Origin of the sequence: Variovorax sp. Root473 (genome assembly GCF_001426505.1) — a bacterium.
Classification (GTDB): Bacteria; Pseudomonadota; Gammaproteobacteria; order Burkholderiales; family Burkholderiaceae_C; genus Variovorax.
This window is the reverse complement of record NZ_LMEV01000002.1, coordinates 980-371,533: the sequence shown is the minus strand read 5'-3', so window position 1 is coordinate 371,533 and position 370,554 is coordinate 980. Positions and strand designations below refer to the sequence as shown.

Annotated in this window: 324 protein-coding genes, 1 tRNA gene and 7 pseudogenes; 216 read left to right on the top strand and 116 right to left on the bottom strand. The window is 66.7% G+C overall.

Features of this window, described 5'->3' with window-relative positions:
* The first annotated feature begins 296 nt into the window (after window positions 1-296).
* From ASD34_RS04360 to ASD34_RS04345, 4 genes are all read left to right on the top strand, one after another.
* On the top strand, window positions 297-5,033 hold the full coding sequence (locus ASD34_RS04360; protein ID WP_056573209.1) for an RICIN domain-containing protein: 4,737 nt from the start codon (window positions 297-299) through the stop codon (window positions 5,031-5,033).
* A gap of 54 nt (window positions 5,034-5,087) precedes the next feature.
* Window positions 5,088-5,840: a hypothetical protein gene (locus tag ASD34_RS04355; protein ID WP_056573206.1), complete on the top strand. Its 753-nt coding sequence runs from the start codon at window positions 5,088-5,090 to the stop codon at window positions 5,838-5,840.
* Window positions 5,841-5,881: 41 nt separating this feature from the next.
* On the top strand, window positions 5,882-6,910 hold the full coding sequence (locus ASD34_RS04350; RefSeq protein WP_056573204.1) for a TRAP transporter substrate-binding protein: 1,029 nt from the start codon (window positions 5,882-5,884) through the stop codon (window positions 6,908-6,910).
* A 245-nt stretch (window positions 6,911-7,155) separates the two neighbouring features.
* Window positions 7,156-8,028, top strand: a complete 873-nt coding sequence (locus ASD34_RS04345) for a fumarylacetoacetate hydrolase family protein (RefSeq protein WP_056573201.1) — start codon at window positions 7,156-7,158, stop codon at window positions 8,026-8,028.
* A gap of 70 nt (window positions 8,029-8,098) precedes the next feature.
* Here the strand turns inward: ASD34_RS04345 and ASD34_RS04340 are convergent, their stop codons facing one another.
* The 3 genes from ASD34_RS04340 to ASD34_RS04330 all read right to left on the bottom strand — a co-directional run bounded on the left by ASD34_RS04340 (window position 8,099) and on the right by ASD34_RS04330 (window position 11,155).
* A complete protein-coding gene (locus tag ASD34_RS04340; protein WP_056573198.1) occupies window positions 8,099-8,953 on the bottom strand; it encodes a carbohydrate ABC transporter permease in 855 nt (284 codons plus the stop codon).
* A complete protein-coding gene (locus ASD34_RS04335) occupies window positions 8,950-9,840 on the bottom strand; it encodes a carbohydrate ABC transporter permease (protein ID WP_056573195.1) in 891 nt (296 codons plus the stop codon). The genes ASD34_RS04340 and ASD34_RS04335 overlap by 4 nt, the downstream gene beginning before the upstream one ends.
* A 91-nt stretch (window positions 9,841-9,931) precedes the next feature.
* Complete coding sequence (locus tag ASD34_RS04330; protein ID WP_056573192.1) at window positions 9,932-11,155, bottom strand: ABC transporter substrate-binding protein; 1,224 nt, start codon at window positions 11,153-11,155, stop codon at window positions 9,932-9,934.
* Window positions 11,156-11,476: 321 nt separating this feature from the next.
* Between ASD34_RS04330 and ASD34_RS04325 the strand changes: the two genes are divergently transcribed.
* Genes ASD34_RS04325 through ASD34_RS04315 form a run of 3 tightly spaced genes read left to right on the top strand, consistent with a single transcriptional unit; the run spans window position 11,477 to window position 14,965 of the window.
* Window positions 11,477-12,274, top strand: coding sequence for an SDR family oxidoreductase (locus tag ASD34_RS04325; RefSeq protein WP_056573189.1), 798 nt, complete (start codon window positions 11,477-11,479; stop codon window positions 12,272-12,274).
* A gap of 36 nt (window positions 12,275-12,310) precedes the next feature.
* Window positions 12,311-13,507 (top strand): ABC transporter ATP-binding protein, encoded by a 1,197-nt coding sequence (locus ASD34_RS04320; protein ID WP_082548495.1) that lies wholly within the window; start codon window positions 12,311-12,313, stop codon window positions 13,505-13,507.
* A gap of 3 nt (window positions 13,508-13,510) precedes the next feature.
* Complete coding sequence (locus tag ASD34_RS04315) at window positions 13,511-14,965, top strand: aldehyde dehydrogenase family protein (protein ID WP_082548494.1); 1,455 nt, start codon at window positions 13,511-13,513, stop codon at window positions 14,963-14,965.
* Window positions 14,966-14,981: 16 nt separating this feature from the next.
* Here ASD34_RS04315 and ASD34_RS04310 read toward each other — a convergent pair whose 3' ends face one another.
* Entirely contained in the window at window positions 14,982-15,194 is a 213-nt protein-coding gene (locus ASD34_RS04310; RefSeq protein ID WP_056573183.1) for a hypothetical protein, read from the bottom strand.
* A gap of 41 nt (window positions 15,195-15,235) precedes the next feature.
* Between ASD34_RS04310 and ASD34_RS04305 the strand changes: the two genes are divergently transcribed.
* The gene (locus ASD34_RS04305) at window positions 15,236-15,661 is read left to right on the top strand and encodes a YbaN family protein (protein ID WP_056573179.1); all 426 of its coding nucleotides are present in this window, start codon (window positions 15,236-15,238) and stop codon (window positions 15,659-15,661) included.
* On the opposite strand, the gene ASD34_RS04300 is transcribed toward ASD34_RS04305, so the two are convergent.
* Both ASD34_RS04300 and ASD34_RS04295 read right to left on the bottom strand, forming a co-directional pair.
* A complete protein-coding gene (locus tag ASD34_RS04300) occupies window positions 15,662-16,081 on the bottom strand; it encodes an outer membrane protein assembly factor BamE (RefSeq protein ID WP_056573176.1) in 420 nt (139 codons plus the stop codon).
* Window positions 16,082-16,113: 32 nt separating this feature from the next.
* Window positions 16,114-17,583: a YadA family autotransporter adhesin gene (locus tag ASD34_RS04295; protein ID WP_056573173.1), complete on the bottom strand. Its 1,470-nt coding sequence runs from the start codon at window positions 17,581-17,583 to the stop codon at window positions 16,114-16,116.
* A gap of 168 nt (window positions 17,584-17,751) precedes the next feature.
* Between ASD34_RS04295 and ASD34_RS04290 the strand changes: the two genes are divergently transcribed.
* Window positions 17,752-18,144: a carboxymuconolactone decarboxylase family protein gene (locus ASD34_RS04290; RefSeq protein WP_056573169.1), complete on the top strand. Its 393-nt coding sequence runs from the start codon at window positions 17,752-17,754 to the stop codon at window positions 18,142-18,144.
* 6 nt (window positions 18,145-18,150) lie between these two features.
* Here ASD34_RS04290 and putA read toward each other — a convergent pair whose 3' ends face one another.
* Window positions 18,151-21,891: a trifunctional transcriptional regulator/proline dehydrogenase/L-glutamate gamma-semialdehyde dehydrogenase gene (gene putA / locus ASD34_RS04285; protein ID WP_056573165.1), complete on the bottom strand. Its 3,741-nt coding sequence runs from the start codon at window positions 21,889-21,891 to the stop codon at window positions 18,151-18,153.
* Between the two features lie 161 nt (window positions 21,892-22,052).
* Between putA and ASD34_RS04280 the strand changes: the two genes are divergently transcribed.
* The 5 genes from ASD34_RS04280 to ASD34_RS04260 all read left to right on the top strand — a co-directional run bounded on the left by ASD34_RS04280 (window position 22,053) and on the right by ASD34_RS04260 (window position 30,088).
* Window positions 22,053-22,658 carry a helix-turn-helix domain-containing protein gene (locus ASD34_RS04280; protein WP_056573162.1) on the top strand — a complete coding sequence of 202 codons (606 nt, stop codon included), beginning with the start codon at window positions 22,053-22,055 and terminating at the stop codon, window positions 22,656-22,658.
* A 2-nt stretch (window positions 22,659-22,660) separates the two neighbouring features.
* The gene (locus ASD34_RS04275; RefSeq protein ID WP_235509968.1) at window positions 22,661-23,191 is read left to right on the top strand and encodes a GNAT family N-acetyltransferase; all 531 of its coding nucleotides are present in this window, start codon (window positions 22,661-22,663) and stop codon (window positions 23,189-23,191) included.
* A 116-nt stretch (window positions 23,192-23,307) separates the two neighbouring features.
* Entirely contained in the window at window positions 23,308-28,092 is a 4,785-nt protein-coding gene (locus ASD34_RS04270; RefSeq protein ID WP_056573156.1) for a CapA family protein, read from the top strand.
* Window positions 28,089-29,039, top strand: coding sequence for an alpha/beta hydrolase family protein (locus ASD34_RS04265; RefSeq protein WP_056573153.1), 951 nt, complete (start codon window positions 28,089-28,091; stop codon window positions 29,037-29,039). The genes ASD34_RS04270 and ASD34_RS04265 overlap by 4 nt, the downstream gene beginning before the upstream one ends.
* A complete protein-coding gene (locus ASD34_RS04260) occupies window positions 29,036-30,088 on the top strand; it encodes an aldose epimerase family protein (protein ID WP_056573151.1) in 1,053 nt (350 codons plus the stop codon). Before ASD34_RS04265 ends, ASD34_RS04260 begins: the two co-directional genes overlap by 4 nt.
* Window positions 30,089-30,101: 13 nt before the next feature.
* Here the strand turns inward: ASD34_RS04260 and ASD34_RS04255 are convergent, their stop codons facing one another.
* Window positions 30,102-31,046: an SMP-30/gluconolactonase/LRE family protein gene (locus ASD34_RS04255; protein ID WP_056573148.1), complete on the bottom strand. Its 945-nt coding sequence runs from the start codon at window positions 31,044-31,046 to the stop codon at window positions 30,102-30,104.
* Window positions 31,047-31,181: 135 nt separating this feature from the next.
* On the opposite strand from ASD34_RS04255, the gene ASD34_RS04250 reads away from it, so the two are divergent.
* Window positions 31,182-31,955 carry an SDR family NAD(P)-dependent oxidoreductase gene (locus tag ASD34_RS04250; protein ID WP_414929861.1) on the top strand — a complete coding sequence of 258 codons (774 nt, stop codon included), beginning with the start codon at window positions 31,182-31,184 and terminating at the stop codon, window positions 31,953-31,955.
* Here ASD34_RS04250 and ASD34_RS04245 read toward each other — a convergent pair whose 3' ends face one another.
* The gene (locus ASD34_RS04245; protein ID WP_056573140.1) at window positions 31,956-32,915 is read right to left on the bottom strand and encodes a LysR family transcriptional regulator; all 960 of its coding nucleotides are present in this window, start codon (window positions 32,913-32,915) and stop codon (window positions 31,956-31,958) included.
* 146 nt (window positions 32,916-33,061) lie between these two features.
* On the opposite strand from ASD34_RS04245, the gene ASD34_RS04240 reads away from it, so the two are divergent.
* From ASD34_RS04240 to ASD34_RS04195, 10 genes are all read left to right on the top strand, one after another.
* Entirely contained in the window at window positions 33,062-34,528 is a 1,467-nt protein-coding gene (locus tag ASD34_RS04240) for an aldehyde dehydrogenase family protein (protein WP_056573137.1), read from the top strand.
* 62 nt (window positions 34,529-34,590) lie between these two features.
* Window positions 34,591-35,556 carry an ABC transporter substrate-binding protein gene (locus tag ASD34_RS04235; protein ID WP_056573134.1) on the top strand — a complete coding sequence of 322 codons (966 nt, stop codon included), beginning with the start codon at window positions 34,591-34,593 and terminating at the stop codon, window positions 35,554-35,556.
* Between the two features lie 12 nt (window positions 35,557-35,568).
* Complete coding sequence (gene chvE / locus ASD34_RS04230) at window positions 35,569-36,639, top strand: multiple monosaccharide ABC transporter substrate-binding protein (RefSeq protein WP_056573131.1); 1,071 nt, start codon at window positions 35,569-35,571, stop codon at window positions 36,637-36,639.
* Between the two features lie 26 nt (window positions 36,640-36,665).
* Window positions 36,666-38,192 (top strand): multiple monosaccharide ABC transporter ATP-binding protein, encoded by a 1,527-nt coding sequence (mmsA, locus tag ASD34_RS04225; protein WP_056573276.1) that lies wholly within the window; start codon window positions 36,666-36,668, stop codon window positions 38,190-38,192.
* Window positions 38,179-39,387, top strand: a complete 1,209-nt coding sequence (gene mmsB / locus ASD34_RS04220) for a multiple monosaccharide ABC transporter permease (protein WP_056573128.1) — start codon at window positions 38,179-38,181, stop codon at window positions 39,385-39,387. The genes mmsA and mmsB overlap by 14 nt, the downstream gene beginning before the upstream one ends.
* Before the next feature lie 4 nt (window positions 39,388-39,391).
* A complete protein-coding gene (locus tag ASD34_RS04215; RefSeq protein ID WP_056573126.1) occupies window positions 39,392-40,915 on the top strand; it encodes a sugar ABC transporter ATP-binding protein in 1,524 nt (507 codons plus the stop codon).
* Window positions 40,912-41,946, top strand: coding sequence for an ABC transporter permease (locus ASD34_RS04210; protein ID WP_056573123.1), 1,035 nt, complete (start codon window positions 40,912-40,914; stop codon window positions 41,944-41,946). The genes ASD34_RS04215 and ASD34_RS04210 overlap by 4 nt, the downstream gene beginning before the upstream one ends.
* Window positions 41,943-42,971, top strand: coding sequence for a galactofuranose ABC transporter, permease protein YjfF (gene yjfF, locus ASD34_RS04205; protein WP_056573120.1), 1,029 nt, complete (start codon window positions 41,943-41,945; stop codon window positions 42,969-42,971). The genes ASD34_RS04210 and yjfF overlap by 4 nt, the downstream gene beginning before the upstream one ends.
* 28 nt (window positions 42,972-42,999) lie before the next feature.
* Entirely contained in the window at window positions 43,000-44,748 is a 1,749-nt protein-coding gene (locus ASD34_RS04200) for an IlvD/Edd family dehydratase (RefSeq protein WP_056573117.1), read from the top strand.
* 12 nt (window positions 44,749-44,760) lie between these two features.
* Window positions 44,761-45,678 (top strand): dihydrodipicolinate synthase family protein, encoded by a 918-nt coding sequence (locus ASD34_RS04195; RefSeq protein ID WP_056573115.1) that lies wholly within the window; start codon window positions 44,761-44,763, stop codon window positions 45,676-45,678.
* Window positions 45,679-45,736: 58 nt separating this feature from the next.
* Here ASD34_RS04195 and ASD34_RS26990 read toward each other — a convergent pair.
* Window positions 45,737-46,603: pseudogene (locus ASD34_RS26990) on the bottom strand (LysR family transcriptional regulator); the annotation flags it as partial.
* Window positions 46,604-46,722: 119 nt separating this feature from the next.
* On the opposite strand from ASD34_RS26990, the gene ASD34_RS04190 reads away from it, so the two are divergent.
* A complete protein-coding gene (locus ASD34_RS04190) occupies window positions 46,723-47,502 on the top strand; it encodes an SDR family NAD(P)-dependent oxidoreductase (protein ID WP_056573112.1) in 780 nt (259 codons plus the stop codon).
* Between the two features lie 20 nt (window positions 47,503-47,522).
* Here ASD34_RS04190 and ASD34_RS04185 read toward each other — a convergent pair whose 3' ends face one another.
* The 5 genes from ASD34_RS04185 to cphA (ASD34_RS04165) all read right to left on the bottom strand — a co-directional run bounded on the left by ASD34_RS04185 (window position 47,523) and on the right by cphA (ASD34_RS04165) (window position 54,038).
* Entirely contained in the window at window positions 47,523-47,777 is a 255-nt protein-coding gene (locus ASD34_RS04185) for a hypothetical protein (RefSeq protein WP_056573109.1), read from the bottom strand.
* A 154-nt stretch (window positions 47,778-47,931) separates the two neighbouring features.
* Entirely contained in the window at window positions 47,932-48,432 is a 501-nt protein-coding gene (locus ASD34_RS04180; protein ID WP_056573105.1) for a hypothetical protein, read from the bottom strand.
* A gap of 46 nt (window positions 48,433-48,478) precedes the next feature.
* Window positions 48,479-48,895 carry a hypothetical protein gene (locus ASD34_RS04175; protein ID WP_056573102.1) on the bottom strand — a complete coding sequence of 139 codons (417 nt, stop codon included), beginning with the start codon at window positions 48,893-48,895 and terminating at the stop codon, window positions 48,479-48,481.
* A 212-nt stretch (window positions 48,896-49,107) separates the two neighbouring features.
* Window positions 49,108-51,675, bottom strand: a complete 2,568-nt coding sequence (gene cphA / locus ASD34_RS04170) for a cyanophycin synthetase (protein ID WP_056573098.1) — start codon at window positions 51,673-51,675, stop codon at window positions 49,108-49,110.
* A 119-nt stretch (window positions 51,676-51,794) separates the two neighbouring features.
* Complete coding sequence (gene cphA / locus ASD34_RS04165) at window positions 51,795-54,038, bottom strand: cyanophycin synthetase (RefSeq protein ID WP_235509967.1); 2,244 nt, start codon at window positions 54,036-54,038, stop codon at window positions 51,795-51,797.
* Between the two features lie 139 nt (window positions 54,039-54,177).
* Between cphA (ASD34_RS04165) and ASD34_RS04160 the strand changes: the two genes are divergently transcribed.
* The 3 genes from ASD34_RS04160 to queC all read left to right on the top strand — a co-directional run bounded on the left by ASD34_RS04160 (window position 54,178) and on the right by queC (window position 57,728).
* Entirely contained in the window at window positions 54,178-56,466 is a 2,289-nt protein-coding gene (locus ASD34_RS04160) for an ABC transporter ATP-binding protein (protein WP_056573093.1), read from the top strand.
* Window positions 56,466-56,936 (top strand): DUF1854 domain-containing protein, encoded by a 471-nt coding sequence (locus ASD34_RS04155; protein WP_056573091.1) that lies wholly within the window; start codon window positions 56,466-56,468, stop codon window positions 56,934-56,936. Before ASD34_RS04160 ends, ASD34_RS04155 begins: the two co-directional genes overlap by 1 nt.
* Before the next feature lie 87 nt (window positions 56,937-57,023).
* Window positions 57,024-57,728, top strand: coding sequence for a 7-cyano-7-deazaguanine synthase QueC (gene queC, locus ASD34_RS04150; RefSeq protein ID WP_056573088.1), 705 nt, complete (start codon window positions 57,024-57,026; stop codon window positions 57,726-57,728).
* On the opposite strand, the gene ASD34_RS04145 is transcribed toward queC, so the two are convergent.
* A complete protein-coding gene (locus ASD34_RS04145; RefSeq protein ID WP_056573085.1) occupies window positions 57,710-59,524 on the bottom strand; it encodes an ABC transporter ATP-binding protein/permease in 1,815 nt (604 codons plus the stop codon). The genes queC and ASD34_RS04145 overlap by 19 nt on opposite strands.
* Before the next feature lie 259 nt (window positions 59,525-59,783).
* Here ASD34_RS04145 and ASD34_RS04140 point away from each other — a divergent pair, with 259 nt between their 5' ends.
* The 5 genes from ASD34_RS04140 (at window position 59,784) to ASD34_RS04125 (ending at window position 65,416) form a co-directional block, all read left to right on the top strand.
* Window positions 59,784-60,818 (top strand): putative 2-aminoethylphosphonate ABC transporter substrate-binding protein, encoded by a 1,035-nt coding sequence (locus ASD34_RS04140; RefSeq protein WP_056573081.1) that lies wholly within the window; start codon window positions 59,784-59,786, stop codon window positions 60,816-60,818.
* Window positions 60,819-60,840: 22 nt separating this feature from the next.
* Window positions 60,841-61,914 carry an ABC transporter ATP-binding protein gene (locus ASD34_RS04135; RefSeq protein WP_056573078.1) on the top strand — a complete coding sequence of 358 codons (1,074 nt, stop codon included), beginning with the start codon at window positions 60,841-60,843 and terminating at the stop codon, window positions 61,912-61,914.
* Between the two features lie 10 nt (window positions 61,915-61,924).
* Window positions 61,925-63,640 (top strand): putative 2-aminoethylphosphonate ABC transporter permease subunit, encoded by a 1,716-nt coding sequence (locus ASD34_RS04130; RefSeq protein WP_056573075.1) that lies wholly within the window; start codon window positions 61,925-61,927, stop codon window positions 63,638-63,640.
* A 92-nt stretch (window positions 63,641-63,732) separates the two neighbouring features.
* Window positions 63,733-63,876: a hypothetical protein gene (locus ASD34_RS27815; RefSeq protein ID WP_200937518.1), complete on the top strand. Its 144-nt coding sequence runs from the start codon at window positions 63,733-63,735 to the stop codon at window positions 63,874-63,876.
* A 268-nt stretch (window positions 63,877-64,144) separates the two neighbouring features.
* Window positions 64,145-65,416, top strand: coding sequence for an MFS transporter (locus tag ASD34_RS04125; protein ID WP_056573071.1), 1,272 nt, complete (start codon window positions 64,145-64,147; stop codon window positions 65,414-65,416).
* Between the two features lie 162 nt (window positions 65,417-65,578).
* Here ASD34_RS04125 and ASD34_RS04120 read toward each other — a convergent pair whose 3' ends face one another.
* Entirely contained in the window at window positions 65,579-67,006 is a 1,428-nt protein-coding gene (locus ASD34_RS04120) for a PLP-dependent aminotransferase family protein (protein ID WP_056573067.1), read from the bottom strand.
* Window positions 67,007-67,128: 122 nt separating this feature from the next.
* On the opposite strand from ASD34_RS04120, the gene ASD34_RS04115 reads away from it, so the two are divergent.
* From ASD34_RS04115 to ASD34_RS04105, 3 genes are read left to right on the top strand one after another with little or no spacing between them, the layout of a single operon-like run.
* Window positions 67,129-67,317 carry a DUF2970 domain-containing protein gene (locus tag ASD34_RS04115; protein WP_056573062.1) on the top strand — a complete coding sequence of 63 codons (189 nt, stop codon included), beginning with the start codon at window positions 67,129-67,131 and terminating at the stop codon, window positions 67,315-67,317.
* Window positions 67,317-68,042: a c-type cytochrome gene (locus ASD34_RS04110; RefSeq protein ID WP_056573059.1), complete on the top strand. Its 726-nt coding sequence runs from the start codon at window positions 67,317-67,319 to the stop codon at window positions 68,040-68,042. Before ASD34_RS04115 ends, ASD34_RS04110 begins: the two co-directional genes overlap by 1 nt.
* Before the next feature lie 7 nt (window positions 68,043-68,049).
* Window positions 68,050-69,348 (top strand): c-type cytochrome, encoded by a 1,299-nt coding sequence (locus ASD34_RS04105; protein WP_056573055.1) that lies wholly within the window; start codon window positions 68,050-68,052, stop codon window positions 69,346-69,348.
* A gap of 161 nt (window positions 69,349-69,509) precedes the next feature.
* Here ASD34_RS04105 and ASD34_RS04100 read toward each other — a convergent pair whose 3' ends face one another.
* From ASD34_RS04100 to gspG, 14 genes are all read right to left on the bottom strand, one after another.
* Window positions 69,510-71,729 carry a phosphocholine-specific phospholipase C gene (locus ASD34_RS04100; RefSeq protein ID WP_056573272.1) on the bottom strand — a complete coding sequence of 740 codons (2,220 nt, stop codon included), beginning with the start codon at window positions 71,727-71,729 and terminating at the stop codon, window positions 69,510-69,512.
* A 32-nt stretch (window positions 71,730-71,761) separates the two neighbouring features.
* The gene (locus tag ASD34_RS04095; RefSeq protein WP_056573053.1) at window positions 71,762-71,944 is read right to left on the bottom strand and encodes a hypothetical protein; all 183 of its coding nucleotides are present in this window, start codon (window positions 71,942-71,944) and stop codon (window positions 71,762-71,764) included.
* A 238-nt stretch (window positions 71,945-72,182) separates the two neighbouring features.
* Window positions 72,183-73,082: a 5'-nucleotidase gene (locus tag ASD34_RS04090; RefSeq protein WP_056573049.1), complete on the bottom strand. Its 900-nt coding sequence runs from the start codon at window positions 73,080-73,082 to the stop codon at window positions 72,183-72,185.
* Window positions 73,083-73,104: 22 nt separating this feature from the next.
* On the bottom strand, window positions 73,105-74,346 hold the full coding sequence (gene gspF, locus ASD34_RS04085) for a type II secretion system inner membrane protein GspF (protein ID WP_056573047.1): 1,242 nt from the start codon (window positions 74,344-74,346) through the stop codon (window positions 73,105-73,107).
* 9 nt (window positions 74,347-74,355) lie between these two features.
* Window positions 74,356-75,747: a GspE/PulE family protein gene (locus ASD34_RS04080; RefSeq protein WP_056573044.1), complete on the bottom strand. Its 1,392-nt coding sequence runs from the start codon at window positions 75,745-75,747 to the stop codon at window positions 74,356-74,358.
* Between the two features lie 35 nt (window positions 75,748-75,782).
* Complete coding sequence (gene gspD, locus ASD34_RS04075; RefSeq protein ID WP_056573041.1) at window positions 75,783-78,119, bottom strand: type II secretion system secretin GspD; 2,337 nt, start codon at window positions 78,117-78,119, stop codon at window positions 75,783-75,785.
* A 7-nt stretch (window positions 78,120-78,126) separates the two neighbouring features.
* Entirely contained in the window at window positions 78,127-78,930 is an 804-nt protein-coding gene (gene gspN / locus ASD34_RS04070) for a type II secretion system protein N (protein ID WP_056573039.1), read from the bottom strand.
* A gap of 23 nt (window positions 78,931-78,953) precedes the next feature.
* Window positions 78,954-79,505, bottom strand: a complete 552-nt coding sequence (gene gspM / locus ASD34_RS04065; protein ID WP_056573036.1) for a type II secretion system protein GspM — start codon at window positions 79,503-79,505, stop codon at window positions 78,954-78,956.
* Window positions 79,502-80,713 (bottom strand): type II secretion system protein GspL, encoded by a 1,212-nt coding sequence (gene gspL / locus ASD34_RS04060; RefSeq protein WP_056573033.1) that lies wholly within the window; start codon window positions 80,711-80,713, stop codon window positions 79,502-79,504. Before gspL ends, gspM begins: the two co-directional genes overlap by 4 nt.
* A gap of 130 nt (window positions 80,714-80,843) precedes the next feature.
* On the bottom strand, window positions 80,844-81,854 hold the full coding sequence (gspK, locus tag ASD34_RS04055; protein WP_157609620.1) for a type II secretion system minor pseudopilin GspK: 1,011 nt from the start codon (window positions 81,852-81,854) through the stop codon (window positions 80,844-80,846).
* 20 nt (window positions 81,855-81,874) lie between these two features.
* Complete coding sequence (locus ASD34_RS04050; protein WP_056573029.1) at window positions 81,875-82,564, bottom strand: type II secretion system protein J; 690 nt, start codon at window positions 82,562-82,564, stop codon at window positions 81,875-81,877.
* On the bottom strand, window positions 82,564-82,944 hold the full coding sequence (gspI, locus tag ASD34_RS04045) for a type II secretion system minor pseudopilin GspI (protein ID WP_056573026.1): 381 nt from the start codon (window positions 82,942-82,944) through the stop codon (window positions 82,564-82,566). The genes ASD34_RS04050 and gspI overlap by 1 nt, the downstream gene beginning before the upstream one ends.
* Entirely contained in the window at window positions 82,941-83,447 is a 507-nt protein-coding gene (locus ASD34_RS04040; RefSeq protein WP_056573024.1) for a prepilin-type N-terminal cleavage/methylation domain-containing protein, read from the bottom strand. The genes gspI and ASD34_RS04040 overlap by 4 nt, the downstream gene beginning before the upstream one ends.
* On the bottom strand, window positions 83,422-83,862 hold the full coding sequence (gene gspG / locus ASD34_RS04035; RefSeq protein WP_056573020.1) for a type II secretion system major pseudopilin GspG: 441 nt from the start codon (window positions 83,860-83,862) through the stop codon (window positions 83,422-83,424). The genes ASD34_RS04040 and gspG overlap by 26 nt, the downstream gene beginning before the upstream one ends.
* 113 nt (window positions 83,863-83,975) lie before the next feature.
* On the opposite strand from gspG, the gene ASD34_RS04030 reads away from it, so the two are divergent.
* Complete coding sequence (locus ASD34_RS04030; RefSeq protein WP_235509965.1) at window positions 83,976-84,545, top strand: type II secretion system protein N; 570 nt, start codon at window positions 83,976-83,978, stop codon at window positions 84,543-84,545.
* A 43-nt stretch (window positions 84,546-84,588) separates the two neighbouring features.
* Here ASD34_RS04030 and ilvA read toward each other — a convergent pair whose 3' ends face one another.
* Entirely contained in the window at window positions 84,589-86,154 is a 1,566-nt protein-coding gene (gene ilvA / locus ASD34_RS04025; RefSeq protein ID WP_235509964.1) for a threonine ammonia-lyase, biosynthetic, read from the bottom strand.
* Between the two features lie 73 nt (window positions 86,155-86,227).
* Between ilvA and ASD34_RS04020 the strand changes: the two genes are divergently transcribed.
* Window positions 86,228-87,358 (top strand): hypothetical protein, encoded by a 1,131-nt coding sequence (locus ASD34_RS04020; RefSeq protein ID WP_056573012.1) that lies wholly within the window; start codon window positions 86,228-86,230, stop codon window positions 87,356-87,358.
* A gap of 95 nt (window positions 87,359-87,453) precedes the next feature.
* Here ASD34_RS04020 and ASD34_RS04015 read toward each other — a convergent pair.
* Window positions 87,454-88,614, bottom strand: a pseudogene (locus tag ASD34_RS04015) (porin); the annotation flags it as partial.
* A 332-nt stretch (window positions 88,615-88,946) separates the two neighbouring features.
* Here ASD34_RS04015 and ASD34_RS04010 point away from each other — a divergent pair.
* Window positions 88,947-89,396 (top strand): OsmC family protein, encoded by a 450-nt coding sequence (locus ASD34_RS04010; protein ID WP_056573006.1) that lies wholly within the window; start codon window positions 88,947-88,949, stop codon window positions 89,394-89,396.
* Between the two features lie 24 nt (window positions 89,397-89,420).
* Here the strand turns inward: ASD34_RS04010 and coq7 are convergent, their stop codons facing one another.
* Window positions 89,421-90,050, bottom strand: a complete 630-nt coding sequence (coq7, locus tag ASD34_RS04005; protein WP_056573268.1) for a 2-polyprenyl-3-methyl-6-methoxy-1,4-benzoquinone monooxygenase — start codon at window positions 90,048-90,050, stop codon at window positions 89,421-89,423.
* A gap of 299 nt (window positions 90,051-90,349) precedes the next feature.
* On the opposite strand from coq7, the gene ASD34_RS04000 reads away from it, so the two are divergent.
* The 8 genes from ASD34_RS04000 to ygiD form a co-directional block, all read left to right on the top strand.
* Window positions 90,350-91,531, top strand: a 1,182-nt coding sequence (locus tag ASD34_RS04000) for a porin (protein ID WP_235509963.1), incomplete at its 5' end; no start/stop codon positions are given.
* Between the two features lie 184 nt (window positions 91,532-91,715).
* Complete coding sequence (locus tag ASD34_RS03995; protein ID WP_056573001.1) at window positions 91,716-92,696, top strand: ABC transporter permease; 981 nt, start codon at window positions 91,716-91,718, stop codon at window positions 92,694-92,696.
* A 1-nt stretch (window position 92,697) separates the two neighbouring features.
* A complete protein-coding gene (locus ASD34_RS03990; RefSeq protein ID WP_056572998.1) occupies window positions 92,698-93,987 on the top strand; it encodes a M20 aminoacylase family protein in 1,290 nt (429 codons plus the stop codon).
* Between the two features lie 34 nt (window positions 93,988-94,021).
* Entirely contained in the window at window positions 94,022-95,602 is a 1,581-nt protein-coding gene (locus tag ASD34_RS03985) for an ABC transporter substrate-binding protein (protein ID WP_056572995.1), read from the top strand.
* Window positions 95,603-95,763: 161 nt separating this feature from the next.
* The gene (locus tag ASD34_RS03980; protein ID WP_056572992.1) at window positions 95,764-96,675 is read left to right on the top strand and encodes an ABC transporter permease; all 912 of its coding nucleotides are present in this window, start codon (window positions 95,764-95,766) and stop codon (window positions 96,673-96,675) included.
* Window positions 96,676-96,695: 20 nt separating this feature from the next.
* On the top strand, window positions 96,696-97,766 hold the full coding sequence (locus ASD34_RS03975) for an ABC transporter ATP-binding protein (RefSeq protein ID WP_056572990.1): 1,071 nt from the start codon (window positions 96,696-96,698) through the stop codon (window positions 97,764-97,766).
* On the top strand, window positions 97,763-98,803 hold the full coding sequence (locus ASD34_RS03970; protein ID WP_056572988.1) for an ABC transporter ATP-binding protein: 1,041 nt from the start codon (window positions 97,763-97,765) through the stop codon (window positions 98,801-98,803). Before ASD34_RS03975 ends, ASD34_RS03970 begins: the two co-directional genes overlap by 4 nt.
* A gap of 93 nt (window positions 98,804-98,896) precedes the next feature.
* Window positions 98,897-99,817, top strand: a complete 921-nt coding sequence (ygiD, locus tag ASD34_RS03965) for a 4,5-DOPA dioxygenase extradiol (protein WP_056572985.1) — start codon at window positions 98,897-98,899, stop codon at window positions 99,815-99,817.
* Between the two features lie 28 nt (window positions 99,818-99,845).
* Here the strand turns inward: ygiD and zwf are convergent, their stop codons facing one another.
* On the bottom strand, window positions 99,846-101,318 hold the full coding sequence (zwf, locus tag ASD34_RS03960; RefSeq protein ID WP_056572982.1) for a glucose-6-phosphate dehydrogenase: 1,473 nt from the start codon (window positions 101,316-101,318) through the stop codon (window positions 99,846-99,848).
* A gap of 143 nt (window positions 101,319-101,461) precedes the next feature.
* Between zwf and ASD34_RS03955 the strand changes: the two genes are divergently transcribed.
* The 4 genes from ASD34_RS03955 to ASD34_RS03940 are packed head-to-tail and all read left to right on the top strand — an operon-like array spanning window position 101,462 to window position 106,458.
* Window positions 101,462-102,472, top strand: a complete 1,011-nt coding sequence (locus ASD34_RS03955) for an ABC transporter substrate-binding protein (RefSeq protein ID WP_056572979.1) — start codon at window positions 101,462-101,464, stop codon at window positions 102,470-102,472.
* On the top strand, window positions 102,473-104,746 hold the full coding sequence (locus tag ASD34_RS03950; protein WP_056572977.1) for an ABC transporter permease: 2,274 nt from the start codon (window positions 102,473-102,475) through the stop codon (window positions 104,744-104,746).
* Window positions 104,743-105,783 carry an ABC transporter ATP-binding protein gene (locus ASD34_RS03945; protein ID WP_056572973.1) on the top strand — a complete coding sequence of 347 codons (1,041 nt, stop codon included), beginning with the start codon at window positions 104,743-104,745 and terminating at the stop codon, window positions 105,781-105,783. Before ASD34_RS03950 ends, ASD34_RS03945 begins: the two co-directional genes overlap by 4 nt.
* Before the next feature lie 12 nt (window positions 105,784-105,795).
* Window positions 105,796-106,458, top strand: coding sequence for an HAD family hydrolase (locus tag ASD34_RS03940; RefSeq protein WP_056572969.1), 663 nt, complete (start codon window positions 105,796-105,798; stop codon window positions 106,456-106,458).
* Here the strand turns inward: ASD34_RS03940 and ASD34_RS03935 are convergent.
* The gene (locus tag ASD34_RS03935) at window positions 106,404-107,072 is read right to left on the bottom strand and encodes a lipocalin family protein (RefSeq protein WP_056572966.1); all 669 of its coding nucleotides are present in this window, start codon (window positions 107,070-107,072) and stop codon (window positions 106,404-106,406) included. The genes ASD34_RS03940 and ASD34_RS03935 overlap by 55 nt on opposite strands.
* A 241-nt stretch (window positions 107,073-107,313) precedes the next feature.
* Between ASD34_RS03935 and tal the strand changes: the two genes are divergently transcribed.
* The 3 genes from tal to ASD34_RS03920 all read left to right on the top strand — a co-directional run bounded on the left by tal (window position 107,314) and on the right by ASD34_RS03920 (window position 110,332).
* A complete protein-coding gene (tal, locus tag ASD34_RS03930) occupies window positions 107,314-108,270 on the top strand; it encodes a transaldolase (RefSeq protein ID WP_056572963.1) in 957 nt (318 codons plus the stop codon).
* Window positions 108,271-108,272: 2 nt separating this feature from the next.
* Complete coding sequence (pgi, locus tag ASD34_RS03925; RefSeq protein WP_056572961.1) at window positions 108,273-109,826, top strand: glucose-6-phosphate isomerase; 1,554 nt, start codon at window positions 108,273-108,275, stop codon at window positions 109,824-109,826.
* A 173-nt stretch (window positions 109,827-109,999) separates the two neighbouring features.
* Window positions 110,000-110,332 carry a DUF805 domain-containing protein gene (locus tag ASD34_RS03920; RefSeq protein ID WP_056572958.1) on the top strand — a complete coding sequence of 111 codons (333 nt, stop codon included), beginning with the start codon at window positions 110,000-110,002 and terminating at the stop codon, window positions 110,330-110,332.
* 53 nt (window positions 110,333-110,385) lie between these two features.
* On the opposite strand, the gene ASD34_RS03915 is transcribed toward ASD34_RS03920, so the two are convergent.
* Both ASD34_RS03915 and ASD34_RS03910 read right to left on the bottom strand, forming a co-directional pair.
* Entirely contained in the window at window positions 110,386-111,450 is a 1,065-nt protein-coding gene (locus ASD34_RS03915) for a 4-hydroxythreonine-4-phosphate dehydrogenase PdxA (protein WP_056573265.1), read from the bottom strand.
* Window positions 111,451-111,494: 44 nt separating this feature from the next.
* Window positions 111,495-112,475, bottom strand: a complete 981-nt coding sequence (locus ASD34_RS03910) for a Bug family tripartite tricarboxylate transporter substrate binding protein (RefSeq protein ID WP_056572955.1) — start codon at window positions 112,473-112,475, stop codon at window positions 111,495-111,497.
* Window positions 112,476-112,568: 93 nt separating this feature from the next.
* Between ASD34_RS03910 and ASD34_RS03905 the strand changes: the two genes are divergently transcribed.
* The 11 genes from ASD34_RS03905 to xylB all read left to right on the top strand — a co-directional run bounded on the left by ASD34_RS03905 (window position 112,569) and on the right by xylB (window position 124,223).
* Window positions 112,569-113,510, top strand: a complete 942-nt coding sequence (locus tag ASD34_RS03905; RefSeq protein ID WP_200937516.1) for a LysR family transcriptional regulator — start codon at window positions 112,569-112,571, stop codon at window positions 113,508-113,510.
* Between the two features lie 176 nt (window positions 113,511-113,686).
* On the top strand, window positions 113,687-115,000 hold the full coding sequence (locus ASD34_RS03900; protein ID WP_056572951.1) for an ABC transporter substrate-binding protein: 1,314 nt from the start codon (window positions 113,687-113,689) through the stop codon (window positions 114,998-115,000).
* Window positions 115,001-115,058: 58 nt separating this feature from the next.
* Window positions 115,059-115,916: a carbohydrate ABC transporter permease gene (locus ASD34_RS03895; protein ID WP_056572948.1), complete on the top strand. Its 858-nt coding sequence runs from the start codon at window positions 115,059-115,061 to the stop codon at window positions 115,914-115,916.
* Between the two features lie 10 nt (window positions 115,917-115,926).
* On the top strand, window positions 115,927-116,751 hold the full coding sequence (locus ASD34_RS03890; RefSeq protein ID WP_056572946.1) for a carbohydrate ABC transporter permease: 825 nt from the start codon (window positions 115,927-115,929) through the stop codon (window positions 116,749-116,751).
* A 17-nt stretch (window positions 116,752-116,768) separates the two neighbouring features.
* Window positions 116,769-117,806 carry an ABC transporter ATP-binding protein gene (locus tag ASD34_RS03885; RefSeq protein WP_056572943.1) on the top strand — a complete coding sequence of 346 codons (1,038 nt, stop codon included), beginning with the start codon at window positions 116,769-116,771 and terminating at the stop codon, window positions 117,804-117,806.
* Window positions 117,807-117,896: 90 nt separating this feature from the next.
* A complete protein-coding gene (dalD, locus tag ASD34_RS03880; protein ID WP_056573260.1) occupies window positions 117,897-119,276 on the top strand; it encodes a D-arabinitol 4-dehydrogenase in 1,380 nt (459 codons plus the stop codon).
* Window positions 119,273-120,061, top strand: a complete 789-nt coding sequence (locus tag ASD34_RS03875; protein ID WP_056572940.1) for an L-iditol 2-dehydrogenase — start codon at window positions 119,273-119,275, stop codon at window positions 120,059-120,061. Before dalD ends, ASD34_RS03875 begins: the two co-directional genes overlap by 4 nt.
* Before the next feature lie 26 nt (window positions 120,062-120,087).
* Window positions 120,088-120,759, top strand: coding sequence for a transaldolase family protein (locus tag ASD34_RS03870; RefSeq protein WP_056572939.1), 672 nt, complete (start codon window positions 120,088-120,090; stop codon window positions 120,757-120,759).
* A 23-nt stretch (window positions 120,760-120,782) separates the two neighbouring features.
* Window positions 120,783-121,751 carry a carbohydrate kinase family protein gene (locus ASD34_RS03865; protein ID WP_056572936.1) on the top strand — a complete coding sequence of 323 codons (969 nt, stop codon included), beginning with the start codon at window positions 120,783-120,785 and terminating at the stop codon, window positions 121,749-121,751.
* A 15-nt stretch (window positions 121,752-121,766) separates the two neighbouring features.
* Window positions 121,767-122,708, top strand: a complete 942-nt coding sequence (locus tag ASD34_RS03860) for an AraC family transcriptional regulator (RefSeq protein WP_056572933.1) — start codon at window positions 121,767-121,769, stop codon at window positions 122,706-122,708.
* A 48-nt stretch (window positions 122,709-122,756) separates the two neighbouring features.
* Window positions 122,757-124,223, top strand: coding sequence for a xylulokinase (gene xylB, locus ASD34_RS03855; protein ID WP_056572929.1), 1,467 nt, complete (start codon window positions 122,757-122,759; stop codon window positions 124,221-124,223).
* A gap of 71 nt (window positions 124,224-124,294) precedes the next feature.
* Here the strand turns inward: xylB and groL are convergent, their stop codons facing one another.
* Window positions 124,295-125,950 carry a chaperonin GroEL gene (groL, locus tag ASD34_RS03850; RefSeq protein ID WP_042579049.1) on the bottom strand — a complete coding sequence of 552 codons (1,656 nt, stop codon included), beginning with the start codon at window positions 125,948-125,950 and terminating at the stop codon, window positions 124,295-124,297.
* A 29-nt stretch (window positions 125,951-125,979) separates the two neighbouring features.
* Window positions 125,980-126,270, bottom strand: coding sequence for a co-chaperone GroES (locus tag ASD34_RS03845; protein ID WP_056572926.1), 291 nt, complete (start codon window positions 126,268-126,270; stop codon window positions 125,980-125,982).
* A 505-nt stretch (window positions 126,271-126,775) separates the two neighbouring features.
* Here ASD34_RS03845 and ASD34_RS03840 point away from each other — a divergent pair.
* From ASD34_RS03840 to ASD34_RS27810, 14 genes and pseudogenes are all read left to right on the top strand, one after another.
* Window positions 126,776-127,726, top strand: coding sequence for a LysR family transcriptional regulator (locus ASD34_RS03840; protein ID WP_056572923.1), 951 nt, complete (start codon window positions 126,776-126,778; stop codon window positions 127,724-127,726).
* 157 nt (window positions 127,727-127,883) lie between these two features.
* Window positions 127,884-128,393 carry a hypothetical protein gene (locus tag ASD34_RS03835; RefSeq protein ID WP_056572920.1) on the top strand — a complete coding sequence of 170 codons (510 nt, stop codon included), beginning with the start codon at window positions 127,884-127,886 and terminating at the stop codon, window positions 128,391-128,393.
* A gap of 19 nt (window positions 128,394-128,412) precedes the next feature.
* Complete coding sequence (locus ASD34_RS03830; RefSeq protein WP_056572917.1) at window positions 128,413-129,420, top strand: hypothetical protein; 1,008 nt, start codon at window positions 128,413-128,415, stop codon at window positions 129,418-129,420.
* 98 nt (window positions 129,421-129,518) lie between these two features.
* Window positions 129,519-130,982 (top strand): aldehyde dehydrogenase family protein, encoded by a 1,464-nt coding sequence (locus tag ASD34_RS03825; protein ID WP_056573257.1) that lies wholly within the window; start codon window positions 129,519-129,521, stop codon window positions 130,980-130,982.
* A 12-nt stretch (window positions 130,983-130,994) separates the two neighbouring features.
* Window positions 130,995-132,071, top strand: coding sequence for a maleylacetate reductase (locus ASD34_RS03820; protein ID WP_056572914.1), 1,077 nt, complete (start codon window positions 130,995-130,997; stop codon window positions 132,069-132,071).
* Between the two features lie 46 nt (window positions 132,072-132,117).
* Window positions 132,118-133,371 carry an ABC transporter substrate-binding protein gene (locus tag ASD34_RS03815; RefSeq protein WP_056572912.1) on the top strand — a complete coding sequence of 418 codons (1,254 nt, stop codon included), beginning with the start codon at window positions 132,118-132,120 and terminating at the stop codon, window positions 133,369-133,371.
* 12 nt (window positions 133,372-133,383) lie between these two features.
* Window positions 133,384-134,103: an ABC transporter ATP-binding protein gene (locus ASD34_RS03810; protein ID WP_056573254.1), complete on the top strand. Its 720-nt coding sequence runs from the start codon at window positions 133,384-133,386 to the stop codon at window positions 134,101-134,103.
* On the top strand, window positions 134,100-134,819 hold the full coding sequence (locus tag ASD34_RS03805; RefSeq protein WP_056572909.1) for an ABC transporter ATP-binding protein: 720 nt from the start codon (window positions 134,100-134,102) through the stop codon (window positions 134,817-134,819). Before ASD34_RS03810 ends, ASD34_RS03805 begins: the two co-directional genes overlap by 4 nt.
* Window positions 134,812-135,672, top strand: coding sequence for a branched-chain amino acid ABC transporter permease (locus ASD34_RS03800; protein WP_056572906.1), 861 nt, complete (start codon window positions 134,812-134,814; stop codon window positions 135,670-135,672). The genes ASD34_RS03805 and ASD34_RS03800 overlap by 8 nt, the downstream gene beginning before the upstream one ends.
* Window positions 135,673-135,683: 11 nt before the next feature.
* On the top strand, window positions 135,684-137,279 hold the full coding sequence (locus ASD34_RS03795) for a sulfatase-like hydrolase/transferase (protein ID WP_056572904.1): 1,596 nt from the start codon (window positions 135,684-135,686) through the stop codon (window positions 137,277-137,279).
* A 38-nt stretch (window positions 137,280-137,317) separates the two neighbouring features.
* Entirely contained in the window at window positions 137,318-138,295 is a 978-nt protein-coding gene (locus tag ASD34_RS03790) for a Bug family tripartite tricarboxylate transporter substrate binding protein (protein ID WP_056572901.1), read from the top strand.
* Between the two features lie 5 nt (window positions 138,296-138,300).
* Window positions 138,301-139,344 (top strand): branched-chain amino acid ABC transporter permease, encoded by a 1,044-nt coding sequence (locus tag ASD34_RS03785; RefSeq protein ID WP_056572899.1) that lies wholly within the window; start codon window positions 138,301-138,303, stop codon window positions 139,342-139,344.
* Window positions 139,328-140,191: an intradiol ring-cleavage dioxygenase gene (locus ASD34_RS03780; protein ID WP_056572896.1), complete on the top strand. Its 864-nt coding sequence runs from the start codon at window positions 139,328-139,330 to the stop codon at window positions 140,189-140,191. The genes ASD34_RS03785 and ASD34_RS03780 overlap by 17 nt, the downstream gene beginning before the upstream one ends.
* 41 nt (window positions 140,192-140,232) lie before the next feature.
* Window positions 140,233-140,505: pseudogene (locus ASD34_RS27810) on the top strand (IS3 family transposase); the annotation flags it as partial.
* Between the two features lie 19 nt (window positions 140,506-140,524).
* Here ASD34_RS27810 and ASD34_RS03775 read toward each other — a convergent pair.
* From ASD34_RS03775 to ASD34_RS03755, 5 genes are read right to left on the bottom strand one after another with little or no spacing between them, the layout of a single operon-like run.
* Window positions 140,525-141,706 (bottom strand): acetyl-CoA C-acyltransferase, encoded by a 1,182-nt coding sequence (locus ASD34_RS03775; RefSeq protein WP_056572893.1) that lies wholly within the window; start codon window positions 141,704-141,706, stop codon window positions 140,525-140,527.
* A complete protein-coding gene (locus ASD34_RS03770; RefSeq protein WP_056572890.1) occupies window positions 141,703-142,896 on the bottom strand; it encodes a CaiB/BaiF CoA transferase family protein in 1,194 nt (397 codons plus the stop codon). Before ASD34_RS03770 ends, ASD34_RS03775 begins: the two co-directional genes overlap by 4 nt.
* Window positions 142,897-142,919: 23 nt before the next feature.
* Window positions 142,920-144,101: an acyl-CoA dehydrogenase family protein gene (locus ASD34_RS03765; protein ID WP_056572887.1), complete on the bottom strand. Its 1,182-nt coding sequence runs from the start codon at window positions 144,099-144,101 to the stop codon at window positions 142,920-142,922.
* A 24-nt stretch (window positions 144,102-144,125) separates the two neighbouring features.
* Window positions 144,126-144,983, bottom strand: coding sequence for an enoyl-CoA hydratase/isomerase family protein (locus ASD34_RS03760; RefSeq protein ID WP_056572884.1), 858 nt, complete (start codon window positions 144,981-144,983; stop codon window positions 144,126-144,128).
* Between the two features lie 53 nt (window positions 144,984-145,036).
* On the bottom strand, window positions 145,037-146,254 hold the full coding sequence (locus tag ASD34_RS03755) for a CaiB/BaiF CoA transferase family protein (protein WP_056573251.1): 1,218 nt from the start codon (window positions 146,252-146,254) through the stop codon (window positions 145,037-145,039).
* Between the two features lie 114 nt (window positions 146,255-146,368).
* Here ASD34_RS03755 and ASD34_RS03750 point away from each other — a divergent pair, with 114 nt between their 5' ends.
* Window positions 146,369-147,217, top strand: a complete 849-nt coding sequence (locus ASD34_RS03750) for a LysR substrate-binding domain-containing protein (RefSeq protein WP_200937515.1) — start codon at window positions 146,369-146,371, stop codon at window positions 147,215-147,217.
* 15 nt (window positions 147,218-147,232) lie between these two features.
* On the opposite strand, the gene ASD34_RS03745 is transcribed toward ASD34_RS03750, so the two are convergent.
* From ASD34_RS03745 to ASD34_RS03705, 9 genes are all read right to left on the bottom strand, one after another.
* Window positions 147,233-148,213 (bottom strand): Bug family tripartite tricarboxylate transporter substrate binding protein, encoded by a 981-nt coding sequence (locus tag ASD34_RS03745; protein WP_056572881.1) that lies wholly within the window; start codon window positions 148,211-148,213, stop codon window positions 147,233-147,235.
* Between the two features lie 42 nt (window positions 148,214-148,255).
* The gene (locus ASD34_RS03740; RefSeq protein WP_056572878.1) at window positions 148,256-150,082 is read right to left on the bottom strand and encodes an acyclic terpene utilization AtuA family protein; all 1,827 of its coding nucleotides are present in this window, start codon (window positions 150,080-150,082) and stop codon (window positions 148,256-148,258) included.
* Window positions 150,079-152,082, bottom strand: a complete 2,004-nt coding sequence (locus ASD34_RS03735) for an acetyl/propionyl/methylcrotonyl-CoA carboxylase subunit alpha (RefSeq protein WP_056572875.1) — start codon at window positions 152,080-152,082, stop codon at window positions 150,079-150,081. The genes ASD34_RS03740 and ASD34_RS03735 overlap by 4 nt, the downstream gene beginning before the upstream one ends.
* Before the next feature lie 2 nt (window positions 152,083-152,084).
* Complete coding sequence (locus ASD34_RS03730; protein ID WP_056572872.1) at window positions 152,085-153,251, bottom strand: acyl-CoA dehydrogenase family protein; 1,167 nt, start codon at window positions 153,249-153,251, stop codon at window positions 152,085-152,087.
* A gap of 59 nt (window positions 153,252-153,310) precedes the next feature.
* Entirely contained in the window at window positions 153,311-154,114 is an 804-nt protein-coding gene (locus ASD34_RS03725; RefSeq protein ID WP_056572869.1) for an enoyl-CoA hydratase/isomerase family protein, read from the bottom strand.
* Window positions 154,115-154,130: 16 nt separating this feature from the next.
* Window positions 154,131-155,117 (bottom strand): Bug family tripartite tricarboxylate transporter substrate binding protein, encoded by a 987-nt coding sequence (locus ASD34_RS03720; protein WP_056572865.1) that lies wholly within the window; start codon window positions 155,115-155,117, stop codon window positions 154,131-154,133.
* Between the two features lie 42 nt (window positions 155,118-155,159).
* Window positions 155,160-156,782 carry an acyl-CoA carboxylase subunit beta gene (locus ASD34_RS03715; RefSeq protein ID WP_056573246.1) on the bottom strand — a complete coding sequence of 541 codons (1,623 nt, stop codon included), beginning with the start codon at window positions 156,780-156,782 and terminating at the stop codon, window positions 155,160-155,162.
* A 392-nt stretch (window positions 156,783-157,174) separates the two neighbouring features.
* Entirely contained in the window at window positions 157,175-157,318 is a 144-nt protein-coding gene (locus tag ASD34_RS03710; RefSeq protein ID WP_157609619.1) for a hypothetical protein, read from the bottom strand.
* 475 nt (window positions 157,319-157,793) lie between these two features.
* Window positions 157,794-159,965: a TonB-dependent receptor gene (locus ASD34_RS03705; RefSeq protein WP_056573242.1), complete on the bottom strand. Its 2,172-nt coding sequence runs from the start codon at window positions 159,963-159,965 to the stop codon at window positions 157,794-157,796.
* On the opposite strand from ASD34_RS03705, the gene ASD34_RS27405 reads away from it, so the two are divergent.
* Window positions 159,964-160,158, top strand: a complete 195-nt coding sequence (locus ASD34_RS27405) for a hypothetical protein (protein ID WP_157609618.1) — start codon at window positions 159,964-159,966, stop codon at window positions 160,156-160,158. The genes ASD34_RS03705 and ASD34_RS27405 overlap by 2 nt on opposite strands.
* Window positions 160,159-160,215: 57 nt before the next feature.
* On the opposite strand, the gene ASD34_RS03700 is transcribed toward ASD34_RS27405, so the two are convergent.
* Window positions 160,216-161,817 (bottom strand): phospholipase D family protein, encoded by a 1,602-nt coding sequence (locus ASD34_RS03700; protein ID WP_056572861.1) that lies wholly within the window; start codon window positions 161,815-161,817, stop codon window positions 160,216-160,218.
* A 170-nt stretch (window positions 161,818-161,987) separates the two neighbouring features.
* On the opposite strand from ASD34_RS03700, the gene ASD34_RS03695 reads away from it, so the two are divergent.
* From ASD34_RS03695 to ASD34_RS03680, 4 genes are read left to right on the top strand one after another with little or no spacing between them, the layout of a single operon-like run.
* Window positions 161,988-164,084 carry a TonB-dependent siderophore receptor gene (locus ASD34_RS03695; protein WP_056572859.1) on the top strand — a complete coding sequence of 699 codons (2,097 nt, stop codon included), beginning with the start codon at window positions 161,988-161,990 and terminating at the stop codon, window positions 164,082-164,084.
* 32 nt (window positions 164,085-164,116) lie between these two features.
* The gene (locus ASD34_RS03690) at window positions 164,117-165,319 is read left to right on the top strand and encodes a PepSY-associated TM helix domain-containing protein (RefSeq protein WP_056572856.1); all 1,203 of its coding nucleotides are present in this window, start codon (window positions 164,117-164,119) and stop codon (window positions 165,317-165,319) included.
* Complete coding sequence (locus tag ASD34_RS03685; RefSeq protein ID WP_056572854.1) at window positions 165,316-165,528, top strand: hypothetical protein; 213 nt, start codon at window positions 165,316-165,318, stop codon at window positions 165,526-165,528. Before ASD34_RS03690 ends, ASD34_RS03685 begins: the two co-directional genes overlap by 4 nt.
* Window positions 165,529-165,565: 37 nt before the next feature.
* Window positions 165,566-167,692 carry a TonB-dependent receptor gene (locus ASD34_RS03680; RefSeq protein ID WP_056572851.1) on the top strand — a complete coding sequence of 709 codons (2,127 nt, stop codon included), beginning with the start codon at window positions 165,566-165,568 and terminating at the stop codon, window positions 167,690-167,692.
* A 70-nt stretch (window positions 167,693-167,762) separates the two neighbouring features.
* Here the strand turns inward: ASD34_RS03680 and metK are convergent, their stop codons facing one another.
* Window positions 167,763-168,947 carry a methionine adenosyltransferase gene (gene metK / locus ASD34_RS03675; RefSeq protein WP_056572848.1) on the bottom strand — a complete coding sequence of 395 codons (1,185 nt, stop codon included), beginning with the start codon at window positions 168,945-168,947 and terminating at the stop codon, window positions 167,763-167,765.
* A 233-nt stretch (window positions 168,948-169,180) separates the two neighbouring features.
* Here metK and ASD34_RS03670 point away from each other — a divergent pair, with 233 nt between their 5' ends.
* Both ASD34_RS03670 and ASD34_RS03665 read left to right on the top strand, forming a co-directional pair.
* Complete coding sequence (locus ASD34_RS03670) at window positions 169,181-170,077, top strand: lysophospholipid acyltransferase family protein (protein WP_056572846.1); 897 nt, start codon at window positions 169,181-169,183, stop codon at window positions 170,075-170,077.
* Window positions 170,074-170,958 carry a lipid A biosynthesis acyltransferase gene (locus ASD34_RS03665; RefSeq protein WP_056572843.1) on the top strand — a complete coding sequence of 295 codons (885 nt, stop codon included), beginning with the start codon at window positions 170,074-170,076 and terminating at the stop codon, window positions 170,956-170,958. The genes ASD34_RS03670 and ASD34_RS03665 overlap by 4 nt, the downstream gene beginning before the upstream one ends.
* Before the next feature lie 95 nt (window positions 170,959-171,053).
* Here ASD34_RS03665 and ASD34_RS03660 read toward each other — a convergent pair whose 3' ends face one another.
* Both ASD34_RS03660 and yihA read right to left on the bottom strand, forming a co-directional pair.
* A complete protein-coding gene (locus ASD34_RS03660; protein WP_056572840.1) occupies window positions 171,054-171,965 on the bottom strand; it encodes an alpha/beta fold hydrolase in 912 nt (303 codons plus the stop codon).
* Between the two features lie 90 nt (window positions 171,966-172,055).
* The gene (gene yihA / locus ASD34_RS03655) at window positions 172,056-172,802 is read right to left on the bottom strand and encodes a ribosome biogenesis GTP-binding protein YihA/YsxC (RefSeq protein WP_056572837.1); all 747 of its coding nucleotides are present in this window, start codon (window positions 172,800-172,802) and stop codon (window positions 172,056-172,058) included.
* 71 nt (window positions 172,803-172,873) lie between these two features.
* On the opposite strand from yihA, the gene ASD34_RS03650 reads away from it, so the two are divergent.
* The 5 genes from ASD34_RS03650 to ASD34_RS03630 all read left to right on the top strand — a co-directional run bounded on the left by ASD34_RS03650 (window position 172,874) and on the right by ASD34_RS03630 (window position 178,992).
* On the top strand, window positions 172,874-173,545 hold the full coding sequence (locus ASD34_RS03650; RefSeq protein WP_056572834.1) for a c-type cytochrome: 672 nt from the start codon (window positions 172,874-172,876) through the stop codon (window positions 173,543-173,545).
* Window positions 173,546-173,665: 120 nt separating this feature from the next.
* Window positions 173,666-175,861, top strand: coding sequence for a cytochrome c biogenesis protein ResB (locus ASD34_RS03645; RefSeq protein WP_056572829.1), 2,196 nt, complete (start codon window positions 173,666-173,668; stop codon window positions 175,859-175,861).
* Window positions 175,858-177,177, top strand: a complete 1,320-nt coding sequence (gene ccsB, locus ASD34_RS03640) for a c-type cytochrome biogenesis protein CcsB (RefSeq protein ID WP_056572826.1) — start codon at window positions 175,858-175,860, stop codon at window positions 177,175-177,177. The genes ASD34_RS03645 and ccsB overlap by 4 nt, the downstream gene beginning before the upstream one ends.
* 116 nt (window positions 177,178-177,293) lie before the next feature.
* Window positions 177,294-178,307 carry a protein-methionine-sulfoxide reductase catalytic subunit MsrP gene (msrP, locus tag ASD34_RS03635; protein ID WP_056572823.1) on the top strand — a complete coding sequence of 338 codons (1,014 nt, stop codon included), beginning with the start codon at window positions 177,294-177,296 and terminating at the stop codon, window positions 178,305-178,307.
* A 31-nt stretch (window positions 178,308-178,338) separates the two neighbouring features.
* Window positions 178,339-178,992, top strand: coding sequence for a sulfite oxidase heme-binding subunit YedZ (locus ASD34_RS03630; protein WP_056573239.1), 654 nt, complete (start codon window positions 178,339-178,341; stop codon window positions 178,990-178,992).
* Window positions 178,993-178,999: 7 nt separating this feature from the next.
* On the opposite strand, the gene lysA is transcribed toward ASD34_RS03630, so the two are convergent.
* Both lysA and lptM read right to left on the bottom strand, forming a co-directional pair.
* Window positions 179,000-180,277, bottom strand: coding sequence for a diaminopimelate decarboxylase (gene lysA / locus ASD34_RS03625; protein WP_056572820.1), 1,278 nt, complete (start codon window positions 180,275-180,277; stop codon window positions 179,000-179,002).
* On the bottom strand, window positions 180,274-180,522 hold the full coding sequence (lptM, locus tag ASD34_RS26975; RefSeq protein ID WP_082548491.1) for an LPS translocon maturation chaperone LptM: 249 nt from the start codon (window positions 180,520-180,522) through the stop codon (window positions 180,274-180,276). Before lptM ends, lysA begins: the two co-directional genes overlap by 4 nt.
* A 12-nt stretch (window positions 180,523-180,534) precedes the next feature.
* Here lptM and cyaY point away from each other — a divergent pair, with 12 nt between their 5' ends.
* Window positions 180,535-180,867, top strand: coding sequence for an iron donor protein CyaY (cyaY, locus tag ASD34_RS03620; RefSeq protein ID WP_056572817.1), 333 nt, complete (start codon window positions 180,535-180,537; stop codon window positions 180,865-180,867).
* A gap of 35 nt (window positions 180,868-180,902) precedes the next feature.
* Here the strand turns inward: cyaY and ASD34_RS03615 are convergent, their stop codons facing one another.
* A complete protein-coding gene (locus ASD34_RS03615) occupies window positions 180,903-183,314 on the bottom strand; it encodes a penicillin-binding protein 1A (protein ID WP_200937513.1) in 2,412 nt (803 codons plus the stop codon).
* Between the two features lie 250 nt (window positions 183,315-183,564).
* On the opposite strand from ASD34_RS03615, the gene ASD34_RS03610 reads away from it, so the two are divergent.
* From ASD34_RS03610 to ASD34_RS27400, 33 genes are all read left to right on the top strand, one after another.
* On the top strand, window positions 183,565-184,644 hold the full coding sequence (locus ASD34_RS03610; RefSeq protein ID WP_056572814.1) for a pilus assembly protein PilM: 1,080 nt from the start codon (window positions 183,565-183,567) through the stop codon (window positions 184,642-184,644).
* On the top strand, window positions 184,641-185,261 hold the full coding sequence (locus ASD34_RS03605; RefSeq protein WP_056572811.1) for a PilN domain-containing protein: 621 nt from the start codon (window positions 184,641-184,643) through the stop codon (window positions 185,259-185,261). The genes ASD34_RS03610 and ASD34_RS03605 overlap by 4 nt, the downstream gene beginning before the upstream one ends.
* Before the next feature lie 6 nt (window positions 185,262-185,267).
* A complete protein-coding gene (locus ASD34_RS03600) occupies window positions 185,268-185,948 on the top strand; it encodes a type 4a pilus biogenesis protein PilO (RefSeq protein ID WP_056572808.1) in 681 nt (226 codons plus the stop codon).
* Window positions 185,945-186,487 (top strand): pilus assembly protein PilP, encoded by a 543-nt coding sequence (locus tag ASD34_RS03595; protein ID WP_056572805.1) that lies wholly within the window; start codon window positions 185,945-185,947, stop codon window positions 186,485-186,487. The genes ASD34_RS03600 and ASD34_RS03595 overlap by 4 nt, the downstream gene beginning before the upstream one ends.
* Window positions 186,484-188,631, top strand: coding sequence for a type IV pilus secretin PilQ (pilQ, locus tag ASD34_RS03590; RefSeq protein WP_056572802.1), 2,148 nt, complete (start codon window positions 186,484-186,486; stop codon window positions 188,629-188,631). Before ASD34_RS03595 ends, pilQ begins: the two co-directional genes overlap by 4 nt.
* A 23-nt stretch (window positions 188,632-188,654) precedes the next feature.
* Window positions 188,655-189,203: a shikimate kinase gene (locus ASD34_RS03585; protein WP_056572799.1), complete on the top strand. Its 549-nt coding sequence runs from the start codon at window positions 188,655-188,657 to the stop codon at window positions 189,201-189,203.
* 33 nt (window positions 189,204-189,236) lie between these two features.
* The gene (gene aroB, locus ASD34_RS03580) at window positions 189,237-190,361 is read left to right on the top strand and encodes a 3-dehydroquinate synthase (RefSeq protein ID WP_056572796.1); all 1,125 of its coding nucleotides are present in this window, start codon (window positions 189,237-189,239) and stop codon (window positions 190,359-190,361) included.
* Window positions 190,358-191,494, top strand: coding sequence for a deoxyguanosinetriphosphate triphosphohydrolase (locus ASD34_RS03575; RefSeq protein ID WP_056573234.1), 1,137 nt, complete (start codon window positions 190,358-190,360; stop codon window positions 191,492-191,494). Before aroB ends, ASD34_RS03575 begins: the two co-directional genes overlap by 4 nt.
* Complete coding sequence (locus tag ASD34_RS03570) at window positions 191,491-192,771, top strand: CynX/NimT family MFS transporter (protein ID WP_056572793.1); 1,281 nt, start codon at window positions 191,491-191,493, stop codon at window positions 192,769-192,771. Before ASD34_RS03575 ends, ASD34_RS03570 begins: the two co-directional genes overlap by 4 nt.
* The gene (locus tag ASD34_RS03565; RefSeq protein ID WP_056572789.1) at window positions 192,768-193,343 is read left to right on the top strand and encodes a DUF1415 domain-containing protein; all 576 of its coding nucleotides are present in this window, start codon (window positions 192,768-192,770) and stop codon (window positions 193,341-193,343) included. Before ASD34_RS03570 ends, ASD34_RS03565 begins: the two co-directional genes overlap by 4 nt.
* Window positions 193,344-193,367: 24 nt before the next feature.
* A complete protein-coding gene (locus ASD34_RS03560) occupies window positions 193,368-194,249 on the top strand; it encodes a class I SAM-dependent methyltransferase (RefSeq protein WP_056572786.1) in 882 nt (293 codons plus the stop codon).
* A 29-nt stretch (window positions 194,250-194,278) separates the two neighbouring features.
* Window positions 194,279-194,980, top strand: a complete 702-nt coding sequence (locus ASD34_RS03555) for a transposase (protein ID WP_056572783.1) — start codon at window positions 194,279-194,281, stop codon at window positions 194,978-194,980.
* Window positions 194,981-195,158: 178 nt separating this feature from the next.
* Entirely contained in the window at window positions 195,159-199,904 is a 4,746-nt protein-coding gene (locus ASD34_RS03550; RefSeq protein ID WP_056572780.1) for a glutamate synthase-related protein, read from the top strand.
* Between the two features lie 35 nt (window positions 199,905-199,939).
* Entirely contained in the window at window positions 199,940-201,433 is a 1,494-nt protein-coding gene (locus ASD34_RS03545; RefSeq protein WP_056572778.1) for a glutamate synthase subunit beta, read from the top strand.
* A 65-nt stretch (window positions 201,434-201,498) separates the two neighbouring features.
* On the top strand, window positions 201,499-202,362 hold the full coding sequence (locus ASD34_RS03540) for an ABC transporter ATP-binding protein (protein ID WP_056572774.1): 864 nt from the start codon (window positions 201,499-201,501) through the stop codon (window positions 202,360-202,362).
* Complete coding sequence (gene mlaE / locus ASD34_RS03535) at window positions 202,359-203,141, top strand: lipid asymmetry maintenance ABC transporter permease subunit MlaE (protein WP_056572772.1); 783 nt, start codon at window positions 202,359-202,361, stop codon at window positions 203,139-203,141. Before ASD34_RS03540 ends, mlaE begins: the two co-directional genes overlap by 4 nt.
* A gap of 42 nt (window positions 203,142-203,183) precedes the next feature.
* On the top strand, window positions 203,184-203,666 hold the full coding sequence (mlaD, locus tag ASD34_RS03530) for an outer membrane lipid asymmetry maintenance protein MlaD (RefSeq protein ID WP_056572769.1): 483 nt from the start codon (window positions 203,184-203,186) through the stop codon (window positions 203,664-203,666).
* Window positions 203,663-204,415, top strand: a complete 753-nt coding sequence (locus ASD34_RS03525; RefSeq protein ID WP_056572768.1) for a VacJ family lipoprotein — start codon at window positions 203,663-203,665, stop codon at window positions 204,413-204,415. Before mlaD ends, ASD34_RS03525 begins: the two co-directional genes overlap by 4 nt.
* Window positions 204,416-204,594: 179 nt before the next feature.
* The gene (locus ASD34_RS03520; protein WP_056572765.1) at window positions 204,595-205,251 is read left to right on the top strand and encodes a phospholipid-binding protein MlaC; all 657 of its coding nucleotides are present in this window, start codon (window positions 204,595-204,597) and stop codon (window positions 205,249-205,251) included.
* Window positions 205,252-205,263: 12 nt separating this feature from the next.
* Entirely contained in the window at window positions 205,264-205,539 is a 276-nt protein-coding gene (locus ASD34_RS03515; protein WP_056572763.1) for a lipid asymmetry maintenance protein MlaB, read from the top strand.
* 33 nt (window positions 205,540-205,572) lie between these two features.
* Window positions 205,573-206,520 (top strand): ABC transporter ATP-binding protein, encoded by a 948-nt coding sequence (locus tag ASD34_RS03510; protein ID WP_056572761.1) that lies wholly within the window; start codon window positions 205,573-205,575, stop codon window positions 206,518-206,520.
* Window positions 206,517-207,281 (top strand): ABC transporter permease, encoded by a 765-nt coding sequence (locus ASD34_RS03505; RefSeq protein ID WP_056572759.1) that lies wholly within the window; start codon window positions 206,517-206,519, stop codon window positions 207,279-207,281. The genes ASD34_RS03510 and ASD34_RS03505 overlap by 4 nt, the downstream gene beginning before the upstream one ends.
* 19 nt (window positions 207,282-207,300) lie before the next feature.
* On the top strand, window positions 207,301-207,543 hold the full coding sequence (locus tag ASD34_RS03500) for a BolA family protein (protein WP_056572757.1): 243 nt from the start codon (window positions 207,301-207,303) through the stop codon (window positions 207,541-207,543).
* Between the two features lie 42 nt (window positions 207,544-207,585).
* The gene (murA, locus tag ASD34_RS03495; protein ID WP_056572755.1) at window positions 207,586-208,875 is read left to right on the top strand and encodes a UDP-N-acetylglucosamine 1-carboxyvinyltransferase; all 1,290 of its coding nucleotides are present in this window, start codon (window positions 207,586-207,588) and stop codon (window positions 208,873-208,875) included.
* Window positions 208,872-209,513: an ATP phosphoribosyltransferase gene (gene hisG, locus ASD34_RS03490; protein ID WP_056572753.1), complete on the top strand. Its 642-nt coding sequence runs from the start codon at window positions 208,872-208,874 to the stop codon at window positions 209,511-209,513. The genes murA and hisG overlap by 4 nt, the downstream gene beginning before the upstream one ends.
* A gap of 11 nt (window positions 209,514-209,524) precedes the next feature.
* Window positions 209,525-210,847: a histidinol dehydrogenase gene (gene hisD / locus ASD34_RS03485; RefSeq protein ID WP_056572752.1), complete on the top strand. Its 1,323-nt coding sequence runs from the start codon at window positions 209,525-209,527 to the stop codon at window positions 210,845-210,847.
* Window positions 210,848-210,884: 37 nt separating this feature from the next.
* The gene (locus ASD34_RS03480) at window positions 210,885-211,712 is read left to right on the top strand and encodes a hypothetical protein (protein WP_056572750.1); all 828 of its coding nucleotides are present in this window, start codon (window positions 210,885-210,887) and stop codon (window positions 211,710-211,712) included.
* 10 nt (window positions 211,713-211,722) lie between these two features.
* Window positions 211,723-212,103, top strand: a complete 381-nt coding sequence (locus tag ASD34_RS03475) for a hypothetical protein (RefSeq protein ID WP_056572748.1) — start codon at window positions 211,723-211,725, stop codon at window positions 212,101-212,103.
* Complete coding sequence (hisC, locus tag ASD34_RS03470) at window positions 212,100-213,203, top strand: histidinol-phosphate transaminase (RefSeq protein ID WP_056572746.1); 1,104 nt, start codon at window positions 212,100-212,102, stop codon at window positions 213,201-213,203. Before ASD34_RS03475 ends, hisC begins: the two co-directional genes overlap by 4 nt.
* Window positions 213,200-213,817: an imidazoleglycerol-phosphate dehydratase HisB gene (gene hisB, locus ASD34_RS03465; RefSeq protein WP_056572744.1), complete on the top strand. Its 618-nt coding sequence runs from the start codon at window positions 213,200-213,202 to the stop codon at window positions 213,815-213,817. Before hisC ends, hisB begins: the two co-directional genes overlap by 4 nt.
* A 19-nt stretch (window positions 213,818-213,836) precedes the next feature.
* On the top strand, window positions 213,837-214,496 hold the full coding sequence (gene hisH / locus ASD34_RS03460; RefSeq protein ID WP_056572742.1) for an imidazole glycerol phosphate synthase subunit HisH: 660 nt from the start codon (window positions 213,837-213,839) through the stop codon (window positions 214,494-214,496).
* A gap of 63 nt (window positions 214,497-214,559) precedes the next feature.
* A complete protein-coding gene (hisA, locus tag ASD34_RS03455) occupies window positions 214,560-215,303 on the top strand; it encodes a 1-(5-phosphoribosyl)-5-[(5-phosphoribosylamino)methylideneamino]imidazole-4-carboxamide isomerase (RefSeq protein WP_056572740.1) in 744 nt (247 codons plus the stop codon).
* A 20-nt stretch (window positions 215,304-215,323) separates the two neighbouring features.
* The gene (locus tag ASD34_RS27400) at window positions 215,324-215,464 is read left to right on the top strand and encodes a hypothetical protein (RefSeq protein WP_157609617.1); all 141 of its coding nucleotides are present in this window, start codon (window positions 215,324-215,326) and stop codon (window positions 215,462-215,464) included.
* A gap of 21 nt (window positions 215,465-215,485) precedes the next feature.
* Here ASD34_RS27400 and ASD34_RS03450 read toward each other — a convergent pair whose 3' ends face one another.
* Together ASD34_RS03450 and ASD34_RS03445 are read right to left on the bottom strand one after the other, a co-directional pair.
* The gene (locus ASD34_RS03450; protein ID WP_056572738.1) at window positions 215,486-216,388 is read right to left on the bottom strand and encodes an amino acid ABC transporter substrate-binding protein; all 903 of its coding nucleotides are present in this window, start codon (window positions 216,386-216,388) and stop codon (window positions 215,486-215,488) included.
* Between the two features lie 11 nt (window positions 216,389-216,399).
* Window positions 216,400-217,707, bottom strand: coding sequence for a dicarboxylate/amino acid:cation symporter (locus tag ASD34_RS03445; protein ID WP_056572736.1), 1,308 nt, complete (start codon window positions 217,705-217,707; stop codon window positions 216,400-216,402).
* 133 nt (window positions 217,708-217,840) lie between these two features.
* On the opposite strand from ASD34_RS03445, the gene ASD34_RS03440 reads away from it, so the two are divergent.
* The 9 genes from ASD34_RS03440 to tatC all read left to right on the top strand — a co-directional run bounded on the left by ASD34_RS03440 (window position 217,841) and on the right by tatC (window position 222,753).
* Entirely contained in the window at window positions 217,841-218,674 is an 834-nt protein-coding gene (locus ASD34_RS03440; protein ID WP_056572733.1) for a D-hexose-6-phosphate mutarotase, read from the top strand.
* A 22-nt stretch (window positions 218,675-218,696) separates the two neighbouring features.
* Window positions 218,697-219,482: an imidazole glycerol phosphate synthase subunit HisF gene (hisF, locus tag ASD34_RS03435; protein WP_056572731.1), complete on the top strand. Its 786-nt coding sequence runs from the start codon at window positions 218,697-218,699 to the stop codon at window positions 219,480-219,482.
* Window positions 219,483-219,523: 41 nt separating this feature from the next.
* Entirely contained in the window at window positions 219,524-219,913 is a 390-nt protein-coding gene (gene hisI, locus ASD34_RS03430) for a phosphoribosyl-AMP cyclohydrolase (RefSeq protein ID WP_056572729.1), read from the top strand.
* Complete coding sequence (locus ASD34_RS03425; protein WP_056572728.1) at window positions 219,910-220,302, top strand: phosphoribosyl-ATP diphosphatase; 393 nt, start codon at window positions 219,910-219,912, stop codon at window positions 220,300-220,302. The genes hisI and ASD34_RS03425 overlap by 4 nt, the downstream gene beginning before the upstream one ends.
* A gap of 25 nt (window positions 220,303-220,327) precedes the next feature.
* Window positions 220,328-220,717, top strand: coding sequence for a DUF4870 family protein (locus ASD34_RS03420; RefSeq protein WP_056572726.1), 390 nt, complete (start codon window positions 220,328-220,330; stop codon window positions 220,715-220,717).
* On the top strand, window positions 220,707-221,066 hold the full coding sequence (locus ASD34_RS03415; protein WP_056572723.1) for a histidine triad nucleotide-binding protein: 360 nt from the start codon (window positions 220,707-220,709) through the stop codon (window positions 221,064-221,066). Before ASD34_RS03420 ends, ASD34_RS03415 begins: the two co-directional genes overlap by 11 nt.
* Before the next feature lie 65 nt (window positions 221,067-221,131).
* On the top strand, window positions 221,132-221,380 hold the full coding sequence (tatA, locus tag ASD34_RS03410) for a Sec-independent protein translocase subunit TatA (RefSeq protein WP_056572721.1): 249 nt from the start codon (window positions 221,132-221,134) through the stop codon (window positions 221,378-221,380).
* Between the two features lie 19 nt (window positions 221,381-221,399).
* Window positions 221,400-221,861, top strand: a complete 462-nt coding sequence (gene tatB, locus ASD34_RS03405) for a Sec-independent protein translocase protein TatB (RefSeq protein ID WP_056572718.1) — start codon at window positions 221,400-221,402, stop codon at window positions 221,859-221,861.
* Window positions 221,862-221,934: 73 nt separating this feature from the next.
* Window positions 221,935-222,753, top strand: coding sequence for a twin-arginine translocase subunit TatC (gene tatC, locus ASD34_RS03400; protein ID WP_056572716.1), 819 nt, complete (start codon window positions 221,935-221,937; stop codon window positions 222,751-222,753).
* A 117-nt stretch (window positions 222,754-222,870) separates the two neighbouring features.
* On the opposite strand, the gene ASD34_RS03395 is transcribed toward tatC, so the two are convergent.
* A complete protein-coding gene (locus ASD34_RS03395) occupies window positions 222,871-224,028 on the bottom strand; it encodes a S1C family serine protease (protein WP_056572714.1) in 1,158 nt (385 codons plus the stop codon).
* 291 nt (window positions 224,029-224,319) lie between these two features.
* Here ASD34_RS03395 and ASD34_RS03390 point away from each other — a divergent pair, with 291 nt between their 5' ends.
* From ASD34_RS03390 to pdxA, 3 genes are read left to right on the top strand one after another with little or no spacing between them, the layout of a single operon-like run.
* Window positions 224,320-225,681 (top strand): MFS transporter, encoded by a 1,362-nt coding sequence (locus tag ASD34_RS03390; protein WP_056572712.1) that lies wholly within the window; start codon window positions 224,320-224,322, stop codon window positions 225,679-225,681.
* A complete protein-coding gene (locus ASD34_RS03385) occupies window positions 225,678-226,451 on the top strand; it encodes a Nif3-like dinuclear metal center hexameric protein (RefSeq protein ID WP_056572711.1) in 774 nt (257 codons plus the stop codon). Before ASD34_RS03390 ends, ASD34_RS03385 begins: the two co-directional genes overlap by 4 nt.
* Complete coding sequence (pdxA, locus tag ASD34_RS03380; RefSeq protein ID WP_056572709.1) at window positions 226,448-227,488, top strand: 4-hydroxythreonine-4-phosphate dehydrogenase PdxA; 1,041 nt, start codon at window positions 226,448-226,450, stop codon at window positions 227,486-227,488. Before ASD34_RS03385 ends, pdxA begins: the two co-directional genes overlap by 4 nt.
* Window positions 227,489-227,506: 18 nt before the next feature.
* On the opposite strand, the gene mscL is transcribed toward pdxA, so the two are convergent.
* Window positions 227,507-227,938, bottom strand: coding sequence for a large conductance mechanosensitive channel protein MscL (gene mscL / locus ASD34_RS03375; RefSeq protein WP_056572707.1), 432 nt, complete (start codon window positions 227,936-227,938; stop codon window positions 227,507-227,509).
* 747 nt (window positions 227,939-228,685) lie between these two features.
* On the opposite strand from mscL, the gene ASD34_RS03370 reads away from it, so the two are divergent.
* The 16 genes from ASD34_RS03370 (at window position 228,686) to ASD34_RS03305 (ending at window position 246,826) form a co-directional block, all read left to right on the top strand.
* A complete protein-coding gene (locus tag ASD34_RS03370) occupies window positions 228,686-229,759 on the top strand; it encodes a polysaccharide biosynthesis/export family protein (RefSeq protein ID WP_082548500.1) in 1,074 nt (357 codons plus the stop codon).
* 73 nt (window positions 229,760-229,832) lie between these two features.
* Window positions 229,833-230,960 (top strand): non-hydrolyzing UDP-N-acetylglucosamine 2-epimerase, encoded by a 1,128-nt coding sequence (wecB, locus tag ASD34_RS26970; protein WP_082548490.1) that lies wholly within the window; start codon window positions 229,833-229,835, stop codon window positions 230,958-230,960.
* Between the two features lie 25 nt (window positions 230,961-230,985).
* Window positions 230,986-232,263, top strand: a complete 1,278-nt coding sequence (wecC, locus tag ASD34_RS26965; protein WP_082548489.1) for a UDP-N-acetyl-D-mannosamine dehydrogenase — start codon at window positions 230,986-230,988, stop codon at window positions 232,261-232,263.
* The gene (locus ASD34_RS26960) at window positions 232,260-233,096 is read left to right on the top strand and encodes a glycosyltransferase (RefSeq protein ID WP_200937511.1); all 837 of its coding nucleotides are present in this window, start codon (window positions 232,260-232,262) and stop codon (window positions 233,094-233,096) included. Before wecC ends, ASD34_RS26960 begins: the two co-directional genes overlap by 4 nt.
* Before the next feature lie 88 nt (window positions 233,097-233,184).
* Window positions 233,185-234,297 (top strand): DegT/DnrJ/EryC1/StrS family aminotransferase, encoded by a 1,113-nt coding sequence (locus ASD34_RS03360; protein ID WP_056572701.1) that lies wholly within the window; start codon window positions 233,185-233,187, stop codon window positions 234,295-234,297.
* Window positions 234,298-234,308: 11 nt separating this feature from the next.
* Complete coding sequence (locus ASD34_RS03355) at window positions 234,309-234,881, top strand: acyltransferase (protein ID WP_157609621.1); 573 nt, start codon at window positions 234,309-234,311, stop codon at window positions 234,879-234,881.
* Window positions 234,878-236,407, top strand: a complete 1,530-nt coding sequence (locus ASD34_RS03350) for a polysaccharide biosynthesis protein (RefSeq protein ID WP_056572697.1) — start codon at window positions 234,878-234,880, stop codon at window positions 236,405-236,407. Before ASD34_RS03355 ends, ASD34_RS03350 begins: the two co-directional genes overlap by 4 nt.
* The gene (locus ASD34_RS03345; protein ID WP_157609616.1) at window positions 236,404-237,657 is read left to right on the top strand and encodes a hypothetical protein; all 1,254 of its coding nucleotides are present in this window, start codon (window positions 236,404-236,406) and stop codon (window positions 237,655-237,657) included. The genes ASD34_RS03350 and ASD34_RS03345 overlap by 4 nt, the downstream gene beginning before the upstream one ends.
* A gap of 81 nt (window positions 237,658-237,738) precedes the next feature.
* Complete coding sequence (locus tag ASD34_RS03340; protein ID WP_082548487.1) at window positions 237,739-238,629, top strand: glycosyltransferase; 891 nt, start codon at window positions 237,739-237,741, stop codon at window positions 238,627-238,629.
* Window positions 238,630-238,776: 147 nt separating this feature from the next.
* Window positions 238,777-240,936 carry a bi-domain-containing oxidoreductase gene (locus tag ASD34_RS03335; RefSeq protein WP_056572689.1) on the top strand — a complete coding sequence of 720 codons (2,160 nt, stop codon included), beginning with the start codon at window positions 238,777-238,779 and terminating at the stop codon, window positions 240,934-240,936.
* 35 nt (window positions 240,937-240,971) lie between these two features.
* Window positions 240,972-242,789, top strand: a complete 1,818-nt coding sequence (locus ASD34_RS03330; protein WP_235509962.1) for a heparinase II/III domain-containing protein — start codon at window positions 240,972-240,974, stop codon at window positions 242,787-242,789.
* Window positions 242,786-244,003, top strand: a complete 1,218-nt coding sequence (locus ASD34_RS03325) for a glycosyltransferase family 4 protein (protein WP_056572686.1) — start codon at window positions 242,786-242,788, stop codon at window positions 244,001-244,003. The genes ASD34_RS03330 and ASD34_RS03325 overlap by 4 nt, the downstream gene beginning before the upstream one ends.
* The gene (locus ASD34_RS03320) at window positions 244,000-244,605 is read left to right on the top strand and encodes a sugar transferase (protein ID WP_056572684.1); all 606 of its coding nucleotides are present in this window, start codon (window positions 244,000-244,002) and stop codon (window positions 244,603-244,605) included. Before ASD34_RS03325 ends, ASD34_RS03320 begins: the two co-directional genes overlap by 4 nt.
* Window positions 244,602-245,264 carry an acetyltransferase gene (locus ASD34_RS03315; protein WP_056572682.1) on the top strand — a complete coding sequence of 221 codons (663 nt, stop codon included), beginning with the start codon at window positions 244,602-244,604 and terminating at the stop codon, window positions 245,262-245,264. The genes ASD34_RS03320 and ASD34_RS03315 overlap by 4 nt, the downstream gene beginning before the upstream one ends.
* A 6-nt stretch (window positions 245,265-245,270) precedes the next feature.
* On the top strand, window positions 245,271-246,458 hold the full coding sequence (locus tag ASD34_RS03310) for a DegT/DnrJ/EryC1/StrS family aminotransferase (protein WP_056572680.1): 1,188 nt from the start codon (window positions 245,271-245,273) through the stop codon (window positions 246,456-246,458).
* 59 nt (window positions 246,459-246,517) lie between these two features.
* Window positions 246,518-246,826 carry a VanZ family protein gene (locus tag ASD34_RS03305; protein ID WP_056573231.1) on the top strand — a complete coding sequence of 103 codons (309 nt, stop codon included), beginning with the start codon at window positions 246,518-246,520 and terminating at the stop codon, window positions 246,824-246,826.
* 71 nt (window positions 246,827-246,897) lie between these two features.
* Here ASD34_RS03305 and ASD34_RS03300 read toward each other — a convergent pair.
* From ASD34_RS03300 to ASD34_RS03285, 3 genes and pseudogenes are all read right to left on the bottom strand, one after another.
* Window positions 246,898-247,988 (bottom strand): annotated as a pseudogene (locus ASD34_RS03300) (IS3 family transposase).
* A gap of 128 nt (window positions 247,989-248,116) precedes the next feature.
* Entirely contained in the window at window positions 248,117-250,369 is a 2,253-nt protein-coding gene (locus tag ASD34_RS03290) for a polysaccharide biosynthesis tyrosine autokinase (RefSeq protein WP_056572676.1), read from the bottom strand.
* Window positions 250,366-250,800, bottom strand: coding sequence for a low molecular weight protein-tyrosine-phosphatase (locus ASD34_RS03285; RefSeq protein WP_056572674.1), 435 nt, complete (start codon window positions 250,798-250,800; stop codon window positions 250,366-250,368). The genes ASD34_RS03290 and ASD34_RS03285 overlap by 4 nt, the downstream gene beginning before the upstream one ends.
* A gap of 441 nt (window positions 250,801-251,241) precedes the next feature.
* On the opposite strand from ASD34_RS03285, the gene ASD34_RS03280 reads away from it, so the two are divergent.
* The gene (locus ASD34_RS03280) at window positions 251,242-253,245 is read left to right on the top strand and encodes a polysaccharide biosynthesis protein (protein ID WP_082548486.1); all 2,004 of its coding nucleotides are present in this window, start codon (window positions 251,242-251,244) and stop codon (window positions 253,243-253,245) included.
* Between the two features lie 99 nt (window positions 253,246-253,344).
* On the opposite strand, the gene ASD34_RS03275 is transcribed toward ASD34_RS03280, so the two are convergent.
* Together ASD34_RS03275 and ASD34_RS26955 are read right to left on the bottom strand one after the other, a co-directional pair.
* Window positions 253,345-256,401, bottom strand: coding sequence for a YjbH domain-containing protein (locus ASD34_RS03275; protein WP_082548499.1), 3,057 nt, complete (start codon window positions 256,399-256,401; stop codon window positions 253,345-253,347).
* On the bottom strand, window positions 256,398-257,012 hold the full coding sequence (locus tag ASD34_RS26955; RefSeq protein WP_162248686.1) for a YjbF family lipoprotein: 615 nt from the start codon (window positions 257,010-257,012) through the stop codon (window positions 256,398-256,400). Before ASD34_RS26955 ends, ASD34_RS03275 begins: the two co-directional genes overlap by 4 nt.
* A gap of 897 nt (window positions 257,013-257,909) precedes the next feature.
* Between ASD34_RS26955 and ASD34_RS03265 the strand changes: the two genes are divergently transcribed.
* From ASD34_RS03265 to ASD34_RS03235, 7 genes are all read left to right on the top strand, one after another.
* Window positions 257,910-258,644, top strand: a complete 735-nt coding sequence (locus tag ASD34_RS03265) for a response regulator transcription factor (RefSeq protein ID WP_056572668.1) — start codon at window positions 257,910-257,912, stop codon at window positions 258,642-258,644.
* 160 nt (window positions 258,645-258,804) lie between these two features.
* On the top strand, window positions 258,805-259,422 hold the full coding sequence (petA, locus tag ASD34_RS03260) for a ubiquinol-cytochrome c reductase iron-sulfur subunit (protein WP_056572666.1): 618 nt from the start codon (window positions 258,805-258,807) through the stop codon (window positions 259,420-259,422).
* 14 nt (window positions 259,423-259,436) lie between these two features.
* A complete protein-coding gene (locus ASD34_RS03255) occupies window positions 259,437-260,873 on the top strand; it encodes a cytochrome b (RefSeq protein ID WP_056572664.1) in 1,437 nt (478 codons plus the stop codon).
* A gap of 36 nt (window positions 260,874-260,909) precedes the next feature.
* Entirely contained in the window at window positions 260,910-261,686 is a 777-nt protein-coding gene (locus tag ASD34_RS03250) for a cytochrome c1 (RefSeq protein WP_056572662.1), read from the top strand.
* A gap of 95 nt (window positions 261,687-261,781) precedes the next feature.
* Window positions 261,782-262,393: a glutathione S-transferase N-terminal domain-containing protein gene (locus tag ASD34_RS03245; protein WP_056572661.1), complete on the top strand. Its 612-nt coding sequence runs from the start codon at window positions 261,782-261,784 to the stop codon at window positions 262,391-262,393.
* A 41-nt stretch (window positions 262,394-262,434) separates the two neighbouring features.
* Window positions 262,435-263,013, top strand: a complete 579-nt coding sequence (locus ASD34_RS03240; RefSeq protein WP_056572659.1) for a ClpXP protease specificity-enhancing factor — start codon at window positions 262,435-262,437, stop codon at window positions 263,011-263,013.
* Between the two features lie 55 nt (window positions 263,014-263,068).
* Window positions 263,069-263,144 (top strand) — tRNA-Thr (locus ASD34_RS03235).
* Window positions 263,145-263,322: 178 nt separating this feature from the next.
* Here the strand turns inward: ASD34_RS03235 and ASD34_RS03230 are convergent.
* Window positions 263,323-264,762, bottom strand: a complete 1,440-nt coding sequence (locus ASD34_RS03230) for a PLP-dependent aminotransferase family protein (protein WP_056572657.1) — start codon at window positions 264,760-264,762, stop codon at window positions 263,323-263,325.
* Between the two features lie 81 nt (window positions 264,763-264,843).
* Between ASD34_RS03230 and ASD34_RS03225 the strand changes: the two genes are divergently transcribed.
* Complete coding sequence (locus ASD34_RS03225) at window positions 264,844-266,034, top strand: pyridoxal phosphate-dependent aminotransferase (RefSeq protein ID WP_235509960.1); 1,191 nt, start codon at window positions 264,844-264,846, stop codon at window positions 266,032-266,034.
* 217 nt (window positions 266,035-266,251) lie between these two features.
* Here ASD34_RS03225 and ASD34_RS03220 read toward each other — a convergent pair whose 3' ends face one another.
* From ASD34_RS03220 to ASD34_RS03200, 5 genes are read right to left on the bottom strand one after another with little or no spacing between them, the layout of a single operon-like run.
* Window positions 266,252-267,577 carry a four-carbon acid sugar kinase family protein gene (locus tag ASD34_RS03220; RefSeq protein WP_056572652.1) on the bottom strand — a complete coding sequence of 442 codons (1,326 nt, stop codon included), beginning with the start codon at window positions 267,575-267,577 and terminating at the stop codon, window positions 266,252-266,254.
* Window positions 267,574-268,842, bottom strand: a complete 1,269-nt coding sequence (locus ASD34_RS03215; RefSeq protein ID WP_056572650.1) for a ribulose-bisphosphate carboxylase large subunit family protein — start codon at window positions 268,840-268,842, stop codon at window positions 267,574-267,576. Before ASD34_RS03215 ends, ASD34_RS03220 begins: the two co-directional genes overlap by 4 nt.
* Window positions 268,843-268,844: 2 nt before the next feature.
* On the bottom strand, window positions 268,845-269,384 hold the full coding sequence (locus ASD34_RS03210) for a VOC family protein (RefSeq protein WP_056572648.1): 540 nt from the start codon (window positions 269,382-269,384) through the stop codon (window positions 268,845-268,847).
* A 37-nt stretch (window positions 269,385-269,421) separates the two neighbouring features.
* Entirely contained in the window at window positions 269,422-271,317 is a 1,896-nt protein-coding gene (locus tag ASD34_RS03205) for a TRAP transporter large permease subunit (protein ID WP_082548483.1), read from the bottom strand.
* Window positions 271,318-271,323: 6 nt separating this feature from the next.
* A complete protein-coding gene (locus ASD34_RS03200; protein ID WP_056572646.1) occupies window positions 271,324-272,352 on the bottom strand; it encodes a TRAP transporter substrate-binding protein in 1,029 nt (342 codons plus the stop codon).
* 125 nt (window positions 272,353-272,477) lie between these two features.
* Here ASD34_RS03200 and ASD34_RS03195 point away from each other — a divergent pair, with 125 nt between their 5' ends.
* Entirely contained in the window at window positions 272,478-273,533 is a 1,056-nt protein-coding gene (locus ASD34_RS03195) for a LacI family DNA-binding transcriptional regulator (protein WP_056572645.1), read from the top strand.
* A 52-nt stretch (window positions 273,534-273,585) separates the two neighbouring features.
* Here ASD34_RS03195 and ASD34_RS03190 read toward each other — a convergent pair whose 3' ends face one another.
* The gene (locus tag ASD34_RS03190; protein ID WP_056572643.1) at window positions 273,586-274,401 is read right to left on the bottom strand and encodes a class I SAM-dependent methyltransferase; all 816 of its coding nucleotides are present in this window, start codon (window positions 274,399-274,401) and stop codon (window positions 273,586-273,588) included.
* On the bottom strand, window positions 274,398-274,778 hold the full coding sequence (locus tag ASD34_RS03185; protein ID WP_200937509.1) for a hypothetical protein: 381 nt from the start codon (window positions 274,776-274,778) through the stop codon (window positions 274,398-274,400). Before ASD34_RS03185 ends, ASD34_RS03190 begins: the two co-directional genes overlap by 4 nt.
* 148 nt (window positions 274,779-274,926) lie before the next feature.
* Between ASD34_RS03185 and ASD34_RS03180 the strand changes: the two genes are divergently transcribed.
* Complete coding sequence (locus ASD34_RS03180; protein ID WP_056572639.1) at window positions 274,927-278,082, top strand: ATP-binding protein; 3,156 nt, start codon at window positions 274,927-274,929, stop codon at window positions 278,080-278,082.
* 427 nt (window positions 278,083-278,509) lie between these two features.
* Here the strand turns inward: ASD34_RS03180 and ASD34_RS03175 are convergent, their stop codons facing one another.
* Genes ASD34_RS03175 through ASD34_RS03145 form a run of 7 tightly spaced genes read right to left on the bottom strand, consistent with a single transcriptional unit; the run spans window position 278,510 to window position 284,291 of the window.
* Entirely contained in the window at window positions 278,510-279,838 is a 1,329-nt protein-coding gene (locus tag ASD34_RS03175; protein ID WP_056572637.1) for an MSMEG_0569 family flavin-dependent oxidoreductase, read from the bottom strand.
* 36 nt (window positions 279,839-279,874) lie between these two features.
* Complete coding sequence (locus ASD34_RS03170; protein ID WP_056572635.1) at window positions 279,875-280,159, bottom strand: MSMEG_0570 family nitrogen starvation response protein; 285 nt, start codon at window positions 280,157-280,159, stop codon at window positions 279,875-279,877.
* Complete coding sequence (locus ASD34_RS03165) at window positions 280,150-281,148, bottom strand: sll0787 family AIR synthase-like protein (RefSeq protein WP_056572633.1); 999 nt, start codon at window positions 281,146-281,148, stop codon at window positions 280,150-280,152. The genes ASD34_RS03170 and ASD34_RS03165 overlap by 10 nt, the downstream gene beginning before the upstream one ends.
* Window positions 281,145-281,705: an MSMEG_0567/Sll0786 family nitrogen starvation N-acetyltransferase gene (locus ASD34_RS03160; RefSeq protein ID WP_056572631.1), complete on the bottom strand. Its 561-nt coding sequence runs from the start codon at window positions 281,703-281,705 to the stop codon at window positions 281,145-281,147. Before ASD34_RS03160 ends, ASD34_RS03165 begins: the two co-directional genes overlap by 4 nt.
* Window positions 281,706-281,707: 2 nt before the next feature.
* The gene (locus ASD34_RS03155; protein ID WP_056573220.1) at window positions 281,708-282,784 is read right to left on the bottom strand and encodes an MSMEG_0568 family radical SAM protein; all 1,077 of its coding nucleotides are present in this window, start codon (window positions 282,782-282,784) and stop codon (window positions 281,708-281,710) included.
* A complete protein-coding gene (locus tag ASD34_RS03150) occupies window positions 282,747-283,793 on the bottom strand; it encodes a Nit6803 family nitrilase (RefSeq protein WP_056572628.1) in 1,047 nt (348 codons plus the stop codon). Before ASD34_RS03150 ends, ASD34_RS03155 begins: the two co-directional genes overlap by 38 nt.
* A gap of 15 nt (window positions 283,794-283,808) precedes the next feature.
* The gene (locus tag ASD34_RS03145; RefSeq protein ID WP_056573218.1) at window positions 283,809-284,291 is read right to left on the bottom strand and encodes an MSMEG_0572/Sll0783 family nitrogen starvation response protein; all 483 of its coding nucleotides are present in this window, start codon (window positions 284,289-284,291) and stop codon (window positions 283,809-283,811) included.
* Window positions 284,292-284,636: 345 nt separating this feature from the next.
* On the opposite strand from ASD34_RS03145, the gene ASD34_RS03140 reads away from it, so the two are divergent.
* A complete protein-coding gene (locus tag ASD34_RS03140) occupies window positions 284,637-286,052 on the top strand; it encodes a PLP-dependent aminotransferase family protein (protein ID WP_056572626.1) in 1,416 nt (471 codons plus the stop codon).
* Between the two features lie 29 nt (window positions 286,053-286,081).
* On the opposite strand, the gene ASD34_RS03135 is transcribed toward ASD34_RS03140, so the two are convergent.
* The 7 genes from ASD34_RS03135 to ASD34_RS03105 all read right to left on the bottom strand — a co-directional run bounded on the left by ASD34_RS03135 (window position 286,082) and on the right by ASD34_RS03105 (window position 294,371).
* On the bottom strand, window positions 286,082-287,419 hold the full coding sequence (locus ASD34_RS03135; protein ID WP_056572625.1) for an MmgE/PrpD family protein: 1,338 nt from the start codon (window positions 287,417-287,419) through the stop codon (window positions 286,082-286,084).
* Window positions 287,420-287,490: 71 nt separating this feature from the next.
* Window positions 287,491-288,462: a Bug family tripartite tricarboxylate transporter substrate binding protein gene (locus ASD34_RS03130; RefSeq protein ID WP_235509959.1), complete on the bottom strand. Its 972-nt coding sequence runs from the start codon at window positions 288,460-288,462 to the stop codon at window positions 287,491-287,493.
* On the bottom strand, window positions 288,459-289,286 hold the full coding sequence (gene pcaD / locus ASD34_RS03125; protein ID WP_056572623.1) for a 3-oxoadipate enol-lactonase: 828 nt from the start codon (window positions 289,284-289,286) through the stop codon (window positions 288,459-288,461). Before pcaD ends, ASD34_RS03130 begins: the two co-directional genes overlap by 4 nt.
* 12 nt (window positions 289,287-289,298) lie before the next feature.
* Window positions 289,299-290,186: a tripartite tricarboxylate transporter substrate binding protein gene (locus ASD34_RS03120; RefSeq protein ID WP_056572621.1), complete on the bottom strand. Its 888-nt coding sequence runs from the start codon at window positions 290,184-290,186 to the stop codon at window positions 289,299-289,301.
* Window positions 290,187-290,444: 258 nt separating this feature from the next.
* The gene (locus ASD34_RS03115) at window positions 290,445-292,547 is read right to left on the bottom strand and encodes an acetate--CoA ligase family protein (protein ID WP_056572619.1); all 2,103 of its coding nucleotides are present in this window, start codon (window positions 292,545-292,547) and stop codon (window positions 290,445-290,447) included.
* A 5-nt stretch (window positions 292,548-292,552) separates the two neighbouring features.
* Window positions 292,553-293,350 (bottom strand): enoyl-CoA hydratase/isomerase family protein, encoded by a 798-nt coding sequence (locus tag ASD34_RS03110; RefSeq protein WP_056572617.1) that lies wholly within the window; start codon window positions 293,348-293,350, stop codon window positions 292,553-292,555.
* A gap of 37 nt (window positions 293,351-293,387) precedes the next feature.
* Entirely contained in the window at window positions 293,388-294,371 is a 984-nt protein-coding gene (locus tag ASD34_RS03105) for a tripartite tricarboxylate transporter substrate binding protein (RefSeq protein WP_056572615.1), read from the bottom strand.
* 205 nt (window positions 294,372-294,576) lie between these two features.
* On the opposite strand from ASD34_RS03105, the gene ASD34_RS03100 reads away from it, so the two are divergent.
* Window positions 294,577-295,380 carry an IclR family transcriptional regulator gene (locus ASD34_RS03100; protein ID WP_056572612.1) on the top strand — a complete coding sequence of 268 codons (804 nt, stop codon included), beginning with the start codon at window positions 294,577-294,579 and terminating at the stop codon, window positions 295,378-295,380.
* A gap of 126 nt (window positions 295,381-295,506) precedes the next feature.
* Here the strand turns inward: ASD34_RS03100 and ASD34_RS03095 are convergent.
* A pseudogene (locus tag ASD34_RS03095) lies at window positions 295,507-295,860 on the bottom strand (IS3 family transposase); the annotation flags it as partial.
* 185 nt (window positions 295,861-296,045) lie between these two features.
* Here ASD34_RS03095 and ASD34_RS27390 point away from each other — a divergent pair.
* Window positions 296,046-296,246 carry a hypothetical protein gene (locus tag ASD34_RS27390; RefSeq protein ID WP_162248685.1) on the top strand — a complete coding sequence of 67 codons (201 nt, stop codon included), beginning with the start codon at window positions 296,046-296,048 and terminating at the stop codon, window positions 296,244-296,246.
* Between the two features lie 29 nt (window positions 296,247-296,275).
* Here the strand turns inward: ASD34_RS27390 and ASD34_RS03090 are convergent, their stop codons facing one another.
* Genes ASD34_RS03090 through hisD (ASD34_RS03065) form a run of 6 tightly spaced genes read right to left on the bottom strand, consistent with a single transcriptional unit; the run spans window position 296,276 to window position 302,294 of the window.
* On the bottom strand, window positions 296,276-297,082 hold the full coding sequence (locus ASD34_RS03090) for an HpcH/HpaI aldolase family protein (RefSeq protein ID WP_056572610.1): 807 nt from the start codon (window positions 297,080-297,082) through the stop codon (window positions 296,276-296,278).
* Window positions 297,079-298,092 (bottom strand): Bug family tripartite tricarboxylate transporter substrate binding protein, encoded by a 1,014-nt coding sequence (locus tag ASD34_RS03085; protein WP_056572608.1) that lies wholly within the window; start codon window positions 298,090-298,092, stop codon window positions 297,079-297,081. Before ASD34_RS03085 ends, ASD34_RS03090 begins: the two co-directional genes overlap by 4 nt.
* A gap of 11 nt (window positions 298,093-298,103) precedes the next feature.
* Window positions 298,104-299,108 (bottom strand): Bug family tripartite tricarboxylate transporter substrate binding protein, encoded by a 1,005-nt coding sequence (locus ASD34_RS03080; protein WP_082548481.1) that lies wholly within the window; start codon window positions 299,106-299,108, stop codon window positions 298,104-298,106.
* 35 nt (window positions 299,109-299,143) lie between these two features.
* The gene (locus ASD34_RS03075; RefSeq protein WP_056572605.1) at window positions 299,144-300,211 is read right to left on the bottom strand and encodes a LacI family DNA-binding transcriptional regulator; all 1,068 of its coding nucleotides are present in this window, start codon (window positions 300,209-300,211) and stop codon (window positions 299,144-299,146) included.
* Entirely contained in the window at window positions 300,208-300,975 is a 768-nt protein-coding gene (locus ASD34_RS03070) for an SDR family NAD(P)-dependent oxidoreductase (protein WP_056572603.1), read from the bottom strand. The genes ASD34_RS03075 and ASD34_RS03070 overlap by 4 nt, the downstream gene beginning before the upstream one ends.
* On the bottom strand, window positions 300,975-302,294 hold the full coding sequence (hisD, locus tag ASD34_RS03065) for a histidinol dehydrogenase (protein WP_056572601.1): 1,320 nt from the start codon (window positions 302,292-302,294) through the stop codon (window positions 300,975-300,977). Before hisD (ASD34_RS03065) ends, ASD34_RS03070 begins: the two co-directional genes overlap by 1 nt.
* Before the next feature lie 477 nt (window positions 302,295-302,771).
* Here hisD (ASD34_RS03065) and ASD34_RS03060 point away from each other — a divergent pair, with 477 nt between their 5' ends.
* The 3 genes from ASD34_RS03060 to ASD34_RS03050 are packed head-to-tail and all read left to right on the top strand — an operon-like array spanning window position 302,772 to window position 305,891.
* Window positions 302,772-303,440, top strand: a complete 669-nt coding sequence (locus ASD34_RS03060) for a GntR family transcriptional regulator (RefSeq protein WP_056572599.1) — start codon at window positions 302,772-302,774, stop codon at window positions 303,438-303,440.
* Between the two features lie 25 nt (window positions 303,441-303,465).
* Window positions 303,466-304,491: a Bug family tripartite tricarboxylate transporter substrate binding protein gene (locus tag ASD34_RS03055; protein ID WP_162248684.1), complete on the top strand. Its 1,026-nt coding sequence runs from the start codon at window positions 303,466-303,468 to the stop codon at window positions 304,489-304,491.
* 5 nt (window positions 304,492-304,496) lie between these two features.
* Entirely contained in the window at window positions 304,497-305,891 is a 1,395-nt protein-coding gene (locus tag ASD34_RS03050; RefSeq protein WP_056573212.1) for an FAD-dependent oxidoreductase, read from the top strand.
* A gap of 346 nt (window positions 305,892-306,237) precedes the next feature.
* Here ASD34_RS03050 and ASD34_RS27720 read toward each other — a convergent pair whose 3' ends face one another.
* The 4 genes from ASD34_RS27720 to ASD34_RS03035 all read right to left on the bottom strand — a co-directional run bounded on the left by ASD34_RS27720 (window position 306,238) and on the right by ASD34_RS03035 (window position 311,543).
* Window positions 306,238-306,468, bottom strand: coding sequence for a hypothetical protein (locus tag ASD34_RS27720; protein ID WP_162248680.1), 231 nt, complete (start codon window positions 306,466-306,468; stop codon window positions 306,238-306,240).
* 117 nt (window positions 306,469-306,585) lie between these two features.
* Window positions 306,586-307,320, bottom strand: a complete 735-nt coding sequence (locus ASD34_RS03045) for an amino acid ABC transporter ATP-binding protein (protein WP_056572596.1) — start codon at window positions 307,318-307,320, stop codon at window positions 306,586-306,588.
* Window positions 307,317-308,579 carry a M20/M25/M40 family metallo-hydrolase gene (locus ASD34_RS03040; RefSeq protein ID WP_056572594.1) on the bottom strand — a complete coding sequence of 421 codons (1,263 nt, stop codon included), beginning with the start codon at window positions 308,577-308,579 and terminating at the stop codon, window positions 307,317-307,319. The genes ASD34_RS03045 and ASD34_RS03040 overlap by 4 nt, the downstream gene beginning before the upstream one ends.
* A gap of 9 nt (window positions 308,580-308,588) precedes the next feature.
* Complete coding sequence (locus ASD34_RS03035) at window positions 308,589-311,543, bottom strand: FAD-dependent oxidoreductase (protein WP_056572592.1); 2,955 nt, start codon at window positions 311,541-311,543, stop codon at window positions 308,589-308,591.
* A gap of 103 nt (window positions 311,544-311,646) precedes the next feature.
* Between ASD34_RS03035 and ASD34_RS03030 the strand changes: the two genes are divergently transcribed.
* The 5 genes from ASD34_RS03030 to ASD34_RS03010 all read left to right on the top strand — a co-directional run bounded on the left by ASD34_RS03030 (window position 311,647) and on the right by ASD34_RS03010 (window position 316,423).
* Entirely contained in the window at window positions 311,647-312,543 is an 897-nt protein-coding gene (locus ASD34_RS03030) for a dihydrodipicolinate synthase family protein (RefSeq protein ID WP_056572590.1), read from the top strand.
* Between the two features lie 50 nt (window positions 312,544-312,593).
* Window positions 312,594-313,424, top strand: a complete 831-nt coding sequence (locus ASD34_RS03025; protein WP_056572588.1) for an ABC transporter substrate-binding protein — start codon at window positions 312,594-312,596, stop codon at window positions 313,422-313,424.
* A 48-nt stretch (window positions 313,425-313,472) separates the two neighbouring features.
* Window positions 313,473-314,198: an amino acid ABC transporter permease gene (locus ASD34_RS03020; RefSeq protein ID WP_056572586.1), complete on the top strand. Its 726-nt coding sequence runs from the start codon at window positions 313,473-313,475 to the stop codon at window positions 314,196-314,198.
* A 13-nt stretch (window positions 314,199-314,211) separates the two neighbouring features.
* On the top strand, window positions 314,212-315,666 hold the full coding sequence (gene hydA, locus ASD34_RS03015; RefSeq protein WP_056572584.1) for a dihydropyrimidinase: 1,455 nt from the start codon (window positions 314,212-314,214) through the stop codon (window positions 315,664-315,666).
* 70 nt (window positions 315,667-315,736) lie between these two features.
* Window positions 315,737-316,423 carry a GntR family transcriptional regulator gene (locus ASD34_RS03010; RefSeq protein WP_056572582.1) on the top strand — a complete coding sequence of 229 codons (687 nt, stop codon included), beginning with the start codon at window positions 315,737-315,739 and terminating at the stop codon, window positions 316,421-316,423.
* Window positions 316,424-316,522: 99 nt separating this feature from the next.
* Here ASD34_RS03010 and ASD34_RS03005 read toward each other — a convergent pair whose 3' ends face one another.
* Window positions 316,523-317,479, bottom strand: coding sequence for a LysR substrate-binding domain-containing protein (locus ASD34_RS03005; protein WP_056572580.1), 957 nt, complete (start codon window positions 317,477-317,479; stop codon window positions 316,523-316,525).
* Between the two features lie 91 nt (window positions 317,480-317,570).
* Between ASD34_RS03005 and ASD34_RS03000 the strand changes: the two genes are divergently transcribed.
* The 20 genes and pseudogenes from ASD34_RS03000 to ASD34_RS02910 all read left to right on the top strand — a co-directional run.
* Window positions 317,571-318,788 carry a CaiB/BaiF CoA transferase family protein gene (locus ASD34_RS03000; RefSeq protein WP_056572578.1) on the top strand — a complete coding sequence of 406 codons (1,218 nt, stop codon included), beginning with the start codon at window positions 317,571-317,573 and terminating at the stop codon, window positions 318,786-318,788.
* A gap of 20 nt (window positions 318,789-318,808) precedes the next feature.
* Window positions 318,809-320,074, top strand: a complete 1,266-nt coding sequence (locus tag ASD34_RS02995; RefSeq protein ID WP_056572576.1) for a DUF1254 domain-containing protein — start codon at window positions 318,809-318,811, stop codon at window positions 320,072-320,074.
* A 30-nt stretch (window positions 320,075-320,104) separates the two neighbouring features.
* Entirely contained in the window at window positions 320,105-321,085 is a 981-nt protein-coding gene (locus tag ASD34_RS02990) for a Bug family tripartite tricarboxylate transporter substrate binding protein (protein WP_056572573.1), read from the top strand.
* A 92-nt stretch (window positions 321,086-321,177) separates the two neighbouring features.
* Entirely contained in the window at window positions 321,178-322,830 is a 1,653-nt protein-coding gene (locus ASD34_RS02985; RefSeq protein WP_235509957.1) for a carboxylesterase/lipase family protein, read from the top strand.
* A 126-nt stretch (window positions 322,831-322,956) separates the two neighbouring features.
* Window positions 322,957-323,766 carry a hydroxypyruvate isomerase family protein gene (locus tag ASD34_RS02980; RefSeq protein WP_056572568.1) on the top strand — a complete coding sequence of 270 codons (810 nt, stop codon included), beginning with the start codon at window positions 322,957-322,959 and terminating at the stop codon, window positions 323,764-323,766.
* Between the two features lie 20 nt (window positions 323,767-323,786).
* A complete protein-coding gene (locus ASD34_RS02975) occupies window positions 323,787-324,761 on the top strand; it encodes a Bug family tripartite tricarboxylate transporter substrate binding protein (RefSeq protein WP_056572566.1) in 975 nt (324 codons plus the stop codon).
* A 285-nt stretch (window positions 324,762-325,046) separates the two neighbouring features.
* Window positions 325,047-326,033 (top strand): LysR family transcriptional regulator, encoded by a 987-nt coding sequence (locus ASD34_RS26940; protein WP_162248683.1) that lies wholly within the window; start codon window positions 325,047-325,049, stop codon window positions 326,031-326,033.
* A 175-nt stretch (window positions 326,034-326,208) separates the two neighbouring features.
* Entirely contained in the window at window positions 326,209-326,358 is a 150-nt protein-coding gene (locus tag ASD34_RS27385) for a hypothetical protein (RefSeq protein ID WP_157609613.1), read from the top strand.
* Complete coding sequence (locus ASD34_RS02960) at window positions 326,355-327,902, top strand: acetolactate synthase large subunit (RefSeq protein WP_056572559.1); 1,548 nt, start codon at window positions 326,355-326,357, stop codon at window positions 327,900-327,902. The genes ASD34_RS27385 and ASD34_RS02960 overlap by 4 nt, the downstream gene beginning before the upstream one ends.
* 40 nt (window positions 327,903-327,942) lie before the next feature.
* Window positions 327,943-328,950, top strand: coding sequence for a Bug family tripartite tricarboxylate transporter substrate binding protein (locus tag ASD34_RS02955; RefSeq protein WP_056572557.1), 1,008 nt, complete (start codon window positions 327,943-327,945; stop codon window positions 328,948-328,950).
* Between the two features lie 2 nt (window positions 328,951-328,952).
* On the top strand, window positions 328,953-329,747 hold the full coding sequence (locus ASD34_RS02950; RefSeq protein ID WP_056572555.1) for a hydroxypyruvate isomerase family protein: 795 nt from the start codon (window positions 328,953-328,955) through the stop codon (window positions 329,745-329,747).
* Window positions 329,744-330,235, top strand: a complete 492-nt coding sequence (locus tag ASD34_RS02945; protein WP_056572554.1) for a lipocalin-like domain-containing protein — start codon at window positions 329,744-329,746, stop codon at window positions 330,233-330,235. The genes ASD34_RS02950 and ASD34_RS02945 overlap by 4 nt, the downstream gene beginning before the upstream one ends.
* 37 nt (window positions 330,236-330,272) lie before the next feature.
* The gene (locus ASD34_RS02940; RefSeq protein WP_082548474.1) at window positions 330,273-331,256 is read left to right on the top strand and encodes a zinc-binding dehydrogenase; all 984 of its coding nucleotides are present in this window, start codon (window positions 330,273-330,275) and stop codon (window positions 331,254-331,256) included.
* Window positions 331,253-331,999, top strand: a complete 747-nt coding sequence (locus ASD34_RS02935) for an SDR family oxidoreductase (RefSeq protein ID WP_056572550.1) — start codon at window positions 331,253-331,255, stop codon at window positions 331,997-331,999. Before ASD34_RS02940 ends, ASD34_RS02935 begins: the two co-directional genes overlap by 4 nt.
* Window positions 332,000-332,199: 200 nt before the next feature.
* Window positions 332,200-332,421: a hypothetical protein gene (locus ASD34_RS28045; protein WP_056572548.1), complete on the top strand. Its 222-nt coding sequence runs from the start codon at window positions 332,200-332,202 to the stop codon at window positions 332,419-332,421.
* Window positions 332,422-332,524: 103 nt separating this feature from the next.
* Window positions 332,525-333,226, top strand: a complete 702-nt coding sequence (locus ASD34_RS02925) for a response regulator transcription factor (RefSeq protein ID WP_056572546.1) — start codon at window positions 332,525-332,527, stop codon at window positions 333,224-333,226.
* Window positions 333,223-334,614, top strand: a complete 1,392-nt coding sequence (locus ASD34_RS02920; protein WP_056572544.1) for an ATP-binding protein — start codon at window positions 333,223-333,225, stop codon at window positions 334,612-334,614. The genes ASD34_RS02925 and ASD34_RS02920 overlap by 4 nt, the downstream gene beginning before the upstream one ends.
* Window positions 334,615-334,764: 150 nt before the next feature.
* Window positions 334,765-335,253, top strand: coding sequence for a tripartite tricarboxylate transporter TctB family protein (locus tag ASD34_RS02915; RefSeq protein WP_056572542.1), 489 nt, complete (start codon window positions 334,765-334,767; stop codon window positions 335,251-335,253).
* A 33-nt stretch (window positions 335,254-335,286) separates the two neighbouring features.
* A pseudogene (locus ASD34_RS28040) lies at window positions 335,287-335,511 on the top strand (tripartite tricarboxylate transporter permease); the annotation flags it as partial.
* Window position 335,512: 1 nt separating this feature from the next.
* A pseudogene (locus ASD34_RS02910) lies at window positions 335,513-336,734 on the top strand (tripartite tricarboxylate transporter permease); the annotation flags it as partial.
* Between the two features lie 84 nt (window positions 336,735-336,818).
* Here the strand turns inward: ASD34_RS02910 and ASD34_RS02905 are convergent.
* Together ASD34_RS02905 and ASD34_RS02900 are read right to left on the bottom strand one after the other, a co-directional pair.
* Complete coding sequence (locus ASD34_RS02905; RefSeq protein ID WP_056572540.1) at window positions 336,819-338,015, bottom strand: acyl-CoA dehydrogenase family protein; 1,197 nt, start codon at window positions 338,013-338,015, stop codon at window positions 336,819-336,821.
* A 15-nt stretch (window positions 338,016-338,030) separates the two neighbouring features.
* A complete protein-coding gene (locus tag ASD34_RS02900) occupies window positions 338,031-338,861 on the bottom strand; it encodes a VOC family protein (RefSeq protein WP_056572538.1) in 831 nt (276 codons plus the stop codon).
* 92 nt (window positions 338,862-338,953) lie between these two features.
* Here ASD34_RS02900 and ASD34_RS02895 point away from each other — a divergent pair, with 92 nt between their 5' ends.
* The 6 genes from ASD34_RS02895 to ASD34_RS02870 all read left to right on the top strand — a co-directional run bounded on the left by ASD34_RS02895 (window position 338,954) and on the right by ASD34_RS02870 (window position 345,321).
* Window positions 338,954-340,144: a CaiB/BaiF CoA transferase family protein gene (locus ASD34_RS02895; protein ID WP_056572537.1), complete on the top strand. Its 1,191-nt coding sequence runs from the start codon at window positions 338,954-338,956 to the stop codon at window positions 340,142-340,144.
* Between the two features lie 35 nt (window positions 340,145-340,179).
* On the top strand, window positions 340,180-340,977 hold the full coding sequence (locus ASD34_RS02890; protein ID WP_056572535.1) for an enoyl-CoA hydratase-related protein: 798 nt from the start codon (window positions 340,180-340,182) through the stop codon (window positions 340,975-340,977).
* A gap of 14 nt (window positions 340,978-340,991) precedes the next feature.
* Window positions 340,992-341,762 (top strand): SDR family NAD(P)-dependent oxidoreductase, encoded by a 771-nt coding sequence (locus ASD34_RS02885; RefSeq protein ID WP_056572532.1) that lies wholly within the window; start codon window positions 340,992-340,994, stop codon window positions 341,760-341,762.
* A 31-nt stretch (window positions 341,763-341,793) separates the two neighbouring features.
* Window positions 341,794-342,612: an enoyl-CoA hydratase gene (locus tag ASD34_RS02880; RefSeq protein ID WP_056572530.1), complete on the top strand. Its 819-nt coding sequence runs from the start codon at window positions 341,794-341,796 to the stop codon at window positions 342,610-342,612.
* Window positions 342,613-342,681: 69 nt separating this feature from the next.
* The gene (locus tag ASD34_RS02875) at window positions 342,682-343,422 is read left to right on the top strand and encodes a GntR family transcriptional regulator (protein ID WP_056572529.1); all 741 of its coding nucleotides are present in this window, start codon (window positions 342,682-342,684) and stop codon (window positions 343,420-343,422) included.
* A gap of 231 nt (window positions 343,423-343,653) precedes the next feature.
* Entirely contained in the window at window positions 343,654-345,321 is a 1,668-nt protein-coding gene (locus ASD34_RS02870) for an AMP-binding protein (RefSeq protein ID WP_056572527.1), read from the top strand.
* A gap of 21 nt (window positions 345,322-345,342) precedes the next feature.
* Here the strand turns inward: ASD34_RS02870 and ASD34_RS02865 are convergent, their stop codons facing one another.
* Window positions 345,343-346,587, bottom strand: a complete 1,245-nt coding sequence (locus tag ASD34_RS02865) for an acyl-CoA dehydrogenase family protein (protein ID WP_056572525.1) — start codon at window positions 346,585-346,587, stop codon at window positions 345,343-345,345.
* A 41-nt stretch (window positions 346,588-346,628) separates the two neighbouring features.
* Window positions 346,629-347,087 carry a MaoC family dehydratase gene (locus ASD34_RS02860; RefSeq protein WP_056572523.1) on the bottom strand — a complete coding sequence of 153 codons (459 nt, stop codon included), beginning with the start codon at window positions 347,085-347,087 and terminating at the stop codon, window positions 346,629-346,631.
* Window positions 347,088-347,260: 173 nt separating this feature from the next.
* Here ASD34_RS02860 and ASD34_RS02855 point away from each other — a divergent pair, with 173 nt between their 5' ends.
* Complete coding sequence (locus ASD34_RS02855; RefSeq protein ID WP_056572521.1) at window positions 347,261-348,523, top strand: enoyl-CoA hydratase-related protein; 1,263 nt, start codon at window positions 347,261-347,263, stop codon at window positions 348,521-348,523.
* Window positions 348,524-348,656: 133 nt separating this feature from the next.
* On the opposite strand, the gene ASD34_RS02850 is transcribed toward ASD34_RS02855, so the two are convergent.
* Window positions 348,657-349,361: a hypothetical protein gene (locus tag ASD34_RS02850; RefSeq protein ID WP_056572519.1), complete on the bottom strand. Its 705-nt coding sequence runs from the start codon at window positions 349,359-349,361 to the stop codon at window positions 348,657-348,659.
* Between the two features lie 9 nt (window positions 349,362-349,370).
* Window positions 349,371-350,441, bottom strand: coding sequence for a phosphotransferase (locus ASD34_RS02845; RefSeq protein WP_056572517.1), 1,071 nt, complete (start codon window positions 350,439-350,441; stop codon window positions 349,371-349,373).
* A gap of 135 nt (window positions 350,442-350,576) precedes the next feature.
* Here ASD34_RS02845 and ASD34_RS02840 point away from each other — a divergent pair, with 135 nt between their 5' ends.
* The 9 genes from ASD34_RS02840 to ASD34_RS02795 all read left to right on the top strand — a co-directional run bounded on the left by ASD34_RS02840 (window position 350,577) and on the right by ASD34_RS02795 (window position 361,739).
* Window positions 350,577-351,482 carry a LysR family transcriptional regulator gene (locus ASD34_RS02840; RefSeq protein ID WP_056572514.1) on the top strand — a complete coding sequence of 302 codons (906 nt, stop codon included), beginning with the start codon at window positions 350,577-350,579 and terminating at the stop codon, window positions 351,480-351,482.
* A 221-nt stretch (window positions 351,483-351,703) separates the two neighbouring features.
* Complete coding sequence (locus ASD34_RS02835; RefSeq protein WP_162248681.1) at window positions 351,704-352,930, top strand: ABC transporter substrate-binding protein; 1,227 nt, start codon at window positions 351,704-351,706, stop codon at window positions 352,928-352,930.
* Between the two features lie 16 nt (window positions 352,931-352,946).
* Window positions 352,947-354,200, top strand: a complete 1,254-nt coding sequence (locus ASD34_RS02830; protein ID WP_056572509.1) for an ABC transporter substrate-binding protein — start codon at window positions 352,947-352,949, stop codon at window positions 354,198-354,200.
* 2 nt (window positions 354,201-354,202) lie between these two features.
* On the top strand, window positions 354,203-356,161 hold the full coding sequence (locus ASD34_RS27375) for an ABC transporter permease (RefSeq protein ID WP_157609611.1): 1,959 nt from the start codon (window positions 354,203-354,205) through the stop codon (window positions 356,159-356,161).
* A 74-nt stretch (window positions 356,162-356,235) separates the two neighbouring features.
* Window positions 356,236-357,009: an ABC transporter ATP-binding protein gene (locus tag ASD34_RS02815; protein WP_056572507.1), complete on the top strand. Its 774-nt coding sequence runs from the start codon at window positions 356,236-356,238 to the stop codon at window positions 357,007-357,009.
* Window positions 357,002-357,706, top strand: coding sequence for an ABC transporter ATP-binding protein (locus ASD34_RS02810; protein WP_056572505.1), 705 nt, complete (start codon window positions 357,002-357,004; stop codon window positions 357,704-357,706). The genes ASD34_RS02815 and ASD34_RS02810 overlap by 8 nt, the downstream gene beginning before the upstream one ends.
* A 45-nt stretch (window positions 357,707-357,751) precedes the next feature.
* A complete protein-coding gene (locus ASD34_RS02805; protein ID WP_056572503.1) occupies window positions 357,752-358,885 on the top strand; it encodes an acyl-CoA dehydrogenase family protein in 1,134 nt (377 codons plus the stop codon).
* A gap of 12 nt (window positions 358,886-358,897) precedes the next feature.
* Window positions 358,898-360,103 carry an acyl-CoA dehydrogenase family protein gene (locus tag ASD34_RS02800; RefSeq protein WP_056572502.1) on the top strand — a complete coding sequence of 402 codons (1,206 nt, stop codon included), beginning with the start codon at window positions 358,898-358,900 and terminating at the stop codon, window positions 360,101-360,103.
* Between the two features lie 19 nt (window positions 360,104-360,122).
* On the top strand, window positions 360,123-361,739 hold the full coding sequence (locus ASD34_RS02795) for an AMP-binding protein (RefSeq protein WP_056572500.1): 1,617 nt from the start codon (window positions 360,123-360,125) through the stop codon (window positions 361,737-361,739).
* A 155-nt stretch (window positions 361,740-361,894) separates the two neighbouring features.
* Here ASD34_RS02795 and ASD34_RS02790 read toward each other — a convergent pair whose 3' ends face one another.
* From ASD34_RS02790 to ASD34_RS02775, 4 genes are all read right to left on the bottom strand, one after another.
* Window positions 361,895-362,914: an SDR family oxidoreductase gene (locus ASD34_RS02790; RefSeq protein ID WP_056572498.1), complete on the bottom strand. Its 1,020-nt coding sequence runs from the start codon at window positions 362,912-362,914 to the stop codon at window positions 361,895-361,897.
* A gap of 132 nt (window positions 362,915-363,046) precedes the next feature.
* The gene (locus tag ASD34_RS02785) at window positions 363,047-363,640 is read right to left on the bottom strand and encodes a hypothetical protein (RefSeq protein ID WP_056572496.1); all 594 of its coding nucleotides are present in this window, start codon (window positions 363,638-363,640) and stop codon (window positions 363,047-363,049) included.
* 50 nt (window positions 363,641-363,690) lie between these two features.
* Window positions 363,691-365,412 (bottom strand): single-stranded-DNA-specific exonuclease RecJ, encoded by a 1,722-nt coding sequence (gene recJ, locus ASD34_RS02780; RefSeq protein ID WP_056572494.1) that lies wholly within the window; start codon window positions 365,410-365,412, stop codon window positions 363,691-363,693.
* Window positions 365,409-366,377 carry a hypothetical protein gene (locus ASD34_RS02775; RefSeq protein WP_056572493.1) on the bottom strand — a complete coding sequence of 323 codons (969 nt, stop codon included), beginning with the start codon at window positions 366,375-366,377 and terminating at the stop codon, window positions 365,409-365,411. The genes recJ and ASD34_RS02775 overlap by 4 nt, the downstream gene beginning before the upstream one ends.
* A 123-nt stretch (window positions 366,378-366,500) precedes the next feature.
* Between ASD34_RS02775 and ASD34_RS02770 the strand changes: the two genes are divergently transcribed.
* Together ASD34_RS02770 and lolD are read left to right on the top strand one after the other, a co-directional pair.
* The gene (locus ASD34_RS02770) at window positions 366,501-367,757 is read left to right on the top strand and encodes a lipoprotein-releasing ABC transporter permease subunit (protein ID WP_056572491.1); all 1,257 of its coding nucleotides are present in this window, start codon (window positions 366,501-366,503) and stop codon (window positions 367,755-367,757) included.
* Entirely contained in the window at window positions 367,750-368,427 is a 678-nt protein-coding gene (lolD, locus tag ASD34_RS02765; protein WP_056572489.1) for a lipoprotein-releasing ABC transporter ATP-binding protein LolD, read from the top strand. Before ASD34_RS02770 ends, lolD begins: the two co-directional genes overlap by 8 nt.
* Before the next feature lie 83 nt (window positions 368,428-368,510).
* On the opposite strand, the gene ASD34_RS02760 is transcribed toward lolD, so the two are convergent.
* Window positions 368,511-369,266, bottom strand: a complete 756-nt coding sequence (locus ASD34_RS02760; RefSeq protein WP_056572487.1) for a sigma-70 family RNA polymerase sigma factor — start codon at window positions 369,264-369,266, stop codon at window positions 368,511-368,513.
* Between the two features lie 81 nt (window positions 369,267-369,347).
* On the opposite strand from ASD34_RS02760, the gene ASD34_RS02755 reads away from it, so the two are divergent.
* Window positions 369,348-369,956, top strand: coding sequence for an ATP-dependent Clp protease proteolytic subunit (locus tag ASD34_RS02755; protein WP_056572485.1), 609 nt, complete (start codon window positions 369,348-369,350; stop codon window positions 369,954-369,956).
* A 9-nt stretch (window positions 369,957-369,965) separates the two neighbouring features.
* Here ASD34_RS02755 and ASD34_RS02750 read toward each other — a convergent pair whose 3' ends face one another.
* Window positions 369,966-370,355: a RidA family protein gene (locus tag ASD34_RS02750; RefSeq protein ID WP_056572483.1), complete on the bottom strand. Its 390-nt coding sequence runs from the start codon at window positions 370,353-370,355 to the stop codon at window positions 369,966-369,968.
* Between the last annotated feature and the right edge of the window lie 199 nt (window positions 370,356-370,554).

Genomic DNA, 370,554 nt, shown 5'->3' with positions numbered 1-370,554 from the left:
GGAAGCGCCCAGCAGGCTGCGCTTGGACAGGCGGGGCAGGCGCGGGACGACAAGACCGGCGTGAGACATGGGGTGTTCCTTCAGGGGCGATCGGTGGGCAATGAATTCACTTTTTCAGGCCCGAACTTTGAAGCACAACCTATGCCAAAACATCACCATTTACCCTGATCAACGATCTAAATATTCGAACCCTCCATTCGAAATTCAATGCCGTTGCCGCACGCATCCGCTGCTAGATTCCGGTCGAATCTTTTCCCACCGAAAGATGGCGCCCGAACGAATTTGCGAGGATGACAATGAGCACCAAGAAAGTTCTTGCGGTAGGTTTCCTGTTCGGCTGTGCGTTGCTGACGCATGCAGCGATCACCGGGGTGAACCCGCTCGACACGATCAGGAAGGCCGCCACCAGCATGGCCTCCGCCGCCGCTGACCTGGTGGCCGACCCGTTGCCGTTGCAGGGTCCCGGACTGGGCAACCTGACCTACGCGCAGGCCGAGCTGTTCAAGCCCATCTCGATGATCAAGGAGGAATCGGACACCGGCGTCGGCGCAGGCACCGGCGCCGATGTGCCGAAGATCCCCGGTGGCAGCGTGACGCATCCCACCGCCGGGTACACCAAGTACCACTACGGCCAGAACGTGGGTCTCATGATCAACGGCTACTTCCTGACGACGTTCACGCCCGATGGCGGCTTGGGTCCCGGCGGCTTCCTTCTCTACAACGTGTCCGACCCGCGCAACCTCCAGCTCGTGAAGCGCATCTACGAGCCGGACGGCCGCACCAAGGAACTGAGGGAGCCGCATTCCATCGGCATCGCCACGATCGGCGGCAAGCGGTATGTCGCCGTTCCCAGCGTCTTCGGCGTGGAGTTCTGGGACTTCACCGACATCAACAACATCCAGCAGGTCAAGAAGCTGGTGCTGCCCAACGTCAACAAGGGCGACTACAACAACGTGAGCTGGCAGCTGTGGTGGCAGGCGCCTTACCTGTACGTGGCGGCGGCGGAGCAGGGCGTGTTCGTCATCGACGCAGCAGACCCCGCGAACGCACAGCTCGCGAACCGCGGCGCCGGCAAGCCCAACCCGATACCGACCGGCGAGCTCGGCGGTTTTCGCGTGGGGCCGATCTTCACGATGGGCAACCACATGGTGCTCACGTCGATGACCAACACCAGCGGCTTCGCCAGCCTGGACATTTCAGACCCCCTGAACCCCAAGGTGCTCGACACCGTCTCCGGGTCCACGGCCAGCTACTACGCCACCTGCTTCGACGGAAAGAAGGTCTACGCCTCTGCACAGGAGAGCGGCGGCAAGATGTTCGGCTACGACCTCAGCGATCGATCGCGCTTCGTGGCCGAGGACAACCGGCTGGTGATCAACCAGCAGCTGTATTGCGGCACGCAGGACCACTACGTGTTCCAGGGTGCGCAGAACTACATCCACAAGGTCGATGTGAGCAACCCGCTCAACCACGTCGAGGTCGGGCGCGGCGGACTCTTCGCACCGACGCACCCCGACTTCTCGAGCTCCGACCATGGCCAGGTGTCGCCGTTCGGCAACCTGATCTACGTCGGCAACGACCACGGCTCGGGCAGCGGTTTCATCGTGCATGCGGTGGACCCCGACCTCACCAGGCCCGAAGTGAAGCAGGTCTCGCCCGTCAACGGTGCGAAGCAGCAGGCCCTCACCTCGCGCATCGGCTTGGGCATGACCGACAGCATCCTGCCGGAGAGCGTGAACGCCAACACCTTCATCGTGCGCGCGGTGGGCGGCAACACGCTGGCGGGCACCTACAGCGTGCAACTGGGCATCGTCAACTTCCATCCCGCGCAGCCGCTGCAACCGGGCACCGCCTACGAGGTGTTCCTGCCCGCCAACGGCCTGAAGGACTATGCGGGCAACGCCATCGCCGCCGACTATCGTTCCACCTTCAACACCGGCAATGCCAACGACATCAACCTGATGCACCACTGGGCGCTGACGGGCAACCTGTCTGACCAGATCAGCGCCAACAACGGTACCCCCGCCACCGGCGACGCGTTCGAGAGCATCGGCCTGAACTTTGCGAACCGCACCACGGGCGTGCAGCTGAAGAACGACAGCGTGTCCACCACGCTGGGTGGCACGGCCTCTCTGAGCTTCTACATGAAGACCACGCAGGCGGGCAGCGCCAGCTCGTGGACCGCGCCGGGCATCTTCGGGCGTGACCAGTCGCCTGGCGTCGACGACGTGTTCTGGGGCTGGCTCGACAGCACCGGCAACATCAAGCTGTCGGTAGGCGACAACGCAGGCACGCGCTCGCAGTCGGCCGTGAACGACGGCAACTGGCACCACGTGGTGCTCACGCGCGACGCGGCTTCGGGCGCGCAGGCGGTGTATGTCGATGGTGTGAAGACCACGTCGACTGGCCCCACCGGCATCAAGGGCCTGTCGACCAGGTTCCAGCTGCTGGGCCAGATCCAGGGCAACGCCGCGCTCTTCAAGGGCACGCTGGCCGAGGTGCGCGTGTACGGTCGCGTGCTCGGCGACAGCGACGTGGCGGCGTTGCGCAGCCAGGCCGTGATCGGCGATCCCGGCATCGTGGGCGCACCGAAGATCGTCAACGGCCAGTTGAACTTCAACCCGGCCACGCTCGGTGCCACCGGCGCGCAGTTCCGCTGGAACTTCGGCGACGGCACGCAGAGCGCGTACGCCTCGCAACCCGGCGTCACGCATACCTACAGCAGCCCCGGCCACTACACGGTGACGCTGACGGTGAAGGCCGCGAACGGCCAGGAGACCTTCTACACCTACAACCTCACGGTGATCGCACCCGTCACGGCGGCGGCGCCGACGCACACGACCAACATCGCGGGTGATGCGAACTCGGTGTATTCGGTGAACCCCGACAGCGGCACGGTCGCTGCCATCAACGCCGAGACCTTGGCCAAGCGCTGGGAAGTGCGCGTGGGCGACGAGCCGAAGACGCTGGCCGTGGGCCCCGACGGCCGCATCTGGGTCGCGGTGCAGGGTGAGGACAAGCTGGTGGTGCTCAACGCAGCCGATGGCACGCTCTCGACGACGGTGCCGCTGGCCTACGGCAGCGGCCCGTACGGTGTCGTCTTCACGCCCAATGGGACGAAGGGCCTGCTGACGCTCGAAAGCAAGTCGGCCCTCATGAGCTTCGACCCGAGCACCGGTGCCACCACGGGCACGCTCGCACTGGAAGGTGCCGTGCGCGGCATCGCGGTCGATGCGAGTTCGCAGGCGGCCTACGTGACACGCTTCAAGTCGAAGATGACGGGCGGGCAGCTGCACAAGGTGAATCTGCAGAGCTTCAGCGGTGCCACGCCAATCGCACTGGCGGTCGATACGACCACGGTCGACACCGAGGCCGCCTCGCGCGGCGTGCCCAACTACCTGAGCCAGGTGGTGATCTCGCCCGACGGTTCGCGTGCCGTGCTGCCTTCGAAGAAGGACAACATCGTGCGCGGCACCTTCCGCGACGGCCTTCCGCTGGAGCACGATAAGACCGTGCGCTCCATCCTGTCGCAAGTGAACCTGCAGACGGCGGCGGAAGTGTTCAGCGAACAGCTCGACTTCAACGACCGCGCCCCCGCGCGCGCCGCGCTGTACTCGCCGGCCGGCGACTACCTCTTCGTGGCGCAGATGGAAGGCAACCGCATCGCCATCGTCGACGCCTACAACCGCTCGGTGCGTGGCGAGATCAACGCCAGCAGCGCACCGCACGGCCTGTACCTCGATGCAGCGCGCAAGCGCCTGTACGTGAACAACTTCCTGGCGCGCTCGGTGTCGGTGCACGACGTGGCGCAGGTGCTGTCCTCGGAGTCGGCCGCGCCGGCCTTCCTGCAGAACGTCACCACGGTCGCGCAGGAGCCGATGGCCGCCGCGGCGTTGCGCGGCAAGCAGGTGTTCTACAACGCGTCCGACCGGCGCATGAGCATGAACAACTACATGTCGTGCGCAAGCTGCCACGCCGATGGCGGCGACGACGGCATGGTGTGGGACTTCACGCAGCGCGGCGAAGGCCTGCGCCGAACCATCAGCCTGCAGGGCCGGCGCGGCACGGGCCATGGCAAGCTGCACTGGACCGCCAACTTCGACGAGGTGCAGGACTTCGAGCACGACATCCGCAACGAATTCGGCGGCACGGGCTTCCTCACCAACGCCGACTTCTCGGCCACGGGCGACCCGCTCGGCGTGCCGAAGGCGGGCCGCAATGCGCAGCTCGACGATCTCGCGGCCTACCTGAACTCGCTGAACAAGTACATGCGCAGCCCGGCCCGCGCGGCGGACGGCAACCTCAGCGTGGAGGCGGTGCGCGGCCAGACCGTGTTCAACACGGCGCAGTGCGCGACCTGCCACACGGCCGGCAGCCTGCGCGACGGGCTGCGGCATGACGTGGGCACGGTCCAGCTCTCGTCGGGCAAGGGAAGCAACCAGCCGTTGGCCGGCGTGGGCTTCGACACACCGACGCTCTACGGCACCTGGAGCAATCCAAGCTTCTTCCACAACGGCCAGAAGGCCACGCTGCAGGACGTGCTCACGGGCGGCCACGGCAATGCCTCGGGCCTGCCGGCGGCCGACCTGCTCGCGCTGGGCGAGTTCGTGAAGTCGCTCGACACGGCGCCGGCGGTCGACACGCGCATCCGCTCGGAGGTCAGCAACCTGTGCGTCAACGTGTCGGGCAGCTCGACGGCCAGCGGCGCCACGGTGGTGCAGTGGGCCTGCGGCAACGGCAACAACGAGACCTTCACCGTCAACAGCAGCGGCGGCTACACCCAGTTCGTCGCGAAGCACAGCGGCCTGTGCCTGGCGCAGGGCAACACCAACGCTGGCGGCGGCCCGGTGGTGCAGCTGGCGTGCACGGCGGGCATGGCCACGCAGTGGAGCGTGGTCGGGGCGACCCTGCGCAACCGCGTGTCTTCCGGCGCATGCCTGGATGTGCCGGGTTCGTCGACCACGCAGGGGACGGCGCTGTCCACCTACGCCTGCCATGGCGGGGCCAACCAGCGCTGGAGCCAGATTCCCTGACCTCATCTGCGCTTTCTCTCTTTTTCTCTCGCTCTCCAAAAAAAAGGAAATCACGTGTCGGCACTCCAACTCTCCCTCCCAGGCGGCTATCGGTTCATTCCGGGCGTCCAGCAGTACTCGGCTGGCGTGGCCGCCGAACCTGGGTTTCGCATCGAGCGCGTGCGGTTCCTGGAGCCCCTGCCGCTGAAGCAGGGCTTTCAGCGCATCAAGGAAATCCTGGAGGAGGCCTCGCGTCCGCTGGCTGCCTTCTGTGCGTGCGAACTGCGGTCTCCGGCGCCGTTCACCGAACAGGGATTCGTCGAGTTCAACAACCTCTACGTGGGAACGTTGAAGGAGTGGGGCATCTTCATCGGTGACCAGAATCCGGTGGCGCGAAGCAACGTGTGCCCCGCGGTGTCGCCGCCGGCGCAGCCTTCGTTCCATGCGTTCAGCTACACCGTGCCCGACGCCGCGGCCGCTGCATCTTTCGTGGTGGCAGGCAGCGCCGAGGCGCCCGAAGGCAAGGGGCACTATCGCGACCATGCCGTGGGCCTGGGCGACACCTCACCGCCCGGCATTCTGAAGAAGGCGCAGTGGGTGCTCGACGAAATGGAACGCCGCTTGGCGTCGCTGGGCTTCACCTGGGCCAGTACCACGGGCTCGCAGCTGTACACGGTGCACGACATCCACCCGTTCATCGCCGACGAGATCGTCAAGCGCGGTGCCGCGCGGCACGGGCTGACCTGGCACTACAACCGGCCGCCGGTGGTCGACCTCGAGTACGAGATGGACTGCCGCAGCATCGCGTACGAACGCGTCGCCACCTGAGCCTGCACCGCCCGCCGCACCCGCCCTCACCGAGACGTCCCATGCCCAGAAAACTGCCGCATCGCCTGGCCGCCACCTGCCTTGTCCTGACATCGTTCCTGATGGCCGGCCTCGCCGGTGCGCAGAACATTCAGGAGCGCAACTTCAAGTTCGCCTTCGTCAACCAGAAGGAACATCCGCAGGGCATGGGCGCGCAGCGTTTCTCGGAAATCGTCGAGAAAAAGAGCGACGGCAAGATGAAGGTACGGCTCTTTCCTTCCGGCGTGCTGGGCGGCGATGCCTCGGTCATTTCGTCGCTGCAGGGCGGCACGGTGGAAATGACGATGGCCATCCCGGGCCTGCTGTCGGGCATGGCGCGGGACTTCTCTGTGTTCGACCTGCCTTTCCTGTTCAACAACGAGAAGGAAGCCGACCTCGTGCTCGATGGCCCGGTCGGTCGCAAGCTGCTCGACAAGTTGCCCGAGAGGGGCCTGATCGGCCTGACCTACTTCGAGCACGGCTTTCGCAACGTCACCAACTCGCGGCGGCCGGTCGCTCGCATGGAGGACCTGCAAGGCCTCAAGCTGCGCGTGATGCAGATCCCCGTGATGATCGACGCGTTCGGTGCGCTGGGCGCCAATCCGTCGCCGCTGCCGCTGCCCGAGGTCTACACCGCGCTGGAGCAACGGGCCGTCGACGGCCAGGAAAATCCGTACTCGCTGGTGGAAGCCTCGAAGTACTACGAGATCCAGAAGTACGGCTCGGACACGAAGCATGTGTTCAACCCCGTCGTGCTGCTGTTCAGCAAGAAGGTGTGGGACAAGCTGTCGGAAGACGAGCGCAAGGTTCTGCTCGACGCGGCCCGGGAAACGCAGCCCTTCCAGCGCGCCGCCAACCGCGACGTCAACGCCAGGGCCGCCGAGTTCCTGAAGGGCAAGGGCATGGTACTGACCGAGTTCCCGGCCGCCGAACGCGAACGGCTGCGCGACAAGCTCAAGCCGGTCACGGACAAGTACGTCAGGCAGATCGATCCGGCGCTGACGCAGGAGCTGTTCTCCGAACTTGGCAAGGCACGGGGCACCACCAGGTAGCCAGGGCGCACAGGCGCCTGCCCGCCAGCGGACCTGCTGGCCTGCTCGAGCGCGGGTCGCCGTTGCGGCGGGCACTCGCCGACGGAAGAACCCAAGTGCTGCGCCGCAGTCGATCGCTGGTCCAGGGCGGCAGGACCAGCGGGTTCATGCGCCTCTCACCAACCCGCGGGGGTCGTGGCGCGTTGTCGCGCCGCGTTTTCGCGCGGGGGAATTTTCTCTATGCATCACACACAAAGGAACTGCGAATGAAGCTGTTGCGCTATGGGCCCTTGGGCCATGAAAAACCGGGAATGCTCGACGCGCAAGGCCGCTTGCGCGACCTGTCCGCGCAGGTGAGCGACATCGCACACGAGGTGCTGCTGCCTTCGGGCCTGGCGCGCCTCGCCGCCCTCGACCCGCAGTGCCTTCCGCTGGTGGACGGAGCTCCGCGCATCGGTGCGTGCGTAGCGGGCACGGGCAAGTTCATCTGCATCGGGCTCAACTACTCGGACCACGCGGCCGAGACCGGCACCACCGTGCCGCCCGAGCCCATCGTCTTCCTGAAGGCGACCTCCGCCATCGCAGGGCCGAACGACCCCCTGGAGATTCCCCGCGGCTCCACCAAGACCGACTGGGAGGTGGAGCTCGGCATCGTCATCGGGAAGACCGCGAAGTACGTCAGCGAAGCGGATGCGATGGACCACGTGGCGGGCTATTGCCTGATCAACGACGTGTCGGAGCGTGCCTTCCAGACTGAACGCCAGGGCCAATGGACCAAGGGCAAGTCGGCCGACACCTTCGGACCGATCGGCCCGTGGCTCGTCACGGCCGACGAAGTGCCGGACCCGCAGCAGCTGCACATGTGGCTGGAGGTCAACGGCGTGAGGCGGCAGGACGGCTCCACGGCCACCATGGTCTACGGCGTGCGCTACCTGGTGGCCTACCTGTCGCAGTTCATGAGCCTGCAACCGGGCGACATCATCTCGACGGGAACGCCGCCGGGCGTGGGCATGGGACTGAAGCCGCCGGTCTACCTGAAGCACGGCGATGTGGTCACGCTGGGCATCGAAGACCTGGGCACGCAGCGGCAGGTCGCCGTGGCGCACGATCGTCCGGCCGGCGCTGGCGGGGCCCGCTGATCGTCGAACGCCTCGAACGAGCGAATGCCAGGCGCCGTCCGGGGCCTGGCATTCAGGTCCGCCCGGGTGCCTACTTGACCGAGCCCGAAGTCAAGCCCTGCACCATGTAGCGCTGCATCCACGCAAACAGGATGGCAATCGGGACCACGGCGCAGATCGCAGCGGCCATCACCAGCTCCCACTGCACCACGTACTGGCCCGCGACCATGTTGGTGACGAGCACCGTCAGCGTCTGCTTCTCGGTCGAGCGGATCAGGGTGTAGACCACGGCGAACTCGTTCCACGCATTGACGAAGGTGACCAGCGACGTCACCGCCATGGCCGGCAAGGCCAGCGGCAGGAACACCTTGCAGACCGTGCGCACCGGCCCGGAGCCTTCGAGCCAGGCCGACTCTTCCAGGTCGCGCGGAATGGTCTCGAAGTACGAGGTCATCATCCAGACGGCAAAGGCAATGCCGAAGGCGCCGTAGGCCACCACGACGGAGAGGCGCGAGTCGGTCATGTTGCCGCCGTCGAACCACGGAAGGCTGGCCGCCATCTTGAAAAGGCCCACCACCAGCAGCACGGGCGAGATCATCTGGGTGATGAGCAGGAACTGCCGGTAGCCGCCCTGGCCGCGAAACCTCAGGCGCGCCAGCGCGTAGGCGGACGGCACGCTGACGGCGATCGTCAGCACCGTGGCGGCGATGGACACCAGCAGGCTGTTCAACAGCGCGCGCCCGAAGCCGGTCTGGGTCCACATGGCGGAGAAATTGCTCCACTGCCACTGCTGTGGCAGCCAGCGGGCCGGATAGACGTAGATCTCGGACGCCGGCTTGAGCGCCGTGAAGAACATCACCGCGAGCGGAAAGACGACCACGGCCACCAGCGGCAGGAGCAGCAGCCAGCACCAGAGGCTGCGCAGGATCTTGTCGGAGCGGATCATGCGGTGGCCTTTGCGGACTGCCGCCGTTGCAGGCGCAGATAGAACACGGTGAAGACCAGCAGCAAGGCCAGCATCACGAGCGAGATGGCGGCCGCCTCGCCGGGCCGGCCGAGGCGAAAGCCCAACTGGTACAGCCAGGTGACGAGGATGTGCGTGGCGTTGTCTGGCCCGCCCTGGGTCATGATCCAGATGATGGGAAACGAGTTGAAGACGTAGATCACGTTCAGCACGATCGCCATGTGGATGAAGGGCTTGAGCAGCGGCAGCGTGAGCCGGCGAAACTGCTGCCAGCGCGACGCGCCCTCGATGCCGGCGGCCTCGTAGATGTCCTGCGACACCGACGACAGGCCACCCAGAAAGATCGTCACGGTGAAGGGAATCGACACCAGGATGCCCACCCCCACTTCGACCCAGAAGGCGAGCTGCCCATCGGCCAGCCAGTTGATCGGCTCCTGGATGATCCCGACCATCGCGAGGCTCGCGTTGACCATGCCGTACTGGCCGTTGAAGGACCATGCCCAGACGATGGCCGTCATCGTCAGCGACACGGCCCAGGGCAGCATCACGATCGTGCGCGCGATGCCCCGGCCATGGAAATCCTGCTGCAGGATGAGCGCGATCGGCACGGCACACAGCACCGCGCCGCCGACCACGCACACCGTCCATTGCACCGTGCGCCACACCACGTGGGCGAACACCGGATCGGTGAACACGGTGCGAAAGTTGTCCAGGCCGTTGAAGGCCCGCAGCAGGCCGAAGCGCGAGATGTCGTGCACCGACTGGAACACCAGTGTGGACAGCGGGTAGGCCAGGATGAAGATCGTCAGCAACAGGCTCGGCGCAATCAGCCCCCAAGCCAGGACAGGACCTCGAACGGGATTCTGCATAGGGCAATTCGATCGGAATAGGCGTGGTTAGGCGTGGTGCGACACGCGGGAAGCTGGCGCAGCCCCAGGGCGGCGCCCGGGGCTTGCTTGCTTACTTCTTGTTGAGCTTGGTGTTGGCTTCGGCCGCGGCCTTGTCCAGCGCCGCCTTCGGTTCTGCCTTGCCCTGGTAGATGGCCTGCAGCGCATTGGTGACGGCCTGAGCTGAGTCTTCCCAGCCGGCGACCAGCGGGGCGAAGCGCGCGTTGGGCAGCAGGGTCACGAACTCGGAGAGCACCGGGTCGTCCTTGAACACGGGGTCGTTGGCCACCTCGCGCGTCACGGGCATGAAGCCTTCGCCCTGGTCGAACTTCAGCCGCGCGTTCTTGGAGAACATGAAGCTCAGGAATTTCTGGGCGGTTTCCTTGTTCTTCGAGGTCTTGAACATCATGATCGAGTCGGTCACGCCGAAGGTGATGTCCTTGCCGCCGTTGGGCACGCCGGTGATGCCGTATTTCAGTTGCGGCGCGTCCTTGGCGATTTCCTTGGCCAGGGGCGGCAGCGAAATGACCATGCCCAGCCGCCCCTGCTTGAACAGGTTGTGCAGGTCGTAGCGCGTGTTGCCGGCCACGCCGGGCTCGGTCAGGCCCTGGTCGATCATGCTTTTGTACAGCGTGGCAGCTTTCACGCCGGTCGGGGAATTGAATGCGGCCTTGTTGCCTGCATCGAGCACGTCGCCCCCCATGCTCCACAGCGCGTAGTAGAAATAAGTGTCGGTATCCAGGTCTTTGCCCTGGATGCCGTAGCCATAGGCGCCCGTGGCCTTGATTTTTTTCGAGGCGGCAATCACGTCGTCCCAGGACTTGGGGCCATTGGGAAAGCCGGCCTTGCTCAGCATGTCCTTGTTATAGAACATGGCGCGGACGCTGGCCGCAATAGGCAGCGCATACGGTTTGCCATTGATGTTTCCGGCCGTCAGGAATGCCGGAATGAAGCGTTCCTTGAATGCCGCATTGGCGTAATTGTCCACCGGCTCCACCAGTCCGTCGTTCACGAAATCGCCGACCCAGCGGGTGGCGACGTGGGCCAGGTCGGGCGGGTTGTTGCTGGCAATTTCCGCCTGCAGTTTCTGCTGCATGTTCTCCCAGCTTCCCACCTCGACCTTGACCTTGTCCCCGGGGTTGGCCTTCTCGTAGTCCCGGGCCAGCGCCTCCAGCCAGGGGCGTGTGTTGTCGCTGTAGCTGGACATGGCGATGCGGATATTTCCCGCCTGGGCCGTGAGGGAGGACAGGCCCAGAAGCATTGCGCCGGCCCATAGGGTTTTATTTCTCTTTTTCATGTTTAATTCCTCATTTGATTATTGAAAATAAATTAAATACACACCTCGTTCCACTGCGATCAATGTTTGCGCTTTTTTATCTTACGAGTCGATGGAATGACGCCATAGATGGAGTTAACCCTCGATTTCTAAAAACTAGAACCCTGCGTGCGAAATATTGAACGATCAGTTCCGATGTCGTCATGTACGCTCCAGAATTCGAGCTCGAATTGCGCGCGGTAATTCATTGCCGCCCGGTCGGGAGAGGTATTGGCAATTCACAGGGCGTATTGCGTGGATAAATTGATTTCGACCTCGTCTCCGGTTCAATCCCAGGCGCCGTTGCGGCGCGTGACGCTGGTCACGGGTGCCGCGGGCGGTATCGGCCAGGCCCTGTGCCGCCGCGTCCTGCAGGCTGGCGACCGGCTGATCGCGCTGGACCACGATGCGGGCGCACTGGACCGATTGGCAGGCGTGTTGGCCGGGCAGGGCGTGAGCGCCGACGATCTGGCGCGGCTGCATCCTTTGGTGGCGGACGTCACCGACTGCGCGGCCCTGTGCGAGAAGGTGGCCGCAGCCGCGGCGGCGGTCGGCCCGGTGGACGTGCTGGTGTCGAACGTCGGCGCTGCGCGCGGACCGACGGTGCGCAAGACCGCGCCGCAGGATTGGCAGGCCGACATCCATCTCAACCTCAATGGCGCGTTCCATTGCGTGGAGGCGGTGCGCGAGGCCATGGTCGAGCGCCGCAGCGGGCAACTGGTGCTCATCGGCTCGGTCAACGCACTGACCACGCTCGGCCACCCCGCGTACAGCGCGGCCAAGGCCGCCCTGGTCAGCTACACGCGGTCGCTCGCGATGGAATTGGGCGCCTATGGCATCCGCGCCAACATCGTGCTGCCGGGCACCGTCAAGACGCCGGCCTGGCAGGCGCGGGCCGACAAGAACCCGCAGGTGTTCGAGCAGTTGAAGAAGTGGTACCCGCTGGGCGACTTCGCGACACCCGACGATGTCGCCGATGCCGTGCTGTTTCTGGCGTCGCCCGCCGCGCGTGTCATCACGGGCGTGGCATTGCCGGTGGACGCGGGTCTCATGGCCGGCATCCTTCCGATGGCCCGCGAGATCACCGTCGAAGACTACTGAGCCAGCGACTCACTTCCACAACGACAAGGAGACCCCATGGCTCAGGTTCAACTCAATCAGCTGCGCAAGGATTTCGCGGGCGTGCCCGTCGTGCATGGCATCGACCTGGACATTGCCCACGGCGAGTTCGTCGTGCTGGTCGGCCCGTCGGGCTGCGGCAAGTCGACGCTGCTGCGCATGATCGCGGGGCTGGAGCCCATCAGCGGCGGCGAGCTGCGCATCGGCGGCGCACGGGCCAACGACCTGTCGCCGCAAAAGCGCAACATCTCGATGGTGTTCCAGAGCTACGCGCTCTACCCGCACCTGTCGGTCTACGAGAACATCGCCTTCGGCCCGCGCACGCGCGGCGAGACCGAAAGCGACTTCCGCCCGCGCATCGAAAAAGCCGCGAGCCTGCTCAACCTCACGCCGTACCTGGACCGCCTGCCGCGTGCGCTCTCGGGCGGACAGCGCCAACGCGTGGCCATGGGCCGCGCCGTGGTGCGCGAGCCCGCGCTGTTTCTCTTCGACGAGCCGCTGTCGAACCTCGATGCGCAGCTGCGCGTGCAGATGCGCGCCGAGATCAAGGCCCTGCACCAGCGCCTGGGCAACACCATGGTCTACGTCACCCACGACCAGGTGGAAGCCATGACCATGGCCGACCGCATCGTCGTGATGCGCGCGGGCCGGGTGGAGCAGGTCGGTGCGCCGCTCGAGCTCTACGACCGCCCGGTCAACCGCTTCGTGGCGGGCTTCATCGGATCGCCCGCGATGAACTTCACGCAAGGTCAGGTGCATCGCGCACACGGCCGCACCTGGCTCGCGTTGCCCGACGGGCAGACCTGGGATCTGCCCACTTCGGGGTGCACGCCGCTGCTGGCCGACGGACAGCACATCCTGCTGGGACTGCGGCCCGAGCATCTGCAGTTGGCCCCGGAGGGCTTGGCGTTGCGCGTGATCCTCACGGAGTCGACGGGCGACAAGACGCAGATCTACGGCATCGTGGCGGGCAGCGAAACACCCTGGTGCGTGTCCGTGCACGATCGCGTGGCCCTCAGGCCTGGCGACCTCGTGCATCTGCAGGTCCGCGATGGCGCATCGATGCATTGCTTCGATGCGCAGACCGAGCGCCATGTGGGCGTCGCCGCTCCCGCGCAGGCCGAGCACAGGCCGTCTTCATCCAGCGTGGACGCGCGTGCCAGCGGCAGCGAGGGCCAGCGCCGTGCTGCGTCGATGGCGTATTCGTACGGCTAGGCGATGAGCAGCCAACGCATGTCTGAGATCGAAACGGGCAACCACATCGGCGGCCGCTGGTCGTCCACCGTCGACACCCTGCCGGTGGTGAATCCGGCCAACGGCGAAACCATCGCCACCGTGCCGCGTTCGAGTCGAGAAACGGTCGACGCGGCGGTGGCCGCCGCCAAGGCCGCAGCCGGCGGTTGGGCCGCCATCCCGGTGTTCGAACGCGCCGCGATGTGCGTGGCGATCGCGACAGCGATCGATGCCGCGCGCGAAACCATTGCGTACACGCTGTCGTGCGAGCAGGGCAAGATCCTGGCCGAAGCTCAGGGCGAAGTCGCCAAGGCCGCAGACGGCTTCCGGCTTGCCGCCGAACTCGTCAAGCAGATGGGCGGGAAGACGCTGCCGGCGGAAGACCCCAGCAAGCTCGTCATGACCCTGCGGCAGCCGCGGGGTGTCTATGGCGTCATCACGCCCTGGAACTTCCCGGTCAACATTCCTGTGGAATACCTTGCGCCCGGCATCGCCACCGGCAACGCCATCGTCTGGGTGCCGGCGCCGTCCACCGCGCTCGTCGCCTGCGCGCTGATGGCGGCCATCGAAAGGGCCGGGCTGCCTGCGGGCGTCGTCAACCTGGTCATCGGCGAGGGCGCGACCGTCGGCGATGCGGTGGTCGTGCATCCGGACGTGACCGCCATCGCTTTCACCGGCAGCACCGCGACGGGCCAGCGCATCGCCGAGCGTGGTGCCGGAAAGCCCCTGTTGCTCGAACTCGGGGGCAACGGGCCGCTGATCGTCTGCGAAGATGCCGATCTGGATGCGGCAGCGGCTGCAGCAGCCGGCGGCGCATTCTTCAATGCAGGGCAGGTGTGCGCAGCAACGGGTTGCGTGCTGGCCCATGCGAGTGTGGTGGACCGCCTCTGCAACAAGCTGGTCGCCAGGGCGGCCAATGAGGTTCTGGGCGATCCCTTGCATCCCGCGACGACCATGGGGCCGCTCAACAACGCCAAGGTGGCGGACAAGGTGCGCGCGCATGTGGGCGATGCCGTCGCGCAGGGCGCGCGTGTGCTGCATGGCGGCCGGGCGCGCCCGGACCTGGGCAGCGCGCTGTTCTTCGAGCCGACCGTGGTGCGCGACGTGACGCCCGCCATGCGGTTGTGCCGCGAAGAGACCTTCGGCCCCGTCGTGCCGGTCGTCGCCTTCCAGGACGAAGCGCAGGCCCTGCAGATGGCCCTGCAGAACGATCACGGGCTCTCGGTGGGCATCTTCACGAAAAACATCGGTCGCGGCATCGCGATGGCCAAGGCGATCCCGGCCGGCATCGTCAACATCAACGCGGGCACGACGTGGTGGGAGCTTCACCTGCCGTTCGGCGGCGGCTCCGGCAAGAAGAGCGGCATCGGCCGGCTGGGCGGCATGCACACGCTGGAGGCGATGACAGAGATCAAGATGATCTCTGTCACGTGCGGATGATCGCCATTCGACGCCGTCATCCCCCGAACATCTTGCGGTGCAGGCCCGTGAAGGGGTAGCCCACGCCCTCGATCATGGCTTCCTTGAACGCAAACTGCGTGTCGAGCCCATGGATCCCCGTGTCGAGTTCGGTCTTCCATACAAGGTGGCCTTGGTCCTGGGAACTTTGCAGGTGGATGCAAACGTCCAGTATCGGCAGCCGAAAGCGGCACACGGTTGATCTGATCAACCGCGTCCGTGGGGCGACGGAGAAAGAAAGACAATGGGCCGGTGACGCCCGAAGACCCACAGAATCTGCCTGCTGTCGAGCCACGGCCCTTGCCGCTGCTCGTGCGCTGGCTGCTGCTGGTCTTCGCCGCGCTGTGCCTGGTGCTGGCCGCCATCGGCGTGGTCGCGCCAGGCATGCCGACCACGGTCTTCGTGCTGATGGCCGCATGGGCCGCCGCGCGCAGCTCGCCGCGGCTGCACCGCTGGCTGCTGAACCACCGGCTCTTCGGGCCACTCTTGCGCAACTGGGAGAACGGTCGCACCGTGAGCCGCCGTGCCAAGTGGAGCGCCACTGCGGCGATGGCGTTCTGCGCGGTCGTCATCGGGTTCACCGCGCACAAGCCGTGGCTCGCGGGCGTCGCCATCGGCTCGATGGCGGTCGTGCTCGCGTGGCTGTGGCGGCGGCCGGAACCACCGCCGGGCGGCTGATCAGCCCTTGGCCAGTTCCGCGCAGATCGCGGGGGTCCAGTGGAAGCTGCGCGCCTTGTAGGCCGTGTCGAAGATCACCTTGTAGCGGCAGCTGGTGATGCCGCCGCCCGAACGGAAGTGAAAGACGTAGTCCCACTCGCGCACGGCCGCCATGCCTTCGTCGAAGTGCGGGCGGCCGATGAGGGCGTAGAGCTGGTCCTTGGTCGCGCCGGGGCCGATGGCGCGCAGGTTGTCGCGATTCGGAAAGCTGCCTTCGGTCTGCCAGGTCTGCTGCCGGTCGGCGCCGGGCCACACCCGTTCGGCAGCCTTGCCTTCGTTGTCGATGCCGCGGCTCACGTACGAGGTGCAGCCGGCGAGCGCGAGCAGGGCGGCAGCGCCGAGCAGGGCCGCGCCGCGTGGGCGGGAGAAGGTGCGCGTCATGAGAGAGGAGTCCCTGGGGTTCATGCTGCGGCTCACCACTGGAAGCCTGCGCCGGCCGAGACGCCAACGTTGCCGCGCGAGTTGGCCGAGCCCGTGAACTTCATGACCCATTTGCCGTTGTCCGAGATGCTCGAGAAGCCGACCGCGATCGCGCTCTGGCCCTCGTAGCCCGCCACGCCGGCCGCGACCATGTTCTTGCCGGGCATGTAGGCCTGCGGCATGCCGGCCATCGCCATCGCACCGGCGGTGCCGGCGTTGGCGTCGCGCTGGTTGAGGCGGATCGCATCGCGCCACTGCGTGTTCTGCGCGTTCAGCTGGTTGACGTTGACCGCATCGGTGCCGGCCACGCCGGGCGCCACGTTGGACACGGTGGTGCCGTTCGGCGCCTGCCCGTTGCCCAGCACGATCTGGTTGTGGTTCACGCTGCCGTCCACGTTGGTGACGTAGTTGACCGCGCCGGCCTGCACCGCCTGCAGCTGCCGCACGTTGACCGCGTCGGTCGCCTGCGTGCCGCCTGCGACGTTGGTGATCTGCCGTTCGCCGCCCGCGCTGCCGACGGAGACCGCGCCTTGCGTCGAGCCCACGGCGATGTTCGAGAAGCGTTCCTTCTGGCCGCTCATGCCCGCGCGGTCGGCGACGGCGCCGGCGCCCAGCGCCACGCCGTTCACGGTGCTGGCCGTCGCGCCGGTGCCGATGGCCACGGCCGACGCGGCCGACGCCGCGCTCTGCCGTCCCACGGCCACGGCCGATTCGGCGTTCGCGGTGGCGCGGTCGCCCACGGCGACGGCGCTGTCGGCCAGCGCCTGCGTGTTCGCGCCCAGCGCGGCGGCGTTGATGCCGTCGGCAATCGCCTTGTCGCCGGCCGCCAGGCTGCTCTTCTTGCGCGCCTGCGTGTTGGCGCCCAGCGCGGTCGAGTTGATGTCGCTCGCGGTGGCGCGGTCGCCCACTGCGACGCTGCTGGTGGCCACTGCGGTGGTGTTGGCGCCGAGGGCCGTGGCGTTGGTGCCGAAGGCCTGCGCCACGTTGCCCACGGCCGTGCTGCTGACACCCGCGGCCACGGTGGTCGAGCCGATGGCGGTGGCGTAGGTTTCGGTGGCGCGCGCGTCGGAACCTGCCGCCACGCTGCCGTAGCCGGTGGCCTTGGCAGACGTGCCGCCGAGCAGCAGCGCGTCGCCGCCGAGGTTGCCGCTCACCATGCCCTGCAAGGCTGCGGCATCGGGACCGCCGTTCACGGGGTCGGTCGGCACGCCGTTGATGAGCGCGAAGCCCCCGCTGCCGTTGGGCACCTGGCAGGACCACGTCGGACCGGCGCCGCCCGAGCTGCACACCGCGCCCGAGCCGGTCGTGTAGCTGGTGCCGCCCAGGCTCACGTCGGCCCAGGCCGGCGGACCCGCGAGGCCGGCTGCGAAGGCGAGCATCGCGCCTGCGATGCCCCTCGTGTTCTTCTTGTGGACGAATGCGGCGGGCCCACCGATCCCCTCGCGCTGGACGATGTGTTCCATGGTTCTCTGCTCCCTGAGATGGCGCCGGATGGCGCGCCTGATGTGTGACGCTTCGACTGTATGAATCGGAGGTCGCGAGAACCTAGGACCTAATTCACAATAAATGTGAAGGTGCCGAAAGCAAATGTTGCTTTCCGACCCGCATTCACACTTGCTTCAGGAGATCGCATGAAACCCCAGCCCATCGAGCACGCTGCCGCATCCGACGAGGTCCGCGCGGTGTTCGACGACATCAAGGCGTCGCGCCACGTGCCCGACGTCAACAACTTCTGGAAGTACCTCGCCAACGACCCGGCCACGCTGAAGCGCACCTGGGCCAGCCTCAAGGAGGTGATGGCGCCGGGCGCGCTCGACCCGGTGATGAAGGAAATGATCTATCTGGCGGTGAGCGTCACCAACAACTGCGGCTATTGCATCGCGAGCCACCACGCGGGCGCGGAAAAGGCCGGCATGACGCCGGCCATGTTCGCCGAGCTGATGGCCGTGGTCGGCATGGCGAACGAGACGAACCGGCTGGTCAACGGCTACCGCGTGCCGATCGACCCCGCCTTCGACAAATAAGCCCGTTCACCCGATCGTCATGAGGCTTGCATTGCCGCCGGCCGCGGCGGTGTTGACGCTCAGCGCGCGCTCCAGCACCAGGCTTTCGAGCGGAATGCCGGTGTCGCCGGGCGCGAAGCCGCGCACGCCGACGAGGGGGCCGGGTCGCGCCGCCACGTGCTGCAGCACGCTGGCGAGGTGGCCGGCGTGGCCGTGGTGCAGCACGGCGTCGAACACCACGGTGGGTGCGCGCCAGTCGTTGGCGAGCACGACCGCGTGGCGTGCCGCGTCGGGCAGCGCGGCCAGCAGCGCGTGCGCGCCGCGCGCATCGGCGGGCCAGATGGCCGTGCTGCCGACCGACAGCACCGCCGCCAACTGCACGAGCCGGTCGGCTTCGGCATCGGCGAGGCACAGCACGGCCTCGCGCGGCTGCAGCGTGTAGACGTTGCGCTCGCCGGTGGGGCCTGCCAGCGTGCGTGCGCGGCCGACGTGGGTCAGGCCCGCGAACCGGCGGCACTGCGCGGCCAGCGCGTCGCGGCCCGTGTCGCGCGCCCAGCCTTCGAGCGCCGCGAGGCCGACCGATGGTGAGACGGGTACGTCGTCGGCCACGGCGCGCGCGAGCACGTCGTCGGGCCGCGCCGACAGCAGGCGCGCCATGTACAGCGGCCCGCCCGCCTTTGGCCCCGTGCCCGACAGCCCTTCGCCGCCGAAGGGCTGCACGCCGACCACGGCGCCGACCATGTTGCGGTTCACATAGACGTTGCCGGCCTGCGCCTGCGCCACCACCTGCGCGATGGTCTCGTCGATGCGCGTGTGCACGCCCAGCGTGAGGCCATAGCCGGTGCCGTTGATCTGGCCGATGAGCGCGCCGAGGTCGCGGCGGCGGTAGCGCAGCAGGTGCAGCACGGGGCCGAACACCTCGCGCTGCAGCTCGCCCAGGTGCGCCAGCTCGATCAGCGTGGGCAGCACGAAGGTGCCGTGGCGCGTGTCGTGGCCGAACTCGCGGCCCTGGCGGAACACGCGGCGTCCGCGTCCGCGCATGTCGGCGATGTGGCGCTCGATGCCGTCGCGCGCCTCGTCGTCGATGACGGGGCCCACGCCGACCGCGAGCCGCGCGGGGTTGCCGATGCAGCTCTCGGCCATCGCGCCCTGCAGCATGGCGACGAGGCGGTCGGCCGCTTCTTCCTGCACGCACAGCACGCGCAGTGCCGAGCAGCGCTGGCCCGCGCTGTCGAAGGCCGAGGCCATCACGTCGGCCACCACCTGTTCCACGAGCGCGGACGAGTCGACGATCATCGCGTTCTGCCCGCCGGTCTCGGCGATCAGCGGCACCGGCGCGCCGTGCGCACCGAGGCGCGTCGACAGCGTCTTCTGCAGCAGGCGCGCGACCTCGGTCGAGCCCGTGAACATCACGCCCTGCACGCGCGCGTCGCCGACCAGCGCGGCGCCGACGGTCTCGCCGCGCCCCGGCAGCAGCTGCACCGCCGCACGCGGCACGCCGGCCTCCCACAGCAGGCGCACTGCTTCGCCGGCGACCAGCGGTGTCTGCTCGGCCGGCTTGGCCAGCACCGGGTTGCCGGCCGCGAGCGCGGCGGCCACCTGGCCGGTGAAGATCGCGAGCGGAAAGTTCCATGGGCTGATGCACACCACCGGCCCGAGCGGGCGGTGCGTGGCGTTGGTGAACGTGGTGCGCGCCTGGGCCGCGTAGTAGCGCAGGAAGTCGACCGCCTCGCGCACCTCGGCGATGGCGTTGGCGCTGCTCTTGCCCGCCTCGCGCATCAACAGGCCGAGCAGGCGCGGCTGCCGGGCTTCGAGCAAGGCTGCGGCGCGGTCGAGTGCGGCGGCGCGTTCCGTCGGCGGCGTGGCGGCCCAATCGGCGGCGATGCCTTCGGCCTGCGCGATGGCCGAGGCCACGTCACCCGGCACCGCGTCCTGCACCTGGCCGACGAGGTCGCGGCGGTCGGCGGGGTTGCGCACCTCGGCCCAGGTGCGGGCGGCTGCGTCTTCGGGCGTCGGCGCGGCGAGCATCGGCACGGCGCGCCAGGGTTCGGTCGCGCTGGCCTGCAGCACGGTGGCCAGGGCGTGCAGCGTGTCTTCGCTCGCGAGGTCGAGGCCTTGCGAGTTGGCGCGCTGCGCGCCGTAGAGCGCGGCCGGGAGCGGAATGGCTGCGTGCGGCAGGCCCATCGCGCCTTCCTCTGCAGCCATGCGCTCGACGGTCGCGACCGGATCTTCGACCAGCGTGTCGAGCGGAATCGACGCGTCCGCGATGCGGTTCACGAACGAGGTGTTGGCGCCGTTCTCCAGCAGCCGCCGCACCAGGTAGGCCAGCAGCGTCTCGTGCGTGCCCACCGGCGCGTAGATGCGGCAGGGCCGCCCGAGCGGCCCCACCACCTGCTCGTACAGCGGCTCGCCCATGCCGTGCAGGCACTGGAATTCGTACTGGCCCGGCGTGTAGCGCGACGGGTCGGCCATCGTGTAGATCGCGGCCAGCGTGTGGGCGTTGTGCGTGGCGAACTGCGGGTACACCGCGTCGGGCGCGTCGAGCAGGCGGCGCGCGCACGCGAGGTACGACACGTCGGTGTAGGCCTTGCGCGTGTAGACCGGATAGCCCGCCAGCCCGTCGAGCTGCGCGCGCTTGATCTCGCTGTCCCAGTAGGCGCCTTTGACGAGGCGCACCATGAGCCGGTGGCCGCTGCGGCGCGCGAGCTCGATCACCCAGTCGATCACGAGGGGGCAGCGCTTCTGGTAGCCCTGCACCACGAAGCCGATGCCTTGCCAGCCCGCCAGCGCGGGCTCGAAGCACAGGCGTTCCAGCAGGTCGAGCGACAGCTCCAACCGGTCGGCTTCTTCGGCGTCGATGTTCAGGCCGATGTCGTAGTGCAGCGCCAGCAGCGCCAGGTCGCGCAGCACCGGGTACAGCTCGGCCATCACGCGCGTGTACTGCGCGCGGCTGTAGCGCGGGTGCAGCGCCGACAGCTTGATCGAGATGCCCGGCCCGCCGTACACGCCGCGCCCGTTCGAGGCTTTGCCGATGGCGTGGATCGCGTCTTCGTAGGCGGCGCGGTAGCGGCGTGCATCGTCGGCCGTGAGCGCGGCCTCGCCGAGCATGTCGTACGAATAGCGGAAGCCCTGCGCCTCCAGCGTGCGCGCATGCGCCAGCGCCTGATCGATGGTTTCGCCGGTGACGAACTGCTCGCCCATCATGCGCATTGCCATGTCCACGCCCTTGCGGATCAGCGGCTCGCCGCCCTTGCCGATCAGCCGCGTGAGCGTGGCCGACAGGCCCGTTTCGCTGTGCGTGGCCACCAGCTTGCCCGTGAGCAGCAGGCCCCAGGTGGCGGCGTTGACGAACACCGACGGGCTGTGCCCGGCATGCGCCTGCCACTGGCCCTGCGCGATCTTGTCGCGGATGAGCGCGTCGCGCGTGTCGGCATCGGGAATGCGCAGCAGCGCCTCGGCCAGGCACATCAGCGCCACGCCTTCCTGCGACGACAGCGCGTACTCCTGCAGCAGGCCCTGCACGAGGCCCGATCGGCCGCCCCCATTCCTGCGCTGGCGCAGCTGGTGGGCGATGCGATGGGCGAGTGCGTGGGCGTCGGCGGCCTGGCCAGCGGGCAGCCGCGCCTGCTCGAGCAGCGGCGCCAGCGCCTCGGACTCGGCAGGCCGGCAGGCGGCGGTGATGCGCGAGCGCAGCGCGGAAGGCGCGGCGGGGCCGTCGGCGAAGGCGGCGAAATGCGAGGGCAGGGGGGCGGGTTCGTTGGCGCTCATGGTGCGTCGGTGGTGGTGATGTGCTGGATGATTTCAGCGATAGGCATGAATATTTCTCCAAAGAAAATGCACTTCATCGAATAAGTCTCATGGGCCTCCAAAGGCACCCAAACGCCCCGGGGGTTGACTGAATTTCTATTTAATTGGATATTTAATCTAATATGAAAGAAGAATCAGCTTCGACCCCCAGCCTCAACGACCGCATTGCCCAGCGCGTGCGCGCCCTGCGCGCGGCACGCGATCTCTCGCTCGACACCCTGGCCACGCACTGCGGCGTCAGCCGTTCGATGATCTCCCTGATCGAGCGCGGCGAGAGCAGTCCGACCGCGGTGCTGCTCGAAAAACTCGCGACCGGCCTGGGCGTGCCGCTGGCCTCGCTGTTCGAGCCCGACGCGCCTACGGCCAGCCCGGTGTCGCGCCGCGCCGACCAGCTCGAATGGCGCGATCCGCATTCGGGCTACGTGCGCCGCAACGTCTCGGCCGGCGGCGATGCCTCCCCGATCCAGATCGTCGAGGTGCTGTTTCCAGCCGGCGCGCGCGTGGCCTACGAAACCGGCGCGCGCGAGCCGCGCATCCACCAGCAGGTGTGGGTGCTCGAAGGCTGCATCGAACTTGCCGTGGGCGACCAGCAGCACCGGCTCGACGCCGGCGACTGCCTGGCGCTCGTGCTCGACCAGCCGACGAGTTACCACAACCCCACCCGCAAGACGGCGCGCTACGCGGTCGTCATCACCAGCGCGCCCGCGCACGCATCGAACAGGAAATGACCATGACTGCTGCCACCGCTCCCCGCCTGCGCGCCCTGTCCACCGTCAGCGAGACCGAGCTGAACGCGCTGGCCCACGTACTCATCGACTGCGTCGACGGCGGCGCTTCGGTGAGCTTCATGCAGCCGCTCACGCCCGAGCGCGCGCGGGCCTTCTGGCGCCACGTGGCCGACGGCGTGGCGCGTGGCGAACGCGAGCTGCTCGTGGCCGAGGACGACGAAGGCATCGTCGGCACGGTGCAGCTGGTGCTCGCCCAGCCCGAGAACCAGCCGCACCGCGGCGAGGTCGCGAAGATGCTGGTGCATCGCCGCGCGCGCCGGCTCGGCCTCGGCGCGCTGCTGATGAAGGGCGCCGAACAGCGCGCGCGCGACCACGGCAAGACCCTGCTGGTGCTCGACACCTCCAGCCCCGAGGCCGAGCGGCTGTACACCCGCTGCGGCTGGCTGCGCGTGGGCACGATCCCCGGCTACGCGCTGCTGCCCGACGGCACGCCATGCGGCACCACTTACTTCTACCGCGCGCTCGGCGACTGACGGCCGTGCGCGGCGCGGTGTTCGACGCCAAGGCCTGACCCGCGCCTGACGCGCCCCGGATTTCCGCAGTGGCAGGCCACGCCGGGGCCTGTCATCATTCGCGGCGCATGACTCAGATGACCCATCAAGATCCCGTCCCCCTCGCCGACTTGCTGAACCGCGCCAGGCAGGCCCTGGCCGCCCCCGACGGGGCGCTGCCCCCGGCCCCGCCCGCCACCGACGACGCCGGCTGCGTGGTGTTCCTCGCGATGGGCGAGGGCGAGAGCCGTGCCCGCGTCGTCATGGGCCGCGGCCCCGACACCGAGGCCGCGTGGCAGGCCGCCGCCCAGGCGCTGGCGGTGAAGGCCAAGCGCGCCGAGCGGCCCGCGCAGCGGCTGCGCGCGGAGATCGTCGATCGCAGCACGCCGATGACCTGGGGCCAGCTGAAGGCACGGCTGGCGCAGACGAAGCGCAACTACTTCAACGAAGGCATCGCGCTCGACGCACGCTTCGACACCGCGTTGCTCGCACAGGAAATGCACGGCAGCGCCGTGCTCTACAACGGCACGGTCGACCACGCGGAGCCCAACAACGGCAACCTGCGCACCCACACCCAGCGCCGCTTCGGCGAGGAGCGCGACTTTCCCACCGACGACGCCGCGCCCGTGTGGTGCTTCACCACGCGGGCCGTGTACGTCGACGCCGACGGCGCCTGGCCGCTCACGGCCGAAGGGCAGGCCGCGGGCTTTCGCACGCTCACCGACTGGAACGCGAAGCAGGTGCGCGCGCTGGTCGATTCGGCCAGCGACTACCTGGCCGAGCAGGTCAAGCCGACGGGCGAGTTCCACTACGGCTGGTTCCCGTGTTTCGACCGCGCGATTCCCACCTACAACACGCTGCGCCACGCCAGCTCGACCTACGCGATGCTCGAAGGCTGGGAGCTCACGCGCAACGACACGCAGAAAGCCGCCATCGACCGCGCGCTGGCCTTCCTGAGCCAGCGGCTGATCTGCCGCGCCACGCTACCCGACGGCACGCAGGCCGCGTTCCTGGTCGACGTCGGCAACGAGATCAAGCTCGGCGGCAATGCCGTGTGCCTGCTGGCCTTCGTGAAGTACACCGAGCTCACCGGCGACACGCAGTACCAGCCGCTGCTGGAGCAGCTCGCGCTGGGCATCCGCTCCATGCAGGACGCACAGACCGGCCGCTTCGTGCACGTGCTCAACCACCCGGGGCTCGACGTGAAGGAGCCCTTTCGCATCATCTACTACGACGGCGAGGCGGCCTTCGGGCTCATGCGGCTGTACGGCCTCACGCGCGATGCGCGCTGGCTCGCGGTGGTCGAGAAAGCCTTCGAGCATTTCATCGCGGCGGGCCACTGGCGCGCGCACGACCACTGGCTGAGCTACTGCGTCAACGAGCTCACGCGCTTCAAGCCCGAAACGCGCTACTACCAGTTCGGCCTGCAGAACATGGCGGGCCACCTCGACTTCGTGCTGGAGCGCATCACCACCTTCCCCACGCTGCTCGAGCTCATGATGGCCGCGCGCGAGATGGTGCTGCGGCTCGAAGCCGACCCGGCGCTGCGTCCGCTGCTCGCGGGTCTGGACCGCCACAAGTTCGACCGCGCGCTGGAGCACCGCGCGCGTTATCTCGCCAACGGCCACTTCTGGCCCGAGCTGGCGATGTTCTTCCGCCACCCCGACCGCATCGCGGGCTCGTTCTTCATCAAGCACCACAGCTTCCGCGTGCGCATCGACGACGTGGAGCACTACCTGTCGGGCTATGTGGCCTACCACCGGCTGCTTGAAGCGCGCGAGGCGCAGCAGCAGAGCGCGCAGCTCTCGCAAGCCGCGGCCGAGCCTGTTGCGCCGCGCGGCCGCGAGGGCATCGTGCTGTGGGGCGGCGACGTCAACCTGGGCCGCCGCCTGCACTACCGCCTGCACGAACTGGGCGGCCCGGCCCGCATGCTCGGCGACATCCCCGCGTTGCGCGAGGCCGACCTGCGCATCGTGAATCTCGAATGCGTGGTCGCCACCACGGGCGCGCAGGGCATCGAGAAGGACGAGGGCTGCCCGTACTATTACCGTGCGCGGCCCGAGATGCTGTCGGTGCTGACCGAGGCCGGCATCGACATGGTCGCCACGGCCAACAACCACAGCGGCGACTACGGCCCCGAAGCCCTGCTGGAGCAGCACGGGCTGCTGAATGCCGCCGCCATCGCCTTCGCCGGCACCGGGCCCGACCTCGACGCGGCGCTGAGCCCCGCCTTCCGCCAGGCCGGCGGGCTGCGCGTGGCGCTGTTCTCGCTCGACGCCACGCAGCCGCGCTTTGCCGCCACCGCAAAGCTCCCCGGCGCGGCCTGGCTGCCGCTCGACGACCCGGCCGCGTGGCGCGCCACGCTCGCGCCGCGCATCGCCACGGCGCGCCGTGAAGCTGACGTGGTGCTGGTCGCCGTGCACTGGGGCAATAACCAGGAGACCGCGCCTTCGCGCGCCGAGATCGCCGTCGGCCATGCCATCGTCGAAGCTGGCGCGGACGCGGTGCTCGGCACTTCGGCCCACCTGCTGCAAGGCATCGAGGTCTACCGGGGCCGGCCGATCCTGCACGACGCGGGCGACCTGCTGTTCGACGCGATCCGCCGTGACCTCGGGGACTCCGGCGTGTTCTCGTTGCGCCTCGGGCCGCATGGCGTCGAGGAGGTTGTGTTCACGCCAGTGGGCGTGGGCTTCGGCTTCTCGCGGCAGCGCGAGGGCGACGCGGCCCAGGCCGCGAGCGCGCGCTTTGCCGAACTCTGTCGCGCGCTCGGCACCGAGATGACGGCGCGGCCCGACGGGCGTTGCGCGCTGCAGCTGTCGCCGCCTGAACGCACCACGCCGGCCGGGCGCCCTCCGTTGGCGCCGCTGTCGGCGTCGCGCCCGCCCGCGTTGGTCGGGCCCGTGCTCGCGCCCCGGCCCGAGTGGTCGGTCGATGCCGTGCCCGCCGACGCACAGATGCGTCCGATCCAGATCGGTCCGCTGCGCCTCGTGGGCATCCGCTGCGCACCCACGCAGATCGTCGGGCGCCGGCTGTTGTGGGTCGAGTCGTACTGGACCGCCGATGCGCCCGTGAGCGCCGACCTGCGCGTGCAATTCCGCGCGCTGGCGATGCGCAGCGCCACCATGCCGGCCTGGGGCGAGGCCATGGACCACGACCCCTGCGACTGGATGTGGCCCACCAGCCGCTGGACGCCGGGGCGCATCTACCGCGACCGCTACGGCCTGCGCGCGCCGCGCGCGGGCCTGCTCGAGAACGACGTGCTGCAGATCGAAGTGCGCGTGCGCGGCGCGCTGCCCGACCTGCCGCCCGCGCGCCGCTTGCCCGTGTGGTGCGGCCTGCGCCTGAAGGCGCCGACGCCGCTGCCCGAGCGCCCCGCGCCCGTGCTCGCGGCGCTGCGCCCGGGTGCCGCGCCGCAGGCCTCGCCCGTGTGGACCGCCGACGAGCTGCAGCGCGTCACCGGCGGACAGTGGCTCGTGCCCCCGCCGCCGGACTGGGCCGCGAACGCCGTGGTGCGCGGGCCGACGCACATGGCGCTGTTGCCAAAGCCGGCACTGTTCATTGCCTCCGACTACCGCATGCTCGCCCGGCACGAGAACTACAGCAAGCCGCGCGCCGACAACCCCGACCGCCACGAAGACGTGCCCGTGCTGCAGCACGCGCTCGCGGGCGCCGTGGTCGCGCACCCGGTGGACGGGCTGGCCCCGTCCTTCCCGCTGCTGCAGGTGGACGACCCGATCCGCGCCATGATCGACCTGGGCGTGGCCGCGCGTGCGCGCTTCAAGGGGCGCGTGGTGGGCGTGACCGGCACGGTCGGCAAGTCGTCGACCATCGCCATGCTGCGCGACCTGCTGCCCGAGGCGGCGCGCGTGCACACCACCGTCGACAACTACAACTCGCGCGTCGGCGTGCCGGCCACGCTGGCCAGCCTGCCGGCCGATGCCGACGTGTGCGTGCTGGAGATGGCGCAGAGCGCGCTGTGGATGGACCGCGGTCCGATCTCGCTCGTGGCGCGGCCGCACGTGGCGATCCTCACCGAGATCGGCCTGTCGCAGACCTACCGCGCGGCCACGGTGGAGCAGACGGCCGACTTCAAGTCGCGCATCTTCCTCGGGCTGGAGCCCGGCGGCGTGGCGATCGTGCCCGACCACATCCCCTGCCTGATGCAGGTGGTGCGGGCGGCCGCGTGCACGGCGGGCGCCATCTGGGTCGTGGGCAGCGGGCCCGACGCCAACATCCGCATCGTCGACACGCAAGCCGAGCCCGACGGCCGATGCCGCGTGCGCATCGCGCTGCCGGGACGCACGGTCGAGTACCTGTTCCCGATTGCAAGCGCGGGGCTGGTGCGCAATTCGGCGCTGGCGTTTGCGGCGCTGCTGGCGCTGGGCTTCGACGCCGAGGCGGCCTGCGCTCGCATGCCGTTCGTGCGGCTTCCCGCCTCGGTGATGCAGCTGCGTCCGCTGCGCACGCAGGGCGGCGTGCAGGCCACGCTCATCGACGACAGCTGGAACGCCGAGGTCATGTCGATGCGCAACGCAATGGAGTTCGTGCGCACCTGCGAGCGGGCTGCGCACGGGCCGGTGACGCGCAAGATCGGCGTGCTCGGGCGCATCGTCAATCTCGACGCGGAGGCCGAAGCGATGCACCGCAGTCTGGCCGCGCCACTGCTCGCCTCGGGCATCCATCACCTCGTGACCCACGGCGCCGAGATGCGCTGGCTGCGCGAGGAGGTGCCGGCCGAGCTGCTCGGCCCGCACTTCGAAGATGCCGCGCAGCTCACCGGCTACCTCGGCGACTTCCTGCGCGAGGGCGACCTCGTGCTGCTGAAGGGCGACCGCCAGCAGTCGGACTTCGGCCTGATCTCCGAACTCCTGCAGAAGCTATGAAGCCCCGCGCGCGCCTGGCCTGCCTGCTGCTGGTGCTCGTACAGGCGGCATGCGCGCAGCGCGCCGATGGGCCGAAGGCGCCCATGCCGCGCGAGCCGGCAGCCTCCGCGTCGGCCGAGGGCGCGCTGCTGCACTGGAACCAGCCCGCCGTGCGCGCCAACTGCCCCGACCGTCCCGGCTTCCTCTGGGTGCAGGCGGTCGAAGGGCCGTCGTGCATCCGCTATTTCGCGAGCCGCGACATCGACGACGCGCGCATCGCCATCGTGCAGTTCTCGGGCGACCGCGACAGCGTGATGAACCAGTCGCCCGCGCGCATTCCGGGCAACACCGAACCGCTGCGCACGCTCGATGCGCAGGCCGCGAGCGACCGCGCTGGCGTGCCGTGGATCTTCATGGCGCGGCCCGGCACCTACGGATCGTCGGGCGACCACCGCAAACGGCGCGAGGCGGTGGAGTTCCACGCGCTCGATGCGGCACTCGAGGCGCTGATGCAGCGCCACCGGCTGCAGCGCGTGGTGCTCCTCGGCCACAGCGGCGGCGCCACGGCCGGCGCCGCGCTGCTCACGCTCGGGCGCACGCGCGTGGCCTGCGCAGTGCTCACCTCGGGCGCGTTCGATTTGCTGGAGCGCGCGCGCCTGCTCGGCCGCTCGAAGGACGGGCGCACCGACACCACCGGCAGCACGCAGGTCTACGACCCGCTGGACCATGTGGCCGGCATCCCGCGCGACCCGCAGCGGCGCATCGTGCTGATCGGCAACCCCGACGACCGCAACACGCCGTTCGCGCTGCAGCAGCGCTTTGCCGACGCGGTGCGCAAGGCCGGCCACCGCGTCGAGGTGATGACGCACGCGGCCGAGCCACCGACCTTTCACGACCTCAAGGACCGCATCGGCCTGCGCACCGCATCGCAATGCGCGCGCGAGGCGCTGCAAGCTTCCACCCGATGACCCAGCCTCTCACTTCGCGCCCCTTCGGCCCCATGCCCGACGGCCGGCCCGTCACCGAATACACGCTCGACAACGGCCACGGCCTGCGCCTGAGCGCCATCAACCTGGGCGGCATCGTCACCGCGCTGCACGTGCCCGATCGACAGGGGCGCAGCGCGAACGTGGTGCTGGGGTTGCCGTCGCTGGATGACTACCTCAAGCCGCATCCGCACTTCGGCACGATCGTCGGCCGCTACGCGAACCGCATTGCCGCGGGCCACTTCACGCTCGACGGCACTGCTCATCAGCTGGGCCTGAACGACGGCGTGAACACGCTGCACGGCGGCGCCACGGGCTTCGGCAAGCGCTACTGGGAAATCGTGCCCGTGCCTGATGAGCTCACCCTCGAACTGCGCTACACCAGCGTCGACGGCGAAGAAGGCTATCCCGGCGAAGTGCAGCTGACGGTGCGCTATACATTGGGCGCCACGGCCAACACCTGGCGCATCGACTACCGCGCCACGACCGACCGGGCGACGGTGCTCAACCTGAGCCACCACGACTACTTCAACCTCGCGGGATCGGGTTCGGTCATGGACCACGTGCTGACGCTTCCCGCGAGCTGCTACTGCCCGGTGGATGCCACGTTGATCCCGCTCGGACTCGACGACGTGGCCGGCACGCCTTTCGATTTCCGCACGCCGACACGCATCGGCCAGCGCATCCGCGAAGACCACGCGCAGCTGCTGCGTGCGCATGGCTACGACCACAACTGGGTGCTCGATCGCAACGGCGCGGGACTCGCGCTGGCCGCGCGCCTCGCCCACGAAGCCTCGGGTCGCGTGATGGACGTGCACACCACGGAGCCCGGCGTGCAGTTCTATTCGGGCAACTTTCTCGATGGCAGCCTGCTCGGCAGCGGCGGCGCGAGCCTGCGCCAGGGCGACGGCCTGTGCCTGGAGACGCAGCACTTCCCCGATGCGCCGAACCAGCCGGCGTTTCCGTCGACCGTGCTGCGGCCGGGCGAGGTGTTCGCCAGCACGACCGAGCACCGCTTCAGCATTTGCTGAAGCGCGCGCCGGCTCAGCCTGCGAACAGCGCCGCGGGCACGCCCGGGCTGTCGATGCGCACCGAGAAGAGCCCACCGGCCAGCGGCTCTTCCTGCAGCTGGGCTTCGGTGCGGCTGTTGCGCGCCGTCGTGATGTAGAGCGTCTGCATATCGGCACCGCCGAAGGCGCAATCGGTCACGTTGCTCGCGGGCAGCGCGATGCGGCACAGCTCGGCGGCGCTCACGGGGTCGTGGCAGGTGACGCACGCGCCGTCCCAATGCGCGATCCACAACCGGCCGGCCGCGTCGGTGGTCATGCCGTCGGGCAGGCCGTCGCCCTTCGGGAAGCGGTGCCACACGCGCTTGTTCGACACCGCACCGGCGTCCATGTCGAAGTCGTAGGCGTACAGCAGGTTGATCGCCGTGTTGTTGAAGTACAGGGTGCGGCCGTCGCCCGACCATGTCGGGCCGTTGGTCACCTCGAAGCCGTCGTCGTGCCGCGTGCACTGGCCGTCGGCGTCGAAGCGGTAGAGCGCGCCGGTGGGCGCCTTGCAGTCGAAGTCCATGCTGCCGGCCCAGAAGCGGCCGCGGCTGTCGCACTTGCCGTCGTTGAAGCGGTTGTTGATGCGCTCGGGTTCGGGCTGATGCAGGTAGCGCGGCTTCGCGGTGTCGCCGGGCGCGGTGGTGTCGAAGAGCGCGAAGCCGCGGCGCAGCGTGAGGAACAGGCCCGGCGCCGACGCGCGCTCGGCGATGGCGGTGATCTCTTCGTCGAAGTGCCAGGTGCGCTGCGCCCCGCTGGCCGGGTCGTAGCGGAACAGGCGCGGCTGCAGGATGTCGATCCAGTACAGCGCCTGTTCGCGCACCGACCACAGCGTGCCTTCGCCGAGGTCGGCGGCGGCGGGCCAGAGGCATTCGGGGGTGCCGAGCACGCGGGGGGCTGCGAGCGGCGAAGAAGGGGCGCTTGTCTCTTGCATGGTCATTTGTTCTTTCGGAATGTCATGTCGCCTTGACGCGGCGGATCGTATCAAGGCATATTGATAACTGAAACTGAAAATAACGGCATCGATTGATATTGAATTTGCAATGTCATGAGAGGCACCCTGGAGACCTTTTCCTTGAATTCCCCCCAGCTTTCCATCCATCCCAGCCTGAAGAACCGTACCGTGTTCGTCACCGGCGGCGGCAGCGGCATCGGCGCCGCCATCGTCGCTGCTTTCGCGGCGCAGGGCGCGCGCGTGGCCTTCATCGATGTTGCCGAAGGTGCCAGTGCTGCACTCGCCAAGCAGATCGCCGAGGACGGTCATGCCGCGCCGTGGTGGCGCGCCTGCGACGTGCGCGACATCGGCGCGTTGCAGCAGGCCATGGCCGACGCGGCCGCCGAACTCGGCGACTTTGCGGTGCTGGTCAACAACGTGGCGAGCGACGACCGCCACACGCTCGAATCGGTCACGCCCGACTACTACGACAACCGCATGGCCATCAACGAGCGGCCCGCGCTGTTCGCGATCCAGTCGGTGGTGCCGGGCATGAAGCGCCTGGGCTTCGGCTCGGTGATCAACCTCGGTTCCACGGGCTGGCAGACCAAGGGCTCGGGCTACCCCTGCTACGCGATCGCGAAGTCGTCGGTGAACGGCCTCACGCGCGGGCTCGCCGTGGAGCTGGGCCGCGAGCGCATCCGCATCAACACCGTGTCACCCGGCTGGGTGATGACCGAGCGGCAGGTCAAGCTGTGGCTCGACGACGAGGGCGAGAAGGCGCTGCACCGCAACCAGTGCCTGCCCGACAAGCTGATGCCCGAAGACATCGCGCGCATGGTGCTGTTCCTGGCGTCGGACGACGCGAAGATGTGTACCGCGCAGGAGTTCACCGTGGACGCCGGCTGGACCTGATCAGTCCATCTCGAGCTTGCGTCCGTAGACGCTCATGCTGGCAGTCTTCAGCGCCTTCATCATCACCTTCGCGGCCGGCGACAGCAGCCTGTCGGTGCGCGTGATGATGCCGAAGGCGTCCATGTGGCAGGGCATGTCCAGCGGCAGCAGCGACACGATGCCGTGCGCCGCGTAGTAGCGCGCCACGTCGCTCGCGAGCACGGCCACCATGTCGCTCTGCTGCAGCATGCGCGTGATGAACAGCAGCGCCGGGCTCTCGATGATGTTGGCCGGCGGCGCGAGGCCTTCCTCCTGGAACATCAGCTCGAAGCGGTGGCGCAGCACGCTGCCCGCGGGCGGCACGATCCAGCCGGCGCCCACCACGTCGCGCAGCGTGAGGCCGCTCATGCCCAGCAGCGGATGGCCCGGGCGCACCAGCGCGCAGACCGGTTCTTCGGCCAGGGCCTCGTAGCGCAGCTGTGATTTGTCGTGCTCGGCGAACAGCCGCGCCACGAGGATGTCGAGCTTGCCCTGCGCCAGGCGTTCCATCAGCACCGCGCTGGTCTCGATCTCCAGCGACACGCGCAGGTCGGGCTGCTCGCGCTTGACCATCGCCACGGCCGGCGGCATGAGCGTGAGGCCCGGCGCGGTGATGGCGCCCACGTTCACCTGGCCGAAGCGCCCGGCCTTCAGTGCGGTGAGCTCGTCGTGCGCCTGGTTCAGGCTGGCCAGCGCCACGCGGGCGTGTCGGATCATGGTTTCGCCGTACCAGGTGGGGCGCATGCCGCGCGGCAGCCGCTCGAACAGCGGCACCTCGAGCACGTCTTCCAGGTCCTTCAGCAGTTTCGACGCGGCGGGCTGCGTCATGTTGAGCACTTGCGCCGCGCGGTGGATGTTGCCTTCCTCGGCCAGCGCCACCAGCAACAGCAGCTGGCGGGTCTTGAGGCGGGCGCGGATGAACCAGTGGTTGTAGGTGTTCATGAAGAAGGTGCGAACGAAGGTCTGACGGGGTTTTCCAGAATCCACCGATTGATATGCATTTTGTCTAAAAAACGATTGGATCGATATCGAAATCGTTTCTAGACTTCCGCCCCAGTCCATCACAACAGAGACAAGGCAGCGCCACGGTGATCCACGGCGAGCTTCGGCAGAGCGTGCGCCAGTACATCAACGGCCGTTGGGAAACCAGCGCGACCACGGGTGTCAGCGTCAACCCATCCGACACCAGCGAAGTGGTGGCCGAGTACGCCCGTGCCGACCGGCGCCAGGTCGAGCTGGCGATCCGTGCGGCCACCGAGGCCTTCGTGCACTGGAGCCACAGCACGCCGCAGCGGCGCGCCGACGTGCTCGACCGCATCGGCGCCGAACTGCTCGCACGCAAGGACGACCTGGGCCTGCTGCTGGCGCGCGAGGTCGGCAAGACACTGCCCGAGGCCGTGGCCGAGGTGGCCCGTGCCGGCCAGATCTTCAAGTTCTTCGCGGGCGAGGCCCTCCGTGGCGGTGCAGGCGGCGGCGGCAGCGAGAACGTGGCCTCGGTGCGTGCCGGCGTGCAGGTCGACGTGACGCGCGAGCCGGTCGGCGTGGTGGGCCTCATCACGCCGTGGAACACGCCTTTCGCGGTGCCGGCCTCGAAGATTGCCGCGGCGCTGGCGCACGGCAACAGCGTGGTCTTCAAACCGGCCGAACTGGTGCCGGCCTGCGGCTGGGCGCTCACCGACATCATCAGCCGCGCGACGCTGCCGGCGGGCGTGTTCAACCTCGTGATGGGCAGCGGCCGCGAAGCCGGCCAGGCGCTGGTCGATAGCGCGCTGGTCGATGCGCTGAGCTTCACCGGCTCGGCCGCCAATGGCGAACGCGTGCTGCAGGCCGCGGCCGCACGGCGCGCCAAGGTGCAGCTGGAGATGGGCGGCAAGAACGCGCTGGTGGTGCTGGCCGATGCCGATCTCGACCGCGCCGTCGATTGCGCGGTGCAGGGCGCCTACTTTTCCAACGGCCAGCGCTGCACGGCATCGAGCCGCCTCATCGTCGAGGCCGCCGTGCACGACGCCTTCGTGGCGCAGCTGCGCCAGCGCCTGAAGACATTGAAGATCGGCCACGCGCTGGAGCGCGGCATCGACATCGGTCCCGTGGCCGATGCCGAGCGGCTGGCGCAGAACCTCGCGTGGATCGACATCGCGCGCGAAGAGGGGGCTGAGCATGTATGGGGCGGCGAGGCGCTGCAGCGCGCCACCGCCGGCCACTACATGAGCCCCGCGCTCTTCCTGGCCCAACCCGAACACCGCATCGCGCGCGAAGAGATCTTCGGGCCGCTGGCCTGCGTGCTGCGCGCCGGCGACTACGACGAAGCGCTCGCACTGTGCAACGACACGCCCTTCGGCCTGTGCGCGGGCATCTGCACCAATTCGCTCAAGCACGCGATGCACTTCAGGCGCCATGCCGTGGTCGGCATGACGATGGTCAATCTGCCGACCGCGGGGGTGGACTTTCATGCGCCCTTCGGCGGCCGCAAGGGGTCGGGCTACGGGCCGCGCGAACAAGGGCGCCACGCCGCGGAGTTCTACACGACGGTCAAGACCGGCTACATGCTGGCCTGAGCCGAAAGCCACGCGTTTTTTTCGAACGGTTCCCAAAAGCAAGTCAACAGAAGGAGACAACCATGACCATGAATCGCCGCACCCTCAACACCGCGCTCGCCGCCGCAGCCCTGGGCAGCCTGCTGCCCGTGTCCGCTTTTGCGCAGAAAAAGCTCGTGCTCGGCTTCGCGCAGGTGGGCGCCGAAAGCGAATGGCGCACCGCGAACACCGAGTCGATCAAGTCCTCGGCCAAGGAGGCGGGCATCGAGCTCAAGTTCTCCGACGCACAGCAAAAGCAGGAAAACCAGATCAAGGCGATCCGCTCGTACATCGCGCAGAAGGTCGACGTGATCGCGTTCTCGCCCGTGGTCGAGTCGGGCTGGGAAACCGTGCTGCGCGAAGCCAAGGCCGCGAAGATTCCGGTGGTGCTGACCGACCGTTCCGTGAGCACCAAGGACGACTCGCTCTACGTGACCTTCATGGGCTCCGATTTCACCGAAGAAGGCCGCAAGGCCGGCCGCTGGCTGGTCGAGAAGATGAAGGACCAGAAGGGCGACGTGAACATCGTCGAGCTGCAGGGCACCGTGGGCTCCGCCCCGGCCATCGACCGCAAGAAGGGCTTCGAGGAAATCATCAAGGCCGACCCGAAGTTCAAGATCACCCGCTCGCAGACCGGCGACTTCACGCGCGCCAAGGGCAAGGAAGTGATGGAAGCCTTCCTGAAGGCCGAGGGCAAGAAGATCAACGTGCTCTACGCGCACAACGACGACATGGCCATCGGCGCGATCCAGGCGATCGAAGAAGCCGGCCTGAAGCCCGCGAAGGACATCACCATCATCTCCATCGACGGGGTGAAGGGCGCCTTCGAAGCCATGATCGCCGGCAAGCTCAACGTGTCGGTGGAATGCAGCCCGCTGCTCGGGCCGCAGCTCATGCAGGCGGTGAAGGACATCAAGGCCGGCAAGCCGCTGCCCAAGCGCATCGTGACCGAAGAAGGCATCTTCCCCATGGAAGTCGCGGCCAAAGAGTTTCCCAACCGCAAGTACTGAGAGCCGACCGACATGAAACGCAACTTCCTCAAAGCCTCGCTCGCGGGCCTCGCCTTTGCCGTCGTCGGCTTCACGCCGCTGGCGCATGCGCAGGACAAGGGCCTCATCGCCATCTCGATGCCCACCAAGTCGTCGGCGCGCTGGATCGCCGACGGCGCGAACATGGTCAAGTACTTCAAGGACAAGGGCTACAAGACCGACCTGCAGTACGCCGACGACGACATTCCCAACCAGCTCGCGCAGATCGAGAACATGGTGACCAAGGGCTCGAAGGTGCTGGTCATCGCGGCCATCGACGGCACCACGCTGTCCGACGTGCTGCAGAAGGCCGCTGACAAGGGCGTGAAGGTCATCGCCTATGACCGGCTCATCAAGGGCTCGAAGAACGTCGACTACTACGCGACCTTCGACAACTTCCAGGTCGGCGTGCTGCAGGCGCAATCGATCGAGGCGGCGCTGGGCCTGAAGAGCGGCAAGGGTCCGTTCAACATCGAGCTGTTCGGCGGCTCGCCCGACGACAACAACGCCTTCTTCTTCTACAACGGCGCGATGTCGGTGCTGGACCCGTACATCAAGAGCGGCAAGCTCGTGGTGCGCAGCAAGCAGATGGGCATGGACAAGGTCGGCACGCTGCGCTGGGACGGCGCGGTGGCGCAGGCGCGCATGGACAACCTGCTGTCGGCCTACTACACGAAGGACCGCGTCGATGCGGTGCTGTCGCCGTACGACGGCCTGTCGATCGGCATCCTGTCGTCGCTCAAGGGCGTGGGCTACGGCTCGGGTTCGCAGCCGATGCCGGTGGTGTCGGGACAGGACGCGGAGATTCCGTCGGTCAAGTCGATCCTTCGCAAGGAGCAAAGCTCCACCGTGTTCAAGGACACGCGCGAGCTGGCCAAGGTGACGGTGGCGATGGTCGACGCCATGCTCTCGGGCAAGACGCCCGAGGTGAACGACACCAAGACCTACAACAACGGCATCAAGGTCGTGCCTTCGTACCTGCTCAAGCCGGTGAGCGTGGACGGTTCCAACTGGAAGCAGGTGCTGGTAGACAGCGGCTACTACAAGGAAAGCCAGGTCAAGTGAAGGAAGGCGAACGCACGATCCTCGAGATGCGCGGGATCACCAAGACGTTCCCGGGCGTGAAGGCGCTCAGCAACGTCAACCTCGCCGTGCGCGCGGGGGAGATCCACGCGGTGGTCGGCGAGAACGGCGCGGGCAAGTCGACGCTCATGAAGGTGCTGAGCGGCGTCTACCCGTGCGACTCGTACAGCGGCGAGATCCATTTCGAGGGCGAGCTGCGCCGCTTCAAGACGATCGCCGACAGCGAGAAACTCGGCATCATCATCATTCACCAGGAGCTCGCGCTGGTGCCGCTGCTCTCGATTGCCGAGAACCTGTTCCTCGGCAACGAGATCGCGCGCGGCGGCGTGATCGACTGGTTCGCCGCCTATGCGAAGACGCGCGAGCTGCTCGCCAAGGTGGGCCTGAAAGAGTTGCCCACCACGCTGGTGACCGACCTGGGCGTCGGCAAGCAGCAGCTGGTGGAAATTGCGAAGGCACTGGCCAAGGAGGTGAAGCTCCTCATCCTCGACGAGCCCACCGCGAGCCTCAACGAGAACGACAGCGACGCGCTGCTGATGCTGCTGCTGGAGCTGAAGCGCCAGGGCATCGCCTCGATCCTCATCTCGCACAAGCTCAACGAGATCGCCAAGGTGGCCGACTCGGTCACCGTGCTGCGCGACGGCGCGACGGTGGAAACGATCGATTGCCGCAGCGAGCCGATCAGCGAAGACCGCATCATCCGCGGCATGGTCGGGCGCGACATGGAGCACCGCTACCCGCAGCGCTCGCCGAAGATCGGAGAGACGGTGTTCGAGGTGCGCGACTGGCGCGTGCATCACGCGCTGCATGCCGACCGGGAGCAGATCAAGGGCGTGAACCTGCAGGTGCGCCAGGGCGAGATCGTCGGCATCGCGGGCCTCATGGGCGCAGGGCGCACCGAACTGGCGATGAGCGTGTTCGGCAAGTCGTACGGGCAACGCATCAGCGGCACGGTGCTCATGCATGGCCAGCCCGTGGACGTGAGCACGGTGCGCAAGGCCATCGACCACGGCATCGCCTACGTCACCGAAGACCGCAAGGGCCTCGGGCTGGTGCTGGAGGAGGGCATCCGCAAGAACATCAGCCTCGCGAACCTCGATGCGATTTCCGAACGCGCGGTGATCGACGACGGCCGCGAATTCAAGGTCGCCAACGACTACAGGAAGGCGCTGAACATCCGCTGCTCGGGCGTCGAGCAGCTGGTGGTCAACCTGTCGGGCGGCAACCAGCAGAAGGTGGTGCTGAGCAAGTGGCTCTTCACCCAACCCGAACTGCTGATCCTGGACGAACCCACGCGCGGCATCGACGTGGGCGCCAAGTACGAGATCTACACCATCATCGACCAGCTCGCGAACGAGGGCAAAGGCATTCTCATGATTTCTTCCGAACTGCCCGAGCTGCTCGGCATGTGCGACCGCATCTACGTGATGAACGAGGGACGCTTCGTCGCCGAATTCACGGCCGCCGAGGCTTCGCAGGAACGCATCATGCAAGCCATCGTGAGCGCAGGGAGCAGTGTCCATGTCGCCGCCTGAAGCCAACGCGGCGCAGGGCGCCGCGCCGCTCGCCGCCCCGAAGCTGCACGCGGGCTTCCTGAAGAACAACCTGCGCGAATACGGCATGCTGATCTCGCTGGTCGCGATCATGGTGCTGTTCCAGGTGCTCACCGACGGCACGCTGCTGCGGCCGCTGAACCTCACCAACCTGCTGCTGCAGAACAGCTACGTCGTCATCATGGCGCTGGGCATGCTGCTGGTGATCGTGGCGGGCCACATCGACCTGTCGGTGGGCTCGGTCTGCGGCTTCATCGGCGCGCTCGCGGCGGTGTTGATGGTCGAGTACGAATGGCACTTCGTGCCGACCGCGATCATCAGCATCGCGGCCGGTGCCGTCATCGGCGCGGCGCAGGGCTGGTTCGTCGCGTTCCGCAAGATTCCGTCGTTCATCGTCACGCTCGCGGGCATGCTGGTGTTCAAGGGGCTCACGCTGGCGTTGCTCGCGGGGCAATCGGTGGGGCCGTTTCCGGTGGAGTTCCAGCGTCTGAGCTCGGGCTTCATTCCCGATCCGCTTGGCGGCGACACCTTGCGCACCACCTCGCTGGTCGTCGGCGCGCTGGCCGCAGCGGCACTGGTGTTCTTCAAGCTGCGCGGGCGCGCCAGGCTCAAGGCGCATGGCATGGAGCAGGAGCCTTACGCCTTCTTCCTCGTGAAGAACCTGTTCTTCGCGGCGATCATCCTGTTCTTCAGCTACCTGCTTTCCACCTACAAGGGCCTGCCCAACGTGCTGGTGGTGATGGCGGTGCTGATCGTGGTGTACGACTTCGTCACCAACCGCACCACCATCGGCCGGCGCATCTATGCACTGGGCGGCAACGAGAAGGCTGCGCGGCTGTCGGGCGTGAAGACGCAGCGGCTCGCGTTCCTCACCTTCGTGAACATGGGTGCGCTGGCGGCGCTCGCGGGGCTGGTGTTCGCAGCGCGGCTCAACACGGCCACGCCCAAGGCCGGCCTGGGCTTCGAGCTCGACGTGATCGCGGCCTGCTTCATCGGCGGCGCCTCGGCCTCGGGCGGCGTGGGCCGGGTGATGGGTGCGGTGATCGGCGCCTTCATCATGGGCGTGATGAACAACGGCATGTCGATCCTGGGGATCGGCATCGACTACCAGCAGGTCATCAAGGGCCTGGTGCTGCTGGCGGCGGTGTTCATCGACGTCTACAACAAGAACAAGTAGCCGCATGACCGAGCGTACGACCATCGCCCCCGTGCTTGAGCTGCGGGGCATCCGCAAGCAGTTTGGCGGCATCCCGGTGCTGAACGATGTTCAGCTGCGGCTGTACCCGGGCGAGGTCCATGCGCTGATGGGACAGAACGGCGCGGGCAAATCGACGTTGATCAAGGTGCTCACGGGCGTGCTGCCGTCCAGCGGCGGCGAGATGTTCTTCGACGGCCAGGCCATCCGGCCCGGCTCGCCGCTGGAGGCGCAGAAGCTGGGCATCAGCACGGTCTACCAGGAGGTGAACCTGTGCCCCAACCTCTCGGTGGCCGAGAACGTGTTCGCGGGGCGCTATCCGCGCTGCGGCGCGTTGCAGGGCTTTCGCATCGACTGGGCGGCGGTGAACCGCCGCGCGGCCGAATTGCTGGCACGCATCGGCCTGGACATCGACGTGACGCGCCTTCTGTCGAGCTATTCGGTCGCGGTGCAGCAGCTGGTGGCGATCGCGCGCGCGCTGGGCGTGTCGTCGAAGGTGCTGATCCTCGACGAGCCGACATCGAGCCTGGATGACGACGAGGTCGAGAAGCTGTTCGAGGTGCTGCGGCGCTTGCGCAGCGAAGGACTCGCGATCGTCTTCGTGACGCACTTTCTCAACCAGATGTACGCGGTGTCCGACCGCATCACCGTGCTGCGCAACGGCAGCTGGGTCGGCGAATGGAAGGCGGCGGACCTCGGCCCGCAGGCGCTGATCGCGGCGATGCTCGGTCGCGAACTGGCCGCGCAATCGGCACGGCCTGCCGCGCTGCCGGCATTCGATGAAGCCGCGCCCGCGCTGCTGCAGACCGAGGGGCTGGGTCAGGTCGGGCAGTTGCAGGCGACCGACCTGCGCGTGCGTGCCGGCGAAGTCGTCGGCATCGCAGGCTTGCTCGGTGCAGGCCGCACCGAGCTTGCGCGTCTGTTGTTCGGGCTTGAATCGCCGGACCGCGGCGTGCTGAAGATCGACGGCCGCTCGGTCAGCTTCTCGAACCCGGCCGATGCAATCCGAGAAGGACTCGCGCTGTGCCCCGAAGAACGCAAGACCGACGGCATCGTGGCCGAGCTGTCGGTGCGCGAGAACATCGCGCTGGCCTTGCAGGCGCGGCTCGGCACGCGGAAATTTCTCTCGCTTGCGCAGCAGACTGCGATGGCCGAGCGCTTCGTCGCCTCGCTGGGCATCAAGACCGCGAGCGTCGAAACCCCCATCGGCCTGCTCTCCGGCGGCAACCAGCAGAAGGCCATGATCGCGCGCTGGCTTGCGACCGAGCCGCGCCTGCTGATCCTGGATGAGCCCACGCGCGGCATCGACGTGGCGGCCAAGCAGGAAATCATGGAAGAGATATTGCGGCTTGCGCGCGCGGGCATGGCGGTGGTCTTCATCTCGTCGGAGATGAGCGAGGTGGTGCGCGTGGCGCACCGCATCGTGGTGCTGCGCGACCGGCAGAAGGTGGGCGAACTCCCCGGTGGTTCGACCGAGGACGAGGTCTACGAAATGATCGCTGCAGCATGAACCGCCTCTCCATCCTCATGAGCCACCGCCTCGCCTGGCCGCTCATCACGCTGCTGCTTCTGCTCGCCATCAACACCGCGTTCAACACCAGCTTCCTTCACCTCGAATGGCGCGACGGCCATCTCTATGGCAGCCTGATCGACATCGTGAACCGTGCGGCGCCGCTGGTGCTGGTCTCGCTCGGCATGACGCTGGTGATCGCCACGCGCGGCATCGACATCTCGGTCGGCGCGGTGGTGGCCATCGCGGCGGCGGTGGCGGCCTGGATGATCGGCGGCGCCGTCTCCAGCGACGCGAGCCGCTTCCCGATGCCGCTCGCGATCCTTGCGGCGCTGGCCGTCGCGCTGCTGTGCGGCCTGTGGAACGGCTTGCTGGTCGCCAAGGTCGGCATGCAGCCGATCATCGCGACGCTGATCCTCATGGTGGCGGGGCGCGGCATCGCGCAGCTCGTCGCGGACGGGCAGATCATCACGATCTACTACAAGCCCTTCTTCTTCCTCGGCAGCGGCTACCTGCTGGGCCTGCCGTTCTCGCTGTTCATCGTGGCGGCGGTGTTCGTGCTGCTCTATCTCGCGATCACGCGCACGGCGCTCGGCCTGTTCATCCAGGCGGTGGGCATCAACCCGACGGCCGCGCGTGTCGCGGGCATCCAGTCGCGGCGGCTCGTCGTCGGCGCGTATGCGTTCTGCGGCCTCTGTGCGGGCATCGCGGGTCTTTTGATCAGTTCGAACGTGAAGAGCGCGGACGGCAACAACGCCGGCCAGTTGCTGGAGCTCGATGCGATCCTCGCGGTCACGCTCGGCGGCACGGCGCTCACGGGCGGGCGCTTCAGCCTCGTGGGCAGCGTGATCGGCGCGCTGATCATCCAGACGCTGACTTACGCGATCTATTCGCTCGGCGTGCCGCCGGAAATCAACCTCGTGGTGAAGGCGGTGGTGGTGTTCGTGGTGATGCTGTTGCAGTCACCGGAATTCAGGGCGGAAGTGCGGTCGCTGGTGCAGCGGCCGGCCCATGAAGGGGGACGGGCATGAGCGCGGTGATCGAAACGAGCGCCGCTGCCTCGCCTGAACCCGCTCCTCGGAAAGGAGACAGGGCAGGCCTCAATCCGAAATACCTGCCGCTCACCGCGACCATCTCGCTGTTCGTGCTGATGGCGACGCTGGGCTCGGTGTTCTACGACGGCTTCTTCTCGGCGCAGGTGTTCCTCAACCTGCTGATCGACAACGCCTTCCTCATCGTCGTCGCGGTCGGCATGACCTTCGTGATCCTCTCGGGCGGCATCGACCTGTCGGTGGGCTCGGTGATCGCGCTCACGACGATGGTGTCGGCCTCGCTGGTCGAAAAGCACGGGTGGAGCCCGGCGATCGTGATTCCGCTGGTGCTCGCGATGGGCACGGCCTTCGGCGCGCTCATGGGCCTGCTCATTGAGCGCTTCCGGCTGCAGCCCTTCATCGTCACGCTGGCGGGCATGTTCCTCGCGCGGGGGCTGTGCTACCTCATCAGCATCGACTCGATCAGCATCACCAACGCCTTCTACTCGGAGGTCTCGCAGGTCCGCATTCCCGTCTGGGGCGAGGCCTCGGTCTCGGTCAGCGCGGTGATCGCCATCGCCGTGCTGCTCGCCGCGGTGTTCATCGCGCACTGCACGCCCTTCGGCCGCGCGGTGTACGCCATCGGCGGCAGCGAGCATTCGGCGATGCTGATGGGCCTGCCGGTGCGCCGCACGCTCGTGGGCGTGTACACGCTCTCGGGTTTCTGCTCGGCGCTGGCGGGCGTGATCTTCACCTTCTACATGCTCTCGGGCTACGGCCTGCATGCGATGGGACTGGAGCTCGATGCCATCGCCGCCGTGGTGATCGGCGGCACGCTGCTCACCGGCGGCGTGGGCTATGTGGCGGGCACGCTCTTCGGCGTGCTGATGCTCGGGATCATCCAGACGCTGATTTCCTTCGACGGCACACTGAGTTCGTGGTGGACGCGCATCGTCGTCGGCGCGCTGCTCTTCGTGTTCTGCCTGCTGCAACGCTTCTTCACTTCGCGCGCACCCCGGCGCTGACTCTCTCTTTATTCCCAGGACACCTCGTATGCCGGATACCCCTCCGAAGAAACTGCGCTCGACCGAATGGTTCGGGTCGGCCGACAAGAACGGCTTCATGTACCGCAGCTGGATGAAGAACCAGGGCATCCCGGACCACGAGTTCGATGGCCGCCCCATCGTCGGCATCTGCAACACCTGGTCGGAACTCACCCCGTGCAACGCGCACTTCCGCAAGATCGCGGAGCATGTGAAGCGCGGCATTTCGGAAGCGGGCGGTTTTCCGGTCGAGTTCCCGGTGTTCTCGAACGGCGAATCGAACCTGCGCCCCACCGCGATGCTCACGCGCAACCTCGCGAGCATGGACGTGGAAGAAGCCATTCGCGGCAACCCCGTCGATGCGGTGGTGCTGCTCACCGGCTGCGACAAGACCACGCCGGCGCTTTTGATGGGCGCGGCAAGCTGCGACATCCCGGCCATCGTGGTGACGGGGGGGCCGATGCTCAACGGCAAGCTCGAGGGCAAGGACATCGGCTCGGGCACGGCCGTGTGGCAGCTGCACGAATCGCTGAAGGCGGGCGAGATCAACCTGCACCAGTTCCTCTCGGCCGAGGGCGGCATGTCGCGCTCGGCGGGCACCTGCAACACGATGGGTACGGCCTCCACGATGGCCTGCATGGCCGAGGCGCTGGGCACCTCGCTGCCGCACAACGCGGCGATTCCGGCGGTCGATGCGCGGCGCTACGTGCTCGCGCAGATGTCGGGCATGCGCGCGGTTCAGATGGCCAAGGAAGGGCTCACGCTCTCGAAGATCCTCACGCGCGAGGCGTTCGAGAACGCCATTCGCGTGAACGCGGCCATCGGCGGATCGACCAATGCGGTGATCCACCTGAAAGCGATCGCGGGCCGCATCGGCGTCGACCTCGAACTGGAAGACTGGACGCGCATCGGCAGCGACACGCCGACCATCGTGGACCTGATGCCTTCGGGGCGCTTCCTGATGGAGGAGTTCTATTACGCCGGTGGGCTGCCCGCGGTGCTGCGCCGGCTCGGCGAAAACGGATTGCTGCCGCACCCCGGCGCGCTCACCGTCAACGGCCAGTCGATCTGGGACAACGTGCGCGAGGCGCCGAGCCTCAATGACGAGGTGATCCGCCCGCTCGACAACCCGTTGATCGCCGATGGCGGCATCCGCATCCTGCGCGGCAACCTCTCGCCGCGCGGCGCGGTGCTCAAGCCCTCGGCCGCAACGCCCGAACTGCTCAAGCACCGCGGCCGCGCCGTGGTATTCGAGAACCTGGAGCACTACAAGGAACGCATCGTCGACGAGTCGCTCGACATCGATGCGAGCTGCGTGATGGTGCTCAAGAACTGCGGCCCGAAGGGCTATCCCGGCATGGCCGAGGTGGGCAACATGGGGCTGCCGCCGAAACTGCTGCGCCAGGGCGTGAAGGACATGGTGCGCATCTCGGATGCGCGCATGAGCGGCACGGCCTATGGCACGGTGGTGCTGCACGTCGCGCCCGAGGCCGCCGACGGCGGGCCGCTCGCGGCGGTGCGCGATGGCGACTGGATCGAGCTCGACTGCGATGCGGGACGCCTGCACCTCGACATCAGCGACGAGGAACTCGCTTCGCGCCTCGCGGCGTTGTCCGCCTCCGATGCGCAACCGATGAGCACGCGCGGCGGCGGCTACCAGAAGCTCTACGTCAACCACGTGCTGCAGGCCGACGAAGGCTGCGACTTCGACTTTCTGGTGGGCTGCAGAGGCTCCGCCGTTCCCCGCCATTCCCACTGATCCCCAGACACCATGAACCCCAGATACCGCGGCATCTTTCCGGTCGTGCCGACCACCTTCACCGAACAGGGCGCGCTCGACCTGGAAAGCCAGAAGCGCTGCGTCGACTTCATGATCGACGCGGGCTCCGACGGGCTGTGCATCCTCGCGAATTTCTCCGAGCAGTTCGTGCTGTCCGACGACGAGCGCGAGGTGCTCACGCGCACCATCCTCGAGCACGCGAAGGGCCGCGTGCCGGTGATCGTGACCACCACGCACTACAGCACGCAGGTCTGCGCCGAGCGCAGCCGCCGCGCGCAGGACATGGGCGCGGCGATGCTGATGGTGATGCCGCCGTATCACGGTGCGACCTTCCGTGTGCCCGAACCGCAGATCTTCGAGTTCTATGCGCGGCTGTCCGATGCCGTGGGCATTCCGATCATGATCCAGGACGCGCCCGCGAGCGGCACGGTGCTGTCTGCACCGTTCCTCGCGCGCATGGCGAAGGAGATCGAACACGTCGCGTATTTCAAGATCGAGACCGCCAATGCGGCCGCGAAGCTGCGCGAGCTGATCCGCCTGGGCGGCGATGCCATCGAAGGCCCGTGGGACGGCGAGGAAGCCATCACGCTGATGCCCGACCTCGATGCCGGCGCAACCGGTTCGATGACCGGCGGCGGTTATCCCGATGGCATCCGCCCGATCATCGAGGCGCACCGCGCGGGCGACCGCGACAAGGCTTTCGCGCTGTACCAGCAATGGCTGCCGCTCATCAACTACGAGAACCGACAGGCAGGCCTGCTGGCGTGCAAGTCGCTCATGAAGGAGGGCGGCGTGATTGCCTGCGAGGCGCCGCGGCATCCGCTGCCGGCGATGCACGCTGCGACGCGTGCGGGACTGATCGAGACGGCGAAGCGGCTCGACCCGCTGGTGCTGCGCTGGGGGCGATAGAGGCGATAGGCACCTCGCCGTCCTGCACGAAGTGCGGCGAGAGGATCTCGCCGAGCCAGTCCATCACCGCGGCCACGCGCGGCGCCAGCTGGCGCCGGTTGAGGTACACCAGCGACACCGGCATCGGGCGCGCGGTGAAGGCCGGCATCACCTCGACGAGGGTGCCGGCGGCAAAGCAGGGCAGCAGGCCGCTGACCGGCGCCTGGATCAGCCCCAGGCCCGCGACCGCCGCGGCGTTGTAGGCATCGGTGCCGTTCACCGTGACGAGAGTGCGCACGGGCTGCAGGCGGTAATGGCCCTGGGCCGCATCGAAATATTCCCAGCCCGCGTCGCTCGGTGAGAGGGTCTGCGCGAAATGCACGATGCGGTGCTGCGCGAGATCGGCCAGTGCATGCGGCGTGCCGTGCGCCTGCAGGTAGGCCGGGCTGGCGGCATTGGCCATCCGCATGAAGCCGAGAGGCCGTGCAATGAGTTCGGAATCGTCCAGCACCCCCACGCGCAGCACGCAGTCGAAGCCCTCGTTCACGAGGTCGACGCGGCGGTCGGTGGTGCTGATGCCGAGCTCCAGCGCGGGATGCCGCGCGAGGAATTCGGGCAGGCGCGGAATGACGAGGTCGCGCGCCACGGTGGCTGGCAGGTCGATGCGCAGGCGTCCCGTGAGCCCGCCGATGTTCGCGCGGAACATGGTGGCCAGCTGCTCGCCCTCGGCGAGGTAGTCCTTGCAGCGCTCGAGAAAACGCATGCCGTCTTCGGTGAGGCGCACGCTGCGCGTGGTGCGCTGCAGGAGCCGCGTGCCCAGCCGCTCTTCCAGCTGCTGCACGGCCACCGAGACACGAGCGCGCGTCAGGCCCAGCTGGTCGGCCGCGCGGCTGAAGCTCGCGAGTTCGGCAACCCTGGAGAAGATGCGCAGTTCGTCGGTGGTCATGGGCGAGGATTGTTTCGTTCTTGGATAACAGTGTGCTTGGTCTGGCGGAATTTATCTTTGTGGCGGTAATTTTTAAAGTCCATTCATCGATCTGTCGATCAACCACCAAGGACTTTGAAATGACCGCTTCCACCCCCCGCACGCCCACCCGCATTGCCCTCATCACCGGCGGCAGCCGCGGCCTCGGCCGCAGCGCCGCGCTGGCGCTCGCCGCCGACGGCGTCGATGTGATCCTGACCTACGTGTCGAACGAGGCCAGTGCACAGGCGGTGGTGTCGCAGATCGAGGCCATGGGACGCCGCGCCGTCGCGCTCCAACTGGATGTGGGCGACAGCAGGGCCTTCGACGCGTTCGCGCGGTCGCTGAAGGCGGCGTTGTCGGCCACGTGGCAGCGCGAGCGCTTCGATTTCCTGGTGAACAACGCGGGCGTGGGCCTGCATGCGAACTTCGAGGACACGACCGAAGCGCAATTCGACATGCTCTACAACGTGCACCTCAAGGGCGCGTACTTCCTCACGCAGAAGCTGCTGCCGCTGATCAATGACGGCGGGCGCATCGTCAATGTGTCGTCGGGGCTCACGCGGTTCTCGATGGCCGGAGCGTCCGCCTATGCGGCGATGAAGGGCGCGGTGGAAACGCTGACGCGCTATCTCGCGAAGGAACTCGGCGCGCGCGGCATCACGGCCAACACGATCGCACCGGGCGCGATCGAGACCGACTTCGGGGGAGGCAGGGTGCGCGACAACGCCCAGGTGAACGCGATGATCGCGGGCGTCACGGCACTCGGACGCGCGGGTCAACCCGAGGACATCGGCGGCGCGATCGCGGGCTTGCTGGGAGAGGGGAGCCGCTGGGTGAATGCCCAGCGCATCGAGGTGTCGGGCGGGATGTTCGCCTGAGCACCGCGTGCGGGGAAGGCTCAGCTTTTTTCGAGTTCGGTGACCTGCAGGGACAGGTCGAACAGCTTGGACTTGCTGGCGTAGTAGCGGTCCAGGCGCCACTCCTTGAGGATGTCCATCGCCAGTTCGAAGCTCTTGTAGTCGAGGCTGTAGAGCGTGATCAACTCGAAGCTGCGTTCGGCTTCGAGCGCCAGCACGAGTTGGGCAAGAATCTTGGCCGATTCGTTGGCCGGGTCCGTTTCGATGAATCGGCGAGCGACCTTGATGGCATTCATGGGAAAGTGTTCCTCGGTTGGCAGGGACCGGGAACTATAGCTAGCACCTGCCTTTGTTTTGTGACGGTTTCATGACAAGCGAGGGCATCGCCACGGGAGCGCCCGTCGGTGTTATCACCAAGGCGTTCCCGTGCGATGCGCATCGTCAGTCAGTTCACTGCACTGGCAGGGGCGCCGGGCGCGGCAGGGGCATCGGCATCGGCATCGGTTCCGCGGGCATCGGGGCCGGCATCGGCGCGACCCGTGGCGGCGGCAGTGAAGTGGCCGGGACATTCACCACGCGGGTCGAGACCGACTCGCGGATCACGCCGCCGCCCATCACGCTGCCATCGACGTTGCTGCGGATGTTGCCCGCGCCGCCCAGCACGCGTGCCTCGCAATCGGCGCGCTCGGCCGGCGGTTGCAGGCTGCAGCGGGCCACGGCGTTGGCGCGGTAGTCGGGCGCGGAGGTGAGGCCGCCGCGTGCCGCGGCCTGGCGTGCGGCACCAGCTTCGCGGATGCAGGCGGCGCGGTCCTGCTGGTTGTGGCCGCAGACCGCGATCTCCTGCTGGTAGGTGCTGCCGCCGTCGCCACGGGCCGCCGTGGCGAGGGTGGTGGTGGCCAGCCCGCTGAGGGCGAGCAGGGCGAAGATCATCGAACGCGCGTTGTTTGGCATGGTGGGCTCCTTGGCGTATCGGGAATGAAAGACCGGCGTCGTTCGGTCAACGCGCCGGCTGCACCGGCTGCGGAGGCAGCGGGGTGACGGTTTCGCGGATCACGCCGCCGCCCATCACGCTGCCTTCGGTCGAAGTGCGCGCACCGCCGCGGATGCGTGCTTCGCAGTCCGGACGGTCGGCGACGGGTTGTTCGCGGCAGCGTGCGAGCGCGTTGGCGTCTTCGCGACCCGCGCTTGGTGTGGTCAGGCCCTGGCGAGCGGCTTCCTGGCGCGCGGCACCGGCTTCGCGCAGGCAGGCGGCGCGGTCCTGTTGCACGCCGTCACAGGTGGCGCGCTCTTTCTGCATGCGGGCGTCGCTGCCGGGCGCCTGCGCCGAGGCCAGCGGCGCACCGGCCATGAAGAAGCCGCCGACTGCCACGAGGGCAGCGGCCGACACAGTGGAACGAAAGGAAAAGGTCGTCATCGGGGCTCCTGGAGAGGCGCGCCGTGCGATCGACAAGAAGAATAAGAATACAAAAGCACGCAGGGCGCGACCGGTTCCCAGTGTGGGGCGGCCGGTGGCGCCAGGCTGTGGGACAAGCCGCACGCCGTGCAGCGGGCCGGACGCGCCCCTGCGTGTGGGACACGTCCGGCAGCGCAAGGAGGGCGGGCCTCCCGCGCTGCGCAGCGGGTGGATCAGCCCTGCGCGATGCGCTGCGCGAGGTGGGCCAGCGCCTCTTCGACCTGGTCGACGAGGATGAGCGACAGGTCGCCCGGCTGCAGCCGCGCGAGCGCGGTGTCGATGGCGACGAACTCGCCGCGGATCTCGTCGATCTGGCGCGTGCGCGAGGCACCCTGCAGGCCCTGGCGCAGCAGCGCCATGACCTCGCCGTCGGCACGCCCGCGCTGCGCCGCGTCCTGGTACAGGATCACGTCGTCGAAGGCCTGGCCGAGGATCGCGGTCTGGTCGCGGATGTCGGAGTCGCGCCGGTCGCCCGCGCCGCTGATGACCACCGAGCGCTTGTTGGCGGGCATGGTGTCCACGGCCGACACCAGCGCCTTCATGGCGTCGGTGTTGTGGCCGTAGTCGGCGATCACGGTGGCGCCGCGGTAGTCCATGACGTTGAAGCGCCCGGGCACGCCGGCCGCGTCGTTCATGAAGCTCGACAGGCCGCTGCGGATGGTGTCCCAGTCCAGGCCCACGGCCCACGCGGCGGCCACCGAGGCCATCACGTTGTCGACCTGGAAGCCGATGGTGCCGCCGCGCGTGATCGGCACGTCGCGCAGCGCGATGCGTTCGCGCCACGAGCCTTCGGCGGCCACCAGCGTGTCCTGGTCGACGTACACAGTGCGCTTGCCCTGGGCGCGGTGCGTGGCCATCACCGGGTGCATGCGGTCGGCGGTGAAGAAGATCACGTGGCCGGGGCAGCCGGCGGCCATGGCGGCGACGTTCACGTCGGCCGCGTTGAGCACCGCGTAGCCGTCGGGGGCCACGTTGCGCACGATCACGCGCTTGAGCACCGCCAGGTCTTCCACCGTGGTGATGTAGTTCAGGCCCAGGTGATCACCACTGCCGATGTTGGTGACCACGGCCACCTCGCAGCGGTCGAAGCCCAGGCCTTCGCGCAGCACGCCGCCGCGGGCCACTTCGAACACGGCCGCGTCGACGTCGGGGTGCATCAGCACGTTGCGCGCGCTCTTCGGGCCGCTGCAGTCGCCGCTGTCGGTCTGGCGGCCGTTGACGTACACGCCGTCGGTGTTCGTCATGCCGGTGCGCAGGCCGCTGGAGGCAATGATGTGGTTGATCAGGCGCGCGGTGGTGGTCTTGCCGTTGGTGCCGGTGACGGCCACCACGGGAATGCGGCCGTCGTCGCCGGGGGCGAAGAGCGTGTCCATCACCGCTTCGCCGACCGCGCGGCCGCGGCCGAACGAGGGCGAGATGTGCATGCGCAGGCCCGGCGCGGCGTTCACTTCGACCACGCCGCCGTGCTGTTCTTCGAGCGGGCGCAGCACGTTCTCGCAGACCATGTCGACGCCGCAGATGTGCAGGCCGACCATCTGCGCCGCATCGACGGCGCGCGCGGCCACTTCGGGGTGCACGGTGTCGGTGACGTCGGTGGCGGTGCCGCCGGTCGAGAGGTTGGCGTTGTTGCGCAGCACGACGCGCTGGCCCAGCTCGGGCACGCTCTCGGGCGTGAGGCCCTGCGACTCGAGGCGCCCGATGGCGATGTCGTCCAGGCGGATCTTGGTGAGCGAGGTGGCGTGGCCCTCGCCGCGCCGCGGGTCGAGGTTCACGGTGTCGACCAGCTGGCGCACGGTGGAGCTGCCGTCGCCGATGACCTGCGGCGGGTCGCGGCGCGCAGCGGCCACGAGGCGGTCGCCCACCACCAGCAGGCGGAAGTCGAAGCCGGGCAGGAATTTCTCGACCATCACCTCGCCGTACACGGCGGCCGAGTCGTAGGCCGCGGTGAGTTGCTCGCGCGTGGTGATGTTCACCGTCACGCCCTTGCCCTGGTTGCCGTCCTGCGGCTTGACCACGACCGGCAGGCCGATTTCCTCGGCCGCGGCCCAGCCATCGTCGGCGCTGCTGACCGGGCGGCCCAGCGGCACCGGCACGCCGGCGGCGTTGAGCAGCTGCTTGGTGAGTTCCTTGTCCTGCGCGATCGATTCGGCCACGCCGCTGGTGCTGTCGATTTCGGCGGCCTGGATGCGGCGCTGCTTGGAGCCCCAGCCGAACTGCACCAGGCTGCCGCTGGTGAGGCGGCGGTAGGGAATGCCGCGCGCCACGGCGGCGTCGACGATGGAGCCGGTGCTCGGGCCCAGGCGCTCCGATTCGTCGAGGTCGCGCAGCTCGGTGATGGCGGCGTCGGCGTCGAAAGCGGTGTCGGCCAGCGCGGCCTGGATCAGTTCCTCGGCCAGGGCGAGGGCGCGGCGGCCCACGTCTTCCTCGGTGTACTGCACGGTGACCTGGTAGACGCCTTCTTCGGTCGTCGGCGCGGTGTTGCCGAAGTTGACGGCGCAGCCGGCCTGCGCCTGCAGCGCCACGGCGGCGTTCTCGAGCACGTGGGCCAGCGCCAGCGGCTGGCCGAGCACCATCGGGTGCAGCTCGCCGATGGTCGGGAAGCGGGCGCGCAGGCGGGCTTCGAACCCGTCGAGCTTGCCGACGGCGTTCTCGTCGCCTTCGCAGGCCACGACGGCCTCGATGGTGGTGTGGCGGCTCCAGAGATTGGGGCCGCGCAGGGCGCGGATGCGGGTGACTTTCATGGCACGAAGTTCTTATTCAAGGAACACCGTGGAACCGGCTTTGCCGGGCCACTGGTGTTGCCCCCGGGAGGGGGTTGGCAAAGCGACACGAAGTGCGCGGAGCCTGGGGGCGGGCATTGTCATGCCAGTTGTTGTTGCGGTGAGAGGGGCGAGGCCTGCGACAGCTGCAGCGAGGCCAGTGCCGCCTGCAGGTCGGCTTCGAAGGCCTCGACGCCGGCGCCGATCAGGTTGAGCGGAATGCCCATGGCCCAGGCGGCGGCCACGGCGGCCAGCAGGCTTTCGAGGCTCACGCCGACGTGGGTCGCGCGCCAGATGGTCAGGCGGCCCAGGCCGGGCAGGAACGATTCGCTCGTGCCGTTGGCCAGCACCACGCGGTCCTGGCGCACCAGCACGGCCTTGCCGCCGGCGGCCTGGTGCGCGGTGAGCGCGGCGGCCTGCGGGTCGGTGCCGTAGAGGATGACGGCGCCGTCGCACAGCGGCGCCAGCGCGGCGATGCGCGGTTCGTCGGCGTTCAGCACGGCCGTGCCTTCGGCCAGCACCACGTCGACCTGGGTGCGCAGCACCTTGACCATCTGGTCGCTCTCGGTGATGTCGTAGTCGGCCAGGGCTTCCGAGCCTTCGAGGTCGGTCACGATGCCAACTTCGCAGCGGTCGTAGGCCAGGCCGTCGCGCAGGATGGTCTCGGCGCCGTTCTCGATCACCACGGCCTCGACGGCGCGGTTCACGAGCAGGCGGTGGCCGGCGTCCCAGTTGGCGCTGTTGCGTGCGTCGACGCGGCGGCGTTCCAGGAACAGGCCGTCGCGGCAGGCCAGGCCGGTGTGGCGCCCGCCGAGGTTGATGAGCCAGGCCACCAGCCGCGCGAGCACGGCGGTGTCGCGCGAACCGGCCACGCCCACCACGGGGATGCGGCCGGGGGCGTCGTTCGGGAACAGGTGATCGCAGATGGCGCGGCCCACGGGGCGCGGCGAGCCGATGGCCGGCTTCAGGTGCATCAGCAGGCCGGGGCCGGCGTTCACCTCGACGATCGCGCCGCCCTGCGGGCCCAGCGGCTTGGAGATGTCTTGCGCGACCATGTCGATGCCCGCGATGTCCAGGCCGACCACGCGGGCGGCGAGCACGGCGGCGTGCGCCACCTCGGGGTGCACGAGGTCGGTGCAGTCGTAGGCCATGTTGCCGTTGCGCTGGATCGTGACCACGCGGCCGGCGGCCGGCACCGAGTTGCCGTCGAGCTCCTGGCGCTTGAGCTCCAGCTGCAGCTTGGCGTCGGTGGCCAGCACGATCGTGTCGAGCGGGAATTCTTCTTCGGCGCCGCGGCGCGGGTCGCTGTTGAGCTGCTTGTCAATGAGCCCGGCCACGGTGCTGGTGCCGTCGCCGGTCACGGTGATGATCTCGCCGCGCGCGGCCGCCACCACCTCGCCGCCCACCACCAGCAGGCGGTGTTCGTGGCCGCGGATGAAGCGCTCGACCATCACGTCGCTGCCCTCGGGCTCGGCGACCGCGAAGGCGGCCATGATTTCTTCACGCGTCGTCAGTTCGAGCGACACGCCGCGGCCGTGGTTGGCGTCCGACGGCTTCACGACCACGGGCAGGCCGATGTCCTCGGCGGCTTCCCAGGCTTCCTCGGGCGACTCGACCACCTGGCCGTGCGGCACGGGCACGCCGCAGCTGGCGAGCAGCGACTTGGTCAGCTCCTTGTCGCTGGCGATCGATTCGCCGATGGCGCTGGTGTAGTCGGTTTCCGCGGTCCAGATGCGCTGCTGGTTGGCGCCGTAGCCCAGTTGCACGAGGTTGCCGCTGTTCAGGCGCATGTGCGGAATGCCGCGGTCGGTGGCGGCGGACACGATGGCCGCGGTGCTCGGGCCGAGGTAGCAGTCCTCGACCTTGGCCTTGACGGCCTCGACGGCGGTCTGCACGTCGGCGGCGGTGAACGGGTCGTTGTTGATGGCCGCCATCAGCAGGCGGTGGCCTTCGGTGAGTGCCACGCGGGCGACCTGCTCGTCACGCGCGCGGAACACCATGCGGTACACGCCGTGCTCCGAGGTGCTGCGGGTCTGGCCGAAACCGGTCGGCATGCCGGCCAGGTTCAGCAGTTCGATCACGACGTGCTCCAGCACGTGCCCCGACCAGGTGCCTTCGGTGAGGCGCTGGATGAAGCCGCCGCGCTCGCCCACGCCGCAGTGGTGCTCGATGAGCGCCGGCAGCAGGGTGGTCAGCCGGTCGGTGAAACCGTCGATCTTGTTGGAGGGGAAGTCTTCCAGTTGACCCAGGTCGAGCCAGACTTCGAGCACCGGACGGTAGGTCCAGAGGTTGGGACCGCGCAAATAGTTGATGCGCAGCAATTGGATGTCGTCGAAACGGGTCATGCAAACGTTCGATGTGCTTTGGCCGAGCACCACGGCGCCTTCAAGCGCACCCATGGCAATCGGTCAGAATCGGCGCCCGACCAAGGACGCCATGACGCGGTCCCAGCGGCCCGCGACGGGCAAGAGTCAAATAAACACAATGCAACATCACGATCCAGTCGGCGCCCAGGCGGGCGAAACGGAGGCGGTCTCAGGCGTGCTGAAAAGCCGACTCGCAGGCGCTGAAAACGTCTCGGTAACACTTGCGGTTGACCTCGACGACCAACTTCGCTTCGCCACCGGCCTCGTCGCCCTGACCGACCAGCGGCTCGTGGCCCTGGAGCCGGGCGGTGAATGGCGTGAGTGGCCACTCTCCGATCAGGCCCTGGAAATGCGTCTTTCCGACCATGCAGGTGTCGGAACCCTCGACCTCATCGGCCCCGCCGGACAGCTCGCCCGCTGGCGCTACACGCTGGCCGGCCAGCCGGCGGCGCTCAAGTTGCTCAAGCTGTTCGGACAGCGCGCCGCCCCGATTGTCACGAAGGCGACAGAAGAGGGGCCCGAAGGCCTCGATGCCGAGGGCACCGACACCGAACTGCAAACGCCGCCCTCGACCTGGGTGCTGCTGCGCCTGGGCCGCTTTGCCGGTCCGTACCGCAAGCAGCTGATCCTCGGGTTTGTCCTGACCCTCATTTCCACGGCCGCCACGCTGGTGCCGCCGTACCTGACCATCCCGCTGATGGACGACATCCTGATCCCGTTCCAGAACGGGCAGAAGATCGACTCTGGCCGCGTCGGCCTCTACCTGGGCGGCCTGCTGATCGCGGCGCTGGTCGGCTGGGGGCTCGGCTGGGCGCGCACCTACCTGCTGGCGCTGGTGTCCGAACGCATCGGCGCCGACCTGCGCACCACCACCTACGAACACCTGCTGACCCTGCCGCTGGACTACTTCGGCGGCAAGCGCACCGGCGACCTCATGGCGCGCATCGGCTCGGAAACCGACCGCATCAACGTCTTCCTGTCGCTGCACGCGCTCGACTTCGCGAACGACGTGCTGATGATCGTCATGACGGCGGTCATCCTGTTCTCGATCAACCCGCTGCTGGCCGTGGTCACGCTGGTGCCGCTGCCCTTCATCGCCTGGATGATCCACGTCGTGCGCGATCGCCTGCGCACCGGCTTCGAGAAGATCGACCGCGTGTGGTCCGAGGTGACCAACGTGCTGGCCGACACCATCCCCGGCATCCGCGTGGTCAAGGCCTTCGCACAGGAGCGCCGCGAAGCCGAGCGCTTTCGCGTCGCCAACGCCTACAACCTGCAGGTCAACGACAAGCTCAACCGCACCTGGTCGCTGTTCACGCCGACCGTGTCGCTGCTCACCGAAATCGGCCTGCTCGTGGTCTGGGCCTTCGGCATCTGGCAGGTGGCGCGCGGCAGCATCACGGTGGGTGTGCTCACGGCGTTCATCGCCTACATCGGCCGCTTCTACACGCGGCTCGACTCGATGAGCCGCATCGTCTCGGTCACGCAGAAGGCCGCGGCCGGCGCCAAGCGCATCTTCGACATCCTCGACCACGTGAGCAACGTGCCCGAGCCGGCCAACCCGGTGAAGGTGGAGCGCGTGCAGGGCCGCATCGAGATGAGCGGCCTCGGTTTCCGCTACGGCTCGCGCGCGGTGATCCACGACCTCGACCTGACCATCGAGCCCGGCGAGATGATCGGCCTCGTGGGCCACAGCGGCTCGGGCAAGAGCACGCTGGTCAACCTGATCTGCCGCTTCTACGACGTGACGGACGGCGCCATCAAGGTCGACGGCACCGACATCCGCCGCTTCGCCGTGGCCGACTACCGCCGCCACGTCGGCCTGGTGCTGCAGGAGCCGTTCCTGTTCTTCGGCACCATCGCGCAGAACATCGCCTACGGCAAGCCCGATGCCACGCGCGAAGAAGTCGTCGCAGCGGCCCGCGCGGCCCACGCGCACGACTTCATCCTGCGCCTGCCGCACGGCTACGACTCGCTGGTGGGCGAACGCGGGCAGGGCCTGTCGGGCGGCGAGCGCCAGCGCATCAGCATTGCGCGCGCGCTGCTCATCGACCCGCGCATCCTCATCCTCGACGAGGCCACCTCGGCCGTCGACACCGAGACCGAGAAGGAAATCCAGAAGGCGCTCGACAACCTCGTGCAGGGCCGCACCACCATCGCCATCGCGCACCGTTTGTCCACGCTGCGCAAGGCCGACCGCCTCGTGGTCATGGACCGCGGCGAAGTGGTCGAGGTCGGGCCGCACGACGCGCTCATGGCCAGGCAGGGCGCCTACTGGCGCCTGTACCAGGCGCAGCTGCGCCAGGGCGACGAAGACGATGTGAGCGAGGGCGCCGCCGACGAGCGCGCCAACGCCCAGGCGCCGCTGGCCGTGAGCCACGCCGCGCATCCGGCAGGGGACGTGTGATGAGCAACAACAACTTTGAACTGGCACGCGACACTTTCGGGCGCCTCGTGCTGACCGACGCGCAGGGCGAGCGCCACGTCGGCGTGACGCCGGTGCGCGCGTTTCCGCTGAGCGCGCCCAACGAGGGCGTGTCGCTGGTCGGCAGCGAAGGCCGCGAACTCGTGTGGGTCGACCGCGTCGACCGGCTGCCCGCACCGGCGCAGGCGCTGCTGAACGAAGAACTCGCGGTGCGCGACTTTGCGCCGACGTTGCTGAAACTGCATCGCGTGTCGAGCTTCGGCGTGCCCAGCACCTGGACCGTGGGCACCGACCGCGGCGACACCAGCTTCGTGCTCAAGGCCGAGGAAGACATCCGCCGGCTCGAAGGCGGCGCGCTGCTCATCGCGAGCGCGCACGGCGTGCAGTTCCGCATTCCCGATGCAAAGGCGCTGGATCGCGCGTCGCGCAAGCTGCTGGAGCGCTTTCTCTAGAAGCGCCGCAGAACAGGGGCGGCCCGCAGCATCGATCGGCTGCGAAAATCGCGCATTTGCACTACAACGGCCCCGCCGTTGACGGACATGCCCCTGCACACCACCGCCCTCGTTCTTTTTTCAGGCGGCCAGGACTCGGCCACCTGCCTGGCCGAGGCCCTGTCCAAGTACCAGCGTGTCGAAACCCTGGGCTTCGACTACGGCCAGCGCCACCGCGTCGAACTCGACGTGCGCGGCACCGTGCTCGACAAGATCCGCGAGCGCTTTCCCGAATGGGCCCCCCGCCTGGGCGAAGACCATGTGCTCACGCTGGCCGCGCTGGCCCAGCTCGGGGGCTCGTCGCTCACCGAGGAAGTCGCTTTCGCCATGCAGGCCGACGGCCTGCCCAACACCTTCGTGCCCGGGCGCAACCTGTTGTTCCTCACGCTCGCGGGCGCGCTCGCCTACCGGCGCGGGCTGCAGGTGATCGTCACCGGCGTGTGCGAAACCGACTTCTCGGGCTACCCCGACTGCCGCGACGACACGATGAAGGCGATGCAGCTGGCGCTGTCGCTCGGCCTGGAGCGCCGCCTCGTCATCGAGACGCCGCTCATGTGGATCGACAAGGCCGAGACCTGGGCGCTGGCCCACCGCTTGGGCGGCCAGCCGCTGGTCGACCTGATCGTCGAAGAAACCCACACCTGCTACCTCGGCGACCGCGAACACCGCCAGGCCTGGGGCTACGGCTGCGGCGAATGCCCGGCCTGCGACCTGCGCAAGAAGGGCTGGGAGCGTTACGTCGCTGCGGCCTGAGCCGCTGTAGAGGTATCGAGCCGGTAGCGCGCGCCACCGGCTGCACTTTCGTCCTGCGGCACCAGCGTCCACCGCTGGCCATGGAAATCGCCTACCGCCGGACGGTGCGCGATCGACACCATCGCACCGCCGCCCGCGCGCACCGTGTCGGCCAGCCGCTGGTAGAGCACGGCTTCGGCCGGTGCATCGAGCGCGCTGGTCACTTCGTCCGCGAAGAGCCAGGCCGGCTTCTTCAGCAGCACCCGCGCGATGGCCAGCCGCTGCTGTTCGCCGCCCGAGAGCTTCTGGCTCCAGGCATCGCTGTCGTCGAGCCGGTTCACCAGGTCGGGCAAGAGCGCATCGACCAGGGCCTGGCGCAGCTGGTCGTCGCTGAAGCCGGTGGCCGGGTGCGGATAGGTCAGCGCCTCGCGCAGTTTGCCGTCGGGCAGGTAGGGGCGCTGCGGCATGAAGACCGCGTCGGCCGGGGCTTGCACCTTGCCACTCGCAAACGGCCAGATGCCCGCGAAGGTGCGAAACAGCGTGGACTTGCCGCTGCCCGACGGGCCCTGCAGCAGCACGCTGTCGCCGGGCCGCACGGCCAGCGCGGCGCCGGCCAGCAGCTGCGTGCCGTTGGGCAGCGCGAGCGTGAGGTCGGTGGTGTCCAGCGCGGCGGCGTTGTCGTCGCGTTGCAATGCGATGTCGCGCGCCGCGTGGGCGCGCATCGCGTCGTCGAAGCTGATCAGGCGGTCAGTGGTGGCGCGCCAGACGGCCACGCGGTCGTAGTTGGCGACGAACCAGCTCAGCGATTCCTGCACCTTGTCGAAGGCCGATGAAATCTGGATCAGCGCGCCCAGCTGGATGGCGCCGTTGAAGAAACGCGGCGCCGACACGATGAACGGAAAGATCACCGACGCCTGGCCGAACATCGCGGTGAAGGTGACCAGGTTCTTCTGCTTCTTGATCAGCTGCAGGTAGTTGCGCAGCACGGCGCCGAAGCGCGTGTCGAGCTGGCCGCGCTCCACCGTCTCGCCGCGGTCCAGCGCGATGGCTTCGCTGTACTCGCGCACGCGCACCAGGTGGTGGCGAAAGTCGGCCTCGAAGCGCTGCTGGCGGAAGTTCAGGCCGATCAGCGGCCGGCCGATGAAGTGCGTGACGACCGTGCCGACCACGCAATAGACCAGCGCCAGCCACACCATCGAGCCGGCGACCTGGTAGGTGCTGCCGCCCAGCGGCAGGTCGAAGGTGCCCGACAGGCCCCAGAGAATGCCGACGAAGCTCAGCAGCGTGACCACCGCGTTCAGGATTTCCATCGACAGCGTCATCGTGGCGTTGGTGAACATCTGCATGTCCTCCTGGATGCGCTGGTCGGGGTTGTCGGGCGTGGCGCCGTCGGCGTGCGCGTAGCGCGCCAGTTCCAGGTGATAGAAGGTGCGGTCGGCCATCCAGCGGCCGAGGTAGTGGCGGGTCATCCAGGAGCGCCAGCGCAGCTGCAGCAGCTGCGTCAGGTAGAACTTCGCCACCTGGATCGCGATGTTGAAGAAGGCCAGCCAGGCGAACACGCGGATCTCGCGCCAGAACACCACCGCATCCTTGTTCTGCAGCCCGTCATAGAAGCGCCCGTACCACTGGTTGAAGAGCACCAGCGCGTACACGTACGCCAGGTTCAGCGCCACGATGCCCGCGAACATGAGGCGCGCCCGCCATTTTTCTTCGTCCGAACTGAAGTAGGGCGCCGCGAGCCGCAGCACGCGGCGCAGGACCTGGACGAACGCGCCGGCACGCGCGGCGATGTTGGGCGATGGAGCAGAAGATGACATGCGGATTTCCTCGCAGGCGCAGGGGCGCCGGACCTCGTGAGGCGCCCATCGTAGACAAGTGCGTCTTAAGCGGGGCTGAAGGCGACTCGGTGCACCCATGCCGGCATGACAGCCGTGCGACACCCACGGCCGCGTTGTGGCAGGGCCGTGTCATGTGACAAACCTTTGTCACATAGCGCTGCGAGCATCGCTGCGTTCACGGCCCCGGCCGTGTTTTCTTTTTGCGTACATCGCCTGTTCTTACACCGAGGGATCTCCCATGCTGTGTCGTCATCTCCGTTGGGCCGCCTTGCCTGCCGCCCTGTTCTCGCTGGCCTTCGCCGCATCGGCGCAGGGCCGCACCGAGCTGCTGGTCTACACCGCGCTCGAAGCCGACCAGGTGCAGGCCTACAAGGCCGCCTTCGAAAAGGAAAACCCCGCCATCGAACTGAAGTTCGTGCGTGATTCGACCGGCATCGTCACCGCCAAGCTGCTGGCCGAAAAGGCCAACCCGCAGGCCGACGTGGTGTGGGGCCTGGCCGCCACCTCGCTGATGCTGCTGGACAAGGAAGGCATGCTCCAGCCCTACGCACCCAAGGGCCTGGAGGCCATCAAGCCCACCATGCGCGACACGGCCAACCCGCCCAAATGGGTCGGCATGGACGTGTGGTCGTCGGCCATCTGCTTCAACACCGCCGAAGCCACGAAGAAGAGCCTGCCCAAGCCCACCAGTTGGGCCGACCTGACCAACCCGGTCTACAAGGGCCAGATCACCATGCCCAACCCCGCTGCTTCTGGCACCGGCTACCTGATGGTGTCGGGCTGGATCCAGATGATGGGTGAAGACAAGGCCTGGAAGTACATGGACGCGCTGCACCAGAACATCGGCGTGTACAGCCTGTCGGGCAGCAAGCCTTGCCGCCAGGCGGGCGCCGGCGAGTTCGCGCTGGGCATGTCGTTCGAATACCGCGCCAACAAGACCAAGCGCGACGGCGCGCCCATCGACATCGTGCTGCCCAAGGAAGGCCTGGGCTGGGACATGGAAGCCACGGGCATCCTCAAGACCAGCAAGAAGCAGGACGCCGCCAAGGCCCTGGCCGACTGGGCTGTGACGAAGCAGGCCAACGCGCTGTACGCGAAGAACTTCGCCGTGCTCGCGCTGCCGGGCATCCAGGAAAAGCTCGAGTTCGTACCGGGCGACGTCGAGAAGCTGCTGGCCAAGAACGACTTCAACTGGGCCGCTGCGAATCGCGACCGCATCCTGACGGAATGGTCGAAGCGCTACGACGCCAAGGCCGAAAAAAAGCCGATGTGATCGGGGTTCCGGGCAGCCGCACATGACCAGCTTTCTTTCCCTTCGCGGCATCGGCAAGTCCTTTGGCGCCACGCGCGTGCTCGACGGTATCGACCTGGACATCGAGCCCGGCGAGTTCGTCTGCCTGCTCGGCCCTTCGGGCTGCGGCAAGACCACGCTGCTGCGCATCGTGTGCGGCATCGAGCGCGCCGACAGCGGGCAGATCCTGCTCGGCGGCCAGGACATCGCGGGCCTGCCGCCCGCGGCGCGCGGTTTCGGCGTGGTGTTCCAGTCGTATGCGCTGTTTCCCAACCTCACGGCAGCGCAGAACATCGCCTACGGCCTGCACCCCACGGGTGCGCTGGCCCGCGAGATGGCCAAGCGCTCGCGCGAAATGCTCGACCTCGTCGGGCTCACCGCACATGCCGACAAGTACCCCGTGCAGCTCTCGGGCGGCCAGCAGCAGCGCATCGCGCTGGCGCGTGCCCTGGCGCCCAACCCGCGCCTGCTGCTGCTCGACGAGCCGCTGTCCGCGCTCGACGCGCAGGTGCGTGCCACGCTGCGCAGCGAGATCCGCGCGCTGCAGAAGCGCCTGGGCATCGTCACCATCATGGTCACGCACGACCAGGAAGAAGCCCTCTCGATGGCCGACCGCGTGGTGCTGATGCACAACGGCCGCATCGAGCAGGCCGGCACGCCCGACGAGCTGTACCGCCAGCCGCGCACCCGCTTCGCGGCGGGTTTCGTGGGCCGCATGAACATGCTGCCCGCCACGGTGCTGGCCGACGGCAAGGTGCGCGTGCGCGACAGCGAGCTGCTCTGCGCACCGGGCAACCTCAGCGTCGGTTCGCAAGCCACCGTGGGCATCCGGCCCGAGCATGTGGTGGTGAAGCGTTTCGGCTCCGAACTCGGCACCAACAGTTTTGCCGCGCGCCTGCTGGACACCGAGTTCTTCGGCAACCGCACCTCGGCGCGCCTGGCTTGCGAGCCGCTGGGCATCGAGATCGAAGCCGAGTTGCCCGCCGATGCGCGCAGCGGCGGCGAAGAGCCGCTGGTGCCGAGCAGCATGGTGCACATCCAGCTGCCTTTGCACGCGCTGTCGGTCCTGGCGCGCTGACAAGACGCGCATGAGCAGTTCTCCCGACGCCATCGCCGTCCGACCGGTGGCGATGCCGCGTGCCGGCCACTTCGACCGCGAACGCTGGCTCACCGGCGTCGCCGCAGGGCTCGTCGTGCTGCTGCTGGTCGTGATCGTCGCGCTCCCCGTCGGCGCGTTGGTCGGCCAGAGCTTCTACGACCGCGCCGGCAACTTCGTCGCTCTGACGAATTTCGTGCGCTACTTCGAGAACCCCGCGCTCGTTCAGTCGGCCTTCAACAGCGTCGGCCTCGCGATGATCAGCGCCGCGCTCTGCACCGCCATCGCCTACGTGTACGCCTACGGCCTCACGCTCTCGTGCATGCCCGCCAAGGGCCTGCTGCGCGCCGTGGCGCTCATGCCGCTGCTTGCGCCTTCGCTGCTGCCGGCCATCAGCCTGATCTACCTGTTCGGCAACCAGGGGCTGTTCAAGGGGCTGCTGGGCGACGTGTCGATCTACGGCCCGCTGGGCATCGTGCTCGGCTCGGTGTTCTGGACGCTGCCGCATGCGCTGCTGATTCTTACCACCGCCATGGCCACCTCGGACGGGCGCCTGTACGAAGCGGCGCAGACGCTGGGCGCCTCGCGCTGGCGCATCTTTCGCACCGTCACGCTGCCGGCGTCGCGCTACGGCCTCATCGTGGCCGCGATGGTCGTGTTCGTGCTGGTCATCACCGACTTCGGCGTGCCCAAGGTCGTGGGCGGCCAGACGGGCGTGCTCGCGACCGACATCTACAAGCAGGTGGTCGGTCAGCAGAATTTTCAGATGGGTGCGGTGGTCGGCCTCGTGCTGCTGATTCCGGCCGTGCTGTCGTTTCTTGTCGAACGGCGCGTGCGCCGCAAGCAGGCCGCGGCGCTGTCGGCACGCGCCACGCCGTATCAGCCGGAACCGGTGAAGTCGCGCGACCGCGCACTGCTCGTGTTCTGCACGCTCACCGCCCTCGCCATCGTCGTGATGATCGGCATGGCCGTGTTCGCCTCGCTGGCCAGCTACTGGCCCTACAAGCTCACGCCGACGCTGAAGAACTACGACTTCAGCAACATGGATGGCGGCGGCTGGGGCAGCTATGTCAACTCGTTGCGCCTGGCGCTGTGCGCGGCCGTGGCGGGTGCGCTCGCCACCTTCGTGTCGGCCTACTTCGTAGAGAAGCCGCGCCACTTCGGCCTGCTGCGCGAGCTGCTGAACCTGCTGGCCAACCTGCCGCTGGCGGTACCGGGGCTGGTGCTCGGCGTGGGGTACATCTTCTTCTTCAACTCGGCCTCGAACCCGCTGCACGGCATCTACGGCGGCATGTCGATTCTGGTGGTCTGCACCGTGGCGCATTTTTTCTCGGTGGCGCACCTCACGTCGCTCACCGCGCTGCGCCAGCTCGACCGCGAGTACGAGCTGGTGTCCGAATCGATGGGCGTGCCGTTCTGGCGCACGCTGTGGCGCGTGCACCTGCCGGTGGCGCTGCCCACGGTGCTCAACGTGGCCGGCTACTTCTTCGTCAACGCGATGACCACCGTGTCGGCCGTCGTGTTCCTCTATTCGCCGCAGACCACGCTGGCCGCCATCGCCGTGCTCAACATGGACGACGCCGGCGACGTGGCGCCGGCGGCCGCGATGGCTTCGCTCATCATGCTCACGGCCGCTGTCGGCCGGGGGCTGTTCGCGCTGGCCGGGCATGGGGCGCTGAAGCGCACGCAGGCCTGGCGGCAACGCTGATGAACCGCGCAGCGCTCTGACAGCGGCGGCGCCATGCCGATTGGCGCCACGTCCGACTTGACGCGCGATGTTGCAGGCTTAGCATGCGCCGCATGAGAAGCACAGCCTTTGTTCTTCTGTTGTGTCTCGGCCTGCTGACGGCGGCCTGCGATGGCAAGCGCAAGCCCGGCGTACCGGTGCCGAAGGCGTCCTTGCCGTCGAGCGTCGCCGTCATGCCCGCGCCGTTCTTGGGCTGAGACTTCCGGGGCATTCGTCGACCGGCCTCGGGGCGCTTCCCAGGACGGGACGTACGCCCGCACTTCATCGCCCGTCGCCGGCCAGTTCGCCGTCGGCCAGCGTGACGTAGCCGGGCAATGAGCCTCGGCGATGCCGGCCTGCCAGGTTTCGTGCGTGATGCCGACGGTCTTCAGTTCGTCGACGAGGGCGCGCACAGCAAGTGACGCAGCCTTCCGCGAGAATGCCACTCCACATGCGCCGCCCGATGCATGCGTGGAGACAAAAAGAATGAAGACGACACACGACACCGCCATCGTCCACCAGCCCGACTCGCGCTACGCCATGGTGCGCCTGGCGCTCACGCTGCTGGTCATGACGGTCGGCAGCAGCGGCATGTACGTGGTGTCGGTCATGCTGCCCGCCGTGCAGGCCGAGTTCGGCGTGGCGCGCGCCGATGCCTCCATGCCCTACACGCTGCTGATGCTGGGCTTCGGCTTCGGCGGCGTGCTCATGGGCAAGCTGGCCGACCGCGTCGGCGTGATGAAGCCGCTGCTGATGGGCTCGGTCTTTCTCGCCGCGGGCTACATCGCCACGGGCCTGTCGGAAGGCATCGTGTCGTTCACCATCGCGCAGGCGCTGCTGGTGGGCCTGCTCGGCAGCTCGGTGGCCTTTGCGCCGCTGGTGGCCGACACCTCGCTGTGGTTCGTCAAGCGACGCGGCATCGCGGTGGCGGTGTGCGCCAGCGGCAACTACCTCGCGGGCGCCGTGTGGCCGCCCATCGCGCAGCACTTCGTCGAACAGGTGGGCTGGCGCCAGACCTACATCGGCATGGGCATCTTCTGCGGCGTGACGATGGCGTTGCTCGCGCTGTTCTTCCGCGCAAGGCCGCCGGCACTCGCCGAAGCGGCGCCGGTGTCGCAGGTGGCAGGCAGCAGCACTCTCGTGCGCGACATGACGCGCCCCTTCGGCCTGAGCCTGGGCACGGCGCAGGGCCTGCTGTGCGTGGCGGGCGTGGCCTGCTGCGTGGCCATGGCGATGCCACAGGTGCACATCGTGGCGTACTGCGGCGACCTGGGCTACGGCCCTGCGCAGGGCGCGATGATGCTGTCGCTGATGCTGGGCTTCGGCATCGTGAGCCGGCTGGTGTCGGGCGCCATCTGCGACCGCATCGGCGGGCTGCGCACGCTGATGCTGGGCGGCGTGCTGCAGTGCGTCGCGCTGCTGCTGTTCCTGCCCTTCGACGGACTGGTGCCGCTGTACGTGATCTCGGCGCTGTTCGGCCTGTTCCAGGGCGGCATCGTGCCCTCGTACGCGATCATCGTGCGCGAGCACTTTCCGCCCAGGGAAGCCGGCGCGCGCGTGGGCACGGTGCTGATGTTCACGCTGTTCGGCATGGCGCTGGGCGGCTGGATGTCAGGCAAGGTCTTCGACCTGACGGGCAGCTACCACGCGGCCTTTTTGAACGGCATCGGATGGAACCTGGTGAACGTGAGCATCGCGGCGTTCCTGCTGTTCAGGGTGCGCCGGATGCGGCGGGTTGGGGTGGCGGTGGTGGCTTGAAGTTCGAGCAGGGGCCGGGCTCAAAGACCCAGAAGTTGCAGGCCCTACTTTTTTGTTGAACTTGAGGTGCCCGCCATGAGCGCGTAGGCGAAGGGCCGGGGTGACGTCTTCATCGCGTCTTCCTGTGTGAACGGGCGAGCCGGCTGAGTATCGGCGACATCTTCACCGGCCTCCGGCCGCTTCCGCGACCAGCCGCCCGAGTGTCTGCAAGGCCTGCTCGCTGTGCGCATCCCATGCATGCCCGTAGTTCAGCCGCAGGCAGTTGGTGAATGCGCGCGTGGCCGAGAAGATCGGCCCGGGCGCGACGCTGATGCCGCGCTCCAGCGCCAGGCGATGGATCTCCAGCGCATTCACCTGCGGCGGCAATTCGACCCATAGGAAGTACCCGCCCAGCGGTCGCGTGGCGCGCGTGCCCGCCGGAAAGTAATGGCCCACGGCCTGCGCGAAGGTGGCCTGCTGCATCGCCAGCGTCTGGCGCAGCTTGCGCAGGTGCTTGTCGAAGCCGCCTTTCTCAAGGTAATCGGCCAGCGCCAGTTGCGCGGGCACCGAGGTGCTGAGCGTGGTCGTGAGTTTTTGCCGCGCCACCTTGCGCGCGAAGCGCCCGGCCGAGGCCCAGCCGATGCGGTAGCCGGGCGCAAGGCTCTTCGAGAACGACGAGCAGTGCAGCACCAGCCCCTGCGTGTCGAAGGCCTTGGCCGGCGGCGGGCGGCGCTCGCCGAAGTAGAGCTCGGCGTATACGTCGTCTTCGATCAGCGGCAACTCATGGCGCGCGAGCAGTTCGACCAGCGCCTTCTTCTTCGCGTCGGGCATCAGGCTGCCCAGTGGGTTCTGGAAGGTGGTCATGAGCCAGCAGGCCGTGGGCTGGTGCGCGGCGATGGCTTGCGCGAGCGCATCGAGGTCGATGCCTTCACCCGGATGCGTCGGCACCTCGATGGCGCGCAGGCCCATGCGTTCGAGCGCCTGCAGCGCGGCGTAGAAGGTGGGCGACTCGACGATCACCGCATCGCCCGGCCGCGTGACCGCCGAGAGGCAGAGGTTGAGGGCTTCGAGCGCGCCGTTGGTGACCACGATCTCCTCGGCCGGCACGGGCAGGCCGTCGGCCAGGTAGCGCAGCGCGATCTGCCGGCGCAGCGCCGCGCTGCCGGGCGTGAGGTCGTCCACCGTGCGCCACGGGTCGAGCGACTTGGCGCTGGCCGCCATGAACTGGCCCAGCCGTGCCAGCGGAAACAGCAGCGGGCTCGGAAAGGCCGAGCCGAAGGGCACGACCTGGCGCGACATGCTGGCTTCGAGGATGTCGAAGACCTGGTCGCTCACTTCGAGCGCGCGCGGGCCTTCGGCGGGGCGCGAGGTGAGGGTGGTCTCGGGCGGCGCGTCGCGCAGGCCGCCGCCGGCCACGTAGTAGCCTGAGCGGTCGCGCGCGCGCACGAGGCCGCGCGCTTCCAGCAGGTAGTAGGCTTGGAACACGGTGGAGGCGCTCACGCCGCGGCTGCTGCCCGTGTGGCGCACGGAGGGCAGGCGGTCGCCGGTCTTGAGGGTGCCGTTGCGGATCGAGGCCTCGATGTCGGCGGCCAGGGCTTCGTAACGCTTCATCGGGGTTTCATCGGGGGCTGCATCGGTGGGCCGTTGTCATTCGCGGGGACTCTAATCTGATATGGTGAATCGAGCTGGATCTGCATCTGTTTTTTTTGACCCGTTTGCGCGACAGTGGACCCATGTTCAATCTGATGCGCGCGGTGCGCGCCGTACTCTGGAGCTTCATCGGGCTGGGCGGCCGCCGGGCCGACGCCGACAAGCGGACCGCCCAGCTGGGCATCCTGCCGCTGATCGGCGTGGGGCTGTGCATGGCGCTGTTGCTGATTGCGGGCCTGCTGGCATTGGCGCATTTCGCGGCCGGCACGTGATGAAGGCCGTGCTCCATCGCACAGCGCTGGCCCTGGCGCTGCTGCTGACGTTCGGCCCCGTCGCCGTGCAGGCCGCGACGACCACCGTGCCCGACACCATCGAACAGCGCGTGGCCGCCTGCATCGCCTGTCACGGGCGCGAGGGCGCGACCACCAACGCCGGCTTCTTCCCGCGCCTGGCGGGCAAGCCGGCGGGCTACCTGTTCAACCAGCTCGTGAGTTTTCGCGACGGGCGCCGCTTCAACAGCGACATGACCTACATGGTCCAGCACCTGTCGGACGACTACCTGCGCGAGATGGCCGAGTACTTCGCGAACCTGTCGCTGCCGTACGCAGCGGTCTCGCCGCAGAGCGACGCCACGCCCGAGCAGCTGCGCCGCGGCCGGCAGCTGGCGCTCGAAGGCGACGCCGCGCGCCAGATCCCAGCCTGCGTGCAGTGCCACGGCGCTGCGCTCACGGGCGTGCAGCCGGCCATTCCGGGTCTGCTGGGCCTGCCGCGCCTGTACGTGTCGTCGCAGCTGGGCGCCTGGCTCACCAAGGAGCGCCACGCGCCCGCGCCCGACTGCATGGCGCAGATCGGCCAGCGCATGGCCACCGCCGACATCAACGCCGTGGCCAGCTGGCTGGCCGTGCAGCCGATGCCGGCCGACACCCGACCGGCCGCCTCGCTGCCGGCACCGCTGCCTGTCACCTGCGGGGGCATGCCCACCGCCGCGAAACCGTGAGAACCCGATGACCTCGCGACTGAGACTTTTTGGCTGGACCCTGCTGGGCCTGGTCACCCTGGCGGCCGTGGGGGCCGGCGTGGTGCTCGCGCTCAACCTGCGCGGCGAAGACCCGCTGCCCGAGCGCGCCGAAGCCTTCGAAGCCACGCCGCAGCTCGTCGAGCGCGGGCGCTACCTCGCGCTGGCGGGCAACTGCGCCGGCTGCCACACCACGCGCGGCGGCCGGCCCTATGCGGGTGGCGTGCCGCTCGAAACGCCGTTCGGCACCATCTACGCGACCAACCTCACGCCCGATCCGACGCACGGCATCGGCGGCTGGAGCAGCGCGCATTTCTGGCGCGCCATGCACAACGGCCGCAGCAAGGACGGGCGCCTGCTCTACCCGGCCTTCCCCTACCCGAACTTCACGCAGGTCACGCGCGAAGACTCCGACGCGCTCTACGCCTACCTGCGCAGCGTGGCACCCGCCGCCACGGAAAACAAGGCGCACCGGCTGCGCTTCCCGTACGACACGCAAGCCGCGCTCGCGGTGTGGCGCGCGCTCTCGTTCAAGCCGCAGCCCTTCGTGGCCAACGCGAACAAGCCGGCCGAATGGAACCGCGGCGCCTACCTTGTGGGCGGTCTCGGTCACTGCATCGCCTGCCACGGCAGCCGCAACTCGCTGGGCGCGACCGACACCCAGCTCGGGTTGTCGGGCGGGCTGATCGCGGTGGAGAACTGGTACGCGCCTTCGCTGGCCGATCCGCACGAAGCCGGCGTGGCCGACTGGCCCGCCGCCGACGTCGTGGCGCTGCTGAAAACCGGCACCGCCCCGCGCGGCTCGGTGATGGGCCCGATGGCCGATGTCGTGTTCCGCAGCACGCAGTACCTCAGCGATGCCGACCTCGGCGCGATGGCGACCTACCTGAAGGACCTGCCCGAGGCCGTGAAGCAGGACGTGCCCGAAGCCCAGCAGGCGCCCGCCGCCCCGGTGCGGCGCGACGCCGGCGCGATGGTGCGCGGCGCAAGAATCTACGACCAGCGCTGCGCCTACTGCCACGGCGATCAGGGGCAGGGCGCGGCCGGCGCCTACCCGCCGCTCGCGGGCAACCGCGCGGTGACGATGGCGCAGCCCACCAACCTGATCCAGGTGATCGCGCACGGTGGCTTCCTGCCCGCGACGGCCGGCAACCCGCGCCCCTACGGCATGCCGCCGTTCGGGCACGCGCTCGACGCGACCGAGGTGGCCGAGGTGCTCACCTACATCCGCGGGTCGTGGGGGAACAACGCCGCACCGGTCACCCAGCTCGACACGATGCGGCGCTGAGGCGCACCGCACACCGCCTTCTCAGGCGGTGTGCGGATGCCACGCACTTTCGTTCAGCGTGCGAAAGCCGGCCGTGCCGGGCACGTCCTGGGTCGGCGGCAGGTCGGCATCGCCTGCGGCCACGCCGCGGCACTGGCGGGCGCGGGACCCTGCCTGCGTCTTCAGAGGTCCGGCAGGCCCATCGCCGGATCGCTGACCGTGTGCTTGCCGGTTTCCACGCGTCCTGCAAAGCGGCGGTAGAAGCTGGTGTCGGCATCGCAGGTCACTTCGAAGTCGTACCAGGCGCCGCTGGCGGCGAGCTCCCAGTGCTGCTCGGCCGAGGTGCCGCCAGCCACGGTCGCGGTCCACGGACCGTCGGTGCGGTAGGCCTTGGGGCGCACGGTGAACTTGCAGGCGCTGCGCCCGCCGTTGAGCATCTGCAGGTAGACGTTTCCGTTGGCGATGTCGTAGCACACGCGCACTTCGGGGTTGGGCGCATCGCCCGCGCGCAGGCTGTTCAGGTCGCCGCGGAAATGGCGATGGAATCCGTTGGGCCCGAGCACCCACAGGTCGTAGAAGCCCGTGTTGTCGAGCATCGCGTTCCAGGTGTCGTCCAGCGTCTTGCCGGCCTCGACCATGAAGCGGCGCGGCAGGCGATCCAGGTTGAGCTTGTCGTACACGTGGAAGACGGCGGCGGCCTTGCCGGTGTTGGCGAACAGCAGCCGCACCTTGCCGCTGGTGGCGTCGTTGCGCGCGCTCACGTGCAGCTCGTAGGGCAGGGCGCGCGAGGGGCGCGTGCCGGTGGCCTGGCGGGGCATTTGCGGGTCGGAAGGCATGGGCACCTGTGCCTGGGCTTCCTGTGCTGCGCGCGCGTCGTTCGCCTGCGTCCTCGTCGTGCGGCCGGCCAGCGTGGGCAGTGCCTCGGTGTTGGGCGTGGCGAAGTTGAAGGCGCTCGTGAGGTCGCCGCACACCGCGCGGCGGAACGCGCTGATGTTGGGCTCCTTGACGCCGAAGCGCGTCTCGATGAAGCGGATCACCGAGGTGTGGTCGAAGGCCTGCGAGTTGACCCAGCCGCCGCGGCTCCAGGGCGAGATGATGTACATCGGCACGCGCACGCCGGGGCCGTACACGCGGCCGTCGGGTGCGGGCTGCTTGATGGTGCCTGGCGGCTTGGGGTGCGTGAAGCGCTCGAAGGCGATGTCGGCCTCGGGCAGCGTCGTCTTGCCCGCGGCCGAGCCGTCGGGGTTGAGCGACGGTGCGGCTGGCGAGGGGTAGTGGTCGAAGTAGCCGTCGTTCTCGTCGAAGTTGATGATCAGCACGGTCTTGCTCCACACCTCGGGCACGGCGGTGAGTGCATCGAGCGTTTCCTGGATGTACCAGCCGCCTTCCACGGGGCTCGACGGGCCGGGGTGCTCCGAGTAGGTGGCGGGTGCGATGACCCATGACACCTGCGGCAGCTTGCCGTTTTTCACGTCGTTGCGGAAGGCGTTCAGGTACTCGTCCACGTTGGCACCGGGCATGGTGTTGGCGATGCCCTTGTACAGCGGGTTGCCGGCATCGTCGCTGGCCGGGTCGTAGGCCGGTACCGGGCCGGTGTTCTTGATCGGCTTGCCCGAGGCCTCGCTGGCCTGGCGGTATTGCTTGAAGCCGGTGAGCGGGTTGTCGCCGAAGTTGTCGCGCATGTTTTCATACACGATCCAGCTGACGCCGGCCGCCTGCAGGCGCTCGGGGAAAGTCTTCCACTCGTAGCCGGTGGTCGACGGCGGCGTGTAGCTGTCGTCCCATTCGTTGGTGACCGAGGCCACGCCCGCGCCCGTGGGACCGTTGGTGCCGGTCCAGAGGAACATGCGGTTCGAGTTGGTGCCGGCGTGCATGCTGCAGTGATAGGCGTCGCACAGCGTGAAGGCGTTGGCCAGCGCGAACTGGTACGGCAGCTCGGCCTGCTCGAGGTAGCCCATGGCCTGGGTGTACGGCGCGGTGCCGGTCTTCTTGTACTTGACCCACTGGTACGAGCGGCCGCCGTCCCAGGCGTTCTGGCCGTCGTTCCAGTCGTGCGGCGTACCGGCCACGCGCTGTGCGTTGCCCTTGGTCTGGTCCAGGTGGTAGGGCAGCACGGACGCGCCCGTTTCGTCGGCCTGCTGCCACACATTGCGCCCGCCCGGCAGCGGAATCGTGAAGCGGTCGCCGAAGCCACGCACGCCCATCAGCGTGCCGAAGTAGTGATCGAACGAGCGGTTCTCCTGCATCAGGATGACGATGTGCTCGACGTCCTTGATGGTGCCGGTCTTGTTGTTCGCAGGAATGGCGAGGGCGCGGCGGATGCTCGGCGGGAAGGCCGAGAGGGCGAGGGCGGCAGCGCCGGTGGTGGCGGTGCCCGTGAGGAATTTGCGGCGTGAATTCATGGTCTTGTCGTTGGAGGTCATGACGTCGCTTGTCACGGGGCGCAGCGCATTTCGGGCTTCACGCCGGTGTCGGGCTGGGGTGGCGGGGGCGTGGTGACCGACGGAAAGCCGGCGAAGCCGCCGCCGTTGTTGTCGCTGCCGCCGCAGCCGGACAGCGTGCAAGCCAGGAGGCAGGCGAACAGGAGTCGCGCGGGCAGTGAGGCTTGAAGAAGCATGAGGTGATCCTCTCTTTGTGATGTCGTGGAGATCGGGGGTGATCAGGGCGCGAGCGCGAAAAGCGGCTGGCCCGACGTGCGCACCGGACAGGCGACAAGACTAGGAAGAACCCGTTACTCGGCAGTGAACGAGCGATGACAGCGAGACGAAACGCGTGTGACAACGCACCACCCGCGCAGGGGTGTGCGATGCGAAGACGAAGGCAATGGGGGCGGCGCGCGCCGTGCGCCGCGGGGCTCAGGGCTCGTTGCTGATGCCGCTGGCCACATGCCCCGCAGGCACATGCCGCGAGGCTGCGTCGACGTGGCCGGTCTGGTCGTCGAAGAAGAAGTCGGGCTCGAACTCGCGCAGGAACTCGCCCTTGGGCAGGCCGCCGAGGAACATCGCTTCGTCGACGCGGATGTTCCACTTCATGAGCGTGCGGATCGCGCGCTCGTGCGCCGGTGCGCTGCGCGCCGTGACCAGCGCGGTGCGGATGCGCATCTGCGCATTGCCCGCCATCTGCAGCCGATGCAGGGCCATCAGCAGCGGCTTGAACGGGCCTTCGGGCAGCGGCAGGTCGGCCTTGCTGAGTTCGTGGGCCTGGAAGGCATCGAGGCCCTCGGCCTGGAACACGCGTTCGGCTTCGTCGCTGAACAGCACCGCGTCGCCGTCGAAGGCGATGCGCACTTCGTTCGGCCAGGCGTCGCTGGCCTTCACCGATTCGACGAGCACGCGCGCGGCCGGAAAGCCCGCGACGAGCGCTTCGCGCACGTCCTGTGCATTGACCGACAGGAACAGGTGCGCGCGCAGCGGACGCAGGTAGCCGAAGGGCGGGCGGCCCTGCGTGAACACGCCGCGCTGCAGCTTGATGTCGGCTGCGGCGCTCGACCTGAAGATGCGCATGCCCGAGACCGGATCGTTGCGCGAAAGAATGACCACCTCGACGCGCTGCACGCCGTCGTCGTTGAAGCGCAGCAGCTTGCGGATCAGCGAGTACGCGATGCCGGGGGCCGCGGGCACGTCGATGCGGTCGAGCTGCAGCTTCATGTAGCCCTCGTTGTCGCCGGCCTCGAAGATGCGGTTTTCTTCTTCGAGGTTGAACAGGGCGCGCGAGGAGATCGCGACCACGAGCTTGTCTTCGAGCGTTACGGGCATGTGAGGGGCTCCCCGTCCGTCGTCACTTGACGAACTGATTGAGCTGGATGATAGGCAGCATCACGGCCAGCACGATGAGCATCACCACGCCGCCCATGGCGACGATGAGCAGCGGCTCGAGGATGGTGGCCAGGTGCATCGCGCGGCGCTGCACTTCGGCGCCGAGCTGGTTGGCGGCGCGCTGCAGCATCACGGGCAGCGTGCCGGTCTGTTCGCCCAGGCGCGCGAACATCGACACCAGCCCCGGGAAGCGCTTCTTCTGCGCCAGCGCCGAGGCCAGCGGTGCGCCTTCGCGCACCAGCACCAGCGCGTCGAGCGCATCGGCCCGCATGGCGCGGTTGCCCAGCGTTTCGGACGCCGCCTGCAGGGCGCGCAAGATGGGCACGCCGGCCGTGGCGAGCATGGCGAGCGTGCTGGCGAAGCGCGCTGCGTTGTAGCCGCGCGCGAGCTTGCCGACCAGCGGCAGCTTGAGCCACGCGGCATCGAACTTGAGGCGGAAGGCTTCCTGCGCCAGCGCAATGCGCGCGCCGATGGCCGCGATCACCACGGCGCCGAGCATCCACCAGCCATAGTTGCGCACGGCCGCGCTCAACGACAGCATCACGGTCGTGAGGAAAGGCAGCGAGCGCTTGGTGCCCGCGAACACCTGCGCCACCTGCGGCACCACGTAGCTCACGAGGAAGATCACGATCACGATCGCCACCAGCGTGACGATGGCGGGGTACAGCGCGGCGCCGATCAGCTTCTGCTGCAGCACCTGGCGCTCTTCGAGGTCGTCGGCGAGGCGTTCGAGCACGAGCCCGAGGTTGCCGCTTTGCTCGCCGGCGCCGATCACGGCGGTGTAGATGGGCGAGAACTCGCGCGGGTGCGCCGACAGCGCGCGCGCGAAGGGCGAGCCCGCGTTGACCTCGGCGCGCAGCGAGGCCACGAGGTTGCGCTGCGGTTCCGATTCGGCCTCGTCGGTGAGCGCCGTGAGCGCGCGTTCCAGCGGCAGGCCGGCCGAGATGAGGCCGGCGAGCTGGCGCGTCCACACGGCGAGGTTCGTCGAGTTGAAGACGCGCTTGCCGCCGCCGAGCCAGCGCGTGAGCGCGTTGCTTCCGGCGCCGCCACCGCCGGCCGCATCGCTGCCGACCGGCTTGACCGACAGCGGGATGAGCGCCTGCGCCCGCAGCAGGCCGCGTGCGGCGCGCGCGGTGTCGGCCTCGAGCACGCCTTCGCGCGACTGGCCGCTGGCATCGATGGCTTCGAAGGAATAGGCGGGCATCGCGGGTCGTTACTCGCGGGTGACGCGCAGCAGTTCAGCGCGCGAGGTGATGCCGGCCTGCACCAGCCGTTCGCCGTCTTCGCGCATCGAGCGCAGGCCGCCGCGTGCGCCAGCTTCGAACAGCGCACTCTCGGCGGCCTTGCCATGGATGAGCGCCTGCACTGCGTCGTCGGCCACGAGCAGTTCGAAGATGCCGGTGCGGCCCTGGTAGCCGGTCTGGCCGCAGGCGTCGCAACCCGCCCCGCTGCAGGCCGTGCAGACCTTGCGCACGAGGCGCTGGGCCAGCACGCCGAGTAGCGACGAGCTCAGCAGGAAGGGCTCCACGCCCATGTCGGTCAGGCGCGTGACGGCGCTCACCGAATCGTTGGTGTGCAGCGTGGCCAGCACGAGGTGGCCGGTGAGCGACGCCTGGATGGCGATCTGCGCGGTTTCGAAGTCGCGGATTTCGCCGATCATGATCACGTCGGGGTCTTGCCGCAGGATGGCGCGCAGGGCCTTGGCGAAGGTGAGTTCGATCTTCGCGTTGATCTGCGTCTGGCCCACGCCCGGCAGCTCGTACTCGATGGGGTCTTCCACCGTCATGATGTTGCTGCGGCTCGCATCGAGACGCGCCAGCGCGGCATACAGCGTGGTGGTCTTGCCCGAACCCGTGGGACCGGTCACGAGGATGATGCCGTGCGGCTGCGCAATGAGCTTTTCGAAGCGCGCCAGCGAGTCGCCCTGCATGCCCACCGATTCGAGCGTGAGCTTCGATTCGCTCTTGTCCAAAAGGCGCAGCACGGCGCGCTCGCCGTGCGCGCTGGGCAGCGTCGACACCCGCACGTCGACCGCGCGCGTGCCGATGCGCAAGGAGATGCGCCCGTCCTGCGGCAGCCGCTTCTCGGAGATGTCGAGGTCGGCCATGATCTTCAGGCGCGAGATCAGCGCGGCATGCAGCGCCCGGTTGGGCTGCACCACTTCGCGCAGCGTGCCGTCGATGCGAAAGCGCACCGACGACGTGCGCTCGTAGGGCTCGATGTGGATGTCGCTGGCGCCGTCGCGCGCGGCCTGCGTGAGCAGCGCGTTCAGCATGCGGATGATGGGTGCGTCGCCGGCGCTGGCCAGCAAATCTTCGACAGCCGGCAGCTCCTGCATCATGCGCGAGAGGTCGGCGTCGTTCTGCACTTCGCTGACCACCGCGGCGGCGCTCGATTCGCCCTGGGCGTAGGCGGCGCTGATGCGCTGGGCAAGCGGGCCGTCGTCGAGCACCTCGAAGGCCTGCACGCCGTACTTGCGGGTCACTTCACCGACCGCGCTGCGCGCCGGGTGGGAAGACATCCACAGCGTGTGGCGGCCGTCGTCCGTGGCTTCGAGCAGCAGTTGCTGGCTGCGTGCGAACGCGTAGGGCAGGGGATAGCGCATGGGTGGCTGGCGTGTGCAGGGCGGGGAGGGCGGGATCAGGGCAGCTCGCGCGAGCTGGTCGGGTCGGCGGTGGGCGGCAGCGCGCCGCGCAGCGGGCTGGGCGCGAGCCGGCGGTTGTCGCTCGCGGGGCGCGGCGGCGGGATGAGTTGCGTGCCTTCCATGCGGGTCTGGCCGCTCTTCTTGCTGTCGTCGCTGTTGCCGTTGAGGCGGTTGATGCGCACCAGCGGTGCCTCGGGCAGCACGGGCGCCGAGTCCACACCGCGCAGCATGATGTTGTCGGTGTTGGGCTGCGTGCGCTGCTGCATGCCGCGGATCTCGTCGTAGCGGTCGTAGGCGAAGGCTTCGGTGGAGGCGCCGTCGCGCATCACGGCGGGGCGCAGGAACATCATGAGGTTGCTCTTGTCGCGCGAGCGCACCTCGTTCTTGAACAGGTTGCCGAACACGGGGATGTCGCCGGCCAGCGGCACTTTCTCGATGCTGTTGCTGTAGTTGTCCGACAGCAGGCCGCCGAGCATCACGAGGCCGCCGTCTTCGACCAGCACGCTCGATTCGATGGAGCGCTTGTTGGTGGTCGGGCCGTTGGGGTCCTTGGCGGTGTTCTGGTCGACCGTGGAGGTCTCCTGGAAGATGGTCATCTTCACGGTGCCGTTCTCGTTGATGGTCGGGCGCACGCGCAGCGTGAGGCCCACGTCCTTGCGCTCCACCGTGGTGAACGGGTTGATGCCGACCGACCCCGAGGTGCTGGCGTACTGGCCGGTCACGAAGGGCACGTTCTGGCCGATGACGATCTTGGCTTCTTCGTTGTCCAGCGTCAGCAGGTTGGGCGTGGAGAGCACGTTGGCGTCGCCGTCGCTGTTGAAGAAGTTGGCGATGGCGCCCAGGATGTACTGGCCGCCGATCTTGCCGGCGATGCCCAGGTTCAGGCCGGTGGAGGGCCGCACGCCGGCCACGTCGCGCGTGGCCAGTGCCTGTGTGAGTGCCAGGATGTTGGCGCTGGCGAGGCTGGAGTTGGTGCCGATGACCGCGTTGTTGCCCAGCGCGCTCTGCCACTGCACGCCGAAGTTGGCGGCCTTCTTGGCGCTGACTTCGACGATGAGCGCTTCGATCATCACCTGCGCGCGGCGGCCGTCGAGCTTGTCGATCACGGCGCGCATCTGGCGGTACTGCGGTTCGGGCGCGGTGATGATCAGCGAATTGGTGCTCGGGTCGGCCTGGATCTGGCCGCCGGTGGAGGGCTGGTTGGCGTTGTTCAGCGGCGCGTTGGCCGCGGCCGAGCCGCCGCCCTGGTTGTTGCCGCCGAAGCTGGCCTGCATCTGCTGCGGCATGCTGGCCGGCGGCGCCGACGAGCCCGCGCTGCCCGCGGCACCGGGCGCACCCGGCACCTGCGACTGCTGCTGGCTCGCAGCCATGGCGGCGCGCAGCGTGGCCGCGAGGCGCACCGCGTCGGCGTTCTTCAGGTAGACCACGTAGATGTTGCCGGCCGCGCCGTTGCTGCTTTCTGCGGGCGGGCGGTCGAGCTTCTCGACCAGCGTGCGCACGAGCTGCACGCGCGCGGGGTTGGCGGCGCGAAGGATCAGCGAGTTGCTGCGCGGATCGGCCATCAGCGTGGTGCGGAACGAGGCGTCGGCCCCGCCCGGCGTGGCAGCACCCGGCGTGCTCGGTCCGCCGCCGTCGACCAGCCGCGTGACCAGCGGCACCATGTCGGTGGCGACCGAGTGCTTGAGCTGGATCACCTCGATGTCGGACGCGTTGGGCACGTCGAGCGACGCGATGATGCGCGCCAGCCGGCGCAAGTTGTCGGCGTAGTCGGTGATCACGAGCGAGTTGTTGCCCGGGTTCACGTTGATGGTGTTGTTCGGCGGAATCAGCGGGCGCAGCACCGGCAGCAGGCTGTTGGCCGACTCGTAGTTCAGGCGAAAGATCTGCGTGACGATCTGGTTGCCCGCGGCCGAGCTGGCGCCGCTGATGGAGGTGTTGACGGTGCTGGTCTGCAGCTTGGCGTCGGCCTCTGGCACCACCTTGAACAGGCCGTCGGCCTCCACCACCGCAAAGCCCTGCAGGCGCAGCGCGGCGGCGAACTGGTTGAACGCGGCAGCCGGCGCCAGCGGGCGGTCAGTGACGAGGTTCATGGTGCCCTTGACGCGCGGATCGACCACCACGTCGCGCCCGGTCACGACCGCCATGGTGCGCGCCACGGCCTCGATGTCGGCGGCGGCAAAGTTGAGCGTGATCGGTTCGCCGCGCCGCGGGGCGTCGCCGGCCTGTGCGTAGGCGGCCGGCAACACGGGCACGAACGACGCCGCGATCAGCAGGCGTACCGCGAGCGCGATGAGGCCGGGGCGGGCGCCGGACGAGGACAGAGGCTTCTTCATGGTCGGATCAACCCAGGGTGATGATCGAGCGCGCACCGTCGCGCCGCCCGATGATGTTCAACAAATTGGAAAGTGCGTCTTCGCGGCCCGGTGCCGCGCTGGCTTCGCCGTTGAAGCGCAACGCGGTGCCGCTCCAGTTGCCGCTGCCGTTCAGTTCGAGGCTGCCTTCGCGCGTGCTCAGCAGCAGCGTGGAACGCGTGCCGCCTTCGAGCGAGAGGCGGTAGCTGCCCATCGGTCGCAGGGTCGACAGGGCGGACGAGACATCGGTGGCGTCGAGCGTGGCCTGGCCTTCGATGCGCAGCGCGGGGCCGTCCCACTGCATGGCGAAGGCGCGCGTGGTGAGGTCGAGCGCGCCTTCGAGCTTGAGCGTGTTCCAGGGCGCGCCCAGGCCGGTGAGCAGCGTGGCGGGCCAGCGCGAGCGGGCGTCCTGCCATGTGAGCAGCAGGCCGTCGGCCCGCGGGCTGGCTTGCAAGCCGAGCGGCTGCGCCGCGCAGCAGGAAAGGTCGAGGCGCGCCGACAGGCCACGCCAGTTCGGCCACATGCGCCAGTTCAGAAGGCCCGGCAACGAGACGGCCTGCGTGCCGCCCGCGCCGCTGGCGAACACGACGGCGGCGGTGCCGTTCCAGACCGTGCCGCGCGGGTTGACCAGCAACAGGCGGCCCTGCGTCCATCCTGAGAGCGCCGAGGCCAGCCAGCGCGCCGGCGCGAACAGCATGACCGCGACCAGCACACCGGTGACGGCGCCGAGCACGGCCCAGCGCCAGCTGCCGCGACGCGGCTGAAGATCGAGGTTCGGGGGGCGTCTCGCCATGCCGTGCAGTGCGTGGCGGTGCTTCAGCGTGGGGCGGGCAGCGCCATCACGAGCGTGCCGTCCCAGCGGGGGGGCGCAGGTTGGTCGGGCGTGGCGGGCGTTGGCTTGGCGCCCGGCGGCGGTGGTGCGACGGGCGCACGCGTCAGGTGCACCTCGCGCGGCACGGCGTGGGCATTGCCGCGCGCCTGTGCAAGCCATTGCGCCAGGTTTTGGGCGGGTGCGCCGCGCAGCGTGACCGTGGCGGCACCGTCGCCGCCGGCGGTCATGAGCTGGGCGTTCGTGACGCCGAGACCGTCGCGCACCGAGCTTTCGAGTGCGCGCAGTGCATCGTCGCGCGCCAGGCGCGGTTGCGACTGCAGCGCCTTCGCGCGGTTCTGCAAGGTGGCCATCTGCTGGAGCTGGGCGTCGAGCCGTGCGTGTTCGGCCGGTGCCGCGGCCAGCGTGCGCAGCGCGGGGGCGAGCGCAATCCACCAGAGCAAGGCCAGTGCCACCAGCGCGACAGCGCCGATGACCATGCGGCGCTCGCGCATCCCGAGAACGGCCCAGCGGGCCTTGAGTTGTTCGCTGAAGTTCATCGGTTGGCCTCGGCCTGCACCAGCAGCAGATCGCCTTCGGTGCGCACCTGGTAGCCGCGCGGCGACAGCACGCTGGTGATCTGCGTGACCTCCTGCGGCTGCAGCCCGAGGCCGCGCAGGCGCAGCTGGCCCGCACTGAAATCGATGGCGCTCGGGGAGCGGCCTGACGGCAGGGCGCCGGCAATGGCCCCGACCATGGGTTCGAAATCGCTCGGGGCCACGTCGCCCACGGCCTGTTGCAGCGCGGCGACCTCGCGGCCCATCTGCAGCGGCGCGTCGACCACGATCTTCACCGACGGAAAGGTCTGCGTGAGGATGGCGCGCGTGGCCTGGCGCTTGGACTCGAGCGCGTTGCGCTCCTTCCAGGCCCAGGCGTTCAGGCCGATGAGCTGCGTCAGCAGCAGCGCCACGATGCCCCAGCGCGCGGCGCGCCATTCGGGGGCGAAGCGCAGGGTCTGCAGCACCGACGCGAACTTCTTGCCGGCGCGCGCGCGGCCCGTCACGGCGAGGTCGAACTGCGCGAGCTCCCAGGGCGTGCGCGTGGCGTGCAGCCAGCGCTGCGGCGCCTGCACGATCGGCACGCGGCGCTGCAGCAGGTGCTCGGCCGCCTCGGCCACGGCGGGCTCGGTGCCGATCACGGCGGTGTCCAGCGGCAGGCTGTTCGACAGGGCCAGGCCCGCACCGGCCAGCGGCAGCGAGACCACGCCGTCGTTGTCGCAGACCGTGAGCTGCGGCGCCTCGGCCTCGCCCGTGACCTGCAGTAGCGGCGGTGCATCGGCCGGTTGCGGCGTGAATTCGGGAACGATGCGCACGACGCGCCGGCCCGCGGCTTCGAGCCCTTGGACGACGCTGCGCAGCCAGATGCGGTTGCAGGCCGCGACCCACACGGGCTCGCCGGCCCTGGCGTCGGGTGCGAGCGCGAAGTGCAGGGTTTCGGGCTCGTCGAGCAGGTGCTCTTCAAGGAGCCCGTCGAGCACGGCGCGCAGCTTCGAGGTGCTGCCCATGCTGCCCTTGGGCAAGGTGACGCGGTGCCAGGAGAGCGCCGCGGACGGAATGCCGAGCGTGACTTCGGAGCCCGACGGCAGCAGCGTCAGCAGCGCACGGCCCTGGTCACGCAAGGCGATGCCGTCCTCACCGGCCTGGGCCCAGTCGTACTCGCCTCCGGCATCGGCCGGAGGGAGGGGGGCAATGAGCAGCAGCGGGGTCATGTCGGGAGGTATCGGAAAGCCGGTGATTGTAGGAGGGTGACTTACAAGTTGTTGCTATTGTTTGGATAGCATACCTTGCAGAAACTACGTGCGTTTGACGGTGTTTTGATCAGAAAAAAGGACCAGAGGATCAGGGTTTTGCCGGGGGCGTGGTAGCGCCCGCGCCACGGATGCGCCAGACCGTGGTCACGGCCAGGCCCTTGCGAAAGAGCAGCGAGTGCTCTTCGACCCAGGTGCGATCGAGCCGCAGCCGGCCGTACACCTCGAAATACTGGGTGCCCACGCCGTGCTGGGCCGCGTTGAAACGCGAGCCGCCGCTGGGCAGGCCTGCGTTCGCTTCCTCGATGTTCTTGAAGAAGGAGCGGGTGCGTCGCTCCACCAGCTGGCGCGCGCTGGCGATGCCCAGCGACTCGACGCTCGCGCTGATGGCCTCGGCACTGGCCGTGTTGAGGTTGAGCGTGGTGCGCTGGGGCAGGATCGTCACGTACGGCTCGAGCGCGACGGCGGTGGCGGGCGAAAGGCCGAGCCACACGAGTTGCGAGACTTCCTGCGGCATCAGCGGTGCGGCGCCGGTGTCGGCGCTGGCAGCGCCACCGCCGCTGGCACCACCGGCGGTGGCGGCGTCGGTGGTGCCGGTGTGGAGCGCGCTCGCGAGCTGCGCGGTCATCTGGCTGAGCTCGCCCGCCGGCAGGCCCAGCAGGTTGAAAAGGCGCGTGAAGGTGGCGACGCTGGCGGGCACCGGCTTGCCGGCGTCGATCAGCGACAGCACGTTGAGCTTGGACTGCGCATCGACGATGCGACCCGACAGAAACGCGTCGGGCAGGCCTTCGAGGTTGTCGCTCGCCACGTTCTTCTCGGCTGAAAGAAAGCTGGTGAGGCGGGCCTCTTCGAGTGGCACGGCCCATGGCTCGCCGAGGTGGTCGGGTCCGCCGGCGCGGCCGTCTTCACCGAGGATCAGTCGCGACCAGTCGAGCGCGCCGATGAGTACCCAGGCCGCCTGCACCCGCGCGCGCTCGGCGCCTTCGACCTCTGCGGAGCGCCACTGCTGCCAGAGTGCGGCGGCGGAAAACGTGGCGACCAGCATCACGGTCAGCATCGCGGCGAGCAGCGCGGCGCCGGACTGGCGGCGTGCGCGTGTCATGCGATGTGATCGTTGCGGGGTCATGAGCGCGGCCCCCCCAGCGTCGGCCGGACCCAGTCGCGCGTGAGCGTGCCCGAAAGCCCGTCGCCGGGCGGCAGGGTCAGCACCAGCCGCACGCCGTCGGGCAGGGCGACGAGTGCGCCGGCCGGGTTGGACGGGCTCGCTGCCGCCGCCGGCAGCGGCTCCGCTGGCACCCAGGCGTTGTTGCGGAAGTACGCGAGCTGCCAGCTGTTGACGGGGATCAGCGCGACATCGGAGGCGCCGCCCGTGGGCGCGGCGCCGTCCTGCGCCCAGGCGGCCGCGAGGTTCCAGGCCTGCACCCATTCGCCGCGCGTGGCGAAGGGCGCTGATTGCCAGCGGCGCCAGCGCGTGCCGTCTGCGCCGGGGCGCAACGCCCAGGCGACGACCTGCACGGCCGGCATGCTGCTGTCGCTGCTGCGGCGCGTCATGCGCAGCACGCGGCCGTCCCAGTCGATCGGGCGGGTCTGCGCGAGCAGGGTGATGGCCTCGAGGTCGGCGCTCCATTGCGCGAGCGTGGCCTGCAGCGTGAGCACCGCGTCGGCGCGCAGCTGATTCTGCGTGGTGGCGCGTGACATGTTGTCCAGGCCGCGCCAGCTCACGAGCGCGAGCAGCGCCATCACGGCGATGGCGACCAGCAGCTCGATGAGCGTGAAGCCGCGCACGCGCGAAGGCTTGCGGATGGACCCCATCAGACGCGCCCCACCACGGTCGAGACGCGAAGCAGCGGCGCGCTGCCTTCGTCGCGCACCTGCACATCGACGCGCCGGAAGTTCGGGTTGAGCGTGGGCACCGTCGTGGTCGTCACGAGGAAGGTGAGGCCGGCCTGCAGGCAGATCGAGCCCGAGTCGCCGATGGCCGGCATCTGCCGCGACAGGCGCGCCTTGGCGAGTTCGTTTTCGGCGCACAGGCCAGCCAGCACGAGGTCGGACTGGCGCTGCGCATTGCGCGTGAGCGACATCGTGGCCTGCGAGCCGGCCGCGAGCGCCAGCGCGACGATGCCCAGCGCGATCAGCACCTCGATCAGCGTGAAGCCGCGGCTGAAGCCGGCGCGCCGCAGCCGCTGTTTCATGGCACGGCGAACACGGTGAACGGCCGCAGCCCGTCGGTGGCGACGCGCAGCATGCGCGCGGGCGGGCCTTCGCTGTGCAGCATGACCTGCTGCGCCGGAATGATGGGATCGGGCCCGAGCTGCAGCGCTGCCACCGGCGTGCCGCTGGCCAGCACGGGCTGGGCCGTGATGCCCGCATGGGTCCAGCCGGTGGGCAGGGCGTCGGTCGGCAGCCCGTCGAAGACGAAGCCGCCGCCTTCGACGAGGCGCCAGCGCACCATGACGCCGCTGGCGCGCGACTGGGCGCGGGCCGATTCGAGCAGGGCGGCGAGGCGGTCGGCCTCGCGGTCGAGCGCGGCGGCGTTGGTGTCGCGCATCGCGAAGCTGACGCTGGCGGTCGCGATGGCGATGATCGCGATCACCACGATCAGCTCCAGCAAGGTGAAGCCGCGCGCCGCGCGAAGGAGGGGCTGCACGACGCGGCCGAGGGCGATGCGCTTACTGCCAGCTGCCGATGTCGGCATTCTTGCCTTCGCCGCCGCTTTGTCCGTCGGCGCCGAAGGAGAGCACGTCGATTTCGCCCTTGATGCCAGGGTTCATGTACTGGTACGGATGGCCCCACGGGTCGTTGGGCAGCTTCTCGACGTAGGGCTTCCAGTTGGGCGCGGCCGGGCCCGCGGTGGGGCGGGTCAGCAACGACTGCAGGCCCTGCTCGGCGGTCGGGTAGCGCTGGTTGTCGAGGCGGTAGAGCTTGAGCGCCTGCATCAGGTTGTTGATGTCCGTGCGGGCGGCGGTGACGCGGGCGTCGTCGGCGCGCTCGATCACGTTCGGCACGATCAGGGCCGCGAGCACGCCGATGATGACAAGCACCACCATGAGTTCGATCAGCGTGAAGCCGCGCTGGGCGGTGCGGGAGACGGAACGAAGGAGTTTGTTCATAGCTTGCGGGGACATGAGGCAGTAAGCGCGCTGCATGATAATCCGCGGCCATGACAAGTCCTTACTCCGCAGCCCGCTGGCATGCCCCACTTGCAACGACGGGGCTTTGGGCGTTGGCCGCAGGCGCCGCGGTGTTCTGGGCGCTGCGGCTGGCGTCGCCGGCCGACGCGGTGGCGGCTGCGGCCACGATGCCGCGCGCACCGGTCGCGGCCGATGCCGAGGCGGTGGCCCGGTTGCTCGGCGTGGTCACGGTGACGTCGAACGCGCCGGTGGCGCCGGAGGCTGCGAGCCGCTTCGCGCTGTCGGGCGTGGTGGCGGACCCGTCGAACCAGGGCGCGGCGCTGATTTCGATCGACGGCAAGCCGCCGCGGCCGTTCCGTGTTGGATCAAAGGTCGGCGAGAGCTATGTGCTGCAGTCGGTGGGGGTGCGCGCGGCGACGCTCGGTGCCCAGCGCGACGGGCCCGCGGCATTCACGCTGCAACTGCCGGTGCGTGCGCCGCTGAGCATGGGGCTTCCAACGCCGCCTGCCGGCCTGCCCGTGGTGTCGTCACCTGCGCCGGCCGGGCCGTTGCCGGCCACGATGCCGACGGTGGCGATGCCGCCGCCGCAGCAGCAACCTGCCGCCACGGCGGGTGCCGCGATGGAGCCGCCGCCGCAGGCGCAGCAGGCTCCCGCGCAGTAGACCGCCGCAACAGCGCGGCGGTTCACTTCTTCCTCTCTTCTTCTCAGGCCTGAAGGAACAGGCGGTAGGCCGGGTTGGCCGTTTCCTCGACGTACGGATAGCCCAGCGTTTCGAGGAAATCGTCGAAGGCAGCCGACTCTTCGGCCGGCACCTGCAGGCCCACGAGGATGCGCCCGTAGTCGGCGCCCTGGTTGCGGTAGTGGAACAGGCTGATGTTCCAGTTCGGCCGCATCAGGCTCAGGAACTTGAGCAAGGCACCGGGACGCTCGGGGAACACGAAGCGCAGCAGGCGTTCGTCGTGCGCCAGCCCCGTGCGCCCGCCCACCAGGTGGCGCAGATGCTCCTTGGCGAGTTCATCGTGCGTGAGGTCGAGCGCGTCGAAGCCGTGCTCGATGAAGACCTTCGCGATGGTGGCCGACTCGCCGCGCGCCGAGGTCGTGAGGCCGACGAACACGTGGGCCTTGGCGGCATCGCTGATGCGGTAGTTGAACTCCGTCACGTTGCGCGGTGCGCCGCTGGCGGGCAACTCGCTGATGAGTTCGCAGAAACGGCGGAAGCTGCCGCGCTCTTCGGGGATGGTCACGGCGAACAGCGCCTCGCGTTCTTCACCGACCTCTGCCCGCTCGGCCACGAAGCGCAACCGATCGAAATTCATGTTCGCGCCGCACAGGATCGCCGCGTAGGTTTCGCCCTGGCGACCGTGCTCGGCCGCGTACTGCTTGATCGCCGCCACGGCCAGCGCGCCAGCCGGCTCGACGATGCTGCGCGTGTCGACGAACACGTCCTTGATGGCAGCGCACACGGCATCGGTGTCGACCGTGATGTAGCTGTCGACCAGGTTTTGCGCGATGCGGAAGGTTTCCTCGCCGACCAGCTTGACGGCCGTGCCATCGGAGAACAGGCCGACGTCAGGGAGGTTCACGCGCTGGTGCGCGGCGACCGATTGCATCATCGCGTCGGAGTCGTTCATCTGAACGCCGATCACCTTGATCTCGGGCCGCACGGCCTTGATGTAGTTGGCCACGCCGGAGATGAGGCCGCCGCCGCCGATCGCCACGAACACTGCGTCTAGCGGGCCCTGATGCTGGCGCAGGATTTCCATCGCAATGGTGCCCTGGCCCGCGATGACATCGGGGTCGTCGAACGGGTGGACGAAGGTCAGGCTCTGTTGTGCCTGCAATTCGAGCGCGTGCAGGTAGGCGTCGGAATAGCTGTCGCCATGCAGCACGATCTCGCCGCCGAAACCACGCACCGCATCGATCTTCAATTGCGGCGTGGTCACGGGCATCACGATCACTGCACGCGTGCCGAGCTTGCGCGCGCCGAGCGCAACGCCTTGTGCGTGATTGCCGGCCGATGCGCAAATCACACCGCTCGCCAATTGCGCTTTGCTGAGGTGCGCCATCTTGTTATAGGCGCCGCGCAGTTTGAAACTGAAGACGGGCTGTTGATCCTCGCGCTTGAGCAAGACGGTATTGCCGAGCCGCTCGCTGAGCGCACGCGCCTTCTCCAGCGCGGACTCGACGGCCACGTCGTAGACCCGCGCATTGAGGATTTTTCTGAGATAGTCGGCGGGCGTTAACGCCGCGGTAACGGGTGCATTGCGCAAGATCTTATCCAGGGAGTTTTCATTTGCTAACCATCAATCATAAGAGGCATCGGTATTGCATGCGGGGAATGGCATGGACACAAATGTCATAAACCTATTCCGCAAGACTCCAGCCGCAAATGATTCCGGTTTTTTTGCGCGCACCTATCCCGCGATTCACACGCTCGCTAATTCGATAACTGTTGAGCAGAATTTGTTATCAGTTTCTGTCAGCGATCTTTCGAAAGGGCTGATGCAAGCCGAGGCCGCACGCGTGCAACGCGGCGAAATCGGACGGCCCACATGGCAGGTCATGGGCAACAGATTGCGTGCGCACGTCGTTCCATTGCTGGGGGATGTGCCAGCGGCGTTGTTCGTGACAGCCGATGTGCAGCGACTGATCGATCACCTCGGCGAACAAGGCTTCACCAGCACGACGATCGCGCAGTACCTCGTGCTGTTGCGCAAGGTCGTGATGCACGGCGTGCACACGGGCGCGGTGCGTGAGGTGCCTGTGTTTCCGAAGATCAAAGTGCGCAGCCAGCCGCGAGGCAGCTTCAGCGTGGCGGAATACCGCGTGTTGATCGCGACTGCGCGCAAATTGCGTGGGTGCTCGCATCCGGTGCTTGATCGGCTGACAGCGGGCGAGCGCTTCTGGATTGCGCGTGAATTGCTTGTCATGCCCGATGAACTGCCATGGCTCATCCGCTGGATGGTCAACACCTTCGTTCGCCCCAGTGACATCAAGCTCATGAAGCACAAGCACATCGAGGTCGTGCGGGGCAAGCACGTGTACCTGCGGATGAACTTGCCGGAGACCAAGCGGCACAGCCAGCCCATCGTGAGCCTGCGGCCGGCCGTTCGGGTCTATGAATGTTTGCGCGCCCATCGTGAGACGCATGGCTTCGGCGGGGCGGAAGACTACATCTTCATGCCGCACCTGAAGAACCGCGAGCACGCGCTGGCGGTTCTCAACTTCTTTTTTCACTGGGTGCTCGAGAAGACAGGGCTCCAGAAGGGGCCGCTGGGTCAGTCGAGAACGTTGTATTGCTTGCGCCATACCGCCATCACGTTGCGGCTCTTGTATGGACAGGGGATCGACATGCTGACCTTGGCGCGCAATGCACGCACGAGCGTCAACATGGTCGAGCGTTTCTACGCCTCGGTGCTGAGCGGAGAAATGAATGTGGGCCTGCTGCAGAGCAGGCGTGGTCGGGTGAGTTGAGGAAGGATAAAAAGCCGCCCGGCGCGAGCCGGGCGGCTTGATGGCCGCTTGATTCAAACTGGCGAGGGCCAGCATGAAAGTCGAGCCGTAGTCGATCAGAACGAGTGGCGAAGGCCGAAGTCGTAGCCGGTGGAGTTCTTCGGGGTGAAGACTGCGTTTGGCGTGAAAGCCGGGCCGCCGACGGTCAGCGAAGCACCGTTCTTGTTGCTCACGCGAGCCACGGTAGCGTACAGAGCCGTGCGCTTCGACAGGTTGTGCACGTAGCCGATAGCCAGCTTGTTGGCCTTCGGATCAGCAAGACGCCGTTCGAAGAACGACTCAGGCTGGTTCAGGTCGTACTTGACGCTCGAGTACGAAGCGCGGATCAGGCCAGCACCGACTGGCACGGTCACGCCGAGCAGGTAGCCGGTCAGGTCGGTGTCGGGAATCGCGTCGGTGAAGGGGGTGACTTCGTAGTCAACCTTGTTCTTGGCGCGCGACACTTCACCGAACAGCTTCACGGGGCCGAAGTCATACGAAGCACCCAGGTTCAGCGTGTTGACCTTGGTGGTCGTGCCGACGTAGAACTGGTCACCCACGGTGCTGCTGCCGTAAGCCAGCGCAACGTCCAGAGGACCATTGGCATAGCCGAAACGACCGCCGACGTAACGGCCGGTGCGCGACGTGTTGTCGGTAGCGGGCGTTGCGGTACCGGGGCTGTACTTGGTCTTCTCAGCGAAGCCGTACATCACTTGACCGTAGAAACCACCCAGGTTCGGCGGCAGGAAGTAGCCGATGGTGTTGCTGGCGCGAACGTAGTTGCTGCTGTTCACATCAGTGAACGTGGGGATGCCCACCAGCTTTGTGCGTGCTGCAGCGTAGCCGCTGAAGGCGCCGAGGTTGCCGTTGGCCGTCGAGATCAGGTTGGTGCCAACGCCGTTGGTGCCAAACGGATCGAACACGGTGTCGTTCCAGAACGTCGGGGTGTAGTCACGGCCCAGACGGACTTCACCGAAACCACCCGACAGGCTCACGGTCGAGCGACGTGCAAACGTAGCGATGCCTTCTTGGCCGTCGTCATTGGTGATCGGGGCTTCGAGCCAGAAGCTGGCTGCCAGGCCGCCGCCGAGGTCTTCCGTACCACGAAAGCCCAGACGGCTGGAGTTGTAGCCCGAGTTGGCCAGAGCCGTACGGCTGACCTTGACGCTGCCCTGGTTCAGGTAGAAGGGGTTGTAGATCGGAAAGCCGAGCTTGTCGTAGGTGACGCCGTTGTTCAANCCAAACAGAGTGACGGACGACTGAGCCGAGGCAACACCGGCAACAGCCAGGGCAGCCAGAGCAGCTGCCCTTTCGGTGAGGGATGGCTAGAGTGGTCTTCCATCGATCGGACCAAGAAAAAAGCCCCGAGTCTTGCGACTCGGGGCTAAATCCACCAATTGGAAGGGTGGAGGAGACAACTGGGTGCACACCATGAAGTGCGCAGCAATGAAATAGAGTATACCCACCCTTTGTTGCGACGCAACAAGTAAACGACGCTTTTCCCACACATAAGTTGATGGTTCGTGCGCATTTTTTCGCACCAATTCATCCCAATTGGAACTGAAACACCATGGAATGCACAGTAAGTTGGACCGGTGACGCAGGCACCCGATCAGCCATGGGCTTTGTGGCCGAGACCGGCAGCGGCCATGTCCTGATGATGGACGGTGCCCCGGATGCAGCCAAGCCCGAGAACGGTGGGCAGAACCTGGCCGCGAGGCCGATGGAAACCGTGCTCGCGGGCACGGGTGGCTGTACGGCTTACGACGTGGTGCTCATATTGAAGCGAGGGCGCCATCGCGTTGAACGCTGCAGCGTCAAGCTGACCAGCGAGCGCGCAGAAAAGGATCCCAAGGTCTTTACCAAGATCCACATGCACTTCACCGTGGCAGGCAAGGGAATTCCGGCTACCGCTGTGGAGCGGGCGATCGCGCTGAGCCACGACACCTACTGCTCGGCCAGCATCATGTTGGCGAAGACAGCGGAAATCACGACCAGCTTCGATCTGATCGAGACCTGAAATCGTCGTGTGGCGGCGCGCGCCTTATATGCGGTGCGCGACGGTCGTCATGACCCTCGAGGCGATGCGCATCAGGGCCTTGGCCGCCTCAGGCAATTCCGCCGCACCCGCGGCAACGGCTTGCGTTGCGTGGCGGGCTTCGTCGACCTTCATTTGCTCGACCACGGTGCGGGAGGCGTGATCGGTTGGTGGCAGCCGGTCCAGATGGCTTTCGAGGTGAGCTTCCACCTGTCGCTCAGTTTCTGCGACGAAACCCAGGCTCAATGCATCGCCCAAGCGCCCAGCAATCAAGCCGAGACCGAAAGCGCCGGCATACCAAAGCGGATTCAGGGCGGAGGGGCGTGCGCCGAGGTCGTCCAGCCGCTGGCGGGTCCAGGCCAGATGGTCGGTTTCTTCATGTGCGGCTTCCAGGAAATGGGCGCGCAACGCCGGATCACGGGTCACGGCGGCCTGTGCGGTGTACAGCGCCTGTGCACACACTTCACCGACATGGTTCACACGCATCAACGCGCCGGCTTCGCGGCGTTCCGATTCGCTCAATTCACCTTGCGGCTCAATCGCTGGGGGAAGCGCCCGAGTGGCATGAGATCGGGCAAAAAGCGTGCGCAAAGCCGCATCGGCGGCAGTCAGGGCTGGATCGAGCAGGGCGGTCATCTGCCTATTGGAACCGACCTGCACATCGATGCAAGTCCGCCACATTTTGTTTCATATCGTGGAAAAACAACCCGCCTAAGTCCTTTGTTGCACGACTGCAACGAAACATGCGGGGCTTCCGAGATTTAGGGCGATTTGTTTTGCCCTGTTGCAGTGGCTCTGGTGCAATAGCATCAACTTCCCAAAAGGAGGTTGGCCCGGGGTCCGGTGGGAGCACAAAGTGCCAGTCACGGTGAGCCCTTCGCACCGGAGCCCTATGTTTAACCTTGGAGAAACTTGCAATGAAAAAATCTCTAGTNTCCGTCACTCTGTTTGGTGTGGTCGACGCGTCGATCAGCGGCTACTCGTCCACCTCGCGTGACCTGCGCGGCGCTACGTTCGCCGACCCGTTCTACCTGAACAAGGGCAGCGTCAAGGCAAGCCGTCGCGATCTGGCTAACTCGGGTTACAACTCCAGCCGTCTGGGCTTCCGTGGTACGGAAGACCTCGGTGGTGGCCTGGCAGCCAGCTTCTGGCTCGAAGCTCCGATCAGCAACGACAACGGCCAAGAAGGCATCGCTACGTTCGCACGTCGTTCGACCGTGAGCCTGTCGGGTGGTTTCGGTGAAATCCGCCTGGGTCGTGACTACACCCCGACGTTCTGGAACGACACCGTGTTCGATCCGTTCGGCACCAACGGCGTTGGCACCAACCTGATCTCGACGGCCAATGGCTCGTTCGGTGCCTTCGGCACCCCCGCTGCTTCGACCGCTCCGTTCACCAACGTCGGTTCCAGCAACTACGTTCGCGCCAGCAACACGATCGGCTACTTCCTGCCGCCGAACCTGGGTGGTTTCTACGGTCAAGTGATGTACGGCTTCGCTGAGAAGACCAAGTACAGCCCTGGCCTGGCAACGCCTGATGTGGCTAACAGCCAGCGTCAAGGTCGTTACGTCGGCGGCCGCTTCGGCTACGCCAACGGCCCCCTGGACGTTGCTCTGGCTTACGGCAGCAGCACCGTGGGTGACAACTTCTACCCTGGCACGACCGACAAGGTCAACACGCTGAACCTGGGCGCTTCGTACGACTTCGGTCCCGTGAAGCTGTTCGGTGAAGTGTCGCGCGCCAAGAACAAGCGTGACTACGAAGTCACCCCGTTCGCTGGCGGCCGTGCTGACACGGACCTGACCGGTTACCTGCTCGGCGTGACCGTGCCGGTCGGTGCTGGCCTGATCCGCGCTTCGTACTCGGCTGTCAAGTACGACCTGAACCAGCCTGAGTCGTTCTTCGAGCCGCGTATTCGTGACCCGAAGGCCAACAAGCTGGCTATCGGCTACGTGCACAACCTGTCGAAGCGCACGGCTCTGTACGCTACCGTTGCTCGCGTGAGCAACAAGAACGGTGCAGCTCTGACCGTCGGCGGCCCGGCTTTCGTGACCACGGGTGGCTTCACCCCGAAGAACTCGACCGGCTACGACTTCGGTATCCGTCACGCTTTCTAATTTGATGCTGGCGCAAGCCAGCTTCGAATCGAAAGACTGAAAGCCACCCGGCGCAAGCCGGGTGGCTTTTTCTTTTGGCGCGCGCCTGTTCTCACTCGTGAAAATTGCGCCTCCACCCCCGGGGAACCCCCGTGCGGGCACGCTGCTTGCACTGCTAGCATGCCGCGATCACTCTTGTTCCTGAATGACTGCCTTTGTACTGCGCCGCCTGATCCAGGCCGTGATCGTGATGATCGCGGTTGCGTTCATTGCCTTCCTCCTTTTTCAATATGTCGGCGATCCGGTGGTGTTCCTATTGGGACAAGACGCCAAGCCCGACCAGATCCGTGAAATGCGCGCTGCATTGGGGCTCGACCGACCCTTCTTCGTGCAGTTCTGGCATTTCCTCGTCAACGCCGCACAAGGCGAGTTCGGATTAAGCCTGCGCCAGGGCGCCAAGGTGTCGCGCCTGATCGGCGAGCGCTTCCCGGCCACGCTTGAACTCGCGCTCGTGGCCGCGGCCCTGGCCCTGTTCGTCGGCATCCCGATGGGCGTGTACACCGCGCTGCGCCGTGGCACCTTCATGAGCCAGGTGTTCATGACCGTGTCGCTGCTCGGCGTGTCGCTGCCTACCTTCCTGATCGGCATCCTGCTGATCCTCGTCTTCGCCGTGACGCTGGGCTGGTTCCCGAGCTTCGGGCGTGGCGACACCGTGCAGTTCGGCTGGTGGACCAGTGGGCTCTTCAAGGCCGACGGTTGGCACCACATCATCCTGCCGGCGGTGACGCTGGCGATCTTCCAGCTCACGCTGATCATGCGGCTCGTGCGCGCCGAGATGCTCGAGGTGCTGCGCACCGACTACATCAAGTTCGCGCGCGCACGGGGCCTGTCGAACCGCGCCATCCACTTCGGCCACGCGCTCAAGAACACGCTGGTGCCGGTTATGACCATCACGGGCCTGCAGCTCGGCGGCCTGATTGCCTTTGCCATCATCACCGAGTCGGTGTTCCAGTGGCCCGGCATGGGCCTGCTCTTCATCCAGGCTGTGACCTTCGCGGACATCCCGGTGATGGCCGCCTACCTGTGCCTGATCGCGCTGATCTTCGTGGTGATCAACCTCGTGGTCGACCTGTTGTACTTCGTGGTCGATCCCCGGCTGCGCGTGGGCAAGGCGGGAGGCCATTGAGGTGAGCGCCGCCGCAGCAGCAACCACAACGGCGACCGCAACGCCGCGCCTGCAGGCCTCCGGCCGGGCCTTTGCGCACATCGCCAGCTTCTATCCCGAGATCACGGCCTTTCGCCGCGATCTGCACGCCAACCCCGAGCTCGGCTTCGAAGAGGTCTACACGGCGGGCCGCGTGCGCGAGGCATTGCGCGCCTGCGGCGTGGACGAGATTCACGAAGGCATCGGCAAGACCGGCGTGGTCGGCGTCATCCGCGGCAAGTCGACGGCCAGCGGTCGCATGATCGGCCTGCGCGCCGACATGGACGCGCTGCCCATGCGCGAAGACAACGACTTCGGCTGGCGCTCCGCCAACGACGGCCTGATGCACGGCTGCGGCCACGACGGCCACACCGCCATGCTCGTCGGCGCCGCGCGTTACCTTGCCGAAACGCGCGACTTCGACGGCACCGCCGTGCTGATCTTCCAGCCCGGCGAAGAAGGCTTTGCCGGCGCGCGCGTGATGATCGAAGACGGGCTGTTCGACCGCTTCCCGGTGAACGCCGTCTATGCGATGCACAACTGGCCCGCGATGCCGGCCGGCACCGTCGGCATCAACCGCGGCGCCATGATGGCCGCGGCGGACCGCATCACGATCCGCATCACCGGCAAAGGCGGCCACGGCGCGCATGCGTACCTCACCGTCGATCCCGTGATCGTCGCGGCGCACATCATCACGGCGGCGCAGAGCATCGTCTCGCGCAACGTGCGCCCCATCGATGCCGCCGTGCTGAGCATCTGCGCGATGCAGGCGGGCGACCTGGGCGCGATGAGCGTGGTGCCCGGCGAGGCCACGCTGGTCGGCACGGTGCGCACCTTCAGCGCGCGCGTGCAGGCGCAGGTGGAGCAACGCCTGAACGAGTTGTGCAGCGCCGTCGCCAGCGGCTTCGGTGCCAGCGCCCGCGTCGAGTACGAGCGCATCTACCCGGCCACCATCAACACCGCGCCCGAGGCGATGTTCGCGGCCGACGTGGCCGAGTCGCTGGTCGGCGCAAAGAACGTCGATCGCAACCTGGAGCCCAGCATGGGCGCCGAAGATTTCTCCTTCATGCTGCAGAAGAAGGCCGGTGCCTATCTGCGCATCGGCCAGGACGCCCGCAGCGGCGCCTTCCTGCACAACAGCCGCTACGACTTCAATGACGAGATCCTGCCGCTCGGCGCCGCATTGCATGCGGGGCTGATCGAGCGGGGCATGCCGCTTGCCGCCACCCGCGGTATGCAGCCAGAGCAAGCAGCCGCCACCGCGGCTTCTTGATGTGTTTTTTGATCCCAACCCGAGGAGTGTTCCCATGAGTTTCAAGAAGAAGGCGGCTGCGGTCGCTGTCCTGTGCGCTCTGAGCGCCGTCAGCATGGTCGCCAGCGCGCAGACCATCCGCATCGCGAACCAGGGCGATGCCCTGTCGCTCGACCCGCACTCGCTCAACGAGTCGCTGCAACTGAGCGTCACCGCGAACGTCTATGAAACTCTCGTGGGTCGCAACAAGGACCTGAGCCTGGCGCCGCTGCTGGCCACGAGCTGGAAGCAGACCTCGCCGAACGTGTGGCGCTTCGAGCTGCGCAAGGGCGTGGTGTTCCATGATGGCACGCCGTTCACCGCCGACGACGTGGTGTTCAGCTTCGCGCGTGCGCAGGGCGACGGCTCCGACATGCGCGCCACGCTCAGCGACATCAAGGCCGTGCGCAAGGTCGGCGACCTCGCCGTCGAAATCGAAACCAACGGCCCGTTCCCGATCCTGCCCGACGTCATCTCGCTCACCATGATCATGAGCAAGAAGTGGTGCGAGGAAAACCAGGCCACCAAGCCTGTCGATCGCCGCAAGGGCATCGAGAACACCGCCTCGTTCAAGGCCAACGGCACCGGCCCGTTCCGCGTGCGCGAGCGCCAGCCCAACGTGCGCACCGTGTTCACGCGCAACGGCACGTACTGGGGCAAGATCGACGGCAACGCGCAGGAGATCGTGTTCACGCCCATCGCCAACCCCGCGACCCGCGTGGCCGCGCTGGTTTCCGGCGAAGTCGACGTGATGGAGCCCGTGCCCGTGCAGGACATCGCGCGCATCAACGCCGCGCCCAACGCCCGCGTCATCACCGGCCCCGAGATGCGCACCATCTTCCTGGGCATGGACCAGAAGCGCGACGAGCTGCAGTACTCGAACGTGAAGGGCAAGAACCCGTTCAAGGACAAGCGCGTGCGCCAGGCCTTCTACCAGGCCATCGACATCGCCGGCATCCAGCGCACCGTGATGCGCGGCGCCTCCAAGCCCACTGCGCTGCTCGTCGGCCCGGGCATCAACGGCTGGACCGCCGACCAGGACAAGCGCTTGCCCTACGACGTCGATGCCGCCAAGAAGCTGCTGACCGAAGCCGGCTACCCGAACGGCTTCGAAGTGTCGATGAACTGCCCGAACGACCGCTACGTGAACGACGGCCAGATCTGCCAGAGCGTGGCCGCCAACCTCGCGAAGATCGGCGTGAAGATCAACCTCGTGGCCGAAACCAAGGGCACCTACTTCCCGAAGATTCTGCGCCGCGACACCAGCTTCTACATGCTGGGCTGGACCCCGACCACCTACGACTCGCACAACGCACTGAGCTCGCTCACCGCGTGCCCCGACGACAAGGGCACGGGCCAGTTCAACCTGGGCGCCTACTGCAATCCCAAGCTCGACGAGCTGACCAAGAAGATCCAGTCCGAGTCGGACAAGGCCAAGCGCAACGAGATGATCAAGGAAGCCTTCAAGGTCCATTCCGACGACATCGGCCACCTGCCGCTGCATCAGCAGTCGCTGGCCTGGGGCGTGAGCAAGAAGGTCGAGTTGGTGCAACTGGCCGACAACTTCATGTACTTCAAGTGGATGAGCATCAAGTAAGTCGACCGTGGGCCGCTGCCTGAGCGGCCCGACCATGGGCCCGCGTCTTGCGGGCCCATTCTTTTTTGCCTCACGATGAGAAATAACCCCCACGCTCCCCTTGCTGCGCAAGGTCCGCTGCCCCCCGAGGGGGCCGCTTTTCATCTTGGGGCGGCCCGACGATGAAAACAACCCTTGCCCGCTGGCTCGACAGCGATGTCGGCTACAGCTTCCGCACCTCGCCGGTGGCGATCGCGGCCGCCGTCATTGCGCTGGTGTGCGTCTTCTGTTCGGTGTTCGCCGGATGGGTGTCGCCGCACAATCCTTTTGACCTCGCCACCCTCGAACTCGGCGACGCACGCCTGCCGCCGGCCTGGAGCGCCGAAGGCTCCACCAAGTACCTGCTCGGCACCGATGACCAGGGCCGCGACATTCTTTCGGCCGTGATCTACGGCGCGCGCATCTCGCTGATCGTCGGCGTGGTGTCGGTGGTGCTGTCGGTCGTCGTCGGCGTGGTGCTCGGCCTGCTGGCCGGCTTCTTCGGCGGCTGGCTCGACTCCTTCCTCATGCGCGTGTGCGACGTGATGCTGTCGTTCCCGCCGATCCTGGTCGCGCTGCTCATCGCAGGTGTCGGCCGTGCGCTCTTTCCGGGCGCGCACGAATCGCTGGCCTTCGGCGTGCTGATCATCTCGATCTCGCTCACGGGCTGGGTGCAGTACGCGCGCACCGTGCGCGGCTCCACGCTGGTGGAGCGCAACAAGGAATACGTGCAGGCCGCGCGCGTCACCGGTGTGGCACCGCTGCGCATCATGCTGCGCCACGTGCTGCCTAACGTGATGGGGCCGGTGATGGTGCTGGCCACCATCCAGGTCGCAACCGCGATCATCACCGAAGCCACGCTCTCGTTCCTGGGTGTCGGCGTGCCGCCGACCTCGCCCTCGCTGGGCACGCTCATCAGCATCGGCAACCAGTACCTGTTCTCGGGCGAATGGTGGATCACGGTGTTCCCGGGCCTGATGCTGGTGCTCATCGCACTCAGCGTGAACCTGCTCGGCGACTGGCTGCGCGACGCGCTGAATCCGCGCCTGCGCTGAACAGAAAAGGAGAACGCCTCATGACGCTGCTCCAGGTCAAAGACCTCGTCGTCGAATTTCCCAACCGCCGCGGCACGCTGCGCGCACTCGACCGCATTTCCTTCGACATCGCGCCCGGTGAAATCCTTGGCGTGGTGGGCGAATCGGGTGCGGGCAAGTCGCTCACCGGCGCGGCCATCATCGGCCTGCTCGAACCGCCGGGCCGCGTGGCCGGCGGCGAGATCGTGCTCGAGGGCCAGCGCATCGACCACCTCGGTTTCGATGCGATGCGCCCCATCCGCGGCCGCAAGATCGGGGCGATCTTCCAGGACCCGCTGACCTCGCTGAACCCGCTGTACACGGTGGGCCGCCAGCTCATCGAGACCATCCGCACGCACCTGCCCGTGACCGAATCGGAAGCGCGCAAGCGTGCCATCGGCCTGCTGCAGGACACCGGCATTCCCGCCGCCGAACAGCGCATCGACCACTTTCCCCACCAGTTCTCGGGCGGCATGCGCCAGCGCGTGGTGATTGCCCTGGCGCTCGCGGCCGAGCCCAAGCTCATCGTGGCCGACGAGCCGACCACTGCGCTCGACGTGTCGATCCAGGCGCAGATCATTCAGCTGCTCAAGCAGGTCTGCAAGGAGCGTGGCGCGGCGGTGATGCTCATCACGCACGACATGGGCGTGATCGCCGAAACCTGCGACCGCGTGGCCGTGATGTACGCGGGCCGCATCGCCGAGATCGGCCCGGTGCACGAGGTGATCCATCAACCCGCGCACCCCTACACCTCGGGCCTGATGGCGTCGATTCCCGATATGACGATCGACCGCGAACGGCTCAACCAGATCGACGGTGCCATGCCGCGGCTCAATGCCATTCCGACCGGCTGTGCCTACAACCCGCGCTGCCCGCGCACCTTTGCGCGCTGCCTGACCGAACGGCCCGAGCTGATGCACGCGGGCGCCACACGCGCTGCCTGCTGGCTGCACGACGCCGCCGACCCGCATGCGGGGCAGGCCGAGATCGCCGCGAAGCATCATGACGCCCTGGCAGCCGGCGAACGCGCCACGCCCGAAGCGGCCGAACCCCTCGCGGAGGTGACCCGATGAGCGCCGTGATCGAACCCCGCAAGGACGCTGCGGCAACAAAGACCGGCGAGCCGCTCGTGGTCGCCCACGACCTCGCGCGCACCTTCGACGTCTCGCCCCCCTGGCTCAACCGCGTGCTCGAACGCAAGCCGCGCGTGCTGCTGCATGCGGTCGACGGTGTGAGCTTTTCCATCGAGCGCGGCAAGACGCTGGCGCTGGTCGGCGAATCGGGCTGCGGCAAGAGCACCGTCGCGCGCCTGCTGGTCGGGCTGTATGCGCCGACGCGCGGCGGCCTGCAGTTCGACGGGCAAGACGCGCACGCCGCGTTCAAGACGCCCGAAGGCCGGCAGCTGCGTCGCCGCATCCAGATGATCTTCCAGGACCCCTACGCGAGCCTCAACCCGCGCTGGATCGTCGAGGACATCATCGGCGAGCCGCTGCGCGAGCACGGCATCCTCAGCGACAAGGACGCGCTGCGCCAGCGCGTGGGCGAGCTGCTGCAGTCGGTGGGCCTCTCGCCGCTGGACATGAGCAAGTACCCGCACCAGTTCTCGGGCGGCCAGCGCCAGCGCATCTCCATCGCGCGCGCGCTCGCCACGCAGCCCGAGTTCCTCGTGTGCGACGAGCCCACCTCGGCGCTCGATGTGAGCGTGCAGGCGCAGGTGCTCAACATCATGAAAGACCTGCAGCGCGAGCAGGGCCTGACGTACCTCTTCATCTCGCACAATCTGGCCGTCGTGCGCCATGTGGCCGACCAGGTCGGCGTGATGTACCTGGGCCGGCTTGTCGAGGTGGCGGACAAGCAGAAGCTCTTTGCGCAGCCGCAGCATCCGTACACGCGCATGCTGCTCGACGCGATCCCGCAGATGAAGCACACCGGCCGTGCGCGCACGCCCGTGCAGGGCGAGGTGCCAAACCCGCTGAACCCGCCGACCGGCTGCGCCTTTCATCCGCGCTGCCCGCATGCCAATGCGCGCTGCTCGTCGGAGCGGCCGAAGCTGCTGAGCCTGAAGGGCGTGCAGGTGGCCTGCCACGCGGTGGAGGAAGGGCGGATCTGAAGGGGGCGGAAGGAGCGTGGCCGACGTGTGCGTAAAGGCACTGCCGCGCTGCGAGAGATGAGGCAGAGTCCGGCGCTTGTCCCGAACGAAACCATGACACCTCCGACGATCCCTTCCCCTCAGGCGACCCGCCTGCTCGGCCGCCGCGGCTTTCTCATGGGCTCGGCGCTGGGCGCAACCGCCGCGCTGGCGTCGATGGCCGAGATCGCGCATGCGGCGGGCGCTTCAACCGCGCGCCGCATGCCCATCATCTTCATCGGCCACGGCTCGCCGATGAATGCGCTCGCGGACAACGCCTTCACGCGCCGCCTCGCCGCCTGGGGCCGCGAGCTGCCGCGCCCGACGGCCATCCTCAGCGTGTCGGCGCATTGGCTCAGCCGGGGCGCGACCGGCGTCACGGTGCAGACGCGGCCCAAGACAATCCACGATTTCGGCGGCTTTCCGCAGGCGCTGTTCGACATCGAATACCCCGCGCCGGGCCATCCCGCGCTCGCGCGCGAAGCGGTTGGCGCTGTGAAGCAAACACCGGTGATCGCCACCGAGCAGTGGGGGCTGGACCACGGCACCTGGACCGTGCTGAAGCACCTGTATCCGAAGGCCGATGTGCCGGTCTTCCAGCTGAGCATCGACTACGACAAGCCGGCGGCGTTCCACCATGCGGTGGGCCGCGACCTGGCGGCATTGCGCGACCAGGGCGTGCTCGTGATGGGCAGCGGCAACGTGGTGCACAACCTGCGCGCTACCGACCGCGGCACGCCCGATGGCCCGAAGGCCAGCCGCCCGTGGGCGCAGTCTTTCGACGATGCGGTGAAGGCCGCGCTGGCCGGCCGGGACGACCGCGCGCTCATCGGCTACGAGAAGCTCGAAGGGGCGTCGACCGCCGTGGCCACGCCGGACCACTACTTTCCCTTCCTGTATGCCCTGGGCGCCGCGGCGCCGGGCGAGCGTGCGAAGACCGTCTACGAAGGCTTCCAGTCGGGCACGCTCGGCATGCGCTGCCTTCAGTTCGGCTGAAGGAAGGCCGCGCAGCCTTGCTGCTGCGTTACTGCTCTTCGCCCCAGGCGAAGCCGTCGCGCGCGATCATGGCGCTCGATGCGCTGGGGCCCCAGGTGCCGGCCGCATAGGGACGCGGGCCGCCGTCGGATTCCCAGGAGTCGATGAGCGGCTCGACCCAGCGCCAGGCTTCTTCCTGCTCGTCGCTGCGCACGAACAGATTGAGACGGCCGTCGATCACGTCGAGCAGCAGGCGCTCGTAGGCGCCCACGCGCTCGGCGCCGAAGCGCTTGTCGAAGTCCAGGTCGAGCTGCACCGGCGCCAGTTGGGCGGCGCTGGCGTGGCCGTTGCCGCCGCGCTGGCGGTTGTCCTGCGCCTGCGCGAGCATGTGCAGTTCCAGGCCGTCCTTCGGTTGCAGGTTGATCACCAGCTTGTTGACGTTGCCCGCAGGCGCGCGGTAGATCGCGTGCGGGGTGGGGCGGAAGTTGACCTCGATGCGCGCGTCGCGCGAGGCCAGCCGCTTGCCGGTGCGGATGTAGAAGGGCACGCCGGCCCAGCGCCAGTTGGCGATCTCGGTGCGCAGCGCCACGAAGGTCTCGGTGCGGCTGTCGGGGTTCACGCCCGGCTCGTCGCGGTAGCCCTGCACCCGCTCGCCGTAGGCCGTGCCGGCCGTGTACTGGCCGCGCACCGCGTGCAGGCCCAGGCTCTCGGGCGTCCAGGGCTTGAGGGCGCGCAGCACCTTGAGCTTCTCGTCGCGGATGGCATCGGCGTGCGCGTTGATGGGCGGCTCCATGGCCACGGCGCACAGCAGCTGCAGCGCGTGGTTCTGCACCATGTCGCGCAGGGCGCCGGTCTGGTCGTAGAAGGCGCCGCGCTTTTCCACGCCCAGGTCCTCGGCCATGGTGATCTGGATGTTGGCGATGTGCTCGCGGCGCCAGATGGGCTCGAACAGTGCGTTGCCGAAGCGCATCGCGAACAGGTTCTGCACCGAGGGCTTGCCCAGGTAGTGGTCGATGCGAAAGACCTGCTTCTCTTCGAGCACCTTGCCCACCGCCGCGTTGATCGCGCGGTTCGAGGCCAGGTCGTGGCCCAGCGGCTTTTCGAGCACGACGCGGGTGCGCGGGCCGTTGAGTCCGGCGGCGGCGATCTGCTCGACCACCTGCGTGAAGAGCGCGGGCGCCGTGGCCACGTACATCACGACCGTCTTGGCGTCGCGCTGCTGGAGCAGGTCGGCCAGGCTGGCGTAGTCGGCGGGCCTGGACAGGTCCATGCGCAGGTAGTGCAGCATGGAGGCGAACTTCTTGAACTCTTCCGGGGAGGGGCGCTTGGCGCCTTCGACGGCGCTGAAGCGCGACTGGATCAGCTCGCGGTACTGGTCGTCCGACAGGTCGTCGCGTGCCACGCCGACGATGCGTCCGTCCTGCGGCAGGCTGCCGTGCCTGAAGGCCTGGAACAGCGCGGGCATCAGCTTGCGCCACGCAAGGTCGCCAGTACCGCCGAACAGAACGAGATCGAAGCTCATGAGAAAACTTTCCTTTGTCTGAATGCCGAGCAGGCAACGTGCCAGTCGCGATGGTACTTGTACCGATTCGGTACGCCTGTACTAAAGCTACGCTGCCCCATGGCCGCGAGGCCTTTTTTTATTGCCGAGGCAGGGGAATACCAATGAAGAAGCTTTTCACGGCAGCCGCGCTGCTGGGTCTGTCGGCCGCAGCGTCGGCGCAAACCGTCAACGTCATCTGCTCGGTGCAGGCCGAGTGGTGCAACGTGATTTCCACCGTCTACGCCCGCACCACGGGCGTGCGCATCAACATGGCGCTCAAGGGCTCGGGCGAGGCGCTGGCCCAGCTCATCGCCGAGAAGGACAACCCCAAGACCGACGTCTGGTTCGGCGGCACGGGCGACCCGCACCTGCAGGCGGCCGAGCAGGGGCTCACGCTCGAATACAAGTCGCCCACGCTCACGCAGCTGCATCCCTGGGCCCAGCAGCAGGCCAAGCAGTCGGGCTACAAGACCGTGGGCATCTACTCGGGCCCGCTGGGCTTCGGCTACAACCCCGAGCTGCTCGCCAAGAAGAAGCTGCCCGTGCCCAAGACCTGGGCCGACCTGCTCAAGCCCGAGTACAAGGGCGACATCCAGGTGGCCAACCCGGCCTCCAGCGGCACGGCCTACACCATGATCGCCACGCTGGTGCAGCTCATGGGCGAGGACAAGGCCTTCGACTACCTCAAGGCGCTGCACAAGAACGTGGGCCAGTACACCCGCTCGGGCACCGGCCCGATCAAGGCGGTGGCGCGCGGTGAAACGGCCGTGTCGATCAGCTTCGTGCACGACGGCCCGGGCGAGAAGATGCAGGGCTTCCCGGTCGAGACCATCACGCCCGCCGACGGCACGGGTGCCGAGATCGGCTCCATGAGCATCATCAAGGGCGCGCGCAACCTCGACGCCGCCAAGAAGTTCTACGAATGGGCGCTGACGCCCGCTGCGCAGGAGCTGGGCGCCGCCAACAAGCAGTTCCAGCTGCCGAGCAACGCGACCGCCAAGCTCGATCCGCGCATTCCGGATTTCAAGAAGATCAAGTTCATCAACTACGACTACGCCAAGTACGGCGCCAGCGCCGAGCGCCGCCGCCTGATCGCGCGCTGGGAAAAAGACGTCAACTCGCTGCCGCGCTAAGTGCAGGCGCGTTCCAACGAAGGCGCGCCGGCCAACCCGGCGTCGCTGGCTGCCGCCCGGCGCGCGCGGCGCTGGATCTGGGCCTGGGTCGTGCTGGGCCTGGCGGCTTATCTCGTGCTGCCCTGGTATGCGATCCAGGATGCGACCTGGTACGAAGCCGTTCCGCAGGTCTTCGGCCGCGCAGAGGGCGCCAATGGCCTGATGCAGGCGGCGACGCAGGGCCGCGGCTGGCTCTTCATCGGACTGGCCGGGCTGCTGCTGTGCGCTGTCGGCGCGGCCTTGCCGGCGGGCAAGGTGCAGGGGCGCTGGCTGCTGGCGGGCGGCGCGATCGGCGCCATCGGCCTGGCCGTGGCGGGCTTCACCATCGGCGCGCGCGGCTGGAGCGTCGCGGCGCTCAACACCCAGTTCGGCGAGCTGGCGGTCAACCAGTTCGGCATCGGCGCGGGCGGCTTCGTGGCGCTCACGGCGCTGGTGCTGCTGGCGGCCTTCGGCATGGCGCGGCTCGGGCTGTTCAGGGGCGACCTGTTCGTCTCGGCTTCGGTGGTCGGCTGCGGCGTGCTGATGGCGCTGTTCATCGCCTATCCGGTGAGCCGTGCGCTGTCGGGCGCGTTCTTCAACGAAGACGGGCAGTGGTCGATCACGGCCTTCGCGGCGCGCGTGTTCACGGAGCGCATCTGGGGCCTGGGCTGCCTCGCAGGCGGGGTGCGCTGCGGCGTGGCGTGGAACACGCTGGTGCTGGCGCTGCTCACCGCGGCCGGCACCACCTTCCTCGGCACGCTGATGGCGCTGATGGCCGAGCGCGGCAACCGGCGCGGGCAGGGCGCATTGCGCGTGCTGGCGCTGCTGCCGATCATCACGCCGCCGTTCGTCGTCGGCCTCGGCCTGATCCTGCTGTTCGGCCGTGCCGGCATCGTCAACCAGGTGCTCGAGAGCGTGTTCGGCATCGAGCCGACGCGCTGGTTCTACGGCATGCCGGGCGTGCTGGTGGCGCAGCTGTTCGCCTTCACGCCCATCGCCTTCATGATCATGCGCGGCGTGGTGCAAGGCATCGCGCCCAGCCTGGAAGAGGCCGCGCAGATGCTGCGCGCCGACCGGCGCCGCGCCTTCTTCACCGTGACGCTGCCGCTGCTCAAGCCCGGGCTGGCCAACGCCTTCCTGGTCGGCTTCATCGAGAGCATTGCCGACTTCGGCAACCCGGTGGTCGTGGGCGGGCAGTTCTCGGTGCTGTCGACCGACATCTTCTTCGCCATCGTCGGCGCGCAGTACGACCAGGGCCGCGCCGCGTCGCTGGCCTGGGTGCTCACGCTGTTCGCGCTCGGCGTGTTCGCGCTGCAGCGCGGCCTGCTGGGCAAGCAGAACTACACGACCGTCAGCGGCAAGGGCGACGCCGGCATCGCGATGCCGCTGCCCGACGGCGTGCGCCGCACCATCCAGTGCATCGCGCTGCCGTGGATCGCCTTCACCGCCGTGGTCTACCTGTTCGCCTTCGCGGGCGGCTTCGTGCAGACCTGGGGGCGCGACTACAGCTTCACGCTCAACCACTTCAAGAGCGCCTTCGCGCTGGAATGGGGCCAGTTCGGGCTGGTGTGGGCCGGCACCGCGTGGAACTCGCTGATCACCACGCTGAAGCTCGCGGGCATCTCGGCGCCGATCACCGCAGCGCTCGGCTTGTTGATTGCATGGCTGCTGGCGCGCAACGAGTTCAAGGGGCAGGGCCTCTTCGAGTTCGGCGCGCTGCTGGCCTTCGCGATCCCGGGCACGGTGCTCGGCGTGAGCTACATCCTGGCCTTCAACGTGCCGCCGTTCGAGCTCACGGGCACGGGGCTCATCATCGTGCTGTGCTTCATGTTCCGGAACTTGCCGGTGGGCGTGCGCGCCGGCACGGCGGCCTTCAAGCAGCTCGACCGCTCGCTCGACGAAGCCTCGCTGATGCTGCGCGCCTCGACCTCGCAGACCTTGTTCAAGGTGGTGCTGCCGCTGCTCAAGCCGGCGCTGGTGGCCGCGCTGGTCTACAGCTTCGTGCGCGCCATGACGACGGTGAGCGCGGTGATCTTCCTGGTCACGGCCGAGAACGAACTGGCCACCACCTACATCATCGGCCGTGTCGGCAACGGCGACTACGGCATTGCGCTGGCGTACTGCACGGTGCTCATGGTGCTGATGTCGCTGGCCATTGCGCTGGTGCAGTTCGTGGTGGGGGAGCGCAAGCTGGGGCGGCGTGGCACAGCGCCGCCGCATGAGGGACATCACAAAATGGAAAGCCTCTCCGTATGAACGGCATCGAATTCCGCAACGTCACCAAGCGCTACGGCACCGACAGGAATGGGCCGATGGCCGTCAAGGGCATCAGCTTCGAGGTGCCCGTGGGCACGCTCACCACCATCCTCGGCCCCTCGGGCTGCGGCAAGACGACCACGCTGCGCATGATCGCGGGGCTCGAGTCGCCGACCTCGGGCTCGATCTTCATGGGCGGGCGCGACGTCACCACGCTCGGCCCGGGCGAGCGCAACGTGAGCATGATGTTCCAGAGCTACGCGCTGTTCCCGCACATGAACGTGATCGAGAACGTGGGCTACGGCCTGCGCATGAGCGGCGTGAAGAAAGACGAAGCCACGGTTCGGGCGCGCGAGGCGCTCAGGGGCGTCGGCCTCGTCGGCTTCGACGAGCGCCTGCCCAGCGAGCTGTCGGGCGGCCAGCAGCAGCGCGTGGCGCTGGCGCGCGCGCTGGTGCTGGAGCCGGCAGTGCTGCTGTTCGACGAGCCGCTGTCCAACCTCGACGCGCGCCTGCGGCGCGAGATGCGCGAGGAAATCCGCGCGCTGCAGCAGCGGCTGAAGCTCACCGTGGCCTACGTGACGCACGACCAGAGCGAGGCGCTGGCCGTGAGCGACCAGATCATCGTCATGGACCACGGCGTGATCGCCCAGCGCGGCACGCCTGAACAGCTCTACGGGCGCCCTGAGAGCGAGTTCGTCGCCGGCTTCATGGGCGAGGCGATGGTGTTCCCGGCCGTGGCACAGGCCGACGGCAGCGTCACGCTCGGCCCGTTGCGCCTGCAGCCGCGCTACGCGGTGGCGCCCGGCACGGTGAAGGTGGCGGTGCGGCCCGAGGCCTGGGACATCGGCGCGCTCGACGGCCTGCCCGCCACCCTGCGCAAGGCGGCGTACCTGGGCAGCTTCTACGAATATGGCTTCGACACGCCGCTGGGGCCGGTCTTCGTGGTCTCCACCGACCTCTCGCGCCCGCTGGCGGCGGGTACGCAGACCACCCTGTCGCTCGGAACCCATGGCGTGAGCGTGGTGCCCGGCGCATGAAACAATGGCGCCATGAACGTGGTTTTCGATCTTGGCGCCGTGCTGTTCGCCTGGGAGCCGACGCGGCTGGTCCAGGCCCATCTTCCCTCTCACGCCCCCACTGAATCCGCCGCCGCGGCCTTGGGCCGGGCGCTTTTTCATCACGACGACTGGACCGGCTTCGACTGCGGCACCCGCACGCTGGACGATGCCATTGCCCGCATGTCGGTGCGGTTGGCGCTGCCGTCCGAGTCGCTGCACGCCATGCTCGATGGGCTCGGGGAGCGCCTGGAGCCTATCGACGTCACGCTGGAGATGCTTGAACAGCTCATCGCTCACCGCGACGCCGGCCAGCCGCTGCGGCTGTATTACCTGTCGAACATGCCCGCGCCGTTTGCCCGCGCCCTGGAGCGCCGGCATGCGTTCATGCAAAGGTTCGACGGCGGCGTGTTCTCGGGCGACGTGAAGTTTCTCAAGCCGGAGCGCGAGATCTACGAGGTGCTGGCCATGCGCCACGGCCTCGACCCCGAGCAGACCGTGTTCATCGACGACTCGGCCGCCAATGTCGAGATGGCGCGCGCCTTCGGCTGGCACGCCATCCATTGCACCGCGCCGGCCATGCTGCCGTCTCAGCTGCAGCGCTACCTGCCGGTGAGCACCACCTTGTCGGTGTCGAACCCCAGGCTGCGGGCGTAGTCCAGCTCCGCCTGCAGGGCGTCGTCCTCGAGGCGCGGCGCGCGCGACAGAACCCAGAGGTACTCGCGGTCGGGCGTGCCGACCAGCGCCACCTGGTAGTCGCGGTCGAGCTTCAGGATCCAGTAGTCGCCCCACACCAGCGGCAGCCAGCCCATCCACGCGGGCGCAAAGCGCACCTGCAGCCGTCCCGCGCCCGGCTGGCCGGCCACGGGCACCACGCGCGCGCTGCCGATCGCCTCGTCGAAGTTGCCGTCGGCGCGCACGCAGCGGTTGCGCACCTGAATCGTGCCGTCGGGCTGCGGCACGTACTCGGCACTCACCGGTCCGGCGCACTGTTTCTGGAACCGGTTGGGCAGGCGCGCCTGTTCGTGCCAGAGGCCGGCGTAGCGGTGCAGGTCAACCGGCCCCACCACCTGCAGCGGCGCGCGCATCAGCGGGGCGCCGTCGGCCGGGCCAGCCGGCTGGGCCTGGGCCGTGCGCGCGGCGCCCAGGGCGTACCAGGTGGCCACGCCGCCGACGACGAAGGCTGTGGCCATGGCGCCGATGGCCCGGCTGGTGCGGCGGTCGTCGAAGGGGCTGCCAGCGGGCGCGGGGCGTGGGGGGCGAGAGGTCATGGGGGCTCCTGGGGGAAAGTCGTCCGGCAAATTGCCGCGTCCGCTTCAGGGTAGCCCCCGACCCTGGTCGGTCGCCGTCAGCCACGGACCACAGCCCCTGTAGGGCAGCGCGGCTGACAACCCTTCGCGCCGCAGGCCGATGGAGCTTCGCGAAAACCCGTGCTACGGTTCGCATGAAAACATCGACCGCCGCGCAATTGCGTGCAGGACTTGTCACACCCCTCCCTGGATAATTGATTTCATGAACCAACTCGATGCCCTCCGCCAGTGGACCACCGTGGTTGCCGACACCGGCGACTTCAAGCAGCTCAGCATTTCCAAGCCGCAGGACGCGACCACCAACCCGTCGCTGATCCTCAAGGCCGTGCAGAAGCCCGAGTACCGCCCGCTGCTCGACGAGACCGTGAAGAAGCATGCTGGCAAGCCGCTCGACGAGGTCATCGACCGCCTGCTGGTGCGCTTCGGCACCGAAATCCTCTCCATCATCCCGGGCCGCGTCTCGACCGAAGTCGACGCGCGCCTGTCGTTCGACACCGCCGCCACCGTGGCCCGCGGCGAGCGCATCGTGGCCCTGTACAAGGCCGAAGGCATCGACACCGAGAAGCGCCTGCTGATCAAGGTCGCCTCCACCTGGGAGGGCATCGAGGCCGCGCGCCTGCTCGAGCAGAAGGGCATCCGGACCAACCTCACGCTGCTGTTCTCGTTCGCGCAGGCCGTGGCCTGTGGCGCGGCCGGTGTGCAGCTCATCTCGCCCTTCGTGGGCCGCATCTACGACTGGTACAAGAAGTCGGCCGGCGCGAAGTGGGACGAAGCGGCCAGCGCCGGTGCCAACGATCCGGGCGTGAAGTCGGTGCGCGAAATCTTCAACTACTACAAGCAGCAGGGCATCAAGACCGAGGTCATGGGTGCGAGCTTCCGTAACGTGGGGCAGATCAAGGCCCTGGCCGGCTGCGACCTGCTGACCATCAGCCCCGAACTGCTGGCCGAGCTGGCCGCGAGCAACGAGCCGCTCGAACATGCGCTGGACGCCAAGACGGCGGCCACCGGTGACGCGAGGAAGGTGAGCTACGACGAAGCCGGCTTCCGCTTCGCGCTGAACGAAGACGCCATGGCCACCGAGAAGCTCGCCGAAGGCATCCGCGCCTTCGCGGCCGACGCGGTGAAGCTCGAAAAGCTCATGCAGGAAAGCGGCAAGTAAAGATGGCCATGACCCTGCGCTGTGACCGTGCGCCGGCCTGGGCGCAACTGCAGTCCGCCTTCGACACTGCGGGCCGCCAGTTCGACCTTCGCCATGCCTTCGTGGACGACGCGGGGCGCTTCGAGCGCTTCAGCCAGCAGGCGCCGTACCTCTTCGCCGACCTGTCGAAGAACCTGATCGACGCGCGCACCGAGGAACTGCTGCTGGCACTCGCGCGCGAGTGCGGCCTCGAAGCACATCGCGATGCGATGTTTGCGGGCGAGCACATCAACAACACCGAGGACCGCGCCGTGCTGCACACGCTGCTGCGCGCGCCGGCCGATGCGCCTACGGGCCCGAAGACGGCGAACGAGCTGCGCGAAGTGCACACCACGCTCGACGCCATGCTGGCCTATGCCGAGAAGGTGCGCGCCGACCACACGATCACCGACGTGGTCAACATCGGCATCGGCGGTTCCGACCTCGGCCCGCAGATGGCCGTGCTGGCGCTCGCCGAGTTCGTGGCGCCCGGCAAGCGCTTTCACTTCGTCTCGAATGTCGACGGCCACGAACTGGCGGGCGTGCTGAAGGGCCTCTCGCCCGAGCACACACTGTTCCTGGTGGCTTCCAAGACCTTCACCACGGCCGAGACGATGACCAACGCGCTCTCGGCCAAGCGCTGGTACGAGCAATCGGGTGGCACCGACATCGCGGGCCATTTCGCCGCGCTCACCACCAACGTGGAAGCGGCGAAGCAATTCGGCATCGACACCACCTTCGGCTTCTGGGATTGGGTGGGCGGGCGCTACTCGTTGTGGTCGGCCATCGGCCTGCCCATTGCGCTGGCCATCGGCGCCGACGGCTTTCGCCGGTTGCTGGCGGGCGCGCATGCGATGGACGAGCACTTTCGCACCGCGCCACTCGCGCGCAACCTGCCGGTGCGCCTGGGCCTGCTCGACGTCTGGTACCGCAACTTTCACCGCTTCACGAGCCGCAGCATCGCGCCGTACCACAGCGCCCTGAAGCGCGTGCCGGCCTACCTGCAGCAGCTGGAGATGGAAAGCAACGGCAAGCAGGTCGATGCGGGCGGCCAGCCCGTGGCCTTCGGCACCTCGCCCGTGCTCTGGGGAGAGCCCGGCACCAACGGCCAGCACGCGTACTTCCAGATGCTGCACCAGGGCACGGACGTGATCCCGCTCGAGTTCATGGCGGTGCGCGACGCCTCGCACGACCTTGACGGCCACCACCCGAAGCTGCTCGCCAACGCGCTCGCACAGGCACAGGCGCTGATGGTCGGCAAGCTCGACGAAGGCGGCCACAAGAACTTCCCGGGCAACCGGCCGAGCACGTTCTTCGTGTTCGAGAAGCTCACGCCCGAAGCGCTCGGCGCCTTCCTCGCGATGTACGAGCACCGTGTGTTCACCAGCGGCGCGCTGTGGGGCATCAACAGCTTCGACCAGTGGGGCGTGGAGCTGGGCAAGGTGCTGGCGCGCGACATCGAACCGCGCCTGGCCTCGGGCGATGTCGCGGGGCTCGACGCCTCGACGGCCGGCCTGCTGAAGCGGCTGGGCGCCTGACGGCACACGTCACTGCAAGGCTTGCGAGCCTTGGCCAAAGGCTCTATTCACTAGGCCTTTAGGCCATTGGTTTGCAGCGTGCTGGCCGGTTTGGCCGAGTTTGTCGTTGCACAACGCGCCGATATGATGGCCCCGGGGAAATTTCCCTGGGATTCATCAAGAGGAGCGAGTCAATGGACTTTCAAACAGCGGTCAAGACGTGCATCGCCAAGTACACCGATTTCACCGGTCGTGCATCGCGTTCGGAATTCTGGTGGTTTTTTCTGGCCCAGTTCGGGGTGCTCATCATCACCGGCCTGATCCATGAATACGTGTACGTCATCGCAGCGCTGGGCCTGCTTCTGCCCGCACTCGCCGTGGGCGCGCGCCGCCTGCACGACATCGGCAAGAGCGGGTGGTTCTTGCTGCTGTCGATCATCCCGCTGATCAATCTCGTGCTGATCTATTTCTTCGTTCAGCCCTCGCAGCCGGAGAGCAATGCTTTCGGCGAGCCGCCGAGCGCCTGAACTTTCCCCTGAAGGGCCGCACACGCGGCCCTTTTCTTTTGCGGGCACGCGACTCAGGCCACCGCCGTTTCGACGAACGCGGGTGCCGCAGGCGCGCCGCTCGCCATCCGCACGCACAGGTCGAAGGCCTGCTGCAGCCCTTCGATCTGCGCCATGCCTTTGCCTGCAATGTCGAAGGCGCTGCCGCTGGCCGATGTGGCGACCGGCACCGGCAGCCCGCCGTGCAGGGTCACGCCCTGTTCGAATCCCATGAGCTTCATCGCGATCTGGCCCTGGTCGTGGTACATCGACACGACGGCATCGACATCGCCGCGCCTTGCGCCGATGAATACGGTGTCCGGTGAGAAAGGGCCACGCGCGTCGTAGCCTTCGGCGCGCAGCTGTTCGATGGCGGGCGCGATGATCTCGATCTCCTCCATGCCGATCGAGCCGCCGTCGCCCGCGTGCGGGTTGAGGCCGGTCACGGCGATGCGCGGGCGCGCCACACCCGCGCGGCGCAGTGCCGACGCGATGATCTTCACGGCGTCGCCCACGCCCTGCATGGTGATGTGGCTTGCCACGTCTTTCAGCGGAATGTGCGAGGTCACGCGCGAGGTCCACAGCGAGCCGGTGAGGTTGAACTCGCAGACGAAGCCCGCGACGGCGAAGCGCTCCTGCATGTAGCGCAGCTCGTCCTCGTGCACGAGGCCGCCCAGGCGCAGCGAATGCTTGTTGAGCGGCGCGAAGAGGATCGCGTCGGCCTGGCCGCGTCGCACGGCCAGGGTCGCGTCTTCGAGCGCCTGGAACGAGGCCCGGCCCGAGCGTTCGTTCGACTCGCCGAGCACCGGTTCCTCGCCCGCCATCCAGTCGCGCGTGAAGAGGCTGAGCCGGCCGTCCTCGAAGCGCAGGTCGTCCATCGCCTGCACCTGCAGCGGGGTGAGCTTTACGCCCGCCACGCGTTCGCCTGCAGCCAGCACGACCGGGTCGGCAATCAGCAGCACGCGCGCGGCGTCGAGGTTGCGCTGGCGCGCGAGCAGCTTCACGGCCATCTCGGGACCGACGCCGCTGGGGTCGCCCAGCAGCACGGCGATGCGGGGCTTGGCACAGGTCACGCTCGGGTTTTTCAATGGGGTTGGCATGGTCGGCAAGGAAGGTCAGGGGAAAGAGAAAGAAGGGGGCGATGTCATTCGGCCTTGATGCGCGCGTCGCGCACGAGCTGGCCGTAGTGGTCGAACTCCTGCCGGTTCATCGCCGCGAAGGGCTCGCCGGTCAGCGTGCCGGGCTCGCCGCCCAGGGCCTTGATGCGCGACTGCACGTCCGCCAGGTTCAACGTGCGCGTGAGTTCGGCGCTCAGCCGCTCGACCGCCGGGCGCGGCGTGCCTGCCGTCACGTACAGGCCGTACCAGGTCGACACGTCGGCGCCCTTGACGCCCTGCTCGGCGAGCGTGGGCACGTCGGGCAGCTCGGGCGAGCGCTGCGGTGCGCTCACGGCCAGCGCGCGGAACTTGCCGGCACGGATCTGGCCCATGGCCGAGGAGGTGCTGTCGAACATCATCTCGACCTCGCCCGAGATGATGTCGATGTGCGCCTGCGAGCTGCCCTTGTAGGGCACGTGGATCGAGGTCATGCCCGTGGCCAGGTTGAAGGCTTCGCCGCCCACGTGCTGCGTGCTGCCGATGCCGGACGACGCGTACTTGAAAGCGCCGGGCTTGGCGGCCATGGCGGCGAGCAGGTCCTTCACCGATTTGTACGGCGAGCTGGCCGACACCACCAGCACGTTGGGCATCACGGCCACGAGGCCGATGGGTTGCAGGTCTTTGAGCGGGTCGTACTTGAGCTTGAGGATGTGCGGCGCCACGGCCTGCGCCGTGTTGGTGGCCAGCAGCAGCGTGGCGCCGTCGGCCGGCGCGCGGGCCGTGAGTTCGCCGGCGATGGTGTTCGAGGCGCCGGGGCGGTTCTCCACCGTCACGGGCTGCTTGAGCGCGGGTGCGAACTTGTCGGCCAGCACGCGCGCGAGGATGTCGGTGCCGCCGCCGGGCGAGGCGCCGACCAGGATGCGCAGTGGCTTGTCGGGGTAGGCCGGCTGCGCGCCTGCGCTCAGGCAGGCGGCCAGCGCCAGCAGCGCTGCCGCGCCAGTGCCGCGGGCCAGGGGAAAGAGGGTCATCGCGTCGTCTCCTGCTTGTTGTGGTGCCGAGCCTAAGGAGCTTCATGCGCGCGATCCAATCGAAAAAGACCGAAGCTTCATATACTTTTGTGCATGAAACCCGGCCTCACCGACGCCTCGCTGATGCTCCACGTCCGGCCGCGCCAGCTGCTCCTGCTGGCCCGGCTCGACACGCACCGTCACCTCGGCCGCGCCGCCGAGGCCATGAACATCAGCCAGCCTGCCGCGACCAAGCTGCTGCAGCAACTGGAGGAGTCGCTGGGCGAACAGCTCTTCGAGCGCTCGGCGCGCGGCATGGCGCCGACGCCCTATGGCGAGATCCTCATCCGCTACGCCCGCCGTGTGCTCAGCGACTTCGGCACCGCCCGCGAGGAAATGCTCGCGCTGCGTTCCGGCCTGAGCGGTGCGCTGCGCGTGGGCAGCGTGCCGGGTGCCGTGCCCGAACTGCTGGCGCCGGCGCTGGTCGCGTACCACCAGCGCCATCCACAGGTGGCCGTGTCGGTGGTGGTCGAGACCAGCGACGTGATGCAGGCGCAGCTGGAGCAGGGCGATGTCGACCTCGTGCTGGGTCGCCTCACCGACGGCCACGACGAGGCCAAGTACGCGAGCGTGCCGCTGCTGGGCGAGTCGCAGGTGGTCGTGGTGCGCGCGGCGCATCCGGTGTTCGAGCGCGCGGCCACGGTCACGCTGGCCGAGATGGCGAGCTGGTCGTGGGTGCTGCAGCCGCCGGGGTCGCCGCAGCGCGGGCGCTTCGAGGCCGCGATGCGCGAGGCGGGCATCCAGGCGCGGCTGGACATCATCGAAACGGCATCGCCCATCGCCATCACGGCCCTGCTGGAGAACTCCGACATGGCGGCCGTCATGCCGGCCTCGCAGGCCAACCACTATGGCCGGCTGGGCGTGCTGCGCACCGTGCCGGTCGAGCTGCCGGTGCGCGTGCCGCCGATCTGCCTGATCACCCGCGAGGACCGCGCGTTGTCCCCGGCTGCCGCGCAGTTCCGGCGCCAGCTGCTGGGCGACGGCGGGCATGCCTGAGACTTCCGACGGGTAGTTTCCCATGCTGTATTGCGTTGACTAGGGAATTCACTAGATAACTGGTGCAAGAGCGTACAGATGGTGGCGGGTGAAGTACCAAAGCCGCAAGCGCGTTTCTCCAGAATCCGGGCACGGCGACCACGATCTCGGGGCGTCGCTCACCTCTAGGAGACAACATGAAGCGTTTTCTGAAAGCGGGCCTCGTCCTCGCACTTGCCGGCGCGGGCTTCGCGTCCCAGGCCGCCCCCACCGAACTCGTGATCGCGACCGTCAACAACGGCCACATGATCGAAATGCAGAAGCTGACCCCCTTCTTCGAAAAGGCCAACCCCGACATCAAGCTCAAGTGGGTCACGCTGGAAGAAGGCACGCTGCGCCAGCGCGTGACCACCGACATCGCCACCAAGGGCGGCCAGTTCGACGTGATGACCATCGGCCTGTACGAAGCGCCGATCTGGTCGAAGAAGGGCTGGCTGCAGCCCATCGCCACCGACGCCGCCTATGACGCCGACGACCTGCTGCCCGCCATCCGCGCGGGCCTGTCGCACGAAGGCAAGCTCTACGCCGCGCCGTTTTACGGCGAGAGCTCGATGCTCATGTACCGCAAGGACCTGGCCGACAAGGTCGGCTTCACGATGCCCGAGCAACCGACCTGGGCACAGGTGAAGGAACTGGCCGGCAAGATTCACGATCCGAAGGGCGGCCTGTACGGCATGTGTCTGCGCGGCAAGCCGGGCTGGGGCGACAACATGGCCTTCCTGACCACGCTGGTCAACACCAACGGCGGCCAGTGGTTCGACATGCAGTGGAAGCCGCAGATCGACACCAAGCCCTGGAAGGACGCGATCAATTTCTACGTCGACCTGATGAAGGCCTACGGCCCGCCGGGTGCGTCGGCCAACAGCTTCAACGAGAACCTGGCGCTGTTCAACGAAGGCAAGTGCGGCATGTGGGTCGACGCGACCATCGCGGCCTCGTTCATCAGCGATCCGAAGCAGTCGAAGGTGGCCGACAAGGTGGCCTTCGCACAGGCACCGGTGGCCGTCACGCCCAAGGGCGCGAACTGGCTGTGGACCTGGAACCTGGCCATTCCCGCCAGTTCGACCAAGGGCGCCGCCGCGCAGACCTTCGTGAAATGGGCGACGTCCAAGGAGTACGTCAACCTGGTCGCCAAGGAGCACGGCTGGGGCACGGTGCCCACCGGCACGCGCAAGTCGACCTACGCGAACCCCGAGTTCCAGAAGGTCGCCAAGTTCGCCGCCGCTGAGAAGAAGGCGATCGACAGCGCGAACCTGAGCGACAGCACCTTGCCCAAGTCGCCGTACGTCGGCGTGCAGTACGCGGCCATTCCCGAGTTCCAGGCCATCGGCGTGGCGGTGGGCCAGCAGATGAGCGCGGCGCTGTCGGGCAAGGTCACTGTGGACCAGGCGCTGAAGACCTCCCAGCTCGCTGCAGAACGCGAAATGAAGAAGGCCGGCTACTACAAGTAAGCCGCGCGTCTTCCCCTCTCCCCGCGGGGAGAGGGCCGCAGCCTGAGAGGAACAGACCATGAAAAGACTCCTGCCCCGCGCCCTCATGGCGCCCGCCGTGCTCACGCTCCTCCTGTGGATGATCGTGCCGCTCGTGATGACGTTGTATTTCTCGTTCGTGAACTACAACCTCATGCAGCCCGGCGAGCGCACGTTCGCGGGCCTGGAGAACTTTCACTACTTCGTCACCGACCCCGACTTCTGGCCGGCCACGTGGAACACGCTGCTGCTCATCGGCAGCGTGATCGTCATCACGGTGGTGTTCGGCGTGCTGCTCGCACTGCTCGTGAACGAGCCGTTCCCGGGCCGCGGCATCGTGCGCGTGCTGCTGATTTCACCCTTCTTCGTCATGCCCGCAGTGAACGCGCTGCTGTGGAAGCACATGATGATGAACCCCATCTACGGCATCCTGGCCGACCTGTGGCGCTTCTTCGGCGCACAGCCGGTCGACTGGCTCACCGACGTGCCGCTGTTCTCCGTGATCATCATGGTGGCGTGGCAGTGGCTGCCCTTCGCCTGCCTGATCTTCATCACCTCGCTGCAGTCGCTGGACCGCGAGCAGATGGAAGCCGCGCGCATGGACGGCGCGAGTTCGTTCCAGCGCTTCTTCTATCTCACCATTCCGCACCTGGGCCGTCCGATGGCCGTGGTGATCATGATCGAGATGATCTTCCTGCTCAGCGTGTTCGCCGAGATCGCCATCACCACCAATGGCGGCCCGGGCAACGAGAGCACGAACATGACCTACCTGATCTTCAAGCAGTCGCTCATGAATTTCGACGTGGGCGTGGCGTCGGCAGGTGCGCTGTTCGCGGTGGTGCTGGCCAACATCGTCGCGGTGTTCCTCATTCGCATCATCGGCAAGAACCTGGACTGAAGGAACGACCATGCAACCCAGCAACTTCCTTCCCCAGCTGCTGCGCACCGTCGGTGCGTGGGCCGTGGCGCTGCTCCTGTTCTTCCCGCTCGGCTGGCTGTTCCTCACGGCCTTCAAGACGGAGCTGCAGGCGATCCACGTGCCGCCGCTGTTCATCTTCGAACCCACGCTCGACAACTTCGGCGAGGTGCAGCGCCGCAGCGACTACTTGCTGTACGCGCGCAACTCGCTCATCACCAGCCTGGGCTCGACCATCCTCGGCCTGCTGATCGCGGCGCCCGCCGCGTACTCGATGGCCTTCTTCCGTACGAAGAAGACGCGCGACATCCTCATGTGGATGCTTTCCACCAAGATGATGCCGGCCGTCGGCGCGCTGGTGCCGATCTATGTGCTCGCGCAGACCGCGGGACTGCTGGATTCGCTCACCGCGCTCACCCTCGTGTTCACGCTGTCGAACCTGCCGATCATGGTGTGGATGCTCTACAGCGCCTACAAGGACATTCCGAACGAGATCCTCGAAGCCGCGCGCATGGACGGCGCGAGCCTGTGGACCGAGTTCCGCCATGTCGTGATGCCGCTGTCGGTGGGCGGGCTCGCATCGACCGGCCTGCTGTGCCTGGTGCTGAGCTGGAACGAAGCCTTCTGGGCATTGAACCTCACCTCCGCCAAGGCCGGCACGCTGGCCACGCTCATTGCCTCGTACTCCAGCCCCGAAGGCCTGTTCTGGGCCAAGTTGTCGGCCGCCTCGCTGATGGCCATCGCGCCCATCGTCGTGTTCGGCTGGTTCAGCCAGAAGCAACTGGTGCAGGGCCTGACCTTCGGCGCCGTCAAGTAAAGAAAGGGAGACATCTCATGGCCTACCTCGAACTCAAGAACATCAAGAAGAGCTTTGGTGACGTGAACATCATCAAGGGCGTCGACCTCGACATCCAGAAGGGCGAATTCATCGTCTTCGTCGGGCCTTCGGGCTGCGGCAAGTCGACGCTGCTGCGGCTGATCGCGGGGCTCGAACCGATCACCAGCGGCAACCTGCTGCTCGACGGCAAGGACATCACCTGGACGCCTTCGGGCAAGCGCGACCTGGCGATGGTGTTCCAGAGCTACGCGCTGTATCCGCACATGAGCGTGTACGACAACATGTCCTTCGCGCTCAAGCTCGCGGGCGTGCCGAAGGACGAGATCAAGACCAAGGTCGAGCACGCGGCCAAGACGCTCAACCTCACGCAGTACCTCGACCGCACGCCGAAGGACCTGTCGGGCGGCCAGCGCCAGCGCGTGGCCATCGGCCGCGCGATCGTGCGCGCGCCCAAGGTGTTTCTCTTCGACGAGCCGCTGTCGAACCTGGATGCGGCATTGCGCGGCAACACCCGCGTGGAGATCCACAAGCTGCATCGCGCGCTCGGCGCCACCACCATCTACGTGACGCACGACCAGGTCGAGGCCATGACGTTGGCCGACCGCGTGGTGGTGCTGAAGGACGGGCTCATCGAGCAGGTCGGCACGCCGCTGGAGCTGTACGACCGCCCGGCCAACCAGTTCGTCGCGCAGTTCATCGGCATGCCGTCGATGAACATGGTCGCGGCGAGTGCGATCCCGAGCTTCTCCGCCGCCACGGGCGGGCGCCTGCCGAGCGACGGCTTCCTGGGCGTGCGTCCCGAAGGCCTGCGCGTGCATCCGAAGCAGAGCGCAGCCGCTGGCGTGCCGGGCCGCGTCGAGCTCATCGAGGCACTGGGCGCCGACACGCTGATCCACGTGGACGTGGGCGGTGTGCCGCTGATCGCGCGCCAGAACGAGCGCACGCCGCTGCAGGCCGGCGACGACGTGGCGGTCGAGCTCGACCCGTCCGTGCTGCACCTGTTCAGCCGCGAAGGCCGCGCCGTCGCCGCCTGATCCGACGACCCTCACTTTCAACGGACCTTCCCCGTGACCCTCGCAGCAGCGGGCCTCGTGCCCACCCCACCGGCGCCTTCGGAATTCACGGTGCTTCACCTGGGCCTCGGCTCGTTCCATCGCGCCCACCAGGCCGTCTACCTGCAACGGCTGATCGATGCGGGCGACGCCCGCTGGTCGCTGTCGGGCGCCAACATCCGGCCCGACATGGCCGAGGTCGTCGCAGCGCTGCAAGCGCAAGGCGGTCGCTACACGCTCGAGACGGTGTCGCCGGCCGGCGAATACCGCTACGAACAGATCGAGGCGATCCGCGAAGTGCTCACCTATGAGCCTTTGCTGGCCGCCGTGATCGCGCGCGGCGCCGCGCCGTCCACGCGCATCGTCTCCTTCACCGTGACCGAGGCCGGCTACTACCTCGATACCCAAGGTCATCTCGACCTGTCGTTCGCAGACCTTGCGGCCGACATCGGACGCGCGCGGCGCGGCGAGGCCGGCGAAACGATCTACGGCGCGGTCTGCGCGATCCTGCGGGCACGGCGCGCCGCGCAGGCGGGCCCCGTGACGCTGCTGAACTGCGACAACCTGCGCCACAACGGCGACCGTTTTCGCGCGGGCCTGCTTGAATTCATCGCGTTGGTCGGCGATGCGCCGCTGCAGGCCTGGGTCGACGCCAACACCCGCTGCCCGAACGCGATGGTCGACCGCATCACGCCGCGGCCTCCACCGGAGTTGCGCGCGCGCGTGCAGGCTGCCACAGGCCGCGACGACGGCGCGCCGGTCACGGGCGAGAGCTTCATCCAGTGGGTGATCGAAGACGACTTCGTCGCCGGCCGGCCCGACTGGGGGCGCGTGGGTGTAGAGCTCGTCGAGTCGGTGCAGCCGTACGAAGAGGCCAAGATCCGCATCCTCAACGCCACGCACAGCTGCATCGCCTGGGCCGGCACGCTGGCGGGGCTGGGGTTCATCCACGAAGGCACGCACGACGCCGCCATCCGCCAGATGGCCTTCGACTACGTGACCGACGACGTCATTCCGTGCCTGAGCCCGAGCCCGATCGATCTCGCGGCCTACCGCGACGTGGTACTCGACCGCTTCGGCAACCCGGCCATCCGCGACACCAACCAGCGCGTGGCGGCCGACGGTTTCTCGAAGATCCCGGGCTTCATCGCGCCGACCGTGCGCGAACGGCTCGCGGCCGGGCAGGGCATCGACAGCGTGGCGATGCTGCCCGCGCTGTTCCTGGCCTTCCTGCAGCGCTGGCACCGGGGCGCGCTGCCCTATGCCTACCAGGACCAGGGCATGGACGAGGCGGTGGCGCACGCGATCTGCGATGCAGCCGATCCGGTCGCGGCGCTGTGCGCCGACACAGCCCTGTGGGGCAACCTTGCTGGCGACGCGCGGTTGATCGACGCGGTTCGCCGTGCCGGCGAGCGCGTGGCGCGCTTCATCGAAGAGAAGGCCGCGCCGTGAGCGGCCGGCTGCAGGACCGCCATGTGCTGCTGACCGGGGCCGCTGGCGGCATCGGCCTGGCCGTGGCCGAGGCCTGCATCGCCGAGGGCGCGCGCTGCAGCGTGATCGACCGCGCGAGCGCCGCGCCCGAGGCCGTGCGCGCGCTGCAGCAAGCCCACCCCGACACGCTCGCCTACATCGCGGCCGACGTGACCGACATGCAGGCCATCGCGCACATGCTGGCCGAGGCGCAGGTCGCCTTCGGCCCTGTCCACACACTGTTCAACAACGCCGCCGTGTTCGACCTCGCACCGCTGCTCGACAGCGACGAGGCCTCGTTCGACAAACTCTTCGCGGTCAACGTGAAGGGCATGTTCTTCGTGATGCAGGCCGTGCTGCGCCACATGGTCGGGGCCGGCACGCCGGGCGCGTCGGTCATCAACATGGCCTCGCAGGCCGGGCGCCGCGGCGAGGCGCTGGTGTCGCACTACTGCGCGACCAAGGCAGCCGTCATCAGCTACACGCAGAGCGCCGCGCTGGCCATGGCGCCGCACGGCATCCGCGTCAACGGCATCGCCCCCGGTGTGGTCGACACGCCGATGTGGGACCATGTCGACAGCCTGTTCGCCAAGGCCGAGGGGCTGGCGCCGGGCGAGAAGAAGCGGCGCGTCGGCCTCGCCGTGCCGCTCGGGCGCATGGGCGTGCCGGGCGACATTGCCGGGGCGGCGGTGTTTCTCGCCAGCGACGATGCGCGCTACATCACGGCGCAGACCCTCAATGTCGACGGCGGCAATGTCATGAGCTGAAACCCACCTTCCTTCCGCATTTCTGCATGAACGACCACTTCCACCTGTACCTCGACAGCGCCGACCTGGCCGAGCTGCAGGCCTGCCTGCCGCACCCGGTGGTGCACGGCGTGACGACCAACCCGACGCTGCTGCAACGCGCCGGCCTGAGCCGCGCGGCCGTGCCGGGGCTGCTCAAGCGCTGCATCGAGCTCGGCGCGCGCCAGGTGCAGGCGCAGGTCTATTCGAGCGACGTCGACGGCATGCTCGAAGACGCGCACGCGCTGCTGCCGCAGTTCGACCCCGGCCAGCTCGTCATCAAGATTCCCGCCACGCGCCAGGGCCTGGACGCCGGCGCGCGGCTTATCGCCCAGGGCGTGCCCGTCACCTGGACCGCCGTGTACGCGCCCGAACAGGCGCACTTCGCCGCGCAGCTGGGCGCGGCCTATGCCGCGCCGTACCTCGGCCGGCTCGAAGACGCTGGCATCGATGGGCTCGCGCTCATCGCGCAGATGCAGTCGCTGGTGGTACAGCGTCCTGCGTCGGGCACGCGCCTGCTGGTGGCGAGCATCCGTTCGCGCGCGGCGTACCTGTCGCTGCTGGGGCTGGGCGTGGGCGCCATCACGATCCCGCCGCGCCTGTTTGCCGAGCTGCTCGACCATCCCGCCACCCTGGCCGCCGAAGCGGGTTTCCTGGCCGACGCCCGCGCCTTGCCCTGACAGAAGAAGAAAATCCAAGCACCATGCGCATTGCACTTACGGGCGAGGCCCTGATCGATTTCACCGCCGGCGAAGGCGGCTCGCTGGCGTTCCTCGGCCATGAAGGCGGCTCGCCGCTGAACACGGCCGTGGCCTGTGCGCGGCTCGGGCAGCCGACCGGCTTTCTCACGCAGCTTTCGACCGACCTGTTCGGCGAACGGCTCATGGCCTTTCTCGAGCGCAACGGCGTCGACACCCGGCTCATCCTGCGCAGCGACGCGCCGTCGACGCTGGCCTTTGTCGAGCGCACGCCGCAGACCAACCGCTACGCCTTCTACACGCGCGGCAGCGCCGACGCGACCTGGGCGCCCGAGCCGCTGCCGCAGCTGCCGGCGGAATGCCGCTTCCTGCACTTCGGCTCGATCTCGCTGCTGCAGGAGCCGGCGTCGTCGCGCATCGCCGACCTCGTGGCGGCCCACACGGGGCGCTGCGTGATCGTGTTCGACCCCAACGTGCGGCCCAGCCTGATTCCCGACATGGCGGCCTACCGCGCCCGCGTCACCGGGTGGTTCGCCATGGCCGACCTGGTCAAGCTCAGTGACGAGGATGCCCAGTTGCTCGCACCCGGACGGCCCATCGATGCGCTCGCGGCCGAGTGCCTCACGGCCGGCGCGCGCGCCGTCGTCGTCACGCGCGGCGGTGCCGGTGCCACGCTGTGGCGCACCGGTAGCGCACCGCTCACCGTGGCGGCGCCGCGCGTCGAGGTGGTCGACACCATCGGCGCGGGCGACACCTTCACCGCCGGGCTGTCGGTGGCGCTGCTGGCGCATGGCGTCGAGCATCCGGCGCAGCTGGTCGAGCTCGGCGACGACCACTGGCGCGCCGTGATGCGTTTCGCCGCCACAGCCGCGGCCCTGAACTGCACCCGCGAGGGCGCCGATCCACCGACGCTGGAAGCCGTTCGCACGGCGCTTTCGCAGGAAGACAACGAGGCCGTCGCTTCCCGGCCCTGATCGATCCGTGCTGCCATGACAACGACCACCCGCAAACGCGCGATTCCTCGTCAACGCCAACCCGAGCTGGAGCGCGACTTCGCACGCTCCCCGTCGCTGGGCTACGAGGCCCCGGAAGAAACCGGCCTGGTGCGCTGTCTCGCGCACGGCTTTCCGAGCCCGCTGGTGCGATGGCACTTCCATGAAGACTACGAGCTGCACCTGATCACCGAGACCTCGGGCAAGGCCTTCATCGGCGACTGGATCGGGCCGTTCCAGCCGGGGCATCTCGTGCTGTGCGGGCCGCGCCTGCCGCACAACTGGATCTCGCTGGACGTGCCCGAAGAAGGCGCTGCAGGGCGCGACCGCGTGATCCAGTTCCGCCACGAACCCATCGAGCGCGCGGCCGCCGAGATTCCGGAGCTGCGCGACGTGATGCCGCTGCTCGACCGCGCGCGCCACGGCATCGAGTTCTTCGGCATGTCGGCGCAGGCGCTGGCGCACTGGGACGCCATCAAGGCGGCGCGCGGCGTGCGCCGCCTGGGCCTGTTCTGCGAGTTCATGGCCGACCTGGCCCAGTGCACCGACTACCGGCTGCTGTCGAGCGTGCAGATGCAGGGCGTGCAGGGCAGCGACGGCGATGCGCAGGTCGACCAGATCAACGACATCGTGAACCGCATCACCAACCACATGACCGACGCGATCTCGATGTCGGACGTGGCCGCCGAGCTGGGCATGAGCGAGAGCCGCTTCAGCCGCTTCTTCCGCCGCTCGACGGGCAACAGCTTCACCGACTTCGTGAACCGCGTGCGCATCAACAGCGCCTGCCACCTGCTCATGCAGACCGACCACTACGTGACCGACATCTGCTACCAAGTGGGCTTCAACAACGTGGCGAACTTCAACCGGCGCTTTCTCGAAATCAAGGGCATGACGCCGAGCGAGTTCAGGCGCCAGGCCGACACGCGCTTCGGCTGATTCCGCAACCCGCACGTCTGTGTGCGGGACCTCATCAGGGAGACGATCTTGTATCTGGGACTCGACCTCGGCACGTCCGAGCTCAAGGCGCTGCTGCTCGCGGACGATCACCGCATCGTCGGCGTCGCGCGCGCGCCGCTCACGGTCGACCGGCCGCAACCGCTGTGGTCCGAACAGGCGCCCGCCCAGTGGTGGCAGGCCCTGGAAGCGGTCATGGCCGGGCTGCGCGCGGCGCATGCCGAGGCGCTGTCGCAGGTGCGCGCCATCGGCCTGTCGGGCCAGATGCATGGCGCCACGTTGCTCGACGCGGCAGGCCAGGTGCTGCGACCGGCCATTCTCTGGAACGACGGCCGCAGCGGTGCGCAGTGCGAGGCGCTCACGCGCGCCGTGCCGCGCCTGGGCGAGATCGCCGGCAACCTCGCGATGCCCGGCTTCACCGCGCCCAAGCTGCTGTGGGTGCGCGAGCACGAGCCCGAGGTCTTTGCCCGCGTGGCGCGCGTGCTGCTGCCCAAGGACTGGCTGCGCTTCATGCTCAGCGGCGAGGCGGTCAGCGAGATGTCCGATGCCGCCGGCACGCTCTGGCTCGACGTGGGCGCGCGCGACTGGTCCGACGAGTTGCTTGCCGCGACGGGGCTCACGCGCGATCACATGCCGCGGCTTGTCGAGGGCAGCGAAGTTTCTGCGCAACTGAAATCCGAGCTGGCCGCGCGCTGGGGCTTGCGCGACGGCGTGCGCATCGCGGGCGGCGCCGGCGACAACGCCGCCAGCGCGGTCGGCATGGGGCTCGTCGAGCCGGGGCAGGGCTTTGTCTCGCTCGGCACCTCGGGCGTGGTGTTCGTCTCGACCGACCGCTTTTTGCCGAACCCCGCGCAGGCGATGCATGCCTTCTGCCACGCGCTGCCCCAGCGCTGGCACCAGATGTCGGTGATGCTCTCGGCTGCGAGCGCGGTGAGCTGGGCGGCCAAGACCTTCAAGTTCGCGGACGAGGCTGCGTTGCTCGAAGCGGCGGCGTCGGTGGCGCTGGAAGACCGGGCACGTTGCCCGCTGTTCCTGCCGTACCTCTCGGGCGAACGCTCGCCGCACAACAATCCGAACGCGCAGGGCGTGCTCTTCGGCCTGACGCACGCACACGGCCCCGCACAGATCGCCTATGCCGTGGTCGAGGGCGTGAGCTTCGGCCTGCGCGACGGCTTCGACACGCTGCGCCTGCCGGCGGACATGCCGCTGCGCGAAGTCGCACTCGTGGGTGGGGGCGCGCGCAGTATCTGGTGGGGGCAGTTGCTGGCCGATATCTTCCAGGTGCCGCTCACCCTCTATGCAGGCAGCGAAACGGGTGGGGCGCTCGGTGCGGCGCGCCTGGCATGGCTGGCCGATGGCGGCGCGGTCGCCGAGGTGTGCACGTTGCCGCCGGTGAAGCAGACGCTGAAGCCGTCATCCGAAGGGGCCGGTGGGCACAAGACACGGCAGGCGCGATTCCAGGTGCTCTACATGGCGCTGCGCGACCAGTTCCGCTGAACCTTCCGCACAAAGAAAAAGGGCCGCTTGCGCGGCCCTTTTTACTTTGGTGAGCAGAGCTCAGCCGGGTATTACATACCCATGCCGCCCATGCCGCCCATGCCACCCATGTCGGGCATGCCGCCGCCGCCAGCGCCGGACTCGTCCTTGGGTGCGTCAGCAACCATGGCTTCGGTCGTCAGCAGCAGCGAGGACACCGAAGCGGCGTTCTGCAGTGCGGTGCGGGTGACCTTCGTCGGGTCCAGGATGCCCAGCTCGAGCATGTCGCCGTACGTGTCGTTCGCAGCGTTGAAGCCGTAGTTGCCCTTGCCGGCCAGCACAGCGTTCACCACCACCGAGGCTTCGCCGCCGGCGTTGTTCACGATTTCGCGCAGGGGCGCTTCGATCGCCTTGAGCACCAGCTTGATGCCGGCTTCCTGGTCAGCGTTGTCGCCCTTGACCGACTCGCCCACGGCTTGCTTGGCACGCAGCAGCGCCACGCCGCCGCCAGCCACAACGCCTTCTTCCACTGCAGCGCGGGTGGCGTGCAGGGCGTCTTCGACGCGAGCCTTCTTTTCCTTCATTTCGACTTCAGTGGCAGCGCCAACCTTGATCACTGCAACGCCGCCGGCCAGCTTGGCCACGCGCTCTTGCAGCTTTTCACGGTCGTAGTCGCTGGTCGCTTCTTCGATCTGAACGCGAACTTGCTTCACGCGGGCTTCGATGTCACCGGCAGCGCCAGCGCCGTCGATGATGATCGTGTTTTCCTTGCCCACTTCGATGCGCTTGGCTTGACCCAGGTCGGCCAGCGTCACCTTTTCGAGCGTCAGGCCCACTTCTTCAGCGATGACCTTGCCGCCCGTCAGGATGGCGATGTCTTCCAGCATGGCCTTGCGGCGGTCGCCGAAGCCAGGCGCCTTCACAGCCACGACCTTCAGGATGCCGCGGATCGTGTTCACGACCAGCGTAGCCAGGGCTTCGCCTTCGACTTCTTCGGCAATGATCAGCAGCGGACGGCCAGCCTTGGCGACTTGCTCCAGCACCGGCAGCAGGTCACGGATGTTGCTGATCTTCTTGTCGAACAGCAGCACGAAGGGGTTGTCGAGCAGCGCCGATTGCTTCTCGGGGTTGTTGATGAAGTAGGGCGACAGGTAGCCGCGGTCGAACTGCATGCCTTCGACGACGTCGAGTTCGCTGTCCAGCGACTTGCCGTCTTCGACAGTGATCACGCCTTCCTTGCCGACCTTGTCCATCGCGTCAGCGATGAGCTTGCCGATGGTTTCGTCGCTGTTGGCCGAGATCGAGCCGACTTGCGCGATTTCCTTCGACGTGGTGGTGGGCTTGGAAGCCTTCTTCAGCTCGGCGACCAGGGCCGTGACAGCCTTGTCGATGCCGCGCTTCAGGTCCATGGGGTTCATGCCGGCAGCCACCAGCTTGAAGCCTTCGCGAACGATGGCTTGGGCCAGGACCGTGGCGGTCGTGGTGCCGTCACCAGCGTTGTCGCTGGTCTTGGAGGCCACTTCCTTCACGAGCTGGGCGCCCATGTTCTGCAGCTTGTCCTTGAGTTCGATTTCCTTGGCCACGGACACACCGTCCTTGGTCACGGTGGGGGCGCCGAACGAACGCTCGAGGACCACGTTGCGGCCCTTGGGGCCCAGGGTCACCTTGACTGCGTTGGCCAGGATGTTGACACCCTCGACCATGCGTGCGCGGGCTTCGCCGCCGAAGACTACGTCTTTTGCTGCCATGTTTATTTACTCCGAATGGATCTGTTGAATTACTTCTCGACGACTGCGAACAGGTCGTCTTCCTTCATGACGAGCAGTTCGTCGCCGTCGACCTTGACGGTCTGGCCGCTGTACTTGCCGAACAGGACGCGGTCGCCGACCTTGACGGTCAGTGCGGCCAGCTCGCCCTTGTCGTTGCGCTTGCCCGGGCCCACGGCCAGGACTTCACCCTGATCGGGCTTTTCGGCGGCTGCGTCGGGGATGACGATGCCGGAGGCGGTCTTGGTTTCGCTGTCAACACGCTTGACGATCACGCGATCGGCCAAAGGACGAAGTTTCATTGCATCTCCTGGAGGATAGAAACGGGTTTGTTTGTGGTTGGACGCCGGAGAACCGGCGACCTGTCGACTGGATGGGAGGGCTGTTAGCACTCGTCAGCAGCGAGTGCTAATCATAAGGGCATTCGATGACCTTTCAAGTGCGAGGGCCCACGACAGCTGTCGGTTCTCAGCTCACTCGGAACTGCACGACCGTACTTTTCCGAGGGGTATTGCTGCTGCAGGCTGGGAAATGTGACCAAACACTCATGAATATGCCGGACGTACGTCGGCATCCGCTCTCCGTCTTCCGCCGACAAATTGCCGGCTGAGGCGACTTCGCCGCCTGCCAGGTAGCGGCCGAGCCACTTCCTGGCAGGCGGCGCAGTCACGCCGTGCACGGCCGCGGCGCGCAGGCATTTGTGAGCGAATTGAAGGGTCTGTGCTCAATCTCCGTGCAGGATTGCGCAGGACTTCACACTGTGCGGCGGGCCGGTCGCTGCCGCAGACCCGCTACATTGCGTGACCCATGGACCGCCTCGAGAACATAGAGACTTTCGTGCGGGTCGCACAGACCCAGAGCTTTGCCGAGGCCGCGCGCCAGCTGCGGGTGTCGAAATCGGTGGTGACCAGCCGCGTGAAGCAGCTCGAAGACCATGTCGGCGCGCCGCTGTTCCACCGCAGCACGCGCGTGGTGCGGCTCAGCGACGTGGGGCAGGCCTTCCTGCGCGACTGCGTCGAGCTGGTCGGGCGGGCCAACGACATCATGGACCAGATGCGCGACGCCAAGGACGGGCCCACCGGCACGCTGCGCGTGCATGCGCTCACGGGTTTCGTGCTGGGGCATTTCGCGACGCTGCTGCGCGCCTTCCAGGTGAGCTTTCCGGACATCCACCTGGAGCTCATCGTGAGCGACGCGGTGGTCGACCCGGTGAAGGCGGGCGTCGATTGCGCGCTGCAGATCTTTCCGGCGGCGTCGACCGAGCTGGTGTCGCGTCCGCTGTTTCCGGTGCGCCGGGTGTTCTGCGCCACGCCCGAGTACCTGCGCGCGCACGGCCGGCCCGCGAGCCCGCGCGAACTGCACAAGCACACGCTCGGCCTGTACTCGGGCTACCCCACGCGCGACCGCTGGACCTTCCATCACGCCGGTGAACAGGTCACGCTGTACATGAGCGCGGCGCTGCTCACCAACAGCGTCCACCTGCTGCGCGAGTACGCCATGGAGCACGCCGGCATCGTCTGCCTGCCGACGCTGGTGGCCGGCGAGGCGATCCTGCGCGGCGACCTGGAGGTGGTGCTGCCGTCGCACCAGCTGTCGTCGTTTTCGCTCAGCGCGGTGTATGCGGGCACATCGCGCAATGCGTTCAAGCTGCGGCTGTTCATCGAGCACCTGACCCAGGCCTTTTCCAAGGTGCCGCCGTGGGACGCGGCCATGATCGAACGCGGCCTGCTGCCGCCGGGCCTGATCTGGGACGCCTGACGCGAACGAAGTCCGTTCCGGGGTAAACCCTGTGCATTGAACGGATTTGCCGAACAATGCGGCCCGCGTTTTGGGCCTACCGCTCGCGCCCCCCGTTTCCTACAGTGCACACATCGCGGCCACCACGCTGCATCGTCCGGCACCTCAGGAGACACCCATGACCGTTGCATACCAGACCCGCTTCGGGTCCCTCAAGCACTTCGAGAAAGGCCACGTCGAGCCGATCGACGACGACGTGCGCCACTACGCGTTCTCCAACTGCTTCGAGATCGCCAGCATCAGCGCACCGTACGAGAAGGTCGTGTTCGGCCAGAACCAGATCTACGTGCTGGAAACGCTGCGCGCCGAAGGCACCTCGCCCTGGTACACCTGCGCGCACGACGAGTTCGCGCTGGTGATGGACGGCGACGTCGAAGTGCACCTCGTGCAGCTCGATGCGGCCCAGGCCGTGGCCGACACCGAGAAGAACGGCGCCGTGCTCGTGAAGGGCGAGCCTCAGGGCAAGAAGATGGGCTGGATGAAGCTCTCGCGCGGCCACCAGGGTCTGCTGCCGAAGAACACGGCCTACCAGTTCCGCGTGGCCGGCGAGCCGGGCGTGATCGTGCTGCAGACCTGCAAGGGCGATCTGTCCATCGAGAAGTGGGCAGACATCTGCCAGACGCACTGAGCCATCCAGGAGGCACACCATGAACGCACCCGCAGAACTCGCCAAGGTCATCGCATCGCAGCCTGACGCCACGCTCGGCTACAAGAATTTCTCGCTCGGCAGCTTCGGCTTTCGACGGGACGAGTACTTCGTTCACATCAACTGGAAGACCCGCGACGGCCGTCCCATGAGCCACACGATGGACGCCGGCAACTACCTGCGCGCGCTGATGCGCGACGTGGCCTGGGGCTTCTTCTACGGCTGGGTCAACTTCGACAACGTGTTCGGCACGGTCAACCACTACGACTCGGTCGACCTCTATGCTGGCAGCTTCAACGGCACGATGAAGGACGCGGGCATCGACCTGCTCGAGAACTTCCCCACGGCGCAGATCCGCGCCACCTTCGAGGCCATGCTCGACGACTGGACCAACGAGAGCTTCGACCCTTTCGCCGCGCCGCAGGAAACTGGCTCGCCCTACGGCCGCAAGAACGGCAACAACACCGCCAAGATCACCCGGGCGCGCGAGTTGGCCAAGCGCTGCGTGGGCCTGAAGGGCGACCTCGACCTGCGCAGCGACGAGCGCGGCGCGCCCATCAACCGCGCCTTCGTCGATGTGCCGCAGGGCCAGCCCGAGCTGCACCCCGAGCCCGGTTTCGAGAACGAGGTGCATGCCTTCAATCTCTTCGGCTTCCTGAGCCGCTCGCAGGTCACCTGGAACCCGAGCTTCACCTCGGTGGTGAAGCACAGCTTCATGTGCCCGACGACCGAGGAGCACATCCTGCCGATCATCCACGGCAACGACCGCGTCGAGTGGTTCTTCCAGATGACCGACGAGATCCACTGGGACTGCGGCGACAAGAACACCGGCAAGCCCATGGCCCGCGTGATCATGAAGGCCGGCGACATGGCCGCCATGCCTGCCTACTGCCGCCACCAGGGCTTCAGCCCCAAGCGCTCGATGCTGCTGGTGTGGGAGAACGGCTCGCCCAGCCTGGTCTACGAGATCCAGAAGGGCGAGAGCCCGGAGATCCCGGTCGAGTTCTGACCGGCCGGCCCGCCGCCGCCTCTTCTTTCTTCCTGCCTCCCATCCATCCAGCCCTCCCCGTGTGGGGAGGGCGAGGAGAACCCATGCCTGCTCTTTCCATCCGCCACCAGCTCTTCATCGACGGTCGCTTCGTCGACGCCGAATCCGGCGAGACGCTCGCCACGCTGAACCCGCACGACAACACGCCCATCGCCCAGGTCGCGCTGGCCGGCAAGGCCGACGTCGACAAGGCCGTGGCCGCCGCGAAGCGCGCCTTTCCGAAGTGGAGCCGCATGGCTGCGGCCGACCGCGGCCGCATCCTGCTGAAGCTGGCCGACCTCATCGAGGCCAACGGCGAAGAGCTCGCGCGGCTCGAATCGCTGGACACCGGCCATCCGATCCGCGACTCGCGCCGGCTCGACGTGCCACGCACCGCCGGGTGCTTCCGCTACTTCGGCGGCATGGCCGACAAGTTCCAGGGCGAGACCATTCCGGTGGAGGAGGGCTTTCTCAACTACACGCTGCGCGAGCCCGTGGGCATCGTCGGCCAGGTCGTGCCGTGGAACTTCCCGCTCATGTTCACGAGCTGGAAGATGGCGCCCGCGCTGGCGGCCGGCAACTGCATCGTGATGAAGCCGGCCGAGATCACGCCGCTCACCTCGCTGCGCATCGCCGAGCTGATGGCCGAGGCGGGCGTGCCGCCCGGCGTGGTCAATATGCTGCCGGGCCTGGGCAGCGTGGCGGGCCAGTACATCGCCGAGCACCCCGAGATCGCCAAGATCGCCTTCACCGGCAGCACCGCCACCGGCCGGCGCATCGTGCAGGCCAGCGCGGGTAATCTGAAGAAGATCCAGCTCGAACTCGGCGGCAAGGGCCCCAACATCGTGTTCGAAGATGCGAACCTGCAGGCGGCCGTGAACGGCAGCGCCTGGGCCATCTTCCACAACCAGGGGCAGGCCTGCATCGCGGGCTCGCGGCTGATGCTGCACGAGAAGATCGCCGACGCCTTCCTCGAGCAGTTCATTCCGCTCGCGAAATCCATCCGCCTGGGCAACCCGCTCAACGAGAACACCGAGATGGGCCCGCTCACGAGTGCCCAGCACCGCGACCGCGTGCTGAGCTATGTCGAGGTGGCGCAGGGGCAGGGCGGCGAAGTGCTGGCCGGTGGCCGCTCGCCGGGCGGCGATCTGGCACAGGGCTGCTACGTGGAGCCGACCGTGGTGCGCGCAAAGTCGTACCAGGACCGCGTCGCGCAGGAAGAGGTGTTCGGCCCCTTCGTCACTGTGCTCACCTTCAAGAGCGACGAAGAGGCGATGCAGATCGCCAACGGCACTGACTACGGCCTGGGCAGCGGCCTGTGGACCCGCGACCTGCAGCGCGCCCATAAGGTGGCGCGCGACCTGCACGCCGGCATGGTCTGGATCAACAGCTACAAGCGCGTGAACCCCGGCTCGCCCTTCGGCGGCGTGGGCCAGAGCGGCTACGGCCGGGAGATGGGCTTCGACGCGATGCGCGAGTACACGCAGGTGAAAAGCGTGTGGGTCAACGTCGATGCGCAGATTCCGCCGCACTTCGTGCGCTGAACGGAACGGGCCATGCACGACTTCATCCACACCACCCATCCGCAGCGCGTGGTGTTCGGCGCGGGCTCGCTGCGCCACCTGGCGCGCGAGATCGATGCGTTGGGCGCGAAGCGGGCGCTGGTGCTCTGTACGCCCGAGCAACGGCCGCAGGCTGAGCGCGTGGCGGCCTCGCTCGGCGCGCAGGCGGCCGGTCTGTTCGACCGGGCCGTGATGCATGTGCCGGTCGAGACCGCGCGTGAGGCCCGCGACCTGGCGCGCCAGCTCGGTGCCGACTGCGCCGTGGCGCTCGGCGGCGGTTCCACCACGGGGCTGGGCAAGGCCATCGCGCTGGAGTCCGGGCTGCCGATCGTCGTCATCCCCACCACCTACGCGGGCAGCGAGATGACGCCGATCTACGGCCTCACCGAGAACGGCCTGAAGAAGACCGGCAAGGACCCGCGCGTGCTGCCGCGCACGGTGATCTACGACCCCGAGCTGTCTCGCACGCTGCCCGTGGGCCTGAGCGTGACCAGCGGCATCAACGCCATCGCGCATGCGGCCGAAGGCCTGTACGCGCAGGACAGCAATCCGGTGATGGACCTGATGGCCGAGGAGGGCATCGCCGCGCTCGCACGCGCGCTGCCCGCCATCCGCACGCAGCCCGACGACCTGGCGGCGCGTTCCGACGCGCTGTACGGCGCCTGGCTGTGCGGCGGTGTGCTCGGTGCGGTGGGCATGGCCCTGCACCACAAGCTGTGCCACACGCTGGGCGGCAGCTTCAACCTGCCGCATGCCGAGGTGCACACGGTGGTGCTGCCGCATGCGCTCGCGTTCAACGCGCAGGCCGCGCCGCGCGCCATGGCGCGCATCGAGCGCGCGCTCGGCGGTCTGTCGGCGGCAGGGGCGCCGGCGGCGGTCTATGCACTGGCGCGCGACAACGGCGCACCGGTGGCGCTGAAGGACATCGGCATGCGCGCCGCCGACCTCGACCGCGCGGCGGACATTGCCGTCGCCCACCCGTACTGGAACCCGCGGCTCTTCGGCCCGGCCGAGCGCGACGCGATCCGCGCGCTGCTGCAGCGCGCCTTCGACGGCGAGCCGCCGGGTTGATCCGCGGGGCATGCACAGAGACACACGAACAACGAAGGAGACAGCCATGACATTCAACCGCAGACACTTCACGCAAGCCGCCGCCGCACTTGCCGCCACGGGCGCCGCGCCGCTGGTGTTCGCCGCCGACACGCTGAAGATCGGCTACGTGTCGCCGCAGACCGGGCCACTCGCGCCCTTCGGCGAGGCCGACAAATGGGTGATCGAGCAGATGAAGACCGCCTTCAAGGACGGCGTCAGCGTGGGCGGAAAAAAGTACGCCGTGCAGATCGTGCTGAAGGACAGCCAGTCGAACCCCAATCGCGCGGGCGAGGTGGCGAATGACCTGATCCTGAAGGACAAGGTCGCGCTCGTGCTCACGGCCGGCACGCCCGAGACCGCCAACCCGGTCAGCGACGCCTGCGAACTCAACGAGGTGCCGTGCATCTCCAGCGTGGTGCCATGGCAGCCCTGGTTCTTCGGTCGCAAGGGCGATCCGGCCAAGGGCTTCAACTGGACCTACCACCTGTTCTGGGGGCTCGAAGACGTCATCGCCACCTTCACCAACGGCTGGAAGACCGTGGCCACCAACAAGAAGGTCGGTGGTCTGTTCCCCAACGACGGCGACGGCAACGCCTGGGGCGACAAGGAGCTGGGCTTTCCCAAGCCGCTCGCGCAGATGGGCTTCACGCTCACCGACCCCGGCCGCTTCCAGAACGGCACGCAGGACTTCAGCGCGCAGATCGCGGCCTTCAAGCGCGGCAACGTCGAGATCGTCACCGGCGTGGTGATCCCGCCCGATGCCAAGACCTTCCTCACGCAGGCGCGCCAGCAGGGCTTCAAGCCCAAGGTGATCACGCTCGGCAAGGCGCTGCTGTTCCCGGGCGCCATCGAAGCTTTGGGCGACCTGGGCGATGGTCTCTCGACCGAGGTGTGGTGGAGCCCCTCGCATCCGTTCACATCGAGCCTCACGCAGCAGAGCGCGAAGGCGCTGGCCGAAGCCTACGAGGCCGACACGAAGAAGCAGTGGACGCAACCCATCGGTTTTGCGCATGCGCTGTTCGAAGTGGCGGCAAACGCCTTGTCGCGCTCGAAGTCGCTCAAGGCCGGCGACGTGCGCGATGCCGTGGCTACGACCTCGATCAACTCCGTGGTCGGCTCCGTGAAGTGGGGCGGCCAGGGTCCGTTCAAGAACGTCAGCAAGACACCGCTGGTGCTCGGCCAGTGGGGCAAGGGCAAGCAGCGCAAGTTCGAACTGACCCTCGTGAACAACGAGGCCGCGAAGGCCATCCCCACCGGCGGCGCGCTGCGCCTGCTCTGAGTGACGGCTGCCATGACGCTGCTGGCCTTGCACGGCGTGAGCAAGTCCTTCGGGGCGCTCAAGGTCACCGATGGCATCACGCTGGCGGTGACCGAGGGCGAGACGCTGGGCATCCTCGGGCCCAACGGCGCGGGCAAGACCACGCTGTTCAACCTGATCTCGGGCGACGCGCGCGTCGACGCCGGCCGCGTGGAATACGCGGGCCGCGACGTGACGCGGCTGCGCCCGCATCAGCGCTGCCGCGCCGGCATCGGCCGCAGCTACCAGGTGCCGCAGCCTTTCGGGCACATGAGCGTGTTCGAGAACCTCGTCACCGCCGCCTGCTTCGGCGGCCAGCAGGCCGAGCGCGAGGCCTGGGAGACGGCGCACGAGGTGCTGGGCCAGACGGGCCTGACGCCGCACGCCAACAAGCCGGCCGGCGGACTCACGCTGCTCGACCGGAAGCGGCTGGAGCTGGCGCGTGCGCTCGCGACGAAGCCGCGCCTGCTGCTGCTCGACGAGATCGCGGGCGGGCTCACCGAGCCCGAGGCCGCGGTGCTGGTGGCGGAGCTCAAGCGCATCAAGGCGCGCGGCGTGACCATGATCTGGATCGAGCACGTGGTGCATGCGCTGCTGTCGCTGGCCGACCGGCTGTTCGTCATCAACTTCGGGCAGCAGCTGGCGGAAGGCACGCCGCGCGCGGTGATGAACGACCCCGAGGTGCGGCGCGTGTACATGGGGATCGAGGCATGACCGCACCACTCCTCGATACCCACGACCTGCAAGCCTTCTACGGCGATGCACAGGCCCTGTTCGGCATCGACTTCACGCTGTCGGCGGGCGAGCTGGTGGCGGTCATCGGCGCCAACGGCGCGGGCAAGTCGACCTTTCTCAAGAGCCTCACGGGCCTGCTGCGCGCGCCGTCCGACGCGATCCGCTTCAAGGGCGAGCCCATCGGCGGCCTGCCGCCCGGCGAGATCGTGCGGCGCGGCCTGGCGATGGTGCCGGAAGGCCGGCGCCTGTTTCCGAGCCTGAGCGTGGAAGAGAACCTGCTGATGGGCGCCGCGCCGCGCCGCGCGGGGCCGTGGAACCTGCAGCGCCTGTACGGCCTCTTTCCCATCCTGGCCGAGAAGCGGCGCCAGCCCGCCACCTCGCTGTCGGGCGGGCAGCAGCAGATGGTGGCGCTGGGCCGCGCGCTCATGAGCAACCCCGAGGTGCTGCTGTGCGACGAGCTCTCGCTCGGCCTGGCGCCGGTCGTCATCCGCGAGATCTATGCGGCCATGCCGGCCATCACGGGGGAGGGCATGACGGTCGTGATCGTGGAGCAGGACGTGCGCATGGCGCGGCAGGTGTCGCAGCGCGTGTACTGCTTCCAGGACGGGCGCGTGTCGCTCACGGGGCGCTCGGACGAACTCACGCCCGAGCAGATATCGCAGGCTTACTTCGGCATCGAGGACTCCCATGCTTGAAACCCTGCTTCAAGGCGTGCTGCTCGGCGGCCTCTACACGCTGTTCGCGCTGGGCCAGTCGCTGATGTTCGGCGTCATGCGGCTGACCAACACGGCGCAGGGCGACTTCATCATCCTGGGCGCCTTCGCGGTGATCGCCGGTGTCTCGATGACCGGCGCATCTGTGCCATGGCTGGTGGTGCTCGCGGTGCTGCCGCTGGCCTTCGGCTTCGGCTACCTGCTGCAGCGCCACGTGCTCAACGGCACGCTGGGCAAGGACCCGCTGCCCTCGCTGGTCGTGACCTTCGGCCTGTCGATCGTGATCCAGAACCTGCTGCTGGAGCTGTTCTCGGCCGACCCGCGCGCGATCGAGGTCGGTGCGCTGGCCACGGCCTCGGTGCCGTTGGGCGATGCGCTGGCACTGGGTGCGCTGCCGCTGGTGATCCTGGCGGTGGCAGTGGCCGCCACGGCCGCGATGCAATGGATGTTCGCGCGCACGTCCTTGGGCCGCACTTTCCGAGCGGTCTCCGACGACCGCGAGATTGCCGAGCTGATGGGGCTGAGGGCGAAGCAGGTCTACGCGCTGGCCACGGGCATCGCCTTCGTGCTGATCGCCATCGCCGGTGCGTTGCAGGGCATGCGCACCGCGGTGTCGCCGTCGGACGGCCCGCTGCTGCTGCTGTTCGCCTTCGAGGCCGTGATCATCGGCGGCATGGGCTCGTTCTGGGGCACGCTGGCTGGTGCCATGATCCTGGGCATCGCGCAGCAGATCGGTTTTCGCATCGACCCGGGCTGGGGTATCTGGTTCGGCCATCTCGTGTTCCTCGCGGTGCTGGTGCTGCGGCCGCAGGGACTGTTCCCCAAGACCCGCTGACCACGCTCGACATGACCGACAAGACCACCCCCGCGCCCCTCAAGCACGTGCTGTTCATCATGTGCGACCAGCTGCGCGCCGACCACCTCTCGTGCTACGGTCATCCGCGCCTGCAGACCCCGCACATCGATGCGCTGGCCGCGCGCGGCGTGCGCTTCAGCCACGCCTATGCGCAGGGCGCGGTGTGCGGGGCCTCGCGCATGTCGACCTACACCGGTCGCTACGTCAGCAGCCATGGGACGATGTGGAACTTCGTGCCGCTGTCGGTGGGGCAGAAGACGCTGGGCGACCACCTGCGTCCGCACGGCGTGCGCTGCGCGCTGGTGGGCAAGACGCACGTCGAGGCCGACACCGAGGGCGCCCGGCGCTTGGGCATGGACCCGACGCAGGGCGCGGGCCGGCTCGCGATGGAAGGTGGCTTCGAGCCCTATGCGCGCGACGATGGCATCTGGCCGCCGGGCTTCAAGGTGCAGGGCAATGCGTACTGCGACTGGCTGCGCGCCAAGGGCTATGAATCCGACAACCCCTGGCACGACTTCGCCAACGCGGGCCGTGGCCCCGACGGCGAGATTCTGAGCGGCTGGCAGATGCGCTGGGCCGACCGGCCCGCGCACATCGCCGGCGCGCACAGCGAGACGCCCTACACGACCGAGCGCGCGATCGATTTCATGCGCGAGGCCGGCAACGCGCCCTGGGTGCTGCACCTGTCGTACATCAAGCCGCACTGGCCCTACGTGGCACCCGCGCCCTACCACGCGATGTACGGACCCGAGGACATGCTGCCGGTGGTGCGCAGCGAGGCCGAGCGCGTCGACGCCCATCCGGTGGTGGAGGGCTTCCGGCGCGAGACCGTGAGCCGCAACTTCAGCCGCGACGAGGTGCGCAACACCGTGGTGCCGACCTACATGGGGCTCGTGAAGCAGGTCGACGACCAGCTCGGCCGGCTTTTCGCCTTCATGGCCGAGCAGGGGCTGGACCGCGACACGCTGGTCGTCTTCACCAGCGACCACGGGGACTACCTGGGCGACCACTGGTTGGGCGAGAAAGAGTTGTTCCATGACCCGATCGTGAGGGCGCCGTTGATCGTGGTCGACCCGCGTGCCGAGGCCGATGCGCGCCGCGGTACCGTGAGCGACGCGCTGGTCGAGTGCATCGACCTCGTGCCCACGATGCTCGATGCGCTGGGCCTGCCGCAGCCGTCCGAATGGCTCGAAGGCCAGTCGCTGCGACCGCTGCTGCACGGGCATGCGGGCGCGGCGGGTAAGCACGTGGTGGTGTGCGAGAACAGCTTCGCCTTCCGCGACGAGGTGCGGCTGCCGCTGAACCAGCCCGTCGAGCGCTGCCACATGACGATGCTGCGCACGCGCCGGTGGAAGTTCGTGCACTTCGAAGACCTGCCGCCGCAACTGTTCGACATGCAGGCCGACCCCGACGAGCTGGTCGACCTGGGCCGGGACCCGGCCTTCGCCGCGGTGCGCGAGCAGATGCTGGGCCTGCTGTTCGACTGGCTGCGCCAGCGGCGGCGCTTTCCCACGGTGGCGCCCGACGACATCGCACGCTGGAACCAGCGCGAGCTGGCGGCCGGCATCCTCATCGGCGCCTGGTAGGCGGCGCGCGCATCCCATTTCAAAAAAGGAGACATCCCATGAACGCTTTCCGTCGATCCCTCCCGGCCAGCCTGGCGGCGGCCGCCGTGCTCGCCACCGTTGCCGCACCCGGCCACGCCGCCGACACCTGGCCCAGCAAGCCCGTGCGGCTGGTGGTGGCCTTTCCGGCCGGTGCGCCGGGCGACATCATTTCGCGGCTGATGCAGCCGGCCCTGCAGAAGGCACTGGGCCAGCCCGTGGTGGTCGACAACAAGCCGGGGGCGGGCGGCAACATCGGCATGCAGGAAGTGGCGCGCGCCACCGACGGTCACACCGTGCTGGTCGGGCCCGACACCATGCTCACCATCAATCCGCACCTGTACCGCAAGCTCGCCTTCCGGCCGATGGAAGACCTGGTGCCCGTGACGCAGCTTGCATCATTCAGCCAGGAACTGGTGTGTTTTCCCGGTGCCGGCATCAAGACCCTGCCCGAGCTGCTGGCCGCGGCCCGGGCCAAGCCGATGAGCTATGCCTCGGGCGGCCCCGGCGTGCCCGGCCACATGGCCATGGAGATGCTGCTGGCCGATGCCGGCGTGCAGATGCAGCACGTGCCCTATCGCGGTCCGAGCCCGGCCATGCAGGACGTGATGGGCGGCATGGTGCCCTGCGGCTTCCTGGCCTCGCCGACGGTCGGCCCGATCATTCGCGACGGCAAGCTGGTGGCCATCGCCGTGTCGGGCAGCAAGCGCCTGGGCAGCCAGCCGGCGGTGCCCACCGTGGCGCAGGCCGGCATCAAGGGCTATGACGCCAGCTTCGCCGAGATGATGGCCATGCCGCGCAGCACGCCACCGGCCGTGGTCGCGCGCTTGCAGGCCGAGGTGGCAAAGGCGCTGGCGGCACCCGAGCTGCGCGAGCGGCTGGCCACGATGGACCTCGAGGTGGTGGCCAACACGCCTGAAGAAGCGGCGCGCCGCCTGCGTGCCGAGCACCAGCGCTGGGGCCTGGTGGCCGCGCGCGTACAGCTGCAGCTGGACTGAGCGCGATGGCCTCCTTCCGCGTCGTCATCGACACCGGCAGCAGCCGCCGCGCGGGCTGGACCGCGGCCGTGCTGGTGGCGGTGGCCGCCACGCTGCCCTTCTGGGGCGAGCCGAGCTGGATGCGCGAGTTCGTCGAGATCGCCTGCTACTTCATCTTCGCGATGATGTGGAACCTGCTGGCCGGCTACGGCGGCATGGTCAGCATCGGGCAGCAGGCCTTCTTCGGCTTCGGCGGCTACGTGATGCTGATGCTCGGCAACTTCGCGGGCGTCAATCCGTTCGTGGCGATTCCGCTCGGCGCGCTGGCGGCGGCGCTCATCGCGGTGCCGGTGTCCTTCGTCGCCTTCCGGCTGTCGGGTGGCTACTTCGCCATCGGCACCTGGGTGATTGCCGAGGTGTTCCGGCTCAGCTTCGCCAACGTGTCGGCGGTGGGCGGCGGCTCGGGCACCACGCTCACGGCGCTGCGCGGCATCGAGCGCGCCACGCGCGAGAACGTCACCTACTGGATGGCGCTGGGCTGCGTGGTGGCGGCGGTGTCGCTGGTCTACCTGTTCCTGCGCAGTCGCTTCGGACTGGCGCTGCTGGCGATCCGCGACAACGAGATGGCCGCCGAATCGCAGGGCATTCCGGTGGCGCGCATGAAGCTCGCGGTGTACGTGGTGGCGGCCTTCGGCGCGGGGCTGGCGGGGGCGCTGTACTTCGTGGGCAACCTGCGCATCAGCCCCGACGCGGCCTTTGCGCCGAACTGGACGGCCTTCGCGATCTTCATGGTCGTGATCGGCGGCATCGGCCGCATCGAAGGTCCGCTGGTGGGCGCGCTCGTCTTCTGGGCGCTGAACAAGTTCCTGAGCGACTACGGCACCTGGTATCTGCTGGGGCTCGGGCTGCTGGCCATCGTGGCCACGCTCTTCTTCAAGCAGGGCCTGTGGGGCTGGGCGCAGCAGCGCTGGGCCTGGTCCCTGTTCCCGACGCAGCGCCGGCTGATGCCGCCGCATGCGTCTGCGTCTTCTTCCTCTCTGGAGCTCGACCCTCATGCGCAACATCGATGAACACACCATCACCGCCGCCGTGCTCGAGCGCATGGCCGGGTGCGAGAACGCGCGACTGAAAGAAGTGATGTCAGCGCTCGTGCGTCACCTGCACGACTTCGCGCGAGAAGTGAAGCTCACTGAGGCCGAGTGGGCCGCCGGCATCGAGTTCCTCACCGCCACGGGCCAGAAGTGCGATGCGCAGCGCCAGGAGTTCATCCTGCTGTCGGACACGCTGGGCCTGTCGATGCTCACCGTCGCGATGAACCACGCGAAGAGCCCGCAGGCCACCGAGGCCACCGTGTTCGGCCCCTTCCACGTGGCGAATGCGCCGCAGCTGCCGCTGGGTGGCGACATCTCGGCCGGCGCGGTGGGCGAGCCGCTGTTCGTGCAAGCCATGGTGCGCGGGCGCGACGGCGAGCCTATTGCCGATGCAGTGGTGGATGTGTGGGAGGCCGATGCCGAAGGCTTCTACGACGTGCAGCGGCCTGGTGATCACCTGCAGGGGCGGGCAGTCTTGCGCACGAACGCTGAGGGCCGGCTGTGGTTTCGCGGCGTGGCGCCGGTGGCCTATCCGATTCCCACCGACGGACCGGTGGGCGCGATGCTGCGCGCGACCCGGCGGCATCCGTGGCGGCCCGCACATGTGCACTTCATGGTGCAGGCGCCGGGCTACGAGACGCTCATCACGCACGTCTTCCGCGAGGGCGATCCGTACCTCGACAGCGATGCGGTGTTCGGCGTGCGCAGCTCGCTGATCGGCAACTTCGCGGCGCACGCCCCGGGCCGCGCGCCCGACGGCAGCGTGCAGGACGGGCCGTTTCACACGCTGGACTTCGCGTTCGTGCTCGAGCCATCCGGGGGCTGATCCCTGCCAGGAGGCAGTTCATGTATTCATAAAACGACAGAATTCCAGCGGTCGAGCTGCACATCAAGTTCGACAAACGCGTCAGGGCGACGATTCGCCAGCTGGGGTATCCGACCAAGAATGCGCCGAAGGGCTGGTACCGGGAGTACGAGCGGCGGTTCGACTTGCCAAGGGGCTATGCACGTTCGAAGCCCAATTATTCTCTGGAGCAGAAGGAGGTAGCTGTCAGGCACTTCCTCGATCATCGGCGCTGCATCGCATTCACCGCATTCACCATCAAGGCGCCGTATCCGATCGACAGGCCGGCGTGGTTAGGTAAGCATGGGGCGGTACTCAAACAACTTCGAACAACCCAGCCGCTCCCATTCCTCCGCCCACGCACATCGTGACAACCACATGGCGCACTCCGAGCGCCTTGCCGGCGATCAGCGCATGCCCCACAAGCCGCGAGCCCGACATGCCGAACGGATGCCCCATCGCGATCGCGCCACCGTGGATGTTCAGGCGGTCGTCAGGAATGCCCAGCCGGTCGCGGCAGTAGAGCACCTGCACTGCGAAGGCTTCGTTGAGTTCCCACAGCCCGACGTCATCGGCGCGCACACCGCAGCGCGCGAGCAGGCGCGGCACTGCAAACACCGGGCCGATACCCATCTCGTCGGGCTCGCAACCGGCCACGGCAAAGCCGCGGAAGATGCCCAGCGGCGTGAGGTTGCGCTGCTCGGCCAGCCGGCTGTTCATGAGCACGCAGGCCGAAGCACCATCGGACAGCTGGCTCGCATTGCCCGCCGTGATGTGGCCGCCTTCGATCACGGGCTTGAGCGCGGCCAGTTGCTGCGCCGATGTACTGCGCAGGCCCTCGTCGTGCGTCAGTGTGATGTCTTCACGCACATCGGGCGCGCCGTCCTTGCCGGCCACGAGCTTGCGCACGTCGATGGGCGCGATCTCTTGCGCGAAGGCGCCGGCATCGCGCGCGGCCACCGCGCGCTGCTGGCTGCGCAGGCCGTAATCGTCTTGCCTGTCACGGCCGATGCCGTAGCGGGTGGCCACGTTCTCGGCCGTCTGGATCATGGTCTGGTACACGCCCGGCACGTGCTGCTCCAGCCACGGGTCGCGCTGGCGGTAGGTGTTGGTGTGCGTATTGACCGTGAGGCTCACGGCGTCGAGCCCGCCCGCCACCACCGCGGGCACACCGTCGCACAGGATGCTGTGCGCGCCCATCGCAATGGCCTGCAGGCCCGAGCTGCAGAAGCGGTTCACGGTCACGCCCGCGGTGTGCCTGGGCAAACCGGCGCGCAGCGCGACGATGCGTCCGATGTTCATGCCCGTGCTGCCCTCGGGACGGGCCGTGCCCATGATCACGTCCTCGATCTCGTCGTGGGCTAGCCCGGCGCGTTCGACCGCGTGGCGCACGGCGTGCGCGCCGAGCACCGCGCCGTGTGTGTCGTTGAAGGCGCCGCGGTAGGCCTTGCCGATGGGCGTGCGTGCGGTGGAAACGATGACGGCATCGATGCTCATGCTTTCTCCTGCCCCGATTGACGAATCGCACCGCTCGACAGCAGCGCATCGATGACAGCGTCTGGCACGCCCGAGGCCTTCAGCACCTGCACGGTCGATTGGCCGATCTGCTGCGGCGCCGAGCGGTAGCTCGCCGGCGTGCGGCTGAGCTTGATCGGCGAGGCGATGGAGCGGTGCGTGCCGATCTCGGCCACCATGTCGCGGTGCGCCGTGTGCGGATGCGCCAGCGCTTCCACCACGTTCTGGATCACCCCGCACGGCACGCCGACGCGTGTCAGCTCGCTGAACAGCTGCTGCGCGTTGTAGGGTGCAAAGGCCGATTCGATCTCGGACTTGAGCACGAAGCGGTTCACCGCGCGATCGGCGTTGGTGGCAAAGCGCGGGTCCGTCGGAAGGTCGGTGCGGCCGACGACCTTGCACATACGCTCGAACTGCCCGTTGTTGCCCACCGCCAGGAAGATCGGCTCAGTGCCGGTCGCGTAGGTGTCGTAGGGCGCTATGTTCGGGTGGCCGTTGCCCGAGCGCAGCGGCGGCTTGCCAGTGAACAGCGTGTTGATCGAGTGCGGGTACAGCGACGACAACGCGCAGTCGTACAGCGTCGATTCGACCTGCTGACCCCGGCCGCTGCGGGTGCGCTCGACCACCGCCATCAGGATGCCGATGGCCGCGTTCAGGCCGGTGGTCACGTCGACGATCGGCACGCCCAGCCGCGTGGGCTGGCCGGCGGGTTCACCGTTGATGCTCATCAACCCCGACAGCGCCTGCACTGCCGCGTCGTAGCCGGCCAGTCCGCCCAGCGGGCCGCTGTCGCCGAATCCCGTGATGCGGCAATGAATGAGCCGCGGAAAGCGCTGCGACAGCACCTCGTGAAAGCCCATGCCCCAGCGCTCCAGCGTGCCGGTCTTGAAGTTCTCGATCAGCACGTCGGCGTCTTCGAGCAGCCGCAGCACCACCTCGCGGCCTTCGGGCACGCCCAGGTCGACGCAGATGGTCTGCTTGTTGCGGTTGATGCCCGCGAAGTAGGAGGCCATGTCGTCCTTGAAGGGCGGGCCCCAGGTGCGGGTCTCGTCGCCCGAGGGGCCTTCGACCTTGATCACGTCGGCGCCGTGGTCGCCCAGGATCTGGGCGCACAGCGGGCCGCCGAGCACGCGCGAGAGGTCGACGACCTTCAAGCCTTGGAGAGAAGTCATGGCAGTTCCGTGGTCAGTAGGGATCAGTAGGATTTGGGGAGACCGAGGACTTTCTCGGCCACGAAGCACAGGATCATCTGGGGGCTGATCGGCGCGATGCGCGGGATCAGCGATTCACGCAGATAGCGCTCCACGTGGTATTCCTTCGCGTAGCCGAAGCCGCCGTGCGTCATGACGGCCGTGAGGCAGGCCTGGTAGCCGGCCTCGGCCGCGAGGAACTTGGCGCTGTTGGCCTCGGCGCCGCAGTCGCGGCCCAGGTCGTACAGCTGCGCCGCGCGCTGCACCATGAGGTTGGCGGCTTCCAGGTTCATCCAGCGTTCCGCCAGCGGATGCTGGATCGCCTGGTTCATGCCGATGGGCCGGTCGAACACCACGCGTTCCTTGGCGTACTGCACGGCCTTTCGCAGCGCCGCGCGGCCCAGGCCCACGGCCTCGGCCGCGATCAGGATGCGCTCCGGGTTCATGCCGTGCAGGATGTATTCGAAACCCCGGCCTTCCTCGCCGATGCGGTCTTCCACCGGAATCTGCAGCCCGTCGATGAACAGCTCGTTCGAGTCGACCGCAGAGCGGCCCATCTTGTCGATCTCGCGCACCTGCACCTTGCTGCGGTCGAGCGTCGTGTAGAAAAGCGAGAGCCCGTGCTGCGGCCGCGCGCATTCCTCGATCGGCCGGGTGCGCGCGAGCAGCAGCATCTTCTCGGCCACCTGTGCGGTCGAGATCCAGACCTTCTGGCCGTGCACGACGTAGTGGTCGCCCTGGCGCACCGCGCGCGTCTTCAGCCGCGTGGTGTCCAGGCCGACGCTCGGCTCGGTCACCGCGAAGCACGCGCGCTCACGGCCCGCGATCAGCGGTGGCAGCATGCGCTGCTGCTGCTCCTGGTTGCCGAACACCACCACCGGCTGCAGGCCGAAGACGTTCATGTGGATCGCCGATGCGCCCGACATGCCCGCGCCCGAGGCCGCAATGGTCTGCACCAGCGTGGCCGCCTCGCGCATGCCCAGGCCGGCGCCGCCCAGTTCGGTGGGCATGCACACGCCGAGCCAGCCGGCCTCGGCGATCGCCTGATGGAACTCGGTCGGAAAGCCGCCTTCCTGGTCCTTGCGCAACCAGTAGGCATCGTCGAAGCGGGTGCACAGCGCCTCGACGGCGTGGCGGATCTCGTCCAGGTCCGAGTCCTGCGGGGCATGGGGAATGGGGTCTTGCATGCGTGTCTCCTGAAAACGTTTTCTTCAATCGCGCGCGGCGATGGCCTGCTGCCAGTTCGGCGCCCGCTTGCCGCGCGCAGCGGCGACGCCTTCGACGGCCTCGCTGCGCATCTGCCGCGCGAAGGTGTCGGCGGCTTCGTCGAGGTAGCCAGGCAACTCGTCGTTCCACCAGCGCCTGGCGCCGAGCACCGTATGGAGCATCTGCTTGGTCGCGGCCGAGGCGCCGGGCGCACAGGCGACGATGCGTGCCAGCAGTTCGTCGGTGCGCGCGGCCAGTTGTTCGGGGTCGGCCACGTGGTAGTCGAGCAGTCCGATGCGGTGCGCTTCGGCCGCATCGATTCGCTCGCCCGTGAGCATGAGGCGGCGCGCGGCCTGTGCGCCGATGCGTGCCGCAACGAAGGGCAGGATCTGCCCGGGAACGAGGCCGATGGCCGCTTCGGGAAAGCCGAATTTCGCACCCTGTGCGCCGATGGCGATGTCGGCCGCGCACACCAGGCCCGCACCGCCGCCCATCGCAGCGCCGCGCACACTGGCCACCACCACCTTCGGTGCGCTGCAGAGCCTGCGCAGGAAGTCGCCATAGCGCCGGTTGCTTTGGGCGATCGGGTCCTTGCCGTTGGCGCCGCGCGGCGCGTTCAGGCGATCGGCCATGTTGCCGAGGTTGCCACCCGCGCTGAATGCCTCGCCCGCGGCGGTGATGAGTACGACGCGCGCGGCGGGCATCTCGATGGCCTGCGTCAACGCGGCATCGAGCGCATCGATCATCTCGGGGCCGAGCGGGTTGCGCGCCTCGGGGCGGTTCAGTTCGATCTGGAAGACCGCGCCGCGCGACACGCAGCGCACGGGTGCATCGTGGGGGACGGTGGAGGTTGCTGTGTCCATGGTGTGCTTTGGGAGGGGAGGAAGAGGCGTATTCAGTGCAGTGCGTCAGTGCGTCAGTGCGACGAGTGCGAAGAGCCCAAAGGGCCGAGCACGCCCGCCTGCATCAGGGTGGCAATGCGTGCGTCATCGAACCGCAGTTCGCGAAGAATCTCTTGCGTGTGTTCGCCAAGCCGTGGCGCGCGCGGCACGTCGTGCATGGCATCGACGCCGGGCAGGGCCACGCCGGGCAAGGGCGCCAGCGTCGGGTCGTCCGTGCGCGCCATCGGCTGCAGCAGGCCGAGGTGACGCACCTGCGCGTCGTCGAGCAGTTGCGTGGCGTGTCGCACTTCGCTCGCCAACACGTCGCGCGCCATGAAGGCTGCGACCCATTGCGCGCTGGTCTGCGTGAGCAGAACGGCCTTCAATGCCGCATCGATCTCGCCGGCAACAGCCAGCCGGCTCGCAGCCGTGGCCATGCGCGGATCGCTGCGCCACGCGGGCCGACCGATCACCTCGCTGATGGCCGCGAACATCGCATCGCTCATTGCCGCGAGCGCGATGTGGCCGTCCGCCGTTGCGTAGAGGCCTTGCGGCACCGTCGCGGCGGTGGCCGGTGCGTCACCGCGCCAGACGTGCTCGATGAGTAGCGGGTTCTGCAGCGCCGCCATGCAGGCAAGCAGGCTCAGGTCCAGGTGTGTGCCCAGCCCTTCGGGCGAGCGTTCACGTGCGAACAGCGCGGCGCCGACGGCGTTGGCCGCGTAGAGGCCGCACGACACGTCGGCGATGTAGGGCTTGGCGGTGGCTGGCGTGCCGTCGGGTGCGCGGTTGGTCACGGCCATGCCCGAGACGGCCTGCGCGATGGCGTCGGTGCCGGGGCGTTGCGCATCGGGCCCGCTCTGGCCGAAGCCCGAGATCGACACGTAGATCGCCGACGGATTCGCCGCGCGCACCTCGGCAGGCCCCAGGCCCATGCGCTGCGCCACGCCCGGGCGAAAGCTCTGGATCAGGATGTCGGCGCGCGCCGCGAGCAGGGCGAGCAGCGCGCGGCCTTCCGGCTGCCGTGCATCGCAGGCCAGGCTGCGCTTGCCGCGGTTGAAGGCCATCGTGATCGCGGTCATGCCATCACGTGCCAGGCCGATGCGCCGGCTCCAGTCGCCGTCGAGCGGCTCTGCCTTCACCACGTCGGCCCCGAGCTGGCGCAGGATCTGGCCGCAGTACGGCCCGGCAATGCCTTGCGAGAGATCGAGCACACGCAGGCCGGCATAGGCGAGGTGCGTGCAAGCCGAGGCCATGTTCAACAGCGAGTCTCCAGTTTATTTATGAATGCCGAATCAATCATAGGTTTGGCGTCAGCGATGATCCAGTTAGATAATCCGCAAGAATCGACTGACTCTTAAGCATCGCTTATGGAAATGCGTGATCTGGACATGGGCCTGCTGCGGACCTTCGTGGCCGCAGCGGAGCGCGAGAGCTTCGCGGTGGCGGCGACGCGCGTGTTTCGCACGCAAGCGGCCGTGTCGCTGCAGATGCAGCGGCTCGAGGCCGTGGTGGGCTGCGCGCTGTTCACGCGCGTGGGGCGCAAAAAACGTCTGAGCGACCAGGGCGTGCGACTGCTGGAGTACGCGCGGCGCATCCTGAGCCTGAACGACGAGGCCTACCGCGCGATGACGCAGGAGGTCTTCGAGTACCCCGTGAAGATCGGCGCCTGCGCCGACGCGGTCGACACGCTGATGCCTGAGTACCTGGAGATGTGCGCCGAAACGTACCCGAGCCTGCGCATCGACATCCAGGTCGGTCGCAGCCGCTGGCTCGCGTCGGCCCTGCGCCGGGGCGATGTCGACCTGGTGGTCGACGTGGCACCGCACGAGGAGTTCCATCACGTCGTGCTGCGCACTTCGCCCGTGGTGTGGCTGGCCGGCGCGCGCTTTCACTACCAGCAGAACCTGGCGCTGCCGCTGGTGCTGATCGACTCGGCCTGCCCGTTTCGCGGCATGGCGCTGGAGGCGCTGGCGCAGCAGGAGCGCAACTGGCGCCCGACGTTCCAGACCTCGACGCTGGCCGGCATCCGCGCGGCGCTGCGTGCGGGGCTGGGCATCACGCCGCGCACCATCGAGATGCTGACCTCCGACATGAAGGTGGTCGATCACGAGTTGGGCCTGCCGCCGCTGCCGTCGATCAGCTACCGGCTGTATTCGCGCGTGAACGACTGCAGCGAGAGCGCCCAGAAGTTCAGCGCATTGATCGCGCCGCGCTGAAGCATCTGCATCGGCTCAGGGCTGCTGCATGCCCGTGTCGCGGATGATCTTGCCCCAGGCCACCGTGTCGCGCTGCTGCAGCGCGCGCAGGTGCTGCGGCGAGGCCGGCGTGGGCAGCAAGCCCTTGGCCTGCAGGAACTCGCGGCCTTCGGGTGCCTCGAGTGCTTCGCCGATCCAGGCGGCAAGCTGCGTCGACACGGCCGGCGGCGTCGAGGCCACGGCGCTCCAGATGGCGATCCACGAGGCCACGTCGAAGCCGGCGTAGCCCGACTCCGCCAGCGTCGGCACCTCGGGCAGTTGCGTGAGCCGGCTGGCGGTCGACACTGCGAGCGCGACCGCCTTGCCGGCCTTGATCTGCGGCAGCGCCGTGGCTGCGTCGCAGAAGTAGAAGTCGAACTGCCCGCCGAGCAGGTCGGTCATCGCCTGGCCGCTGGCGCGGTAGGGCACGTTGACGGCCTTCATGCGCGTGACCTGGCGAAACTGCTCGCCCGCGATGCGGTTGCCCACGCTGGTGCTCGCGAACGACAGGTTGCGGTCGCCTTCGCCGGCCCAGCCGACGAACTCCTTGAGCGTGCGCTGTGCAATGCGCTGCGGGTTCACGAGCAGCACGAAAGGCGCCTGTGCCAGCGTGGCCAGTGGCGTGAAGTCGGCCACCGGGTCGAATGGCAGCTTCTTGTAGATGGTGGCGTTGGCCGCATGCGTCGAGGCGCCTGACACCAGCAGCGTGTAGGCCTCGCTGCCGGCGCGCGCGGCGGCCTCGGCGGCGATGTTGCCGTCGACGCCGGGCTTGTTTTCCACCACCACGGCGCGGCCGCTCCTGCGCGAGATCTTCTCAGCGAGGTAGCGCGCGATGGTGTCGCTCGCGCTGCCCGCGCCGTAGGCCACGATCACGTGCACGGGTTTCTCCAGAGCCTGCGCGCTGGCCGCGAACGGCACGCCGGTGGCAAGTGCCGCAGCGAGCGCGGTGGCGAGGAACTGTCTTCTGGCGGTCGGCATGTGGTGTCTCCTTTTTGTGATCGATTCCGGGACGTCGGACGCTCAGGGGGCGGCCGTCAGCAGGGCACGGGGGCAGGACACCTCCATGTCGAGCAGCATCTGGGCGTAGCACTTGCCGAGGGGGTCGGAGCGCAGGCTGCACGAGCCGCCGCCGCCGAGCGCGCGCTCGAGAAGGAAGTTGAAGGCGCCGATGCCGGGCAGCGCGAAACGCGTGACCTGGCCCTCCATGAGGTGCGCGAAGTAGTCGCGCACGCGCGCCGCGGTGAGCTGTTGCTGCAGCACCGGCACCCATTCGGGCCGGCGCGCGAGCACGCCGATATTGGCGTCGTTGCCCTTGTCGCCGCTGCGTGCCTGCGCCAGGCGCGACAGGGGCACGCGCACGCTGTCGGCTTCTTCGATGCTGGATGTCGGCATGTCGGCCTGCGATGTCGCTGTGGCACCGCGCCCATCCGCAGGCTGCGTCGGCAGCGCCAGCGTGACCGCGGGTTCGCGCGCATCGACCTGCAGCCGCACCGGCACCTGCGCCTTGTCGATGTAGTACGACGCCGTGCAGATCACACCCTGCACATCGGAGCGCCCGCCGAAGTGGCTGCGCGTGCCCGGCCCCATCGAGGTGCCGGCCGAAGCGGACTCCTTCTGCAGGATCTCCAGCGCCTTGCGGTCATCGTGCTGTGCCGCGATGCGCAGCACGATCTCGCGGCTTTCTTCCACGCGGCGGTGCGGGCCGTACATCGACTCGGCGCCCAGCAGCTCGACCAGCGTGCCGCTGTAGTCGGCAAAGCCCTGCGCGTGCATCAGGCGCCGCGTGCGCGCGAGCAACTCCTGCGCGGTGCGCTCGGCCTTGGCCTTGGCGCGCTGCCCGCGGATCGCCATCATGATCGCGATCTGGAAGCCCTTCTGGAACGTGGCCGTGACCTTGTAGACGTTCGACGGCGCCTGCCCGCGCGCGCCGGTGACGCGCACGCGGTCGTCGCCGCTGTCCTCGATGCGCACCTGCGTGAAGTCGCAGACCACGTCGGGCAGGACGTAGCGCGCGGGGTCGCCGATCTCGTAGAGCAACTGCTCGGCCACGGTCGCGCGATGGATGCACCCGCCCGTGTGCGCGGGCTTGGACAGCTCGAAGCTGCCGTCGGCGCGCAGCTCGACGATCGGATAGCCGATGCCGGCCCAGTCGGGGACGTTTTCCCAGTCGGTGAACAGGCCCCCGGTGGCCTGCGCGCCGCATTCGATCAGGTGACCCGCGAGACTGGCCTGGGCCAGCTTGTCGTACTCGTCGAACGACCAGCCGAACTCGTAGGCCGCAATGCCCAGCAGCGAGGCGCTGTCGACGCAGCGGCCGGTGATGACGATGTCGGCGCCTGCGCGCAAGGCCTCGGCGATGGGCCAGGCGCCCAGGTACGCGTTGGCCGACATCAGCGGCGCGGGAGCGGCCGTGGCGGTGCCGGCTCCGGGCGCGTCGCGAAACTGCGCGCCGAGTTCGAGCACGTCATCGCCCGTGACGATGGCGATCCGCGGCGAGAGCCCTTGTTCATGCGCGAGCGCCAGCAGCGCATCGCGGCACTTCGCGGGGTTCAGGCCGCCGGCATTGGAGACCAGGCGCACCTTGCGTTCCATCAGCGCACGCAGGTTCGGCTTCACGGCGGTGGTGATGAAGTCGGTCGCGTAGCCGAGGTCGGGGTTGCGCAGGCGCGCGCGCTGAAGAATCGACATCGTGGTCTCGGCCAGGTAGTCGAACACCAGGTAGTCGAGCTTGGGCGCCTGCAGCAGCTGCGGCACGGCGATCTGCGAGTCGCCCCAGAAGCCGGAGGCGCCGCCGATGTAGAGGGTTCGGTCCGCGGCGGGCGCGCAGGTGTGTGCGGTCGTGTTCATTCGGCGACGAGCTCCATCAGCACCTGGCCGGCGCTGAGCTGGCTGCCCACCTCCACCAGGATCTGTCCCACCACCCCCGCGCCGGGGGCACACAACGGCATTTCCATCTTCATCGACTCCATCACCACCAGCGGCTGGTTTGCTTCGACCCGGTCGCCGCTCTTCACCGGCAGCGCGATCACGCGGCCACTCATCGGCGCACGCACGCCCAGGTCCTGCGCGCCGTCGCTGTTGCCGCTGCCAAAGCGCGTGACGCGCTGGTAGCGGTGTGCGTCGGCCCCGTCCTGCACCCACACGCTGTCGGCGTCGGGGCTGAAGAAGGCGAGCCGGCGGTAGAGGCCGTCGATGGCGCAGCCGATCTCGCCGTCGGCGATGTGCAGGCTGTCGACATGGCGCGGCGCTTCCGCGTCGCTGGCGGTGGCAGCCGCCGCATGCACGCCGACATCCAGGCTGCCATCGGCCCTGTGCGCGATGGACACGCGCAGCGCTTCGCCGCCGGGGCTGTGCCGGGTGGCGGTGGCTGCGTCGAACGAGGACACGAACCACAGCTCGCTGGCCGGGCACAGCCGTGCTTCAGCGGCGTTGGACATGGTGGCCATGCCGCTGAGCACCAGCGCCGCCACGGTCTCGGCGTGCGCCGATGGCCGGGCCTGCCAGTGCACGCCGTGCAGGTCTTCCTGCCCGAGGAAGCCGGTGGTGGCTTCGCCCGCGCGAAACACGGGGTGCTGCAGGCAGCGCGAGAGAAAGCCCAGGTTGGAGCGCACACCGAGCAGCACCGTGCGTTCGCAGGCCCGCACGAGCTTGCCCAGGCACTCGTCGCGGCTGGGCGCGACGGCCAACACCTTGGCGACCATCGAGTCGTAGTACGGGCTCACCGCCGTGCCGCTTTCGAGTGCGGTGTCGGTGCGCACGTCGGGCGCGGCGCGCCAGCGGTCGACGCGGCCGACCTGCGGCATGAAGCCTGCCGCCGGATCTTCGGCGCACACGCGCAGTTCGATCGCATGGCCCTGAAAGCGCACGTCGTCCTGCGCAAAGCCCAGCGGCTCGCCCTGGGCCACGCGCAGCTGCTGCTCGACGAGGTCCAGCCCCGTGATCAGCTCCGTCACGCCGTGCTCGACCTGCAGCCGCGTGTTCATTTCCATGAAGTAGAACGAGCGGTCGGCGCCCAGCAGGAACTCGAGCGTGCCGACGCCGGTGTAGCCGATGGCGGCGCAGGCCTTGCGTGCGATCTCGCCCATCTCGTGACGCAGCGAGGCATCGACGGCGGGCGAGGGCGCTTCCTCGATCACTTTCTGGAAGCGCCGCTGCGTGGAGCAGTCGCGCTCGCCCAGATGCAGCTGGTGGCCGTGCTCGTCGCACAGCACCTGGATCTCGATGTGGCGCGCGCGTTCGATCGCGCGTTCGATGATGATCTCGTCGGAGCCGAAGGCGCTGGCCGCTTCGGAGCGGGCCTGGCGCAGCAGCTCGGGCAGTGCGCTTTCCTCGTGCACCACGCGCATGCCGCGCCCGCCGCCGCCGGCAGCGGCCTTGAGGATCACCGGGTAGCCGACGCGCCGCACGGCCTCCAGCACCTGCGCATCGCTGCCCGAGGCGGGCGCACCCGGCACGGTGGGCACGCCCGCCTCGCGCATCGCGGCCTTGGCCTGGGCCTTGTTGCCCATGAGGTCGATCACGCGGGCCGAGGGCCCGACGAAAACCAGCCCGGCGTCGGCCACGGCCTGCGCGAAGGCGGCGTTCTCTGAAAGAAAGCCGTAGCCCGGGTGCACGGCCTGGGCGCCCGTGCGCCGGCAGGCCTGGAGGATGGCGTCGATGTTGCGGTAGCTGGCGTTGGCTTCGGCGGGTCCGAGGCGCACTGCGAGGTCGGCCTCGCGCACATGCAGGCTGCCGGCGTCGGCGTCTGAGTACACCGCGACGGTGCGCAGGCCCATGCGGCGCGCGGTGCGCAACACGCGCAGGGCGATCTCGCCGCGGTTGGCGATCAGCAGGGTGTCGAAGCGCATGGTCAGGCGGCGCGCTTGGGCAGGATGCCCATGTGCTTGCAGATGATGGTGAGCATGATTTCGTCGGCGCCGCCGCCGATGGAGATGAGCCGCAGGTCGCGCCAGGCGCGCGAGACGGAGTTGTCCCAGGTGAAACCCATGCCGCCCCAGTACTGCAGGCAGGAGTCGGTGACCTCGCGGCACAGCCGGCCGGCCTTGAGCTTGGCCATCGAGGCCAGCTCCGTCATGTCGCCGTCGGCCATGTGGACTTGCGCGGCGCGGTAGATCAGCGAGCGCAGCAGTTCGATCTCGGTCTTGAGCTCGGCCATGCGGAAATGCACCACCTGGTTGTCCAGGATCGACTGGCCGAACGCCTTGCGCTGGCGCGTGTAGTCGATGGTCTCGTGCACCGCGTTCATCAGCGCGGTGACGCGCCGCGTGGCGCCGCTCAGGCGTTCTTCCTGGAACTGCTTCATCTGGTAGATGAAGCCCTTGCCCTCTTCGCCGATGCGGTAGCGCTGCGGCACGCGCACGTCGTCGAAGAACACCTGCGCGGTGTCGGACGACCACATGCCGACCTTCTTGATCTTGTTCATCGTGATGCCGGGGCGCAGCTTGCCGTTCTCGCGCAGCGGCAGACAGATCAGCGACTTGTTGCGATGCGGGTCATCGCCGCCGGTGTTGGCCAACAGGCACATCCAGTCGGCCTGCAGGCCGTTGGTGATCCACATCTTGGAGCCGTTGATCACGTAGTCGTCGCCGTCCTTGCGCGCCGTGGTCTTCACCGAGGCCACGTCGGAGCCGGCGCCGGCTTCGGAGACCCCCAGGCACACGACGTAGTCGCCTGCCACCGTGGGCTTGAGAAAACGCTCGCGCAGCTCGTCGGAGCCGAAGCGCGCCAGTGCCGGCGTCGCCATGTCGGTCTGCACCGCGATGGCCATGCCCACGCCGCCGGCGCCAATGCCACCGATGGCCTCGCAGAAGGCGATCTCGTAGGAGTAGTCCAGACCCATGCCGCCGAATTCCACGGGCTTGTTCACGCCGAGAAAGCCGGCGTTGCCGAGCTTCTTGAAGATGTCGTGCGCGGGAAAGATCTCGGCGGCTTCCCATTCGTCGATGTGCGGCGTGATCTCGCGCGCGATGAACTGGCGAACGCTGTCTTGGAGGGCGATGTGTTCTGGGGTCAGCATGGTCTGTGAGGCGGAAGGAAAGAGGGTGGATGAAAAGAAGGAAGGAAGAGGGCGGCCGCTCAGCGCGGCCGCTCCCAGTCGTAGCGAAAGGGCGTGCCGCTCGCGAAGTCATCGATGGCCTGCCGGTGGAAGTCCGAGTGGAAGAAGATGGCCTGCGCCGCCGCCTCCATCTCGACCAGCGCCCTCGCGTCGAGGTGGAAGGACTGGTTCAGGATGCGCTTGCTCGCGCCGATGGCGGCGGTCGGCCCTTGTGCGAGGCGGCGCGCGAGCGCGATGGACTCGTCCATCAGCCGCTCGCCCGGATGCACCGCGCGTGCGATGCGCAAGGCGAGCGCCTCGGCCACGTCGACCTTGCGGCCCGTGAAGATGATGTCCTTGGCCAACTGCAGGCCGACGATGCGCGGCAGCGTGAAGAACAGGCCCGTGTCGGGCACCAGGCCGACGCGGCTGAACGAGGCTCGAAAGTACGCCTCGGGCGCGCACAGGATGAAGTCGGCCGCCAGTGCCAGCCCAAAGCCCGCGCCGATGGCCGGGCCGTTGACCGCGGCGATCACCGGCATCTCCAGGTCCATCAGCGGCTGCACCCAGTCGTGCAACTGGTAGAGGCGGCGCCGGTCGAAGTCGGCGCTGCGCTCGGAGCCCTTCAGGTGCCGCAGGTCGCCGCCGCTGCAGAAGGAAGGGCCCTCGCCGGTGATGACCAGTGCGCCGAGCTCGCGGTCATGCGACAGCTCGGCCAGCAGGCGTCGCAGCTCGGTCTTGAGTGTTTCGCTCAGGCTGTTGTGCTGCGCCGGGCAGCGCAGCGTGAGCAGGCCGATCCGGTTCTCGACCACCTCGAACGACAGTGATGTGCAGGCGAATGACATCTCGTGCGTCGCGTGTTCAGTTGGCGACCATCTGCGCGGCCTTGATCGCCTGGCCCCAGCGCAGCGTTTCGCGCTGTTGCAGCGTGCGCAATGCCTCGGGAGAGCCGGGGTAGGGCAGCAGGCCCTGCTTCTCGAGAAACTGCCGGCCGGCCGGCGAGCCCATGGCGTCGTTGATCGCGGTGCTGGCGGCGCGCACCAGATCGGGCGGCGTGCCCGCGCTGGTCCAGACCGCGAGCCATGAGGCGAAGTCGAAGTCAGGAAAGCCCGACTCGGCGATGGTCGGCAGGTCGGGCGCGGCCGGCAGGCGCTCGGCCACCGTCACGCCCAGCGCGATCGCGCGGCCCGCGTGCACCTGCTGCAGCGCATTGACGGCGTCGGCGATGTAGAAGTCCACGTGCCCGCCAAGCAGGTCGGTCATGGCCTGCGCGCCCGACTTGTAGGCCACGTTCACGGCCTCGAATTTCGCGGTGAGCTTGAGCTGCTCGACACCGACGCGGCTGGCCACGGCGGCGCTGGCGTAGGTCAGCTTGCCGGGGTTGGCGCGGGCATGGGCGATGAAATCCTTCAGGGTGCGCGCCGCCAGGCGGTTGCCATTGATCAGCAGCACGTAGGGCACGCGCGCATAGGTGGTGACGGGGGCGAAGTCCTTCTCGGGGTCGAAGGGCAGCGACTTGTAGAGGTGAACGTTGGCGGCGTGCGTGTTGTTGCCGGTCACGAGGAAGGTGTGGCCGTCGGGGGCCGAACGCGCCACCACTTCGGCCGCGAGGTTGCCGTCGGCGCCCGGTCGGTTGTCGACCACCACGGGCTGCTTGCTGCGCTCGGCGATCTGGTTCGCGAAGAAGCGCGTCACCGCGTCGGACGCGGATCCGCCGGCGGCGGCGCCCACGATGAACTTCACGGTCTTGGTCGGCCAGACGGCCTTGGGCTGCGCGTTCGCGAAGGGGCCGAAGCCTGCGGCCAGGCTGGCCATGGTGGCCAGCATCACACGTCGATCGATGGTCATTTGTCTCGTCTCTTGTTGTCGTGTGGAAGAGCAGGGTGCGCGTCAGAAGCGCGCGACGCCGAACTGGATCGGGATGACGGGGCGTGCCTTTGCGGCGGCGGCGGTCCTGAGCACCACGCCGAGCACGTCCCGGGTGTCGCGCGGATCGATGATTCCGTCGTCCAGCAGCAGGCTGCTGGTGTAGATGGCGGTCGACTGTTCGTTGAAGTTGTCGACGATCTCGCGGCTCTCCTGGGCCAGCGCGTCCTCGTCGACCGCGCGGCCCGCGCGCCGTGCGGCGCCCTCGGCCACCATGCGCATGGTCATCGCGGCCTGCTCGCCGCCCATGACCGCGGTCCTGGCGTTGGGCCACGAGAAGAGGAAATCGGGCTTGAACGCGCGCCCGCACATGCCGTAGTTGCCGGCGCCGAAAGAGGCGCCGCACAGCAGCGTGATGCGCGGCACCGGCGCATTCGACAGCGCCTGGATCAGCTTGGCGCCGTGCTTGATCATCCCGGCTTCTTCGTGCGCGCGCCCGACGATGAAGCCGGTGATGTTCTGCAGGAACAGGATCGGGCGGTCCAGTTGCACGCACAGCTGGATGAACTCGGCGGCCTTGGTGGCACCCGCCGGATCGAGTGGGCCGTTGTTGGTGAGGATGCCGACCGGCTGGCCGTGCACGCTGGCGTAGCCGCACACGGTGGGCGCGCCGTACAGCTGCTTGAACTCGTGGAAGTCGGAGTCGTCGACCAGCCGCGCGATGACCTCGCGCATGTCCACCGGCGTGCGCGCGTCGGCCGGCATCACGCCCAGCAGGTCTTCGCGGTCATGGCGCGGCGGGCGGATCGGCGATGCAGGCAATGCCGCGGTGTCGGTCCAGCCGATCGAGCGCAGGATGTCGCGGATGCGCGCGATGCCGTCCAGGTCGTTCTCGGCCACGTAGTCGGCCAGGCCCGAGGTGCGCGCGTGCATGTCGGCGCCGCCGAGTTCTTCCTCGGTGGCTTCTTCGCCGGTGGCCGCCTTCAGCAGCGCGGGCCCCGCAAGAAAGGCGCGCGCCTGCTGCCGCACCATGACCACGTAGTCGGACAGGCCCGGCAGGTAGGCGCCGCCGGCGGCCGACGAGCCGTGAATGAGCGAGATCACCGGCAGCCCCGCCGCCGACAGCCGCGCGAGGTTGTAGAACATGCCGCCGCCGACGATGAAGCGCTCGACGCGGTACTTCTTGAGGTTGCCACCCGCGCTTTCGACCAACTGCACGAAAGGCAGCTTGTGCGAGAGCGCGATCTCCTGCGCGCGGATCAGCTTCTGGCCGGTGAGCGACTGCATCGCGCCGGCGCTGATGCCTGCGTCGTTCACGGCGACCATGCAGCGCACGCCCGAGATGTGGCCGATGCCCACGATCAGCGCGCTGCCCGGGATGCTGGTGGCCGGGTCGCGGTCCTCGATGCCGCAATAGCCTGCCAGCGTCATCAGTTCGAGAAAGGGGCGGCCCGGGTCCAGCAGGTGGGCGAGCCGTTCGCGCGGCAGCAGCTTGCCGCGTTCGTGGAAATTGGCCGCCGAACGCCCGGAGCGCAGGACCGCGCGCTGCTCGAGTGCACGCACCTGTTCCACGAGGTCCAGCATGTGGGCTTTGTTGCGTGTGTACGCGGGACTGGCGGGTGCCAGATTCGATGCAAGTGTGGCCATCTGCTCCTCATCGATCGTGTCGCCTGCAAGGCGCCACATGGGTTGTCTCGTCCACGGTGCGGTGCCGTGCATGCCCTGTCTGTCCAGGGGAATGATGGCAGTGGTGGGCACCGAATTCCATCAAGATTTACAGGCCTGATCGATAAGGGGTGTTTATGGATTATTCGGATAGTTCCCGGGAATGAATCAGGGTTTCAGAGGAGGAACTGAAAACTGGGTGTTGTGTCAGCCATGATGGCCGAAGGGAAAACTGTCGGGGCTGCTAATGAATCGCAGCGACCGGCAAAACTCTGGGGCCCCATCACCACACATGGATCTGACTCGTGAGCTATGCGCTCCACGGCTCGTGCACTCTCCTGCCGTGCACAACGCGATGACGGCTACCTGCTTCATCACGGGCGGCCGCGATACTCCCGGGACCGGCCCTTCAACGCATTCTTGGTCGGATACCCCAGCTGGCGAATCGTCGCCCCGGCGCGTTTGCCGAGCTTGATGTACAGCGCGACCGCTCGAATTCTGTCTTCGTACGAATACATGAACGACCTCCTGGTAGTCCAGGTTTTCGTCCGCATCCCCATTGAGGGAATTGCTCGCGTGCTTGCCGGATGTGTCGTGCGCAGCCTGTTGATCGATCCGCAGCATCCGACTGTGCAAGGCCTTCCGCTTTTCGCGGAGGGCTAGTCGTTGGCACGCTGAAGTCCTCCATCAGAAGATCGGGCTGCTTGCGAGTATTGGGGACTCGACACGAGTCGGGCATGGCCTTCGAACGTTTTGGGGCATTGAACCTCCCTGTCCTGGGCCTCGCCATTCATGGAAGCCAAGTACATCGCGACGAGCTTCTGAACGAAAGGCCGAGGTATGCCCCCAACCCAAAATCAGGGCCCGACCAAGACGGCCCCCAGGCGGGGTACCAGCGTCCGATGGACACGGGCGCCGGCTCCAGGCGCATGCCCGCGCGCTCTAGGAACTGGGCAATGTCCCACGGCCGCCCGAGGGTGCGCCTTTGGGTCTTCAGAACTTCGCGCGCAGCGTCAGCTGCACCTCGCGCCCAGGTCCCGGCAGGATCAGGTTGTCCACGCTGCCATGGGCCGACACGTGGTATTTGCGGTTTGCGATGTTCTTCAGGTTCAGCGCGATCTCGTAGCGCTCGGTCTTGTAGTTGGCCGCGAGGTCGGCGGTCAGGTACGAGGGCAGCGTGACGAGGTTGCTCAGCGACGCATAGCGCGCGCTGACGTAGTTCAGGCCGCCGCCGGCGCTGAAGCCATGGCCGAGGTCTTTCATGGCCCACACGAAGGCCGAGTGGCGCGGCGTGAGCGCGGCGGTCTTGCCCTGCACCGGGATCGCGGCGCCCACCGGCAGCTGCAGCGAGCTCACGGTGGCGAGCGACTTGGTCATCTTCGCGTCGAGGTACGCATAGCCCGCGCTCACGTCCCAGCGGCCCGGCAGACGGCCGTTGAGCGCAAGCTCCAGGCCGTTGGTGCGCTGCGTGCCGACGTTGATCTGGCGGCGCGGGTTGTTCGGGTCGGTGTTCTTGATGCCCGAGCGCTCCAGGTTGAACAGCGCGGTCGTGAGGTTCAGGCCGCCGTCGAGCAGGTCGAACTTGGCGCCGATTTCCTTGTTGACGGTGATCTCGGGCGCGTTGTCGATGTTGCCGGTGGACAGCGCAAAGTTCTCGCCCGAAGGCTGGAACGAGCGGCTGTACGACACGTAGTACGACTGCACTGCGTCGGGCTGCCACACCACGCCGGCGCGCGGGCTGAACTTGCGGTCGGTGCGCTCCAGCGGCGCGAGCTTGCGCTCGAAGCTCGTGTCCTGCTTGAACACGTCGTAGCGTCCGCCGATCAGCGCCTTCCATTGCGGTGCCAGCGTGATCTGGTCCTGGAAGTACACGGCCGCGGTCTTGAACTCGCTGTTGCTCGGGATCGCACCGTCGGCCAGATAAGTGGCGAGTGGAATGGGCAGCGGGTCAGCCACCGGATTGAACAGGCTCACGCGCTGGGCGCCCACCGCGGACGACACGCTGAACAGGCGCTTGCGCTGCACGCCGAACTCGGCGCCGACCAGCCACTCCTGCTTGAAGCCGCCCAGGTCGTTGCGCCAGGTCAGGTCGGTCTGGTTGAACCAGCCGCTCTCGTCGCGGTCGACAATGCCGCGCGTGCGGCCCACCGTCAGGCGCACCGGGTCGGTGGTGCCGCTGGGCAGCGTGTTGTTGCGGTCCAGGTGGTAGCTCGAATAGCGCGTGGTGTTGCGCAGACTCAGCGCGTCGCTGAAGCGGTGGTTCAGCGTGGCGGTGAAGGTCTGCACCTTGCTGGTCACGGTGTCGTCGCGCTTGCCGTGCGCGGAGCCGTAGTAGGCGCCGATGGGCACGTCGACCGGGCGGCCGTTGAGCGCCGGAATGCCGAAGTCGGTGAGGCGCTGGTCGCGCAGGTTGGTGTACTGCAGCAGCAGGTCGGTCTGCGGGCTGAACTTGATCGCCAGCGAGGGCGCGATGTTGTAGCGGTCGGTGAACTGCTGGTCGCGGTAGCTGTCCGACTTCTCGCCCGCCACGTTCAGGCGAAAGGCCATGTTCTCGCCGATGGGCGTGTTCAGGTCGAGCGTGCTGCGCGTGTAGTGGTGGCTGCCCAGGCCCAGCGACACCTCGCCGAAGCGGCGCTCGAACACGGGCTTCTTGGTCACGCGGTTGATCAGGCCGCCCGAGGAGCCGCGGCCGTAGAGCACGGCGGCGGGGCCCTTGAGCACCTCGATACGCTCGGTGTCCGACAGGTCGCGAAAGTACAGCGCGTCGTCGCGCACGCCGTCCACGAACCAGTCGGAGATGCCGCTGAAGCCGCGGATCACGACCTGGTCGCGCTGGCCGTCGCCATGGTTGAAGCTCACGCCCGGCACGTTGCGCAGCGCGTCCTGCATTGACACGGCGCCCTGGTCGCGCAGCAGCTGCTCGGGCAACACGTTGACGGCCTGCGGCACGTCGCGCAGCGGCGCGCTGCCCTTGGTGGCGGTGCTGGCCGCGGCGGGGGCATAGCCCTTGTCGTCCTCGGCGCTGACGGTCACTTCCTTCAGCGTCGAGGCGGCGGGGGCTTGCGCCAGTGCGTTGCCGCCCAGCGACGCGAGGGCGGCGCCGGCGAGCAGGGAAAGGCGCCACAGCGGGCGCGACGGGGGAGCGGTACGGAAAGAGGGCTTCATGTTGTCCAGATTTTTGAAGGGCGTCGCGTGCACGGCGGCCGCGCACGCGCACGGCATGGCCTTCGTCGGCGGGACGAAGGGCGATGTCGTGCCTTGCCTTGAAAAAATCTGGGTGAGGCGAGGGCTGCTCGGTGGAAGCTCCGCCGGCGGCCCCCTCGGTGACGGCCGCAAGTCGCGGCGGTCCGAATTGTAAAGTTCCAAATGCGAAAAATTCGCATTGGTGGCGCGGATGAGACGTGCGACTGCCGCCTCAGAGCTGGTCGGTCGGCACGAACCACGAGAACAGCAGCAGCTGGAATCGCGTGAGCATGCTGGAGTCGGGCTCGCTGTCGAGCACCTCGTTGTGCACGTCGCCGGTGCCGATCCATTGCACGTTCTGGCCGTCGGGCTTGAGCACGACGCGGTACACGCCTTCCATGTCGTCCAGCTGGTAGGCGAAGAGCAGCGCCTGCGTGAGCTCGAAGCTGCGCACGCGCACGCCGAACTCGGTGTTCAGCAGGGCCGAGCGAGGGTCGAGGTTCATCGAGCCGAGCAGCACCCACTGGCGATCGACCAGCGCGAGCTTGGCATGCAGGCGTCCGCGCGCCTTCTTGAGCAGGCTGCGGAACTGGCCGCTGCGCTTGAGCTGCTGCGTGCTGACCTCGTACAGGTTCACGCCCAGCTTGAGCATGTCGACGCGGTAGCGGTTGTAGTTGATGTTCACCAGGGGTTCGTCGCTGTCGGCCAGCGAGTTGGTGACCACCGTGATGCTCAGGCCGTGGTCGCGGCCCATGCGGATGCGCTCCATGCCCTCGTCGCCGGGAATGAAGTAGGGCGAGATCACCACCACGCTCGACTTTGCAGCGCCCAGCATCTCGTGGAAGCGCCGCGCCAGCGATTCCTGCGGGCGGGCCATCGTGCCCAGCGCCTTGTTCGGGCTGTCGGCGGTAGCGGTGGCCTCGGCGCGGATCCAGCGCGTCTCGCCGATGTTGTCGAGCTGCGCGCCCAGTGGCAGGTCGCCCAGCAGGTCGGTGGCAGCCAGCGGATCGGGCAGCGGTGCGAAGGCAGGCGAGGTCGCCGCGTCGAAGGCGGCTTTCAGTTCGTCGGGCGTGAGCGTCGTGCCGGCCATGCGCTGCAGCGGGTAGACCACGTCGCTGTTCCAGTAGGTGTCGAAGATCCCGGCCGATTGCGGCACCACCGGGCCGGCCAGCAGCAGCTCGAAGTCGATGAAGTTGGCGCTCTCGCTGCGCAGGAAGTACTCGTCCGCGAGGTTGCGCCCGCCCGCGATGGCCATGGCGCCGTCGGCGATGAAGAGCTTGTTGTGCATGCGATGGTTGAGCCGCCGGAAATCGCCGAAGAACTCCAGCCAGCGCAGCGACGAGTGGTCGCGCGCGTTCACGAAGGGGTTGAACAGCCGCACCTGCGCATGGGGCTCGGCGGCCAGCCCGAGCAGCAGGCGGTCCATGCCGGCCGTGTAGAAGTCGTCGAGCAGCAGGCGCACGCGCACGCCGCGCCGGGCTGCGTCGCGCAGTTCACGCAGCAGCAGCCGACCGGTCTTGTCGTTGCCGAGCTGGTAGGTCTGCACGTCGAGCGAGGCCTGGGCCCGGCGGATCAGCTCCAGCCGCGCGTCGAGGGCGAACGAGGCTTCGATGAGCGGCCGCATGCTCGAGAGGCCGTCGGGCGGCGAATCGAGGCTGGCGGCGGCGCGGCCGAGCAGGGTGGCGGACGACGCGGGAATTGCCACCTCAGGCGGCGCGTCGCGTGCGTCAGGCAGACGGGGCGGCAGGCCGGCGCAGCCGGTGAGCACCAGCGCGACCAGCACCAGCGCCGGGCCGCGCAGCGCGGGAAACAACGAGGCGAGGAGCTTGAGCATGGGGCCTGTCAGCGCACGCATCGGCGTGCGGGCGGCATCGTAGCCCGTCGGGCGCGGGCAATCGCGGCACTTTTGCAACACCTCGCGCCCTGCTGCTGGAAAACCTGTAGATCGCGACTTTCTTGGCAATAGAATGCGAATTGTTATCAATAGTGTTCAGCGAGCGGAAAATGGCAAGAATCTTGGCGCGGCGCAAGGCCGCTTCGGTGCTGGTGGGCTGTCTGGCGATCTACGCGCAGCAGCACGTTCTGGCGCAAACCAGCGGCACGGGCTCGCTCCCGGAAGTGCGCGTCGATGCGAACGCCGAGGCCGAAACCGCCACCACGCCCGTGATCGGCTACCGCGCGAAGAACGCCGTCACCGCCACCAAGACCGACACGCCGCTGTCGGAGACGCCGCAGTCCGTCACCGTGGTCACGCGCGACCAGATGGTCGACCAGGGCGCGACCAACCTGCAGGAGGCGCTGAACTACGCCGCAGGCGTGCGCTCCGATGCCTACGGTGTCGATTCGCGGACCGACTCGATCCGCGTGCGCGGCGCCTACCCCGACATCTACCTGGACGGCCTGCGCCAAGCCTACGGCTACTACACCAGCACCACGCGCACCGAGCCCTACACGCTGGAGCGCCTCGAAGTGCTGCGCGGCCCCTCGGGCATGCTGTTCGGCGCGGGCACCGCGGCGGGCGTGGTCAACATGGTCAGCAAGCGGCCGCTGCAGGAGGCCCAGCGCGAGGTGGGCGTGCAGTTTGGCAGCTTCGGTCGCAAGCAGCTGCAGGCCGATCTCACCGGTCCGCTGAACGCCGATGGTTCGCTGTCGTACCGGTTGATCGCGCTGCAGCGCAAGTCCGATTCGCAAGTGGACCATGTGCCCGACGACCGCAGCGTGATCGCGCCGTCGCTGACCTGGCGCCCCAACGCGGCGACTTCGCTGACGCTGCAGGGCCTGTGGCAAAAAGACAAGAGCGGCAGCAGCTCACAGTTCCTGCCATGGGAAGGCACCTTGCTGCCGGCCCCGTTCGGCCGCGTGCCGGCCAGCCGCTTCATCGGCGAGCCCGGCGACTACTACAACAGCGAGCGCAAGACCTTCGGCTGGCAGTTCGAGCACAAGTTCAACGACAGCTGGACCGTGCGCCAGAACTTCCGCTACGCGAAAAATGAAAACGACAACCGCTACCACTACGGCGGCGCGTTCAGTGGCTTCGACAGCTGGTCGACCGACCCCATCTTCAAGCGCGTGCTGGCCCGCTACTACGACAGCCAGCTGACGCGCAACCGCACGCAGACACTCGACAACCACGTCGAAGGCCACTTCCAGACCGGCGCGCTCAAGCACACGCTGCTCGTGGGCGCGGACTTCGCGCGCCAGCGCGAGAACGTCTGGGGCGGCACCACGGCCGACACCATCGACATCTATGCGCCGGTGTACGGCCACCTCGACGAGCCCGAGCGTGCGGCGCGTCCGCGCACCCGCCAGCGCCAGACCGGCGTGTACCTGCAGGACCAGATCAAGCTCGACAACTGGATCTTCGTGGCCGGCCTGCGCCATGACCGGGCCGTGTCCAGTGCCGTGGGCAGCGAAGAGCAAAAGAGCAGCGCCACCACCAAGCGCCTGGGCGTGATGTACGCCCATCCCTCGGGCTGGTCGCCGTACCTGAGCTACAGCGAATCGTTCACGCCGCAGTCGCCGCGCGACGGGCGCATCTTCTCGCCGCTGCGTGGCGAGCAGTGGGAGGCGGGCGTCAAGTACGAGCCCAAGGACCGCGCCCTGGCCTTCAGCGCCGCGGTGTACGACCTGCGCGAGAAGAACCAGATCGTCGAAGAGCAGCCGAAGGTGTTCTCGCAGCGCGGCCTGACCAAGACCAAGGGCGTGGAACTGGAGGCCAAGGGTTCGGTGGGGGCCAACCTCGACCTGGTCGCGCACTACAACTACACCGACGCCGATGCGCAGATCGAGGGCTTGCCCAAGCACCAGGCCAGCTTCTGGGCGAAGTACAAGTTCTCGGTGGCCGGCATGAGCGGCTTCTCGGCGGGGGCCGGCGTGCGCGTGATGAGCTCGTTCCGCGACACCCAGTTCGGCGTCGGTCCGCGCATCCCGGGCGTGGCACTGGCCGACCTGGTGTTCGCCTACGATACGGCCAACTGGCGCTATGCGCTCAACATCAACAACGTGACGGACAAGGTGTATTTCAGCACCTGCCTGTCGCGCGGTGACTGCTGGTACGGTGCGCGACGCAACATCGTGGCGAGCGCCACCTACCGCTTCTAACCCCCTTTCACGCAACCACGCACGACGACGACATGGACAGCCGAAAGATCAAGACCTGGGCCTGGGTGCACAAGTGGAGCAGCCTTGTCTGCACGGTGTTCATGCTGCTGCTGTGCATCACCGGGCTGCCGCTGATCTTCCATCACGAGATCGGCCATCTGCTGGGCACCGAGGTCGAGGCGCCGAAGATGCCGGCGAACACGCCGCGCGTGAGCCTGGACCGCGTGCTCGAAGTGGCGCGTGCTCAGCACCCCGATCGCGTGGTGCAGTTCGTCTCGCATCCCGAGGACGACGACGGCCTGTGGTTCGTCACGCTCACGCCGACGCCCGCACCCACCGACGACTTCAAGTCGGTTGCGGTCGATGCCCGCACCGGCGTCATCCTCGCGCAGCCGAAGTTCGACGAGGGCTTCATGTACGTAATGTTCAAGCTGCACGTCGACCTGTTCGCGGGTCTTCCGGGCAAGCTGTTCCTTGGCTTCATGGGCTTTTTGCTGCTGGTGGCGATCGTCTCGGGCGTGGTGCTGTATTCGCCGTTCATGCGCAAGCTCGACTTCGGCACCGTGCGCCGCGAGAAGCGGCCCCGCCTGAAGTGGCTCGACCTGCACAACCTGCTGGGCATCGTCACCCTGGTGTGGCTCTTCGTGGTCGGTGCCACCGGCATGATCAACACCTGGGCCGACCTGGTGATCAAGTACTGGCAGTACGACCAGCTCACCACGCTGCTGGCCCCCTACAAGAACGAGCCCGTGGTCGCCGTGGGCGAACGCGGCTCGGTGCAGCGCTCGTATGACGCGGCAATGCAGCACGCGCCGGGCAATCGGCTGTCATTCATCGCTTTCCCCGGCACCGCGTTCTCGAGCCCGCACCACACCACCTTCTTCCTGCAGGGCAAGGAGCCCTTCACCTCGAAGCTGCTGCAACCGGTGCTGGTCGATGCGAAGACCACCGAGATCACGGCGGCGCCGAAACTGCCCTGGTATCTCACGGCGCTGCTGGTGTCGCAGCCGCTGCACTTCGGCGATTACGGTGGCATGCCGATGCAGATCCTGTGGGCGCTGCTCGACATCGCCACCATCATCGTGCTGGGCAGCGGCCTGTACCTGTGGCTCAAGCGCGGCAACACGGTGCCCGCGCGGACGACCCCGGGCGCGGCGCCTGCCCCGGGGCGCGCGCCACCTTCGGCACCGGGCCCGCAGCCCGAACCGGCACCGGCCATGAAGGTGCAGGCATGACGGCGCACCACAAGGCATCGCACCAGTCCTTCTGGCGCATGTGGGGCTGGCCGATCGTGATGGGTGTGCTGACCACCATCGGCCTGATCACCGCGCTGTTCAGCGACGGCGGCCTCGGCGACATGGTGGCCTGGGCGGGCCTGGGTATTCCGGTGCTCGTGTGCGCCTGGTACGGCTGGCGCCGCTCGCCGCGCGCGGGTTCGCGCTAGGCGCAAGGGGCAGGGCGCCGACGCAGAATCGGTGCCGATGAATGCCGCACTCTCTTACCCGCTTCGCCTGCTGATCCTGGGCGCTCCGCTGGCCGTGCATGGCCAGCAACCCGCAGCGGTGCCGGCCGGCACGCTGCGCGATGTCACCGTTTCCACGCCGCGCGGCACGCTGTCTCCGTTTCTTGTGCCCGGCTCGGTCGATCGCGTCGATGGCGACGAGATGCGCGACAGCCGGATGCAGGTCAACCTTTCGGAAAGCCTCGGCACCGTGCCGGGCCTGCAGGTGCAGAACCGCATGAACTACGCACAGGACCTGCAGCTGTCGGTGCGCGGCTTCGGCGCGCGCTCGACCTTCGGCGTGCGCGGCGTGCGCCTGTACGTCGACGGCATTCCCGCGACCTTGCCCGACGGGCAGGGACAGACCTCGAACATCGACATCGGCTCGGTCGACCGCGTCGAGGTGCTGCGCGGTCCGTTCTCGGCGCTGTACGGCAATTCGTCGGGCGGCGTGGTGCAGGCGTTCACGGCCTCGGGGGAGGGCGCGCCGCGCCTGTCCTATGGCTTGGCCGGCGGCAGCTTCGGCAGCTGGCGCCAGTCGCTGCAGGTCAGTGGCTCGCAGGGCGCGGTCGATTACCTGCTCGGCGCGAGCCACTTCCGCACCGATGGTTGGCGCGAGCAGAGCGCCGCGCAGCGCAACATCGCCAACGGCAAGCTGGGCGTCGCGCTCGACAACGGCGACAAGCTCACGCTCGTGTTCAACAGCGTGCGCATCGAGGCGCAAGACCCGCTGGGCCTGACGGCCGAGCAGGTGGCGCAGGCGCCGCGCAAGGCACCGCTCGCGCTGCAGTACGACACGCGCAAGACGGTCGAGCAGACGCAGGTCGGCTTGCGCTACGAGCGGCGGCTCAGTGCCGGGCAGGCGCTGCAGTTCATGGTCTATGGCGGCGAGCGCAAGACCGTGCAGTTCCAGTCGATCCCGCCGTCGGCGCAGCAGAGCCCGCTGCATGCGGGCGGCGTGATCGACCTCACGCGCCAGTACGGCGGCGTCGACCTGCGCTGGACCGCCGCGTTGCAACTGGCCGACCGGCCGTTCGACCTCGTGGCGGGCCTGGGCTACGACAGCCTGCGCGAGCGGCGTCGCGGTTACGAGAACTACCAAGGCCCCACGGCGGCGCAGGTACTGGGCGTGCAAGGGCGACTGCGCCGCAACGAGCGCAACGAGGTCTGGAACCTCGACCCTTACGCCCAGGCCGCCTGGCGCTTTGCCGAGCGCTGGACGCTCGAGGCCGGCGTGCGCCGCAGCCGCGTGCACTTCGATTCGCACGACCTGTACATCGGCGGTGCGAACCGCGACGACAGCGGCAGCGCGAGCTACAGCAAGACCTTGCCCGTGGCCTCGCTGCGCTACCAGGCCACGCCCGATCTCGCGTTGTACGGCTCGGTCGGCCGGGGCTTCGAGACGCCGACGCTCAACGAGCTGTCGTACCGCCCGGGCGGCGCCAGCGGACTCAACTTCGGGCTGCGGCCTTCGGTGAACGACAGCCTCGAGGTGGGCGCGAAGGCGCGGCTGGCCGGCGGCCTGCTGACGGCGGCGCTGTTCCACACGCGCACGCGCGACGAGATCGTCACCGCCACCAACAGCGGCGGCCGCGCCACGTTCCAGAACGCCGGGCGCACGCGGCGCAACGGCTTCGAGCTGGGGTGGCAGCACGAGACGGCCGACCACTGGCGCACGCAGGTCGCCTACACGTGGCTCGACGCGACGTACCGCGATGCGTTCTGCTCGCCGTCGCCTTGCGCCGGCAGCAACGCGGTGAACGCAGGCAACCGCATCCCGGGCATCGCGCGGCAGTCGCTGTTCGCTTCGCTCGGCTGGGTGCCGCCCGAGGGCTGGCGCGCGGGTGTCGAGATGCGCGCGCTGAGCCGCATCCAGGCCAACGACCTGAACACCGCCAGCGCACACGGCTATGCCGTGGCGGCGCTGTACGCCGGCTACCTGAAGAAGTGGGAGCGTTGGGACTTCAATGCCTTCGCGCGCGTCGACAACCTGTTCGACCGGCGCTACATGGGCTCGGTCATCGTCAACGAAGGCAACGCGCGCTTCTACGAGCCCGCGCCGGGCCGCAACTGGACAGTCGGCCTGAGCGGCGCGTACCGCTTCTGAGCGCGCCATGACAAAGGCCCGCCGCCCGAGGGGACGGCGGGCCTTTGGGCGTCAGGCGCTCGCGGTGTGCTTACTTGAGGCCGGCTGCAGCGCGCAGTGCGGCGGCTTGCGTGGTGGCTTCCCAGGTGAACTCGGGCTCTTCACGGCCGAAGTGGCCGTAGGCGGCGGTCTTCTGGTAGATCGGGCGCAGCAGGTCGAGCATCTGGATGATGCCCTTCGGGCGCAGGTCGAAGTGCTCGCGCACGAGTTCGGCGATCTTCTCGTCCGGGATCACGCCCGTGCCTTCGGTGTAGACCGTGATGTTCATCGGCTGGGCCACGCCGATGGCGTACGCCACCTGGATCTGGCACTGGCGCGCCAGGCCCGCGGCCACGATGTTCTTGGCCACGTAGCGCGCCGCGTAGGCGGCCGAGCGGTCGACCTTCGAGGGGTCCTTGCCGGAGAACGCGCCGCCGCCGTGCGGGCAGGCGCCGCCGTAGGTGTCGACGATGATCTTGCGGCCCGTGAGGCCGCAGTCGCCCTGCGGGCCGCCGATGACGAAGCGGCCGGTCGGGTTGATCAGGTAGCGCGTGTTCTGCAGCCATTCCTTGGGCAGCACGGGCTTGATGATCTCTTCGATGATGGCTTCGTTGAACGAGGCCTTCATCTTGGTCGGCGTTTCGCTCTGGTCGGGGCTGTGCTGCGTGGAGAGCACCACGGTGTCGATGCTGTGGGGCTTGCCGTCCACGTAGCGCATCGTGACCTGGCTCTTGGCATCGGGGCGCAGGAAGGGCAGGCGGCCGTCCTTGCGCAGCTGGGCCTGGCGCTCCACGAGGCGGTGCGCGTAGTAGATCGGCGCGGGCATCAGCTCGGGCGTTTCGTCGCAGGCGTAGCCGAACATCAGGCCCTGGTCGCCGGCGCCGGTGTTCAGGTGGTCGTCGCTCGCGTGGTCCACGCCCTGGGCGATGTCGTTGGACTGCTTGTCGTAGCAGACCATCACGGCGCAACCCTTGTAGTCGATGCCGTAGTCAGTGTTGTCGTAGCCGATGCGTTTGATGGTGTCGCGCGCGACCTGGATGTAGTCGACGTGCGCGTTGGTCGTGATCTCGCCGGCGAGCACCACGAGGCCGGTGTTGGTCAGCGTTTCGGCGGCGACGCGGCTGCGGGGGTCCTGCTCGAAGATCGCATCGAGGATCGCGTCCGAGATCTGGTCCGCGACCTTGTCGGGATGGCCTTCGGAGACCGATTCGGAGGTAAAGAGAAAGTCGTTCGCCACTGTGGTCACTCCTTGAAGTTGCAATTGGCGCGTTGCCAACTCTGCGGAGCCCTGGCGAACGCTTTAGCAGATGTCGAGGTATCGACGGGACACAATCGCCTGCGCGCTTGTGGGTGTCGCCCTGCAAGTTGTTCCGTAACTCGGCGACAATTTGCATTCTATTCGAGCCGCGCAATACCATGCGCGCGCCTGCGCCTTTTGACGCTCCCTGACTCTGCCTCCCTCCCCGTTCAATGATCACCCTGTTCCGCCTGCTTGCCCGCGTGCCGATGCCGTTGATGCATCGGCTCGGTGCCTTGCTGGGATGGCTGGTCTGGTGGTGCGCGCCGGACTACCGCCGCCGCTTCAAGGCCAACGCCGAGAGCGCCGGCCTCTCGCCCGCGCAGTACCGCCCCGCCATCGCTGCCGCCGGCCACATGGCGTCCGAGTTGCCCTGGCTGTGGCTGCGCCCGCAAGGCGAGAGCGTGCTGACGCGCGTGGTGCGCTGGGAAGGCGTCGAGGCGTTCGAGACCGCCATGCGCGCGAAGAAGGGCGTGATCCTGGTGGCGCCGCACCTGGGCAGTTGGGAAATGTGCGGCCAGGCCATCGGCGAGCGCTTCCTGGAGACCTTCGGGCCAATCACCGCGCTGTTCCGCCCGGCGCGCAAGAAATGGATGGCCGACCTGATCGCCGCGGGCTCGCGCGACCGGCCCGGCCTGCAGACCCTGCCGACCAACAACACCGGCGTGCGCGGCCTGATCCGCACGCTGCGCAGCGGCGGCTACACCGGCATCCTGCCCGACCAGGTGCCGCCGCTGGGGCAGGGCGTGTGGGCGCCTTTCCTCGGCCGCCCCGCGTACACCATGACCCTGCTTCCCCGTTTGGCCCAACAGACCGGCGCCGCCTGCTTCCTCAGCGTGTGCGAGCGCCTGCCGCGCGGCGCGGGCTACGTGATCCGCTTCGAGCCGATCGTCGGCACCGCGCTCACCGACCCCCATGCGTCCATCGAAGACGCTGCTGCTGCCATGAACGATGGCATCGGCCGCCTCATCCACAGCCTGCCGGGCCAGTACGTCTGGGACTACGCGCGCTACAAGGAGCCGCGCGGCGAGCCGGCGGTGGTGGCTGCTGCCGGAGGGGCTGCGCCATGAGCCTGAGCTCCCGACTCGGCATCGGCTTCATGCGGGTGCTGGCACCGATGCCCCTGCCGCTCGTGCGCGGCTTCAGCAGGGCCCTTGGCCGTTTGCTGCACACCATCGCCGTGCCGCGGCGGCGCGTGGTCGACCGCAACCTGGCCCTGTGCTTCCCCGAAAAATCGCAGGCCGAGCGCCGCGCCATCGCGCGCGAGACCTTCGTCTTCGTTGCGCAGTCGTGGCTGGACCGCAGCTGGCTCTGGCATGCGCCCGAACAGGTGGTGAAGAGCCGGCTGAAGATCGTTGGCTCGGCGCCGGAAATCCGCGAGATCGCCGAGGGCGATGCGCCGATGATCCTGTTCGCGCCGCACTTCTACGGGCTCGATGCCGCAGCCACGGCGCTCACCATGCACACGGCGCGCCCCTCGGCCACGATCTACACGACCCAGCGCGACCCGATGGTCGACGCCTGGATCCGCGAAGGCCGCACGCGCTTCGGCGACGTGGCGGCACTCAACCGCGTCGACGGCATCAAACCCATCCTCTCGGGACTGCGCAAAGGCGGCCTGCTGTACCTGTTGCCCGACATGGATTTCGGGCGCGACCAGACCATCTTCGTGCCGTTCTACGGCGTGCAGGCGGCCACCGTGCCGTCGCTGTCGCGCTTCGCGCGACTGGGCAAGGCCAAGGTGGTGCCGGTCGTGGCGAAGCTCACGCCCGGCGGCTACGAGATCCGGGTGCTGCCGGCGTGGCAGAACTTCCCGACCGACGACGTCGAGGCCGACACGGCGCTCATGAACGAGCGCCTGCAGGGCTACATCGACACGATGCCGTCCCAGTACTACTGGGTACACCGGCGCTTCAAGACCCGCCCCGAGGGCGAGCCTCCGATTTATTGAAAGCCCCCCGGCTTTTCACTTCGCTTCGCTGCGTGTAACTCCACTCCCCGAGGGGGAGGCGCGGCCCGCCTTGGAGCGGCCCGGCGGCGGCCGCCTCAATTGCGGGCCAGGAAGCCTTCGATTTCGCGCGCGACCAGCTGCGGCTGCTCGTGCACGATCCAGTGGGTGGCGTTCGGCACCTTCTTGACCTCGAGCTGGGGCACGTAGTCTTCGAGCCCATCGAGCAGGCCCGGCAGCAGTGCTGCGTCGTCGAGCGCCCAGAACACGAAGGTCGGCACATTCACCGTGAGGCGTTCGCGCGGCAGCACCGGAATGCCGTCGATGGTCTGCCCCGGCATCGGCGGCTTCATCGGCGTCACGCGGTACAGGTTGCAGGCGCCGGTCAGGCCCGCGCTCCAGACTTCGCGGTACTGCTGCTTCACTTCTTCGGTGAGCCAGCCAAAGCCGTCGGGGCCGGCCTTCATCAGCAGGAAGAAGGGCCACATGCGCTTGAAGTCGTCGGCCGCGAGCAGGGCTTCGGCGTCGGGGCGCGCCAGGAAGTTCATGTACGCGCTGGCCTGCTGCTGCGCCGGGTTGTTGCGCAGCTCGCGCGTGAAGGTGCCCGGATGCGGTGAATTGATGATGACCAGCTTGCCGACCTGCTGCGGGAAGGCGTTGGCGTAGCCCCAGGCGAAGGCGCCGCCCCAGTCGTGGGCGACCAGCGCGGCCATCGTGCCGTCGGCGCTCTCGGTGGCGACGAGCTGCTGGATGTCCTGGATCAGCAGGTGGGCCTTGTAGTCGGCCACTTCCTTGGGGGCGCTGGACTTCTCGAAGCCGCGCAGGTTGGGCGCCACGCAGCGGTAGCCGCCGTGGGCCGGGTCCGAGAAATAGGCGAGCAGCTCGTCCCAGATGAACGCGGCCTCGGGAAAGCCGTGCAGGAACACCATCAGCGGCCGGCCCGGCTTGCCGGCGGCGCGGCAGCTCAGGGTGGTGCCGTTGGGCAGGCTGCGTTGGAAGGTCTCGATCATGCTTCGTGTCTCCTTGGGTTGACTGTCGCTATTCTTTTGATAGTGAACTTCGCAGGCGAGGCGCTCGATGCAGCCGGTTCCTCTAGCGCATCAGGCGTCTTCGGCCGGTGGCGGCTCAGGGGGCGTCGGTGCCGCGGCAGCGTCGTCGGGATGCACCCAGCGCCACAGCAGCTCGGCGGCCTCGCCGACCCCTTGCTTCTTCAGGGCCGAGAACAGTTTGACCTCGCCGCCGCCGGCGTTCAGTCGCGTAATCGACAGCACCTTGGCGGCTTCGCTGCGCGTGAGCTTGTCCGACTTGGTCAGCAGGATCAGGAACTTGAGACCTTGCTGCACACGCGGACGGATCACGTCGAGCAGGATTTCGTCGAGTTCGGTCAGACCGTGGCGCGGATCGCACATCAGGACAACCCCGCGCAGGCTTTCGCGCGTCATGAGGTAGTTACCCATCACGCGCTGCCAGCGCAGCTTGGCTTCCTTCGGCACGGCCGCGTAGCCATAGCCGGGCAGGTCGGCCAGCACGGCGTCGTCGACCTTCTGCTTGCCAATGCCGAACAGGTTGATGTGCTGCGTGCGGCCCGGCGTCTTCGAGGCGAAGGCCAGGCGCGTCTGCTGCGTCAGGGTGTTGATGGCGGTCGATTTGCCGGCGTTGGAGCGGCCGACAAAAGCGATCTCGGGCAGATCGACCGGGGGCAGGTGTTCCAGCTGCGGAGCGCTGGTCAGGAAGTGGGCGGTGTGAAGCCAACCCAGTGCCACGCGCTCGCGTTCAGCGACCTGCGGGTCCGCGGCAGGGGCCGCGCGGGGAGGATAAGCGGCGGACTTGGCGCGCGGGGAAGTCATCTATGGGCTTTCGGAACGGGGCGCCATTGTAGAATCGCGGGGTTTTGCGCCATAAATTCGAAGCCCCCGATATGAAGTTGTTTGCCAATATTCTGCTTGCAGCCCTCATGGGCGTCGCAACCAGCGCGAGTTTTGCAGCCGATGAGCATGCCGCCGCCCCTGCAGCGGCGGCCGCCAAGCCGGCCAAGCCCGATCCCGCCAAGGGCGATACGCTGTTCAACGCGACGCCGGCCAACAGCCAGAGTTGTGCTTCGTGCCACAACGCCGATGGCAACTCGGCGATCGCAGCCAACCCCAAGCTGGCGCAACAACACCCCGAATACATCCTCAAGCAGCTGCAGGACTTCAAGTCCGGCAAGCGCAAGAGCGCGATCATGAAGCCGCTGGCCTCGGCGCTGTCCGAAGAAGACATGCGCAACATCGCCTGGTTCGTCGGCTCCAAGAAGATCAAGCCGGGCTTCTCGAAGGAGAAGGACACGGTCGCCCTCGGCGAGAAGATCTACCGCGGCGGCATCGGCGATCGCCAGATCCCCGCCTGCGCCGGCTGCCACAGCCCGAACGGTGCCGGCCTGCCGGCCCAGTACCCGCGCCTGGGCGGCCAGCACGCCGACTACACCGTGGCCCAGCTCGTGGCCTTCCGCGACAACGTCCGCCTGAACAGCGCGCCCATGAACGGCGTGGCCGCCAAGCTCAACGACCGCGAAATCAAGGCCGTCGCCGACTACATCGCCGGCCTGCGCTGATCTCCGCTGTCGCGCTTTTCAGCGTGAACTAACCGCCGATAAAAATCCCAAACAAAGGGCGGGCCGATCCAGCAGGATGGCCCGCCCTTTTGTTTTTTCCCCTTTCCTGGCTCCCTTCCGATGACCGTTTCCACCCATGGCCTTCGCGTGCATCGCGGCCCGCAGCTGCTTCGCGCCGCGGTGGAGCTGCTGTCGTCGATGCGCTTCGCGATCGCGCTGCTCACGGTCATCTGCATCGCCTCGATCATCGGCACCGTGCTCAAGCAGCATGAGCCGATCAACAACTACATCAACCAGTTCGGGCCCTTCTGGGCCGAGCTGTTCCGCGCGGCCCGGCTCGATTCGGTCTACAGCGCCTGGTGGTTCCTGCTGATCCTGCTGTTCCTGGTGATCAGCACGTCGCTGTGTGTCGCGCGCAACACGCCGCGCATCCTGATCGACCTGCGCACCCTCAAGGAAGACATCCGCGCGCAGAGCCTCAAGGCCTTCGGCCAGCGTGCCGAGAACCGCCTGACGGAAACGCCCGACATGGCGGCCAACCGCATCGGCCAGCTGCTCGTGAGCGGCGGCTGGAAGGTCAAGCTGCAGCAGCGCAACGCCAGCGCCGACGGCAAGGCCGCGGCCGGCTGGATGGTCGCGGCGCGCGCCGGCGGCGCCCACAAGCTGGGCTACATCGCAGCCCACAGCGCCATCGTGCTGGTGTGCATCGGCGGCCTGCTCGATGGCGACCTGGTGGTGCGCGCCCAGACCTGGTTCAACGGCAAGAGCGTGTTCACGGGCGGCGGCATGATCGCCGACGTGGCGCCCGAGCACCGCCTGTCGACCGCCAACCCGACTTTCCGCGGCAACATCCTCGTGCCCGAGGGCGGGCGCGGCAACGTGGCCATCCTGAACCAGGCCGACGGCGTGCTGCTGCAGGAGCTGCCGTTCACCATCGAGCTGAAGAAGTTCATCGTCGACTACTACTCGACCGGCATGCCCAAGCTGTTCGCCAGCGAGGTGGTGCTGCACGACCGCGAGACCGGCGAGCAGGTGCCCGCGCGCATCGAGGTGAACCATCCGGCCAGCTACAAGGGCGTGGAGATCTACCAGTCGAGCTTCGACGACGGCGGCTCCACGGTGAAGCTCAAGGCGGTGCCGATGGCGGCCGCGGCCAAGCCCTTCGAGGTCGAGGGCATCATCGGCGGTCCGAGCACCGAGATCACCAACGGCAAGGACAAGCTCACGCTGGAATACGCCGCGCTGCGCGTGATCAACGTCGAGAACTTCGCCGATGGCGGCGCCAACGGGGCGTTGAGCAGCGGCGCCGACGTGCGCAAGGTCGACCTGCGCCACGGCATCGAGTCGCGCCTGGGCGCCGCCAACAAGACCAACAAGCCCAAGGTGCTGCGCAACATCGGCCCGAGCATCGGCTACAAGCTGCGCGATGCGGCGGGCCAGGCGCGGGAATACCAGAACTACATGGTGCCGGTCGACGCCGGCGACGGCCAGCCGGTGTTCCTGCTGGGCATGCGCGAAAAACCCGAGGAGCCGTTCCGCTACCTGCGCGTGCCGGCCGACGAGCAGGGCTCGATGGACGGCTTCGTGCGCATGCGCACCGCGCTGGGCGATGCCGCCACGCGCGAGCGCGCCGTCGAGCGCTACATCGCCAAGGCGACCGACCCCAAGCGCCCCGAAATGGCCGAGCAGCTGCGCGTGTCGGCCGCCCGTGCGCTGGCGCTGTTCTCGGGCGCCGAGCGCGCCAGGGCCGACGCGGCGTCGCAGGGCGGTTGGCAGGCGATTGCCGAGTTCATGGAAGCCAACGTGCCCGAGGCCGAGCGCGAGCGCGCCGGCACGGTGCTGGTGCGCATCCTCAACGACGTGCTGTTCGAGGTGCTCAACCTGAGCCGCGAAAGCGCCGGCCTGGCTGCGCTGCCGAACGACGAGAAATCGCAGGGCTACCTGACGCAGGCCGTGCTGGCCCTGAGCGACGCGCACTTCTACCCGGCGCCGGTCGCGATGATGATGACTGACTTCACCCAGGTGCAGGCCAGCGTCTTCCAGGTGGCGCGCGCCCCTGGCAAGAACATCGTCTATCTGGGGTGTCTGTTGCTGATCATCGGTATTTTTGCCATGCTGTACGTGCGCGAGCGCCGCCTGTGGGTGTGGCTGACACCCGGCGGCGGCTCTGGAGACAACGACGGCCGCGACACCAGCGAAACCGTCGCCACGATGGCGTTCTCGGTCAACCGCAAGACCCTGGACAGCGATCGCGAATTCGAGCATCTGAAGGACAAGCTGCTCGCCCTGAAGAAAGAAGAACCGGCGTCACCATGAACACCACGACCCTCACGCTCCACGAAAGCTGGCTCTCCCGCCGCAACCTGTTCGACTGGGTGTTCGCGGCGCTGGTGCTGGCCGGCGGCGCGTTCGCCTTCATGCGCCATGCCGGCTCGATGGACAGCTACGAGAAGCCGATCCTGGTGGCGGCGCTGGTTTCGGTCATCGGCATCTGCTGGTTCTGGCGTCCGTTGAGGGTGTTGGCGCTGGTGGTGGCCGCGGCCTCGCTGCTGGCCATCAGTTCCTACCAGGGCGATCTGGCGCGCGCCGACTCGGTGTTCTGGCTCAAGTACTTCCTCTCGAGCCAGTCGGCCATCCTCTGGATGAGCGTGCTGTTCTTCATGAGCACGTTGTTCTACTGGATCGGTTTTGTGGCCGGCAAGCAGCAGGCCGACACCTTCGACCTGATCGGCTCGCGCCTGGCCTGGGCGGCCGTGACCATGGCGCTGATCGGCACCATGGTGCGCTGGTACGAAAGCCACCAGCTCGGCCCGGACATCGGCCACATCCCGGTGAGCAACCTGTACGAAGTGTTCGTGCTGTTCTGCTGGCTGACGGCCGCGTTCTACCTCTACTTCGAAGAGCGCTACAACACGCGCGCGCTCGGCGCCTTTGTGATGCTGGTGGTCAGCGCGGCGGTCGGCTTCCTGCTCTGGTACACGATCGTGCGCGAGGCGCATGAAATCCAGCCGCTGGTGCCTGCGCTGCAGAGCTGGTGGATGAAGCTGCACGTGCCCGCCAACTTCATCGGCTACGGCACCTTCGCGCTCGCAGCCATGGTCGCCTTCGCCTACCTCATCAAGGAACAGGCGAGCGAAACCCGCTGGTACAAGCTCACGCCGATCTGGCTGCTGGGCGTGGCGCTGTGCTTCGTGCCGGTGGCGTTCCGCCAGCGCGTGCAGGAAGCCGGCGGCAGCTACTGGGTGATCTACGCGGGCATCTCGGCGCTGATCGCCGCGGGCATCCTGCTGGGGCGCAAGCGCATTGCGGCGCGCCTGCCGGCCAACGAGGTGCTCGACGACGTCATGTACAAGTCGATCACCGTCGGCTTCGCCTTCTTCACCATCGCCACCGTGCTCGGCGCCCTGTGGGCGGCCGATGCCTGGGGCGGCTACTGGAGCTGGGACCCGAAGGAAACCTGGGCGCTGATCGTCTGGCTCAACTATGCGGCCTGGCTGCACATGCGCCTCGTGAAGGGCCTGCGCGGCACCGTCGCCGCCTGGTGGGCGCTGGCCGGCCTGGCCGTGACCACCTTCGCCTTCCTGGGCGTGAACATGTTCCTGAGCGGCCTGCACAGCTACGGCACGCTCTGAGCGCAGGTTCTGCGCCTTTCGCGAAGAATTGAAACCACGCGCCGCGATGGCGCGTAACCGAACCGGGGCCAGTCACGAACTACCCTGAGCACAACGATTCACGCGAAAGGCCTGTCATGTCGTTTCCTTCCCGTTCGCACCGTCGCGACACCAGCGGTTTCATCCACCCGCTGTCGAGCGAGATCACGCCGCGCGCGGCCTACGAAGGCCGGCGCGAGCTGCTCAAGCTGATGGCCGGTGGCGCTGCCGGCGCTGCGCTCGCCACCTTCGCGGGGCGCGAGGCCTTCGCCCAGGGCACGGGCCCGCACAAGCTGGCGCTGCTGCCGGGCGCGAGGTCGGCCGTGCCGGGCGCGCAGACCATGGAAAAGCTCACCGACTACAAGGACGCGAGCAGCTACAACAACTACTACGAGTTCGGTGTCGACAAGGGCGATCCGGTGAAGAACGCCGGCACGCTCAAGACGCGGCCGTGGACCGTCGAGGTCGAGGGGCTGGTCAAGAAGCCGGGCAAGTACGGCATCGAGGATCTGCTCAAGCTCAGCGCGCAGGAAGAGCGCATCTACCGCCTGCGCTGCGTCGAGGGCTGGTCGATGGTGATCCCGTGGGTGGGCTACTCGCTGGCAGAGCTCATCAAGAAGGTCGAGCCGCAGGGCAATGCCAAGTTCATCGAGTTCGTGACGCTGGCCGACCCGAAGACCATGCCTTTCGTCGGCTCGCGCGTGCTCGACTGGCCCTACACCGAGGGCCTGCGCATGGACGAGGCGATGCACCCGCTCACGCTGCTGGCCTTCGGCATGTACGGCGAGGTGCTGCCCAACCAGAACGGCGCGCCGGTGCGCCTCGTGGTGCCATGGAAGTACGGCTTCAAGTCGGCCAAGTCGATCGTCAAGATCCGCTTCGTCGAGAAAGAGCCGAGCACCGCATGGAACAAGGCCGCCGCGCAGGAGTACGGTTTCTATTCGAACGTGAACCCGGCCGTCGACCATCCGCGCTGGAGCCAGGCGACCGAGCGCCGCATCGGCGACGGCGGCGGCCTGTTCGCGAAGCGGCGCAAGACCGAGATGTTCAACGGCTACGAGGCGCAGGTCGGCCAGCTCTACGCCGGCATGGACCTGAAGAAGAACTTCTGAGCGGGCGCGCTCGCCCGGTTCTCGCGCCATGCTGAACAAGCTGCTCATGCACCCGGTGACCAAGCCGGTCGTCTTCCTGCTGTGCCTGCTGCCGTTCGCTCGGCTGACCTACGGCGCATTCACCGACGGCCTGGGCGCGAACCCGGCCGAGTTCCTGATCCGCGCGACGGGCGACTGGACTCTGCGCTTCATCTGCATCGTGCTGGCGGTGACGCCGCTGCGCGTGATTGCCAAGCTCAATGCGCTGGCACGGCTGCGTCGCATGCTGGGCCTGTTCGCGTACTTCTACGTGGTGCTGCACCTGCTGTGCTACAGCTGGTTCGACATGGGCTTCGAGTGGGGCGAGATCGCCAAGGACATCGCCAAGCGGCCGTTCATCCTGGTGGGGTTCTCGGCCTTCGTGCTGTTGACGCCGCTGGCGGCCACATCATTCAATCGCGCGATCAAGGCCCTGGGCGCCAAGCGCTGGCAGCTGCTGCACAAGCTGGTCTACGTGATCGCGGGGCTCGGGCTGCTGCACTTCTTCTGGATGCGTGCGGGCAAGAACAACTTTGCGGAAGTGTTCGTCTACGCCGCGATCATCGGGGTGCTGCTGGCGTGGCGCGTCTGGAATTTCGCGCGCAAGCGCCAGGCCAAGCCGGCGGTGGCCGTGCGCAGCAGCGAGAAGCCGCTGCGCACCGGCTGAGACCGGATCAGCCGTCGATCTCGGCGCGCAGCTGGTCTTCCATCGTCTCGCGGCGGCGGATCAGCTTCGCGGTGGCGCCGCTCACCAGAACCTCGGCGGCACGGCCGCGCGTGTTGTAGTTGCTGGCCATGCTCATGCAGTACGCACCCGCCGACAAAACGGCCAGCAGGTCGCCGGCCACCACGTTGAGTGCGCGGTCGCGACCGATCCAGTCACCGCTTTCGCAGACCGGGCCCACGACGTCGTAGGTCGGTGCGTCGCCGGCACGCTCGCGCAGCGGCACGATCTTCTGGAAGGCCTGGTACATCGCGGGGCGCGGCAGGTCGTTCATGGCCGCGTCGACGATGCAGAAGTTCTTGTCCTCGCCGGGCTTCGTGTAGAGCACCTCGGTCACGCACACACCGGCATTGCCGACCAGCGAGCGGCCGGGTTCGATGACGAGCTTGCGCTGGCCGAAGCCGCGCGCGTCGAGCTTGGCGAGCAGTTGCTGCCACAGCGCATCGGCCTTGGGCGGCACTTCGCCGTTGTAGTCGATGCCCAGGCCGCCGCCGAAGTCCAGGTGATGGATCGGCACGCCGGCCGCTTCGATGGCCTCCACCAGGTCAAGCACGCGGTCGCAGGCGTCCAGATAGGGCGAGGCTTCGGTGATTTGCGAGCCGATGTGGCAGTCGATGCCGACCACCTCCAGGCCCGGCAGCCGGGCGGCGTGCTGGTAGGCCTGCACCGCGCGGTCGTGCGCGATGCCGAACTTGTTGCCCTTCAGGCCGGTGGAAATGTACGGATGCGTCTTCGGGTCGACATTCGGATTGATGCGGATGCTGATCGGCGCGCGCACCTTCTCGGCCAGCGCCACCTCGTTGAGCACGTCGAGCTCGGCTTCGCTCTCGACATTGAAGCAGGCGATGCCGGCCGCCAGGGCCTGGCGCATCTCGGCGCGCGTCTTGCCGACGCCCGAGAAGATGATCTTCCTGGGATCGGCGCCCACCGCCAGCACGCGCGACAGCTCGCCGCCCGAGACGATGTCGAAACCGCAGCCGGCCTCGGCGAACACGCGCAGCACGCCGAGCGAGGAATTGGCCTTCATCGCGTAGCAGATCAGTGCGTTGCGGCCCTCGAAGCCGCGCTGGTAGGCCGCCAGGGCGTCGAGCATCCACTGCTTCGAATAGACGAACAGCGGCGTGCCGTGCGTGCGCGCCAGCGCGTCGAGCGCGACGCCCTCGACGTGCAGGGCGCCGTCGCGGTGGGCGATGTGGGGGTGGCCGGGCAGGGGGGTGTTCGTCGTCATTTCTGGGGGGAGGTGGGAGCGCTGCTCGCTGCGGCTGGCTTGGGGGCCGCTTCGTCGGAGGCGTTGGAGCCACCGGGTGTGAGCAATTGGGGCAAGGTGGCGCGCTGGGCGGCCGCCGGATCGGTCGGCAGGTAGAGCGCGCCGCGCTGTCCGCACGCCGCAAGGCCGGCCGCGCTGGCGGCAAGGCAGACCATGAGCGCGGTGCGGGCGCGAGCGCTCACTAGAATTTGGCGAACATTCAACATGCTGAAATTGTAATGACCGACACCGAGTACATGGACCACGCCGAGGCGGCGCTTGCCGCCATCGAGAAGGCCTGCGACCGCATCAACGACGCGACCGACGCAGACATCGACAACCAGCGGGTCGGAGGAATGATCACGATGTCGTTCCAGAACGGCAGCCAACTGATCGTGAACCTGCAGAAGCCGCTGCATGAAATCTGGCTGGCGGCGCGCTCCGGCGGCTACCACTACCGGCACGATGGCCGGATGTGGGTGGACACCAAGACCGGGGAAGAATTCTTCGGCAACCTCTCGCGCGAGGCGACCCTGCAGGCGGGGCTGCCGCTGGTGTTCGCGGCGGCCTGAACCGCCGCTTGCCTTCTTCGCGCGCTTCTTCTTGATCAGTTCCTGAACAGGTCGAGGATGCGGTTGCGCTCCTCGGGCGGTGCCGGTGCGCTGATCGGCGGACCGCTCAGGGCCTCGGCCGGCGCCGCGGGCGCAGCAGCTTCGACACCCAGGCTGGACACGCCGCGGCCCGGCGCGTAGTCGTCGTAGTACCACTCGCCGCCGACGCTCACGATGCCCGAAGGCGGTGTGGTCGACAGGTCGGTCACGGGCACGCCCTTGAGGGCGGTTTCCATGTAGTTGATCCAGATCGGCAGGCTCAGGCCCCCGCCGGTTTCCCGGTCGCCCAGGTTGCGGGGCGTGTCGTAGCCGATCCACGAGATCGCCGTCATGGTGGGCTGGAAGCCCGCGAACCAGGCGTCGAGCGAGTCGTTGGTGGTGCCGGTCTTGCCGTACAGGTCGGGACGCTTGAGCATTGCCTGCGCCTTCGCGGCGGTGCCGGCGCGCGTGATGGACTGCAGCAGCGTGTCCATGATGAAGGCGTTGCGCTGCGGAATGGCGCGTGACGCTTCATTGAGCAGCGGCGGCTGGACGTCGACCAGCACGCGGTCCTTGTGGTCGGTGATGCGCGTCACGAGGTAGGGGTTCACGCGGTAGCCGCCATTGGCGAACACCGAGTAGCCCACCGCCATCTGCATCGGCGTGACGGCCCCGGCACCGAGTGCCATCGGCAGGTAGGCGGGGTGCTTGTCCTTGTCGAAGCCGAAGTTGGTGATCCAGTCTTGCGCATAGCGCGTGCCGATGGACTGCAGGATGCGGATCGACACGAGGTTGCGCGACTTCATCAGCGCGGTGCGCATCGACATCGGACCGTCGAAGCCGCCGCCGTAGTTCTTGGGCTCCCAGGGCTGGCCGCCGGTGGTACCGGCGTCGAAGAACAGCGGGCCGTCGTTGATGACGGTCGAGGGGGTAAAGCCCTTTTCGAGCGCCGCCGAGTAAATGAACGGCTTGAAGCTCGAGCCCGGCTGGCGCCACGCCTGCGTGACGTGGTTGAACTTGTTCTTGCCGAAGTCGAAACCGCCGACCAGCGCCTTGATGGCGCCGTCGCGCGGATCCATGGCGACGAACGCGCCCTCGACCTCGGGCAATTGGGTGATTTCCCAGGTGTTCTTGGGCGTCTTCGCGACACGGATCACGGCGCCGCGGCGGATCTTGATGTTGGGCGGTGCCTTGTCCGACAGGCCGGACTGCGCGGGCTTGAGGCCGTCGCCGGTGATCTGCACGGCGTCGCCGTTGGCACGGATGGCCTGGATTTCCTTGGGCGTGGCCTTGAGCACCACGGCCGCCATCACGTCACCGTTGTCGGGGTGGTCGTTGAGCACGTCGTCCACCGCTTCGTCGAGTTCCTTGGGGTCGTTCGGCAGGTCGATGAATTTCTCGGGGCCGCGGTACACCTGGCGGCGCTCGTAATCCATGATGCCCTTGCGCAGGGCCTTGTAGGCTGCGGCCTGGTCGGCGGCGACCAGCGAGGTGTAGACCTTGAGGCCGCGCGTGTAGGTGCTGTCGCCGTACTGCGCGTACATCAGCTGGCGCACGGTTTCGGCGACGTACTCGGCGTGCAGGCGGTTCGGATCGGCGGCATCGCGCAGGTGCAGCTGCTCTTTTTTCGCTTCGGCGGCCTGTTCGGCGGTGATGAAGCCGGCTTCCTGCATGCGGTCGATCACGTAGAACTGACGCCCCCGCGCGCGCTGCGGGTTGTTGACCGGGTTGTTCGCGCCGGGGGCCTTGGGCAGGCCCGCGAGCATGGCGGCCTGGGCGATCGACATGTCGGACAGCGGCTTGCCGAAATAGGCTTCGGAGGCGGCCGCGAAACCGTAGGCGCGGTTGCCCAGGTAGATCTGGTTCAGGTAGATCTCGAAGATCTGGTCCTTCGTGAGCATGTGCTCCAGCTTGAAGGTCAGCAGCACCTCGTAAATCTTGCGCGTGAGCGTCTTCTCGGAACTCAGGTAGACGTTGCGGGCCACCTGCATGGTGATGGTGGAGGCGCCCTGGCTCTTTACGCGGTTCAGGTTGGCAATGCCCGCACGGACCAGGCCCTTGTAGTCGACCCCGCCGTGGTCATAGAAGCGGGCGTCCTCGGCGGCAAGGACGGCGTCCTTCACGACCTTGGGAATCGCAGCAATGGGGGTGAGGTTGCGTCGCTCCTCCCCGAATTCGCCGATCTGCGTGCCTTCAGCGGAGAACACCCGCAGCGGCAGCTTGGGGCGGTAGTCGGAGAGTTCCGAGATGTCCGGCAGGTTCGGATAGGCCACTGCCAGGGCTACGGCCACCACGCACAGGATGGAAAGCAGGCCCGCCGCAGCGATGCCCGCGCCCCAGAACACGAAACGCAACAGCCATTTGAGCCAGAAGGGGCGTTCGGGTGGAGGGGTCTTGGCGCGCCCCTTGGGGCTGGAATTTTCTTGCATGGAGGCCCGAAGAGTCACCCGACATTATAAAAAGCCGCCCCTCGGCGCGCCTGGATCTTTGTTACCTCGCGCATTCCCTCCCCTCGCGCTAAGCAGAAAGTTACAAAATGAAGTTGTGACGTCACGTTTTGACAACGGTTGTCGATTCCGGGCTTTCTGCACGCTTGGAGGGCGCTGTGGCTGCTGCTAGCATGCAACCGAACGCATATTTTTCCATTGGTTACAAATAACAGGGGGAGAGGGACCTAACTTGGCTGCTCTTGGATCATTGTTTCGTCGTCAGAACGCCCCCCTGCTGGGACTGGACGTCAGTTCGTCCAGCGTGAAGCTGGTGGAGCTCGGCCGTGAGGCCAGCGGCAAGCTGGTTCTGGAGCGCTGCGCCATCGAGCCGCTCGAACGCGGCTGGATCACCGACGGCAACGTCGAGAAATTCGACGAAGTCGCCGAAGCCGTGCGCCGCGTCGTGCGCAAGAGCGGTACCAAGACTCGCAACGTCGCGCTGGCACTGCCGCCCTCGGCCGTCATCACCAAGAAGATCATTCTTCCGGGCGGCATGAGCGAGCAGGAACTCGAGATCCAGGTCGAGTCCGAAGCCAACCAGTACATCCCGTTCTCGCTGGACGAGGTGAGCCTTGATTTCTGCGTGACCGGACCGAGCACGTCCTCCGTCGGCGACGTGGAAGTGCTGATCGCCGCCTCCCGCAAGGAGAAGGTGCAGGACCGCGAAGGCCTGGCGGAAGCCGCGGGCCTCAAGGCGATGATTCTCGATGTCGAGTCGTATGCCTCGCGCCTCGCAACGGCGCGCCTGATCGAGCAGCTTCCCGGCAAGGGCGTTGACGCCATCGTGGCGCTGTTCGAAGTGGGCGCGTTCACGACCAGCATGCAGGTGCTGCGCAACCAGGAAGTGCTGTACGACCGCGACCAGGCTTTCGGCGGCGCACAGCTCACCCAGCTCATCGTGCGCCAGTACGGTTTTTCTGCGGAGGAAGCCGAAGCCAAGAAGCGCAGCGGTGACCTGCCCGACGACTACGGCTCGGGCGTGCTCAAGCCCTTCGTTGAAAGCATCGCGCAGGAAATCGCGCGGGCACTGCAGTTCTTCTTCACCAGCACGCCGCACAACCGCGTGGACTACGTGCTGCTGGCGGGCGGCTCGTCATCGTTGCCCGGGCTGACCAATGCCGTGACCCGCCAGACGTCGTTCGCGTGTTCACTCGTGAATCCGTTCGACGGCATGGACTTTGGTCCCAGCATTCGCGAAAAGAAGGTCCGCCGCGAAGCGCCTTCCTATCTGACCTCCTGCGGCCTGGCCATGCGGAGGTTCCTGCAGTGATCCTGATCAACCTGCTTCCGCACCGCGAAGCCGCGCGCAAGCGCCGTCGCGAGGCCTTTTACGGCACCCTGGGCGGTGCCGCATTGTTGGGCGTTCTGATCGCCGGGCTTGGCTACCTCTGGTTCGAAGCCCAGATTTCCGCGCAGCAGTCGAAGAACGGCTTCCTCCAGGCCGAGATCAAGAAACTCGAAGTCGAGATCAAGGAAATCTCGACGCTGCAGGACGAAATCGCCGCCCTGCGCGCGCGCCAACTGGCCGTGGAAGACCTGCAAGGCGACCGCAACCTGCCGGTGCACCTGCTCAACGAACTCGTCCGGCAACTGCCCGATGGCGTCTATCTGACCAGCATGAAGCAGGAGAACCAGACCGTCACGCTGCAAGGCATGGCGCAGTCCAACGAGCGGGTGTCGGAGCTGCTGCGCAACCTCGGCAACAACAGCCCCTGGCTGGTGAAGCCCGAGCTGGTCGAAATCACCTCGGCCAATGTGAACCTGAGCCAGCGCGATCAGCGCCGCGTCGCGAACTTCACGATGCGCATCGGCCTCAAGCGGCCCACGGACGCCCAGAAGGCCGAGGCCGAAAAAGCCCTGGCCGCCAAGGCGCAGGCAAAGGGGTAACCGATCATGGCCATCAGCAACCGATCCCTCCCCAAAGTCGACGTCGCCACCGCCCTGCGGAACTTCGGCGACCAGTTCCGCGGATTGAATCCGAATGACCCGTCCATGTGGCCGGCGGTGCCGCGCTATGCGCTGTGCCTTGCCGTGGCTGCGCTGGTGCTGGTGGGCCTGTGGTTTGTCTGGCTCACGAACTCGAACGACGAACTCGAAGCCGAGCGCGCCAAGGAAGTGACGCTGCGTGCCGATTACAAGAAGAAGGTGGCGCAGGCCGCCAACCTCGACCTGCTGAAGAAGCAGCGCGAGCAGGTGCAGCAGTACGTGATCCTTCTCGAGAAGCAACTGCCCAGCAAGGCGGAAATGGACGCGCTGCTTTCCGATATCAACCAGGCCGGCCTGGGCCGCAGCCTGCAGTTCGAGCTGTTCCGCCCGGGCCAGGTCTCGGTCAAGGATTACTACGCGGAGCTGCCGATCGCCGTGCGCGTCACCGGCCGCTACCACGACATGGGCGCGTTCGCGGCCGACGTGGCCAGCCTGTCGCGCATCGTGACGCTCAACAACGTGACCGTCACACCGCAGAAGGACAAGGACGTGCTGACGATGGACGCCACCGCGCGCACCTACCGCTACCTCGACGAAGACGAGCGCGCCGCCCAGAAACGCGCCACGGCGCCGAAGGCGAAGAAATGAAGCCGGCCGTCAAAGTTCTGTGGCTGGTGCTGGCCACGCTGGGCCTGAGCGCCTGCGGCGATTCCGACCAGGAAGACCTGCAGCGCTGGATGGTCGAGGAGCGGGCCCAGGTCAAGCCTTCGGTGCCACCGATATCCGAACCCAAGAAGTTCACGCCGCAGGCCTACACCGAGGCATCGTCCTTCGAGCCTTTCAATATGCTGAAGTTGACCCAGGCGCTGCGCCGGGAGTCGAACCAGCCGAGCACGTCCGAGCTGATCGCGCCCGAGCTGGCGCGCCGCAAGGAGGCGCTCGAAGCGTTCCCGCTCGACACGATGGCGATGGTCGGCAGCATGAACCGCAACGGCCAGCCGGTGGCGCTCGTGCGCGTGGACAAGCTGCTCTACAAGGTGCGCGTCGGCGAGTACCTGGGGCTCAACTACGGGCGCATCACCCGTATCAACGAAACCGAAGTCGCCCTGCGCGAGATCGTGCAGGACGCCGCGGGCGAATGGATCGAACGCGTAGCCACGCTGCAGTTGCAAGAGAGTGCGAAATGAACCAAAAAAAATCAACGATGGCACAGTGGCTGCGCGCCGCCGGGCTGGGTCTGCTGGCTTTCGGTGCCCTGGCCGTCGCCCATGCGCAAAACGCAATCGAGTCGGTGACGAGTTCGACCCAGTCGGGCGCGGAAGTGATCCGCATCGACCTGGCCCAGCCGCTCGCTGCCGTGCCCGCCGGGTTCTCCGTGCAGACGCCGGCGCGCATCGCGCTGGACTTCCCGGGCGTGACGAACGCCATCGGGCGTTCGGCCATCGAGGTGAACCAGGGCAACCTGCGCTCGGTCAACGTGGTGCAGGCAGGTGACCGCAGCCGTGTGGTGCTGAACCTGAAGCAGGCCACGGCTTACAAGGCCGAAATCCAGGGCAAGTCGCTGCTGGTGGTGCTCGAGCCTGTGGCCGGGACGGCGCTCGTCGCTTCCGCGGCGACCACTTTCGCCGAGAACCGCAACCGCGACACCTTGCCGTTGCGCGACGTCGATTTCCGTCTCGGTGCCGACAGCACCGGCCGCGTGCTGGTCGACCTGCCGAACAACCAGGTCGGCGTGGATGTGAAGCAGCAAGGCAAGAGCCTGGTCGTGGAATTCACCAAGTCGACGCTGCCCGAAGGCCTGCGCCGCCGTCTGGACGTGGCCGATTTCGGTACGCCCGTGCAATTGATCACCTCGCAGCAATCGGGTGACCGCGTGCGCATGACGATCGATGCCAAGGGCGACTGGGAGCACAGCGCCTACCAGAGCGAAAACCAGTTCGTGGTGGAAGTGCGCGCGCGCAAGGTCGACCCGAGCAAGCTCACGCAGGGGGTCGGTTACAACGGCGAGAAGCTGTCGCTGAACTTCCAGAACATCGAGATCCGCTCGCTGCTGCAGGTGATCGCCGACTTCACGAACTTCAACATCGTGACCTCCGACTCGGTCAGCGGCGCACTGACGCTGCGACTGAAGGACGTGCCCTGGGACCAGGCGCTGGACATCATCATGCAGGCGAAGAACCTGGGCATGCGCAAGAACGGCAGCGTGCTGTGGATCGCGCCCAAGGATGAGATCAACGCCAAGGAAAAGCTCGAATTCGAAGCCAAGGCGGCGATCGAGAACCTGGAGCCGCTGCGCACGCAGTCGTTCCAGCTGAACTACACGAAGGCCATTGCGATTGCGCAAGGCCTGACGGGAACCGGCGCGTCGGCGGGTGGCGGCGGCGGTGGTGGTGGCGGCGCGACCTCGCGCATTCTCAGCCCCCGCGGCAGTGTGATCGCCGAGTCGCGGACCAACCAGCTGTTCGTCTCCGACATTCCCTCGCGTCTGGCCCAGGTCACCGAACTGATCCAGAAGCTCGACATCCCGGTTCGGCAGGTGCTGATCGAAGCGCGCATCGTGGAAGCCTCCGACACCTTCGGCAAGTCGCTCGGCGTGCGTCTGGGCGGCGGTATCTCCCGCGAACGCGTCGCGTCGGCCAATGGCAATCCCGCATACGGCACCTTCGGAGTCATGCCCACCACCACCACCGGCGGCGTCGGCGCCGCGGCAGCCGCCTGGACCAACTCCAACTTCATCAACCTGCCCGCAGGCGATGCAGGCGGCACCGGCAATGCGCCCGGTACCTTCGCGATCTCGCTGTTCAACTCGAGCTTGTCGCGCATGCTGAACCTCGAGATCTCGGCGCTCGAAGCCGACGGCAAGGGCAAGCTGGTGTCCAGCCCGCGCGTCATCACGGCCGACCAGACCAAGGCACTGATCGAGCAGGGCGAAGAAATTCCGTACCAGCAAGCCACGTCCAGCGGCGCGACCTCGATCTCGTTCCGCAAGGCGGTGCTCAAGCTCGAAGTCACACCGCAGATCACGCCCGAGGGCAACATCATCCTGACACTGGATGTGAGCAAGGACGCCCGCGGCGTCAACACCTCGGCGGGTCCGGCCATCAACACCAAGCACGTGCAGACCGAGGTGCTGGTCGAGAACGGCGGCACGGTCGTCATCGGTGGTATCTTCGAACTCACCGAAACCAATGACGAATCGCGCGTGCCGGTGCTGGGTGAAATCCCCTACATGGGGGCATTGTTCCGCAAGCGCGAACGCGTTGCCAACAAGACTGAAATGCTCGTCTTTATCACCCCGAAGATGATTACCGACCGCAACGCCGCGCGCTGACGCGCGGGCGTAGCAGCCACCGCGTGGCGGTCGCACTTGTCGGGTTGCCCGGCGCCGGAAAGTCCGCAGTGGGCCGGCGTCTGGGCGCCCGGCTGAATACTCCTTTCATCGACACCGATCACGTGATCGAGCAGCGCATCGGCTGCACGATCCGCGATTTTTTCGATCGCGAGGGCGAAACCGCCTTCCGCGACATCGAGCAGGCGGTGATCGCCGATCTGGCTGCCAGCCCGCACGGTGTGTTGGCGACCGGCGGTGGCGCCGTGCTGCGCGAGGCCAACCGCCAGCAGTTGCACGGTCATTTCCATGTCATTTACCTGCGCTCTTCGCCCGAAGACCTGTTCCGGCGCCTGCGCCACGACGTCAAGCGCCCGCTCTTGCAGGTGGCCGATCCGCTGGGACGGCTGCGCGAGCTGCACGATGCGCGTGACCCGTTCTACCGGGAAACGGCCCACGACGTGGTCGACACCGGCCGGCCGTCGATTGCGGTGCTCGTCAACCTCATCGTGATGCAGCTCGAGCTGGCCGGCGTGGTCGAACCTGGCGCCCATCCGGAAGAGCCCTCCGACTGACCCTGGCAGGCCCGAGCGCCTAAACTCGCGGCCATGTCCCTGTCCGTTTCGCCCGCACTTTCCGCCTCACCACAGCCCGAACGCGTCGAGATCCAGCTCGGCGAGCGCAGCTATCCGATCCTGATCGGTGGCGGCTTGCTGGAAGACTCCGCAAGCTTCGGCGTTGTTCCCGCGGCTGCAAGTGCGCTGATTGTCAGCAACACCACCGTGGCGCCGCTCTACGCCCACGCGCTGCGCACCGTGCTGGCCAATCGCTTTCGCACGGTTCACCTGCTCGAACTGCCCGATGGCGAGGCGCACAAGAACCTCGAAACGCTGAACCTGATCTTCGACGCGCTGCTGGGCCACGGCAGCGACCGCAAGACGGTGCTGTTCGCGCTCGGCGGCGGCGTGGTGGGCGACATGACCGGTTTCGCCGCTGCCAGCTACATGCGCGGCGTGCCCTTCGTGCAGGTGCCGACCACGCTGCTGGCGCAGGTCGATTCGTCGGTGGGCGGCAAGACGGCCATCAACCACCCGCTGGGCAAGAACATGATCGGCGCGTTCTACCAGCCGCAGCTCGTGCTGTGCGACCTGAACACGTTGCAGACGCTGCCCCCGCGCGAACTAAGCGCCGGCTTGGCCGAGGTCATCAAATACGGCCCGATCTACGACATGGCCTTCTTCGACTGGATCGAGTCGAACATCGAAGCGCTGGTCGCGCGCGACCCGGCCGCGCTGGCCCACGCCGTCAAGCGCAGCTGCGAGATCAAGGCGCTGGTGGTCGGCCAGGACGAGCGCGAGACCGGCCTGCGCGCCATCCTCAATTTCGGCCACACCTTTGGCCATGCCATCGAGTCGGGCCTGGGCTACGGCGAATGGCTGCACGGCGAAGCCGTCGGCTGCGGCATGGTCATGGCGGCGCAGCTGTCGCAACGGCTGGGCGGCGTCGACGCGGCCTTCGTCGCGCGGCTCACGCGCCTGATCGAGCGTGCCGGCCTGCCCACCGTGGGGCCGGCGCTGGGCGCCGAGCGTTACCTCGAGTTGATGCGTGTCGACAAGAAATCGGAAGCCGGCGAGATCCGTTTCGTGGTGATCGACCGGCCCGGCTCCGCCGTCGTGCGCAGCGCGCCCGACGCGATGGTGCGCGACGTGCTCGCGCAGTGCTGCGCGGCATGAGCCTTGCGGCGTACGCCTGCCATCCCGCGCGCTCGCGCGGACGGCGCCACGCGGAGCCGCCCGCGCCCACGCGCGACGCCTTCCAGCGCGACCGCGACCGCATCGTTCATTCGACCGCCTTCCGTCGGCTGGTCTACAAGACCCAGGTCTTCCTGAACCACGAGGGCGACCTGTTCCGCACGCGGCTCACGCATTCGCTGGAAGTTGCGCAGCTGGGCCGTTCCATCGCGCGCGCGCTGCGCCTCAACGAGGACCTGGTCGAGGCGATCGCGCTGGCCCACGATCTCGGCCACACGCCTTTCGGCCACGCAGGCCAGGACGCGCTCAATGCCTGCATGGCCGAACACGGCGGCTTCGAGCACAACCTGCAGAGCCTGCGCGTGGTCGATGCGCTGGAGCACCGCTACCCGCAGTACGACGGCCTCAATCTCAGTTTCGAAACGCGCGAAGGCATCCTCAAGCATTGCTCGCGCGCCAACGCAGAACGCATCGAGGCCGCCGAGCCGCAAGGCGTGGCGCGCCGTTTCCTCGACCGCACGCAGCCGGGGCTGGAGGCGCAGCTGTGCAACCTGGCCGACGCCATTGCCTACAACGCGCACGACATCGATGACGGCGTACGCTCCGGCCTCATCAGCGTCGAGCAGTTGGCCGATGTGGAGCTGTTCGAGCGCTACCGCCGTGAGGCGCTGGCCGAGCATCCGCAGTTGCCGGGCCAGGGCCGGCGCGTGCTCTATGAAACCATCCGCCGCATGCTCAGCGCGCAGGTCTACGACGTGATCGACACGACGCGCGCGGCCATCGAGGCGCGGGGTCCCGTCGATGCCGACGCGGTGCGCCGCGCGCCGCCGCTGGTGGCCTTCAGCGGCGCCATGCAGGCGCAATCCGAAGCGCTCAAGCAGTTTCTCTTTCGCAATCTTTATCGCCATCCGCAGGTCACGCAGACCACCGACCAGGCGAGCGCGGTCGTGCGCGAACTGTTCGACGCGTACCTGGCGCGCGGCACGGAAATGCCCGCGTCATACGCCGAGCGCCACGACCGGCACCGCGCCGTGGCCGACTACATCGCCGGCATGACCGACCGCTTCGCCATGCGCGAGCATGAACGGCTGACCGGCCGGCGGGGGATCGCATGACGGCCGCCGTGCGCTCGAACAGCGCGTCGGCCCGCGTGCCCGTCGCCGCCTTCGCCGTCGTGCTGGGCGGCGTCAGCGCCGCGCTGCATTTGGGGAAGCTGCCACCCGCCGTACCGGCGTTGCAGGCGTCGCTGGGTATCGACCTGGTCGAGGCGGGCTTCCTGCTCTCGCTGGTCCAGGTCGCGAGCATGACGCTGGGCCTGCTGGCCGGGCTTGCGGCCGATTCCATCGGCCTGCGGCGCAGCATGCTCGTCGGGCTGGCGGTGCTGACGGCGGCCAGCCTGTTGGGCGGTGCCGTGGGCGCCGGTCTGCTGGGCGGATCGCACGCGGTGCTGTGGCTCTTCGTGCTGCGCGCGGCCGAAGGCATCGGCTTCCTGATGGCAGTGATGCCGGGCCCGGGACTCATCCGCGCACTGACACCGGCGGGCGCCGACAAGGCCGCGCTGGGCCTGTGGGGTGCCTACATGCCGCTCGGCGTGGCGCTGGCGCTGCTCATCGGCCCGGCCCTCATCGCCTGGGGCGGATGGGGCGACTGGTGGTGGACGCTGTCGCTGGTGTCGGCGGGGGCGGCCCTCTGGGTGTGGCTGTCGGTGCCGCGCGACCGGCCCCGCGCAGCCGGTGCAAGCCCACAGCCTGCATCGTCCGGCTGGGCGTCGCGGCTGCGTGAGACGGTCGGTGCGCGCGCGCCGTGGCTGATCGCGCTGACCTTTGCGGTGTACTCATCCCAGTGGATGGCCGTGATCGGTTTTCTTCCCGCCATCTATGCCGATGCGAAGGTGCCGGCCGCCTGGAGCGCGGTGCTGACCGCGCTGGCCGCGGCAATGAACATCGTCGGCAACCTCATGGGCGGCCGCTGGCTGCAACGTGGCGTGGCGCCCGAGCGCCTGCTGCAATGGGGATTTCTGACCATGGCGCTGGGCGGTGTCGCCGCCTTCGCGCAGGTGGGGCAGGGTGCCCAGGCGCTGGGCCTGCCGCCCGCGCTGCGCTATGCCGCGATCTGCGCTTTTTCGCTCGGCGGCGGCATGGTGCCGGCGACGCTGTTCCTGCTGGGCGTGCGGCTGGCGCCGGGGCCGAGCACCGTGTCGACCACGGTCGGCCTGATGCAGCAGGCGTCCTCGCTCGGCCAGTTCCTGGCGCCGCCCGCGGTGGCCTGGCTGGCGCACCGCGTCGGCGGCTGGCACTGGACCTGGGCCGCGACGCTGGCTTGCTCGCTCGCAGGCATGGCGGTCGCCGTGCGCCTCGGACGCATTCGGCAAGTCGCGGAGCCCACACCATGAGCGATCCAGCGATCGTCGAGGCCGCGCAAGCCGAAGCCGACACCCGCCGCTGGCTGGAGCGCGCCGTGATCGGCCTCAACCTGTGCCCCTTTGCCAAGGCGGTGCATGTGAAGGGCCAGATCCACTACACGACCTACCTCGACACCCACGAAGGCCGCCTGATCGACACGCTGCTGGCCGAAGCCCGCGCGCTTGTGGCGCTGGACGCCGAGGTGCGCGACACCACCTTGCTGATCGTCCCCCATGCCCTGGCGGACTTTCTCGACTTCAACGATTTCACGGAGCGCGCCGAGCGCAAGCTTTCTCGCGCGGGCTTCGACGGCGTGCTGCAACTCGCCAGCTTTCATCCGCACTTCCAGTTCGGCGGCACCGAGCCCGACGACATCAGCAACGCCACCAACCGCGCGCCATACCCCACGCTGCACCTGCTGCGCGAGGAAAGCATGGACCGCGCGGTCGAAGCCTTTCCGCAGGCCGAGGCGATCTTCGAGCGCAACATCGAGACGCTCGAAGCCCTGGGCCCGGCGGGCTGGACCGCGCTCGATGTGGGCCCGGGAAGCGCCACGCCCTGAACAACAAGAAGCAACAAGAACACCATGTCCCGTCCCGCGAAAGCGCACCCCACAAACAAGGCTGCGAAGGCCGAGGCCGAGCTGGCCGAAGTCCTGCGGCCGGGCCAGTCCGTCGAGCTCCTCAAGGAGCTGCACATCCTCACGCGCGAAGGCCGGCTCAACCAGGATTCGCGGCGCAAGCTCAAGCAGGTCTACCACCTGTTCCAGTTCATCGAGCAGCTGCTGCGCGAGCTGCCGGGCGAGGGCGCCGAGGCCACGCTGGCCGACCACGGGGCGGGCAAGTCGTACCTCGGCTTCATCATCTACGACCTGTTCTTCCGCGCGCGGCAGGGCGGCCATGTCTACGGCATCGAGACGCGCAGCGAGCTGGTCGAGCGCTCCCGCGCGCTGGCGCAGCAGCTGGGCTTCGGGCGCATGTCGTTCCTGAACCTCACCGTGGCCGAATCGGCGCAGGCGAGCGAACTGCCCGCGCAGATCGACGTGGTCACTGCGCTGCACGCCTGCGACACCGCCACCGATGACGCCATTGCCTTCGGCCTCGCCAAGAAGGCGCGCTGCATGGTGCTCGTGCCCTGCTGCCAGGCCGAGGTGGCGGCCTGCCTGCGCGAGACCAAAGCGCTGGCGCTGTCGCGCACGCCGCTGGCCGAACTCTGGCGCCATCCGCTGCACACGCGCGAAATCGGCAGCCAGCTCACCAACGTGCTGCGCTGCCTGTACCTGGAAGCCAACGGCTACAGCGTCACCGTGACCGAGCTCGTCGGCTGGGAGCACAGCATGAAGAACGAGCTGATCCTGGCGCGCTACACCGGCCAGCGCAAGGCGAGCGCGGCGACGCGGCTGCGCGAGCTGCTGGCGCAGTTCGGGCTCGACACGCTGGGCGACACGCGCTTCCGCCTCGCCGACTGAGCATCTGGACGGCGTCGTCCATCTCCACCATGGCCCGTCTCCCCCGTCTCACGCTGGCCGGCATGCCGCACCACGTGATCCAGCGCGGCAACAACCGCCAGCCGATATTCGTCGACCGTGCCGACCACGAGAAGCTGCTCGGCCTGCTGGCCGAGAACGCCACGCGCTTCGGCATCGCGCTGCACGCCTACGTGCTGATGGACAACCATTTCCACCTGCTGGCCACGCCGGACAGCACCACGGGCCTGCCGCAATTCATGCAGTCGGTCGGGCGCAGCTACGTGCGCTACTTCAACGACCGCCACGGCCGCAGCGGCACTTTGTGGGAAGGGCGCTACAGATCGACCCTGATCCAGACCGAGCGCTATTTGCTGACCTGCATGGCCTACATCGACCTGAACCCGGTGCGCGCCGGCATGGTCGCCGAGGCGCGCGACTTTCCCTGGTCCAGCCACGGCCACTACGCCGGCCTGCGGCAGGACCGGCTGCTGACCCCGCATCCGCTGTACTGGGAACTCGGCAACACGCCCTTCGCGCGGGAGGCGGCGTATGCCGAACTGGTGCGCGGCGGCGTCCGCGCGGCCGATCAGCAGGCCCTGACCGACGCCACCCTGCGCGGGTGGGCGGCCGGCGATGGTGACTTTTTGAACACGCTGCAGAAGTCCACCGAGCGCCGCGTCATCAAGGCCAAGGCCGGCCGGCCGCCGGCATCCTCCAAAGATCAAGACTGAAAACGGCCGGAAGCCGCATGCCTGTGACGCCTCGTGCTTTCATTTTTAATATGTCCCTAATTTAATTCTGACAAGAAAACTCAAGATTTAATAGGAATCTGACCCCAATTAAAGTGTTTGGCATTCTTTGTGCATCGCAATATGCTCCCTTTCCCTGCGAAAACTGAAGGAGCGCGCCATGACGACGGCTGCCGAGATTCAACACCTCCAAGAACACGGTCTGTATTCCGGTGCCGATGAGCACGATGCCTGCGGCGTCGGCTTCGTCGCCCATATCAAGGGTGAGAAAAGCCACGCCATCGTGTTGCAGGGCCTGAAGATCCTCGAGAACCTCGACCACCGCGGCGCCGTCGGCGCCGACAAGCTGATGGGCGACGGCGCCGGCATCCTGATCCAGTTGCCCGACCTGCTGTACCGCGAAGAAATGGCCAAGCAGGGCGTCACGCTGCCCCCGCCGGGCGAGTACGGCGTCGGCATGATCTTCCTGCCGAAGGAACACGCCTCGCGCGAAGCCTGCGAGCAGGAGATGGAACGCGCCATCAAGGCCGAAGGCCAGGTGCTGCTGGGCTGGCGCGACGTGCCGGTCAACCGCGACATGCCGATGTCGCCCACCGTGCGCGAAAAGGAACCGCTGCTGCGTCAGATCTTCATCGGCCGCGGCAACGACGTGATCGTGCAGGACGCGCTGGAGCGCAAGCTCTACGTGATCCGCAAGACCGCCAGCGCCAACATCCAGCGCCTGAAGCTCAAGCACAGCAAGGAATACTACGTTCCGAGCATGTCCAGCCGCACCGTGGTCTACAAGGGCCTGCTGCTGGCCGACCAGGTCGGTACCTATTACCTCGACCTGCAGGACAAGCGCTGCGTCTCGGCCCTGGGCCTCGTGCACCAGCGCTTCTCGACCAACACCTTCCCCGAGTGGCCGCTGGCCCACCCGTACCGCTATGTCGCGCACAACGGTGAAATCAACACGGTCAAGGGCAACTACAACTGGATGAAGGCGCGCGAAGGCGTGATGTCCTCGCCCGTGCTGGGCGCCGACCTGCAGAAGCTCTACCCGATCAGCTTCGCCGGCCAGTCCGACACCGCCACCTTCGACAACTGCCTCGAGCTGCTGACGATGGCCGGCTACCCCATCAGCCAGGCCGTGATGATGATGATTCCCGAACCCTGGGAACAGCACGCCACCATGGACCCGCGCCGCCGCGCGTTCTATGAGTACCACGCCGCCATGCTCGAGCCGTGGGACGGCCCGGCTTCCATCGTGTTCACCGACGGCCGCCAGATCGGCGCCACGCTCGACCGCAACGGCCTGCGTCCCTCGCGCTACTGCGTGACCGACGACGACCTGGTCATCATGGCGTCGGAATCGGGCGTGCTGCCCGTGCCCGAGCAGAAGATCGTGCGCAAGTGGCGCCTGCAGCCCGGCAAGATGTTCCTCATCGACCTGGAGCAGGGCCGCATGATCGACGACGAGGAGGTCAAGGCCACCCTCGCCAACAGCAAGCCCTACAAGCAGTGGATCGAGAACCTGCGCATCAAGCTCGACAGCGTCAAGGCCGAGCCGGCCGCGATCCCCGTGAGCCAGGTCGCGCTGCTCGACCGCCAGCAGGCCTTCGGCTACACCCAGGAAGACATCAAGTTCCTGATGAGCCCGATGGCGCAGGCCGGCGAAGAAGGCATCGGCTCCATGGGCAACGACAGCCCGCTGGCCGTGCTCTCCAGCAAAAACAAGCCGCTGTACAACTACTTCAAGCAGCTGTTCGCGCAGGTCACGAACCCGCCGATCGACCCGATCCGCGAAGCGATCGTGATGTCGCTGGTGTCCTTCATCGGCCCCAAGCCCAACCTGCTGGACATCAACCAGGTCAACCCGCCGATGCGGCTCGAAGTGAGCCAGCCCATTCTCGATTTCGCCGACATGGCGAAGCTGCGCGACATCGGCACCTACACGCAGGGCAAGTTCAAGAGCTACGTGCTCGACATCACCTACCCGCTGGGCTGGGGCGATGAGGGCGTCGAAGCCAAGCTGGCCTCGCTATGCGCCGAAGCGGTCGATGCCATCAAGGGCGGCCACAACATCCTGATCGTGAGCGACCGCGGCGTGGGCCCGACGCAAGTGGCGATCCCCGCCGTGCTGGCGCTGTCGGCCGTGCACCAGTACCTGGTCCGCGAAGGCCTGCGCACCACGGCCGGCCTCGTGGTCGAGACCGGTTCGGCGCGCGAAGTGCATCACTTCGGCGTGCTCGCCGGCTACGGCGCCGAAGCCGTGCACCCGTACCTCGCGATGGAAACGCTGGCGGCCATGCACGCTGACCTGCCGGGCGATCTGAGCGCCGACAAGGCGGTCTACAACTACGTCAAGGCCATCGGCAAGGGCCTGTCAAAGATCATGTCGAAGATGGGTGTCAGCACCTACATGAGCTACTGCGGCGCCCAGCTGTTCGAAGCCATCGGCCTGAACACCGAGACGGTGAACAAGTACTTCACCGGCACCGCCAGCCGCGTGGAAGGCATCGGCGTCTTCGAGATCGCCGAAGAAGCCATCCGCATGCACAAGGCCGCCTTCGGTGACGATCCGGTGCTCGCCAACATGCTCGACGCCGGCGGCGAATACGCCTGGCGCACGCGCGGCGAAGAGCACATGTGGACGCCCGATGCCATCGCCAAGCTGCAGCACAGCACGCGCTCCAACAACTGGAACACGTACAAGGAATACGCGCAGCTCATCAACGACCAGAACCGTCGCCACCTGACGCTGCGCGGTCTGTTCGAGTTCAAGATCGATCCGGCCAAGGCGATTCCGGTCGACGAGGTCGAGCCCGCGGCCGAGATCGTCAAGCGCTTCGCCACCGGCGCGATGTCGCTCGGCTCGATCAGCACCGAGGCGCACGCCACGCTCGCCATTGCCATGAACCGCATCGGCGGCAAGAGCAACACGGGCGAAGGCGGTGAAGACCCGGCGCGCTACCGCAACGAACTCAAGGGCATCCCGATCAAGCAGGGCGACACGCTCAAGAGCGTGATCGGCGCGGCCAACGTCGAGGTCGACCTGCCGCTGAACGACGGCGACTCGCTGCGTTCGCGCATCAAGCAGGTCGCGTCGGGCCGCTTCGGCGTCACCGCCGAGTACCTGCACTCGGCCGACCAGATCCAGATCAAGATGGCGCAAGGTGCCAAGCCGGGCGAGGGCGGCCAGCTCCCGGGCGGCAAGGTCACCGAGTACATCGGCAAGCAGCGTTATGCCGTGCCGGGCGTGGGCCTCATCTCGCCCCCGCCGCACCACGACATCTACTCGATCGAGGACCTGGCCCAGCTGATCCACGACCTGAAGAACACCGCGCCGCACGCCAGCATCAGCGTGAAGCTGGTGAGCGAAATCGGCGTGGGCACGATTGCGGCCGGCGTTGCCAAGTGCAAGAGCGACCACGTCGTGATCGCCGGCCATGACGGCGGCACGGGCGCCTCGCCCTGGTCGTCGATCAAGCACGCGGGCAGCCCGTGGGAAATCGGCCTGGCCGAAACGCAGCAGACGCTGGTGCTCAACCGCCTGCGCAGCCGCATCCGCGTGCAGGCCGACGGCCAGATGAAGACCGGCCGCGACGTCGCCATCGGCGCGCTGCTGGGCGCGGACGAATTCGGCTTCGCCACCGCGCCGCTGGTGGTCGAGGGCTGCATCATGATGCGCAAGTGCCACCTGAACACCTGCCCGGTGGGCGTGGCCACGCAGGACCCGATCCTGCGCAAGAAGTTCTCGGGCAAGCCCGAGCACGTCGTCAACTACTTCTTCTTCGTCGCCGAAGAAGTGCGCCAGATCATGGCCCAGCTGGGCATCCGCAAGTTCGACGACCTGATCGGTCGTGCCGACCTGCTCGACATGCGCAAGGGCATCGAGCACTGGAAGGCCTCGGGCCTGGATTTCAGCCGCCTGTTCGCGCTGCCGATCGTGCCGGCCGACGTGCCGCGCTTCCATGTCGAGAACCAGGATCACGGCCTCGAGCGCGCCCTGGACGTGAAGCTCATCGAGAAGTCGCGTCCCGCCATCGAAAAGGGCGAGAAGGTCCAGTTCATCGAGGTGGCGCGCAACGTCAACCGCTCGGTGGGTGCGATGCTCTCGGGCGCGTTGACCAAGGTGCATCCGCAGGGCCTGCCCGACGATTCGATCCGCATCCAGCTCGAAGGCACGGGCGGCCAGTCGTTCGGTGCCTTCCTGGCACGCGGCATCACGCTGTACCTGATTGGCGACGCCAACGACTACACCGGCAAGGGCCTCTCGGGCGGCCGCGTGGTGGTGCGTCCCAGCCTCGACTTCCGTGGCGAAGCCGCACGCAACACCATCGTCGGCAACACCGCGCTGTACGGCGCGACGACCGGCGAGGCCTACCTGTGCGGCGTGGCCGGCGAGCGTTTCGCGGTGCGCCTGTCGGGGGCCACGGCGGTCATCGAAGGCACCGGCGACCACGGTTGCGAATACATGACCGGCGGCACGGTCGCCGTGCTCGGCAAGACGGGCCGCAACTTCGCGGCCGGCATGAGCGGCGGCGTTGCCTTCGTCTACGACGAAGACGGCCAGTTTGCCTCGCGTTGCAACCTCTCGATGGTGTCGCTCGACAAGGTGCTGACCTCCGCCGAGCAGACCGCCAGCGTGCATCGCAAGATCTGGCACGGCGGCGAGACCGACGAAGCGCAACTCAAGAAGCTGCTCGAAGAGCACCACCGCTGGACCGGCAGCAAGCGCGCGCGCGAGCTGCTCGACAACTGGGCCGAGTCGCGCACCAAGTTCGTCAAGGTGTTCCCGAACGAGTACAAGCGCGCCCTGGCCGAACTGCACGACCGCCAGGTCGAGCTGGCCAGCAGCGGCAACAACGCCCACGTGGGCCTCGAGCCGCACGCACTGGCAGCGCCCGCCACGGCCGCCGTCTGAGCGCGCCATTGACACGAAGAACAGAGGACAGCACGATGGGAAAAATCACCGGCTTCATGGAGCATGAGCGTGTCGAAGAGGGCTACAAGCCCGTCGAAGAACGCGTCAAGCACTACAAGGAATTCGTTGTCGGCCTGGACACCGAGCAGGCCAAGGTGCAGGGCGCGCGCTGCATGGACTGCGGCACGCCGTTCTGCAACAGCGGTTGCCCGGTCAACAACATCATTCCGGACTTCAACGACCTCGTGTACCGCGACGACTGGCAGAACGCCTTCGCGGTGCTCGATTCGACCAACAACTTCCCCGAGTTCACCGGCCGCATCTGCCCCGCGCCCTGCGAGGCGGCCTGCGTGCTCAACGTGAACGACGACGCGGTCGGCATCAAGTCGCTGGAACACGCGATCATCGACCGGGCCTGGGACGAAGGCTGGGTCGCACCGCGCGTTGCCAAGCACAAGACCGGCAAGAAGGTCGCCGTGGTGGGCTCCGGCCCGGCCGGCATGGCCGCCGCGCAGCAGCTGGCGCGCGCCGGTCACGACGTCACGCTGTTCGAGAAGAACGACCGTGTCGGTGGCCTGCTGCGTTACGGCATTCCCGACTTCAAGATGGAGAAGTCGCACATCGACCGCCGCGTCGAGCAGATGAAGGCCGAGGGCGTGACCTTCCGCACCGGCGTGATGGTCGGTGCCGCCAAAGACCCGCTGGGCAAGGGCTCCAAGGTCACCAACCTTGCCAAGGAAACCGTCACGCCCGAGCAGCTGCAAAAAGACTTCGACGCCGTGGTCCTCACCGGCGGTGCCGAGCAGTCGCGCGACCTGCCCGCGCCGGGCCGCGACCTCGACGGCATCCACTTCGCGATGGAGTTCCTGCCGCAGCAGAACCGCGTCAACGCAGGCGACAAGGTCAAGGGCCAGCTGCGCGCCGACGGCAAGCACGTCATCGTGATCGGCGGCGGCGACACCGGCTCCGACTGCGTGGGCACCAGCAACCGCCACGGCGCCGTGAGCGTCACGCAGTTCGAATTGATGCCGCAGCCGCCCGAGGAAGAGAACCGCCCGCTGACCTGGCCCTACTGGCCGATCAAGCTGCGCACCAGCTCCAGCCACGAAGAAGGCTGCGAGCGCGAGTTCGCCATCTCGACCAAGGAGTTCATCGGCGACGGAAAGGATGGAAAGTCTGGCAAGGTCACCGGCCTGAAGACCGTGCGCGTCGAGTGGAAGGACGGCAAGATGCAGGAAGTGCCCGGCAGCGAGCAGATCCTGAAGGCCGACCTCGTCCTGCTGGCCATGGGCTTCATCAGCCCCGTGGCCACCGTGCTCGATGCGTTCGGCGTCGAGAAGGACGCCCGCGGCAACGCGCGCGCCACGGTTGACTTCATCGGCGGCTACGCGACCAATGTGCCCAAGGTATTCGCCGCTGGCGACATTCGCCGTGGACAGTCGCTGGTGGTGTGGGCAATCCGCGAAGGCCGGCAGGCTGCGCGCTCGGTGGATGAATTCTTGATGGGATTCAGCGACTTGCCGCGCTGATTTTTGTTTCAGGGAGGCGGCGCCGTTCGCTGCCCCGTTATCATCCGCGGAAACCGCATGCCGGGATGCCTCTCAAGGCGCCCGGCTTTTTTATTGTGATGGACCCAGCCACACCACCGTCTTCCTCCTTCGTCGAATTCCGCGATGTCTCGTTCGGCTACGGCGCGCGCGCGATCCTCGAGGGCGTGTCGTTTTCCGTGCCGCGAGGCAAGGTGACGGCGCTGATGGGCGCGTCGGGCGGCGGCAAGACCACCGTGCTGCGCCTGATCGGCGGCCAGCAGCGGGCGCAACGCGGCGAGGTGCTGTTCGACGGGCAAGACGTCGGCCGCTTCGATGCCGCCGCGCTGTATGCGGCCCGGCGCCGCATGGGCATGCTGTTCCAGTTCGGCGCGCTGTTCACCGACATCAGCGTGTTCGACAACGTGGCCTTTCCGCTGCGCGAGCACACGCAGCTGTCGGAAGCGCTGGTGCGCGACATCGTGCTCATGAAGCTTGATGCGGTCGGCCTGCGCGGCGCGCGCGACCTGATGCCCAGTGAGGTGTCGGGTGGCATGGCGCGGCGCGTGGCGCTGGCCCGTGCGATCGCGCTCGACCCCGACCTCGTCATGTACGACGAGCCTTTCGCGGGGCTCGACCCGATCTCGCTGGGCACGGCCGCGCGGCTGATCCGCCAGCTCAACGACGCGCTGGGCCTCACCAGCATCATCGTGTCGCACGACCTCGAAGAGACCTTCCGGATCGCGGACCACGTGATCGTCCTGGCCAACGGCGGCATCGCCGCGCAGGGACGGCCCGGGGAGGTGCGCGAAAGCGCCGATCCGCTGGTGCATCAATTCGTCAACGCGCTGCCTGATGGGCCGGTGCGATTCCACTACCCCGGTGTCAGCATCGAAGACGACTTCGGCAACGGCGAAGGAGGGCGCTCATGACCTGGTGGAAGCCCGCCGACGTCGGCTATGCGGTGCGCAGCCAATTGGCCGACATGGGCCATGCGGCCAAGCTGTTCCTGCGCCTGCTCGGCCCGGGCGCGCAGATCATGCGCCGCTTCGGGCTGGTGCGTGACCAGATCCATTTCCTGGGCAACTACTCGCTCGCGATCATCGGCGTGTCGGGCCTGTTCGTGGGCTTCGTGCTCGGGCTGCAGATGTACTACGCGCTGCAGCGCTACGGCTCGTCCGAAGCGCTCGGCCTGCTGGTGGCGCTGAGCCTCGTTCGTGAACTCGGTCCCGTGGTGGCCGCTTTGCTGTTCACCGGCCGTGCCGGTACTTCATTGACGGCCGAGATTGGTCTCATGAAGGCCAACGAGCAGTTGAGCGCCATGGAAATGATGGCGGTCGATCCGGTGCAGCGCATCCTCGCGCCACGCTTCTGGGCTGGCGTCATCACCATGCCGCTGCTGGCGGCCGTGTTCAGCGCGGTCGGCATCATGGGCGGCTATGTCGTGGGCGTGCTGATGCTGGGCGTCGACCCGGGCGCGTTCTGGGGCCAGATGCAGGGCGGCGTCGATGTCTGGCGCGACGTCGGCAACGGCGTCATCAAAAGCATCGTGTTCGGTTTCACCGTGACCTTCGTCGCGCTGCTGCAGGGCTTCGAGGCCCAGCCGACGCCCGAGGGCGTGTCGCGCGCCACCACGCGCACCGTGGTGATGGCGTCGCTGGCGGTCCTGGGGCTGGACTTCCTGCTTACCGCCATGATGTTCAGTATCTAAAAGGGGCCCCGGCTCCATCGTTCTAGACAGAGAGTGCAAACCATGCAACGTTCCAACAACGACATCTGGGTCGGCCTGTTCGTGCTGATCGGCGCCGCCGCCTTGCTGTTCCTGGCATTGCAGTCGGCCAACCTGCTGAGCCTGAACTTCCAGAAGACCTACACGGTCACTGCCCGTTTCGACAACATCGGCGGGCTCAAGCCCCAGACCGCGGTCAAGAGCGCTGGCGTCGTGGTCGGCCGTGTGGAATCCATCGCGTTCAACGACAAGGCCTTTCAGGCCGACGTGACGCTGGCGCTTCAAAACCGTTACAGTTTTCCCAAGGACAGCTCGCTCAAGATCCTGACCAGTGGCCTGCTCGGCGAGCAGTACATCGGCATCGAGGCGGGCGCCGAGGAAAAGAACCTGCAAGCCGGCGACACCATTACCTCGACCCAGTCGGCCGTGGTGCTGGAGAACCTGATCAGCCAGTTCCTGTACAGCAAGGCGGCTGACACGCCGTCCGGAACAGCCAGTAAGAAATGAAAACACGCGTGAATTTGTGGCCAGCTACAAAAAATGTAGCAAAAAAGAGCCGTTGGGTGGGAGCCCTTGCCATTCTGTCCGTGGCTGCAGGTTGTGCCTCCGGGCCGCAGGCGAACCCGGCAGACCCGTTCGAGCCGTTCAACCGCGGCGTGACGCGCTTCAATGAAACCGTCGACGAGGCGGTGCTCGTGCCCGCAGCGACGGCCTATCAGCGCGTTCTGCCGTCGATGGTGCGCACCGGCGTGACCAACTTCTTCAGCAATCTCGGCGATGTGTGGAGCTTTGCCAACAGCGTGGCCCAGTTGAAGTTGCAGAACAGTGCGGAAACCTTCATGCGCCTCAACGTCAACACCTTCTTCGGGCTCGGCGGCCTGCTCGACGTCGCCACCGAGGCGGGCATCGATCGCCATGAGGAAGATTTCGGCCAGACGCTCGGGCGCTGGGGCGTCGGCCCTGGCCCGTATGTCGTGCTGCCGTTGCTGGGCCCGTCGACGCTGCGCGACACCGCGGCGCTGCCCGTGGACCGCGCCGGGAGTGTCGTGGGCAGCATGAACGACGTGGCCTGGCGCAATTCGCTGTCGGTGCTGGATGCAGTGGACACCCGGTCGCGCTACCTGCGCGCGGGCCGCCTGCTCGACGACGCCGCGCTCGACAAGTACACCTTTGCACGCGACGCTTTCCTGCAGCATCGTCGCAACGCCGTTTACGACGGCAATCCGCCGGACCAGGACGACGACAGCGGCAAGTGATCGGGGCCGGAGCAGGCGGCGATGCGTTCGCCCGCTTGCATCCGGTTGCAGGCTTCACCTGCGAGACAGGAACCCGGTCGGCGAACGACCGCTCGAACCCGTTCATGCAGAAGGCCAGCCTTTGCGGCGGTGCCTGCATCCGTGTTTCGCAGATTTTCAAACTTGATCGAGGGACTCACATGAACATCAAGACCTTGCAACGACGTGACGTGGGCCGCCTCGTGCTGGCCGGTGCCTTGCTGATGGGCGCCACCGTGGCTTTCATTCAGCCCGCGCGGGCCGCCGACGAGGCGCCGGATGCGCTCGTCAAACGCCTGTCGACCGATGTACTGGAAACCATCAAGGCCGACACGTCCATCAAGTCGGGTGACGTCAACAAGATCATGTTGCTGGTCGACAGCAAGATCATGCCCAACGTCAATTTCCAGCGCATGACCGCCTCGGCCGTCGGCCCGGCATGGCGCCAAGCCACGCCCGAGCAGCAGAAGAAGCTGCAGGACGAGTTCAAGACCTTGTTGGTGCGCACCTATGCCGGCGCGCTGGACCAGGTGAGCGACCAGACCGTCACGGTCCGCCCGTTCCGCGGTTCGCCGGATGACAAGGAAGTGCTGGTCCGTACGGAGGTCAAGGGCCGCGGCGATCCGGTGCAACTGGACTACCGCCTCGAAAAGACGCCGGGCCAGGGCGCCGGCTGGAAGGTCTACAACCTGAATGTGCTGGGCGTGTGGCTGGTCGATACCTACCGCACCCAGTTTGCCCAGGAAATCAACAAGAACGGCATCGATGGCCTGATTACGGCCCTCGCCGCGCGCAACAAGGGCAACGTCAAGGGCTGACGGGCGCACGCCATGCTCGTCCTTCCTTCCCGGCTCACCCACGACGAGGCCCCGGCATGCATGCGCATGCTGCAGCAGGGGCTCAAGGGCCAGTCCGGCTCGACCTCCACCGTGGTCGATGCCACGCCGCTGGCCCAGTTCGATTCCTCCGCGCTGGCCGTGCTGCTCGAGTGTCGGCGTGAGTCGAGCGCGCTGGGCCGCAGCTTTTCCGTCAAGGGACTCTCCCCGCGCCTGCGCGAACTGGCTGCCCTGTACGGCATTGCAGGCCTTTTGCCCGCGGCGCCCTGAAAAAGTAACGGCCCCGTAAAATCGCGGGCTCCCATGCCCGCGATCTCATTCCAGTCGGTCTCCAAGACCTATCCTCCCTCCCGTCAGCAACGCGCCCAAGGCAAGCAGGGGCTGCGTGCGGTCGACGAGGTTTCCTTCCAGATCGAGCCGGGCGAGTTCTTCGGCCTGCTCGGCCCCAACGGCGCGGGCAAGACCACCCTCATCAGCATGCTCGCGGGCCTGTCGCGGCCCACGGCGGGCGCGATCAGCGTGCACGGCTTCGACGTGCAGCGCGACTACGCCGAAGCCCGGCGCCAGCTCGGCATCGTGCCGCAGGAGCTGGTGTTCGACCCCTTCTTCAACGTGCGCGAGTCGCTGCGCATCCAGTCGGGCTACTTCGGTATCAAGAACAACGAAGCCTGGATCGACGAGTTGCTGCAGAGCCTGGGCCTGGCCGACAAGGCCACGGCCAACATGCGCCAGCTCTCGGGCGGCATGAAGCGCCGCGTGCTGGTGGCGCAGGCGTTGGTGCACAAGCCGCCCGTCATCGTGCTCGACGAGCCCACCGCCGGCGTCGACGTCGAGCTGCGCCAGACGCTCTGGCAGTTCGTGGCCCGGCTCAACAAGCAGGGCAGCACCGTGCTGCTGACCACCCATTACCTCGAAGAGGCCGAGGCCCTGTGCAGCCGCATCGCGATGCTCAAGCTCGGCAAGGTGATTGCGCTGGACCGCACCAGCGAGCTGCTGAAGTCGGCCGCGAGCAACGTGCTGCGCTTCAAGACCGACGCCATGCTGCCCTGGGCGATCGCGCAGCACGCGCGCATCACTGGGCGCATCGTGCAGTTGCCGGCGCAGAACGCGCACGAAGTCGAACAACTGCTGGCCGCGATCCGCGAAGCCGGCGTCGCGGTGGAAGACGTGGAAATGCGCAAGGCCGACCTGGAAGACGTGTTCATCGACCTGATGGCGGGCGAGCAGACGCCGCTGGAGGTGTCGCGATGATGGCTGTTACGGGTTGGCGCGCGCTTCTGTACAAGGAAACGCTGCGCTTCTGGAAGGTCGGCTTCCAGACCGTCGGCGCGCCGGTGCTCACCGCGCTGCTGTACCTCATGGTGTTCGGCCACGTGCTCGAGGGCCGCGTGACGGTCTACGGCACCGTGGGCTACACCGCCTTCCTGATCCCCGGCCTCGTGATGATGAGCGTGCTGCAGAACGCGTTCGCAAACAGCTCGTCCTCGATTATCCAGAGCAAGATCATGGGCAACCTCGTGTTCGTGCTGCTCACGCCGCTGTCGCACTGGGGCTGGTTCTTCGCCTACGTGGGCTCCTCGGTGATCCGCGGGCTGGCGGTGGGCGTGGGCGTGTTCGCCGTAACCCTCTTCTTCACCGTGCCGAGCTTCGTGGCGCCGGTGTGGATCGTGGTGTTCGCGCTGCTGGGCTCGGCCATGCTGGGCACGCTGGGCCTCATCGCCGGGCTGTGGGCCGAGAAGTTCGACCAGATGGCCGTGTTCCAGAACTTCCTGATCATGCCCATGACCTTCCTGTCGGGCGTGTTCTATTCGATCGGTTCGCTGCCGCCTTTCTGGCAGAGCGTGAGCCACCTGAACCCCTTCTTCTACATGATCGACGGTTTCCGCTACGGCTTTTTCGGGGTGAGCGATGCCTCGCCCTGGCTGAGCTTCGGCATCGTCGGTTCCGCCTGGCTGGCGGTGAGCGCGATTGCCGTTCACCTCCTGCGCATCGGCTACAAAATCCGCGGCTGACCGCGACTTCCAAGATCCCATGACCGCTGACGAACTCCAGACCATCATCGCTGCCCATCTCCCGTGCGAGCACATCACGCTCGAGGGCGACGGCCGACATTGGTACGCGACCATCGTCTCGGCCGAGTTCGAGGGCAAGCGCGCCATCCAGCGCCACCAGCGGGTCTACGCCACCCTCGGTGCGAAAATGCACACCGACGAGGTGCATGCGCTCTCGATGAAGACCTACACGCCGGCCGAATGGGCCGCCGTGGACAAATGACTTTCTGGCCCCTGCGGGCCTCCTGATTTCGCTGGATCCTTCATGGACAAACTTCTGATTCGCGGCGGGCGAGAGCTTCGCGGCGAAGTGCTCATTTCCGGCGCCAAGAACGCCGCGCTGCCCGAGCTGTGCGCAGCGCTGCTGACCGACCAGCCCGTGGTGCTGCACAACGTGCCGCGCCTGCAGGATGTGTCGACCATGCTCAAGCTGGTGCGCAACATGGGCGTGACGGCCGAGCGCGACGACAACGGCACGGTGCGCCTGAACGCCGGCGAGCTCGGCAATCCCGAGGCCCCTTACGAACTCGTGAAGACCATGCGCGCGTCGGTGCTGGCGCTGGGCCCGCTGCTGGCGCGCTTCGGCCACGCCAAGGTCTCGCTGCCCGGCGGCTGCGCCATCGGCTCGCGGCCGGTCGACCAGCACATCAAGGGCCTGCAGGCGATGGGCGCCGAGATTCTGGTCGAGCACGGCTACATGGTCGCGCGCCTGCCCGAGGGCCGCACGCGGCTGAAGGGCGCACGCATCCTGACCGACATGGTCACCGTCACCGGCACCGAGAACTTCCTCATGGCCGCCGCGTTGGCCGAGGGCGAGACGCTGCTCGAGAACGCTGCGCAAGAGCCCGAGATCGTCGACTTGGCGGAGATGCTGATCCGCATGGGCGCGAAGATCGAAGGCCACGGCACCAGCCACATCCGCATCCAGGGCGTCGAGAAGCTGAACGGCTGCGAGCACGCCGTGGTGGCTGACCGCATCGAGGCCGGCACCTTCCTGTGCGCCGTGGCGGCCACGGGCGGCGAGGCTTTCCTGCGCCATGCGCGAGGCGACCACCTCGATGCCGTGATCGACAAGCTGCGCGACGCCGGCTGCACCGTCGCGGCCGAGCCCGACGGCATCCGCATCGGCTCGCAAGGCCCGGCCTACGACCATCTGAAGGCGCAGAGCTTCAGCACCACCGAATATCCCGGCTTCCCGACCGACATGCAGGCCCAGTTCATGGCGCTGAACGTGATCGCGCGCGGTGCCTCGATGGTCACCGAGACCATCTTCGAGAACCGCTTCATGCACGTGAACGAGATGGTGCGCCTGGGCGCGCGCATCCACGTCGAGGGCAAGGTCGCGATGGTCGAGGGCGTTCAGCAGCTCTCGGGCGCCACCGTGATGGCCACTGACCTGCGCGCTTCCGCCAGCCTCGTCATCGCCGGCCTGGTGGCCGACGGCGAGACACTGATCGACCGCATCTACCACCTCGACCGAGGCTATGACCGAATGGAATCGAAACTGCGCGGCCTTGGCGCCGACATCGAACGCGTGACGGGAGCCGCCGCATGATCACCCTGGCCCTTTCCAAAGGCCGCATCTTCGAAGAGACGATGCCCCTGCTGGCCGCCGCCGGCATCGAGGTCACCGAAGACCCCGAGAAGTCGCGCAAGCTCATCCTCGAAACCACCCGCCCCGACGTGCGCGTGGTGCTGGTGCGCGCCTCCGATGTGCCGACCTACGTGCAGTACGGCGGCGCCGACCTGGGCGTGACCGGCCTGGACGTGCTGCTCGAAAACGGCAACCAGGGCATGTACCAGCCACTGGATCTGCGCATCGCAGCCTGCCGCCTGAGCGTGGCGGTGCGCAACGACTACGACTACGCCTCGGCCGTGAAGCAGGGCTCGCGCCTGCGCGTGGCGACCAAGTACGTGGGCCTGGCGCGCGACTTCTTCGCCAGCAAGGGCGTGCACGTCGACCTGATCAAGCTCTACGGCAGCATGGAGCTGGCGCCGCTCACGGGCCTGGCCGACGCCATCGTCGACCTGGTCTCGACCGGCAACACGCTCAAGGCCAACCACCTCGTCGAGGTGGAGCGCATCATGGACATCAGCGCACGGCTGGTCGTCAACCAGGCCGCGCTCAAGCTCAAGCGCGAACCCATCCGCCGCATCATCGACGCCTTCGCGTCTGCCATTCCCTCCGCCTGAACCTCACGCACATGACTCTGCAAGCAGCCCCCGCCCGACTGTCCACGAACTCAGCCAGCTTCGACGCTGAATTCAAGGCGCGGCTGCATTGGTCCGCGGACGCGGATGCCGCCATCGAAAAGGTGGTGGCCGACATCCTCGCCGACGTGCAAAAGCGCGGCGACGAGGCGGTGCTCGAGTACACGAACCGCTTCGACAAACTCGATGCGAAGACGCTGCCCGAGCTGGAGCTGACCCAGGCCGAACTGAAGGCCGCCTTCGAAGCGCTGCCGGCCGTGCAACGCGACGCGCTCGAAGCCGCCGCGCGCCGCGTGCGCAGCTACCACGAGGCGCAGAAGAAAGCGTCGGGCGAAAGCTGGAGCTACCGCGACGCCGACGGCACGCTGCTCGGCCAGAAGGTCACGCCGCTGGATCGCGTCGGCATCTACGTGCCGGGCGGCAAGGCCGCCTACCCGTCGAGCGTGCTGATGAACGCCATTCCCGCGCACGTCGCGGGCGTGGGCGAAATCATCATGGTCGTGCCCACGCCGAAGGGCGAGAAGAACCAGCTCGTGCTCGCCGCCGCCTACGTGGCCGGCGTGACGCGCGGCTTCACCATCGGCGGCGCTCAGGCTGTGGCCGCACTGGCCTACGGCACCGCCACGATCCCGGCGGTCGACAAGATCACCGGCCCCGGCAACGCCTACGTGGCCGCCGCCAAGCGCCGCGTGTTCGGCACCGTGGGCATCGACATGATCGCGGGCCCGAGCGAGATCCTGGTGCTGGCCGACGGCTCCACGCCGCCCGACTGGGTGGCCATGGACCTGTTCAGCCAGGCCGAGCACGACGAACTGGCCCAGAGCATCCTGCTGTGCCCCGACGCCGCCTACATCGACCGCGTGCAGGCCGAGATCGACCGCCTGCTGCCGACCATGCCGCGCGCGGACATCATTGCTGCATCGCTCAATGGCCGCGGCGCGCTGATCCACACGAAGAGCATGGAAGAGGCCTGCGAGATCAGCAACCGCATCGCACCCGAACACCTGGAAGTGAGCAGCAGCGAACCGCACCGCTGGGAGCCGCTGCTGCGCCACGCCGGCGCGATCTTCCTGGGCAACTTCACGAGCGAGAGCCTGGGCGATTACTGCGCCGGCCCGAACCACGTGCTGCCGACCAGCGGCACGGCGCGCTTCTCGAGCCCCTTGGGCGTCTACGACTTCCAGAAGCGCTCCAGCCTCATCGAAGTGAGCGAGGCCGGCGCCCAGGTGCTGGGCCCGATCGCGGTCACGCTGGCCGAAGGCGAGGGCCTGCAGGCCCACGCCGAAGCCGCGCGGATGCGCCTGCGTAAGATCTGAGGCTCCAAGAACCCCGCTTCAGGGAGGAGCACGCCAGATGATTCAACGCCTCTATCGTTCGCGATTTTTCCGCTTCGCCACTGGCCTCGTTGCCGGCGCCGCCTTGCTGGCCGCCTGCACCCAGATGCCGCAGAACCGCGCCGAGACGACGGCGATGGCGGCCACGTCCAGTGCTGCAAAGCCCGCACCGGCGCCGGCCCAGCTCGGCACGCAATGGGGCGAAGGCATCGAGTCGAAGACCCGCACGGTGGCTGCCAAGCGCCTGTCCGACCAGCCCGACGACGTGGCCTCGATCGGCTACAACGACGCGGCCAGCGTGCGCCGCGACGCGGGCAGCAACCCCGAGCGCCGGCTCAACCTGCAGCTGGCCCAGGGCGACATCGAATGGTCGGTGCTCGACGAAAACGACCGCCCGCTGCCGCTGCAGCGCGCACGTCGAAGCGGCAATGACATGTTCCGCCTCGCCGGCGTCGAAGGCGCGCGCTACACGCTGCGCTTTCGCAACCTCAGCGACCGCAGCTACGAAGTGATCGCCACCGTCGACGGCCTGGACGTGCTCAACGGCAAGCCCGGCAGCCTGCGCAACGGTGGCTACGTGCTGCGCCCGCAGCAGACCCTGAACATCGAGGGCTTCCGCAAGAGCCAGAGCGAAGTGGCTGCCTTCCGTTTCGCCGCGCCGGGCCGCGCCTACGCCGCGAACACCGAGGCCGGTGACGTGCGCAACATCGGCGTGATCGGCGCCGCGCTGTTCGAGCTCGAAGAGCCGAATGCACCGCGACGCAACCGCCGCGACGCCTCGCCTTCGCAGCCCAGCGCGTTCCCGGCCGACGGCGCGTATGCGCCGCCGCCGCGCTACCGAAAGTAAGCAGCGAGCCATGCAACGCGCTGCCGTCCTGCTGTTGCCGCGCCTGCCGGCGCTGCTGCTCGCCCTGGCGGCCGGTGCGGTCGGCGTCAGTGCGCAGGCGATGAGCATCCGTGAGCTGCGCACGCTCGAAGCCAACGAGAAGGATGGCAAGGCCTACGCCAGCTACTACCTCGTCGGCGTGCTCGAAGGCCTGCGCGAGGGCGTCGAATCGTCGCAACGCAACGGCCAGGTGCCGCCGTTCTGCATCGAGGGCCGCCGCCTCGAACCCTCGATGGCCCGCTCGCTCTACCAGACCGAGCTGAGCCGCAACGCCGACAGCTACGAAGCCGACATGCCCGTGCAACTGGTCATGGCCGGCGCCCTCCGCAACAGCTACCGCTGCACCCGATGACCGTTTCCGATTCTTCCGCCTCCGACACCCGTTTGCCGCTCGACCGCATCCGCGCCGACGTGCGCGCCATGCACGCCTACGCGGTGCAGGACGCGCGCGGCTTCCTCAAGCTCGACGCGATGGAGAACCCCTACGGCCTGCCGCCCGCGCTGCAGACCGAACTGGGGGCGCGGTTGGGCGCGTTGGCGCTCAACCGCTACCCCGGCGACCGCGGCGCCGACCTGCAGCGCGCGCTGGCCACGCACGCGGGCCTGCCCGAAGGCTTCGGGCTGATGCTGGGCAACGGCTCGGACGAACTGATCTCGCTGCTCGGCATCGCCTGCGACCAGCCCGGCGCCGCCGTGCTCGCGCCCGTGCCCGGCTTCGTCATGTACGCCATGAGCGCCCAGCTGCAGGGCCTGCGCTTCGTCGGCGTGCCGCTCACGGCCGACTTAGAACTCGACGAGGCCGCCATGCTGGCCGCCATCGCGCGCGAGAAGCCCGCCATCGTCTACCTCGCCTACCCGAACAATCCGACCGCCAACCTCTGGGACGACGCCGTCATCGAGAAGATCGTGCAGGCCCAGGGCGCGCAGGGTGGCCTGGTGGTGATCGACGAGGCCTACCAGCCCTTCGCCGCCCGCAGCTACATCGACCGGCTCGCGAAGCACCGCCACGTGCTGCTGATGCGCACGCTGAGCAAGTTCGGCCTGGCCGGCATCCGCCTGGGCTACCTCATGGGCCCCGCCGCGCTGGTCGCCGAGATCGACAAGGTGCGTCCGCCCTACAACATCAGCGTGCTCAATTGCGAAGCCGCGTTGTTCGCGCTGGAGCACGCCGAAGTGTTCGAAACCCAGGCGCGCCAGATCCGCGAAGGGCGCGACCAGCTCATGGCCGCGCTGGCCCGGCTGCCGGGCGTGAAGACCTGGCCCAGCGACGCCAACATGATCCTGCTGCGCGTGCCCGATGCCACCCAGACCTTCGAGGGCATGAAGGCCCGCGGGGTGCTGGTGAAGAACGTTTCTAAAATGCATGAACTGCTCGCCAACTGCCTGCGCCTCACCGTCGGAACGGCCGACGAGAACGCGAAGATGCTGGCGGCGCTCGAAGCCTCACTATGACCACCCCCACGACCCCGGGCAGCACCGATCGCATCGCGACGGTCTCCCGCAACACCGCCGAGACGAAGATCACGGTCAGCGTCAACCTCGACGGCACCGGCAAGGCCAAGCTCTCCACGGGCATCGGCTTTTTTGACCACATGCTCGACCAGATCGCCCGCCACGGGCTGATCGACCTGGACATCGACTGCGAGGGCGACCTGCACATCGACGGCCACCACACCGTGGAAGACGTGGGCATCACGCTCGGCCAGGCCGTGGCCCAGGCCATTGGCGACAAGAAGGGCATCCGCCGTTACGGCCATGCCTACGTGCCGCTGGACGAAGCGCTCAGCCGCGTCGTCATCGACTTTTCGGGCCGCCCGGGCCTCGTGATGCACGTGCCCTTCACCAGCGGAATGATCGGCACCTTCGACAGCCAGCTCACCTACGAGTTCTTCCAGGGCTTCGTGAACCACGCCTTCGTCACGCTGCACATCGACAACCTGAAGGGCGTGAACGCGCACCACCAGTGCGAGACGGTGTTCAAGGCCTTCGCCCGCGCCATGCGCGGCGCGCTGGAGCTCGATCCGCGCTCCGTCGGCGTCATTCCCTCGACCAAGGGCTCGCTCTGACCTCCGTCCGCGAACAGCTATGAAATCTGTAGCAGTCAATTCCGTCGCCGTCGTCGACTACGGCATGGGCAACCTGCACTCCGTGTCGCAGGCGGTGCGCCATGCGGCCGACCAGGTGGGCGTGGAGGTGTTCGTCACCTCCGACCCGGACGTGGTGCGCAAGGCCACCCGCGTGGTGCTGCCGGGGCAGGGCGCCATGCCCGACTGCATGCGCGAGCTGCGCGACTCGGGCCTGCAGGAGTCGGTGCTCGAGGCCGCGGCCAACAAGCCGCTCTTCGGCGTGTGCGTGGGCATGCAGATGCTGCTGTCGCGCAGCGACGAAGGCCCGACCGATGGCCTGGGGCTCATTGCCGGCGAGGTCATCAAGTTCGACCTGGCCGGGCGCCTGCAGCCCGACGGCAGCCGCTTCAAGGTGCCGCAGATGGGCTGGAACCAGGTGCGCCAGGCCCAGCCGCACGCGGTATGGGCGGGCATTCCCGACCAGAGCTACTTCTATTTCGTGCACAGCTTCTACGCGCGTCCGGCCGATGCCCGGCACAGCGTAGGCGAGGCGGATTACGGGGCATGCTTTACCGCTGCCATCGCACGCGATAACATTTTTGCCACCCAGTTCCACCCGGAGAAGAGTGCGGACCACGGGCTGCAGCTATATCGCAACTTCCTCCACTGGACTCCCTGAACCCTTTTTCCCGACCGGGCCGAACCCTTCATAGCCCGGCTTTCGCGCACTCGCGTCACTTCCATGCTCCTCATTCCCGCCATTGATCTCAAAGACGGCCACTGCGTTCGCCTCAAGCAGGGCGACATGGACCAATCCACGGTCTTCAGCGAAGACCCCGCCGCCATGGCCCGCAAATGGGTCGAGGCCGGCGCGCGCCGGCTGCACCTGGTCGACCTGAATGGCGCCTTTGCCGGCAAGCCGCAGAACCATGCGGCCATCAAGGCGATCCTGAAGGAAGTCGGCGAGGACATCCCCGTGCAGCTCGGCGGCGGCATCCGCGACCTCGACACCATCGAGCGCTACATCGACGACGGCCTGCGCTACGTGATCATCGGCACCGCCGCGGTCAAGAACCCCGGCTTCCTGAAGGACGCCTGCAGCGCCTTCGGCGGCCACATCATCGTGGGCCTGGACGCCAAGGACGGCAAGGTCGCCACCGACGGCTGGAGCAAGCTCACGGGCCACGAGGTGGCCGACCTGGGCAAGAAGTTCGAGGACTACGGCGTCGAGTCGATCATTTACACCGACATCGGCCGCGACGGCATGCTCTCGGGCATCAACATCGACGCCACCGTCAAGCTCGCGCAGGCGCTGACCATCCCGGTCATCGCTTCGGGCGGCCTGTCGAACATGGCCGACATCGACCAGCTCTGCGCGGTCGAGCCCGAGGGCGTCGAAGGCGTGATCTGCGGTCGCGCCATCTACTCGGGCGACCTCGACTTTGCCGCAGCGCAAGCCCGCGCGGACGAGCTGGCCGGCGCCTGACGCTTTTTCCGTAGCGGCGCGTGCTCTGCGCGCTCGCCATTGCCAATTGCCGCTCGCTGCGCCGCCTGGCACCAGTGGTGCTCGAAAAGCGCTTCGTCAAGACCCGCATCGCGAACCTCGACCTGAGCGAGATTCCGCGTTGGGAGTGGCCGACGCGGTAAAGAAAAGGGCAGGCGCGGGCCTTACTCGGCCTTCACTGCCATCGTCTGGATGATCGTTTCCAGCTGCGCGCTCATCGGCAAATTGAGGCTTTCCCCCGAGGGCAGCTTGCGCATGAACCAGCGCTTGTACTGCCTGTGGATCTCCCCGTCTTCCGCCAGCACCTGGAAGGTATCGATCACCACCTTGTTCAGCTGCGCGTCGCCCTTGCGGTACATGACGGCGTAGGGGTCGTAGGAGAGAAAGTCGCCCACCACCTCGTACTGCGCCTTGGCGGCGTCGCGGGCGATCAGGCCGTAGAGCAGCACGTCGTCGGTGGCGAAGGCGTCGGCCTGGCCCTCCTTCACGAGCGCGAACGATTCGGCATGGTCGCGCGCCACCTTCAGGTCGATGTCGAGCTTGAACTTCTGCGACAGGTCGCGCAGCGTCTTTTCGTTGGTGGTGCCGGCCGTCACGGCCACCTTCTTGCCGGCCAGGTCGCGGAACGACCGGATCGGCGCGCCCTTCTTCACCAGCACCTTGGTGCCCGAGACGAACATCGTCGGCGAGAAGGCCACGCGCTTCTGGCGCTCGAGGTTGCTCGTGGTGGAGCCGCATTCGAGGTCGACCTGGCCGCTGACGACCGCGTCGATGCGCGAGTCGGAGGTGAGCGGCACCCACTGGATCGCGAGGCTCTTGTTGACCGTGTCCTCGATGGCGGTGACGAGCGCGCGGCACAGCTCGATGGAATAGCCGATCGGCTCCTTGCGCGCATTGAGGTACGAGAAAGGCACCGAGGCCTCGCGGTAACCGATGGCGATCGTGCCGCTCGCGCGCACCTTGGCCAGCGTGCCGCTGAGCATGGTGGGCGCCTGCTCCTGGGCCAGCGCTGCCGTGGCCAGCAGCGACAGGACCCAGGCGGCGAGCAGGCGGGCAGGGCGTTGCATGGCCGCGTGCCTCACGCGTGCGCCGGATGGGCGAGGGTGGCCGCAGCTTCCTCGTCGAGCACCTTGGCGTTGGCTTCGGCGTCGCTCTCGGACAGCAATTCGCCCTCCCACTTGGCGACCACGGCCGTGGCGATGGAGTTGCCCACCGCGTTGGTGGCCGAGCGGCCCATGTCCAGGAAGGTGTCGACACCCAGGATCAGCAGCAGGCCGGCCTCGGGGATGTCGAAGTGGTTGAGTGTGGCAGCGATCACCACGAGAGAGGCGCGCGGCACGCCGGCCATGCCCTTGGAGGTGAGCATCAGGATCAGCAGCATGGTGATCTGTGTGCTGATCGGCATGTGGATGTCGTAGGCCTGCGCGATGAACAGCACGGCGAAGGTGCAGTACATCATCGAGCCGTCGAGGTTGAACGAGTAGCCCATCGGCATCACGAAGCTGGAGATCTTGCGCTTCACGCCGAAACGGTCGAGCGCCTGCAGGATCTTCGGGTAGGCGGCTTCGGAACTCGCGGTGGCGAACGACAGCAGGAAGGCCTCCTTGATGAGCACCAGCAGCTTGAACACGCGCGGCCCGAGGAACAGCAGGCCGGCCATGATCAGCACGCCCCACAGCACGAACAGGCCCAGGTAGAAGTCGCGCATAAACACGGCGAACTTGATGAGAATGCCCAGCCCGTTCACGGCCACGGTGGCGGCCATGGCGGCCAGCACCGCCAGCGGTGCGAGCTTCATCACGTAGCCCGTGATCTTGAGCATCGCGTGCGACAGCTCTTCGATGGCGGCCACGAGCGTCTTGGCCTTGTCGCCGAGCGAGGCCAGTGCCACGCCGAAGAACATCGAGAACACCACGATCTGCAGGATTTCGTTGTTGGCCATCGCCTCCACGAACGACTTGGGCACCGTGTGGCTCACGAAGTCCTTGAAGGTGAACTTGTTGGTCGCCAGGTTGGCCGAGGCGCCGATGTCGGGCAGCGGCAGGCCCAGGTTCTCCCCGGGCTTGAGCAGGTTGGCCATGACCAGGCCAATCACCAGCGAGATCAGCGAGGCGGTGAGGAACCAGCCGATGGCCTTGCCGAACACGCGGCCGACCGACTTGGCGTCGCCCATGTGCGCGATGCCCACCACCAGCGTGGAGAACACCAGCGGGCCGATCAGCATCTTGATCAGGCGCAGGAAGACGTCGGAGATGATGGAGACGTAGTCGGCGACCTCCTTGGCGGCCTTCTTGTCAGGAAAGCTCGTGAAGATCATGTAGCCAACGATGATGCCGAGCACCATGGCAATCAGGATCCAGGCGGCCATCGGCAGCTTTTTCTTCATGCGTATCCCCTTGAGTCGTGTGAGAGTGGTTCTTTTCGAGTGCACGGGACCGACCCGCCACAGGGTATCCAAGAAAGGCGCAGCCACGCAATGGCCCGCTGCCAGGATGCGGCGGCTGCCTACAATTCCTCACATGGACATCCGCTCGATCGAGTTTCGAGGCCAGCCGGCGTTGCACGCCGAGGCGGCCGATGGCAGCACCCTGACGGTCGCGCTGCACGGCGCCCAGGTGCTTTCCTGGGCCCCGGCCCGCGGTGGGGAGCGACTGTATCTGAGTCCGAAGGCCGTTTTTGACGGCCAAACAGCCATCCGCGGCGGCATTCCCCTGTGCTGCCCCCAGTTCAACCAGCGCGGCATGCTCCCCAAGCATGGCTTCATGCGCAATCTGCCTTGGATTCGCGAGGAATCGGGCGCGCCCGACACGCTGCGGCTCGTGCTGCGCGACAACGAGGCCACCCGCCGGCTCTGGCCGCATGCCTTCGAGGCGCGGATGGACGCCACGCTCGCGGCCGGCCAGCTGCGCACCGCGCTCACCCTGACCAACACCGGCGACGCGCCCTGGCCGTTCTCGGCCGCGCTACACACCTACTTGCGCGTGGACGACATCGCCACGGCGCGCCTCGAAGGCCTGCAGGGCGCGCCGCGCTGGGACGCCGTGCGCGACGTCCGCCAGACCGAAACGGCCGCCGCGCTGCAGTTCGATGCCGAGTTCGACAGTGTCTACAGCGCCCCGGCGCAGCCGCTGCGGCTGGTGCAGCCCGGCGGCACGCTCGAAATTACCCAGAGCGACACCTGCACCGAAACCGTGGTCTGGAACCCCGGCGCCGCGCTCGGTGCGACACTCGCGGACATGCCCGCAGAGGGCTTTCGCCACATGCTCTGCGTCGAGGCGGCCCGCATCGACGAACCCGTCGTGCTGGGCCCCGGCGCCCAATGGCAGGGCTGGCAACAGCTCCGCGTTCTCTGATTTTCTTCCGGTTCAATTTCCCATGCTTGCCAAACGCATCATTCCCTGTCTCGACGTCACCGGCGGTCGCGTCGTCAAGGGCGTCAACTTCCTCGAGCTGCGCGATGCCGGCGACCCGGTCGAAATCGCCGCGCGCTACAACGCGCAGGGCGCCGATGAGCTCACTTTCCTGGACATCACGGCCACCAGCGACGGCCGCGACCTCATCCTGCCGATCATCGAAGCGGTGGCCTCGCAGGTCTTCATTCCGTTGACCGTGGGCGGCGGCGTGCGCACCGTGGCCGACGTGCGCCGGCTGCTCAACGCGGGCGCCGACAAGACCAGCTTCAACTCCGCCGCCATCGCCGATCCGCAGGTGATCAGCGACGCGGCGCAGAAGTACGGCTCGCAGTGCATCGTGGTCGCCATCGACGCCAAGCGCCGCAGCCCCGAAGACGCCGCCACGCGCGGCGCGGGCTGGGACGTCTACAGCCACGGCGGGCGCAAGAACACCGGTCTCGATGTGGTGCAGTGGGCGACCGAGATGGCGCGCCGCGGCGCGGGCGAGATCCTGCTCACGAGCATGGACCGCGACGGCACCAAAAGCGGCTTCGACCTCGCGCTGACGCGCGCCGTGAGCGACGCCGTCAACGTGCCAGTGATCGCCTCGGGCGGCGTCGGCAATCTCGACGACCTGGCCGACGGCATCCAGAAGGGCGGCGCCGACGCGGTGCTGGCCGCGAGCATCTTCCACTACGGCGAGCACACCGTGGGCGAAGCCAAGGCCCGCATGGCCGAGCGCGGAATTCCCGTGCGCATCGACGCTTGAGACGGGTCCAAAGGGTCTTTCCTATCCTCGACAATATCCCCATGAATTGGCTTGATGAAGTGAAGTGGGACGCGAACGGGTTGGTGCCCGTGATCGCCCAGGAGCAAGGCACGAACGACGTGCTCATGTTCGCGTGGATGAACCGCGAGGCGCTCGAAAAGACCGCCGAGCTGGGCCGTGCGGTGTATTTCAGCCGCTCGCGCAACAAGCTGTGGTTCAAGGGCGAGGAATCGGGCCACGTGCAGACCGTGCATGAGATCCGCCTCGACTGTGACAACGACGTCGTGCTGCTCAAGGTGACCCAGCTCGGCCACGAGCCCGGCATCGCCTGCCACACCGGCCGCCACAGCTGCTTCTTCAGCAAATACGAAAAGGGCCAGTGGACCGTGGTCGAACCGGTCTTGAAAGACCCGGAATCGATCTACAAATGAGCGCCACAGTGAACGACGCCCACAACACCTCCGACGCACTCGCCCGCCTGGCCGCGGTGCTGGAGAGCCGCCTGCCCGCAAACGGCGGCGACCCCGAGAAGAGCTACGTCGCCCGGCTGCTGCACAAGGGCCCCGACGCGTTTCTCAAGAAAATCGGCGAGGAGGCCACCGAGGTCGTGATGGCCGCCAAGGACGCCGACCACGGCGGCGACCGCTCGAAAATAGTGAACGAAGTGGCCGACCTGTGGTTCCACACCATGGTGGCGCTGGCCCACTACGGTTTCTCGCCAGCCGACGTCGTCGCGGAGCTCGAGCGCCGCGAGGGCACCAGCGGCATCGAGGAAAAAGCCCTGCGCAAGGTGCAGGCCCGCGAAGCGTCCAACGACTGAATGATCGATTGAAAGGGCACCGACCATGGCCAATGACATCGTGAACGTGGAACCCGACGACTCCCTCAAGACCTGGGGCTGGGTCAGCTACGTGCTGCACCTGATCGTGGCCATCGGTGCGGTCGTGCCGGGCGCGCAGGCTTCCGTGTTGCTGCTGCTCATCGCGCTGCTGATCGATTTCGTCAAGCGCGACGACGCGGCCGGCACCTGGCAGGCCTCGCACTTCAGCTGGCGCATCCGCTCCGTGCTGTGGGCCGGCCTGCTGTACATCGTCACCTCGTGGCTCTGGCTGCTGCTGTTCGTGCCGGGCTGGATCGCCTGGAGCCTGATTTCGCTGTGGTTCCTCTACCGGATCGTGAAAGGCATGATCCGGATGAACGACGGCCGTCCCATGGAACCCAAAGATGTCATCTGATCCGAACTGCGTCTTCTGCAAAATCATCGAAGGCAAGATTCCCTCGCGCAAGGTCTACGAAGACGACGACCTGTTCGGTTTCCACGACATCTCGCCCTGGGCGCCCGTGCATTTCATGCTGGTGCCCAAGAAGCACATCGCCTCGATGGCGCAGCTCACGCCCGAGGATTCGGCGCTCATGGGCAAGATCATGACGCTGGCCCCCCAGCTGGCGCTGGAGCAGGGCTGCAGGCCCTATCCGGAAGGCGGCTACCGCGTCGTGGTGAACACCGGTGCCGAAGGCGGACAGGAGGTTCACCATCTCCATGTGCACGTCATGGGCGGTCCCCGGCCCTGGCTTCGTGGCTGATCAGGGTTAAGCCAAACTGTCACATTCCCCCCGACTAAAATCGGACACATTCTTAGGAGTTCTCCATGGGTTCTTTTTCCATCTGGCACTGGCTGATCGTGCTGCTCGTCGTGGTCATGATCTTCGGCACCAAGAAGCTGCGGAACATGGGTTCGGATCTCGGTGGCGCCGTCAAGGGTTTCAAGGACGGCATGAAGGACGGCTCGGCCCCCGACGCCTCCGCTGCTGCACCGGCCCCCACGCAGCAAGTGACCGGCCAGCCGGTCAACAGCGACAAGTCGACGATCGACGTCGAAGCGCGCCAGAAGTCCTGAGCACCGCAGGCACACATCCGTGATCGACCTCGGCATTGAGAAGCTGGCGCTCATCGGCGTCGTGGCGCTGATCGTGATCGGGCCGGAGAAGCTGCCGCGCGTGGCACGCACAGTGGGCGCCCTGCTCGGCAAGGCGCAGCGCTACGTGAACGACGTCAAGGCCGAAGTCAACCGTTCCATGGAGCTCGACGAGCTTCGCAAGATGAAGACCACGGTCGAGGACGCGGCGCGCGACGTGGAGCACAGCATCCACACCGGCGCCAGCGAGTTCGAGAAGCAGTTCGCCGGCGAGTCCGGCGACACCTTGTCGGCGCTGGCCGAGCCCGAGCAGGCGGCGCCCGAATACAGGCATCCCCGCAAGAACTGGCGCCTGAAACAGGGCGCCACGCCCAATTGGTACAAGGCGCGCAACGGCGTGCGAACCAAGGCGCTGTCGGGCGCGGCGCGGGTCGCCCGCTTCCGACCCCACAAGATCAACTGACGCCCACACGCACGCCCCGCGGCGTTCCCGGGCGCCCCGTGCGCCTGTGTCTCCCACGCTTTCTCCTTTCCCCATGGCCGATTCCGACAACAAGAACAAAGAAGAAGACGAGCTGGCGGGCACCGAACAGCCGTTCGTGCAGCACCTGGTCGAGCTACGGGACCGGCTGCTGTACTGCGTTTACGGCCTCGTGGTCGCGGGCGTGCTGCTGGCGATCTGGCCTGGCCCGAGCGGGCTCATGGACATCATCGCCATGCCGATCCGCGCGCACATGCCGCCGGACGCCAAGCTGATCGCCATCGGCGTGTTCTCGCCGTTCTTCGTGCCGCTCAAGGTGCTGATGATGGCGGCCGTACTGCTGGCATTGCCTTGGCTCATGTACCAAGCCTGGATGTTCGTCGCGCCGGGCCTGTACAGCCACGAAAAGCGCTTTGCACTGCCGCTGATCTTCTTCGGAAGCATGCTGGCCTACGGCGGCATCGCCTTCGTGCAGTTGTTCGTGCTGGACAAGATGTTCGGCTTCATCCAGAAGTTCACGCCTGCCGCGGTGGCGGCCACGCCCGACATCTCGTCCTACGTCGAGGCCATCCTGTCGCTGTACATCGCCTTCGGCGTGGCCTTCCAGGTGCCGATCGTGGTGATGCTGCTGGTGCGCTTCGAGATGGTCACCATCGAGAAGCTGCGCTCGTTCCGCGGCTACTTCATCGTGATCGCCTTCGTGGTGGCCGCAGTGCTCACGCCGCCCGACGTGGTGTCGCAGCTCGCGCTGGCGGTGCCGATGTGCCTGCTGTACGAAGTGGGCATCATCGGGGCGCGCTACTTCGCGGCAGCAGGCAAGGCGCCCGAGGGCGAGGAAGAGGGCGCGGGTTCGGGGTCTTCGGGCACTTCCTGATTCCGAACCGATCGGTCCCGCGTTGGCGGGATGTCCAAAAGAAAAGCGGCCGGAGAGCCGCTTTTTTGTTGTCTGTCCGGCCCGCGGCCGAAGCCGCTTCCCGCGTTGGGTTGCCCGCTATTCGTTGGGCAACTGCTGCCGGATCGGGCTCTTCGGTCGCAGCCCCGGCGTCACGTCCAGTTCCATCTTGTCGGTGCCGCGCTGCAGCGCGAAGCGAGAGGTGTCGCCCGGCTTCAGACCCGCCACGGCGGTCAGCAGGGCCTGCACGTTGTCGGTCTTCTTCTCGCCCACCGAGGTGATCACGTCGCCCGGGCGGATGCCAGCCTTGGCGGCGGGGCCGTTCTGCAGCACGCCAGTGATGATCACGCCCGCGTCGGCCTTCACGCCGAAGGTCTCGGCCAGTTCCGGCGACAGGTCGCTCGGCTCGACACCGATCCAGCCGCGGCGCACCTGGCCTTCCTTCACGATGCCCTCGAGCACGATCTTGGCCATCGACACCGGGATGGCGAAGCCGATGCCCATGCTGCCGCCCGAGCGCGAATAGATCGCGGTGTTGATGCCCTGCAAGTTGCCGTCGACGTCGATCAGCGCGCCGCCCGAGTTGCCGGGGTTGATGGCCGCGTCGGTCTGGATGAAGTTCTCGAACTGGTTGATGCCCAGCTGGTTGCGGCCCAGCGCCGAGACGATGCCACTGGTCACGGTCTGGCCGACGCCGAAGGGGTTGCCGATGGCCAGCACCTGGTCGCCCACCAGCAGCTGGTCGGAGTTGCCCAGCACGATCACCGGCAGCTTGTCGAGCTCGATCTTGAGCACGGCCAGGTCGGTGTCGGGGTCGGTGCCGATCACCTTGCCGCGCGCATGGCGGCTGTCATTCAGCGTGACTTCGATTTCGTCGGCGCCCTCGACCACGTGGTTGTTGGTGAGGATGTAGCCGTCAGTGCTCACGATGACGCCGCTGCCCAGGCCCACCTGGGGCTGGTCGGCCTGGTCGCCGAAGAAGAAGCGGAACCACGGATCGTTGCTGCGCGGGTGGCGCTGCGCGGCCTTGCTGGTGTTGATGCTCACAACCGCCGGAGATGCCTTCTTGGCCGCCGCGCTCAGGCTGCCCGGCGCAGGCGCGACCGGCGCACCGCTGGGGGCCTCGACGATGGACACCACGCCGCCCAGCGAGGTCGAGCGCTTGTGGATCCATTCAGGCTTGAGCGTCGCGACGACGAAATAGGCCGCCAGCAGGACGGTCACGGCTTGGGCAAAGAGCAGCCAGGTGCGTTTCATGAAAGCTTGGAGGAAGAGCGTTGGTAAAGCGCTGAAAGAGGGCGCCGGTTGCAATTGTCCCTCAACCCGCCGGCGCCATAGACCGCGCGGCCGGGTCGAGATTGGGCAGTCTCTGGCGCGTTAATAGGGGGTAACCCTTAGTATCGACAGCCGATCCGACCCGGATCACCCCCTCAGGCCTCCCGCGCTGCCCACCCGGCAAACGCGGCCAGGCGATTCTTTCGTCGGCGCGCCACGCTCTGTCCCTATCCGGTTCCAAGGCAGGCGAGCGGCCACGATGCCCTTCCTGCCATGACTTCAGAAGCTACCTACGCGGCCGGCGCGAACGCCGCCACGCCCGCTCCGGCGCGCACGCTCGATGCGCGCGACTACAAGACCCTGGCCCTGTCCGCCCTCGGCGGGACGCTCGAGTTCTACGACTTCGTCATCTACGTCTTCTTCGCGACCGTGCTGGGCGCGCTGTTCTTCCCTGCCGACATGCCCGACTGGCTGCGCCAGCTGCAGACCTTCGGCATCTTTGCCGCGGGCTACCTCGCGCGGCCCGTCGGCGGCATCGTCATCGCGCACTTCGGCGACCTGTTGGGGCGCAAGCGCATGTTCACGCTGTCGATCTTCTTGATGGCGGCGCCCACACTCGTGATCGGCCTCTTGCCCACCTACGCGAGCATTGGCGTCGCGGCGCCGCTGCTGCTGCTGGCGATGCGCGTGCTCCAGGGTGCGGCGATCGGCGGCGAGATGCCTGGTGCCTGGGTGTTCGTCGGCGAGCACGTGCCGGCCAAGCGCTACGGCTTCGGCATCGGTACGCTGACCTCGGGCATCACCGGCGGCATCCTGCTGGGCTCGCTGGTGGCCGTGGCCGTCAACCGCCATTACTCGCCTGAGCAGGTGAACGACTTCGCCTGGCGCATCCCTTTCATCCTCGGCGGGGTGTTCGGGCTGTTCTCGGTCTATTTGCGGCGCTTTCTGCACGAGACGCCGGTCTTCAAGGAGCTGGCCGGCCGCAAGACGGTCGCCCGCGAGCTGCCGCTGCGCACCGTGCTGCGCGAGCACCGCCTGGCGAGCGTGTACGTGGGGCTGCAGACCTGGGTGCTGTCGGCCGCCATCGTCGTGGTGGTGCTGTACACGCCCACCTACCTGCAGAAGGTGCACCACATTCCGGCCGCGCTGGCGCTCGAAGCCAACGCACTCGCCACATTGACCCTGACCGTCGGCTGTGTGATCGTCGGCTGGGCCAGCGACCGCATCGGCACGCGCGCGGTGATGCTGGTCGGCTGGGGTGGCCTCTTTGTCACCGCCTATTTGTTCTACACCGGGCTGCCGGGCACGCCGGCCACGCTGTTCTGGCACTACGGGCTGGTCGGCCTGTTCGTGGGCACCATCGCCACCGTGCCGATCGCGGGCGTGCGGGCGTTCCCGGCGCCGGTGCGCTTCACGGGGCTTTCGTTTGCCTACAACATGTCCTATGCCGTCTTCGGTGGCCTGACCCCGGTGATCCTCACGCTCTGGCTGCAACGCGATCCCATGGCGCCGGCGCACTACGTCGCCGCGTTGGCGGCGTTGGGCTTCCTGCTGGCCCTGTGGCCCCTGGCCATGCGCGGCCACCCGATGCGCGTTGGCACGCCGGCCGCGGGGAGCGCGACAATGTCGCGATGAGCACCACACGCCACGAACTGCTTCACGCATTCGACCTGCTGCTGGCCCCCGGGCGCTTCAAGGATTACGGACCCAACGGCCTGCAGGTCGAAGGGCGCACCGTGGTCCGCAAGATCGTCTCGGGCGTGACCGCCAGCCGCGCGCTGATCGAGGCCGCGATCCACGCCGAGGCCGATGCCATCTTCGTCCACCATGGCCTGTTCTGGCGCGGCCAGGACGGCTGCGTCACTGGCTGGATGAAGCAGCGCCTGGGCCTGCTGCTGGGCGACGACGTGAACCTCTTTGCCTACCACCTGCCGCTCGATGCGCACCCCGAGCTGGGCAACAACGCGCAGCTCGGCCTGCAGCTGGGGCTCGTGGCGCATCCGGGGTCGGCAGGCCGCTTTGGCGAGCAAGAGTTGGGCTTTCTGGGCGCGCGCGAGAACGGCGAGAACTTCGCCAGCGCGAAGGCCCTGGCGACCCATGTCGAGAAGGTGCTGAAACGGTCCGTCACGCTGGTCGACACGGCCCATCGTCCGATCAAGAACATTGCGTGGTGCACGGGCGGCGCCCAGGGTTATTTCGAGGCCGCCATTGCGGCCGGCGCCGATGCCTTCATTACCGGCGAGATCTCCGAGCCGCAGGCGCACTACGCCCGCGAGCTGGGCGTGGCCTTCCTGGCCTGTGGCCACCACGCCACCGAGCGCTACGGCGCGCAGGCCGTGGCGGCCCATGTGGCGGCGCAGCTCGGGCTGAAGCACGAATTCATCGACATCGACAACCCGGCATGAAGGCGCCGATCGCGATCACGCTCGGCGACCCCGCGGGCATCGGCCCCGAGATCATTGCCAAGGCTTTCCGCGACGCGCCTGACGCTGTGCGCGGCGCGTTCGTGGCCGGCGACGTTGGCACGCTGCGCAGCGCCTCTCAGGCGCTTGCCGCGCTGGGACGTCTGGCCTGGCCTGTCGTGGAGATCGCCAACGCGGCCGAAGCAGCCACCGTGCCGCCGGGGTGCATTCCGGTGCTGCAGGTGATTGCGCCGCCGAAGGGCATCGAACAAGGGCGCATCAGCGCCGAGGCCGGTCGCGCCGCCGGTGAGTGCGTGGTGTGGGCTGCGCGTGCCGCGTTGCGCGGCGAAATCTCGGCCCTCGTCACCGCGCCGCTGCACAAGGAAGCGCTGGCCGCGGCCGGCTTTCCTTACCCGGGCCACACCGAATTGCTGCAGGCGGAGGCTGCCGCCCACCTGGGCCGCACTGTGGCCGACGTGCCCGTGCGCATGATGCTGGCCAACGACGAGCTGCGCACCGTGCTCGTGAGCATCCATATGTCGCTGCGCGACGCCATCGAGGCCGTGCGTTTCGACGGCGTGCTGGACACGCTGCGCATCACCCATCGCGCACTGACCCACGCGCTCGGACGCATGCCATGCATCGGTGTGGCCGGCCTCAACCCGCATGCGGGCGAGGGCGGACTGTTCGGTTCGGAAGAGCGCACCATCATCGCGCCGGCCATCGAGGCCGCGCGCGCCGAAGGCATCGATGCTCACGGCCCGCATGCGCCCGACACCGTCTTCATGCGCGCGCGCGCCAAGGCTGGCGTGCCGTCCAGCGGCGAGTTCGACGTGGTGATCGCGATGTACCACGACCAGGGCCTGATCCCGGTCAAGTACCTCGGGGTGGAGAAGGGCGTGAACGTGACCCTCGGGCTGCCGCTGGTGCGGACCAGCCCGGATCACGGCACCGCATTCGACATCGCGGGCCAGGGTGTGGCCGACGCTTCGAGCCTCGTCGAAGCGCTGCGCATGGCGCGAACGCTGGCCGGCGCCTGAGCGCGCGGCCAGAAAGGCTCAGGAGCGCTTCAGGCTGTCGCGGATCTCGCGCAGCAGCGTGATGTCTTCAGGCGTGGCGGCCGGTGCGGCGGGCGCGGCCTCTTCGGTCTTGCGCAGCTTGTTGATCTGCTTGACCATGATGAAGATGATGAAGGCAAGGATCACGAAGTTGACGGCAATCGTGATGAAGTTGCCGTACGCCAGCACCGGAACGCCGGCTTTCTTCAGTTCCGCGAGCGTATTTGTCACGCCCGGTGGGACCGTGCCCAGGATCACGTAGAGGTTCGAGAAGTCGAGCTTGCCAAACACCATGCCCACGAGCGGCATGATGATGTCGGCCACGAGCGAGTCGACGATCTTGCCGAACGCCGCCCCGATGATCACGCCGACGGCGAGGTCGACGACGTTGCCTTTGACGGCAAACTCCTTGAATTCGCTGAGGATGCTCATGATCGGTAAGGGTGCTGAAGACCTGCTGTTGAAAGGGTTGCCAGTATGCCTGCGGATGCAGTGCGCCAAGGCTGGCGGGCACGGCGGGTGATGCTGGGCCGCAACTCAGGGATGGCCGCCAGTGGAGCCTGTCTGGACCGGATGGTGGGTACCCAATCTCCGTAGTCACCTGTAGCTAGCTGCGTTTTGGAACGTCTTGTTTCCAATTTCGACGCCTGGGTAAAACCAGCCGGACGCGCCGCATTTTTCGCTTGGGAAGAAGGCCCGGACGCACTGAACAGTCGATCTGGAAGCACCCTGGTGGCCGGCGGAGGGCCCATTGACAGGGCACCGCACTGGTACGATGAGAGGGGAGCAGTGGGGAGCGGCCGCGCGCAGTCGACCTTAGAACATTTGTTTGTCAGAGCGCATTCGTCTCGGGGGCGCCAGGTTCTTGCGTGACTTCGCGATGAATTCTGCACCTCAGTTGCCTGAATTTTCCGGTTCAGCGCGACTATGGCTGTTCAAATTTTTACATAAATGGTGCCGCGTAGTGGTGGCGATCACAAGTGTTTGAAAAAGAAGCGCGATACAACAGACCAGATGTGCGAGCCTCGCATGCCTCCGGGAATTGTTCTTTCGCCGCTTCTTTGTTGATACGACTGACTGACTTTCAAGGGACCTGAATTGAGAAGAAATGCGAAAGCCCTCGCGTGGGTAGCGCTTGCCGGCGCGGTGTTGCTCCAGGGCTGTGCCGTGGTGCCAGGCATGGGCTCGGTTGAACCGTACGAAGCAGGCGGCGAGTTGCCGTCCCAGTTCCGCTACCTTCCCGACGAAGCGCCCGAAGGCGAAATCACCCCCATTTCGTTGGCGCTGGTGCGCACCCTGGCGGAGGTGTCGCCCAAGGACGTGCCGCCTGAGGTGCAGGCTCTGTTTGGCAAGGGCGCTCGCTACACCATCGGATCGGGCGACGTCGTGGGCGTCATCGTGTATGACCACCCCGAATTGCTGCCCAACGCGGGTGCCGTGATTTCGCAGTCGGCCGACCCGACCGGCGTGCAGGTGGCACCGGGCTTCATCGTCGATGCCGACGGTGAGATTGCCTTTCCTTACATCGGACGCGTACGAGTGGCAGGGCTAAGCGAAGGTGATGCGTCCGACCTGATCGGCAAACTACTGCGGCCGCACGTTCGCGATCCGCAAGTGACGGTGCGTATTCAGTCCTTCCGAAGCCGTCGCGCTTATGTGGAAGGCGAGGTGCGTGTTCCGGGGTCGCAGATCTTCACGGACGTGCCCATGACGCTGAACGAAGCGATCAACCGGGCCGGCGGTATGACGGCCAATGCCAATCGCTCGGCCGTCACGCTCATTCGCGATGGCCGCTCAGTTCCGATCGATATGACCCGGCTGCGTGAGGCTGGCTATGACGGAAACAACATTCCGTTGAAGAACGGCGACACCGTCCGTGTGGCGCACCGGGAAGACTCCAAGGTCTTCGTCATGGGTGAAATCATGGCGCCCGTTGCTCTGTCCATGCGCAGCAACGGCCGTTTGAGTTTGAGCGAGGCCTTGGGCGAGGCGGGCGGCCCGATGACGACCACCTCCAATGCGGGCCAGATTTACGTGATTCGTCAAGGCGCCACGGGCGCACCGGCCATCTTTCATCTGAACGCCAAGAATCCGGCGACCTTGGCGTTGGCAAGCCAGTTCCGGTTGCAGTCACACGACGTTGTGTACGTTGACCCGGTGCCGTTGGTCAAGTGGAACCGTGTGGTCAGCTTGATCTTGCCGTCGGCGCAGGTGGTCAATAACGCCAGTGAGGTCTACGTCAGGCACCGCTGATTCTTTCAAGAACTGACGACGGTCAGACCTTTGCTTCCCTGACACAACACGGCGCACCTCGCGCTCTTACGCTATGCATGCCCAAAAGATTCTGCTCGTGTTCGGCACGCGACCTGAAGCCATAAAGATGGCGCCGTTGGTTACGTACCTTCAGGCTCATCCCGCGTTTGATGCCAAGGTGTGCGTCACTGCGCAGCATCGTCAAATGCTGGATCAGGTGCTCAAGTTGTTTGAAATTACGCCGGATTTCGATCTCAACCTTATGAAGCCCGGTCAAGACCTGACCGACATTACAGGCGGCGTGTTGCGTGGCTTGAAAGATGTATTACGCGATTCGCAGCCGGACGTGATGCTGGTGCATGGCGATACTTCCACCACCTTTGCTGCATCGCTGGCAGCCTTTTACCAGCGCGTCAGTGTAGGGCACGTAGAGGCCGGTCTGCGCACCGGTAACCTCTATTCGCCATGGCCAGAAGAGGCCAACCGCAAGCTGACAAGCGTGCTGGCACGCTGGCACTTTGCGCCAACCCAAACTTCGCGCGACAACCTCTTGGCGGAAGGCGTGGCGCCTGCTCATGTGTATGTGACTGGAAATACCGTCATAGATGCACTCTTGCAAGTCCGCGAAAAAATCAGGGGCGATGTCTCGCTGCAAAACGAGTTTAGGCAGTCCTTTGATTTCATCAACCCCTCAAAGCGCGTTGTGCTTGTCACTGGTCATCGGAGGGAAAATTTCGGTGGAGGCTTTGAGCGCATCTGTGAAGCACTGGCACGCATCGCTCAAGATCATCAAGACGTCGAGGTGATCTATCCAGTCCACCTCAATCCGCAAGTGCAGGAGCCCGTGAACCGCTTGCTCGCCAAGATAAGCAACGTACACCTGATTGAGCCTCTGGACTACCTCCCCTTCGTTTATCTGATGGACCGCGCTACTCTTATCCTGACAGATTCGGGCGGCATTCAAGAAGAGGCGCCGTCGCTTGGAAAACCCGTTCTTGTGATGCGTGACACAACCGAACGTCCCGAAGCCGTAGCTGCTGGGACCGTCAAGCTTGTAGGAACGGATGTAGACCGCATAGTTAAGCAGGCCCATATCCTTTTGACCGATTCGAAGGCTTACGAAGCCATGGCTTTTGCCCACAACCCTTATGGCGATGGCCAAGCCTGCCAGCGTATCGCGCAGGCCTTGCTCGTCGCTTGACCCGTATTCATTCCTCTTTCAGCGCATGAACTTCAAAACCGTTTCCGTTATTGGCCTTGGCTACATTGGGCTGCCTACTGCCGCAGTGTTCGCCTCACGCAAGCTCAATGTTGTGGGCGTGGATGTCAATCAAAAGGCTGTGGACACCATCAACCAAGGAAAAATTCACATCGTCGAGCCCGATCTCGACATGGTTGTGCATGCTGCGGTGACAGAAGGATACCTGCATGCAACAACTAAACCCGAGCCTGCGGATGCTTTCCTGATTGCCGTGCCCACGCCTTTCAAAGACGACCATCAACCTGATTTGAGCTATATCGAGTCGGCCAGTAAATCGATTGCACCTGTTTTGAGGAAGGGAAACCTGGTGATCTTGGAGTCCACCTCGCCTGTGGGCGCCACGGAGCAAATGGCAACTTGGTTGGCCGAGGCTAGGCCGGACCTAAGTTTTCCGCAGACTCACGGCGAAGAGTCGGACATTCGCGTCGCTCATTGCCCAGAGCGAGTGCTGCCTGGGCATGTGCTGCGCGAGTTGGTACAAAACGATCGTGTCATAGGGGGCATGACCTCTTTGTGTTCCGCAACTGCGGCTGCACTTTACAAGATCTTCGTGCAAGGCGAGTGCGTCATCACTAATGCGCGCACCGCCGAGATGTGCAAATTAACGGAGAACAGCTTCCGTGACGTGAACATTGCATTTGCCAACGAGTTATCGATTATTTGCGAAAAGCAGGGCATCAATGTCTGGGAATTGATCAAGCTGGCAAACCGCCATCCGCGCGTGAATATCTTGCAGCCTGGCCCAGGGGTTGGTGGTCATTGCATTGCAGTGGATCCCTGGTTCATTGTTAGCGCCGCGCCGGAAGAAGCCCGCCTGATTCGTGCCGCACGTGAGGTGAATGATGGTAAGCCCGAGTGGGTAATTGCGAAAGTCAAGGCGGCCGTGGCCGAACACCTCCGAACCAATCCGACGAAGACCGCCAAGGACGTAATTATTGCGTGCTTTGGACTGGCGTTTAAGCCGGATATCGATGATCTACGCGAAAGTCCTGCCGTCGAAATTGCTGAAAAGCTTGGTCAATTTTACCCTGGAAATTTGTTAGTCGTTGAGCCTCACATCGATATTATTTCTGATTCACTGCAAGATTGCGCTCATTTGGTAAGTGCCGATGAGGCTTGTGCTCGCGCACATATTTCAGTGTTTTTGGTTGGACACAAGGCCTTCAAAGATCATCCCAATGACGGGTGGAAGGGAATGCTTGTGGTCGATGCTTGTGGGCTGGGAATTTCTGGCGCTCGATGAATATGAAGCTGGGTTATATCTGCACCAACTTTAACAACAGTCATTTCACCGTCGAGGCGGTGCGATCACTTTCGAAAAGTGCGGGCACCAAATATGAGATTCGCGTAGTCGTTGTTGATAATCAGTCATCAAAAAAACACCTATCCACATTGCGAGAGCTTGCGGATGAATTTAAAAATGTTGATGTCATTTTCAATGAGGAAAATGTTGGCTATTTCCCTGGATTAAACTGCGGAATCCGGCATATTCGAAAGAATTATCCTGATATCCAGCATTTGGTGGTTGGAAATAATGACTTGCTTTTTCCGGAGAATTTTTGCGTTGCAGTTGAGCGCCGACTTGAAGTTTTTAACGATCAGCCTGTTGTCTCGCCAGATGTCGTCACGCTCGATGGTAAGCATCAGAACCCTCAAGTCATTAGATCCATTAGTAAGACTCGGGAAATTATCTACGATCTTTATTATTCGAATTATTTTATTGCGCAATTAATTCTTTGGGTCGCGCGCATCTCTCAATCTGTGACAGATCGTCGAGATGAACTTCAGCACCATGCGGCACGGCCTATATATCAAGGCCATGGCTCCTGTTATTTGATTGGGCCAAAGTTTTTTCAATATTATGATGAGCTCTGGGCGCCTAGTTTTTTAATGGGCGAGGAGTATTTCTTGAGTAAGCAGTTGGCCGACAACGGCATGCAACCATATTTCGATCCCGAGATAAAAGTTACTCATTGCTGCCACGGAAGTTTGATTGCCGTACCAAATCGTAAGTTGTGGCAATTCGGCCGAAAAGCACATAAAATTCGTCGTCAATACATCAAAATATTTGGATGATTATATTTTGAAATCGTGAATTTCGAAAATGTGATCCCCATTTAATTGTTAAAAGATAGAGCTTCATACTTAAACGCGATCGTCAATCATGCGCGCAAAAAAACCAATCTACGTCACTCAGCCATATTTGCCGCCACTTGCCGAGTACATGGGATATCTCGAGCAAATCTGGAGCAGCAAAGTGCTAACCAATGGGGGGCCACTACATCAGCAGCTCGAGGATGCGCTTTGCGAGTATTTGGGGGTAGATCACATTGCGCTCTTCACTAACGCCACTATTGGTTTAGTAACAGCATTGCAGTCCTTGCGTGTGACTGGTGAGGTGATCACAACGCCCTATTCATTTGTCGCGACCGCGCACTCCCTGCTGTGGAACGGTATACGTCCGGTCTTTGTCGACATTGATCCTGTAACCATGAACATGGACCCGGCACGCATTGAGGCGGCAATTACGCCTCAAACTACCGCCATCATGCCCGTGCACTGCTACGGGCAGCCCTGCGACGTGGAAGCGATACAGCGCATCGCGGACATCTACAACCTCAAGGTAATCTACGACGCTGCACACGCGTTCGGCGTCGAGTTGAACGAATCGAGTGTACTGAAGTACGGCGACTTGTCTGTACTCAGCTTTCACGCGACAAAGGTCTTTAACACGTTTGAGGGGGGGGCCATAGTGTGCCCTGATGCAAAGACCAAGCTTCGGATCGACCAGTTAAAAAACTTCGGCTTCGTGGACGAAACCACGGTAGTTGCGCCAGGTATCAACGGCAAAATGAGTGAAGTGAATGCTGCGATGGGTTTGCTTCAACTCAAGTACATCGACGGTGCAATGCAACGACGATGCGAGATTGATGCAACCTACCGAGCTCATTTGCAGAGCGTTCCAGGCATCCGCTGCGTGGCGAGAAGCGGCGCATCCAAAGATAACTTTGCCTACTTTCCGATTCTGGTGGATGCTGAATACTCATCAAGCCGGGATGATCTTTACGAAAAGCTGAAAGCACGAGGCATCTACGCCCGCCGCTATTTCTATCCTCTGATTTGCAATTTCCCGATGTATCGCGGACTCCCGTCTGCACATCGAGAGAATCTTCCCGTCGCGAATCAAATGGCCCAGCAGGTTCTGTGTCTTCCCATATACCCCTCCCTGCAGCCGGACGAGCAGCAGGACATCATCGATGTAATCAAGGAGCAGTGATTTTGGCCATCATGGATCAGAGCGCGCTCTTGGCCGTCGGATTCGCCTCGATTGGCCGCAATGTACTGATCTCGGACCGCGCCTCGTTTTACGGCGCCGCCAGAATATCGATTGGGGATAACGTTCGCATCGATGATTTCTGCGTACTCTCCGCAGGAGCTGGTGGTATTGCGATCGGCAGTTATGTTCACCTAGCGGTCTACTCATCATTGATTGGGCGAGGCCGTATCACTTTGCGGGATTTCTGCAACATCTCTTCTAGAGTGTCAATCTATTCCAGCAGTGATGACTATACGGGCGCTGCGATGACCAACCCGATGGTCCCGGAAGACTTCACTAATGTTTTTCACGCGGACGTCATCATTGGACGCCATGTCATCGTGGGTAGCGGAACGGTAGTGCTTCCTGGTGTGACGCTCGAAGAGGGAGGCGCGATCGGCGCACTCAGCCTTGTGCGCGACAACTGCGGGCCCTTTGGCATCTACGCAGGCACGCCCGCGAGGTTTGTGCGCGAACGGCAACGTGGCCTGCTAGAAGCCGAGCAACGTCTGCATGCCCAAATCCAGAATGGATCGCACGAATGAGTTCGCTTAAGTCGAGCATTGTTGCAAGCTACACCAGCCAAATTTACATCGCGCTGGTCGGCATTATCATGATGCCTATGTACTTGAAGTACATGGGATCCGAAGCGTATGGCTTGGTAGGTTTCTTCACCATGCTTCAGGTATGGTTCCAACTGCTCGACTTTGGCCTTTCGCCAACCTTGGCGCGTGAATGTGCACGCTATAAAGGCGGTGCAACTGATGGCCTGACTCTGCGCCGGTTGGTACGTGCCCTAGAAGTGATCTTCGTGATAATTGGCGCCACGATGGCGCTGTGTTTGGCTATGAACGCCGGATGGGTCGCAACGACTTGGTTGAAAGTCGTCACGCTGTCGCCAGTACAAGTCTCGCTTGCGGTACAACTCATGGCTGTCACGGTTGCGCTGCGTTGGCTCTCCGGCCTCTACCGGGGCGCGTTAGGGGGACTTGAGAGTCTGGTCTGGCTCGGTGGTTTTAACATTGCCGTGGCGACTGCGCGATTTGTGCTAGTGGTTCCAGTACTGCATTTCGTCGGCGCTACGCCGACCGTGTTTTTTGCCTACCAGGTACTGGTTGTCGGGATCGAAGCTTTTGTGCTTGTCTGGCGTACTTACGCAAGTCTGCCTACCATTGATACTGGGGTACGTGTGGGGCTTCACTTCCGTGCTCTTCGCGGAACCCTGGGTTTTTCGCTGAGCATCGCCTTTACGGGAGGCGTCTGGGTTGCGGTCACACAGGCGGACAAGCTAATTCTGTCGACGTTACTGCCGCTTTCTGACTATGCCCACTTCACGTTGGCCGTACTCCTCGCCAGCGGCGTCACTATCATCAGCGGCCCACTAAGCTCGGCGTTGCTGCCACGCCTTAGCCGCCTACACGCTCAATCGGCGGATGCTGAGGCAATTGCCCTTTACCGCCAAGCGACACAAGGCATGGCCTTGATAGCCGCGACAATTGCTCTCGTGCTTGCACTGGCAGCCGAACAGATCCTCTTTGCGTGGACGGGCGACCGTGCACTGGCGGAAAGCGCGGCACCGATATTGCGGCTCTACGCTCTTGGTAACGGCATCCTTTCACTGGCCGCGTTTCCCTACTATCTGCAATTCTCGAGGGGAGACGTTCGCCTGCATCTCATCGGGAATGTGATCTTCCTCGGTGTCCTTGTTCCATCCATCGTCTATGCGACGCTGCGCCATGGGGCCGTAGGTGCAGGATGGACGTGGTTGGGCGCGAACATCCTGTACGGTTTGCTGTGGGTGCCGCTTGTCCATCGGAAATTCGCACCTGGTCTCCACATGCAATGGCTCGGACGCGACATCGCGGTCATCCTCTTACCGGCGGCCGTTGCTGCTGTGGTGTTGACGCTCTGGACACCGTGGCCTAGCGGTCGTATCGCACTTGGCGCATTAGTCGTGCTTGTCACACTGGGAGTTTTTGTGGCCGCGCTGCCTTTTTCATCACTAGTACGCACGACATTTGCACAATGGCGCGCACCATACCGGCAATCAGGCACTGTGACAATCAAGTGAAACAGACGAAGAGAACAGACTTCCGTGCTCCCTTGCTAGTCGGCTGGTGGTTATTGTGGCTCGTCATCTCGCAGACCGCGATGAACATTGCCGCGCCACCGTCATCAATCGCGGTCCTGCACTTCGTCGTCCTGTTGGCTGCATTCGCCGCTGGCTTTGTCTTTATCAAAAAAGCTCATCGCGCATCAGCACCGATTGGCAGACGTGCAATCTCCACGTTTCCAATCCACTCGACAAAGGTCAAGTGGATCGTCTATGGCTTAAGTCTTCTCGCCACAATCCTCTTGCTCACGAGCCTTCAACTGTCCGGAGCCTTCACAACCGGGTTTATGGAGTACTTCGCTAGACTTCGCATGGACGCCCAGGAAGCCGGGGGGCTCACGGGCATCAAGATATTGGACACCTTGACCAAGGTGCTCGCGTTTCCTGTTAGCTACGGATTAATCCTCGTCATCCTTGCCGTAGGTGTGAAGCCTTTTCGACTGGCGCTGACGATTTGCGTGCTCAACTTCGGGCTGTTCTCCTACCTGTGGCAGGTCAACTATCCCATCATTCACCTTTTCTGGCTGGCCTTCTTCTACATGTCCAGCCTGTATGTTGACGGGGCGGCCATCAATCGCCGCACGATGATTGGATTGGCGCTTGCATGCGCATTGCTGGTCCTCTCTGCGATGAATCGCTTTGGCGATGGTGATGACCAGCTTTTTGGCGCCGTGCAGCGCTATGTTGTGGGATATCACCTAATCGGCTTCTCGTTCTATGACTTCCAATTGGCGAATCCTAATAGCATTCTGCATGTGCACACATACGGTCGCTCCTCTCTCGGGTTTCTTGAGCAATTCTTGGAGCAGGCCTTCAGAATGATCGGGGTCGACTACCTCGCCGCGAGTTCTGAGAACGCCGCGTACAACGACACAGCAGTTTCGATCGGTGTTTCCCAGGCGCAGGATTTCAACGCCTTTGGAACGCTGGCATTTACGTTTTATCGCGACTTCCACATTGTCGGTATCGCGATCGGGGGCTTCGTTTATGGCGCAGCCATTGCCTACGGTTTGAGAAACCTTCGTCGTAGCTGGATCGCCGCGGGCATGTTTTACCTTTTGGCCACGGCGTGGATGATGGGAATGATGGTGAGTCCGGTGGAGCAGACCTATTTCTGGTTCTGCTTGGCTTTTCTAATGGTGATGAGCCTTGCAAGCCGTCGCTGGCGCATCTTCCCTTTACCCCGCAGGCGATGGGAAAGACCTTAATAAAGTCGGACGAGGCGCTGCTGGCAGCGCACCGATAGAACAACGACTGCCAGCGGTTGACTGGCATGAACCATAAAACCCATGAATTCGAAGTACCCCAAAGTTAGTGTCTGCATGATTGCCTATAAGCATGAGGAGTTTGTGGCGCAGGCAATCGAGAGCATCCTGAATCAGAAGGTCGACTTCGACTTGGAACTGGTGATTGGCGAGGACCAAGGTCCCGATGGAACTCGAGCTATCTGCGAGAAGTACGCGACGCAGGATGCGCGCGTGCGCCTGTTGTCTAGCGATCGTAATTACGGAGTCATGGCAAACTTCCGGCGCACGCTTGAGGCCTGCGCCGGAGAGTACATCGCGGTCTGCGAAGGGGATGACTACTGGATCGATCCACTGAAGTTGCATAAGCAGCTCCAGTTGCTGGACCAGAATCGCGACTTTGCTGGTTCGGCGCATCAAGCACTTGTGGTTCGGAGAGATGCGCCAGATCGCCCCTTTCGTGAGGGCGTGCGTAGCGAGATCAGCGTAAAAGACCTGATCGGTGGGCGTCAGTTCCATACGGCGTCGATATTGTTTCGCAAGGAAGTGCTGACCGTCTTCTTGCCGGCTCCGGATGTGCTTTCGGCAGATCGCCTCTTGAATCTCTGCATCGCCTTCTACGGCAAGATCCACTATTCGGACGAAGCGATGTGCGCCTACCGAATCCACGGGGCAGGCATGTCGTCCAACGCCACGGTGGCACAGATGCGCCGCGACTTGGCTTCGGTGCCCTATCTCAAACAAGTCAATCCCGCATTCCCGCGCTATCACTACCTGTCCTACGTTTACGCAACGATTGGCATGACGCGCAATGGGCCGCTTATCGAGCGTCTGGGGTGCTTAACACTCTCTTTTTTTTACTCCTTCTCGTATTTTCCCAGCAACATCGCACACATGCTGCGAGGGGTTCTTGGCCTCGTTGGAAGGATGCGGTGAAGTACATCTTGAAATTAACTGCCACGACATCGACGCGAGCGTCACCGGCGTCTGTAGGGCGGCTTATGGGGCGACGGATTGCGTTTGCGCTGCCTAGCCCGTGGTCAATGAAAAACTACTGAAAATGTCCGAATTGAGAATGTATTCATGAAACAAGTCCTTCAAGATATGGCAAAAGGGGGAACGAGGCTTGCCGTAGCGCCTGCGCCTAGCGTCGGCCGAGAGCATCTATGTGTGCATTCGACAGTGTCGCTGATTTCGGCGGGTACGGAGCGCATGCTCGTGGGCTTTGGCAAGGCTTCCTATTTAGAGAAGGCAAGGCAGCAGCCCGAGAAGGTCAAAATGGTGCTGGAGAAGATCCAGACGGATGGGCTGATGACAACGATTGAAGCGGTTCAATCAAAGCTTGCGCAGCCGTTACAACTGGGCTATTGCAACGTGGGAGTGGTGGCGGAAGTCGGGGCCGGGGCCGAGGGATTTAAGGTGGGGGACCGCGTGGTATCAAACGGCCCGCATGCTGACGTGGTGAAGGTACCCAAAAATCTCTGTGCGCGTATTCCCGACCAAGTGGATGACGAGTCCGCCTCATTTGTGGTTGTGGCCAGTATTGGTCTGCAGGGAATCCGTTTGGCGCAGCCTACGCTGGGTGAGTCGTTTGTTGTAACGGGGGTCGGCCTGATCGGGTTGCTTACTGTGCAGCTGCTGCGCGCCCACGGTTGTCGTGTTTTAGCGATTGATTTCGATGAATCGAAGTTAGCGCTTGCCAGGCAGTACGGCGCGGCGACTTGCAATCCAGGTCGAGACGAGGACCCAGTGGCGGCCGGCATGGCGTTCAGCCGCGGACAAGGGGTGGATGGGGTCATCATTACTGCCTCAACTAAGGCTACCGAACCTGTGACTCACGCGGCGCGCATGTGCCGCAAGCGCGGGCGTATCGTGCTGGTTGGCGTGACCGGGCTTGAGCTCAATCGGGCGGATTTTTATGAGAAGGAATTGAGTTTTCAGGTCTCTTGCTCTTATGGGCCCGGGCGGTATGACCCGAATTACGAGGACAAGGGTCAAGACTACCCGATGGGGTTCGTGCGCTGGACGGAGCAGCGTAATTTTGAAGCGGTGCTGGATATGCTGGCTAGCGGCCATTTGGATGTGAAGCCGCTGATCACCCATCGGTTTGTATTCGACGATGCACCCAAAGCGTACGAAACACTAACGCAGGATAAGAACGGCTTAGGCATCCTGCTGCAGTACACCACCCCGGTGGCCGAACGCACGGTACGTAGCGTGACGCTGCGGCCAGAGACGCGGTTTAACGCGCAGCGCCCTGTGCTGGGCTTCATTGGCGCTGGAAACTACGCCTCGCGCATGTTGATTCCCGCGTTCAATGCAGCGGGGGCCCAGTTTCACACCATCGTCACAGCTGGCGGTATCAATGGTGTGATTCACGGCGAGAGGGCCGGCTTTGCTGAGGCCTCTACGGACATAACAGCGATGCTGGGCAATGCGGCCATAAATACCGTGGCCATAGTCACCCGACATGACACGCATGCCCGCTTTGTGGTTGAAGCGATCAAAGCAGGTAAGAACGTGTTTGTCGAGAAGCCGCTAGCTGTTCACCATGCCGAGTTGGCGGAGGTCGAAGCGGCTTATACCTTAGCCCATGCAGCCGGCAGTGAGAGTTCGGGGAAAACGGATCGCGGCCCGCAATTGATTGTTGGATTTAATCGCCGTTTTTCACCCCAAGTGCAAAAGATGAAGGCGTTATTGCAAGCGATCAAAGAGCCAAAGTCATTCATCATGACCATGAACGCCGGGGCCATTCCGGCCAATCATTGGACGCAAGACAATGCAGTGGGCGGTGGTCGAATTATTGGCGAGGCTTGCCACTTCATTGATTTAATGCGTTTCTTGGCAGGCAGTCCTATTGTGTCTATCCAAGCGCGCCGCATGGGCGATGCGCCGGGAGTTGAAATCACTGAAGACAAGGCTTCGATCACCCTGGGCTTTGGAGATGGATCTTTCGGTACCATTTTGTATCTCGCCAATGGAGCGGCCAGCTTTCCGAAGGAGCGGGTCGAAGTGTTTGCGGCTGGGCGCGTGCTGCAGTTGGACAATTTTCGAAAACTCAAGGGTTACGGCTGGCCTGGCTTCAGTAAGTTCAATCTGTGGAAGCAGGACAAGGGACAGAAGGCTTGTGCGGCCGCATTCCTGCGAGCGATCGAAAAAGGTACTGCAGCTATCCCGGTGAACGAGATTTTTGAAGTGGCGCGCGTCACCATTGACGTTGCGGAGCAATTGCGACGGCAATGAATGGTTTGAGGATCAAGATTCGTACGGCCGCTGCGTTGGGCTTGTCCAATATTGGCCGTGCTGTGAGCTATCGTATAGGCGTGAAACTCGGTTTGAATCCCGTGCGGCGGCTGAAAAGCGCGGTTGCCGGGGCGCCATTCTTCCGACCTACTTTTGGTGCGCCAACAGTCGTGCCCGTCACAGCCAACTGGGAGGCTGCTGCACAACTGTTCAGCCATTGGCCGTTCAATGTGACAGCAGAGCCGCCGGACTGGCTGGCCAATCCTTTCAGCGGGCAACGCATTGCAGTCCCTGAACGTGAGTGGTGGCAGATCCCCGATTTCGATCCGGCCACCGGGGACATCAAGCTCATTTGGGAATTGTCTCGGATGGATTGGGTGCTGGCGTTCGCCCAGCGAGCGCGCAACGGAGATGCCGAAGCCTTGAACCGGCTGAACAACTGGCTCAGTGATTGGTGCGCACGCAACCCGCCATTTCGAGGTCCGAATTGGAAGTGTGGGCAGGAAGCTTCGTTGCGGGTGATGCACTTAGCCATGTCCGCACTCGTGCTTGACCAGGTGCGCCGCCCCTTGCCTGGATTGCTGCATCTGGTTCACGCACATCTGCAGCGCATTGCTCCCACACTGCAGTACGCTATGGCGCAGGACAACAACCACGGAACCTCCGAGGCTGCCGCACTGTTTATTGGCGGCAATTGGCTCGCGCTGGAAGGTGTGACGGCGGGTGTGGAGTGGGCACGCATCGGACGCCGTTGGCTAGAAAATCGCGCGACTCGATTGATCGGGTCGCAGGGCACCTTCAGTCAGTATTCGCTCAATTACCACCGGGTAATGCTCGACACTTTCTGTATGGCAGAGGTTTGGCGACGGCATCTTGCTCTGCCTGCGTTTTCAGAGAGTTGGCAGACGAAGGCACTCGCGGCGACGCAATGGCTACGGCACATGGTGAGTCCCCTTAACGGCGATGGTCCGAATGTGGGCGCGAACGATGGAGCACGCCTCTTGCAACTGGTTGATGCACCTTACCGTGACCATCGGCCCACTGTGCAGACCGCGATGGCGCTCTTTGCGGACCAGCGAGCTTATGCGGAAGATGGTCCTTGGAATACATCGCTGCAATGGCTCGGAATTCCGCTTCCCGACGGTGTGGCGCCGACGCTGGGGCACTATGTAGCAGACGATGGCGGCTTTGCTGTGCTGCACTGCGGGGGCGCGATGGCGATGCTCCGATACCCTCGTTTTCGCTTTCGTCCCAGCCAGGCCGATGCGTTGCACCTGGATCTGTGGCTCGATGGTCAAAACCTGCTGCGCGATGCGGGGACTTACAGCTACAACACCGAGCCGCAATGGCAAAACTATTTCGCTGGCACGGCAGGCCACAACACAGTGCAGTTCGACGGACGCGACCAGATGCCGCGGCTGAGCCGTTTTTTGTTTGGCAACTGGCTCAAGACGCAATGGCTGGAGCCGTTGAGCGAGGATGCAGTGGGGGCTCACTATGCCGCTGGCTACCGAGATGATCAAGGTGCCAGTCATCGACGCCGCATCAGCCTCGGAAACGGCAGTCTGCGTGTGCAGGATGAAGTTGCGGGTTTCATGCACCGCGCGGTATTGCGCTGGCGATTGGCGCCCGGTTCTTGGGAACTGATCCGAACGCCGGAAACCGTGCATTTGGTAAATCGGCACGACGGCGTCATCACGCTGAATGTGCAGGCCAGCATGGTGTTGGTTCGCTGCGAGTTGGTGGAGGGGTGGGAATCTCGCCACTATCTTGAAAAAACACCTGTGCCGGTTCTGGAAATTGAGATCCAGCAACCCGGCACTTTGACTACGGATGTGCGCTGGGCGGTATGAGAGTTCTTTATTTCCATCAACATTTCTCGACGCCTAAAGGCTCCGCTGGCATCCGTTCGTACGAAATGGCTCGACGCCTCATTGCACGGGGGCACGAGGTCATCATGGTGTGTGGCAGCTACGGCGGCGGTCAAACCGGGTTGGCCACGCCCTTTGTCAAGGGATGCCGCCGTGGATTGGTTGCAGGCATGGAGGTGATCGAATTCGATCTTGCCTATTCGAACACCGACGGATTGGCAAAGCGTGCCGGCACCTTCATAAAGTTCGCCGTACGCAGCATCGGACTCGCATTTACCGAAAGGTATGACGTGCTGTTTGCCACGACCACGCCGCTCACTGCAGGCATTCCCGGAATCTTTGCGCGTTGGCTGCGCGCCAAGCCCTTCGTGTTCGAGGTGCGCGATCTGTGGCCTGAGTTGCCACGCGCGATGGGGGTCATTCGCAATCCGATAGTACTGGGTGCTCTGTCGATGCTCGAGTGGGCCAGCTACCGCTCGGCACACCGGCTGATCGGGCTGTCGCCCGGCATCGTGGACGGGATCGCTCACCGAGGTGTTCCGCGGCAGCGCGTTGCCCTGGTCCCCAATGGATGCGATCTGGAAATCTTCGCGGCTGAAGTGACGCCATGGAGGCCCGCCCAGGTGCAAGCCACCGATCTGATGGCGGTGTTTGCAGGGACACACGGCCTGGCTAATGGACTGGATGCGGTGCTTGATGCCGCCGCGGAACTCAAGCGCCGTGGACGAAACGATATCAAGTTGCTGCTGATTGGTCAGGGCAAACTCAAACCGGGCCTGCAAGCGCGTGTTGAACGTGACGGTCTGAGCAACGTGGTTTTTCATGAGCCGGTCAACAAGGCGCGTCTGGCCGGTTTGATGGCCGCGACCGACCTAGGCTTGCAAATATTGGCCAACGTGCCGGCGTTTTATTACGGCACCTCACCCAATAAGTTCTTCGACTACATCGCCGCCGGCTTGCCGGTCTTGAACAACTACCCTGGTTGGCTGGCAGAGATGATTGGTGAGCATCGCTGCGGTTTCGCTGTTCCTCCGGACGATCCCGTTGCCTTTGCCGACGCACTGGAGGCTGCGGCTACTGATCGGGATGCACTCAAGGTGATGGGTAGCCAAGGAAGGGCACTGGCAGAAAAGGAGTTCAGCCGTACGCTGTTGGCGGATCGCTGGGTAGACTGGATTGAAGAGGTGCGCAGGTGAAGCGACTGTTCGATTTCGTTATGGCCGCTTTGGGTTTGCTGGTCTTGGCATTGCCACTCTTGTTTGTGATTTTGCAGGTGCGTCGCAAGCTAGGCAGTCCGGTCTTTTTTCGACAGATTCGCCCGGGCTTGCATGGTCGGCCGTTCCAGATGGTCAAATTTCGAACCATGACGGATGCGTGTACAACTGACGGCCAATTGTTGCCTGACGTTGAGCGACTGACGGCATTCGGTCGCTTCCTGCGTGCCAGCAGCCTCGATGAGCTGCCAGAACTATGGAACGTGCTCAAAGGAGACATGAGTCTGGTGGGGCCTCGTCCATTGCTGATGGATTACTTGCCGTTGTATTCACCGGAGCAACTCCGCCGGCATGACGTACGTCCCGGCATCACCGGTTGGGCGCAGATCAATGGGCGCAACGCATTGAGCTGGGACGAGAAGTTCAAGCTGGACGTCTGGTACGTGGGCAACCGTTCGCTCTGGCTCGACATCAAGATCTTGTGGCTGACGGTGCGCAAGGTGTTGGTGCGTGATGGAATCAGCGCTGCGGGCGAGGCCACGATGCCGCGCTTTACCGGATCGCGAATGGAGCACGAGCAATGACGTTGCCACTGTTTGCCGTGTACGGCGCCAGTGGTTGCGGCCGCGGTGTGATGCCCTTGGCTCGCGCGCAGTTGGCGCGCGAGGGCATTCCGGCAACCCAGTTGGTGTTCGTGGACGACCAGCCCGAAGTCCACGAGATCAATGGCCATCGAGTGCTGCGTTATGAGGAGTTTGTGCAGGCTGATGCAAGTGCAAGACTGATCGTGATTGCCATCGCAAACAGCGCGGTCCGCCAAAAACTGGCCGACCGCTGCGTGGCCGACGGTGTGAAAGCCTGGACAGTCCTGGCTTCCAATGCGGTGGTCATGGACGATGTTTCGCTGGGTGAGGGCGCTGCGCTCAGTCCGTTCGTTACGCTCACTTCGAACATTCGTATTGGGCGGCACTTTCACGCCAACTTGTACAGCTATGTCGAACACGATTGCATGATCGGCGACTTCGTCACTTTCGCGCCCGGTGCCAAGTGCAACGGTAACGTGCACATTGAGGACCACGCCTACATCGGCGCCGGTGCTGTTATCAAGCAAGGCAAGCCGGGCAAGCCTCTAGTGATCGGCCGTGGTGCCTTGGTCGGCATGGGCGCGGTGGTCACGCGTGACGTGCCGCCCGGCGTCACTGTGGTCGGAAACCCTGCCAAACCACCTATCAAAAAAGGTTGAACTGTCGTGTTGAACACCCCTTTCTCCTCTTGGCCGAGCTTCACCACCGAAGAAGCCGATGCCGTGCAACGCGTGCTCCTGTCCAACAAGGTCAATTACTGGACGGGGCAGGAATGCCGCCTGTTCGAAAAGGAATTCGCCGCATGGGCAGGTACCGCGCATGCGCTCGCGTTGGCTAATGGCACACTGGCCCTGGATGTGATCCTCAAGGGCATGGGCATCGGCCCGGGTGACGAAGTCATCGTCACGCCTCGCACCTTCATCGCGAGCGTCTCATGCGTGGTGAATACGGGGGCGACGCCAGTGTTTGCCGATGTCGATGCAGAAAGCGGCAACCTGTCGGCCGAGACCATTGCGCAGGTCGTCACACCGCGCACCAAGGCTGTCATCTGCGTGCATTTGGGCGGATGGCCGTGCGACATGGATCCAATCATGGTGCTTGCGGCCAAGCATGATTTCAAGGTAATCGAAGACTGTGCTCAGGCGCATGGTGCGCGCTACAAGGGGCAATCCGTCGGCTCCATTGGTCATGCCGGCGCCTGGTCGTTCTGCCAAGACAAGATCATGACCACGGGTGGAGAGGGTGGCATGGTCACGACCAACGATGAAGCGTTGTGGCGCACTATGTGGCAGTACAAGGACCACGGAAAGAGCTACGAAGCCGTCTACGAGCGCGAGCACCCGCCGGGCTTTCGCTGGGTGCACGAGAGCTTTGGCACCAACTGGCGAATGCTGGAACTGCAGGCGGTCATCGGCCGGATCCAATTGCGTCGCATGACCGATTGGACTGCTGCACGCACGCGTCATGCGCAGGCCGTGTGGGAGGCCGCACGGCCGCATGCTGCGGTTCGCGTTCCTGTCTTCGCGAATCATGAAGCAACTGGTAGCGTTCATGCGCACTATAAGTGCTATGTCTATGTGCAGCGTGAGAAGTTGGCTGCGGGCTGGAGCCGTGATCGGATCGTCGACGCCATTCAAGTGCAGGGTGTGCCTTGCTATCAGGGCTCGTGTTCTGAGGTGTATCTGGAGCGCGCATTCGATGGCACGGGCTGGCGGCCTGCTGAACGATTGCCTGTCGCACGCGAGTTGGGAGAAACGAGCCTGATGTTCTTGGTCCACCCAACGCTGACTTCGAGCGAAATGGGCAAGAGCTGCGAAGTCATTGCAAAGGTATTGGCGGAGGCGTCGGCGTGACAGGGTGGGGCCGCCTTGCGGCCCGCGTGACTTTGTGGCGTTGGCTGCTAGCCATCGCCATGCTTGCGCTGCTGGCACTGAGCTTGATGCCCGTGTCTCTTTCGCCACCGGGCACAGGCTGGGATAAGGGGAATCACGCGCTGGGCTTTGCGATGCTGGCGTTCCTTGCGCATTGGGCGTGGCCTGCTCAGATACCGAGGACGCTGCTGGCGCTGCTCGGCTATGGGGCACTCATCGAAATACTGCAATCGCTTACGCCGGATCGTTTGGCCGAATGGAGCGATCTATGGGCAGATGGCGCGGGGCTGTTGATCGGCGCGGTTCTCGCCTCAATGGTGCAACGATTGGTGGTTGTCCGTTCGTCTTAGTTGATATCGGTGCTGGAGCGATTCGTCGCTAATTACCACTGACCTGCTCGGTTTAATCGAGACAGTTTTTCCTAGAAGACGGCGGGTTGCAGTTCTTTGCGGAGTTCGAGTTTGAACTCCGCCGGGGTCAAGTATTGCAGGCTGCTGTGGGGACGTACCTCGTCGTAGTGGTTGCACCAGGCTTCGATCAGGACAGCGGCTTCGCGGCGCGAACGGAACCACTCGATGGACAGGCACTCGTCGCGGAACTTGCCGTTGAAGCTCTCGTCGGTTCCGTTCTGCCAAGGCTTGCCGGGATCGTTGAGCACTGTGGCAATGCCCGAGCCTGAGATCCACTCCAGGATGGCCTGGCTGACGAACTCGGGCCGTTGTCCGAACGCATGAACAGCGGCGCCCCGTGCAGGCTCACTAGGCGCGACAACACCTCGATGACGCGCTTGGAGCGAATGGCCCCAGCCACATCGATGGCCAAGCACTCGCGGGTGTATTCATCCACCACGGTCAGGCACTTGATCTGCTGACCACTGGCCGTGGTGTCGAAGACGAAGTCATAGGCCCAGACCATGTTGGCCTTGAACGGCGTGTGGATGCGCGGGCGCACCGAGGCGATGCGCTTGCGTGGCCGCTTGCGGGGCACCAGCAGGCCCGCCTGACGCCACAGCCTGTGCGTGCGAGACCAACTCAGCTCGAAGCCCTTGCGACGCAGGAACACGCGAATGCGGCGGTAGCCGTAGCGCGGATATTGGGCCGAGAGTTCCTTCATCGCCGCGAGCACCGGCGCATCCTTGGCAGGCAGGCGCAGCTCGTAGCTGGGCGTGGCGCGTGACATGCCGATGAGTCCGCAGACTCAAGCACCGTGCGCGCACGAAGGCCAGTTGCTCACGCCGAGCGAGCGGGCTCACCATTTTTTTGCGTTGATCTCCTTGAGGATCTCGAGGTCCAGGTCTCTCTCGGCAAGGAGCTTCTTCAATCGGCTGTTCTCAAGCTCCAGGGCCTTCAGGCGCTTGACGTCGGCGACTTCCATCTGGCCGAAGTGTTTGCGCCAAGCATAGATGGTGGCTTCGCTGACCTTGTGCTTCTTGGCGGCCTCGGCCACCGTCGTGCGATCTGCTTCGCGCAGGATCGTGACCATTTGCTCTTCTGAAAATCGACTCTTCTTCATGGGCTCCTCTTCGGGCGGGAGCCATCTTCCTAGAAATCAATGTCTCGGAGAAACCGGGCAGGTCACCACTAGAGTCACCAAGTCGTCGAACACGAAGAAGCGGAGAGGGCCCCGCTTCCCAGATGCTGTTAAGCTGCCTCTTCCTTGTACTTGTACTCGGTGTACCGATAGCCGCCGTACTTGTAGCCATAACTGCCATAGTGCCGGCGCGACAGGTCCATGCCGTTGAAGACCACGCCGTTGACTTGCTGGCCTGCATGCGCAAGCCGCTTGATGCTCTCGTTGAGTTCACCCAATTGAGTCAGGTTGTCACGGGCGACAAGTAGCACGGCGCCTGCATGTGCGGCGACTGCTGCAGCGTCGGCCGCCACCAGCACTGGCGGGCTGTCGATTACTACCAGGTCGTAGCGCTCCGAGAAATCGTTCAACAGTTCGCCGAGTGCGGACGACAGCATCATGTTCGCAGGATTGAACGGGTAGGCACCAGTCGTCAGCACGTCGAGATTCGGGATCACCTGCTCATGGATCGCCTGCTCGGGCGTCATGTCGCCTGCCAGCACCTCCGCCAACCCACCCTTGCGTGGCAGGCCAAAGGCCTTTTGAAGGTGACCCTTGCGCAAGTCGGCATCAATCAGCAGCACGCGCTTGCCGGCTTGCGCCATGATGACAGCAAAATTCCCCGAGACGAAGCTCTTGCCGACGCCAGGCGTTGCGCCGGTGATGAGCACGCGGTTGTTGCCGGTCTCCATCAACGTTAGCTGCAGGGATACACGGAGATTGCGTAAACTTTCGACGGCAAGGCTCTCGGGAGAAGTCACTGCCAGCAACTGCACGCCCTTCGCGCCGCCTGCAATATGCTCCAGAATCGTTTCCTGCTCAAGGGCCAGCGGCACGACGGAATAAACGTTGAGGCCGAGGCGATCCTCGATTTCTTGAGGGTTCTGGATGCCACTCGAGAGTTTGCTGCGGATAATGGCAAATGCCACGCCGGTCAACAACCCGAGCACCAGAGAGAGTGCAACAACGAAGGACTTCTGCGGCTTGACCGCCTTCTTGGGTTCGACTGCAGTATCAAGCAGTCGCACGTTGCCGATCTTGCCTTCCTTTACAAGGCGCAACTGCAGTGAACTATTAAGTAGCGACTTGTAGAGTTCGCCATTGACGCGCACATCGCGCTCAAGCCGCAGGGCGTCACGTTGAACGGCCGGCATGGCGCTTACACGGGTCTCGAGGCCCTCAATCTCATGGCGAATGGCCGCGATCTGACCGTCGATCATCTGGACCTTGGGGTTGCTCTCGGTGAAACGCGAGAGTAGTTCGCGTCGCAGCTGTTGGGATTCCAACAGCTTGGTCTGCAACTGCACTGACAGGGTCAGAGCGGCCTTGGCCTCTTCATCGAAAGCGACCGTGCCGTTCTGGTTGCGAAAGCGTGCGTAGGCGTCTTCCGAGTCTTCGAGCTGCTGCTTGAACTCGGGCAATTGTTTATCAAGAAACTCAATGGTCTTTTCCGCTTCGGCAGCTTTGCGTTCAACATTCTGGCGAACGTACTGTGCGCCGATCTCATTGAGTGTGTTCCGGAGGCGATCGCGGTCGCTATCTTCAAGCGAAACACTGATCACGTTTGACTGCTTGCCCTGCTCTCCCAATTGGAGACGCTTCTGCAGATCTTCGATCGTGGTGAGCAACGATGCGCGCGAGACCAGAAATTCAGCCCCGGGTTTACCGTCGAGTCGCGATACCACCAAGGTGATGATTCCTTCAGGAACCTGCTGGTTGAAGACCTTGCCGACGGTGCCAGTCAATGGTTCGGCAAGATCAGGATGGCTCAGCGTGTATTGGCCACCGGCCAGCGCGGTGATCGTGAAGGGCTTCTGGTCTTCGAACGTGGAAGGCACGTCGAACTTGGCAATGTTGACCGCTTCGGTGCCAGAAACGTAGCCTCCCGTGCCAAGAAAGCCTGGGCTCGACAGTTCTTTGGCACGCCTGGAGAGCCATTCGCCGACGAACGGCAAATACCTGGGCTGCGCATCGATGTACAGCTGCTTTGCCTCAATGGCGCCTCCAATGACCAGTCGTGAACGAATGATCTGAATCTCGCCCGTGGCTGGGGTCTTCACCTCGAAGAGGTTTGCAGTGTCACCAAGAAAGTTCTTGGCGTCTGGAGCGGAATCTTCAACCTGTATCAAGAGGTTGGATCGATAGATCGGTGTGGCTAGGAGCGCATAAGCCGTACCGATGACGAGAGCGACTGCGGTAATGCCCGCCACCAACCACTTTCGGTCAAGCAAGATATCGAAGTACTCGGACAGATGAATCGCATCGTCCTCATCGTCGCGCGCGAGTGCTGCGGAAGGAACCGAAGTGGAGGCAGAAGGAGTCATGAGAGTTTGCGGATGCGTTCAGCCCAGGCTTGGGCGCCGTCGGCGATAAGTTGCAGGGCGTGCTCAAAGGCCAGGTGGCCCATGCGGTAAGGGTCAGGGATGTCCGTGCGTGCGACTTCGCCGAGCCGAAATAGCTTGCCACGGGTGAGTGGGTGGCGTTGGCTAATATGCAGTCGCTGTGCTTCGTCCATCGCAAGGATGAGGTCGGCCTGCTGGCACATGAGCCCGGTGAGCTGCCGTGCCCGATGCGCTTCGATGTCGAGGCCGCGTTCGACCATCAGCTTGCGCGCAATCGGATCTGCGGGATGGCCGACCAGAGCGCCCGTTCCGGCAGACGTGACTTGAATTTGAGGCAAGGCTGCGGCAAGCAGTGCTTCCCCCATGGGGCTACGGCAGATATTGCCGATACACACCACCAGAACGGATTTCATGCGGCTTGGTTCCTTGCAAAGACTCGCGCCTCTGCTGTCTGACTCGACGTACTGCGTGTCGCGTTCTTCATATGCTGCATGAATCAAATGTCATATGGAAATTCCTCGCCATTTATTCTTAGTCTTCAGCGTTGGGTTGCGCCATCTGGCAACGGGGCAAAGGCCGGCACGCGCTTGGCATTGTAGTCAGGGTGCCTAGGGTCTCCTGCCCTGGCAATCTCACCAAGTAGGCAGCGTTTCCGCTTCGAATGGGTCATCGCCTCCCGAGGAGCGTCGGGCGAGCTGCCGCGCGCCCCATGGCTAAAGTCATGTCGATGCAAAAGATACAAAAAATGACAATGTGAGTGTCGCGAATCCCCTGAATTGGGGGGAGGGGATGGGTACCCTTCACAGACAATTGTTGCAGCGCGGCGCACTCCAGGTGCCGCAGGAGTTTTCAGTGTGATCAATCGTCTGGCTACGCCCTTGCTTGCCTTGCCGCGTCCCATGAAGCGAATGCTGGCTCTGGGCGTCGACGCAGCGCTGTGCGTGCTATGCGTCTGGTTGGCGTTCAGTTTTCGCTTCGAGCAATGGATGGCACTGCGCGGCGTTCAGTGGTCGGCTGTCGCGGTAGCTGTTGCGCTCGCGCTCCCGCTCTTCGTGGTGTTTGGTCTCTATCGGGCCATCTTTCGATATGCCGGTACGGCTGCCGTCATGGCCATCGTGCGCGCATGCGCGTTGTTTGGTCTCGGCTACGTGTTGATCTTTTCGGTCGTCGGCGTGCGAGGGGTGCCACGCACGGTGGGCCTGCTGGTGCCCTTGCTCTTGTTTCTGGCCATCGCTGGCTCGCGCATGTTTGCGCGCTATTGGCTGGGCGGCCTCTACATGAGCGCGTTGCAGCGCAAGCAACTGCCTCAGGTCGTGATCTACGGCGCGGGAAGTGCCGGCTTGCAGTTAGCCGCGGCCTTGGCCCAAAGCCGGGACATGGTGGTCCGCGCTTTTGTCGATGACAGCCCGCACCTCCAGGGCAACACGATCAACGGTCTGCGCATCCGATCTTCGGAATGGCTCAAGGACAATGCTGCCGGTCGGGGCATTACGGATGTCCTGCTTGCGATGCCTTCGGCCAGCCACGGGCGTCGTGTCGAAATCCTGAACCAACTGTTGCCATTGCATCTGCACGTACGAATGCTTCCGGGGCTTCTCGATCTGGCCAATGGCAAGGTGCAGGTGAACGACCTGGTCGAGGTCGATATCGAGGACTTGCTGGGCCGGGATCCGGTTGAGCCGGTGGCGGACCTGTTGCACAGGCACATTCGCGGCAAATCAGTGCTGGTCACTGGTGCTGGTGGTTCCATCGGCAGTGAGCTGTGTCGGCAGATCGTTCAACTGTCTCCTTCCACGTTGCTGCTTGTGGAGCTGAGCGAGTACGCGCTCTATGCCGTTCATCAGGAGCTGGAGCAACTGGCGCCCAACGTGCGTGTTGTTCCACTGCTTGCATCGGTATGCGATGCGGCGCGGCTGCGCGAAGTGATGCGCGCCTGGCGTCCTGACACGGTGTACCACGCAGCGGCGTACAAGCATGTGCCCTTGGTTGAGCACAACCCGACAGAGGGTGTGAGAAACAACGCAGTGGGCACGCTCACGACGGCGCGGATCGCCATGGAGTGCAAGGTTCCCAACTTTGTCCTGATCAGTACTGACAAAGCCGTGCGACCGACGAACATCATGGGGGCCAGCAAGCGGGTCGCCGAAATGGCGTTGCAGGGACTGGCTCAGCAGAGTTCAGACACTTGCTTCTCGATGGTCCGTTTCGGCAACGTGTTGGGCTCAAGCGGTTCGGTGGTGCCCTTGTTTCGCAAACAGATCGAAGCGGGCGGCCCGATCACGCTCACGCATGCGGACATCACGCGTTATTTCATGACCATTCCCGAGGCTGCTCAACTGGTGATCCAGGCGGGCGCAATGGCTCAGGGAGGCGATGTGTTCGTGCTCGACATGGGTGAGCCGGTGAGGATCATGGACCTGGCCCGCCGGCTGGTGGAGCTTTCAGGGCGCACGGTCCGCGACGAGGACTCGCCGGATGGCGATATCGAGCTGCAGGTGACCGGGTTGCGGCCCGGAGAGAAGCTCTATGAAGAGCTCCTGATTGGTGACAGCGCGATGCCTACGGCGCATCCTCGTGTCATGAAGGCGCACGATCCCTGCCTGCCGTGGAATGAACTCTGGCGCCAGTTCGAGACGCTGAACGCAGCACTCGAAAGCAGCAATGTGCCCATGCTGAAGCGGACGCTGACGCAGATGCTGCCCGGCTATCGGCCTCATGCGGAGGTGGTGGATTGGGTGCATATGGAGCGTCACCGCGTGCGTGACAGGGCTCAGCCGCTCGCAGAGCCCGTCGGCGTTGCGCAGGTGGGCGAGGTCGATCAGCCATCCGCGCCAAGTCAGATTGCGGTGGCAATCTGATTCGATAGAGCCGCAGCGTTCTTTTCTCGCCCCGACCGGGGCACTACTGAAAGCCAAAGAGCCCCTCATCGGGGCTCTTTTGTTTTCTGCTGGCGACGCCTACTGCGCTCGCTTGAAGTCGAGGATGTTGTCTCCCGCCTTCGGTGCCTTGTCGTCGGGTGGTGAGAAGCTGAAGGCCTTCGGATCCCGTATGGAGGTCATCTCGAACAACGGGTTGATCCGCCCCAGCTTTGCGCCACCGTCGCGGATCAGCGGCGCCCAGGCAAAGTTCGCAGTGAACTTGCTCGAACGTGGTAGCAGTGCGTCGAACGGGATGGAGACATAGATGCCCTTGTCGAAGCTGCCTTCGCCGAACTGTGCCGCGGAAACGTTGGTCTTGGTGGCCCAGGCGCCGATCGTCACGCCATTGTCGAAGCGACGGCTGATGTCGAGCGTGACCCCGCGATCGCCTGCCAGGTACTGGCCTGCGCTGATCCTGGCCTGCACGCCGTTCCAGCCAGTGTCCCAATAGAGCGTGGCGTGGCCGGTGTTGACCTTGTAGTCGCGCAGACCCAGGTCTTGGGCGAAGTCTCGCTGGCGCACGTGGTTCACGTCGATGCCGAAGGCGAATTTGCTGCGCCACGGGCGATAGAGCCACTCGGCTCCCACGCCGGCGAACATCGACTCAAGGGCGCCGCCATAGACGCTGTAGTACTGGTCTTCATTAAGCCGGCCCACATGGGTGAGCTGAAACACCGGCATGGTCAACCGCTTGGTCGTTGCGTACTCCCGCTGGTAGGTTCGCACGCGCGGGAGGTTGCTGGGCGCTGTATAGGTGAACTTGTCGAAGTTGTCGAGCAGGCGCCAGTTCAGCGCGGCGTTCACCCAGGTGCTCGGTGTGAAGCGATATTCCGCGGTGGCAGAGACGCCGAGTTGATAGAGCAGGAACGCGTCGGGGCCGCCGAGGATCTGCGAGAAGCTTGGGGTCAGGCCGAAGGTGAATTTCTCGGTTCGCCGTTCCCAGGGGGCCATGGCCTGCGTGTCGCCGGGCGACGTGGCGACTGTTGCATCCTCCGGGGCGCGCAGTGGCAGCGATGGTGCGTAGAGCCCATCTTCGGTCCGTCCCCGCGGCGGGGCGTAGTCACGCTGGTCCGTGGCGCGCAATTCAGCCGGTGTCTGTGCCTGGTAGTGTGCCGTCACCCATTCGCTGCGTTCGACAACCTGCGTGTGCAGCGCCAGGCCGCGCTCGTTGTAGTGAAGGATGAAGCGCTTGATCGACGCTGGTGCATCGCGATGCATGACGGCAATGACCTGCTGCACGCGAGCCTCGCGGTACACGGTGTGGCTTTCGGTGATCCAGACGTGCGCGCTGTCGCCTTGCGGCGCGATGCGCTGCACGGTCCACTCGGTCCGCGCCTGGATCTCCGCCGCGGTAGCGGCCCAGCCGGGCGGATTGGCCGAAGCCTCTGGTGTGAAGCGGGGCGGCGGCGGATCTGCGGGCTTGCTGGCTCGCATGTTCGCCATGTTGGTGGACAGCGTCAGGCCCACCATCACTTTGTTGCCGCGTTCCAGCCCAGCGGTGAAAGCGACGCCGGGTGAGTAGCGATATTCCAATCCGATGTTGAACGGCGAGCGCTGAACCTGGTTGTTCTGCTGAGGCTCGTTCTTGTAGTTGTTGCCTTCGTACTCGAGCTTGACCGTCAGCGGCTCCCAGGGTGTGCGCCATTCGACGCCACCGAACAAGGAGGCTGGACCTCGGAAGAAGGCTTTGAAGTTCGCTTCACCGCCCGTTGCGGAGCTCACGGTGCGCGTTCTGAAGCGATTGCTCAGGGCCAGTAAAGGGTTGCGGATGTTCCCGCTGTTGCCCAGATACCCCCAACCGATGCCGAGGCTGAAGTCGAGATCGCCGTAGCGCTTATTCGCAACCAGGTATTCCGCCGAAAAGAGGCCGGTACCGCCAAGGTCGCGAAAGCCCAGCGCAACCTGAGGCACATAGGCAGACTCGCGCAGCAGCCGCAGCTTCACGTCGATGCTCTTGTCCTTGTTGCTCTGGCCGGTGGTGCTCGCGGCGTACGCGCGATTGCTGATGGAGGTATAGCGAAAGCCGGCTTCCATCCAATCCAGCGGTTGGAACATCACGTTCAACCGCGTATAGGGAGACACATGGCTGATTGATGTGCGGAAGTCGCCGGCCTCGCCCATGCGTGCCGTAGGGGTCTGGAGAAGACCGGTTTCGCCCCAATCGTTGCTGCTCGCGCGGGGTGCCTTGTACTGAGGCGCTGAAGCATCAGAGCGCACGGAGATGATGCTTTCCGGCGGTACCGGCGGCAGAGCAGGTGACGTGGTGGCGGAGGCCGTAACAGGTTTCGCTGGCGCAAGGGCTGCGGTGCTGGTGCGCAGCGTCGCTGTCTGAGGCGAGGGGCCCTGAGTTGCCAGGAACTTGATGATGCCTTCTGACGCATCGACCAGTTCGGTCGTGCCCCGAGGCGCTGCCCAGATCCATGCGCCGGGCGCTGGTTCATCGGAGGGGTGCCCGTTCCAGGGGGCAATGCCCACCCGTGATGTCCGGCCGTCAGGCTGCGCGACCCAAGCCCAATCGTGAGGCCTGTCGGGAGCGCAGGCGAGAACGTAGTCCCAGACGGTCCGACCGGCTTCGTGCGCCACATGGCACAACTCGCCATTGGGCTGGAGGACCGCGATGGTTTTCAGCTGAGGGGAGGGCGCAACAAGTTGCTGTCCGGCCGACAGCACGGGATCTTGGTCTGGGTGCGCCTGCAACCAGCGGGGATCCACGATGCCCAATGCGACTCGGCCAGTCACGGGCAGATTCTGCAACCACGTGATGAGCTTCAGGCGATCGAGTTGCTCTGAGCGTGGTGCGCGCCTGCTGGCGGCCTCAAGGCGCACGAGCAGGGTGTTCTTCAGAAACTGTTGAGCCAGGCGCTCCTGCGGCACGCGCCATGCCAGCCCCGGTGCCGCTGTGTCCTCTGGCTGACGCAGTAACCAGGTGCTCAGTCGCTCGCCAGGTCGCACTTCTGCGTCATTTGCCGGTTCGACCGTTGCGGTAGCTTGCGAAGGCTCTGCCAGTGCACCAAGACTCGCCATCAGCGCGCAGGCAAGGGCCGTTCGACGGGGCCAATGCTGGGGGCTGATGCCTCGCAGGAAGCCGGTGCTCATGTACCAGCGCGCGCCGGAGTATTGGCTGCTGGTGTGGGAGGTGTCCACTGTTCGAAGCTCATGCAGAGGTCGCGGGAAATACATTGCTCCGAATACACGACCTGAGGGGTGCCAGATGCAAAAGAAACGCCGAAGCGCGCGGGAGGAATCGAGGCGGTCGCAGGGCGGGACACGCTGCGTTCTTCGTACCAGCGCAAGGAGTTTGCGGGCACACCGGCCAGGGCGCTGTCTGTGGGAGCGGTGATGGGCATGCGCGCGATGTCGTCGCGAATGCCAAAGCGATATCCCGGCATCAGGTCGCGCTCTCGAACATAAGTCTGCGTAGGGCTGCTCGTATGAGCTTGCCAAGCCGGCGGGTTGGCGAGTCGAACATCGCGCCAGTCGAGGGACAGGCCGGTTGTGCCAACCAGTTGGCCATTCAGGAGCCGGACAACTTCACCCGAGCCGCTGTACCAAACTTCGACAGGCCCTTCGGTGCGCTGGTCGATGTAACCAAGCACCATGAAAAGGACGCGCCCATTGACGTTGGTCCGCAGATAACGAAAGCTGGGATTGAAATTGGGCTGGGCTACCTGCTCGCCGCCATAAAGCAGCCGAGCAGAATCCAGCATGGCTGAAGTTCCAGAGGAGCAACCGCCAACGCCCAAGAAAAACGTTGCCAAAAGGCAACGTTCTAAGAGTCGCGTGGCGGAAGCAACGCGCGGACTTTTCAGCGAGTGCCCCCCTTTCAGGAGGGCAACCAGCATTAACGCGTGCCGGTGGTGCCCGTGCCGGTGGTGCCGGTGCCCGGGACGAAGAAGCCGCCGCCGCCGTTGCCGTTGTTGCTGCTACCGAGAGCCAGCATCAGCACACCAGTACCTGCCACAGCGCCCCACTGAGCGGGCGTCAGGCCGCCCACACCGCCAGCGGTTGCATTCGGAGCGCCGGCAGGGCCAGGTGCTGCGGTGTTGTTATTGCTTGCCGGCGCAGGGGTAGCCTGCGTTTGGGCAAACGCCGACGAGATTGCCAGGGTGGCAAGGGCGACGGTAGCAACCAGTTTGTTCATCTTCACGGTAATCCTCTCAAAGGGTTTTTATGCTCTTGGGCCGAGGTTAGCAGCATCAGAAGTGTGTCGCAACTAATTCGGCCGGGGGGATGAGGCGTTTGCCACAGCGTCCTTGTAACCGCATATTGCCGCCATTCTCGCCGAGGAATGTGATGCGGGTATGTGTATCTCAATGCTACGTAACGTTCGGCTTGGCGCCACCGTAACGGTAGCCGCTTTGATGCCGTTCGTTCAGGACGACTTCCGCAGATGCTGCCGTGTTTCCTCAATGAAATCAACGATCTGATCGAAAGGGGGTGGGATTGGCTGCGTTGCCGACGGCCGGGCATCGTTCCTGCAGTGGTCGAAACGAAAGTTGACATTCAAGGTAGGCCGTGGGGCCAACAAGGGGATATGCGTGGTTCGATTGTCTGAGGTCGAGGGATTTGAAGGTGCGCGAGTTTGCGGGCGCGCAGCAGATGGCATGGGTGTCGTGCCAGCACTCGCCGGGCGATACGCCGCCTTGGGCAGTGCTTTCTTCGGTGCGTTGATCGTCGAGGGTGATCTGGCCTTGGCCGACCGCATGCGACGCCTCCTTTGCGGCTTGGCGCCCGGCCGCCGTGTCGTGGTCGCCTCCACGCACGCCGAAGCGATCCATCTGCTCGCAGCGCTGCCTTACGATTTGGTGTTGATCGACATGCACCTGTCCGAGGGCGGCGGTGTGTCGCTTCTGTCCCACCTGCGGCGCGCTCATCCGCACATCGATGCCATCGCGATGTCAAAGGACGACGACCGCCTGCTGGTCGAGGCCGCGATCTCATCGGGAGCGTCTGGCTACCTGCTCACCAGCGCCGATGACGCAGAACTGTCTTTCCTGCTGCGCTCCATCGAGCGCGGCGGGTCGCCGATCGATGCGCGCGTGGCGCGCCGCGTCCTCGGCTTGATTGCGGCGTCGGCGAAACCGGAGGGTGTCGAGTCCGCGCTGCGCGACGGCGACACGGTCTCGCCCCCGATGCCTGCTCCCGGGCTGCTGTCACCTCGGGAGCTCAATGTGCTGCGGCTGATCGCACAAGGCTGGAGCAACCGACAGATTGCCGAGGCGATCAGCCTTTCGATCAACACGGTCGAGTTCCACGCCAAGCGGATCTACCGCAAGCTCGCGGTCAAATCGCGAACCCAGGCTGTTCGGCAGGCGACCCAATACGGCCTGCTGAGTTGAGCGTCAAGGGACGCTGCGCGCTGTCGCGCACGTGCTGCGGCGACGCGCACGCGCGCCGCAAACGTTGAAAAACCCTTTTGCGCCCCGCTACAATCTCGGGTTGACCTTGCTGTGGCAAAGGTCAGCCCCTGCTCCAGCGAAGAAGACTTAGAGGATCCCCATGAGTGACATGACCTCCGGCTCGCCCCGGATCGACACAAGCAAGCGGACGTGGTTGATCGCATCCAGCTGTGCCGGCGTAGCGGGCGGCGTGGCCACCGCAATCCCTTTTGTGAGCACATTCCAGCCGTCCGAAAAGGCAAAAGCCGCCGGCGCCGCGGTCGAAGTGGACATCTCGGCCCTCAAGGTCGGCGAGAAAATCACCGTCGAATGGCGCGGCAAGCCGGTCTGGATCCTCAAGCGCAGCCCTGACCAGGTCGCTGAACTTGCCAAGCTCGATGGCCAGCTCGCCGATCCGCTCTCCAAGCGGCATCCCGACGAATTCACGCCCAAGTACGCACAGAACGGCCACCGTTCGATCAAGCCCGATGTGCTGGTCGTGGTCGGCATCTGCACCCACCTCGGCTGCTCGCCGGTCGACCGCCTGCAGGCCGGCCCGCAACCTTCGCTGCCCAACGATTGGGAAGGCGGTTTCCTCTGCCCTTGCCACGGTTCCACGTTCGACCTCGCCGGTCGTGTCTTCAAGAACAAGCCCGCTCCTGACAACCTCCCTGTGCCTCCGCACATGTACCTGTCTGACACGCGCCTGCTCATCGGCGACGACACCAAGAAGGCCTGAGGGAGACCACGAACATGGCTGAATTTCACGAAGTTTCCCCCAACGCCCCCGTAGGCGAGAAGCTGCTCAACTGGGTAGACAACCGCTTCCCGCTGACCAAGCTCTGGAACGACCAGTGGGGCAAGTACTACGCACCGAAGAATTTCAACTTCTGGTACATCTTCGGCTCGCTCGCGATGCTGGTCCTCGTGATCCAGATCGTGACCGGCATCTTCCTCGTGATGCACTACAAGCCCGACGCGAACCAAGCGTTCGCATCGGTCGAGTACATCATGCGCGACGTGCCTTGGGGCTGGCTGATCCGCTACATCCACTCGACGGGCGCCTCGGCGTTCTTCATCGTGGTGTACCTGCACATGTTCCGCGGCCTCATGTATGGCAGCTACCGCAAGCCGCGCGAGCTGATCTGGGTGTTTGGCTGCGCGATCTTTCTGTGCCTGATGGCCGAAGCCTTCATGGGCTACCTGCTGCCCTGGGGCCAGATGTCGTACTGGGGTGCCCAGGTCATCGTGAACCTGTTTGCTGCCATTCCGTTCATCGGTCCTGACCTGGCCCTGCTGATCCGCGGCGACTACGTGGTGAGCGACGCCACGCTGAACCGATTCTTCAGCTTCCACGTCATCGCCGTGCCGCTGGTGCTGCTCGGCCTGGTGGTGGCCCACCTGATCGCGCTGCACGAAGTGGGTTCGAACAACCCTGACGGCATCGAGATCAAGGCCAATCGCGGCCCTGACGGTCACCCGCTTGACGGTATTCCGTCGCACCCGTACTACACGGTGCACGACATCTTCGGCGTGGTGGTGTTCCTCACGATCTTCTCGGCGGTGATCTTCTTCGCGCCCGAAGCCGGTGGGTACTTCCTCGAGTACAACAACTTCATCCCGGCCGATTCGTTGAAGACGCCGAACCACATCGCGCCGGTCTGGTACTTCACCCCGTTCTATTCGATGCTGCGCGCCACGACCGACGACATGGTCAACGTGTTCGCACTGATCATCGCGGCGGCCGCCATCTGGAACTTCGTCAAGGGCAAGTCGGGCATGGGCCTCAAGATTGCCGCCATCGTCGTGGCTGCCGTCGTGATCTTCCTGCTCAAGACCTTCGACGCCAAGTTCTGGGGCGTGGTCATCATGGGCGGCTCGGTCATCATCCTGTTCTTCCTGCCGTGGCTCGACCACAGCGAAGTCAAGTCGATCCGCTACCGCCCGAGCTGGCACAAGTACGTCTATGGCGTGTTCGTGTTCTTCTTCCTGATCCTGGGCTACCTGGGCATCCAGGCGCCCGGCGTCTGGGGCAACCTGGTCATCGGCTCGTTCGCCCTGGACATCGCCCAGACCATCTCGCAGATTGGCACGCTCTTCTACTTCGGCTTCTTCCTGCTGATGCCATGGTGGAGCCGCAAGGGCGAATTCAAGACCGTGCCCGAGCGCGTGGTCTTCGCCGCCCATTGATGCGCGCACAGTGCAAGAGAGCTTGAGAGAAACACGATGAAGAAAAGAATTTCCGGCTGGCTCGCTGTCATGGGTCTGGCTCTGGGCCTGACCTTCTCCGCGGCCGCATCCGCCGAATCCGGCGGTCTGGCGTGGGACAAGGCGCCCAACAAGACCACCGATGTGGCGGCACTGCAAAACGGTGCCAAGCTGTTCGTCAACTACTGCCTCAACTGCCACTCGGCTGCCTTCATGCGCTACAACCGCCTGCAGGACATCGGCATCAGCGAGCAGCAGATCAAGGACAACCTTCTGTTCACGACGGACAAGGTCGGTGAAACCATGAAGGCCAACATCGACGCGCGCCAGGCCAAGGAATGGTTCGGCACCACGCCGCCCGACCTGACGCTGGTTGCACGTTCGCGCGCCGGCCACGGTGGCACGGGTCCCGACTACCTGTACACCTTCCTGCGCAGCTTCTACCGCGACGACACCAAGGCCACCGGCTGGAACAACCTGCTGTTCCCGAGCGTCGCGATGCCGAACCCGCTGTGGGAACTGCAGGGCGAGCGCCTGCCGGTGCACGCCAAGGTCGAGCAGCATGGCCATGCCACCGACGTGTTCACGGGCAAGTGGGAACAAACGACCCCCGGCACCCTGACCCCGGTGCAGTTCGACAGCGCAGTGGGCGACCTCGTCGGCTACCTGCAGTGGATGGCCGAACCCGCGCAGAACACCCGCGTGCGCATCGGCGTCTGGGTGCTGCTGTTCCTGGCCATGTCGGTGATTTTCGTATGGCGACTGAACGCCTCGTACTGGAAAGACGTCAAGTAATTCCGTTCACGCCGATCGGGTGCTTCGTGCGCCCGGTCCCACAGAGTGGGTTGCTCAGGCGACCCACTCTTTTTGATTTTTAGGAGTCTCTCGCCATGATGGTCTTGTATTCAGGAACGACCTGCCCCTTCTCCCACCGTTGCCGCTTCGTGTTGTTCGAAAAGGGCATGGATTTCGAGATCCGCGACGTCGATCTCTACAACAAGCCCGAAGACATCAGCGTGATGAACCCGTACGGCCAGGTGCCGATCCTGGTCGAGCGCGACCTGATCCTGTACGAGTCGAACATCATCAACGAGTACATCGACGAGCGCTTCCCGCATCCGCAGCTGATGCCCGGCGACCCGGTCGACCGTGCTCGCGTGCGCCTGTTCCTGCTCAACTTCGAGAAGGAACTGTTCGTGCATGTGGCCACGCTCGAGAACCGCACCACCAAGGGCAACGACAAGGCCATCGAAAAGGCCCGCTCGCACATCCGCGACCGCCTCACGCAGCTCGCCCCCGTGTTCCTCAAGAACAAGTACATGCTGGGCGACAACTTCTCGATGCTCGACGTGGCCATCGCGCCGCTGCTGTGGCGCCTCGATTACTACGGCATCGACCTCAGCAAGAACGCGGCACCGCTGCTGAAGTACGCCGAGCGCATCTTCTCGCGCCCGGCCTACATCGAAGCGCTGACCCCGTCTGAAAAGGTCATGCGAAAGTAAGTAAGCTGCGTGCTTGCTTCCCTCGTTATTCGCCGTCCTTCATGATCAACGCGCTCGAGTCCTCTTCCACCCGCCCGTACCTCATTCGGGCGCTGTACGAGTGGTGCACCGACAACGGGTTCACGCCCTACGTCGCGGTGCTGGTTGACGACACCGTCCAGGTGCCGCGCGAGTACGTGAAGAACGGCGAGATCGTGCTGAACATCAGCTTCGATGCGACCAGCTCGTTGAAACTGGGCAACGACTTCATCGAGTTCAGGGCCCGTTTCGCTGGCACGGCGCGCGAGATCAGCGTGCCGGTCGGCCGCGTGATCGCGATCTACGCCCGTGAGAACGGCCAGGGCATGGCGTTTCCGGCACCGGTGCCGGCTGCCACGTTGGACGATGGCGGCACTGATGCGGCCACGACGGCTTTGTCGCCAGCCAGTGCGTCGCGCATGCCGCTGCGCGATGCCTCGCGCGGTACCGAAGGCGACGCCAGCAAGGTGTTCCATCTGGTGACGGGCGAGGACGATGACGAAGCGGTCGACACTGGCCCGGAGCCGGTTGACCCGACCGACGAGCCGCCTCGACCGCCGGCCGGTGGCGGCTCCCGGCCGTCGCTCAAACGCGTCAAGTGACGATGCGGTCGGCCCCCAAGCCGGCCGCTTAGAATCGGCGCCAGCACTTTTTTAAGCCGCTTTAGCTCAATTGGTAGAGCACCCGCCTTGTAAGCGGAAGGTCGTCAGTTCGATTCCGACAAGCGGCACCAAATCAAAGCCCGGTAACGTCCAAGGACGGCCGGGCTTTTTCTTTTTCCCTCGAAGAACATCCGCTTTGCCAACAGCAGAGGCGCTCTTCGAGAATTGAAGCGGAGGTGGCCGCCAGGGGTGGCACGGCAATGGGCGACTTTGGTGCACGCCCGATGGCACTTCGGCTCGCCGCGGATCTCAGACTTCGGATCGACGCAGCTCCCGGGCGGCCATGGCGCCAAGTGTGCGCAGGCCCTTCTCGATGCGCGCACCCCAGCCGTGGCCGCCGCTCAGGCGCAGGCAGTGGCCGTATTGGCCGGTGGCCGAGAACACCACGCCGGGCGCGAAGCAGATGCCTTTTCCCAGCGCCTGCACGAAGAGCCGCCGCGTGTCGATGGGCTCGGGCAGTTCGACCCACAGCACGAAGTTCCCCTCCGGCCTCGACACCTTGGTGCCTGGGGGGAATGCCTGTTCGATCACTCGCGTCATGCGAGCCAGCGTGTCGGCGAACTCGCGGCGCACCCGCCGCAGGTGGCGGTCGTAGTCGCCGTTCGACAGGAAGGCGGCGAGCGCCACCTGGGTCAGGACCGGCGTCGCGAGGCTGGTGGTGAGCTTGGTTTCGAGCACCTGGGCCATGTGGCGGCGCGCGACGATCCAGCCGATGCGGTAGCCGGGCGCGAGTGTCTTCGAGAACGAGCCGCAATAGATGACGTTGTCATGGGTGTCGAGCGCGCTGAAGGGCAGGGGCCGTTCCTCGCCGAAATGGACGTCGCCATAGACGTCGTCTTCGATCAGCGCGACCCCGTGTCTGGCTAGCAGACGCAGCACGGCGCGCTTGTTCTCTTCAGGCATCGTGCAGCCCAACGGGTTGCTGAAGCTCGACGCCAGCACGCAGGCGCGTACCTTGCCCGAGGCGACGACGTCTCCCAGTGCATTGACGTCGACGCCGGTGTTTGCGTCGGTCGGCAGTTCGATCACTTTCAGCCGTTTGGCGCGCAGCACCTGCAGCAGCCCGAAGTAGCTCGGCGACTCGATGGCGACGGTGTCGCCGGGCTCCGTGACCGCGTCCAGCGCCAAGGCCAATGCCTCCGTACAGCCGCAAGTGATGGCGATGTCGTCGGGCGCAAGCGCCTGCCCGAAGCGCAGCGCGCGGCGTGCGATCTCCAGCCGCAGCGCCATCTCGCCGTGCGGCGGCGAGTAGGTGTTGCATTGGCTGCCCTTCACGCGGGCCGTGCGGGCCAGCACGAGGTCGAGCTTGGAGGACGACAGCAGGCGCTGGTTCGGGATGGCGCAGCCCAGCGGCACGAGGGCGTCGTCCGACGCATGCTTGAGCAGGTCGAGCATGAGGTCCGACAGCTCCACCTTGGCCGGCCGGATCGAATGGCGCGCAGTCGTGGGCACGGGCAGGGCAGGGGGCGCCTTGGCGACGTAATAGCCCGACTGCGGCCGGACCTCAAGAATGCCGCGGTCTTCGAGCAGGCGGTAGGCCTGCACCGCAGTGCTCAGGCTGGTGCGCTGCAGCGTGCTGATCTCGCGCAGCGAAGGCGCGCGCGTGCCCGGCTTGAGCGTGCCGCGGCCGGCCAGGCCGGCGACGAAATCGGCGACTTCCTCATAGCGGAATCGAGGGGGAAACGACATGGATCACTCCGGATTGCGTGGTGCACTGCGCACAACTGTACTGCATCTAATTTCGGAAAATTGTGGCTGTTATCGTCGGGCATGAAACAGCAATATCGGTGCCATCGACAGCAACGGATCAAGCAGCAGTTCATGTCCCGGTTTCCAGACAACAAGATCATTTCCCTGGTCGGCAGGGCGCCCCGCTTCGACCTTGCCGAAAGCGTGGGGCCGAGCGTGCGGCTGGCGGAACTGCTCGACAGCGCCTTCGGCGACGGCGCGGACTTTGCGCTGGACTACGGCACGGCGGCCGGCAGTCCCGAACTTCGCCAGGAAATCGCGAAAGACCATGGCGTCGACGCTGACGACGTGGTGGTCACGGTCGGCGGTGCCCACGCGCTTTTCCTCATCGCGTTCACCTTGTGCCAGGCAGGCGACGAAGCGATCGTGACCGAGCCAGTGTTTCCGCTGCCACGCAATGCACTGGCCGCCGTCGGCGCCACCACGCGCGTGCTGCCGCTGAGCTTCGACACCGGCTACCAGGTCAGCCTCGATGCGCTGCGAAATCTGCTATCCCCGAGGACGAAGGTCGTGAGCCTGGCCTCGCCGCAGAACCCCTCAGGCGTTGCGATCCCGGCATCGACCTTGCGCGAGATCGTGGCGATGCTGGCCGACCACGCGCCTCAGGCGTGGCTGGTGGTCGACGAGACCTACCGCGAGGCGGCCTACGGCGCCGACCTCGCAGCGCCGAGCGCAGTCAGGCTGGGCGAGCGGGTGATCTCGGTGTCCTCGCTGTCCAAATGCCATGGCTCGGCGGGTCTGCGCATCGGCTGGGCCATCACGCGTGACGCCGCGCTGCGCCAGACGCTGATGACGGCCAAGTTCAGCACGGTGATTTCGTGTTCGCTGGTTGACGAAGCGCTCGCGCTGGCCGTGTTCAGGCAGCGTGAACGCATCCTGGGCGAGCGCCGAAAACTCCTCGCGGAAAATCTGCAACTCGTCGAGAACTGGGTGTCGCGTCATGGCGCCTTCATCGAATGGGTGCGCCCCGATGCCGGAGCACTATGCTGCGTGCGACTCAAGCGCGAGGTTTTCGATGCCGCGGGGATCGAGCGTTTCTACGCGACGTTGACCAAGTTCAGCGCGCGCGTGGCGCCGGGCCCGTGGTTCGAGGACGACCCCTGGGTGTTTCGGTTAGGTTTCGGGCTGCCGGCGCTCACGCACTTGGCCATAGCGCTGGAGTGCGTCTCGGTCGCCCTTGTGGAGGGGAGTGCCGATGGGGCCGGAGTCTGAGGTGCCTCGTGCGCAATGCCTCCGGGGATCGGGATGGACACGCCAGCGCGACGGCTCTGCCCGTCAAGGGCTTTCGCGGCGGCGTGTGGACACCACCTTGCGCCAGCCGTTGGCGCATTGCGCGCAGTCGCTGCGCTGACGGGCCTTCGGGCACGGCGCGTCAGGCTGTGCCGAAGCGGACCTTGGCGCGCTCGCACAAGGGAACCTCGACGCCGGCCTACGCTGCGCCGTGCACCAAGCGCTCGAACACATCGTCCGAACCCATCTGCCCGCCCTTCAGCATGATCTCCAGGCCGTCGAGCGTGGCGTCTTCGCTGTGCACGCGGCACAACGAGGTGCCGGCGCCGATGTCCGCCACGTACGAAAGCCCCCAGGCGTTGAGCGCCTGCACGGCATGGCTCGATGTGTCGCCCCCGGCAATGCCCACGCGTCGCAGCGGCATCATCGCCAGCACGCGGGCCAGCAGTTCGCCGCCGGCTCGCGCGAGGGCCTGGGCATCGACGATGCTCTCGACCGGCAACGCATCGTTAGGGCGCGTGCAGGCCAGAACGTTCTGACCGCTGGCGAGCTCGTTCGCGATGTCTCGTGCATGACGTTCCAGCGTCGCTGCATCCCGCTGCGCCATCGCGGACGCATCGAGCCACAAGATATGGAATGACCGTGCGGCGGCAACCTGCCGTGCCGTGATAGGCGACAGGCTTCCGGCAAGCACCAGCACAGGCCCCGGTGCCGGCGTGACGGCGTGCTGTGTCGACTCGCCGGTGCGCGAGCCCAATGCTGGGGCCAACGCGTCGACCACGCTGCTCGGCCCCACCGCGAGCAAGGTGTTGCGCTGTGCCCGCGCCCATAGCACCTGCCCGATGGTCGCAAGCTGCGCGGCATCAGCCACGTCGAACAGCACTGCGTCAGGTGTCGTTGCGGGTGAGGGGGGCTGAAGCGTGCGTTGCAGCGCCACCTCGAGTGCCTCAGTGCCTTGCGACGCCGCCGTGAGCGGCATGGAGTGCACGTCGGCGAGACCCTGTGCGGCCAGGTGCAGCCGCAAGTCCGCCTCGTGCATCGGCGTCACTGGATGCTGGCTCATCGTCGGATGCCGATCGATGCGGAACACTTCGCCGCCTGCGCCAGCCGCCGCGAACAGGTTGCCGAACAAGCAATACCGGCCGAGATTCGGTTGCCCGCCGACGATCGCCGTCCACGGCTGTTCGACCGCGCCGTGCAATGCGCGCACCGCGGCGCCGATCGAGCCGATGTGAGGTGCGCTGTCGAAGGTTGAGCAGGTCTTGTAGTGCAGCACGCGCGCGCCGAGCGCGCGGAACAGCGCGGCGACGGGTGCCAGTTCAACCTGCATCTGCTCCGGTGTCATCGCACGCGCCGCGCCTGCGATGCCCAACACGTCGAGCGGGCCGACGCTTCCGAGCCGCGCAGCATCGGGCGTCTTCAGGAACAGCAGGGCGCGCAAGCCAGCGCGGGCCGCGGTGCCGAGCGTGTCGGTCGCGCCCGTGAAATCGTCGCCGTAGTAGACGACGGCGGGAGCTGGCTTCATGGCTTGCCGAAGAAGGCGAGGGCGCGCGCGAGTTCGGCCGCGTGCGTTGCGGCTTCCTGCAGCGTCTTGCCCGCGCGCGCGGCCGACCAGGCCTGGCGGATGCTGGTCACGCCGGCTTCCGCGCCATCGGGATGCGCGAGGATGCCGCCACCTGCCATGAAGAGCAGGTCGTCGCTGCCGATGGCGGCCCAGGTCGCGGGCACGGTGCCGGCCCATTGGCCCGACGAGAAGGCGGGCATGACTCGGTCATCCGCCACATCGGTAAGCGGCGTGAAGCAGTCGCGCGCCGATTCGATGACTTCGCTGTCGGGCTGCGAGAACTTGCCCTGCAGGCCGTGCACATGCATGTGGTCCACACCCGCCAGTCGCCACAGCGTCTGGTACGCCTGGAACGAGATGCCCAGCAGAGGATGCCGCGACAGCGCGCCGTAGCCGTTGCGGTGGCCATGCAGCGCAAGGCCGGTGTGGCGCCGCAGCGTCTGGATGCCCGAGTGCCCGCACCAGTTGAGGCTGGCCATCACGCAGGAGCCGCCTTCGCGCTCGACGAGGTCGGCATGCCGCTTCATCGCGTCGGTTTCGTCGGTGATGTTGAAGGCCACCATCACGTGCTTGCCGGTGCGCTCCTGGTGCGCTCGCACGACGGCCATCACGGCGGGGACGCGCTCTGCGAGTGGCGCATGGGCGGGGTCGGCGCAGACCTCGTCGTCCTTGATGAAATCGACGCCCGCGGCGCAAAGCCTGCCGACGAGTTCCGCGGTCTCTGTGGCCGACAGCCCCACGTTCGGCTTGATGATCGTGCCGACCAGCGCGCCGCTCGCCACACCCGTGGCGCGCCGCGTGCCCGCGATGCCGACGCGCGGCATCTCGAACTGTGCGCGGTACGCGGCCGGGACGTGGAGCGATTCGAGCCGCAGACCCGTCACTTCGCCCAGGTCGTAGAGGTTGCCCGACACCGTTGCCGCGAGCGTCGGCAGGTTGGCGCCGATGTTCGCCACGGGAAACGAGATGTCGACATGCGCGCGCCGCCACGGGCCGCGCGTGCCCTTGCGTTCGAGCAGCGCATTCGGCAGGCTTGGCACCTCGGACGGTGCCAGCTCGGTGATCGCCTCGACCGTCGCACGCGCACGTTCTCGCAGCGCATCGGTCTCGCCCTCCACGCGCGTGAAGGTGCCGCACGATTGCTCGCCGGCCATCACCTCGGCGACGGCCGCCGGTTCCACCGGCGTCTCGATGAGATAGCGTGCACGGATGCGTTCGGCCGCCATCGTCACAGCTTGCTCAGGTCGGGAAAGGGCCGCACCGGCTCGCTGCCGTCCCAGCCTTCGGAGGCGCTACGGATCAGGTCGAACATCTTGCCCTTCGGCCCCGCCACTTCGGAGAGCTCGATCACCGTGCCCGGGTGGTACTCGGTGTCGAAGTAGATGAAGCGGCCGCGCTCGCCCACTTCGCCGCTCATTACCGGCTTGAAACCTTGAGCGGTGAGGCGCGCGAGGTCGGCGTCGTAGTCGCCCGTCCAGTAGGCCACGTGCTGCAGGCCGGTACGCCCCGCTTGGAGGAAGTCGCGGTACATCGAGGGCACGTCGTTGCGCGTCTGGATCAGCTCGACCTGCACGTAGCCGGAATTGGCCAACGCCACCGAGTTGTGCGGTTCGTGCGCCTCGCCGTTGTAGCGGTAGTTCTTGATGGGCACCTTGGGGTTGTAGAACCACGGGCCCACGCCGAGCGTGGTGCTCCAGTAGTCCATGGCGGCTTCGATGTCGTGCACGACATAGCCCAGCTGGCGGATCTCGCCGAGGAATCGACTCATTGCAATTGGCTCCGGTGATGTGAGTGTGTTGTTGTGATCAGAACTTGAGGAAGCCGGTCGAGAACCACGGGAAGGCGGCCACGATCACCAGACCCACCAGCATCGCGGCGATGTAACCCCAGATGTGGCGGATACCCTCGTCGGGGTTGACCTTGCTCACGGCGCAAGCGCCGTAGTAGCCGACGCCGAAAGGCGGCGCGAAGAGGCCGATGCCCATCGAGAAGATCACGACCATGGCGTAGTGCACCTCGTGCACGCCTGCGGCCTTGGCAATGGGAAAGAGCAGCGGTCCGAACAGCACGATGGCGGGAATGCCTTCGAGCACGCTGCCCAGCACAATGAAGGCGACGATCGATACGGCCAGGAAGCCATACGCGCCGCCCGGCAGCGCGCCCATGATGCGCGCCAGGTCCTGCGAGAAGCCCGACTGCGTGAGGCCCCAGGCCATGGCGGTGGCGCAGCCCACGATGAAGATGATCGCGCCCGAGAGCGAGGCGGTGTCGATCAGCATCGGCTTCAGGCGCTTCCAGTCGAACTGCCGGTACACGAAAAGACCGATCAGCGCCGAATACACGATGCCGATGGTCGACACCTCGGTGGCCGTGGCCACACCCTCGACCACGGCGGCGCGGATCACGAAGGGCAGCAGCACTGCGGGCAGCGCGACCATCAGCAGCTTGCCGATCTCGCGCTTGCTGTAGCGCTGCACGCCGCTCAGGTCCTCGCGGCGATAGCGCCACCACACGACAACACACAGGGCCACGCCGAGCACCACCGCCGGCAGCAACCCGCCCGTGAACAGCGCGGCAATCGAGATGCCCGTGACCGAGCCGATGGTGATGAGCACGATCGACGGCGGAATGGTCTCGGTCTGCGCGCCCGTGGCCGAGAGCAGCGCCACCAGGTCGCCGGGCTTGGCGCCGCGCTTGACCATCTCGGGGAACAGCACGGGCGCAATGGCCGCCATGTCGGCGATCTTGGAGCCCGAGATGCCCGATACCAGGTACATCGCGCCAATCAGCACGTAAGAGAGACCGCCGCGCACATGGCCCAGCAGGCTTGCAAGGAACTGGATCATGGCGCGCGCCATGCCCGTCATCTCGATCAGCGCGCCCAGGAAGATGAAGAGTGGCACCGCGAGCAGGATGAGGTGCGACATACCCTCGTCGAGCCGCCCCACCATCACCAGCAGCGGCGTGCGCGTGGTGAGCGCCAGATACCCGAAGGTGGCCAGCGCGAACGAGAACGCGATGGGCACGCCCGAGAGCACGGTGGCGGCCACCACGACCACGAAGAAGATCACGAGGTTGAACTTGCCGAGCGTCGCGAACAGCGGCGCGGCGAGCCAGAAGATGCCGACCAGGGCGGCCATGCCGAGCACCGCGACGGCGATCTGCTTGCCCGTGCACACACGAAAAAGCCGCAGCAACGCCATCACCAGCATGATGCCGATGCCGGCCGGAATGGCCGCAGCGCGCCACGCGTTGCTGATCTCCAGCGCGGGCGTGACGATGAACGACTCTTCGTGCGCATAGTCGATCGAGGGCCAGACGATGAGCACCAGGAACGCGATCGACGCGGCGATGGCGAACGCATCGAGCATGGCGCGCGTCGACGGCTGCACCTTCTGCAGCAGCGCCGTCATGCGCATGTGCTCGCCACGCCGCAGCGCCACCACGGCGCCCAGCATCGAGAGCCAGAGGAAGAGGATCGACGCGAGTTCGTCCGACCACACCAGCGGTGCATGGAACACATAGCGCGACACGACGCCCGCGAACAGCACGCAGATCTCGGCCAGCACCAGCAGCGCGGCCACGGCTTCAACGGCGCCGCCGATCACGCGATCGGCGCGCCCGGCGATGCCGCTCAGCGCGTTGGCCGAAGGGCCAGCGCCGGTAAACGGCGCCGCCTCGAAAGTCGATTCATGCACCATGGCCGCTCAAGCCAGCTTGCCGACGGCGCCTTCGAGCAGTGCCCAGGCCTCGGGACCGAAGCGGCCTTTCCACTCGCCGTAGAAGCCCGATTCGCGCAGCTTCGCGCGGAAGCTGTCGGCCGAGGGGCGGTTGATGGCCAGGCCTTTGGCCTGCAGGTCGCCGACGACCGAGTCGTTGAGCTTCTTGATGTCTTCACGCTGCTGCATGCCGGCGTCGTTGATGGCGCGCGCGACGATGGTCTTCAGGTCGGCAGGCAGAGCGTCCCACGCGCGGCCGTTGGCGATGAACCAGTAGCCGTCCCAGATGTGGTTGGTGAGCGAGCAGAATTTCTGCACCTCGAAGAGCTTGGCGACCTGGATGATCGGCAGCGGGTTCTCCTGCGCATCAACGATCTTGGTTTGCAGCGCGGAATACACCTCGCTGAACTGCAGGCTCGCGGGCGCGGCGCCCAGGCCCTTGAACATCGAGATCGACAGCGGGCTCACCGGCACGCGGATCTTCAGGCCGTCCATGTCCTTGGCATTCGCGACGGCGGCCTTGCTGCTGGTGGTCTGGCGAAAGCCGTTGTCCCACATCTTCTCGAAGGCATAGAGGCGCGACTTGGCAATGGCACCGCGCACGTGCGCGCCCACCTTGCCGTCCATCGCGGCCCACACCTGGCTGTAGTCGTTGAACGCAAAGCCCACCGCGTTGATGGCCGCCACCGGCACCAGCGTGGCGATGACGAGCGCCGAGGGCGTGAAGAACTCGATGCCGCCCGAGCGCACCTGCGCGAGCATGTCGGTGTCGCCGCCCAGTTGGTTGTTCGGGAAGATCTTGATCTCGACCCGGCCCTTGGTTTCCTTGGCGATGCGGTCCGCGGCTTCTTGCGCGCGGATGTTCAGCGGATGGCTCAGCGGCAGGTTGTTGCCGTACTTGTAGGAGAACTCCGCGGCGCGCGCGATACGCGGCACAGCCGAGACGATGCCCGCGGCGGGGAGGGCGGAAAGCGTGCGCAAGGCACCGCGGCGGTTCAGGCGGGTGAACGAGGTCATGTCTTTTGTCTCCAGGATCTTCGGAATGCGGTTGATGCAATCTGATGCATCGGCGGATTCGGGCCACAGCGAAGATAAAAGGATGCATCATCCGGGTCAAACTTGATTTTGATGGTTTTTGATGTATGCGGGATAACCCTTCACCTCCTTCCGACGCGCGTCGCGCGCGCGTGGTCGACATTGCGCGTGCGGCGCAGGTGTCGACCGCCACGGTCGATCGCGTGCTCAACCGCCGGCCCGGCGTGCGCGACGCCACGGTGCAGCGCGTCCTCAAGGCCGCAGGCGAGCTTGACTACCTGCCGGGGCCCGAGCTTTATGCAGCGCTGACGCCGCCACCGCTGCGGCTCGTGTTCCTGCTGCCCGCGGGCACCAACCGCTTCATCCGAATGCTGGGCGACATGGTGGGTTACTCGCAGGAGCACTGGGCGCCGTTCAACGTGCAGTGCCGCACGGTGTTCATCGAGAGCTTCAATCCGCATGAGTTGGCGGACGCATTGCGCAAGCACGGCCAGCGCTGCGACGGCATCGCGATGATGGCGCTGGAGCATCCCGCGGTGCGCGAAGCGGTGGCCGCACTGGCCGCGCGCGGGCTGCCGGTGGTGACGCTGATCTCGGACCTGTCGAACTCCGAACGCGCCGCGTTCGTGGGGCTCGACAACCGCGCGGCCGGCCGCACGGCGGGTTATCTCATCGGCCGTTTCATCGGCGCACGCGCCGCGAAGGTCGCGCTCATCGCGGGTAGCCTGAGCTACAAGGCGCACGAGGAGCGCGAAGCCGGCTTCCTGCATGTCATCGACGAGATGTTCTCCAAGCTCGAGGTCGTGGGCCTGCGTGAAGGCCAGGACGATGCGGGCAAAAACTACCGCCAGACCCGCGCGCTGCTGGAACAGCACCCCGACATGGGCGGCATTTACAACATCGGCGGCGCGTCGGACGGCGTGGCGCGCGCGCTGAAGGAAGCGGGGCGCGAGCAGAAGGTGGTCTTCATCGGCCACGGCCTCACGCCCGACACGCGCGCACTCCTCATCGACGGCAGCATGGACGCGGTGATCACGCAGAGCCCGCACACCACGCTGATGAACTGCGTGCGCATCTTCACCAACCTGCGAGACAAGCGCGAAGTGCTGAGCGGCGTGGAAGCCACGCGCAGCCAGGTGATCTTTCGCGAGAACCTCCCGTAGATGCCGGCGGGTTGGGGCGCTGCGGCGACCCACCGGTGGCGCTGGCGGTGGATCAACCCACCTCCACCGTCACCCGCAGGAAGGTCGCGGCGATCAGGCAGGTGTTGGGGTACTGGCTCTGGTTCTGGCTCTGGAACAGCGTCACCAGTTCGGCGCGCAGTTCGTCGGTGCGCCCAGCCTGGGCTGCCGCGTCGAATGCGTTCATGGTCGGGCCATAGAACTGCCGGAACGTGTCGACGAATTCCGCGGGCGTACCTTTGAAGTCGAAGATGTAGCTGTCGCGCTCCCAGCTGATCGCCTCCGAGGCGATGCCCGCCGCACCAAAGCGCTCGATGATGTTCGGTGTCGAGCCCCAGCCCATCGGGCTCACGAAACCCTCGGGCGGCGGGGGCGCGTACGACGAGCTGATCTTCAGGATTTGCGCCACCAGCGTCGGGTCGTTCGGAATCCAGTTGCCCATGAGGATGCGGCCGCCCGGCCGCGTGACACGCACCATCTCCCGTGCCACGTCGAAGGGCCTGGGCGCGAACATGGCGCCGAACATGCTCATGACAAGGTCGAAGGACGCGTTCTCGAGCCGCAACTCGCAGGCATCGCCTTCCTCGAAGCGGCAAGTGGCCGATAGCCCGGCCTGGGCCGCCCGCCGGTTGCCCGCGGCGACCAGGTTGGCGGCGATGTCGACGCCCAGCACCTGCGCGCCGAGTTTGGCGGCCGGGATGGCGGTGTTGCCATCGCCACAGCCGAGGTCCAGCACCTTCATGCCGGGCGTGATGTGCGCGTGCCGCACGACGTCTTCACCGCTCTCGCGCATGCTCTCGGCGATACGCGTGAAGTCGCCTTTTTCCCAGAGCGCCTTGTTCGGGTTCATGACTTCACCTTTTCGATCATGTGGTTGATCACGTGGGTGTGCTCGTGTTGCGGGCTGAACATCACGATCTCCGCGTCGGCGTCGACCTTGACGTTATGGCCGGGCGGCCAATAGAACAGGTCGTTGGCCTTGACGGTCTCCTGTCCCCCGGCATCGTCGGTGGTGGTGATCTGGCCCTTGAGCACGAATCCCCAGTGCGGGCAATGGCACGAGTTGTGGTTCAGGCCCTGGAAGAGCGGCGTCGTGTCGACGCCCGCCGACAGCGTGAAGTACTCGCCGCTGATCTTGCTGTAGCCGGTCGCGTCGCCGAAATCCAGGCGCTGGCGGATCACGGCGCCGGGAATCTCCATCTTCACGTCGACTTCGTCTTTTGCCATGTGCATGAGGTGCTCCTTGAGAGTTTCGCGGGCGCGGGGTGGTGCGTCTATTCGTTGCACCCGCCAGGTTCGATAGACGGCATACTGATGCTCCACGCCTGGCGTTCCTGAAACGTTCCCGGCCTTGTGCCGGTGGAAAGGAATCGCGATGTCGCCCCCACCGACTCCGTCGTCCGATGCCGTGTCGATCCGGCTCCTGGGCCCGTTCCGCCTGGTTTTGGGGAAGGCCGCGGATGACCCGCAGACGCCTGCAGTGCCGCTGACCCGGCGGGCCGCTGAGCTGCTGCAACTGCTGTCGTTGCAGCCCGGACGCAGCCTCGCGAATGAGCAGGTGGTGGAAGCCCTCTGGCCGCACCTGGACCCCGACGCTGGCAGCGCCAACCTGCGCAAGGCCGCGCACCACGCACGCCAGTTCATCGGCCGGCCCGACGCACTGGTGCTGCGAGGCGGCCGCGTGTTCCTGCTTCCCGACCATGCGGTGGCCTGCGACGTCGAGCGCTTCGAGCATGCAGCGGACGAAGCCCTGGCCAACGGCAATCCGCAGGCCTGCAAGGCGGCCTCGCAGCTCTACAGCGGCGACCTCCTGCCCGACGCCCGCTACGAGGCCTGGACCGAGGCGCCGCGCCAGCGCTTGCGCGACAAGTTCCTGCGGCTGTTGCGTCAGACCGGCGACCTGGAACGGCTGGTGCGCGAAGACCCCACCGACGAGGCAGCCCATGTCCAGTTGATGCGCGAGGAGCTGGCGGCCGGGCGGCGCTCTTCGGCGCTGCGCTGGTACGGCCACCTGCGCGACCATCTGCAGCAGACCTTGGGCATGCGCCCCGGCGCGTCGGCCGAGGCGTTGTACCGCGACTGCGTGGCCGGCCTGGAAGGCGTCGCACCGCGCTTCGTCGGCCGTGCCATGGAACTGGTGCGCGTGCTGGGATGGCTGCGCGCCAGCCTCGCGGGCCGTCCGGGCGGCGCGGTGGTGCGCGCGCCGGCGGGGATGGGCAAAACCGCGTTCTGCCGCCGCGTTGCCGAAGAAGCGCGAGGCCTGGGTTGGCAGGTGCGCTCGTTGCAGGCCAGCGACTGGACCCGGCCCTACGGCATCGCGGCTGACCTGGTGGAGCCCCTGCTCAGCGAACTGCCCGACGCGGCACAGGCCATCGGTGCGCACGCCCAGGCCGTGCTGGCGCAGATGACCGCTTCGGGCGACGTGCAACCGCTGGCCCTGCCACTCGGGCGCCACCAGATGGTCGGCGCCGTGCGCCGCCTGCTGCTGGCCACCGCCTCGCAAAAGCCGGTGCTGCTCATCGTCGACGATGCGCACGCGGCGGATGACGCCAGCGCGGAGACACTGACGCAACTGGCGGCGAGCGGCCCCCCGGTGTTCGTGCTGCTCGCATGCCGGCATGCGCTGCCGCCCCTGCTGGACCGGAACACCTCGCGCCTGCTGCGCGCCGGCCAGCTGGAGGCCATGGAATTGGGGCCGCTGTCCGACGAAGAAGCCGCGCTGCTCGCGGCCCGCACGGCCGACCCACCGATGGCAGGCGAGGCCGCCACCGCCATCGCGCGGCGTGCCGAAGGCCTGCCGTTCGCCGTGATCGAACTCGCGCGCGCTGCCGCCACATCGAACGGCGCCACGGCGGCGATGCCCCGCAGCGTGTCGTCGGCCCTGGCTGAACGCTTGTGCGATCTGGAGCCCGGCGCGACGGAGGCCTTGCGCCGATTGGCGCTGTCGGCCGACGATTTCGACGTGGCCACGGCCGTGGCGCTGGCCGCCGATGAGGGCGATGACGCGTTGGCGCGGCTCGACCAGGCGCTGGCCGCGGGTGTGCTGGTGGTGGCTGATGGCCGCTACCGCTTCCGCCACGCCCTCGTGCGCGAAGCGCTGGCCGAAGGCATCCCGCCGCACCGGCGTGTGCTGTTGCATCGCGATGTGGCGGCGCGGCTCGAGCAGGGCGGTGCGGCACCGGGCCTGGTTGGCCATCACTGGCTCGCCGCGGGCGATGCCGAGCGGGCGGCGCCATATGCGTTGGCGGCCGCGCGCCAGGCCTTTCGCCTCGGCGCCTGCGAAGACGTGTTGCGCCACGTCGAGCCGTTGCTTGTGCACGGGGCGGCGCAGCCGGACGCACTGGCGCTGCGTGCCGAGGCCCTGGACGCGCTGGGCCGGCCGGGCACCCTGGCCGCCTACGACGCGGCCGCCGCCGTCGCGCCCGAAGCGCTGTCCCACGAACTGCGCGCCAAGCGCGCCCTGGCGCAAGTGAAGATGAGCGACCCGCCCGGCGCGCTGAAATACCTGCAGGATGTGCATCCCACCACTGTGGCGGGGCGCCTCGCCGAAGCGCTGGCGTACAGCGGCGCGGCGGCCCTGGGCTTCGGCGACCCCGCCGAAGGCACGCGCCGGTCGGCCGAAGTGCGCCGGATTGCACTGGAGACTGGCGACGAAGGCACGCTCGTGATCGCCTCCTGGTCGCAAGCCGCGGCGGCGCACGCGCGCGGCGACCTGCACGGCAGCATCTGGGCCGACCTCCAGGAGACGAGCCACCTGCCGCAACTGGCGGTGCGCGTGTTCGACGGCCACCTGTGCATCACGCAACGCTTCCTGTACGGCTCGCGGCCGTATGCCGAAGTCATCGCATTCGCCGATGCGCTGGCCACCGAAGCGCAGCGGCTGGGTGCGGCGCGAGGGCATGCGTTCGCCGTCACGCTGCGCGGCGAGGCCTGGCTGCTCAGCGGCCAGCTCGATGCCGCCGAGCAAGACCTCGTGGCGGGCGGGCGCATGCACCGCGCGATCGGCGGCGCGACCGGCGAAGCGCTGTCGCTGCAGCGCCGCTCCGAGCTGGCGATCTACCGCGGGCAGATGGACCGGGCGCGCGGCCTGCTCGACGAAGCGCTCGACGTCGCGCGCCAGTCGGACGTCGGCTTCCACCTGCTGGACCGCATCTACGGCACCCGCATCGCGATGGCCACGCAACCCGACGCCGCGCTGGGCGTGCTGGAGGAAGCCGAGGCCAACGTGCGCGGCCCACTGGAAAGCTGCCCCGGCTGCCGTATCACCTTCGCCATTCCGGCGACCATCGCGGCCGCGAGGGCGCACGAACTGGACCTCGCGGCCCGCCACCAGCAGCAGTCCGAATACCTGGCCCATGTGGTGATGAAGCTGCCGGCCTGGTACGCGTCGCTGCAAGAGGCGCGGGCCCACATCGAACTGGCCGAGGGCCGTGTCGCTGCCGCGCGCGAAGGCTTCGCCGCGGCGGCGCAGGAGTTCCGCGTCTGCGGCCACATGCTGGACGCCGCACGCTGCCGGGAATTGGCCGGCTAGGAAGTCTGCACGGCGCAGGCGTGATGAACGGATGATGGCTTGGTAGATTGCACTCCCATGCCAGCAAGTGACCTGCGGGCATCCTGCACGTCATCGACGAGATGTTCCCGCGGCTCGAAATCGTGGCGTTGCGCGAGGGGCAAGACCACGCGGGCAAGAATTAACGAAAGACCCGCGCGCTGCTGGAGCGATACCAGACATGGGCGGCATTACAACCTCAGCGGCGCCTCGGACGGCATAGCCCGCGCCTTGCAGGAGGCAGGGCGCGAGCAGAGGGTGGCCTTCATCGGCCGCGGACTTCCGCTCGACGACGGCCGCATGGACGCGGTGATCACGCAGAGCCCGCACACCACGTTGATGAACTGTGTGCGCATCGTCCAGGCCTGAGGCGGTTTGCCCGGGGTGGCCCCTGCGCCACTTTCGTCCGCTAGGCCGCGCGCAATTCGGCGACCGCGGCGGTGGCGCTGCCCACGTGCACGCTGCTGATCGTGCGCTGTTCATCCCTTCTTTGCACGATGGCTTGCGTCAGAAACTCCGCATCTCGCGCCACGCCCGAGAAGCGGCCCGACCCCCAGGTGTGCAGCCACGGCAAGCCGAGGAAGTACAGCCCCGGCACCCCTGTCACGCCGCGCTGATGGATCGGCGCGCCACGGCCGTTGAACACCGGCGCATCCACCCACTCGAAGTCAGGCGAGAAGCCGATGCACCAGACCACGCTCGTGATGCCCGCCGCCGCGAGATCGAGGCGGGTGCGTTCCTCGGCCGGCTCCCACACCGGCGTGTAGACCGACGGGGGCGGGGCCTCGATGCCTTGCGTCGCGATGAACTTGTCGATCGACGCGTTGATGCGGTTGTAGGTGGCGTCGGCGCTGTCGAGGTTGTCGCAAAGGTTGGGCTGCAGCTCGAAGCTGCCGGCGTCGAAGCCGTTGAGCAAGCCGTAGAGTTCCATGCCTTCGAGCGCGAAGCGGCGCAGGTCGATGTCCCGGCCGCCATCGCGTCCGGTCACGTAGTGGTTGGTGTTGTCGCGCACGCCTTCGCGCAGCGGGTGTTCGGTGACAGGCATGTCGTAGTACTTCATGTCGGCGAGCCAGTCGACCACTTCGCGGCCCCGGTAGAAGCGCGCGCAGCGCGGCGCGTTGCCGGTGGCCAGGTGAACCTTGCGCCCGGCCAGGTGCAGGTCTTCGGCGATCTGCGCACCCGACTGGCCGCAGCCCACCACCAGCACCGCGCCTTCGGGCAGCTGCGCTGCATTGCGGTACTGCGCCGAGTGGTACTGCGCCACGTGGGCCGGCAGCTTCTCGGCCAGCCGCGGCACGATGGGGCGGTGGTAGCCGCCGGAAGCGACCACCACCTGGTCGGCGGTGTAGAGGCCCGTGTCGGTCTGCACCATGAAGCGGTCTCGCTCACCGGTGCCGGTGACGCGTGTCACACGCTCGACGGTGACGCCTTCGATGGCCGGCGCCTTCACATGCGCCACGAAGCCCGCAAGCCATTCGTTGATCTGCTCCTTGACCATGAATCCGTGCGGATCGTCGCCGAGGTAACCCCAGCCGGGCAGCTGGCACTGCCAGTTGGGCGTGACCAGGCAGAACGAATCCCAGCGCTGCGTGCGCCAGCTGTGCACGAGGCTGCGCTTCTCGATCACGAGGTGGTCGACGCCGCGCTGCTGCAGGCAATGGCTCAGGGAGAGGCCGGCCTGGCCGCCGCCGACGATGATGACGCTGTAGTGGCTGCGTCCGCCAAATGGATAGGACATGGGGTCTTCTTTCTTTCTCTCTGGATGTAGGGTGCGTCAATCGACAGCGACGACAGTGACTTCGGCACCGGCGGTGTCGGTGAAGCGCGACGCGATGCGTTCGATCTCCGCCAGTTGGTCCATCGCCTGCGAACATGCGAAGCCATACTTGGCGCGCACGCGTTCGGAGGCGATGCCCAATGCCTCGCGCGAGCGCTGCAGGAAGTCTTCAAGCGCATAGCGTTCGCCGGGCGCGAAGAACTCCCGGACCACGGACGAGGGCGAGTAGCAGCGCGTTTCGCTGGCGTCGGGCCAGCGCACCTGGACGTGCATCACGGGCATGCGAGCGCCTCCTGAGGTGGCTGGATGAAGGCATCGCGCCCGAAGTCCCACAACAGGGCCTCGTTGCCGCCGGCCTGCAGCCGCACCTGCCGCGTTGCATCGACCTCGCCGACCACCGCGCAGGCGATGTCGCGCGCGGCGAAGCGGCCGAGCACCGGCGCCACCTGCGAAGGCGGCACGCTGAGCACGAAGCCGTAGCTTGGAAACGAAGAAAGCCAGCGCAGCAGCGGCACGCCGTCGGGCTTGGGCAATGCCTCGAGGTCGATGCGCGCGCCGACGCCCGAGCACTCCAGCAGCATCATCGCGGTGCCCACCGCGCCGGCCATGCTGATGTCCTTCGCGGCGCGGCACAGGCCGTCTTCCGCGATGGAGGGCAGGAGTTCAAGGTCCGCACGCAGCCGCGTGGGCGGTGCCGTGGTCGATGCGTTCCAGTAGGGAAAGGGCTCTTCATAAGCGCCGCGCAGGTCGGCCGCCATCACCAGCAGGTCGCCGGGCTTCGCATCGAAGCTGGTCAGCAGCCTGCGCGCGTGGCCGAGGATCGCGACCGCCAACTGCGGCCGTTCGCTGCGGTTGTTGCTGTGGCCACCGACCACCGGCACGCCATAGCGCACCGAGGCTTCCGCCATGCCGCGCAGCACCTCGTCGGCGGGACTCATGCCGGTGCTCCACAGCGCGTCGACCACGGCCGTGGGCCGGCCGCCCATTGCATAGATGTCGCTCACGTTGACCATCACGCCGCAGTAACCCGCGAACCACGGCATGCGCACGATGAAGTCTTCCACCATGCCTTCGATCGCGAACAGCAGATAGCCGCCATGCCCGTCGGGAATGGCTGCGCAGTCGTCGCCGATGGGCACGGCCTGCGCAAGCGCGGCATGGCCGCCGGGCAGCGAGCGGCCAAGGGCCGACACCACGTCGCTGATGTCGCGCTTGTGGGCGAAGCCGCGCGTTGTGCGCAACGCCTCGGCGATGGCGTGGACATCCGTCATGACAGTACCTTCGCGCGCGTGACGAAGCCGCTCACAGGGTCGTGGCAGGGCGGATAGAAAGCGAGGCCCGCCTGCATGCGTGCATGGGGACGGCCGTGGATCGACGTCTCTTCAAGCGTCTTCCAGCCCAGCTTCTGGAACAGCGGCACGTTCTGCATCTGCACCTGCGCGAAGAACGCATCGCAGCCCAGCGCATGGGCGCGCGACACCGCCAGCCGTATCAGGGTGGCGCCCAGGTGGCCCTGGCTGCGGAACGCGGGATGCACCGCGAGGCGCGAGCCCCACCATTCGCCCGGCGCCTCGCCGCGGTGGATGCGCACCGTGCCGACCACCTGCTCGGGCATGCCGGCGTTGCATGACATGGCAACCAGAAGCTGCGCATGGTCGTCGATGGCGTCGCGGTCGTCGCGCGCGAAGATGCCCTGCTCGATGCAGAACACCGCCCGGCGCAGCGCCATGGCTTCGTCGCGTTCCCATTGCTGGGCCGCTTCGCGTACCAGGTATTCGACCGGCGCATAGTGCGGGTCGAGCCCGCTGAGGTCGTCGATGCACAGCATGCTCAGCTTTCTTTTTCGTAGACAGACAGCGACGAGCACGCGCCGCACTTGCCGCAGCCGGCCTTGATGTCGGCGGAGCGCAGACCCGCGGCCACCACGCGCTCGCCGAGCGGCGCGAGCAGCGACTTCATGAACTCCGGCGAAGGCGCGGGATGGTCCTCGAGCGGCGTGCCGCTGATCGGCACGAAGGGCACGACGAAGGGGTACACGCCGCGCGCGAGCAGCTGGTCGCAGGTGTCGAGGATGGCCTTGCGCGTGTCGCCCAGCCCGGCCAGGATGTAGGTGCTGACCTGGCCGCGCCCGAACACGCCCACCGCCGCCTCGAAGGCGTTCATGTAGCGCGAAATTGGCACGCTGGCCTTGCCCGGCATGATGCGTTCGCGCACCTCTGGCGTGACCACTTCGAGGTGCATACCGAGCGTGTCGATGCCCGCGGCCTTCATGCGGTGGAACCACTGGTCGTTGTCGGGCGGCTCGCACTGGCCCTGGATCGGAATGTCGACCGCGGCCCTGATCGCGAACGCGCTCTCGCAGAGGATGGCCGCGCCGCGGTCGGTGGTGTTGGGCGTGCCGGTGGTCATCACCATGTGCTTCACGCCGTCGAGCAGCACGGCCGCGCGTGCGACTTCGGCGAGTTGTTCAGGCGTCTTGCGCGCGATGGTGCGGCCGGCCGCGAGCGACTGGCCTATCGCGCAGAACTTGCAGCTCTTCTTGCGGCTCTCGTAGCGGATGCAGGTCTGCAGCACGGTGGTGGCCAGCACATCGCTGCCGTGCAGCGTGGCGATGTGCGAGTAGGGCACGCCGTCGAAGGTCTGCATCGCATAGAAGCGCGGCTGCTTCGGGAAGCTGATGCTGGCGATCGGGATGCTGCCGCGCATCACGCGGCTCATGCCGGCCGCATCCGGCGCCTCGGCGGTGAACGGCGAATGCCAGGCGCTCGAGGTGTGGACGGGCACCATGATCGTGTGGCCGTCCACCGTCACGGCCTTGTGGTCCGAAGGGCCCGCACCGCCGCGGCGGCTCGAGACACCGGCCGAGGGATCAACCAGCCGCAACCCGAAGGACTGGAGTTCGGTCATCAGCTGCCGGCTGTCTTGCTGCGTCGTCGTGGTGGTCATGGTCGGGGCTCCGTTGATCTAGAGGTTGCGTGAGGTGCATCGGCACGGTCGTCTGAGCCGGCCGGTCGTTGATGGCGAGCGACAGCAGCTCGGGGCGCGCGTAGTGGCCGACCGAATCCATCATTCGCTTGCGCTTGGCGATCAGTGCCATGTCGAGGTCGGCGATCACCATGCCTTCGCCCTCGGTGAGCGGCGGCGCGAGGTGTTTGCCCTCGGGCGAAACGATGGCGGTGTGGCAGCCGCCGCGCAGCGCCTTCTGCAGAGTGGCATCGGGCGTGACCGAGCGGATCTGTTCGTCGGTGAGCCAGCCGGTGGCGTTGACCACGAAGCAGCCCGATTCGAGCGCATGGTGGCGGATGGTCACTTCCATCTGCTCCGCGAAGATCGGGCCGACCAGGGAGCCGGGGAACTGCGCGCAGTGAATCTCTTCGTGCTGCGCCATCAGGGCGTAGCGCGCGAGCGGGTTGTAGTGCTCCCAGCAGGCCAGTGCGCCGACGCGGCCGACGGCGGTGTCGACCACCTTCAGGCCCGCGCCGTCCCCTTGGCCCCAGACCATGCGTTCGTGGTAAGTCGGTGTGATCTTGCGGCGCTTGAGCGCCAGCGAGCCGTCGGCGTCGAACACCAGCTGCGTGTTGTAGAGGCTGCCGTGGTCGCGCTCGTTCACGCCGAGCAACACCACCATGCCGTGATGCCGCGCACGCTCGGCCACGGCCTGCGTGACCGGGCCCGGCACGACCACCGCGCGCTCGGCCAGCCGCAGGTGCGGCGCGCCCTGCAGCACGGGCGGCAGCACGAAGCTGAAGTAGGGGTAGTAGGGCACGAAGGTCTCGGGAAAGACCGCGAGCTGCACGCCCTTGGCGGCAGCCTCGTCGATGGCGCCGCACACCCGCTCGAGGGTGCCGTCGGGCCGTTCGAAGTCGGGCGCGATCTGGATCGCCGCGGCACGCACGATGCGGGGTGGGGAAGCCATCGCTCGGGTCCTGCCTTACAGCGTCCAGGTGTCGAGGATCACGGCGCCGGCCTTCTTGTGCAGCAGCACGAGGTCGAGCACGTCGAGCGGGTTGATCGGCCTGATGCCCTCGATCAGCGCGCCCTCGCCATGGCCGTACAGCGCCTGCAGCGCGAAACGGCAGGCGTAGACCTTGCCGCCTTCTTCCATGAACTTGACGATCTGCTTGTTGAAGTTCTGGTGGCCGGGGAAGGCTTCGTCGCCCAGCGTCGGAAAGCCGCGTTGCACACCCAGCGTCACGCCGGGGCCGTACAGCAGCACCGAAGTCTCGTAGCCCTTGCGGCGCAGCCGCGTGGCCTGCAGAAGGTTGACGAACCCGATCGAGCCTTCGAAGGCCACGGTGTGGAAGGTGACGAGTGCTTTCTCGCCGGGCTCGGCCTTGACGTCTTCGAACACCTTCTCTTCGTAGTCGACGAGGAACTCGCCTTTCTCGTTGCGGGGGCGGGTGACTTTGGGCATGGGGTACTCCGGTTGAAAAGGGAATGAACGCAGGTCTTGCGTGCCCTTCTCTTTGCAGGCGATGTGCCAGAGCCAAGCGCGGCGCATGCGATCAATGCGCGATCAAACCGCCCGGGTGCGGCCTGCGCGCCGGAAAACTTTTTTCGACCGCACGAAAAGACCCGAGCGAAGGTGGCCGACGCGGCCCGGCCTGCACCGGGAAGACGCATTCGTCATGCGATCAATGCACCCGATCAAAGGGGTTGATCGCACCTGATCGAGGCATCCGGCCCTCTGGCGCGGGCGCGATTCCTGCGTGCCTGATCACTGGACCGATGCAATCAATGGATGCAATCAACTTTGCCGATGACCACGATCACCACCCACTGGCGCAAGCAGCTGCGCAACACCACCAAGCCGGCCTACCTGCTGCTGGCCGACCTGATTGCCGACGACATCAAGACCGGCCGCCTTGCCGTGCGCGACCGGCTGCCCACCTTGCGCGAACTCGCGGCCGACCTGGCGCTCAACTACACGACCGTGGCACGCGGCTACGCCGAAGCGCGCAAGCGCGGCCTGATCGATTCGCGCGCCGGCACCGGCACCTTCATCCGCTCGGGCAGCCCGAGCCTGCGGCTGCGCGGCGGCAGCGGCGCCGAGATGACGATGAACATGCCGCCCGAGCCCGACGACTCGCACCTGATGGCGCGGCTGCACGAGAGCGCGAGCCGCGCCTTCGCGCAGGGCGACCTGAACGACCTGTTGCGCTACCAGGACTTCGGCGGCACCGCGCACGACCGCGAGGCGGCGAGGCACTGGCTGCGCCCCTTCGTGCCCGATGCGGGCATCGACCGCATCCTCGTGTGCCCCGGCATCCACAGCGTGCTCACCGCGCTGTTCTCCCAGCTGGCGAGGCCGGGGGAACTGATCTGCGTGGAGTCGCTCACCTATCCGGGCGTGAAGGCCATCGCGGCCCAGCTGGGCGTGCAGCTGCACGCACTGCAGCTCGACGACGACGGGCCCATTGCGGATGCCTTCGAGCACGCCTGCAAGACGCTCAAGCCCAAGGCGCTGTACTGCAACCCGACGCTGCTGAACCCGACCGCGGGCACCGTGTCGCGCGCGCGGCGCGAGGCGCTGGCGGACGTGGCGTTGCGCTATGCCGTTCCGATCATCGAAGACGACGCCTACGGCATGCTGCCGCGCCAGACGCCCGCCGCCATTGCCACGCTGGCGCCGGCGCTCACCTACTACGTGAGCGGGTTCTCCAAGTGCTTTGGCGCGGGGTTGCGCAGTGCGTACGTGTGTTCACCCACGGTGGTGCAGTCGCAGCGCTTGGCCGGCGCGATGCGCGCCACTACCGTCATGGCCTCACCGATCACCAACGCACTGACCACGCTGTGGGTCGAGGACGGTACCGCCGAGGCTGTGCTGCAGGCGGTGCGCGGCGAATCGATGGCGCGGCAGGCGTTGGCCGCACGTCATCTTGGCGGCAGCGGGCTGCAGGCGCATCCCGAAGGCTTCCATGCTTGGCTGCCGCTGCCGTCGGGCTGGAGTCCGGTGGAGCTTGCGTCCTACCTGCGCACGCAGAACGTCGGCGTGGTGGCGAGCGCGGCCTTCTCCACCGACGGCGATCCACCCGAGGCCGTGCGCATCTGCCTGGGCGGCCCGATGTCGCGCGAGCAATGCGACCAGGCCTTGCGGCTCATTGCCGACACGCTGGCGCATCCGCGGCACCCTCACGCAACGGTGCACTCGTTCGCGGGGGCCGAACGCCTGTAGGGCTTGCGCCGTCCGCGGTACCTCCTGCCTCAGTTCACCAGCCCTTGCAATCCATCGGCGCAATCCAGGTGCCAGATGTGTTCAAGCAGCGTCTGCGCACGCGAGGCACCGATCACCGGTCCCGACAGTTCGAGGAATTTGCTCTCGAGTTCGGTGTCGGACAGCGGCAGCTCCGGGTCGCCCTTGCGGTTGGGTTGCAGGTGCACCAGCCTGGCGCCGGCGCGCGTGATGATCTCCACGCGCGCCGCGCGCTGACCCGGAAAGGCCGCGTCGATCGCGGGATCGACACGCACATCGACACGGGTCATGAGGTCGCGTGTGCGTATGTCGTTCAACTGCGCCGGCTCGTAGGCTGCCAGCCGCACACTGCCGCGCGCAAGTGCGGTGGCGACCACGTAGTGCAGGCTGAAGCGGGCCTCATTGGCCGTGGTGGGCCGGTCGTAGCAGGCGATGTCGAGGGCGGGCTGGTAGGTGTCGACCTGCACATGCGCGATGTCGTCGGGTTGCAGCGCGTGCTGCTCGCGCAGCGCCAGCGCGGCATCGATGGCGGCGAAGGTGTGGCCGCAGCCGATGTGGTTCTTGAAGGTCAGCCGCGTGATGTGGAACTCGCGCCCCAGCGTCGCGCCCGCCTGCGACCAGTCGGGTCCGTTGCTCATGGCCTGGCCCAGGCCGGCCTCGCCGTCGAGCACGTCGAGCGAACCCGTCACGCCGCGCGCGGCCATCTGCGCCGCCAGCAGGCCTGCCTCGGCGGCCCGACCGGCGTGCAGCGGCTTGGACATCGAGTCCATGCGAAACGCCTGCTGCAGCCCCGCCGCGAACGTGGCCGCCGTGGCCAGCGCGTGCGCGAAGGGCAGGGGGCCCAGTTGCAGCGCGCCGGCCGCCGCGGCTGCTGCGCCGAAGGTGCCGACCGTGCCGGTGTTGTGCCAGAAGCGGTAGTGCGGACGGCCCATGACCACGCCGATGCGCGTGGACACCTCGTAGCCGAGCACCAGCGCACGCAGAAAAGCCAGGCCGCTGGCGCCGGCGTCCTGGCTGGCGGCCAGTGCGGCGGCGATGGTGGCGGCGCCGGGGTGGTACATGGCGTCGCGAAAGCTGTCGTCGACCTCGGCCGCGTGGGCGGCCGTGCCGTTGAACAGCGCGGCCGCGCGCGCCGTGGCGCTGCGCCCGTTGCCCAACCGTGCGCGGCCGCGGTCCAGGTCATCGGCCAGCACGTCTTCCAGTTGGGCCAGCGGGTCCGCGGCGAGGCCGGGAAACAGCGAGGCATACCAGTCGATGAGGGCGCGCTTGGCGTGGTGGATGACCTCGTCGGGGAGGGCGCTCTGGTGGTAGTCCTGGGCGTAGCGGCCAAATACTTCGGTGGCGTGCATGGGGGTGTCTCTTGCGATGAAGGGGGCAGTGTGTCTTGCGGTTGGCGATCCAGGCGGCGCCCAGGGCGCGGTCACTCCAGTGTGATGGACTGTGCCTTGATGACGTGCCGCCATTTGGCCTCCTCTGCGCGAACGATGCGGGCAGTCTCGAGCGGGCCGTCCAGCGTCAGCGCCAAGCCTTCGCCGGCGGCGCGTCGCTTGAAGCCCTCGGTCTGGGCCGCGCGCCGGACGGCGGCGTACAGCTGTTCGACAACAGCCGGTGGTGTCGCGCCTGGAACGAAGATGCCGTACCAGACATCGGCGTCGTAGCCCGTCACGCCGGATTCGGCGAAGGTGGGCACGTCGGGCAACAGCGGCGAGCGCTGGGCGCTGGTCACCGCCAGCGCGCGCAGCTTGCCGCCCGCGAGCATCGGCGCCACGCTGGGCAGCGTACCGAAGGCCAGATCGATCTGGCCCGCCAGCACGTCGTTGATGACCGGCGCGGCACCGCGGTAGGGCACGTGGGTCACTAACAGTCTGGCTGAACTCTTGAGTAGTTCAGCTGCCAGGTGCGTGGAGGTGCCGTTGCCGGCCGAGCCGTAGGACATCCGTCCGGGGTGGGCGCGCGCCTTGGCCACGAAGTCCGCCGCCGAACGCAGGGGACTGTCGGGCCGCACGATCGCCACGTTCGGTGCGCGGCCCAGCAGCACGACGGGCGCGAAAGCCGTCCGGGCGGGATACGGCAACTTGGGATGAAGGCTGGGCACGATGGCAATGGCACTGGTGTTGAGCAGCAGCGTATGTCCGTCGGGCGGGCTCTTGGCGGCGGCATCGTTGCCGATGACGGTGCCCGCGCCCGACTTGTTGTCCACGACGACGGGTTGCCCCAGGTCGCGCGACAGCGCGTCGCCGAGCGCGCGAGCCATCGCATCGGTGCCGCCGCCCGCCGGAAAGGGCACGATCAGGCGCAAGGGCCTGCCGGGAAAGGCCTGTGCGAAGGCCCGTGGGTGCAACGCACACAGCAGCGTGGCCGCTCCGCCTGCCAGCAGGGCGCGGCGCGTCACAGCCGCTCCCGCGCGGCTTCGGACGATGCGCCCACGGTGCTGTCCAGGAACATGCGCAGTGCGCGGTTGAAGCGTTCCGGCTGCTCGATGCAGGTCATGTGCGCCGCATCGGCGATCACGGCGAGCGTGGAGCGGGGCAAGTGCCGGTGCATCTCCAGTGACGCAGCCAGCGGCGTGCCGATGTCGTGTTCGCCCACCATCACCAGCGCGGGGCAGCCGATGCGGTACAAGTCGCCGGTGGTGTGTACGGAGGCAATCGCCGCACAGGCGCCCGCCCAGCCTTCGACGCTGGTGGAGGCGATGACCTGCGCGACAGCCGCCACGGCGGCAGGCTGGGTTTCACGGAAGCTGGCCGTGAACCAACGTTCGATGGCCGGCTGCACCAGCGGTTCGATGCCGTGGGCGCGGGCCACGCGGATGCGCTCGTCCCAGACCGATTGCGGCGTCGCGCCGTGCTGGCTCGTGGTGTCGGCTAAAACCAGCCCCTGTACGCGCTGCGGGTACTTCAGCGCGAAAGTCTGGCCGATCATGCCGCCCATCGAGAAGCCGATCCAGCTGGCTTCGTCGATGCGCAGGTGATCCATCATCTGCGCTGCGTCATCGGCGAGCTGCTCCAGCGTGCAGGGCGTCGCACCCACGCCGCTGCGGCCGTGCCCGCGCGTGTCGTAGCGCAACACGCGGTAGCGTCCTGCCAACGCGCTCATCTGGGCGTCCCACATGGAGACGTCGCAACCCAGCGAATGGGAAAGCACCAGCCAGGGGCCTCGCTTGCCGTCGAGGGTGTAGTGGATGGCCGGCGCGCCGGCACGTTCGAGCATGGGCATGGTCTCGATGGCCTATTGCGGCGTGATGTTGGCGGTCTTGGCGATGCGCGCGTACTTCGCCACCTCGGACTCGATCAGCTTCTGGAACGCCGCGGGCGTGCTGGCCGCCACGGTCACGCCCATGGTGGCAAGCTGCGCTTTCACGTGGGGCAGGCGCAGGATACCGGTGATGTCCTGGTTCAGTTGCGCGACGATGGGCGCGGGCGTTCTTGCAGACGCGAGCAGCCCGTACCAGAAGCTCCATTCGTAGCCGGGCACGCCCGCCTGGGCGACGGTGGGCACGTCGGGCATGTCGGCAAGGCGCGTGGCACTGGTCACCGCGAGCGCGCGCACCTTGCCTTCCTTGACCATGCCCAGCGCCGAGATGTACGGCGCGACGTGAAATTGCACACGCCCGGCAATGGTCTCGGTCATGGCTTCCCCCACGCTCTTGTAGGGGATGTTCACGGCTTCGATGCCCGCCTGCTGGCAGAACAGGGCGGCCGCGAAGTGGGAACTGCTGCCCACGCCCGCCGACGAATAGCTCACCGAGCCCGGGTGTGCCTTGGCCTGCTCCACCATCTCGGCGAGGTTCCGGGCTGGCAAGTCTTTGGGAACCACGATCAGCGCCGGGCCTTCGCCGATCAGCGTGACAGGCGCGAAGTCGCGCAGCGTGTCGTAGCCCGGGTTGCGAAACACGGCAGGTGCCGTGGCATGGGCCGGCGAAACGCTCAGCAACGTGGTGCCGTCCGCCGGTGCGGCCAGCACGGCGCGCGCTGCCAAGGTCCCGCCCACGCCGGTCTTGTTCTCGACCATGGTGGGCAGCTTCCAGCGTTCGGACAGGGTGGCTGCAATCAGGCGTGCGGCAGCATCGGGGACGCCGCCGGCGCCGAAGCCGACGATGAAGCGATAGCTCGTCAAGGCCGGTGCTGGAAGTTCTGCGCCTGTCGACGGCTGCGCCCATGCCGGGGCGGCTGTGACAGCGATGCCGGCGGGCAGCCACTTCAGCAAGGCGCGGCGTGAGGGTTCGGGAAGGCGAGGGAAGGTCAAGCGGTTGTCTCCGGTTTTTTTAAATGAAAGTGTCGGGCGTCTGTCATCCGCACCTGCGGCTGCGGCCTTTGCAGCGGTGATGACACACGGGGCACTCGCCACTCGTCGGTGGCGTTGAACCCCGATCCCTCAGGCCAGCACCACCACGCCGTCGGCCGCGCGCACGCCCTGGCCCTGCGGCAGCACGAAGACCGGGTTGATCTCGGCCTCGACCAGCCGTTCGCCCAGCTGCGCAGCCATCTGCGAGAACGCGACGATGGCCGTCACGAGCGCCTCGACATCGGCCTTGGGTCGACCACGAAAGCCGTCGAGCAGCGGCCAGGTCTTCAGCTGCTGCGCCATGGTCAGCGCGTCGGCGCGCGACAGCCCTGCGCCGGGCGGCAGCAGCCGCATCGTGGTGTCCTTGAACAGCTCGGCCGTGATGCCGCCCATGCCCAGCAGGATGGCCGTGCCCAGTGCGTCGCGGTGCATGCCCAGGATGAGTTCGGTGCCTGCGCTGACCATTTCCTGCACGAGGAAACGTTGGGGCAGAACGCCCGTGCGGGCTTCGACGTCGGCCGCCATGGCCGTCAGGCGTGCACCGACCGTGTCGGCCGTCAGGTTGACCGCCACGCCGCCGACGTCGCTCTTGTGCGTGATCTCGGCCGACAGGATCTTCAACACCACGCGGCCACCTAGTTCACGCGCTGCAGCCTCGGCCTCGGAGGGGGACGCGACGGCGCGCTCGCCCGCGCAGGGCACGCTGAAGCGTGTGAACAGTTGCTTGGCCTGGTGCTCGTCGAGCGAGCCGGTCGGCAAGTCGTCGATGTCGACGGTTTCGCTGAACGCACTGGACTCAAGCGGGTGCCGCAGCTGCGTCGCCTGGAACATGGCGCGCAGCGCGGCTGTGCAGCTTTCGGCGGCCGCGAAGGCGGGCACGCCGCGCTGCGTGAGCAAGGCGCCGACGTCGGGCGCATGCGGGCTGACGTAGGCGATGACCGGCTTGCCGGAGTTCGGCAGGCAGTCCTGGATGACGCCGGCTAGCAGTTCGGGCATGGCCAGGCTGGAGGAGCCCACGATGATCGTCAGCGCGTCGTAGCTCGGGCTCTTGAGCAACACATTGATGGCGCCGCGCAGCAGGTCCGGCTTCAGTCCGGCGAGCGTCACGTCGATGGGGTTGCGGTCCAGCACGGCGTGGTCGCCGGTCTGCAGCGCGCGCAGCGCTTCGGCGGTGGCGGCATCGGGCGGCGGCGTGTCGAAGCCGGCCATGCCGAGGTCGTCGGACACCAGCGTACCGGCGCCGCCGGTCGAGGTGAGGATCGCGACGCGCTTGCCGTGCAGCTTGCGGCCGGTGGCCAGCGCCACGGGAATGTCCAGCAGGTCGGAGAAGGTTTGGGCGCGGATCACGCCGACCTGCTGGAACAGCGCGTCGTACATGCGGTCGGCGCCGGCCAGTGCGCCGGTGTGCGACACGGCGGCCTGTGCGCCGGCTTCGGAGCGGCCGATCTTGAAGGCGACGACCGGCTTGCCGGCGCGTGCGGCCTTCAGGCAGGCGTTGCGGAATTTGGCCGGATCGCGCACGGTCTCGACGTACAGCGCGATGACCTTCGTGGCCTCGTCGTCCGCCAGGTGGTCGATGAAGTCGGCCAGTTCGAGGTCGACCTCGTTGCTGGTGGAGATCAGCTTGGACAAGCCGATGCCGCGTGCCGCAGCGCGCGACAGCAGCGCGCCCAGGATGCCGCCGCTTTGCGACACCACGCCGATGCCGCCGACCGGAAAGTGCGCCATCTCCAGCGCGCCGGTGGCCGATAGCACGATGTTGTCGCTGAGGTTCACCAGGCCGATGGTGTTGGGGCCGAGGATGCGCATGTCGCCCGCCGCGTCGATCAACTGCTGCTGGCGGCGCGCGCCTTCTTCGCCGGTCTCGGTGTAGCCGCTGGCCAGCACGATGGCAGCCGCGCAGCCGCGCGCCGCCAGGTCGCGCACCGCCAGATACGCGCGCTCCGCGCCGAGCAGCACGATGCCGACGTCGGGCACGCCGGGCAGCGAGGCCACGTCGGGGTAGCAGGCCAGATCGCCGATGCGTTCGACCTTGGGGTTCACGGGATAGATGGCGCCCGAGAAGCCGTGCTTGACGAGGTAGGACACAGGCCGGCCGGCCGTCTTGGTGGCGTCGGCGGAGGCGCCGATGACGGCCACGCTGCGCGGATGCAGCAAGCGGGCAATGGGGGAAAGCGGGGAGGTGGCGTTCATGTCCGTCACGCCTTGGCCGCAGCGACGGACTTTTCCAGGAACGCCATCACCGACTCGCGGTGCGCCGTGCTGGTGTAGCAGATGCCCTGGGCCTGGCTGCCTTGCGCAAACACCTGATGGGCCGACAGTTCGAAGCTCTGGTTCAGGATGGTCTTGGTCAGCGCCAGCGCGGTGGCCGAACCCTTGCCCAGTTCGGCGGCCCAGGCCTGCGCCTCGGCGAGCAAGGTGTCGGCCGAGGCCTGGCGGTCCACGATGCCCAGTTGCAGCGCTTCATCCACCTTGACGGGGCGGCCCGTGAAGATCAGTTCCTTGGCCTTGGGCAGGCCGACGCGGCGCGGCAGGAAATACATGCCGCCGCCGTCCGGCACGATGCCGCGGTGGATGTAAGACCAGCTGAAGCTGGCCCATTCGCTGGCGATGATGAAGTCGCAGGCCAGCGCGGTGTCGGCGCCCAGGCCCGAGGCCGAGCCGTTGACAGCCGCGATCACCGGCTTGGGCATCGTGTGCAGCAGGGCCTGCGTGCGGTGCACGCGCTGCTGGCGGTGCCAGCCGTTGAAGCCCACTTCGCCGGCGGGCGCATCCATGCGCTTCTGCATGCCCGCGATGTCGCCGCCCGCGCAGAAGCCCTTGCCGGCGCCGGTCAGCACCAGCGCCTTGATGGAGGTGTCCGCCGCGATGCGCTCGAGCGCATCGATGAACTCGGTGCGCATGTCGTCGCTCATCGCGTTGCGCTTGTCGGGGCGATTGAAGGTGAGGGTCGCGATGGCATCGCGTACTTCCAACGCGATCAGTGTGTAGCTCATGAAAATTCTCCTGGAGACGATGTGCAGCGGGGCCGGGTCAATCGGCCTTGATGCCGTTTTCCTTGACGATGCGGGCCCAGCGCGCTTCCTCGGCGCGCACGTAGGTGTCGAGTTCGGCCGGTTCTCCGGCGCTGATGCTCAAGCCTTCCTGCTCGACCTTGTGGGCGAACTCAGGCGAACGCGCGGCTTTGCGACCTGCCGCATTCAGGCGAGCAATCACGTCTTTGGGCGTGCCGGCCGGGGCGTACAGGCCGTACCAGCTTTCCACGGCGTAGCCGGGCACGGTGGCGCCGATCGTCGGGATGTTCTTGAACGCAGGCGATGGTTGTGCGCTGGTCACGCCGATGGCGCGCAATTGGCCTCGATCGACAAACGGAGCCACCGCGGCGGCGGTTCCGAAAAACATGTCAACCTGGCCGCCCAGGAGATCGGTCATGGCCGGACCAGCGCCGCGGTACGGGATGTGCGTCGTCTTGACTTTTGCGAGGTTGTCGAACATCTCGCCCGCGAGGTGCGCGGAGGTGCCGGCACCCTGCGAGGCGTAGGTCAGCTTGCCTGGGTTTGCCTTTGCAGCGGCCAGCACGTCTTGGATGGTCTTGAACGGGCTGGCGGGGTGCACCACCAGCACGTTGGGCCCGCGGCCGACCAGTAGCACCGGCGCGAAGGACTTCTCGTTGTTGAACGGGAGCTTGGGCTGCAGGCTTGGGTTGACCGCGTGCGCGAAGCTGGCCATGACCAGCAGGTAGCCATCGGGCGGGGCCTTGGCCACCGCATCGGTACCGATGATGGTGCCAGCACCCGGCTTGTTGTCGATGATCACGGGCTGGCCGAGGTCCTTGGACATCTCCTGGCCCAACGTGCGTGCGATCAGGTCCGTGCCGCCACCGGGCGAGAACGGCACGACGATGCGAACGGGCTTTTGCGGGAAGGTGTTGGCGGACGCGGCACTGACAGTGAGCAAGCTGCCGATCAGCAGCGAATGCACGCAGGCGCGCAGAGTGCGGGTAGAAAAGGGGGGCATGTCTTGTCTCCATTGCAGGGGCTCTTGGGCCCGGGTGGTTGTCGGCATCGCTGTGCGATCACCGTGTCCGAAGCTTAGGAAGAACGACCCGGAAAGTAACCCCTTCAATTCCAACCAGTGGAATCGTCTGAGGGTTGCCGCCGATGGCGCCGGCGCCGTGCCCGGCCACACTGGGAACAGACAGAACCATCGCACCGAGCCTGAAATGGACCAGCCCTTGCTCACGATCCCCAACGAAAAGCCCGGCCAGTCACCGGCGAATCGCTCGCTCGAACGCGGCATCGATCTGCTGCGCGCGTTCCGGCCCGGGTCGGAACTGCTGGGCAACAGCGAACTGGCAGAACGCACTGGCTTGTCGAAGTCCACCGTGAGCCGGCTCACGCAGACGCTGGTCGGTGCGGGCATGCTGCAACTGGACACCGCCCGGCGGGCCTACCGCCTCGCGCCGGCGGTGTTGAGCCTGGCGCATGCCATGCGCTCCGGCTCACGGCTGCTGGCCGTCGCGGCGCCGCGGATGCGCGTGCTGGCAGAAAGCCGCCGCGTCAACGTCGGCCTGGCGGCGCCCGATCGCGACGAGATGGTCTACCTGGAGTCGATCCGCTACGCCCGGCGCGTCGCGTTGCGACACGTGGTTTCCGGGCAGCGCGTTCCCATGGAGCTGACCTCGCTGGGCCGCGCTTACCTTGCTGTGGCGCCCGAGCCCAGGACCCGCGCGCTGATGCGCCTTTTCAGAAGCCGCCGGGGCTCGACGTGGAGTGAGACGGCGCGAGGCATCGACGCCGCGCGCCTCGGAGTGCAGCGCGACGGTTTTTGCGCTGCGTCATGGCAGCCGGAGGTGGTGGCTTTGGCCGCACCGCTGGTAGTGGACGACGCGATCTACGTGATGAACCTCAGTCTCTCCACCGCCGAGCCGATCGAGAGCATCGCCGAGCAGTTCTCAGGGTATCTGCTGGCCTTGGTCTTCGAGGTTCAGCGTGAGCTTGATGTCAGATTTCCTTCAACCGGATGAAAGCAGGCAGGTCAGGGACGAAGCGGTCTATCGGATGTGCTCCGCTGATGACGGGGGCCGTGAGCGTCGACGAAAGCTGCCTTGAAGCAAGCCTTATGGACCGCTGCCGGTCTCATAGACACCGACCTAAGCTTTTTGAGCTTTCTCTAACTCTATCGGACTGACGTAGCCGAGCGACGAATGACGACGCGTCGGGTTGTAGAACCGCTCGATGTAGTCGAACACATCGGCGCGGGCCTCTTCCCTGGACCGGTACACCTTTCTGGCCGTGCTTTCAGTCTTCAGTGAGCTGAAGAAGCTCTCCATGGCCGAGTTGTCCCAGACCTCGTCCGCGCGACTCATGCTGCAGGTGATGCCTTGCTTCTTGAGCAGCGCCTGGAAGCTCGCTGGTGTATTGGGCGGAGTGATGAAGCAACGCGACCGGCTTGCCCGGCGCCACACGGCCATCATCAACGCATCGGCCACGAGTTGCGAGGTCATGCCAACGAGGTCAAGCCGAGCGTCGGCTTTTGGGAGGCCTCGGCTACAGTTGTCGGCCAAGAGCTGTCGTGTAGTGCGTAGTGAATCGGGCATTTTGATATGAGCTGGATGGCCGCGACCCGAAGCTCGACACGCTGCTCTTGTCGGTGTTCGATGCCAGCACTATGGACCAGGCTGCAACATCTTTGAGCACCTTCCTCACGAAATTGGGTGTGGGCGTCGATCCGTCGAGCTACGGTATCTCTGAAGCAGACTGGGGTGACCGGATTCGGCAAGCGCTGGATGGAGCGCGCGGGCGCAATTTCGTCGCACCCTGCGCCCGCGATTGCGCGGCTCCGCAAGCGCCGTCCACCCGACTTCTGAACGTCGGCGCGGCCAGCGAATGAGTCCAGCCCTCGGCTACCGCTGCTCGGGGCTAGTAGCCCAGCTTCGCTGACGCAGGGCGCCGCCCGCCCGCGCTCGAGGCCTGCTGGAATGCCTGCGTGATGAGACCGGTGGTGGTGCTCGCGAAATAGCGCGCGCCCCATTGGCCATACTTCGCTTCGTCGTCGGGCGTGAGCGCGATCACGCCGCCGCAGTTGCCCGCATCCCGGATCGCGCAGAGCGCACGCTGGAGCGCCGCCTCGACTTCGGGCGCTTTCCAGTTGTTGTCAAAGCCCATGGCGTGCGACAGGTCGTTGGGCCCGACGAAGACTGCATCCACACCGGGCACCGCGGCGATCTCGGCCGCCTGCTCGACCGCTTCAGGCGTCTCGATCATCATGATCAGCGCCACGCCGGCGTTGCTGCGCTCGGTGTGGGCCACGCCGGGGAAGGCGCCATAGCCGGCAGCACGCGGGCTGAACGCGCTGCCGCGCCGACCGATGCGCGGGTAGCGCACCTGCTGCACCAGGTCACGTGCCTCCTCGGCGCTGCCGACCATGGGAATCTGCACGCCGCTCGCACCCATGTCGAGCACGCGCGAGATGTCGTTGCGCAGGCACCGCACCACCGGCACGATGCCGCTCGCACGCGCGGCGCGCAGCATGTGCTCGGTGGTCTCCAGGTTGGCGCTTCCGTGCTCGTTGTCGAGGATGATGAAGTCGAATCCTGCGTACCCGCACATCTCGACGATGGCCGGGCTCGGCAGCGAATTGAACAGGCCGCGCAGGCGCTGGCCGCTTCGCAGCAGGGCGGGCAGTCGTGTGTCCAGCGGATGGTGGGGTGGGTGCGGGACGTTCATTCGATGCTCACATGATTGGTCTTGATGAGTTCGGCGAACTTCACGGTCTCGGCCTGGATGAATTCGCGAAAGGCCTGCGGTGTCATCGGCTTGGGCGTGAAACCTTGCGCCGCCAGCCGCTCGGCCACCGAGGGCGTGCGCAGCACCGCGACGACTTCGGCGTTCAACCACGTGACGACCGGGGCGGGCGTCGCGGCCGGCGCGAGCAGCCCGAGCCAGGTTGCTGCCTCGAAGCCGGGCACACCCGACTCGGCCAGCGTCGGCAGGTCGGGCGCCAGCGGCGAGCGCGCGGCGCTCGTCACGGCCAGCGCCTTGGCCTGGTTGTTCTTGGCAAAGGCCAGCGCTGTGGTCATGTTGTCGAACTGCATGTCGATCTGGTTGCCTGCCAGATCGACCAGCGACTGGCTGCTGCCCTTGTAAGGCACATGCACCGCCTTGCCGCCGATGCGGTTGAGGAACATCAGGGCTGTGAGGTGCTGAGAGGTGCCGTTGCCGCTTGAGCCGTACGACACGGCATCGGGCTTCGCCTTGACGACCGCAATGAGCGACTTCACATCGGTCGCGCCCGACTTGTTGCCGGCCAGCAGCACGAGCGGCGTGCTTGCAAGCTGCGTCACGGGAGCGAAGTCCTTGTCTACGTTGTAGCTCACCTTCTTCAGCAGCGTGGGGTTGACCGACAGAGCGGTCTGCGTGCCCAGCAGCAGTGTGTAGCCGTCGGGTTTGGCGCGCGCGACAAACTCGGTGCCGATGCCGCCGCCCGCGCCGGCCTTGTTGTCGACCACCACGGCCGTGCCCCAGCGCTTGCCGAGTTCTTCGGCCATCAGGCGCGCGACGATGTCGGTGGCACCGCCGGGCGCGAACGGCACGACGATGGTGACGCGGCCAGTGGTGGGGTAGCCGCCCGGGCCGGCGCCCGTCTGTGCGGCGGCGAGGTTGCCGATGCCGCCGCCCAGGGCGGCTGCCGCCAGGAGCACCGTGCGGCGCAGGTGTTTCATGGATGTGTGTGCCATGGTGGTCTTTCTCATTCGGCCTGGATGCCGGCGTCCTTGATGACCTTGCCCCACTTCGCGATCTCCGATTGCTGGAACGCGGTGAAGGCCTTTGATGTGCGGCCGTCGGGCTCCACGCCGAGGCCGCGCAGCTTGTCCTGCACGTCGGGCATGGCGACGATGGCGGCGATCTCGCGCGCGAGCCGCTCGACCACCGGCTTGGGCGTGCCGGCGGGCACGAACACGCCTTGCCACGACTGCATCTCGAAGTTGGGCGCGCCGGCCTCGGCCAGCGTGGGCACGCCCGGCAGACTGGACAGGCGTTTCGCCGAGGTCACGCCGAGCACCTTCACGCGCTTGCCGTCGATCATCGGGCGCGCGGCCGCCACGGTCTCGAACACCATGTCGATCTGTCCGCCGACCAGGTCGACGATGGCCTGCGAGCCGCCCTTGTAGGCGATCTGGCGCATGCGCGTGTGCGTGATGTTCTCGAACAGCTGGCCCGACAGGTGCTGCGAGGTGCCCGGGCCGGCGGTGCCGTAGGTGAGGCTGTCGGGCCTGGCCTTGAGCTCGGTGACGATCTGCGCCGCCGAATTGAAGCGGCTGCCTTCGGGCACCACGAGCACGTTGCTCACCATGCCCACGAGGTTGACGGGCACGAAGTCCTTCACCGGGTCGTAGCCCAGGTTCTTGTTGAAGAAGGGGTTGACCGCGTGCGTGGTGATGGTGCCGCCCATCACGGTGTAGCCGTCGGCCGGCGCACGGGCCACGGCCTGCGTGCCGACGATCCCCGACACACCCGGGCGGTTGTCGATGATCACCGGCTGGCCCAGCCGCTCGCCCAGGTGCTGCGCCACCAGTCGCGCCACGCCGTCGGACACGCCGCCGGGAGAGAAGGGCACCACGTACTTGATCGGTTTGGTGGGCCAAGTGGCTGGCTGCGCGTGGGCAACACCGGAAACCGTGATCAAGGTGGCGAGTGCGGAAAGGGCCATTGCGGCCAGCATCTTCGGTCGGATTCGGGGGCTCATGGTCATGGATGTGTCTCCTGGAAGGAATGAAATCGTCCCGCTCAGGCGGGCTTCGAAACTTTGGTCTTGCTCCGCGCATTGCGAGGAACAGGCGCAGCGCGCACCGAGTCGCGCTCGACCACACGGCACGGAATGACCACGTTGCGCGGCTGCGCGTCGTCCTGCATCTGTTCGTGCAGCAGTTCGACCGTGGCCTCGACCATCGGCTCCACGCCCTGCACCACGGTCGTGAGGCGGTAGGCGCCCCAGGCCGCCTGCGGCACATCGTCGAAGCCGACCACGCTCACGTCCTCGGGTACGCGCAGGCCCAGCTCCTGGCGAAGCACGTCCATCACGGCGATGGCCATGTGGTCGTTGGCGACGAACACCGCGTCGGGGCGCTTCGTGGCGGGCACGCCGGCGAACATGGCGCGTGCGGCGTCGCGTGCACGTTCGAAGCTGTAGTGGCCCACCTCGCGGCGGAACACCGACGCGCCCGCGTCGGCCAGCGCCTCGTTGAAACCGCGCTCGCGCTCCAGGTTGGTCGACGACTTCTCCAGCCCCGCGAGGAACGCGATGTACTTGTGGCCGCGCTCGAGCAGCAGTTGCGCCACCATGCGCCCGCCCGCGCGGTTGTCCGAGGTGACCGAACTTGTGGTGTGGCGCGCGAAGGCACTGGTGTCGGGCACACGGTTGAACAGCACCACCGGCACGCCCGAATCGGCGCACTGGCGCGCGAGATCGGGCGAGAGCATGGCCGAGGCCATGACGATGCCGTCGATCTGGTATTGCAGGATCTCGTCGAGCACGCCGTCGGTCTCGTCGCCGTCGCTGATGAACATCAGCACGTGGTAGCCCTGCTTCTGCAGTTTCTGCGAGAGCTTCTCGATCACCAGCGGGTAGAACTGGTTCTCCAGGTAGCCCATGACCAGCGCGATGATGCGGCTGCGCCGCGTGATCAGGCTGCGCGCCATGGCGTTGGGCCGGTAGCCCAGCGACTTGGCCGCGATCATCACGCGGGCGCGCGTGTCTTCCGACACGCTTGCACCCGGCGTGAAGGTGCGGCTCACGGCCGACTGCGACACGTTGGCCAGCCTGGCCACGTCCTGCGCGGTGGCGTTCGATCTCATGCCGCGCTCCAGCCGCCGTCCAGCATCAACGCGCTGCCGGTCATGAGGCTCGAGGCTTCGCTGGCCAGGAACACCACCGCACCCATGATCTCCTCGGTCTTGCCCAGGCGGCCCAGCGCGATGCGCTCGGTGACCCAGCCGCGAAACGCGGGGTCGGCGAACATGCCCGCCGTCATCGCGGTCTCGATGAAGGTCGGGCAGATCGTGTTGACGCGGATGCCGGCGGCGCCGAGCTCCCAGGCCAGCGCCTTGGTCATGCCTTCGATGGCGTGCTTGCTCGCGCAGTAGAGCGTGCGGCGCGGGCTGCCGACCACGCCCATCTGCGAGGAGATGGTGACGATGGAGCCCGGCAACTGCGCCGCGAGCAGGCCGCGCGCCACCATGCGCGTCACGTAGAGCGTGGCCTTCACGTTGAGGTCGAACACCGCGTCGATGTCTTCGTCCTGCACCTCGACCAGCAGCTTGGGCCTGTTGAGGCCGGCGTTGTTCACGAGGATCTGGAACGGCGCAGCCGCGCCCAGTGCGGCAGTCACGGCCGCCGAATCGGTCACGTCGAGCACCAAGTGATCGCAGGCACCGCCTTCGGCGCGGATCTGCTCGCAGGCTTCGCGCAACTCGTTCTCCGAGCGCGCGGCCAAGGTGACGTGGGCGCCGGCGCGCGCCAGCGCGGCCGCCGCGGCCAGGCCGATGCCGCGCCCCGCGCCCGTGACCAGCGCACGCTGGCCGTCGACACGAAAGCCCGGCGAGCGGGGCAGCGCGCTCATCACGACAGCGCCGGCACCGGCTGGTACCACGGCACGTCGGCGCGCGTGCCGTAGCGGCGCACACGCAGGTTGGCCTGCTCGCCGTGGCCGGCAAAGTTCTCCATGTGGCACAGGCGCGAGCAATACTCGCCCATGAGCGCGCTCGCCTCGTCGGTGAGCACCTTCTGGTAGGTGCAGGTCTTCAGGAACTTGCCGACCCACAGGCCACCGGTGTACCGCGCGTTGCGGTTGGTGGGCAGCGTGTGGTTGGTGCCGATCACCTTGTCGCCGAAGCTCACGTTGGTGCGCGGGCCGAGGAACAGCGCGCCGTAGTTGGTCATGTGCGCAAGGAAGTAGTCGGGGTCGCGCGTGAGCACCTGCACGTGCTCGAAGGCCAGCTCATTGGCCTTCTTGAGCATCTCTTCCTGGGTGTCGCAGACGATCACTTCGCCGTAGTCGGCCCAGCTCACGGCGGCGATGGCTGCGGTGGGCAGCACCTTCAGCTGGCGCTCGATCTCGGCCAGGGTGTCGCGTGCGAGCTGCTCGCTCGTGGTCAGCAAGATGGCGGGCGACGTGGGGCCGTGCTCTGCCTGGCCCAGCAGGTCGACCGCGCACATCTCCGCATCGGCCGAGTCGTCCGCAATCACCAACGTCTCGGTCGGGCCGGCGAACAGGTCGATGCCCACGCGGCCGTAGAGCTGGCGCTTGGCTTCGGCCACATACATGTTGCCAGGGCCCACCAGCATGTCGACCGGCGCAATGCTCTGCGTGCCCACGGCCATGGCCACCACGGCCTGAACGCCGCCCAGCACCAGGATCTCGTCGGCGCCGGCCATGGCCATGGCCGTGACAATGGCCGGGTGCGGCGCGCCTTGATAGGGCGGGGCGGTGGCCACTACGCGCTTCACACCGGCCACCTTGGCCGTCAGAACGCTCATGTGAGCCGAGGCCAGCAGCGGGTACTTGCCGCCGGGGATGTAGCAGCCCACGGCATCCATCGGGATGTTGCGGTGGCCCAGGACGACGCCGGGGTAGGTCTCGGCCTCGACATCCTTCATCGAGTCGCGCTGGATCTGTGCGAAGTTACGCACCTGTTTCTGCGCGAAGGCAATGTCCTCGATCTCGCGTGCGGACAGGCTCTTGCGCGCCTTCTCGACGGCATCGGCGGACAGCCGGAAGTCGGCCGGGTCCCAGTTGTCGAATTGCTTGCTGTAGTCGCGCACGGCAGCGTCGCCGCGTGCTTCGACGTCCTTGATGATGCCTTCGACGGTGGCGCGCACCTTGGCATCGTCATCGGCACGGACTTGGACGTCCTTGCCGCGTTTGAGGTATTTGATCATCGGGTGGTTCCAGTGGGTTGGCGTTGCATTCGTATGCAATGTCGAAAGCTTGCATGCGTATGCAAACAGGGAAAACCCTAGGCTAAAAAGCTGCGCCAAGGGCCGCTTCGAGAAGCGACAGAGGATGGTGGGGTTTGTCTGCTGCGCTTGGCAATACGAGGGCCTGATGGCAAATGGCTCGCTATACGGGCCCGCTCGCCGCATCGCAACACTTACGCAACGTGGAAGCTCATCATTGAACTGCTCACGCATCGACATCTTCTTCGTCACGAGCGCCAAGGAGAAGCACAACCCTGACGCTAGGTTTGAAACGCCCGGAATTCGGGACAGACGTCAGGTCGCCGATGTTTCGTCAAGGGGTCACACGGGGCCGACGGCAGCACGGTAAAGGCATCCGTGCAAACCATGGGCCGCATTGACATGTGCGATGGCTGGCCCCACACTGTGGACGTTGTGTATACACAGTGAATCCATAAAATGGCCATCAAGACATCCGGGCTGACCCCCCGCGCCTACAGTCAACTACGCGAGGAAATTGTGCAGGGGCTATTGCAGCAGGGGGAGGCGCTGTACGAGATCCATCTGGCAGAGCGCCTGGGCATGAGCCGCACGCCGATCCGGGAGGCGATGAAGCTATTGACGCGAGATGGCTACCTCGAAGAATTGCCGTCACGCGGCTACGCCGTGCCGCGCCGCTCGCTGGACGATCTGCGCGAGTTCTTCGAACTGCGCGAAGTGCTGGAGGCCAGTGCGACCCGGTACGCAGCATTGCGCGCGACCCCCGCTGAAATCGCCGAGCTCGAGCGCTTGTGCAATCGCTACGAGCGCGAGAAGGATGACGCGAAGTGGGTGCAGCTTGGCCACGACTTCCACAGCGTGCTGATCAAGGCAGCGAACAATTCGCGGTTGCAGACGATGCTCGATTCGCTCAACGCGCAGATCGTGATCTCGCGCCGCACAGTGGCCAAGGCCGACCCGGTGCGTCGGCAGGCCGCAGTGCGGGATCACCGAGCGATCTTCGAGGCCGTCAAGGCGCGCGATGAGGTACGTGCACAGGCTCTGGCCGCAGAGCACGTCAGAAGGTCGTACGAAACCACGCTGCGGGCGCACGTGCCCGACGCGTTTGTCAACCAGAAGGCGGCCTGAGTCGCCCTTCCCGCGGCAGCGTTCCTTGAGGACCGCCGCCATTTCGAAGAAAGCCGCCGCAGTGGTGGCAAAAAATGCAGGAGACAAACACATGAAGCGAATTGTTTTCGCTGTGGCCACCGCATTGGCATGGTGCGTCGGCGCACACGCCGACGGCTACCCCAGCAAGCCCATCAAGATCATTGTTCCTTATCCGGGCGGTCAGGCCTCCGACACCATCACGCGTCTGATAGGCGAACGGCTGGGCAAGGCGCTGGGCCAACCCGTGGTGATCGACAACCGGCCCGGCGCGGGTGGCAACATCGGCACGGACATCGGCGCCAAGTCGGCGCCCGACGGCTACACGCTGACCGTCGCTTCCGCGGCGCTGCCCATCAGCAAGCATGTCTATCGCAAGCTGCCCTTCGATCCGGCGAAAGATTTCGTTCCGATCACGCTGATGACCATTACGCCGCTCGTACTCGTCACGCGTACCAGCCTGCCGGTGAAGGATGTTGCGGGTCTCGTGGCGTTGGCGAAGAAGGAACCGGGAAAAATCACTTTCGCGTCGTCGGGGCCCGGCACTTCGCATCAGTTGTCGGGCGAGCTCTTCAAGTCGCTCGCAAGCATCGACATGCTGCATGTTCCGTACAAGGGCAGCCCGCCGGCACACGTCGACCTGATGGGCGGTTCGGTCGACATCATGTTCGACAACATCGTGCCCGTCGGCCCGCACATCAAGAACGACAAGCTCCACGCGCTGGCCGTAACCACCAAGACGCGCGCATCCGCGCTGCCCGACGTGCCCACGATGGCGGAGGCAGGCTACCCCAACTTCGAAGCCACCGCGTGGTTTGGCCTTCTCGCGCCGGCCGGCACGCCGCAGCCGATCGTCGATCGGCTTAACAAGGAACTGGTCGCCATCCTGAAGTCACCCGACATCAAGGAACGGCTATCCGGCATGGGTGCCACGGTGGTGGCGGACAAGCCCGAGGAATTCGGCCGCTTCATGGCCGAGGAGATCAACAAGTGGGGGCCCGTCGTGAAGCGAGCCAACATCGAACTGGAATGAACATCATGAGCAATCACGCAACATACATCACCGAACCCGCGCGCCAGACCCCGTTGCTGATGGAGACCGACGTGATCGTCGTCGGCGGTGGAACGACCGGGCCATTCGCCGCCATCTCGGCTGCGCGGCTAGGCAAACGCGTCGTCATGATCGAGCGCTTCGGCTCGCTCGGAGGCAATCTCACGCTGGGCCTGAACACCAAGCCTTCGGGTGCGCTGGTCGGCGGGCTGCCGCTGGAAATATGGAACCTGGCGCGCTCGGTAGGCGGTGCGGGGGACGACTACATGGCCGTGGTGAAGACCGGTGGCGTGAAGATCGCCTCGCCCTGCGACCCCGAAATGATGAAGATGCTGCTGACCCGGCTGTGCGCTGAGGCCGGCGTGCAGATCCTCTTCGAGACCGTGGTGTCGAGCCCGGTCATGGAGGGCGACACCGTAAAGGGCGTGATCGTCGAGAGCAAGGCGGGTCGTCAGTTCATCGCTGCCAAAGTGGTGATCGACTGCTCGGCAGACGCTGACATGGCGGTGCGAGCTGGGGCGCCTTTCACGATGGGCGCTGGCGGCGAGTCGGAAGCGATGCAACCGGTGTCGATGTACTTCACCATGGACCGCGTCGACCTGGTGCGCTTGGCGGACTGGGCTGCGACCACCGATGACGTGCCGGCTCGCGCCATTCCCAAAACTGTGGAAGGCCTCGACTACGGCTTGTGGCTCACTGGTTTCAACAAGTCGCTGCGCCAGTGGCAGGAGAAGACCGGCATCCAGCTGCAAAGGGATAACATCACGCTAAAGACTGCCGACGGTCGTATGTACGTGAACGGCACGCGCGTGACCGGCGTGAACGTTTTCGATCCGGTGCAGTTCACCAACGCCGTACTCGAGTGCTACCGCCAGATCGAGGGCGTGGCTCGCTACCTGCGGGAGACTATCCCCGGTTTCGAAGAGGCGCGTATCGAGGCGATCGCACCGGTGCTGGGTGTTCGCGAGACACGTCACGTCATCGGCGAGTACATGCTCAGCGGCAAGGACTCGATCGAAGGAACGCACTTCGACGACAGCATCGCGGCCGACGCATCGGCCCTCGACATCCACGATCCAAAGGGCGCCGACGTCGACTTCCAGGGACTGCGTCCCTACGAGATCCCCTACCGCGCGCTGTTGCCCAATGGGGTGGAGCAGATGCTGGTGGCAGGCCGCTGCATATCTGCGGACCATGATGCTCATGCGCGCTCGCGCAATATGCCTGCATGCATGGCCACCGGGCAGGCGGCAGGCGTGGCGGCGTCGGTGGCCATCGACCAAGGCGTGAACGTGCGCCGCGTCAATGTCGCCAAGGTACAAGAAAAGCTCCGCGCGCTCGGCATGCCCCTGCACGGGAAAGAGGTCAAGGGGACGATGTAAGGCGCACGCCATAATTTTCCGAGTCACAAGAGCAGCTTTGCGCTTACCCTGACCGCAGAAGAGGCACTCGCCCCGGGGCGAGCGATCTTTGGTAGCTCAACTGAGGTCTTCACGTGGCGTTGCGCGCGCAGGGCTGCCGAGGGGAATGTAGTCCTTGGGAAGGGCAGGTACCTGGGCGTTCGATGAAGTTTTTATGCCGTCGACAGCTCGCCGGCGACCAGGCGTTTGGGCACCAAGACAGCCGTCATTCGCCTCGTGTCTGGCCAATCGGCCCGGAAGTTGCGCTGCCAGCGAAGTTCATCTCCGAACGCGTGCCGTCACGCACCCCCGGGCAGACTGTGGGTGTTCAGGCGGTGGATTTCACCGGCCAGTCCCGTAGCTTGCCCGGGTTGAGCACGCCCATCGGATCGAAGCGCTTCTTCACCGCGTGCGGCGCGGCGCCCATGGGGTGCGCGACGTGCAGAACATCGCCGACATCCTGGTGGACCCTGAAGGCGCGCTGAAGCGGCGCAACCTCAGGGAAAGGACCAGCCTGCGCTGCTGGTCGGCGCGATCGTGCCATCACGACCGCGTGCACGCAAACTCGTTACAACATGCCCTAAGGAATATTGGACGTCATCTTTGTCTTTGCCTGGAGTAGTGAGCACGACTTTCGGATGCCGCCTTTTTTGTGGGGAGGCTTCGTTCCGACGAGTCAGTGCTGGAGGATCTTCGAGAGGAACTGCTGCGCGCGGTCGGAGCGCGCGGCCGGGTTGCCGAAGAACTCCTCCTTCGGGCAGTCTTCGACGATGCTGCCGCGGTCCATGAAGATCACGCGGTTGGCCACCTTGCGCGCGAAGCCCATCTCGTGCGTCACGCACATCATGGTCATTCCTTCGCAGGCCAGCTGAACCATCACGTCGAGCACCTCGTTGACCATCTCGGGGTCGAGCGCGGAGGTAGGCTCGTCGAACAGCATGGCGATCGGGTCCATCGCCAGCGCGCGCGCAATGGCCACGCGCTGTTGCTGGCCGCCCGACAGCTGAGACGGGAACTTGTGCGAATGGGCCTTCATGCCCACGCGCTCGAGCAGCGCCATGGAGCGCGCGCGCGCCTCGCTGAGCGAACGCTTGAGCACCTTGATCTGCGCGATCGACAGGTTCTGCTCGATCGACAGGTGAGGAAACAGCTCGAAGTGCTGGAACACCATGCCCACGCGAGAGCGCAGCCGGTTCAGATCGATCTTCGGGTCGCCCACCGACGTTCCGTCGACCGTGATGTCACCCTTCTGGAAAGGCTCCAGCGCGTTGACGCACTTGATCAATGTGGACTTGCCCGAGCCCGACGGCCCGCAGACCACAACGACTTCGCCCTTGCGGATGCTCGTTGTGCAATCGGTCAGCACCTGAAAGGCGCCGTACCACTTGCTCACTTGATTGATTTCGATCATCGGGTTTCCTTCGGCAGGGTCATGAGATGCAAGAGCGTGTGAGCGACCACGAGGGTCGCCTTGCGCAACGCCTCCAGGGGAACGCGCTCGTCGGCGCGGTGACCGTTGGCTTCGAGCAGCGATTCGGGGCCGGCGCCGTACATCACGGTCGGAATGCCCGCTTCGCTGTACAGGCGCGCGTCGGTGTACAGCGGCACGCCGATCGGTGTCACGGGCTTGCCCATGACCTGCGTCGCCTCGCGGCACATCAGCGCGGCAAATTCCGCCGCACCGGGTGCGGGTGCGAAGGGGCGGGCCAGCAGGATCTGCCGGATCTGGACCGAGATGCCCGCCAACGTGGCGCAGGCATCCTCGATGACCTGCCGCAGTTCGGCCTCGACCGCTTCGGGCGACTCCTCCGGCACGATGCGACGGTCGATGCGCAAGCTCAGCGTGTCGGCCACCACGTTGGTGTTGATGCCGCCCTCGATCAGGCCGACCACCATCGTCGGATGCGTGATGCCGGGTGTCTTCGACGGTCTGGCCACGAGCTGGTCGCGATAGCGGTAGAGCGCGGGCAGCAGGGCGGCGGCCGCCTCGATGGCGTCGGCGCCCGTGTCGGGCCGCGCGGCGTGCGCCGACTTGCCGCGCAGTGTCACCTCCAGGTGCAGGCAACCGTTGTGCGCCACGACGACATGGTGCGAGAAGGCCGCGGAGATCACGTAGTCGGGGCGACTGAGCCCCTGCGAAAGAATCCAGCCGGGCCCCGTCATGCCGCCGGTCTCTTCGTCGTAGGTCAGGTGCAGCTCGACGGTGCCGGCCAGCGGGGTGCCGCTTGCGCGCAGCTGTTTGAGCGCGCGCAGCGCGAAGGCGTAGGTGGTGAAGTCCGACTTGGAGACCGCCGCGCCGCGGCCGTACAACCAGCCATCGCGCACCTCGCCGCTGTAGGGTGAGCCCGTCCAGCCGGCGCCCGGCGGCACGACGTCGCCATGCGCATTGAGGGCGATCACCGGGCCGTCGCCGAAGCGCTCGCGCACGATCAGGTTGGTCACGCTGCGCATGCCGTGCTGCTGCGCGAAGTCAGTGGGTACCGCGTGGCGCTCGACCACCAGGTCCATGCCTTCGAGCAGGCGCGCCGCCACTTCGGCATGCGGCGCGCAGTCGCCAGGCGGGTTGTCGGACGGACATTGCACCAGCTGCGTCAGGGTCTGGACCTGGCTGTCGAAGTGGGTGTCGATGAATTCGCGCAGCACGTCGCGCGCTCGGGCTTGATCAGTCATGGTGCTCCATCAGAGAAAACGGTCGATCCGAAAAGGCGTGATGTCGATGTCCGTGCGCCCGTGCACGATCAGGTCGGTGACCAGGCGCGCGGCGATGGGCGCCAGGGTGTAGCCGTTGGAGGTGACGGCGTTGTAGAAGCCCGGCACGCCGGGCACGTCCCCCAGGATGGGGGCGCCGTCGATGTTGACGTTCATGCCGGCCCAGCAGCGCACCATGTGCAGACCGCTCACGGCCGGCAGGACCTGTCGCGCCACCCACAACCCGCCCTCGATGCTGTCGCGTTCGGCGCGGTTCAGCCGCATGCCCTCATGGAACGCGGCGGTCCAGCCGCCGCCGATGATCAGACCTCCCGTGGCCGCCTGCTTCAGGCTCAGGTGCCGGTCGGCATGCGCCACCAGGTGATTGACCAGCGCCGGGGCGGGCTCGGTCACGATCATCTGCAGCGGTGCGCCCTTGACGGGAATGCGCACGCCGAGCATGTCGCCCACCTTGCTGGACCATGCGCCGCTGGCGTTCACCACCCGGCCGGCGTGGATGATGCCGCGCGAGGTATGGACCACGAAGCCGGCGCCGTCGCCCACCTGGCGATCGATGCGTTGCACGTCGCAGCCCCGCAGGAAGCGCGCGCCCTGCTGGCGCGCGAGCGAGGCCACGGCATAGGTCGCGCGCAGCGGATTGATCTTGCCTTCCGTGGGGCACAGTTCGGCCCCCAGCAGCTGGGGCGACAGGGCCGGGGACAGGCGGCGCAGCGCGGCGGCGTCGATCACCTGCGCGTCGATGCCATGGCTGCGCTCCAGCGCCGCCTTGGCCTCGATGAAGCGCATGCCGGCCTCGGTGTCGGCGACCATCAGGCCACCGGTGATCTTGATCTCCAGGTCTTCACCGCTGTCGGCCTCGATCTGCTGCCACAGCCGCACCGACAGGGGACCCAGCGGCAGCGTGGCCGCGGCCGGGCCGCCGCCTTCCTGCGCCTTGGCCCCGAAGTCGAAGGACAGCAGCTGCACGTGCAGACTGCCCGCATTGGCCCCCGAGGCCTGGAGATTGATGTCGTCGCGGTCGACCACCGTCACGTCCTGGCCGGCTTTCGACAGATAGTGGCCCAGGCAGGAGCCCAGCACGCCGGCGCCGATGACCAGCACGTCGGTGCGCACGGGAGCGTCGAAGGGGGCGTGCTCGACCGGGCGCGCAAGGTTGGGCGTGATGGCCGGCTTGTGGCCGCCCCATTCGGGCTTTTCGAAGCCCAGCGCGCCGGCCGGCACGGGCTTGGCCGGGGGGCGCGGCGCAAAGTACTGCTCGACCTCCAGGGGTCGCCCCGTCATTTCGCTCACGAGCTTGGCGGCCGTGACGGCGCAATAGCGGCCCTGGCAGCGGCCCATGCCCAGACGCGTGTTGCGCTTGAGCGCAGCGAGCGTGTCGCGGCCCGCACGGATCTGTTCGCGCACGCTGCCGAAGCTGATTTCCTCGCAGCGGCACAGCAGCGTGTCGTCGCCGACGGCCGCCAGCGCCACGGGCGGTGCCTCGTACAGCGACCAGAGCGCCTGCTGGAAGCACTCGGCCCGCTGCAATTGATCCGCTGTCCGGTCGGAGGAGGGCGCCGGCGTTTTGAGCAATCCGAGCTTGCGTGCCGCGGACCGCCCGGCCAGCGTGCCGCGCGCCAGCGCGACGCGCGAGCCGCCCATGTCGGCCCCGTCGCCCACGACGAAGACACCGTCCAGGCTGGTGGCGCCGTCTTCGGCGGTCACGGTCGCCAGATAGCCCAGGTGCCGGTCGACCACGCGATGTTCGCAGCCCAGCATGCGGGCCAGTTCGGTCGAGGGGATGAAGCCATAGCCCAGGCACAGCGTGTCGGCCTCGAAGCGCCGTACAGGTGCCGCCGGCTGGCCCTGCGCGTCCAGTGGCACGGCTTGCACGGCCTGCAGTTGGGCGTCGCCTTCGGCCGCCACCACCGCGTGGCGCCACAGCACCGGCACCTTGTGCGCGCGCAGCTGGCGCAGGTAACTCCAGCCTTGGCGCACCAGGTCGGGCGCGGTGCGGGCGGCGGTCAGCAGGTCGCGCCAGTCGCGCGCCGACGGGCGCGCGGCCGATTCCAGCACCGCGACCACGTGCGCGCCGCCGGCCAGCAGTTCCGCGGCCAGTTGCAGGTTGAGCGGACCGTTGCCGGCGATCACCACGCGCCGGCCCGGCGCCACGCGGTAGGCCCGCGCCAGCGTTTGAGCCGCGCCGGTGGTCATCACGCCGGGCAGCGTCCAGCCCGCAATGGGAACGGGCCGCTCGTAGGCGCCTGGTGCGATCACGAGTTGCCGGCAACGGATGTGGGTGGCCCGTGCGTCGATCAACGCGCTGACTTCATGGGCCGAGAAGGCGGCCCAGACCTGCGCGCCCTGCGCAATCGTGACGCCGGCCGCGTGCACGTCGCGCTCCAGCGCCAGGCCTTCGGCGAACTGGCGATCGGCCGGGCGCGGTGTGTGGTGCGACGGCGCCAGCGGTTTGTAGAACTGGCCGCCGGCCTGTAGCCGTTCGTCGAGCACCAGCACGCTGGCGCCGGCCTGCCGCGCGGCCAGGGCCGCCGACAGCCCGGCCGGTCCGGCGCCCACCACCAGCACATCGACGTCCCGCGTGGCCGGTGCCGCGTCGGCCGGCGGCGTCAGGGGCCGCAGCGGATCGGCCGGCGTGGCGGCCGGCATGGCCGAGCGGATCTGCTGGCCCTCGGCCACCTTGGTCAGGCAGGCGCGCTGGCTGGCCACCCCGTCGACCGTCACCAGGCAATCGAAGCACGCGCCCATGCCGCAATAAAGACCGCGGCGCTGGCCGTCCCGCGTGTGCCGCATCTGGCGGATGTGACTGGCCGCGAGGGCCGCCGCCACGGTCTCTCCCTCCAGGCCGTCGACGGGCTGGCCGTCGTACCAGAAGCGGATCGGCCGGCCGGCGGCAGCAATGGAGCAGTGGGTGAGTCTGGCGCTCATGGACAAGGTGCGAAGCAAAAAACTGCTTGGATATACGCAATGTATACGTATACTAATCGCACACAATCATTTCGTCATCCGATTTTTTACCAAGGACCGACCCATGACCGCGTTCCGAGGCACCTACACGGTGCTGATCACTCCCATGACCGCCGACGGAAAGCACGTGGACGTGCCCGCGCTCAAGAAGCTGGTCAATTGGCAGATCGAAGAGGGCATCCACGGGCTGATCCCGCTGGGCAGCACCGGGGAGTTCCTGTCGCTGACGCCCGAGGAGCGCCAACTGGTGATCGAGACTTGCGTGCAGACAACTGCAAAACGCGTGCCTGTTCTGATCGGCACCGGCGCCGAGTGGACCGACGAGTGCGTGCGGCTGAGCCGCGAGGCCGAGCGCATGGGCGCCGACGGCGTGATGATCATTCCGCCGTTCTACAGCTCGCCCACCGACGACGAACTGTTCGAGCACTACCGCAAGGTGGGCGAGGCGATCAACGTGCCGATCATGGTCTACAACAACCCGGCCACGGCCAATGTGGACCTCAAGCCCGAACTGGTGGCGCGCCTGTCGCGCATCGACAACTGCAAGTACATCAAGGAGTCCACGCTCGAGGTCACGCGGGTGCGCGACATCATCGAGCTGTGCGGCGACCGCATGACGGTGTTCGCGGGCATCCTGGGCTACGAATCGTTCTGGCTGGGCGCCCAGGGCTGGGTCGCGGTGTGTTCCAACCTGATCCCGAAGATGTCGGCGCGCCTGTTCGAGCTGGTGGCCGACGAGCGCGACATGCCCGCGGCGCTGGCCCTGTACAAGCAGATGCTGCCCCTCGTGCGCTGGGTCGGCGGCCATCGCTACGTGGCCGCCTCCAAGGACGGCCTCTCGATGATGGGCCTGCCCGTGGGCAAGCCGCGCGCCCCGCGCCTGCCGCTGCCCGAAGCCGATGCGCTCGACCTGCGCCGTGCGCTCGACCGGCTCGGGCTGCTCGACTCCATCGCGCGCTGAGCGCTGTTCTTCTTCCCTTCGCCTCGTTCCACCTCCACCAGGAAATCACCATGAAACTGCTCCCCGCTGTCGCTTCGGTCGCTGCTCTGTTCATTCTCGGAATGGGGGCCGCAAACGCCCAGGCCTGCAAGTCGCCCGTGCCCGACGCGGCCCTGGTGAAGAAAGGCACGCTGATCATGTCGGTCAACCCGACCCTGCCGCCGATGCAGTACGTCGACCAGACCGGTGCGCTCAAGGGCATGCGGGTCGAGCTGGGCGAGGCCATCGCCAAGCGCCTGTGCCTCACGCCCGAGTACGTGCGCATCGAGTTCTCGGCCATGATCCCGGGCCTGCAGGTCGGCCGCTGGGACGTCATCAACTCCGGCATCTTCTACACCGACGAGCGCGCCAAGCTCATGCAGATGCTGCCCTACGAAGACCAGGCCATCAGCATCAGCACGGCCAAGGGCAACCCGCTGAAGATCAGCAAGCCCGAGGACCTGTCGGGCAAGAGCATCGGCGTGGAGATCGGCGGTTTCGAGGAGCGCAAGGCACGCGAACTCGACAAGCAGCTGACCGACAAGGGCCTCAAGGGCATGACCATCCGCACCTTCGAGAACTTCGCGATGGCCTTCCAGTCGCTGCGCGCCGGGCAGGTCGAGGTGGCGCTGTCGATCGACTCCACCGGGGCCGAATACCAGAAGCGCGGCGACTTCGACCGTGTGCTGCACGGGCTGTTCCCCACGCCCGTGGCGCTGGCCGCCAAGAACAAGGAACTGTCGATCGCGGTGGCCAAGGTGCTCAACGACATGAAGGCCGACGGCTCCTTCGCCAAGCTGCTGGACCAGTACGGCGTGAAGGCGACCGACGGCGCGGTGGTCGTCAAGGGACCGGCGAGCTGAGCGCGCGGCGCCTTCCTCGTCACTGACTTCGTCAACTAAGGAACTTCCATGGGACAAGGCTGGAACTGGTCGGGCTTCTTCGACTATCTGTTCAACCCGTACATCCTGAACGGCGCGCTCACCACCTTGTGGCTGACGCTGGCGGCCATCGCGGGCGGATTGGTGGTCGGTTGCGCGCTGGCCCTGGCCCGGCTGTCGCGCCACCGCTGGCTGGCCGCGCCGGCGCACTTCTACATCTGGGTGTTCCGCGGCACGCCGCTGCTGGTGCAGCTGATCATCATCTACACCGGGCTGCCCCAGCTGGGTGTGAAGCTGTCGGTGGTGGAGTCGGCGCTGCTGGGGCTGATCCTCAACGAGGCGGCCTACCTTGCCGAGGTGGTGCGCGGCGGCATCCAGTCGGTGTCGGCCGGCCAGACGAACGCGGCGCGCGCCGTGGGCTTCAGCAGCGCCCAGAGCATGCGCTACATCGTGATGCCCCAGGCCATGCGGCTGATCATCCCGACGCTGGGCAACAGCATCAACGGCCTGCTCAAGACCACCTCCATCACCTCGGTGATCTCGATGGAGGAGCTGCTGCGCCGCACCCAGGTGCTGATCCAGGAGAAGTTCATGGTGCTGGAGCTGTTCATCGTGGCCGCCATCTACTACCTGCTCATGACCACCGTGTGGGACTTCATTCAGCGGCGCATCGAGCGCCACTACGGCCGCGCCTACGGCAACGCGAGCGAGCCCGCGGCCACGGCCACGACCGACGCCGTGCTCGAGCAACGCTAGCCCAAAGCCCGCCATGCAGCACTACGACCTGATCCTTCGCAATGCCGACATCGCCACCGTGGGCGATCGCTATGTGGCCGACATCGGCGTTCGCGACGGGCGCATCAGCGCAATCGCGCAGCAGCTGGACGGCAGCGCCGCCCGCGAGATCGATGCCGCCGGCCGCCTCGTCACGCCTGGTGGCGTGGACGGCCATTGCCATTTCGACCAGCCCACCAGCGACGGCTCGCGCTTCTCGGACGACTTCTTCACGGGAACGCGCTCGGCCGCCTGCGGCGGCACGACCACCGTGCTTCCGTTCGCGGCGCAGCAAAAGGGCGGCAGCATCCAGGACGCCGTCGACGACTACCACCGCCGCGCCGACGGCAAGGCGGTGATCGACTACGCCTTCCACCTGATCGTGGCCGATGCCACCAAGGATGTGACGCAGCGCGAGCTGCCGGCGCTGATCGAGAAGGGCTACACCTCGTTCAAGATCTACATGACCTACGAGGACCTGAAGCTGGACGACCGCCAGATCATCGAGGTGCTCGCGGTGGCGCGCCGCCAGGGCGCGATGACGATGATCCATGCCGAGAACAGCGACTGCATCGCCTGGCTCACCGAACAGCTGCTGGACGCGGGCCTCACGGCACCGCGCTACCACGGCAGCTCGCGTCCGATGGCCGTGGAGCGTGAAGCCACGCACCGCGCGATCGCGCTGGCCGAACTCATCGACACGCCGATCCTCATTGTGCACGTGTCGGGCCGCGAGGCGGTCGAGCAGATCCATTGGGCGCGCGGGCGCGGGCTGCCGATCTTTGCCGAGACATGCCCGCAGTACCTGTTCCTCAGTGCGGAAGACCTGGGCATCGACCCCGACGACCCGATGCACGGTGCGCGCTGCATCTGCAGCCCGCCGCCGCGCGACAAGGCCAACCAGCAGTTCATCTGGAACGCCCTGGCCAGTGGCCTGTTCACGGTCTTCTCCTCGGACCATGCGCCATTCAACATCCATGGACCCGACGGCAAGCGCGTGGCCGGCGACGACGCCTCCTTCGACCGCATTCCGAACGGCATTCCCGGTGTCGAGACGCGCATGCCGCTGCTGATGAGCGAAGGCGTGCTGGCCGGGCGCATCGACGTGCACCGCTTCGTGGAACTGACGGCGACCAACCCGGCGCGCATGTACGGGCTGTATCCGAAGAAGGGGACCATTGCCGTGGGCGGCGACGCCGACTTCGTTGTCTGGGATGTGTTCGAGCCAGGGCAGGAGAAGGTCATCGCGAACGACATGCTGCATCACGCGGCCGACTACACGCCCTACGAAGGCATGCGCCTGCGCGCCTGGCCGGGGATCACGGTCTCGCGCGGACGGGTGGTGTGGCGCGACGGGGTCTTTTCTGCCGAGCCGGGCTCGGGGCAGTTCCAGCCGTGCCTGCGCCCGCGCACGCCCAACGCCGGCAGTCCGCTGGACAAGTGGCTGTGAGACCATCCAGCCCACAGCGGCCCGCCTGCTAAGCTTTTCGCCAACGTCTGTGGAACCCCTTTTTCGTCGCATGCCAAGTCTTCCCAGCCCGGCCCAACCCGCCACCATCACCATCGCACCGCTCGAGGTGCGCTCCGCCAGCCTGGCCGAGCAGGCCTACGCGAGCCTGCGCACCCTGATCCTGGATCGCAAGATCTCGGCGGGCAGCCCCTTGCAGGAAGGCCGGCTGGCGGAGGAGCTGCGCATCTCGCGCACGCCGATGCGCGAGGCGCTCGTTCGGCTCGCGGGCGAAGGGCTGCTGGTGCGCCGCGATGCGCGCTCCTATGCGGTGCGCGCGCTGGGCACCAAGGAGTACTTCGACTGCATGCGCGCGCGCGAGATCATCGAAGGCGAAGCCATCGTGCTGGCCGTCGACAAGATCAGCGACGCGCAGATCGATGACCTGGAGGCCGACCTGAAGTCCTTCGATGCCGGCGAGCACGACGAGACCGAGCACTGGCATTTCGACGACCGGTTCCACCTGATCATTTCAACGGCCAGCGGCAACGTCGTGCTGCCGCGGCTGGTCGAGGAGCTGCGTGTGAATGCGCGCCTGTTCCGCCTGCACAGCCCGCTGCATCGCCAGCGCGAGAACCACGATGAGCACGGCGAGATCATTCGTGCGCTGCGTGCACGCGACCCCGTGCTGGCCCGCGATGCGATGTGTGCCCACCTGCGCAGCCTTCAGGAAGACGTCAAACGCGCGATCGTCGACTGACGGGTGCCGCAGGTGGCGCACGCATGAAGCTGCGACGCGCCGGCCGTGAGATCAGGCTGGCCGGTCACCCAGGGACGCAGGCAATGATTTCCGGGCTGCTCATCGCTTCGGAGTGATGGTTCTGCTGACGGTCCGTATGGCATCTGCGAACTCTGTGAGGATCGCGGGCCTTGCCATGCCGTCTCGTCGAAAGAACAGGCCGAACGACGGCAGGACGACCTGCGGCCCGATCTTCAGTCTTTGCACGCCGCCCCTGGCGACTTCGTCCACGGCGTGCTCCAGCCGTACCGCACACAGCAGCGAGGGGTCCTTGCGAAGCACGGTGCCGATCGTGACCGAGGACATGGCCTCGATGACCGGCACGGGCGGTGTCACGCCGCTGTTGAGGAAGACGGTCATGAACGCCTGCCGGACCAGCGTTTCCTTGGGCGGCAGCACCCACTGGGCGGCGCGCAGGTCGGCCCACTGTAGCCTGCGTCCGGCGAGGCTCCGGTTCGAGGTGGCGGCGAGCACGCAGAGCTCATCCTTCAGCAGCACGACCGGTTCGAGCAACGGAATCATGTCGCTCGCGATCAACTCGGGCGTGATGGCGCCGAAGACGCAGTCGAGTTCCCCCTCGAGCAGGCGATGAATGAGCTCGTGCACGCGGCCCTCTCGCAGCTGCACGGCGGCGCCCGGCAGCCGCTCCCGCAGCTTGACGATGGCCGCGGGAACGGCGGCGGTGACAGACGGCGCACCCACCCGCAGCACGGCCGTCACGCCGCCTTGCATCGCATCGACATCCGCGGTGGCGCGCGCCAGTTCATGCAGCACCGCCCGTGCGCGAAACGCGGCGCTCGAGCCCAGCGCATTCGCATGGATGCCCAGGTGGCTGCGTTCGAACAGGCGGGCCCCGAAACAGTGCTCGAGTTCTCCGAGCATCTTGCTGATGGCAGGCTGGCTCAGGTGCAAGCGCGTCGCAGCGCCGCGCATCGTGGGCGTCTCGGACAGCACCACAAGCAGCTCGAGGTGCCTCAGGCGCAGCGTGCGGACGAGGCGGTCGGTTCTGGGGTCCATTTCTGCTTCCATGGAATATAGCTAATCGTGATCACTCCCTCACGATTATCGAATTTTCAAGAATCGGGGAAGGCGATAACGTCGCCCTTCAATGAACTCCGAATCCACAAAGACAACCGGCCAGGCCGGCCCCGCCGCCCCGCTGAAGAACGTGCGCGTGATCGACCTGGGGCAGTACATCGCAGGGCCGGGCGCGGCCATGGTCTTGGCCGAGCTTGGCGCGCAGGTGATCAAGATCGAACCGCTGGCAGGCGACCAGGCCCGGCATATCGGCCGCTACGGCGAGTCGATGATCCGCGCCTACAGCCGCGGCAAGCAATCCATTGCGCTCAACCTCAAGAGCGACGCGGGCCGGGAGATCGCGTGGCGACTGATCGCGAACAGTGACGTCGTGATCCAGAACCTGCGCCCTGGTGCCGTGGAGGCGCTGGGGCTGGGGCCGTCGGCGGTGCGCGAGCGCTTCCCCAAGGTCATCTACCTGTCGATCTCGGGCTTCGGGGACCTGGGGCCTTCAAGCGCACGTCCTGGCTACGACATCGCGGCGCAGGCCGAAAGCGGCCTGATGTCAGTCACGGGCGAACCAGACCGCCTTCCGCAGAAGGTGGGCGTGCCGATCATCGACGCGGCCGCGGCGCACCTCGGCGCCCAGGCGGTGCTCGCTGCGCTCTACGGACGCGCACAGACGGGTGTCGGCGAGACGCTGCGCACGTCGCTGCTCGAGGTGGCCATGCATTTGCAGGCCACGACCTGGTGCGACTACCTGGGAGGCGCCCCAGAGCCGACGCGCATCGGCGATGGTCAGCCCAACAACGCGCCTGCCGCCGAGGTGGTGCCCACGCGTGATGGGCACATCGTGCTGTCGGCCTATGCGGACGAGCATTGGGCGCGATTCTGTCGTGTGATGGGTCGCGAGTCGCTTGCGACGGACCCGCGCTTTTGCACCAACGCACGGCGGGTGCAGCACCGCGGTGAGTTGCGCGCCGTGTTGCGTGAATGCCTCTCGTCCTTCACCAGTGAAGAGTGCGTGGCGCTGCTCAGCCGAAACCAGATCGTGGTCGGCTTTGTGCGCAGCTACCAGCAGGTGCTGCAAAGCGCGGACGTCCAGGCGAGCGGGATACTGGTCGATGCACGGGGCGCGGACGGCCAGCGCTACCCGTCGCTGGCATTGCCCTATCGGCTGGGCGACGCCCCACGCGCCACGCCGACAGCCGCGCCTGCGTGCGGGGCCGACACCGATCGCCTCCTGGCCGGGCTCGGGCTCGCGGCAAGCGAAATCGACGACCTTCGCCGCACCGGTGCAGTGGCATGACGCAGGAACAGAAAAGATCCATGAACTCGGCGATTGATTCCATCGCGCACGACTGCGAGAACCTGGTCATCCAGACGCTGCCAATGTTCGAGATGATGCGCATGCGCGCGGCGACCACCGCACGTCGCCATCCCGTGCTCGGTTTTGCTGCGCCGGATCCGGCCTCCACCACGCGGTGGGTCAACCAGTTCACCCACACGCACCGTCGGCTCGGCCCGCAGGACACGGAGGTCGTCAGCCCGAACAACGACACGGTCTACAGCAACGCCTGGCTGGACCTTTCCGAAGGACCGGTCATCATCGAAACGCCCGAGATGCGCGAGCGCTACTGGACCCTTGGTCTGCTGGACGCGTGGACGAATCCGTTTGCCTACGTCGGGCGCCGCACGACAGGCAACAGACCCCAGCGCACGCTGGTGCATGGCCCGGCATGGCGCGGCGTCGCCCCTTCGGACATCACGCAGACGATTGCCGCGCCCGGAGATGATGTGTGGCTGATCGGCCGTCATCTCGTGGAGGACGACGGCGAGGACGCTGCGCGCGTGCGGGAAACGCAAGGCCGGATGCGGCTGGTTCGCCTGGATGGCAACGACGCGGCGATGCGGGTGGACACTTGGATGGATGGGCGCGATGCGGGCGTCCCGCCTGCGGATCTGTACCGCACCATCGTGAGCGCTGCGCTGCGGCGCAACCCTCCCATAGCGGGAGAGTGCCAGGCGTGGCCCGCTGCCGCGGCAGCGCTGGAGGCGTCGCTGCCGGCCGTCTACGAACGGCTGCGCACCACCAATCAGCCGCACGATCTGGGCGGTGGCTGGGCGATCCCGGTCATGGTGAAGACTCACTGGGGCAATGATTACCTGACGCGCGCCCGCATCGCCCGCAACTTCATCGGCGCGCTGGGCGTCGAGGAGGCGATGTACCCGACCGCCGAGGTGGACGCGGGCGGCGCGCCGCTCGACGGTTCGCAGCGCTACGAGCTTCGGTTTGCGCCGGGCAAGGGGCTGAAGGTGGGGGCTTTCTGGTCGCTCACGATGTATCGCCGCAGCGATTGTCTTTTCGTGGCCAACCCCATCGACCGGTACTCGATCGGTGACCGCACGCCGGGCTTGCGCCACGACACCGATGGCAGCCTGGCCCTGCGGCTGCAGGCCGAGAACCCGGGGCCGGGTGTGAACTGGCTTCCGGCGCCGAAGGGCGAGTTGTTCTACGTCGTGCTGCGGCTTTATCAACCGCATGCCGACCATCTGGAACTGCGATTCGACTACCCGCCGATCCAGCCGATCTGACATCCACAAAATCAACGGAGACAAGCACGCATGACCACAATGAACCGCCGACATCTTCTTGCCGCCGCCGCTGGCCTGGCATTGCCCTGGAGTGCGTCGAGCCATGCACAGGCATGGCCGGCGCGACCGATCCGCATGGTCTCTCCCTACGGTGCAGGTGGATCGAACGACATCCTCTCGCGCGTGCTGGGCGACTTCCTCGGGCGACGGCTCGGCCAGAGCGTCGTGATCGAGAACAAGGCCGGGGCGGGGACCCGCATTGCCAACGACTTCGTGGCGAAGGCCCCGGCAGACGGCTACACATTGCTCCATGCAGCGGCACCCATTGCCATCGGCGAGGCGCTGTACAAGGGCTTGCCGTACGACGTGCACAAGAGCTTTGTCTCGATCGCCAGCACGGCCATTGCACCCTTGTTCCTGGTGGTCAACGCCGACGCGCCGTACAAGACGCTCGCGGAATTCATCAAGCACGCGAAGGCCGACCCGAAGGGCGCGACCTTCGGCTCGCCGGGGGCAGGATCCGCGCCCCACCTGACCGCCGAACTCCTGTTGCGTGCCTCCGGCGCGAAAGGCATCGTGGTGCAATACCGCGGCGATGCGCCGGCCTACGCCGAGCTGCTTGCCGGGCGCATCGACGCGACCTTGACGGCCATCTCGACCGCGGTCCCCCACATCCAGGCCGGCAAGCTGCGGGTGCTGGGCGTTGCCACGGAAGAGCGCACACCGCTCTACCCGGATGCACCGACCATGCGCGAGCAGGGCTTGCCGTCCGTTGTCGGCTATGGCTGGTACGGCGTGCTCGCGCCGGCGGGAACGCCTGCCAACATCGTCGCGCAACTCAATGCGCAGATCAATGCCGCAGTGACCGACGCGGAGGTCCGTCGCAAAGCCGAGGCTGCCGGACTGCAGTTGCGCGGGAGCACCAGCGCCGAGTTCAGTGCGTTCATCGCGAGTGAAACGCGCAAGTGGGCGCAGATCATCAAGTCTGCCAACATCACGGCCGAATCATGAACACAAAGCAGTGCTGGGTCGCACGTGCGGGGCTGGCGCTTCTCATGATGGTGACCGCCGGGTGCGCGATGGTTGCCGCACCTGGACCCGCCATGCAGCGCAACACCACATCGGGACCCGTGATCGGCAGTGACGATGCGATTGCCTCGGGAACCTGGAGCTGGAAGGGCGTTCCGTACGCGAAAGCGCCCGTCGAGGAACTGCGCTGGCGCGCGCCACGCGATCCCGACCGATGGACCACCGCGCGGGCTGCCACCGCGTTCGGCCCGGCCTGCGTCCAGACGGGGCGGCTCTACGGCCCGGGCCTGCACAACCGCTACGACGACACCGTCGGCACTGCGCTCGGCAAGACCGTGGGGTCGGAAGACTGTCTGTATCTCAATATCTGGACACCGGCCTCGCCGGCCATCAAGCCAAGGCCCGTGATCGTCTTCGTGCACGGCGGCAGCAACATCACCGGCTATACCGCGGACCCCGTCTACGACGGCGCGGCGCTCGCGCGCAACGAGGATGCCGTCGTGGTCTCGGTCAACTACCGACTGGGCGTCTTCGGCTTCCTGAACCTGGCCGAGTTGAAGACCGGTCAACGCGACGAAGATTCGGGCAACTTCGCTCTGCTCGATATCGTCAAGGCGCTGGAATTCGTGACCGCAAACATCGCGGGATTCGGGGGCGATCCCGAACGCGTGACATTGATGGGGCAGTCGGCCGGTGCCGTGAACGTCTACGCCTTGTTGACATCGCCCATGGTGCTGGCGCGCGACAAACCCCTGTTCCACCGGGTCGTCGCGCTCAGCGGCGGCATCTCGACCGCGGCGTCCTTGCCAAAGGGGGCTATTCCCGGCGTGCTGCCCGCGGCGCTGTGGGCGACGCGTGGAGGGGCGCTGCTTCACGAGTTGCTCGTGACACAGGGCCGTGCATCCGACGAAGCTGGCGCACGGCGACTGATTCTGAAGACGGGTCGTGCGACGGTGGCGCACTGGCTGCGCGCGAGTTCGGTCGATTCGATCCTGGACGTGGTTCGCACCCGCCTTGCCCAGCGCGGCATGGCCGCTTCCAATCCGATTCCAGACGGCTGGGTCGTCGCGCAGGATCCGATCGCCGCCATTCGCGCAGGGCACTACGTTCACGTGCCGGTCCTTGCGGGGCACACCCGCGATGAAACGAAGCTTTTCCCCCAACTGTTTGCGATGCGGCCCGATCTCGGCGGAACAAGCGGCCGCCTTCTCGACGATGCCGCGGTCTTCGCACTCACGTCGCGCTATGACCCGGAAGCCGCACCGCAAACCACCATCGAACAATGGGTACCCCCCGCGTACCTGCCTGCCACGGCACCGACCGTCGGTTTCGACGCGCGTGCTGCCGAATTGGATCGAATCTGGTTCACCGCCATTCGAGACGATGTGCTGAATGCGTTGCGAACGCAGCAAGCAACGGTTTGGGCGTATGAATTCGAGTGGGACGAACTGCCGCCACCGTTCGACAAGATCTTTGGCGCGGCACACACGTTCGACTTGCCGTTCGTGTTCGGAAACTTCGGTCCCTCCCTGTACGCGAGGATTTCATTCACGCGTGCAAATGAGCGCGGCCGGCTGGCTCTTTCCCGTGCGATGCAAGGCACGGTGGGCGCCTTTGTCCGCAGCGGCGATCCGAATCACGCAGCCATCGGAATGAGGTGGAAAGCCTGGCCGAGCAGGCTTCGGTTCGATGCAGATGCCGCTGCTGTGCATCTCGGCACCCAATGAGGAATGTCTGGAGCTGCACGACCCAAGTGCAATCAAGCGGCGCAGGTTCATCATTCAGAAAATCTTATCGATCTGCAGAATTACAGTATTGGACGCTTCGGAGCCCACGGATTCCAATGCGGCACCATGGAAACACCGCTGATTGCCGCCAGCCTGAGATGGTTGTTCACCGAATGGCCGCTGGCCGAACGCTTCGGCGCGGCGGCAGCCTGCGGCTTCCGGGCAGTAGACCTGAGCCTGCCCTACGAACTGCCGTTGGAAGAACTGCGTGCATCGCTGCTTCGCCATGACCTTCGTTTCCTCTACCTGCTGGCCGCACCGGGTGATTGGGGCGCCGGCGATCGTGGCTTGGCCGCGGTGCCCGGACGGCAGGAGGAATTTCGAGCCGGTATGCACGAGGCTATCCGGTACGCATCGGGACTCGGGCACCCGCTGATTCATCCGCCCGCCGGCAACGTGCCCGAGGGCGTCGACCCGGCCGAATGCGAGCATGTGCTGCTCGACAATTTGCGTTGGGCCTGCATGCAGGCCTCCGAGCACGGCCTGCGCCTCGTGCTGGAACCGGTGTGTCGACGTGACTTCCCGAGGTACCCGATCAACACCGCAAGCCAGGTGATCGATCTGGCCGGGCGCATCGGTGCGGCCAATCTTGGCGTCGTGCTGGATTTTCACCACGTGCAGTGGGAGCACGGTCACGACATGGCGCAAGTGCATGCCGAACTGCGTCGCGCGATGCCGCTGCTGTGGTACGTGCAGATCGCTTTTGCGCCAGATCGCCTGGGGCCCGACGACTCGGACCATGACGCACACGCCACCATCGCCGAAGCGCAACGCCTCGGTTATCGTGGTGCATTCAGTTGCGAGTATCGACCTGCGGGCAGCTCGCAAGCGAGCCTGGGTTGGGCAGTTCGCTATGGCATCCGTGCCATTTCTTGACGGTAACAGGAGACACAACCGTGACTTGGCTACATCGCCGCTCTCTGCTGTCCCTGGGCCTGGCGTGGGCCGCCGGCGCGCGCGGCCAGGTCACCGGCGGGGACGGCCTCATCAGGTTGATCGTGCCCTACAGCGCCGGGGGCTCGCTCGACACCATCGGGCGTTCCGTTGCGGAGGGCATGAGCCGTGCCCTCGGCGTGCCGATGATTGTGGACAACCGTACCGGCGCATCGGGAACGATCGGCGCGGCAGCGGCCGCGCGTGCCGCACCCGATGGCCGCACGCTCCTCCTGGGCGGATCCAGCACGCATGCGGTTCTGCCGGCGGTGTCGCCCAAACTTCCCTACGACGCAGTGGTCGACTTCACCCCGATCTCGATGATCGCCGAGGTGGAGAACGCGCTGGTCGTCAGCCCGAAGCTGCCCGTCAACAACATGTCCGAGCTGGTGGCCTACTGCAAGGCGCGGCCCGGGCAGCTGGCTTTCGGTTCCTCGGGCGCGGGCGGCATCACACACCTGGCTGGTGAGCTGTTCAAGATTACCGCTGGCGTGGACGCGATCCACGTGCCCTACAAGTCGAACTCCGAAGTGGATCTGGCCCTGTTGAGCGGGCAGCTCCAGTTTGCCTTTGCCACGCTGGCCACGGCCATCCCGCACATACGGGCTGGCCGCATGCATGCCCTCGCGCTGGCCAGCGCGCAGCGCTCGCCGTTCCTGCCGGCGCTGCCGACCACGTCCGAAGCCGGATTTCCGAGCATCATCGCGGTGTCTTGGGCGGCCCTGTACGGGCCGTCGAAAATGGAACATACAGACGTAGCGCGGCTGAATGCGGCAGCCCAGGTCTCGCTGAAGCGACCCGAGTTGAAGGAGCGTTTCAACGCGATCGTCACGCGCGCGCTGCGAAGCACACCGGAAGAACTGGCCGACTACCAGAAGCGAGACCATGCGCGCTGGCGTCGTGTGGTCCAGACCGCCGGCATCAAACTGGAAGGCTGAGCTTGCTTCGGCCGGGCGCCAACTTGCGATGGCCCTGGACTGAACTCTCCGCGCATCTGCGCTACCGGCCTCAGGATGGCACGGCGAAACGCCGGACACCGGCGCCGGACACACAGGCATCGTCCTTGCCCGCGACAGCAACGGTTCACCCGGCGCCCTCCCATTCTCTGGATCCGATCGCTGTGGGAGTCGAGGGGCGCAGCCTGCTCGCAATCCCGGGATGGCTCAAGGCAATCAACCGGCTTAAAGTCGGCGAGGACTGTTGACGAGCAAATTTTCATCCTCATGAACCTACGCCGCCTTCGCTATTTCGTCGTGGTGGCAGAGGAACTGCACTTCGGGCGCGCCGCGCAGCGCCTGCATATCGCCCAACCCGCGCTCACGCAGAACGTTCAAGCGCTCGAGGCTGAGTTCAATGTCGAGCTGCTGACACGGTCGAGCCGCCGGGTCGAACTCACCGAGGCGGGCGCGGTACTGTTCGCCGAAGCGCAGCGCTTGCTTGAACTGGCGGATCAAGTCCACCACCGCATGCATGCTTTCGTGCTGGGGCACGAGGGCACCCTGCGGTTGAACTTCGCCCGATCGGCGGCAGGTGGTGCCTCGAGCGCGATCGTGGAGATGCTGCGCAACGAGGCGCCTGCGCTGCAATTGCAGATCAACTCCCAGTACACGGCCAAGAGCATCGAGGATCTGCTCGACGGCAAGCTCGACGCGGCCTTTGTGCGCTCACCGCTGGAAATGGCCGACCCGGCCGTTGGTCAATTGCAGGTGCTGCCGATCGGCAGCGAGGCACTCGTCGTTGCGCTGCCGCGAAGCCATCGCCTCACGCGGCGCCAACGCATCCATGCCGCCGATCTCGTCGACGAGCCGATCGTGACGGGATCTGCGCAGCGGGCTCCGGGTTTTTATCGCTTGATGTTCGGACAGATCTGGGGCGACCGCTCTCCGCGGATCGTGCTTCACGAACCTGACGAGGAGCACATGCTGCGCGCAGTGGCAGCGGGAACCGGCCTCACGATCCTCACCGAGTCGCGGGCAAAGGCAATCCAGGTACAGGGCGTCGCCATCCGCCGGTTTGCGGCACCGGAGCCGCGCGCAGGGTTGGCGCTGGTGTGGTCGGCGAGCAATCTCAGCACGGCACTGGCCGTGCTGGTCGATGTCGCACAACGGTTCGTCTCGCAGCACGTGGACGATGCGACGACAGGCCCCGGCACGCCCTCGCAGCCTGCTTGGGATCGCGCACCTTCGGCTTCGGACCGGTCCTCCTCCTGACCTCGCGGCGGCCGGCAAGTCGCACGCCCCCGTGCGAGTTCCACAGCGCCCGTGCGCAGTGGAAAGACGCGCCCGCGGCGGCATCCATCGATCGAATTCTCTTATTGATCTGGCGCGCAACAGTATTGGACGCGACCTGCGTCAGCCTCTTCTAATGGGCCGCAGGAGACAAACCATGTTCGATACCACACCTGCGACGGACCACCTCGTCGCCTCGCTGTCGCCCGCGCAGTTCACCGGCTTCGCACGGGCCGAGACCGCACGATGGACTCGCATCGCGCAGCGCAGGAATTCATGCGGAATGAACACGGAGCACGCACGATGAACGGTGCGACGAGCCTGGTGAAAACGCTGTTGGCCTCGGGTGTCGACACCTGCTTTGCCAACCCGGGAACGAGCGAGATGCATTTCGTCGCGGCGTTGGACACCGTGCCCGGCATGCAATGTGTGCTCGGCCTGCAAGAGAACGTCGTGACGGGCATGGCCGACGGCTATTTCCGCATCGCGCGCAAGCCGGCCTGCACGCTGTTGCACTGCGGCCCGGGTTTCGCCAACGGCATGGCCAACCTGCACAACGCGCGCCGGGCCCGCAGCGGCATCGTCAACATCGTGGGCGACCAGGCGACCTTTCATCGTCCCCTCGACGCGCCGCTGACTTCCGATACGGCGGGCATGGCGCAGACCGTGTCGGCCTGGGTGCGCACCAGCGCGCGTGCGGCGGAACTGGGCAGCGATGCCGTCGAGGCGGTCGCAGCCGCACGTGCCTTCGCCGGTCAGATCGCCACGCTGATCCTGCCCGCTGACGTGTCCTGGGGCGAGGGCGGTGAGGTCGGCACCCCGAAAGAGCCGCCCGCGTCGCCGCCGATCGACCCCTCGGCCGTCGAAGGCGCGGCCCGCATGCTGCGCGGGCGAGACGACGTGCTGCTGCTGTTGGCCGGCGAAGCCGTGCTGGGCGAAGCGCAGCGTCTGGCCTGGCGCATCGCAAAGGCGACGGGCGCCATGCTGATGGCCGATTTCGTGAACGCACGCCTGGAGCGAGGGCGGGGCCGTCTGCCGATCGAACGGGTGCCGTACGCACGGGACGAGGCGCTGGCGGCGCTCGGGCGTTTCCGGCAGATCGTGCTGGTGAACGCGCGCCCGCCAGTCACCTTCTTCGGGTATCCCGGCGTGTCGTCGCTGCAGTACGAGCCGGGCACTCAGTTCCACGTGCTGTCGCGGCCGGACCAGGATGCGCAGGAAGCCCTGCGAGCGCTTGCCCAGGCGTTGGACGTGCCGGATGCCGAGATGCCCGATGCCGGACAGCGGCCCGAACCCGCACGCGGCGCACCTTCGCCCGAAGGCCTGGCGCAGACGCTGGCCGCGCTGATGCCCGAGGATGCCATCGTCTCCGAGGAAAGCGCCACCTACGGCCGCCACTTCTACCGCTTCACCCACAGCGCACCCGCGCATGACTGGCTGCACCTCACCGGTGGTGCCATCGGCGACGGCATGCCCGTGGCCACGGGCGCCGCACTGGCGGCGGGCAGGCAGCGTCGCGTGATCAGCCTGCAGGCCGACGGCTCGGGCATGTACACGGTGCAGTCGCTGTGGACCCAGGCCCGCGAGCAGCTTCCGGTGACGACCATCATCATCAACAACGGCAAATACAACATCCTTATCGGCGAATACCGCAAGGTCGGTGCCGGCGCCACGCCGGGCGCGACCGCCATGTCCATGCTGGACCTGGGCAATCCGTCACTGGACTGGGTCAGCCTGGCCAGTGGCATGGGCGTGGAGGCCGCCAGGGCCACCACGCTGGAGCAATGTGCCGACCTCATGCGCGCCAGCTTTACCCGCCGCGGTCCGTTCCTGATCGAACTCATGGTGTGAGTTGGCCGATCGCAACTGCAACTTGAAACGAAGGACACGCATGAAAATGCTCGACATCAGCTGCCGCGGGCCGCGCCCGCTCAAACGCCGGACCGTCCTTGCCGCCGGCCTTGGACTGGCGGCGGCGATCGCACACGCCCGCGTTGCGGTGCCTGTGCGCAAGGTGACCGTGATTCTTCCGTTCGGCCCCGGCGGATCGGCGGATGTGATCGCGCGTGTGCTCGGGGCGGGCATGGCCGAGGAGCTCGGCCTGCCGATCATCATGGACAACCGCCCCGGCGCGTCGGGCGCCATCGCCGCGTCCGCCGCGGCGCGAGCGGCCGGCGACGGATCGACGCTGTTCTTCGGCGCATCGTCGACCCAGTCCGTGCTGCCGAACGTTCGGACCTCGCTGCCGTTCGATCCGGTGGCCGACTTCGCGCCGATCTCGATGGTGGCGGAGGTCGAGAACGCGCTGGTGGTCACGCCCTCGCTGTCGGTGCTGTCCGTCGGCGATCTCGTCGCGGATGGCAAGGCACGCCCCGGAAAACTGGCCTATGGTTCCTTCGGTGTCGGCAGCATCACCCATCTCGCAGGCGAGCTTTTCAAGATGTCAGCCGGCGTCGACATGCTGCACGTCCCCTACAAGACCGCGACGGACCAGGATGTGGCATTGATGACCGGCGAACTGCAGTGCGCCTTCGTCACCCTGGCCGCGTCCATGCCGCACATCCAGGCCGGGAAGATGCGGCCACTGGTCGTCGCCAGCCGACAACGGTCGCCGTTCCTGTCGAACGTGCCGTCCACGGCCGAGGCGGGTCATCCGGCTGTTGTCGCAGTGTCGTGGGGAGCACTCTATGCTCCGCGCAAGATGGACCCGGCGCTGGTCGCCACCTTCAACGCCGCCGTGCGCGCGGCGCTGGAGCGCCCCGATGTACGGCAGCGCTTGGCCACCATCCACGTGCGGCCAATGGCGAGCTCGCCGCAGGAGCTCGCCGCGTACCAGACGGACGATCGGGCGCGCTGGGCCGAAGTGGTCAAGGTCGCCCGCATCCGGCAGGAGGCTTGAGCATGATTCAGCTCGATCCCAACCTGCGCTGGCTGTACACCGAACTCCCCATGGCCGAGCGCGCCGCTGCTGCGGCGGCCGACGGGTTCCGCGGCGTCGAAGTAGCGTTTCCGTACGCGGTCGCGGCGCCCGACTACCGGGGCGGCCTCGAAGCGTCGGGCCTGGTCCTCGTACAAATTCTTTCGCCCACCGACTGGGACGCGGGTGAGCGCGGGCTGGCGGGCCTGCCCGGTCGGGAGGACGACTTCCGGACCACGATCCAGGCCGCCGTCGCCTATGCCGTCGACTGCGGCCGGCCCTTGATTCACGTGCCGCTGGGCAACGTGCCCGCCGATGCGAAGCGGGCCGACTGCATCGCCATGGCGCGCGAGAACCTGCGCTGGGCTGCCGACGCGGCGGGTGCGCACGGGCTCACGGTCCTCATCGAGGCTTGCTGCAGGGCGCGCATCGCCGACTACCTGATCCATGCCAACAGGGACGCAGTGGCCCTGATCGAATCCGTGGCGCGCAGCAACCTGAAGCTGTGCTTTGACACCTACCACGTGGCGATGGAGGGGAACGCGCTGGCGGAGGATCTCGACATCGCCTGGCCGCACGTCGGGCACGTGCAGATCGGCAACGCGCCGGGGCGCCACGAGCCGGGAGAGGGCGAGCTGGACTTGCACGCCTTCCTGGAAGGGCTGGAGCGGCGCGGATGGAACGGCTGGGTCGGGCTGGAGTACACGCCGCGCCGGAATACCACCGACTCGTTGACCTGGGCGCGCGCACTGGGTTTGTTGCCGGAGCGTGTGCAATGAGCGAAGTGCAAGCCCTGATCGGCAGTTGGCGGCTGCTGTCGTTCCGCATCCTGTACGACGACGGCGGCGTGGAGTTTCCGCTGGGCGCCGATGCCGAAGGCCTGATCGTCTACACCCACGCCGGCTTCATGACCGGCGCCCTGATGCAGCGCGGCCGACCGAAGTTTTCTGCGATGCGCTCCTCGGTGGCGGAGCGGGGCATCGGCTCGGCCGACGAGATCGTTGCTGCGTTCAACGGCTACTTTTCGTATTTCTGCCGCTTCGAGACTGATCCGGTCCAGCGCAAGGTGATGCATCGCGTCATCGGCTGCCACCTTCCGGATTGGGAAGGCCGCACGCTGGAACGGTTCTGGCAGTTCGAGGAGGTCGACGGTCGGCGGCAGCTGACGCTGCGGTCCGCGCCGCTGTCGATCAATGACCGCCGGGCCTGCAACGAGTTGAAGTTCCTGCGCGAGCCGGACATTTTCCCGATCGAGGTGCAACCATGAGCAAACGTCTCGCAGCCGGGACATCGGAGGTCGTCGCATGAGGGCCGTGATCATCACGCGTGACGACAGCGGCGCGCCGTACCCTCAGGTGCACGACGTGGCAGAAGTTGCGCCCGGTCCGCGCGAGGTACTGGTCAAGGTGCTCGCCGCTGGCATGAACCGGGCCGACCTGTCCTTGAAGACCGGCCATTTCCGCGCCATGACAGGCAGCGGGCCAACCGGCGTAGCCGGGCTCGAGATGGCCGGCGAGGTCGTCGGCTGCGGTGCCGATGTCCAGGGTTTCCGCCGCGGCGACAGGGTGATGGCCATGTGCAGCGGCGCGCACGCGGAACGGGTTTGCGTGGACGAACGCCTGCTCATGCGTGTGCCCGATGGCGTGGATGTATTGCAGGCTGCCGCCTGGCCGGCCGCGCTGATGACGGCGCATGACGCACTTGTCACCAATGGGCGCCTGGCGCGCGGCGATCACGTTCTCGTGCAGGCCGCGAGTTCGGTGGTCGGCATCGCCGCGGTGCAGTTGGCCCGGCTGCTCGGTGCCGAACAGGTGATCGGCACCAGCATGTCAACGGACAAATGGGAACGCCTGCGCGCGCTGGGCGTGACACTGGCTGCGCACAGCGGCCCCGCGCTGGAGGCCGCCGTCCGGGAGGCGACGCACGGGCATGGCGTGGATGTGGTGATCGACCACCTGGGCGCTCCCGCGCTGGCCGAGAACATGGCCAGCGCAGCAATTGGCGCACGCATCGTGAGCGTGGGGCGCATGGGCGGCACTGGCGGGCCGATCGACCTCGACCTGCTCTCGCTCAAGCGGCTGTCGCTGGTCGGTGTGACCTTTCGCACGCGCACCGTCGACGATGTGGCTGCGCTGATTTCGCGCATGCTCGCCGACGTGGCACCTCTGCTGCAGGCCGGGCGCTTGCGCATGCCGATCGACAAGGTGTTCGCGCTGGAAGACGTGGCCCAGGCCCATGCGTGGATGAAGTCGCGCCAGCAATTCGGCAAGGTGATCCTGCAACCATGACACAAGAAAAAACCCAGCGGATCGCCTGGATCACCGGCGCGGGCTCCGGGATCGGTAGGGCAGCCGCGCTGGCCCTGGCGCGGACGGGGCATGTCGTTGCCCTGTCCGGCCGCCAGACGGACGCATTGCAGGCGGTGGCTCGCCAGGTCGCCGCGCAGGGTGGCACCGCGCACAGCTTCGTGCTGGACGTGACGGACAGCGAGGCCGTCGCGGCCACGATCGCGGCCGTCGAGCGCGACGTCGGCCCCGTCGACGTGTTGGTGAACAGCGCCGGCATCAACGTCACGGCGCGGTCCTGGGCCGAGGTCGGCGTCGCCGCCTGGCGCCAGGTCGTGGACGTGAACCTGACGGGAACATTCCAGTGCATGCACGCCGTGCTGCCGTCGATGCGGGCACGGCGCGACGGGCTCGTCATCAATGTCGCGTCGTGGGCAGGCCGGCATGCTTCTTCGTTGGTGGGGCCAGCGTACAACGCAACCAAGCATGCAGTGGTCGCCCTGACGCACAGCTTCAACATGGAGGAGGGGCGCAACGGCTTGCGCGGCTGCGTGCTGATGCCCGGCGAAACCGACACGCCGATCCTGGACCAGCGGCCGGCGCCCGTGCTCGCGCAGGAGCGCGCCCGCATGCTGCAGGAGGATGACCTGGGTCGGACCGTCGCCTTCGTCGCCGGCATGCCGGCGCGGGTCTGTGTCAACGAGATCCTGATCAGCCCAACGCACAACCGGGCCTTCGGCGCGTGACGGCCCGGAACGAACCAGCGCGGCCATGAGCGCCTCCGCGGCCATGCCAGCCAGGCTGGCTCGGCGCACCGCACAAAGCTACCCCATCAGACCCTTGAAGCTGGTGCTCGGATTCCCTCCCGGCGGCGCAGCGTGACAGCTTGCCGAACGGCTCGCGGGTCCAGATCGGACAGCCCGTGATCGCGGAGAATCGACCAGGGATGTTCGGCAACATCGCCGCCGCGAATGTGGCAAGAATCCCCGCGGGCGGCGACCCATTGTTCTTCGGCATGAACACGATCCACGCCGCCAGCCCGCACATGTTGCTCGAGTTGCTCAAAACCGGCGCGCCGAGGCGCCAGCTCACATGTGCCGAGGCCGTGCACCCGGCCCTTTCATGGGCAAATGGTAATGAAGTGCAGGTCTTTCCTGCGCCAGGCTGAGCTAGGATTTGCGGGTTTGAACTGCAAGCTCCTGCAATCCAGGAGCACAGCGTAATGGCGCCGCCATCCATGGTTATCTTTTGTCGTGGCAAGGCCGATTGACGTGCTTGGGCCCACCGTTAGCTGGAACTGCCTCATCGTCGAAGACGATGCCGACAACGCGCGCTACATCGCCGAAGGCTTCCGTTCGCTTGGCCATGTGGCGGTGATCAGCCGCGATGGCGCGGATGCGTTCGCGCGCGCCACGGGCGAGCCGTGGGACCTCGTCATCCTCGATCGCATGCTGCCCAACGGCGTGGACGGCCTGTCGATCCTGGCCGCGATGCGCGCCCTCGGCAAGAAGACGCCGGTGCTGCTGCTCAGCGCGTTGAGCGCGCTCGACGAGCGCGTCCGCGGCCTCAAGGCCGGTGGCGACGACTACCTGGCCAAGCCTTTTGCCTTCTCCGAACTCGCGGCGCGTGCCGAGGCGCTGGTGCGGCGCTCGCGTACCGGGCCCGAGATTCGCACGCTACAGCTGGCCGACCTCACGCTCGACTTGGCGCGGCGCCACGTGGAGCGCGGCGGCCGGCCCATCGCGCTGCAGCCGCGCGAGTTCAGGCTGTTGGCCTATCTCATGATGCATCCGGGCCAGGTGGTCACGCGGACCATGCTGCTCGAGGCGGTGTGGGACTATCAGTTCGACCCGCAGACCAACGTCATCGACGTACAGGTGAGCCGCCTGCGCGGCAAGCTCGATGCGGGCGGCGCGCCGACGCTGATCCACACCGTGCGTGGCGTGGGCTACACATTGGCCGCGCCGCAATGACCTGGTCCCTGCGCCAGTTGTGGCGCTCGATCGGCTTTCGGCTCGCCTTCTACTACGGGCTGCTCGTAGCCATCACCATGCTGGCCGCACTGGCGATCATCTACATGCAGACCGTGGGCGTGTTGCAGCAGCGCATGGTGCGACAGGTGGCCGCGAGCATGCAGCAGCTGATGGTGCGCCATGAAGCACGCGGTACCGACGGCGTGGCGGGCGAGATCGCCAATGCGCTGTCCGATGGCCGCAACTCGGACAACGAGATCTACCTGCTCACCGACGGCGAGGGAAACAGGCGCGCGGGCAACCTCGATCAGATGCCTTCGCTGACACCCGACGCAGGAGACGGCGTGCACCGCCGCGTGGTGCGCGCGGGCCAGACCGTCATCGCCTACCTCGTGATGCGGCCGCTGCCCGACGGCGGCATGCTCGTGGTGGGGCACGACCTGCGCGACCAGGAGTCGATCGAGTCGCTGGTGGCCAGCGCCAGCGCAGCGGCCGGCATCGTGGCGGTGCTGCTGCTCATCGGTGGAACCTTCGTCTTCCGCCAGGAGCTGGAGCGCAGCGTGGGTGCGGTGCGACGCACGGCCGCGCGCATCGCGGCGGGCGAACTGCAGGAGCGCGTGGCGCGCTCCGGGCAGGAGGGGCGGGAGGACGAGTTCGCCCTGCTTGAGCAGGACATCAACGCGATGCTCGACCGCATCCAGTCACTGATGGACGGCGTGCGCCATGTGTCCAACACCATCGCGCACGACCTGCGCACGCCACTCACGCGCGTGCTGGTGCGCCTGCGCGCGGTGGAGGTGGGGCTCGACGGCGCGAACGCGCCGCAGCGCGAGTCCGTGGCCACCGCCATCCGCGAACTGGAAGAGCTGGCCGTGATGTTCGAGAAGCTGCTGCAGATCGCCGAGGTCGAGGCCGGTGCACGGCGTCAGCAGTTCGCGCCGGTGGCGCTACACGTCATTGCCGACGACGTGGCGGAACTGTACGAGGCGGTGGCCGAAATGCAGGGCATTGCGCTGCTGCGCGAGCCCGCCGACCATGCCGTCGCGCTGGGCGACCGCGACCTGCTCGCGGGGGCGGCGGCCAACCTGCTGGACAACGCGCTGAAGTACGCCGCAAACGGAGGGAAGGGCGCAACTGTTCGCGTGGGAACGCACACGGTCGACGGGCGTGCGCAACTCGTCGTGCAGGACGATGGCCCCGGCATTCCGAGCGCCGAGTACGAGCACCTGGGCGTGCGATTTCATCGCCTGGACCGCAGCACACCGGGCCACGGCCTGGGCCTGGCGAGCGTGCAGGCGGTGGTGGCGCTGCATGGCGGGCGGCTGCAATTCAGCGACGCCCGCCCGGGACTGCGCGCTTGCATCGACCTGCCGACGGCTGACAGTTGAGCGGCCCTTTCGGATCGTTCTTCGCCGTCTCCTCGCGCCTCGAACATTGCCAAACGGCAATGCTTTGTTCATACACACGGCGGCGCTGAATTCCTAGGATCGCTGACGCACAACCTGTGCCGATCAACGCAGTTCCAGGAGACATCAACGGTGAGAATCAAGAGTCAGAGAGACTTCTGCTCAGGCGTCCTTTTCAGCGCCTTCGGCGTGGCCTTCGCATGGGGCGCCACGACCTACAACGTGGGCACCGGCGCCCGCATGGGCCCCGGCTACTTCCCGCTCATTGTGGGCATCCTCATCGCATGCATGGGCGTGCTGATCACGTTCAAGGCCCTCACGGTCGAGACCGACGACGGCGAACCCGTGGGGCGCATCGCATGGAAGCCGCTGCTGTTCATCATCGGCGCCAACCTGGTTTTCGGCGTGCTGCTCGGAGGGCTGCCGAGCATCGGCCTGCCGTCGATGGGGCTCATCGTCGCGATCTATGCGCTGACCTTCATCGCGAGCCTGGCGGGCGACAGCTTCGGATGGAAGGGCGTGACCCTTCTGGCGACCGTGCTTGCGCTCGGCAGCTACCTGGCCTTCGTGGTGGCGCTGAAGCTGCAGTTCCAGGTGTGGCCCACCTTCATCGCTGGTTGACCCGCGCAGAACAACAAGAAATCCAAGAGAACAATGGACCTGATTACCAATCTTTCGATCGGTTTTGGCGTGGCTTTCACCGCCCAGAACCTTGTCTATGCGTTTGTCGGCTGCCTGCTGGGCACGCTGATCGGCGTGCTGCCGGGCATCGGTCCGGTCGCGACCATCGCGATGCTGCTGCCCGCCACGTATGCACTGCCGCCTGTGTCGGCGCTGATCATGCTGGCCGGTATCTACTATGGCGCGCAATACGGCGGCNCTACCAGATGGCGCGCAAGGGCCGTGCAGGTCCGGCGCTCGCCGCTGCGGGCCTGGGCTCGTTTTTCGCGGGTTGCGTCGGCACGCTGATTCTTGCCGCCTTCGCGCCGCCGCTGACCGAGCTGGCCTTCAAGTTCGGCCCCGCCGAATACTTCTCGCTGATGATCCTGGGCCTCATCGGCGCCGTGGTGCTGGCCTCGGGCTCGTTGCTCAAGGCGATCACGATGATCCTGCTTGGACTGGCACTGGGCCTCGTGGGCACCGACGTGAACTCGGGCGTGGCGCGCTACAGCTTCGACATTCCCGAGCTCACCGACGGCATCGGCTTCATCGCCATTGCCATGGGCGTGTTCGGCTATGGCGAGATCATTGCCAACCTCGCGGTGCCGGAGCATGAGCGCGAGGTGTTCACTGCGAAGGTCAAGGGCCTGTGGCCCACCAAGGAAGACTTCAAGCGCATGACGCCTGCCGTGCTGCGCGGCACGGCACTTGGTTCCGCACTGGGCATCCTGCCGGGCGGCGGCGCGCTGCTGTCGGCTTTCGCGGCCTACACCATCGAGAAACGTATCAAGCTCAAGCAGGGCGAGGTGCCCTTCGGCAAGGGCAACATCCGCGGCGTGGCAGGACCGGAGTCGGCCAACAACGCCGGCGCGCAGACCTCCTTCATTCCGCTGCTGACGCTGGGCATCCCGCCCAATGCCGTGATGGCGCTGATGGTGGGTGCGATGACCATCCACAACATTCAGCCGGGTCCGCAGGTGATGACCAGCAACCCCGAACTCTTCTGGGGCCTGATCGCCTCGATGTGGATCGGCAACCTGATGCTCATCGTGCTGAACCTGCCGATGATCGGCATCTGGATCAAGCTGCTGACCATTCCCTACAAGTGGCTCTTTCCATCGATCGTGCTGTTCTGCGCGGTGGGCGTGTACTCGGAGAACAACAACACCTTCGATGTGTGGATGGTTGCGATTTTCGGCATCGTGGGCTACCTGTTCCTGAAGCTCAAGTGCGAGCCCGCGCCATTGCTGCTGGGTTTTATCCTCGGGCCGATGATGGAAGAGAACCTGCGCCGCGCGCTGCTGCTGTCGCGTGGCGATTGGAGCGTGTTCGTGATGCGGCCGCTGTCGGCGGGGCTGCTGGCCGCGGCGGCGCTGCTGCTCATCGTGGTGCTGCTGCCTTCGGTGAAAGCCAAGCGCGAGGAAGCCTTCGTCGAAGAGTGAACCCTGAACGCAGCTCGCCGATCTGCCGATGAAATGAGAACACACGCCCTATGAGGGTGCAGCGCACAAGGCGCTGCCGACCAGCTACAGCCCCAACTCTCGCTTGGCGATGATGTTGCGCTGGATTTCGTTGCTGCCGCCGTAGATCGACATCGCCCGTCGCCAGAAGTAGTTGGGCGCCGCGCCATGCAGGCTCGCGTCGAGTCCCTCCAGGTTGCCTTCGCCGCGGGCTTCGGCCACGTCGAGCATCTGGCTCTGGGGGCCGGCGGCCTCGAAGATCAGCTCGGTGATGCGCTGGCCGATCTCGGTGCCGCGGATCTTGAGGGCCGAGGCCAGCCCCGCGCCCGGCGAACTGCCGCTGCCCATGCTCGACAACGCGCGCAGCGTGGTCACCTCGAGCGCCTTGAGCTGGGCCTCGGTGGCCGACACCCTGGATCGGAACACCGGGTCTTCGATCAGCGGCCGGCCACGGTGCAGCGTGGCCGAAGCGATCCGATGCAGCCGGCGCATCGCGAAGGTCGAGAAGCCGATGTTCGAGTTTTCGACGCGTTCGTGCTCAAGCAGAAACTTGGCGTAGTGCCAGCCCTGGCCTTCCTCGCCCACGAGATTGGCCTTGGGCACCTTCACGTCGGTCAGGAACACTGCGTTGAACGAATGCGTGCCCTCGAGCATGGGGATGGGTTGCACCACGATGCCGGGCGACTTCATGTCGATGAGCACGAAGGAAATGCCTTGTTGTGCCTTGGCATCGCGGCTGGTGCGCACCAGGCAGAACATCCAGTCGGCATGGTGGGCGTAAGAGGTCCAGATCTTCTGGCCATTGACGAGGTAGTGGTCGCCGCGATCCTCGGCGCGGGTCGCAAGCGAGGCGAGATCGGAGCCCGAGGCCGGCTCCGAATAGCCCTGACACCACCACACAGTGGAGTCGCGGATGCCCGGCAGATGCTGCGCCTTCTGCGCCTCGTTGCCAAAATTGAAGATCACCGGTCCGACCATGCGGGGGCCAAACGGTTGGATGGTGGGGCAGTCGAGCTCGGCGCTGATGGTCTCGAAGATGTAGCGCTGGGTTGCGGTCCACCCGGGGCCACCTTGCGAGGTGGGCCAGGTGTAGGCGTGCCATCCGCGGCGCCCAAGGATCTGCTGCCAGCGCATGAAGTCCTCGCGCTGCAGGTGCAGGTCATGCGCCACGCGGCGTGCAATGTCAGGTGGCAGGTTGTTCTTGATGAAGGTGCGCACTTCATCGGAAAACGCGCGTTCCTCGGGGGTGAAAGCCAGGTCCATCGGGTGTTTCTCCTCTCAATCGGTGGTGGCCGCGCGCAGGATGAAATGCACGCCGCCGAGATGCACGCCTTCGGCGTCGACTTCGAGGCCGCGATCCTTTGCCGCAGCGCGAATCGCTTCGGGCTCGCGCGCGTCCACCACGATGCCGCGCAGGCCCTCGCCGCGATCGTCCCGCTGTGGAACGAAACGCAGCGTCGCGTTGTCCACTTTCAGCTGCCACGTTCCGGCCTGTGCCGGGTCGCGCGGCGCGGGTCGCTGCAGGATGCGGCCCCAGCGCTCGGCGAGCGCCGCAGGATCGTCGGCCTGCAGCACGGCGCCAGAGATGCCGCGCACGCGCGTCTGGGAAACCGCGTCGCGCCAGTGCGGGCCGGCTGGCCAGTACGGGCCTTGCAGGTCGGCGCCGTTCAGGGTCGTGTTGATCTCCAGCAGCGCACCGCCCGTGTCGCGCGGATGCAACTGCATCCCTTCGTAGTCGCCCAGCGCCAGCGGGGCGGCAATGCGCACGCCGATCTGTGCCACGTGCGTGCGCCATCGCGGCAGTGATTCGCTGTCCAGGATCACCATATAGCCGCCGTCGCCGCGGCGCCGCTCCAGGTAGCGTCCGGCAGCAGTGTTCGGGGCGAGTGGCGCCACCACCTCGACGAAGCTGGTGCCGAACGGCATCAGGGCGTTGTGCAGGCCGAACTGCCCCACTTCCGGATCCCGGTGGCACACGCGCACGCCAAACACGGCGCACAGATCTTCTTCCACCGGAGCCAGTTCGCGCGCCACCAGGCAGAGCTGGCGCAAGCGCAGGTAGGGCGAGGGTGCCGTCGCCGTTGATGTCGTGTTCGGTGCCGTGGTCAAAACGTTGTCTCCTTGCACTTGCAGGTTGTCGGGCTCGTCTATTTTTGAATATGATATAACAAATAAACAAATCAAGAGAAGAGGCCAACCCCATGACATCGCTTGCCGGACTGCGCGTGCTCGATCTTTCGCGCTTCATCGCCGGACCCTACGGCGCCATGATGCTCGCGGACATGGGCGCCGAGGTGGTGAAAATCGAGCCACCGGGCGAGGGTGAATATGCGCGCCGGGCACTCCCGGCAGTGGAGGGCCAGAGCCTCTACAGCTTCGTGGTCAACCGCAACAAGAAGAGCCTGGCCATCGACTTGCGCCACCCCGACGGCGTGCACGTGCTGCGCGAGCTCGTCGGGCAGGCTGACGTGCTGATCGAAAATTTCCGCCCCGGCACCATGGAGCGCATGGGGCTGGGCTGGGAGGCGGTGCACGCACTCAATCCGCGCCTGGTCATGGCGCGAATCTCCGGCTTTGGGCAAGACGGGCCGCTTGCGGGAAAGCAGTGCTTCGACGGCGTGGCGCAGGCCATGAGCGGCCTGATGGACCTGACCGGTGCCGCGGATGGTCCGCCCACCATGATCGGCTCGTTCATGTGCGACTACACCACCGGCATGTATGCCGCGCTTGGCATCCTGGCGGCACTGAATGCGCGGCACGCCTCGGGCAAGGGCCAACTGGTCGACGTGTCGCTGCTGGAGAGCGCCACCTCGATGCTGATGACCGCGATTCCTCAGCAGAAGCTTTTCGGCACCACCATGACGCGCGTGGGTAACCGCGATCGCTTCGTGGCGCCGTCCAACACCTTTGCCTCCCGTGACGGCCGCTATGTGTTGATGGTCGGGGGCGACGACAACATGTTCCCGCGCGTGGTGCGCGCGATGAAGGCACCCGCGTTGCTGGACGATCCGCGTTTCGTGTCGATGGCCTCGCGGATGGAACACCGAGAGGCCGTCGAGGGCCTGGTCGCCCAGTGGATGCTGCAACACGACGCCGACCGGATCGTTGCATTGCTGGAGCGCGAGGGTGTGCCTTGCGCCAAAGTGGCCACCATCGACGAGGTGGTCGAGAACCCGCAACTTCGCCACCGCGGCGCGATTGCCGAGATTCCCTTCGGCGACACCGCGGTGCCGGTGCCGGTGCAGGGCGTGACCATCCATCTCTCGGACACGCCCTTGTCGATTCGCAGCGCCATGCCGGCAGTGGGCGCGCACGGCGATCAAGTGCTGCGAGAGTGGCTCGGCTACGGCGATGAGCGCATGCGCGCGCTGCATGCCGGCGGCGCCGTCTGAATGTTCCCCTTCACTTTTCAGGAGACAAACCCAGGATGACTACGACCCAGGAGCTCATCGAGCACTTCGAGCGTGGCGTGCTCACGCTCACGATGAACCGGCCCGAACGCCTCAACGCGCTGACCGTGCCGATGACCGAGGCGCTGCTCGCGGCGCTGCGGCGTGCAGCGGTCGACGCCGAGGTGCGCGCGGTGGTGCTCACCGGCGCTGGTCGCGCGTTCTGCGCGGGCGGTGACGTGAAGGCGATGGCCGAGGACGACGGGGCGCGCCACACGCTGGAGTCGCGCGCGCTGCAACTGCGTGAACACATGGAATGCGCGCGCCTGCTGCACGAGATGCCCAAGCCCACCGTGGCCGTGGTGCGCGGCGCGGCTGCGGGCGCGGGCCTGTCGCTTGCGCTCGCCTGCGACCTGCTGCTGGCGAGCGATACCGTCAAGCTCACCTCGGCCTTCGTCAAGGTGGGGCTGTCGGGAGACTTCGGCAGCACGTACTTCCTGACCAAGCTGCTCGGCCCGCGGGCGCGGGCGTTCGCGCTGCTGTCGCCGGTGGTGAAGGCCGACGAGGCGCAGCAGATGGGGCTGGTCACGCGTGTCGTGGCCGATGCCGAACTCGACGCCGAAGGTCGTGCACTCGCACAGCAGCTGGCCGATGGCCCGTCGATCACCCTCGGCCACATCAAGGCCAACCTGAACGCGGCCGAGCAGGGCGCCACGCTGGCGCAGGCGCTCGACCACGAGGCCATCCGCCACATCCGGTGCGGCATGACCGAAGACCATCAGGAAGCGGCGCGCGCGTTTGTCGAGAAGCGCGCTGCGAAGTTCGTCAACCGTTGAAGGAGACACACCGCATGGACCGCTTTTCGCTCAAGGGCAAGACTGCCATCGTCACCGGATCGTCGCGCGGCATCGGCCGAGCCATCGCCATTGCCTATGCCCGCGCGGGCGCACGGGTCGTGGTGACCAGTCGCAAGGCCGAGGCCTGCGAGGCCCTGGTGGCCGAGCTGCGCGGCGAAGGACTCGAGGCCACGGCCATCCCGTGCAACATCTCCAGCAAGGAACAGGTGGCCGCGCTGGTCGACCGCACGGAAGCGGCCTTCGGCCCGGTCGACGTGCTGGTGTGCAACGCGGCGGTCAATCCCTACTATGGCCCGATGTCGGGCATCAGCGACGAAGCCTTCTCGAAGGTGATGGACGTCAACATCCGCTCCAACCTGTGGCTGGTGAACCGCGTCGCGCCGGGCATGGCCGAGCGCGGCGGGGGCTCGATCGTCATCATCAGCTCGATCGCCGGACTCACCGGATCGCGCGTGCTCGGCGCGTACGCGATCTCGAAGGCCGCCGACATGCAGCTCGCGCGCAACCTGGCGCTCGAATGGGGCAAGCAGGGCGTGCGCACCAACTGCATCGCGCCGGGACTCATCAAGACCGACTTCGCGAAGGCGCTTTGGGACAACCCGCAGACGCTGGCGGCGGCGCTCGCGTCGAGCCCGCTGAACGCGATCGGCGACCCGGAGGACATTGCGGGCGCGGCGCTGCTCCTTGGCTCGGACGCGGGGCGCTTCATCACCGGCACCACCATCGTCATCGACGGCGGTGCCACCATCGGCGGCGAGGCCTGATGAGGCCCGACCGCCCGAAAGGATTTTCCGCATGACCTACCAGGACATCACCGTGGCCACCGAAGACCACGTGCTCACGCTCACGCTGAACCGGCCCGAGAAGCTCAATGCGTGGACGCACCGCATGGAAAGCGAATTCCGCCAGGCGGTGGAAGCGGCCGAAGCCGATGAGCAGATACGCGCCATCGTGGTCACGGGCGCGGGAAGGGGCTTCTGCGCGGGAGCGGACATGGACATCCTCGAGGCGGGGGCCGCCGGCGCCGCTGCCGGGGATGCGAACGCCCCGTCCCCGGCGCCGCGCAAGGATGGCATCGAGGCCAACTACGCCTGGCGCTTCAGCTACCTGTTGCGCGTGCGCAAGCCGATCTTCGCGGCCATCAACGGACCTGTCGCGGGCATTGGCCTGTGCATGGCGGTGTTCTGCGATTTCCGCTACATGGCCGAGGGGCAGAAGCTCACCACCGCGTTTTCCAGGCGCGGCCTGATTGCCGAGCACGGCATCTCGTGGATGCTGCCGCGCCTGGTGGGTCCGACCAACGCGCTCGACCTGCTGCTGTCGGGCCGCACCATCGTCACGGCCGAGGCGGCGGCGCTGGGGCTCGTGAAGCCACTGCCCGCGCAAGGCTTCCTGGCCCAGGTGCAGGCGATGGCGCACGACATGACGCAAAACGCGTCGCCGCGCTCCATCGGCGTGATCAAGCGCCAGGTGTACGACAGCCTGTTCCAGGACCTGGACACCGCATGGCGCCGTGCGGACGAGGAAATGCAGACCTCGTTTGCAAGCGAGGATTTTCGTGAAGGTGTGGCGCATTTCCTGGAAAAACGCCCGCCCGCGTTCACGGGACATTGAAGCCGGACAAAAGCGCAATAACATATAAGCTATTTAAAAAGGCGCGTGCTTCGCGTGCCGACCCAGCCTATGGAAGACACCCCTCTCACGCGCGACAGCCTCAACGCGCAGGCCTACGGTCGCATCTGCCGCGACCTCAAGGCGGGCCGCTTCGCGCCCGGCGAAAAGCTCAAGCTGCGCGATCTTGCCGCCGAGATGGGCATCAGCCCCACGCCGGTGCGAGAAGCGCTGGCGCGGCTGATCTCCGAACAGGCGCTCGAACAGGTCGGCCATCACTCGGTGCGTGTGCCTGTCATGAGCGAAGAACGCTTCGCCGAGGTTCGCACGCTGCGGCTGATGCTCGAAGGCGAGGCGGCCGCGCGTGCCGCGCCGCGCGCCACCGCCGAGGATGTGAAGAAGCTCGAGGCGATCCATGACCGCATGGCCGCGCTGCGCGAGGCCGGCGACACCGCGGGCGAACTGGTCGAGGCAGAGCGCTTTCACATGGAGGTGTATGCGCTGGCGCGCATGCCAGTGCTGCAGCGCATGGTCGAGGGCCTGTGGCTCCAGTGTGGCCCGCTCATGAAGGCACTGCAGACCCACACGCTCGGCCAGCCACGCAAACAGCATCCGCAGTTGATGGTGCTGCGGGGCATTCGCAAGCACGATGCCGACGTGGCGCGACGCGGCATTCACGACGAGATCGATCGCACGACCGCGCCGATACTGGCCTACCTGCGCGAACGTAGCGCGCAAGAAGGCGGTGCGCCTGCCGCGGCGGCAAGAAAGAGCGCTGCGGGACGGCGAGCCGCAGCAAGCCAGGCCGCCTGAGCAGGCCGCTTGAGCGGTCACCCCCCGCGCGCGGGGGCAAAGGGAAAATGGCGAGGTCACGCACGTGGCCGCATCGCGCCTTCCATGCATCCGGCGGATGGACATGCATGCCGAATATTCATCAGGCACAGCCTTGCTGAGGCCGGCGCTTCGCCGCATGATGGCGCACAAACCGGAGCCCTGCCATGCAGGGTCACCCGGACGAGCAGACCGCCTCGGAGACACGCCAGAATGATCGCCTACCGCCACGGCCCGCGGCCGCTGCACGAGTACCTGCGCCTTCATGCGCGAAGCACACCCGACAAGCCCGCCGTCATCTGGTACGGACGCCGGATCTCGTGGGCCGAACTCGATGACCTGAGCGACCGCTTTGCGCAGAGCCTGCGTGACCGGGGTATCGGGCAGGGCGACGTGGTGGCGCTCTTCCTGCACAACTGCCCGCAGTACCTGATCGCGCACTTCGGCGTGCAGAAGCTCGGCGCCATCGTGAGCCCGTGCAACCCCGATGCGCAGGCCTACGAACTGGAGCACCAGCTCAGCGAGCTCGACGCCAGTGCCATCGTCGCAGGCGAGGAACTGCTCAAGGTGGTGCTGGGCTCGCACGCGATGCGCACCGTGGCGCACGTGTACGCGGTGCGCTGCGGCGACATGCTGCCGGCCACTCTGGCCATGGACGTGCCGCCCTGCCTGCGCCTGCCGCATGAAGGCGCGCCGCCGCTGCCGGCCTGCACCATCGACTTTGCGGATGCGCTCGCCGAGGCCGGGCCGTTCGAGCCGGTCGACACCATTGCCATGGACGACGTGGCGCTGATGGCCTATACATCCGGCAGCACGGGCCTGCCCAAGGGCGCGATGATCAGCTACGAGTGCGCGCTGTACAAGACGGCCGTGAGCGCCGACAGCTTCGGCATCCGCGCGGGCGACGTGATGCTGGCCGACGTCGCGCTGCACCACATTTCGGGAACGATGACCGGCCTGGCACTGCCGGTGTACGCCGGTGCCACCGTGGTGCTTCTCAACCGCTTCGACGCCACCGCGGTGCTGCAGGCGATCGAAGCCTGCAAGGTGACGTGGTGGTACACGATGGCGCCCTCGCTGCCGCTGGTCATGGCGTGTGACGATGCGGCGAGCTATGACCTGTCGACCCTGCGCACCACCGTGGGCACGAGCTTCGGCGTGCCACTGTCGCAGGCGCTGGCCGCGCGCTGGAGCCGCTTCGCCAACGGCTGCCTCGTCTACGAGGCCGGCTACGGCCTGAGTGAAACCCACACCTGCGATACCCTCATGCCGCCCGATGCCATCAAGTGGGGCACCAACGGCAAGCCGGCGCCGGGTGTCGAGCTGCGCATCGTCGACCTCGAGACCGGGCGCGAACTGCCGCCGGGCCAGCGCGGCGAGATCCTGCTGCGTGGGCCGATCCGCTACAAGGGCTACTGGCTGCAGCGCGAGGCCACCGAGGCGATGCTGAAGGACGGATGGCTGCGCACCGGCGACGTGGGCGTGGTCGACGAGGAGGGCTACCTCACGTTCCTGGGGCGCACCAAGGAGATGATCAAGGTCTGGAGCTACAGCGTGTTTCCGGAAGAGGTCGAGGCGATCCTTGGCATGCACCCCGACGTGCGCCAGGCCGCGGTGGTCGGCCTGCCCGACCCTGACCGCGGCGAGGCGGTGCAGGCCTACGTGGTGCTGAAGGACGAGGCCGCCGCGCGGGTGCGTGCAGGCCAACCGAAGGACCGCGCCGACCAGAAAATCATCGAATGGTGCCTGCAGCACATGTCGCACTACAAGGTGCCGCGCCGCGTGATCTTCCGCAGCGGCCTGCCGTCGTCAGAGAACGGCAAGGTGCTGAGGCGCATGCTGCGGGACCCGGCCGGGCCGTCGCCGATGGCGTTGAACTGACCCTGACCCGCCGGGCCGTGGTCAGCGCGCAGCGGCCGGCGCGCGGTAGCTCATGAGCTCCTGCTTTGCAATCGCATTGCGATGCACCTCGTCGGGGCCGTCGGCCACGCGCAGGTGGCGCGCATAGGCATAGAACGAGGTCAGCAGCGTGTCCTGGCTGAGGCCCGCGGCGCCAAAGGCCTGCATCGCGTCGTCGATCACCTGCACGCAGTTGTTGGGCGCCAGCACCTTGATCATCGCGATCTCCTTGGCTGCCACCTTGTTGCCCACGGTGTCCATGCGCCAGGCCGCATGCAGCACCATCCAGCGCGTCTGGTCGATCAGCATGCGCGCTTTGGCGATGCGCTCGCGCCACACGCCCTGCTCGGACAGCGGCTTGCCGAAGGCCACGCGCGAGACCACGCGCTCGCACATCATCTCCAGCGCCGACTCGGCCATGCCGATCATGCGCATGCAGTGATGGATGCGGCCCGGCCCGAGCCGACCCTGCGCAATCTCGAACCCACGGCCCTCCCCGAGCAGCAGGTTCGACGCCGGCACCCGCACGTTCTCGAACAGCACCTCGGGATGGCCGAAGGGCGCGTCGTAGTGACCCATCAGTGCCATGTCGCGCACCACCGTCACGCCCGGGGTGTCGCGAGGCACGATGATCATCGATTGCTGGCGGTGCCGGTCGGCGTTGTCCGGGTCGGTCTTGCCCATCAGGATGAAGAGCTTGCATCGTTCGTTCATGGCGCCGGTGATGTACCACTTGCGTCCGTTGATGACGTAGTCGCTGCCATCGCGGCGAATGCTGCATTCGATGTTGGTGGCGTCCGACGAGGCCACGGCCGGTTCGGTCATGGCGAACGACGAGCGGATCTCGCCTTCGAGCAGCGGCTTGAGCCATTGCGCCTGCTGCTCGGGCGAGCCGTAGCGTGCAATGACCTCGGTGTTGCCGGTGTCGGGCGCGCTGCAGTTGAACGCCTCGGCGCTCCAGTAGCGCCGGCCCATGATCTCGCACAGCGGCGCGTACTCCAGGTTGGTCAGGCCCGCCCCATGTTCCGCTTCGGGCAGGAACAGGTTCCACAGGCCCGCCGCGCGCGCCTTGGGCTTGAGCTCTTCCATCAAGGGCAGCGTGGTGTAGCTGCCACCGTTCTGTGCGTTCAGGTACGAGCGGTGCGCTTCTTCCTCGCGACGCAACTCGTTCGGGTAGATGTGTGCGTCCATGAAGGCGAGCAGGCGCTTGCGCAGGTCCTGGACCTTGGGGCTGTAGGCGAATTCCATGTGTGTCCTTGGGGGAGCGTGTGAAAAAGTGGGAAGGCGATTCAGGACCAGGAGAACAGGCCCAGAGAAACCGCGACCAGCGCCGGCTTGGTCTGGCCTTCGATCTCGACTGTGTTCTCGGTGCGCAGCAGCGTCCAGCCGTCTTCGCGCGGCTCGGCCGCGAGGAGCTTCATGTGGTTGCGCACGCGCGAGCCCACGAGAACCGGTGACATGAAGCGAAGCTTGTCGATGCCGTAGTTCACCGATTGGGTGGCGTTCAGGCCGCTGAGCAGCTCGTAGGTCGCAATGGGAAGCAGCGACAGCGTGAGAAAGCCGTGCGCAACGGGTGCCCCGAACGGGCTTTCGCGCCTGGCGCGTTCCACGTCGATGTGAATCCACTGTCGATCGCCTGTGCATTCCGCGAACGCGTCGATGCGTGACTGCTCTACCTTGATCCAGGACGAAGTGCCGATGGATTGGCCGACGAGGTCGAGCAGGTTGTCTTGGTTCAGCAAGGGCATGGTGGGGCACTTGAAATGAGGATGTGCCTATGGTGCCGCCTGCGGGCCCTCGACGGGCCTGTGCCGCATGAAGGCTTTTCATCCGGCGCATTCGGCTTGTTGATGCCGTGGCTGTGCGCATGCAAGAACATCGTCGTTCGAATCTGCTTGTGCCTCCGCACCGAAAGGACATCGTGACCGCCAGCTACGAAATGCGCGACGGCGTCGCCGTTCTGACCATGGACAACCCGCCCGTCAACAGCCTCGGGCTGGCCAATCGGCGCTTCATCGCCGAGGCTGTCCGGCGCGCCGAGGCCGATGCCGCAGTGTTCGCGATCGTGCTGGCAGGGCGCGGCCGGGCCTTCTGCGGCGGTGCCGACATCCGCGAGTTCAACCGGCCCGAGGCGACGACGGCGCCCGAGCTCGTGGACGTGATTGCGCAGGTGGAGGCCTGCGAGAAGCCGGTGGTGGCCGCGATCCACGGCGTGGTGATGGGTGGCGGGCTGGAGCTCGCGATGGGTTGCCATTACCGCATCGCCGAGACCGGCACGCAGGTGGCGTTGCCCGAGGTGCGCATCGGCATCCTGCCGGGGGCGACCGGTACACAGCGGCTGCCCCGACTGATCGGCCTGGAGCCGGCCCTCAACATGATCGTGACCGGCGACACCGTGCTGGCCGAGACGCTCTTCGCGCTGCCCGGCCAGCGCCTGTTCGACCGGCTCGTGCCTGCGACGGCGCCACTCGATGTGGTGGCCGCGGCGATCGTGTTCGCTGGAGAGATCGCGCGGGTGCGCCCGCTGCCCCGCTCGCGCGAGCTTCGCGTGGACCATCCCGACGCGACGGGCTATCTGCATTTCGCACGCCAAGCGGTCGCCGCGAGCTCGAAGCACTGCCCCGCGCCGCTGCGCTGCCTGGACTGCGTGGCGCAATCGGTGCGGCTGCCGTTCGATGCCGCAGTGGCCTTCGAGCGCGAGGCCGTGACCGAACTGGTGTGGACGCCGCAGAGCGCGGCATTGCGCTACGCGTTCTTCTCGGAGCGCGCGGCAAAGAAGGCAGCGGGGCCCGGCGACGCAGTCATTGTCGAGCGCATGCTCGCGCGCTGTCGCGAAGCGGCGCGGCAGTTGATGGCGCAAGGCGTGGACGCACGCGCCATCGACCGCGCGATGCGCGAGTTCGGCTTCGCCCCCGCGCTTGGGGTTTCAACGGCCGAGTCCCCGGCAGCAGCCCCTTCGCGTCCGATCGACGACGACCAGATCGTGCACCGGCTCATGCGCGCGATGGTGGACGAGGGCACGCGCCTGATCGGCGAGGGGGTGGCCGCGCACGCGAGCCACATCGACTGCATGTTTGTTGCGACCGAAGGATTCCCTCGCTGGCGCGGCGGGCCGATGTACTACGGCGCGCGGGCAGGGATCTGCGAATTGCCGGGGGATGAGGTGTCCAATCCCGGCGTCTGATGGATCGGAGCGATGACGACTCGACCCGGCGGTGAGGCCCGGCAGGCGCGGACGTGTTCATGGGGGCGCGAGGTTCTTGAGCAGGATCATTCGCGCAGGGGAATCTTTCAGCCTCCGCTGAGCAATGTCGGCGCTAGAGCACCGGCCGCACGACGAACCGGATGCCGCATGCATCGAACGCAGCGTGCCGCGTTCCTTGACGCCGGATGGAGAGCCCGTGCGACGTCGCATCGCGCAGCACCGCATCCATGTCGTCCACGCTGAAATCCAGGCCCGTCACTGCACTGACGCCGTCGGATGCGAGCGCGAAGCGCAAGTCGAAGCGGCCGAGCGCGAGGGCCGGCAGCCCGTGCGCATCGCGGCCGGACGGCGCGTGAAAAAGCTGCGCCCAATGAAGCGCCACACGCTCGGGCGAGCGCACCGACAGCGTCAGGCTGCAAAGCCGCACCCCGCGCGTCGGTGTGGTGTCGTGCGCAGAGGCCGGCGCGGCTTCGCGCAGGTCGACCGTACAGGCACCGGTGTCCACCGCCTCCAGCCGCAGGCACGGGGTGCAGCCCAGCGCCATGCCGTCGAGCGGTTCGATGCCAAGGCGCTGCAGATGGGTTCGCTGACGAGCGAGATCCCTGCATCGCAGGTCGAGCGTGTCGCCAGGCGCGGCGCGCAGCTCCAGCCACGGGCCGCCGAGCTGCAGCCGTGGCCATCGCGCGGTATCACGCGGCGAGGCTGGCTCCGCGAGCGGCGCTGCGAACACGCGCTCGAAAAGCGCCAGCGCGGAAGCGCCGTCGGTCACCGCCAGGCGCAAGCCGTGCAGGTAGGGCATGAGCGGCGGGCTGGCCATGGCGTGCACTCAGGCCTGCGCCGCGCGTTGCCAGCCGAGTTCAGCCAGCTGGCGCGCCTGCCGCCCGGCATCGAGCGCATGTGCGTTCGACGCATTGCCGGCCAGCGCGCGGCCCATGATGCCCTGCGCGATGGCGGCGGCCCGGAACAGGTTGAAGGCGGTGTAGAAGCGCCAATTCTGCGGCTCTACCGGCTGCAGCCCGCGGCGCTCGCAATAGCGCGCCACATAGGCGGCTTCGGACGGCAGTCCGCGCGCGGCGAGCTGCTGCGTGTCCAGGTCACCGAGTCCGCGAAACGGCGGCGGCAGTTGCCAGGCCATGCAGTGGTAGGCAAAGTCGGCGATCGGGTCTCCCAGTGTCGAGAGTTCCCAGTCGAGCACTGCGATGACGCGGGGCGCGTCGTGCGCGAACACCAGGTTGTCGAGCCGGAAGTCGCCGTGCACGATGCGCGCGGCATGTTCGGGCGGCAGGTGTCCGGGAAGCCAGTCGATCAGTGCCTCCATCGCGTCGATCCGCTCGGTTTCACTCGCGCGGTACTGCTTGCTCCAGCGCGCGACCTGTCGCTCGATGTAGCTGCCCGGCCGGCCGTAGTCGCCCAGGCCCACGGCGCCCACGTCGACGTCGTGCAGCGCGGCCTGCACGCGGTTCATCTCGTCGCAGATCGCCGTGCGCTCGGCGGGGGACTGGGCGGGCAGCTTCGGGTCCCAGAAGATGCGGCCGTCGAGATGGTCCATCACATAGAAGGCGCTGCCGATCACGCCCGGGTCTTCGCACAGCGCATGCACGCGAGGCACGGGCACGGGCGTGCCCGCGAGCGCACGCATGACGCGGAACTCGCGCTCCACCGCATGCGCGGAGGGCAGCAGAACGCCCGGGGGCTTGCGTCGCAGCACGTAGCGCCGATTGGGCGTCTCGAGCAGGAAGGTCGGGTTCGATTGGCCGCCCTTGAACTGGGAAATGCGAAACCCGGCGTTCGCGCCCGGGTCCACCTGCGCGGCGAACCAGTGCCGCAGCGCCGTCTCATCGAAGCGGTGCTGCTGCCGCACATCGGTGGTGCCTGCGAACTGTTCGCTGCTGGTCATGGGGGCCCTGTCTCCTCGGTGAATGCGCGTGAGCAACAACTCACGGCATGATGGCGCGTGTTGGTCCAGGCCGCAGCCTAAGAGCAAGGGGCCACGGCGGCCAATGAATGCTTCGAATGGACCTGGATACGGCAAATGCATATCTCGCGCGTCGATCTCAATTTGCTCGTGGTGCTGGACACGATCTACACCGAAGGCGGCATCACCAAGGCGGCCGAGAAGCTGCACCTGACCCAGCCGGCCATCAGCCATGCGCTGGCCCGGCTGCGCGACCTGTTCAATGATCCGCTCTTCGAACGCCAGGGCCACCGGATGGTGCCGACACCACTCGCCAAGCGGCTGATCGACCCGCTGCGCGGCTCGTTGCAATCGATCGGCTCGCTGCTCAATGACACACAGAGTTTCGAGCCCGCGAGCGCGAAGAAGCGCTTCGTGGTGGGACTTCGGGACTTCATGGAATCGACCGTGATGCCGCCGCTGATGAAGTCGCTGGCCCTCGAGTCGCCGGGCGTCGAGGTCTCCAGCGTGCGCGCCAACCGACGCAGCCTGGAAAGCGAACTTGCGGCGGGCACGCTCGACGTGGCACTCGACGTGCTGCTGCCGCTGTCGGACGCGGTGAAGGTCAAGCGCATCAGTGTCGACGGCATGGCGGTGGTGGCGCGCAAGGGGCATCCGGCCATCGTCGATGGCGCGATCGCGCTGGACACCTACCTTGCCGAGCGCCACATCCTGGTCACCTCACGCCGGCAGGGGCCCGGCTTCGAAGACATCGAACTGCGCCGCATGGGTGTGCAGCGCCAGGTGGCGCTGCGCTGCCAGTTCTACTTCGCGGCCTGCCGCACGGTGTCGGAAACCGACCTGCTGCTCACCATGCCCGAGAGCTACGCCCATGTGGCGAACCGCCAGTTCGGGAACCAGGTGATGGCCTTCCCGGTGCCGCTGTCGTCGATGGACGCCTACATGTACTGGCACGCCAGCACCGACAACGACGCGGGCAACCGCTGGTTGCGCTCGGTGCTGCTGCGCTGTCTCGCGCGTTGAACAGCGCGCTTTTTCTTTCGCTTCTTCGCTTCCTTGCTTCCGATGGCGAACTCGGCGCAATGCCGTGGGCGCTGCACTGTGCCGCGCATTCGGGTTTACGCCAGTGGCATGCGATCGGCTCTCGCCTTAAATTGACATCTGTTATAACAAATAACGCGTCGACCTAGGCAGGCCGCGCATCACCCGAAGGAGACACGATGGCTATGAGAAGGCGTCATTTCATGCGGGCTACAGCCGCCGCGGCTGGCGTGCTCGGCTGGCCGGCACTGAACGCACGTGCGCAGTCAGGCCCGGTGCGCATCGGCGTGATGCTGCCGATGAGCGGCATCGGCGCGGAAGCCGGCGCGGCCTGGCTTGCGGGGGCCAAGGTGGCCACTGAGCAGTGGAACGCGAAGGGCGGCGTGCTCAAGCGCCCCATCGAACTGGTCGTGCGCGACGACAAGTTCACCAGCGCGGGGGCCGTGGCCGCGGCGCGCGAGCTGGCCGGCAGCGGCGTCAATCTGCTGATCGGCGGCTCACAGTCGCCGATGGCGCTGGCCACCGCGCCGATCCTGCCCGAGCTCAAGGCGATGATGGTCGCGCCGTGCCCGACGGTGATGTCGCTCACGCACGAGAACTTCAGCCGCAACTTCTTTCGCCTGTCGTGGAACGCCTACATCGCCTTCGCGGGCATCGGCAACATGCTGACCGAGCGCTTCGCAGAGGTGAAGTCCTGGTCATGCATCGTGCCCGACAGCGAGAACGGCCGCGACATGGCGCGCTTCTTCACGCTCGGCGTCCAGCGTGCGGCAGCCAAGGCGGGGCGCGAGGTGAATGTGCTCCCACCGGTGTTCGCAAGCCTCAACAAAGCCGACTACAGGGTCGAGATCAACAGCCTGATGAACGCATCGTCGCAGGGCCTGTTCGTCGGTCTCACGGCCGCGCCCTGCATCAGCCTGCTGCAGCAGGGGCGCTCGGTGGGCATGGACCGCAAGTTCAAGGTCATCGGTGACGCGGGCACCGAACTGATGATCGCCAAGGCGATGCAGAAGTCGACCCCGGCCAACCTCTGGAGCATCAGCTACTGGGTGCCGGGCACCGAGGCCGGCAAGCGCAACCCCTTGAGCGCACCGCTGTACGACGGCTACGTGAAGCTCACCGGCGACAGGAACCCGCCGAGCATCGTGCAGTCGAGCCATCGCTGCGCACTGGGGCTGTTCCATGCGATCCAGAAGGCGGGCGACACGCAGACCGATGCCGTCATCGCTGCGCTCGAAGGCCTGACCTTCGACACCGCGGTGGGCAGCTACCACGTGCGCAAGGAAGACCACCAGGGTCTGGGCACCGCCTACATCGCCAAGGTGGGGGCGCGCGACGCGGATCCGGGCTACGGCATCGTCGATGCCATGGCCTACAACGAGGCCGACGTGGCGGAGCCGCCATCGGCAGGCAAAGCCATCGCTCTGTGAGGACCAGAACATCACCATGACCATCCCACGCAGAACCCTTTTCCAGGCCGCGAGCGCGGCGGCCGTGCTGGGCGCCGCCGGCGCACGGCCCCTGCGCGCTCAGGGCGCACCCATCCGCGTCGGCGCGATGCTGCCGATGAGCGGCATCGGCGCCGAGGCCGGCACCGCCTGGCTCCACGGCATCAAGGCCGCACAGATGCAGTGGAACGACACCGGCGGGCTGCTCGGCCGCAAGATCGAGATCGTGGTGCGCGACGACAAGTTCACGAGCGCGGGTGCAGTCAATGCGGTGCGCGAGCTTGCGGGCGAGGGCGTCAATCTGTCGATCGGTGCGGGCCAGTCGCCGATGGCGCTGGCCATCGCGCCGATCCTGGCTGAACTCAAGAGCATGGTGGTGGCGCCTGCGCCCACGGTGATGTCGGTCACGCACGAGAACTTCAGCCGCAACTTCTTCCGGTTGTCGTCGAATGCGCTGATGCTTTACGGCGGCATCGGCAACCTGATGACCACGCGCTTCCCCGACGTGAAGACCTGGGCGGTGATCGCGCCCGACAGCGAGAACGGGCGTGACGTGGCGCGCTACTTCAAGGCCGGTGCCATGGCGGCCGCAGCCAAGGCCGGGCGCCAGGTGAAGGTGGCCGAGCCGGTGTTCGCGAGCCTCAACAAGGCCGACTACAGGATCGAGATCAACAACCTGATGAATTCGGGCGCCGAGGGCCTGTTCATCGGGCTCACCGCCGCGCCCTGCGTGAGCCTGCTCCAGCAGGGCCGCTCGGTGGGCCTGGACCGCAAGTTCAAGGTCATCGGCGAGGCCGGCACCGAACTGATGATCGCGAAGGCGATGCAGAAGTCGACGCCCAGGAACCTGTGGGGCGTGACCTTCTGGGCGCCCGAACTGGAGCCGTTCAAGAGCGAGTTTCCGGTGAGCAAGCAACTGGGCGAGTACATCCTCAAAGTGGCAGGGACGCCCTGGGTGCCGGGCATCGTGCAGGCCTCGCACCGTTCGGCGCTGGGCATCTTCCATGCGGTAAAGAAGGCCGGGTCGACCGAGACCGACGCGGTGATCGCTGCGCTCGAAGGCCTGCAGTTCGATACGGCGGCCGGCCCCTACCGCGTGCGAAAGGAAGACCACCAGGGCATCGGCTCGTTCTATTTCGCCAAGATCGGCGCGCGTGATGCCGCACCGGGCTACGGCCTGGAGCAGGTGTACCGCCTGGACGAGAACGAAATCGTCGAGCCGCCGTCTCCCGGCAAGAAGTACGAGGGCTGAGCGTGGCCAATGAACTGATGTTCGCGGTGTTCAACGCCGCCGCCTTCGGCATGGCGATCTTCGTGGTCGCGGCCGGCCTCACCCTGATCTTCGGCCTGATGCGCCTGCTCAACATGGCGCAGGGCGGCTTCTTCATGATCGGTGCCTACACCGCGTATTCGGTCATGGGACGCGACGTGCAGTCGCTGTGGATGTTCCTGCTGGCGGCGCTGGCGGGCGGCGCCGTGGTGGCGCTGCTCGGCCTGCTGACAGACCGGCTGGTGCTGCGGCGGTTGCGCAGTGTCGACCCGCACTACGTGCTGATCGCCACCTTCGCGCTCATGATGGTGTGCACCGGCGTGACCAAGCTGATCTGGGGCGTGGACTTCTTCTCGGTCAACCCGCCGCCAGGCCTGGACCAGCCGCTGAACCCGTTCGGCATGTTCTTCTCGGCCTACCAGCTGTTCGTGATCGCGGCGGGCGTGATCGTCTACATCGTGCTCGAAGTGGCCATCCACCGGCTGTGGTTCGGCAAGCTGATGCAGGCGCTTGCAGCCGACCCCTGGATGTCGGGCGTGCTCGGGCTCAACGTGTCGTTCGGCATTGCATTGAGCGTGATGGCGAGCTTCTTCCTCGCAGGTCTTGCGGGCGGGCTGCTGCTACCGAACCAGAGCCTGTCGACCGGGCTCGGCGACTCGTATCTGATGTACGCGTTCTTCGCGGTGATCATCGGCGGGCTGGGCAACATTCGCGGCGCGTTCATCGGCTCGCTGGTGCTCGGGCTGGTGCAGAGCCTCAACACGGTGCTGCTGCCCTCGGTGCCGGGCCTCGCGATCTACGTGGTGCTTGCGGGCTTCCTGCTGTGGAAGCCGAGCGGCCTGTTCCCGGCCGTCGGCGCGCAGGAGGAAAACCACGGTGGCGCCCACGGCTCGGGCGGACTGCACCGCCCGCGCATTCCGCGCGCCGCGTGGCAGGTGCTGGGCATCGCAGTGGTCGGCATGCTGGCCACATTGCCGCTGTGGGTGAATGCCGGGCCGCTGTATGTGGTGGGCACGGTGCTGGTGCAGGTGATCTTTGCGCTGTCGTGGAACATCCTCTTTGGCTACACGGGGCTGGTGTCGTTCGGCCATGCGGGCTTCTTCGCGCTCGGTGCCTACCTGGCCGCACTGGCGCTGCGCCACATCGCGGGCGTGCCGTTCCTGGGCGTGCTGCTCGGCGCGGCGCTGCTCGGCGCGGCGGCCGCCTGGGTCATCGGTGTGCTGGCGCTGCGGCGCATGAGCGGGGTGTTCCTCGCGGTGCTGACCGTGGCGCTGGCCGAAGCGCTGCGGCTGGTGATCGGGTTTTCGACCTTCCTCGGCCGCGAGGACGGCATCACCGACATCCCACGCCCGGCGCTCGACTTCGGCCTGTGGCGCATCGACCTGTCGAGCTCGAGTGCCTACTACTGGTTTCTGCTCGTGGCCACGGTGCTGATCACCGCATTCCTCTGGTGGCTGCTGCACAGCCGCTTCGGCCGCACGCTGCAGACGGTGCGCCAGGACGCCGAGCGCGCGGCCTTCATGGGCACGAACGTGGCGCGCTACCGGCTCGCAGCCTTCGTCATCTCCGGCGCCGTGGCAGCGGTGGCGGGCGCGATCTATGCGCCGTGGTCGCGCATCGTCACGGTGGAAGAAGTGCACTGGCTCGCCTCGGCGCAGCCGATGCTCAACACGCTCCTGGGCGGCGTCAGTTCGTTCTGGGGGCCGGTGGTGGGGGCAGGGCTGTTCGCGGCGATCACCTACGCCACGCGCACGCTGGTCGGCCTGTCGGAGCTGATCGTCGGCACGGGGCTGCTTGCGATCATCCTGCTGGCCCCGAACGGCGCGGTCGGACTGTGGCGCAATCTCGAAGAGCGGATCTGGGGACGGCGCAGCGCGCCACCCGCGAAGAGCCAGGTGCCGCTGCCGTCGGCGAGCGCCCTTGAGGCCGGAGGCCTGCGATGAGCGCCGCGCCGGGCCACTCCCAAGCAAGCTCGCTCCCGCTTGGCGGGACGGCGCGCAGCGCCAAGGGTGCACCAGTGAGCGCCGAACTGCTGCGCGTGGATGACGTGCGCAAGAACTACGGGCCGATCGAGGTGTTGCACGGCGTCAGCCTGTCGGTGGCGCGCGGCGAGGTGTTCGCCATCATCGGTCCGAACGGCGCCGGCAAGACCACGATGTTCAAGGTGATGACGGGAGAGGTCCCGTCCAACGGCGGCTCGATTCATTTCGAGGGCCGAGACGTGACGCGGCTGCCCGCGCATGAGCGGGTGCGCGAGGGGTTCGGGCGCACCTTCCAGGTGGCGCGCGTGTTCCACGACTTCACCGTGCTCGACAACGTGATCGCGGCCGTGGAGGCGCGTCGCCGCAACCGGCGCGAGCCGCTGGGCTCGCGCTGGCGCTGTGCCCCGTCGGCCGAGGTGCGCGAGGAGGCGATGGCGTTGTTGGCTGACGTGCGACTCGACCCCATGGCGGGCGAGGCTGCGCGCTTTCTCTCGCACGGCGACAAGAAGCGGCTGGAGTTCGTGATCGCGCTCGCGGGTCGGCCGAGCATCCTGATGCTCGACGAACCCACCGCCGGCATGTCGCCGAGCGACCGGGCCGACATCGCGCAGCTCGTGGCGCGCACACGCGAGGAACGCGGCATCACGGTGGTCATGACCGAGCACGACATGGACGTGGTGTTCGGCCTGGCCAACCGCATCATGGTGATGAACTACGGCGAGGTGGTCGCCACCGGCAGCGTCGACGAAGTGCGGTGCGATCCGAAAGTGCGCGAGGTCTACCTCGGCAAGGAGATGGTCGGTGCTTGAAGTCCGCGAACTCGACGCCTTCTACGGCGACAGCCACATCCTGCTTGGCGCGCAGATCTCGGTCGCACCCGGACAACGCGTGGCGCTGCTCGGGCGCAACGGTGCGGGAAAGTCGACGCTGCTCAAGAGCGTGATGAATGCCGGCCCGCGCGTGCGCGGCACGCTGCGCTTCGGCGGCCGCGACCTGCAGGACATGCCCACGCACCAGCGCACCCGGATGGGACTGTCGCTGGTGCCCGAAGACCGGCGCATCTTCACCCACCTGACGGTGGCCGAGAACATCGCGATGGCGCGCTACGGTGCTTCGCCCGAGCGCCCGGCCATCGCGGTGGCCGACATCGTCGCGCGCTTCCCGATGCTTTCGCCCCTGCTGCAGCGCTACGGCGGGCAGCTCAGTGGCGGCCAGCAGCAACTGCTGTCGGTGGCGCGCGCGATGGCCGCCAACCCGAGCCTGCTGCTGCTCGACGAACCGACCGAGGGCCTGGCGCCGATCATCGTCGAGGAGATGGCGCGCGACGTGGTGCGCACCTGCGCCGAGGGCAACGTCGCGCTGCTTCTGTGCGAGCAGAACATCTGGTTCGCGCGCCGCTGCACGCAGTACGTCTATGTCATCGACACGGGCCGCATCGTCTTCGAGGGCGACTGGGCCGCTTTCGACGGCAACCCGCAGGTTCAGCAGCGCTACCTGGCGATCTGAACGACTGCGGCAACGATCAATTCAACGCAAAGACGCCAGACTTTCATGGACCTTCAATACACCCCCGAACAGAACCAGTTGCGCGAAAGCGTCGAGCGCTTCGTGCGCGATGAATACGACTTTGCCCATCGCCGCAGGCTCGTGGCCAGCGAGCCGGGGTACGACGAGCATCACTGGCGCAGCTTTGCCGACTTCGGCTGGCTTGCCGTGCCCTTCAGCGAGGACGACGGCGGCATCGGCGGCGATGCCATCGACACCGGCATCGTGATGGAAGGCGTGGGCCGCGGATTGCTGCTCGAGCCGTACCTGGCCAACGTGGTCCTTGCGGGCGGCATGCTCGCGTCACTCGGCAATTCGGCGCAGAAGGAGCGTTGGCTGCAGCCGATGATGGCGGGCCGGCACAAGCTGTCGCTCGCCTACGCGGAGCCCGCGTCGCGCTACGAGATCGCCCACTGCGCCACCTGTGCGCGCCGCGATGCCGAAGGATGGGCCATCGACGGAGAGAAGGTGCTGGTGCATGGCGGCGCCGCAGCTGATCACTTCGTGGTGATCGCGCGCACCTCGGGCGATGTCTCAGACAGCGGCGGGCTCTCGGCTTTTCTGGTCGATGCCAAGGCGCCCGGCATTTCGGTGCGCGCCTATGCCACGCACGACGGCAGCCGCGCCGTCGACGTGCGCCTTGCCGGCGTGCGCGCCGACGCAGTGCAACTGCTCGGCGAGGAGGGCGGCGCGTTGCCCGCTCTTGAATTCGTGATCGACCAGGCGATTGCGGCGGTGGCCTCGGAGGCGGTCGGCGCGATGGGCATGCTGGTCGAAATGACGCTCGACTATCTCAAGACACGACAGCAGTTCGGCCGGCCAATCGGTACGAACCAGGCGCTGCAGCATCGCATGGTCGACATGTACATCGCGCTCGACGAGGCGCGCTCGATGGCACTGTACGGCGCGCTCATGTTGCGAGAAGCCGATCCGGCAGCGCGTCGCAAGGCGTTGTCGGCCACCAAGATCGAGATCGACCGGACGGCGCGCCGCGTCGGCCAGGAGGCGGTGCAGCTGCACGGGGCGATGGGCGTGACCGAAGAGCTGGCGGTGGGCCACTACTTCAAGCGCCTGTCGATGATCGGCGTGAGCTTCGGCGACAGCAGCTGGCATCTGCAGCGCCATGCACAGCAAGGCTGAGGGCAGGTCGGCATGAATCTCGATCTTTCGCCCGAGGAAAAATCCTTTGAAGCGCAGGTCCGCACGTTCATCTTGCGCGAGCTGCCTTCCGACATCCGAGAGAAGGTCCGGCTCGATCGGCACCTGGGCCGAGAGGACTACATGCGCTGGCAGCAGATCCTCGGGCGCGAGGGCTGGTTCACCGGCGCCTGGCCCCGCGAGCACGGCGGGCACGCGTGGACGCCGATGCAGACCATCATCTTCAACCGCGTTGCGGGCGAGCTGCATGGGCCCGAGCTGCAGGTGTTTGGCCCGGCAATGGTCGGGCCGGTGATCTACACCTTCGGCACCGAGGCGCAGAAGGCGCAGCACCTGCCCGCCATCCGCGATTCGTCGGTGTGGTGGTGCCAGGGCTACTCGGAGCCCGGTGCGGGCTCCGACCTTGCGGCGCTGCAGACGGCCGCCCAGGACGACGGCGGTGACCACTACATCGTGAACGGCCAGAAGATCTGGACCTCGTTCGCCCACTTCGCCGACTGGATGTTCTGCCTCGTGCGCACCGGTCGCGAGGCGAAGCGGCAGCAGGGCATTTCGTTCCTGCTGATCGACATGAAGACACCGGGGGTCGAGGTGCAGCCGATTCGCATGATGGACGGGCGGCACTATTTCAACGCGGTATTTTTCAACAACGTGAAGGTGCCCAAGCGCAACCGGATCGGCGAAGAAGGACGCGGCTGGACCTATGCCAAGTTCCTGCTTGAACACGAGCGCGTGGAGAACGCCAACCTGCGCTTCATCACGCAGGAGCTGCAGAAGCTGCGCCGCGTGGCATCGCAAGTGCGCAGCAATGGCCGCCGGCTGGCCGACGACCCGGGTTTCATGAGCGAGGTGGCCGCCGTCGAGGCGCAGTTCAAGGCGCTCGAGGTGGGCCTGCTGCGCACCTTGTCGGACATGCAGGCCGGCATGCCCGCGGGGCCGGGGAAATCGTCGTTCATCAAGGTCCGTGGCACCGAGATTGCTCAGCGCATCACGGAGTTGCTGGTGGAGGCGAGCGGGCCGGATGCGTTGCGCTATCAGCCCGGACCGCTGTTCGGCCAAGGCCCCGATCACGAGACGATTGGCCCCGCACATGGACTCGGGCCAGTGGCCACTTACCTTTTCTGCCGTGCCATGACCATCTACGGCGGCAGCACCGAAGTCCAGAAGAACATCATGGCCAAGCACGTGCTCGGCCTGTAGACCCACTTTCCCTCTTGCCATGAACGACGAAACCCCCGACTACCTGCAGGGCGAAAAGCCCCTGCATGAATACCTGCGCGGCCATGCGCGCTCGCAGCCCGGCAAGGCGGCGCTGGTGTGGTATGGCCGCGCGATCAGCTACGCCGAACTCGACCGATGGAGTGATGCCTTCGCTCAGGCATTGCACGAACGCGGCGTGGGCAAAGGCGATCGCGTCGCGCTTTTCATGCAGAACTGTCCGCAGTACCTTGTCGCGCACTTTGGCATCCAGAAGATCGGCGCCATCGTGAGCCCGTGCAGCCCGATGTTCAAGGCGCACGAGTTCGCCTACCAGGTCGGCGATCTCGACGCGAAGGCGCTGGTGGTGGCCGACCACCTGGCGCCGATCGCGCAGTCGGTGGCCGACCGGGTACAGGTGCCGCATGTGTTCAGCGTGCGCTATGCCGACCTCCTGCCAGACCAGCCAGACGTTCGCGTGCCCGACGAGGTGGCCGCGCGCCGGCCGCTGCCCGAGGGCACGATTGACTTCCACGCGGTGCTGCAGCGCGCCGATCCGAGGGCACCGGAGGTGGCGCTGTCGATGGACGACGTCTCGCTCATGACCTACACCTCGGGCACCACCGGCATGCCCAAGGGCGCGATGCTCAGCTACCGCAATGCGCTCTACAAGACGGCAGTGGGCCAGGAGATGTTTCGTATCCGCAGTGACGACGTGATGCTCGCCGTGGCGCCGCTCTATCACATCGCCGGCATGATCTGCGGCGTGACCATGCTGGCCTACACGGGCGCCACGGTGGTGCTGCTCAACCGCATGGACGCGTTGACTGTCCTGCAGTCCATCGCGCAGAACCGCGTGAGCTGGTGGTATGCGATGGCACCGATGCTGGTCGCGGCCATGAACGAGCCGCAGGCGCGTCGCTTCGACCTGTCTTCGCTGCATACCACCATGGCCACGAGCTTCGGCATCAAGCTGACCGAGGAGCTGGCGCAACGCTGGAGCGTCTTTGCGAACGGCTGCCTGGTGTATGAGGCCGGCTACGGTCTTTCGGAGACGCACACCAACGACGTGCTGATGCCGCGCGACGCCGTTCGCTGGGGCACCAACGGCGTGCCGGGGCGCGGCGTCGAGCTCAAGATCATCGATGCCGAGGGCCGCACGCTCCCCGTGGGCGAGGCCGGCGAGATCGCGGTGCGCAGCCAGGGTGTGTTCCACGGCTACTGGAACCGGCCCGAGGCGACCGCCGAGGTGCTGCGTGGCGGCTGGGTTCACACAGGCGACATCGGCCGCTTGGACGCACAGGGTTACCTGACCTTCATCGGGCGCGTGAAGGAGATGATCAAGGTCTCGGGCTTCAGCGTGTTCCCCGAGGAGGTCGAGTCGATCCTGATCCTGCATCCCGAGGTGCGGCAAGTGGCCGTGATCGGTGTGCCCGACCCGGACAAGGGCGAGGTGATCAAGGCCTTCGTCGTGCCGGGTTCGAGCGGGTTCGACCAGGAGGCGCTGCTTGCCTGGGCGCGCGAGAACATGTCGCACTACAAGGTGCCGCGCCAGGTGGAGGTGCGCGAGTCGCTGCCCGCGAGCGGAACGGGCAAGGTGCTGCGCCGGCTGCTGCGGCAAGAGCTGACCGAACCTTGACGCCCGGCCGCGGCCATGGGTGCGCAAGCGCCTGGGCCAACGCGGGCACGGTTTGCATCTTCATGCAAGTTGGCGCCTTTGCCTAGGTCGGCATCCGAAGTATTCCGTGACCGCACAGAGGGTGGGCAGGAACTCCGATCGCTTCGATGCGGGTGCTACACCGTGCCCACGCTTCCGGTGACAGGCAGCACGATCCCGGTGATGTAGCTGGCGCAGCTCGGCGCCGCGAGGAACACGTAGGCAGGCGACAGTTCCTCGGGCTGGGCGGGCCGCTTCATGTCGGTGTGCTGGCCGAAGTCCTTCACTTCTTCGGCGGACCGGTCCGCCGGATTCAGCGGCGTCCACACCGGGCCCGGCGCCACGGCGTTCACGCGGATGCCGCGTTCCAGCAGGTTGCTGGCCAGCGACTTGGTGAAGGCGTGGATGGCGCCCTTGGTGGCCGAGTAGTCCAGCAGCTGCGCACTGCCTTCGAGGCCCGTCACCGAGCCCGTGTTGATGATCGAGCTGCCGCGCCCCAGGTGCGGAACCGCGGCGCGCGCCATGAGGAAGTAGCCGGCGATGTTGGTGCGCAGCGTGAGGTCCAGGCGCTCGTCGCTGATGTCCTCGATCGACGCCGCATGCAGCTGGAACGCCGCGTTGTTGACCAGGATGTCGAGCTTGCCGAAGGCGGCGATGGTGGCATCCACCGCCTGGCGGCAGAAGGCCGGGTCGCGCACATCGCCACTGATCGTGAGGCAGCGCGCGCCCTCGGCTTCGACGTGGCGGCGAGTCTCTTGCGCGTCCGCTTCTTCATCGTCGAGGTGCACGATGGCCACGTCCGCGCCTTCGCGTGCGTAGAGCACGGCCACCGCGCGGCCGATGCCTGAATCTCCGCCCGTGACCAGGGCGCTCATGCCCTCGAGCTTGCCGCTGCCGACGTAGTCGGGCGCCTCGAAGCGCGGGCGCAGCACCATCTCGGCCTCCAGGCCCGGCTTGCGCAGATGCTGCGCCGGCATCGGGTTGGTCGGCAGCGGCCGGTGGCCCGCCTGCACCGGCGCTTTCTTTGGGGTCGCGGATTTTGGTCGCGTTGCGCGGTCCTTGGCGTCCTGGTTGCGCTGCACGGCGCGATGGCGCGCGGTGACGGCGGCGGTCTTGCCGGTTTTCCTCGGCGTGGCGGTGGCGGCGGTGGATTTCATCGGCGGCTCCTGCGGTTTGTCGTGTGTGCGTGCGAACAGCTACCGTAGAACGCTGCGCCGTCGCATGCGTAGGAAAGCGTCCCGACCGCACGCGCGTGGCGTCCGAGGCCACGCACGACACAGCCGCTCAGCTCAGTTCAACGTGTCGAAGAGCCGGAAGATCCACGACAGCTGGTACGCCAGCGTGCCTGCGACGAAGGCAGTGTGGAAGCGCGGGTTCGCGGAGCGCGCCGCCGCGATGCACAGGCCCACGAGGATGGGCGTGCGGATGAGGTACTCCGTCGCAAAGCGGGCGAAGTGCGCCTCGCCCTTGATCAGCGTGTCGATCACGTCGAGCAGGTAGGTGGCGGCCAGCAGCCCGAAGAACCACGCCCGGCGGGCATAGAAGTAGTCGCGATAGCTCGCGTAGTCCCGCATGCTGTCGGGAAAGAGCAGCGCGCACAGCAGGAACAGCAAGATCGCGTAGCTGACGATGAAGGCGTAGGTGCCGAAGGTCCAGCTGTCGATCTGGTACAGGCCGAACTCCCACCACCAGAAATGCACCAGCGCCAGCAGCACCGACGCGACCCAGGCCAGGTGCACGGCATAGAGCCGGTACTGCGTCGGGTGCTGCACGATGCGCGCCACCCCCGACAGGAGCCGGGTCACGCCCAGTCCGATGACCATGCCCATCACGACGCGGATGTGCGGAAAGATGTCGTGGGCCGAGATGGCTTCTTGCTGCATTCGAGAGTGCCCCGATCGAATGGATGGACCCCAAGTCTAGGGCGCTTGCGTCACACCTCCGCGCCTTCGACCAGAAAGCGCAGCCGGCGCACCCCTTGCCACTCGTCCGCGTCGAGCCTGAAGGCCAGCTTCACGCGCGGCGGCAGCGGCTCGGTGTGGCTGAACCAGATCGCATCGATGGGCTGGCCCTGGTGGCGCAGCTTGAGCGCCAGGTGCTTCTCGCCCACCAGCCGTTGCGACACCACCTCGACCTCCTCGCTGAAGGTGGGCGGTGCGAAGCCCTGGCCCCAGACCTCGCGGTGCAGCGTGTCGACGAGATCGATGCGCATGTACTCGCGCGAGATCGGTCCGTCGGTCTCGATCTGGCGCGTGAGCGCGGCTTCGGCCAGCCATTCGCCAGCGACCTGCGCCAGCGCGCGCTCGAAGACGGGAAAGTGCTCGCGCGCCACGGTGCAGCCCGCGGCCATCGCGTGGCCGCCGAAGCGCAGCAGCACGCCCGGATGGCGCTTGGCCACGAGGTCGAGCGCGTCGCGCAGGTGAAAGCCCGGAATCGATCGGCCCGAGCCCTTCAGCTCCTGCTCCTTGCCCGGTGCCGCGCTGGCCGCGAACACGAAGGTCGGGCGATGGAAGCGGTCCTTGATGCGCGAGGCGACGATGCCCACCACGCCTTCGTGGAAGTCCGCGCCGAACACGCTGATGGCTGGCGGTGGTGCGTCGACGCCTTCGCCATCGGCCGCGAACAGCGACTCGGCCAGCAGCAGCGCCTGGTCGCGCATGCCGCCTTCGATGTCGCGCCGCTCGCGGTTGATGCCGTCCAGTATGCGAGCGAGTTCGTCGGCGCGGCCCGCGTCGTCGGTCAGCAGGCATTCGATGCCCAGTGTCATGTCGGCCAAGCGGCCGGCCGCGTTGATGCGCGGGCCGAGCGCAAAGCCGAAGTCGAAGGTCGTCGCGGCCGAGGCGGTGCGGCCCGCGGCCTTGAAGAGCGCCGCCACGCCGGCCGGCATCGCGCCCGCGCGGATGCGGCGCAGGCCCTGCGCCACGAGGCGGCGGTTGTTGGCGTCCAGCTTCACCACGTCGGCCACGGTGCCGAGTGCGACCAGCGGCAGCAGCGCATCGAGCTTCGGCTGCGTGGCGGTGTCGAACACGCCGCGTGTGCGCAGCTCGGAGCGCAGCGCAAGCAGCACATAGAACATCACGCCGACGCCGGCGATGCTCTTGCTTTCGAAATCGCAGCCGGGCTGGTTGGGGTTGACCATCACGTCGGCCAGCGGCAGCTCGGGGCCGGGCAGGTGGTGGTCGGTCACCAGCACCTGCAGGCCGCGCGCCTTGGCGGCGGCCACGCCCTCGACGCTGGCGATGCCGTTGTCGACGGTGATCAGCATGTCGGCGCCGGCGTTGGCCACGCGCTCGGCGATGGGCGGCGTCAGGCCGTAGCCGTCGACCACGCGGTCGGGCACGAGGTAGCTCACGTGCCTGCCGCCCAGCAGGCGCAGGCCGCGCACGCCGACTGCGCAGGCGGTGGCACCGTCGCAGTCGTAGTCGGCCACGATGCACAGGCGTTTGTCCTGCGCGATGGCGTCGGCCAGCAACACGGCGGCTTCGCGGGTGCCGCGCAGCGTGTCGGGCGGCAGCAGGCGCGCGAGGCCGTCGTCGAGCTCGTCCTTGCCGCGCACGCCGCGTGCGGCAAAAAGGCGCGCCAGCAGCGGGTGCACGCCGGCTTGTTCCAGCGCCCAGACGGTGCGCGGGGGGATGTCTCGGGCGATGATTTTCACAGGGCCTCCAGCACGCTGGCGGCGCGTGTGCGATCGAACAAGCTCCTGGCCCAGCGAGCCAGGCCGCGCTGCTGCACGGTGTAGCGCTGCGCGGCACGGTCGCCGCACAGCGTGAGCGCCACGTCGGCGCCGCGGGTGTAGTCGCTCAGCAGGCTGGCGATGGCGCCGGCGTCCAGAGCTTGCCAGGCGGCAGCCCAGCCGGCGCCGTCGTCGCGCAAGGCGGCAATGCGCAGGGCGTCGCTGACTTCGGGCGCGGGGCTGGCGGGCGCGACGTCCTGCGTCAGCGCGCCGGTGCCGCTGAGCCAGAACGAATTGAGGGGCGGCACGCCGCGCGCAGTGCGCTCGTCGTTCACGCGCTGCGTGTACAGCAGCATCTGCATTTCGTTCTGCAGCCGGCGCAGCGGCCGCGATGCGTCGCCCAAGGGCGACCACTGCGAAATCGGGTAGCCCACCGCGCGGTCGATGGAGGCGGTGGCCAGTCCGTTGAAGATGGGCGCGCGCGCGAGCCAGCGGCCCGGGGTGCCGGAGGGGTGCAGCGCGATGCCGTCTTCCTCGAAGAACGGCTGTGCCACGGCCAGCAGGGCCGTCGATTCGTCGGCGTCGATCTCGATGGCGGACGGATCGCCCAGCGCCACGTCATCGATGCCGACCTGCCAGTTGCACAGCGTCACGAGGCCCCAGGCCTCGCGGTCGCCGGGCGCGGCCAGGCCGCTCTGACGGGCTTCGAGCGCGGCCCAGGGAATGCAGCCATCGGCGGCGGGGGGCAGGCCGAGCGCGCGGGCCAGCGCGCGTTCGTGCGGCGGCGAGCGGGTGCTGTCGTCCTGCGTGTCGGTGTCGGCGAGCGTCAGGCGCAGCAGCAGGGTTTCGAGGTTCGGCAGCCGCAGGGTTGCGAGCGCCGCGCGGCAAGCCGGGGAACCGCGGCCGGCAAAGGGAATCAACAGATGACGTGGGAGAGGTTCGGCCATTTCCCTATTGTCCGGGATGCCACAATTCCACCGTATGACCTACCCCCTCGCTCCTCACCCCGTGTATTCGCCGCCCCCCGCGGGTGCGCCCATGCCCCTTGAGGCCACGGAACGGGGCTTCTGATGCGATTCCCCTACGAACTGCAGCTCGGCTGGCGCTACACGCGGGCGGGCCGTGCCACGCGCCGCAACGGCTTCATCTCCTTCATCTCCGGCGTGTCGATGCTCGGCATCGCGCTGGGCGTGGCGGCGCTGATCATCGTGCTCAGCGTGATGAACGGCTTCCAGAAAGAGGTGCGCGACCGCATGCTCAGCGTGGTGTCGCACATCGAGATCTTCTCGCGCGACGGCCAGGCCCTGCAGGACATCGACGCCATCATGGCCGATGCCCGCAAGAACCCCGAGGTGATCGGCGCGGCGCCCTTCATCAACACGCAGGCACTCATCGCGCGCGGCGAAGACATGAAGGGCGCGATCGTGCGCGGCATCGATCCCGCGCTCGAGCCCGAGGTCACCGACACCGGCAGCATTGCCAAGGGCGGCACCTTCGACAAGCTGGTGCCTGGCGAGTTCGGCATCGTGCTGGGGGTCGAGCTGGCGCGCTCGATGTTCGTGCAGCCCGGCGACCAGGTCACGCTGGTGGCGCCGGGTGGCCAGGTCACGCCGGCCGGCGTGGTGCCGCGCCTGAAGCAGTTCACCGTGGTCGGCGTGTTCGACTCCGGCCACTACGAGTACGACTCGGCGCTGGCGATGGTGCACGAAAAAGACGCGGCCAAGGTGTTCCGCCTCGAAGGCCCCACTGGCATCCGCCTCAAGCTGAAAGACCTGCACGAGGCGCGCGAGGTGGCCGACCAGCTCGCCGTCACGCTGCCGGGCCAGTTCCTCATCCGCGACTGGACGCGCCAGAACAAGACCTGGTTCGCGGCCGTGCAGGTCGAGAAACGCATGATGTTCATCATCCTCACGCTGATCGTCGCGGTGGCGGCCTTCAATCTTGTCTCCACGCTGGTGATGACCGTGACCGACAAGCGCGCCGATATCGCCATCCTGCGCACGCTGGGCAGCTCGCCGCGCAGCATCATGGCCATCTTCGTGGTGCAGGGCGCCATGGTGGGCGTGATCGGCACCGTCGGCGGCCTGTTGCTGGGCCTGGGCATCGCCTACAACATCGACGTGATCGTGCCCTTCCTGGAGCAGCTCTTCCACGCCAGCTTCCTGCCCAAGGACATCTACCTGATCAGCAAGATGCCGAGCGATCCGCAGCAAAGCGACATCATGCCGATCGCGATCATTTCCCTCATCCTGGCCTTCTTGGCCACGCTGTATCCGAGCTGGCGCGCCAGCCGCGTCAATCCTGCCGAGGCCCTGCGCTATGAGTGATGTTGTATTGAAGGCCCGAGGCCTCACCAAGCGCTTCCATGAAGGCCGCATCGACCTCACCGTGCTGCACGGTGTCGACCTCGACGTGCACGCCGGCGAAACGCTGGCCATCGTCGGCGCGTCCGGCTCGGGCAAGAGCACGCTGCTGCACCTGATGGGCGGGCTCGACGCGCCCACCGCGGGCAAGGTCGAGCTGCTGGGCAAGGACATCGCGCATGCCGATGCCGCGGAGCAGGGGCGGTTGCGCAACCAGCATTTGGGTTTCGTCTACCAGTTCCATCACCTGCTGCCCGAGTTCAGCGCACTCGACAACGTCGCGATGCCGCTGAAGATTCGCCGCGTCGAAACCGGCGAGGCGGCGCAGGCCGCGGCAAAGATCCTGGCCAGCGTGGGCCTGGGCGAGCGCCTGCACCACCGTCCGGCCGAGCTGTCGGGCGGCGAGCGCCAGCGCGTGGCGATTGCGCGCGCGCTGGTCACGCAGCCGGCCTGCGTGCTGGCCGACGAGCCCACCGGCAACCTCGACCGCAGCACCGCCGACGCCGTGTTCGCGTTGATGCTCGACCTTGCGCACCGGCATGGCACGGCCTTCGTGATGGTCACGCACGACCAGGACCTGGCCAAGCGGTGCGATCGGGTGTTGCAGCTGGTGGCGGGGCGTTTGGCCGGCTGAGTTTCTCCTGCCCCTTCCGGGGGCAGGGGTGGGGGCTCGCGGCCCCCATCCCAACCTTCCCTCAGCGGTGGAAGTGGCAAGACCTAAGACAACGCGTCTTCCGTCTGCCGCGCCTCCAGCGGCAGCACGCACAGCACCTTCCCGCCGAGCGTCAGCACGAGGCCAAGGCGCCCGCCCATCTGCACGACCTGGCAGACCGCGCGCGGCGCCACATCCTGGTCGACAGCGGCCGACATCGCAACCGCCCGCATCGGCTGCCTCAGCATCGCGAACAGCACGCGCGCATCGCACTCAGCCAGCGCCTGCTGGTAGAGGTGAAAGACCACGTCCGACGCACTCTCGTTGTCACCCGAGTCCTGCCGCAATCGCAGCAAAGCGCGATGCAGCTGCTGCCGACACGCCGCTTCCGTCTTCCCGCTGGCCTCGGCCATTTCCTTGAAGCTGGCTTCGAACACTTCGCGCAGCAGCACGGCCGCGCCATCGGCGGGCGACAGCCTCGCAGCCAGAAGCCGCAGCGCATCGCGGGCCGATTGCGCTGTCACCGCTTCGTCCTGCGCGGACGGTGAGGCGTCCGGCTCGGCCTGCGCCGCGGCGTCATGCAGCCACCGTTGCATCCACCGGGCGCGCCGCAGCCGGTCGATGGCGATGTGCTGCATCACCGTCGTGAGCCAGGCTTGAGCCGCGTCCGGCGCCGCGTGGTCGCCGGCCTCGAGCGCGCGCAGGTAGGTGTCCTGCACCACATCCTCGGCCTCGGCTTGGCCGCCCAGCATGCGGGCCGCCGCGCGCACCAGCCGGGCGCGCAGGGCAGGGAATTGCGAGAGATAGTGTTCGTCAAGCATCGCCACAGCTTGCCACGACGCGCAATGTCACGAAACTGTGGGCTTGTTCGTCAAGACAGTTCAACCACAGGAGCTTTTCCCATGTTCTCGCTGGAATCCGACGACGACACCCAACCCGCAGCCACCGCCGAGCCGCGCAATTCCTACCTCGAGGAGAAAGCGTTCAAGTCGCGCACGCTGCTGATCTTCGGCAGCATCACCGACAGCGTGGCGGCCGACGTCACGCGCCGGCTCATCGCGCTCGATGCCGACAGTGGTGACAAGCCCATCGACATCCTCGTGAGCTCACCGGGCGGGCACCTGGAGTCGGGCGACGCGATCCATGACGTGGTGCGCTTCATCAGCGCGCCGGTGCACATGATCGGCACCGGCTGGGTCGGCAGTGCGGCCACGCACCTGTTTCTGGCGGCCTCGCGCGAGCGCCGCGTGTGCCTGCCCAACACGCGCTTCCTGATTCACCAGCCCAGCGGCGGTGCGGGCGGGCAGGCGACCGACATCGCGATCCAGGCGCAGGAAATCATCAAGGCCCGCCAGCGCATCGCGCACGAGATCGCGCGCGAAACCGGCAAGCCCATCGAGGTGGTGCTGGCCGACATCGAACGCGACCGCTGGCTCTCGGCCACGGAGGCCGTCGAGTACGGGCTGGTTTCGCGCATCGTGCAGCGCAAGACCGAGCTGCGGCCTGCCTGAAGGGCCTGATCAGGCCTTGGGCTTGTAGGCGACGACGTCGATCTCGACCTTTGCATCGACCATGAGGCGCGCCTCGGTGGTCGAGCGCGCTGGCTTGTTCTCACCGAAGTAGCTCATGTAGACGCGGTTGAAGGCACCAAAGTCGCGCGCGTCGTGCAGCCAGACGGTGCTCTTGCACACATCGTCGAGCGTGGCGCCGGCCAGCGCGAGCACGGTCTTCAGGTTCTCCATCACCTGGCGCGTCTGCACCTCGATGCCGCCCGCCACGATCTCGCCCTGCGCGTTGGCGGGCACCTGGCCCGACACGTAGACGAAGTCGCCCGCGCGCACGGCGGGGGAGAAGGGACGTGCCTGGCGGTCGGAGGCGAGGGGCGGGGCGCCGAGGTATTCGAGGGGCATTGGAACTCCTGTGAAGGTGGGTTGAGTGGAGACGAGTGAGAAGCGCAGTATCCGTCTGATGTGAAAGACTTTTTCAGAATAACCCCTAGGCAAGGGTTAACACGGATGATTTGGCATGAAGTCTGCTTCAAAGTCCGGACGAGAAAGAAAATTTCTTTCATAAGCAAATCTCGACCCCACGAAGGAGTTCCCCATGCCC

Coding starts and splice junctions, on each gene's coding strand:
- ASD34_RS04190 (WP_056573112.1), top strand. CDS start 46,723: ATGACCGCTTCCACCCCCCGCACGCCCACCCGCATTGCCCTCATCACC.
- ASD34_RS03475 (WP_056572748.1), top strand. CDS start 211,723: ATGCAACGCGCTGCCGTCCTGCTGTTGCCGCGCCTGCCGGCGCTGCTG.
- ASD34_RS04010 (WP_056573006.1), top strand. CDS start 88,947: ATGGAATGCACAGTAAGTTGGACCGGTGACGCAGGCACCCGATCAGCC.
- ASD34_RS04210 (WP_056573123.1), top strand. CDS start 40,912: ATGAACCGCCTCTCCATCCTCATGAGCCACCGCCTCGCCTGGCCGCTC.
- ASD34_RS03900 (WP_056572951.1), top strand. CDS start 113,687: ATGAAGCGTTTTCTGAAAGCGGGCCTCGTCCTCGCACTTGCCGGCGCG.
- ASD34_RS03000 (WP_056572578.1), top strand. CDS start 317,571: ATGAACTCCGAATCCACAAAGACAACCGGCCAGGCCGGCCCCGCCGCC.
- hisG (WP_056572753.1), top strand. CDS start 208,872: ATGATCACCCTGGCCCTTTCCAAAGGCCGCATCTTCGAAGAGACGATG.
- ASD34_RS02985 (WP_235509957.1), top strand. CDS start 321,178: ATGCAGCGCAACACCACATCGGGACCCGTGATCGGCAGTGACGATGCG.
- ASD34_RS03645 (WP_056572829.1), top strand. CDS start 173,666: ATGACCGTTTCCACCCATGGCCTTCGCGTGCATCGCGGCCCGCAGCTG.
- ASD34_RS26940 (WP_162248683.1), top strand. CDS start 325,047: ATGAACCTACGCCGCCTTCGCTATTTCGTCGTGGTGGCAGAGGAACTG.
- ASD34_RS03395 (WP_056572714.1), bottom strand. CDS start 224,028: ATGAAACGCACCTGGCTGCTCTTTGCCCAAGCCGTGACCGTCCTGCTG.
- ASD34_RS04145 (WP_056573085.1), bottom strand. CDS start 59,524: ATGTCATCTTCTGCTCCATCGCCCAACATCGCCGCGCGTGCCGGCGCG.
- mlaE (WP_056572772.1), top strand. CDS start 202,359: ATGACCTGGTGGAAGCCCGCCGACGTCGGCTATGCGGTGCGCAGCCAA.
- ASD34_RS03650 (WP_056572834.1), top strand. CDS start 172,874: ATGAAGTTGTTTGCCAATATTCTGCTTGCAGCCCTCATGGGCGTCGCA.
- ASD34_RS04280 (WP_056573162.1), top strand. CDS start 22,053: ATGAAAGAAGAATCAGCTTCGACCCCCAGCCTCAACGACCGCATTGCC.
- ygiD (WP_056572985.1), top strand. CDS start 98,897: ATGACACCTCCGACGATCCCTTCCCCTCAGGCGACCCGCCTGCTCGGC.
- chvE (WP_056573131.1), top strand. CDS start 35,569: ATGAAACGCAACTTCCTCAAAGCCTCGCTCGCGGGCCTCGCCTTTGCC.
- ASD34_RS03660 (WP_056572840.1), bottom strand. CDS start 171,965: ATGATCGAGACCTTCCAACGCAGCCTGCCCAACGGCACCACCCTGAGC.
- ASD34_RS03815 (WP_056572912.1), top strand. CDS start 132,118: ATGACATTCAACCGCAGACACTTCACGCAAGCCGCCGCCGCACTTGCC.
- ASD34_RS03765 (WP_056572887.1), bottom strand. CDS start 144,101: ATGCAAGACCCCATTCCCCATGCCCCGCAGGACTCGGACCTGGACGAG.
- cphA (WP_235509967.1), bottom strand. CDS start 54,038: ATGACCCGTTTCGACGACATCCAATTGCTGCGCATCAACTATTTGCGC.
- ASD34_RS03945 (WP_056572973.1), top strand. CDS start 104,743: ATGAACGGCATCGAATTCCGCAACGTCACCAAGCGCTACGGCACCGAC.
- ASD34_RS03520 (WP_056572765.1), top strand. CDS start 204,595: ATGAACATCAAGACCTTGCAACGACGTGACGTGGGCCGCCTCGTGCTG.
- hisA (WP_056572740.1), top strand. CDS start 214,560: ATGCTCCTCATTCCCGCCATTGATCTCAAAGACGGCCACTGCGTTCGC.
- ASD34_RS04125 (WP_056573071.1), top strand. CDS start 64,145: ATGAAGACGACACACGACACCGCCATCGTCCACCAGCCCGACTCGCGC.
- ASD34_RS04140 (WP_056573081.1), top strand. CDS start 59,784: ATGCTGTGTCGTCATCTCCGTTGGGCCGCCTTGCCTGCCGCCCTGTTC.
- ASD34_RS02760 (WP_056572487.1), bottom strand. CDS start 369,266: ATGCTTGACGAACACTATCTCTCGCAATTCCCTGCCCTGCGCGCCCGG.
- tatC (WP_056572716.1), top strand. CDS start 221,935: ATGGCCGATTCCGACAACAAGAACAAAGAAGAAGACGAGCTGGCGGGC.
- gspK (WP_157609620.1), bottom strand. CDS start 81,854: ATGACACGCGCACGCCGCCAGTCCGGCGCCGCGCTGCTCGCCGCGATG.
- ASD34_RS03860 (WP_056572933.1), top strand. CDS start 121,767: ATGACAACGACCACCCGCAAACGCGCGATTCCTCGTCAACGCCAACCC.
- ASD34_RS02995 (WP_056572576.1), top strand. CDS start 318,809: ATGAACTCGGCGATTGATTCCATCGCGCACGACTGCGAGAACCTGGTC.
- ASD34_RS03940 (WP_056572969.1), top strand. CDS start 105,796: ATGAACGTGGTTTTCGATCTTGGCGCCGTGCTGTTCGCCTGGGAGCCG.
- ASD34_RS03075 (WP_056572605.1), bottom strand. CDS start 300,211: ATGAGATCGAACGCCACCGCGCAGGACGTGGCCAGGCTGGCCAACGTG.
- ASD34_RS03480 (WP_056572750.1), top strand. CDS start 210,885: ATGATTCAACGCCTCTATCGTTCGCGATTTTTCCGCTTCGCCACTGGC.
- hisD (WP_056572752.1), top strand. CDS start 209,525: ATGACTCTGCAAGCAGCCCCCGCCCGACTGTCCACGAACTCAGCCAGC.
- ASD34_RS03725 (WP_056572869.1), bottom strand. CDS start 154,114: ATGTCATTCGCCTGCACATCACTGTCGTTCGAGGTGGTCGAGAACCGG.
- pgi (WP_056572961.1), top strand. CDS start 108,273: ATGGCCATGACCCTGCGCTGTGACCGTGCGCCGGCCTGGGCGCAACTG.
- ASD34_RS03705 (WP_056573242.1), bottom strand. CDS start 159,965: ATGAAGCCCTCTTTCCGTACCGCTCCCCCGTCGCGCCCGCTGTGGCGC.
- ASD34_RS03565 (WP_056572789.1), top strand. CDS start 192,768: ATGAGCGATCCAGCGATCGTCGAGGCCGCGCAAGCCGAAGCCGACACC.
- ASD34_RS03150 (WP_056572628.1), bottom strand. CDS start 283,793: ATGGCTTCCCCACCCCGCATCGTGCGTGCCGCGGCGATCCAGATCGCG.
- ASD34_RS02950 (WP_056572555.1), top strand. CDS start 328,953: ATGATTCAGCTCGATCCCAACCTGCGCTGGCTGTACACCGAACTCCCC.
- ASD34_RS04235 (WP_056573134.1), top strand. CDS start 34,591: ATGACCATGAATCGCCGCACCCTCAACACCGCGCTCGCCGCCGCAGCC.
- ASD34_RS03425 (WP_056572728.1), top strand. CDS start 219,910: ATGAGCGCCACAGTGAACGACGCCCACAACACCTCCGACGCACTCGCC.
- lysA (WP_056572820.1), bottom strand. CDS start 180,277: ATGACGACGAACACCCCCCTGCCCGGCCACCCCCACATCGCCCACCGC.
- aroB (WP_056572796.1), top strand. CDS start 189,237: ATGTCCCTGTCCGTTTCGCCCGCACTTTCCGCCTCACCACAGCCCGAA.
- ASD34_RS04200 (WP_056573117.1), top strand. CDS start 43,000: ATGCCGGATACCCCTCCGAAGAAACTGCGCTCGACCGAATGGTTCGGG.
- lptM (WP_082548491.1), bottom strand. CDS start 180,522: ATGTTGAATGTTCGCCAAATTCTAGTGAGCGCTCGCGCCCGCACCGCG.
- gspF (WP_056573047.1), bottom strand. CDS start 74,346: ATGCCCGCCTATTCCTTCGAAGCCATCGATGCCAGCGGCCAGTCGCGC.
- ASD34_RS03090 (WP_056572610.1), bottom strand. CDS start 297,082: ATGAACGTCCCGCACCCACCCCACCATCCGCTGGACACACGACTGCCC.
- ASD34_RS03800 (WP_056572906.1), top strand. CDS start 134,812: ATGCTTGAAACCCTGCTTCAAGGCGTGCTGCTCGGCGGCCTCTACACG.
- ASD34_RS03890 (WP_056572946.1), top strand. CDS start 115,927: ATGCAACCCAGCAACTTCCTTCCCCAGCTGCTGCGCACCGTCGGTGCG.
- ASD34_RS03180 (WP_056572639.1), top strand. CDS start 274,927: ATGTCGCCCCCACCGACTCCGTCGTCCGATGCCGTGTCGATCCGGCTC.
- ASD34_RS03595 (WP_056572805.1), top strand. CDS start 185,945: ATGAAGCCGGCCGTCAAAGTTCTGTGGCTGGTGCTGGCCACGCTGGGC.
- tal (WP_056572963.1), top strand. CDS start 107,314: ATGAACCAACTCGATGCCCTCCGCCAGTGGACCACCGTGGTTGCCGAC.
- ASD34_RS03205 (WP_082548483.1), bottom strand. CDS start 271,317: ATGGTGCATGAATCGACTTTCGAGGCGGCGCCGTTTACCGGCGCTGGC.
- ASD34_RS03230 (WP_056572657.1), bottom strand. CDS start 264,762: ATGTCGTTTCCCCCTCGATTCCGCTATGAGGAAGTCGCCGATTTCGTC.
- ASD34_RS03110 (WP_056572617.1), bottom strand. CDS start 293,350: ATGAGCTACACACTGATCGCGTTGGAAGTACGCGATGCCATCGCGACC.
- ASD34_RS02795 (WP_056572500.1), top strand. CDS start 360,123: ATGAACGACGAAACCCCCGACTACCTGCAGGGCGAAAAGCCCCTGCAT.
- ASD34_RS03450 (WP_056572738.1), bottom strand. CDS start 216,388: ATGCAACGCCCTGCCCGCCTGCTCGCCGCCTGGGTCCTGTCGCTGCTG.
- ASD34_RS04290 (WP_056573169.1), top strand. CDS start 17,752: ATGAAACCCCAGCCCATCGAGCACGCTGCCGCATCCGACGAGGTCCGC.
- gspD (WP_056573041.1), bottom strand. CDS start 78,119: ATGAAGAAGCCTCTGTCCTCGTCCGGCGCCCGCCCCGGCCTCATCGCG.
- ASD34_RS03325 (WP_056572686.1), top strand. CDS start 242,786: ATGAGAGTTCTTTATTTCCATCAACATTTCTCGACGCCTAAAGGCTCC.
- gspN (WP_056573039.1), bottom strand. CDS start 78,930: ATGGCGAGACGCCCCCCGAACCTCGATCTTCAGCCGCGTCGCGGCAGC.
- ASD34_RS04020 (WP_056573012.1), top strand. CDS start 86,228: ATGGACACAAATGTCATAAACCTATTCCGCAAGACTCCAGCCGCAAAT.
- ASD34_RS03420 (WP_056572726.1), top strand. CDS start 220,328: ATGGCCAATGACATCGTGAACGTGGAACCCGACGACTCCCTCAAGACC.
- ASD34_RS03370 (WP_082548500.1), top strand. CDS start 228,686: ATGGGCTCGGTTGAACCGTACGAAGCAGGCGGCGAGTTGCCGTCCCAG.
- hisF (WP_056572731.1), top strand. CDS start 218,697: ATGCTTGCCAAACGCATCATTCCCTGTCTCGACGTCACCGGCGGTCGC.
- ASD34_RS02980 (WP_056572568.1), top strand. CDS start 322,957: ATGGAAACACCGCTGATTGCCGCCAGCCTGAGATGGTTGTTCACCGAA.
- ASD34_RS02875 (WP_056572529.1), top strand. CDS start 342,682: ATGGAAGACACCCCTCTCACGCGCGACAGCCTCAACGCGCAGGCCTAC.
- ASD34_RS02990 (WP_056572573.1), top strand. CDS start 320,105: ATGACCACAATGAACCGCCGACATCTTCTTGCCGCCGCCGCTGGCCTG.
- ASD34_RS02790 (WP_056572498.1), bottom strand. CDS start 362,914: ATGAAATCCACCGCCGCCACCGCCACGCCGAGGAAAACCGGCAAGACC.
- ASD34_RS03030 (WP_056572590.1), top strand. CDS start 311,647: ATGACCGCGTTCCGAGGCACCTACACGGTGCTGATCACTCCCATGACC.
- ASD34_RS03145 (WP_056573218.1), bottom strand. CDS start 284,291: ATGCCCAAAGTCACCCGCCCCCGCAACGAGAAAGGCGAGTTCCTCGTC.
- hisC (WP_056572746.1), top strand. CDS start 212,100: ATGACCGTTTCCGATTCTTCCGCCTCCGACACCCGTTTGCCGCTCGAC.
- ASD34_RS03775 (WP_056572893.1), bottom strand. CDS start 141,706: ATGAGCATCGATGCCGTCATCGTTTCCACCGCACGCACGCCCATCGGC.
- ASD34_RS03190 (WP_056572643.1), bottom strand. CDS start 274,401: ATGAACCCGAACAAGGCGCTCTGGGAAAAAGGCGACTTCACGCGTATC.
- ASD34_RS04110 (WP_056573059.1), top strand. CDS start 67,317: ATGAAGGCCGTGCTCCATCGCACAGCGCTGGCCCTGGCGCTGCTGCTG.
- pcaD (WP_056572623.1), bottom strand. CDS start 289,286: ATGCCCATGCTCGAACGTGCCGGCGCGCCGGCCATCCACTACACCCTC.
- ASD34_RS03045 (WP_056572596.1), bottom strand. CDS start 307,320: ATGATCGAAATCAATCAAGTGAGCAAGTGGTACGGCGCCTTTCAGGTG.
- ASD34_RS03670 (WP_056572846.1), top strand. CDS start 169,181: ATGATCACCCTGTTCCGCCTGCTTGCCCGCGTGCCGATGCCGTTGATG.
- ASD34_RS04360 (WP_056573209.1), top strand. CDS start 297: ATGAGCACCAAGAAAGTTCTTGCGGTAGGTTTCCTGTTCGGCTGTGCG.
- ASD34_RS03835 (WP_056572920.1), top strand. CDS start 127,884: ATGACCGTTGCATACCAGACCCGCTTCGGGTCCCTCAAGCACTTCGAG.
- ASD34_RS03060 (WP_056572599.1), top strand. CDS start 302,772: ATGGCCATCAAGACATCCGGGCTGACCCCCCGCGCCTACAGTCAACTA.
- mlaD (WP_056572769.1), top strand. CDS start 203,184: ATGCAACGTTCCAACAACGACATCTGGGTCGGCCTGTTCGTGCTGATC.
- ASD34_RS03035 (WP_056572592.1), bottom strand. CDS start 311,543: ATGAGCGCCAGACTCACCCACTGCTCCATTGCTGCCGCCGGCCGGCCG.
- ASD34_RS03700 (WP_056572861.1), bottom strand. CDS start 161,817: ATGCTCAAGCTCCTCGCCTCGTTGTTTCCCGCGCTGCGCGGCCCGGCG.
- ASD34_RS03160 (WP_056572631.1), bottom strand. CDS start 281,705: ATGCTGTGCATCGACGACCTCAGCGGGCTCGACCCGCACTATGCGCCG.
- cyaY (WP_056572817.1), top strand. CDS start 180,535: ATGACCGACACCGAGTACATGGACCACGCCGAGGCGGCGCTTGCCGCC.
- ASD34_RS02955 (WP_056572557.1), top strand. CDS start 327,943: ATGAAAATGCTCGACATCAGCTGCCGCGGGCCGCGCCCGCTCAAACGC.
- ASD34_RS03080 (WP_082548481.1), bottom strand. CDS start 299,108: ATGACCATGAGCCCCCGAATCCGACCGAAGATGCTGGCCGCAATGGCC.
- ASD34_RS03505 (WP_056572759.1), top strand. CDS start 206,517: ATGATGGCTGTTACGGGTTGGCGCGCGCTTCTGTACAAGGAAACGCTG.
- ASD34_RS04120 (WP_056573067.1), bottom strand. CDS start 67,006: ATGAAGCGTTACGAAGCCCTGGCCGCCGACATCGAGGCCTCGATCCGC.
- ASD34_RS02770 (WP_056572491.1), top strand. CDS start 366,501: ATGCGATTCCCCTACGAACTGCAGCTCGGCTGGCGCTACACGCGGGCG.
- ASD34_RS03175 (WP_056572637.1), bottom strand. CDS start 279,838: ATGTCCTATCCATTTGGCGGACGCAGCCACTACAGCGTCATCATCGTC.
- ASD34_RS03560 (WP_056572786.1), top strand. CDS start 193,368: ATGTCCCGTCCCGCGAAAGCGCACCCCACAAACAAGGCTGCGAAGGCC.
- ASD34_RS03360 (WP_056572701.1), top strand. CDS start 233,185: ATGCGCGCAAAAAAACCAATCTACGTCACTCAGCCATATTTGCCGCCA.
- ASD34_RS04300 (WP_056573176.1), bottom strand. CDS start 16,081: ATGACGCGCACCTTCTCCCGCCCACGCGGCGCGGCCCTGCTCGGCGCT.
- ASD34_RS02940 (WP_082548474.1), top strand. CDS start 330,273: ATGAGGGCCGTGATCATCACGCGTGACGACAGCGGCGCGCCGTACCCT.
- ASD34_RS03155 (WP_056573220.1), bottom strand. CDS start 282,784: ATGACCGAACTCCAGTCCTTCGGGTTGCGGCTGGTTGATCCCTCGGCC.
- ASD34_RS03515 (WP_056572763.1), top strand. CDS start 205,264: ATGCTCGTCCTTCCTTCCCGGCTCACCCACGACGAGGCCCCGGCATGC.
- ASD34_RS03135 (WP_056572625.1), bottom strand. CDS start 287,419: ATGCACGCCACCGAAGTATTTGGCCGCTACGCCCAGGACTACCACCAG.
- ASD34_RS03695 (WP_056572859.1), top strand. CDS start 161,988: ATGGCAAGAATCTTGGCGCGGCGCAAGGCCGCTTCGGTGCTGGTGGGC.
- ASD34_RS02865 (WP_056572525.1), bottom strand. CDS start 346,587: ATGGAATTCGCCTACAGCCCCAAGGTCCAGGACCTGCGCAAGCGCCTG.
- ASD34_RS03840 (WP_056572923.1), top strand. CDS start 126,776: ATGGACCGCCTCGAGAACATAGAGACTTTCGTGCGGGTCGCACAGACC.
- yjfF (WP_056573120.1), top strand. CDS start 41,943: ATGAGCGCGGTGATCGAAACGAGCGCCGCTGCCTCGCCTGAACCCGCT.
- hisH (WP_056572742.1), top strand. CDS start 213,837: ATGAAATCTGTAGCAGTCAATTCCGTCGCCGTCGTCGACTACGGCATG.
- ASD34_RS03040 (WP_056572594.1), bottom strand. CDS start 308,579: ATGACTGATCAAGCCCGAGCGCGCGACGTGCTGCGCGAATTCATCGAC.
- ASD34_RS03555 (WP_056572783.1), top strand. CDS start 194,279: ATGGCCCGTCTCCCCCGTCTCACGCTGGCCGGCATGCCGCACCACGTG.
- lolD (WP_056572489.1), top strand. CDS start 367,750: ATGAGTGATGTTGTATTGAAGGCCCGAGGCCTCACCAAGCGCTTCCAT.
- wecB (WP_082548490.1), top strand. CDS start 229,833: ATGCATGCCCAAAAGATTCTGCTCGTGTTCGGCACGCGACCTGAAGCC.
- ASD34_RS04155 (WP_056573091.1), top strand. CDS start 56,466: ATGAGCAACAACAACTTTGAACTGGCACGCGACACTTTCGGGCGCCTC.
- ASD34_RS03100 (WP_056572612.1), top strand. CDS start 294,577: ATGGACCAGCCCTTGCTCACGATCCCCAACGAAAAGCCCGGCCAGTCA.
- ASD34_RS03050 (WP_056573212.1), top strand. CDS start 304,497: ATGAGCAATCACGCAACATACATCACCGAACCCGCGCGCCAGACCCCG.
- ASD34_RS03305 (WP_056573231.1), top strand. CDS start 246,518: ATGCTTGCGCTGCTGGCACTGAGCTTGATGCCCGTGTCTCTTTCGCCA.
- pdxA (WP_056572709.1), top strand. CDS start 226,448: ATGAAGGCGCCGATCGCGATCACGCTCGGCGACCCCGCGGGCATCGGC.
- ASD34_RS02960 (WP_056572559.1), top strand. CDS start 326,355: ATGAACGGTGCGACGAGCCTGGTGAAAACGCTGTTGGCCTCGGGTGTC.
- ASD34_RS04345 (WP_056573201.1), top strand. CDS start 7,156: ATGAAGCTGTTGCGCTATGGGCCCTTGGGCCATGAAAAACCGGGAATG.
- ASD34_RS02800 (WP_056572502.1), top strand. CDS start 358,898: ATGAATCTCGATCTTTCGCCCGAGGAAAAATCCTTTGAAGCGCAGGTC.
- ASD34_RS02935 (WP_056572550.1), top strand. CDS start 331,253: ATGACACAAGAAAAAACCCAGCGGATCGCCTGGATCACCGGCGCGGGC.
- ASD34_RS04260 (WP_056573151.1), top strand. CDS start 29,036: ATGACCCAGCCTCTCACTTCGCGCCCCTTCGGCCCCATGCCCGACGGC.
- hisB (WP_056572744.1), top strand. CDS start 213,200: ATGACCACCCCCACGACCCCGGGCAGCACCGATCGCATCGCGACGGTC.
- pilQ (WP_056572802.1), top strand. CDS start 186,484: ATGAACCAAAAAAAATCAACGATGGCACAGTGGCTGCGCGCCGCCGGG.
- ASD34_RS03115 (WP_056572619.1), bottom strand. CDS start 292,547: ATGAACGCCACCTCCCCGCTTTCCCCCATTGCCCGCTTGCTGCATCCG.
- ASD34_RS03790 (WP_056572901.1), top strand. CDS start 137,318: ATGAACGCTTTCCGTCGATCCCTCCCGGCCAGCCTGGCGGCGGCCGCC.
- ASD34_RS04090 (WP_056573049.1), bottom strand. CDS start 73,082: ATGCCCGTAACGCTCGAAGACAAGCTCGTGGTCGCGATCTCCTCGCGC.
- ASD34_RS03745 (WP_056572881.1), bottom strand. CDS start 148,213: ATGCCGACCGCCAGAAGACAGTTCCTCGCCACCGCGCTCGCTGCGGCA.
- mmsA (WP_056573276.1), top strand. CDS start 36,666: ATGCGCGGGATCACCAAGACGTTCCCGGGCGTGAAGGCGCTCAGCAAC.
- ASD34_RS02835 (WP_162248681.1), top strand. CDS start 351,704: ATGCGGGCTACAGCCGCCGCGGCTGGCGTGCTCGGCTGGCCGGCACTG.
- ASD34_RS26960 (WP_200937511.1), top strand. CDS start 232,260: ATGAATATGAAGCTGGGTTATATCTGCACCAACTTTAACAACAGTCAT.
- ASD34_RS03810 (WP_056573254.1), top strand. CDS start 133,384: ATGACGCTGCTGGCCTTGCACGGCGTGAGCAAGTCCTTCGGGGCGCTC.
- ASD34_RS03275 (WP_082548499.1), bottom strand. CDS start 256,401: ATGAGCACCGGCTTCCTGCGAGGCATCAGCCCCCAGCATTGGCCCCGT.
- ASD34_RS03215 (WP_056572650.1), bottom strand. CDS start 268,842: ATGGCGGCCGAACGCATCCGTGCACGCTATCTCATCGAGACGCCGGTG.
- ASD34_RS03740 (WP_056572878.1), bottom strand. CDS start 150,082: ATGAACACGACCGCACACACCTGCGCGCCCGCCGCGGACCGAACCCTC.
- ASD34_RS03540 (WP_056572774.1), top strand. CDS start 201,499: ATGCCTCTCAAGGCGCCCGGCTTTTTTATTGTGATGGACCCAGCCACA.
- gspG (WP_056573020.1), bottom strand. CDS start 83,862: ATGAACAAACTCCTTCGTTCCGTCTCCCGCACCGCCCAGCGCGGCTTC.
- ASD34_RS03785 (WP_056572899.1), top strand. CDS start 138,301: ATGGCCTCCTTCCGCGTCGTCATCGACACCGGCAGCAGCCGCCGCGCG.
- ASD34_RS03770 (WP_056572890.1), bottom strand. CDS start 142,896: ATGACTTCTCTCCAAGGCTTGAAGGTCGTCGACCTCTCGCGCGTGCTC.
- ASD34_RS03285 (WP_056572674.1), bottom strand. CDS start 250,800: ATGAAATCCGTTCTGGTGGTGTGTATCGGCAATATCTGCCGTAGCCCC.
- ASD34_RS03795 (WP_056572904.1), top strand. CDS start 135,684: ATGACCGACAAGACCACCCCCGCGCCCCTCAAGCACGTGCTGTTCATC.
- ASD34_RS02755 (WP_056572485.1), top strand. CDS start 369,348: ATGTTCTCGCTGGAATCCGACGACGACACCCAACCCGCAGCCACCGCC.
- ASD34_RS03710 (WP_157609619.1), bottom strand. CDS start 157,318: ATGTATTCGTACGAAGACAGAATTCGAGCGGTCGCGCTGTACATCAAG.
- ASD34_RS03870 (WP_056572939.1), top strand. CDS start 120,088: ATGAACGACCACTTCCACCTGTACCTCGACAGCGCCGACCTGGCCGAG.
- ASD34_RS03255 (WP_056572664.1), top strand. CDS start 259,437: ATGGCTGAATTTCACGAAGTTTCCCCCAACGCCCCCGTAGGCGAGAAG.
- hisI (WP_056572729.1), top strand. CDS start 219,524: ATGAATTGGCTTGATGAAGTGAAGTGGGACGCGAACGGGTTGGTGCCC.
- ASD34_RS02880 (WP_056572530.1), top strand. CDS start 341,794: ATGACCTACCAGGACATCACCGTGGCCACCGAAGACCACGTGCTCACG.
- ASD34_RS03975 (WP_056572990.1), top strand. CDS start 96,696: ATGACGCTGCTCCAGGTCAAAGACCTCGTCGTCGAATTTCCCAACCGC.
- putA (WP_056573165.1), bottom strand. CDS start 21,891: ATGAGCGCCAACGAACCCGCCCCCCTGCCCTCGCATTTCGCCGCCTTC.
- ASD34_RS02750 (WP_056572483.1), bottom strand. CDS start 370,355: ATGCCCCTCGAATACCTCGGCGCCCCGCCCCTCGCCTCCGACCGCCAG.
- ASD34_RS03165 (WP_056572633.1), bottom strand. CDS start 281,148: ATGACGGATGTCCACGCCATCGCCGAGGCGTTGCGCACAACGCGCGGC.
- ASD34_RS03750 (WP_200937515.1), top strand. CDS start 146,369: ATGGAAATGCGTGATCTGGACATGGGCCTGCTGCGGACCTTCGTGGCC.
- ASD34_RS04320 (WP_082548495.1), top strand. CDS start 12,311: ATGGCTCAGGTTCAACTCAATCAGCTGCGCAAGGATTTCGCGGGCGTG.
- ASD34_RS26955 (WP_162248686.1), bottom strand. CDS start 257,012: ATGCTGGATTCTGCTCGGCTGCTTTATGGCGGCGAGCAGGTAGCCCAG.
- ASD34_RS03820 (WP_056572914.1), top strand. CDS start 130,995: ATGCACGACTTCATCCACACCACCCATCCGCAGCGCGTGGTGTTCGGC.
- ASD34_RS03600 (WP_056572808.1), top strand. CDS start 185,268: ATGGCCATCAGCAACCGATCCCTCCCCAAAGTCGACGTCGCCACCGCC.
- ASD34_RS04050 (WP_056573029.1), bottom strand. CDS start 82,564: ATGGGGTCCATCCGCAAGCCTTCGCGCGTGCGCGGCTTCACGCTCATC.
- ASD34_RS04315 (WP_082548494.1), top strand. CDS start 13,511: ATGAGCAGCCAACGCATGTCTGAGATCGAAACGGGCAACCACATCGGC.
- ASD34_RS03415 (WP_056572723.1), top strand. CDS start 220,707: ATGTCATCTGATCCGAACTGCGTCTTCTGCAAAATCATCGAAGGCAAG.
- ASD34_RS04095 (WP_056573053.1), bottom strand. CDS start 71,944: ATGCTTCTTCAAGCCTCACTGCCCGCGCGACTCCTGTTCGCCTGCCTC.
- ASD34_RS02895 (WP_056572537.1), top strand. CDS start 338,954: ATGACATCGCTTGCCGGACTGCGCGTGCTCGATCTTTCGCGCTTCATC.
- ASD34_RS02830 (WP_056572509.1), top strand. CDS start 352,947: ATGACCATCCCACGCAGAACCCTTTTCCAGGCCGCGAGCGCGGCGGCC.
- ASD34_RS03690 (WP_056572856.1), top strand. CDS start 164,117: ATGGACAGCCGAAAGATCAAGACCTGGGCCTGGGTGCACAAGTGGAGC.
- ASD34_RS03245 (WP_056572661.1), top strand. CDS start 261,782: ATGATGGTCTTGTATTCAGGAACGACCTGCCCCTTCTCCCACCGTTGC.
- ASD34_RS04175 (WP_056573102.1), bottom strand. CDS start 48,895: ATGACGACCTTTTCCTTTCGTTCCACTGTGTCGGCCGCTGCCCTCGTG.
- ASD34_RS03550 (WP_056572780.1), top strand. CDS start 195,159: ATGACGACGGCTGCCGAGATTCAACACCTCCAAGAACACGGTCTGTAT.
- ASD34_RS04130 (WP_056573075.1), top strand. CDS start 61,925: ATGAGCAGTTCTCCCGACGCCATCGCCGTCCGACCGGTGGCGATGCCG.
- ASD34_RS03685 (WP_056572854.1), top strand. CDS start 165,316: ATGACGGCGCACCACAAGGCATCGCACCAGTCCTTCTGGCGCATGTGG.
- ASD34_RS02920 (WP_056572544.1), top strand. CDS start 333,223: ATGACCTGGTCCCTGCGCCAGTTGTGGCGCTCGATCGGCTTTCGGCTC.
- ASD34_RS03140 (WP_056572626.1), top strand. CDS start 284,637: ATGACCACGATCACCACCCACTGGCGCAAGCAGCTGCGCAACACCACC.
- yihA (WP_056572837.1), bottom strand. CDS start 172,802: ATGACTTCCCCGCGCGCCAAGTCCGCCGCTTATCCTCCCCGCGCGGCC.
- ASD34_RS03780 (WP_056572896.1), top strand. CDS start 139,328: ATGCGCAACATCGATGAACACACCATCACCGCCGCCGTGCTCGAGCGC.
- ASD34_RS03240 (WP_056572659.1), top strand. CDS start 262,435: ATGATCAACGCGCTCGAGTCCTCTTCCACCCGCCCGTACCTCATTCGG.
- ASD34_RS03715 (WP_056573246.1), bottom strand. CDS start 156,782: ATGGCCACACTTGCATCGAATCTGGCACCCGCCAGTCCCGCGTACACA.
- ASD34_RS03570 (WP_056572793.1), top strand. CDS start 191,491: ATGACGGCCGCCGTGCGCTCGAACAGCGCGTCGGCCCGCGTGCCCGTC.
- cphA (WP_056573098.1), bottom strand. CDS start 51,675: ATGAAAGTCACCCGCATCCGCGCCCTGCGCGGCCCCAATCTCTGGAGC.
- ASD34_RS03200 (WP_056572646.1), bottom strand. CDS start 272,352: ATGACCTCGTTCACCCGCCTGAACCGCCGCGGTGCCTTGCGCACGCTT.
- ASD34_RS03830 (WP_056572917.1), top strand. CDS start 128,413: ATGAACGCACCCGCAGAACTCGCCAAGGTCATCGCATCGCAGCCTGAC.
- ASD34_RS04100 (WP_056573272.1), bottom strand. CDS start 71,729: ATGAATTCACGCCGCAAATTCCTCACGGGCACCGCCACCACCGGCGCT.
- ASD34_RS03915 (WP_056573265.1), bottom strand. CDS start 111,450: ATGCCAACCCCATTGAAAAACCCGAGCGTGACCTGTGCCAAGCCCCGC.
- ASD34_RS04080 (WP_056573044.1), bottom strand. CDS start 75,747: ATGCGCTATCCCCTGCCCTACGCGTTCGCACGCAGCCAGCAACTGCTG.
- ASD34_RS02890 (WP_056572535.1), top strand. CDS start 340,180: ATGACTACGACCCAGGAGCTCATCGAGCACTTCGAGCGTGGCGTGCTC.
- wecC (WP_082548489.1), top strand. CDS start 230,986: ATGAACTTCAAAACCGTTTCCGTTATTGGCCTTGGCTACATTGGGCTG.
- ASD34_RS04135 (WP_056573078.1), top strand. CDS start 60,841: ATGACCAGCTTTCTTTCCCTTCGCGGCATCGGCAAGTCCTTTGGCGCC.
- ASD34_RS27405 (WP_157609618.1), top strand. CDS start 159,964: ATGTTGTCCAGATTTTTGAAGGGCGTCGCGTGCACGGCGGCCGCGCAC.
- ASD34_RS02845 (WP_056572517.1), bottom strand. CDS start 350,441: ATGACCAGCAGCGAACAGTTCGCAGGCACCACCGATGTGCGGCAGCAG.
- ASD34_RS03910 (WP_056572955.1), bottom strand. CDS start 112,475: ATGACCCTCTTTCCCCTGGCCCGCGGCACTGGCGCGGCAGCGCTGCTG.
- ASD34_RS03845 (WP_056572926.1), bottom strand. CDS start 126,270: ATGAAACTTCGTCCTTTGGCCGATCGCGTGATCGTCAAGCGTGTTGAC.
- ASD34_RS02850 (WP_056572519.1), bottom strand. CDS start 349,361: ATGGCCAGCCCGCCGCTCATGCCCTACCTGCACGGCTTGCGCCTGGCG.
- ASD34_RS04335 (WP_056573195.1), bottom strand. CDS start 9,840: ATGCAGAATCCCGTTCGAGGTCCTGTCCTGGCTTGGGGGCTGATTGCG.
- ASD34_RS03895 (WP_056572948.1), top strand. CDS start 115,059: ATGAAAAGACTCCTGCCCCGCGCCCTCATGGCGCCCGCCGTGCTCACG.
- ASD34_RS04270 (WP_056573156.1), top strand. CDS start 23,308: ATGACCCATCAAGATCCCGTCCCCCTCGCCGACTTGCTGAACCGCGCC.
- ASD34_RS03085 (WP_056572608.1), bottom strand. CDS start 298,092: ATGGCACACACATCCATGAAACACCTGCGCCGCACGGTGCTCCTGGCG.
- ASD34_RS04180 (WP_056573105.1), bottom strand. CDS start 48,432: ATGCCAAACAACGCGCGTTCGATGATCTTCGCCCTGCTCGCCCTCAGC.
- ASD34_RS03720 (WP_056572865.1), bottom strand. CDS start 155,117: ATGACCATCGATCGACGTGTGATGCTGGCCACCATGGCCAGCCTGGCC.
- zwf (WP_056572982.1), bottom strand. CDS start 101,318: ATGAGCTTCGATCTCGTTCTGTTCGGCGGTACTGGCGACCTTGCGTGG.
- ASD34_RS03525 (WP_056572768.1), top strand. CDS start 203,663: ATGAAAACACGCGTGAATTTGTGGCCAGCTACAAAAAATGTAGCAAAA.
- ASD34_RS02805 (WP_056572503.1), top strand. CDS start 357,752: ATGGACCTTCAATACACCCCCGAACAGAACCAGTTGCGCGAAAGCGTC.
- ASD34_RS03315 (WP_056572682.1), top strand. CDS start 244,602: ATGACGTTGCCACTGTTTGCCGTGTACGGCGCCAGTGGTTGCGGCCGC.
- ASD34_RS04275 (WP_235509968.1), top strand. CDS start 22,661: ATGACTGCTGCCACCGCTCCCCGCCTGCGCGCCCTGTCCACCGTCAGC.
- ASD34_RS02905 (WP_056572540.1), bottom strand. CDS start 338,015: ATGGACCTGGCTTTCACCCCCGAGGAACGCGCGTTTTCCGATGAAGTG.
- ASD34_RS02785 (WP_056572496.1), bottom strand. CDS start 363,640: ATGCAGCAAGAAGCCATCTCGGCCCACGACATCTTTCCGCACATCCGC.
- ASD34_RS03170 (WP_056572635.1), bottom strand. CDS start 280,159: ATGCCCGTGATGCACGTCCAGGTGCGCTGGCCCGACGCCAGCGAAACG.
- ASD34_RS03445 (WP_056572736.1), bottom strand. CDS start 217,707: ATGAAGAAAAAGCTGCCGATGGCCGCCTGGATCCTGATTGCCATGGTG.
- ASD34_RS03760 (WP_056572884.1), bottom strand. CDS start 144,983: ATGGACACAGCAACCTCCACCGTCCCCCACGATGCACCCGTGCGCTGC.
- ASD34_RS04255 (WP_056573148.1), bottom strand. CDS start 31,046: ATGACCATGCAAGAGACAAGCGCCCCTTCTTCGCCGCTCGCAGCCCCC.
- coq7 (WP_056573268.1), bottom strand. CDS start 90,050: ATGACCGCCCTGCTCGATCCAGCCCTGACTGCCGCCGATGCGGCTTTG.
- ASD34_RS03500 (WP_056572757.1), top strand. CDS start 207,301: ATGACCGCTGACGAACTCCAGACCATCATCGCTGCCCATCTCCCGTGC.
- ASD34_RS02885 (WP_056572532.1), top strand. CDS start 340,992: ATGGACCGCTTTTCGCTCAAGGGCAAGACTGCCATCGTCACCGGATCG.
- ASD34_RS02840 (WP_056572514.1), top strand. CDS start 350,577: ATGCATATCTCGCGCGTCGATCTCAATTTGCTCGTGGTGCTGGACACG.
- msrP (WP_056572823.1), top strand. CDS start 177,294: ATGTCGTTTCCTTCCCGTTCGCACCGTCGCGACACCAGCGGTTTCATC.
- ccsB (WP_056572826.1), top strand. CDS start 175,858: ATGAACACCACGACCCTCACGCTCCACGAAAGCTGGCTCTCCCGCCGC.
- ASD34_RS03355 (WP_157609621.1), top strand. CDS start 234,309: ATGGATCAGAGCGCGCTCTTGGCCGTCGGATTCGCCTCGATTGGCCGC.
- ASD34_RS04160 (WP_056573093.1), top strand. CDS start 54,178: ATGCAACATCACGATCCAGTCGGCGCCCAGGCGGGCGAAACGGAGGCG.
- ASD34_RS03195 (WP_056572645.1), top strand. CDS start 272,478: ATGCGGGATAACCCTTCACCTCCTTCCGACGCGCGTCGCGCGCGCGTG.
- ASD34_RS04265 (WP_056573153.1), top strand. CDS start 28,089: ATGAAGCCCCGCGCGCGCCTGGCCTGCCTGCTGCTGGTGCTCGTACAG.
- ASD34_RS04115 (WP_056573062.1), top strand. CDS start 67,129: ATGTTCAATCTGATGCGCGCGGTGCGCGCCGTACTCTGGAGCTTCATC.
- ASD34_RS03335 (WP_056572689.1), top strand. CDS start 238,777: ATGAAACAAGTCCTTCAAGATATGGCAAAAGGGGGAACGAGGCTTGCC.
- ASD34_RS03955 (WP_056572979.1), top strand. CDS start 101,462: ATGAAGAAGCTTTTCACGGCAGCCGCGCTGCTGGGTCTGTCGGCCGCA.
- ASD34_RS03265 (WP_056572668.1), top strand. CDS start 257,910: ATGGGTGTCGTGCCAGCACTCGCCGGGCGATACGCCGCCTTGGGCAGT.
- gspL (WP_056573033.1), bottom strand. CDS start 80,713: ATGACCCCGCTGCTGCTCATTGCCCCCCTCCCTCCGGCCGATGCCGGA.
- ASD34_RS03020 (WP_056572586.1), top strand. CDS start 313,473: ATGGGACAAGGCTGGAACTGGTCGGGCTTCTTCGACTATCTGTTCAAC.
- ASD34_RS03385 (WP_056572711.1), top strand. CDS start 225,678: ATGAGCACCACACGCCACGAACTGCTTCACGCATTCGACCTGCTGCTG.
- hydA (WP_056572584.1), top strand. CDS start 314,212: ATGCAGCACTACGACCTGATCCTTCGCAATGCCGACATCGCCACCGTG.
- ASD34_RS03350 (WP_056572697.1), top strand. CDS start 234,878: ATGAGTTCGCTTAAGTCGAGCATTGTTGCAAGCTACACCAGCCAAATT.
- ASD34_RS03920 (WP_056572958.1), top strand. CDS start 110,000: ATGGACTTTCAAACAGCGGTCAAGACGTGCATCGCCAAGTACACCGAT.
- ASD34_RS03905 (WP_200937516.1), top strand. CDS start 112,569: ATGAAACCCGGCCTCACCGACGCCTCGCTGATGCTCCACGTCCGGCCG.
- ASD34_RS27815 (WP_200937518.1), top strand. CDS start 63,733: ATGAGAAGCACAGCCTTTGTTCTTCTGTTGTGTCTCGGCCTGCTGACG.
- ASD34_RS02870 (WP_056572527.1), top strand. CDS start 343,654: ATGATCGCCTACCGCCACGGCCCGCGGCCGCTGCACGAGTACCTGCGC.
- ASD34_RS03615 (WP_200937513.1), bottom strand. CDS start 183,314: ATGCAAGAAAATTCCAGCCCCAAGGGGCGCGCCAAGACCCCTCCACCC.
- ASD34_RS04215 (WP_056573126.1), top strand. CDS start 39,392: ATGACCGAGCGTACGACCATCGCCCCCGTGCTTGAGCTGCGGGGCATC.
- ASD34_RS03545 (WP_056572778.1), top strand. CDS start 199,940: ATGGGAAAAATCACCGGCTTCATGGAGCATGAGCGTGTCGAAGAGGGC.
- ASD34_RS03575 (WP_056573234.1), top strand. CDS start 190,358: ATGAGCCTTGCGGCGTACGCCTGCCATCCCGCGCGCTCGCGCGGACGG.
- ASD34_RS03220 (WP_056572652.1), bottom strand. CDS start 267,577: ATGAAGCCAGCTCCCGCCGTCGTCTACTACGGCGACGATTTCACGGGC.
- ASD34_RS28045 (WP_056572548.1), top strand. CDS start 332,200: ATGTTCGGCAACATCGCCGCCGCGAATGTGGCAAGAATCCCCGCGGGC.
- ASD34_RS03025 (WP_056572588.1), top strand. CDS start 312,594: ATGAAACTGCTCCCCGCTGTCGCTTCGGTCGCTGCTCTGTTCATTCTC.
- hisD (WP_056572601.1), bottom strand. CDS start 302,294: ATGATCAAATACCTCAAACGCGGCAAGGACGTCCAAGTCCGTGCCGAT.
- ASD34_RS03340 (WP_082548487.1), top strand. CDS start 237,739: ATGAATTCGAAGTACCCCAAAGTTAGTGTCTGCATGATTGCCTATAAG.
- ASD34_RS03805 (WP_056572909.1), top strand. CDS start 134,100: ATGACCGCACCACTCCTCGATACCCACGACCTGCAAGCCTTCTACGGC.
- ASD34_RS04330 (WP_056573192.1), bottom strand. CDS start 11,155: ATGAAAAAGAGAAATAAAACCCTATGGGCCGGCGCAATGCTTCTGGGC.
- murA (WP_056572755.1), top strand. CDS start 207,586: ATGGACAAACTTCTGATTCGCGGCGGGCGAGAGCTTCGCGGCGAAGTG.
- gspI (WP_056573026.1), bottom strand. CDS start 82,944: ATGAAACAGCGGCTGCGGCGCGCCGGCTTCAGCCGCGGCTTCACGCTG.
- ASD34_RS02775 (WP_056572493.1), bottom strand. CDS start 366,377: ATGGCCGAACCTCTCCCACGTCATCTGTTGATTCCCTTTGCCGGCCGC.
- ASD34_RS04245 (WP_056573140.1), bottom strand. CDS start 32,915: ATGAACACCTACAACCACTGGTTCATCCGCGCCCGCCTCAAGACCCGC.
- ASD34_RS02945 (WP_056572554.1), top strand. CDS start 329,744: ATGAGCGAAGTGCAAGCCCTGATCGGCAGTTGGCGGCTGCTGTCGTTC.
- ASD34_RS03980 (WP_056572992.1), top strand. CDS start 95,764: ATGAAAACAACCCTTGCCCGCTGGCTCGACAGCGATGTCGGCTACAGC.
- ASD34_RS03185 (WP_200937509.1), bottom strand. CDS start 274,778: ATGGCAAAAGACGAAGTCGACGTGAAGATGGAGATTCCCGGCGCCGTG.
- ASD34_RS04040 (WP_056573024.1), bottom strand. CDS start 83,447: ATGCCGACATCGGCAGCTGGCAGTAAGCGCATCGCCCTCGGCCGCGTC.
- ASD34_RS03510 (WP_056572761.1), top strand. CDS start 205,573: ATGCCCGCGATCTCATTCCAGTCGGTCTCCAAGACCTATCCTCCCTCC.
- ASD34_RS03440 (WP_056572733.1), top strand. CDS start 217,841: ATGGACATCCGCTCGATCGAGTTTCGAGGCCAGCCGGCGTTGCACGCC.
- ASD34_RS03755 (WP_056573251.1), bottom strand. CDS start 146,254: ATGGCCTCGGCTTGCACGCACCTCGCCTATGCCGGCCTGCGTGTGCTC.
- ASD34_RS03680 (WP_056572851.1), top strand. CDS start 165,566: ATGAATGCCGCACTCTCTTACCCGCTTCGCCTGCTGATCCTGGGCGCT.
- ASD34_RS03865 (WP_056572936.1), top strand. CDS start 120,783: ATGCGCATTGCACTTACGGGCGAGGCCCTGATCGATTTCACCGCCGGC.
- ASD34_RS03995 (WP_056573001.1), top strand. CDS start 91,716: ATGACTGCCTTTGTACTGCGCCGCCTGATCCAGGCCGTGATCGTGATG.
- ASD34_RS03250 (WP_056572662.1), top strand. CDS start 260,910: ATGAAGAAAAGAATTTCCGGCTGGCTCGCTGTCATGGGTCTGGCTCTG.
- ASD34_RS03210 (WP_056572648.1), bottom strand. CDS start 269,384: ATGAGTCGATTCCTCGGCGAGATCCGCCAGCTGGGCTATGTCGTGCAC.
- ASD34_RS03225 (WP_235509960.1), top strand. CDS start 264,844: ATGAAACAGCAATATCGGTGCCATCGACAGCAACGGATCAAGCAGCAG.
- ASD34_RS03390 (WP_056572712.1), top strand. CDS start 224,320: ATGACTTCAGAAGCTACCTACGCGGCCGGCGCGAACGCCGCCACGCCC.
- ASD34_RS03005 (WP_056572580.1), bottom strand. CDS start 317,479: ATGGACCCCAGAACCGACCGCCTCGTCCGCACGCTGCGCCTGAGGCAC.
- ASD34_RS04185 (WP_056573109.1), bottom strand. CDS start 47,777: ATGAATGCCATCAAGGTCGCTCGCCGATTCATCGAAACGGACCCGGCC.
- mscL (WP_056572707.1), bottom strand. CDS start 227,938: ATGAGCATCCTCAGCGAATTCAAGGAGTTTGCCGTCAAAGGCAACGTC.
- ASD34_RS03985 (WP_056572995.1), top strand. CDS start 94,022: ATGAGTTTCAAGAAGAAGGCGGCTGCGGTCGCTGTCCTGTGCGCTCTG.
- ASD34_RS04195 (WP_056573115.1), top strand. CDS start 44,761: ATGAACCCCAGATACCGCGGCATCTTTCCGGTCGTGCCGACCACCTTC.
- ASD34_RS03735 (WP_056572875.1), bottom strand. CDS start 152,082: ATGCGCTTCGACACCCTGCTGATCGCCAACCGCGGCGAGATCGCCCTG.
- ASD34_RS03935 (WP_056572966.1), bottom strand. CDS start 107,072: ATGACCTCTCGCCCCCCACGCCCCGCGCCCGCTGGCAGCCCCTTCGAC.
- petA (WP_056572666.1), top strand. CDS start 258,805: ATGAGTGACATGACCTCCGGCTCGCCCCGGATCGACACAAGCAAGCGG.
- ASD34_RS04105 (WP_056573055.1), top strand. CDS start 68,050: ATGACCTCGCGACTGAGACTTTTTGGCTGGACCCTGCTGGGCCTGGTC.
- ASD34_RS04295 (WP_056573173.1), bottom strand. CDS start 17,583: ATGGAACACATCGTCCAGCGCGAGGGGATCGGTGGGCCCGCCGCATTC.
- ASD34_RS02860 (WP_056572523.1), bottom strand. CDS start 347,087: ATGCCCTTGCTGAACCAAGACAACCTGCTCGACCTCGTCGGCCAATCC.
- ASD34_RS04340 (WP_056573198.1), bottom strand. CDS start 8,953: ATGATCCGCTCCGACAAGATCCTGCGCAGCCTCTGGTGCTGGCTGCTG.
- ASD34_RS03665 (WP_056572843.1), top strand. CDS start 170,074: ATGAGCCTGAGCTCCCGACTCGGCATCGGCTTCATGCGGGTGCTGGCA.
- ASD34_RS03105 (WP_056572615.1), bottom strand. CDS start 294,371: ATGCCCCCCTTTTCTACCCGCACTCTGCGCGCCTGCGTGCATTCGCTG.
- tatA (WP_056572721.1), top strand. CDS start 221,132: ATGGGTTCTTTTTCCATCTGGCACTGGCTGATCGTGCTGCTCGTCGTG.
- ASD34_RS03290 (WP_056572676.1), bottom strand. CDS start 250,369: ATGACTCCTTCTGCCTCCACTTCGGTTCCTTCCGCAGCACTCGCGCGC.
- ASD34_RS03730 (WP_056572872.1), bottom strand. CDS start 153,251: ATGCTGACCCCAGAACACATCGCCCTCCAAGACAGCGTTCGCCAGTTC.
- ASD34_RS03010 (WP_056572582.1), top strand. CDS start 315,737: ATGCCAAGTCTTCCCAGCCCGGCCCAACCCGCCACCATCACCATCGCA.
- queC (WP_056573088.1), top strand. CDS start 57,024: ATGCCCCTGCACACCACCGCCCTCGTTCTTTTTTCAGGCGGCCAGGAC.
- groL (WP_042579049.1), bottom strand. CDS start 125,950: ATGGCAGCAAAAGACGTAGTCTTCGGCGGCGAAGCCCGCGCACGCATG.
- gspM (WP_056573036.1), bottom strand. CDS start 79,505: ATGAACTTCAGCGAACAACTCAAGGCCCGCTGGGCCGTTCTCGGGATG.
- ASD34_RS04350 (WP_056573204.1), top strand. CDS start 5,882: ATGCCCAGAAAACTGCCGCATCGCCTGGCCGCCACCTGCCTTGTCCTG.
- ASD34_RS03070 (WP_056572603.1), bottom strand. CDS start 300,975: ATGAGCGCGCTGCCCCGCTCGCCGGGCTTTCGTGTCGACGGCCAGCGT.
- ASD34_RS03885 (WP_056572943.1), top strand. CDS start 116,769: ATGGCCTACCTCGAACTCAAGAACATCAAGAAGAGCTTTGGTGACGTG.
- ASD34_RS27385 (WP_157609613.1), top strand. CDS start 326,209: ATGTTCGATACCACACCTGCGACGGACCACCTCGTCGCCTCGCTGTCG.
- ASD34_RS03970 (WP_056572988.1), top strand. CDS start 97,763: ATGAGCGCCGTGATCGAACCCCGCAAGGACGCTGCGGCAACAAAGACC.
- mmsB (WP_056573128.1), top strand. CDS start 38,179: ATGTCGCCGCCTGAAGCCAACGCGGCGCAGGGCGCCGCGCCGCTCGCC.